Annotated in this window: 292 protein-coding genes, 3 tRNA genes, 1 rRNA gene, 1 other RNA gene, 12 pseudogenes and 2 other annotated features (1 of these 311 only partly in view); of the genes and pseudogenes, 169 read left to right on the top strand and 140 right to left on the bottom strand. The window is 37.3% G+C overall.

Features of this window, described 5'->3' with window-relative positions; genetic code table 11:
* The first annotated feature begins 586 nt into the window (after nt 1-586).
* The 5 genes from rpmH to mnmE all read left to right on the top strand — a co-directional run bounded on the left by rpmH (nt 587) and on the right by mnmE (nt 4,445).
* A complete protein-coding gene (gene rpmH, locus WH390_RS14395) occupies nt 587-730 on the top strand; it encodes a 50S ribosomal protein L34 (protein ID WP_004906236.1) in 144 nt (47 codons plus the stop codon).
* A gap of 13 nt (nt 731-743) precedes the next feature.
* Entirely contained in the window at nt 744-1,103 is a 360-nt protein-coding gene (gene rnpA / locus WH390_RS14390) for a ribonuclease P protein component (protein WP_032115587.1), read from the top strand.
* On the top strand, nt 1,067-1,327 hold the full coding sequence (yidD, locus tag WH390_RS14385; RefSeq protein ID WP_072012864.1) for a membrane protein insertion efficiency factor YidD: 261 nt from the start codon (nt 1,067-1,069) through the stop codon (nt 1,325-1,327). Before rnpA ends, yidD begins: the two co-directional genes overlap by 37 nt.
* Nucleotides 1,328-1,329: 2 nt before the next feature.
* Nucleotides 1,330-2,967 carry a membrane protein insertase YidC gene (gene yidC / locus WH390_RS14380; RefSeq protein ID WP_032115588.1) on the top strand — a complete coding sequence of 546 codons (1,638 nt, stop codon included), beginning with the start codon at nt 1,330-1,332 and terminating at the stop codon, nt 2,965-2,967.
* A gap of 113 nt (nt 2,968-3,080) precedes the next feature.
* Nucleotides 3,081-4,445, top strand: coding sequence for a tRNA uridine-5-carboxymethylaminomethyl(34) synthesis GTPase MnmE (gene mnmE, locus WH390_RS14375; protein ID WP_148305572.1), 1,365 nt, complete (start codon nt 3,081-3,083; stop codon nt 4,443-4,445).
* A gap of 339 nt (nt 4,446-4,784) precedes the next feature.
* Here mnmE and WH390_RS14370 read toward each other — a convergent pair whose 3' ends face one another.
* Nucleotides 4,785-5,282, bottom strand: a complete 498-nt coding sequence (locus WH390_RS14370; protein WP_032115590.1) for a TIGR00645 family protein — start codon at nt 5,280-5,282, stop codon at nt 4,785-4,787.
* A 1,183-nt stretch (nt 5,283-6,465) separates the two neighbouring features.
* Between WH390_RS14370 and WH390_RS14365 the strand changes: the two genes are divergently transcribed.
* On the top strand, nt 6,466-6,918 hold the full coding sequence (locus WH390_RS14365; RefSeq protein WP_032115591.1) for a hypothetical protein: 453 nt from the start codon (nt 6,466-6,468) through the stop codon (nt 6,916-6,918).
* A gap of 168 nt (nt 6,919-7,086) precedes the next feature.
* Here the strand turns inward: WH390_RS14365 and WH390_RS14360 are convergent, their stop codons facing one another.
* Nucleotides 7,087-8,499, bottom strand: a complete 1,413-nt coding sequence (locus WH390_RS14360) for a nucleobase:cation symporter-2 family protein (protein WP_032115592.1) — start codon at nt 8,497-8,499, stop codon at nt 7,087-7,089.
* Nucleotides 8,500-9,132: 633 nt separating this feature from the next.
* On the opposite strand from WH390_RS14360, the gene WH390_RS14355 reads away from it, so the two are divergent.
* The 4 genes from WH390_RS14355 to WH390_RS14340 all read left to right on the top strand — a co-directional run bounded on the left by WH390_RS14355 (nt 9,133) and on the right by WH390_RS14340 (nt 14,067).
* Complete coding sequence (locus WH390_RS14355) at nt 9,133-11,079, top strand: FAD-dependent oxidoreductase (protein ID WP_032115593.1); 1,947 nt, start codon at nt 9,133-9,135, stop codon at nt 11,077-11,079.
* Nucleotides 11,080-11,639: 560 nt separating this feature from the next.
* Nucleotides 11,640-11,894 (top strand): helix-turn-helix domain-containing protein, encoded by a 255-nt coding sequence (locus tag WH390_RS14350; RefSeq protein WP_032115594.1) that lies wholly within the window; start codon nt 11,640-11,642, stop codon nt 11,892-11,894.
* A 205-nt stretch (nt 11,895-12,099) separates the two neighbouring features.
* Entirely contained in the window at nt 12,100-12,786 is a 687-nt protein-coding gene (locus tag WH390_RS14345) for a helix-turn-helix transcriptional regulator (protein ID WP_032115702.1), read from the top strand.
* A 9-nt stretch (nt 12,787-12,795) separates the two neighbouring features.
* Nucleotides 12,796-14,067 carry a cytosine permease gene (locus WH390_RS14340; protein WP_032115595.1) on the top strand — a complete coding sequence of 424 codons (1,272 nt, stop codon included), beginning with the start codon at nt 12,796-12,798 and terminating at the stop codon, nt 14,065-14,067.
* 99 nt (nt 14,068-14,166) lie between these two features.
* Here the strand turns inward: WH390_RS14340 and WH390_RS14335 are convergent, their stop codons facing one another.
* From WH390_RS14335 to fdhD, 7 genes are all read right to left on the bottom strand, one after another.
* The gene (locus WH390_RS14335) at nt 14,167-14,592 is read right to left on the bottom strand and encodes a GNAT family N-acetyltransferase (protein WP_032115596.1); all 426 of its coding nucleotides are present in this window, start codon (nt 14,590-14,592) and stop codon (nt 14,167-14,169) included.
* 911 nt (nt 14,593-15,503) lie between these two features.
* Nucleotides 15,504-16,250: an energy transducer TonB gene (locus WH390_RS14330; RefSeq protein ID WP_052044894.1), complete on the bottom strand. Its 747-nt coding sequence runs from the start codon at nt 16,248-16,250 to the stop codon at nt 15,504-15,506.
* A gap of 57 nt (nt 16,251-16,307) precedes the next feature.
* Nucleotides 16,308-19,478, bottom strand: a complete 3,171-nt coding sequence (locus WH390_RS14325; protein ID WP_052044895.1) for a TonB-dependent receptor domain-containing protein — start codon at nt 19,476-19,478, stop codon at nt 16,308-16,310.
* Between the two features lie 59 nt (nt 19,479-19,537).
* Nucleotides 19,538-20,275 carry a surface lipoprotein assembly modifier gene (locus tag WH390_RS14320; protein WP_148305566.1) on the bottom strand — a complete coding sequence of 246 codons (738 nt, stop codon included), beginning with the start codon at nt 20,273-20,275 and terminating at the stop codon, nt 19,538-19,540.
* 8 nt (nt 20,276-20,283) lie between these two features.
* Nucleotides 20,284-20,871, bottom strand: coding sequence for a tetratricopeptide repeat protein (locus tag WH390_RS14315; protein WP_032115598.1), 588 nt, complete (start codon nt 20,869-20,871; stop codon nt 20,284-20,286).
* A gap of 61 nt (nt 20,872-20,932) precedes the next feature.
* Nucleotides 20,933-21,673 (bottom strand): Slam-dependent surface lipoprotein, encoded by a 741-nt coding sequence (locus WH390_RS14310; protein ID WP_032115599.1) that lies wholly within the window; start codon nt 21,671-21,673, stop codon nt 20,933-20,935.
* Nucleotides 21,674-22,024: 351 nt separating this feature from the next.
* Nucleotides 22,025-22,855 (bottom strand): formate dehydrogenase accessory sulfurtransferase FdhD, encoded by an 831-nt coding sequence (fdhD, locus tag WH390_RS14305; RefSeq protein WP_032115600.1) that lies wholly within the window; start codon nt 22,853-22,855, stop codon nt 22,025-22,027.
* A gap of 171 nt (nt 22,856-23,026) precedes the next feature.
* Here fdhD and fdnG point away from each other — a divergent pair, with 171 nt between their 5' ends.
* The 9 genes and pseudogenes from fdnG to WH390_RS14260 all read left to right on the top strand — a co-directional run bounded on the left by fdnG (nt 23,027) and on the right by WH390_RS14260 (nt 35,552).
* The gene (gene fdnG, locus WH390_RS14300) at nt 23,027-26,074 is read left to right on the top strand and encodes a formate dehydrogenase-N subunit alpha (protein WP_148305568.1); all 3,048 of its coding nucleotides are present in this window, start codon (nt 23,027-23,029) and stop codon (nt 26,072-26,074) included.
* A gap of 11 nt (nt 26,075-26,085) precedes the next feature.
* Nucleotides 26,086-27,048, top strand: a complete 963-nt coding sequence (gene fdxH, locus WH390_RS14295) for a formate dehydrogenase subunit beta (RefSeq protein WP_032115603.1) — start codon at nt 26,086-26,088, stop codon at nt 27,046-27,048.
* Complete coding sequence (fdoI, locus tag WH390_RS14290) at nt 27,029-27,679, top strand: formate dehydrogenase cytochrome b556 subunit (protein ID WP_032115604.1); 651 nt, start codon at nt 27,029-27,031, stop codon at nt 27,677-27,679. Before fdxH ends, fdoI begins: the two co-directional genes overlap by 20 nt.
* 155 nt (nt 27,680-27,834) lie before the next feature.
* Nucleotides 27,835-28,767: a formate dehydrogenase accessory protein FdhE gene (gene fdhE, locus WH390_RS14285; protein WP_032115605.1), complete on the top strand. Its 933-nt coding sequence runs from the start codon at nt 27,835-27,837 to the stop codon at nt 28,765-28,767.
* A 19-nt stretch (nt 28,768-28,786) separates the two neighbouring features.
* Nucleotides 28,787-30,181: an L-seryl-tRNA(Sec) selenium transferase gene (gene selA, locus WH390_RS14280; RefSeq protein WP_032115606.1), complete on the top strand. Its 1,395-nt coding sequence runs from the start codon at nt 28,787-28,789 to the stop codon at nt 30,179-30,181.
* Nucleotides 30,178-32,043 carry a selenocysteine-specific translation elongation factor gene (gene selB, locus WH390_RS14275; protein WP_406850605.1) on the top strand — a complete coding sequence of 622 codons (1,866 nt, stop codon included), beginning with the start codon at nt 30,178-30,180 and terminating at the stop codon, nt 32,041-32,043. Before selA ends, selB begins: the two co-directional genes overlap by 4 nt.
* Before the next feature lie 145 nt (nt 32,044-32,188).
* Nucleotides 32,189-33,196, top strand: a pseudogene (locus tag WH390_RS14270) (zinc-binding alcohol dehydrogenase family protein).
* Nucleotides 33,197-33,359: 163 nt separating this feature from the next.
* On the top strand, nt 33,360-34,355 hold the full coding sequence (locus WH390_RS14265; protein ID WP_032115608.1) for an NAD-dependent epimerase: 996 nt from the start codon (nt 33,360-33,362) through the stop codon (nt 34,353-34,355).
* Between the two features lie 30 nt (nt 34,356-34,385).
* Nucleotides 34,386-35,552 (top strand): nucleotide sugar dehydrogenase, encoded by a 1,167-nt coding sequence (locus WH390_RS14260; RefSeq protein ID WP_032115609.1) that lies wholly within the window; start codon nt 34,386-34,388, stop codon nt 35,550-35,552.
* Nucleotides 35,553-35,683: 131 nt separating this feature from the next.
* Here WH390_RS14260 and WH390_RS14255 read toward each other — a convergent pair whose 3' ends face one another.
* The 6 genes and pseudogenes from WH390_RS14255 to WH390_RS14230 all read right to left on the bottom strand — a co-directional run bounded on the left by WH390_RS14255 (nt 35,684) and on the right by WH390_RS14230 (nt 42,415).
* A complete protein-coding gene (locus WH390_RS14255) occupies nt 35,684-36,652 on the bottom strand; it encodes a spore coat U domain-containing protein (protein WP_032115610.1) in 969 nt (322 codons plus the stop codon).
* Nucleotides 36,645-39,068 carry a fimbria/pilus outer membrane usher protein gene (locus WH390_RS14250; RefSeq protein WP_238565689.1) on the bottom strand — a complete coding sequence of 808 codons (2,424 nt, stop codon included), beginning with the start codon at nt 39,066-39,068 and terminating at the stop codon, nt 36,645-36,647. Before WH390_RS14250 ends, WH390_RS14255 begins: the two co-directional genes overlap by 8 nt.
* Nucleotides 39,069-39,070: 2 nt before the next feature.
* A complete protein-coding gene (locus WH390_RS14245; protein WP_032115611.1) occupies nt 39,071-39,850 on the bottom strand; it encodes a molecular chaperone in 780 nt (259 codons plus the stop codon).
* Nucleotides 39,851-39,867: 17 nt separating this feature from the next.
* On the bottom strand, nt 39,868-40,401 hold the full coding sequence (locus WH390_RS14240; protein ID WP_052044896.1) for a spore coat U domain-containing protein: 534 nt from the start codon (nt 40,399-40,401) through the stop codon (nt 39,868-39,870).
* 25 nt (nt 40,402-40,426) lie between these two features.
* Nucleotides 40,427-40,996 (bottom strand): spore coat protein U domain-containing protein, encoded by a 570-nt coding sequence (locus tag WH390_RS14235; protein WP_032115612.1) that lies wholly within the window; start codon nt 40,994-40,996, stop codon nt 40,427-40,429.
* 382 nt (nt 40,997-41,378) lie between these two features.
* A pseudogene (locus WH390_RS14230) lies at nt 41,379-42,415 on the bottom strand (IS5 family transposase).
* Between the two features lie 147 nt (nt 42,416-42,562).
* Here WH390_RS14230 and WH390_RS14225 point away from each other — a divergent pair.
* The 7 genes from WH390_RS14225 (at nt 42,563) to WH390_RS14195 (ending at nt 51,511) form a co-directional block, all read left to right on the top strand.
* Complete coding sequence (locus WH390_RS14225) at nt 42,563-42,949, top strand: hypothetical protein (RefSeq protein ID WP_406850604.1); 387 nt, start codon at nt 42,563-42,565, stop codon at nt 42,947-42,949.
* A gap of 584 nt (nt 42,950-43,533) precedes the next feature.
* Nucleotides 43,534-44,217 carry a hypothetical protein gene (locus tag WH390_RS14220; protein ID WP_406850603.1) on the top strand — a complete coding sequence of 228 codons (684 nt, stop codon included), beginning with the start codon at nt 43,534-43,536 and terminating at the stop codon, nt 44,215-44,217.
* Nucleotides 44,218-45,357: 1,140 nt separating this feature from the next.
* On the top strand, nt 45,358-45,897 hold the full coding sequence (locus tag WH390_RS14215) for a fimbrial protein (RefSeq protein ID WP_032115615.1): 540 nt from the start codon (nt 45,358-45,360) through the stop codon (nt 45,895-45,897).
* 156 nt (nt 45,898-46,053) lie between these two features.
* Complete coding sequence (locus tag WH390_RS14210) at nt 46,054-46,785, top strand: molecular chaperone (protein WP_032115616.1); 732 nt, start codon at nt 46,054-46,056, stop codon at nt 46,783-46,785.
* A 141-nt stretch (nt 46,786-46,926) separates the two neighbouring features.
* Nucleotides 46,927-49,422 carry a fimbria/pilus outer membrane usher protein gene (locus tag WH390_RS14205; protein ID WP_052044897.1) on the top strand — a complete coding sequence of 832 codons (2,496 nt, stop codon included), beginning with the start codon at nt 46,927-46,929 and terminating at the stop codon, nt 49,420-49,422.
* Between the two features lie 17 nt (nt 49,423-49,439).
* Nucleotides 49,440-50,780, top strand: a complete 1,341-nt coding sequence (locus tag WH390_RS14200) for a fimbrial protein (protein WP_148305570.1) — start codon at nt 49,440-49,442, stop codon at nt 50,778-50,780.
* Nucleotides 50,777-51,511: a molecular chaperone gene (locus WH390_RS14195; RefSeq protein ID WP_032115618.1), complete on the top strand. Its 735-nt coding sequence runs from the start codon at nt 50,777-50,779 to the stop codon at nt 51,509-51,511. The genes WH390_RS14200 and WH390_RS14195 overlap by 4 nt, the downstream gene beginning before the upstream one ends.
* A gap of 61 nt (nt 51,512-51,572) precedes the next feature.
* On the opposite strand, the gene mqo is transcribed toward WH390_RS14195, so the two are convergent.
* Nucleotides 51,573-53,237, bottom strand: coding sequence for a malate dehydrogenase (quinone) (mqo, locus tag WH390_RS14190; protein ID WP_052044898.1), 1,665 nt, complete (start codon nt 53,235-53,237; stop codon nt 51,573-51,575).
* A 442-nt stretch (nt 53,238-53,679) separates the two neighbouring features.
* On the opposite strand from mqo, the gene dcuC reads away from it, so the two are divergent.
* Together dcuC and WH390_RS14180 are read left to right on the top strand one after the other, a co-directional pair.
* Nucleotides 53,680-55,041, top strand: a complete 1,362-nt coding sequence (dcuC, locus tag WH390_RS14185; RefSeq protein WP_032115619.1) for an anaerobic C4-dicarboxylate transporter DcuC — start codon at nt 53,680-53,682, stop codon at nt 55,039-55,041.
* A 177-nt stretch (nt 55,042-55,218) separates the two neighbouring features.
* Nucleotides 55,219-56,010 (top strand): sulfite exporter TauE/SafE family protein, encoded by a 792-nt coding sequence (locus WH390_RS14180; RefSeq protein ID WP_032115620.1) that lies wholly within the window; start codon nt 55,219-55,221, stop codon nt 56,008-56,010.
* Here WH390_RS14180 and WH390_RS14175 read toward each other — a convergent pair.
* The 7 genes and pseudogenes from WH390_RS14175 to frdA all read right to left on the bottom strand — a co-directional run bounded on the left by WH390_RS14175 (nt 56,007) and on the right by frdA (nt 62,446).
* Complete coding sequence (locus tag WH390_RS14175; protein ID WP_032115621.1) at nt 56,007-57,011, bottom strand: nickel/cobalt transporter; 1,005 nt, start codon at nt 57,009-57,011, stop codon at nt 56,007-56,009. The two genes, WH390_RS14180 and WH390_RS14175, sit on opposite strands and share 4 nt — an antisense overlap.
* Nucleotides 57,002-57,673: a DUF1007 family protein gene (locus WH390_RS14170; protein ID WP_032115622.1), complete on the bottom strand. Its 672-nt coding sequence runs from the start codon at nt 57,671-57,673 to the stop codon at nt 57,002-57,004. Before WH390_RS14170 ends, WH390_RS14175 begins: the two co-directional genes overlap by 10 nt.
* Before the next feature lie 508 nt (nt 57,674-58,181).
* A complete protein-coding gene (locus tag WH390_RS14165) occupies nt 58,182-58,640 on the bottom strand; it encodes a DUF4440 domain-containing protein (protein ID WP_032115623.1) in 459 nt (152 codons plus the stop codon).
* Nucleotides 58,641-59,149: 509 nt separating this feature from the next.
* Nucleotides 59,150-59,505 (bottom strand): annotated as a pseudogene (gene frdD, locus WH390_RS14160) (fumarate reductase subunit FrdD).
* Between the two features lie 13 nt (nt 59,506-59,518).
* Nucleotides 59,519-59,911: a fumarate reductase subunit FrdC gene (gene frdC, locus WH390_RS14155; RefSeq protein ID WP_032115624.1), complete on the bottom strand. Its 393-nt coding sequence runs from the start codon at nt 59,909-59,911 to the stop codon at nt 59,519-59,521.
* Nucleotides 59,912-59,922: 11 nt separating this feature from the next.
* Complete coding sequence (locus WH390_RS14150; RefSeq protein ID WP_032115625.1) at nt 59,923-60,657, bottom strand: succinate dehydrogenase/fumarate reductase iron-sulfur subunit; 735 nt, start codon at nt 60,655-60,657, stop codon at nt 59,923-59,925.
* Entirely contained in the window at nt 60,650-62,446 is a 1,797-nt protein-coding gene (frdA, locus tag WH390_RS14145) for a fumarate reductase (quinol) flavoprotein subunit (protein WP_032115626.1), read from the bottom strand. Before frdA ends, WH390_RS14150 begins: the two co-directional genes overlap by 8 nt.
* Nucleotides 62,447-63,382: 936 nt before the next feature.
* Here frdA and epmA point away from each other — a divergent pair.
* A complete protein-coding gene (epmA, locus tag WH390_RS14140; protein WP_032115627.1) occupies nt 63,383-64,363 on the top strand; it encodes an elongation factor P--(R)-beta-lysine ligase in 981 nt (326 codons plus the stop codon).
* A 60-nt stretch (nt 64,364-64,423) separates the two neighbouring features.
* Here the strand turns inward: epmA and glpQ are convergent, their stop codons facing one another.
* The 3 genes from glpQ to WH390_RS14125 form a co-directional block, all read right to left on the bottom strand.
* Nucleotides 64,424-65,500: a glycerophosphodiester phosphodiesterase gene (glpQ, locus tag WH390_RS14135; RefSeq protein WP_032115628.1), complete on the bottom strand. Its 1,077-nt coding sequence runs from the start codon at nt 65,498-65,500 to the stop codon at nt 64,424-64,426.
* A gap of 100 nt (nt 65,501-65,600) precedes the next feature.
* On the bottom strand, nt 65,601-66,953 hold the full coding sequence (glpT, locus tag WH390_RS14130; protein WP_032115629.1) for a glycerol-3-phosphate transporter: 1,353 nt from the start codon (nt 66,951-66,953) through the stop codon (nt 65,601-65,603).
* Between the two features lie 520 nt (nt 66,954-67,473).
* Entirely contained in the window at nt 67,474-68,151 is a 678-nt protein-coding gene (locus tag WH390_RS14125) for a 7-cyano-7-deazaguanine/7-aminomethyl-7-deazaguanine transporter (protein WP_032115630.1), read from the bottom strand.
* 199 nt (nt 68,152-68,350) lie between these two features.
* On the opposite strand from WH390_RS14125, the gene tusA reads away from it, so the two are divergent.
* Complete coding sequence (gene tusA, locus WH390_RS14120) at nt 68,351-68,599, top strand: sulfurtransferase TusA (protein ID WP_032115631.1); 249 nt, start codon at nt 68,351-68,353, stop codon at nt 68,597-68,599.
* A gap of 105 nt (nt 68,600-68,704) precedes the next feature.
* On the opposite strand, the gene WH390_RS14115 is transcribed toward tusA, so the two are convergent.
* Nucleotides 68,705-71,071, bottom strand: a complete 2,367-nt coding sequence (locus WH390_RS14115) for a zinc/cadmium/mercury/lead-transporting ATPase (protein ID WP_032115632.1) — start codon at nt 71,069-71,071, stop codon at nt 68,705-68,707.
* A gap of 144 nt (nt 71,072-71,215) precedes the next feature.
* Nucleotides 71,216-71,845, bottom strand: coding sequence for a lysoplasmalogenase (locus tag WH390_RS14110; protein WP_032115633.1), 630 nt, complete (start codon nt 71,843-71,845; stop codon nt 71,216-71,218).
* Between the two features lie 105 nt (nt 71,846-71,950).
* Here WH390_RS14110 and WH390_RS14105 point away from each other — a divergent pair, with 105 nt between their 5' ends.
* Nucleotides 71,951-72,316 carry a DUF2500 domain-containing protein gene (locus WH390_RS14105; RefSeq protein WP_032115634.1) on the top strand — a complete coding sequence of 122 codons (366 nt, stop codon included), beginning with the start codon at nt 71,951-71,953 and terminating at the stop codon, nt 72,314-72,316.
* 58 nt (nt 72,317-72,374) lie between these two features.
* Here the strand turns inward: WH390_RS14105 and WH390_RS14100 are convergent, their stop codons facing one another.
* Entirely contained in the window at nt 72,375-72,647 is a 273-nt protein-coding gene (locus WH390_RS14100) for a DUF1145 family protein (RefSeq protein WP_032115635.1), read from the bottom strand.
* 16 nt (nt 72,648-72,663) lie between these two features.
* Nucleotides 72,664-73,242: a 16S rRNA (guanine(966)-N(2))-methyltransferase gene (gene rsmD, locus WH390_RS14095; RefSeq protein ID WP_032115636.1), complete on the bottom strand. Its 579-nt coding sequence runs from the start codon at nt 73,240-73,242 to the stop codon at nt 72,664-72,666.
* Nucleotides 73,243-73,455: 213 nt separating this feature from the next.
* On the opposite strand from rsmD, the gene ftsY reads away from it, so the two are divergent.
* From ftsY to rpoH, 4 genes are all read left to right on the top strand, one after another.
* Entirely contained in the window at nt 73,456-74,700 is a 1,245-nt protein-coding gene (gene ftsY / locus WH390_RS14090; protein ID WP_032115637.1) for a signal recognition particle-docking protein FtsY, read from the top strand.
* A 5-nt stretch (nt 74,701-74,705) separates the two neighbouring features.
* Nucleotides 74,706-75,371: a cell division ATP-binding protein FtsE gene (ftsE, locus tag WH390_RS14085; RefSeq protein ID WP_032115638.1), complete on the top strand. Its 666-nt coding sequence runs from the start codon at nt 74,706-74,708 to the stop codon at nt 75,369-75,371.
* On the top strand, nt 75,364-76,323 hold the full coding sequence (gene ftsX, locus WH390_RS14080) for a permease-like cell division protein FtsX (protein WP_032115639.1): 960 nt from the start codon (nt 75,364-75,366) through the stop codon (nt 76,321-76,323). The genes ftsE and ftsX overlap by 8 nt, the downstream gene beginning before the upstream one ends.
* A 226-nt stretch (nt 76,324-76,549) precedes the next feature.
* Nucleotides 76,550-77,407 carry an RNA polymerase sigma factor RpoH gene (gene rpoH, locus WH390_RS14075; protein WP_032115640.1) on the top strand — a complete coding sequence of 286 codons (858 nt, stop codon included), beginning with the start codon at nt 76,550-76,552 and terminating at the stop codon, nt 77,405-77,407.
* A gap of 300 nt (nt 77,408-77,707) precedes the next feature.
* On the opposite strand, the pseudogene WH390_RS14070 reads toward rpoH, so the two are convergent.
* From WH390_RS14070 to WH390_RS14025, 10 genes and pseudogenes are all read right to left on the bottom strand, one after another.
* Nucleotides 77,708-78,320, bottom strand: a pseudogene (locus tag WH390_RS14070) (hypothetical protein).
* Between the two features lie 1,043 nt (nt 78,321-79,363).
* Entirely contained in the window at nt 79,364-79,660 is a 297-nt protein-coding gene (gene fis / locus WH390_RS14065) for a DNA-binding transcriptional regulator Fis (RefSeq protein ID WP_032115641.1), read from the bottom strand.
* Entirely contained in the window at nt 79,627-80,652 is a 1,026-nt protein-coding gene (dusB, locus tag WH390_RS14060; RefSeq protein WP_032115642.1) for a tRNA dihydrouridine synthase DusB, read from the bottom strand. The genes fis and dusB overlap by 34 nt, the downstream gene beginning before the upstream one ends.
* A 412-nt stretch (nt 80,653-81,064) precedes the next feature.
* Nucleotides 81,065-81,952 carry a 50S ribosomal protein L11 methyltransferase gene (gene prmA / locus WH390_RS14055; protein ID WP_032115643.1) on the bottom strand — a complete coding sequence of 296 codons (888 nt, stop codon included), beginning with the start codon at nt 81,950-81,952 and terminating at the stop codon, nt 81,065-81,067.
* A 26-nt stretch (nt 81,953-81,978) separates the two neighbouring features.
* Nucleotides 81,979-83,427 (bottom strand): sodium/pantothenate symporter, encoded by a 1,449-nt coding sequence (gene panF / locus WH390_RS14050; RefSeq protein WP_032115644.1) that lies wholly within the window; start codon nt 83,425-83,427, stop codon nt 81,979-81,981.
* The gene (locus tag WH390_RS14045) at nt 83,417-83,659 is read right to left on the bottom strand and encodes a YhdT family protein (RefSeq protein WP_032115645.1); all 243 of its coding nucleotides are present in this window, start codon (nt 83,657-83,659) and stop codon (nt 83,417-83,419) included. The genes panF and WH390_RS14045 overlap by 11 nt, the downstream gene beginning before the upstream one ends.
* A 126-nt stretch (nt 83,660-83,785) precedes the next feature.
* A complete protein-coding gene (gene accC, locus WH390_RS14040; protein WP_032115646.1) occupies nt 83,786-85,132 on the bottom strand; it encodes an acetyl-CoA carboxylase biotin carboxylase subunit in 1,347 nt (448 codons plus the stop codon).
* Between the two features lie 11 nt (nt 85,133-85,143).
* Entirely contained in the window at nt 85,144-85,614 is a 471-nt protein-coding gene (accB, locus tag WH390_RS14035; RefSeq protein ID WP_032115647.1) for an acetyl-CoA carboxylase biotin carboxyl carrier protein, read from the bottom strand.
* Nucleotides 85,615-85,631: 17 nt separating this feature from the next.
* Nucleotides 85,632-86,129: a type II 3-dehydroquinate dehydratase gene (gene aroQ, locus WH390_RS14030; protein ID WP_052044902.1), complete on the bottom strand. Its 498-nt coding sequence runs from the start codon at nt 86,127-86,129 to the stop codon at nt 85,632-85,634.
* 178 nt (nt 86,130-86,307) lie between these two features.
* Nucleotides 86,308-87,287: pseudogene (locus WH390_RS14025) on the bottom strand (MDR family oxidoreductase).
* A gap of 617 nt (nt 87,288-87,904) precedes the next feature.
* On the opposite strand from WH390_RS14025, the gene mreB reads away from it, so the two are divergent.
* From mreB to WH390_RS13975, 10 genes are all read left to right on the top strand, one after another.
* A complete protein-coding gene (gene mreB / locus WH390_RS14020) occupies nt 87,905-88,948 on the top strand; it encodes a rod shape-determining protein MreB (RefSeq protein WP_026821343.1) in 1,044 nt (347 codons plus the stop codon).
* Nucleotides 88,949-89,051: 103 nt separating this feature from the next.
* Complete coding sequence (mreC, locus tag WH390_RS14015) at nt 89,052-90,041, top strand: rod shape-determining protein MreC (protein ID WP_032115648.1); 990 nt, start codon at nt 89,052-89,054, stop codon at nt 90,039-90,041.
* Between the two features lie 42 nt (nt 90,042-90,083).
* Entirely contained in the window at nt 90,084-90,572 is a 489-nt protein-coding gene (gene mreD / locus WH390_RS14010) for a rod shape-determining protein MreD (RefSeq protein ID WP_032115649.1), read from the top strand.
* Nucleotides 90,573-90,614: 42 nt separating this feature from the next.
* The gene (locus tag WH390_RS14005; RefSeq protein ID WP_032115650.1) at nt 90,615-91,193 is read left to right on the top strand and encodes a nucleoside triphosphate pyrophosphatase; all 579 of its coding nucleotides are present in this window, start codon (nt 90,615-90,617) and stop codon (nt 91,191-91,193) included.
* Nucleotides 91,194-91,211: 18 nt separating this feature from the next.
* Nucleotides 91,212-92,681 carry a ribonuclease G gene (gene rng, locus WH390_RS14000; protein WP_032115651.1) on the top strand — a complete coding sequence of 490 codons (1,470 nt, stop codon included), beginning with the start codon at nt 91,212-91,214 and terminating at the stop codon, nt 92,679-92,681.
* A 54-nt stretch (nt 92,682-92,735) separates the two neighbouring features.
* Nucleotides 92,736-96,557, top strand: coding sequence for an AsmA2 domain-containing protein YhdP (gene yhdP, locus WH390_RS13995; protein WP_032115652.1), 3,822 nt, complete (start codon nt 92,736-92,738; stop codon nt 96,555-96,557).
* Nucleotides 96,547-97,404, top strand: coding sequence for a deaminated glutathione amidase (gene nit1, locus WH390_RS13990; protein WP_032115653.1), 858 nt, complete (start codon nt 96,547-96,549; stop codon nt 97,402-97,404). Before yhdP ends, nit1 begins: the two co-directional genes overlap by 11 nt.
* A gap of 15 nt (nt 97,405-97,419) precedes the next feature.
* Complete coding sequence (gene tldD, locus WH390_RS13985) at nt 97,420-98,865, top strand: metalloprotease TldD (protein ID WP_032115654.1); 1,446 nt, start codon at nt 97,420-97,422, stop codon at nt 98,863-98,865.
* Nucleotides 98,866-98,884: 19 nt separating this feature from the next.
* Nucleotides 98,885-99,346: a ribonuclease domain-containing protein gene (locus WH390_RS13980; protein WP_032115655.1), complete on the top strand. Its 462-nt coding sequence runs from the start codon at nt 98,885-98,887 to the stop codon at nt 99,344-99,346.
* Nucleotides 99,347-99,637 (top strand): barstar family protein, encoded by a 291-nt coding sequence (locus WH390_RS13975; RefSeq protein WP_238565690.1) that lies wholly within the window; start codon nt 99,347-99,349, stop codon nt 99,635-99,637. It abuts the gene before it with no gap.
* Here WH390_RS13975 and yjgA read toward each other — a convergent pair.
* On the bottom strand, nt 99,634-100,173 hold the full coding sequence (gene yjgA / locus WH390_RS13970) for a ribosome biogenesis factor YjgA (RefSeq protein WP_032115656.1): 540 nt from the start codon (nt 100,171-100,173) through the stop codon (nt 99,634-99,636). The genes WH390_RS13975 and yjgA overlap by 4 nt on opposite strands.
* Before the next feature lie 182 nt (nt 100,174-100,355).
* Here yjgA and pmbA point away from each other — a divergent pair, with 182 nt between their 5' ends.
* Nucleotides 100,356-101,696: a metalloprotease PmbA gene (gene pmbA / locus WH390_RS13965; protein ID WP_032115657.1), complete on the top strand. Its 1,341-nt coding sequence runs from the start codon at nt 100,356-100,358 to the stop codon at nt 101,694-101,696.
* 303 nt (nt 101,697-101,999) lie between these two features.
* Here the strand turns inward: pmbA and npr are convergent, their stop codons facing one another.
* The 10 genes from npr to kdsD all read right to left on the bottom strand — a co-directional run bounded on the left by npr (nt 102,000) and on the right by kdsD (nt 109,034).
* Nucleotides 102,000-102,272, bottom strand: coding sequence for a PTS phosphocarrier protein NPr (gene npr, locus WH390_RS13960; protein ID WP_032115658.1), 273 nt, complete (start codon nt 102,270-102,272; stop codon nt 102,000-102,002).
* On the bottom strand, nt 102,269-103,123 hold the full coding sequence (gene rapZ, locus WH390_RS13955; protein WP_032115659.1) for an RNase adapter RapZ: 855 nt from the start codon (nt 103,121-103,123) through the stop codon (nt 102,269-102,271). The genes npr and rapZ overlap by 4 nt, the downstream gene beginning before the upstream one ends.
* A gap of 65 nt (nt 103,124-103,188) precedes the next feature.
* The gene (ptsN, locus tag WH390_RS13950) at nt 103,189-103,656 is read right to left on the bottom strand and encodes a PTS IIA-like nitrogen regulatory protein PtsN (protein WP_032115660.1); all 468 of its coding nucleotides are present in this window, start codon (nt 103,654-103,656) and stop codon (nt 103,189-103,191) included.
* Between the two features lie 120 nt (nt 103,657-103,776).
* The gene (gene hpf, locus WH390_RS13945; RefSeq protein ID WP_032115661.1) at nt 103,777-104,064 is read right to left on the bottom strand and encodes a ribosome hibernation promoting factor; all 288 of its coding nucleotides are present in this window, start codon (nt 104,062-104,064) and stop codon (nt 103,777-103,779) included.
* A gap of 22 nt (nt 104,065-104,086) precedes the next feature.
* Nucleotides 104,087-105,526 carry an RNA polymerase factor sigma-54 gene (gene rpoN, locus WH390_RS13940; RefSeq protein WP_032115662.1) on the bottom strand — a complete coding sequence of 480 codons (1,440 nt, stop codon included), beginning with the start codon at nt 105,524-105,526 and terminating at the stop codon, nt 104,087-104,089.
* A 64-nt stretch (nt 105,527-105,590) separates the two neighbouring features.
* On the bottom strand, nt 105,591-106,316 hold the full coding sequence (lptB, locus tag WH390_RS13935) for an LPS export ABC transporter ATP-binding protein (protein WP_032115663.1): 726 nt from the start codon (nt 106,314-106,316) through the stop codon (nt 105,591-105,593).
* Between the two features lie 6 nt (nt 106,317-106,322).
* The gene (lptA, locus tag WH390_RS13930) at nt 106,323-106,877 is read right to left on the bottom strand and encodes a lipopolysaccharide ABC transporter substrate-binding protein LptA (protein WP_052044899.1); all 555 of its coding nucleotides are present in this window, start codon (nt 106,875-106,877) and stop codon (nt 106,323-106,325) included.
* Entirely contained in the window at nt 106,878-107,468 is a 591-nt protein-coding gene (gene lptC, locus WH390_RS13925; protein WP_032115664.1) for an LPS export ABC transporter periplasmic protein LptC, read from the bottom strand. It abuts the gene before it with no gap.
* Between the two features lie 17 nt (nt 107,469-107,485).
* Entirely contained in the window at nt 107,486-108,049 is a 564-nt protein-coding gene (gene kdsC / locus WH390_RS13920; protein ID WP_032115665.1) for a 3-deoxy-manno-octulosonate-8-phosphatase KdsC, read from the bottom strand.
* A 16-nt stretch (nt 108,050-108,065) separates the two neighbouring features.
* A complete protein-coding gene (gene kdsD / locus WH390_RS13915; RefSeq protein WP_032115666.1) occupies nt 108,066-109,034 on the bottom strand; it encodes an arabinose-5-phosphate isomerase KdsD in 969 nt (322 codons plus the stop codon).
* A gap of 308 nt (nt 109,035-109,342) precedes the next feature.
* Here kdsD and mlaF point away from each other — a divergent pair, with 308 nt between their 5' ends.
* The 7 genes from mlaF (at nt 109,343) to murA (ending at nt 114,143) form a co-directional block, all read left to right on the top strand.
* Nucleotides 109,343-110,146, top strand: a complete 804-nt coding sequence (mlaF, locus tag WH390_RS13910) for a phospholipid ABC transporter ATP-binding protein MlaF (protein WP_032115667.1) — start codon at nt 109,343-109,345, stop codon at nt 110,144-110,146.
* A 7-nt stretch (nt 110,147-110,153) separates the two neighbouring features.
* The gene (gene mlaE / locus WH390_RS13905) at nt 110,154-110,936 is read left to right on the top strand and encodes a lipid asymmetry maintenance ABC transporter permease subunit MlaE (RefSeq protein WP_032115712.1); all 783 of its coding nucleotides are present in this window, start codon (nt 110,154-110,156) and stop codon (nt 110,934-110,936) included.
* Between the two features lie 3 nt (nt 110,937-110,939).
* Nucleotides 110,940-111,443 carry an outer membrane lipid asymmetry maintenance protein MlaD gene (mlaD, locus tag WH390_RS13900; RefSeq protein ID WP_032115668.1) on the top strand — a complete coding sequence of 168 codons (504 nt, stop codon included), beginning with the start codon at nt 110,940-110,942 and terminating at the stop codon, nt 111,441-111,443.
* A 67-nt stretch (nt 111,444-111,510) separates the two neighbouring features.
* Nucleotides 111,511-112,143, top strand: coding sequence for a phospholipid-binding protein MlaC (gene mlaC, locus WH390_RS13895; protein WP_310511856.1), 633 nt, complete (start codon nt 111,511-111,513; stop codon nt 112,141-112,143).
* The gene (gene mlaB / locus WH390_RS13890) at nt 112,140-112,424 is read left to right on the top strand and encodes a lipid asymmetry maintenance protein MlaB (RefSeq protein WP_032115669.1); all 285 of its coding nucleotides are present in this window, start codon (nt 112,140-112,142) and stop codon (nt 112,422-112,424) included. The genes mlaC and mlaB overlap by 4 nt, the downstream gene beginning before the upstream one ends.
* Before the next feature lie 147 nt (nt 112,425-112,571).
* The gene (gene ibaG / locus WH390_RS13885; protein WP_032115713.1) at nt 112,572-112,826 is read left to right on the top strand and encodes a BolA family iron metabolism protein IbaG; all 255 of its coding nucleotides are present in this window, start codon (nt 112,572-112,574) and stop codon (nt 112,824-112,826) included.
* 51 nt (nt 112,827-112,877) lie between these two features.
* Nucleotides 112,878-114,143: a UDP-N-acetylglucosamine 1-carboxyvinyltransferase gene (murA, locus tag WH390_RS13880; protein ID WP_032115670.1), complete on the top strand. Its 1,266-nt coding sequence runs from the start codon at nt 112,878-112,880 to the stop codon at nt 114,141-114,143.
* Between the two features lie 55 nt (nt 114,144-114,198).
* Here the strand turns inward: murA and degS are convergent, their stop codons facing one another.
* From degS to zapG, 3 genes are all read right to left on the bottom strand, one after another.
* Nucleotides 114,199-115,272, bottom strand: coding sequence for an outer membrane-stress sensor serine endopeptidase DegS (gene degS / locus WH390_RS13875; protein WP_032115671.1), 1,074 nt, complete (start codon nt 115,270-115,272; stop codon nt 114,199-114,201).
* A gap of 100 nt (nt 115,273-115,372) precedes the next feature.
* On the bottom strand, nt 115,373-116,791 hold the full coding sequence (locus WH390_RS13870; RefSeq protein ID WP_032115714.1) for a Do family serine endopeptidase: 1,419 nt from the start codon (nt 116,789-116,791) through the stop codon (nt 115,373-115,375).
* Between the two features lie 244 nt (nt 116,792-117,035).
* The gene (gene zapG / locus WH390_RS13865) at nt 117,036-117,440 is read right to left on the bottom strand and encodes a Z-ring associated protein ZapG (protein ID WP_032115672.1); all 405 of its coding nucleotides are present in this window, start codon (nt 117,438-117,440) and stop codon (nt 117,036-117,038) included.
* A gap of 224 nt (nt 117,441-117,664) precedes the next feature.
* On the opposite strand from zapG, the gene zapE reads away from it, so the two are divergent.
* From zapE to mtgA, 8 genes are all read left to right on the top strand, one after another.
* A complete protein-coding gene (zapE, locus tag WH390_RS13860) occupies nt 117,665-118,777 on the top strand; it encodes a cell division protein ZapE (protein WP_032115673.1) in 1,113 nt (370 codons plus the stop codon).
* A 250-nt stretch (nt 118,778-119,027) separates the two neighbouring features.
* Entirely contained in the window at nt 119,028-119,456 is a 429-nt protein-coding gene (gene rplM / locus WH390_RS13855; RefSeq protein WP_032115674.1) for a 50S ribosomal protein L13, read from the top strand.
* A gap of 18 nt (nt 119,457-119,474) precedes the next feature.
* Nucleotides 119,475-119,867, top strand: a complete 393-nt coding sequence (rpsI, locus tag WH390_RS13850; protein WP_032115675.1) for a 30S ribosomal protein S9 — start codon at nt 119,475-119,477, stop codon at nt 119,865-119,867.
* 396 nt (nt 119,868-120,263) lie between these two features.
* Nucleotides 120,264-120,905 carry a stringent starvation protein SspA gene (gene sspA / locus WH390_RS13845; RefSeq protein WP_032115676.1) on the top strand — a complete coding sequence of 214 codons (642 nt, stop codon included), beginning with the start codon at nt 120,264-120,266 and terminating at the stop codon, nt 120,903-120,905.
* 6 nt (nt 120,906-120,911) lie between these two features.
* The gene (sspB, locus tag WH390_RS13840) at nt 120,912-121,403 is read left to right on the top strand and encodes a ClpXP protease specificity-enhancing factor (protein ID WP_032115677.1); all 492 of its coding nucleotides are present in this window, start codon (nt 120,912-120,914) and stop codon (nt 121,401-121,403) included.
* 233 nt (nt 121,404-121,636) lie between these two features.
* Nucleotides 121,637-123,970 (top strand): aerobic respiration two-component sensor histidine kinase ArcB, encoded by a 2,334-nt coding sequence (arcB, locus tag WH390_RS13835; protein ID WP_032115678.1) that lies wholly within the window; start codon nt 121,637-121,639, stop codon nt 123,968-123,970.
* A 239-nt stretch (nt 123,971-124,209) separates the two neighbouring features.
* On the top strand, nt 124,210-124,866 hold the full coding sequence (gene elbB / locus WH390_RS13830; protein WP_032115679.1) for an isoprenoid biosynthesis glyoxalase ElbB: 657 nt from the start codon (nt 124,210-124,212) through the stop codon (nt 124,864-124,866).
* Nucleotides 124,867-124,868: 2 nt separating this feature from the next.
* Entirely contained in the window at nt 124,869-125,591 is a 723-nt protein-coding gene (gene mtgA, locus WH390_RS13825; RefSeq protein WP_032115680.1) for a monofunctional biosynthetic peptidoglycan transglycosylase, read from the top strand.
* A gap of 291 nt (nt 125,592-125,882) precedes the next feature.
* On the opposite strand, the gene WH390_RS13820 is transcribed toward mtgA, so the two are convergent.
* The 5 genes from WH390_RS13820 to WH390_RS13800 form a co-directional block, all read right to left on the bottom strand.
* Nucleotides 125,883-128,990, bottom strand: a complete 3,108-nt coding sequence (locus tag WH390_RS13820; protein WP_052044900.1) for an RHS repeat domain-containing protein — start codon at nt 128,988-128,990, stop codon at nt 125,883-125,885.
* Between the two features lie 441 nt (nt 128,991-129,431).
* Complete coding sequence (gene dolP, locus WH390_RS13815; RefSeq protein WP_032115681.1) at nt 129,432-130,007, bottom strand: division/outer membrane stress-associated lipid-binding lipoprotein; 576 nt, start codon at nt 130,005-130,007, stop codon at nt 129,432-129,434.
* Between the two features lie 9 nt (nt 130,008-130,016).
* A complete protein-coding gene (gene diaA, locus WH390_RS13810; protein WP_026821383.1) occupies nt 130,017-130,607 on the bottom strand; it encodes a DnaA initiator-associating protein DiaA in 591 nt (196 codons plus the stop codon).
* A 22-nt stretch (nt 130,608-130,629) separates the two neighbouring features.
* Nucleotides 130,630-131,010: a YraN family protein gene (locus tag WH390_RS13805; RefSeq protein WP_032115682.1), complete on the bottom strand. Its 381-nt coding sequence runs from the start codon at nt 131,008-131,010 to the stop codon at nt 130,630-130,632.
* A gap of 112 nt (nt 131,011-131,122) precedes the next feature.
* Complete coding sequence (locus WH390_RS13800; protein ID WP_032115716.1) at nt 131,123-132,805, bottom strand: penicillin-binding protein activator; 1,683 nt, start codon at nt 132,803-132,805, stop codon at nt 131,123-131,125.
* 59 nt (nt 132,806-132,864) lie between these two features.
* Here WH390_RS13800 and rsmI point away from each other — a divergent pair, with 59 nt between their 5' ends.
* Both rsmI and rnpB read left to right on the top strand, forming a co-directional pair.
* Nucleotides 132,865-133,761, top strand: a complete 897-nt coding sequence (rsmI, locus tag WH390_RS13795) for a 16S rRNA (cytidine(1402)-2'-O)-methyltransferase (RefSeq protein ID WP_032115683.1) — start codon at nt 132,865-132,867, stop codon at nt 133,759-133,761.
* A gap of 67 nt (nt 133,762-133,828) precedes the next feature.
* Nucleotides 133,829-134,202, top strand: an RNA gene (gene rnpB, locus WH390_RS13790) — RNase P RNA component class A.
* Nucleotides 134,203-134,304: 102 nt separating this feature from the next.
* Here the strand turns inward: rnpB and dagF are convergent.
* From dagF to WH390_RS13740, 10 genes are all read right to left on the bottom strand, one after another.
* Nucleotides 134,305-135,048 carry a 2-dehydro-3-deoxy-phosphogluconate aldolase gene (dagF, locus tag WH390_RS13785; protein WP_032115684.1) on the bottom strand — a complete coding sequence of 248 codons (744 nt, stop codon included), beginning with the start codon at nt 135,046-135,048 and terminating at the stop codon, nt 134,305-134,307.
* The gene (locus tag WH390_RS13780; RefSeq protein ID WP_032115685.1) at nt 135,048-136,163 is read right to left on the bottom strand and encodes a DgaE family pyridoxal phosphate-dependent ammonia lyase; all 1,116 of its coding nucleotides are present in this window, start codon (nt 136,161-136,163) and stop codon (nt 135,048-135,050) included. Before WH390_RS13780 ends, dagF begins: the two co-directional genes overlap by 1 nt.
* Nucleotides 136,147-137,286: an amidohydrolase/deacetylase family metallohydrolase gene (locus WH390_RS13775; protein ID WP_032115686.1), complete on the bottom strand. Its 1,140-nt coding sequence runs from the start codon at nt 137,284-137,286 to the stop codon at nt 136,147-136,149. Before WH390_RS13775 ends, WH390_RS13780 begins: the two co-directional genes overlap by 17 nt.
* Before the next feature lie 27 nt (nt 137,287-137,313).
* Nucleotides 137,314-137,964 carry a DUF4310 family protein gene (locus WH390_RS13770; RefSeq protein WP_032115687.1) on the bottom strand — a complete coding sequence of 217 codons (651 nt, stop codon included), beginning with the start codon at nt 137,962-137,964 and terminating at the stop codon, nt 137,314-137,316.
* Between the two features lie 2 nt (nt 137,965-137,966).
* Complete coding sequence (locus WH390_RS13765) at nt 137,967-138,758, bottom strand: DUF4311 domain-containing protein (RefSeq protein ID WP_032115688.1); 792 nt, start codon at nt 138,756-138,758, stop codon at nt 137,967-137,969.
* Between the two features lie 27 nt (nt 138,759-138,785).
* Complete coding sequence (locus WH390_RS13760) at nt 138,786-139,082, bottom strand: DUF4312 family protein (protein ID WP_032115689.1); 297 nt, start codon at nt 139,080-139,082, stop codon at nt 138,786-138,788.
* Nucleotides 139,082-139,447 (bottom strand): SFCGS family glycine-rich protein, encoded by a 366-nt coding sequence (locus WH390_RS13755; RefSeq protein ID WP_032115690.1) that lies wholly within the window; start codon nt 139,445-139,447, stop codon nt 139,082-139,084. The genes WH390_RS13760 and WH390_RS13755 overlap by 1 nt, the downstream gene beginning before the upstream one ends.
* Nucleotides 139,448-139,467: 20 nt before the next feature.
* On the bottom strand, nt 139,468-139,806 hold the full coding sequence (locus tag WH390_RS13750; protein ID WP_032115691.1) for a transcriptional antiterminator: 339 nt from the start codon (nt 139,804-139,806) through the stop codon (nt 139,468-139,470).
* Nucleotides 139,807-140,293: 487 nt separating this feature from the next.
* On the bottom strand, nt 140,294-142,228 hold the full coding sequence (locus WH390_RS13745; protein WP_032115692.1) for a transcription antiterminator: 1,935 nt from the start codon (nt 142,226-142,228) through the stop codon (nt 140,294-140,296).
* Between the two features lie 197 nt (nt 142,229-142,425).
* Nucleotides 142,426-143,127 (bottom strand): pirin family protein, encoded by a 702-nt coding sequence (locus WH390_RS13740; protein WP_032115693.1) that lies wholly within the window; start codon nt 143,125-143,127, stop codon nt 142,426-142,428.
* A gap of 112 nt (nt 143,128-143,239) precedes the next feature.
* Here WH390_RS13740 and WH390_RS13735 point away from each other — a divergent pair, with 112 nt between their 5' ends.
* Nucleotides 143,240-144,157, top strand: coding sequence for a LysR family transcriptional regulator (locus WH390_RS13735; protein ID WP_032115694.1), 918 nt, complete (start codon nt 143,240-143,242; stop codon nt 144,155-144,157).
* Between the two features lie 60 nt (nt 144,158-144,217).
* Here WH390_RS13735 and WH390_RS13730 read toward each other — a convergent pair whose 3' ends face one another.
* The 5 genes from WH390_RS13730 to WH390_RS13710 form a co-directional block, all read right to left on the bottom strand.
* Nucleotides 144,218-144,613 carry a DoxX family protein gene (locus WH390_RS13730; RefSeq protein WP_032115695.1) on the bottom strand — a complete coding sequence of 132 codons (396 nt, stop codon included), beginning with the start codon at nt 144,611-144,613 and terminating at the stop codon, nt 144,218-144,220.
* Nucleotides 144,614-144,842: 229 nt separating this feature from the next.
* Complete coding sequence (locus WH390_RS13725) at nt 144,843-145,139, bottom strand: YqjK-like family protein (RefSeq protein ID WP_032115696.1); 297 nt, start codon at nt 145,137-145,139, stop codon at nt 144,843-144,845.
* Complete coding sequence (locus WH390_RS13720; RefSeq protein ID WP_032115697.1) at nt 145,126-145,533, bottom strand: phage holin family protein; 408 nt, start codon at nt 145,531-145,533, stop codon at nt 145,126-145,128. Before WH390_RS13720 ends, WH390_RS13725 begins: the two co-directional genes overlap by 14 nt.
* Before the next feature lies 1 nt (nt 145,534).
* Nucleotides 145,535-145,831, bottom strand: coding sequence for a YqjD family protein (locus WH390_RS13715; RefSeq protein ID WP_032115698.1), 297 nt, complete (start codon nt 145,829-145,831; stop codon nt 145,535-145,537).
* 221 nt (nt 145,832-146,052) lie between these two features.
* The gene (locus WH390_RS13710) at nt 146,053-146,718 is read right to left on the bottom strand and encodes a DedA family protein (protein ID WP_032115699.1); all 666 of its coding nucleotides are present in this window, start codon (nt 146,716-146,718) and stop codon (nt 146,053-146,055) included.
* A gap of 532 nt (nt 146,719-147,250) precedes the next feature.
* Between WH390_RS13710 and WH390_RS13705 the strand changes: the two genes are divergently transcribed.
* Complete coding sequence (locus tag WH390_RS13705) at nt 147,251-148,207, top strand: TerC family protein (protein WP_032115700.1); 957 nt, start codon at nt 147,251-147,253, stop codon at nt 148,205-148,207.
* A 520-nt stretch (nt 148,208-148,727) separates the two neighbouring features.
* Here WH390_RS13705 and WH390_RS13700 read toward each other — a convergent pair.
* Nucleotides 148,728-150,749, bottom strand: a pseudogene (locus WH390_RS13700) (FAD-dependent oxidoreductase).
* A gap of 1,613 nt (nt 150,750-152,362) precedes the next feature.
* On the opposite strand from WH390_RS13700, the gene WH390_RS13695 reads away from it, so the two are divergent.
* Entirely contained in the window at nt 152,363-153,244 is an 882-nt protein-coding gene (locus tag WH390_RS13695) for a LysR family transcriptional regulator (RefSeq protein WP_406850602.1), read from the top strand.
* 708 nt (nt 153,245-153,952) lie between these two features.
* Here WH390_RS13695 and WH390_RS13690 read toward each other — a convergent pair.
* The 6 genes and pseudogenes from WH390_RS13690 to WH390_RS13665 form a co-directional block, all read right to left on the bottom strand.
* On the bottom strand, nt 153,953-154,762 hold the full coding sequence (locus WH390_RS13690; RefSeq protein ID WP_032116004.1) for a hypothetical protein: 810 nt from the start codon (nt 154,760-154,762) through the stop codon (nt 153,953-153,955).
* 239 nt (nt 154,763-155,001) lie between these two features.
* A complete protein-coding gene (locus tag WH390_RS13685) occupies nt 155,002-156,426 on the bottom strand; it encodes a radical SAM protein (RefSeq protein ID WP_406850601.1) in 1,425 nt (474 codons plus the stop codon).
* Nucleotides 156,427-156,642: 216 nt separating this feature from the next.
* Nucleotides 156,643-157,679: pseudogene (locus tag WH390_RS13680) on the bottom strand (IS5 family transposase).
* 496 nt (nt 157,680-158,175) lie between these two features.
* The gene (locus tag WH390_RS13675; RefSeq protein WP_032116006.1) at nt 158,176-159,534 is read right to left on the bottom strand and encodes a hypothetical protein; all 1,359 of its coding nucleotides are present in this window, start codon (nt 159,532-159,534) and stop codon (nt 158,176-158,178) included.
* Nucleotides 159,535-159,831: 297 nt separating this feature from the next.
* Nucleotides 159,832-161,058 (bottom strand): hypothetical protein, encoded by a 1,227-nt coding sequence (locus WH390_RS13670; RefSeq protein WP_032116007.1) that lies wholly within the window; start codon nt 161,056-161,058, stop codon nt 159,832-159,834.
* Between the two features lie 199 nt (nt 161,059-161,257).
* Nucleotides 161,258-161,803, bottom strand: a complete 546-nt coding sequence (locus tag WH390_RS13665) for a TetR/AcrR family transcriptional regulator (protein ID WP_032116008.1) — start codon at nt 161,801-161,803, stop codon at nt 161,258-161,260.
* A gap of 110 nt (nt 161,804-161,913) precedes the next feature.
* Here WH390_RS13665 and WH390_RS13660 point away from each other — a divergent pair, with 110 nt between their 5' ends.
* Together WH390_RS13660 and WH390_RS13655 are read left to right on the top strand one after the other, a co-directional pair.
* Complete coding sequence (locus tag WH390_RS13660) at nt 161,914-163,410, top strand: MFS transporter (protein ID WP_032116009.1); 1,497 nt, start codon at nt 161,914-161,916, stop codon at nt 163,408-163,410.
* A 153-nt stretch (nt 163,411-163,563) separates the two neighbouring features.
* On the top strand, nt 163,564-163,914 hold the full coding sequence (locus tag WH390_RS13655; RefSeq protein WP_052044924.1) for a metalloregulator ArsR/SmtB family transcription factor: 351 nt from the start codon (nt 163,564-163,566) through the stop codon (nt 163,912-163,914).
* 90 nt (nt 163,915-164,004) lie between these two features.
* Here the strand turns inward: WH390_RS13655 and blaOXA are convergent, their stop codons facing one another.
* The gene (blaOXA, locus tag WH390_RS13650; protein ID WP_032116010.1) at nt 164,005-164,841 is read right to left on the bottom strand and encodes a class D beta-lactamase; all 837 of its coding nucleotides are present in this window, start codon (nt 164,839-164,841) and stop codon (nt 164,005-164,007) included.
* A gap of 511 nt (nt 164,842-165,352) precedes the next feature.
* Nucleotides 165,353-165,982, bottom strand: coding sequence for a bifunctional 4-hydroxy-2-oxoglutarate aldolase/2-dehydro-3-deoxy-phosphogluconate aldolase (locus tag WH390_RS13645; RefSeq protein WP_032116011.1), 630 nt, complete (start codon nt 165,980-165,982; stop codon nt 165,353-165,355).
* Between the two features lie 978 nt (nt 165,983-166,960).
* Between WH390_RS13645 and WH390_RS13640 the strand changes: the two genes are divergently transcribed.
* From WH390_RS13640 to WH390_RS13620, 5 genes are read left to right on the top strand one after another with little or no spacing between them, the layout of a single operon-like run.
* Nucleotides 166,961-167,548: a fimbrial protein gene (locus tag WH390_RS13640; RefSeq protein ID WP_032116012.1), complete on the top strand. Its 588-nt coding sequence runs from the start codon at nt 166,961-166,963 to the stop codon at nt 167,546-167,548.
* Between the two features lie 51 nt (nt 167,549-167,599).
* Nucleotides 167,600-168,295, top strand: a complete 696-nt coding sequence (locus tag WH390_RS13635) for a molecular chaperone (protein WP_032116013.1) — start codon at nt 167,600-167,602, stop codon at nt 168,293-168,295.
* 11 nt (nt 168,296-168,306) lie between these two features.
* Entirely contained in the window at nt 168,307-170,829 is a 2,523-nt protein-coding gene (locus tag WH390_RS13630) for a fimbria/pilus outer membrane usher protein (protein WP_032116014.1), read from the top strand.
* Between the two features lie 14 nt (nt 170,830-170,843).
* Nucleotides 170,844-171,923, top strand: coding sequence for a fimbrial protein (locus WH390_RS13625; RefSeq protein ID WP_032116015.1), 1,080 nt, complete (start codon nt 170,844-170,846; stop codon nt 171,921-171,923).
* 27 nt (nt 171,924-171,950) lie between these two features.
* A complete protein-coding gene (locus WH390_RS13620; RefSeq protein WP_032116016.1) occupies nt 171,951-172,652 on the top strand; it encodes a molecular chaperone in 702 nt (233 codons plus the stop codon).
* 105 nt (nt 172,653-172,757) lie between these two features.
* Here WH390_RS13620 and WH390_RS13615 read toward each other — a convergent pair whose 3' ends face one another.
* On the bottom strand, nt 172,758-173,657 hold the full coding sequence (locus WH390_RS13615; RefSeq protein WP_032116096.1) for a DNA-3-methyladenine glycosylase 2: 900 nt from the start codon (nt 173,655-173,657) through the stop codon (nt 172,758-172,760).
* Between the two features lie 1,073 nt (nt 173,658-174,730).
* Between WH390_RS13615 and WH390_RS13610 the strand changes: the two genes are divergently transcribed.
* Together WH390_RS13610 and WH390_RS13605 are read left to right on the top strand one after the other, a co-directional pair.
* A complete protein-coding gene (locus tag WH390_RS13610) occupies nt 174,731-179,197 on the top strand; it encodes an inverse autotransporter beta domain-containing protein (protein WP_032116017.1) in 4,467 nt (1,488 codons plus the stop codon).
* Nucleotides 179,198-179,462: 265 nt separating this feature from the next.
* Complete coding sequence (locus tag WH390_RS13605; protein ID WP_032116018.1) at nt 179,463-184,244, top strand: Ig-like domain-containing protein; 4,782 nt, start codon at nt 179,463-179,465, stop codon at nt 184,242-184,244.
* 253 nt (nt 184,245-184,497) lie between these two features.
* On the opposite strand, the gene tpiA is transcribed toward WH390_RS13605, so the two are convergent.
* Nucleotides 184,498-185,268, bottom strand: a complete 771-nt coding sequence (tpiA, locus tag WH390_RS13600; RefSeq protein ID WP_032116019.1) for a triose-phosphate isomerase — start codon at nt 185,266-185,268, stop codon at nt 184,498-184,500.
* 115 nt (nt 185,269-185,383) lie between these two features.
* Nucleotides 185,384-186,013 carry a DUF1454 family protein gene (locus tag WH390_RS13595; RefSeq protein WP_148305584.1) on the bottom strand — a complete coding sequence of 210 codons (630 nt, stop codon included), beginning with the start codon at nt 186,011-186,013 and terminating at the stop codon, nt 185,384-185,386.
* A 52-nt stretch (nt 186,014-186,065) separates the two neighbouring features.
* On the opposite strand from WH390_RS13595, the gene WH390_RS13590 reads away from it, so the two are divergent.
* A complete protein-coding gene (locus WH390_RS13590; protein WP_032116021.1) occupies nt 186,066-186,488 on the top strand; it encodes a DUF805 domain-containing protein in 423 nt (140 codons plus the stop codon).
* A 21-nt stretch (nt 186,489-186,509) separates the two neighbouring features.
* Here the strand turns inward: WH390_RS13590 and fpr are convergent, their stop codons facing one another.
* Entirely contained in the window at nt 186,510-187,256 is a 747-nt protein-coding gene (gene fpr, locus WH390_RS13585; protein ID WP_032116022.1) for a ferredoxin--NADP(+) reductase, read from the bottom strand.
* Between the two features lie 321 nt (nt 187,257-187,577).
* On the opposite strand from fpr, the gene emrD reads away from it, so the two are divergent.
* Entirely contained in the window at nt 187,578-188,750 is a 1,173-nt protein-coding gene (gene emrD / locus WH390_RS13580; protein ID WP_032116023.1) for a multidrug efflux MFS transporter EmrD, read from the top strand.
* A 33-nt stretch (nt 188,751-188,783) separates the two neighbouring features.
* Here emrD and WH390_RS13575 read toward each other — a convergent pair whose 3' ends face one another.
* The 4 genes from WH390_RS13575 to WH390_RS13560 form a co-directional block, all read right to left on the bottom strand.
* Nucleotides 188,784-191,282 (bottom strand): M66 family metalloprotease, encoded by a 2,499-nt coding sequence (locus tag WH390_RS13575; protein WP_032116024.1) that lies wholly within the window; start codon nt 191,280-191,282, stop codon nt 188,784-188,786.
* Entirely contained in the window at nt 191,242-193,335 is a 2,094-nt protein-coding gene (locus WH390_RS13570; protein WP_148305585.1) for a hypothetical protein, read from the bottom strand. Before WH390_RS13570 ends, WH390_RS13575 begins: the two co-directional genes overlap by 41 nt.
* 429 nt (nt 193,336-193,764) lie before the next feature.
* On the bottom strand, nt 193,765-195,291 hold the full coding sequence (gene glpK, locus WH390_RS13565; RefSeq protein ID WP_032116026.1) for a glycerol kinase GlpK: 1,527 nt from the start codon (nt 195,289-195,291) through the stop codon (nt 193,765-193,767).
* A 49-nt stretch (nt 195,292-195,340) separates the two neighbouring features.
* Nucleotides 195,341-196,153, bottom strand: a complete 813-nt coding sequence (locus WH390_RS13560) for an MIP/aquaporin family protein (RefSeq protein ID WP_032116027.1) — start codon at nt 196,151-196,153, stop codon at nt 195,341-195,343.
* Nucleotides 196,154-196,477: 324 nt separating this feature from the next.
* Between WH390_RS13560 and zapB the strand changes: the two genes are divergently transcribed.
* Nucleotides 196,478-196,720 (top strand): cell division protein ZapB, encoded by a 243-nt coding sequence (gene zapB, locus WH390_RS13555; protein ID WP_032116028.1) that lies wholly within the window; start codon nt 196,478-196,480, stop codon nt 196,718-196,720.
* Between the two features lie 122 nt (nt 196,721-196,842).
* Here the strand turns inward: zapB and rraA are convergent, their stop codons facing one another.
* From rraA to priA, 7 genes and pseudogenes are all read right to left on the bottom strand, one after another.
* The gene (gene rraA / locus WH390_RS13550) at nt 196,843-197,361 is read right to left on the bottom strand and encodes a ribonuclease E activity regulator RraA (RefSeq protein ID WP_032116029.1); all 519 of its coding nucleotides are present in this window, start codon (nt 197,359-197,361) and stop codon (nt 196,843-196,845) included.
* A 110-nt stretch (nt 197,362-197,471) separates the two neighbouring features.
* Nucleotides 197,472-198,395, bottom strand: a complete 924-nt coding sequence (locus tag WH390_RS13545; protein ID WP_032116030.1) for a 1,4-dihydroxy-2-naphthoate polyprenyltransferase — start codon at nt 198,393-198,395, stop codon at nt 197,472-197,474.
* Nucleotides 198,396-198,485: 90 nt separating this feature from the next.
* A complete protein-coding gene (gene hslU, locus WH390_RS13540) occupies nt 198,486-199,817 on the bottom strand; it encodes an HslU--HslV peptidase ATPase subunit (protein WP_032116031.1) in 1,332 nt (443 codons plus the stop codon).
* Nucleotides 199,818-199,827: 10 nt separating this feature from the next.
* On the bottom strand, nt 199,828-200,358 hold the full coding sequence (gene hslV / locus WH390_RS13535) for an ATP-dependent protease subunit HslV (RefSeq protein ID WP_032116032.1): 531 nt from the start codon (nt 200,356-200,358) through the stop codon (nt 199,828-199,830).
* A gap of 119 nt (nt 200,359-200,477) precedes the next feature.
* Nucleotides 200,478-201,224 (bottom strand): SPOR domain-containing protein, encoded by a 747-nt coding sequence (locus WH390_RS13530; protein WP_032116033.1) that lies wholly within the window; start codon nt 201,222-201,224, stop codon nt 200,478-200,480.
* 70 nt (nt 201,225-201,294) lie between these two features.
* Nucleotides 201,295-202,323, bottom strand: a pseudogene (gene cytR, locus WH390_RS13525) (DNA-binding transcriptional regulator CytR).
* Between the two features lie 194 nt (nt 202,324-202,517).
* Nucleotides 202,518-204,707: a primosomal protein N' gene (gene priA, locus WH390_RS13520; protein ID WP_032116034.1), complete on the bottom strand. Its 2,190-nt coding sequence runs from the start codon at nt 204,705-204,707 to the stop codon at nt 202,518-202,520.
* A gap of 221 nt (nt 204,708-204,928) precedes the next feature.
* Between priA and rpmE the strand changes: the two genes are divergently transcribed.
* Nucleotides 204,929-205,144, top strand: coding sequence for a 50S ribosomal protein L31 (gene rpmE, locus WH390_RS13515; protein WP_032116035.1), 216 nt, complete (start codon nt 204,929-204,931; stop codon nt 205,142-205,144).
* A 354-nt stretch (nt 205,145-205,498) separates the two neighbouring features.
* On the opposite strand, the pseudogene WH390_RS13510 reads toward rpmE, so the two are convergent.
* Nucleotides 205,499-206,715 (bottom strand): annotated as a pseudogene (locus WH390_RS13510) (IS91 family transposase).
* 317 nt (nt 206,716-207,032) lie between these two features.
* Nucleotides 207,033-207,350, bottom strand: a complete 318-nt coding sequence (gene metJ / locus WH390_RS13505; RefSeq protein WP_032116036.1) for a met regulon transcriptional regulator MetJ — start codon at nt 207,348-207,350, stop codon at nt 207,033-207,035.
* Nucleotides 207,351-207,766: 416 nt separating this feature from the next.
* Between metJ and WH390_RS13500 the strand changes: the two genes are divergently transcribed.
* From WH390_RS13500 to fabY, 7 genes are all read left to right on the top strand, one after another.
* Entirely contained in the window at nt 207,767-210,208 is a 2,442-nt protein-coding gene (locus tag WH390_RS13500; RefSeq protein ID WP_032116037.1) for a bifunctional aspartate kinase/homoserine dehydrogenase II, read from the top strand.
* Between the two features lie 406 nt (nt 210,209-210,614).
* Nucleotides 210,615-213,251, top strand: a complete 2,637-nt coding sequence (gene ppc, locus WH390_RS13495; RefSeq protein ID WP_032116038.1) for a phosphoenolpyruvate carboxylase — start codon at nt 210,615-210,617, stop codon at nt 213,249-213,251.
* 134 nt (nt 213,252-213,385) lie between these two features.
* Complete coding sequence (locus WH390_RS13490) at nt 213,386-214,423, top strand: hypothetical protein (RefSeq protein ID WP_032116039.1); 1,038 nt, start codon at nt 213,386-213,388, stop codon at nt 214,421-214,423.
* A gap of 211 nt (nt 214,424-214,634) precedes the next feature.
* Entirely contained in the window at nt 214,635-216,458 is a 1,824-nt protein-coding gene (gene typA / locus WH390_RS13485; RefSeq protein ID WP_032116040.1) for a ribosome-dependent GTPase TypA, read from the top strand.
* Nucleotides 216,459-217,153: 695 nt separating this feature from the next.
* Nucleotides 217,154-217,771: a glucose-1-phosphatase gene (gene yihX / locus WH390_RS13480; protein WP_032116041.1), complete on the top strand. Its 618-nt coding sequence runs from the start codon at nt 217,154-217,156 to the stop codon at nt 217,769-217,771.
* A gap of 62 nt (nt 217,772-217,833) precedes the next feature.
* Nucleotides 217,834-218,271 (top strand): D-aminoacyl-tRNA deacylase, encoded by a 438-nt coding sequence (dtd, locus tag WH390_RS13475; RefSeq protein ID WP_032116042.1) that lies wholly within the window; start codon nt 217,834-217,836, stop codon nt 218,269-218,271.
* Nucleotides 218,272-218,311: 40 nt separating this feature from the next.
* Entirely contained in the window at nt 218,312-219,229 is a 918-nt protein-coding gene (gene fabY / locus WH390_RS13470; RefSeq protein WP_032116043.1) for a fatty acid biosynthesis protein FabY, read from the top strand.
* Between the two features lie 47 nt (nt 219,230-219,276).
* On the opposite strand, the gene WH390_RS13465 is transcribed toward fabY, so the two are convergent.
* Nucleotides 219,277-220,989, bottom strand: a complete 1,713-nt coding sequence (locus WH390_RS13465) for a hypothetical protein (RefSeq protein WP_032116044.1) — start codon at nt 220,987-220,989, stop codon at nt 219,277-219,279.
* Nucleotides 220,990-221,562: 573 nt separating this feature from the next.
* Nucleotides 221,563-221,835, bottom strand: a complete 273-nt coding sequence (locus tag WH390_RS13460; protein WP_032116045.1) for a hypothetical protein — start codon at nt 221,833-221,835, stop codon at nt 221,563-221,565.
* Between the two features lie 303 nt (nt 221,836-222,138).
* Here WH390_RS13460 and gltS point away from each other — a divergent pair, with 303 nt between their 5' ends.
* Nucleotides 222,139-223,371 carry a sodium/glutamate symporter gene (gene gltS / locus WH390_RS13455; protein WP_032116046.1) on the top strand — a complete coding sequence of 411 codons (1,233 nt, stop codon included), beginning with the start codon at nt 222,139-222,141 and terminating at the stop codon, nt 223,369-223,371.
* A 73-nt stretch (nt 223,372-223,444) separates the two neighbouring features.
* Here gltS and recG read toward each other — a convergent pair whose 3' ends face one another.
* The 5 genes from recG to gmk are packed head-to-tail and all read right to left on the bottom strand — an operon-like array spanning nt 223,445 to nt 229,341.
* Entirely contained in the window at nt 223,445-225,526 is a 2,082-nt protein-coding gene (recG, locus tag WH390_RS13450) for an ATP-dependent DNA helicase RecG (protein ID WP_032116047.1), read from the bottom strand.
* Nucleotides 225,527-225,530: 4 nt separating this feature from the next.
* Nucleotides 225,531-226,250 (bottom strand): tRNA (guanosine(18)-2'-O)-methyltransferase TrmH, encoded by a 720-nt coding sequence (gene trmH, locus WH390_RS13445; RefSeq protein WP_032116048.1) that lies wholly within the window; start codon nt 226,248-226,250, stop codon nt 225,531-225,533.
* Between the two features lie 3 nt (nt 226,251-226,253).
* Nucleotides 226,254-228,371, bottom strand: coding sequence for a bifunctional GTP diphosphokinase/guanosine-3',5'-bis pyrophosphate 3'-pyrophosphohydrolase (gene spoT / locus WH390_RS13440; RefSeq protein WP_032116049.1), 2,118 nt, complete (start codon nt 228,369-228,371; stop codon nt 226,254-226,256).
* A 19-nt stretch (nt 228,372-228,390) separates the two neighbouring features.
* A complete protein-coding gene (rpoZ, locus tag WH390_RS13435; RefSeq protein ID WP_032116050.1) occupies nt 228,391-228,666 on the bottom strand; it encodes a DNA-directed RNA polymerase subunit omega in 276 nt (91 codons plus the stop codon).
* Between the two features lie 51 nt (nt 228,667-228,717).
* Nucleotides 228,718-229,341: a guanylate kinase gene (gene gmk, locus WH390_RS13430; RefSeq protein WP_032116051.1), complete on the bottom strand. Its 624-nt coding sequence runs from the start codon at nt 229,339-229,341 to the stop codon at nt 228,718-228,720.
* A 291-nt stretch (nt 229,342-229,632) separates the two neighbouring features.
* On the opposite strand from gmk, the gene ligB reads away from it, so the two are divergent.
* Nucleotides 229,633-231,363 carry an NAD-dependent DNA ligase LigB gene (ligB, locus tag WH390_RS13425; RefSeq protein ID WP_072012872.1) on the top strand — a complete coding sequence of 577 codons (1,731 nt, stop codon included), beginning with the start codon at nt 229,633-229,635 and terminating at the stop codon, nt 231,361-231,363.
* 33 nt (nt 231,364-231,396) lie between these two features.
* On the opposite strand, the gene WH390_RS13420 is transcribed toward ligB, so the two are convergent.
* On the bottom strand, nt 231,397-232,014 hold the full coding sequence (locus WH390_RS13420) for a trimeric intracellular cation channel family protein (protein ID WP_032116052.1): 618 nt from the start codon (nt 232,012-232,014) through the stop codon (nt 231,397-231,399).
* 134 nt (nt 232,015-232,148) lie between these two features.
* Here WH390_RS13420 and WH390_RS13415 point away from each other — a divergent pair, with 134 nt between their 5' ends.
* Entirely contained in the window at nt 232,149-233,450 is a 1,302-nt protein-coding gene (locus WH390_RS13415; protein ID WP_032116053.1) for a DUF3748 domain-containing protein, read from the top strand.
* Between the two features lie 242 nt (nt 233,451-233,692).
* On the opposite strand, the gene WH390_RS13410 is transcribed toward WH390_RS13415, so the two are convergent.
* From WH390_RS13410 to WH390_RS13385, 6 genes are all read right to left on the bottom strand, one after another.
* Nucleotides 233,693-234,037, bottom strand: a complete 345-nt coding sequence (locus WH390_RS13410; protein ID WP_052044926.1) for an outer membrane protein — start codon at nt 234,035-234,037, stop codon at nt 233,693-233,695.
* Nucleotides 234,038-234,099: 62 nt separating this feature from the next.
* A complete protein-coding gene (locus tag WH390_RS13405; protein WP_052044927.1) occupies nt 234,100-234,495 on the bottom strand; it encodes a hypothetical protein in 396 nt (131 codons plus the stop codon).
* A gap of 254 nt (nt 234,496-234,749) precedes the next feature.
* Complete coding sequence (locus WH390_RS13400) at nt 234,750-235,097, bottom strand: YceK/YidQ family lipoprotein (RefSeq protein ID WP_032116054.1); 348 nt, start codon at nt 235,095-235,097, stop codon at nt 234,750-234,752.
* A gap of 799 nt (nt 235,098-235,896) precedes the next feature.
* Nucleotides 235,897-237,141: a valine--pyruvate transaminase gene (locus WH390_RS13395; protein ID WP_032116055.1), complete on the bottom strand. Its 1,245-nt coding sequence runs from the start codon at nt 237,139-237,141 to the stop codon at nt 235,897-235,899.
* Between the two features lie 156 nt (nt 237,142-237,297).
* The gene (locus WH390_RS13390) at nt 237,298-237,867 is read right to left on the bottom strand and encodes a DNA-3-methyladenine glycosylase I (RefSeq protein ID WP_032116056.1); all 570 of its coding nucleotides are present in this window, start codon (nt 237,865-237,867) and stop codon (nt 237,298-237,300) included.
* A gap of 495 nt (nt 237,868-238,362) precedes the next feature.
* On the bottom strand, nt 238,363-238,758 hold the full coding sequence (locus WH390_RS13385) for a hypothetical protein (protein WP_032116057.1): 396 nt from the start codon (nt 238,756-238,758) through the stop codon (nt 238,363-238,365).
* Between the two features lie 747 nt (nt 238,759-239,505).
* Between WH390_RS13385 and WH390_RS13380 the strand changes: the two genes are divergently transcribed.
* From WH390_RS13380 to glyS, 3 genes are all read left to right on the top strand, one after another.
* Nucleotides 239,506-239,664, top strand: a complete 159-nt coding sequence (locus tag WH390_RS13380; protein ID WP_187290962.1) for a M10 family metallopeptidase C-terminal domain-containing protein — start codon at nt 239,506-239,508, stop codon at nt 239,662-239,664.
* A gap of 277 nt (nt 239,665-239,941) precedes the next feature.
* Nucleotides 239,942-240,853 carry a glycine--tRNA ligase subunit alpha gene (gene glyQ / locus WH390_RS13375; RefSeq protein WP_032116058.1) on the top strand — a complete coding sequence of 304 codons (912 nt, stop codon included), beginning with the start codon at nt 239,942-239,944 and terminating at the stop codon, nt 240,851-240,853.
* 9 nt (nt 240,854-240,862) lie between these two features.
* Nucleotides 240,863-242,932, top strand: coding sequence for a glycine--tRNA ligase subunit beta (glyS, locus tag WH390_RS13370; protein WP_032116059.1), 2,070 nt, complete (start codon nt 240,863-240,865; stop codon nt 242,930-242,932).
* Between the two features lie 151 nt (nt 242,933-243,083).
* On the opposite strand, the gene WH390_RS13365 is transcribed toward glyS, so the two are convergent.
* Nucleotides 243,084-244,520, bottom strand: coding sequence for a filamentous hemagglutinin N-terminal domain-containing protein (locus WH390_RS13365; RefSeq protein WP_032116060.1), 1,437 nt, complete (start codon nt 244,518-244,520; stop codon nt 243,084-243,086).
* Nucleotides 244,521-244,832: 312 nt separating this feature from the next.
* The gene (locus WH390_RS13360; protein ID WP_032116061.1) at nt 244,833-246,182 is read right to left on the bottom strand and encodes a filamentous hemagglutinin N-terminal domain-containing protein; all 1,350 of its coding nucleotides are present in this window, start codon (nt 246,180-246,182) and stop codon (nt 244,833-244,835) included.
* Between the two features lie 303 nt (nt 246,183-246,485).
* Here WH390_RS13360 and WH390_RS13355 point away from each other — a divergent pair.
* The 12 genes from WH390_RS13355 to WH390_RS13300 all read left to right on the top strand — a co-directional run bounded on the left by WH390_RS13355 (nt 246,486) and on the right by WH390_RS13300 (nt 262,350).
* Nucleotides 246,486-246,562: transfer RNA gene (locus tag WH390_RS13355), tRNA-Pro, on the top strand.
* Nucleotides 246,563-246,861: 299 nt separating this feature from the next.
* Nucleotides 246,862-248,493: a ShlB/FhaC/HecB family hemolysin secretion/activation protein gene (locus WH390_RS13350; RefSeq protein WP_032116062.1), complete on the top strand. Its 1,632-nt coding sequence runs from the start codon at nt 246,862-246,864 to the stop codon at nt 248,491-248,493.
* A gap of 443 nt (nt 248,494-248,936) precedes the next feature.
* Nucleotides 248,937-250,535 carry a dipeptide ABC transporter periplasmic-binding protein DppA gene (gene dppA / locus WH390_RS13345; protein WP_406850729.1) on the top strand — a complete coding sequence of 533 codons (1,599 nt, stop codon included), beginning with the start codon at nt 248,937-248,939 and terminating at the stop codon, nt 250,533-250,535.
* A 142-nt stretch (nt 250,536-250,677) separates the two neighbouring features.
* Nucleotides 250,678-251,697 carry a dipeptide ABC transporter permease DppB gene (gene dppB / locus WH390_RS13340; protein WP_032116064.1) on the top strand — a complete coding sequence of 340 codons (1,020 nt, stop codon included), beginning with the start codon at nt 250,678-250,680 and terminating at the stop codon, nt 251,695-251,697.
* 11 nt (nt 251,698-251,708) lie between these two features.
* Nucleotides 251,709-252,611 (top strand): dipeptide ABC transporter permease DppC, encoded by a 903-nt coding sequence (gene dppC, locus WH390_RS13335; RefSeq protein WP_032116065.1) that lies wholly within the window; start codon nt 251,709-251,711, stop codon nt 252,609-252,611.
* A gap of 12 nt (nt 252,612-252,623) precedes the next feature.
* Nucleotides 252,624-253,604 carry a dipeptide ABC transporter ATP-binding protein gene (gene dppD, locus WH390_RS13330; protein ID WP_406850600.1) on the top strand — a complete coding sequence of 327 codons (981 nt, stop codon included), beginning with the start codon at nt 252,624-252,626 and terminating at the stop codon, nt 253,602-253,604.
* Entirely contained in the window at nt 253,601-254,593 is a 993-nt protein-coding gene (locus WH390_RS13325) for a peptide ABC transporter ATP-binding protein (RefSeq protein WP_032116067.1), read from the top strand. Before dppD ends, WH390_RS13325 begins: the two co-directional genes overlap by 4 nt.
* Before the next feature lie 360 nt (nt 254,594-254,953).
* A complete protein-coding gene (locus WH390_RS13320; RefSeq protein ID WP_052044928.1) occupies nt 254,954-256,369 on the top strand; it encodes a filamentous hemagglutinin N-terminal domain-containing protein in 1,416 nt (471 codons plus the stop codon).
* Between the two features lie 436 nt (nt 256,370-256,805).
* On the top strand, nt 256,806-258,467 hold the full coding sequence (locus WH390_RS13315; protein ID WP_406850599.1) for a filamentous hemagglutinin N-terminal domain-containing protein: 1,662 nt from the start codon (nt 256,806-256,808) through the stop codon (nt 258,465-258,467).
* Between the two features lie 344 nt (nt 258,468-258,811).
* Nucleotides 258,812-259,621 carry a filamentous hemagglutinin N-terminal domain-containing protein gene (locus WH390_RS13310; RefSeq protein WP_032116069.1) on the top strand — a complete coding sequence of 270 codons (810 nt, stop codon included), beginning with the start codon at nt 258,812-258,814 and terminating at the stop codon, nt 259,619-259,621.
* A gap of 58 nt (nt 259,622-259,679) precedes the next feature.
* Nucleotides 259,680-259,937 carry a hypothetical protein gene (locus tag WH390_RS13305; RefSeq protein ID WP_032116070.1) on the top strand — a complete coding sequence of 86 codons (258 nt, stop codon included), beginning with the start codon at nt 259,680-259,682 and terminating at the stop codon, nt 259,935-259,937.
* 928 nt (nt 259,938-260,865) lie between these two features.
* Nucleotides 260,866-262,350 carry an insulinase family protein gene (locus WH390_RS13300; protein WP_032116071.1) on the top strand — a complete coding sequence of 495 codons (1,485 nt, stop codon included), beginning with the start codon at nt 260,866-260,868 and terminating at the stop codon, nt 262,348-262,350.
* Between the two features lie 199 nt (nt 262,351-262,549).
* Here WH390_RS13300 and yhjD read toward each other — a convergent pair whose 3' ends face one another.
* Both yhjD and WH390_RS13290 read right to left on the bottom strand, forming a co-directional pair.
* Complete coding sequence (gene yhjD / locus WH390_RS13295; RefSeq protein ID WP_238565701.1) at nt 262,550-263,497, bottom strand: inner membrane protein YhjD; 948 nt, start codon at nt 263,495-263,497, stop codon at nt 262,550-262,552.
* Between the two features lie 72 nt (nt 263,498-263,569).
* Nucleotides 263,570-263,962, bottom strand: coding sequence for a DUF1090 domain-containing protein (locus tag WH390_RS13290; protein ID WP_032116072.1), 393 nt, complete (start codon nt 263,960-263,962; stop codon nt 263,570-263,572).
* Between the two features lie 171 nt (nt 263,963-264,133).
* Between WH390_RS13290 and WH390_RS13285 the strand changes: the two genes are divergently transcribed.
* Nucleotides 264,134-264,976: a 23S rRNA (adenine(2030)-N(6))-methyltransferase RlmJ gene (locus WH390_RS13285; RefSeq protein WP_032116073.1), complete on the top strand. Its 843-nt coding sequence runs from the start codon at nt 264,134-264,136 to the stop codon at nt 264,974-264,976.
* Between the two features lie 111 nt (nt 264,977-265,087).
* On the top strand, nt 265,088-266,440 hold the full coding sequence (gorA, locus tag WH390_RS13280) for a glutathione-disulfide reductase (RefSeq protein WP_032116074.1): 1,353 nt from the start codon (nt 265,088-265,090) through the stop codon (nt 266,438-266,440).
* A 250-nt stretch (nt 266,441-266,690) separates the two neighbouring features.
* Here the strand turns inward: gorA and WH390_RS13275 are convergent.
* The 4 genes and pseudogenes from WH390_RS13275 to WH390_RS13260 form a co-directional block, all read right to left on the bottom strand.
* Nucleotides 266,691-267,522 (bottom strand): annotated as a pseudogene (locus WH390_RS13275) (alpha/beta fold hydrolase).
* A gap of 468 nt (nt 267,523-267,990) precedes the next feature.
* Complete coding sequence (mobB, locus tag WH390_RS13270; protein WP_032116075.1) at nt 267,991-268,512, bottom strand: molybdopterin-guanine dinucleotide biosynthesis protein MobB; 522 nt, start codon at nt 268,510-268,512, stop codon at nt 267,991-267,993.
* Nucleotides 268,502-269,095 carry a molybdenum cofactor guanylyltransferase MobA gene (mobA, locus tag WH390_RS13265; RefSeq protein ID WP_032116076.1) on the bottom strand — a complete coding sequence of 198 codons (594 nt, stop codon included), beginning with the start codon at nt 269,093-269,095 and terminating at the stop codon, nt 268,502-268,504. The genes mobB and mobA overlap by 11 nt, the downstream gene beginning before the upstream one ends.
* Nucleotides 269,096-269,462: 367 nt before the next feature.
* Entirely contained in the window at nt 269,463-269,672 is a 210-nt protein-coding gene (locus tag WH390_RS13260; RefSeq protein ID WP_032116077.1) for a hypothetical protein, read from the bottom strand.
* 414 nt (nt 269,673-270,086) lie between these two features.
* Here WH390_RS13260 and WH390_RS13255 point away from each other — a divergent pair, with 414 nt between their 5' ends.
* Nucleotides 270,087-270,905, top strand: a complete 819-nt coding sequence (locus tag WH390_RS13255; RefSeq protein WP_032116078.1) for a nitrilase-related carbon-nitrogen hydrolase — start codon at nt 270,087-270,089, stop codon at nt 270,903-270,905.
* Between the two features lie 4 nt (nt 270,906-270,909).
* Here WH390_RS13255 and WH390_RS13250 read toward each other — a convergent pair whose 3' ends face one another.
* From WH390_RS13250 to cutA, 3 genes are all read right to left on the bottom strand, one after another.
* Nucleotides 270,910-272,190 carry a cytosine permease gene (locus WH390_RS13250; RefSeq protein ID WP_032116079.1) on the bottom strand — a complete coding sequence of 427 codons (1,281 nt, stop codon included), beginning with the start codon at nt 272,188-272,190 and terminating at the stop codon, nt 270,910-270,912.
* A gap of 32 nt (nt 272,191-272,222) precedes the next feature.
* On the bottom strand, nt 272,223-272,891 hold the full coding sequence (locus WH390_RS13245) for a PAS and helix-turn-helix domain-containing protein (RefSeq protein ID WP_032116080.1): 669 nt from the start codon (nt 272,889-272,891) through the stop codon (nt 272,223-272,225).
* A gap of 694 nt (nt 272,892-273,585) precedes the next feature.
* The gene (gene cutA / locus WH390_RS13240; RefSeq protein ID WP_052044930.1) at nt 273,586-273,942 is read right to left on the bottom strand and encodes a divalent cation tolerance protein CutA; all 357 of its coding nucleotides are present in this window, start codon (nt 273,940-273,942) and stop codon (nt 273,586-273,588) included.
* Nucleotides 273,943-274,338: 396 nt separating this feature from the next.
* Here cutA and WH390_RS13235 point away from each other — a divergent pair, with 396 nt between their 5' ends.
* From WH390_RS13235 to polA, 4 genes are all read left to right on the top strand, one after another.
* Nucleotides 274,339-274,608, top strand: a complete 270-nt coding sequence (locus WH390_RS13235; RefSeq protein ID WP_032116082.1) for a DUF1040 family protein — start codon at nt 274,339-274,341, stop codon at nt 274,606-274,608.
* A gap of 13 nt (nt 274,609-274,621) precedes the next feature.
* Nucleotides 274,622-275,617: a serine/threonine protein kinase gene (locus WH390_RS13230; protein ID WP_032116101.1), complete on the top strand. Its 996-nt coding sequence runs from the start codon at nt 274,622-274,624 to the stop codon at nt 275,615-275,617.
* Between the two features lie 32 nt (nt 275,618-275,649).
* A complete protein-coding gene (dsbA, locus tag WH390_RS13225; RefSeq protein ID WP_032116083.1) occupies nt 275,650-276,270 on the top strand; it encodes a thiol:disulfide interchange protein DsbA in 621 nt (206 codons plus the stop codon).
* 383 nt (nt 276,271-276,653) lie between these two features.
* The gene (gene polA, locus WH390_RS13220) at nt 276,654-279,446 is read left to right on the top strand and encodes a DNA polymerase I (protein ID WP_032116084.1); all 2,793 of its coding nucleotides are present in this window, start codon (nt 276,654-276,656) and stop codon (nt 279,444-279,446) included.
* Nucleotides 279,447-279,916: 470 nt separating this feature from the next.
* On the opposite strand, the gene yihA is transcribed toward polA, so the two are convergent.
* The gene (gene yihA / locus WH390_RS13215; protein WP_032116102.1) at nt 279,917-280,540 is read right to left on the bottom strand and encodes a ribosome biogenesis GTP-binding protein YihA/YsxC; all 624 of its coding nucleotides are present in this window, start codon (nt 280,538-280,540) and stop codon (nt 279,917-279,919) included.
* Nucleotides 280,541-280,823: 283 nt separating this feature from the next.
* Between yihA and ppiA the strand changes: the two genes are divergently transcribed.
* The 4 genes from ppiA to WH390_RS13195 all read left to right on the top strand — a co-directional run bounded on the left by ppiA (nt 280,824) and on the right by WH390_RS13195 (nt 283,645).
* Nucleotides 280,824-281,390: a peptidylprolyl isomerase A gene (gene ppiA / locus WH390_RS13210; RefSeq protein WP_032116085.1), complete on the top strand. Its 567-nt coding sequence runs from the start codon at nt 280,824-280,826 to the stop codon at nt 281,388-281,390.
* A gap of 197 nt (nt 281,391-281,587) precedes the next feature.
* Nucleotides 281,588-282,277, top strand: a complete 690-nt coding sequence (locus WH390_RS13205) for a hypothetical protein (protein WP_032116086.1) — start codon at nt 281,588-281,590, stop codon at nt 282,275-282,277.
* A gap of 209 nt (nt 282,278-282,486) precedes the next feature.
* Nucleotides 282,487-283,062 (top strand): aminodeoxychorismate synthase component II, encoded by a 576-nt coding sequence (locus WH390_RS13200; RefSeq protein ID WP_032116087.1) that lies wholly within the window; start codon nt 282,487-282,489, stop codon nt 283,060-283,062.
* 226 nt (nt 283,063-283,288) lie between these two features.
* The gene (locus WH390_RS13195) at nt 283,289-283,645 is read left to right on the top strand and encodes a DUF488 domain-containing protein (protein WP_032116088.1); all 357 of its coding nucleotides are present in this window, start codon (nt 283,289-283,291) and stop codon (nt 283,643-283,645) included.
* A 212-nt stretch (nt 283,646-283,857) separates the two neighbouring features.
* Here WH390_RS13195 and crp read toward each other — a convergent pair whose 3' ends face one another.
* The 4 genes and pseudogenes from crp to WH390_RS13175 form a co-directional block, all read right to left on the bottom strand.
* Nucleotides 283,858-284,490 (bottom strand): cAMP-activated global transcriptional regulator CRP, encoded by a 633-nt coding sequence (gene crp / locus WH390_RS13190; RefSeq protein ID WP_032116089.1) that lies wholly within the window; start codon nt 284,488-284,490, stop codon nt 283,858-283,860.
* A 550-nt stretch (nt 284,491-285,040) separates the two neighbouring features.
* A pseudogene (locus tag WH390_RS13185) lies at nt 285,041-285,920 on the bottom strand (phosphoribulokinase).
* Nucleotides 285,921-286,019: 99 nt separating this feature from the next.
* Nucleotides 286,020-286,238 (bottom strand): YheU family protein, encoded by a 219-nt coding sequence (locus tag WH390_RS13180; protein WP_032116090.1) that lies wholly within the window; start codon nt 286,236-286,238, stop codon nt 286,020-286,022.
* Between the two features lie 3 nt (nt 286,239-286,241).
* Nucleotides 286,242-287,216 carry a hydrolase gene (locus WH390_RS13175; RefSeq protein ID WP_032116091.1) on the bottom strand — a complete coding sequence of 325 codons (975 nt, stop codon included), beginning with the start codon at nt 287,214-287,216 and terminating at the stop codon, nt 286,242-286,244.
* 100 nt (nt 287,217-287,316) lie between these two features.
* Here WH390_RS13175 and WH390_RS13170 point away from each other — a divergent pair, with 100 nt between their 5' ends.
* Nucleotides 287,317-287,919 carry a LysE family translocator gene (locus tag WH390_RS13170; protein ID WP_032116092.1) on the top strand — a complete coding sequence of 201 codons (603 nt, stop codon included), beginning with the start codon at nt 287,317-287,319 and terminating at the stop codon, nt 287,917-287,919.
* Here the strand turns inward: WH390_RS13170 and murP are convergent.
* Nucleotides 287,916-289,379, bottom strand: coding sequence for a PTS N-acetylmuramic acid transporter subunit IIBC (murP, locus tag WH390_RS13165; RefSeq protein ID WP_032116093.1), 1,464 nt, complete (start codon nt 289,377-289,379; stop codon nt 287,916-287,918). The two genes, WH390_RS13170 and murP, sit on opposite strands and share 4 nt — an antisense overlap.
* A 24-nt stretch (nt 289,380-289,403) precedes the next feature.
* Nucleotides 289,404-290,315: an N-acetylmuramic acid 6-phosphate etherase gene (gene murQ / locus WH390_RS13160; RefSeq protein ID WP_032116094.1), complete on the bottom strand. Its 912-nt coding sequence runs from the start codon at nt 290,313-290,315 to the stop codon at nt 289,404-289,406.
* A gap of 349 nt (nt 290,316-290,664) precedes the next feature.
* On the opposite strand from murQ, the gene WH390_RS13155 reads away from it, so the two are divergent.
* A complete protein-coding gene (locus WH390_RS13155; protein WP_032116432.1) occupies nt 290,665-291,528 on the top strand; it encodes an SIS domain-containing protein in 864 nt (287 codons plus the stop codon).
* A 98-nt stretch (nt 291,529-291,626) separates the two neighbouring features.
* Here the strand turns inward: WH390_RS13155 and WH390_RS13150 are convergent, their stop codons facing one another.
* On the bottom strand, nt 291,627-293,561 hold the full coding sequence (locus WH390_RS13150; protein ID WP_032116371.1) for an ABC transporter ATP-binding protein: 1,935 nt from the start codon (nt 293,559-293,561) through the stop codon (nt 291,627-291,629).
* A gap of 116 nt (nt 293,562-293,677) precedes the next feature.
* On the opposite strand from WH390_RS13150, the gene kefG reads away from it, so the two are divergent.
* From kefG to slyD, 4 genes are all read left to right on the top strand, one after another.
* Nucleotides 293,678-294,226 carry a glutathione-regulated potassium-efflux system ancillary protein KefG gene (gene kefG / locus WH390_RS13145; protein WP_032116372.1) on the top strand — a complete coding sequence of 183 codons (549 nt, stop codon included), beginning with the start codon at nt 293,678-293,680 and terminating at the stop codon, nt 294,224-294,226.
* 2 nt (nt 294,227-294,228) lie between these two features.
* Nucleotides 294,229-296,028 carry a glutathione-regulated potassium-efflux system protein KefB gene (gene kefB, locus WH390_RS13140; protein WP_032116373.1) on the top strand — a complete coding sequence of 600 codons (1,800 nt, stop codon included), beginning with the start codon at nt 294,229-294,231 and terminating at the stop codon, nt 296,026-296,028.
* Between the two features lie 26 nt (nt 296,029-296,054).
* Nucleotides 296,055-296,258, top strand: coding sequence for a YheV family putative zinc ribbon protein (locus WH390_RS13135; protein ID WP_032116374.1), 204 nt, complete (start codon nt 296,055-296,057; stop codon nt 296,256-296,258).
* Nucleotides 296,259-296,348: 90 nt separating this feature from the next.
* Nucleotides 296,349-296,903: a peptidylprolyl isomerase gene (gene slyD, locus WH390_RS13130; RefSeq protein ID WP_032116375.1), complete on the top strand. Its 555-nt coding sequence runs from the start codon at nt 296,349-296,351 to the stop codon at nt 296,901-296,903.
* A gap of 68 nt (nt 296,904-296,971) precedes the next feature.
* On the opposite strand, the gene WH390_RS13125 is transcribed toward slyD, so the two are convergent.
* Nucleotides 296,972-297,193 (bottom strand): SlyX family protein, encoded by a 222-nt coding sequence (locus tag WH390_RS13125; protein WP_032116376.1) that lies wholly within the window; start codon nt 297,191-297,193, stop codon nt 296,972-296,974.
* 226 nt (nt 297,194-297,419) lie between these two features.
* Between WH390_RS13125 and fkpA the strand changes: the two genes are divergently transcribed.
* The 41 genes from fkpA (at nt 297,420) to WH390_RS12920 (ending at nt 320,735) form a co-directional block, all read left to right on the top strand.
* Nucleotides 297,420-298,157, top strand: a complete 738-nt coding sequence (fkpA, locus tag WH390_RS13120) for an FKBP-type peptidyl-prolyl cis-trans isomerase (protein WP_032116433.1) — start codon at nt 297,420-297,422, stop codon at nt 298,155-298,157.
* A 459-nt stretch (nt 298,158-298,616) separates the two neighbouring features.
* Nucleotides 298,617-299,321: a transcriptional regulator gene (locus WH390_RS13115; RefSeq protein ID WP_032116377.1), complete on the top strand. Its 705-nt coding sequence runs from the start codon at nt 298,617-298,619 to the stop codon at nt 299,319-299,321.
* A gap of 4 nt (nt 299,322-299,325) precedes the next feature.
* Nucleotides 299,326-299,739, top strand: coding sequence for a sulfurtransferase complex subunit TusD (gene tusD, locus WH390_RS13110; RefSeq protein ID WP_032116378.1), 414 nt, complete (start codon nt 299,326-299,328; stop codon nt 299,737-299,739).
* A gap of 7 nt (nt 299,740-299,746) precedes the next feature.
* Nucleotides 299,747-300,106: a sulfurtransferase complex subunit TusC gene (gene tusC, locus WH390_RS13105; RefSeq protein WP_406850598.1), complete on the top strand. Its 360-nt coding sequence runs from the start codon at nt 299,747-299,749 to the stop codon at nt 300,104-300,106.
* A 17-nt stretch (nt 300,107-300,123) separates the two neighbouring features.
* Nucleotides 300,124-300,429, top strand: coding sequence for a sulfurtransferase complex subunit TusB (gene tusB / locus WH390_RS13100; RefSeq protein ID WP_032116379.1), 306 nt, complete (start codon nt 300,124-300,126; stop codon nt 300,427-300,429).
* 130 nt (nt 300,430-300,559) lie between these two features.
* A complete protein-coding gene (rpsL, locus tag WH390_RS13095) occupies nt 300,560-300,934 on the top strand; it encodes a 30S ribosomal protein S12 (protein ID WP_032116435.1) in 375 nt (124 codons plus the stop codon).
* 98 nt (nt 300,935-301,032) lie between these two features.
* Entirely contained in the window at nt 301,033-301,503 is a 471-nt protein-coding gene (gene rpsG / locus WH390_RS13090; RefSeq protein ID WP_026822991.1) for a 30S ribosomal protein S7, read from the top strand.
* Between the two features lie 76 nt (nt 301,504-301,579).
* Nucleotides 301,580-303,691 (top strand): elongation factor G, encoded by a 2,112-nt coding sequence (fusA, locus tag WH390_RS13085; protein ID WP_032116380.1) that lies wholly within the window; start codon nt 301,580-301,582, stop codon nt 303,689-303,691.
* A gap of 71 nt (nt 303,692-303,762) precedes the next feature.
* Entirely contained in the window at nt 303,763-304,947 is a 1,185-nt protein-coding gene (tuf, locus tag WH390_RS13080) for an elongation factor Tu (protein WP_032116381.1), read from the top strand.
* Nucleotides 304,948-305,112: 165 nt separating this feature from the next.
* Nucleotides 305,113-305,316: a (2Fe-2S)-binding protein gene (locus WH390_RS13075; protein WP_072012875.1), complete on the top strand. Its 204-nt coding sequence runs from the start codon at nt 305,113-305,115 to the stop codon at nt 305,314-305,316.
* A 148-nt stretch (nt 305,317-305,464) separates the two neighbouring features.
* Entirely contained in the window at nt 305,465-305,941 is a 477-nt protein-coding gene (bfr, locus tag WH390_RS13070) for a bacterioferritin (protein WP_032116382.1), read from the top strand.
* 294 nt (nt 305,942-306,235) lie between these two features.
* Nucleotides 306,236-306,547, top strand: a complete 312-nt coding sequence (gene rpsJ, locus WH390_RS13065; RefSeq protein WP_001181005.1) for a 30S ribosomal protein S10 — start codon at nt 306,236-306,238, stop codon at nt 306,545-306,547.
* 32 nt (nt 306,548-306,579) lie between these two features.
* Nucleotides 306,580-307,209, top strand: coding sequence for a 50S ribosomal protein L3 (gene rplC / locus WH390_RS13060; RefSeq protein ID WP_032116383.1), 630 nt, complete (start codon nt 306,580-306,582; stop codon nt 307,207-307,209).
* Nucleotides 307,210-307,225: 16 nt separating this feature from the next.
* Nucleotides 307,226-307,831 carry a 50S ribosomal protein L4 gene (gene rplD / locus WH390_RS13055; protein WP_026823179.1) on the top strand — a complete coding sequence of 202 codons (606 nt, stop codon included), beginning with the start codon at nt 307,226-307,228 and terminating at the stop codon, nt 307,829-307,831.
* Complete coding sequence (gene rplW / locus WH390_RS13050) at nt 307,828-308,130, top strand: 50S ribosomal protein L23 (protein WP_032116384.1); 303 nt, start codon at nt 307,828-307,830, stop codon at nt 308,128-308,130. The genes rplD and rplW overlap by 4 nt, the downstream gene beginning before the upstream one ends.
* Nucleotides 308,131-308,149: 19 nt before the next feature.
* A complete protein-coding gene (rplB, locus tag WH390_RS13045) occupies nt 308,150-308,974 on the top strand; it encodes a 50S ribosomal protein L2 (protein ID WP_032116385.1) in 825 nt (274 codons plus the stop codon).
* Between the two features lie 14 nt (nt 308,975-308,988).
* Nucleotides 308,989-309,267 (top strand): 30S ribosomal protein S19, encoded by a 279-nt coding sequence (rpsS, locus tag WH390_RS13040; RefSeq protein ID WP_032116386.1) that lies wholly within the window; start codon nt 308,989-308,991, stop codon nt 309,265-309,267.
* A 14-nt stretch (nt 309,268-309,281) separates the two neighbouring features.
* Complete coding sequence (gene rplV, locus WH390_RS13035; RefSeq protein ID WP_026823175.1) at nt 309,282-309,614, top strand: 50S ribosomal protein L22; 333 nt, start codon at nt 309,282-309,284, stop codon at nt 309,612-309,614.
* Between the two features lie 17 nt (nt 309,615-309,631).
* Nucleotides 309,632-310,342, top strand: coding sequence for a 30S ribosomal protein S3 (rpsC, locus tag WH390_RS13030; protein ID WP_032116387.1), 711 nt, complete (start codon nt 309,632-309,634; stop codon nt 310,340-310,342).
* Nucleotides 310,342-310,752, top strand: coding sequence for a 50S ribosomal protein L16 (rplP, locus tag WH390_RS13025; RefSeq protein WP_032116388.1), 411 nt, complete (start codon nt 310,342-310,344; stop codon nt 310,750-310,752). The genes rpsC and rplP overlap by 1 nt, the downstream gene beginning before the upstream one ends.
* On the top strand, nt 310,752-310,943 hold the full coding sequence (gene rpmC / locus WH390_RS13020; protein WP_026823172.1) for a 50S ribosomal protein L29: 192 nt from the start codon (nt 310,752-310,754) through the stop codon (nt 310,941-310,943). The genes rplP and rpmC overlap by 1 nt, the downstream gene beginning before the upstream one ends.
* A complete protein-coding gene (rpsQ, locus tag WH390_RS13015; protein ID WP_026823171.1) occupies nt 310,943-311,197 on the top strand; it encodes a 30S ribosomal protein S17 in 255 nt (84 codons plus the stop codon). The genes rpmC and rpsQ overlap by 1 nt, the downstream gene beginning before the upstream one ends.
* A 179-nt stretch (nt 311,198-311,376) precedes the next feature.
* Nucleotides 311,377-311,748: a 50S ribosomal protein L14 gene (gene rplN / locus WH390_RS13010; RefSeq protein ID WP_032116389.1), complete on the top strand. Its 372-nt coding sequence runs from the start codon at nt 311,377-311,379 to the stop codon at nt 311,746-311,748.
* 12 nt (nt 311,749-311,760) lie between these two features.
* Complete coding sequence (gene rplX, locus WH390_RS13005) at nt 311,761-312,075, top strand: 50S ribosomal protein L24 (RefSeq protein WP_032116390.1); 315 nt, start codon at nt 311,761-311,763, stop codon at nt 312,073-312,075.
* Between the two features lie 15 nt (nt 312,076-312,090).
* Nucleotides 312,091-312,630 carry a 50S ribosomal protein L5 gene (rplE, locus tag WH390_RS13000; RefSeq protein WP_032116391.1) on the top strand — a complete coding sequence of 180 codons (540 nt, stop codon included), beginning with the start codon at nt 312,091-312,093 and terminating at the stop codon, nt 312,628-312,630.
* 12 nt (nt 312,631-312,642) lie between these two features.
* On the top strand, nt 312,643-312,948 hold the full coding sequence (rpsN, locus tag WH390_RS12995) for a 30S ribosomal protein S14 (RefSeq protein ID WP_026823167.1): 306 nt from the start codon (nt 312,643-312,645) through the stop codon (nt 312,946-312,948).
* A 33-nt stretch (nt 312,949-312,981) separates the two neighbouring features.
* Complete coding sequence (rpsH, locus tag WH390_RS12990) at nt 312,982-313,374, top strand: 30S ribosomal protein S8 (RefSeq protein ID WP_026823166.1); 393 nt, start codon at nt 312,982-312,984, stop codon at nt 313,372-313,374.
* A 14-nt stretch (nt 313,375-313,388) separates the two neighbouring features.
* Nucleotides 313,389-313,922: a 50S ribosomal protein L6 gene (gene rplF / locus WH390_RS12985; RefSeq protein ID WP_032116392.1), complete on the top strand. Its 534-nt coding sequence runs from the start codon at nt 313,389-313,391 to the stop codon at nt 313,920-313,922.
* A gap of 9 nt (nt 313,923-313,931) precedes the next feature.
* Nucleotides 313,932-314,285: a 50S ribosomal protein L18 gene (gene rplR / locus WH390_RS12980; protein WP_032116393.1), complete on the top strand. Its 354-nt coding sequence runs from the start codon at nt 313,932-313,934 to the stop codon at nt 314,283-314,285.
* A gap of 14 nt (nt 314,286-314,299) precedes the next feature.
* The gene (gene rpsE / locus WH390_RS12975) at nt 314,300-314,800 is read left to right on the top strand and encodes a 30S ribosomal protein S5 (RefSeq protein ID WP_032116394.1); all 501 of its coding nucleotides are present in this window, start codon (nt 314,300-314,302) and stop codon (nt 314,798-314,800) included.
* Nucleotides 314,801-314,806: 6 nt separating this feature from the next.
* Complete coding sequence (gene rpmD, locus WH390_RS12970) at nt 314,807-314,986, top strand: 50S ribosomal protein L30 (protein WP_032116395.1); 180 nt, start codon at nt 314,807-314,809, stop codon at nt 314,984-314,986.
* 3 nt (nt 314,987-314,989) lie between these two features.
* Entirely contained in the window at nt 314,990-315,424 is a 435-nt protein-coding gene (gene rplO / locus WH390_RS12965; RefSeq protein WP_026823161.1) for a 50S ribosomal protein L15, read from the top strand.
* Between the two features lie 7 nt (nt 315,425-315,431).
* Nucleotides 315,432-316,757: a preprotein translocase subunit SecY gene (secY, locus tag WH390_RS12960; protein WP_032116396.1), complete on the top strand. Its 1,326-nt coding sequence runs from the start codon at nt 315,432-315,434 to the stop codon at nt 316,755-316,757.
* A gap of 43 nt (nt 316,758-316,800) precedes the next feature.
* Complete coding sequence (gene rpmJ, locus WH390_RS12955) at nt 316,801-316,917, top strand: 50S ribosomal protein L36 (protein WP_032116397.1); 117 nt, start codon at nt 316,801-316,803, stop codon at nt 316,915-316,917.
* 148 nt (nt 316,918-317,065) lie between these two features.
* On the top strand, nt 317,066-317,419 hold the full coding sequence (gene rpsM, locus WH390_RS12950) for a 30S ribosomal protein S13 (RefSeq protein WP_032116398.1): 354 nt from the start codon (nt 317,066-317,068) through the stop codon (nt 317,417-317,419).
* Nucleotides 317,420-317,434: 15 nt separating this feature from the next.
* On the top strand, nt 317,435-317,824 hold the full coding sequence (gene rpsK, locus WH390_RS12945; RefSeq protein WP_002919257.1) for a 30S ribosomal protein S11: 390 nt from the start codon (nt 317,435-317,437) through the stop codon (nt 317,822-317,824).
* Between the two features lie 35 nt (nt 317,825-317,859).
* Nucleotides 317,860-318,480, top strand: coding sequence for a 30S ribosomal protein S4 (gene rpsD, locus WH390_RS12940; protein ID WP_032116399.1), 621 nt, complete (start codon nt 317,860-317,862; stop codon nt 318,478-318,480).
* Between the two features lie 25 nt (nt 318,481-318,505).
* Nucleotides 318,506-319,495, top strand: coding sequence for a DNA-directed RNA polymerase subunit alpha (locus WH390_RS12935; protein WP_032116400.1), 990 nt, complete (start codon nt 318,506-318,508; stop codon nt 319,493-319,495).
* 37 nt (nt 319,496-319,532) lie between these two features.
* Complete coding sequence (rplQ, locus tag WH390_RS12930; RefSeq protein WP_032116401.1) at nt 319,533-319,922, top strand: 50S ribosomal protein L17; 390 nt, start codon at nt 319,533-319,535, stop codon at nt 319,920-319,922.
* Nucleotides 319,923-320,044: 122 nt separating this feature from the next.
* Entirely contained in the window at nt 320,045-320,458 is a 414-nt protein-coding gene (zntR, locus tag WH390_RS12925) for a Zn(2+)-responsive transcriptional regulator (protein ID WP_032116402.1), read from the top strand.
* A gap of 76 nt (nt 320,459-320,534) precedes the next feature.
* The gene (locus WH390_RS12920; protein ID WP_032116403.1) at nt 320,535-320,735 is read left to right on the top strand and encodes an alternative ribosome-rescue factor A; all 201 of its coding nucleotides are present in this window, start codon (nt 320,535-320,537) and stop codon (nt 320,733-320,735) included.
* Nucleotides 320,736-320,741: 6 nt separating this feature from the next.
* Here WH390_RS12920 and mscL read toward each other — a convergent pair.
* The 5 genes and pseudogenes from mscL to def all read right to left on the bottom strand — a co-directional run bounded on the left by mscL (nt 320,742) and on the right by def (nt 325,512).
* Nucleotides 320,742-321,142: pseudogene (gene mscL, locus WH390_RS12915) on the bottom strand (large-conductance mechanosensitive channel protein MscL).
* An 89-nt stretch (nt 321,143-321,231) separates the two neighbouring features.
* Entirely contained in the window at nt 321,232-322,608 is a 1,377-nt protein-coding gene (trkA, locus tag WH390_RS12910) for a Trk system potassium transporter TrkA (protein ID WP_032116404.1), read from the bottom strand.
* A 49-nt stretch (nt 322,609-322,657) separates the two neighbouring features.
* Nucleotides 322,658-323,938, bottom strand: coding sequence for a 16S rRNA (cytosine(967)-C(5))-methyltransferase RsmB (gene rsmB / locus WH390_RS12905; protein ID WP_032116405.1), 1,281 nt, complete (start codon nt 323,936-323,938; stop codon nt 322,658-322,660).
* A 49-nt stretch (nt 323,939-323,987) separates the two neighbouring features.
* Nucleotides 323,988-324,962, bottom strand: coding sequence for a methionyl-tRNA formyltransferase (gene fmt / locus WH390_RS12900; RefSeq protein WP_032116406.1), 975 nt, complete (start codon nt 324,960-324,962; stop codon nt 323,988-323,990).
* 34 nt (nt 324,963-324,996) lie between these two features.
* A complete protein-coding gene (gene def, locus WH390_RS12895) occupies nt 324,997-325,512 on the bottom strand; it encodes a peptide deformylase (protein ID WP_032116407.1) in 516 nt (171 codons plus the stop codon).
* A 125-nt stretch (nt 325,513-325,637) separates the two neighbouring features.
* Between def and dprA the strand changes: the two genes are divergently transcribed.
* The 4 genes from dprA to aroE are packed head-to-tail and all read left to right on the top strand — an operon-like array spanning nt 325,638 to nt 328,691.
* On the top strand, nt 325,638-326,711 hold the full coding sequence (dprA, locus tag WH390_RS12890) for a DNA-processing protein DprA (RefSeq protein WP_032116408.1): 1,074 nt from the start codon (nt 325,638-325,640) through the stop codon (nt 326,709-326,711).
* 16 nt (nt 326,712-326,727) lie between these two features.
* Nucleotides 326,728-327,270: a topoisomerase DNA-binding C4 zinc finger domain-containing protein gene (locus WH390_RS12885; RefSeq protein WP_148305601.1), complete on the top strand. Its 543-nt coding sequence runs from the start codon at nt 326,728-326,730 to the stop codon at nt 327,268-327,270.
* 24 nt (nt 327,271-327,294) lie between these two features.
* Nucleotides 327,295-327,864 carry a Sua5/YciO/YrdC/YwlC family protein gene (locus WH390_RS12880; protein WP_032116409.1) on the top strand — a complete coding sequence of 190 codons (570 nt, stop codon included), beginning with the start codon at nt 327,295-327,297 and terminating at the stop codon, nt 327,862-327,864.
* A 5-nt stretch (nt 327,865-327,869) separates the two neighbouring features.
* The gene (gene aroE, locus WH390_RS12875; protein ID WP_032116410.1) at nt 327,870-328,691 is read left to right on the top strand and encodes a shikimate dehydrogenase; all 822 of its coding nucleotides are present in this window, start codon (nt 327,870-327,872) and stop codon (nt 328,689-328,691) included.
* Between the two features lie 71 nt (nt 328,692-328,762).
* Here the strand turns inward: aroE and WH390_RS12870 are convergent, their stop codons facing one another.
* Nucleotides 328,763-329,293, bottom strand: a complete 531-nt coding sequence (locus tag WH390_RS12870; RefSeq protein WP_032116411.1) for a gamma carbonic anhydrase family protein — start codon at nt 329,291-329,293, stop codon at nt 328,763-328,765.
* 652 nt (nt 329,294-329,945) lie between these two features.
* Nucleotides 329,946-330,360 (top strand) — a sequence feature (16S ribosomal RNA rRNA prediction is too short).
* A gap of 18 nt (nt 330,361-330,378) precedes the next feature.
* Nucleotides 330,379-330,511, top strand: a sequence feature (16S ribosomal RNA rRNA prediction is too short).
* A gap of 79 nt (nt 330,512-330,590) precedes the next feature.
* On the opposite strand from WH390_RS12870, the gene WH390_RS12865 reads away from it, so the two are divergent.
* The 3 genes from WH390_RS12865 to WH390_RS12855 form a co-directional block, all read left to right on the top strand.
* Nucleotides 330,591-330,667: transfer RNA gene (locus tag WH390_RS12865), tRNA-Ile, on the top strand.
* Nucleotides 330,668-330,734: 67 nt separating this feature from the next.
* Nucleotides 330,735-330,810 (top strand) — tRNA-Ala (locus WH390_RS12860).
* A gap of 338 nt (nt 330,811-331,148) precedes the next feature.
* Nucleotides 331,149-333,501, top strand: a 23S ribosomal RNA gene (locus WH390_RS12855) (it continues 551 nt past the right edge of the window).

The following is a 333,501-nucleotide window of genomic DNA, read 5'->3' as shown; positions in this document are numbered from 1 at the left end:
TAAACTAAATCAGCTTGTACAAGCTATGATCTCAGTACACTATAATAGATCATAACGCAAAATTTGAATAAGATCCTCACTCTTTTACACAGTTTTAGCACTTTTTATCCACAGGATTAAATTTAGGATCAAGATGTATAAAATGAATAAGGAAGTAAAAAGAATACTAGCACATATATTAGATATACATAACACCTAGTAACAGATAACTTTAGATCAAACTAGACGATTAGTCTCTATTTTGAGCCAAATAATTTTTTGATCTTTTAATGATCCTTGAGATTTCCATGAGAATCCGTATAATTTTGCACCTTGTGGGTGATATCATCATTTTTCCAGTTTTCTGGCAGTGCTTGGTAAGAAAGGAAAGTAGGGTATTCGTTTAAGTTTTATCGTAGCTAATGGTGGAGAAAAGCGTTGAATTTTTCTCCCGCATTGCGTAATGCTAGATATTTTATTACAATCCTGCCTCTTTGCTATATTGGTGTTGTTACGATTGGATATATCAGTATTGTTTGTTCCACTGGTCACCCACGAATTTACTGAATCAATAATAACTATTTTGTTAAGTTAGGTAGAAACCGCTATGAAACGCACTTTTCAACCGTCCGTACTAAAACGTAACCGTTCTCACGGTTTCCGTGCTCGTATGGCCACTAAAAATGGTCGTCAGGTTTTGGCTCGTCGTCGTGCTAAAGGCCGCGCTCGTCTGACCGTTTCTTCAAAGTAATAACCCTATCGAAGTGGTTATGCTTGCTTTTCCTAGGGAGTTAAGATTATTAACTCCCAGGCATTTTGATTATGTCTTTCAGCAGCCACAACGGGCGAGTTCTCCAGAAATCACCATTCTTGGACGCCTCAATGAGCTGGGATACCGGCGCATCGGTCTTACTATCGCAAAAAAAAATGTTAAACGGGCACATGAACGCAATCGAATTAAGCGATTAATGAGAGAATATTTTCGTTTACATCAGCATGAGTTGCCTTCGATGGATTTTGTGATATTAGTAAGAAAGGGGGTTGCTGATTTGGATAATCAAGAAATCACCGAAACATTAGGCAAATTATGGCGTCGTCACTGTCGTTTGGCTCGCGGTTCTTAATCTCGATAATAAGAGGTTATCAATTGATAGTAAGTCCATTATTAGGGCCGCGCTGCCGTTTCAACCCTAGCTGTTCCCAATATGGGATCGAAGCACTATATCGATTTGGATTGATAAAAGGTGGTTGGTTAATGATGAAACGCGTATTAAAATGCCATCCTTTACATAGAGGTGGTGACGATCCTGTTCCACCTAGACAGAATGACCATAATAGAGAACATTAACGATGGATTCGCAACGCAATCTTTTATTCATCGCTTTGCTATTTGTTTCGTTTTTAATTTGGCAGACATGGGAAAGTGATAAAACACAACCTATAAAGACTGACCAAATTGTAAAACAAATGGATATGCCAAGTCATGATGACCAAGCTAATCTAGGTAATGAGCAAGCTAAATTTATCACAGTAAAAACTGATGTGCTTGAATTACGCATCAATACCCGTGGCGGCGATATTGATCAGGCTGAGCTGTTGCTTTACCCTAAGGAATTACATTCATCTGATCCGTTTCGTTTATTGGAAACCAGTAAAGATTTTATTTATCAAGCACAGAGCGGCTTGATCGGTCAGGATGGTCCCGATAACCCTGGCTACAATAATGGATTGCGTCCTTTATATCTCTCAAATGCAACTAGTTATGTGTTGCAAGATGGCCAAGATGAACTGCGTGTTCCTCTTACCTTTACTGGTAAAGATGGAGTAGTTTATCAGAAAGTCTATCTATTAAAACGTGGTAAATATAATATTTCTGTTGAGTATAATATTGACAATAATAGTGCCAAACCATTGACGCTAGCTTTTTTTGGTCAGTTAAAACAGACTGCAGAACTACCAAAAGAGCGTGATACAGGAAGTAATAATTTTGCCTTACATACTTATCGTGGCGCAGCATATTCTTCCGATGAAACAAATTATAAAAAATATAGTTTCAGTGATATTACTGATAATAGTTTAAACGTTAATACTAAAGGTGGTTGGGTCGCAATGTTGCAGCAATATTTTGCTACAGCATGGATCCCTGGCTATCAGAACCAAAACGCTTTTTATACAATCGATTTAGATAAATCCATTGCTATTATTGGCTATAAGAGTTCGCCAATAACAGTTGCAGCTAATAGTAAAGGTAATTACACCTCAACCTTGTGGGTAGGTCCTGAATTACAATCGGAAATGGCAGCAGTTGCACCACATTTAGATTTAACTGTGGACTATGGTTGGCTGTGGTTTATTTCTCAACCGTTATTTAAATTATTGAAATTTATTCATGGTTTTATAGGTAACTGGGGCTTTTCCATCATTGTTATTACTTTTATTGTGCGCGGGATTATGTATCCATTAACTAAAGCACAATATACTTCAATGGCAAAAATGCGTCTGTTGCAGCCTAAACTTGCGGCGATGAAAGAACGGATTGGTGATGATAAGCAACGTATGAGCCAAGAAATGATGGCTCTCTATAAAGCAGAAAAAGTCAATCCGTTAGGTGGTTGTCTGCCTTTATTGATTCAGATGCCTATTTTCCTAGCTTTATATTATATGTTGATGGGTTCTGTCGAGCTGCGCCATGCTCCCTTTATTGGTTGGATCCAAGATCTATCAGCTCAGGATCCATACTATATTCTACCGTTGTTAATGGGTTTGACGATGTATATTATTCAGAAAATGTCGCCAACGACAGTAACTGATCCTATGCAACAGAAGATTATGACCTATATGCCGGTTATTTTTACGGTATTTTTCTTGTGGTTTCCTTCTGGTTTGGTTTTATACTATATCGTTAGTAACCTGGTGACGATTATCCAGCAACAAATTATTTATCGTGGATTAGAAAAGCGTGGCCTACATAGTCGCGATAAAAAATAAGTTTTGGCATTTTGTTATTTGCAATTAAAGAAATAACAAAATAGAAAATGTATTAAGGCGGTCATTAGACCGCCTTAATCATATTTATGGTAAGAATTGAGAGTAAAATGAGTATATATACCAATGATACAATTATTGCGCAGGCAACCCCTCCTGGACGTGGTGGTGTTGGTATTTTGCGAATATCAGGGCCAAAAGTTGTTGAAGTTGCCCGCATTGTTTTAGGTAAAATACCTCGACCTCGCTATGCGGATTACCTGCCTTTCTATGATAACAATGGCAAAGTGTTAGATCAGGGAATTGCCCTCTATTTTCCTGCCCCCAACTCATTTACTGGTGAAGATGTTCTTGAATTGCAAGGGCATGGTGGGCCTATCATTATTGATTTATTACTTAAACGGATTTTAGCTATCAATGAGATCCGGATTGCTAATCCAGGTGAATTTTCTGAGCGCGCCTTTCTTAATGACAAAATGGATTTAGCTCAGGCGGAAGCTATTGCTGATCTAATCGATGCAAGCACTGAGCAGGCTGCTCGTTCAGCGGTAAATTCGTTACAGGGTGTTTTCTCACAGCAGATTTATGAAATGGTGGAAGCGCTTACTAACTTGCGTATTTACGTTGAAGCTGCAATTGATTTTCCAGATGAAGAAATTGATTTTTTATCTGATGGTAAGATAGAAACAAAATTGAATCAGGTAATAGCCCATTTGGATAGTGTGCGTTTACAAGCTTATCAAGGTAGCTTATTACGAGAAGGCATGAAGGTTGTGATTGCAGGACGACCGAATGCAGGTAAATCTAGCTTATTAAACGCGCTATCTGGCCGTGAAACGGCGATTGTAACGGATGTTGCTGGCACAACCAGAGATGTATTACGTGAACATATTCATATTGATGGTATGCCTCTGCATATTATTGACACGGCAGGCTTACGTGAAGCGACAGATGAAGTTGAGAGAATAGGTATTGAGCGAGCCTGGCAAGAAATAGAGCAAGCAGATCATATATTATTTATGGTGGATAGCACCACTACAGAAGCAACTGAACCTGAGCAGATTTGGCCGGAATTTATGGCGCGATTGCCGAAATCTTTGCCTATTACGGTGATTAGAAATAAAGTCGATATTACTAATGAACCAGTAACAATAACAAAAGTTAGTAATTACTCACTTATTCGCCTGTCAGCCTATCGCAAAGAAGGTATTGATTTATTACGTCAACATTTGAAAGAAAGCATTAGATTTAATCATCATATAGAAGGCGGATTCTTAGCCAGACGACGTCATATTCAAGCACTTAATATTGCCGCAGAGCATTTACAGCAAGGTTATCAACAGTTAGTAGTTGCTCACTCTGGTGAGTTATTAGCAGAAGAACTTCGTTTGGCTCAACAGGCATTAAGTGAAATTACAGGGGAATTTAGCTCCGATGACTTATTAGGTCGTATTTTTTCCAGCTTCTGTATTGGAAAATAGCATGTAAACAAAAACAATCACTCCACATCAGCAGGCAGATCTATTTCAGGCAATGACTTGTTAAATTTTAAGCTACATTGATATCCTCTCGGCCTAAAGGTCGAGAGTTGTTACTGTTTCTGGATCACAAATTGTTCTTTAGTTGGCTCTATTTTCGATTAAAATGTTTTGCTTTAAGTAGTTTAATATTTCAACGGTTTTAAATATTATTAAATAACGCAAATTAACTGACCATTTTTACTGTAATTTATCGGAATATGTTTATCTAACCCTGGCGAAAAGGAGATAATTTTTCCCTATTGTTATATAGCACAGGGGAGAATGATTTAACTCGATTCATTAGCTTTTGGTATTTTTACTCATTCTATCAATATAAGCCATGCCAAAGGCAGATAAAACAAAAGCCAAATGGATAATTACACTCCACATTATTTTATTATCGGCTACTTTTTCAGCTTCCATAAACAGTCGTAAAAGATGAACCGAAGAAATAGCAACAATTGATGAGGCAACTTTATTTTTAATGGAATTGACATCCATTTTGCCCATCCAGCTTAATTTTTGATGTTTATCATCAACGGTCATTTTTAAAATAAAGTTTTCGTAACCTGAAAACATCACCATAACTAAAAGCCCACCAACCAGTGCAATATCAACCAGCGATAAAACCGTTAATATTAATCCTGATTCAGTGATAGTAAAAAGTTCAGGAATGATATGAATTATCTGCTGAAAAAATTTTAAAGTGAGTAAAATAAATCCAAATGATAGTCCTATATAAACAGGAAAAAGTAGCCATCTTGATGCGTAAATGATTTTTTCTATCGACTTTTCCATGTTATTTATCCTTTTTTTAAGTGAATTTCTAAAATTTAATTGCCAAAAGTATTATTTTTGCTTAAAAAAGAAACAAAACTTAGATACTGTTTTATAATGTGATTTTGATAATTATCATTAGTACTAGATTGAGATATTTTCCAATATAAAAGTTTTTTGTTAAATACCATTCGTAATACGGATTTCGTGACTAAAGCTAGTTTATCATTAAGTGTAATTAGGGATCTTCATTTTCTTTCTTGGTTTTTATTTTTAATATTTTATTAACAATAAAAAAACATTCTAAGAAGACAATTGGCTTCATCACTAGCATATTGTTTTATCAATTCGTTATAATAAAAATAAATTGAATATAGCTAATGATAAATGGTATTTATTCTATTAAAATTTCAAAATATTTATATTAAATTAGTAATTGCTATATTATTTATTATATTAATCTATTAAATCTTATCTTGGTCATCATTAGAAATGATAGAATACATTAATTTATTTAATAATGAAATGATTCAATTGAAAATATAAGCAAATATTTAAAAAAAATTTTTAAATTTATATAAATATTAGAGCTCATTAGATTAAATATTTATTGGTTGTGTTAATATTATATAAAGCACTGTTTGAAATTAGAGCAATCATATTTATTTTTGACTAAATATGCTAAAAATTAATATTTAATAGTGGTTAAAAAAAAGACCATTAAGAGATGTTTTATCATAGACAATCAGCGCAAATAAAAACCATATTAATAAAGTTAAGTATGATTTAATTATCTATTTGAAAGATAAATTAATTGATTAATATAAAGCATGCAGATTAATATATTATAATAAATAAAAAACTCATCAATATTAAGAAATATAGTTTAGCATAATATATGAAATTTGATTTTCAGCTGGATCTTCTAATAATATGGTTAGGCGCTCTCGACTAAAATATTAACATATTATTTACATTATGTTTTTATCGTAATATCGAATTTAAAAGCAGAATTTGAGCTAGCAGATGAATTAATGTTTTTTTAGATGTCTATCAAATCTGACTATTATCAATCATCAATTTTCAATGAGACAGATCGCACAAATAAGCCAATCATAATAGCTATAAAAAATAATAAACATTAATATGTTTCTGTTTTGTTAAAATTGATAATTTTTATAGCTATCTGATTATAGGAGTGATTATGATTGTCGAATTTCTTGTTATTTGGCGCCGCTGGAACTTCCAACTATTAACGATTGCTTATTTACTGACAACTGGATTCTCCGCGAATGCAACAACCTGCAACTTAATGAATAAATTGACCAAACGACCGCTGTTAATGGAAGTCACACAACCCTATTCTGCTGATAATCCGATGGCCGGTGTACTTTATAAAATGGTTTTCTCTGCTGATGGTAAATACGATTACCATATTCTCAATAATGGCAAACAATACCACGGAAAATATCGTTATCGCCTGGTGGAGCCAAATATTGGTGTAATTGACGCCCAAGAAGAGTTTGAAGGTCAAACTACCCACTATACCATCACCTTACTATGTGAAAATGAACATAGCGGCGTCTATTTTTATCAACAAAGTAAAGGTATTGGAGGGCAGAGAGTTAATACTGGCCGCTATTATATTGATAAATAGTGTTATTGAGAGCACTTTTCGCTGAGCCTAAGTTAAAGTATGTTACTTATAACAAAGGCTAGTGAAAACTACAAACTCAACACTGGTTGAAGTTTGGGTTATTGTTTAAATGTTAACGATTAACTTGCTAATAAGTAAATGCAGCCGTTAATCGTTGATTTTATTTTACTAATTTTCCTGATTTTTCTCGGTTTTTCTCAATAATAACCATCGTTTTATTGCTCTTATAGGGGCATATGGTGACATATTGGCGGACGAAGGATCTGTTTCTTCCATCAGCGTGGACGATGCTTTATTAAGCGTTAAATTGGCCAGAATGGCGATCACTGTACCTATGGTGATGCCGCTATGGAGGAACATTTGCATCATGCTAGGAAAACCTTCAAATAATTGTGGTACCATGATAGGCATCAGGCCAAGAGCTAATGTTAGTGCTACTACCATTTCGTTATTATTATGTCGATAGGTAATACTGCTGAGCGTGCGAATTCCTGATACGGCGACCATACCAAACATTATGACGCCGGCTCCTCCTAATATCGGTTTAGGAATTGCTACCACCAATGCGGCCATTTTGGCAAACATCCCCATTAGAATGAGAAGCACTCCCGAAACAGAGACAACGAAGCGGCTACGCACACCGGTAAGACCAATCAGACCAACATTTTGAGCAAACGCAGCATAGGGAAAAAGATTAAACAGCCCTCCTACCATAGTTGCAATACCACAGGCGTTGAGACCGTTACGTAAAGTGGTAGCATCGGCCTTTTTGTCAACCATATCGCCAATAATCATCATTGATGACATAGTTTCTATCATCACGACTACCATAACCATAGATAGTAGTGCGACCGGGACAATGTGAAATTCGGGCTTAGCTAGCCACATAATTTGGGGAAAATTAACCCAGGGTGTTGAATTGACGAAATGAAAATCAAGCGGCAGAAAGCAACTCCAGATAACTGTACCACCTATTAAACCAAGAAGCACAGCAATATTTTTGATCATTCCTGTCATAAAGTGATAGATATGAAGAATAATAATAAGTGTCAGAGCTGCCATGACAAGCGGTAGAATGCTCCCGCTATTGCCACTAATAATCCAATTGCCTGCAACGGGCGTTAGCGAAAGCCCAATCAATGTCACAATCGAACCCATGACAACTTTAGGGAAAAAACGTACAAGATGGCATATCCAGGGTGCGCATATCAGCGTGAATAATCCGGCAATAATTACGGCGCCGGAAATGCCGCTAATACCATACTGTTTACCGATTAGCATCATTGGAACCAGTGCGGCAAATGTGCAGCCTTGCACTAATGGTAAGCGACAGCCAATCCATGCCCCAAAACCGAACGATTGGGCAATAGTTGCTATTCCGCAGATAAACAGATCAGTACTAATTAATAGAATAATTTGCTCTACGGGTAAGCCGACAGCATTACCGATAACTAATGGAACGGCGACTGCGCCAGCATACATCACTAAAACATGTTGCAGTCCGTAAAGTATCATTTGCCCAATGGGAAGTATTTCGTTAACTGGGGCTGATTGGTGCTTGGAGAGAACAGATCCTTTCATAAAGTTACATCACTCCTATTGGTGAGTACTTCGTTAACCGGGCTGATCGGTGTTTGGAAAGAACAGTTAATGTACGTGTTAGAACAGTATTTGGCATACAAACTGGTCTAAATTGCTCCAATCAGCATTTCAGCAAATATCAATATCCATGCGTAACCCATGCCAATATAAATAAAGAAGTAAAAATGTTGGTGCCATTCGTGAATCAAATCACGTTTTGTTGTTGGCCGGGCCGGTAAATAGGAAGGTATCATTAAAAACGGATCAAATATGCTTATTTTATACTTGGGGCTAATTCTCATCTTGAGAATAAAGGAAAAGCTGCTGATTACGGCTATTAGTTTTCAACTCTGCACTAAAATCACAATCGATATTACTTGCTATAGTGGCAAAGTTTACTTTTATCCGGCTTTTATTAGTCGAAAAGAGATATTTCCTGGTTTCACTGTGATACGTCATTCTCAAAGTGAGAATAATTTATGACAAGAAGATGGATAGTGCTAAACATGATAAAGGTAAATTTTTGAAGCGAATCACAAAATTTTATGTTAGGCCTAAATTATTAAAAATATTTGCCCAATTATTGCATCCTGATTGGGACAGTATACCTGAACTTACTAGCTAGGAGAGCGAATGAATAAATTAATTATTGCTGATCCAAGTGAATGCATCGGTTGTCATGTTTGTGAAATTGCCTGTGTAGTTGCTCATAATCATCAACGTTGGCCACAGAGCACTCGTGAGTTTGTTCCGCGTATAAGGGTATTGAATGACGCGAAAAACAGTATTGCAGTAACCTGCCGTCATTGCAATAACGCTCCTTGTATTACCAGTTGCCCGGTGGATGCATTGCGTTTTGTTAGCGCAACTGTTCAGCTTGATCAAACTCGCTGTATTGGTTGTAAAAGTTGTATTGTGGCCTGCCCGTTTGGCGCCATTGATATGGTGCCGGCAGTGGATTCAGATATCGCCCTGGCACAAAAATGTGATATGTGTCAGACAATTAATGCTGACCAACCAGCTTGTGTGACACATTGTCCCACGCAGGCGTTACGGATTGTTGATGAACAATCGTTGTTAACTTTGCGTCAAGAGAGACAACAAAGAACAGTAAATAGAAATTTTCGCCAGCTTGAAAAACAGCCACGACGTAAACAGATACTGAATAAGCCGCTGCGAAAAGGAGCGCAGAAAGTTTCTGCCCAGCAACGTATTCAACATTTTGCCGAAATTTATATTGCGCTTAATCAACAACAAGCTAGTTATGAAAGCAGTCGTTGCCTCTATTGCGCGCAAAAAGCATCCTGCAATTTAACATGCCCTTTACATAACCATATACCGGATTTCATTCAGTTAGCCAGTGAAGGAAACATTATTGCAGCTGCTGAATTATGTCATCAGTCCAGTTCTTTACCAGAAATATGTGGTCGCGTCTGTCCACAGGAGCGGTTATGTGAAGGTGCATGTACCATGAAACAACATGGGGGATCGGTCGCTATTGGAAATTTGGAGCGCTACATCACTGACACTGCACTGGCACAAGGCTGGCAACCAAATTTATCACAAGTAAGCCAGCGTTCAGAACGAGTGGCGATAATTGGTTCTGGACCAGCCGGGCTTGGTTGTGCTGATATCCTTGCAAGAGCGGGGGTTAAGGCTGATGTCTATGAGCGTCATCCCGAGATCGGTGGATTACTTACTTTTGGTATACCTCCTTTCAAACTTGATAAGCAGTTGTTAAGTTCTAGACGCGAGATTTTCAGTACGATGGGTATTCAGTTTCATCTCAATTGCGAAATTGGTCAGGATATTGCTTTCTCTACGTTGGCTAATAATTATGACGCTATTTTTCTCGGCATTGGAACCTATGGTTTGATGAATATTGGATTGGAAAATGAGCATGCATCAGGCGTAATTCAGGCGCTAGATTTTTTGACTGCCAGCACGAGACGGGTAATGGGATTAAAAGATGATCCTCGCTATCCTTGGTGTGACGTAACAGGCAAAAATATCGTGGTATTAGGCGGTGGTGACACTGCAATGGATTGTCTGCGTACAGCAGTGCGTCTCAGCGCAGCCAGTGTAACTTGTGCTTATCGACGCGACGAAGCTAGTATGCCAGGTTCGAAAAAAGAAGTGATTAATGCACGAGAAGAAGGCGTTGAGTTTTTATTTAACGTTTCACCTCAGCAGATTATATTAGATGATACTGGACAAGTATCAGCGGTGAGACTGACCCGGGTTCAGTTGGGGGAACCAGGTAACGATGGGCGGCGAAGGCCGCAACTTATTGCCGGTTCAGAATTTGAACTGGCGGTGGATGTATTAATCATTGCTTTTGGTTTTCAACCACATGACATGCCTTGGTTACGGGGACATAATATTAAACTTGATGATTGGGGGTTGCTCCAAACCGGAGGTCAAGGGCGTTTGTTAACACAAACTAGTAACGATAAAGTATTTGCTGGTGGTGATGCCGTGCATGGTGCAGATCTAGTTGTAACGGCAATGGCTGCGGGTCGACAAGCTGCGTGGGATATTCTTAACCTGTTTGATCGAAAAACGTCTAATGGTCAATGAGTTATAAAAATAACATTGATCAATCATAGTAGAGAATAATATAACAGATAAAAGTAGATAACTGTTTGAATGGTTGATTGGTTATAAACGGTTTAACGATATTAATATATTAAGCATTAAACCGTTTTTTACATTAATAAAAATGATAAATTTAATATTTTAAAAAATTAGTTTTCTATTATCAGGATAGCGGGAAAATCGAAAAATCAAACAAAAGACCAATATAATCTAACAGTAAAACTGTGATCTTAAATTAGCAGTAACCTCTTCAATAAAATGAGTAAATTAAGATAAATTTGCCAATATACGTAAAGATGTAAATTGTTTAATTAACTATTGAGTCAGAAAACGTAATCAGCTAAAGTAATATTGTTATTGGTAGACGCCAATAACCGAGGTTTTGCAGCCTTGTTCACTAACACACTGGTAAGAAGTTTTACCAGTGCTACTTGTAGCGCCCTCTATGGCGGTTCAGGTAGGGGAGCCGAAAGGCTCGCCGGAGTTAGTGCCGGTCTGCAAACCTTATCTGGATCGCCTCCAAAATAGAAGGGATAGTAAAGATGTTTGATTTTAGCTATAACTTGCTCTGCGCTAACATTGTTGCTGTATTACCAGAAAATATAACTCTATCATCAATTTCCCGTAAATTCGGATTAAACTCAAAAGTACTAAAAAATAGACTTTTTCGCCTTTTTTCAATTGGTGAAAAGAATATTATTGCTGGTATAGAGCACCATCCATCTGCAATCTTGCCAAGTTATTATTGCGATAGTCCAAAAAGCTTTCCAATAGAAGCATTCATATTGAATGTATAACTTAATAAAAAATTATTTTGCTGTGAACGACTATTTCGATTTAATAATCTTAATGTTATTTTTTTAATGTGACAAAGTTCAAATTTAGGATTAAAAAATTAAATATTTTTTGAGAAAAAATAATTTTCTAATTCATCTTATCACCTTATGAAATTACATATGATATTGTTTACTAAGTTATTAAGAGGTCTTGATGTGCAATAATATGAATGATATATCCATTAATATTATCGATTCAATTATTATGATGATAGAAAATCTTGATGAACCTTGGGGAATTAAAAGTATAAATTCAGAGCATATTTATATGAATAATTCTGCCCGCCTTTTCACAAATACACCAAAAAATTTTTCCATTGAAGGTAAAATGGATGAAGCTTTTCCTACTAGTTGGAGTAAATTATTTCACGAGCTTAAAGAACATGACGAATTAACGAAAATTGAATCCTCTACGACGAGAGTAATTGAAATAGATTATTGGAATGGAAGTTCTACCTTAATACCGTATATCAGTGAAAAAATCCCCCTTTTAAATAAAGATAAAGAGTGTATTGGAATTTTATGGAATGCAAAAAAAATACTTAATATAAACCCATTGATCTATCATGAAAAAAAAGCTGTCAATATATTAAAAACTTATCAAGAAAGTAGTTTTTTTTCCAAACGAGAACTTGAAATAATATTTTTACTGCAACAAAGATTCGGTAGTAAAGAAATAGCAAAATATTTAAATCTCTCACCTATAACAGTAAATCATAAATTACAGGTTATTTATCAAAAAATGGGTGTTAATTCGGCCAGACAACTTATTGAATACTGTAAAACATATTCCCTTGATAACTTTATACCTGAACGGTTTTTAACTCCAGGTGTTCTCTTTATAACAAAGTGAATTAATTATATGAATTTAATAGATAACTATCCAACAAATCGTGTCCCCACCAATATACGTTTATCCTTTTTGAGTGTTACATTAGTTCATGCTGGTATGTTAACCGCCTTAGATCAATTTATGCTAGGTGCAGTATTAGGTAATTCAATGACTTTAGCTAACGCTTTTTTAGCTATTTTTATTAGTAGTATTATTTTTGGCATTATTACTTTTGGTTTAGGTTTTGCGGGAATGAAAGAAGGGTTGTCCAGTAGCCTTTTAGCTAGATGGTGTGGCTTTGGGCGCATTGGATCAATTTTGGTCAGTCTTACAATAGCCATTAGCTTGATAGGTTGGTTTGGGGTACAAAATGCAGTTTTTGCTAAAGGGCTTAATTATGCATTAGGTCATAAATTGGGTTTTGAATGGTCAGCAACGTTATCCGGTTTATTTTTGACGATCCTAGTTGCTTTTGGTTTTAAAGCGCTACGATTTACGGCCTGGATTGCGGTCCCTTTTTTTGTCATCGTGATTTTATTTATTTCGGCAGGAATTCTTGAACATCATAATAGCATGGATTTGATTCAGTCAGTTCCTGGCGGTGAAACAATAACACTGTCTTCTGCAATCACATTAATCATGGGAGGATGTATCGTTGCCACGCTTATTACGCCAGATATGAGTCGATATTCAAAAAATAGCCGTCAGGTATTTTGGATGGTTATGGTATCAATTATTCTTGGCGAATTTGTCATTAATGGGCTGGCTATATTATTAGCCAGGGCATTAAATACGGCAGATGTCGTAACCATTATGACGCAAGCGGCTGGTGGTATTGGCTTGTTAGTGGTTATTTTCTCTACTTTACGTGTAAATGATATTAATCTTTATTCATCGTCATTAAGTATTGCCAATTCAATTTCAGTATTGACCGGCAAAAAAGTTAATTACACTATTATCACTTTAGCCATAGGTATCATTGGTACAACTCTTTCTGTTTTGGGTATTTTAGACAGGTTTGTTGGTTTTTTGACCATCCTTGGTGTCGTCTTTCCGCCGATAGTTGGTGTTATGTTAACGGATTATTTTATTATAAAGACCCATCGAAATATTCTTCAGGAAACGCAACAACTAGAAAAAATTCCAGCCAATAAAGACACACCTTTAATTGGTTGGAATGCTGTTTGCGCCTGTATAATAGCCAGTATTATTGGCATAACCGTAGAAGTAGGCATACCGACGATTAATTCTCTACTCGCTGCTTGTATTATTTATGGTTTATTAAGTAAAATTAAGAGATAACTAACGGTGTAACAACGAAAAAATTATATTAATGGCGACCACTCTTGATGAGCTGGTCGATCCAGAAAGTAGTTTAAGTTGTTACTACTGCTAACTAATTTAGCATTCATCGCTGCTTTTCAGCGACTTTGATAAATAATAGCGAGTATAGCAATGAGCAAATTTGTCTAAATGGCCATATTCCTTATAGCCTAATTTTTGATAAAAATTAACGGCTTGAAAGTCAAAAGTATCAACATAGGCCATATGACATTTTCTTTTTATGGCTTCATCTTCTGCTTTTTTCATTAAATCTTTTCCAAAACCTTTTTTTCGATAGTTTTCTGCTATCCATAGATATTGGATATCTAAACCACCCCACCATGTTCTGGCAATCAAACCCCCAACAATATTATTGTTATCCATTAAAGTCACTCTTAGCGGATGCATATCTACCTTGGTAAAATTGGAATTATGTTTCCACAAACTATCGATGATGGTATTTTCTTCTGCAATATTTTCTTTATCGTTAAGTATAAGTTTCATATTCATATCATCCTTGTTGTTTACTACCAAAAATGTATTTTTAATTTAATTTTTGTGTCTACCAATTATCTATTCATGTTATAAAGTTTTTTTGTCATATTTTTTGATTTTTAATAAAAAAATTTATAATTTTAAATTTTTTTATATTTTTAAAATTCATGTTCATTTTTATCTTTCTGCTATTGTGGTAATTTGCTGTCACTAAAATAACTGCTTCATCCTATTAACAGAAAATCATCTGATAATCAAGGTTAATTATTGACCTTTTTTATAACTTATAATTTGTTTACTGTAATTAACAAAAGAAGATATAACTAATTTGTTTTTACTAAAAGTTTAGCAATTTATTATCTGAAAAATTTTTAGTTAGTTTAAAGGCTTTTGCCAACACCAGGGTATATTTTTAATTAAATAAATAATGGAGGAAGTAGAAATATGGATATTAATTCTAATAATGTAAATTTAAGTTGCAAAAATTAAAACCAAGAATAATCGTTTTGACGATGAAAAAATATTAATAATAAAATCAAGGAATGTATAGATAACATAAAAGGGATTAATTTATCGATTTTATATCGATACAAGTAATGAAATGCGAATGGGCAAAAGTGGTAAGAATAATCATTGTTATATGATAGTTAAAAGTATGTGATATCTATAAAGTAAATAGTTAAAAACAATAAATTTAGTCTTAATTTCAGTAAGTTAATTGACATCAAAACGCACTTCTTTTCTTGTGGTGCGTTTTATTTTTTTATCTATTAATGATAGAGCATGCTCTATTTGCCCAGTTAACAACGGCACGGTCGGCCATGGTTAAAATAGATCTCACCTCAATACAATCAGCTACCTCCCTCTTGTTTAGTGCAAAAACAGATTAAAATATAGGTTACTTATTGATAGTATTATGTTTAATTTCTATCTAGTTTGAACTCTAACTCGGTACTCATGGTTGAACTAATATGAATGGGCTTAGGTCCAATAGAACGACTCTTTATAATGGCCGTTAGTGCAGCCTTATCAAGGGTATTGAAACCAGAGGAGCGAATGATTTTAGCGTCATATAAGCTACCGTCAGCATTGATATTAAATTGTAATAGTACTCGCCCTCGATGGCGCTGCTTTCTGGCTTGACGGGGATACATTTTATGACGCTCGATTTCTTGTTTGAGTAACGAATAATAGCGTTCACCTTCTTTGTGTTCTCCTACCTTTATTTGAGAAGTATCATTATTTAGTGCTCCTCCTTGCATAGTAGTATTATTGTCTCCGTCTAAATTGACTGCTGGATCAACAGATGGGTTATTGTTCTTATTCTTATTTATTTTCTTCTTGGTTTCTGAAAAGGTTTTGTTGTTGGTCTTTTTGACCTCTGTTACTTTTTTTTTGTTATTAATTTTTTCTTGTTTTGGGTTAACGGTTAGTACTGGATTTATTGCTGAATCAGGTAAAATAATCGGTAGCTCTTCACTAATAGATTTATTTATCTCTGATGTTGTTTCTATACCGGCGGATATCAATGTAATTGTTGTATTAGGGAAAATGTTATGGTGGCTTGATAATGTCTGAGTAGCATTAATCGAAGTAGAAAAGCACAGCCATATTAAAGCAGTATGTAAAATAATCGATAATAGAATATAAGCTAACAGTCTTATCATGGTTTTTTATCTCAATATTTTAGTAGGTTTAATATGGTTGTGTTGTTGTTTATTTAATTAAAATGTACTGTTAAAGCTAAGTTTAAATGTTCTTCCTGGAGCGGGCATCATCGAGCGAGTTAACGGATCGAGATAATATTCATCAGTTAAATTGGTCCCGGTTAATTCTATTGACATGTTGTCGTTAATTTTATAATCCACATAGGCATCAATTGTAAAAATTGGATCCCAACGCATTGGATTGTTATTAATGCCTAAATAAGAACTAGATTTAATTCTCATTAAATGTTTTTCATCACGATTTTCTGCTTTACTGTGATAGGTAAATCGACTGCCAATTTTGATTTTTTTATCCCACAAACGAGCACCTAAATTCATATTAAAGGAGTAATTAGGTTGAATTGCGGTACGTAAAAAACCACCTGGAAAACCGCCATCAATACATTCTGGAATGTTGTGTTGATTATAGGGATCTAAAAGATGAGTGGAGTTAAGATCACAAACTTTATTTTTTATATTATAAACATAACTGATATCACTAAAAATCAAACCATTATCATAACGTCCCTGTACTTCAATACCGGATAATAACTGTCTATCCATTTGGGTAAAATTATAGTGCGCATCTCGATCGAATACATTTTCTATGGTGGTATCAAAATAGGTTAATTTAATATCAGCGTGTTTTTCTGTTTTTAATAAATTTGCCAGATTATAGTGGATACCTAATTCTTGTGTTTTAGCACGTTCCGGGTTGATTTTTTCACCAAGAATAATCTTACGTATTCCAGAAAAACCGACACTATTTTCAAATAAGCTGGGCATTCTGACTGATTCGGCATAACGAAGATAAACACTTAAATCATCAGTGATGGATACGGCAGCTGAGAGGACCGGAGCAATTCCGTGATCTTTGCGTTTTTTCTCTTTTTGCCATAGCATGTCTGCTGGTGGCTGAATAAAAATTTGATCATCATGATAAACATTGAAAGGATAATGGCGTTTTACGGTTTTGCCGGTTTTAAAATCATTCACCTCTTCATCAAAATTGATTTTACCGTTAAAGAAAGGATTATCCCTTTTATGCAATTTTCCATCGTTAGGGTTATAAAGTAAGGGGGTCGATTTAAATCGATAATCGGTTCCGCTTGGATTATCAGGTCTTCGCATTCTTCTATCATTATTCATCTCAATACTGTATATTTGAGAGTATTGTTCATTTTGTTCTTTCTTTGCTATATCTAGCCAGCTACGTTGCTTTTTTAATCTATCAATATTGTTTGTTATCGCTATTTTTTGCTGCTCATTAAGTGGATTTTTATTATCGTTTAAAGAGTTATTTAATTGTATTATTTCCCTATAATAAACCTCCATTTCATCACTTTGTTTGTTTATTTGCTTCCTTAAGTTACTGCTATAAACTTGAATGTCATGATCATATTTACTATCTGAGTCATGATCTTGTTGACTATCCGACCGAAAATATTGGACTTGATAACCAGCATGGTGGCCGCTTTTTTTATAGCCTTTTGCTTTTTGATCCCTTTTTTTATTAACCAGATCATCAATTGACCAATAAGTAACATAATTGGCACCGGCTGAGAAAGTTAAGAATTCCACCGGTTGCCAGTCGAATTTAAAAGCCAGTTGATACTCTTGCCGGCGGCCTTCTCTACCAGGATATTGAAACAGCCAAATGTCTACCCCAGCGTAGTCAGTATGGTTAATTAATTTTTCATTTTGAAAGTGGCTGCTCAGAGTAAGATTTAAATTAGGTGTCAGGGTAAATATATTGCTAATATCCAAACCCCAGCGGTTATTCTCATTACTATTATTAGCGGTATTAATTAACCTGCCATCAATAGTGGGATCTTTAATCGCTTTTCGATACTTATATCTGGTGGCAGTATCCCAATTAACATCTCTGTTTATTGGCGCTCTTGGGTAGCCGCCGGCACTATTGGTATTTGCATCAGTATGGTTAAACCAGGCACTCATATAAAAATCGAACCATAGACTATCAAGCGGTTGGTATTTAAGGCTGGCGCTACCGGCTTTTTGGTGTACTTGGGCTAAAGGCCATTGCGGAACCATATTGCGATCGACATCAACAAAACCCAGTCGAGATGGCATAATATCACCGAACTCCAGTCGGGAATCGCGATAAGTAAAATTAACTGTTAAATCATCCGCCAGATGCCAATTGTTTTTTAGCAACAGCGATTCCATCATGTTGGAAGTGTTAGGCACTTCTTTGCCAGCATGATAAATGTTGGCGACAAAAGGCATATAAGGATCGATTCTGGTATTGAGTTTGGTAAATTCTGATTTAATCGTTTTAGTTACCGGATAACGGTAACGATTTGCTCCTCTGGTACCGGCAAAATAGTTGCCTTTATTGCGGTAACTCGAGGCGATCAACAAATCATATTTCTCTTGTCGCAAGCCAACGGCAATCCGATAAGCATAATCGTCCAAACCGCCTAACGGTTTATCATGGTAATGGTGGGGACGAATATTGATTAAAGGATCATTAAATAAATAGGAAAAACCACTTAGTCCTTCTGAAATATTACGATAGTCCTCGCCTAATGGTAACTTTTTAAGCTGCGGTTTGATTGCGTTATTGCTGCCTTCTAATTTAACCGCGAAACCAAAGTTTTCATTTGCTGGCAGAATGTCATTAATATTAATTGTTTTGATGGTAATGCCGCCGCCGACCGAACTTTTAGTATGACGTGATAGCGAAGCCCCTTTTTCAATTTCAATTGAACTAATTAAATTAGGATCAAGATAGTTACGGTTATTGGCACCATTGTAGCCGCGGGTTACGGTAATTGATTGCTCAGTGCCATCAACGGTTAAGGGGATCCGTCCTTGTCCTTGAATGCCTCGAATATTAGGATCGATAGACGCACCATTACGTGCTTCACCACTATATACACCCGGCGTAGATTGAAACAGATCAGCCGGTGAAGCTCCTTTGAAACGTTCTATCATCTCTTTGCCAAGATAAATATTAGAAATATTTTTATCATAGATATTGTCATAACCGTGTTCATCTTGTTGTGACATATCAGAAACCTCAATTTTACCTAAATGTTTTTTTTCCGCGTTTGTCTGTTTATCAGAAGATTGATGTTCAGCATAGCTAATAGCGGGGATAATCGAAGTAGAAAGTGAGATGGCAAATGCTATCGGTTTTTGGCGGCAGTTAAAAAAGTACATGATTTCCTTACCTAAAATAATTTTTAAATTAACAATCAAAAATAACGTTCAAAATTGAGTTACAGATCGTTTTTTTGATAGCGATAAAGCCAGCCGACATTGCTATTATTATTGCGATGAAAAAAGGTAACAGAGGGCGTGAAGCCAATAAGTTTTTTGGTTAGTTTTAATTTAATTGCGTAGATCCATTCTGTATCGTGCCGCTTGGCGCCGAGTCGTTGATCAAAATGTTTAAATTGATGTTGATTCCAAAGTAATGAAAGATTGGTTTCCAGATAAGGTAATGAGCTAAATTTAACGCCGCTACCAATATCATAGCGCTGGTAATCTTTTATTTTCCATTGATGTGAATGTTTAGAAAAACCAAAAGAGAGATACCAATCCATATTGTTAAAGGGATAATGAATAGAAAAAGAAGTTTCATGCTTCAGACCATTATTTTGTTGCCATTGGTAATAGTCTTTCCATTTAATTTGTTGATTAATCACTAAATCTAATTTAGTCACAACAGTTGGACGGTAACGCCATTCAATTTTTGCCCCTACTTCATAGGCATTCGGATCTTCTTCACCTTGTTCATAACCAAATAAGGGGCCGGCTAATAAGTAATGTTGCTGTGTTTGAAAATAGTAGCCAGTGTAGATATTGGCCTGATATTCATTATATGGGTTGTTTTGCCGATAGATTTGACCATTTGCCGTTAGGCGAATAAAAACCGAATGGGGCTCTTGCAGCATAAATGACTGTTGAGTCATACCGAATACAGAAAAGCCTGATGAGGTGATTTTTTTCGGCATTTTGCGAATCAATAGGCAATAGCCCTCAATATTTTTTTTAAGCACTCTGCTGGGCTACCAGGCGATCTATTAAGATTATCCGTTAGGTGGTAACCTAATGAAAATGTCGCAAAGAAAGAATTTTTATTATTAGCCACAATGAGAAGATATTTTATTTTTTTCTTAACCAGCTCAGGTAAATCTTGCTGTATTATTAATTCATTTAATAATGGTTTTGCTTTATGGTAAATCCGATTTTCAATATAAATATAACTTAAATCGAGCTTGGCGCGGGTAAAGTGAGGATTTATTGTTATTGCCTGTGATAAATAATGTATAGCAGATTGAAGTTCTCGATTTTTATATGACAACAAACCCTGCATAAAATAAATTAAACTCTTATCATGATAATTATTTTTTATTAATTTATTTAAATGATTTTCAACTTGTTGCCAATCTTTTTTATTAATAGCAATGAAAACATTAGTAATGTAATTCTTATTTTTTATTTTATTCACTTGTATATTATTTATTATTAATGAATTGGCGATAGTTAATTTTATATGAAAAAAATAATAAATAAATAGCGTTATGATTAATAGTTTCTTGTTAGTCATTTTTATTTCCATAATAAAAAAGAGCATAGAAATTCCATGCTCTTTTAAAATTTAAAATAAATTACTGTTTAGTGCCGCCAAAAGCAGTATCTAATTCATGATTACCATTAAATTGGGTAATACCGGCTATATGTTTGGCATCTGCACCAAAGAAGTGGCCTTTGGTTGTTCCTTCAATTGAATTGGCTGAAGCTTTTCCACTGAAAGAGCCATTACCATTAATATTTGCATCAATATTCATGGTTAATGCGCTATGACTTAATGATCCTTTTAGGCTGTTTTGCACAAAATCGGCGGTTAATTCACCAGTCATCAAGCCATAGTTAGAATAATCGTTAAACCCTTTAATAGTATAGGTGGCGGTACCTGCGGTTGGCATATTTGCCGTAATATCTTTACCTGCATAGTAAGTGGTGTGAGAGGATGAAGACATATCACTAGTTTGCGCCCATTCACCGAAGAAAACATCAATATCGTCGAGTTTAGCGAATGCAAATGATCCCATATTGGGGTGGTGGGAATCGCTTGTACCACCAAGCTGATAAACGTTATTATCATCTTTATCAGAGTACATTATCAAACCGGGAAAACCAATTTTATTACCGCCATGTAATTCAGATAAACCAATAGCCGGATCACCTATCTCGGCTTTATGAAAGCCATTAGAGGCTTGTTCCATTTTACCAACACTCAGAGAATTGCCATGAGCGGTATTTGATTGATTAAAACCAGTTGCTGCATGGCTAAAGCCAATATATCCAATTGATAATGTTAGCAAGGTAATAATATTTAATTTTTTCATTTTTAATTCCTTGTAAAAATATTAAATTTTTTATGATAAAAAATGGGATAGACGAATAATTCATTGTCTTAAATAAACAATAAAATAAAAAATAACCTAAGTAAATGATAGTTATTATCATTTGGTTATAAAATAAATAAATATATAACTAACTAATTTAATAGCAGTATGATTTAATTTTACTTTTTAAATTTAATGGTTATTAAATATCAGTAATCAAAATTTAAAAGTGTGATCTCAATTAAATAAATGAGGCGGTAAATAAAATAAAATTATTTTATAAAAGAATTTTATTTTATTAATTTAATTATATTTATTAAATAAAAAATAAATGATATTTATTGAATTTAATTATTCCGTTAAGCGTTCCGGATAACTAAAAATAGTGGCTTTACCCGATCGACAAAAACCAACTAACGTCAATTGACATTGTTGGGCAATTTCAACCGCAAGGGAAGTGACGGCTGAGATAGCAAAGAGGATTTCTACCCCGCAGGTTGCTGCTTTTTGTACCATTTCATAACTTGCTCTGCTTGAAATTAACACTGCGCCGTTTTGCCATTTTTCTCGACTTTTCATACCAAGCAATTTATCAAGTGCGACATGACGGCCAATGTCTTCACAGCCTCCCGCTAGCTCACCGGTGGGAGTTATCCAGGCTGCGGCATGAGTACAGCCGGTTAATTGGCCAATTTTTTGGATGGTATTTAATTGAGATAAGGCCTGATCCAGATAAGTTAGTGAAAATGATTGCGTGAAGGGAAGCGGATTGATTGGACGAAATAGTTGGCTAAGTTGTTCTGTGCCACAGATGCCACAGCCAGTACGGCCAGTTAGATTACGCCGTTGTGCTTTTAATGCCATAAACTGGCGGGGTGATAGTTCAATATTTAATTCTATGCCCTTTGAGTCATATTTACTGATGTTGATATCGCGAATTTCTTCAGCAGATTGGATAATGCCTTCGGACAGCGAAAAACCTACAGCGAATAGGGTTAAGTCTTTTGGGCTTGCCATCATGACGGCATGGGAAATGCCATTGTAGACTAAGGCAATAGGGACTTCTTGCGCAACATTGTCCAAATTAAAAATATTAAAATTTTCCTTTTGGAGAACTTTTATTTCGGATACTCCGATGTTTTTAACATTTTTCATCATTTCAGTTGCACAAAAATTACTCATTAGCCGAATTACTAATAATATAATACATTAAAAGAGATTATATTAATTATTATGGATAGAGAGTTTGATCCGACCAAAAAAGATCGTGATTTAATAAAAAATGATCACCTATTTTGCTGTTTTTTTATTTTATGGAAACCAATGTCAGTCATGTGAATGAGGAGATTTTTAATGCAAGTCAGCAGAAGACAGTTCTTTAAGATCTGTGCTGGCGGTATGGCAGGTACAACGATTGCTGCTTTGGGTTTTGCTCCGGCAACTTCATTAGCATCTGCGCGTCAATATAAACTATTACGTGCCAGAGAAACCCGAAATACCTGCACATACTGTTCAGTTGGTTGTGGATTATTAATGTATAGCCTTGGTGATGGGGCTAAAAATGCCAAAGAAAGCATATTCCACATAGAAGGAGATCCCGACCATCCGGTAAGTCGAGGCGCTTTGTGTCCAAAAGGTGCTGGACTAATTGATTTTATCCATAGTGAAAGTCGTCTGCAATTTCCCGAATATAGAGCCCCAGGCTCTGATAAGTGGCAGCGTATTAGCTGGCAAGAAGCATTTGATCGGATTGCTAAGTTAATGAAAGCCGATCGTGATGCTAACTTTATTAAAACCAATCCTGCCGGGACAACCGTTAATCGTTGGTTAACAACCGGTATGCTGTGTGCTTCAGCTAGCAGTAACGAAACCGGTTTTGTTACCCAGAAATTTTGTCGGGCTCTGGGAATGTTAGCGGTTGATAATCAAGCTCGTGTCTGACATGCGCCAACGGTAGCAAGTCTTGCTCCAACATTTGGTCGCGGTGCCATGACAAATCATTGGGTTGATATCAAAAATGCTGACCTGATCATTGTTATGGGGGGAAATGCGGCGGAAGCTCATCCGGTCGGATTCCGTTGGGCAATCGAAGCAAAAATCCACAATAAAGCTAATTTAATTGTCATTGATCCGCGTTTTACCCGTACTGCATCAGTGGCAGATTTTTATACTCCTATTCGTTCAGGTACTGATATTACTTTTTTATCGGGAGTGATTAACTATCTAATAAGTAATAATAAAATTAATAGCGAATATGTGAAATCTTATACCAACGCCAATTTAATTGTGCGCGATGATTATCATTTCGAGGATGGGCTATTTAGTGGCTATGACGCTAAAAATCGCCAATATGATAAAACTTCCTGGAACTATGAGTTAGATGGCAACGGTTTTGCTAAACGAGATGAAACTCTACAGCATCCACGTTGTGTTTGGCAGTTGCTTAAGTTACATGTCAGTCGATATACGGCGGAAGTGGTTGCCAATATTTGTGGAACGCCGCAAGAAGATTTTATTAAGGTTTGTGAATATATCGCTGAAACCAGCGAAAAAGATAAAACTGCTTCTTTTCTCTATGCATTAGGTTGGACACAACATTCTATCGGTGCACAGAATATTCGTACCATGGCAATCATTCAATTACTGTTAGGTAATATGGGAATGGCCGGTGGCGGAGTTAATGCTTTACGGGGACATTCAAATATACAAGGTTTGACTGATCTCGGGCTGTTATCTCAAAGTTTAACCGGTTATATGAACTTACCATCGGAAAAACAGAGCACGTTAGCCAGTTATTTGGCGGCCAATACCCCAAAACAAACACTTCCTGATCAAGTTAACTATTGGAATAATTACCCTAAATTTTTTGTTAGTTTAATGAAAACTTTTTATGGCGACAAGGCGCAAAAAGAGAATGATTGGGGTTTTGACTGGTTACCTAAATGGGATAAAAGTTACGATGTACTACAATATTTTGAGATGATGAATAAGGGGGAAGTTAATGGTTATATTTGTCAGGGATTCAATCCGCTGGCCTCTTTCCCCGATAAAAATAAAATCATTGGTTCATTGTCCAAATTAAAATTTTTAGTCACGATCGATCCATTGAATACTGAAACCGCTTGTTTTTGGCAAAATCATGGCGAATTTAATGATGTGCAGCCAGCAGAAATCATGACCGAGGTTTTCCGCTTACCCTGTTGCTGTTTTGCTGAGGAAAATGGCTCTATTGTTAATTCTGCCCGTTGGCTACAATGGCATTGGAAAGGCGCAGATGCACCCGCAGAAGCGCTCGGTGATGGAGAAATTTTAGCTGGTATTTTTCATCGTTTGCGTCAGCTTTATCAACAACAAGGTGGCGCTGTACCTGAGCAACTATTAAATATGCGCTGGGATTACTATGATCCTTATCGCCCAACAGCGGAAGAAATTGCACAAGAAAGTAATGGTTACGCGTTGGCAGATTTGACGGATGCTAATGGTAATCTACTGGTGAAAAAAGGCCAGTTACTGTCAGCTTTTGCCCAATTACGAGATGATGGAACTACCAGCAGTGGTTGTTGGATTTTTGCCGGTAGTTGGACGTCCGCGGGTAATCAAATGGCTCACCGAGATAATGCCGATCCTTCTGGTCTAGGTAATACATTAGGTTGGGCATGGGCTTGGCCGGCTAACCGCCGCATCCTTTATAATCGAGCATCCGCTGATCTGGCGGGAAAACCCTGGGATCCTAAGCGTCAATTAATTGAGTGGGATGGAGCCAAATGGACAGGCATTGATATTGCTGATTATAGCGGGGCACCGCCAGATTCCGGTGTTGGGCCATTTATTATGCAACCAGAAGGATTAGGCCGTTTATTTGCTTTAGATAAGATGGCCGAAGGCCCCTTCCCTGAACATTATGAACCTTTTGAAACCCCGTTAGGAACTAATCCGTTACATCCAAATGTTATCTCTAATCCTGCTGCCCGCCTATTCAATGACGATCTTAACGCATTAGGAAACGCTGAAAAATTTCCTTATGTCGGCACAACTTATCGTTTAACTGAGCATTTTCACTTTTGGACCAAACATGCGCATTTAAATGCGGTTATTCAACCTGAGCAATTTGTTGAAATTGGTGAACGATTGGCAGAGAAAAAAGGTATCAAAGCAGGCGATGTGGTTAAGGTTAGTTCTAACCGTGGTTATATCAAAGCGAAAGCGGTGGTGACTAAGCGTATCCGTACCTTAAAAGTTGATGGTCGGGAAATTGATACAATTGGGATCCCAATCCATTGGGCATTTCAGGGACTGACGCGAAAAGGCTTTATTGCCAATACGCTAACGCCATTTGTTGGTGATGCCAATACTCAGACGCCTGAGTTTAAAGCATTCTTGGTTAATGTGGAAAAGGTGTAAGGAGGTAGATGATGGCTTCACAAGATATTATTCGCCGCTCTGCGACCAACTCGTTAACACCGGCTCCTCAAGTGCGCAGTGATAAAGAGGCAGTCGCAAAATTAATTGATGTCACCACATGTATTGGTTGTAAGGCGTGTCAGGTTGCCTGTTCCGAATGGAATGATATTCGTGATGAAATTGGTCATAACGTTGGGGTTTATGATAACCCGTTAGATTTGACGGCGAAATCATGGACTGTGATGCGCTTTGCTGAAGTTGAAGAGCAAGGGAGATTAGAATGGCTGATCCGCAAAGATGGCTGCATGCATTGCGCTGATCCAGGCTGTTTGAAAGCTTGTCCTTCTGCGGGAGCGATTATTCAGTATGCCAATGGAATAGTCGATTTTGACTCAGAGCATTGTATTGGTTGTGGTTATTGCATTGCTGGTTGCCCTTTCAATATTCCCAGATTAAATAAAGAGGATAATCGGGTTTATAAATGCACCCTTTGTGTTGATCGGGTTGAAGTAGGTCAAGAGCCGGCTTGTGTAAAAACTTGCCCGACTGGTGCAATTCATTTTGGTAGTAAGAGCTCGATGAAACAACTTGCTGCTGAACGAGTTGAAGAGTTGAAAACCCGAGGTTATCAAAATGCCGCGCTTTATGATCCACAAGGTGTTGGTGGTACGCATGTTATGTATGTATTACACCACGGTGATAAGCCCGAGCTGTATCATGGCCTGCCAGATAATCCGACTATCAGCCCAACCGTCACCTTCTGGAAAGGTATTTGGAAACCGTTAGCTGCTGTAGGGTTTGCCGTTACCTTTGCTTCTGCATTTTTCCATTATCTGGCGGTGGGTCCAAATCGTGTTTCTGATGAAGATAATGCGGATAAATTGCCAAATAATGATGATCAAACATTAACAAAGAGCGATAAATTGGCGAGTAAAAAAAAGAGGAGGATAGCTGATGATAAAAAAACCGAATGAAAAAATTATCCGCCATTCTGCCAGTGAACGAATCAATCACTGGCTAGTGGTTATCTTTTTTTTATTTACGGCAATTAGTGGATTAGGTTTTTTCTTTCCATCGTTAAATTGGTTGATGAATATTTTAGGTACGCCACAACTATCAAGAGTGCTGCATCCATTTTTGGGTGCCATGATGTTTGTGCTGTTTGTTGGCATGTTTATTAGATATTTCAAACATAATTTTATTGATAAACAAGATATTATTTGGGCTAAAAATATTGATAAAATTTTAAAAAATCAAGAAGTCGGTGATGTTGGTCAATATAATTTAGGTCAAAAAGCGGTATTTTGGTTGGCAACAATTTGCCTGTTTTTACTTTTGATTAGCGGTATTATTATTTGGCGTCCTTATTTTGCTGACTATTTTCCCATCCCAATTATTCGTTTGGCATTGCTGCTTCATTCTGTTGCGGCGATTGGTTTAATAATGACGATTATTATTCATGTTTATGCCGCTATATGGGTAAAAGGCTCTATTCGAGCAATGGTTGAAGGGTGGGTAACGCGGGCTTGGGCGAAAAAACATCACCCTCGTTGGTATCGTGAGATTGTTGAAAAAGAGAAGCCACAGCAAGAAAAGAGCAGCTAACAGCGTTTTTTTCGAGTAGTAATAACAGAGGCAGAATAATTATATTCTGCTTTTTTTATGTTATTTATCCGTTTATAGATCCCTGTTAGCTTTTGGTCTATTCTGAGATTTATTGGGCAATAATGGTAAAATAAATCATCAAAGAGAGCATATCTATGAGCATTAGGATTTTACCTAAAGAAGAGATGGGTAAAAATGAACCAGCCAAAAAAGGCATCTGTCATATCCCGCCGGTTTTATTTCCAGATTTAAACAATCTATATCAATCCCGAGCTGAACGTTTCCAATCATTAGCGACGGCAGAAAATCCATTTAGTGAATATCTCATCTTTGCTTCCCATGTTACCCGCGCTCAGCAAAATGCGCTGTATGATAATCCTTTGATGATGGATATCACGGATATCCTGCAACAATCGATGATCGCCAATAAACCGCCATTAGATTGTAAAACTTTTATCCGCACTGACCATTGGCATAAATTATTTAATTCTTTAATTGCTGAACTGGCTCCTGTGGTACCCGAAGAAGTAAAGCCCGCATTAGAAAACTTAACCAAAGTTTCTATACATGAGTTGGAGTTGATGGCAACAGCGTTACTCAATGGTGAATTTAGCCAAGTACCACCAGAACAAGCATTGTTTATTTGGGCTGCCCTTTCCTTGTTTTGGGCACAAATGGCCAGTCAAATCCCGGGTAAAGCTACCGCCGAATATGGTGAGCATCGTCAATTTTGTCCGGTATGTGGCAGTATTCCAGTTTCTAGTGTGGTGCAAATAGGGATAAATCAAGGGCTGCGTTATTTACATTGTAATTTATGTGAAACTGAATGGCATATTGTGCGGGTAAAATGTAGTAATTGCGAACAAACAAAAGAATTAGATTATTGGTGTCTAGCTAGTGAATATGCGGCGGTTAAGGCTGAAAGTTGTGGTGATTGTGGCAGTTATTTAAAAATTCTCTATCAGGAGCGAGATGCCAAGGTTGACGAAGTTGCTGATGATCTGGCTTCCCTGATCCTGGATGCTAAATTGGAAGAAGAGGGATTTGCGCGTAGCAGTATTAATCCATTTTTATTTCCTTGCGAATAATTTAAGGTATCAATCGCTTATGTCCAAAGATGTTACTTCATTATATCGTCAGTTACCCGCCATCGATTATTTACTGAATGAAGCGCCGGTTTTATCGTTGATAGAAGGTTATGGTCGAACTCAAGTAACAAAGATATTACGCAATATGCAGCAGCATGCACGTGAACAAATAAAACAGCAGCAATGTTTACCTGTGTGGCAAAGTGACTGGATTGGTGCGCTTACTCATCAACTCCAACGGCAGGAGAATTGTGCCTTACGGCCAGTTTTTAATTTAACCGGCACGGTGTTACATACTAATTTGGGGCGTGCGTTAATGGCAGAAGAAGCGATTGAAGCGGTTGCTCAAGTGATGCGTTATCCAGTGACCTTAGAATATACGCTTAATGACGCAGCGCGTGGACATTGTGATCGAATATTAGCTGATTTACTCTGTGAACTAACGGGTGCTGAAGATGCTTGTATTGTCAATAATAATGCTGCTGCAGTGTTATTAATGTTAGCAACTATCGCGGCGGGACGGCAGGTTATTGTATCGCGAGGAGAATTGGTCGAAATTGGCGGCGCATTTCGCCTGCCAGAGGTAATGAAACAGGCTGGCTGTCAGCTGATAGAGGTAGGAACAACCAATCGAACTTATCTCCAAGATTATCAGCGTGCAATAAATGAAGAGACTGGTTTGTTAATGAAAGTCCATACCAGTAATTACCGTATCCTAGGTTTTACCGCCGAGGTTGAAGGCCATCAGTTAGCTCAGCTTGGTGCTAAATATAATATTGCTACTGCGATTGATTTAGGTAGTGGTGCGCTAATTGATATGAGCCAATATGGCTTACCGGCTGAGCCGATGCCACAACAATATCTGGCTCAAGGAATTGATCTGGTGTCAATTTCAGGCGATAAATTACTTGGTGGCCCGCAGGCGGGTATTATTCTAGGCAAAAAAAGTTGGATAGAGGCTATTCAACAACATCCGTTAAAACGCGCGTTACGAGCGGATAAAATGACGTTAGCCGCCCTGGAAGCTACATTAAGACTCTATCAGCATGGCGAAAAAGTGACAACTTCGTTACCCACCCTTAACTTTCTGGCACGACAGCAACAGGAAATTCGCCAGCTGGCGCAACGGCTTATTGAACCGATAAAGCGCCATTATAGTGGTCAATTCAGGGTTAAAGATGAAGCCTGTTTTTCGCAGATTGGTAGTGGTTCACTACCCAATGAACGATTGGCTAGTTGGGCAATACCATTTACGTCTAAAGATAATAAAAGTAATCAGTTGCTATCACTGGCTCGCCAATGGCGACAATTAGCTACTCCTGTTATTGGTAGGATTTCAGCTGGACGCTTATGGCTAGACTTACGCTGTCTAGATGATGAGGCTAAGTTATTACAGGTTTTATTAAAACAATGATTTTTGCCACCGCCGGTCATGTTGACCATGGAAAAACTGCCTTGATTCAGGCAGTGACAGGGATCAATACGCTGCATTTACCGGAAGAAAAAAAACGCGGCATGACAATTGATCTTGGCTTTGCCTATTGGCCACAAGCAGATGGTCGCTCGATTGGTTTTATTGATGTTCCAGGTCATGAAAAATTTCTCGCTAATATGTTAGCTGGTATTGGCGGCATATCCCATATATTGCTAATTGTTGCTTGTGATGATGGCATTATGACTCAAACCAAAGAGCACTTGGCTATTTTGCGTCTCATCGGCCGCCCGCAAATAACGACCATATTAACTAAAGCTGATCGCGTTTCAGTTGAGCGGATCCAAACGGTACAAACCGAAATCTCACAATTATTGACAGAGTATGGCTGGTCTCAGTCACTCTGTTTTGTCACTTCTACCTTAACTGGAGAAGGCATTCCTTTATTACGATCACATTTGCAAATGTTACATGGTCAAGCTGGCCAGCATGCCAAACTTGGTCATCGATTTCGTTTGGCGATCGATCGGGTGTTTAATGTTAAAGGCACAGGTTTAGTCGTCACTGGAACGGCTTTGTCCGGCCAAGTCTCTGTTGGTGATACCCTATGGTTAACTGGAATAAATAAGCAAGTCAAAATTCGGCGATTGCATGCGCAAAACCAGCTGGTTTCACAGGCACAAGCCGGTAATCGGATCGCTTTAAATCTGACGGGTGATATTAGCAAAAAACAGATTTCTCGTGGTGATTGGTTGTTAAGTGAACAACCGGCGTTTGCGGTTAATAAAGTTCTGGTTGAAGTTGAAACGAATGAATGTTTAAAAAATTGGCAGCCGTTACATCTCTATCATGCCGCTAGTCATGTGACCGGACGTATCGCTTTATTAAACCAACCACCCGATAAACCATTACTGGCTGAGTTGTCGTTGGATACTCCTTTATGGTTGGTAGATAACGATCGATTAATCTTGCGTGATATTAGTGCGCAGCGAACTTTGGCCGGTGCGCGAGTGGTTAAACTTCATTCGCCGCGCCGCGGTAAACGGCAAGCCGAATTCCTATCGTGGTTATCGCAGTTTGCTAATACCACTGGCGATAAGGAAAATTTGGCTTTTCAGTTGCCAACCGGCGAATTATCACTTAGGGATTATGGTTGGGCACGTCAACTTACTCATTCCTCATTACAAGCGTTAGTTTCGCAATTTGATGTGCTGATAGTTAACGATATTGCATTTTCTCAAATTAATGTTCAGCAGGCTAAACAGCATTTGATGCAAATATTGGCCGGTTATCATCAACATCATGCTGATCAGCTAGGAGTGGGCCGTGCCCGTTTAAAACGGATGGCATTACCTGGGTTGAATGATGAGCTGGTGTTTAGCCTACTGCGTCAACTGGTTGATGAAAAAAGGCTGATACAAACCAATGGTTGGCTCCATTTAGCTGAACATAGTTTGGTGTTTGACCAACAACAGGCGCAATTATGGCAAAAATTAGAACCCTATTTTGTGGCAAACCAGCCTTGGTGGGTACGAGAATTGGCAGTAAAAATTCAACAAGATGAAGCCATCATTCGCCATTTGTTGCGAAAAGCGGCAAAATTGGGTTTAATTACGGCGATTGTGCCGGACCGTTATTACCATAATCTACAAATTCAACAATTTGCTGCCATTATTCGACATTATAACCATCTAGAGGGAGCCATTACGGTGGCCAATTTTCGTGATGAGTTAGCAATAGGACGAAAATTAGCGGTTCAGATTTTGGAATTTTTTGATCGAAGCGGTTTTACCCGACGTAAATTTAACGCGCATATTTTAAGAGATCAGGGATTGTTTGAATAAATTATTTTTCGTTATTTTTAAGTTGATCGATTTGAGCAGCAGATAAAATTATTAAAATGTTAAGCATTTAGCATAATTTTTTATAGTCGCAATATATTCATTTTTCCTTTTATTGATTGAAATTTCTTGCTTTATGGAGTCAGCCATGAGAGCGATTGTTTTTACTGATCCTACCCTACCACTTAGCGATATACATTCACTTTATGAAATCGAGCTAGCAAAGCCCCAACCTCAGCCGCGTGATCTGTTGGTTAAAATTGCTGCTATTGCGGTCAATCCGGTGGATACAAAAATGCGCCAGCGTGAAACACCCAAAACACCAGGTATTTTAGGTTGGGATGCTTGTGGAGTGGTGGAGTCGGTTGGTAGTGAAGTTACGTTATTTAAACCAGGCGATTGGGTTTATTATGCCGGCTCTATCGATCGGCCAGGATGCTATGCCGAATATGGACTGGTGGATGAGCGGATTGCCGGGCATAAACCAACAGCGTTAACTGCCGTTTAGGCAGCAGCTTTGCCATTGACCTCAATTATTGCTTGGGAGCTGCTATTTGACCGACTAGCGGTTGCGGAGAATGGTGCTGCTGGTAAATCGATATTGATTATTGGTGCCGCCGGTGGTGTGGGTTCAATACTGATCCAATTAGCGCGTAAACTGACTAAGTTGCAAGTTTTCGCTACCGCTTCACGGCCGGAAACGCAGCAATGGGTCAGTGAGTTAGGGGCGCATGCGGTTATTGATCATAAAAAACCGTTAAGCCAGCAGCTTGCTGCATTAGGCATTCAGCATGTCGACTATGTGGCTTCATTAACCCACAGTGATGACTATTATCAGCAGGTATTAGATATTCTTATTCCACAAGGAAAACTGGCATTAATCGACGATCCTAAAACCTTTGATATTATGCCAATGAAACGTAAAGCCCTTTCATTGCATTGGGAGTTTATGTTTACGCGTCCTGTTTTTCAGACTGAAGATATGATCAAACAACATCAATTATTGCAACGGGTGGCAGGATTAATTGATCAGGGGATATTAAAAACCACCATCAGTGAAGAAGTTGGTAAAATAAGTGCTGAAAATTTGCGATTTGCCCATCAAATGATAGAAAGTGGCAAAGTAAAGGGCAAGCTAGTATTGGCTGGTTTTTAATTTAATGATTAGGGTTTTGATCTAATTTTCGAGGTGCTTAATTTGCACTTTTTTTAGTATTGACTAATTGTATATGTTGGCGAAGGAAATAAGTGCCGGATGCGCTTTTGTATTACACAAAAGATAAATATTTTTCATTTCTCTATAGAACCTAAAAATAGCTATGAAATATTTAATAACAGGATGTGCCGGTTTTATTGGATTTACGTTATGTCAGCGTTTATTACAACATGGTCATGATATTGTTGGGGTGGATAATCTTAATCATTACTATGATCCTGGTTTAAAAAAAGCCCGCCTTGAGCGCTTAACAATTTATTCGCAATTTCAGTTTTTGCGGCTGGATATTATTGAGCGGGAAAAGGTAATTGAAGTGATTACCTTAGGTAAATTTGATAGAGTGATCCATCTGGCAGCGCAAGCGGGTGTCCGCTACTCTTTAAAGGCTCCTTTCGCTTATGCAGATAGTAATTTAACCGGTTTTCTGTCGATATTGGAAGGTTGTTATTATGGTCAAATCCCTCATTTGATTTATGCTTCTTCCAGCTCGGTATATGGTACCAATAATCAATTTCCTTGTTCTACCACTATGTCCGTTGATCATCGCATCTCCCTCTATGCTGCCACCAAAAGAGCTAATGAGTTAATGGCGCATGCTTACTCTCATCTGTATAATTTGCCGACCACTGGGTTACGTTTTTTTACCGTTTATGGTCCTTGGGGTCGGCCAGATATGGCATTATTTAAATTTACTAAAGCTATTTTGGAGATGAAACCGATAGATGTATATAATAATGGCGATCTGAGCCGCGACTTTACTTTTGTTGAAGATATTGTTGAAGGAATATTATCGATTGCTGATATTATTCCGCCAAAAAAGAGCGATAAATCTTTAACGGCTAGCAGTGATGCGCCTTATCGTATTTATAATATTGGTAATGGTCAGCCAATAAAATTATTGGATTTTATTTCTGCTCTCGAGCAGGCATTAGGACAAAAAGCCATTAAAAATATGCTGCCGATGCAAGCCGGTGATGTCCATACCACCTGGGCTGATACCAAAGATTTGTTTTCGTTAACCGGTTATCGGCCACAGATTTCGATTAAAGAAGGGGTAAAAGCGTTTGTTGACTGGTATCGGACTTATTATCACGTATAGCCTGGATCCTAAATATTTGAGAGGTTAGTTTTGAAAATTGCTATTGCAGGAACAGGTTATGTTGGCCTGTCGAATGCGATGTTGTTAGCGCAACATCATGAGGTAGTTGCGTTAGATATTATTGCTGAAAAAGTAACGATGCTGAATAACCAGCGGTCACCCATAGTGGATAAAGAAATTGAAGCGTTCCTGACAGAAAAAAAATTGAACTTTAGGGCAACGACGGATAAACAACAGGCTTACCAGGGGGCAGATTATGTGATTGTTGCTACCCCGACTGATTATGATGCCAAAACTAATTATTTTAATACTTCTTCTGTAGAAGCAGTGATTGATGATGTAAACCACATTAATCCAGCTGCTACCATTGTTATTAAGTCAACCATCCCAGTGGGGTTTGTCGCCCGCTTACAACAAGAAAAAGGGTATAAAAATATCATTTTTTCACCGGAGTTTTTACGTGAAGGCAGAGCGCTATATGACAATCTTTATCCTTCTCGTATTGTGGTGGGTGAACGTTCCGAACGTGCCAAGATTTTTGCCGATTTATTATTAGAAGGCGCACTGAAAAAAGATGTCGCGGTGCTATTTACTGATGCCACCGAAGCGGAAGCGATAAAATTATTTGCCAATACTTATCTGGCGATGCGAGTGGCCTATTTTAATGAGTTAGATACTTACGCTCATAGCCGCGGATTGGATAGTCGTCAGATTATTGAGGGTGTTTCACTCGATCCGCGGATTGGCAGCCACTATAACAACCCCTCTTTTGGTTATGGTGGTTATTGCTTACCAAAAGATACCAAGCAGCTACTGGCTAATTATGATGATGTACCAAACAATTTGATTAATGCGATTGTAGAATCAAATCGGACGCGTAAAGATTACATTGCCGAAAGGATTATTAGCCAAAATCCGCAAAAAGTAGGCGTTTACCGGTTAGTGATGAAAGCTGGCTCGGATAATTTCCGCGCATCGGCAGTACAAGGTGTGATGAAACGGATCAAAGCAAAGGGAATCGAAGTCGTGGTTTATGAGCCGGTTTTACAACAAAGCGAGTTTTTTCACTCCAAAGTAATTACCGATTTGGCCGATTTCAAAGCCCAGTGCGATATTATTTTGGCCAATCGATTGGTGCCGGAACTGGAAGATGTAAAACAGAAAGTTTATACCCGCGATCTATTTGGTCACGATTGATAATTAGCCATATTCTGACGCCAATCGCAGCTTAAGATTGGCGCTTTGATTATTGCTGATTTGCCTATTTTTATCACTGGCGAGTTGCCATAGCTGCGAGTGGTGGCAGCTTTTTATAGTCTCCCTGATAATCAAAAAGTAACACTTACCGTTAGTTGATCGGTATAGTTGCCGCTAGTAGGTGTATTTTGACCAGTTAAAATTTGCGCCAAATAATTGTAGGTACGCGTTAGTTGATCTGCACTGATGGTGGTAGAGTTGGCACTAGACCATAGTTGGCTGCCACTTGATCCCCAGCGCGTAGTGGTGGTGTTGCCTTGATAAATATCATAGCTAATCAGATTACTGCCATTGGCCATATTGCGCACGCTATTAACTGCATGTTGCCCATTATCGATTCCTACATTATAGAGGCTACCTTTGGTGCAGGTGATGGAAATGGTTTGCGATACATTTGGAAAGCTGCTAATTAACGGTGCGCTGCCAAAATTAATGTTAGGCGCGGTGATGGTTGAGCAATCATTGGTTACGATCAGTGACACCACCGGCGAAAGGGTGGTACTGCCAACTTGTGGATTTAAACAGATCGAACCAATGCCGAGTAGACCACAAATATTCCAGTTAATGGTTAGATTTAACGTTACGTTATAGGTTCCGGCTGATAAATTTTGTCCAGTGACGGTTTTAAAATAGATTGGAATAGTAAATACGTTGCCGCCTAATAAGTTAAGCAATTCGGTTGATGAGTAATTGATAGTACTACCAATCGGCGTCGTAGTGGCGCAGTTGGAAGCTTTACACATATTAATGGGTTCAAGATCGGTATTGGCGGTGTTTTTCATCGCCGCTTGCGTCCCGCTTGAGCTTGATGCGCTATTGAATTTGGCTGAAATTGTATCAGTGGTTAATAATGAAGCGAGTACTGCTCCACAGGTGACGACTAGGTTAGCCGAGGTTGATTGAACAGTGCTATTGATGACAAAAGAAGTCTGAGTACCAAAAGAAGCATTTTGCATGGTTGCACTACAAGCAGCCCAAACAGGACTGTTAATCAGGCCAGTCAATAACAACGTAATGGCAGAAAATAGACGTTTATTCATGGTAACTCCTGGGGTTGCCATCTAAAGCGCATGTAAGCGGGCCGTAGGTTTTTAGTTGTTGGCTAGTGTTTGCCAGCAGTTGTAAACTAACCTGGCAGTGTTTACCTTCCGGCGTGCGGACAGTTAGTAAATTGTTTGGCTCTAATTCTTCCAGGTAAACCAGTCCCTCCCAACCAACATAAGTGTCTAGTTTGCCCGCCCGTGAAACCACGCTGGCTAATGGTAGTGCTTTGCCCCGTTGATCGGTCAGGATGACACTAGCAGCATGGCGTACTTTGATGGGGAAATGGAGCAGATAGCCCCTGCCGCGTTTGACAGAAATACGTTGTTTGGTGGTATCTGCATAGATATCGGGTGGTAAATTTAGGGTATTGATACGATAACTGGCTGGGTAGTAGGCTGGTACACTAGGGATCAACAAATAACCAGATTTTCCGGTGTTACCATAGGGTTGATGTTCATAATCAACGGTAATATTAGGGTATCCATCGGTACTCACTAATACAAAACCATCGTTGATTTTATTAGCCGCTTGAATGGTACCGTCCATGATAACTAGTGAGCCGGAAACATTCGCCCACTGGGTATAGTTGCCAGACGAACCATAAATTCCGCCCTGCATTTGGACATGGGCATTGCGCCAGCCTAGTGAGGCTTGTTGATAATCATCTTGCGAGTCTTGATGCGCGTAGGCCATGTTCCAGCTGAATCCGCCGTCGCTTGGCATGGCATGGCTATAAGTGACGCGCTGAGTATTTTGCCCGGCAGTATTGCGTTGCGCATCTATCGTCATCGAATCCAAGAAGTTAAATGGAATTTGTAGCACTAAGGCGAATGACCAGTTATTTTGTGAATAATCGCGGCTAGCAGAAGCATAAAAACTGCTATTGCCCCATAAACCCTTACTCCATGATAAGTTGAGCAAGCGATTTTTATCGCCGTTGAAGCTATAAATGTCCAGGTAAGCCAAACCAATACTGCCAAATTTATTTAATGATAATGAGGCAGAATATTGCGAACTCCGTCGACTTAAACTGTAGATAGGTTGGGTATCGTTAGGATTGTTGGGTTGATCATATAGTGCCAAATTACCAAACTTGCTGTTGCGGATGGTATGTTGGGTAGCCAAAGTAAAACGAGAGTGAGTATATTGGTAACCCCAATTAAACTGATTGCCGTGATTGCCTCGCATTTGACTGAGCGTATAAGCACCATTAAGCACACCAAAATTACCCAGTTTAATTAAGGAGCCAAAGCCACCTAGCGCCAATGAGGATGCTGCCTCCGCATGGGACTCTAATGTCAGCCAATCAGTAGCACCATAGCGGTAAGAACCACTGGCGGCTACCGGCCCGTAGGAAAAGTTTTTGATACCATAGTCACGACGTAGTGCGCCGGCTGAAAATGCACCATCAGAAAGACCCGGTTTCAGCAAGGTACTGGCAACATAAAACGGTAAGGTGGTGGAAACCTGTCGGCCAAGGGCATCAGTGGTGACCAATACCGCTTCACCAGAGCCATTAATATAGGGGATATCGGTGATAGTAAAAGGGCCAGGTTGTAGCTGGCTATTACTGGATCGATAACCATTGATAAATAGGTCAACTGCGGTAGGGACGGCAGTTTTACCAGCAAAGGTCGGTAATGGGTAGGTAATAATATCGGGTCGGATAGAGAAGTCACGGGACAGTGACAGCCCACCCATTCTGACACTACTATTCCAGCTTAATGCGTTGCTAATCAAGTCGCCGACCGTCCAGCTTATAGCATGGTTTTCGTTTTCATTGGTGTAAGTGGTGTCATAACGAGTAAATCCCTGATTATCGTTATGCTGATCACTACCACCAATTTGCTGTTTAAATACCCCGGTGCTGGATAGGCTGCCAGCCATACTAAACAAGCGTAGTTCATTCCAGACAGAAATTTGTGAATGATTATGCTGAGTCCGGTTGGCGTAGATATCATAATTAAATAGCGCTCCCTGGCTACTAAGTCCCTGATAGCGGTGAGGGTTATTGCCAATCGTTAGGTTTTGCTGTGGCAACCAGCTGTCGGGAACTTGTAATAGTAGCCGTTGTTGGCTGCTGTCATAGCTGACTTGCACAGCGGGCATGGTACTGACGTCAATTTGCGGTTGCGTTAGTTTCGCTGCGGGCAAACCGGCTTTTTGTAAATCAGCGGCAGATAACCAAAAATGGCCTTTACGTTCATTGACGATCGCGATAATCCCGGTGGCATACTGGTTAACCACTAACTCCAACCTATATTGCAAATTTTGTTGATTGATTTTGCCAGTTGGTGGTGGTGGCAGTTCAGACCAGCTGTTATCCGCCGCTGTCGATAATAGCGGTATGGGTAAGGTAATCAGTAAGGTAATTAAGTTGGCTAATTTACCTGTTAAATGGGCAGTCTTCATCTTTACTGGTATAGCCCAGTGCTAGATGCTTGCCATAGTTGTTTATCGGTATTAATTTGTGCTGTTAGCCGTTGTGGCTGTTTAATGGTGGCGGGTAATGGCCAGATATAACTCGAGCCAGCTAATACATAACCAAACAGGCTATTCGCCAGCACAATGCGTTTTTTGCCTTGTTGCACCACCACCTGGCTTAAACGGGCATGGATCGGGCCTCGATTGGTAATTTTGATGGCTGGCTTGCCATTTAATCGGGTTAATTGCCAACTGAGGTATTTTTGATCCAGTTGAATTGGGTCACCTGAACCACGCAGATAGTTAATACCTTCACCATAAACAAACAGCGGAATGGAATAGCGCATCTGCATATTAATGCCAATCTTCGGCGCTGCTAATTGTTCTGGTGTCAATATTTCATCGGCTAATAAGCGGTAGGCAATCTCTTTGCCAGCCGGGACGGTAGCTTGTTTTATTAAGCGGATCAGCTGCTTCTGACCCGCTTCAATCCGCATAAAAGGTGGACTGGCGACGACATTTTGTTGATTACTATAGCGATCTTGGCCATCAATTTGTTGCCAGCCTATTACTCTGATTTGCATGGTGGTGGGCTCAGTACCCTTATTTTCGATCCAGAATTCAGTGGCATTATCGTTAGCGGTTAATACCGGATCCATTGGCCAAATCATGACATGGTTAGCGGATTGGGCTGAGGAAGCGAAGAATAATAAGGTCAATAACCATAGTGTCGAAAAGCAACATAAAGGGGGTTGCGAAACATTGATCATATAGTATTCCTCCATGATCACCAGGATAATGTTACGGTTAATACGTCAGTATAGTTACCGGATGGATTATTGGCGCCGTTAAGTTGCAGCACGCCATAGATTGGTAAAATAATATTATTGCTATTGCTGTAACTAACAGAAACATTCTGATTGAGCGCAATCGGGATGGTGTGGGCACTATCAGCATAAAGTAGGTAAGGCAGTAGGGTAGCAAAACCGCTTTGTTTGACATTACGGCTGGTGGTGTAGTTGTTGCCACCATTAATACTCATGCTGAGTACAGTGCCGGGCGTACAGGCTAAAGTTAACGAGGTATTGGGCGTTAAGCTAGCATTAATATTGCCATTAGTATTACTGGGATGAGTGCCAAAATCGAGGGTGCCAAATAGTGTACCCCCGGATACTATACAGCCAGGCGTAATAGTGGCAGCAACTTGGAATGTTTGGCTGGTAATGGCATGACTAGGCAGAGCGCTAAAAATAACCAACAATACAATAAAACAGGCTAAATAATCATCAAATAATAGCCATAAATAGTTGTTGCCAGACATATTTCATCCTGAAAAATAATATAAATTAATAATTTATAGTAATATTAACAACGTCAGTATAGGTTCCAGCTATAATACCAGCATTTGTGCCATTGCCTTGGATTAAGCCGTATAAGGTATAGGTACTAACCCCATTTGTTGGTCCTGATACAGGGGTAATTGTGGCATTATTGGCAAGAGCAGTACCCGGAGTGGGTGAGGGATTAGTATCAAAAACACCATAGAAAACGCCATGTGAATTACCTGTTAAATTGACATAACGAGCTGTTGAACCAATCTGTGTACCATGTGGAGTTGTCGGTGCAGTGTTATTACTACTGGTTAATACAGCGGAAAAAGTATCATTAGGCGGACACTGTACCGTAAATGTTGTGCCACTATTAGAAAGTTGGGTTATTAGTTGACTAAAAGTGGTGGGTTGGGTACCAAAATCCAGCGTTCCCAAGGGAACACCCGAAGTTGCAGTTGAACCGTTAACAACACAGGAATTGGATAGGGTTAGGGTTACATTAACCGTTCCCGTTGTGGTTGCAGCCAGAGCAGAATGAGAGGCTAACAAACAGCCGATAACAGAGAATAAACGTATACCTTTCATTATGGCTCCTTACTATGATGGCTACATAGCTGTTCAATTGTTTGCTAACGGCAATCATTGCTATTCATGGCTGACAGTAAATAGCTTTGTTATGGCAATTAAGTGTTATAACAAAAAGGAATTATTTTATTACCATGATTTTTAATTTGAGTATTGAGTAGAAATGCAAAAAATGCCAATAAAATTATTGGTTTTTTTAGCGAATTAATTTTTTTGACGCAACAGATTATTTTTATCAGGTAAACTTAAGGGCACCTCGAAAAACTCGAAATCTTCAATGGCTCTCCGGCTTGTCTCTAAATAATTAGATGTTTTTTGATCCCCCCGCTACTAATCCTACCGTCCATTGCCATGGACAGTGTCATTTTGTCCATTCTGGGCGTTAAAAAGCTAAGATGCCGGTACGCTGGAAGTACGCCAACCGCTTTAGGTTGTAACATGCTGCCATCATCGTCATGGCAAAATTAGCGCGCACTTGCCCAATGGTACGGATCAGTTTTCTACCCATTTGTTCCATCGCCGCGAATGCATGTTCAACCCGTGCCCTAATCTTTGCAATCCGGTGGTTGCGCCCTTGCTGAGTCTTGGACAACGGTTTATTTCGATGGCCTTTACGCTGAATCTGGCTCCTATAGCCGTTTGCCTTGAGCCAAGCTTCCCGTTCCGCAGAGGGATAGCCTCGGTCGGCGTAGATATTACGGTTGGTGTTGGCCTTGTCGATGACCCTCTCGAAATGCTGACTGTCGTGAGTGCTGGCCGTATCGGTGACGATTTTTCTGATGAACTTGTACTTCTTGTCCATGTTCACAGAAAGCTTATAGCCATAATGGCTCTTACCGTGTTTTTAGTCCACGTGGCGTCTAAATCTTTTTGCCGCCGCTTGGTTGGTTTCCAATGAGCAGGTATCGCTTCCTGCTTGAGTTGCTCCTTTTCGTCCTTCGTGAACGACTGCTTCGGAGCAGGTACCAAGGTGGCATCGATGATTTGGCCTCCCCGAGCTATAAAGCCTTTCTTCAAAAGCTGTGAGGTTACACCATCGAAAATGGCTTTAGCACCAGCTTCACCGATCCTGTTCTCGAACGTCCACACAGTGGTACGGTCAGGTATATTGATGGCATGGAGCAACCCACAGAAACGCTTGAAGCTCATTCTGTCCAAAAGCTGGTACTCCATCTGCTCGTCAGACAGGTTGTAGATACGCTTTAGAACTAAAATGCGAACCATGGTCTCGGTTGGAAATGGTGGACGTCCTCCTTTTTTGCTGACAGGGCGTGGTACCACATGGTCGATTTCCGCTGCCAGATGCGCAAAGTCTATACAGGTTTCGATCTTGACCAGAGGGTCGACCAACTGGTCAATCGTCTGTAGGTGATACTGGTCTGCAAGGAGGTCATACTTAATGGCGTTTCTTTTCTGCATGGTGGTCAGGGCAATAGGTCAGTTTTCGATAATTTTATCTGCGAAATCAAACTCTGGTTAGGTTTTTCGAGGTGCCCATACATAGGCAACATAAGAGTATATAAAACAAATATTGCAGGAATTGGTTACACACTTGGTAGTTATTCAATGTGTGGCGATGTATATTTTCCGGCAAAGGGTAGGTCGTGGTCGGGTGATTTAGACGCTGTAACTAGTTGTGGGTATGTTGGGGCTTGGAATGCGATAACTCATAAATTTTATGTGAGAATTTACAAAATAGGCGCGACAGGTAATGGTTATGTTGCAGCCAGAAAAATTGGAGAAAGTGCTATTCAATACAGAAACCCTCCAGTAAGTTGGGCAAAAGGAAATCCTATTTTCTTAAATACTTTTAAAATTACGACGATAGGCAATAATAGCAGTGGACAGAATAACAACAATAATAATAACCATATATGGTCTAATAATGGTATGAATAGCAACAATAACAATAACAATAACAATAACAATAACAATAACAACAACAGCAATTAACCTAATTGTAAAGACAATAAAAATAAGTGTAATATCAATTGATAAATTATCTCTTTATAAATTTTTTATCTAATTTTTTGCTAGGTGTTTTTCTATTTTTGGTTATAAAATCATATAGTTGTTTAAATTATATAGTAAGCATTTTATTATTGATGTATAAAATAATGAAAATAAAATTTATGGTTGTTACTTTTATTTTATTAAATATTGAATTTTTGGTAGACAAGATTAAATTTAATTAGGTTAAGTTATTAATGAATAGTATTTTAATATGAGTGATAACTATTTCTAGATTATAACAAATCATATGATTTAATATTTTTAATTTAATGAAAAAATTAATAACTTAATTTCTTCAATGATGCTTTTTAGGGAAGATATATTTTATTTTAATAAAATAATTTACTAGGCATGAATAATGATTATGCAAAAATTATTTTAATAAGGAATACGTTTATGAAAAATTTATCTTTAATTGTGTTGCTTACTTATAGTTTTGGTTATACCCATCTGTTTTTGCTGAATGTATTTAGATAGGTGGACAAATAAAGGTGGATGGGAGAGATCTTCTGGTGACGGATTACATGCCGGTAGGTACATTATTAGATACTCTCACAACTGATTTAATTAAAACTTATCAGTGTTCTAATGTAAAGAATATGACCTCTGGTGGAAGAGTATATGGTGAATTCGTTGCCAATATTGATGACGTAAGAGTATATAAGACAAATATCGTGGGGATTGGTTATGCATTTGGTGTTCATTCAATGTGTGGAGATATGTATTTTCCGTCAGAGGGCTGGATTGATAATTTAGATGCTACGTCTACTTGTTGGAGTAGTGGAATTTGGGGTCCGATAACACACAAATTTAGTATAAGAATTTATAAAATAGGCCCGACAGGTAATGGTTATGTTTCAACGAGAAGAGTTGGAGCAAGCTGTCTTTTCTACGATGATACAAAAAGTTGGCCAAAAGAAAATTTGGTTTTTTTAAATTCTTTTAAAATTATGATGTTAGGCGATGACAGTAGTGGGCAGGGCAATAACAATAGTGGAGGTCAAGCTAGTAACAATAATGGTGGACAAGGCAATAACAATGGTGGTGAGCAGGGTAATCAGAACTGGAATAGACAGGATAATAGAGATAGAGGTGGGCAGGGTAACAACAGTGGAGGTGGCCAGGGAGGTAACCAGAATAATAACTCCATTTGGCCTAGCGGTAATCAAAATAGTAATGATAACATGAATAGAAATAATCGTTATTGAAAAGCTAGTGGTTGAAATTACTCGTTTATTTTTTTATGAAATTTTATTTATTGAGCGACAGTTTTTTCTTATAGGTAGAATTTATTATGGCAATTCTGCTTAGATTATACATTCTGTAAGCTAATAAATAGATTTAATAAACTTTAAAGTTAACGAATATTTTATTGTATTTACTATTTTAGCATTATGTTGATAAGCATGAATGTTAGTAATCTTGATTTGGTTAATATTTAAAAATATATAAAATAAGGTTACCTAGATAAACTATTGCTAATGGTGATAATGATAATTGAAGATTATAAGTAAGAATATATATTAATTATCATTTTTTTCGATTTTAAAAAGTAACGAAATGTATTTTTTTATTAGAATTTATTTTCTATTTTATATTGAATTAATTTAAAATAATGAATATTGGCCAATATAAGCAATTGCAGACTATTCTGATGGTTATCTTTTTTTTTATGTTTCCATTAATGATATCAAAAAGTTATATTGTTTTATAGTTATACTATTGAATATATTATCAATTTCTTTTAATTTAATAAATCATGGAAATTATATTTTTCTACTAATCAAAAGATATTATACTTTTTCATAAAAAATAGAAATTTATCTTATATATTAAATTGTTATGGTCAATTATTGTGTTATAAAAGAAAAATATTTTACTAATTCTAAGCAATATTTTGTTATTTATAAGTAAAAATTGGCTAAATGTAGGTATAAAAATCTAATTTGGTTGATTTTGTTGGGGTTATATTTTTGTTGTTAAATGGTTTTGTGGGATTTAATATTAATATTAATGAATAAAATAAACATTTATTTCTTTTTTATTCCTTATTATTGATATTAATGATTGGAAATTGCATAATCAAAAATACTTGCAGATAGTGATTTAAAATTCATTAACTGTAAGTATTTTTTTATCGATAAATTTATTTAAAACTTTATTTATCAAAATTCCTTTAAAAGCAAATAGAAAATAAGGTGTTTATTTATAGCTACTATGTTTTCGCATATTAATTTATTCTTATTTAACAAAATTAAATATTACCGTTAAGAAATTATTTCATAACGCTATATTTTTTTTTATAAATAATAATAGATTGATGTTGTATTAATAATATTGAGGTATTTATGAAATTCCCTTTAGTGCTGCTAGCTATTAGTGTTATCCCTGTTGCTGTTAATGCTGGTCCTACAATCACCTTTGAAGGTGAGGTAAGTGCACAAACATGTGAAACCGAGGTTAATAAAGAGACTAATTCGATAGTTCTTTTACCCAATGTTTCTGTTAGTGAGTTATCAACCTCAGGTAGCACAGCTGGCTTAACACCATTTGATGTCTCAATAAAAAATTGTACGGCACCAACTAGTGGTAATATTGATATTAAAACAAAATTTTTGGGCCACAATGTAACCACTGCAGGTAATTTAGCTAATCTTGTACTTCCTAAAGATAACGGCGCCGAGAATGTCGCAATTCAAATTACTGAGAATAAAGACGGGACTAAACCGGTGAAATTAAATGGTGTGACTGAAGTTTCGGGTTTAGTTCTTAAAAAAGATGAAGCGACAGCTTCTCATACATTTGGCGTGCAATATATTTCTGAAAAAGGTAGTGCAAAAGCGGGTAAAGTACAAGCAATCGTTGAATATACAATAGGTTACTTATAATTTCTGCTATTTATCTTATATTAAGCTGAAAATAGTAATATTTTCAGCAATTATTAAGTATTAAAGAAATTATTGATTGCTAATTATTTACCAAATATAAGTTTATTACTGATATCTATGTATTAATTATAAAGGTAATTTTATTCGGGTTATAAAATGAGTAATATATTAATTTCATTTATTGCTGTTATCACACTGTTTTTTGCTAATTTACTGTCTTATAGCCATGCCAGCGTGGTAATGACAGGGACTCGTGTGATTTATTATGAAGGGATGAAAGATAAAACTATACAATTAACAAATAATGATAATCATCCTAATGTTGTTCAAATTTGGTTAGATAATGGTAGTGAATCTTCTGCTAATGAAATAGCAGATATTCCATTTATTGTTAGTCCACAAATTTTTCGACTAGAAGCCAAATCAGGTCAAATAATTCGGTTAATGTTTATAGGTAATAAACTTCCTAAGGATAGAGAGTCTATTTTTTATTTTAACTTTAGCCAGGTTCCTGCTTTTAATGAACAACAGCATCAGGCTAATAAATTAGTATTATTATTTAATACACGAATAAAAATTTTTTATCGACCTAAAAATCTACCAGATGATATAAATCGGCTTGCGGAGCAATTGATATTTAGACAGAGTAATAATCAAATGATTGTTGAAAATCCTACCGGATATTATGCCGTTGTTCATTCTGCGATGTTAATTTCTAATGGTCAGTCATTTAAGTTAGCTGATTCTATTATGTTATCTCCAAAATCAAAGACGCAATGGAAATTACCGAGTTCAGTTAACCATAATGCAAAAAATATTATACGTCTCACGCTATTAAATGATTATGGTGTTGATATCGTTACCGAATTACCTTTATCAGCTCAATAATAATCAAAAATAAATATATTTTGTTATTTTTATTTGTTAGTAGGAAAATTAAGTATGAACCGCCCTGTTAGATTACTAATATTTTCTAAGTTCGTGTCAATAGGGAAAATAGTATTTTGTTATTTTAGGCTAGAAAAGTATGTGCTATTATTGACATTCATTCCTTATTTAGTCTACTGCTCAAATGATATATATACTTTTGATCCAACCTTATTTCGTGGTGGAGTAGTTAGCCAGGCAATGTTGGCTCAATTTAATCAGGCTAATTCAATTATTCCTGGTAAATATAAAGTTGATATTTATATTAATAATCGTTTCTTTCAATCTAAAGAAATAACTTTTGTTGAAAATAAAAATCACACAGTTGGTCCATGTTTTAATTTAGAGACGATCAAGCAAGCTGGGATAATAGTAAAATCAATCGATCAAATATCTGCTCAAAGGTGTATATTTTTGCCTGATTATATTGCTGGTAGTAGAGTCAAGTTAACTTTATCTGATTTACGACTTGATTTAATCATCCCTGATGATGGGTTACAAAATATTCCAAGGGGTTATGTTGATCCTAACTTATTGGATGCGGGTAGTTCTATTTTTTTTCTTAACTATATTGGAAATTATTATCATATTAATAATGATAATAATGTCAAAGATCAAGATATTGCTTATCTCTCTTTTAATGGTGGTATGAATTTGGGTGTATGGCAATATCGGCAAAAGTCGAATTACACTTATTCGCGACAAGCAGAGTCTCACTGGAGTAATATCCGTAGTTATTTGCAACGACCTCTTCCCACGATTACGGGGATGTTGTCATTAGGTCAATTGGTTACACAAGGAAAATTTTTTTCTGGGTTGAATTTTAATGGACTAGCTCTTGCTAGTGATGAGCGGACTTTACCTGATTCCTTGCGTGGTTATGCGCCGGTTGTACGGGGAGTCGCTAATACAACTGCAACTGTAACTATCAAGCAAAATGGTAATCAAATTTATCAAAAGACAGTATCACCGGGTGCTTTTTCGATTACTGACCTCTACCCTACCAGTTATAACGGTGATCTCGATGTTGAAATTACCGAGGCAGACGGCTCAGTGCGCCGTTTTAGCGTGCCATTTTCAGCGGTTCCGGAATCTCTTCGCCCCGGTAGCTATCGCTATAATTTTTATTTCGGGCGAACACGTAATATTGGTCAGGATTCGGTGTTTGCTGATGCTATTTATCAGTATGGTTTGAGTAATAGTCTCTCTGTCAGTTCAGGTTTGCGGCTTGCTGATAAATATCAGGCCATTATGTTAGGTGGTGTATATGGCAGTCGATTTGGCGCATTAGGGTTTAATACCACTTATTCTAATTCAGTTGTTGCTATCGATAATCAATCTGCTGATCGTTCTGAACGCCTTCAGGGCTGGATGGCTAATCTGTCTTATAGCCGCACTTTTAATATAACCAATACCACAATTTCATTGGCTGGTTATCGTTATTCGACAGAGGGTTATCGGGAGCTTGCAGATATTTTAGGCATTCGTGAAGCTGTTACTCGAGGCACTCAATGGAGCTCTTCAACTTATAGACAACTTAATCGGCTTGAACTGACCTTAAGTCAACAATTAGGTGAATTTGGTAATCTGTTTCTTTCAGGTTCAATGCAAAATTATCGTGATAACCGGCCGCGCGATAGCCAGTTGCAATTAGGTTACAATAAAGCGTTTGATAATGGCTTAACAATGAATGTTGTCGTTGCTAAGCAGCAGTTGGCTGAATCAAATGAACATTTAGGCAAAGAAGAAACCTCTACCTCCGTTTCCTTTTCTTTTCCATTGGGTAGTCAATATGCTAGTTATACGCCGACAGTAAGTAGCAGCTATACCCATGGTGGAAATATCGGTGATCAATACCAGGTAATGTTGTCAGGAACAGCAAATGATCAACAAAGCCTAAATTATAGTATTGGTTCTAGTTATGTTAGGCAGTATGACCAATCTACCGTTAATGGAAGCTTGCAAAAACGTTTTTCCAATATGAATTTGGGTGTTAATGCGTCTAAGGGCAAAAACTATTGGCAGGTTGGCGCTAATGCTCAGGGAGCTTTAGCACTTCATAGTGGCGGGATAACTTTTGGCCCCTATCTGGGCGATACTTTTGTTTTAGTTGAAGCTAAGGGGGCGTCTGGTGCCTCTGTCTTGAATGCTCAAGGAACAGTGATTGACGATAATGGTTACGCATTGGTCCCATCTATAACACCATATCGTTACAATAAAATTATTATTGATCCACAGGGAATGGCGGAAAATTTTGAATTAAACGAGAACGAAAAACAAGTTGCGCCGTACGCCGGTGCTGCGGTTAAAGTCATGTTTAAAACCCGTGCAGGTTATGCCTTATTGATTAAAGCACAGTTAGCTGGTCATGCTGCTCTCCCTATTGGTACTGAAGTTTTTGACCAAGAAAATAATGTGATTGGCATGGTTGGTCAAAATAATCAAATGTATGTCAGAACGGAACAAGATTCCGGTACCTTACTATTAAAATGGGGTGAGGCGGTTTCCGAACGCTGTTATCTAGATTACTCGCGTATGGGTCATGCATCAGATAAACAGCCTATTACAAAATTAACAGCTATGTGCGTTCAACGTTAACCAGCAGCTGGAGTAAGATGATGAAATATATTTCTTATTGGTTAAGAACAGGTTTATTAATCGCGACCCTTTTTACTATATCGTTATCAGCAAGCGCAAATTGTAAAATAACCGGTGTTTCTCAAACTGAGGATAATCGTTCCGCTCAGATGCTTTTTGGTCGGATCAATCTTACTGATACTTATTTTCAGCCGGTTGGTTCGTTACTCGCTTCTATTGTTGTTCCTCCAACCGCTTATACTTTTGGTGGAGCTAATGCTTCCTCGGTATTGTGGATCTGTGACGAGGCCGATCTGCCTCAGCTTTATTTTTTGGTGGCAACAAATGGTGATGATAGAGTCGGTGGATTTCATGAAACCGGTCTTATTGATGGATTGCCTGGTGTGTATGCATCCTGGCTTGCGTATGTTGGTATAAAACAAACCATGGCAGGTGTTGTTGTACAACGTAATTGGAAAAGGGTTCCACTTACTACTTATTTATTGGTTGAAGGAACGCAACCAGGGAAAGGTCAAATACATATTCGATTACAAGATATCCCGCCAATGCAAGTGGAACTTTATCGAGTCAGTACAATTCCACCCAGCAATGCGGTTTCGAATTATTGTAGTGGGTTAGGTACAAGAGGGTTAGGTTATGCGAGTGCAACAGGGACAAATTACCAATGTACCCAACCGAATGCTTATATTCAATTTGTTGGCCCGGGAATTGTACATGACAACGAAGGCGAAGATTCTGCCCATAATTTTCGCTTTTGGGGGGTAGATAATGGTTTTGGCTACGGTTTACGGCAGTCTGTTACGTTGAGTAATAATGCCACTTGTGTAGCAAAAAATGCGACACCATTAGTGCTTTTCCCTACTATTTCTAGCCAAGAATTATTGGCTGGTGGTACCAGAGAAGCTGATATTTCTGTCCAAATCGAATGTAGTGATAATGTGAACTCAGGTACGACAAGTGGGCAAACAGCAATTGGAATTCAAGTTTCGCCAGGTGCTTATCGCGCTGCGCAAGGGTTAAATTTGATTAATGCTCAAGGTGGTGTAATGGCACTCGTTTCAGATAATTATGGACTTGATGCTACATTAGCAACCGGGGTTGGTATTACTTTGCGTAATAGTGTTACTCAACAATCGATGGTATTTGTTGCTCAACCTGGTATTACTGGTATCGGGCCCAGTGGAGAAAATGTTGGCTGGTATCCTGTGCTTAGAGATGCTAAAAATCTGGGTCCTTCAGTTTCTGGTTATACACATTACTTACACTCATACACCGCGGTACTACAGCAATTACCAGGTCAAGTTATTAAACCAGGAAAAATACATGCTACCGCGTATGTATTGGTAAAAGTACAATGAAGCGACTAACAGCTGTTGTAGCATGCTTATCACTATTCTGGCTGATACCAGGTAAAGCAGGGATCATGGCCAATATGACCCGAATTATTTACCATCAGGGTGATAAAGAACGTTCTGTTTTGTTAGCCAATACTAATAAATACCCGGTTATTGTGCAGAGTTGGGTGGATCATGGTGAAGCAGATCCACAAGCAGAAACACCTTTTGTGGTGCTTGCTTCAATTTTTCATCTGCCAGCGCAAAAAATCCAGGCTATCAGAATTGTTTATAATGGTGATTATCTGCCGGATGATAGAGAGTCAGTTTTTTGGTTAAATTTGTATGAAATACCGCCTAATTTACATCATCAAGCGTTAAATCAGAATAATGCTAAAGTTAGCCTGGCAATGAATACACAATTAAAATTGTTTTATCGCCCGAAAAAATTGGCTGATTTTCCCGCCAAGCTGGCAGATAAAATAACTTTTACCCTGCAACAAAAAGATCAAGAATGGGTCTTGATCTGCAAAAATTCATCACCTTTTCATATTTCCTTTTCTCAAATCGTTTTTGACAGTCAGCATCAGCGTTATCCGATTAAACAACAGATGGATATGATGACGCCTCCATTTTCAGAGCATATATATCGATTTGAACAACCATTTTCTCAGCACAATGGACAGATAATCTTTTCATATCTGAATGATGCCGGGTTTTCTGTGCGAGAAGTAACCACTCTGCAAACACCTTAGTTTGCTCACCTAGATTAATAGTTAAAAACTATAAATCCGAATTTTTTTGGCCTATTAGCTTTTATTTAACAAAAGAGCATCTGCTGTTTGCCGGCTGTTGTTTGGGTTTTATCGGTTGATTAGTTTGCTCCTGTTGCGTAACAATATAATTAAGGCCCAATATTTCACTGGTGTATCGGCGGATCTGGTTAAGCAATGTTGGATTTTGTTCTAAATGCTGACCATAGGATGGAATGATTTCATGTAATTTGGCATTCCACTGATTTTTTACTTTATCAGGAAACGCCTTCTCTAATAAATTTAACATAATATAAGGTGAGGTTGATGCGCCAGGTGAAGCGCCAAGCAGACCAAAGACGGTTTTATCATCAGAGATAAAAGTTTCCGTGCCGAACTGTAGTGTGATGGGTTTATTTTTGGCATTTTTTATGATTTGTACGCGTTGCCCAGCGATTACTAATTGCCAATCTGCTTTTTTGGCGTTTGGGTAATATTCTAACAAAGATTGATAACGTTCTTCATCATTTAACATTAATTGACTGACTAAATATCTCACTAAATCTAAGTGTTTGATGCCAATGGCAATGATGGGAATTATATTACTGTCATTGGTAGCAGCAAAAAGATCTAGTTGACTACCATATTTGAGAAATTTATTAGAATAAGTCGCAAAAGGTCCGAATAGCACATATTTTTTACCGCCCAAATAGCGCGTATCGATATGGGGAACTGACATAGGGGGAGCACCAAGTGCTGGTTTTCCATAAACTTTTGCGGTATGTCTGTTGACTACCTCAGGGTTATCGGTAACAAGAAATTCACCACCAACAGGAAATCCGGCATACTGTTTTGCTTCTTCTAATCCTGTGTATTGTAGTAATTTAATCGTTGCACCACCTGCACCAATAAAGATTAAGCGAGTTTTTATATGACTCTCTTCGCCGGTTGTGAGGTTTTTAAAACCGACACTCCAAGTGCCATCATCATTACGACTAATTGCGTTCACTTCAGCTTTGGTCTGTAACTTAAAATTTGGATGTTTGAGCAGATTGGCAACTAACTGACGGGTTATTTCACCATAGTTTACATCAGCGCCAATATCCATTCGTGTTGCTGCAACGGGTTGTTTTGCATCTCGCCCTTCTATAATAAGTGGTGCCCACGATTTAATTTCCTCCGCAGAGGTAGAATATTTCATGCCATAAAACATAGGATTTTTGATCATAGCTGCATAGCGTTTTGCTAAGAAATTAATGTCATCTTTTCCCCAAACAAAGGCAATGTGTGGAACAGGATTTATAAAAGTTTGGGATTGGTGGAGAACCCGGTGTTTTAGTTGGTAAGCCCAGAATTGTTTGGAAATTTCAAATTGATTGGCAATTTCTATTGCTTGAGTGATATCAATTTGCCCATCTTTTTCAGGTGTATAGTTCATTTCCATGAAGCCTGAATGACCGGTACCTGCATTATTCCAGCCATCAGATGTGTCACCCGCGATCCTATCTAGTCGCTCATACAAGCGGATTTGCCAATCTGGTTGCAATTCTGCTAAATATGTAGCTAGTGTCGCACTCATAATACCAGCGCCGATAAGCACAATATTAACAGTAGGTTCATTGGTTGAAGTATTGATCGTGTTTGAAGCTGTTGGCCTAAATAAATAAATTAAAAAAATAATTACTAACAGACCAATAATCCCAGCTGTATATTTTAATGATCTCTTCATATGAAAATGCACCTTAATTATCGATGAATCACATCAAGCATAAGAATTAATTATGGTATTCTGTTGCTCACTCCGCAATAATTTGATAATTAATTACATAATATATTGTTTATTATGAAATATTATTGTTTTTTTAATTGTTAAATATTAGTAATGATTTAATTTTTTATAAAAAATACTTATAATTAGGTATAAAAAAAATACTTTTTGTGTTCTAAAAATAGGTAAAAAAAGATAAAAAGTGATAATACTGCTTAAAAGTTAGTATTTAATGGTGATAAAATAGGCAAAACAAGGGTTAATACTGTTATTAATCAAACTTTAATTGGTAAATTGTTTTTTCATAGTTACTTTATTATTAATATAAATAATATCCATGATAATTAAATAAATTTTTTATTATTATTTTTTGACGGCCTTGGTGTAGATGTAGAGGAGTAAAATGATGGAACTTTTGATTGGTGTATTGGTTACGATTGGAATAGGTCGTTATATTATTAAAGGCTATTCGGCCACTGGTGTTTTAATGATAGGCGGAATATTGCTGCTTATTATCAGCGCAATTATGGGGAAAAATATATTACCGAATGATGTGCCAGTGACGGGTTGGAAAACCACCGATATTTTAGAATATATCAAATATCTACTGATGAACCGTGGTGGTGATTTAGGGATGATGATTATGATCTTATGTGGTTTTGCTGCTTATATGACTCATATCGGGGCTAATGATGTTGTGGTCAAAATAGCATCTAAGCCATTACAAATGATTAATTCTCCCTATGCATTAATGGTTGCAGCCTATATTGTTGCTTGCTTAATGTCACTGGCTGTGTCTTCAGCAGCGGGACTAGGGGTCTTATTGATGGCGACCCTATTTCCGATTATGGTGAATGTCGGCATTAGTCGCGGCGCCGCTGCAGCAATCTGTGCCTCACCTGCGGCAATAATTTTGGCTCCTACATCAGGTGATGTTGTGTTAGCAGCGAAAGCATCAGGCATGCCACTAATTGATTTTGCTTTTAAAACTACCTTACCGATTTCGATTATTGCTATTATTGCTATGGCGATTAGCCACTTTTTTTGGCAGCGCTATCTCGACAGACGTGAGCAGGTAAAAACCGAAAAGCTTGATGTTAATGAAATTAAGACCAATGCGCCTGACTATTATGCTATTTTACCTTTTACACCGATTATTGGGGTTTTAATTTTTGATGGTAAATGGGCACCTCAATTACATATTATTACAATTATTGTTGGCTGTATTATTCTAACGAGTCTGATTGAATTTGTGCGCTGTTTTAAAGTAAAAACGGTGTTTGATGGGTTAGATGTTTGTTATCGTGGTATGGCTGATGCATTTGTCTCAGTTGTCGTACTGCTGGTGGCTGCCGGGGTATTTGCGCAAGGATTAAGTACTATTGGTTTTATTTCCTCGTTGATTAATTTGTCACAATCTTTTGGTTCTGGCGCTATAATGATGATGATTGTGCTGGTGGTGATTACTATGTTGGCGGCGATGACAACTGGTTCCGGTAATGCGCCATTTTACTCTTTTGTTGAACTGATCCCACGTTTAGCCAGCCAAATGGGAATTAATCCAACTTACTTGGTGATCCCTATGTTACAGGCCTCTAATCTTGGTCGAACAATGTCACCTGTATCCGGCGTGGTGGTTGCGGTGTCTGGGATGGCAAAAATTTCGCCTTTTGAGGTAGTTAAACGTACGTCTATTCCAGTTTTAGTTGGACTATTGGTTGTTATTATTGCGACTGAAATTTTAGTTCCAGTTTATCCTATATAAATTTTCCCTTTTACATCAAATCCGGAACGATGGCTGTAATCATGTTCTGGCTTTGATGAACAGGTATGTTGGCCATATTTTAACCTCATGTTTAGGGTTGATATTTATCATTAACTATCACTTTCCTAATGGCCCGTTTGATCACTAATGTAAATTCTCTCTGCAAGGTAATTAATCATGTTTTTGGTAGCAGAATTGATAGTTGGCGCAATTTTGGGGTTAATTATTAGCTTAACGGGCGTTGGTGGGGGAGTTGTTGTATTACCGGTTTTAACCTATTTTTTTGGTATGGATGCCTTGTCTGCTGTTGCAACCGCCAATTTTCTCTCTATGTTGATGAAAATCTCATCTTCTTATATACATTTTCGTTTAGGCAATGTTCCGATTAAAAGTGCCATGGTTGTGTTAGCTATTATGATACCGGCCACAGCATTGACAAGTTATCTGGTAAGTTATGTTAGCCAATTACAAAGTTATCAACAGCAAGTTGAGTTAGGCATTAATATACTTATTGTAGTCGCTATTATTTATTCCCTTTTTCTGTTGATTTATCGGATATTTTTTTCATTTTCAATCAACCAGTTTGAAAGAAATAATACTATTGATATCAAGTCATTATTATTGCCGGCTATCAGTGCTGGCGTAGTGCTTGGTGCTACCGGAGTAGGTGGTGGTGTTGTTGTATTACCACTATTGCTACGCTATCTAAAATTATCTATCAAACAAGCGATCGGCACCGCGATTTTTATAACAACTATTTTGTCAGGTTCATCAGCAATTGCTTATATGCGCAATGGACATACTCACATTATTCTTGCGCTTACCCTATGCATAGGATCATTAATGACTATTCCGTTAGCCAAATATTTAATGTTGCGTTTATCTGATCGTGTTTTGCAGTATCTAACCCTGTTATTTATTTTATCTAGTGCCATTATGATGAGTATAAAGTTATGGCATTATTTTTAGCGACCAAAAATATAAGAACCTATCGTTTGTGGAATTTCAACACTCTGAAACATAAGTAATCCGGCAATAACTAACACTATTCCACCGATTAACATTATTCCTAAACTCCAGTAAGGATTGACATTAAACCCTTGCCATTTCGAATACCGAATAGCTAAATGGCGAGCGCTATGGACTAGTAAAGCAATTCCGCTAATAGTTATTGCAGTTCCTAAGGCCATCATTAGCGCGGCGATAATCCCCCAAGAATAAACACCGACTACATAAGAAAAAAGTAGAACAATTAATGCGCCAGAGCAGGGACGTGCTCCCATCGCGGCTATAACTGCAAGTTGGGTTCGCCAATTGCCTTGTAATTCATCATCAGACAATACGTGTTTGTGGCCACAATTGCAGTCATGAGCATGTTGATGTTGGTTAGGCGAATGGATTTTAGTAAATTGAAAGGGGGCTTGACGAGATTGTTTAAATACTTTTCTTAGTCGGGAGATTGCTTTTAGACATAGTAACAGACCAAGAAAAAAGACTAAGCCATAGCTTATTTTCTCTAACCAGAAGCGGCTTAGATGTAAGTGTCGGCTAGATAGCTGGAACAAGCCAAGAACAATGGATGTTAAAACAATAGCAATAGAGCCCTGTAATAATGATGCTAATAGCGTTAGGGTAAGGCTTTTTTTTAGTCTTGAAGAGTGGGTGGCAATATAGGTGGTAATAATGATTTTGCCATGCCCTGGTCCCAAAGCATGTAATAAACCATAAAAAAAGCTAAAGCCAACGAGTAATAATCCTGCTTCAGTTGGTGAGCTCGCCACTCGCATTAGGAGAGAAGAAAGATGTTGATTAAGTTCTCGTTGCCAAGTTACCGCTAGTTGTAAACCAAAATGCCAATATTTGAATAAATAAAATGACAATATGCCAAAAAAAGAACTAAGTAATCCGATTACTAGATAGTACTTTTTATTAAGTAAATTGATTGCTGGCTTGCTGGGCATTATTGACATGTTATGTTTACCTTTTGCGCAAATTGTTGGCCGAGACTAAGGTCTTCTTGCGGTGTTTCTGCTTTATCAAGAGAGAGGGCATAATCGATTATCGATGCGTTGGGCTTAGGTGTTATAAGCTGAATTTGGCATTGGATTGAGGTATTAGTTGATGAAATTTTTGCTTTGTTGCTATAGGTCATATCAACATAATAACTTGGGTCATAAGTCATTATGGTTAATGTCTTACCAGTTAGAGTTTCTGGCTTAGCTAATTTTAGAGTAAAAGAGAGCACGGCTTGGTTCCCTTTGCGCGATAGGTGATAGTCTTTTGGGTAAAAGGAAAATTTTATTAATTTATTTTTATAATATAGGGAGGTAAAATAGTGTTGTTTAATAACATTAGCCATAACTTCAGCACTTAATTGTTTCCACACTTCATCACTTTCTTTTGCTTGTTGTGCATCATAGAGTAAATCTGCTGATGTCATGGCATCCATAACCCAAGTCATTTTCATGGCAATGAGATTACCATCTTTTATTTGTAATTCATTTTGCATATCAATAAAACTGTGGGGATGAGCAAAAACGGTTATTGAATAGCATAATGTTAACGCCATTAATAGATTTTGTAGCAAAATTTTCACTATAGCTATTGATTTGTAAGGGTGCATTTGAGTCATCAAATAGGATATTTTGATTAACCGAAAATAGCATATCTATGCTATCAATTTTCTTTGATAATTAAATGTTACTTTGCTATTTAATCGGTTAAAAGGTTTATTACTTATATTTACTCAGATTTTTTGCAATCTTGGTTCATATTTCATTGATAATAAATTTATTGTTATGTAAACCCTCCATTTTTGTTATAAATAGATCAATTAATCGCTTTATTCGATCAATTATTATCTATTAATAGCTTTTACAAATCAAAAATGTTTGTATCGATCGTTTTAAACGATTGGAAGTCATTTGAATTAATAGGTTAAAAATAAAAGAACAAGGAAGAAGCTTAACAATACATGGATGTATTTATAAAACTAAAATTAGTATCTACAAAGTAAAGTGATAGAGAAAAATTATATTTACCTGTTTAGGGCTATTTTTAATTCAAATTGGTGACTACCTAATTAGTCACCTTTGTATAGCTGAAGCTTATTTTGAACAGGTAGCTAATTTAAAAAATTTTTAGTTGTTTGCCGGTACTTCAGATGAATGATGAGTTGATATTTTCCATTCTTTTCCATCCCAGACGTAGGTAAATGTATAACGAGCTGAAACAGTGGATTTATCTTTAAAAGTAAAAGTATAAGTACCGATATCGATTGCCTTATTACAACCAATACGAATAGTTCGACCATCAATTTTTCCTACAGGCTTTTTGGCTAAAAAGTGTTTGAAATAGTCGGTACGCTCAGCATCCGTTAAACGAACTTGACTTGATATAGTTGGTAATAGTACTGCATCAGCGAGATAGTTTGCCGAAACCTTTTTCGCATCGCCACTTTTTAATGAATCATTCCAGCGCTCAAATAAACCAGCAATTTGTTGTTGATCTACCTTTACACATTTGGGAGCTGTCTCTAGAGCGAATGTATAACTAGAAAGTAAAGTTAGTGGAATGATTAAAAAACTCAGTTTTCTCATAAATGTCTCGCTATTAAGTATTATTTTTTTATGATGTTTTAGAATGATTATTATTTCATATGGAAATAATTTTTCCTATATTTAGTAACCTATTTCAGTAATAGCCAGAACCGGTAAAAAAATTAAAATTTCCCCTGAATTTTTTTTCATGCTGGTGTTTAAAAATTTCATTTTATAAATTAATTTCATATAGTTAACTGGAATTGTTTTTTGCTGATGTTGATTAAGGCACAATTAAAGATTAGGTTAATCAATATGATTAGTACAATGATTACTTTAACTAATAGCGGTTTTTATTGTTAGTTACCCAATGTTTGAGTTATCAATCTTTATTAGTTTAAACCGGTGGAATTCGTGGTTAGTAATCCGTATCTGACAGTTAATAATATAGATGAACTGGAACGAGCGTTTGCTACGCTGTCTATCAATTGACCTAGCCAATGCTTATCACAAACAATAAAGCCAGATGGTTTGAAACTATCTGGCTTTTTTATTAGATTAATTTTTGATTAGAGTTTGATGATAGCAATAATGGCAATCATACTAATAATGGCAGCCGCACCATAAAAAATCCATTTACCGGCTGGAATCGCTATTTTTAGATCATGCATGCCATGATGAAGTCGATGCAGTCCACACCAGATAGGTAAAATGATCATTAATAGCAAAAAATACGGCCAATAAAGCTTTGGCAAAATGTCAGAATGCGTTCATAACTTAACATTTCTGGTGCTAAACCTAGAGGAATAAAAATTGCTAGCAAAAGAATAATAACCGGAGAGATAATTGCACTCCACATACCACCAGCACCAAATAATCCCCAAAAAATAGGTTCATCAGAACGTTTAGGAGGTTGATTCATCATTGTTCTCCTTAAATTATATTAGCGCTATAGCTAAGATAATGGTTGTTGCTAGAAAAGTAATACCCCAAAGTAATTTTATAATGCTTTCTTGGGCTATTTTTTTATTTTTTATCACGATATTAACAGCTTTAGGCGCCAGTTCGAACCAGGTTTTTGTATGGAATAAAGTTGCTATTAAAGTGAAAATATTAATTAATAAAACGATTGGATTATGCAGAAAGGTAACATAATTAAACCAGCTTTCAGGCCCTGCTGTTAAAGAAAATAGGCCATAAAGCACGACTAAACTAAACCAAATTTGAGGGATGGCGGTTGCTTCCCGAATAACATAAAAACGATAAAATCCAATCTGTTGCCACCAATTTGATGACATTTCGCGTACATAAGGCTTACGTTTTGTCGTCATTTTTTTCTTCCTTATCTTGGTTTCAACATAGCAATAATAAAATCTTCTGCGCTTGCGGCTTTTCCTTGCTGAATAGCAGCGGCAGGATCGACATGTTTAGGACATACTTCAGAGCAGTAACCGACAAATGTACAGCTCCATACACCATTATCGCTATTTAATAATGGCATGCGCTCTTTTTTGCCTTTATCGCGGCTATCAAGGTTATAACGTTCTGCCAGTGTGATTGCAGCAGGGCCAATAAATTCTGGATTAAGGCCAAATTGAGGGCAAGCTGCATAACACAGGCCACAATTAATACAGCCAGAGAATTGATGATATTTAGCCATTTGACTAGGGGTTTGTTTATTGGGACCATCACTAACTTTACGATTATTACCAATAATATAGGGTTTAATAGCTTCAAGACTCTCAATAAAATGGGTCATATCTACCACTAAATCTCTTTCGATAGGAAAATTGCCCAATGCTTCTACTTTTAAGCCATCGGTATAGTCCCGTAAAAAAGTCTTGCAGGCTAATTTAGGCATCTGGTTAACCATCATACCGCAAGAGCCACATATTGCCATACGACAAGACCAACGGTATGAGAGCTCAGGTGCTAAGTGGTCCTTAACATAACCGAGAGCATCTAGTAAAGAAGTCTGTTCATCATAAGGTACTTCATAAGTAACAGAATAGGGGACATCGTCAGTTTCAGGATTATAGCGCATGATCTCCATTTTCAGTTTTTTCATCTTAGCCATTCACCTGCTCCTTCTTTGCTTGCTCTTGCGCTGTTGCTTCACCACCATAAACTCGCTTAGCTGGCGCTAATTTGGTAATTTTCACATCGCGATAAGCAATATTTGGGGCGCCTTGTGAGTTATAATAGGCAAGAGAATGTTTTAGAAAATTAACATCATCACGGACAGTACAACCTTCATCCAGACGCTGATGAGCACCACGCGATTCTTTGCGATAGAAAGCCGAATGAGCCATACATTCCGCTACATCTAGACTAAAGCCTAATTCGATAGTGTAGAGCAGTTGAGTATTAAAGACGCTGCTATGGTCTGTAATTTCAATATGTTTAAAGCGTTCTTTAAGTTCAGCTAGTTTATCCATGGTTTTTTGCATTAATTCAGGTGTACGATAGATGCCACAACCTTCCTCCATTGCTATCCCCATTTCATCACGGATGTTAGCCCAATTCTCTTTACCTTTTTGGTTGATCAGTTTGGTTAAATTGGTTTCAACTTCACGCGCTTTTAATTCAATGGCGTTATTATTGGCTGGAGAGACTTCAGTGGCATATTTAGCCGCTTCAATGCCAGCTAATCGCCCAAAAACGACTAATTCTGCTAAAGAGTTAGAACCCAGGCGGTTTGCACCATGTAAGCCAACTGACGAACATTCGCCCACAGCAAACAGACCTTTAATTGATGTTTCACATTTCTGATCCGTTTCAATTCCCCCCATTGTATAATGTGCAGTTGGGCGAACAGGGATAGGATCAGTAACGGGATCGACGCCGACATAAGCTTTGGCTAATTCACAAATAAAGGGTAGGCGTTCATGTAGTTTCTCTGCGCCCAAATGGCGTAAGTCAAGATGCACGACATCACCGCGTGATGATTTTATTGTGCGACCTGCACGCCACTCATGCCAAAAAGCTTGAGAAACCTTGTCTCGAGGGCCTAATTCCATATATTTATTTTCTGGTTTACCTAGAGGGGTTTCAGGCCCTAAACCATAATCTTGTAGATAACGATAGCCATCTTTGTTGATGAGGATCCCGCCTTCACCTCTACAACCTTCAGTCATAAGTATTCCAGAACCTGGCAAGCCAGTCGGATGGTATTGGACAAATTCCATATCACGTAATGGAATGCCATGCCGTAATGCAATACCCATACCGTCACCGGTAACAATTCCGCCGTTAGTATTATAACGGTAAACACGGCCGGCTCCACCGGTGGCCATAATAACGGCTTTTGCGTTAATTTGAATATGAGTGCCCTCCATCATATGGATAGCGACTAGGCCATGTACTCTTCCTTCATCAACCAGAATGTCTAACACAAAATGTTCATCAAATCGCTGGATTTGTGGGTATTTGAGAGAGGTTTGAAATAGAGTATGCAACATATGGAAGCCTGTTTTATCAGCAGCAAACCAAGTGCGCTCGATTTTCATTCCTCCAAAGCGACGGACATTCACTGTACCATCTTTTTTACGACTCCATGGGCATCCCCATAATTCCAGTTGTGTCATTTCGGTTGGACAATGTTTCACAAAATATTCAACCACATCTTGTTCACATAACCAATCTCCCCCTGAAACCGTATCATTAAAGTGATAATCATAGGAATCATGGGATTGAGCAATTGCAGCTGCGCCACCTTCTGCAGCGACAGTATGACTGCGCATGGGATAGACTTTTGAAACCAAAGCAATTTTTAGATTGGGATTAGCTTCAGTAGCAGCAATTGCTGCCCTCAAACCAGCTCCACCAGCGCCTATTATGACTAAATCAGCATTAAAGGTTTGCACACTATGCTTCTCCATTACTAATTGAAAATAAACTTCATGTTGTTATGGCATTGTTATTTAATTATGATTAATAATTAACAATAAATTATTATTTAGCAATTTATAACAAATTGTTACCGACAGAGATTTGATTCAGGTACAAGTTTTCTAGGATTTTGCTTATAAAAAGTGAGAGTTAATAGACTTGTTTAAAAATTAGCTATTTTTGGTCATAAAATGGGTATAATTAAGTTTATATGTTATCTTATTGACTTAGTGGATTTTAGGTTGGTTTTTATTTTTATTGTATTGATAATGATTTTTAAATAAATCTCAAACAATTACCAGCAGCAAATTTTTGTTGCCAATTTAATAAATAATATGATTTTTATTTAATAAAAATAGCGTAATTATATGCTTATTTATTGATATATAACATTATTCTATTTTGGTGTTTTTTTATATCAATAAAAATATATTCATTGATAATATTTTTATGAGCAATAAGGTAATTTTAGTCATATTTATAATAATTTTATAAAAATAAAAATAAAAATAAAAATATTATAAATAAATGCAATTTTAATAAATAAAAATTTACATTAATCCATTAAAATGATTATTTTTATTAATTTTATAGCTGAAAATAACTTCCAAATGTTTTTAACATATTGATATTATTTGAATTTATTTTTTATGGTTTGATGATTTTGAGTTGAAATATTTTCTTTATTCAGCTAAATTGGAGATCATATAGAAAGTAGTTATATCAACTTATAACTAACGTTAATTATTTATTTCAACTAATTAATATTTTCAAGTTCTCTTACTATTTAACTAAGGGTTAGTTTATTTTTGTTAAAAAACAGAGTGATGAGATTAACGATATGAAAAATTTGTTTATTTGTTTACAGGCGAGTAAACTAGCGCGCTTTATTCTTTTTTGGAGTTTTTACAATGAGTGAGATAGTGAATTGGCAACCGAGCGCGTCTATCAATAACTTACTGAAAAGAGCCAAAATTATTGCTGAAATCAGACGTTTTTTCATCGATCGAGGAGTAGTGGAAGTAGAGACGCCTATATTAAGCAAATTCACGGTAACAGATATTCATCTCTCACCGTTTGAAACCCAATTTGTTGCTCCGGTAATTGCTGACAGCACCAAATTGTATATGATAACCAGTCCTGAATATCATATGAAACGCTTGCTAGCGGCCGGCAGTGGGCCTATATATCAGATGATTAAAGCTTTTCGTAATGAAGAAGAGGGACGTTATCATAATCCAGAATTTACTATGCTTGAATGGTATCGGCCTCATTATGACATGTACCGACTTATTGATGAAGTAGATGATTTGTTGCAACAAATTTTGGACTGCCAACCCACTGAGCGGATATCATATCAACAGGCCTTTCAGCGTTATCTAAACATTGATCCATTAGCACTGGAGTCAGAAAAAAAACAATTACGTGATGCAGCAGTGAAGTTGGGTTTAAATAATGCCGAAACAGAAGAAGACAAAGATGTGTTATTACAATTTTTGTTTACTATGGGAGTTGAACCAAATTTAGGTAAAGATAAGCCTACCGTTATCTATCATTTTCCTGCTTCACAGGCAGCATTAGCTGAAATTAGTAAAGAAGACCACCGAGTTGCTGAGCGTTTTGAAGTTTATTTTAAGGGTATTGAGTTGGCCAATGGTTTTCGTGAGTTGACTGATGCACAAGAACAGCGAGAACGTTTTGAGCATGATAATCAGATGCGCGAAAAAATGGGTTTACCAGAACAGCCTATTGATGAATGTCTGCTTGCTGCGCTAGATAAAGTCATACCTGATTGTTCAGGTGTTGCTTTAGGTATTGATCGTTTAGTCATGTTGGCGCTGAATGCAGAAAAAATAAGTGATGTTATCTCTTTTTCTATAGAGCGAGCTTAATTATCAGTAAACTAATAGCAATCAGCGGTAAATTATTACCGCTGAATTTATTGCCGGCTATTATTGATGTTGATGCTGTTTTTGCAAGAATTTTACCCCTAGATCAGGGAAATCGGTAAAGGCACCATCGACGTTAGCTTTGTTATAGATAATATCAAACAGCTGTTGACCGTTTTTCACGTAATTTGGTAGCTTATCAATCCGAATGGTATAAGGATGAACGACTAACTTATTTTTGTGCGCATCTTTAACCATAGCAGTAAGTTTTATTTTACCAGGTTTGGAGCTTTCATTAATAAGCATGTGGTAATCTGGGCCAATGCCATCAGCATACTTAGCAACTTCTTTCATTGCTCCCGGCTTAAACATCCAATCATAGCTATAATTTGTCCATGTACCGTTAGGCTGCTCTTCATAAGTTTCATGCCAGTCCGTGTAAGCAATTAATTGAACCAGTTTTAAATCCATGCCTAATTTAGGTAAAAGTTCATTTTTAATGCGTTTTAATTCATTAGCATCAAAGCACTGAAGATAAACATTGTCGCTTTTCTTGCTGTAGCCATATTGCTTCAGAACTTCTAACACTCTGGTCGAAATATCCTTTCCTTCTTGTTTGTGAAACCAAGGTGCTTTAATTTCCGGGTAAATGCCGATATTTTTACCAGTAGATTTATTCAAACCTTGGACAAATTCAATTTCTTCTTGAAAAGTATGAATATGGAAGCTGGATTTTCCCATCGGGAAACGATTAGGATAGGTTTGAACTTTTTTACCATCTTTAATTTCAAAGGCTTCAGTAAATTTGAGTGATCGAATTTCGGGTAAGGTAAAATCAATGGCATAAAAGCGACCATCTTTGCGAGCACGGCCAGGGAAGCGATCCGCAACGTCTGTAACGCTATCTAGGTAATGATCATGTAATACAATCAGTTCATTATCTTTTGTCATTACCAGATCTTGTTCAAGGAAATCGGCACCTTGCGCATAAGCCATTGCTTTGGCGGGTAATGTATGTTCTGGTAGATAACCACTTGCACCGCGGTGAGCAATAACGACTTTTGCGTTAGATTGAGCCATTGCTGACATTGACATAACTAATAACATACTAGCAACCAAGCTATTTAATTTTATATTCATTAGTATAATTCTCTTTATTATGAGCGGGGAAATCAGTGATAAAATGAGTTCCCCTTTTTGCCAAGCTTATTAATTAAAGATAACTGATTTATGACATAAATTAGCTATGTTGTTCTGCCATTTCGCGTTTATGCTTGCTTTCACTCAGCATCACGATAAATAATAAAATAACAGAAAGTAAACTACCGCCAATCATTACCATAAAGCCGCCATTCCAGCCAAAATAGTCAACGGTATAACCCACAATAGCACTTGCTGCTACCGAGCCACCAAGGTAGCCAAATAAACCGGTAAAACCAGCAGCAGTACCTGCGGCTTTTTTGGGTGCTAATTCAAGCGCATGTAAACCGATCAACATAACAGGGCCATAAATTAAGAAGCCAATAATTAGCATGCAAGCCATATCAATATGAGGATTACCTGGCGGATTGAGCCAGAAGGCAACAGTTGCAATAGTGACTAATGCCATGAAAAATACGCCGGTGGCGCCACGGTTTCCTTTGAAAACTTTATCTGACATCCAACCGCAAAGTAGCGTGCCTGGAATACCTGCATATTCATATAAGAAATAAGCCCATGAGGATTTATCCATAGCAAAGTGTTTAACTTCACGTAAGTAAGTTGGTGACCAATCGAGTACACCATAACGTAATAAGTATACGAAAACGTTAGCAAAAGCGATCATCCAAAGTAGCTTATTAGGCAAAATATATTGCATAAAAATCTGCTTTGCAGTCAGCTCTTTTTCGTCTTTATCAGTATAATCAGGTGGGTAGTCATTTTTATATTCTTCAATCGGTGGTAAACCACAAGATTGTGGCGTATCACGCATTAAAGCAAAGGCAATCATAGCAACAAAAATGGCAGCAAAAGCAGGCATATATAGGGCTGCTTTCCAGTCGTGGAACCATGCCATGCCTAATATAAATAACAACGGCGGGATGCCACCACCAACATTATGCGCGCAGTTCCAAATTGAAACGATACCACCCCGTTCTTTTTGTGACCACCAGTGAACCATTGTTCGGCCACAAGGAGGCCATCCCATACCTTGAAACCAACCGCATAGGAAGAGCAGCACAAACATAATCATAATGCTTGAGGTAGCCCAAGGCACAAAGCCCATAATTAGCATTACTGAGGCGGATAAAATTAGCCCGGCAGGTAAAAATACTCTTGGATTTGAACGATCAGAGACTGAGCCCATGATAAATTTTGAGATACCATATGCAATTGAGATTCCTGATAAAGCAAAACCAAGTTCACCTTTAGAAAACCCCTGCTCAATTAAATAGGGCATCGCTAATGCAAAATTCTTTCTAACGAGATAGTAAGCGGCATAACCCAAAAAGATACCGAAGAAAATTTGCCAACGTAGGCGACGATAAAGCGGATCAATTTGATCTGCCGGAACTCTTTTATTATGTGGTGCTGGCTTAAAAATACTTAACATAATTCCCCTCCGATAGCATTTAAATTTTTGCTATCAAGTAATAAGCAATTGCTAAAACGAAAATGTGAGACGTTATTATTAGGTCTTCTTTCTTAATCGCGCGCTAAGATAACTCATGTTAATGCATATGTCTGCATACGAATGCGAAAATGTTATAAATTTGTGCGTAAACAGACAAAATATATATCGGCGATAGAAATAATTTTTTAATTATTCAAGTATAATTGTGAACTTTGTCATAAATTTGTTAGTTCTGGTACAAAAAATCACCATGAATGCTCGTTTTTGTTTCTTAATAAAGATTATTGATTAAGAGTGGCTTATATTGTGTTCGATGACTACTTATTAAGTCGCTATCAGACATTGGATTAAGGTCAACAATTCACCTATGACCGAATTATTACTGGGCATTCTGTTGGTTACAAGGTATTCCACTGAGTGGATATCGCCACTTTCCACTCAATAGATAGTTTTGTCGCTAAACAGATATTCAATTAGGCAAATTTTGTCTTGATTCAACTTAATTATTATCTGCAGCTAGATAACCATTCTTTTGGTGTTGGCCTTGGAAAAAGTAACTTAGCATGAAGTTCAACATCAATCCATAAGCAGGGAGGAAAAATAACATACAAATAAATAACTTAAAGCTATAATCGACTAAAGCAATTTCTACCCAATTGGCCGCCATAAAAGGATCAGTGCTGTGATAGAATGCAATGAAAAAGAAAGCAATCGTATCCAGTAGATTACCGAAAAACATTGCCGCAGTCGGCGCAATCCACCAACGACGATAATTACGTAATTTATTGAACACGAAAATATCCATAATCTGACCTAAAGCGTAAGCCATAAAGCTTGCTAGCGCAATACGGGCAACAAATAGATTAAATTCATTTAGTGTGATAAACCCTTGCCATTGTCCTTGGTAAAAAAGCGCCGAAAGAATGTAGGAGACAGAAAGAGCCGGCAGCATAGTTGCAGCAATAATCCGTCGAGCGAAAGGAGCACCATAAATACGTACAGTTAGATCCGTTGTCAAAAAAATAAAAGGGAAAGTGAATGCTCCCCATGTGGTATGGAAGCTAAAAATGGTAATTGGCAGTTGTACCAGATAATTACTGGAGGTAATAATCAATATATGAAAAAAGGAAAGCCAAATGAGTGCTTTGATACGCTGTTGTGGCGTCAATTCGAACATATTATACCTTTTTTGTTAAATGGGGTGAGGGAACCCATGATAATTTAATTTACGCGGTGCATCATACGCCTGAGATAAGATAAAAGCAAAATGAATAATAAAATTTTCTTATCTATTTTTATTTAATAAATGGCGGGAGAATTTATTTGATTTGTAATATAATTCCAACCTATTGAATAGGCTTTAAAACTAAATACCAATGCCAGATATTTTTACTAACCCTAACCGAACCCTTGATACACAAGGATTACGTTGTCCTGAGCCAATGATGATGATAAGAAAAATGGTTCGTCAGATGGTTGAAGGTGAAACGTTATTAATTATTGCGGATGATCCGGCTACAATCCGTGATATTCCTGCTTTTTGCCGTTTTATGGAACATCAATTGCTTGCTGAAGAGATTCAGCAACCTCCCTACCGTTATTTGATCCGCAAGAAAGTTAATTAATACTAAAAGCGAAACGGTGTTAAACAAAAAGTATATTGAAAAAAGAGAGATTATTGAATCATGTCTCTCTTTTTTCAAATATATAAATAATATTTAACAAAGTGTTTATTCTGGCTGGCGATCCTTCAATAAACGGAGCGCATTTGCGGTCACTAATGCAGTGGCACCGGAATCTGCTAAAATAGCCATCCATAAGCCGGTTATGCCTAATAAACTGGTCACCAGGAAGATAGCTTTTAGTCCTAAAGCGATAGTAATGTTTTGACGAATATTGGCTCTGGTTGCTCGTGATAACATAATGATCTCGGCTAATCCAGTTAGCCGGTTATGAGTCAATGCCGCATCAGCGGTTTCAAGAGCGACATCCGTTCCATTACCCATGGCGATGCCAACATTTGCGGCCTTCATTGCGGGAGCATCATTAATACCATCGCCAACCATCAGTGTATGGTTGGTTTTACTGAGTGCTATAATGGCATTGACTTTGTCTTCAGGTAACAGCCCTGCCCGATAATCTAAACCAACTTTTTGCGCAATTGATTCAGCTGCCAGTGGGTTATCACCCGTTAACATGACGGTTTTAATACCCAGTTTTTGCAGTTTATTAACCGCATCAATGGCATCTGAGCGTAATGTATCTTGCATAGCAATAATGCCAAGTAACTTGTTATCGACTAGTACCACAACAACAGTTTTACCTTGATTTTCAAGTGTTTTTACAGTTTGCTGCCATTGTATGGTTAATATATCGTCAGAGATTTTATTCGGTGCTGACACCAGAATATATTTATCTGCCAAATAACCTTCCACCCCAATACCAGCCAATGCTTTATGATTCTGGGCGGGTTCAACATTTATTTCTAGCGCTTGAGCCTTAGCCAAAATCGCTTTTGCTAAAGGATGGTGTGATCCGCTTTCGACTGAAGCGGTAAATTGCAATAGTTTTTCCTCGGTCACTGTTTCAGCGGTTATGATGTCAGTAACTTGTGGTTTCCCTTCGGTAAGTGTACCTGTTTTATCCAGGGCAACTTGGGTGACAGAACTTAATTGCTCTAAGACTGCGCCACCTTTAATCAAGGCTCCTCGACGGGTTGCTGCTGCCAGAGCAGAAGTAATTGCCGCTGGAGTAGAGATCACTAAAGCGCAAGGACAGCCTATTAACAGCAAGGTTAGACCACGATAGATCCATATGTCCCATGATTGAGCAAAAAATAGTGGTGGAATAATAATAACCAATGTTGCGACTAACATAATAAGGGGCGTGTAAATTTGGCTAAAACGATCAATAAATCGTTCAATTGGGGCGCGGCGCTCTTCAGCTTCTTCAATTAATATCATTATGCGATCGATCGCATTTTGCCCTTGTTCAGATATTACTTTCATTTGTATAGCGCGATCGATAGAAAGTGCGCCGGCTGATACTTTTTCCCCCGTTTTTCGTTCAACAGGCATTGATTCACCGGTTAATGCACTTTCATCAAAACTGGCAAATTCATTCACTAATTCAGCATCAGTGGGTAAACGGCCACCAGGAAGGATTTCAATGATGTCGCCTGGTTGCAGTGTCGAGACAGGGACAGTGGTTTTTACACCATTTTTAATGAGTACCGCTTGTTCAGGAATAAGGGCCATTAAACTACTGATGCCTCGGCGTGCGCGTCCAGCGGCATATGACTCTAATCTTTCTCCTATCATAAACAACAACAGTACCATCGCGGCTTCTTCGCTGGCATTAATGAATAATGCGCCTATTGCCGCAACACTCATCAATGTTTCTATTGCAAAAAAGGTACCTGAGCGTATTAGTTGTATTGCTCTAACTGTAATCGGGTAGAGTCCATATAATGTTGTTAAAATAAAAGCAATTTGTCCTACTTTTACATCAATGAGGGAAATTCCCCAACTGATTAACATAAAAAATATTAAAATAATGATAGGTTTAGATTCACTAAATGGATTATTTTGCTTCTTTTTTTTGGCTGATTCGGCGGCATTGAGGTTATATAATTTGAAGCCCGCTTGTTGCACAGCTTTGATTACATCATCACGAACATCATCATCAGCATCGACAATTAATTTTTCGGTTGTAAACAGTACCTTTACTTGTTTGACATGCTTGACCTTGCTAACGGCTATTTCAATTTTACGCGCGCAGCTTGCGCAGTCCATACCGCTTACAATCCAATGAAAGCGGTGCTTTCCTCTTGAAATGACGGCATTACTTTCCTCAGGCATAAGTGAATGTTCACTTACGCAATTATATTGATTGGTATCACTGCATGCCTGCTGATCAATAAGTTTAGTGTTACTCTTCGCAGGATGATGTTCATCATCAGCGCTATTTTTTGCTGATAGCGATACGGTTTTTTTGCTATGTTTGTGACCACTAACTTTCTTTTTATCGCTGCTGTGGCTATTGGTTGTGCAACATTTTGCAGTATGCTTATGTTGTTGATGGGTATGCGCACACATAGTATCCCCTTTTTAATTCACTCACTTAAAATTTCGTTTCTGTGATTTACTTTACACTTTAGAGTTAACTCTAAAGTCAAACATAGAAGAGGGGATTTTTTGACAAAAAATGCTATTTAGCTGAAAAATGGTTATCAATCCAACTTATAAGTAAAGCGAACGTACAATGAAAAATTGACCAATAAAATAGCAAGCGGTAATTGTTGCTTTAGAAGCTTTAAATGGGTAACGAAAGTTGGCGATAAGCCAAATACTGTTGGCAATAAAAAGTAAAAATGCACCTATCATAATGGAAAAATTATGTTCTCTTGCTAGACCGAAATATTGTTCACCCGCTACCCAAGCCATAATGAATGACATTGTTAGTAGAAAAATGGCCGGTGCGCGTAGTGAACCAAGAGGTGCCCAGATTATAATTAATACCATGACACTAAGGATTAGTAGGATAGTCAGTAATGGCAAGTAGAAAGTGAAATTCATCTGCATAGTAAAACTGATGGTATAAAGTAGGTAGCTTAGAGACAACAAGAAAATAGTCGGCAATAAACGTTCCTTGGACAGCATTTGCCAGCTGTCAGCAATTAGCATCACCAACAGACCCGCCATGATCAGATAGCCGGCAGCATCAGTAAAATCGGCACTCCAAGCCCAAAATACTAACAATAATAGCGTAACTGGGCGAAACAGCCAGCATTGCCATTGTGGACCGCGATAGGCAGCATCAATATAAAGCCAACCAGAAAATAACACAGCAAGAAATGGCCAACTGATCATGGTTTCCCCACTAACTAAAAAGGTTAATTAGAAATTATTGATCCTATTAGAGGATAGACAATAATAGTTACTAAATATATCAATAATGAAAGCTTGGAAAATATTGTGAATAAATCGGTTATATTCGTTATTACTATTATTATCATTATTATGTTAGCGACGAAACGTTTTTTTGATCAACGTCGACAAGATGTCATTAATGATAATTCTCCGATTATCAGTTATCAAGTTGAGGTCATTGATAAGATAGATTATCCCTATCCTAATATGCGTTCTCGTCAACGAGAGGTTGTTACTCCGGAAACTTTTCGTTATGAAATTTATTTTCAGCGGCTATCGGCTAGTGAGGTAATAAAGATTTTCCTAAAAAAGGAGAAGGAATATAATGCGATTAAAAAAGGGGATAGAGGTACGCTTTATATGCAGGGAACAAGGTTTGTTCGCTTTCAAAGCAAAGCCAATGCAAAATAGCTAAATTTATCAGTCAATAATGCATTGCCTTTGTAATTACTTGCGATTTTTTTTATAGTTAGTCAGTTTTTTGTCTTTTCTGCCAGGCTAAAAGTTCAAAAACGCCAAATAGAAAGATTTTTATTTGCAGCCAACGGGGATGCTTTTCTGTTTTTGCAAAAGCGGAGTGCAAAAAAATGGCTTGCATGGCATGCATGGCATGCATGAAAATCATAAATATCATTGCTACATCTATAAAATATTTTAATGGTTTTGGAAATGGATGGATTAAATTAAACATCATGAATCCCCAAACAAAAACCATTAATAATTTTCCAGCATTTATTAACATGATATTTTCCAACTAATTATTGATTACGAATATAAAGACAGTAAGCGACTTGCCCAGTAACTTTTTTACGATGAAGCTGCCAATTTTTAGGTAACAAGGCTAAATTAGCTTCTGCTTCTGCCTCAACATAGATCCAACAATTTTCGCTTAACCAACCATTTTGTTCTAGTAGCAAGGCTGTTTGTTGCAATAGATCTTTACGAAAAGGCGGATCAAGAAAAATGACATCATAGGCTGTGCCGTTCTGTGCCAGATAGTTCAATGTATCGCTATTAATCACTTGTACATTTTTTGCCTCTAATTTAGCTAGATTGGCCACAAGTTGTGTTGCGACGGAGCGCTCTAATTCAATTAGGGTAGCTGAAGCGGCATAGCGAGAAAGTGCTTCAATAGCTAAAGCGCCACTACCAGCAAAACAATCAAGGCAGCGAGCCTCCTGAATAACAGGCATTAACCAATTAAATAAAGTTTCTCTGATCCTATCTGTTGTGGGGCGTAAGCCCTCACTATCAAAGACGGGTAGTTTACGACCTCGCCATTTACCACCAATAATACGAATTTGGCCACGTGATGCAGATTGTATTTTTCTTGCCATAATTTACATAGTTTAGTCATTACAGTTTGTTAATATAGATGATAATAATACCAATGTTTATCGACAGCATGTACAACATGAAAATTATCGCTAATTTAACATGAAATGGGTGTCAGATATGTGTTGCAATCAAATCAAGTGATACACTGCCATCCTATTTTTATTATTTACATTGGTAACACCATATTTTTACCGCTAGGAGTGTAATAGCAGATGGCTAAAAAGAGAAAAAAAAGTTTTTTTTCCTGGCTAGGGTTAGGATCTGAAAATGAAGTGCAAAAAAGAGAGACAGAGCAACAATCCGAACCGAAAGTAGAAGACAGTTCTGAAGGGGTGATGGATGTAATAGCAACATCACAGCAGTCTGCAAAAGTAGAAAAGGTGCAACCTCAAGTAGCGGAAGAAAAAAACGATCAATGCCAAACAGCAGACATGAAAGCCGCAAAAATTGTTACACCTAGTCAGCAGATAACCACTTTGCAAGACATAGATGAACAGAAAAAAGTACCGCCGATACAACAGCCAAAAAAACCGGCAAAAGAGAATTTCTTTGCACGGTTAAGACAAGGTTTATTAAAAACTCGGCAGAATATGGGAGTCGGTTTTGTTAGTTTTTTTCGTGGTAAAAAAATTGATGATGAGCTATTTGATGAGTTAGAAGAACAACTTTTAGTTGCTGATGTGGGGCTAGAAACAACACGAAAGATTATAGATAGCCTAACTACCCATGCTAATCGTAAAGAGTTGAATGATGCTGCGATGCTTTATAGCAAATTACGCGAAGAGATGGCCAATATCTTATTTGATGTTGATAAGCCATTGGTTATAGAAAATAAGCTACCTTATGTAATATTGATGGTTGGGGTTAATGGGGTCGGTAAAACCACAACAATTGGTAAGTTAGCCCGCCAATATCAGACAGAAGGTAAATCAGTAATGCTAGCGGCTGGCGATACATTTAGGGCAGCAGCGGTTGAACAATTACAAGTTTGGGGAGAGCGTAACAATATCCCGGTTGTTGCTCAGCATACTGGCGCAGATCCTGCTTCAGTGATATTTGATGCCATTCAGTCGGCGAAAGCGAAGGGAGTCGACATATTGATTGCTGATACTGCCGGACGATTGCAAAACAAAGCGCATTTGATGGAAGAGTTGAAAAAAATTGTCCGAGTTATGCAAAAACTTGATCAACAAGCGCCTCATGAAGTGATGCTAACATTAGATGCAAGTACTGGTCAAAATGCAATTAATCAGGCTAAAATTTTTCATGAGGCAGTGGGGTTAACTGGCATTATTTTAACTAAACTTGATGGTACAGCTAAAGGTGGCGTGATTTTTGCTATTGCCGATCAGTTTAAGATCCCGATTCGCTATATAGGGATTGGTGAAGGCATTGATGATCTCCGGCCATTTGTAGCTAATGATTTCATCGAGGCGCTTTTTGTCCGAGAGGATTAATATCAATGATTCGCTTTGAACATGTTAGTAAAGCTTATCGTGGTGGCAAGCAAGCACTTCAGGGCGTTGATTTTCATCTTCATCCTGGAGAAATGGCATTTCTTACTGGCCATTCGGGGGCGGGGAAAAGTACCTTATTAAAGTTAATATGTGGTATTGAACGCCCTAGTACTGGCCATATTTGGTTTGGTGGTCATCACATTAGTCGCTTAAAAAAACGGGAAGTACCTTTTTTACGTCGGCAGATAGGTATGATCTTTCAAGATCATCATTTGTTGTTTGATAGAAACGTATATGACAATGTATCTATGCCGCTGATTATTGCCGGTGCCAGCTCTGAGGATATTCGTCGTCGGGTTTCTGCTGCTTTAGATAAGGTGGGTTTACTTAATAGAGCGAAAAGTTATCCAATTCAATTATCAGGTGGTGAACAGCAGCGAGTAGGTATAGCTCGCGCAATTGTTAATAAGCCTAGTGTATTGCTAGCAGATGAGCCAACGGGTAATTTGGATGATGAATTATCTGAAGGTATTATGCGATTGTTTGAAGAATTCAATCGAGTTGGGGTAACAGTTTTGGTAGCCACTCATGATCTTGAGCTTATTGAGCGTCGTCATTATTCTATTTTGACATTAAGCGAGGGAAGAATGGTAGGAGGTCAGAATGGCTAAAAAACCTATCCATAAAATAGCCAAAGCCAAGGCATTGAAAGGAGGATGGCGAGAGCAATGGCGCTATGCTTGGTTAAATACATTAGCTGATATGTTACGCCAGCCTTTAGCCACGCTTTTAACGGTGGCTGTTATTGCTATCTCGATAACGCTGCCCAGTCTTTGTTATATTGTTTGGAAAAATGTTTCACAAGCCGCGCAACAATGGTATCCCGCACCTCAATTAACCATTTATTTGGATAAATCATTAGATGAAAAAGGCGCTGAACAGACAGTCGCTGGACTTAAGCAATTAGATGGTGTTAAGAGTGTTAATTACCTGTCGCGCGAAGAAGCCATGATTGAGTTTCGCAATTGGTCAGGATTCGGCACAGCGTTAGATCTGTTGGAAGAAAACCCTTTACCAGCAGTAGCCATTATCACGCCTAAAATTGATTTTCAAAATTCACAATCATTGATAAACCTGCGTAATAAAGTAGGTCAATTAGCTGGAATTGAAGATGTTCGCATGGATGATAGTTGGTTTACCCGTTTAGCAGCATTAACTGGGCTGATTGGACAAATTGCCATGGTGATTGGTATTTTAATGGTTATGGCGGTATTTTTAGTGATAGGCAATAGTATAAGACTAAATATTTTTGCCCGTAGGGATACGATTAATGTCATGAAGTTGATTGGGGCGACAGATGGTTTTATTATGCGTCCTTTTTTAAATAGTGGTATTATACTGGGATTCTTTGGTGCTTTACTCTCATTAATACTTTCTGCATTATTGGTATGGCAACTGACCGGTATCGTTACACAGGTAGCGGGTGTATTTGGTACTACATTTCATATTCAAGGTTTTTTATGGGATGAGGTGCTATTAGTTATACTGATTGCTGCAATGATTGGCTGGTTAGCGGCTTGGCTGGCTACAGCTCAACACTTAAGACGTTTCACGCCAGAATGATCATTATCAGCAGGAAAAGTGACACGGGTGATCAATATTGAACTTTTATGCTGACATTTTGTCGAAGTTAAAAGTTCAATGTAATTAAATCAAGGCAATTTTCTTCGATACCAAGCAGTGGTAAACTACTCGATATCAGATTAATCGCTGAGCAATGGAATCTGCTCAAATATAAATTTTTTATTTAGAACTAACTCTTAGTTTGTTGAATTCAAAGAGGATATCAATGACCAAAGATATGCAATCATTAGCATTAATTCCACAAGGTAGCATTGAAGCTTATGTGCGATCAGCTAATGCTTATCCGATGCTAACCGCAGAGGAAGAACAAGAATATGCAAAACGGCTGCATTATCATGGTGATTTAAATGCGGCTAAACAGCTTATACTCTCTCATTTACGTTTTGTTATTCATATCGCGCGTAATTATTCAGGTTATGGATTGCCACAAGCGGATCTGATCCAAGAAGGTAATATCGGTCTAATGAAAGCTGTGCGTCGTTTTAATCCTGAAGTTGGCGTACGTTTAGTTTCATTTGCTGTTCATTGGATAAAAGCTGAAATTCATGAATATGTATTGCGTAATTGGCGGATAGTTAAAGTTGCTACCACTAAAGCTCAACGTAAGCTTTTTTTCAATTTGCGTAAGAATAAGAAACGTATCGGCTGGTTTAATCAAAATGAAGTAGATATGGTTGCCAAGGAGCTAGGTGTAACCAGCAAGGATGTTCGTGAGATGGAATCGCGAATGGCTGCACAAGACATGGCATTCGACATGAATGACGATGATGATAATGGTGAAAATACCACTATTGCCCCGGTTTTATATCTACAGGATAAATCTTCTGCTTTTGCCGATAGCATTGAGGAAGATAATTGGGAAAACCATGCTACTGATAAATTAACGCAGGCATTATCCACCTTAGATGAGCGCAGTCAGGATATTATTCGTGCGCGTTGGCTTGATGAAGAAAGCAAGACCACTTTACAGGATTTAGCCGATAAATATAGTGTATCGGCTGAACGTGTTCGTCAATTAGAAAAAAATGCCATGAAAAAACTTCGGTTAGTAATGGAAGCTTAAAATAAGCCACATCGCGTGATGTAAAAATCTAGCTGAAACTTTTGTTATGTAGCCAATTTAAAGTTTGGCAATTAACTATATGAAAAGTTGTTGAAAGATAGAAAGGTAATAGTAAATTTATTTTGATTGTTACCTGTTAAAATAAAAAGGCATTTACCTGTAAGGTAAGCGCCTTTTTACATGTATCTAGTAGCTTGTCTATTACTTCCCTACAATATTACCTAATATTTTATCTGTCAGTGACATTTTGCGTGTGTTTATATTTAATATACACCTATCCTATTCTGATAGACTCGATCGTTAATTTTTATTCTGCATCAATTGTAATATACGACCAAAGCTAACCGAACGGGTACCAATTTTTTGCATTCCATCTTCTGGAAGATAACTAAATTTTACGTAGAGTAAATCACCACTGGATTTTTCTTTACTTTTAAACGAATTGGTAACGCGATAAAGTTCTTTAAGATCCGCAGGAATACCAGCTGCGTCCGTAAACTGTTCCGGTAGGTACAAATTTAAGCACCTGCTCAAGTGTTTTAACTAAAAAATCCTGTATCGGAAAGAGTCCATTAAAACGTTTGTGTGGTACGTACTTTGTGATGCCCATATATATTTCAGGGGTTTCCTGTAGATGGTTTTCGATACCGCGGGTTTGATTTTTTTCCAAATATTCGAAAATCTCCACTGGTGATCCGATGAGTACTAGCGGCTTAACGCCTGCACCTTTTTCTGAAAAAAGAAACTCGTTATTGCTATTTTTAACTGCCTTTTGCAAGGTTCCTCGATCCTGAATAACGGAGAAAAATTTGCCTTCTTTAACAACCGGTGCTGGTTCACGCCACATATTTATATCATTGGCTTGTGCACCACCGGCAATCACTGTAGTAGCCAGCATCATTACAGCAGTCATTTTATCTTTCATAAAAAACGTCCTTATTGTTTACCGCAGCCTCTGTATAACAATACTATCACCAATACAAACAGAATATAAACAGCAATGTTGACTGTAAAATAATTAAATAGCAGGATAAAATTTTACACCAGAATGATGAATTCGTTACGGAGGCTGTGCTGTCATGATTTACTGACAAGTGGAAAAGAAATCATAAATTTTAAAAAACACCAAAAATTGCAATCATTTAGGATTTTTTTCATTATCATCGAGAATCAATAATTTTATTTTTGTTTAATTCAATTTGAGTTCTTGTTTGATTCAATATTAACCTGATAGCACGCTAGTTTCTTGAAAATGGTGTTGGTAAAATGTTATCAACATGTCAAGTGGTCTTACAGATGCAGAGATGGAACAGTTATTTAAAAATCGATGTTGACGAAAAACCACATTAATAGTCATGTAGTTGAAAATAGCTTTCGATAAATTTTTTGGCATAACGGAAACGATTATGGATCGTTGAATCAACATTACCCATTGCCGCATTATATATTTATGTAGTTAACCATTTACTCCCATATGAAACAAAATTACGCTTTAATATCATTGTACCTGGATGAATATTCAAGCTGGGATTATTTAATAAATTATTTTCAGTTAATGCTGGATATTCTCTTTGAATGGTTTTTAGGAGGTTGGTATTAATCTGGCTAATATCTAAATCAAAGAGGTTATCTGGGTAATGAATGGTTATAGTGAAGATGGAATGCACATGGCTTTGATATTAGCAAATTTATGCTAAATTCGGTAGAACTTCAAACTGAGCTGTTAGATTTGATTGCCTGTGTCAGTAGCAATCGATTCGGAGAGCTGATTTCAACGTTGAGTAATTGGATTTTGCCGGTTTTCATTTAGAGCTGCCATTAGCTACCGTCTCATCATGTTTTCGTCTTATCTTCTGTTTATATATTTGTTCAGCGAGTAGGGTATAAGTAATAACAAAAAAGCACTTATATAAAATATAAAAGTGCTTTTTTAATTAGTATGTTAACCACTTATGGCTAGTTCATACCATATTTTTTCAATTTCTTACGTAGAGTTCCACGGTTGATGCTTAACATTAACGCAGCACGGGTCTGATTTCCACGGGTATATTGCATTACCATATCTAATAATGGTTTTTCCACCTCAGCCAATACTAATTCATATAAGTCATTAACATCCTGGTTATTAAGTTGGGCAAAATAGTTTTTCAGTGCTTGTTTAACTGAATCACGTAGTGGCTTTTGAGTTATTTGATCTTGTGAATTTACAGTAGCAACGGTTAGTACGTCAGAATTTCCGCGTTGTTCGAACATAGTTCTGTCAGCTCTTTTCTTTGATTTACGCAAAATTTTTCGAAATATGCCTCCAACACTTCCAGCTGTTCGCTGGCATCCTCTATGGTGTTGAATGTGCGCCGAAACTGGTCATCAGGTGCATGTTCTCTTAAGTACCAAGAGACATGCTTGCGTGCGATGCGGATTCCTTTGCTTAGACCGTAAAAGTCATGCAGCTCCTTAACATGCGCTTGCATTAAGCACTGCACCTCAGCAATAGGCATAGGTGGCAGTAACTCACCTGTTTCCAGGTAATGCTGGATTTCCCGAAAGATCCAGGGTCTTCCCTGAGCAGCTCTACCAATCATTAAGGCATCAGCCCCAGTGTAGTCAAGCACTGCTCTGGCTTTAAGCGGGTCAGTAATATCGCCATTAGCGATAATAGGAATAGTAACATTTTGCTTAGCTGCTCGAATGCTGTCATATTCAGCTACACCATTAAATAAGCAAGAACGAGTTCTGCCATGAATAGTTACAGCTTGAATACCACAATTTTCGGCCAGTTGAGCTATTTTTATACAGTTCCGTTCTTCAGGTGACCAACCAGTGCGAACCTTTAATGTAACAGGAACATCAACCGCATTCACAACAGCTAATAGAATTTTCTCAATCAGCTCTGGATAGCGCAATAATGCTGAACCTGCTAACTTACGGTTCACTTTCTTGGCAGGGCAACCCATATTGATATCGATGATCTGAGCACCATTTGCAACATTAATTCGTGCAGCTGCTGCCATTTCATCGGGATCACTACCTGCAATTTGCACAGAACGAATGCCTAATTCATCACTATGGATCATTCTCAATCTGGATTTGTCTGTTTTCCAAACCTGAGGATTGGAAGAAAGCATTTCCGACACTGTCATATCAGCACCCATTGAGTAACACAGTGACCGAAAAGGCCTATCGGTGATACCCGCCATTGGTGCTGCAATGAGACAGTTTTTTATCTGATATTGACCAATATACATAGGCGATAAAAGAACACCATCCTGTGACTGCAAGGGCGCGTATATTACGCATTTTTTACGAGATATGAAAGGACAAACTTTGAGCAAATTGATATTTCTTTGAAAAATTTTATCTTGATTTTTTTTGATTACAAATAATATTCATAAAAATCAATATAATGAAAATTTCTGATTTGTTTTCAAATTTTGTTATTCTTTATCGTAAATTCCTTGTTAGGTTAGATTATCTCTGTTGATTGTATAAAAATCAAGCTTGATCACTATTTTTATGATGGTTATTGGAAAGATATTATTTTGTATAAACAATAAAAGTAATTAGTTTGATAATTTTGTGATTTTTTATAGCAGCAGATTTTTAGCAAAATTTTTATTGTCGGGTTAGCGCATTAGCATGCGCTAACCTCACTTATGGCTAATCCGCTTTTTTTATTCCGGTTATTCGGCACCATCCTTCTTTTTCTATTATCGGCTCAATATTAAATTGTTGTTGGTAAGCGGTTATAACTGCTTCCGCCTGACTGGCTAATATTCCAGACAGTCCAAGTAAGCCATTTGGATTAGTTAATCCACCGATTGCACCAGCTAATTCGCGTAAGGGGCCAGCTAAGATATTAGCAATAACAATATCCGCTTTTAGATCTTCAGGCTGATCTTTCGCCAAATATAGAACTAATTTATCGGCGACTCTATTTTGTTCGGCGTTGTTATGGCTAGCTTGGATGGCTTGAGGATCGATATCAATACCAATCGCTTTTTTGGCGCCTAGTTTAAGCGCGGCAATGGCCAATATGCCTGAGCCACAACCAAAATCGATAACTGTCTTATCTTTCAAATTTAAGCTATCTAACCACTCTAAACAGAGTGATGTAGTAGGATGGGTACCGGTACCAAACGCTAAACCAGGATCCAAAATGACATTAACCGCATTGGGATCAGGCGTATCACGCCAGCTAGGGCAAATCCATAGTTTATGTCCAAAACGCATAGGATGGAAATTATCCATCCATTCACGTTCCCAATCTTTGTCTTCTATTTGTTCAATTTTATGAACAAAATTTTTACCCAATAAGGAGTAATTTTCAAGTTGGCTAATAACCTGCTCCATATCGCTTTCAGCATCAAATAGACCAATAACATCCGTATCTCCCCAAAGGCGAGTTTCACCCGGTAAGGGTTCAAAAACAGGGTTGTCGTAGCTATCCTGAAAGGTGACAGAAACCGCTCCGGTTTCCGTTAATATATCACTTAAGGCTTCTGCTTGCTCGGCTGTCGAATTCAGACGTATTTGTATCCAAGGCATAAATATTCTCTTGAAATCGTAGGTTATTAGCTCGTTTTTATCGATGTAGATAATGATTTTTTCTCACCAACAACATTACCGATTAAAAAAGCAATCAAACTCAATAATAGAGCGGGTACGATGGGGTGAAAATTTAAAAATTTAACATCAAAGACGGTCAATAATGTGTAAGAAAGGGCTCCGAGGATCATTGAACTTAATGCACCAAAACGGTTTGCTCTTTGCCAATATAGTCCGAGTATTAATGGCCAAAGAAAAACCGCTTGTAATCCACCAAAAGCCAGTAAATTTAACCAAATAATCATTTGTGGTGGATGCCAGGCGGCTAATAGTAATAAAGCACCCAGAATGAGGGTAGAAGCACTTGAGATCCAGGTTAATTTTTTCTCTTTTTTTATCTCCTCTGGTGCAATATTTAAATATAGATCTTTTATAATAGTTGCTGAAGATTGGAGTAATTGTGAATTAATTGTTGACATAATGGCAGCCATTGGGGCGGCTAAGAAAATTCCTGCGGCGAATGGAGGTAAAACCGTGATCATTAATGTTGGGATGACCTGATCTGGGATCGTTAAATCCGGTAAAATAGCTCGACCTAATGCACCTGCTAAATGCATTCCCAACATTAAAATAGCCATCACAATGGTACCGATGATGATCCCTCGGTGCATCGCTTGGCTATTTTTATAAGAAATGCAGCGGACAGCAGTGTGTGGTAAGCCAATAACGCCAAAACAAACTAATATCCAGAAGGAAAACATAAATGGTATACTAAAGATGTTATCGGCACCTTGTGGTGTGATTAGTTTTGGATCAATCGTTTTTAGTGTCTCTGTTGCCGCCGCCAGACCACCTGCCTTGTGAATAGTCGCAACCAGCAGAATAATGGTTCCTACTAACATAACAAAGCCTTGTAAGGTGTCATTAAGGACACTAGCTCTAAAACCACCAAACGCAGTATAAAGCGCAATAGTGATGCCAAATATTAATAATCCTATTTCATAGGGGATATTTGCCGCAGTTTCAAGTAGACGAGCTCCGCCGATAAATTGAACTGTCATAGCACCAAAGAAAGCGATGAGTAAACTAATGCTAGCAATCCATACCAGTAAACGACTTTGAAAACGAGCATACAGCATGTCATTAAGTGTCACCGCATTATAGCGACGAGCCAAAATGGCAAACTTTTTACCTAGTACACCAAGCGACAACCAAATAGTCGGAACTTGAATTAAGGCAAGTAGCACCCAGCCAAGGCCATATTTATAGGCTGCTCCAGGACCACCTATGAAAGAGCTAGCACTGATGTAGGTAGCAGTGATGGTCATTGCTAAAACAACCCCACCCATAGAGCGATTACCTAGAAAATATTCATGCAAAAATTCGCCTTTTTGACGTCGATGATAAGCATAAATAGACAGTAAACAAACCAATAATAAATAACCAATAAGTGGTAATAGAATTTCAATTTGCATCTTTATCTTCCAATGACATTTGTTTAAAAATGAATTTAACCATTAAGACACAAAGTAAAATAAAAATCAGAGGTAAATATAAACATGAAAGTTCAAACCATAATGGCATCCCTGTTATTCCTATTTCCTCACCGGGGAGGTAGGCAGTCATAATCCAACTACATAAATAAGCAACAGTAAGAAAAACTGACCAACGAGCTTCTTTGTTGGATTGAAGAAAACGTTTGTCCATTGGTTCTCCTGGTAGTAAAAATTTAATCTGAGGGTTTGTATATTAGTTAAAGATTATCTTCAGAAAAAGTATCAAAAATTAGGGTACATTCCGTACCCTATTGTGATGAAAGGTGAATAGAAAAGTTTATTCCTGTGAAGCGAGTTTTTTTTCCAGGTAATGGATATTGGTACCACCTTTGAAAAAATTGCTGTCATCCATAATTTTTTGTTGTAATTCTATGTTAGTTTTAATGCCATCAATAATTAATTCAGATAAGGCATTTTTCATCCGAAGGATAGCAATTTCCCGGGTTTCACCATATGTGATCAGCTTACCAATCATAGAGTCATAGTAGGGTGGAACGGTGTAACCTGCATAAATGTGTGATTCCCAACGTATACCAAAACCACCAGGAATATGGAGGCGAGTAATTTTACCCGGACTTGGCAAGAAGGTATTTGCATCTTCTGCATTAATTCGGCACTCTATTGCATGCCCATGAATTTTAACATCTTTTTGTTTGATAGATAGGGGCAAGCCAGAAGCGATCCTTAACTGTTCTTTAATCAGATCAACCCCAGTGATCATTTCCGTCACAGGATGCTCAACTTGAATACGCGTATTCATTTCAATAAAGTAGAATTCGCTATTTTCATAAAGGAATTCAAAAGTACCGGCACCGCGATAATCGATATCAAGACAAGCTTTTGCACAGCGCTCGCCAATGCTTTTACGCATATCAACTTTTATACCTGGTGCAGGCGCTTCTTCAACCACTTTTTGATGGCGACGTTGCATTGAGCAATCACGTTCGGCTAAATAAATCGCATTGCCTTGACCGTCAGCAAGTACTTGAATCTCAATATGGCGTGGATTTTCTAGGAACTTCTCCATATAAACCATACTATTATTAAAGGCAGCTTTGGCTTCGGCGCGAGTTAGGGTAATGGCTTGTTCTAGCTCACTTTCGTTACGAACAACGCGCATACCGCGGCCACCACCGCCACCAGATGCTTTAATAATAACTGGGTAGCCAATTCGATTAGCAATTGTTTTATTGGTTTTTATCTCATTTCCTAAAGGCCCATCTGAGCCAGGAACACAAGGAACACCGGCTTTTTTCATCGCCTCAATGGCAGAAACTTTATCACCCATGAGTCGAATAGTTTCTGGTTTGGGACCAATGAATATAAAACCAGAACGTTCCACTTTTTCGGCAAAGTCGGCATTTTCAGATAGAAAACCATAACCAGGGTGAATGGCTTCTGCAGCAGTAATTTCTGCTGCCGAGATGATTGCTGGAATATTAAGATAACTTTCAGCTGAAGCGGCAGGCCCGATACAGACAGTTTCATCAGCAAGTAATACATGTTTTAAGTCACGATCGGCGGCAGAATGCACGGCGACGGTTTTTATTTTTAGTTCTTTACAGGCACGTAAAATGCGTAAAGCAATTTCGCCACGGTTGGCGATAACAATTTTTTTAAGCATAGGATGCCTCGTTATTCGATGATAACCAATGGCTCGTCAAATTCAACCGCTTCTCCATTTTCCAGCAGAATTGCTTTAACTACACCTGCTTTGTCTGCTTCGATCTGATTCATCATTTTCATCGCTTCGACAATACATAGAGGATCCCCTAGCTTAACCGTTTGGCCGACTTCAACAAATGGTTTTGCTTCTGGACTTGGCGCTCGGTAGAAGGTACCTACCATTGGCGAGCGAACAGTATAACCACTGATCTCTACTTTTTTCTCATTTGTTGTTTCAGGTAAAATTTGAGAAGGTGCAATGGCGTTTGCTAAAGCCGGTTGATGCGTGGTTGGTGCTGCCATATACTGTTGTAAATTCGGTAAATTCTGCACGATTGTACGGCTAATACGCACTGATTCTTCACCTTCCGAAATTTCTAGTTCAGAAATGCCAGATTCTTCAACAAGCTCAATCAATTTTTTAATTTTACGAATATCCATAAATTAATTCCGTATTTTTATTCTTTACATTTATTAGGTTGGGATTCATCAATGGTTGCTAATTCTTCAATATTTAATAAGAATTTAACCGCAGCTTCTAATGCAAAAATATAACCATCAGCACGGAAACCACAGATGACGCCGTTTGCAATATCGGAGAGATAGGAGTGATGCCTGAATGGCTCACGTGCATAAATATTAGTAAGGTGGATCTCATAAAAAGGAATAGCAACGCTTAATATTGCATCGCGTAAAGCCACACTAGTATGCGTTAATGCTGCCGGATTAATCAATATAAAGTCGATTTTTCCTTGAGCTTGATGGATTTCATTAATAAGCTCATGTTCCGCATTAGATTGAAAATGACTTAATTTAACTCCTAATTGTTTTGCTTTTTGGCTCGTTTGGTTAACAATATCCTGAAGTGTAAGAGCACCATAGAATAGTGGTTCTCTCGTCCCCAGCATATTTAAATTTGGGCCATTTAGCAGCAAAATGTGGAAATCTTTTGCCATTTTGCGGGTATCTCCGACTGATAATTGATAATTAGACAACATAACTTGATGCTAATAGTTTGTCATCTTTTTCTCATAATGAAAACGTTTATTTTGACGACAAAGAGCGATATTATAAACATTTCATAGCAATTAGCAGCAAAATTTTCGTCTAATCAGTAAGGTTGGCTCGAAAAATTTAACGTATTTTTACCAGTGTCCGGCCAGTGATTTGGTTATTGATTAATTTATCGGCATAATCAATCACTTTTTCTAACGGGATCTCTGTGGTTGTTAATTGATAAAAACTATCGGGTAATAAATTGGCTAACCGTTGCCATATCTGTGGGCGTTTGATCGTTGGAACCATCACCGAGTCTATCCCTTGTAGTCGTACATTACGCAGAATAAAAGGCATCACTGTTGTCGATAACATAATATCAGCGGCCAGACCACATGCTGCTATTGTACCTGAATAGCACATTTGTGAAATAACGGTTGCTAATATATTGCCGCCAACGGTATCAATAGCTCCTGCCCAACGTTGCTTTTCTAAAGGGTGAGGTATGGTAGTAAACTCTTTACGTAGCAGCACTTGTTTAGCGCCAAGTGCTTTTAAGTAATCGATATTACTCTCCCGACCAGTTACTGCTGTGACGGAATAACCAAGTTTATCCAGCAGTTGAATTGCGGTACTACCTACACCACCACTGGCTCCTGTCACAACAATGTTGCCTTTATCAATGGTTACGCCGTTTTCTTCCAACGCCATTATACAGAGCATAGCGGTAAAACCAGCGGTGCCGATTATCATCGCTTGTCGCATAGTCATTTTGTCAGGAATAGCTGTTAACCATTTGGCTGGTACTCGCGCTTGTTCTGCTAATCCCCCCCCCAATGGTTTTCACCAACACCCCAACCGGTCAGTAAAACTTGTTGGCCGACTTGAAATTTTGCATCTGTTGAAGACTTAATGATACCAGCAAAATCGATGCCTGGTACCATCGGGAATTGGCGGATAATTTTTCCTTTACCAGTAATAGCTAAAGCATCTTTGTAGTTTAGTGTAGACCAATAAATATCTACGGTAACGTCATCAGAGGGTAAAAGTGTGTCATCGATCGATTTTATACTGGCTTTTAATGCTTGATTTTCTTGTTCTAATAGCAAGGCTTTCATAATTTGTGGCCTTTAAATTTGTATAAGGATGCTGCAGTATAAAGTTATTTTCGTTATTTCGGCGGGCATAAAGTCTCAATAATAAATAAATTGTAAATATGTTTTTTTTACTAGCGTCAATAGGGCGTTATCAGGCAGAATACTAGTTTATTTTAGTAGTAAAAAAAATTTTTTCTTCTATAAATAATAACGTGCAGAATTAATACTTACATTTAAATTATTTTTTATTGCTACTTTAATAACGTATTAACATGGCAGGCTTTTATACTTTAATATAATATTAAAAAGCGAATTGACCTTGCTTTGAGGCATATGTCAACTAATAATTATGTAGCGTCATATAAACTTAATACAGCGGTATATTTTAATCTAAAATAGTTAATTTTCTTGTTAGAAAGTTTTATATTAAATGAATTAAGTGATTTTTATGAGGGTATTGTTTACTTTATACTGTAATTGATTATAGAGAATAAGCAGTAGTAGTGGTTTTTTGTATTGTAAAAAAATTAGCCACTTTTTATTGAAGCGATTTAATTAACTCCTTGTCGTCGCTTCATGTGGTTGGTAAAGTAGACGGATTTTCATTCGTTTCCAGCTTGCAGGATTATCCTTTCGTTATGTTTAAAAAAATTCGTGGCATGTTTTCCAACGACTTGTCTATTGATTTGGGTACCGCCAATACTCTCATCTATGTCAAAGGACAAGGTATTGTGTTAGACGAACCGTCAGTTGTCGCTATTCGTCAAGATCGCGCAGGCTCACCTAAGAGCGTTGCTGCTGTAGGTCATGAAGCAAAACAGATGCTAGGCCGGACGCCAGGTAATATCGCGGCTATTCGTCCAATGAAAGATGGCGTGATTGCTGATTTTTATGTTACTGAAAAAATGTTACAGTATTTTATCAAACAAGTTCATAGCAATAGCTTTATGCGTCCAAGTCCACGCGTCTTAGTTTGTGTACCTGTTGGTGCGACCCAGGTAGAACGTCGTGCAATCCGAGAGTCGGCGCTTAGTGCTGGCGCTCGTGAGGTTTTCTTAATTGAAGAACCCATGTCGGCTGCAATTGGTGCTGGTTTGCCTGTTTCCGAAGCAACGGGTTCAATGGTGGTTGATATTGGTGGTGGAACGACAGAAGTTGCTGTTATTTCATTAAATGGTGTTGTTTATTCGTCATCGGTACGTATCGGCGGTGACCGGTTTGATGAAGCGATCATTAATTATGTTCGTCGCAATTATGGTTCATTAATCGGTGAAGCTACTGCTGAGCGGATTAAACATGAAATCGGTTCGGCCTATCCTACAGATCAAGTTTACGAAATTGAAGTGCGCGGCCGTAATTTGGCTGAAGGCGTACCACGTGGTTTTACACTTAATTCTAATGAGATACTTGAGGCATTACAGGAGCCTTTAACCGGTATTGTTAGTGCCGTTATGTTGGCCTTGGAACAATGTCCACCAGAATTAGCTTCTGATATCTCTGAACGAGGTATGGTGTTAACTGGTGGTGGCGCGTTGTTGCGTAATTTGGATCGTCTATTAATGGAAGAAACAGGTATTCCCGTTATTGTTGCTGAAGATCCGCTAACTTGTGTTGCACGTGGTGGTGGTAAGGCATTGGAAATGATCGACATGCATGGTGGTGATCTGTTTAGTGATGACTAGACGTTAACCAATAGAAGGAGGAACTTAAGGATGGCGCTCCTCCTTACTTTATGTATAGCGATGTTAATGTTTAACGTTTATTTATTTTTTATCAAAATAACTCATGAAGCCGATCTTTAGTCGAGGGCCATCCCTACAATTACGTATTATTATTGCGATCGTTGTTGCAATCGCGTTGGTTGCTTTTGATCGTCAATTTGATACTTTTAATAAAATACGTAGTTATTTAGATACGGCTGTTAGTCCTTTTTATTTTTTGGCAAATGGTCCGCGAGAACTGCTTGATAATATTTCAGATGCATTGGCGAGAAGAGATCAACTTCTTTTTGAAAATAAAGCATTGAAGAAAGAGGTTTTATTAAAAAAAGCAGATAATTTATTACTTGGACAACTTAAACAGGAAAACGCTAGATTACGTGAGCTATTGGGTTCACCTCTACGTCAGGATGAACACATGATGGTTACTCAAGTGCTTTCAGGTGCGAATACACCTTATCGAGATCAAATTGTGATTGATAAAGGTTTACATGATGGTGTTTATGAAGGCCAGCCTGTTATTAGTGATAAAGGTGTTGTTGGACAGGTTATCGCAGTGAGCCAGTTTAATAGTCGTGTTTTACTGATTTGCGACACAACGCATGCATTACCTATACAAGTATTACGTAATGATATTCGAGTTATTGCAGTGGGTACAGGATGTAGTGATGATCTTCAACTTGAACCTTTACCAGATAATATTGATATACGTATTGGTGATGTAATAGTTACTTCTGGTTTAGGCGGGCGTTTTCCTGAAGGTTACCCAGTTGCGACTGTTTCTTCCGTACGACATGATACCCAGCGCGCTTATACGATTATCCATGCTCGGCCTACCGCAGATTTACAAAGACTACGCTATCTTTTATTGCTATGGGGAAACTCTAGCGATCCTTCTCATCCTTTACCTCCATCAGAAGTATATCGCGCAGCAAATGAACGTTTAATGAAGATTCTGCCCCAGGTGTTTCCTGGCCCAAACGAGCTTCAAGGGCCACAGCTACCGTCAACAGAAATGAAAAAAAATGTCGAGCAACCTCCTTTGGTCGCTCAGTAGGAATTGCTACCGTGAAATCAAGGCAACTAAAGGAAACATAAAATGGATCAATACCGTGGAAATGGGCGGTGGATCATTTGGCTGTCCTTTTTAATTGCAATAATCCTAGAGCAAGTGCCCTGGCCTGAACAGTTTATTTATTATCGCCCCACATGGTTAGCATTAATTTTAATTTATTGGGTTATGGCTTTGCCGCATCGAGTTAGTGTAGGCACAGGATTTTTTTTGGGGATCTTTATGGATCTAATCCAAGGTTCAGCTCTTGGTGTACATGCATTAGCTTATAGTATGATTTGTTATTTGGTATCGTATAAACATCAGCTTCTTCGTAATATGGCACTGTGGCAACAATCCCTTGTTATTGCTGGATTATCAGTGGTTATGAATTTTACGATCTTCTGGGCGGAGTTTCTTTCCTCTCTAGTATTATTTCATCCCGAAGTATTCTGGAATTGTTTGATTAATGCCATCTTGTGGCCTTGGATGTTTTTATTATTGCGCAAAGTTCGACGCCAGTTTTTAGTTCGTTAAAAATGGGCAGCCAAGTGTCTATTTTTTCTGAGAGTTTTTTCTATGGTAAATAGAATTTATTTAGCGTCAGCTTCGCCAAGAAGGCGTAAGTTAATTGAGCAGCTAGGATGGTTATTTGACATTATTCTCCCTGATATATCTGAATTATGTTACGAAGGAGAGACAGCCTGTGAGTATGTTATTCGCTTAGCATGTGAAAAATCTCAGGCGGGTGTTGATATGGCAGAAAAACCCTACCCAGTGTTAGGTGCGGATACTATTGTCGTAAGTGACGGAAATATTTTGGGTAAGCCTAAAGATGAAAACCATGCTGCGCATATATTAAGACAACTTTCAGGTAAAACACACCAGGTGATGACTGCAATCGCGTTCTCAGATAAGCGAAATACATTGTATGATTTAATTGTCACCAAAGTGACATTGCGGCAATTAACAAATAAAGAAATCGATCAATATATCTTGTCGGGTGAGCCGATGGACAAGGCAGGAGCTTATGCTATCCAGGGTAAAGGTGGCTGTTTTGTTAAGCGGATTGTCGGAAGTTATCACGCTGTAGTAGGGTTACCGTTAGTTGAAACAGATGAATTATTGACCAAGTTTCTGGCGTTAAATAAGCGTTAAATAATAGGAATGAGAGCTATGGTAGCTGAACTATTAGTCAATGTAACCCCCTCTGAAACACGGGTGGCTTATATTGATGGTGGCGTGTTACAAGAAATTCATATTGAGCGTGAAGCTAAAAGAGGCATTGTAGGTAATATTTACAAAGGTCGTGTGAGTCGAGTCTTGCCCGGTATGCAGGCGGCCTTTGTTGATATTGGCTTGGAAAAGTCCGCTTTTCTTCATGCCTCAGATATTATGCCTCATACCGAATGCATTGCCGGCGACGAACAAAAAAACTTTCATGTACGTGATATCGGCGAATTGGTTCGGCAAGGGCAAGATATTATGGTACAGGTGGTTAAAGATCCGCTAGGAACAAAAGGTGCTCGTTTAACAACGGATATCACATTACCATCCCGTTATCTGGTTTTTATGCCGGGCGCTTCTCATGTCGGCGTTTCCCAACGCATTGAAGGTGAAGAAGAACGAGAACGTTTGAAAAATATTGTTGAGCTATTTTGTGATGAGCATGGTGGCTTCATTATTCGTACTGCGGCAGAAGGGATCGGTGATGATGAATTGGCTCAAGATGCCTCTTTCTTGAAGCGTTTATGGGCTAAAATTGTTGAGCGTAAAAAACGTCATAAGTCCCGTATGCAGATTTATGGTGAACTGGCTTTAGCACATCGTATCATTCGTGATTTTGCCGGTGCTTCATTAGATCGGATCCGTGTTGATTCAAACCTGACTTTTATTTCATTAAAAGATTTTATTGATGAATATGTGCCTGAAATGACAGTAAAACTTGAACTGTATCAAGGACCATTACCAATATTAGATCTGTATGATGTTGAGAAAGAGATCCAACGTGCTTTAGAACGTAAAGTTGAATTAAAATCAGGTGGTTACCTCATTATTGATCAAACTGAAGCAATGACCACTATTGATATTAATACTGGTGCTTTTGTTGGTCACCGTAATCTGGAAGAGACCATTTTTAATACCAATATTGAAGCGTCACAAGCTATAGCGAGGCAGTTAAGGTTACGCAACCTAGGCGGCATTATTATTATCGATTTTATTGATATGCTTGATCCTGAGCATCGTCGTCGTGTTTTGGCATCGTTGGAACAATCATTATTAAAAGATCGGGTTAAAACCACCATTAATGGTTTTTCTCAACTAGGATTGGTCGAGATGACACGCAAAAGAACACGTGAGAGCCTTGAACATGTTCTATGTGATGAATGCCCGACTTGCCAGGGTAGAGGAACAGTAAAATCGGTAGAAACAGTCTGTTATGAAATTTTACGTGAAATTGTTCGTATAAATCGTACTATCGATGCCAATCGTTTCTTAGTCTATGCTTCAGCGGCAGTTGTTGAAGCATTAAATGGTGATGAATCTCATATATTGGCCGAAGTAGAAATTTTTGTTGGCAAATCTGTCAAAGTCCAAATTGAGTCACTGTATAGTCAGGAACAGTTTGATGTCGTTATGATGTAGTTATGATAGTGGTTAAATTGCCATTGTAGTAACTTCTTTTGGAAGGAGAGATGGGTGAAACGACTACCTAAGGTATTGGTAGCCATAAGCGCAATAATAGTACTTATTATGGCATTGGCCATTATTGGACTACGTCTTTTTCTTCCACAAATTAATGAATATCGCAATCAACTTGAAGGACAGCTGCAATCATTAACAGGAATACCGTTTAAAATTGGTCATATTGAAGGTGAATGGGTCTCTTTTGGACCAGTATTAACGTTTTCTGATGTTAGTGTCAGCACGAAAAAAGTGAATATTCAGGTAAAGAAAATAAAATTTTCACTGGATATATGGCGTTCACTCTTTTCTTTACATCTCCGTTTTCGGGATATTATTTTCTATCAATTAAATGCAGATTGTTATAAACCACTTGAATTTGTCAGTGAAGGCGATTTTAGTCATTTTGATTTAGATGCTTTAGATGAATTGTTTTTACAGCAATTTGATTATTTTACCTTAAAAGAAAGCCGTATCACTTTTCTGACGCCGTCGGCAGAAAAAAAGACCTTAAAGATCCCTGAACTGACCTGGTTAAATCAAAATGAATATCATCGAGCACAAGGATTTATCAGTCTTGATAATTTTGAACAGCAGCAAGATCAGGATGCCATTCAAATTAAACTCAATCTTCGTAATAAAAATGGTGTGATTAATAGCGGCACGGTTTACTTACAGGCAGATAATGTAAATTTGCGCCCTTGGTTAAGTCGTTGGTTACGTGATAGTACTGGATTACAGAATGCAGTATTTAGTCTTTCTAGCTGGATTACTATCAAAGATAGTCGTATCGAAGGTGGGCAATTACAGTTGCATCAAGGACAGGCAAATTGGCAGGTTGATGGACAAGAGCATCAGCTGGTTGTTGATGATTTATTGCTGACCCTACATCGTCAAGAGAATGGTTGGTTATTTAATATTCCACAGCTACAACATTTAAAAACTGATCAACAACAATGGCTTGAAGGTCAAATTTCTCTACTCTATTTACCACAATCAAAAGCAGATGAAAATCATTGGCGTATACGGATTAATAATATTCAATTAGAGCGATTAAGAACTATTATCCCTATTTTCTCTTTTTTCACGCCTGAATTTATTAGTGATTGGCAAAAACGTCAGCTAAAAGGTCAACTCGTCGCACTGGCATTGGATATTACGCCGGGCAAGCCAGAGAAGGCACTCATTGATGCCACCTGGCAAGATATTAGCTGGATACGCTGGAAAGATATACCTTCAGTTAGCCATTTTAGTGGTTCATTGCGAGGTAGTCAGCAAAGTGGAAGATTCTCATTTAACTTAAATAATAGTTTTATCGAATATGCGCCAATGTTTAAAGTGCCATTGGAAATTTCTGCCGGACAGGGAACCATTTTTTGGTCGGAAGAAGGCCAATCACGCCAGATTTGGAGTGAGGATCTGATGCTGCAAGCAAAATCGCTATCGACAACCGGCGATTTTCGTTATCAGACAGCAAAAGATCAGCCACCTATATTAAGTATTTTGGCTGGCGCAAAATTGACCGATGCGGGTGATGCATGGCGTTATTTTCCCACCACGTTAATGGGTAAAGATTTATCTGATTATCTGACGAAAGCAATTATTAGCGGTCATGTTGATGCCGCCACGATGGTTTTTCACGGTGATCCGGCTAATTTTCCTTTTAAAAAGAATAATGGACAATTTCAAGTTGTTGTACCGCTACGAGATGCGACTTTTAAGTATCAACCTGATTGGCCGACAATTTTTGATTTGGATATCGATCTTAATTTTGAACGTAATGGACTTTGGATGTCGGCGCCTAGTGTAAAATTAGGTGATGCTAAAGCAGTAGATCTTAGCGCAGATATTGCCGATTATAGTCAATCTAAATTATTAATAAAATCTCATATTACCGGTGATGGAAAAGCGATCCGTAATTATTTTATCCATAGCCCGATGGAAGGTTCGATTGGCAAGGCATTAGATGCAGTGAAAATAGGCGGTAACGTTAGTGGCAAATTGATGCTTGATATTCCGTTAGAGAGAAATAGTGGTAGTGTGATTGCTAGTGGTCAAGTTGATCTTAAGAATAATGATGTCGATATCACAGCTATTGATAGTCAGCTGGAACAGCTAACGGGGCGTTTTTATTTTCATAATGGTGATTTGAAAAGTGAAAAGTTGCAAGCTGAATGGTTTGGCCAACCGATAAATTTAACATTTAATACCATTAATGAACGACAGAATTACCAGATCAATGTAAATGTTGGCGGTAATTGGCAAGCTAAAAAAATCGCTATTTTGCCTAAATCGATTACGCGTCAATTGGCAGGTAGCACAGCCTGGCAAGGACAGGTTAATATTCAATTGCCCAATCAACTAAAGCAAAATCCAACCTTATCCATTGCTCTGAATAGCAAATTAGATAAGCTTATTAGCCAATTTCCTGCTTTGGATAGCGAGCAAGTAAGGCAATTAGGTGATATGCAAATTCGTGCTAGTGGTGATACCCGGCAATTACAAATTTATGGTGATGTTGGTAAGCAAGTTAGCTTTAATAGCCAATGGCAATTTACTGAAAAGCAAGTTCGTTTGCTAAAAGTAGCCATTCAGCCTTACACAGCTAAAGGTGTTGTTCTGCCCGACAGTCCATTAGTTATGATCAACTTACCTGAAATCAATGATCCGAAATGGCTTTCATTGTTGACTTCATTTTCTTCATTAAATTTAGCACCGCAAAATTATGGTAAATCATTTGTAATACCCGATACCGCTATTGTTAACTTGCCAAAGATCACTTTTGCTAAACAGCAATGGAATAATATGGCATTTACCATTAATAAAACCGCTGAATTAACGACAATTGTTGTAGATAGCGATAATTTGAAGGGTAGTTTAAGTATTCCGAAGCAGGGTGATTGGCAAGCTAAGATTAACTATCTTTATTTTAATCCAGAAACTTCATTCCAACAGCAGAATTATGTGGCAATAAATAACCTTGCGCAAAGATATGATATTTCAGCTTGGCCAAATATGAATATTTATTGCTCAGAATGTTGGCTTGCAGGCTATAAACTAGCTGAACTAAAAGCACAAGTCATACGCAATAGACAAACCCTCATTTTAAAAGAAGGATCGTTAATAAATAGCTCCACTGATCTGAAAATCTCTGGTATATGGCATGCAGATCAGCAAAACAGTACAACGATAAAAGGGATATTAAAAGGTAATCGATTTGATGATTTGGCTGCTTATTACGGCATACTAGTGCCGATTAAACAGGCACCTTTTAAAATTGATTTTGATTTAAATTGGGCCGCAGTACCATGGCAACCTGATGTTGCTAGTTTGAACGGTAATCTGAGTTTTAAATTAGCTAAGGGAGCAATTGCTCAGATGGGTGGTGGTGGAGCCGGTCAGTTGTTGCGTTTTATCAGTTTTGACGCACTTTTACGTAAATTGCAATTGGATTTTAGTGATACCTTTAGTGATGACTTTGCGTTTGATGCCATTCGGGGTAACGCTAATATAAAAAATGGCATCTTGAATACTGATAATTTTTATATTGATGGTTTAATGGCTGATATTACAATACATGGCAAAATTAATTTAGTTCGTCGTGATATGAATTTAGAAGCTATTATTACCCCTGAAATTTCAACCACGGTAAGTGTTGCAACGGCATTTGCCGTTAATCCACTTGCGGGTGCGGCAGTGTTTGCTGCAACTAGAGTATTGGGCCCATTATGGAGTAAAATATCGGTTATTCGTTATCGAATTACCGGTAGTCTGGAACAACCAAAAATTGATGAAACTTTACGTCAATTGAAGGAGAATCAACGGGATGACAAGTGACAATATTGCACTATTACAATTGTGTAGTGGTAAAAATACTAAACATAACCTTGCTCAGATAGAGCAGCAGATTAAACAATTACCAAATAGTGTGAAATTGGTTTTAACACCGGAAAATGCACTGTTGTTTAGTGATAATATCAGTTACCGTAATTTTGCTGAATCACAGGGAGAAGGTCCTTTACAAGGTGCAATTGCTGAAATGGCTCGTCATTATCAAGTATGGATATTGGTGGGCTCTATGCCATTAATCAGCCGCGAAGATCCTGAGCTTATCACGAGTAGTAGTCTGTTATTTGATGATAGCGGTGCAATTCGTGCTCGCTATGACAAAATTCACATGTTTGATGTGAATATAATTGATGATGAACAAGATATTTATAACGAATCGTCAATTTATCAACGTGGTGAACATATTACAGTAGTTGATACGCCAGTTGGCCGTTTAGGAATGACGATTTGTTATGATTTACGTTTTCCCTGCCTGTTTCAGGCATTAAGAAAGCAAGGGGCGGATCTCATTGCTGTGCCGGCTGCTTTTACACGTTTAACTGGTGAAGCTCACTGGGAACCACTGTTAAAAGCCCGCGCGATTGAAAATCAATGTATTATTTTGGCGCCGGCACAAATAGGCGTGCATGGTCAACGTCGTACTTGGGGTCACTCAATGGTGATTGATAGCTGGGGCAATATTTTGCAAGAAAATGCAGATGCAGTCAGTGCATTAACGCTTAATATTGATAAAGCTAAAGAAAGCCTGATTGGTGTCCGTGAACAGATGAAAGTCGTAAAGCATAATCGCTTCCGTACTAGTTTGATGCCATTAATTGAACACAAAACGAAATAGAAAGAGTAAATAAATATGAGTTTAACCTCTGTTAGTGAATATTTGCTGACATCAAACGATCTTAATCATCAACATCTGCAAGATGTTTTACAATCACTTGCCGAGCGACATTTAGATTATGCCGATCTCTATTTTCAATCGAGTTGTCATGAAGCATGGGGATTGGAAGACGGAATTATTAAAAGAGGATCCTACAATATTGATCAGGGTGTAGGTATTCGCGCTATTCGTGATGATAAAACCGGATTTGCTTATGCCGATCAGATAACTTTACAGGCACTACAGCAAAGTGCTAATGCGGCTCGAAGCATTGTAAATCAGACAGGGAAGGGCAAAGCATGTCTAATTAGTAAGGTTAATTTTAAACATTTATATTCTGCGATTGATCCTATACAAACAATGAGCCCGGAAGAGAAAATCGCATTGTTGCAGCGTGTTGATCAAGTTGCCCGAGCCGAAGATCCTCGTGTGCAAGAGGTCGATGTAACGCTATCTGGTGTTTATGAACATGTTCTGGTCGTAGCAACAGATGGCACGTTAGCGGCTGATATTCGTCCATTAGTACGCTTATCTGTCAGTGTGTTAGTGGAACATGACGGCAAGCGTGAGCGTGCTGGTAGTGGTGGCGGTGGGCGCTATGGTTACCAATATTTTCTTGAAACAGAGCAAAGTGAAGTTCGGGCGGAATATTATGCTCGAGAGGCTGTCCGCATAGCATTGGTTAATCTTACCGCAATTGCTGCACCGGCAGGCACAATGCCTGTGGTACTCGGTGCTGGTTGGCCAGGTGTTTTACTACACGAGGCAGTCGGCCACGGTCTTGAAGGTGATTTTAATCGGCGTGGCACATCTATTTTTAGTGGAAAAGTAGGTCAACAAGTTGCTTCACCACTTTGTACCGTGGTTGATGATGCCACTCTAGTCGGTCGTAGAGGATCTTTAGCCATCGATGATGAAGGTGTACCGGGACAATATAATGTCTTGATTGAAAATGGTATTTTAAAAGGTTATATGCAAGACAAAATGAACGCTCGTTTGATGGGGGTTGTGCCAACCGGTAATGGTCGGCGTGAATCTTATGCGCATTTGCCGATGCCTCGTATGACAAATACTTATATGTTAGCCGGACAATCAACCCCGGCAGAGATAATAGCCAGTGTTGATCGTGGTATTTATGCACCTAATTTTGCTGGTGGGCAAGTTGATATTACTTCGGGCAAATTTGTTTTTTCGACTGCGGAAGCCTATTTGATCGAAAAAGGGAAAATCACAAAGCCGATAAAAGGAGCAACATTAATTGGCTCCGGGCGAGAAGCAATGCAGCAGATTTCAATGGTTGGTAATGATCTCAAACTTGATAGCGGGATTGGTGTTTGCGGCAAAGAAGGGCAAAGCGTTCCTGTTGGTGTGGGCCAACCCACATTAAAGCTCGATAGTATGACGGTTGGTGGAACAGCATAATAAATTTTTGGATGATTGGATGAATAAAAAAATTGTTATCTTGCTAATATTAGCCATATTAATAGGGGCAGGAGTTTACTTTAAATGGCATAGTCGGCAGCAGGCAGACATAATAGGGCAAACAGTAGCGCCCACGGTTGTCCATAATATTGACAAGTTAACCGCACAGCAAAATGTGGTTAATTATCTAAGGCAATACCATCGATTACCAGACTTTTATATTACAAAAAGAAAAGCACGACAAAGTGGTTGGGATCCAAGGGCAGGTAATTTATGTCAAGTTGTGCCGGGTAAAGCGATTGGTGGCGATAGATACAACAACAGAGAAAAATTGCTACCTGCTGCTCCAGATCGCCAATGGTATGAAGCCGATATCAATTATCACTGTGGTCATCGAGCTAGTGATAGATTGCTTTATTCATCAGATGGATTGATTTATGTGACGTTAGATCATTATAAAACCTTTTCAAGAGTGAATTAAATGATGCATTGTGTTGAATTTGATTTTCGTGAAATAGACAATCTGAATGACTTTTATCAAAAAGCGATATTGGTTTTTGAATTACCAAAATGGTTTGGCCAAAATTTGGATGCACTTTGGGATATGTTGACTGGTGGAATTGCTTTACCGGTAGAGGTTATTTTTTCTCATATAAATGAATATCAGTTAACAGAATTTGCTGAGCTGATAACGGTTTTTAGAGAAGCTGAACAAACATTGGGAGGGCAATTCATATTTCATTGCCGAGCCTCCCAATCTAATCCAGCTTAGGCACTTTCAGATAGTGTCTTTAGGTATTGAAAGAGTTGGCGATAGGCTTTAGCCGGTTTATTTGCCTCTCTTTCTTTTTTACAGTTACGAATTAAGGTCCGTAGCTGTTGACGATCAGCTAAGGGAAATAAACGTATTACATCTTCAATTGCATTATCGCCATTCTCTAATAATTGATTACGTAAAGCTTCAAGTTTATGTAATATGGCGATTTGTTGATTGTGCCGATTTTTTAGCTTATCCAACGCGTCATAAATAGGTTGAGGATCTTGCGCTCTGAGTAATTTACCAATAAATTGTAGCTGGCGTCGTCGCCCTTCACGCTTAATTTTTTGCGCTAATTCAACAGCTGCTAGTAGTTCATCATTAAGGGGGATACGTTCTAGTTCATGTTTACTAAGTTCAACCAGTTCTGCTCCCAGCTTTTTTAGCGCTTCGGCATCACGCTTGATTTCGCTTTTACTGACCCAGATGATTTCATCCTTATCGATATTATCGGCGTTATCATCGAACCAGTTATCGGGCTGTTTTGCCATCGCGGTTTTCCTCTTAGCAAGACGTCGGATTATTTTATTTCAGAATAATCTGTCGTCTGGTATGTTAACATCTTATCTCTATTGTAACTGGGAAAATAGATTTAATGCTATAGAGGATTTATTTTCTGCTGAAGATAGGTATTGGTTGAGTTGATTTTATTTTCTATTTTTGGATGATATCAATGAGTTTGACGGAACAGGTTTTATTACAACGTAAACAATTAGAAGAAACAGTTGCCTATGCATTATCAATCGCCAAAAAGAGTTGTGATGCAGCTGAAGTGGCTATTAATAAATCAACAGGTATCAGTGTAAGTACACGTTTTGGTGAAACTGAAAATATTGAATTTAATAGTGATGGTGCTCTTGGCATTACGGTTTATCATAAACAACGTAAAGGTAGTGCATCGTCCACTAATTTACATCCAGCAGCGATTAAGCGTACTGTGCAAGCGGCTATTGATATTGCACAGTATACTTCGGAAGATCCTTTTGCTGGTTTAGCAGACGCTGACCTTTTGGCTTATCAATCACCTGATTTAAAACTCTTTTATCCCTTTGATATTGATGCTGAAAAAGCGATCCAATTGGCAGGTCAAGCGGAGATGTCGGCTTTAAATGCGGATAAAAGAATTAAAAATACTGAAGGTGGAAGTTTTAATAGTCATTATGGCATTAGAGTGTTTGGTAATACTCACGGAATGCTACAGAGCTATTGCTCCAGTCGGCACTCAATGTCAAGTTGTGTGATTGCTCAGGAAAATGATGGAATGGAGCGCGATTATGCTTATTCCATTGCCCGTCGATTAGAGGATTTGCAATCACCTCAATGGGTTGGACAGGAGGCTGCTCGCCGAACTGTCGCCAGGCTTTCACCGCGTAAATTATCAACTATGAAGACACCGGTCATTTTTGCTGCTGAGGTAGCAACCGGTTTATTTGGTCACCTGGTTGGTGCGATTAGTGGTACAAGTATTTATCGTAGATCCTCTTTTTTATTAGACAGCCTCGGTAAGCAAATTTTTCCTTCTTGGCTAACCATTCAGGAGAAGCCACATCTGATTAGCGGACTAGCGTCATCTCCCTTTGATAGTGAAGGTGTGAACACTAGTCAACGTAATATTATTGAGCAAGGGATATTACAAACTTGGTTATTGATCAGTTATTCAGCACGTAAGCTTGGCTTGCAGAGTACTGGTCATGCTGGTGGTATTCATAACTGGCATATTGCCGGCCAGGGGTTAGATTTTGCTGCTTTATTGCGAGAAATGGGGACGGGGTTAGTTGTTACTGAATTGATGGGGCAGGGAGTTAGCTCGGTAACGGGGGATTATTCTCGGGGAGCAGCCGGTTTTTGGGTTGAAAACGGCGTAATACAATATCCTGTCAGTGAAATTACTATTGCTGGCAATCTAAAACAGATGTGGGCTAATATTGTAACAATAGGCAACGATATTGAAACTCGCAGTAATATTCAATGTGGTTCGGTATTATTACCAGAAATGCATGTTGCTGGTCAGTAAATTTTGCTAATAATTGCTGTCGTTGAATGAGAAGATTTGGCCGGATTGAACGGTTAAAATGGTAGGCATTTACAGCAAGAGCAGAAATTACCTGATGACGGAGAAGTTATCGATGGGGTTGATGCCAACTCAGTAGCATTTTAGTGTGGCAGAATGACTTTTACTCAATTTGCCACAGTATATGAAATGACATTGAAAGAATAATAGTGTTAGCAGATATCGCGTAATTTTGAGGTAGTTGATAGCGGTGAAAAGTGGCTGTCTAATAACGTTGATTTAATTAAACTTTTTGAAAGAGACTGGTTAATCGTCTTCAAGTTTATGATGAAAAAGTTGAATAATTGCTGCTAGTGCCTGCTCTTCATCTGGACCGGTTACTTCAATATCGATATAACTACCTTGTTCTGAATCTAACATTAACATCGCTATAACACTATCTGCTTGAGCTTCTATATTATGGCAATTGCGCAATAGCACCGAAGATTCAAATTGTTGGATTAGTTCACAGAGCATCATTGCTGGCCTGGCATGCATACCCTGTTGATTTTTTATAATAATGCGGTGATAGACAGTCATGACTTTCTCTTTTCTAACGTCCGATGACGCGACTGAACATTTTTGCCTCTAGAACGAAAGTAATCAGCCAGTTGTTCGGCAACATATACTGAACGGTGTTTACCTCCGGTACAACCGATAGCAATCGTCAAATAGCTACGGTTATTAGATTCTAACATGGGTAACCATAATTCAAGATAACTACGTGTTTGATAGATAAAGTTATGCACTTCTGTGTGTCGGTCAAGAAAGGCAGCAACAGGACGATCGAGACCTGTCATAGGACGTAATTTAGGATCCCAATGTGGGTTAGGTAAAAAACGGACATCAAACACATAATCTGCATCGATCGGAATACCATGTTTAAAGCCAAAGGATTCGAAAACCATGGTCAATTCACGTTCCCGTTTACCTAATAAGCGTGCTCTAAGCATTTCAGCCAGTTCATGTACTGACATTTCAGAGGTGTCGATAACTAAATCTGCGCGTGAGCAGAGTGGCTCTAATAGATCATTTTCTTCATCAATAGCATTTTCTAATGATAAATTTTTATTGGAGAGTGGATGCAAACGGCGTGTATCACTATATCTTCTGATCAGCGTATTACGATCTGCATCAAGAAAAAGTAATTGTGGGGAAAAACTAGCCGGTAGATTTTTTAATGCATTCTCGAAAATTGTTGGGTTGTCTGGCATATTACGAACATCGATACTCACGGCCGCAGAAGTTTGTCGTTCAGCAAGTGAATTTGCTAATTCTGGCAGTAAAATAACGGGCAGATTGTCAACACAATAAAAACCCATATCCTCCAGTGCCCGTAGAGCAACTGATTTACCTGAACCAGAACGGCCACTGACTATCATCAGCACCATGAGTCATACCCCTTAAGTTTCTTCACAATGAAAATCATTATTTGGCTTAGATTTTTAGAAACCAGTTATTCAGTAATGATTTTATAGAGTTCATCATTACTTTGCGCAGCGCGTAAACGACGACATAGGTTCTTATCAGCTAACCGTTTGGCAATTAAAGAGAGAGTATGTAAATGTGTTTTACATTGCTCTGAAGGAACTAATAATGCAAACAGTAAATCGACTGACTGATTATCAATGGCATCAAAAGCAATAGGTTCATCTAAATGGAGAAAAACACCAACTGCGTCGGATGAATTGTTTTCATTTAATTTGCCATGTGGGATTGCAATACCTCCACCGATACCGGTTGTGCCGACTTTTTCACGGGTTAATAATGAGTCAAAAACGACACTTTCAGGTACATTCAGTGCAATTGCAGCAACTTCACTAATAATTTCTAGTGCTCGTTTTTTACTCGTACAATGTACATTATTTAGTGTACATGATGGTGTTAATACCGAGCTTAATGATAATTTTTTTTCACTGTTCATTGGATTTATTCACTTAGGGCAATTATACCAGATATCCATAATGAATATCTGGCATGAACGATACTAACATCGATAATCTACATTTAGTGTCATAGTGCCCTTATTGTTTAATAACACAGATTAATGTTGTTTCAATTTTTCTTTGTATTTAGTAAGCTGGCGCGCCATTTTTTCTACCATGGCATCAATTGCCGCATACATATCATCTTCTTGAGCAGAAGCATGTAGTTCTGCTCCATTTACTTTCGCCGTTGCCTCAGCAATTTGATTAAATTTCTGTACTTTTAAAATTATATGAATAGCATTGATATGGTCAAAATATTGTTCAAATTTTGAACACTTTTCTTCCACGGTTTGGCGTAATGCTTCGGTAATTTTAATATTTTGGCCAGTAATTTGAAATTCCATAGTATCTTCCTTCTCAGTTAATTCAAATCAGTTTTTTACGCTGATTCGAGGGTGGAATGGATAGAGACTCTCGATATTTAGCAACTGTACGACGAGCAATTTGAATACCCTGTTCTGCTAGTATGCTCGTTAATTTGTTATCACTCAAGGGTTTTGCAGGGTTCTCTGCCGCAATGAGTTTTTTTACTAGCGCGCGTATAGCGATAGAAGAGGCTTCTCCTCCGGTATCAGTGTTAACATGGCTAGAAAAAAAGTATTTCAGTTCAAAAATACCTCTTGGACTATGTAGATACTTTTGCGATGTGACACGGGAAATCGTCGATTCGTGCATATCAACCTGATAAGCAATATCCGCTAGTACCATAGGTTTCATATGCTCTTCACCATATTCAAAAAACTGTTGTTGATTTTCAACAATACATTGGGCAACTTTTAATAAAGTTTCATTACGACTTTCTAAACTTTTTATTAACCATTTTGCATCTTGTAAGTTATTACGGATGAATTGGTTATCTTCTTCATTATCAGAGTGTTTACCTAGAGAAGCATAATGTTGATTGATTTTTAAGCGTGGAATGTTTTCAGTATTTAGAGCTACTTGCCAGTCATTATCTATTTTGCGCACTAGAGCATCGGGGACAATATATTGTGGTTCATTAGTTTGAATGATTTGCCCAGGTTTAGGATCTAATCGTTGGATCATCGCGATAACTTCTTTCAAGGCCGTTTCTTTTAATTTGGTTTTTCGGCTAAGTTGCCGAAAATCACGATTGCCTAGTAATTCTAAATGGTCGTTAATTATCAGTTTAGCTTCTTTTAGAAAAGGAGTCTCGCGAGGTAACGCTGATAACTGAATTAGTAAGCAGTCTTTTAAATTTTTGGCTGCGACGCCAATCGGATCGAAGTGCTGGATCCGTTTTAATACAATTTCAACTTCTTCCTGGGTAATATCTGCTAGGGCTAAACCCGCGTAAATATCTTCAATAGTGGTGCTTAAATAGCCGGAATCGTCCACAGCATCAATAATGGCGGTAGCAATCGCGGCATCTATTTCAGTAAAAGGTGTTAATGATGCTTGCCAGGATAAATAATCTTGCAACGTTTGCAATGTTTCTCCTTGGTAGATAGGAAAATCATTGTCACTAAAATTATTGGTTAGAGTTGGATAGTTATCTGAGGGGTAAATTTCTTCCCAATTAGTATCTAAAGGTAATTCGCTTGGCACATCATTTTGTTCGATGGCGTCAAAACTATCTAGTGCCGTTGGCTCGTTATCATTAATATCTGATGTTTCAATTTCCTGGTAGAGGTCATCTTGTTCAAGTAAAGGATTGCTTTCAAGAGCTTGCTGAATTTCGTGTTGAAGTTCTAATGTTGAAAGTTGCAACAAACGAATAGCTTGTTGTAGCTGTGGTGTCATAGCCAACTGCTGACTGAGTCGGAGTTGCAAACTCTGTTTCATAAAATTGGCTTAGCCTCTTGGGAATAACATAATAAAAAAATTTACCAACTTTAATTAGTCACGGTTAGAGGCGGAAACCTTCTCCCAAATAGACACGTTTGACTTGTTCATTTTCTAAAATCGCTTTAGGAGTTCCATGAGCGATAAGATGACCTTGACTGACAATGTAAGCACGTTCACAGACATCTAATGTCTCTCTCACATTGTGATCGGTTATTAATACGCCTAAACCATAATCTCTCAAGTGTTGGATTATTTTTTTTATATCTAATACTGAAATCGGATCAACACCAGCAAAAGGTTCATCTAAAAGAATAAATTTAGGATCAGCCGCTAATGCCCGGGCTATTTCTACCCGGCGACGCTCCCCGCCAGAAAGTGATTGACCGAGGTTATTTCGCAAATGAGTAATACTAAACTCTTCCATCAATTCTTCGGCACGTTGCTGTTTTTCTTCGAATGTTAAATCTTTACGAATTTCTAATACAGCCATCAGATTATCGTAAACGTTTAGTCGGCGAAATATTGAGGCTTCTTGTGGTAAATAACCTATTCCCCTACGAGCCCGTTCGTGAAGCGGCAGCAAACTAATATCTTCATCGTCGATAGCAATTTTTCCAGTATCACGAGGAACGATACCAACTACCATATAAAAGGTTGTCGTTTTACCTGCACCGTTTGGCCCAAGTAAACCAACGATTTCACCTGAACTGACCTCCAGGCTAACGTCTTCAACAACCTTGCGGTTTTTGTATGTTTTTGCCAAATGTTTCGCAGTTAATTTCGCCATTTTTTATTATTTACTCTTACTATTATTTGTACTTTTTACCCCAGGGCCTTTTTCTTGTAATTGGGAAGGTAACAGTATGGTCGTTACTCGTTTCCCTTTATCACTAAATGCTTCCATTTGTTGGGTTGGGACTAAATAGGTAATTTTGTCACCTTTAATATTGCTATCTAGTTGTTCAAGGTAAGCATTACCCGTTAGGATGACCAGCTCTTTTTCCATTTCATAACGTATTTTGTCGCTGTGACCTTTGATCGGTTTACCATCATCTTGTAATTGATAGAAATTGGCTGGTGTACCATAGGCTTCGACAACCATCTTTTTGGCATCGCCGTTCGGACGGGTGACAACAACTTTATCAGCTCGAACATCTATAGAACCTTGTTTTATGACAACATTTTCTGTAAATGTGGTAATATTTTTTTCTAAATCAAGTGACTGTTTAACTGAATCAATCTGAATGGGTTGTTGAGAATCACTTTTCAGCGCTATTGCTGGCAAGCTTAATATGAATATTGAACTAGTCAATGCTACATTAATGAAGATTTTTTTTGCCAATATCATTTAGTTGTTTCCTTCGGGAGCTGTTTGCTTATTGGGGATTTCATAATAGGTTTTAACATCTTCAATTAATTCAGCGGTATGCGTTCTCATATTACCGCGCATTTTCATACCCACTGATCGTAAACCGATACCAATTACTGTGACTTTATCATCAGATGAAACATCCTGGGTAATTAGGTTAACGATGGCATTTTCCGTCAAAATTTTTTGTAAATCTGAAGTTGGATTTAAGCTATTTACTTGAACATTACCATATAAATAAAGCATGTTGTCGTTGGTTAATTTGGCTTTATTAGAGCGTACGGCCCAAGAGGGGATACTTTTTGGGTCATAAGTTGTTAATACTGGATTAATAAACCAGCTGGTTTTATTACTCGAAAAGTGGTGCGTCTCATCCGTTATCAGCTTATAGGCCAATTTACCCATTGGATCATAGACATGGGTAATGGCATTACCAGTTTGATAATTTGGTTGGCTGTTATCAACCATAGCGGGTGCTTTTGATTGATTAAAATCAGCTAAGTTCCAGCCAATAAGCGCTAAAACAATTAGTGTTAATATAATGTTAAGCCAAAACTTAAATTTGCTCATCGTTGTTTCATTTTTGCCTATATTGATAAACCGTGGGCATTTTCTATCTTATCTTGAGCAAGCAGGATCAGATCACAAATTTCACGTACCGCACCTTTGCCGCCTGCTTGATATGTAACATAATGCGCTTTACTTAACAACATTGGATGCGCGTCAGCTACAGCAACCGAAAGCCCTATCTGCGACATGACCGGCCAGTCAATTAAATCATCACCAATATAAGCAATCTGTTGAGGTTGGAGTTTTAATCGGGTTATCAGATCATTATAAGCTAATTTTTTTTCACTTTGCCCTTGGTAAAGATAATTAATACCGAGTGTTTTGGCACGATCTTCCAATAATTTAGCTTTACGACCAGTAATAATGGCAACTTCAATTGCAGAGGTCAGTAAACAACGGATACCATAACCATCTTTTACATTGAATGCTTTTAGTTCTTCTCCATTATTTCCCATATAAATTAAGCCATCTGTCATGACACCATCAACATCACAAATTAGTAATTTTATAAGACGTGCTTTTTCAACGATATGTTGGTCTATTGGGCCATAACAGGTTGTGATTTTATTATCATTATTCATGTATTATTTCCAATAATTATATGATGCCAGCTTGCAAAAGATCATGCAGATGAATAACACCAATAAGTGTATCTGCTTTTGCCACCAGTAAGGAAGTAATATGGTGGTGTTGCATCAAATTTAAGGCGTCAATCGCTAGCATATCGGGTTTTACCCTAATACCACCGGCTGTCATTACATCGGTAATTTTGGCATTATTTAAGTCAATATTCATTGCAAATACGCGTCGTAAGTCACCATCGGTAAAAATACCTTCAATTTGCATTTCTTCATTACAAATCACAACCATACCTAGTTTTTTGCGAGTAATTTCCACTAATGCTTGCTGTAATGTTGCCTGTTTCATGACATTTGGAATATTTTTCCCAGTATGCATTAGGTCACTCACTCTTAATAAAAGTTTGCGGCCCAATGTGCCACCTGGATGAGAAAGTGCAAAATCTTCAGCAGTAAAACCCCGCGCTTCAAGTAAAGCGACCGCAATAGCATCTCCCATAACTAACATCGCGGTTGTGCTTGTTGTTGGCGCTAGACCTAATGGACAAGCTTCCAGCGGTACTTTGATACAAAGGTGAAAATCTGCCGCTTTTCCCATGCTACTAGCAGGATTTTTTGTCATACAAATTAACGCAATGTGTTGGCGTTTTAACACTGGAATCAGTGCTAATATTTCATTTGACTCACCGGAATTAGAAATAGCCAGAACAATATCTTGACGACTAATCATGCCTAAATCACCATGACTAGCTTCTCCTGGATGGACAAAAAAAGCCGGTGTTCCTGTACTGGCTAATGTGGCTGCAATTTTACGGCCAATATGGCCTGATTTACCCATCCCCATAACAACGACTTTGCCAGTACATTTGAAAATCAGTTCACAAGCTTGGTTAAAATCATCATTGATATATTGCTCCAAATTGGCAAGCCCGCTACGTTCAATCTCCAATACCTTCTTCGCTGTTTTTTGAAAATCAATTTCAGACATTTTTATTCCCCAATTTGATATAACTAATTTAATTATATGGGTTAATAGATGTTTAGTAAGACTCGTTTTTTCATATCACTCGCTTTGTATTACTTGTCATCAATATATTATCCGTACGTTGTATTATTAGAAAAAATAGCATTTTTCACTATGATGACATTTGAAAATTTGTTTATTGTGACGATGAAATGAACAAAAGTAAAATTGGCAATAATATTGATAGCGAATATATGCTAGTTTTTAGGTAATATGTTCCATACTGAGTAAATATACTTAAATGATAATTAGACAGAAAGGCTATTATCGTCATGAAGAAGTCTGTAGATAATATCATAGAAATCAAAGATATGTCTTTTATTCGGGGTCAACGGCTGATTTTTACCGATATGAGCTTGACGATCCCCAGGGGAAAAATTACGGCAATCATGGGGCCATCAGGTATTGGAAAAACAACGTTGCTACGTTTGATTGGTGGACAATTACAGCCAGATAAGGGAGAAATTTGGTTTGATGGTGTTAATATTCCAACACTATCACGCGCGGAACTTTATGCTGCTCGCAAGAAAATGAGTATGTTGTTTCAGTCAGGTGCCTTGTTTACAGATATGAATGTTTTTGACAATGTTGCTTTCCCTTTACGTGAACATACTGTTTTAGCAGCAGAAATTATTCGAACAGTGGTCATGATGAAACTAGAAGCAGTCGGGTTGAGAGGTGCGGCTAATCTTATGCCAGCTGAACTATCAGGTGGTATGGCGCGACGAGCAGCATTGGCACGCGCTATTGCCCTTGATCCACAATTAATTCTATTTGATGAACCTTTTGTTGGGCAAGATCCGATAACCATGGGAGTTTTGGTTAAACTTATTGATGAACTTAATCATGCATTAGGTATTACTTGTGTTATTGTTTCTCACGATGTGCCAGAAGTGTTGAGCATAGCGGATAAAGCTTATATTGTTGCGGAGCAACATGTTATTGCTGAAGGTACAGCGAAAGAATTGCAACAAAATAAGGATGCGCGGGTTAGGCAGTTTCTTGATGGTATAGCAGATGGTCCGGTACCATTTAAGTTTCCGGCAGGAAATTATGCAGCAGATTTATTAGGGTGATGGGATGATACTAATTGATACATTAGCCGCATTAGGCCATCGTTCACTAGCTATGGTGGCGACATTTGGTCGTGCTGGCTATTTGTTATGTCGGGCCTTATTTGGCAAACCTGAATTTGCAAAACAATGGCCATTATTAATAAAACAGCTCTACAATGTAGGAGTCTTATCTTTATTAATTATTGCTGTATCGGGATTATTCATTGGCATGGTACTTGGTTTACAAGGATATTTAGTCTTGACCATGTTTAGTGCTGAATCCAGTCTTGGCATGATGGTCGCTCTTTCTCTATTAAGGGAACTAGGACCAGTGGTGACCGCACTTTTATTTGCTGGCAGAGCAGGTTCTGCATTAACGGCAGAAATAGGGTTGATGAAAGCAACAGAGCAGATCTCTAGTTTGGAAATGATGGCGGTTGATCCATTACGTCGAGTTATTGCGCCACGTTTTTGGGCCGGACTGATCAGTATGCCATTACTGGCACTAATTTTTGTCGCCGTAGGCATATTAGGTGGTGCGCTAGTCGGTGTTGATTGGAAAGGAATTGATGAAGGCTTTTTTTGGTCATCGATGCAATCTGCTATTGAGTGGAAAAAGGATATTCTCAACTGTTTTATTAAAAGTGTGGTATTCGCTTTTACAGTCAGCTGGATAGCTTTATTTAATGGTTATGATGCCATCCCAACATCGGAAGGGATAAGTCGTGCAACAACCAGAACCGTTGTTCATTCTTCATTAGCTGTGTTGGGTTTAGATTTTGTGCTTACTGCACTGATGTTTGGGAATTAATTCATGCAAAGTAAGAAAAGTGAAATTCTAGTTGGACTATTTGTTTTGATTGCATTAGCTGCAATTGTCTTTTTATGTTTAAAAGTTGCAGATATTAAATCATTTGGTAATCAACCAACTTATAAAGTTACTGCTTCTTTTACCAATGTAGGCGGATTGAAAGTAAACTCGCCGGTAAAAATAGGTGGTGTGGTGGTTGGCCGAATAGTCGATATTATGTTAGATAAGAAAACTTATACGCCACGTGTTACCTTAGCGATTTTTAGTCAATATGATAATATTCCTGATAACAGCTCATTGTCGATACTTACTGCGGGATTATTAGGTGAGCAGTTTTTAGCACTTAATGTGGGTTTTTATGATCCGGATATGGGAATTACCTTTCTTAAGGACGGTGGACGCATCGAAGATACTAAACCGGCCATAATATTGGAAGATTTAATTGGGCAATTCTTATATAGAAGTGGCGATCCTAATCGTTCGAATAGAGCAAGCTCAGTTTCCTGAAATAACGAAAAATCTTCCACGACACCATGATGAACAATCTAATATGATAAGAAAAGGAACCTATTTTATGTTTAAACGTTTCTTAATAGTGGCTTTGTTAGTGGTTGCTCCATTTGCGATGGCGATAGATCAAACCAATCCATATAAACTGATGCAAGAAGCCGCTGCTAAAACTTTTACTCGCTTAAAAAATGAGCAGCCTATGATCCGGCAAAATCCAGATTACTTACGCAGGGTTGTTCGTGAAGAACTTATGCCTTATGTACAAATTAAGTATGCAGGAGCATTAGTCTTAGGATCTTATTATAGTAGTGCAACTCCGTCACAACGGGATGCTTATTTTCAGGCGATTGAAGCCTATTTGGAACAAGCTTATGGGCAAGCTTTAGCAATGTATCATGGGCAACAATATCAAATTGCGCCTGAACAACCACTGGGTGATAGGAATGTGGTTGCTATTCGGGTAACAATTACCGATCCACAGGGCCGACCACCTGTACGTCTTGATTTTCAATGGCGTAAAAATAGCAAAACTGGCTATTGGCAGGCTTATGATATGATTACTGAAGGTGTTAGTTTAATTACAACTAAACAAAACGAATGGGCTAATATTTTACGTACTAAAGGTATTGACGGCTTGACACAAGTGTTGCTCAATAGTGCAAAAAATCCCATTACGCTGGAAAATAAAAAATCATGATACCCATGTTGACTTGGGAGCAGAAAGGTCAAATGTTGATTTTAACCGGTGAGCTTGATCGTGATACTCTACCCGCTTTTTGGCAACAGAGAAATCAGTTGCTAAAAGGTATTAATGCGATTAATGTTTCTCAGTTATCTCATATCGATTCTACCGGACTCGCTATGTTTATTAGGTTAAAATCAGAACAGCAGTCAGAGAATAAATGGGTATTTGAAGGTATTAGTGAGCGTTTTAAGACCCTTATTAGGCTTTATAAACTTGAGGATTTTATGAACTAATTGGGTCATAAATTTTAAAAATAGTTTATATATAAAGCAAACGCTCTTGTGCATTTTTATGCCAAGGGCGTTTTGTTTGATTTGCAGCAGATGATAGATCGATTAGGATAGATGGATTGTCTTTTAATGTTAGAATTGAGTTTAATTATGGATACAAATGAAATAAAGCAAGTATTAATAGAACAATTGAAACTTGATGAAGTGATTGTCAATGGCGAAGGTAGTCATTTTCAAATAATTGCTGTTGGTGAAATGTTTGACGGTATGAGTCGGGTTAAGCAGCAGCAAGTGATTTATGCACCACTAATGGAATATATTGCAGATAATCGGATCCATGCATTATCAATTAAAGCTTATACCCCCGCGGAATGGAAAAGAGATCGTAAGCTTAATGGTTTTTAAGACTATACTTTTGCATTAATAATATAAATATTACTCATAGAGAATTTCTAGATGGACAAGTTTCGATTGAAGGGGCCAACCCGTTTGATGGGAGAGGTCTCGATTTCTGGTGCAAAAAATGCGGCACTACCGATATTGTTTGCATCGCTTTTAGCAGAAGAACCCGTTGAATTACAAAATGTTCCAAAGCTAAAAGATATTGATACAACAATTGAATTACTTAATCAGTTAGGTACAAAAGTTGAGCGTAATGGCGCTATTTTTGTTGACGCACGTGGTATTAATAAATTTTGTGCTCCTTATGAATTAGTCAAGACGATGCGTGCATCTATTTGGGCTTTGGCGCCATTAGTGGCTCGTTTCGGTCAAGGCCAAGTATCTTTACCGGGAGGATGTGCGATTGGTGCGCGTCCAGTTGATTTACATATTGCCGGGCTTGAACAACTTGGTGCCAAAATTACCTTAGATGAAGGTTATGTTAAAGCATCGGTCGATGGTCGTTTGCAAGGCGCCAATATTGTTATGGATAAAGTTAGTGTCGGCGCCACCGTGTCTATTATGACGGCTGCAACTCTGGCAGAGGGAAAAACCGTTATTGAAAACGCAGCTCGTGAACCTGAAGTTGAAGACACAGCCAGCTTTTTAAATTCATTAGGGGCAAAGATCACGGGTGCAGGTACAGACAGCATTATTATTGAAGGAGTTGTGCGCTTAGGTGGTGGTATTTATCGAATTTTACCTGATCGGATTGAAACAGGTACATTTCTGGTTGCAGCTGCTATCTCTGGAGGTAAAGTAATCTGTCGCAATACTAAACCAGCTACATTGGATGCAGTATTAGCTAAATTACGTGAGGCGGGTGCAGAGATTGAAATTGGCGAGGATTGGATCCAGCTGGATATGCATGGTAAGCGGCCAAAAGCAGTGACTATCAGAACAGAACCGCATCCAGGCTTTCCAACCGATATGCAGGCACAATTTAGCTTACTTAATTTAGTGGCTGAAGGTGTTAGTACAATAACAGAAACTATTTTTGAAAATCGTTTTATGCATATCCCTGAGTTAATTCGTATGGGAGCCCATGCGGAAATAGAAGGAAATACCGTTGTTTGTCATGGTGTTGAACAACTTATGGGTGCCCAAGTCATGGCTACCGATTTACGGGCATCTGCTAGTTTAGTACTTGCTGGATGTATTGCGAAAGGAAAAACGACTGTTGATCGGATTTATCATATCGATAGGGGATATGAGAAAATAGAAGAGAAGCTACGTAGTTTAGGGGCCAATATAGAACGTATTACTGCAAAGAAAATATAACCTGCTATTTTACTAAGGTAAAAATCAGTAGCTTTGTTAGACTGCTGATTCTTACTTATTGTAGTAATGATTTACCTTCTTTGTACTCTTCAATTTTAACGTGGACAGTCATTGTTTTTTCGTTGCGCAGTAGTGTGACAGGGACGATACTGCCCGGACTAATTTCAGCAACTTGATCCATTGTTTCCGCAGCCGAGATAACCGGTTGATCATTAACAGAAATAATAATATCACCGACTTGAATACCAGCATTTTCTGCCGGGCCATTTGCCGCGACCTGAAAAATACGTAGCCCTTTAATTTGATTAATATCGTTATTGTTAGAGCGAATACGGGGTAAGTCCCGCGCAGTGATACCGATAAAACCACGGATCACTCTCCCATCACGAATAAGTTTTTCCATAATTTTAGTTGCTAATTCTGTTGGAATAGCAAAACCTAATCCCTCAGGCGTAAAACCATTTTCTGAATGATCAAATGAGAGTGTATTAATTCCCATCAATTTACCTTCAGTATTAATTAGCGCTCCGCCTGAATTTCCATGATTAATAGACGCATCGGTTTGTAGAAAATTCTGTCGGCGGGTAGGACTTAGCCCTACCCGTCCAGTGGCGCTAATAATTCCTTGTGTCACTGTTTGTCCTAAATTATAGGGGTTACCGATGGCTAACACGATATCGCCAACGCGCGCTTTACGTTGTGGGTTAATCGGAATCACAGGAAGATTTTCGGCGTCTATTTTTAAAACAGCCAAGTCTGTTAAGCTATCTGAGCCAACGATGAGTGCGTCAAAAATTAATCCATCAGGCAGTGCAATCTGAATTTGATCCGCGTTATTAACGACATGTCTGTTGGTAATAATATAACCGTTACTGCTCATAATGACACCAGAGCCTAATGCAGTTAATTCGCGCCCATTTTGGGAAAAACTACCGGTCCCGCTGCTATAAACATAGACAACTGCCGGTGCTGCTCTACGTACCGCTTTACTATAACTAATTGGTTGCTCATCTTTTTTACCGTCAAGGAGGTCAGTGAGTCCTTTTGGGCGTATAGATGGAATAGCCATTAGCAAAATAGTAGCGATAACAAGCCCTACAATGACAGCACGAAAAAGCTTGATGAACATAGTAAGTATTCTGTAATAAAAGATAAACGAGATAATAAAATAGCAGGATACCATAAATACAAACAGGTACGATAGTTAACAGTACCTGTTTGCTGGGTGATTAATTGAATATATTATTACCGCGAAGTAATAAATAGATATTTTGATCACCACGTAAAATATTTAATGCTAAAGCAGTAGGTTTAGTTTCAATAATTTTACGCAGTTGATTAATATTTTCTATCCGTTGTTCGTTGGCACTAATAATAAGATCACCTTTTGCCAGGCCAAGCATGGCTGCAGGTGAATTAGACGAAACGCTATCGACCTTAACACCTTTAGTGCCTTTGATTGTACTATTGCTTAAAGTGGCTCCCATTAGTGACGTGGTTAAAACTTCGGCTTTCGTACTGCTAGAATCACTATCTTCTAAGGTAACATTCACTTCCATTGGCTTGCCTTTACGTAGTAGACCGATGGTGATCTGCTTACCGATTTCACTAGTGCCAATTTTAGCTCTCAATTCAGCGAAGCTATTGATATATTTGTTATTAATCGAAACCAAAATATCACCAGATTGAATGCCTGCTTTAGCTGCTGCAGAATTTGGTATCACTTCACTGACAAATGCCCCTTTTTGCACATCAATCTTCAATGCTTTCGCTACATCAGAAGTCATTTCAGTGCCTTTGATCCCTAGCAATCCACGTTTTACTTCACCATGTTTGATAATTTGATCACTAAGAGATTTAGCCATATTGGATGGAATGGCAAAGCCAATACCAATATTACCCCCACCAGGCGCTAAAATAGCGGTATTAATACCAATTAGTTCACCATTGAGATTAACTAATGCGCCACCTGAGTTACCTCTATTAATAGAAGCGTCAGTTTGAATAAAATTTTCCAGACCTTCTACATTTAAACCACTACGACCCAATGCAGAAATAATGCCTGATGTTGCTGTTTGACCTAAACCGAAAGGGTTACCAACAGCAACAGCAAAATCACCAACTCGCAGTTTATCGGAGTCAGCTATTTTAATCGCCACTAAGTTCAATTTTTTCAGATTTACTGTACTTGAATCTTTGATTTGTAATAGGGCGATATCTGTTTGTGGATCACGGCCGATAAGCTTAACGTCAATTTCTCTGCCATCATTAAGCTGAATTTGGATGCTATTAGCATTATCGATGACATGGTTATTAGTTAGGATATAACCTTTTTCAGCATCAATAATAACCCCGGAGCCTAATCCTTCAAAAGGGCGAACACTTTGTTGTTGTGAGGGAAAATTGGGCCCAAAAAAGAATTTAAATTCTTCGGGTAGCTGTTGATTTTGAACACGTGTTCCAGATACGCGAATACTAACTACGGCAGGAAGTACTTTTTCTAGCATCGGTGCTAGGCTAGGTAATTCTTGACCAGATGATAAAGCAATTGGTGGCATTGATGCAGCATGACTTACTGCAGGTATACTTATGAGTGAAAGACTGATACTCATAGCTAATATAGTTAAAAAATGTTTCTCTTTTTTCATCATGAATTCAATTCTCATACATACCTAATTTATTTAAGGTAATTTGCTATCCTGGATAGAAAAGGCCTCAGCAGGTTTAAGACTTTAAATTATGCAAAAAAGTTCAGCCAACAGATAGTAGTAATCGTTTTTTTACATGTATTTACATGATATTAATTTTTTACAACAAAATAACTCTATCAGGTGGATACGCTATCATCAAAATTAGGTAAAGATGCAATTTTATTAATATATCAAACCTAATTTACTTTCTTTTTTCTTTTATTGTGCGAAATAAGCCAGAAGAACCTTCAGAGTAATCTTTAGGTGGTAAATTAACTGGAGCTTGATCATTGTCTGATTCTGATTCAGTCAAACGATAGTTAAAAGGGTTGTTTTGTATTGGCATATCAGGCATCAATTCATGAGAACTTTTTGCCATATGCTGGTAGAGTTGACGATAATCTTGCGCCATGTTATCGAGTAACTCTGCACTACGCGCAAAATGGCTGACCAATTCTTTACGATATTCTTCCAATTCATGGTTTTTCTTTTCAAGTTCAGCTTGTAAAGCTTGTTGGTTACGTAGCTTGGTATTGCCGAAGCGAACTACTAGTGCACCAATAATGAAACCTACAATTAGACCGATTAGTGCATATTCCCAAGTCATGTTGACTCCTTCATTAACAAAACAACATTTATTTTCATAGAAATAGATTCACAGTATAGCAGTCACTATACCTGTTAAAAGGCTATAAGTGAAAGTGGGAAAAGTTATTGCTAATGATTTCATAGTATTTTGCGGTATTAAAGTAGTAAAGATTATCGATATAATGTTTATGATTGGTTTCATTGGTCAATTAAATTATGACATTTTTAAGGAGTATCACGTTGATGGCATTGTTGACTCCCACTAAACTTTACCAACAGTTTTTGGCTACCGGTGATTATCAATTTGATGAGGTGCAAAGTAAGGCGATAGCACGTTTAGATATTATTCATCATCAGTTGCTTAATAAAACATCCCAGTTATCATTGAAAAATAAAATTGGCCAATTATTTGCTAAGAAACTTCATACAAATCGTGAGCCTGTGCAGGGATTATATATGTGGGGAGGTGTCGGCCGAGGTAAAACTTGGCTGATGGATCTCTTTTATCAGAGTTTACCGGATGGCAGAAAATTACGCTTACATTTTCATCGTTTCATGTGGCGAGTGCAGAATGAAATGATTGAGTTACAAGGTCAGCCAGATCCATTGGAAATTATTGCTGATAGATTTAAAAGACAGACCGATGTTTTATGCTTTGATGAGTTTTTTGTCTCTGATATCACTAATGCCATGATTTTGGCAACGTTATTGAAAGCTTTATTTGCCAGAGGCATTTGCTTAATAGCAACGTCTAATATTCATCCAGATGAACTCTATCGAAATGGATTGCAACGAACACGTTTTCTACCTGCGATCGAACAAATTAAAAAATATTGTGACATTATCAATGTTGATGCAGGTATTGATTATCGTTTACGTACCTTGAAGCAAGCTGGTCTTTATCTTACGCCAATTGATGAAGCGAACTGCAATCGTATGGATGAGATATTTATTAAATTAGCTGGCAAATCTGGAGTTAGGTTTCCTATTCTTGAAATTAATCATCGTACTATGCCGGCAATCTGTACCGCAGAAGGCATCTTATCGATTGAATTTAAGGTATTATGTGAAGATGCACGTAGTCAAAATGACTATATCGTCTTAGCAAAAGATTATCATATGGTACTACTGTATAATGTTTTGTTGATGTCAGAACTGCATGAAGATGTAGCCAGGCGTTTTCTCGCTCTGATTGATGAGTTTTATGAACGAAAAGTTAAGTTGATTATTAATGCTGAGGTAGCAATGGATAAACTTTACCAAGGGCATTTGTTACGTTTTGAATATCAACGCTGTTTATCAAGATTGCAAGAAATGCAGAGTGAGGAATACCTAAAATTACCTCATATAGCTTGATTAGTGGGTAATAATACAATAAATTGACGAGAAATTTATTTTTTGGGTCGATTTTTGGCAAAAATTTCTCTATAATCTTGCCACCCCACGTTACAGCAAGTTTTTTATTTCCCAAAAATCTTGCATTAATGTCAGTTTGACTACTCGAAGGGGTAGGATTTATTGGACAAAAATTAGCGTGAACATACTGAAGTATTTTTATAAAATATGAGTGTTTGCCAACATGTAACTTATATATGGGTAAGCTTTAATGAAAACTTTTACAGCTAAACCAGAAACCGTAAAACGCGACTGGTACGTTGTTGATGCAGATGGAAAAACTTTAGGCCGTCTTGCAACTGAAATTGCTCGTCGTTTGCGCGGCAAGCATAAAGCGGAATATACTCCGCATGTCGATACTGGTGATTACATCATTGTTGTTAATGCAAAAAAAGTTGCTGTTACTGGTAACAAGCGTGAAGACAAAATCTACTATCGCCATACTGGTTATATCGGTGGTATCAAACAAGCGACCTTCGAAGAAATGATTGCCCGTCACCCTGAGCGTGTAATTGAAATTGCGGTTAAAGGTATGCTACCCAAAGGACCTCTTGGTCGTGCGATGTACCGTAAAATGAAAGTTTATGCGGGTAGTGATCACAACCACGCGGCACAGCAGCCGCAAGTTCTTGACATTTAATCGGGATGGATATAGGCAATGGCTGAAAATCAATACTACGGCACTGGTCGCCGCAAAAGCTCTTCCGCACGTGTCTTCATTAAGTCAGGTAGCGGTAATATTACTATCAATCAACGCAGCTTAGAAGAATATTTTGGCCGCGAAACGGCGCGAATGGTTGTTCGCCAACCGTTAGAATTGGTTGATATGTTGCAGAAACTGGATCTATACATTACCGTTAAAGGTGGTGGGATTTCTGGTCAAGCAGGTGCAATCCGTCATGGTATTACACGTGCATTGATGGGATATGACGAGACACTACGTTCAGAATTACGTAAAGCTGGGTTTGTTACTCGTGATGCGCGTTCTGTTGAGCGTAAGAAAGTGGGACTGCGTAAAGCACGTCGTCGTCCACAATACTCTAAACGTTAATTTTTTGTTTTTACAACAAATTAGTAATAAAAAGCCCGCCTTTAGGCGGGTTTTTAGCATGTTATAAATTTATATTATCTTGCGATTATTAATTTAATTTTTTTTGTTATTAATTTTTTCAATAAAAAATTGCTTTAATTTTGTACATTTATCATAAAATCTTGTCAAACTTTCCCCCATATTGAACAAAATCTGATAGACTATAGGCCATTATTTTCTTATCTATTTCTCACCTGATTTGGTGGAAATAACATGTATTAATTGTAGTTTAATAAATAAAGGTCAAATGTCTGTTAACCGAGTAAATTGGTTCACTAGCATTTTAAACATGTAAGAATGGCCTGATTAATTATATTATGGCTGTTTATTCTTTTTTAATAAAACTTGGAGGTTTTCATGGCTGTCGCTGCCAACAAACGTTCGGTAATGACACTGTTTTCCGGCCCGACCGACATATTTAGCCATCAAGTGCGGATCGTATTGGCAGAAAAGGGCGTGAGCGTTGAGATTGAGAATGTTGAAGCGGGTAATTTGCCTCAAGATTTGATTGATCTAAATCCTTACCAAACAGTACCAACGCTGGTTGATAGAGAATTAACATTGTATGATTCCCGTGTTGTTATGGAATATCTTGATGAACGCTTTCCGCATCCACCATTGATGCCTGTTTATCCCGTTGCTCGTGGTAATAGTCGTTTGATGATACATCGGATAGACAAGGATTGGTATTCTTTGATGTATAAGATTGAAAATAAGGATCCTCAAGCTGATGCTGCCCGTAAGCAGTTAAGGGAGGAACTGATAGCAATCTCGCCAATTTTTAAAGAAAGACCGTTTTTTATGAGCGAAGAATTTAGTCTAGTTGATTGCTATTTAGCTCCCCTTTTATGGCGTTTACCTTACTGGAAGATCGACATCCCTAAAGGAAAAGAAACAGAGGGTATTCGTTCTTATATGGAACGTGTATTTGAGCGAGACTCTTTCCTTGCTTCATTAACTGAAGCTGAGCGTGAGATGCTTTTATCTACCACAGGTTAATTTATTATGGAATTGTTAGGAATGTCGCCACGTCGTCCTTACCTTCTTAGGGCTCATTATGAATGGCTTCTCGACAATAATATGACACCCCATTTAGTTGTGGATGTTAATATTTTTGGCGTAAATGTACCGATGGAATATGCGAATAAAGGACAGATTATTTTAAATATTACACCTTCTGCTGTCGGTAATTTAGAACTGACTAATGAAATTGTCAGCTTCAATGCCCGTTTTGGTGGCGTTCCTCGCCATGTTGAAGTACCTATGAGCGCTATTATTGCTATCTATGGGCGCGAAAATGGAGCAGGAATGATGTTTGAACCTGAGCCAGAATATGAGGATGGTGCAGGTAATTCTATTGCTCAAAGTGAAAATTTAGTACTGGTTAGTGATACTGAGTTGTCAAACGAAGCGCAAGAAATAACGTCGATTTCATCTTCTGATGATGAGCCGCCGATGCCACCGAAAGGACGCCCGACGCTACGTGTTATAAAATAAGGTATCTCATGATTGAGGGGGAGTATCAAATACTGCCCTTTTTTCTTTTTTAAATCTATATTTTTTGTTTATTAAATTTTTATTTATCTGATAATTATAAAATTTCGTTTATAAATTAATTCATTATTCATGAAAATCTAAATGTAAATTATCCCTCATAATGTATGTTAGATCCCTCTGTTTTTTGTCTATATAAGTTATGATTTAAGCTGATTTTTTGTATCGGAGTGTGTATGAAGCTGCTTAAAGGACTTGCTCAATATTATGTTGATTTAATGATGAAGCTTGGCTTAATTGGATTTTCCTTACTATTAGCCACAGCACTTGTCGTATTAGCTATGGTATTACAGATTGCGGTTGATATTTTATTATATGGCAATGTTCATAATATTGATTTAGTTCGCTCTATCTTTTTTGGATTGATTATTACGCCTTGGGCGGTCTATTTTCTTTCTGTTGTGGTCGAACAACTTGAAGAGTCTCGTCGTCGTTTATCAGGCATGGTTGATAAATTAGAAGTTATGCGTAAGCGTGATGCCGAGCTTACTGACAAACTTAAAGGAAATATTGCTCAGCTCAATTTGGAAATTGCAGAGCGTGAAAAAATACAAAAGGCGCATTTAGAATTATTAGAAAAATTGCAAAAAGAGATGAAGCGCCGAGAGCAGACACAACTTGAGTTTGAACAGCAGTCTATATTATTACAATCATTTTTAGATGCATCACCTGATCTTGTTTATTATCGTGATGAAAATAATGATTTTTCTTGTTGTAATCGAGCAATGGAATTATTGACAGGTCGCAGTGAAAAGCAACTTATTGGGCTAACTTATCGTGAAATTTATGGTGAGGAAGTTGCCGAAAAGGAGCTGGAAACTGATGAAAAAGTATTTCGTCATAATGTGTCATTGACCTATGAACAATGGTTGGTATATCCCGATGGGCGGAAAGCATGCTTTGAAATACGTAAAGTCCCGTTTTATGATCGGGTTGGAAAACGTCATGGGTTAGTAGGGTTTGGACGCGATATTACCGAGCGTAAGCATTATCAGGAAGCGTTAGAAAATGCCAGCAGGGATAAGACAACGTTTATTTCAACTATCAGCCATGAGCTTCGTACGCCGCTTAATGGGATTGTTGGACTGAGTCGTATATTACTCGATACAGAATTAACCGATGAACAAACAAATTATTTGAAAACTATTCATGTCAGCGCTATCACTTTAGGTAATATTTTCAATGATATTATTGAGATGGATAAGATTGAACGCCGCAAGGTTAGTTTAGATAGTCAACAAATTGATTTTAATGAATTTATTTCTGATCTTGAAAATTTATCGGGGCTTTTAGTACAACCTAAAGATTTAAAATTTATCTTAGAAGTAAAAGAAAATTTACCGAGCAAGATCATTACTGATGCAACACGGTTACGGCAAATACTATGGAATTTAATTGGTAATGCCGTCAGATTTACTCAACAGGGTGAGATCAAAGTTCGTATTTGGTATGAAGGACATGAGCAACTTTTTATTCAGGTTATTGATAGCGGTATTGGCATCCCAAAAGAGGAGCAAAAAAAAATTTTTGCCATGTACTATCAGGTAAAGGGTAGTGCTGGTGGCCGACCAGAAACGGGTACTGGAATTGGTCTTGCTGTTTCTAAACGGTTAGCGCAAAGCATGGGGGGAGATATACAGGTCGATAGTACATTAGGGGTAGGTTCTTGTTTCACTGTATCCGTTATAGCGCCCATTGTTGCAAAAACGGTTGAAACGCCAATACCAGAAGCTGTTTTACTACCCAAGTTGCATATTCTTTTGGTGGAAGATATTGAATTAAATATCATCGTCGCGCGATCTGTATTAGAAAAATTAGGCCATACCGTTGATGTTGCTATGAATGGAAAAGAAGCACTAAAAATGTTCAAAATTGGTAGCTACGATTTGGTTTTATTGGATATCCAACTACCTGATATGACCGGTCTCGATATTGCACGTCAGTTTCGTCAAATCTATGCTAATGATAAACTTCCACCTTTAATTGCATTAACAGCTAATGTATTGAAAGACAAAAAAGAGTATCTTGCTGCCGGTATGGATGATGTATTGAGTAAACCACTGTCGGTAAGTGCATTAATAAAGATTATTGAAAAATATTTGACTGATTGTAAAAATAAATCCATCAACATTCCGCTAAAACAACTTGCTAATCATGATGACGTATTAGATATCAATATGCTCAACCAATATTTCGAATTAGTTGGACCAAAACTGATTGAAGAGAGCATAAAGATCTTTGAAAATGTGATGCCAGGATACCTATCTTTATTGGATTCTAATATTGTGGCCAAAGATCGAAATGGGATTGTTGTAGAAGCCCACAAAATTAAAGGTGCAGCAGGTGCAGTTGGTTTGCGCCATCTTCAGCAGTTAGCTCAACAGCTCCAATCTCCTGATTTACCTGCCTGGTGGGATAATATTCAGGAATGGTTTGATGAATTAAAAGTAGATTGGCAAAAAGATGTTAAAGTTTTGAAACAATGGTTAGTCGGCGCTGAAAAAAAATAACCCCAACCGAAGTTGGGGTGCGCGAATATTGCGCCAACACCAGGGAAATCGTTTTTACTCACCAATTATGATATGAATAAATGTAGATGGTGAGTAAAATAGAAACCTTTATTTTTTGTCAGCCAATCAACATAACAAATATAATCGTTTTTGTTACAAGATTCATTAAAATTTGTGATCAAGTTCCATGTTATCACATTAAATGAATTAGTAACAATCTACTACAAATGGAGTCAAATATGAAACCTATTGCAGTAATTTTAAGCGGATGTGGTGTATTCGATGGCAGTGAAATTCATGAATCAGTACTTACTATGTTATCTTTGAGTAAAAATGATGTTGAAATATGTTTTTTTGCACCTAATAGAGAGCAACTAGATGTTATTAATCATATAAATGAAGAAACAAATCAAGAAAAAAGGAACATAATGGTAGAGTCTTCACGTATTTCATGTGGAAAAATAGCACCTTTATCATCTGCTGATGCAAAAAAATTTAGTGCAGTCATTATTCCTGGTGGTTTTGGGGTGGCAAAAAATTTATCTAATTTTGCTATTAAAGGAAGTGATTGTGAAATAGATAAAGATTTATTAACATTTTGTCGCGAAATTCACCAACAAGGTAAGCCCATGGGATTGATGTGTATTGCGCCTGTTATGTTACCTAAAATTTTAAATAAAGCGGTAAAGTTAACAATAGGCAATGATAAAAAAACTATTGCCCAAATAGAACAAATGGGAGGAACACATATTATTTGTTCCTTTGATGATATTGTGGTTGATGAAGATAATAAAGTAATAACAACACCCGCTTATATGTTGGCATCATCACCAAATGAAGCATGGCAAGGAATTAATAAATTAGTTAAAAAAGTAATTGAACTGGCAAGTCGTTAGTTATGTTAGTTTACTTACTATTATTATGGAATTGGTTAAAAAGGGCATTATTAATCTTATTTTCTTGTTGGTTAATAACGATTTTGATTTTCAAATTTTTGCCTGTTCCGTTTTCGATGGTCATGCTAGAAAGAGAAATTAACGCTTGGTTATCATTAAACTTTTCTTATACTTCTCGTTCCGCTTGGGTTGAGCTTAATGCCATCTCACCGAACATGTTAATTGCAGCGATTGCCGCGGAAGATCAAAATTTCCCAAATCATTGGGGATTTGATTTTCAGGCAATAGAAAGTGCTATCAACCAAAATTCGGCTAGTAAAAAACCTACTAGAGGAGCTTCAACTATAACTCAACAAGTCGTAAAAAATCTTTGGTTATGGGATGGAAGAAGCTGGCTTCGTAAAGGTGTTGAAGCTATTATGACGCCGGTAATTGAAGTTATGTGGTCTAAAAAGCGGATTTTGACGATCTATTTGAATATTGCTGAGTTCGGTGAGGGTATTTTTGGCGTAGAAGAAGCATCAAAATATTATTTTAAAAAGCAGGCAAATCAATTAAATGCAGTTGAAGCTGCACGATTAGCTGCGGTTTTACCAAATCCGTTAGCTTATCAAGTAAAAAAACCATCTAATGATTTATTAATTCGTCAAGCGTGGATACTTAAGCAAATGCAGCAATTAGGTGATAAGAATTTTCTGAAAAAACATGGCTTCATTGCTGACTGAATAGCTCATCAGAATATAGTAATGAGATTTTTATTTTTTCAGTATTTTATTCTGAAAATATCAGTCCTGTTAATGGCTTCATATTTGATTGCTAAATAATAACTTTAATCATCATTTGATTTTTAACTGAATAGAGTTCTGAATATACTAGTCGTTTGATTGAAAATGAAATCAGTCAGATAGAAGTTTGTTGATAAATCTATCTGCCGTGTATCAACCAGAAGTATAATCAATACACGGAAGAGGGAGGACATCAGTCTTTAGCAATTTTTTATTAGCTATAAAAAATAGTTAGAAAGATACACCGCCTCGAACCATTCTTCGAGCCGTGCTGCGAACAGCATCCATTGCTAAGGCTTTTGCCGCATTGGGTAGAATAAAGCGTTTCATTAAATTCATTGCATTGCCTCCTAACCAGTTTAAGAATTGAATGAATTCACCAGCAACATACTGAAAATAGGGGTTTGTGATGGTCAATTGTAACGCAGATCCAATCCCCATAGTGGCTGAACCAATTGCACTTCCCATCCATTCATTTGGACCGCCAACTGAAATTTTACGTGAGAAAAATGAAAATATCTTATCTCCTAAACTGTGGCCAACGAATCGACTAATGGAATTATTACCAACATAAGCAGCAAATAGTGCTTCTGATCCGTGTCTGACAATCGCTCCGCCAGCATAATTAAATGCATATGAGCTAATATTATCTGCGTGACGACCTATTATTCCTCCAGTATAGCTGCCGTATGCGGCATATTGCCCTACGCGTGCACTATGCTTAACGCCAGTTATAAATCCACTGGCGGCGCCAAATGTGGCAGCAGAAACTTCCATTGCCAGGCTGGTTCCTTTACCGCCAATGATATTGACAGTACCAATAGCAACGCCTGCTGCATGGGCACCACCCATGCCTCGATCAGAATTACCGATTAATCCTCCTGCAGCCCCAGAAAGACTTCCTACCGCACTAGCTATCCCGATACTGGTTAATCTGGCGCCATTAAGTCGAGCAGTTACGGCACTTAATGTTGCTCCTGCCGCCATATTCTCGGTCGTTGATCTTCCCTGAAAGCGTTTACTGAAAAAACTGGCTATGCCTCCGGAAAGTTGGTTCAAATTCCAGCCGGCAATCGCACCAATAATAAATGAGCCAATACCTACTGCAACTAGGATCCCGCCACTAGCGCTTACTGTTCCAGCTATCGTTAATCCAATCGCTATTATCGCTAATCCACCCATCACTGCGCGGGTGATTTTCATACCTCTAGCTAATGAACGTCTTATTGGTTCTCCCTCTCTTCGACTTAAATAGGTTGAGACGATAAATATGTTGCGAAAGCGATTGCGACTTGATTCACCTCGTTCATCGCTATACATAATAGGATTATTTTTTACCATTCGATATAGATTGAAGCCATCCACGGTACCGGCTGGATCAGCACTTAACCATCGTCCGATCCAGGGTTGATAGTAGCGATGACCATAATAGTAGAGGCCGGTTGCATCACGCTCTTTGCCGGAATAGCGAAAGATTTTATAATCTGCTTCTACTTCGCTTCTGGCTGTCCATATCGCAGTACCACCATAAGGATAATATTCTTCCAAACTAATCAATTGCCCTTGCCCATCAATTTCTATAGAGCTACTACCTATTAGATTATGGTAGCTATAGCGTAATTGATTATTATCGATACCGTTTGGTCTTCCCATTTGCCAATGTAAAACCTGCACTAGAGCTTGCTCCAAACCATCTATCGCTATGATATGTAAATCTTCGGTTAAGGTTTCATTTATCTGTTTGGTACGTAACTGTAAGCCTGTCAGATAAATAACCTGTTGTTGATTGATGCTATGCGCAGTTTGCGATATGGTCGTTTTAGTTACGCGTTGGCCACCGGCATCATAGCGATAGATTTCATTATCGGAAGTTAGTCGCTCACGTTTTACCGGCGTGACTTGTAATAATTCTCCATGAAAATTCCAGCTAACAGCCTGACCGGGCTGTAATTCTGTTTGGTGACCACCGGCATCAAACAGTTTGTCGACTTGTAATGGGTCGGTAGTTAGATCGCTGAGTACAGCTCGATTACTGCGGTTTGAGACGGTAATGTTGGTTGTATAACTGTTGTTACTGGCTGGGGCGCTATGGCGGATTTGGGTCAAATTACCCGTCACATCATAAACATAATGCCGAATGTAATTTGTATAGACACTATTATCAGCAGGCAGAGGAATGATTGGAGAGGCTAAAGTGAAGTTTTGTGGTTGAAGGTTAGCCATTTCACGGCCGGTAATGGATACCAGTTGATAAAGCGTATCATAGGTATAGGTATTTTCTGGAATGACTTTTTGATTATGCCAGAAGCGGGTTGCCTCAGCATCATTACGCACATTGATCATATTACCGACCTGATCATATTGATAACGTAAATCTTGTAATATTTTTGCCGCCATTTGATGTGCTGCTGGACGTTCGATTTTTGTGGCGATTAACCGTTGGGTTTGCGGTTCGTAAAGGTAGCTGGTTACGATACCATTGCCATGTTCTTCGCGTAATTTTTGTCCCGCGGCGGAGTAAGTTAACGATTTTATGATTATCTGTTCAGTAGTATTTTCTATGGTTAACCAGCTACTTTTTAGCATACCAGCAATATCATATTCTAACCGACGTCGGTTACCTTTAGCATCAATATTAAGTAATAATGCTCCGGTAGTATCAACAATATTTTGCATAGTATAGCTATCATTTGATAAGTAAATTTGCCAGATAGTCTCATCCTCTGCTTGCCAGTTAGCTTCCTTATTATTTATTAATAGCTGTTGAGTTAAAGATAATGGCACTCCTATTAAGGCGATACTATTGACTTGCTGTAAACCAGCAGTGTCATAATGGCGTAAACATTGTCCAAGCAGGTTCTTTTGCTTTTCGCTATCACTATTATCAGCCCAAATAAAACGTTCTGTAACATACTTTGTTTTTGATGGTAATTGTTCAGTAATACTAATAGGTCTTCCGAGTTGCTGGCTATCTTCATATTGCCAGCTACGAAAAACACCCGTTGCAGAGAAGGCAAATGTCGGCCGACCGGCAATATCATGCAGATCATAAGTCGTTCCGGCATCAACACTGTTAGTAGCTAAAACCATACTATTTAGTGATGTATGGTAGTAAAAATTGGCTTTTATCGTCGGGTCATTTTTTTGTTGTTCATATAACCGTGGATCAATACTTTTTATTAATAAACCATGCGCGTTATATTGATGACGGGTAATGCGTTCATTAGTGATATTGGTGCTATCGGGATGGCGATGATAATCGATTTCTCTTACGGTTAAACCTCGGTTATCAACTATTTTAATGGTCGGCGTTCCTTTAAATAATGACGATGATTGCATATTTTCTCCATGTTTATTCACTATTATTTAGTTGCAAAAGAGAAATAAAATTTTCAGATCCTTTTATTATTAATAATCGATTGTTGTATAACAGGTTATATTTATATTTTCAGCAAATAGCGATTTAATATTATTAAGTTAACGAATGTTATTTAATGGGGGTTATTATTTGGATGTAAAGTAATTGCTTTTGTCAATATATTAACTTCAAGTAATAACACAAGCGATTAAATCTCGAAGAAAGTTGCTTAATTGATTGATGTAGGTTTTTTAGGATTGGGCTATTTTAGAAAATAGTACTAAAAATATTTTATTTTCGTTAAAGATAGCAAAGGTTATTGAGCGTCGTGAAATATAGCAGCTAAAATTAGCTACCCGGCCTTGTGGCTGCCGGGTAACAAATTAGAAAGATAATCACTTTTTATATTGAATGAGAAAATATTAATTAAGGTAGGTAAATGCGGTAGTTACGCGTTTAACGCCATCTGTCTCACTGGCAATTTTCGCTGCAGCAGCTCCTTCCTGTTGAGTTAGAATACCAAGTAAAAATACCTCTCCACCTTCGGTAATAACTTTGACGGTTGATGATTTAACCGAATCACTGGTAAGAATTTGTGATTTTATTTTGGTGGTTATCCAGGTATCTTTAGAAGCCGTACCAAGATCAACCGGTGTTGCCTGACGGATCTCATTATAAACTGCTTCAACACCTTCTACTTTGGTTGCTATCTGTTTTGCTCTTTCAGCTAATGCAAGATCGGGCGCTTGGCCGGTAAGCAGTATCTTACCTTCATAAGCTGTAGTAATAACACGTGCATTGCGGGTAATTTCTTGATCTTTGTTAATAGCAGCACTAACGCGGGCTTCTAATGTTCCATCATCGACCTGGCGACCGACACTTCTTGGATCCGTCGCACTTTTTGTGGCGACCGCCGCTGAGCCTATTACAGCAGCCCCAATGCATCCTTGTAATAAAAGGGTACTGCATATTATGGTAATTAGAGGAAATAGTCTCATTATTACTCCTTAGTCATCTTGATGCGGAAAAAGTGTATTATCGATTAGATCACATAAACAGTTAACTGTTAATAGGTGAACTTCTTGAATTCTGATGCTTCTTTGCGAAGGTATTCGAATTTCTACATCCTGTGTGCCTAATAAACCGGCTAATTCTCCGCCATCATGACCGGTTAAGGCCACAATCGTCATATCACGAGCGAGTGAAGCTTCAACCGCTTTTATCACAACGCGACTATCGCCTTTGGTGGCAATTGCAAGAAGTACGTCACCAGATTGGCCTAATGCACGCACTTGTTTTGCATATACCTCTTCGGGTTTTTGGCCATTAGCGATCGAGGTTATAATCGCATTGTCTGTGTTAAGACATAAAGCGGGCAGACTCGGACGTTCAGCTTCAAATTGATTGATCATACTGGTCGCAAAGCGTTGTGCAATAACTGCTGATCCGCCACTGCCGCAACATAAGATTTTATTACCATTTAGCAAGGCGTGAACGATCATAATCGCTGCACGAGAAATAGCATCGGGTAATGCTTCAGCAGCGGCAATTTGTGTTTGAATACTTTCGGTAAAACAGGCTTTAATTTTCTCCAACACGTTAAGACCTACTTACATATAATTAGTGGATGGCATCATAGTCACTAAAGGCATTTGGTAACCATTCAAATTGATTGCCGGTAGTAGCACAAATATCAAAACGACATAAAGCAGTTTCTATGTTTTCATTTTGTTTAAGCAGCCATAATTTTGCGGCTGCAAGTAATTTTTTTCGTTTGTTTAAAGTTACTGACATCAATGCATTACCGAAGTTATCATGGCGGCGAAAGCGTACTTCAACAAACACCCAAGTGTTTTGATCTTTCATAACTAAATCAATTTCTCCAACCGGGAAACTCACATTGCGGCTAATAAATTGTAGTCCTTGTTGTTGTAAGAATTGTTTGGCTTTATATTCGAAGTGACGTCCTTGTATCCAAGATAAATTTGGCGATTTTAGCATAGCGGATATCCTTATCTATAAGCTGAGGGTGTCGTTAAAATGACACTTTAGTCACTATTTTACTCTATTTTTATCTATTGGCTGATAAATTTTACTTTTAACTTACAATTTATTAAATCAATTGAACTTTTCCTTGTTTAAATTTCAACCACGGTAGGGTACGAAAAATTACGCAATTGTTACTATTTACACTTAGTTTGCCTGTGGCTCCATTTAGTTCGATATCATGTTGTTGTAATTGATTGAAATGATTGGCTAATAACCAGGCATCAATTCCCATAGCGTAAAGACGAATTAGCGAGTAATCAGCAGAGAGTCGTTGATTAGCTTGAGTTAGTAAAGTGGAATTAGCGCCGGCAAGTAAAGGGATTTCACTAAATTGTAAGCCTTCCATTTCCAGATAATAATCGGTGCTTAAATCTGTTTGATGACTACGAGAACTGGCATAAAGCGTTGGACGTGTGCGACTGTCGGTTGCGATATCTATCATCGGTTTGATCAATGACAATTCATCACTTGTGGCGACAATATACACCGCATCAATCGCCTCTGCCGTATCGTTGGTATTTTGCTGTTCGGCAATTACTATTGGCGTGCCTATCATCTGTATTCCAGTACTTTGAGCAGTTCTAGCTTTTAGGCTATCAATATTACCAAAACTTTGTTTACGTACTGGGGTTTGTTTCAATTTTTGCCACTCTTGTGCAAATATATTTGCGATACGTTCCCCAAAAGGAGAAGAAGGGATCAGGATCAAGGGTACTTGTTTGCCCTCTTTTGCCATATGGCGAGCCGCATTAACCGCTTCATCTTCAGGCGACAGAGAAAAGTAACAAACATTATTTTTAAGCGGCATTTTATCATTATCTAATTCATTTAATGTCAAAAGATTTAATGGAGTATTTATTTGAATGGCTTTAAGGACATCCGGTTTTAAAAGTGGCCCGACAACTAAGGTAATGCCATCCTGTTCAGCTTGTTGCAAGAGTGACTCAATCGATTGAGTATTGGTATCGTATACTTTAACCTGTTGATTATTAATAGGTGCATTGTCAATAACAAGCGATGGGGTTTGTGGATTGTTTTCCTGCGTTACATTATTGCTACTGCTAGTAATTGAATCAATAATACTTTGAACGGGATCACTATTTGGGCTATTTTGCTCGGATGAGCTGGTTGCGGTTGTCGGATCGATGGGCAAACCTTTTTGGGCATCAAGGAAACCTTGTAAAATCGCTTCAGCAAATATTTTACCGTTATTACTTAAAGGCAAGAATAGACCAATTTTAGGGTTGTTACTGATTGAAGATTGATGAATGATTTGTATGAGTGCTGTTGGGGAAGTTTTAACACCCGGATTGGCTGGATAGCGTATTTTCCAGTCATTAAATGCATTTTGTAATGCCGCCGGATCTTGGTAGTTATTATGGTATAAATCAAGCAGATCAATCCAACCTTGTAAGACATTTTCATCTGCCCTAACAGCTAATTTTTGAACTTGTTCAGCAGGCAAACTGATTAACATTTGCCAAAAATCATCAATATTTTTCTGGTGATTAACCTTATCTTTTAATAGGGGTTCTTGCGCGATATAGGCGCGCAAAGCTTCAGCAGATGGTGTACCATTAGCGGCATCAATAATTGATTGATAATGGCTGATTTCAGAGCTTGCTTGTATGGTTGCATCGGCAGTCGGTTTACTTTGATCTAGTGAGGAATGACATCCTACTAACAAAAGAGAGGATAGTATCGCTATACATATCAAGCCTTTTTTAACAAAAATTGAAGAACGCATACTTTGTCCAGTGATGTAATTATTATTGCTCAATTTTAATTGGTTATTCGGAATAAACAATGAATGAACCTAATCAAGATATAGAGGTAGAGATGGTATCAACACTATATATTGTACCAACTCCTATTGGTAATTTGGATGATATCACTCTGCGTGCATTGCAGATCCTTAAGCAAGTAGATCTTATTGCAGCGGAAGATACCCGGCGTACGGGTTTATTATTGCAGCACTTTGCTATCAATACCCGCATGATTTCCTTACATGATCATAATGAACAACAGAAAACAGATCAATTAATTCCTCAATTAAAACAGGGACTAAGTATAGCGTTAGTTTCTGATGCAGGCACACCGCTAATTAATGATCCTGGTTATCATTTGGTAAAATCTTGTCGCCAAGCAGGTATTCTAGTAGTTCCTTTGCCAGGGCCATGCGCAGCAATTACGGCCCTTTCCGCTGCCGGTATCGCCTCAGATCGCTTTTGTTATGAGGGATTTTTGCCAGCAAAACGCAAGAGTCGACAAGAGGTATTGCAAGCGTTAACGGAGGAGTCGAGAACACTTATTTTTTATGAATCACCACATCGTTTGTTAGACACATTAGCAGATATGGTCGCTATTTGGGGCGCTGAGCGTTATGTTGTCTTAGCTCGCGAATTAACAAAAACCTGGGAATCTATTCATGGTTTGCCGGTTGGAGAACTACTTGATTGGGTAAAAATTGATGAAAATCGTTCTCGTGGCGAAATGGTATTGGTGGTTCAGGGATATAGAACACCACAGGAGGGTGAAGTAGTTATTTCCTCAGAGGTGAAAAAAACGTTAGCGTTACTACAGCAATCATTGCCGTTAAAGAAGGCGGCGGCTATTACGGCAGAAATTTATGGTTTAAAGAAGAATGCACTATATAAATATAGTCTTGAACAGCAAGTTAGTGCTGATAGTGTAATCAAGTAGATTAGCTGTTGGCCAGTTGTGATAAATAACTATACAAATTAATGTTAAATCCCTATAATTCGGCGTTGGAGTTAGCCAGACAACCGCTGCTTTATTGTTGATTACCCTAGGTAATTGTTAATAAAGGGGAGGAAAGTCCGGGCTCCATAGGGCAGGGTGCCAGATAACGTCTGGGAGGCGAAAGCCTACGACTAGTGCAACAGAGAGCAAACCGCCGATGGCTATTAAGCACAGGTAAGGGTGAAAGGGTGCGGTAAGAGCGCACCGCGCAACTGGCAACAGTTTGTGGCACGGTAAACTCCACCCGGAGCAAGGCCAAATAGGGGTTCACTAGATGCGGCCCGCATCGAACCCGGGTAGGCTGCTTGAGTCAGTGCGCAAGTGCTGGCCTAGATGAATGGTTGTCCACGACAGAACCCGGCTTATCGGCTGACTCTAAAACATTAAAAACCCCATTGTGAGTAAAATTACAATGGGGTTTTACTTTTAGACTATTTAGAGTGCAATAAAATTGATAAACCGATTATTTATTATCAATAGCGTCTATAAACATTGCTTAGTCATTTCAAGTAATTTTTTAACGTCCTCAGGACGGGTATTACCGGTTGCTTTATCGATGATAGAGCTATAAATATGAGGAATAATTTTCTTTACACCAGCATTTAATGCAATTTTGAGAATTTCGGTGTAATTGTTTAAGTCGATACCGCCAGTTGGCTCAAGATAAAAATCACAGCTAGCACAAGCTTCTGCAACAACTTGATATTCTTCGCGATATTTTAACCCTTCCATATTAAAAAATTTCACAGAACTTGCGCCCATATCTTTTAACATTGCAATTGCCGTTTCAACAGGAACAATGGCGTCTGGATAATTTGAACTTAGCGGCCCGGTAGAAATTTTTACTTTACCCACTTCACCAGTTGGCGAAATAAGCGCATTAACAATAGTCTGATCTTGACCTAATAATGCACGACTAGTTGCGGCACCAGTAAATACCTGGTTTACATGTTGCGGCTGAATGACTTTAGCAATCTGCGAAACCATATTAGATTGATTAGGATCGCCTGCACCTAAACCGACAGAAAGTGCATTATCAATTTCATCAGCATATTTAGCCATATCGTCAATAGCACTATTTAAGTCAGCATAGTTTTTTGACAGCACGCCAACCACGACATAAGTTTCAGCGGCTTGATAAATCTCTTTAGCATTTTGGTGAGAGCCTGCCAGAACATTCAGACAAACACGATCATGATAGAAATTAGGGGTTAATTGTTTTCCCATTATTTGACTCCAGTAACAACTTGGCGTATGCGTGAGACAATTGTTTTCAGTTGTTCGTTAGTAACACTGCGGATATCAGCTTCAACTTTTCCTTCGTTGGCTTTATATTCGCGAAAATAGATAGCGGTATCGCCCTGTTTCAATTCTGCCATCATGGCATAAGTAGTTTTACCAATGGCTTTTTGATCGAAGCTGATTTCTGCCCGAGCAATATCACGGCCAGCGGCATCCCAAACGATTTGGGCTTTGACGCCTTTGATTTTGTTAAGATCATCGATAAAATCAGACATCCTCTCAACCATTTGTTTACCGGTCTCTTTTTTGGCAGTTAGGTAGAGTTCAATCGCTAGTGCTAGACCTAAAATACCCTCTTTACCGACTTTCATCGCACGACCAATGCCGCTACTTTGTTGTTTAACCCATTCAACGTATTGATGTTTGCCAATAACTAGTCCGCTAGTTGGGCCTTCAATCGCTTTAGCGCCACTGTAGATCACTAGATCAGCGCCATCTTGATAATAAGTCACTAAATCTTCTTCTGCAGCTGCATCGACTATTAAAGGGATTTGATGTTTTTTAGCAACCTGTGCCGCTTCTTTTACCGTTAGCATACTTTTTTGTACGCAGTGATGCGATTTAACATAAAGAATAGCTGCGGTTTGGTCAGTAATTTTGGCTGCAATTTGGGCTGCACTACACTCATTAGCATAACCGGCTTCGACGATTTCACCGCCACCAAGTGCAACCATGGTGTCAACTGGTGCACCAAAATTAACGTTATGTCCTTTTGGCATGACAATTTCACGGGCTACAGGTTGAGGTGAAGTGTGAAGGTTATAAAGTAAATCAGCATTGTCTTTTACTATCACCGCAGCGACGGATTGCGCAATGCCGGCTGAGGCGCAAGAAACAACCACTGCATTTTCCACCTTCAGTAGCTTGGCAATATACTGGCCGGTTTTATTTACCAGATCTTTAATTTCAAAGTAATGATTAAGTCCATAGCCGACACGCTCTGTAACTTCAGCTTTAGGCGTTGAAACGCCCAGCATTGTCATGCGCCCGGAGGCATTAATTACATTTTTGAGTTGATATTTTTTATAAATCGATTGCATATTCAGACTCACTTTCTGTGGAAACAATTGCTTTGCCGCCAACAATGGCAACAACAGGTACAAACTTATGGCTACCAAAGCGTACTTCACCTTCTGCATCAGAGAGTTCAGTACGCTCTTCTTTGAGATCAAAGATAGTGAAGTCTGCGTCCATACCGACATCCAGATAGCCTTTACCTTTTAAATGCAGTAGATCGGCAGCTTTTTTAGTGACACAATCTATTATTTGTTGTATTGAGAATCCCATACAAAGAAATTTGGTCATCACGAAAGCCAGGCTATAAACTGGGCCATTGATACGGTTTTTATGGTAGATATCGGAACTGATGATATCGGGATAAGTACCAATACGCATAGCTTGTTCCGCGACTTTAAAGCTGAAACTTTCACCACCGTGCCCCACATCCAGGATCACCCCACGAGCAAGAGCTCGTTGAATCGATGGTTTTAAATTACCGTTATCGTCCAGAATGCGATTAGGCTTACCATTAAAACAGTGGGTAATGATGTCGCCCTTGGTTAACAAATCTGCAATATCATCAAGATTAGGGGGATTGTTACCAACATGAACCATTAAGGGTAGCCCACTTTTTTTCTGCATTTCTTTTGCTTTGACAAGTGGGGTTATACCATTTTCACCAACCACGCTTTTACTCATGCGTGCTTTTATTCCGACAACAAACTCTGGATGATCAGCGATAGCTTTTTGTAAACTAGCATCGTCAATTTGCTGCATGTCGGCTAATTCATTTTGGGCAATAATACCTGTTTTAGCGATATTAAGCAGTGAATAAACATTGGTTTTGACTTTACGTGTAATGGCAAAAAAGTGATCAATATCGTCAGCCCCAACACTGCCAGCATCTACTAGTGTGGTAACCCCGCAAGATGCGCCAGCTAAGTCAGGTTCATCGAAGTAAATAGGCGATTCTGGATAGCAATGGGTATGGGCATCGATCCAACCGGCACTAATGTAAAGTTGGCCTTTTAGGTCAATCGTTTTAGTTGCTTGTTGTTCTTTGGCCGCATCTGGGCCAATGGCAACAATTTTGCTATCACGTACTAAGATATCAACGATCTGGCCGTTGATAAGTTTCCCTTGCTTGATAATGAGATCGTTCATAATAGCCTTCTTTATTTTCTTGCTAATTTAAGCGGCGATAGGGAAGAAATAGCCCAGAACCATCGCGCCGAGTATTGCTCCACCGGCAATCGGTTTTTTCCAAATATAAAAAAGTAGTGAACCAATAAGTGAGCCAATACCAATTGGAATCGAGGCTGCCATGGCGGCTAAGATGATCAATGGGCCTAAAAACCGACCAGAGGTATTACCTGCACCCATCATGACATCAGCACCGAAGGTCGAATTAGTTTGTCCAACGGTAAATTTGCGGGCGAAGATAATGATACAACCAATAACGATACCTAATACTAAGCCGGTCATCAGTGATGCCCAGAAATTGGTGACTAAAAAGTCCATACCACTAGCAAGTAATAGTGCCGGTACGCCTAAACCCAGTCCAGTTTGCAACGCGCCACCAATATCCAGGATCCCTACCAGTGAGCCTTCAATGATACGAGCAAATAGAAAACTAGCACCAAATGCAGCTACTGCACCAAAAACACCGGTATCGAGACCAGAACGTAGCATCGCCACGAAGGCGACTTCATTGAAAGCACCGAAGCCATAAACGACATACATATGGGTTCCGGCAAAGATGCCGGCGGACAGTAGTCCAACAAACAGAGGAAATGACCACTCTGCATACCAAAAGTCTTTTTTATTGATTTCCGTTGTCATAATTATTCTCCACTCATGATTTGGTGGATATGTTGCAGCCAGTTTGGTGCACCAAGATGGAAAGATTCGAGTATTTTGACATCAAATCCGCGGAAGAAGGCGCTGAGTACGAACAATAAAATCACTGCCGCCATCATAGTGCGGGTAATTTTTGTCCAGCCACTATCGTCGACCCCTTTACCAATTAAGATCCCAAGTACCAGACCTGGAATGGCATTGCCCATAATAAGTTGTGCACAACCGCCAAACAGTGTTGCCCAGAAACCAGAACGGCGACCAGCATCCATGGCGGCTAGCCAGAAGATAACCGGCATGACGATTTCGACTAATAAATTTGCTGCTGGAACTAAGACATTAATTGCCGTAGTTTGTAGTGCAGATGGAACGGCAGAAGCGGTTGTGTTCAAAAAGGCAACGACCAAGGCACCGATAATGCCACAGGCAATGGCCATTTTCTTTGGGTTATGCATCGTTTCTGCGACATTGCGGTTTTTGATCATTAAAACGGCGGTACCCCAGTTGGGTATGATTCGGTGATCAACATCTTGGGTAAATGCACCAGCAGCAACGGATGATGCCCAAGCGTTGAAGAAAAAACCTAAGCCGAATGAAAAGTGAGAAGCAGGATCGCCTTCACAGGAATTTAATTCACCTAATGTACGGAAAGCCCCCATACCTTGGACAGTGGGTGCGTGAAACATACGCGCAGCACCTGCACCGAGGCCAAAACCACATAAGCCACCGATAATTAGGGACATGCCGAGTATTTCTAAAAAAGACGTTGTCTCGCCCATGACATTTTCTCCAAATCAAGATACCGATTATTCAGCGGTAAATGTGATTTCTTTAACATTTAGCAAGGTGATATCTAATGAGACATCTAACACAACAGAGAAATATTCACGCTTGCGGGGTAAGAATAAGAAAAGGAATTTTTCTGTTGTTGTTTTTACTTTAGCACTGATAACGGTGATGTCTTTGGGTTCGATACGTAACAGAATGTTATCAGTGTTTTTTAGTATGGTACGTTGAATTGAACTTAGTGCATCAGCAAGTGCTTTTTGGCGGGAATTCCCTTGACCATTAACACGTACAGATGTTTCCATTTTCTGTTTCATCATGCATTGCCATATTTCTTATTGAATGCTTTAACTAAACGTTCGCCCAACTCCTCTTTGTCCATAAAACCAAATCCGAGGACAATACAGCCATCTGCAATCGCTGTTTCGCCTTCTTCAATAGAACGCATCCCATAACGTGCTTTATAACCATACTTAGTCTGTGCAGTAATGGCACCGGCACCGCCACTACCACAAAATGAGATCCCTAAGTCTGCATTATGCTCTTTCATTACGTCGCCTAACTTCATATCAGCAGCAACGCCGGGAATGACGGTTGCTTTACCACCGGCAGTTTCAACACCGGCAGCTACTTTTTGTCCTTTGCCTAAACGGTCACCAATAACGACATGGATCTGTTTCATATTTAATTCTCCTATTATCTTTATGAGTTAGAACGTGCTACTTCAAAATGAACTGACAGCAGATAAGCCTCTTCGTAAGCTAAACCGGGCAAGGTATTAACAACTTTCTCGGCCAAGGCAATTGATTCAGGGGATATTTCCTCAAATAGTGAGACATCCACTTCAGGTAAAGACTCACCTGTTTTGGCTCTTTCTACCATTGCTTTAACGTGAGAACGTAGCATCTGTTGTTGAACATCAGTTGTATGGGCCCCTTCAGCTTTTAGCCAGCCATCAATAATAGAAATTAATTTATTGGTGACAGTCTCTACATCCAGGTTATCTTTTGCGACATTAAAAACAATTGAGGATTGACTCATAAACTTTCGCTATCCCATTTGGAAATTAATATAAAACTGGTTTTTTGCTATTGTTAATAACTTTAGTTCTTTCAAGTATGGTTTTGGAGAGGAAACATTTCCACTTTAAACTGGCAAATATCTGGAAAAATAAAGACAAAAATAGCGAATTAATTTTAATCAAACTGGAAGTTTAGCTAAATCAAAGGCTAATTTTTTTATTATTTATGTTGTTATTCAACGCGTTGGAATATTATTATTTTTGTTTTATATCAGTAGATTAGGTAATGTAAAGTTGATTAATTATTTGTTTATTTAGTGAGATCGTTAAGTGGAAATAGCCTACGGAATAATAATAGATTTCTGGAAATTTGGCTTGCCAGTTTAAAGTAAACTAAAAATAAGTGACTAGCAAAAAGATAAAAAAGTTACCTATCTTATGACAATGATCACTAAAAATCACACTTTTATTTATTATTTCCACTTTTCCACTATTAAGTGGAAATTATTAATTAATACGACTCAAACTATCTTTAGCAATAACCTGAAAATCATTGAAATTTCTACTATTAATTAATCTTTTAGTGGCTTTTTCTTTGACGAAAGTTACAAATAACTCATAAATAGCGATAGCTTCTTCATAGTCAGCTTTACTAATCGCCAACAAAAAAATGACATTAGCAACTTCCTTGGTTTCTGCATTCCATTCGATCCCTTGAGGTGAAATAATCGTAACCACCACTGTTTTATTCGCTAATAAACCTAATGAGTGAGGTAAGGCAATTCCTTCACCCAGTAGAGTAGAGACAATTGATTCTCGTTCGAGCAGTGATGGGTAAAAATCGCTAGTGACATAACCATCGGCTTGCAGTTTTTTACAGATTTTCTTAAAAAGTGCTTCTTGGCTAATTTTTTCATTAAGTATGATGAAATAACGTTCATCAAAGAATCGTTCAATAATATAAGGTTTGGTTTGGTTGATCATCGCTAAACGCCCGACTTGCTCCAGTTGATAGGGAGTAGGAAAGGGGGCGATTTTCACCACCGGTTTATTTTTTTCTGCTAATCGAATGGTGGTGATAACAAAATCTTCATCGATGTTTTCTAAGGTTTCATATTCTTGTAACGACAGCGCACGATTAAATTTTAGTTGCGGAAATTCACGCATAATTTTGGTTTCTATCACACGTACTGTTGAGTTGCCTGAATCAGTAACGATTAAAACCTGTGTTGGCCGATGATGGCTGGTACCATAATTACATTCCAAACTTACCCCAATATGAACTGCCAGATAACCAAGTTCGTCTTCACTAATTGGGTAAGGGAGCAGGGTACTGGCACTGCGTAGGGCATCGAGGGTGACATCATAAGCAAAAGGATAATATTGTTTGATATCGTCAAGTAAAGGATTTGGTGTATTAATATTAAATTGTAAACGAGTTAATAACGTGGCGAGATGGGTTGTCAAATCACGTTTTAGTTTTTCATCATTACGTAAATCGTAATTATATGAGTCGTTTATATATTGCAAAATATGAGCAAGTAGTTTGGTATGTAAGCCCGTTTTTTGATTGGGCTGTTCGTTACCAATAATACGTTGTGCTGCAAGTTGCGTACATAAGTAAGCTTGTTCTGCGTTTGATAGTTCACTACCAAGAAAGTAAATCAGCCCGTTTGAAATTTCTTTGACCGCATTTTGAATAACAGGATCCATTTCATTATTGATAAAAGTGGTTAATTCACGGCCACGAGTAATACGTAAGATAGTGGTAGCACAATTGAAAATGAGATATTGGTGGCCTTCGTTAGTCAGTCGAATATCAAAACGGCTAAGACTATTTTGCAATACTTTATCAATATAGGTTAAATCAATATTATCAAGATAAGTTAGGCTAAATTTAGCGATATCTTTATTTATTTCCTGTGAGAAACGGCGCCACAATATTTCGGTAATACAGGTACGAATCGCCCATTCATTGCCACTTAATTTTATTCCTTGATGGGGGATACCTTCGATCTGGATGTTATGTTTATGCAAATATTCTCTAACGATACTCATGTCCTGTTGTATGGTACCGCGACTAATAAACCATTTTTCAGCGATATCATCTAACTTAACGGGTAATGGTAGCATTAATAGCTTTAATAATAACGCATCAACCCGATCTCTGGCTGTTCGCGGAATATTTTCATCATCGGCTATTTTTTCCGTTTTGATGGTAGCAAAAAGCGCTTCGTTATTAATTTTTAAATGATAGCCATTACCGCGCTCATAAACGATACACGCATCATAGTCTTGCAAATATTCATTTAATTCGTTGATGTCTGAACGTATGGTGCGCGTTGAAACACCAAAACGTTTAGCAAGCTCACCTTGCGATACAATTTCGCTCTGAATATTAGTAAAAATCTGGTGGATACGTTGATTTGTAAAAACAGCCACGAGTAATACCTTTCAATTAATAAAATAGAAAAGTTGTCTGTGATTGAAGATGATATCCTAGTTATAAATTTGATAAAAAGGCTATCACTGACATCCAAATAAATTATATCTATTAAAACAACTGTATTTATTCTATCACTTTTATTGGTTGTCGATCTTTTTATTAAATATTTTATTGAAAGTTATCAATTTTATATTTAGTTTAAATAAATCAATATACCACGAAAATCTGTTTGGGCAGTTAATTTTACCTTTTGTTCCTGCATTAAAAATGCACCATCACTACAGTGAATATAAGCTATCTTGTGATTGTTGTTTGCTAATTTTACTATTCCTGTAATGGAATATAGATAACTATTTTTTCCTTTCAGACTAAGCGTCATACTTTGTTCTGTTTTTAAATAAATATGACTAATCCAAGTTTGTTGGCGGATTTTTAAGCTATTTTCCGAACCATTTGGTGAAGCAAGTAATGTCAACGCATCATTATTAGTGAGTTTACGTTTTTGTGGCGGGTGGCAGAAATATTCAACGCAGGCATTTATCCATAGTTGTAATTGTATTAACGGTTTTTCGTGACTAACATTGTGTTCGCTATAACTTATATGAGGTATCGGAGATAAAAGTAAACACTCATTTTCAGATTGATGAATGCGATTTCCTTCGCTATCGTGGAATTCAGCGTCGCCCTGTAAAACAAGATTAATGATATCGATATTGGGATAGGTTTTGGCCTGACAAGCGGCTTTTGGCGCAATAGTTTCTCGATTTAATACTCGCAAAGCGCCGTAATGGGTAAAATCAGGATCAAAATAGTGGCCAAAAGAGAAGGTATATTGTACTTGTAGCCAAGCAAAATCAGCATGACCACACTGTTTTTGTATTCTAGGAATTATCATAGTAATTTTACCGTTCAGATAATTTATGATTAAAAATAATAATTAACTAGGCGTAAAATTGTTAGCTAGTTAATCTGAGTTAAACATTCAAATTTCTTGATTGAGATCCTTTATGAGTAAAGAGCGGGCACTAACATTAGATGCATTACGCGTAATGAATGCCATTGATCGACGCGGAAGTTTTGCAGCCGCAGCTGATGAATTGGGTAAAGTTCCTTCTGCATTAAGTTATACGATGCAAAAATTAGAAGAAGAGCTTGATGTGGTGCTTTTTGATCGCTCTGGCCATCGAACACGTTTTACTGACGTTGGTCGGATGTTGTTGGAACGAGGGCGGCTATTGTTAGAAGCAGCAGATAAACTTGTTGTTGATGCTGAAGCATTGGCGCGCGGTTGGGAACCTTATCTTACCATCGTTTGTGAAGTATTGATCCCCGTCTCAACGCTTTTTCCTTTAGTTGATAAATTGGCACAAAAATCTGAAACTCAACTCTCTTTATTGACTGAAGTATTAGCGGGTGCATGGGAGTGTTTAGAAACGGGTAAGGCAGATATTGTTATTGCGCCTGATTTGCATTTTCGCTCTTCACCTGAAATTAATAGTCGTTTACTTGGTACGATTAATAATGTTTATGTTGCCAGTCCAGAGCATCCTATTCATCAAGAGCCAGAGCCACTTTCCGACATGACTCGGATCAAATATCGTGGGATTGCCATTGCAGATACCGCTAAACAACGACCTGTCTTAACGGTACAGTTGTTAGATAAACAGCAGAGATTAACAGTAAGTTCAATCGATGAAAAACGTCGTGCTTTATTAGCGGGCTTAGGTGTTGCAACCATGCCATATATGTTGGTTGAAAAAGATATTAAAGCAGGACGATTACGGGTCGTAGGATCAGAGTATAGTCAAGAGACTAATATTATTATGGCCTGGCATCGTGGCAAAATTGGTGAAGCTAAATTTTGGTGCTTACGCCAGATCCCCCAATTGTTTAATAGTGATCACTATTCTTTTCAGTTATCGTAAAAATATTCGGTTAAATTTTACTTATGGGCGATGGTAAAATGATCGCCCAAGCTTTAACTATTACCATTTTTTATTTAACCAGTGATCAATACTGAATTTGCCTGGTCCGAGAATGGCTAATAGCATATAGCCGCCAGCAATAGAAAGATCTTTTAAAAACATTAATTGGTTATCGCCTTCGGCAAAGTTGAAGTGAAAAATAAAAGCGGTTAATAGACTAAAAGCAACGGTAAAAATAGCTATGGTTCGGGTTAAAAAACCCAATAGTATGGCAATCCCACCGCCAAACTCTAATAAAATAGTCAATGGTAGTAAAAATGCAGGGACACCCATCGCATGCATATATTGCTGAGTTTCGATATAGCCGTTACCAAGCTTACCATATCCGGCAAAAATAAATAACAGTGGCATCAGAATACGCGCCACTAGGATAGTGATATTCTCTATGTTTTTCATATTAATCTCTCTTAAAGCATCATATTTAAAGTAATAGTTTTTAATCTGTAGTGGGCAGTTTGACTGCTAGGCAAGAGCAGTTAATTGCTGTTTTATTCATAGTAAAGCCTACATTATTAAAAATACTAGCTAAGAAAATTCAATCTATTATGCAAAAAAATTGAATGAATTAATCGAGAATAGTTTTTGTCTAAAAGGAGTGAATTGTTATTATCAATTCGTAAATGGATTACGCTTTTTTGGCTATAAATGTTTGTATGGTTTTTGCTATCCCCCAAACACCGATAGCTCGTCGACTTAGTCGATAAAGTTTTTTAGGATGACGGATATTATAGAGTGCAATTAATGAGAAACTAGCAATGAGCAGTGGTTTGAAAACTAACATTTTTTGCCAGGTACGATCATAAGATGCAGTAATTGTTAACCAATGTTCAGACGTAGCTGATAACGCATTACGCTGCTGCTGAATATTAGTCAACAATTGCTGCTTTTTTAATACCAGTTGTTTACGTTTACTCAGTTTCATCTTCATTCTGTTTTAACTGTTTGATATCCTGTTTTAATTGTTCACGGGTTGCGGCTAATAGAGTCTTGCTATGGGCTATTTTTAATGTCCAACAAGTACCTAATAACGCTAGGATAAGTAAAACAGCGGTTGTAATCGCAACGACTTGTATACGATAGGCTGGATCAACCATGAGAAAAATTAATACCAGCAAACTCATAAGGCCAAATGCGATCAATAGTAATGTGGTGCCGGCTAATAAAATCAGTTGGACAAAGGTCTGTTTTTCTTGTTCGAGTTCGACGGCAACAAGTTGCAGCCTTGTCTCAACCATATTAATAAGAATAGAACCTATCCGTTGTAAGGTGCTTAGCAAGCCTTTAGCCGGTCCATCTGGATGTTGATTTTCTCGCATATTAACGTTTAGCCAGTAAAATGCCTAATACCAGCCCGACAGCGGCACCAACACCAACACCTGTCCATGGATTTTCATGTACATAATCATCAGCACGGCCAGCAACTTCCTTAGTTTGATGAATAATTTTACCGCTTACATCACTCAGTTTTTGGCGAGAATCATCTAACGCTTTTTCTGCTTTACGGCGAATTTTGTCAATTTCTGCTTTGGATTTATTTTCTGTATTGTGCAAAACTTCTTCCAAAGAATCCGCTAATGATTTTAATTCTGTACGCAGGTTTTCGGTATTTTTCATAACGTTAACCTCTCTCAATAAATAATGTTAATTTTTATCACTTTTATTCTTTGAGAATAGTAAAAGAACCAATAAAATCAATCTATATCTCATTTAAGGTAATTTAAAATTTGTTATATTGAAATATAAAAATAATTATACTGGTATGAATTTGATAAACGGTTTGACCGAAAGCTATGCTGTTACCAGGAAAGTAGGCAACAGCATAAGTTAGCTTGGATTTAGGGATTACGGCGCTTAAATTTTTTCTTTAGTACTACGGCTATACTGCCTATTAGGCCAATAAAAAGCAAAACAAGCGGGATCAGCATCAAAATACTCATGATTTGGCGTTCGTAGTATTGAAAGAGTGGGCTTTTACCGAATACATAACCAATAGTAGTTAAAATTAATACCCAAAGTAATCCACTAAGCCAATTAAAAAACTGGAAGCGTTTATCAGGTAAACCGGATAGGCCAGCGATGGTAGGTAGGATGGTCCTGATAAAAGCAAGAAAGCGGCCAATAAGCAGCGCTGCCAAGCCATGGCGATGAAACAGGCCATAAGCACGTTGGTGATAATGTTCAGGTAGATGAGAAAGCCAGCTTTGCACAATTTTATTATTTCCTAGCCATTTACCCTGAAGATAGCCTACCCAGCAACCCAAACTGGCGCCTGCGGTTAAGATAATAACTGTCAATGGATAATTGATAGTGTCTTTAGCTATTAGGACGCCTACTAGAATGAGTAAACTGTCACCGGGTAAAAAAGCGGCAGGTAATATTCCATTTTCCAAAAATAATATTATAAATAATATAATGTAGATAGCCCATACTAATGAAGGATTCATTAGCATATTGTAATCTTGATGCCAGAGTGCAAAAAAAAGTTCTTTAACTAATTCCATCAAGTGTTTCCTAAATACCGTGATCTTTAAACCTAATTGGCAGTTATTACCTATTATCCCTTATTAGAGATAATGTGAACCTAGTTAAAAGGGTTGTAGCATGAACCTAAATATTAAATTCAGATATAAGCATAATATATTAGACTAGTGTAATACTCTAACAAAATCATAAATAACTAAATAGCAAATTTTTCGTTGAAATTGACTCTCTATTTAATATTTTATTTTTTTACAATTCATGAAGTACATTTACCTATATCTTGTGTTTCGCTAGCAGATCTTTTATTTTAATAGCTAGCAAAGGGGAGTAACTTCTTTAGCCGGTCTATCGTCATTACGGTGTTATGCACCCGGTAACCGGGCATCACAGGTGGATATCAAAGTAGCTTTTGTGTTGTAAGTGAGACCTTGCCAGCGGGCAAGGTTTACTTATAATTTAAATTAGTGGAATAGAAACCTATGAAGACTAAAATGGATTATAACGGCTGAGCCTTCTGTAGGAATTGGCCGTTTTTCGTTTCTAGGAGCTAAAATGCATTCTGTTGGTACTCCCGTATTATGGGCAATCTTTACTGTTGTTATTGCGATTATGTTACTTATTGATATTTCTTTACAGGGTAAGCATCCGGGAAGAGAAATAACAGTAAGACAGGCTGTTGTATGGAGTTTTATTTGGATTAGTTTGGCATTATTGTTTGCCTTAGGTTTATGGTTTTATTTTAAACAGACAACTAGCCTAGCGATTGCTAATCGCCAAACAATGGCTTTTTTGACTGGTTATTTACTGGAAAAAGCGTTAGCTGTTGATAATGTATTTGTTTGGTTAATGTTATTTAATTATTTTTCAATCCCAGTCAATTTACAGCGCCGAGTTCTTATCTATGGTGTCTTGGGTGCGATAGTATTGCGTACTATCATGATCTTTACAGGTAGTTGGCTAGTCTCTCAGTTTCACTGGGTTTTGTATCTCTTTGGCATTTTTCTATTATTTACCGGTATAAAAATGTTTTTTGTTAAAGAAAATGATCAATCGATTGATAAAAAACCACTAGTAAAATGGGTCGGTTCTCATTTACGCATGACAGATACTTTACATGGCGAGCGTTTTTTTATTCGTCAACAAGGTATTTTATTTGCTACTCCGTTGATTATGGTATTAATTTTAGTTGAGATTAGTGACATTATTTTCGCCGTGGATAGCATTCCTGCCATTTTTGCAGTAACCACGGATCCTTTTATTGTCTTGACCTCAAATCTATTTGCGATTTTAGGTTTGCGAGCGATGTATTTTGTTTTATCAGGTATTGCTGAAAAATTCTCTATGCTAAAGTACGGGCTATCTATTATCTTAATTTTCATTGGTATAAAAATGTTATTAATGGATATTTTTCATATTCCAACCGCTGTATCGCTAAGTGTTGTTGCGGGGATTTTAACATTAACGATGTTCATTAATCATATTGTTAATAAATGCAAAAAAATCATTTAATTACTAAATAAATATCTTTAAATATTATAATGTTGTATCCCTTTATATTGATTAGCAATGATAGAAAGGGATATTGCTACTTTCTCTATTAGTAAAATGAGTTCTGCTAGTTAATTTATTAATAAAAGAGTTAGTTAATTGTTTATCTAATAAATCTGTTTTTATCTATGATGGTATCTTTTTACCGTCATAAAAATACTTTGGAATAACAATGTAAAAAAACATATTAGCTTACTGTCTAATATCGTATATGCAAGTTTTGTAATGCAAATACTAATTGATTCACTTGCCGTATTCTTTTAGGTCAGACTTTAATTTTATGGCGTTTTGAATGATAATTTATTTGACGATTTATTTATTAGTTCTATGAAAGTTATTGCGCCTATTTTAGTATCAACATCGGTTATGTTTTCGACTGTTAACCACAAAAAGGTCAAAAAACCAATATTTGTTCTATCTTACTATTCTGTATTTTTGCTACTTTTTTGGCGGCTATATCCACGCTTATTGGTGTTTTTCTTTATATTGTATAAGCAAGACGCATTCCTTGATCAATAGCACGCCGAGCATCAAGTTCTGCAGCAATATCGGCACCACCGATAATATGGGGTGTCTTGCCTAATTTATATAATGCTTCGGCTAAAGTACGAAGTGATTGTTGGCCAGCACAGATGATGATGTTATCAACAGGCAAACACTTTTTTTGCTTGTTATGATAAATATGCAATCCCTGATCATCAATTTTCTGGTAGCTAACATCATTCATCATTGTAACGCCATGGCGTAGTAAGTTTAAGCGATGGATCCAGCCGGTTGTTTTTCCTAGCTGTTCACCAACACGGGTTGATTTTCGTTGCAGCAGATAAATTTTACGAGCAGAATCAATGTTCTGCTCACCCTTAGGATAAATACCACCTGGTTGAGATATGGTGGTATCAATGTTCCATTGGTGGGTAAAAGCATCAATGCTTTGGCTACTATTATCTGTTTCTTGACAAAGATATTGTGCTATATCAAAACCGATCCCTCCAGCCCCGATAATTGCAACCTGGGGACCTATGGTAATATGATGTTTTAATACATCATAATAATTCACGACACTGGCGTGATCGATACCTTCAATGTGAATTTTTTTTGGTAGTACGCCTGTAGCGATAATGATCTCGTCAAAGTTTACCAATTGTTCAGCAGCGGCTTTTTTAGTTAAATGAACAGTAACATTTTTTAGTGTCAGTTGACGTTGAAAGTAACGAATAGTTTCTTGGAACTCTATTTTTCCAGGTATTTGTTTAGCAAGATTCAGTTGGCCACCGATCTGGCATTCTTGTTCAAATAAAGTAATATGGTGCCCACGCTCCGCCGCTGTTATTGCAAATGATAATCCGGCAGGACCTGCGCCGATAACAGCAATATTTTTTGGTTTTAATATTGGTTGGAAAGGAAAGTCTAATTCATGGCAAGCTCGGGGGTTAACTAAACATGATGCTTGTTTGCCAACAAATATCTGATCTAAACAGGCTTGATTACAAGCAATACAGGTATTAATTTCATCCGCACGATTTTCGGCTGCTTTTGTCATAAACTCTGCATCAGCAAGAAATGGCCGAGCCATAGAAACTAAATCAGCACAGCCGTCAGATAAAATCTTTTCAGCTACCTCAGGTGAATTGATACGATTAGTGCAAATTAAGGGGATTGATATTTTTCCCATCAATTTTTTAGTGACCCAAGTAAAGCCTGCTCTTGGTACCATCATTGCAATCGTCGGGATCTTTGATTCATGCCAGCCAATACCTGTACTAATCATCGATGCGCCTGCATTTTCGATTGCTTTTGCTAAAAGCTCAATCTCACCCCAATTGGAGCCTTTTTCAATTAAATCAAGCATAGATAGTCGGTAGATAATAATGAAATTATTCCCTACCTGTTGCCGAACAGCTTTAATGACTTCAATTGGAAAGCGGATCCGATTTTGATAACTACCGCCCCATAAATCATCACGATGATTAGTATATCGGGTAATAAACTGGTTAATTAGATAACCCTCTGAACCCATAATTTCTATACCATCATAACCCGCTTGCAAAGCAAGTTCGGCGCAATTGGCATAGTCTTCAATTGTTTGCAAAATTGCAGTATCACTGAGTGATTTAGGCAAAAAGGGATTAATACTAGCTTGTAATGCACTAGGTGCAACTAGATCTGGATGGTAGCTATAGCGGCCAGCGTGCAGGATCTGTAAGGCAATTTTTCCTCCCGCTTGATGAACCGCATGAGTAATTTTTTTATGGTGAAAAATTTGTTTCTTACTAATTAGGGTTGCCCCATGTTTGGTCAGGCTGCCAGAGTGATTAGGGGCGATGCCGCCGGTAATAATTAATCCAATATTATTTTTTGCCCTGTCTGCATAGAACTTTGCTAACCTAACACTAGCTTGAGGATGCTCTTCTAGCCCAGTATGCATAGAGCCCATAATTACTCTGTTTTTTAATTGGGTTTAACCTAAGTCTAATGGCTTAAATAGATGAGGAAAGAGATGCATATCCATTTTCCTTATGATGGGTTCTTAGTATTGGATTATTGTTTTACTTAATAGCCAATTGCAACGCAAATTGTAGAAACATTATCTTAATTTAACCTATATTAATAGTTGAAAGACTATATTATTATTAATAAATTGTGATTTTTATCATATTTACCGATGTATTATTTTATAATTATTAAATTGCCGTAAAGTCCTACACTAAATAGTTAGGATATAAATAACGTTGTAAAAGTCTAAAAATGCAATTTTCATTCTTTTGGTAGTTAAATGTTATTAATTTTAGTGTAGGGTCACATTTGAATGATAGGAGATTTGATAGAATTGTGCTTGTTTATAGATCTATTTTCACATAATGATATCAATTGAATTTTTACAGGACAGTTATAAACCACATATTTAGTAAACATAGTTGTATAATTTTAACATATTGATTTAGAAGAGTTATTTATAGTAATCGACAATTTTTTGTATTCACTTTACTTACGGTCGTTGAGAGTAGACTATAAAATAGTTATATTATTGCGTTTATTTATATGTATAAGATTTTTGAGACTTAGCTAAAATTTAAGTAAACAAAAATTAGTATAGTGAAGAATTAACCAAAATAGTTTTAGAAGATATTTGGTAGTTCTTTCTTATTTTGTTTTAGTGATAATATTTTTAATGATTAAGTTTATCCTGATTATGTTGAGGTATTGTTGGGTTTTGGATGAGCAAGATAAAACTAAAAAGCCGTGGCAATTTATAAATATATAGGTGGTTATAAGAAGGGTAATGGCTCTAATCGAAAAATAAAGAACAAAAAAATTAATGTTAAAATATGATGAGCATCTGTAGAAATATAATCCGGATGAGTAATAGTTCATTTTTCATATAAAATTAATTATATTCTATATTAACAATAGAATTTTTATCTTTAATTAAATCTATAATATGAGGATGAATATGATACTTAGTATTTGGTGTTTAATCTATAAATCAAAGAAGGTAATGTTATAACAAGAAATTTATTTCACAACCTTTTGTTATAAACTTCATTAAATTTAAAATTCTTGTAATGTACAATAGTAAAATAAAATTTATATTATAATTTGCTAATTGTAATGTATATATTCTAGTTATTTATTTTTTTATTTAAATGCACTAAGAATTATTGATTTTACAATATCACAATTTCTATTTTTTAAAAATGTAAAATATATGTATTTTTATACAGTTTATTGTAAGTGGTTAAATATGATAAATTTTTAAATTTTTAAATTTTTAAATTTTAAAAATTTCATTATTATTCTTATAAATGATTGCAAATTGATGATAAGTAAACAATAAATGAAAAAAAGGTATGTGACATTTTATTATTTATAAGTTATAAGAAGTAATAACAATTGATAGGGAGAAGTTATATGTAGCTATATTAGGATAAAATAAAAGTTTACATTATATATTATTACATTGAGAATTCTAAAAATATAAAAATTATTGAGCTGATTATTTATATGTTTTGAGTTGTTTTTTTAATAAAATTTTGCTTCTATCTAATTTTTTATAGAGAAGATAATATGTTTTTCGTAAAAAATTTATTTTTATCAGATTTTCATATAGGAGATAATATGTTTTTCTCAAAAAGAGTTGAGCAATTTATAACTATTGCCCAAAAAGGAACATTTAAAGAAGCGGCAGATGAGTTATGTATATCTCCTTCTGCCCTTAGTAAGGGAATGAAGGAAATAGAGGGGCAGTTAGGTGTTCAACTTTTTCAACACTCAGGAAGAGGAGCAAAATTAACTTCTAATGGGGAAAAATTATATCAAGAATTATTCCCATATTATCAGGATGTAAGTGCTACAACAAAAAAATTAATGTTAGGTTTTTCTAGTAAAAAAAAGTCTGTTATTAATATAGCGACAGATGATGCTTATTTTCCTGATCTGGCCTCAATAATATCAAAAATAGATTCAATTGAATCGGGAATTCTTGTTGATATTAAGAAGTATTCTAATCATTTAATATCAGATATTATATGTCGTATTCAGGCAGATATTTTTATTGCTTCAAGAGAAGAGGAGAATTTACCTGCTAATATTGAAAGTCTATCACTATGTTCTAAGTTAGAATTAGGTGCAGCTGAAAATATTATAAATCACTACAAAGATAAAGATAAAATGGAATTACTACTTAATAATAATATTATACAAACAGAAAGTATGTTGTTATCGAAAGGTTTTGAGAGAATAAAAAATATATTAATGGATAAGCATAAGAAGAATATAATTTCAGTTCCAAGTATTGATGATGTTTTTCATATATTAGGTGATGGAAAAGGTATTTCGTTTATTCCTAAATCCAATAAAAATATATCATTAGGTAAGCAACATAAAGTTAATTTCGCTATCCCTGCTGCCCCTTTCAATATCGAAGTTCGAGGAAAATTATATTACAAGACTGAAAAAAAAGAATCTTTACAATGGCTTATAGATTTAATATGTGATTAATATGATGTAATAAACACCAGGGAATCTAATATTAAACCAAAAATATATAATATAGCAGTTTTTCTGTATCGAGTTTTATTTTAAAGTTATCTTCTGGTTTTATTTATTACATGATATTTATTGTTTCATTGAGCGATGCCTATTAGGTTTTTAATATTATCAATTTTAATTTAATTATCACTTTAATAAATAATTTAAATTGCTTTTGTTATTTTAATGATTTATAAAAGTATTATATTTAAATATAATAATAGATTAATTTTTTATTTTAATAGCTATTTGTTAGTGATGCTATTTCATGTAAATTTTAATATAATAATTTTAAAATGTTGTAAGGTGAATCTTATTAATAATGAAATGTGGAAGTTATTTTAAAATAATTTAGTGTTTATATGATTCTCACTAAGTATGGTAATTTAAATAATTATTATTTTTCTCCACGACTCATATTATTGGTATTTAAAAAAATAAAACTTTTGCTAGTAAAAATATATATTTTAAATTGCTTATGAAAATATAAATTTTTCATCCGATAAGTAAACCACTATTTAAATAATTTTTATACTTTAAAGGTGTTAATAAATTTTTTATTGAGTAATTTTAAAGCTACTATTCTTCATCAACTATAGCGATATCGCATAGCAGTGATAAGCAGAATGGCTTGATTATCGAGCTTGATCACTGCAGTCGAACTTCTGGTTTATTAATTTAACCTAAACTTTCCGCTACTGACAAATAATCAGTATAAATTTGAGGTGAGCCGGAGAAGGATGCAAATTGCTTCCACTCTTTATACATAAGTTTAGTATCCTGATGCGCGCGTGCAAAATGATCAGCTTCATCAGTGGCTATATCTGGTTTGGGATAAAATAGATTAAGTGCTGCAAGACTTTCAATCTCCATCATTACGATATATTGATCCAGACGATTTCCGCGTTCACCTTTTAACAGGCGAAATTTCCAGCTGGGATAATCCTCTATTCGATGATGGTTTTCAGCAATAAAAGTTTCAAATGTTTCTGCCTTAATCCCAGGCCGTAGTGCTAGGTTGTGGATCCCAATTATTCTGGCGATAGGCTCTTGGTTAGGTAGTTCCTGATAGCGTGGGCCATAACAGACGGTACTTTTTTTATTTTCAGCTAGTAGTTGATAATCAGTGTAAATAGTTGGAATTTCACTAAAAGTACCATAACGTTGCCATTCGGCAAGAATACCATGTATTTTTTGTGGTTGTTGCTGCCAGAATTGATTGGCTAATTCTGTTTTATTGCCGTTACTAGATTGATAGCGATTACGATGTTCTGTGCTTTCTATTTCAAACAGCATCAGGTATTGTCCAACCCGCTCGCCACGAAGACCACGCAATAGCGTCCAACGCCAGCCAGGATAGCATGGAATATAGACACCTTTTTGGCGAACGAAGGTTTCGAATTGCGCGGGTGTGATACCAGCCTCGGTATCGATTGCAATGTAATAAAGACTGAAAACGGGTAAGGGTGAGTTATATTTTCTTTCCATTAATGATTTCCTTACATTTGTGCTACAGATAGCCGGCTATGGCACTTGCCAGATATTATGTCATTGGCCATCTAGTGTGATGCTGATTGCAAATAATAGGATGGCCATCGCGGAGTATCGGTTGCTACTATTAATAACGGGTTTTATACATCTGTTGCGATAATGACGTTATCATGTCTGTAAGCCATGCCGAAAATGTGGCATCAAATAAATAGTGTTTATTTTTTTATTAAGCAATGTTAACAAAATTGGGTGTTAATAATGGATTCAACTAATATCGCCGCTTCTTTAGTTAAAAAAACCCTGTTATTATCAATAGAAATAAGTTTTCTATGCTGTAATGTTGTTAGTGCATTATTAATAGTTTTATTTGTAAAAAAACTTTCCCCATCAAATTTTGCTTTATAAACATTATCATCTACTGGGATCAAGCTAGATAATGCCATTTTAAAAGCATTTATTCTTTTTTGATTGTTTGAAAAACCTCTAATAGAGTGGCAAGGTAGTTGGCTTTCATTAATAGATTCTTTGTATTGTTTATAGTTTGTTATATTTATCATTTCAGAGGAGATAGATTTTGAGCTGCCACCTAAGCCAATCGCTATCTCTGGAAATTGTTTATTAAGATCTGTAATAAGGCTTTTCCATTTTTCAGGGTAAGTATTTTTTTTATAAAAATACATGGTCGGGTGTTCGTTATATTCCATGGCGAGATATCTATCTATTAGATCACGCATTTGATACTGTTTTCCTAAACTGGGTATCGATCTATCTGCGACAGTAATTATTTTTTTCTGCCACAAACTATCTCTCTCTCCCGATACGCCGGTTCTAGTTTCCATAAACTCTTTCATATGTAATTTAGTGCAAACAACATGCGAAATATTGAGTTTTTTTATTATTTCCATATCGTTTTTTACATCATCAACAGTTTGACCGAATAAACCATAAATGAGGTCAACGCTAATCAATTCAAAACCTAATGCATTAGCATCTGCAATAGTTTTAAAACATTCTTTTGCAGTATGTTTTCTGCCACATGCTTTAATTAAATGATCCTGAAATGATTGTGTACCAAAGGATAATTTAGAAAAACCTAGTTCTTTCAGTAACGATAAGTATTCTTTATTAAGACTACCAGGCTCTCCTTCAAATCGCATGGTAGTGGATGAAAAATTAAAATTATTTTTATAAAAACTTATTAATCTTTTTAATTCGCTATCGGGCAGAAGAGAGGGAGTACCGCCAAATATATTAAATTCACCGATGTTTACATTAGCAAGATTTGGTACTTGTTTTAGCCAAAGAGTGGCTTCTTTTATATTAAGGTCAACGATTTCTTTAAATAAACTGTCAGATTTTGCTGACTTAGGGTTCACTATAATGGTGGGAAATTGACAAAAATGGCATCTATAACAACAAGTTGGAATATAAACCCAGAGATGAATATTTCCTGCCTTTTTTATTTCCTTATTCATATCATCAAAAAATGAGGTTAAGGGATAATTGTCGATATCACCTGGGAAAATATGACAACCAAAAGGATCTTTAATCACATATTCAAGTAAATCTGTATTTTCTTTTTTACTTAAAATGTTGCATATATTTGGTCTAGGATATTTTTCATCAATATCATTAAGAGAAGCAATATAGGTATCTCGCATTAGAATACTCCACCATTAGCAAAATAATTGTGTGCTTCTCCTGATTCTCTATCCTCACAAAAATAATAAACAAATCTATTAAAGGGCACCTCGAAAAACTCGAAATCTTCAATGGCTCTCCGGCTTGTCTCTAAATAATTAGATGTTTTTTGATCCCCCCGCTACTAATCCTACCGTCCATTGCCATGGACAGTGTCATTTTGTCCATTCTGGGCGTTAAAAAGCTAAGATGCCGGTACGCTGGAAGTACGCCAACCGCTTTAGGTTGTAACATGCTGCCATCATCGTCATGGCAAAATTAGCGCGCACTTGCCCAATGGTACGGATCAGTTTTCTACCCATTTGTTCCATCGCCGCGAATGCATGTTCAACCCGTGCCCTAATCTTTGCAATCCGGTGGTTGCGCCCTTGCTGAGTCTTGGACAACGGTTTATTTCGATGGCCTTTACGCTGAATCTGGCTCCTATAGCCGTTTGCCTTGAGCCAAGCTTCCCGTTCCGCAGAGGGATAGCCTCGGTCGGCGTAGATATTACGGTTGGTGTTGGCCTTGTCGATGACCCTCTCGAAATGCTGACTGTCGTGAGTGCTGGCCGTATCGGTGACGATTTTTCTGATGAACTTGTACTTCTTGTCCATGTTCACAGAAAGCTTATAGCCATAATGGCTCTTACCGTGTTTTTAGTCCACGTGGCGTCTAAATCTTTTTGCCGCCGCTTGGTTGGTTTCCAATGAGCAGGTATCGCTTCCTGCTTGAGTTGCTCCTTTTCGTCCTTCGTGAACGACTGCTTCGGAGCAGGTACCAAGGTGGCATCGATGATTTGGCCTCCCCGAGCTATAAAGCCTTTCTTCAAAAGCTGTGAGGTTACACCATCGAAAATGGCTTTAGCACCAGCTTCACCGATCCTGTTCTCGAACGTCCACACAGTGGTACGGTCAGGTATATTGATGGCATGGAGCAACCCACAGAAACGCTTGAAGCTCATTCTGTCCAAAAGCTGGTACTCCATCTGCTCGTCAGACAGGTTGTAGATACGCTTTAGAACTAAAATGCGAACCATGGTCTCGGTTGGAAATGGTGGACGTCCTCCTTTTTTGCTGACAGGGCGTGGTACCACATGGTCGATTTCCGCTGCCAGATGCGCAAAGTCTATACAGGTTTCGATCTTGACCAGAGGGTCGACCAACTGGTCAATCGTCTGTAGGTGATACTGGTCTGCAAGGAGGTCATACTTAATGGCGTTTCTTTTCTGCATGGTGGTCAGGGCAATAGGTCAGTTTTCGATAATTTTATCTGCGAAATCAAACTCTGGTTAGGTTTTTCGAGGTGCCCTTAAGTTATTATTTCACTCTGCTAATAAATAGTTATTAATTAATATAATATGCATTTTTTCTTAAATTAAGATTGGTGCAAATAAGCCATATTTTGTTTCTAATTAATTGAAGAAAAAGTTATTTTTAAATACTTATCCTGTCATGTTAAATTAGTCAGTAGGAAATAAATAGCTCATTTTACGCGGTTAACCAGAGAGGTTTTATATTTTTGAACAGAGAATTAAATTAATAGGGGTAGTTGCAGAAGTGATAGTAAATTAAATTTATATTTTAATTTTGTTTTTTTATTTTCATAAGTCGTAGCATTTTATCTTATCGTAATTTAATCAGTAATAATAATTCTTATCCCCAGCTATTTTGATAGGCTGGGGCGGAAGTCATAATTAATAACTGTCAGAATGGGTTTGAATTGATATGTTATTTAACATCATCAATCTCGTTAATCTCGTTTATAAATGTTAAGTCATAGAGATTTTTGTCAGTTGAATAATCTTTAACTGACAAATCTTCTTCAGATTCATAGCCAGATTCATCGCTTGAATCTGGCTGGACAACAGTACTTTGGTCGATGGTGGATTCTTCAAACAACGGTTTATCAGACATTATTTCATCAAAATCTGATTCTAAACCATCAGATTGTAACCTTATATCAGCAAACTCTACTTCTGGTTTATCAAACTCAAATTCTGAATCATCAAACTGTAATGCTGGCTCATCAAATTCTGATCCTAAATTATAAAACTTTTCCCGTAAAGCTTTGTCATTTAAAAGAGAGCTAATTGGATTAGAAGTTAAACTATCATCAAAATATTCACCCGGTTGGTTTAGTGATAAGCCCCATAATCTATCAAGTGTTTTATCACCAATTTTAATTGCGCTAAGTTTTGCATTAACAATAGCGTGCTCTTGTTCGCTTAGGTAAGAAGCATCCTGGGTTATCGGATCATAAAAATCCATTTTCGCTTGTTGCAATATATTTATAAAGAAAGGCTCATTTTTGATTGTATATTGGCTGAAAAACAGCTCGCGCAAATTATTATAATTTTGGCCAGCGAAGGTATTTCTCAAGAAATTGTTGCCTAATTCACCCGTTTTGCTAGAAAATATCAGTTGTTTATCATTTTTAAATAATGCAATAAATTCATTAGGTTTGTTACTATCTTTAACGCCAAGAAAATTATCTTTACTATAGTCACTGTCGTCTAATTTTTTTAGCAAACTATGTTGATTTTTTTCACTACCGCCTGAATATCTTCTAATAGAGAAATCTAATAGTTGCTTGGTATCGGGATTTTCGACAGAAAGTGCTTCCTCTAATTTCATACAGATATTTTTTACATGAAAATCAGCTAATTGTTCTCTTTCATTAATATTTTTTGTTTTTTCATAAATTTTATCACATTGATATAAGGTAAAGTTGCCTACTTTTAATTTATATCCCCAGTCGTCATTGGCATCTTTTGGGGTAATTTCTAGTTTAAATTGATTGTAATGTTTGGGAAGTGCCAGTTTTCTAAGTTGGATAAATTTTTCCAACCGAGCTGATTCGGGGTTAGAAACATCAGTATTTTTTACATCTTGAATGGTTTCAAAAAGTTGTTCTATTTTTTGGCGTCTGACGCCACCTTTAAACCAATCCATTATGGAATCAATAAAATCGGATACGTTTTTTATTTTGGTTGCTTCATTTAAGCTATTAGCCGCCAAAATCTGATTAAACTTGCTATCACTAATTGTTAATGATGTTATTTTTGGTAGAGAAAAGCTTATATCCATAATATCCTCAAAAAATTAGTCAAACCTTAGTGTTGGTTTTGATTATTTAATATAATCAGCAAAAACTTAGAATAAAATTATTAACATCTTCTAAATTATATGAATTGTAAAATTGTTATGTATTATAAAAATTATTTAATTTTTTTATATCTATTTTCGTAAATGCAATCAAAAATATATTTATTAGTAAAATAAAAATTATTTAATAAAAGATAAGTTTTTAATTATTTTTTATTCAGTTAGATTATTGTCTTTGATACAGAATATTATCTACTATTTATTAAACTGTTATTTAAATTATTCATTAAATGGATTTAATGCCTCATTATAATTTTGTTTTTTTGTGACTAAAGACGTTAATGTATTTGTTATGCTGGAGACTTCTGGGTGACTTTTTTTAGTTGCAATTAATTTTTGCGGTAATTGTTTGCTATCATCAATAACATCAGTTTGCTCTAAAACGCCATGATTGATATTTTCTAAAAATGCCGCCTTTTCTTTTTTATTAAGGTTTTGCGTGATAGTACTAATTTTACATGTTGGGCAAAGGGATTTTATTATATTTTCAATACATACACTATTAGCTGGTACATTTTCTAATTTAGTTATTAGGCTTTCATAAAATTCTTTTATTAATTCATTTCTTTTTTCACGGCTATCAAGTTTGGTTTTAGAAGTTAAATTTAATTTAACATATCTTATATTGGTATCGTAATAAATATTTTTATCATCGCCGCTGGTTGGGCTTAATAAAAAAACTTGTTTAGAAGGGGAAACAATACCTAATATTAAATGTTTTTTATTAGTAAAATTATTTTTTTTCTCAATAAAAGATAAACTAGTATAGCCCTCTTGATAGGTTTCTCTCAGTTTAGCACCAATACTTTTTTGGTTATATATTATTGGTTCATTAGGGTTATTTATTTTTAATACAACGCCATTATGTTCTTTATTATTTATATTATCATCTAATTTTTGCTTTATATTTTTGGCTATAGTCAAAAGAGATTCATCTTTATAAGTATAATCATATTCATGTGCCAAAATATCACTCACTAAAAGTTTTTTTATTTCCTCAAAAGTCTTATTAACATAAGATTTACTTTCATTATATTGACCCAAGTGAAAAACACGAACTTTTTTATATTCGATAATAGTTTCGTATCTGTTTTCGTTATTAGAAAATCTTTGTGTTAATTTTAGTCTTTCACCTTTAGGTAAAGATATGAATATTACTTTTTCTTCAGATTGCTGATTTTCAATACTGTTGAGGGAAGATAATAGATTTTTAGTTATTGCAATACATTCAGCTCTTGATTTTTCTTTTCTGTGATCTTCAATTAAATGTATTACAACATGGCTTATCCCTAATGTTATTATTGATAATAATAATTTACCTTTGTCACTAAAACTAACATAATTTTCAGGGTCATTAATGATATTATTTATAATACTTGAATTGTTATTATTAATAAGTTTTAGTTCAGTATTTAGTTCGGTAGATAAAGCGCGATCTATAATCATAATTTTTCCCTAAATTTATATGACTATAGGATATTATCAATATTTATTATCAGAGATCAATTAAATATGTATAATGATTATATATATAGACAAATTAACTATATTTTTGGAATATTTAGAGATATGTTTGAATAAACATATGATCGTCAAAATATATCTTTAAATATTCTCTATCTTTATAGTATTTAATTTTTATTTTTCATATTTTAGCTGATAAAAACATTTCGATATCAGTGAAAATTTCATCCCACTCTTGCTGATCAATATTCATGAATCCGAAAGCACGTAAAATAAATGCCCCCTCTGTGGCAAAAAAGACAAGCCGAGCACGTCTCCCCACTTCGGTTGAAGTATCTAACTTAGCGATACGTTCACGATACCACTCACGAGTACTATTAAGATATTCTGGTGTTTGCAGTAATGCAGCCATTAAACCTGCACCTTTAGTGTTAGATGCTTGCTCAAAATGGTAGGTTGCTTTCATGTGCGCTATTACCCGATTTTCGGCTGAACTATCCTGCGTAAGTTGTTGAAAAAAGATTTCATTGTAGGCTTTTTCCCAGCGATCAAACATTGCATCAATCAGCGCTTCTTTATTACCGAAACAATACTGAACCCCTCCTTTGGAAATTCCCATTGCTTTTGCCACTGCATCGATAGTCAGTGCGCTGACACCCTGTTGGTGAACAATATTTTCGGCTACATCTAATACCTTATCTCTATCTATACTTCTTTTACGTCCCATTAAATAAAACCTCTTTTAAAATACATACGTATGGATTAATATCGTAAGCTTAACGTTAACATTATGGCAGATAAACATACTACATATTTTTTTCTAAATAGAGATATTTTATGGTTAATACTCATGATAATCGCAGATGGATTGCGCTCCTTTTAATTTCTAGTGCTCTTTTCTTAATTGTCATTGATATGACAGTGCTTTATACAGCATTGCCGACTTTAACCCATGAACTCCATGCCAACGCATCTGAGAAATTGTGGATTATCAATGCTTATCCATTGGTGGTTGCCGGATTATTGCCAGCCGCGGGTATGCTAAGTGATCGCATTGGTCATAAGAAAATGCTGATCAGTGGTTTACCACTTTTTGCATTAGCTTCACTTTGTGCTGCATTCTCGCCTAATGCAGAAAGTTTGATTGCTGCTAGAGTCTTTTTGGCGCTAGGTGCCGCGATGATGATGCCAGCAACTTTATCAATTGTTCGTCATATTTTTACTGAGCCTCAAGAACGATCACTAGCGATTGGTATCTGGTCAGCGGTTGCTGCTGGTGGCGCTGCGGTTGGACCTTTAGTAGGTGGTTTATTACTGGAATATTTTTGGTGGGGATCGGTATTTTTAATTAATGTGCCTGTTGTTATGTTGGTGCTACCTTTTTCAGTGAGTTTGATCCCAAGCTGTGGTGGAACAAACAAACGTGCTATTGATTTTTTAGGCTCATTATTAATTTTAGTCGGTTTAGTTGGGCTGATTTATGCATTAAAAGAGTTAAGCAAACCCAATTTTTCTTTACTTGAATTTTGTGCTGCTGCCTTGATTGGCGTTATCTTTATGCTGTTTTTTGTATTACGCCAGCGCAAACAATCGCAACCGATAATTGATTTTTCTTTATTCAGTAATCGACTGTTTTCAGCGGGAGTAATTATCGCCGTTATTACTATGAGTGTAATTGTTGGCATTGAATTAGTTTTAAGTCAACGCTTACAGTTAGTACTTGGTTTCACACCATTACAAGCTGCGCTTTGTATCCTTCCAATACCCATTGGTTCCGTGTTTGCATCGCCATTGACCGGTTTACTGTTACCTCGTTTTGGCGAGAGATTAACGACCGTGGTAGGTTTTATATTAACGCTGGTTGGGGTAATAGGGATGCTCCTGTTCTATCAGAGCGCTATTACTTTGTTGTTGATTAATTTATTCATGATTGGTATCGGTATGGGAATGGCATTTACCGCTGCATCTACCACGATTATGCTCAATGCGCCTGATGAAAAGTCCGGTATGGCAGCTTCTATTGAAGACGTTGCTTATGAGCTGGGTAGTGTATTAGGCGTTACCATATTGGGCGGCATGATGACGGCAATTTATAGTTATACTCTTTTTGTTCCCGAACAGCTAACAATTGATGCACGAGTTTATGACAGTATCGATGAAGCATTAAGCACGGCATCAACGATGGATAAAGATCAGGCTCAGATATTGATAATGGAAGCGAGTAAAGCCTTTGATACTTCTTTTGTTGTTGTTTTTATTACCATTGTTTGCATATTGTTAGTTAGCACTGTGATTTTACAACGTATGTTGCGCCCTTTAATCAAAAAATCATGATGATATGAATTTTTGTGCTGTTTTAGATCTTACAAGAAGTTTTAGTGATTGTTTTTTGTAAAGCTAGTTGTTGGCGTTGTTCTATCTCAGGGATAGTGAGCTGATCCTAACATTCTATTACTGAAAATATAACCTGTTAGAGGTAAATTAGAGATGGAGTTACAGTCATTGCAGTTTTTTAAAAATTTGTCTGATGAAACAAGATTTAGGATCGTAGTACTTTTGCGAGAAATGGGGGAGCTTTGTGTTTATCATCTTTGTATTGCACTTGAGCAACCCCAAACTAAAATATCTCGTCATTTAGCCATGTTAAAAAAGAGTGGGTTGCTACAAAATCGTAAGGAAGGGAAATGGGTTTTTTATCGACTTTCTTCACAGATTTCTCCATGGGTTATGCAAATTATTGAGTCTGTATGGTCAAATCAACACCAACTGATCGACTTAATGGCTAAAAAATTGATACCAGAAAATTTGCCTGCACGGAGTGTTAATTTCTCACTCTAGAATAAAACGCAATAGCGTGCAATGTGAGCAACCTTTTATTTATCTATTTGTTACTAATCAGAATAATTTAGTATTCCGATTAGTAATTTTTTAAATAATTTTTAATTTTGCTAAACACTGTAAAGTCAATGATTCGCGTTTTGACACTGCTTTATCATCTGAGATCGCGACATTAAGGGCAAAAGTTTTTATTTTACCGTCAGCGTTTTCCACCCATCCGACATACCAGCCGGTACGCTCACCATTAATATTGGCTAAGCCACTTTTAGCATAAATTTTAATATTGGCAGTCTGTTTGATAAGTAGCATATTAGCTACTTCACTTTGAATGGTTTTATCAATAGGTAGTTGTTTAGTGGCTAACTTATAGATAAATTGGGCTTGTTCTTGCGGGCTAATTTTTAATGGGCCGTCTAACCAAAATTTGGTAACATCATTGCCTATTTTTCTATTACCGTAGTGCAAACGATAAAGTTCTTTTTTCATTATTGCCAGACCCATACGTTTTGCAATCTCTTGATAGACAGGGACAGCGGATAATTTCATTGCTTCTTGCATATTCATATCTTTATTCCAACTACTAAGATATCTGGGCTGTCCATCCCATTTAAAAATTTCGTTAACAGTCACTTTTTGATTTTTTAAAGCAATTAAGGCATTAACAATTTTAAATGTTGATGCAGGAACATATTGGGTTGCTGCACGTTTTATCTGGTCGCCATAGTTGTTAATTGATTTGCCATCATAAATGGTTAATACACCACGTATATGCTGCTGCTGAAAGATTTTTTTTATTTCGCTAGAAACGTTACTTTCCGTTATCTTGTTTAGCGGCTTGGTGATGTTATTACTATCATTAGAAATGTTATTTGCCTGAGTAGTTAGTGGTAAAAATAGTAAAATAATAACAACTAATTTTTTATTCATCTTTGTATTCTTTAAATAATATGTGCAATAGACACTATCATATTTTTGTTAGGGTTAATACTAAACATAGGACCTGTTTTTATTTATTATTAGCAGTGTTTCTTTTTATTATTTGATCATTACCGCTCAAGTATTAAGTAAAAAATAGAGAGAAAATTAACAAGATCGCTATCAAATCTGTAACACTGAACACACAAAGAAAAGCTGGTGCTCACGATGAAAACAAGTCGTGGCTGACTATTTTTATTAATGCAGTTAATAGTTTATTTAATTTTTGGTTAACGAAAAACAGAACATGGTGATTGAATCAGCATTGATAAGTATTATGTCTGCGTTAATTATAGCTATCGCCGTTATCAAATATATCAACAATATCATTTTTATAATCTGGTCTGTTAACTGTAAAGCCATCTTTGTTATAATTGATCGTTTGCATATCGGCGCTGTTTAGAGGGTGAATAGATTGGAAAATAAGGTCAGCTGTTGACCTTATTACAGCTGAAATTAAATATCACTTAACTAACTTAACTGCCTGGCGGGTAAGTTGGCCAATAGTATCCCAATCTTTAGCTTGAATTAATTTATTATTAACCATCCAGGATCCTCCACAAGCAATAACTTGTGGAAAAGCAAGATAATGACCAATATTTTCTAGATTGATTCCACCGGTTGGCAAAATTTCTAATTTCGGATAGGGTGCAAGCAGTGCTTTGAGCATAGATAACCCGCCAGAAGGCTCTGCAGGGAAAAACTTGACACAATTAATACCCAATTGCATGGCCTGCTCGATTTGGGTTGGGTTATTTATACCGGGAATAATGGGTATGTCTAATTCATGACACGCTTTTACCGTATCGGGGTTTAAACCTGGTGAAACGATAAATTCAGCGCCAACCGCTTCGGCTTGTCTAATCTGTTCTCGATTGATAATGGTGCCTGCACCAATCAAAATTTTGTTCGGCATCGCTTCTTTAAGCAGTTTGATCGCATCTGCTGCTGCTGGCGTACGGAACGTTATTTCTGCTACTGGTAATCCGTTTTTAACTAATGCTTCGCCTAAGGGAACAATATCTTGTGCTCGTTCAATAGTAATAACCGGAATGATCTTAAATTTTCGTAATTTATCTATCAGTGTGAGCATAATCAATCTTCCTTTAGTGTTGAAATTGGCGAGTAATGCTTTTTGTTGCTGAATTGGAATGATAGCACTTTTATGTTAAATAACGATATTTACTAATTACAGAATCATTAGCTTACATCGTTTTTCACTATTTTCATCAGCTGGATAAGATGATTATTCAATAAGATTAATGGTTGCAAAAAATAATCGTGTTACTTAAATAACCGGTTAATTTATTTTTATCATTAAATACGCTGTTTGTATCTTTTATTTATAATTGATATTAAAAAATCACTTTACCACGTTATGTTTTATTAATACTTATTTTTTATAATATAAAATAAAAATGCGAGATATCTTTATAAAAATTCATCGGTAAAATATTATAACAATTTATTATTTCTTAATATTTTGCTATTAATGAGTCTTACTTTTTGAATAAATATTTTTATATTTTTATATTAAAGAAGAATATAAAATTATATCTATTTTTAGTTATTTTTTGTTGAAAAATAGAAATGCAACTATAAATGTTTATTTTTTTATTTTAATAAATAAATAAATTATTTTTTGTGTAAGATTCAGCATAAAATTTCAATTTTTTGGTAATTTTAATTTAGATAAGTGTAGATCTTGACTGGAATAAAAAATTCATTTTATTAATTAGATAAAATATCTGCTAATGTATACCAAAAGCAGTAATTAATTCGAGTAATATTTTTCTTTTTAATTATTTCATTATCATAAATCTAAGTTAATTTGTTAATAATTAACTTATTTATTAAGTATAAAAATGATTTTATTTATTGATTGTTAAATAAAATATTTACTTTGATATAAATCACAAAAAATAAAATATAACTTTAGCTTTCTTGTAAGTTAGATAGGGGCATCTAATATCAATTTAGGTTAATGTTATTTATTATTAACCTTTCATCATTATGCCAATAAAATAAATTTTATTTTATTGGCTTATTCATTTATTTTTTGGAGTTAATTATGTTTAAGAAAATACTCCCGTTATTACTATTATCTACGACTTTATTTTCGTCAAATATATTAGCGGCGACAAATTCAGCAGGTGGAATAATTTCAGTTGTTGGTGCTATAAGTGATACTACTTGTAAAATTAATGGAGGTGATAGTGCAAACTTTACTATATTATTAGATCCCATTTCTGTTGCTGATGCAGGAACAGCGGCATTTGCGGTTGTTCAAAAAAATCAGAAAGCATTTAAGTTAACTTTTTCTGATTGTGCACCTGCTGGAGGTTCAGGCAGTAATTTAAAATTCCATTTTTCATCACCAAGTACGATATCAACGGATGGTCAATATTTAGTGAATGATACGGTAGATGAAAATAATCCTAACGTAGCAAAAAATGTCGGTTTTAGTTTGTCTACCCCAAGTGCTACCACGACTGCTATTCCATTAAATACCCCTTTTGATACAGGAGTAAAAGGAGATAAAACAGCACCACAAGCTGACGAGTTAACATTTATCGTTAGTTATTATAAAACGCGAGCGGAACCTGCTAAAGCGGGTCCATTGCATTCAAACTTAATCTATACCATCTCTTATTTGTAAATAACATTAACCAGGCTCTTTTTGAGTCTGGTTTTTAACGGACTATTTATTATGAAAAAATTTTTGTTATTTATTATATTAATTATTTCTTCTAAAAATATATTAGCCAATATTGTACTGCAAGGGACTCGTATCATTTATTATGAAGCTAAAGGGAATGTTACGGTACAATTAACAAATAATGGAAAATTACCAGCATTAGTACAATCATGGGTTGATGATGGCAATATAAACTCTACCCCAGAAAAGAGTCATTCACCTTTTTATGTTTTTCCACCTATTGTAAAAATAGCGGGACTAAAAGGACAACAATTAAAAATAAAAATGATATCGCATAAATTACCTAAAAATAGAGAAAGCGTTTTTTATTTAAATATTCTTGATATTCCACCATACCCAGAAAATACCCAAGGTAAAAGCGTTTTGCAATTGGCAATTAAATCAAGAGTTAAATTATTTTATCGGCCAAAGGAATTAATTACTCCTCCGGCAGATGTATATAAAAAAATAAGTTATAAATTAGAGGATAATGATCTAATAGTAACAAATAATTCTAAATATTATTTCACGATTGCAAAAATTACTCATATTAATGAGGCAAAAAAAAGCCTGATAAAATCGAAGATGATCCCTCCATTATCAGACTTTAAATTACCGCTACAAAACAAGGTTAAGCATAATAAATTAACCGTAACTTATGTTGATGATTTTGGCGTCTATAAAACAAGAAATATTAACCTTAAATAAGAAGATAAATCGTGAAAAAAATATATTATCTTTATAATAGCTTAATTTTATTAGGTATATTGGATTGTATGCCGGAGTTATTTGCAGAGGAGTTTGATACTTCTTTGCTAGTAGGAAAATCAGCTCAAGGAGATATATCTCGTTTTTATCAGAATAGTGAAATTCCGCCAGGTAAACAATTGGTCGATATCTATGTTAATGATGATTGGAAAGGACAATTTGAAGTTAATATTGGCGAAAAAAATCAAAATATTAGTATTGATGCTAAGGATGCTAAAAAATTAGGTTTAAAATTTTCATCTTACACAAAACAGATGATTGAACAAAAAACGACTGTCTCGTTAGATAATTTAGTCAATGATATCAACTACTATTTAGATGTTAATCAGTTAACATTAAATATTTCAGTGCCGCAAATTTCTTTAGTTAAATCGGAAATAGGTTATGTTGATCCAGTGAATTGGGACCATGGTGTCCCAGCAATTATTCTCTCTTATAATACCAATTATTATAACTATCAAGAGAAAAAAAATCGTAAACAGAGTAATGAAGCTTTTTTTGCCAATTTAAATACCGGTATTAATTTAGGTGCCTGGCAATTTCGAGATGAATCAAGTTATTCTTACTATTCCAGTGGTGATCATAAATGGCAAAATAATACCCGCTACTTACGCCGTTCTTTCAGCGCTATATCTTCAAATTTGATGTTAGGTGATTTTTATTCCCCCTCTGCCTTGTTTAGTAGTATTCGTTTTAGAGGTGGTGCATTAACCACGGAAATGAATATGTTACCTAACTCCAGCCAAGAATTCACGCCGATTGTCAGAGGGGTTGCTCAAACCAATGCGTTAGTAAAAGTATATCAGAATGGAAATCTAATTTATCAAGAAACCGTTCCGCCTGGAGCGTTCGAGTTTAGTGATCTACGTGCAGCAGGAGGAGCGGGCGATCTTTCCGTTGTTGTGCAAGAAGCCGATGGCCGGCAAGAGTCTTTTACGGTGCCATTTTCAGCGGTACCTAATATGATGAAAGCGGGTGTTTATACTTACAGCATTTTGGCTGGGCAAGCAAAAATGACCAATACCCATTTCCAACCGAAATTTGCTCAAGCAGAAGCCTATTATGGTATCAATAATTTAGTCACCGTTTATACCGGCTTTATTGGTAGTCGTGATTATGCTGCTATTATACTTGGCAGTGGCTGGAATTTTCCGTTTGGTGCTGTTTCGGTTGATGCGACCCATGCTGCAGCTTATTTAGATACAGGAACCAAACGAGGACAAAGTTTTCGCTTGGCTTATAGTAAGTTTTTATCAACCACCGCTACCAATCTGACTATAGCGGCCTATCGTTATTCAACGGGAGATTATTATAGTTTTGTTGATTCCATTTATGCCCATGATAATTATCAAGCATGGCTTAAATATCAAACGACGATTAAAAATAATCCTAATGATCGAAATGAAAATAATCCATCAGATTTAGATTTGGCAACTTTTGATGCCTTACGGGGTGCCCGTGCCAGAAATACATTTAATTTAAATTTAAATCAGCATTTGGGGAAAGATAATGGTGTTATTTTTTTGGCTGGTACGCTGAGAAACTATTGGAATGTTGGCGGCAGCAGTCGAGAATATCAAATAGGTTACTCAAATAATTATAAAAATATTACCTATAACTTATCCGTTTCACGGGTAAGAAATACCGATCAAAAAGAAGAAACCCGTTATTACCTCAGCGCCAGTGTTCCAATTAATCTATTTGGTCGTAATGCTTATCTCAATTCGGGTGTCTACCTGACAAATTCCAACTATCAACAGGCCAATATTAGTGTCAGTGGGACAGCGGGTAAATATGATTTGATCGATTATACGTTAACCGCTTCAAATCAGACCGGTGGTAATAATTTAATTAGTGGTAGTGTAAATTACCGTAACCCTTATAGTACGATTGGTGCTTCATATAGTGAGGCTAATAATTATCGACAGTCAGGTTTGAATGCCAGAGGAACCATCGTAGCATTTCCCTACCATATTCTTGCTTCCGGTGAAACAGCGAATACATTAACGGTATTAGAAGCACCAATGGCTGAAAATTTAACCGTTAATAATAATCGAACGGTGCTTACCAATAAACAGGGGTTAGCATTAGTAACCAATGCCACTCCTTATCGTACAAATGTTTATACCCTTTCTCATACCAGTCAGACCTCAGGTGCAGAAATTACTGACAATATAGCGCGTGTGATCCCCTATGACGGGGCGGTTAGTCATATCAAATTAGAAACCGATCAGCGAAAAACTTATATGTTAAAAGCGACTTTTGCCGATGGTAGCAATTTACCTTTTGGTACCGAGGTTACTGATAGTCAGGGTGAATTTGTTGGTCATGTTGGGCAGTCAAGTGTGCTGTATATAAAAAGTGATCAGTTACCACAATCATTGAATGTCAAATTGAATATTGAAGGTAAAACAGAATGTACCATCCAGCAACCCATTCATACCTTGAACATCAATCGTAATATTTGCCAATAGCTGGGGAAAATAAGATGAATAAATTAGCAATAAATTTTTTATTATTATCAGCGTGTTCCTTCAGTCAATTGGTTTATGCCGATTGTAAACCCAACAGCACTATCACAGTGCCGAGTTTATATTATGATTTATCGGCTGATTTTAGTAGTGCATCAATGGTAGTAGTAAAAACGGATAAAACCACGTTCCCAGGAACATTTACCTGTAGCTCCCCAGGGCTATTTTTTCCTAATGCGATTGGTATTGCTTCGCCATTTAATGGTCGAACAGCAACAATAGGATTTCATGGTGGTAAGCAGTTTATCCAGGTTACAATGACTGCGTTAGGAAAAGATCGCGTAACCAACTTAGCTAGAGGTACCCATCCTGCATCGAATTTGAATACTAACTTCACCTTACAGTTTAGCTTATTGAAGAGTAAACCAAGCGGTAATTATACTGAAGTGGCTGGCGATACTGCGGTTATCTCACCCTTTATCTTGGTATCAGATGCTTCATCGTTGGGTATTTTAGTGTGGTTAGTTAGGATTGTACTAAAATTAGTTGAGTTTTTATTAACCTGGCAATGGCCGGTTGATGAAAATGATATTTTTCTTCAACCGATTACTATTAAATATAATCCTATTGCCACTACCTGTGATTTTTCAAATAAAGGATTAGTGGTTAATTTACCTATCGTTAGTATCAGTGATATTAAAAATATTGACCGGCCTGGTTATCAGCCTTTTACCCTCAATTTTAGCTGCAGCGATCTTTTAGCAGGCAATAAAACGACGCGAAATATTGCCATGTTTTTGGCCAGCAATAATTTACATAGTGCCGATAAAACAGTGTTAATAAATACCACTCAACAAGGTGCTAAAGGAGTCGGGTTTCGCCTTGTGCAAAGGAATAAAACATCATCACCCATTCTATTTTCCAGCAGTGAAAGTGTCCAAGGCAATGCGACATCTATTTTTAATATTGCGGCTGGCAGTGCATTAGCTCCCTCGTTTTCCATTGACATGGCGGCTTATTACTACGCTTATGATCTGAATAATATTTCAGCCGGAAAAATAACCTCAACGGCAACTTTAGTATTTTCTTATGACTAAATACGATTAATTATAAGGATCAAAAAAATGGCGAAAAAAAATTACTTAGCTTTCTTACTCTATTTTATGGCTTTCTCAAGTAGTAGTAGTGTCTTTCTTAAAGGCACGCGAGTTATTTTTTCTGCTGAAAGAAAAGAGGCTATTATTCAATTAGTTAATTCCAGCGATAACCCATCGCTGGTACAAAGTTGGGTTGATGAAGGTAATATTGATTCTACACCGGAGACAACCCAAGCACCTTTTGTTGTGACGCCCCCAGTTGTAAAAATAAATCCAAGAGGAGGCGCCCAGCTTCATATTCGGCAGTTAGCAAACCAGTTGCCAACTGATCGCGAATCTATTTTTTATCTTAATGTGCTGGATATTGCGCCAAAACCCGATAGTTTAAAAACGGATAATATTTTACAGTTAGCACTAAGAACACGAATTAAACTGTTTTATCGACCACAAAATATTAGCCAAACGTCTCAGAGTGTCATTGAGCATATAAAAATAAGTAAGGCTGGAGGATCAGTTGTTATTGATAACCCAACCGGCCATTTTTTTACTCTGGCTGCATTTTATAACCCAACAAATAAAAATAATATTTTATCTAAAACCGTTATGCTCTCACCTTTCTCACAACGAACGGTGGAAAATAAAAGTTATACTATTTTAGGTAATGAGATTTTGTTGGAATATATTAATGATGAGGGTAAATTTGTTAATCAAGTGAAAAAAATCAAATAATATTAAACGGCTGGTATTTCGTTATTTAAGCTAACTACTGCTAAATGCGATTATCAAATGTCAGCATATTTTCTATGTTGGTTTTGATTAATATAATTTGTCTGTTTAATAGCTAGCGTTAGATTGTTGTTGCCAGAGATGGGCAGCAACCAGCGCTTTCCAGGGAGAATATTGTGCTAACCATTTTTCTGTCTCTTTTGCACTTATTCTCTCACTGCAATTTAATAAATACTGAAGATTACGTTGGACGGCGACATCACCATGTAGAGAACCGTTCAAATAATTGAAGCCGCGCAGCAAGGAATAACTGATTGTCCATGGACCAATTCCTTTTATTTCACTCAATTTTTGCGTCCATGTTGCCAGATTATTTTCATCTACTGGAAGATTTAATAGGTGATGGTTATTTTTTAACATATTGCATAATACAATAAGGGTTTTTGCTTTACCGATAGAGAATCCACATATTCTTAGTTTCTGTTCATCATTAGCATGGATCGCATAAAAAGAAGGAAAACACCAAATTCCTGACGAGTGTTGTTTACCAAAAGCATGAATAAATCGACGGCGAATAGCAATTGCAGCAGCGACACTAATTTGTTGCCCTATAATTGCCCAAGTAATTGCTTCAAATGCTGTTGCTGCTTGATAAACCCTTAAACCTTGTTGACGAGAAATTAAATTACCAATAATTGGATGGTTATGGTATTTATCTTCAAAAAGCTCAACGGGTTGATATAAACCTAGCATATTTTTTGCTAGTTTTTCGAGCTGCTGCTCAGTGATAACGGCAGCTGGATTATCCGTTTGCAGAGAAACCAAAATGCTATTTTTATTTAATATAAACGTTAACTCAGTCGGCTGGCCACAGCATGTAATTCCTTTTCTTAATTGGTTATTGGTAATAATTTCTGCCACATTTTGCTTATCTCGTGAGTGATAGGCAAGAAAGTCTTGGTAATGATAATTGTTTGGTAAATGAATAATGGTTTTTTTGTCTAGCATTTTGTTATGGTTATTTAATTTTAAACTTAGTGAACAGTTGGCGTTTAATTTGATAAAAAATAGTAACATAAAAGCGAATAAATTAAAGGCAAGAATTTCCGCATCTAATTCTGTCATCAGCGAGCTGAAAACTAAAAAAATTGCTATTTTTTACTGTGGGGCTGGATGATATTACCAAATGTTATTGTGAGTTGCCTACGCGATGAAAATCTAAATTACATGATAGTGTATTGTTAACTCTTTTTATTCATTCATTCTTAATTTTTAATTTTCTCTGGTTATTTATTCTGTTATTTTCACTTAAGAAGGAAATGGTTAGCTTATTTTATGTTTTAAAATTTACCATTAAATATAATTGCTGTTTTTATCATTATTAAATATTAATCCTATTGAAATAGCGTTTATTTTTTATTAATAGATGGGCTGGTTAGCTAAATAAAATTATTTTTATTTGTAATATTGTTTAAATGAAAATAATAATTAATCGTTTTTTATTTAACATTATAGTAATAAAAATATTGTTTAAGCTAGAAAACTATTAAGCATTTTTTAAGTAAAGAAAGAAAATTACTATGGATTATTTTTTTATTAACATCAAATGTTAATGATGCATTGGTTTATTTTTATTAATTTGGTTTTAATTTTGAATTTATGTTAATTATTGGCATTGCTGTTGTGGAGTGACATTAATTCATAAATGGAAACAAATTTATACGTTTTTAAATAATACTTATCTATATCTTTGTAATCGATATAAGTAAGTAAAAGGAGTAATTGCAAATGGAATATTATCAAAAAAAACGTTTTTTTACCCTTCATTGTGCATTTTATCTCCTTCGTTAGCGTTAATTTAACGCGATCCAAAGTTTATTAATTGGTAATTATCCAGACAAAATAAGCAGGGATAAGAGTAATAAAAATTTATTGATTAAGGTAGTAAAAATAAGAATAGCTACATATCAATGTCTTTATTAATTTCAATAATAGATTGAAGTTATTATTTAGTATTTGTTTTTATTTTACACAAAAAATAGTAGCAATATTTTTATATTATTTAGATAGGGAAATTATTTATGCAATGCATTGCTAATCGTTACTATTCGAAAACAAAAAAGATAACTGCCTATATATTGTTATTTATACAATTGTTGTTACCTATTTTTGTTACTTTTTCATCTGTCGCTAAAGCGGCGCAGGATGATGATGTTGCTAGCAATCAGATGCTGGAAACAATCAACGGTATAGATGCGTTAATAAATAATAACTCTACTTCAAAAAACTCTGCTCCGCAGTCCCCATCATCGCTTCCATCAGCAGCAGCAACGGCATCAAGCTGGAATATTCAGACTTTGCCTGATAATCAATCATTGATATCGGCGTCAACTGCAAATAACAACAAACCGTCAGTCGCTCATCATCCGGTATTACCGACATTAGATATAAAAGAGACGTCGCAAGCTAAACAAATTGTCTCATCAGAAAAGCAATTTGCGCAAGGAGCAACCCAGGTAGCGCAAGTTTTTGCCAATAATAATGCCACAGAGGCGGCCATCGGTTATGCGCGTAATCGAGGTGAAGGCCTAATAAATCAGAAAATTAGTGATTGGTTGAATCAGTATGGCAAAGCACGCGTGCAAATTAGTTCAAATAAAACCGGTGATGCTGATTTACTTTTACCATTAATTGATAAACCAAACAGCTTATTGTTTAGCCAAATTGGCATTAGAGCTAATGAACAACGGAGTACTACCAACTTAGGATTAGGTTATCGTCAATATCAGCAAAATTGGATGTGGGGCCTTAACAGCTTCTATGATTATGATATTAGCGGCGGTAATGCCCGTTTTGGTGTTGGTGGTGAGTTGTGGGCCTATTATTTGAAATTAGCGGTAAATGGTTATTTCCGTTTAACTGACTGGCATCAGTCATTCCTGCATGAGATGCGCGATTATGATGAACGGCCGGCCAATGGATTTGATATCCGAGCTGAAGGTTATTTACCCAATTATCCTCATTTAGGGGCTTATGCTAAATATGAACAATACTTTGGTGAAGGGGTTAGCCTTAGTCATAATCCATCAGCTAAAGATTTGAAAAATAATCCTTCTGCCACAACTTTTGGCTTAAGTTATACCCCTTTTCCATTATTAACATTGAAAACTCAAGTCTCTCAGGGAGATTCCAACGATAGTCTGATTGGCGTGGAATTTGCCTATCGGTTTGGCATACCACTGGCTGCTCAGTTAAATCCAGATAATGTTGATTTAATGCGTAGTTTAGTGGGCAATCGTTATGATTTTGTTGATCGTAATTACAATATCGTTATGCAGTACCGAAAACAGGAGATATTAGCCATTTCTCTGCCAGACAGTGCGATGGCTGAAGCTGCTCAAACCATAGCCATAAAAGCGACGGTGCAAAAAGCTAAATATGGGCTCAATAAAATTTTATGGAGTGCCCCGGAGTTATTAGCTAAAGGTGGCAAGATCCACGAAACATCAACCAATACCATTGACTTAGTGTTACCTGCCTACGATGAAGATAACCAAGGTAGTAAAGCTTATACCTTATCCGCTGTTGGTGTTGATAATGAAGGTAATAAATCTAAAGCTGCCGTAATGATGATCAATGTTACTCAATCAAAGGATGGTTTTGCTTATTTTACGTTAGAAAATTCGGCGCCAATACCGGCAGATGGTAACCAAACGTATTTAGCTAAAGTGCAACTACAAAATGACAAAGGGGTACCACTAGCGGACAAACAAGTGACATTTTCCGTTACCGGTTTTAGCCAAAGTGCTAGCACCTTGGCAGCAAAAAATAATGGCGGCAATGCTGGGGTCGTCATGCTTAGTGAAGATGGTCAAAGAATGGGTAATCCTTTAACTGAGACTACGGATGCTGAAGGTAAGATCAATATAAAAGTTAGAAGTGACTTGGCCGGTCAGGGAGAATTGATTGCTACCATGGCAAATGGTAAGAAAAAAGCGGTTGCTATCCAATTTACCCCTGATGTCACTACCGCCAAAGTTAGAAATGTTAACCTGATTGATAAGAAAAATAGTAAGGTAGCTAATGGAGTCGATAGCTTTAGCTACGAAGCCTTTGTTGTCGATCAATTTAATAATCCATTACCAAATGTTGATGTTGCTTGGTCACATAATCAGCGAGATAAGGTCATTTTATCAGATAGTCATAGTAAAACGGATGCTAAGGGACGGGCGATTATTACCCTGCGTAGTACTCTTTTTGCTGTCGATAATGTGGAAGTCAGTGCCAAATATGACAATACGCTTGAAATGACTGCAGATAGAGTGGTCAGTTTTGTTGCTGATGAACGCACTGCCAAGGTTAGTGATGTTTCATTGAATGGCCGGGCAACAAATAAAGTTGCTGATGGAAAGAGTTATTTTAGTTTTAGTGCCCAACTGGTTGATGGCAATGGTAACCCGATTAAGAAAAGTGGATTAGTTGTTAATTGGACTCATAATAGAGACCCACAAAAGGTTCTATTGTCGGCTGCAACCACCCCAACAGACAGCAATGGCATTGCCTCCGTTGAATTAAGAAGTACCACTAACCCCATCAATCAGATACGAGTTAGTGCAAACTATGCAGCTACAGCAAGTGTAGAAGCGGATAAAGAGGTCAATTTTATCGCTGAAGAAGGGATAATTACCGTTGGGACTGTTGAGTTAAAGGATCCTAATATCGTTACTAAAGTAGCCGATGGTCAATCCAGCTTTACTTTTAGCGCACAGCTTGTTGATAACAAGGGGCAACCTGTTAACCAGGCCGGCATCGATGTTGATTGGTTCCGTGATAAGGATGACGTTAAGTTATCAGACAATACTAGCAAAACGAATGAACACGGAATTGCTACCATTACACTGCAAAGTACAATTAAGGCCGTCGATGAGGTACAGATCAGCGCCAGTTCGGGCAATTTAGATGAAATAAATGCCAATAAGAAAGTGAGTTTTATTGCTGATAAAAGTCAGGCTCATATCGGTAGTGTGCTGTTAGATGGTTCAGAAGTCGAGAAAATCGCGGATGGTATCACTTACTTTAGTTTTACTGCCCAACTGGTGGACAATAATAATAACCCGATCAGGGAAAAAGGATTACAAGTCGATTGGTCACAAAATAGCGGCGATAAAGTTAAATTAGCTAATAGTAGCCACACTGACGAAAACGGTATTACTGCAGTTAAGCTGTATAGCACAACAACAGCGGTCAATAATGTAGAAGTTAGTGCTAGTTACACTGGTACAGCAAGCAAATCGGCTGATAGAAAGGTTAGTTTTACAGCCAATAAAGGTACGGCTAAGTTAGGTGAAATTAGGTTATTAGATAAACCGACAACCCATAAAATTGCAGATGGCAAGCAAAAATTTACTTTTGATGTCCAGTTGTTTGATAAAAATAATAACCCAATTAAACAAGCGGGCATAATCGTCTATTGGGGACATGATGGAGTAGGGAAAGCCCAATTAAACCCAACCAGTGAAACGAATCAAGATGGTGTTGCTACCGCTGAATTGCAAAGTACAACCATGGCTGTTGATGATATTGAAGTTTTCGCCAAATTTGGCAACGACGATAAAAAGACGGCAAAAGAAAAAGTAAGTTTTATTGCTAATAAGGCCACAGCAGTGGTCAAAAATGTCAAGTTAGACGGTAAGATAGACCGTAAAGTTGCTCATAGTAGTAATAACTTTGTTTTTACCGCTCAATTGGTTGATGGCAATAACAACCCGATCAAGGAAGGAAATTTACCGATTAATTGGTCGGCGGATCCAGCTAGCAAAGTTCGCTTTAAGGGTGGCAACATCAGTCAAACTGATGCAAGCGGCCATACCTCTATCACTTTAGAAAGTACAGGCGCTGAAGCAAAGAATGTGCTCGTCAGTGCCCAGTACGAGAGTTCAGTTCTACAACCCGCTGATAAGCCAGTTAGTTTTATAACTGTCTCTTTTAGCCATTTAAGTGTTAATGGTCATGATTTCCCAACCGGGGATAAATTCCCAACTACTGGCTTTCAAAAAGCTAAATTTACCATCGTGACGCAAGGCGCGCCGGCGTCAGAATTTGCATGGAAAAGCAATCAAAGTTGGGTTTTGGTTGATGATGGCAAGGTAACGTTTAATGGTGATGCGAGCAGTGCAAGTAAAACTGTCACTATCACAGCAACACATGAAACCGGTGGTAACCCGATTGAGTATACCTTTACTCTAAATAACTGGTTTGCCTTCTCTGGTGAGAAAAACTGGAATGAAGCTAAAAACTGGTGTGTAAGTAATAACGGGACGATGCCAAAAGTGGAGCAACTTAGCCAAGGTAAAGGGAAACGTGCAGTCGGTTCATTATGGAGTGAATGGGGTAAATTCAGTCATTACGGTATAGAGGATGGCTATTATTGGACTTTAACTCAGGGAATAGGTGGTCGCTATATAGTCGTTAAATTAGACGATGGTTTTTCTGAGAAAGATAGTTATACCCATGACACAGAGGCAGTGGTTTGTTCTAAGACGCTGTAATTCATATTCCCGCCTCACATGATGAGGCGGGAATATAAAATGTAAAAATTTTATATTAATAAAAAAGTAATCAGGAAAATTTGCGTGATTAATGAAGGAAATACGTCAGTTATCAGCTTGGTGGCAACAAGTTTTACTTATATTACCCACAAAATTTCTTAGCAACCGATTATGAAGCAAAATATTTATAATAACTGACTGTTTTAGCGAAATAATTTTTTTGTTTATTAGTAATAGGATTTATATATTATTAGGGAAGAGATCCATGCAACGTAAAGCTGATTGTTATTTTACAAAAACGAAACGGATAATCGCCTATATTTTACTGTTTATACAATTGTTTTTGCCTGTTTTCGTTGCTTCTTCTTCAATTGCAAAAGCGGCGCAAACGAGTGAACAAAATAACCCGATGATGGACACCATCAACGGCTTAAATAATTTACTGCAAAGTCCTGCAGAGAAAGATATGCCCGTTCTCGATAAAGAGCCTGCAAAGTCGGATAAAAATAATGCGCCGGTAAAATCATCGACCTCGCTTTCGTCATCGGATTCAGCATTATCCATGTTAGAGGCACACTTCTCTTCCCAACAACCGGCAACTGCCATTCAACGACCTAAAAATGCCGAGCAGGATATTATTTTTAATAGCTTGCCAACCCTAGGCATCAAAGATAGTGAGCCTAATTCGCAAACGGCTGTTTCCAGCGAACAACAAATGGCGCAAAATATTTCTCAATTAGCACAGACATTGTCAACCGATGATGCCATCAAGGCTTATATGGGGTATGCCCGCAGTATAGGTGAAAATCTGGTAAATCAAAAAATCCATGATTGGTTGAGTCAATTTGGTAATGCCCGGGTGCAAATTAATTCCAATAAAACCGGTGATGTAGATTTATTGGTACCGGTATTTGATAAACCGAACAGTCTGTTGTTTAGCCAAATTGGTATTAGAGCGAATGAGCATCGCAACACCACTAACTTAGGTGTAGGTTATCGCCAATATCAGGATGCCTGGATGTGGGGCATTAATAGTTTTTATGATTATGATATTACTGGCAGTAACTCTCGTTTCGGTGTTGGTGGTGAATTATGGGCCGATTACCTTAAACTGGCGGTTAATGGTTATTTTCGTTTAACCGACTGGCATCAATCACGTCTGCATGAGATGCGAGATTATGATGAGCGTCCAGCCAATGGGTTCGACCTTCGTGCTGAAGGATTTTTACCCAGTTATCCACATTTAGGGGCTTATGCTAAATATGAAAAGTATTATGGTGATGGTATTAGCCTTAATAATGGTCTCTCAAGTAGTGATTTGATCGATAATCCTTCTGCTACCACTTTTGGCTTGAGTTATACCCCTTTCCCCTTATTGACCTTTAAAACCCAAATTTCGCGGGGCGATACTAAGGAAAGTAGCATTGGGATGGAATTGGCCTATCGGTTCGGTGTATTGCTGGCTGAACAGCTTGATCCCGATAATGTTGATTTAATGCGTAGTTTGGCGGGTAACCGTTACGATTTTGTCGATCGTAATTACAATATTGTCATGCAATATCGTAAGCAAGAACTGTTATCCATTTCTTTACCAGAAAGTACTGATGGCGAAGCAGCGCAGACCATGCCGGTCACGGTTACGGTTAATAAAGCCAAATATGGTTTAAAACAAGTTAGCTGGCAAGCGCCAGAATTAGTTGCTAAAGGAGGTAACATTCAAATTGTGTCACCGACTTCAATTAACTTAACCTTGCCAGCTTATATTTTCCAAAAACAGGCAGAAGTCGCTCAATCTTACCGCGTCTCAGCAGTGGCTGTTGATAATGAAGGTAATCAATCTAATACCGCAGTTATGATGATCAATGTCTCGCCATCACAAGATACCATTCGAGCAATGACATTAACGCCAAATAATACCCAGGTAGCCAATAATAGTGATACTTATGTTGCCACTGCATTAGTACAGAATAAAAAACATCAAGCACTCGCCGGTAGAGCCATTACTTTTACCATTGATGGATTCAAATCTAGTGGGGTAACACTGTTTGATATGGATGGCAATCAAGGTAATAGTTTGACGGTGATAACTGATAACAAAGGTAAGGCTAATGTTAATATTAAGAGTAAGGTGGTTGGCACCGGAATATTAACGGCGGCGATGAAAAATGGCAATAGAAATACTATTCCTGTTAGTTTTGCACCTGATATCGCCACCGCCAAAGTTGAAAGTGTTACATTAATTGGTAATGAAACGAATAAAGCGGCTGATGGTATAAGTCGGTTTACTTTCGAGGCATTAGTGACCGATCAATTCAATAATCCGGTACCCAATGTTAATGTTAATTGGTCACATGATAGAGGTAATACCGCTATCTTATCGGCAGATCAGAGCCAAACTAATGAGAATGGACGAGCGATGATTACTATGACCAGTAGGGTTGTGGTGGATAATGTTACGGTTAGTGCTCATTATAATAATCCCGCTAACAAAATAGCGGCGAATAAAGCGGTAAACTTTATTTACATTTTGGATACCGCTAAGGTCGGTAGCGTTACCTTAGAAGGTAGTGAAACACAAAAAATAGCTGATAATAATAGCTTCTTTACCTTTACCGCCCAATTGATTGATGGTAACGATAATCCGATTAAGCAAAAAGGTTTAGATGTTAATTGGTCACATAATAAAGATAATGAAGTTAAATTAGCGGCAAAAAGTCAAACCGATGAAAACGGGCGAGCTTCTGTTGTGTTGTATAGTACGACAGCAGCAATAAAAGGCGTAGTTGTTAGTGCAAGATTTGGTTCAACCAAAAGAGTCGATGCAGATCGGGAAGTGGCCTTTATTGCTGATGAAAATTCAATCAGAGTAAAGAGTGTGACACTCAATGATCAAAGCGATAGTAAATTAGCTAATGGTCATAACAAATTCACATTTACTGCTTTGGTATTAGACGGCAATGATAATCCAGCTAGACAACGGACGGTGAAATGGGCGCATAATAAGAATGACGAAGTAACACTGTCGGCAACAACCAGTGAAACCGATGAAAATGGTCGCACGACGATTATGTTACACAGCACCAACACTGCGGTGAATAATATTATTGTCAATGCAAGTTATGGCACTTCTGCACCAATAAATGCGCAACCAGTTGAATTTTATGCTGATACCAATACCGCTCAAGTGGGTAGTGTCACATTAGTCGATAGTGAAGTTAACAAAGTCGCTGATGGCAACAATTACTTTACCTTTGATGCTCAATTAGTCGACAAATATGGTCATCCGCTTAAAAAAGCGGGTCTGAATATCGAATGGTCACACAATAAAGAGCAACAAATCACTTTATCCGCTGCATCAACCACGACCAATGATAGTGGAATTGCCTCGGTTACTTTGAAAAGTAGTAAGGTTGCGGTAGATGATATCATAGTTTATGCCAAATATAGGGTACCTCCATTAAAACCAGCTGATAAGAAAGTGAATTTTGTTGGTGATATTAAAACCGCTAAAGTGGGCGAGATCATATTAAATGATGCTGACAATAATAAGATCGCTGATGGTAAGAATGGCTTTGAGTTTAGCACTCAACTAGTTGACCATAATGGTAACCCGGTTAAGCAAGCAGGATTAGTCATTAAATGGCGACAAGAAAAGGGTACTATCGTTAGCTTGCCTGCAAGCAGTGAAACAGATAGTGATGGGCGTGCGACTATTACGCTTAAAAGTAGCCAAAAAGCAGTGAATGATGTGGTGATCTATGCGCAATATGCAACAAGTGGTGAAGAAAAATCCGAAGCGGTGAATTTTATTGCTAATATTAACACCGCTAAAATAAAAGCAGTCATATTAGATGACAAGGTAATTGATAAAGTGGCAGATGGCCTCAATGATTTTACCTTTAAGGCCCAACTGGTTGATGAATTTGATAATCCTATTGAGGTGGCGGATCTGGATATCAGCTGGTTGCTGGATGATGATAAAGCTGAAGATGCTCATTTATCGGCAGCATCAAGTCAAACAGATAAAAACGGCTTTGCCAGTATAAAACTCAAAAGCACTACTAAAGCAGTGGATAATGTGGTCGTCAGCGCCCAATATGGTACTGCGGCTAAAATAAATGCAAACACACCCGTTAACTTTATAGCCAATCTTGCTACGGCTAGAGTTGGTAGTGTGACATTAGTCGATGATATCGTTCGTAAGGTTGCCGATGGTAAAAACCATTTTACCTTTAAGGCGCAGCTGGTTGATCAACATGAAAACCCGGTTAAAGTGCCAAATTTAGATGTTAACTGGCAGCAGGACATGAATGGTAATGATGTTATCTTACCGGCTAGCAGTAAAACTAATAGTGATGGGCAAGCAACGATAGAACTAAAAAGTACCAAGACGGCAGTAAATAATATTACAGTTAGTGCACGGTATGATTCCAGTGAGAAAAAAGATGCCGATAAGCTAGTTAATTTTATCCAGGTTTCTTTTAAACAGCTTAAAATTAATGGCACATATTTTGACCTGAATGCAGGAATTCCGACTATTGGCTTCCAGGGTGCGACATTTGACATCATTACTAATGGTGCACCTGTTAATGAATTCAATTGGCAGAGTAGTGAAAGTTGGGTTTCCGTTAAAAATGGAAAAATAACTTTTAGTGGCGATGCTAGCAATAATTCAAAAACAGTCATTATCACGGCAACCCATAGTTCTGGTGGTGAGCCAGTTGAATATGAATTTACACTTAAAAAATGGCATTTATATAGCCAACAAGAGATGAATTGGAATGATGCTAAAGACTGGTGTGCTAATAAGGGATTGACACTGCCAACTGTTGCACAACTCAGTGCTGGTCAGTTTGTACGAGGTATTGATTCACTTTGGAGTGAATGGGGTGACGTACGTTTATATAATTGGAATTATCATATGTACTGGACATCTGAAACATCAGGTAACAATGTTAAAGCTGCTGGTATGGTCAGTGGTTATATAAATAACAGTGGTGAAGGTAAGAACAATCGATTCTTTTTTACCTGTGTTCGCGATCTTTGATGAACGTTAATTAAACGCTTATCCCATTTAGCGAATATTAAGTTACTGCTAATAGAGGTTTATGTGCTGAGTGTATTGGTACATAAACCTCTTAATTATTAGAACCATCATGGTGTTGGCCAGACAAGATAAATTTAAGCGAGTGGGTTTTTGGTAAGTCGATTGAAGGGGACTTTAATTCGTCATCATCGATGACTGACCCGATCCTGCTGATGACTAGCTAGAACCGGGTTTGAATTACGGCAAGTAAAAATTAGCTGGCTTTTTTCGCTGCCGCAGCGGCGTTGACAATAGTAGCAAAAGCATCGGCTTTCAGCGATGCGCCGCCAACTAATGCGCCATCAATATCTGGTTGACTGAAAAGCTCGGCAGCATTGCTGGCATTCACTGAGCCACCATACTGAATAATCACTTGTTCGGCAATGGCCGGATCTTGTTTGGCAATATGGTCACGAATAAATTTATGTACCGCTTGCGCCTGGGCGGGAGTGGCTGATTTACCGGTGCCAATTGCCCAAATCGGTTCATAAGCGATAACACTATTTTCAAATGCGCTGGCACCTAAGCTATTTAATACTGCATCGATTTGACGGGCGCAGACTTGTTCAGTTTTGCCGGCGCTATTTTCTTCTTCAGATTCACCAATACAAAGTACCGGCGTTAATCCTTGCGATTTTAACACGGCAAATTTGCGGGCGATAAATTCATCGCTTTCTTGATGATAAGTTCTACGTTCAGAGTGACCGATAATAATATATTTTGCGCCAATATCTTTTAGCATTTCCGCTGAGGTATCACCGGTAAAAGCACCAGACAGATTGACATCAACATCTTGTGCGCCAAGTGCTATCTTGCTACCGGTTAAAGCTTGTTTTGCTTGCGCCAGGTAAAGCGCTGGTGGGGCAATTGCGACATCACAGCCTGTGACATTATTTAATTCGTTACGCAAATTTCCAATCAGTTCTTCAACCATTTTTGTACTGCCATTGAGTTTCCAGTTCCCCATGACTAATGGATGCCGCATGTTTTCCTCCAACTAAAAATATTTATTAATAAATGAGATAAAGACAATTGATCATTATTCAGTTTATGCAAAAGGATAGTATAAAGATGCTATGACTAAATCACTTTGTTTTTCGTCATTCATGTGTGATGTTATCATCATTTAGTGAAAGCTTAACCGGTTCAATAGCGAAAGTAATCATGTTATCTTTACTTTTTACTAAAATATAACGGAAAGCGCCTACTATCGTTTCATCACTCTGCACTTGGTTATGTTGTTCTAACATACGATCTAATACCGCGGTTAATTGATGTGTGTTATTAATTGAAGTGGTTTTTTCGAAGTGATTAATAATTGCCATAATATAACGTTCGAATAATTGTCGATTAATTTTATAGCTGTTTACCTCTTTTGGTGGCAGTAATGTTAGCTGTAAACTTTTAATTTTTTCACTTCCTCGTTCAAGTACAGCGGAGGAGTAAATTTTGCTGTTAATTCGACTGGCTGCACGAATATAAGGTAAGCTAATATCCTTGCTTTTGATCACTTTAAATTCATGTATTGGATAGCTGGGATTATCCTGATTATATTTTTGCCGAAATACGGGAATAGTTTCATTGAATAAGGCTGCATCGGGCGATAAATAAGCAACCGAAACCTCTGTTTCAGGCATAATTGGTAATTCTTTTGCCTGCACCGGCAACAGTGGCAATAATGCAATAAATAGTAATACTAACTCAAATTTGCGATTGTAAATTTTCATCATCGTTACTCGTCAGTATGAATTTTTTCATAAAGGATCCATTAGGATAAGATAAATGACATTACAACAATGGGCACTCTCATTTAAAGGACGAATTGGTCGAAAACCATTTTGGTTTGGTATGGTTATTTGGTTTTTATTAATGGTCATGATATTTAGTTTGCAAACTTTTTTGTTATTTTCTCCTTATATTTTACTGTTATTAGTCATTTTGTTGCTCTACCCATTGGCGACAATTTTTACTAAACGTCTACATGATCGTGGTAAATCTGGTGGCTGGTTGTTGTTATTATTGTTGGCTTTTGTGCTATTTTCTATTGACGTTAGTTTATTCACACCTTTTTGGCAGTGGGGGATTGGACGATTTCTACCTTTATTTATTGTTACCATATTATTTTTAGATTGTGGTAGTTTTAAAGGTCAGGATAAAGCAAATCGTTATGGTAAAAAAACTGAACAAGTTGACTATCTCAGCTGATTAATTTTTATTTACCTCGGCTTACCAATATTGTTCACTGGTAATGTGCCCCGCTTTACGGCGTAAGTGTTTATCCATCGCTCTTTGTATTTTTAGTAGTTGTTGGGTATCTTTAACCATTTGTGGATTACCGCAAAGCATAACATGGCTCGTTGTGGGATCAATTTCTGCCTTTACTGCTTGTTCTAGCTGTCCGCTTTCAATTAGCGCTGGAATACGGCCGGTGAGTGAGCCAGTTTTGTTTTCGCGACTGACAATAGTTTGGATCTTCAATTTTCCCTGATATTTTTTCTCAAGAGCTTTCATTAATGGTAAGTAACTCAGATCTTCCGCGTAACGTACCGCATGTACCAGGATAATTTGGTTAAATCGGGCTAAATTTTCGCCAAATTGCAAAATGGATAAAAAAGGCCCAATTGCGGTACCTGTCGATAGCATCCAAAGCGTTTCACAATCAGGTAGTTCTTCTAACACAAAAAAACCTGCTGCCTCTTCAGTGACATAGATAGGATCACCGGGTTTCAATGCTTCAAGGTGTGGGCTGAGTTTTCCTTCCGGTACGGTGACGAGATAGAATTCTAATTGATTATCATCGGGTGCGTTAACATAAGAATAGGCGCGTTGGATACGCTGGCCATTGATTTCTAGCGCAAGTTTAGCATATTGCCCCGCAATAAACGGTTTAATTGGCGCTTCGAGGATCAAACTAAATAAGGCATCTGTCCATTTATGGTTTTTAATAATTTTTCCTGTTACCCAATTCGCCATACTACTGGCCTCCCAATGTGTCAAATAAAGCGTTAATGTTTGGTCATATTATGTCAAATCTAGGCAAAACCATTATCGATAATGTGTTTTAACTATTCAGTTAAATTATGACTTTTTCATTATGATATAAAATTGTACAGTTATGTTTACAAAATAAGTCAATTAGATTCGGTTAGGTGGAAAAAATAATTTAATCGGTTAACTCGAATTTTTTTTATAATTTGTTAGATTAATTGATATTAACGTACAGATTTAATGGGGCTGTTTTTCTTTAAGCCTAAGATATTGTAACCTTTTTTAATACATTGATTATTAGATAAAATGAGAAAATTAGAACACTTCAATTTGCTATTAATGCTCATTGTTTTAATTGCTGTCGGGCAGATGACGCAGACAATTTATGTCCCCGTTATTGCAGAAATTGCTGCCTATTTCGCTGAACCTGATGGTGCGGTGCAAAGCGTAATGGGAGCGTATCTGCTATTTTATGGTTTTTCACAACTATTTTATGGACCTATATCCGATCACGTCGGTCGTCGCCCGGTTATTTTAGTCGGTTTAATTATTTATTTGATCGCAACCATAATCGCAATTTCCGCACCTTCATTAAAGATCTTGATTATTGCCAGTGCACTGCAAGGTTTAGGTGTCGGTGTTGCCGGCGTGATGGCAAGAACTATGCCGCGTGATCTCTATATCGGAATCGCATTGCGTTATGCCAATAGCATATTGAATATGGGAATATTAGTTAGTCCGTTACTGGCACCGATGATTGGCGGTGGTATTGCCTATTTTTTCGGCTGGCATGCAACTTATATTTTCCTGTTTTTATTGGGTAGTTTTGTCTTGATCAGTATGTGGAAATGGTTGCCTGAAACTTGCCCGCCCGCATCTGAAAAAAGAAATATGCTTTCTGCTTATTATTCGTTGCTATCAAATCCTACCTTTGATGCTTACCTGGTCATATTAATTGGTGGACTGGCGGGTGTTGTGGTATTTGAATCAAGTAGTGGTGTATTGTTGGGGGGAGTATTAGGTTTAAATAGTATTACCGTCAGTATTCTATTTATTTTGCCTATTCCTGCGGCATTTTTGGGTGCTTGGTATGCCGGGCGCGAAGGAAAAACTTTTTATCAGTTAATGTGGCATGCCGTTTTTTGTTGTGTTTCTGCGGCTATTATCATGTGGTTACCAGGTTGGTTTGGATTTATGAATGTGTGGTCACTGTTGATCCCTGCCGGACTTTTTTTCTTTGGGGCAGGTATGTTATTTCCATTAGCTACCACCGGAGCAATGGAGCCTTTCCCTTATTTAGCGGGTGCCGCCGGTGCACTGGTTGGCGGTTTGCAAAATGTAGGTTCAGGTGTGGCGGCTTGGTTGTCAGCCCATTTACCCCAAACTGGACAATTCAGTTTGGGGATGTTGATGTTTGCTATGTCTATCCTTATTTTATTATGCTGGTTACCTCTGGCATATAAAATGGATAAAAATTAACACCTATTTAATAAATATATTTAGATAATAAAATTAGCTGAATATGGGTTTTGTTACGCAATCGCTATATGATTTTTGTTGGTGAGACACGCGCTCTTCAAGCAATCTAGAGGTGATTATTCCTTCTATACTGTGAGAAAAACGCTGATCTGTCAGTAATTCAGCTAATATAAGGTTGCCCTTTTCTGCTATGTCGCATGATTTTGCTGCTTTGTTATTTCTGTTGTCAGCGACTTGTTCCCTAATTGATGGTGTGACCATTATAGGCTCTTGGTTATTGGTCATATTTGCCAGCTCTGTTTCACTATTTTCACCGTTATAAAGGATCTGTTCTTCGATATCTACAATCAAATGATTGGGATTGATTAATTGGATTGGCGTAAAACTGTCGGATGGTTTGGTTACAGTTGCTGCTGGATCCTTTGTTAACTGTAAGGGCTTAGGTAACCATGCGATGGGGTAGCTTTCTGACGAATTAATCGGCATGGCAATTAAATTTTCTTTTGCTATCGGCTGATAATTTTCTTGCCCTACTGGACGCCAGGTTAATTCTATAGTGTCCCAATATTGATCACCAACCGCGTGGCTATTGGTGCTCCAGAACAGCCAAATAGGATAATGTTTACCTGCTTCCAGATAGATTGTTTGATTATCACGGTAGTCAAGTGTGTAAAGGCGGTTTTTGTGTTGGATATAAACCTGTCCTATATCATCGGCTTTAAATTTTACCTGATAATGATTGGTTTCAGTCGGTGCTAGAAAGCCAGAAAAAATCCACAATGTGGGTTTCAATTTTTTGCCGTTTAACACGTTAGACTGAAAATCTGCATCAAAGTGGCCAAATTTTTCTTTTCCCATCCAATAATTAGGAGAATCTTCCTGCCAGCGTTTGGCATAAAGAGGAGCGTTATTTAACCACTGTTTTTTATTTAGTAGTGTATTAAATTGAGATTGCGTCAAACTTTTGCTGCCTAAATTTAGCTGACTGAGATCATAAATGCTTAAATTTAATCCACCATGTTGCGACCGATCAGGAACCTGATAATGGTGTTTAAAAGTTTGGCTTAATCCTGATGGGTAAGTTATGGTTGCGGAAATGGTTGTTGCACCATGGCCGATTAGTTGGCCGTGATGGTTAATAACTTTCGGATTAGATGAATACCAGTTAATCGTCCCTTGTTGAAAAGATTGAGGTAGTGCTAATGATTCTGTTGCAATGGTTTTTGTCTGTTGATAAGGGGTAGTAAATAGGTGTGAATAGGCAATATCTTCTTGGGGAAGAGACAGCGGAAAAATTTGCTTTTTGAGTACTCCTCCGTCTAACCATTCGGCTTTTAATGCACTGGCTGGGTGATATTTTGTCAGTGTGGCTGTGCCATTTGCATAAATTAATGAGTCCCCTTCTGTAATTGACCAGCGAATTGCTTTACCTTGCCAGTAGTTAACTAAACGTAGTGGGTGTGAAATGCTAAATTCGCTACGCTGATCAAATAGTGTGTTAGCAAGCGCATCAGGATTAGTATAACGATAAACAGAACGATTACTTAATTGACCTGAGGGGGCTTCAAGGATCTCGAAACGTACCAGTTCACCTTTGTTAGCAATATGCAAACTTAGCGATTGTACTGAGGTTGCCGGTATTTGCAGCAACTCGGTCAGTAATCCATGCTCTGTAGCGTAAGTTACTTTCAAGGCATAAGGGTAATGTTTCTGTAATGGGCGCCCTTTTGCAGTGAGAAAATTGTGGTAAGGCTGAGGGAGGTTACCCTGGGTTGTAAAAACCTTTAGCTGATTCTGTGGATGAGGTTCGGTATTCGGCTCCAGTGTTTGGCCGTTATGTTGAACCAAATGGCCGGTGATCCAGTAAACCGGTTTATTATGCTGGTAAGCGAGGCTTTCTTCTTCGATATTATACTGTTGATGATTATTCTTTGTCACTGTAACCCACTGCTGAAGAGTTTTATCCCATACTTGATAGAAACCTTCTCCGGCAAAGCCACCATCTTCGCTATCTACACCCGTTATCTGATTGGGATACCATTGATATTGCTGTTCGACAAATTGATAATTTTTCGCAGTATTATAATCAGAAAAAAATGAAAACACCTGTCCAGGTAATAGTGAACCGTTACCACCGTGCATCGGATCGGTATTAGGATAGTAATTATTGTTATTATCAATAGAAAAGTTTGGCAAATATTGTTGAGTAACTTGATCATAACCCCAACTTGCCTGATAGCCTGATTTATAAGGATAGTTGGGATCGTTTATGCTATGAGGGCGGCCTATAGCGTGGCCGATTTCATGAATAAAAATACCAGCGCTCGCGCTACCACCACCTTGCTGTCCGCCACCTAGACCACCATAGGGATTAGGAAAAAAGGCGACATAGCTTATTTCATTATCACCGATATTAGTTCGTCGTAAACGATTAGCCAAATTATAACTGGCGGCAATAGCGCCTTTAAATCCGCCATTACCGGCATGCGGATCACTGCCTGGTTCGTTTTTTGTTACCAGTATAAACAGCATTAAATCCGTCTTCAAAAGAAGAAAACTGTTCAAATGCGACACTAGGGTAAGAATAAAGAGTGAGTTTTTTAATGGGCAGTTTAGCTACTATTTTATCACCCCATTGATCTATGCTGTCGTTAATAACCTCATCGTTGCCGGTATGATGAGCGATTCGCATGATACGCAGAGTTAAATTTAGATCAGTACCCACTTTAGGTCGAAATGCAAATGTTTTTTCTTGATAATGAGGTAAAGCAAGCGGTTGATCATTGGCTGTCAGAGTAATCGAAATCCCCGGTTTTATCCATTCTTCTTTGAGTGGTGCAATATAACTATCTTGATCGTTATGACCTCTTTGACTAGCAAGATTATCCTGACTGGGTAAATCAAGCGATGTGGGTAGCTTTTTATCACCGCTTAATAGAACACGACCTAATTCATAACCATCAGCATCATGAACGATTGCGGTAAAATCTGGTGCCGGCGCGCCAGAGATGCTACTGGCATTAAGTTTAATTAATGCCCAGCGATTCTGGACAAGTTGTAAATAAGGATCTTGAGGACGAAACACATGGGTTTGAGCAATAAAAACATCATGTAACTTAAAATCAGCAGGGATAGGCTGGTGATTAGCAATAGGTTCCTGATAATCAGGTGTTTTGAGCGTGAAGGTTTTAACGGTTGGAAAAAAAGGAATGGGGGCCTGATCATGTTGCAAAATGACGGCAATAGGACGACTGATATTGCCAGCCCGATCGATTGCTTGAAGATGAAATTGATCATAACCTGGAAAACTATCATCGTAGGCTGGCTGATATTCCCATTGCCCTGTTGTGCTATCTATTTGTGCTGTGCCGAAATGCGGGGCTGCCAGTAACTGCCATGACCATCCTTGATGTGCTATTGACTGCGGCAATTGACCACGGATAACGCCAAGTTTGGCCTGGGTAACATAGTTATTAGGTGTGGCAATGTCCGACATTTTTATTAACTGATCATAACTGCGATGGGTTTGTAACACAAACTCAATTATCTGGCGACCTTGATGATCATTGATTACCAGCTGTTGATAGTCGCTATCCCATTTAATTTGGATATCATCATTACCCATTAATTTATTAAGTCTATTTTCTAATATTTTTGCTAACTGTTGATTATCAAATTCAGCAGGGAGTGTTAAGTTAATATCGGTATAAAAAAGAGGTGCATTTTTCATTGTTCCATTTAAGGCAAAAGAAAAATGGGTTATGCGATGGCGCTGTGAAGCATCGTAAGAAAGGCGATAATTAGCGTGGCCAAAGGGTGATAGCTTTTGTGATAAAATAATTGGTGTGATAGCGGCGGTTTTACCCACCACAAGTGTTTCAACTGTTCTTTTGTGTGGATCGGTAATGATCAACTGGCGATCATGGTAAGTCACTTGTACACCCTTATGCTCAGGTAAATGACGATTGATGTGCGCCTCCATTGCAGCAGCAAGTGTAGAACCTGAGGTGATATTTTCTAGTGGCATATAGGTAAGATCTAATACTAGATTACCGTTACTATCTCGCATACGGATAGAAAAAACCTTGGCTTGACTTGCTACTTGATCGGTAAAATTGAGCATTTGATAAGCAAAAATCATTTTTTGCTGGCCAAAATGCCATTTTTGGTTAGTAAGATTATTTGATGATATTGGTGGCTCTTCAGATGGAGTGGCAGAAGACGTTGTTTGATGTTTTTTAACCAGATTTTGCTTGTCAATGAGCTCAGCTACAGTGAGCTTCTGCTGCCATAGAGGATCATCTCCTTCACCATATATCGTTATTTCAATTGGATTATATGGATTAATTTCGTTTGTGATAGGCAGATTTAATTGCCAATTACCCTGCTCATCATATTTGGCGTGATAATATTGATTACCATATTTGATCTGAATAAAAACTAGATTAGTTTGTGTGTTTATAGGTAATGCTCGATCGGTGGATATTTCACTTTCTAATGTAGTGGAAGTTATATTTTTACATTGATTGTGATTGTTATTAAATTTTTCAAATGAAGTCTGGCAAACTAAAATATTACCCGACAAATTTATATATTGATTTTTTTTATACAATAATAAGTTTTTTATATTTACATGTAATTTATTATGGTTTTTTGAAGTAATAAAAGAATTGTTATTCATAATTTATTTTTTTGTATTATTTAATTAATAATCAATCTGACACATCGAAAATTGATATTCGATGAAATATTTGCAGACTAAATGATAATGAATGGCTAATCTATTTTCTTTTCATGACAAACACCTCATATAAATAACATAATGATTATTTGATGTTTTTTATATTATAGGCATAAAAATGACAATTAAAATAATTCGTTTTTGCTAACCTTAGTGAGGAGTTATATATTTTTATTTTTTATTAATTATTTTTATTGAATTAATTATACTTTTTATATAAAAATAGCAGTAATTATTTACTGCTATTTTATTATTTATCGATTTTAATTGAGATTAAGTGTGTTCTTCCCAATCTCTGGCGCGGGAAACGGCTTTTTTCCACCCGTTATATTTATAGTTACGTTCAGTGGTTTCAATTCCAGGAGTGAATTTTTTTTCAATACGCATTTTTTCTTTAATTTCATCCAAATCTTGCCAGAAACCAATAGCTAGCCCAGCAAGTAAAGCTGCGCCTAATGCGGTACTTTCACGAATAATAGGACGCTCTACGTAGGCTCCTAGGATGTCAGATTGGAATTGCATCAAGAAATTATTGGCGACAGCACCGCCATCAACACGCAATGAACTCAGGCGCATATCAGCATCTTTTTGCATCGCTTCCAGAACATCACGCGTTTGGTAGGCAATAGATTCTAATGTTGCACGAATAATATGGTTACGATTGGCGCCGCGTGTTAAGCCAAAAATCGCACCGCGGGCGTAAGGATCCCAATAAGGCGCGCCTAAACCTGTTAGAGCTGGAACGACATAAACACCGTTATTATTTTTGACTTTATTAGCGAAATATTCAGAATCGTTAGCATCATCAATTAATTTCAGTTCATCACGCAGCCATTGTATAGAAGCACCTGCCATGAAAACGGCACCTTCTAAGGCATAATTCACTTCACCTTGTGGGCCACAGGCAATAGTAGTTAGTAAGCCATGATCGGAAATTTTGGCTTTTTTGCCGGTATTCATTAATAGGAAACAGCCGGTTCCATAGGTGTTTTTAGCCATTCCGGGTTGGACACATAACTGACCAAAAAGGGCAGCTTGTTGATCGCCGGCCATTCCGGCTATTGGTATGCGTGTTCCACCTTTACCACCAATATTGGTTTTCCCATAAATTTCTGATGATGGACGTACTGTTGGTAATATGGCGCGTGGAATATTAAAGGCATCGAGGATTTTTTGATCCCACTCCAGCTCATGAATGTTAAACAGCATAGTACGAGATGCGTTAGTATAGTCAGTAACATGGATACGCCCTTGTGTCATTTTCCATACTAGCCAAGTATCAATAGTCCCAAAGAGTAACTCGCCATTTTTTGCTCGTTCATAGGCTCCGTCAACATTCTCCAGGATCCATTTAAGTTTGGTACCGGAGAAATAAGGGTCAACTACTAAACCGGTATTTTCACGGATATATTTCTCCAGTTCTGAGTTATTACGCTTTAGTTCGGTACAGAAATCAGCAGTACGACGACATTGCCAAACAATCGCATTATAAATGGGTTTACCGGTTTTCTTTTCCCAAACTATAGTAGTTTCGCGTTGATTGGTTATACCAATTCCGGCAATTTGATCACTGCGAATATCAGAAATGGCTAATGCTTCAGCTAAAGTAGCACTTTGGGTTGCCCAAATTTTTATTGGATCATGTTCTACCCAACCCGGCTTTGGGTAAATTTGAGGAAATTCACGTTGAGAAATATTAATAATATTAGCATCATGATCAAAAATAATGGTTCGTGAACTAGTGGTACCTTGATCAAGTGCGATAATATATTTTTTTGTTGTTGGTGTTTCAGTTGTCATAATAATTGTCCAATTTACTTCATATTATTTTTTTGAATTATTTTTGCGTTTATTTTTTGTTTTGATTTGCCATAGTAGGCAAATGGTAGCCAATCAGTTTGCGATAAGCAAAAGCACCGAGAATAGCACCAACAAAAGGTGCCGTTAGGGGAATTATGCAATAAGGAAAATCTCGTCCACCAGTTAAGGCAATATCACCCCAACCAGCCAGATCAGCTATTAGTTTGGGGCCGAAATCGCGAGCAGGATTTAATGCGAAACCGGTAAGTGGGCCAAATGAACCACCAATAACTGCAATCAGAATACCAATAAGTAGTGGTGCTAGTGGGCCTCGGGGTATGCCATTGTTATCATTTGTTAAACTTAATATCATACAAACCAAGATAATAGCAATAACAACTTCAACCAGAAATGCCTGTAGGACGCTAATTTGGCCTGCTGGATAAGTAGAAAAAACGCCGGCAGTAAATAAGCTTGCTGGTGAACCACGTACTATATGGTGTAATTTTTCATAATCTAGAAATAGTTCGAAGTACAACCCATAAACGAGAGCGGCAGCGACGAAGCCTCCCAGCATTTGTGCAATAATATAAGGCAGTACTTTTTTTCTATCAAAATGGGCAAATAACCAAAAAGTAACGGTAATCGCCGGATTTAAGTGCGCTCCTGAAATACCTGCCGTAAGGTAAACGGCTAGAGCCACGCCAAATCCCCAAATCATACTGATTTCCCATAAACCTAGTTGTGCGCCTGCAATACGCGTAGCAGCAACACAGCCCAGGCCAAAGAAGACCAGTAAGGCAGTACCTAAAAATTCAGAGATACATTGACCTGTCAGCGTTGGTGAAGTAATTTTACTCATATGTTTATCCTACAAAAGTATGCATACTAAGCAATAAAATTGGTTTTTTATTTGTTATTTCCTAGGGAAACTCTGAAGGAATTTATCGTTAAATGAACGTAAACGGAAATAATGGGATCAAATATGTTGGATCACTTCAAAAAAATGAGCGAAATCGCTCTGATAAAGTGATCGAACTGACATTCTAGTTGATGTATTTTTTTGCAATTAGTTGGATAAATAGAAATAATTAAGGTTAAATCGACATTTATCGAGAGCTTTCAACTAGACAGGCGTAAGAAGGCTACTTACAATCGTAGCATTGCTAAAAAAGGGGACGAAAGAATGTCATTTGAAGTTTTTGAAAAGTTAGAAACTAAAGTTCAACAAGCTATTGAAACAATTGAGCTTTTGCAGATGGAAGTTAATGAACTTAAAGAGAAAAATAATATTTTGTATCAAGAAGTAGCGAGTGCTAAAGAGAAACATGGAACGCTGGCTCATGAAAATGAGAATTTAAAACAAGAACAGCATGCTTGGCAAGAGCGTTTACGCGGTCTATTAGGTCGAATGGAAGATGTTCAGTAATCGTCCGATATTTCATTACATTAGAAAAAAATAGCAATAAGGGCAAAATTTGTTGCCCTTATTGCTACTTAATCGATAGATATTGAATAATACAACAATGTTTGTTTTTAGCTGAAAGAGTATTAGTCTTCAATATCTTGATCGTTGTTTGACTCATCATCTAAAAGTAATGGATGCTCGGAAAGGATAATACCGGTATTATCTGCGTACAAATAATCTTCTGTAAAGAATGTGACGCCACCAAAATTGACTCGCACATCACTTTCTCCGATACCCTCACTGGTACAACCTACCGGAATGGCAGCGATTGCTTGAATACCGATATCTAATTCTGCCAATTCATCAACCTGACGTACTGCACCGTAAATAACAATGCCTTCCCATTGGTTTTTCATGGCAAATTTTGCCAATTCAGCATCAATTAGCGCCTTACGTACAGAGCCGCCACCATCAACTAATAGGATCCGACCCTCCCCCTGTTCTTCCAGTAAATCGTAGATGATGCCGTTGTCTTCAAAACATTTCACTGTTACGATTTGACCACTAAATGAAGTACGCCCGCCAAAGTTAGAGAATAAAGGTTCTACCACATTCACCTCTTCTTGGTAGATATCACAAAGCTCGGAAGTATCATATTTCATAGGATTTCGGTCTATTTTAAGTACAAGGGAAGTTCAGTATATCCTTATCTGGTTATTTTTTGCAAAAACATAGCTGATAAAAATACTGAGAAAAATCAAAATTACAATAATTAATTTAAAATAAGTCCAACAGAAAATAGAATATTAGTCAGCAATGCCGCTTTTACCATATTTTCCAATAAAGGTTTCATACCCAGCGCGGTGGTATCATGGATAACTCTCTTTATGTGGTTTAGTAACATCGGTATAGCGAGCAAAAATAACCAACCCGTCCAGTGATGAAGATATAACAAGCTAAACAGAATTAAACAAAAAATGGCAATTAAGATGAGTGCCGCATGATACTTTCGAGCGCCTTTAGTGCCTAATCTAACAGCCAAGGTATTTTTACCGGCTTTAATATCATTTTCTATATCACGCATATTGTTAACGTTTAGTACTGCTACTGACAGCAATCCACAAGCGGTTGCTGGCAATAATATCATCAAATTAAAGTGGTTAGTATGCAGATAGTAAGTTCCGATCACACTTAACCAACCAAAAAAGATCAACACTGAGATGTCGCCAAGCCCCAGATATCCATAGGGTTTTTTCCCCACGGTGTAGGTGATGGCTGCTATTATAGCGATAACGCCGAGTATCAGAAAGCCAATAATATCCTTTGGCATTCGACAAGCGACTATGATCAGAGTTAAGCCACATAAACAACAAATAAAGATAGTGATTTTTAGGGCAACTTTCATTTCTGCCAGGCTAATAATTCCTTTTTGTATACCTCGTAATGGCCCCAATCGTTGCTCGGTATCACTGCCCTTAATCGCATCGCCATAATCATTCGCCAGATTGGATAGAATTTGTAGTGCAGCAGCAGTGAGTAAAGCTAATAATGCAATAGAGAGGGTAAAAGTGCCAGACCAATAAGCTAATGCAGAACCCGTTATAATTGGCGCAATACCCAACGGAAGTGTTTTGGGGCGTAAACTTTCTAGCCACGCCTGTATTTGTATAGGCTTTCTTGATGTGATTAAATTCATGTAATTAATCCACAAGTTTGTTGTTATAAAAATAATGGGAGGCTTAGCCCCCCATCCAAGATTATAATCAGCAAAGTTAACGACGCCAGATTATAAAATAAATCGACTCAGATCTTCATCAGCAACTAGTTCATCTAGATGCTTAGCTACGTAATCAGCGTCAATTATAATGTCTTGACCATTGCGTTCACTAGCATCGAAAGAGATGTCTTCCATCAATCGCTCAAGAACGGTATGTAATCGACGAGCACCAATATTTTCTGTTTTTTCATTTACTTGCGATGCTGCTTGAGCAATTTTATTAATACCTTCTGGCGTAAATTCAATGTTTAAACCTTCGGTTGCCATCAATGCTTTATATTGTATAGTTAAAGAGGCATTTGGTTCAGTTAAAATACGGTTAAAGTCTTCTGCCGTCAACGCTTGTAGTTCGACTCTGATGGGTAATCGGCCTTGTAGCTCCGGGATCAAATCCGATGGGCTGGCAACCTGGAATGCACCAGAAGCGATAAACAGAATATGATCAGTTTTTACCATCCCATGTTTAGTAGAAACGGTGCAGCCTTCAACTAAAGGTAGCAAATCACGTTGTACACCTTCTCGAGAGACATCAGGGCCAGACGTTTCACCACGTTTACAAATTTTGTCGATTTCATCGATAAAAACAATGCCGTGTTGTTCAACTGCATCAATGGCTTGCTGTTTTAGTTCTTCTGGATTGACCAGCTTTGCTGCTTCTTCTTCAATCAATATTTTGAAGGCTTCTTTGATCTTCATCTTACGGGGTTTATGTTTTTGCCCTGCCAGATTTTGAAACATAGATTGCAATTGACTGGTCATTTCTTCCATACCAGGAGGAGCCATAATTTCAACGCCTACCGGTGTAGTAGCAACCTCAATTTCAATTTCTTTATCGTCCAGCTTACCTTCTCTTAGTTTTTTACGGAAAGATTGACGTGCGGTAGAAGGTTCTACATTAGGATCAGGTTGTCCCCAATTATTTTTAGCCGGAGGTAATAAAACATCAAGAATACGTTCTTCTGCCAGTTCTTCTGCTCGGTAACGGTTTTTTTCTATAGATTGCAGGCGTACCATTTTTACAGCAGCGTCAGTCAAATCACGAATAATAGAATCGACCTCTTTACCCACATAACCGACTTCAGTAAACTTTGTTGCTTCTACCTTGATAAAGGGAGCATTAGCCAGTTTTGCCAAACGACGGGCAATTTCAGTTTTACCCACACCAGTTGGGCCAATCATCAAAATATTTTTCGGTGTTACTTCCTGACGTAGTGCTTCATCAAGTTGCATACGACGCCAACGATTACGTAGCGCAATAGCGACAGAACGTTTTGCTTTGTCTTGACCAATAATATGATTGTCCAATTCACTGACAATTTCACGAGGCGTCATTTCAGACATGTTTAAATCCTTAAGATTTTGAAGAGAGCTCTTCAAAGTTAAAATTATGGTTGGTATAAATACAGATATCACTCGCTATATTTAACGCTTTTTCTGTAATATCACGTGCGCTCATTGTTGTATTTTCTAACAATGCACGCGCAGCGGCTTGTGCATAGGCGCCACCAGAACCAATAGCGATCAAATCATTTTCTGGTTGAATAACATCGCCATTACCTGTAATGATCAATGAGCTGTTTTCATCTGCAACAGCTAAAAGCGCTTCGAGTTTTCTCAGCATACGATCAGTACGCCAATCTTTAGCCAATCCAACAGCGGCTTTCGTTAGGTGTCCTTGGTGAAGTTCTAGTTTTCGTTCAAAAAGGTCAAACAGGGTAAATGCATCAGCAGTACCGCCTGCGAAGCCCGCAATAACTTTATCATTATAAAGGCGGCGCACTTTACGGACGTTGCCTTTCATGACGGTATTACCCATCGTCGCCTGTCCATCACCACCAATTACAACTTGGCCATTACGGCGAACACTTACGATTGTAGTCATGAGTCAGCCCTTGGTTATTTTATTAGGGGAGTATGTAAACATACTTTTTAGGTTTTTTATGACGTAAAAAGTCAGTATTTACGCTATTAGGAATGTAAATGGGGGATAATAATTATTTTTCAACCCTTACTTGTACGAAGAATGCAGCCGGATACGCCGACAGATTTAGCTCGGTCACGTATTTTTTCTGCTGCTTCTTGATTGTAAGGCCCAAGAACTACGCGATGCCAACCTTCAGTCGAGCTAATCCTACTCTCTAAACCTGAAAAGGCCAGGTTAGCTTTAATTGATTCTGCTTGCTCCAGGTTCTTAAATGAGCCGCATTGTACCACTATTTTTTGTTGGTTATTTGTTGGTTGTTGGGGCTGTGGTGCGGGTTTTAATCGCAGAGGTGATTCTATTGGTGGGCCATTAATGATCACGTGTGAGCGGGGAACATTATCATTATTAGGCACCTCGGATAGATTTGTGGTGGGATTGCGTCTATCCGCATCAATCTGCTCAAGAAATTGACGCTGTTCATTGGTTAACTCGGTGGTGTTATTAATATTTGATTTGGTTGAGTGGTTAAAGTTTGGTAGATCAGAGCCCCGCTTTTCCAGCTCTTTTATGTAACGCCACCGTTCTTCTGGTTTAGGAGGTAGACTGTTGACTGGCTGATTGCTGTTAGGTGAGGTTGTTTTGTTAAGCACAGGAACGCGTTTATTTTGCGTAATGTAATATAAGCCACCAATAAAGACAATTACGATGGCAATAGCGACAGCAAGGGTTGTTTTCGGCAATCCTTGATTTGACTTTTTTTTGCCTGCATGCTTATTTTTACGGGGCGTTGTGCGCCCTCGTCTTACGTAATCTTTTTGTGCCACTTTTCAATTCGCTAATTAATAAAAAAGTTACATTAATTCGTTATATGTTACTTAACCTAATCACTTTTGACTAGTTTTTAGGTGGACAAACACTATCACGGATAATTAAATGGCAGTCTAGCAGTTTTGCATTTTTATCTATTCCGTGGCCTTCGATTTTCGCTAAAAGTAGTAACATTGCCTGGCGACCAATTTCAAAGCGAGGTTGCTCGATTGTGGTGAGAGCGGGTTCACTATATTGTGCAAAATTGAGATTGCCAAATCCAATAATAGATAAATCTCTTGGTAATGTTAGCCCCATACGTTTGGCCTGTCATATAGCACCAATAGCCATAATATCATTATGGCAAAAAATTGCGCTAGGTGGCTTAGTTAATGCAAAAAGTTTTTTTATGCCTTCAGCACCACCTTGGTAACTAAAATCACTATTAATAATATATTCCTGTTGCACCTTTTTACCTGCCCGCTGTATCGCTTGAGTGTAGCCTTGCAAACGATATTGGCAAGACAGAATGGTTTCTGGGCCTGTTATGCAAGCAATATATTTATGACCCAGTTTTTGTAAATAGTTAATTGCATTAAAAGAGTAGGTTAGATTATCAATATTTATAGTAGCAAAATTGAATTCAGGTACAAATTCATTTGCAACAACTATTGGTGGTAAATTTTTTAGTTTTCTATTGGCGAGTGAAAACGGAATATCAGAATTGAGTAACACAATGCCATCAATTTGTTGGCTAATAAATATATCAATAAGAGTGTGTTGTTGTTTTTTATAATGTTTACAATCACCAATCAGTACCATATATCCTTGTTCAGCAGCCACTTGTTCAATACCACTAATAATATCAGGACAAATAGGACTGGTAATATCGGGTATAGCAACAAAAATAGTTTTAGCTTTGCTTGATTTGGTATTTTTTGTCAGACAATAGGTATCATAACCCGTTTTCAACGCAGCTTGTTCAACCTTCTGGCGCGTCTTGACAGAAACTTGATCTGGCCTAGTGAGTGCTCGTGAAACGGTTGCAGTAGACACGCCTGCTGTGTTAGCAACATCCTTCATCGTTGCGTTGTGGTGATTTATCTTTTGTTGCATATCTCCACCTTGCATACTTCAATGACTAATTAAGTCTATTTAATCAATGCATTTACTTATCTTAATCACTTTGCCAGCAAAATTTGTAAATAAATTTGTCTGAATCGTTCAATTAGATTTATTTATAGAATAGCTTCGCACAAAACTAATTTTATTTGCTTCAATAGGTGTAAGTAGATGATTAATAGCAGCGACTAATTTTCAGTTGGATCAACATCGATATTCCATTTTACTTTTCGACTTTCAGGGTATGCCATAATTTCAGGTAAAATATGTGAAAGGAATTGTTGTAAATAGGAGCGCGAAGGATGCTGGAGTAGTAATTGCCAACGGAAACGGCCTGCCCGCTTAGCTTGGATCGCCGGTGTAGGACCCATTAACCAAAGTTGTGAGTCGCGCCTGGTATGTTGTTCTATATATTGGCGGAACTTGTTTAAAAAATCAGGTGCCGATTGGTTATGATGATCTTCTGAACGGATCATGATATGACTGCTATGTGGTGGCAAAAAAACATCACGTCGTTCCGCTAGTGTTTCTGTCGCGAACGCGTTATATCCTTTTTCTAATAATGTCGCTAATAATGGATGTTCAGGGTGGTAGGTTTGTAGGATCACTTCACCATGTTTACCGGCCCGCCCAGCCCGTCCAGATACTTGGATATAAAGCTGAGCAAATCTTTCGGTTGCCCGATAATCACTGGAAAAAAGTGCGCCATCTACATTCAGTAGGGCGACCAGAGTAACATCAGGAAAATGGTGTCCTTTCGCTAGCATTTGGGTGCCGATCAAAATTCGAGCACCACCTGTATAGACAGTTGCTAGCTGTTTTTCTAATGCGCCTTTCCGCCGAGTGGTATCTCTGTCAACGCGGGTAACCGGTATATTAGGAAAAAGCTGGTTAATAGCTTCTTCTAACTGTTCAGTTCCTAAACCGACAGGGAGCAGATGCGTTGAGCCGCAGTGTGAGCATTGTATTGGGATTGGCAGTTGACTATCACAGTGATGGCAACGTAGCTGACGTTGATGATGGTGTAGTGTGTAATAATGATCACAACGTGAACACTCGGCAATCCAACCACAATCATGGCAAATTAATGTTGGTGAGTAACCGCGGCGATTTAAAAATAGCATCACTTGATTATTTGCTGCCAGATGATCTTCAATACGCTGTATTAATGGTCTTGACATACCATATTTTAATGGCTGGCCTTTTAAATCAAGTAAATGTTGACTTGCCGGTTTGGCGTTTCCAGCTCGTTGGGTTAGATCTAGACGGTGATATTTTCCTTGTTCAATATTATAAAGACTTTCTAACGAAGGTGTTGCAGTACCCATAATAATTGGAATGTTCTCTTTTTTGGCACGAAAAACAGCCAGATCACGGGCATGATAACGCCATCCGTCTTGTTGTTTGTAAGAGTTGTCGTGTTCTTCATCAATAATGATCAAGCCAAGATTGGCAAAGGCAGTGAATAATGCGGAGCGCGTGCCAATTACAATAGCACTGTGTCCCTTTTGTGCCCGCAACCAGACCGTCAGTCGTTCACTATCATTTAATGCGGAATGCAGCACATCAACAGGCGCATTAAATCGCTCACTAAATCGTTGGATAGTTTGGGGAGTAAGACTAATTTCAGGTACCAGGACTAATGCTTGTTTACCTTGTGCTAAAACATTTTCAATCACACTGAGATAGACTTCTGTTTTACCAGAACCCGTGATCCCCACTAATAACCAAGGCATAAATGTTGACAGAGAACTTATTGCCCCTACTGCTGTTGACTGTTCTAGGTTAAGTTTTGGTTTTTCACCACAAAGATGAAAATCAGTATGCCAGTTTTCCATTTTTGGTTGGATGGGTAATAGTTGAATCAAGGCGCTCTTTTTTAATGCTTGTAGTGCACTTTCACTCAATTCGTATTCTGTTATTTGATGACGATAAAGGGGCTGTTGCTGTAGTAATGCGAGCGCCTGTTGTTGTTTTGGCGCTCTTTTAAGCTGGTTTGGGGCAAAAATTTTACCTTGCTGGCTGATTTGCCATTGCCATAGCGGAGAAAATGTTGCCGCTTTGCCTTGCCGCAGTAACACTGGTAGTGCATGAAATAGTACTTCACCAATCGGGTGATGGTAATACTGAGATGCCCAAAGTAGCAATGACCATAAACAGTCAGAAAATAACGATTCTTGATCTAACACTTGTTCAATGGTTTTTAATTGTTCACTACTGAGCTCACTATTTTGATTATGCGATAATACAATACCTAAGGTAGTACGCTTGCCAAATGGCACCAATACCCGGCAACCTTTAGCTGGTAAAGGAAGATTGGATTGGTAATCAAAAACGCGCATTAGCGGAACAGGGAGCGCCACTTGAACAATAGCCATTATTAAATGTTCCTAATCATTTTCATACAGCTTATTTATAAGACACATAAAGATAGAGTATCACATTATTTGAATAGATTTCATTGCGCTATAAACAGATTTTCTGTATGATCCGCCACCTTTGTTAGTAATTTTGATTACTAACACTATTCTTAATCGATTTGACGTATGGTGTCTAGCGTTAGGGTTAGATAGCGATGCGGCCTAAGTAGAGGTTTTCTATGAAAAAAGATATTCACCCTAAATATGAAGAAGTTACTGCGACTTGTTCTTGCGGTAATGTAATGAAAATTAAATCAACTGTTAATCATGATCTGAATTTGGATGTTTGTGGTAAATGTCATCCATTCTATACAGGTAAACAGCGTGATGTGGCTGCCGGCGGCCGTGTTGATCGCTTCAAGCAGCGATTCAATATTCCAGGCATGAAAAAATAATAATGGCTTAATGATACAAGCCAAAATCATGCTTATAATATAGGAGTAACACTTCGCTTAATATCGGGGTGTTACTGTTATATAAAACCAAATTTGTTGAATTAAAAACAATTAAACTAAGACTATTTTTACAAAAAACTTTAGTTATTTGATCTTTAAACACAAAATGTATAAGAATTTCAAAAATAATTTAACGAAAAATTAACATTAATTATTAAGCAGCATAACGGGTATCAAACGTGATTTTTTTCTTTTTGAGGCGAGAGAAAGATTTGTCAATAAGCGGTAATGATGTTTTTATGAACAATATGAGTTAACTTTGTACAATTGAGTGGATTTTAAGTAGATCTCCCCTTACCCCAAAAAGGGGACGTAACGCATTCGAGCAATCTCTAAAGCATGATCGACTAATTGAGCTATCCTCAATCCTTCGATAAAACGAGAAAATTTCATCCTGCCACCACAAAGAATGCAACTAAACGGATCGACTCCTAAAAACCGCTGGCTTAGCAGGGTAAAAGTCATCGAACGTTTTCTTTTGAATGCCGATTGTCCCACTGCTTTTCTAACAATATCGAGTAATTTTCCCACCACTCGATTTGCCAAAAAACCAAAATAACGGATCATCCGAAAATGTTTCTCGGGGATCTGTTTGATAAGCCGTAAAATTAATTCTTTCTGGGTTAAATCTAAATTTTTATAATGACCGGTATTATGGTCGAAAAACCGCAACGTAATGCGACTTCCTCCATCATAATGCGCTAGCCTTGCGCCAGAGACTGGCGGTTTCTTCAGGTAACGCCCAATATACTTTGCTGTTTTTTGGGCATTGGATGTCGGGTCGGCAAAATAAACATGCCAATAATCTTTACCTTCAGCATTTTTCCCTGCATTCAGAATAAACCGCTTCCACTCATCATAATCTCTTATGTGCTGTAAACTTTCAGGTAGGTAAATTTTCCCCAGACAGAAAGAAGATATTGTCGAATATTCCACATCCAACGTTTTCTGACTTTAGCGAGGTCAAATTGCATCGACTTCCATTTTTCATTTTGATTGATGCCGCCCATTGTCCATGAGAGATGAATATGCGTGTTCCAGTTTAGTTTTCTCCCATAGGTATGTAGCGCACCAAAAATACCCATTGTTAATCCCCGTTTTTTTGCTGCATAAAGTAAATTGTCCGCAGCAAACGGGAACAGTTTCCCTAGTAACCATCGATTCAATTCAAAGAGAAGCCAAAGACTATCCGGCATCGTAAACGTACCATGTTGCCATTCGACATCCGGTAAACGCATTATATTTGTGTCTATCCAAGTATCCGTGGCTTTTGTTCCACAGGATGGACAACCTCGTCCCTTGCAGGTAAAACAAACTAACTTCTGATGAGCACAATCTTCATTTTCACAACAGTATTGACGGAACCCCATCATCGTTGTGCCACAGGCTAACATTTTTGTTACCACCTCGATTTCAATATCTCTCAGTTGGGTAGTTTCCATGATCGCCGCCCATGCATTATTCCGCTCAAAAAGCAATTTTAACGGTTTGGGTTGAAAATCAGCTCTCATCGGGAAGTTAACTCACGGAAAAAAGAAACGAAATTAGCCATTTAACGATTAATAACTGTCATGTTTTAGGGTGAAAAAATAATCAATTTTAACGTTGCAAGATTATTTAACCAAATCTTATTTAACTAACCGACAAAACACGCTATAAAACGTCCTGTATCACTTTTTATGAAGAGATATACGATGGGTAATAGGGAATGATAGGTTTTTTTATTTGATAGCCTTAAAATCAATTACAGGCGGTTTTTTTTATGTCTGTACTTACTGGTTATCGATTTGCAGCCGTAGGCTGATTCGTTCAAGAATAAGACAAATAATTAATATTCCCATGTATCTGGATCAATACCTTTTTGGCGCATAACGATTTTTGCTGCTTCTGGAATCTCATCATCACGTTCTTTACGTAAATCATCGTCATTTGGCAACGGTTGCCCCGTGAAGGCGTGTAAAAACGCTTCACATAGCAATTCACTGTTTGTTGCATGGCGTAAATTATTAATTTGTCTACGAGTGCTCTCGTCTGTCAAAATTTTAAGTACTTTTAATGGGATAGATACTGTGATCTTTTTTACTTGCTCGCTTTTTTTACCATGTTCAGCATAAGGGCTAACATAATCACCATTCCACTCAGCCATGGGATACCTTAAGTTAAGTCAATCAATAGAAGAATTTAGTTGCTGTATAAATATAGCCTTAATTGGCAAAAATTTGTTTAATAAGTTTCTAATATTCTATCGTTTATTGTCGGGTTTAATATTGATAATTATCCCATTACTTGATTTAAACGTAAAGTATTTTGGATTTCCAGATGTATTAACATCTTCATGTCCATTTAGTTATATTTGATTATCTTTTTAATTTTTTTAGTGAATCGATATTATGTTAGTTGAACCAATAATGTTAACCATATGTCATTGGTTAAGTGCTATATTAGCAGCGTATTATTTGATGTAAGCTAGCAACTACCAATAAAAATTTATTAAGTTTTTCAGTAGCTATTGAAGATTTAGGTAATGCGTTTCAGCTAGTAGCGAAGAGGTAACTTTTTATCATGAATGCAGTGACAGCGGGAGCAGTAAAATATCACCATCGTCAATTACATAAATTTGGTGGTAGTAGTTTGGCTGATATGAAATGTTATCAGCGAGTCGCTAATATCATGGCAAATTATAGCCAGCCAGGTGATTTAATGGTGGTATCTGCGGCAGGAACAACAACCAATCAGTTAATTGATTGGCTGAAATTAAGTCAAACAGATAGTGTTTTAGCCAATCAGGTACAACAGGCAATTCGCCGTTATCAACAAGATCTTATAATTGGGCTATTACCTGACAAAAAAGCACAGATAGTAAAGTCGGCTTTTTTAGCTGAGCTTGATCGTTTAAGCACGTTAGTAGATAAATCAATTCATGCTGATATTTATGCAGAAATTGTTGGCCATGGAGAAATTTGGTCTGCGCGTTTGATGTCCGCGGTATTAGAAGAATTCGGTTTGGCTAGTCATTGGTTAGATGCACGGCTTTTCTTGCGTGCAGAGTTTGCAGCTCAACCTCAAGTAGATGAAACCCTATCACGCCCATTATTACAACAGCTTTTGCAACAACATGCTAATAAACGGTTGGTAGTAACGGGTTTTATTGCCCAAAGTAAACAAGGTAAAACGGTATTACTAGGGCGTAATGGTAGTGATTATTCAGCAACCCAAGTGGCGGCGTTAGCGGAGGTTAATAAAGTAACTATCTGGAGTGATGTTGCGGGTGTATACAGTGCTGATCCACGCAAAGTCAAAGATGCTTGTTTACTGCCACTATTACGCCTTGATGAAGCTAGTGAATTAGCGCGTTTAGCGGCACCAGTGCTTCATACTCGCACCTTACAGCCAATTTCAGTCACTAATATTGATTTACAACTTAGATGTAGTTATCAGCCTGAGCAGGGTTCGACAAAAATAGAGCGTGTTTTGGCATCAGGTACGGGTGTCAAAATTGTTACCAGCCATGATGATGTTTGTCTGGTCGAATTAATCGTGGCAACTCAGCAAAATTTTAGCCAAATCTATAAAGATATCGATTTATTACTAAAGCGAAATCAATTGCGGCCATTAGCGATTGGTTTACATCCAGATCGAAAATTGATCCAGTTATGTTATACCTCTGAAGTTGCTGCTAGTGCTCTAGCGCTATTAAAGGAGATGGTGGTAGTAGAAAAATTATCATTACGTGATCATTTTTCTTTAGTGGCAATTGTCGGGGCGGGCGTTGGTAAAAATCCCCTGCATAGTCATCGTTTCTATCAACAATTAAAAGATCAACCGGTTGAATTTATTTGGCATTCTGAAGAAGAAATAAGCCTGGTTGCTGTTTTGCGCGCGACTCAAACATCACATTTGGTTCAGGGATTACACCAGAGCTTATTTCGGGCAGAAAAACGTATTGGCTTGGTTCTGTTTGGTAAAGGTAATATTGGTTCTCGCTGGCTGGAATTATTTGCTACCGAGCAAAAAACGATTTCCGCTCGTAGTGATTTTGAATTTATTCTGGCAGGTGTAGTCGATAGTTGCCGTAGCTTGTTAAATTATGAGGGCATCGATCCAAGTAGAGTATTAGCTTTTTTTGATCATGAAGCCACAATCCATCAAGATGAAGCGCTTTTTCTTTGGATGCGAGATCATCCGTTTGATGATCTGGTTGTATTGGATATAACAGCCAGTGACTTATTAGCCAAAAGTTATCTTGATTTTGCGAGTTACGGTTTTCATCTAATCAGTGCTAATAAGATACCCGGCGCTCTAGCGAGCGATGACTACCGTCAGATCCGTGATGCTTTTGCAAAAACAGGTCGATACTGGCTGTATAACGCGACAGTCGGGGCGGGATTACCAATAAATTATACTGTCCGTGATTTAAAAGAAAGTGGTGATAATATCCTTTCTATTAGTGGTGTTTTTTCTGGTACCTTATCTTGGTTATTTTTACAATTCGATGGCACGGTACCGTTTAATCAATTGGTTGAGCAAGCTTGGCAGCAAGGCTTAACCGAGCCAGATCCACGAATTGATCTTTCTGGGCAAGATGTGATGCATAAATTGATCATTTTGGCACGTGAAGCGGGCTATGAAATTGAACCTGAACAGGTACGAGTTGAGTCATTAGTTCCCGCCGAAGCTGCAGCCGGTGATCTGGATGCGTTTTTTGAAAATAGTATGGTCATTAATGAACAAATGGCACAACGTTTCCAGGCTGCTCAGGAAATGGGCATGGTGTTGCGTTATGTTGTTCGCTTTGATGCCACTAAGAAACGCGCCAAAGTCGGTGTTGAAGCTGTTCTGCCTGATCATCCATTGGCCGCCTTATTACCCGGTGATAATGTTTTTGCCCTAAAAAGTCGTTGGTATCGTGATAATCCGTTAATAATTAGGGGGCCTGGTGCTGGACGTGATGTGACGGCGGGCGCAATTCAGTCTGATCTTAATCGCTTATCACAATTGCTTTGATCGCCATAATAACAGCATAATCTCTTTGCTTCTACATTCATTGATAGTCAACAAAAGCAGAGGAGTTATTCCTCTGTTTGCTGGTAAAGTCTTTTCGATGGTTAACAATATTGGCTAGCTAGTCCTTCATTCAACAATTTCCTGAAATTGCACCCTACCTTGTACTGAAATAATCTTTATAGTGGCAATAAGTCAATTATAAAATTTTATAAAGATGCCATACTTTTTGATCTAGATTTAGATTTGATGATAAAGCAGATATCCGTTATATGATCAGAGAGTGTTATTATTTGGCGATTCTATTTTTAGCGTGAGAACGAGAAAAGGTAATTATCGACTGATAAAACAGTCTCAACTTAAATAATGCATAAGTAAGCTTTTAGCCAGTGAAAGTTAGGGAGTCTTAATGGATCAACAATATTCCGCGATGCGCAGTAATGTCAGCATGTTAGGTAAATTATTAGGTGATACAATTAAAAATGCTTTGGGTGAGGATATTTTAAATAAAGTAGAATCTATCCGTAAATTATCAAAATCTTCTCGGGCAGGAAATAAAGCACAACGTCAAGCTTTATTGAAAACATTACAAAATCTCTCTAATGATGAACTTCTTCCTGTTGCCAGGGCATTTAATCAATTTCTTAATCTAGCTAATGTCGCAGAGCAATATTATAGCATTTCTCCTCATGGTGAGGCATCTAGTAATCCTGAGGTATTAGCCAAGCTTTTTACTCGCTTAAAGGAAAAAAAATTTACTAATAAGGTGATAACAAAAGCGATCGATGAATTATCAATTGAATTAGTATTAACTGCCCATCCAACAGAAATTGCGCGCCGCACTTTAATTCACAAATTGATTGAAGTGAATACCTGTCTGGCACAGTTAGATCATGATGATTTAGTGGATTATGAACGTAACAATATTATGCGACGTTTACGTCAATTAATTGCACAGTGCTGGCATACCGATGAAATCCGTAAAAATCGCCCTACGCCGATTGATGAAGCTAAGTGGGGATTTACGGTAGTTGAAAACTCATTATGGGAAGGGGTTCCTGCTTTTTTACGTGAACTGAATGAGCAGCTTGAAACCAGTTTGACGATTAATTTGCCTGTTGACACTAATTTGATCCGATTCACTTCCTGGATGGGAGGAGATCGTGACGGTAATCCCTTTGTTACTGCCGAAGTCACTCGAGAAGCGCTTTTACTAAGTCGCTGGAAAGCGGCTGAACTTTTTTTAGCTGATATTCAAATCTTGGTCTCTGAGTTATCGATGTCAGAAGCAACGGCTGAACTTCGACAATTAGCCGGTGGTGATGATATTGATGAGCCTTATCGCCAGATTGCTAAAGATTTACGTAGCCGTTTACGCAATACACTCGATTATCTGGATAGTTGTATTAAAGGTGAAAAGGTATTGCCACCTGAAGACTATCTTTATGATAATCAACAACTTTGGCAACCACTTTATACTTGTTATCAATCACTTATTGCTTGTGGTATGCCGATTATCGCCAATGGACAATTACTCGATACCTTACGCCGCATTCGTTGTTTTGGTTTGCAATTAGTACGCATTGACATCCGTCAGGAAAGTAGCCGCCATACTGATGCATTAGCAGAGCTACTTAATTACCTTGAGTTAGGTGATTATAAAAATTGGTCAGAGGAAGAAAAACAGACTTTTCTATTGGCTGAACTAAGTTCTAAACGGCCACTTTGGCCAAAAAATTGGCAACCTAGTGCAGAAACGCAAGAAGTATTGGCTACTTGCCAGGTTATTGCCGATTCACCGACGGACACCATTGCTGCTTATGTTATTTCCATGGCAAAAGTACCATCTGATGTATTAGCGGTAAAATTGCTGCTTAAAGAAAGTGGCTGTTCACTAAAATTACCGGTGGTGCCACTGTTTGAAACCTTAGATGATTTAAATAATGCTGAAATCGTGATGCAAAAATTGCTCACCATCCCCTGGTATCGTGAGATTATTGATAATAAACAGATGGTCATGATCGGTTACTCCGATTCAGCCAAAGACGCTGGAGTGATGGCGGCCTCGTGGGCTCAGTATTGCGCTCAGGAAGCGCTAATTAAACTTTGTGACAAAGAAAAAGTTAAGTTAACCCTATTTCATGGTCGTGGTGGTACCATCGGTCGCGGCGGAGCGCCAGCGCATTCGGCACTGCTTTCGCAACCGCCTGGTAGTTTAAAAGGCGGATTAAGAGCTACTGAACAAGGGGAAATGATCCGCTTTAAATATGGTTTACCGCAAGTGACGATGAGCAGTTTATTTATTTATACTAGCGCAATATTGGAAGCTAATTTATTGCCACCACCGGAACCAAAACCAGAATGGCGTGCGGTAATGGAAATATTATCTGATATCTCATGTAATATGTATCGTGATTATGTTTGCCAACAACCGGATTTTGTTCCCTATTTTCGCGCTGCCACCCCAGAGCTTGAGTTAGCTAAATTACCATTGGGTTCCAGGCCGACAAAACGTCGTCAGGATGGTGGTGTAGAAACTCTGCGAGCTATTCCCTGGATTTTTGCCTGGTCGCAAAATCGCTTAATGTTACCCGCCTGGTTAGGTGCAGGGGCGGCATTGCAGCATGTTATTGATAATGGCATGAAATCAGTTCTTGATGATATGTGGCATGACTGGCCTTTCTTTAAGACTCGTATTGCGATGTTAGAGATGGTATTTGCTAAAGCTGATTTGTGGTTAGCTGAATATTATGATCAGCGATTGGTTGAAAAACGGCTGTGGCCATTAGGCGAAGAACTACGCAAACAGCTGGCGCAAGATATTAACAGTGTACTTGCTATCTCGAAGGATAAAACATTAATGGCTGATTTACCGTGGATTGCTGAATCCATTGCCTTAAGAAATGTTTATACCGATCCTTTAAATGTCTTACAGGCGGAGTTATTGCATCGTTCTAGGCAACAGCAACAACCGGATCCCTATATTGAACAAGCGTTAATGGTGACCATTGCCGGCATTGCCGCTGGTATGCGTAATACCGGCTAAATTTTGTCAAAAACAGCCAAATTAGCTGCGATAGCAGCTATTTTTTGCGATAGGGAGTTTTTTAAGATTATTTAGCATACAAAAGTCATTATCATTATTGCAATAACTATACTTAGCAGCAAAAGGAATTTGCTATGCCAAATATTGGAGATTATCATCAAAGGCTTATTGGTAGTGATATTTTTATAGGAAAAACAGATAGTTTCAACGATAGATTTGCGGTAAGAAAAAGCTACGATATTATAAAGAAAATGAATGATATTCGTAATACCCTATTACTACCTTTTGCAACACTGACGAGATCTGAAATTTATAATAAAAATTTTGATCATCTTTGCCATTTTATTAAAGCCAGAATAGATGTTAAAAGTAAAATCTCTATCAATCTTGCTGAAATAGAAAAAAGTATTGATTTAAATAAACCGCGTGATTTTAAATTAGAGTCACCTGCGAGAATAATTGAAACTTTATTTTCTGAAATAGCAGGTAAGAGCAATCATTTGATTGAGTTAAAAAATAATGGTTTCCTGTTGCTTAACAATAATGAAATAAATTTTTCTAAAGCAATGTATACATTTTCCTATCTTTATCATCAGTTAGATGAAGATAAGCAAGTTATTTTGCAAAAAGAAATTGCTGCCAAAATTTTTTTAGGTAGGCATTTTAATGAAAGTCAATCTAATTTATTAGTTCAAGTGCTGAAAAATATGGTTACACCCGAATCGATATTATATTCAAATAGTTTATCTAAAGCGGCTGATGAATTTATTCAATTAAAAAAATATTCTTTTTATGATTCTCCTCTTGATTATTTTATTAAACAAGAAAGAGATGACATCATTGATAACTGTATAAAACCATTGGCTGAATTTTATTTTCAGGTTGATAATAAAAAGAAAATTATTGAAGATTTCATTGATATAGTAATAAATAGAAAAAATAAATCTTTAACCAGCCAACAACAGCAAGATATTTATCGTACAATAGAAAGTTATTTTAATATTTATCAAGCCAATTTTAGCAACTTAAATCTTAATGCTTCTATTGATATTTTTAAGAATGATTGGTGTCAAAAAGGTTACACTAAACATCTTCTCAGGCAGGAGAGTTTGTATCAATTAAACACGTTTAGAAGATTAATATGTAATGTAAGTAACGCATTTACAGACTAACAGAGGAATAATTTTTTTCAATCGTTTAAAATGTCTTTCAAACAATGATCTGCCTGGTTAGGTGGATTATTTAACTTGATATAGCTCACATTTATTTCACTCCGCCAATATAATGTGTAAAATAACAGCATATGTGTAGATGCCTACCGGCAAGCCACTGCTTGGCCAGAGTCATTTAATCCTTTCCAGTTAGATAATATGGTAACAATTTGTGTCTATTGAAAATTTAAGAAATATCGCCATCATCGCCCACGTCGATCATGGAAAAACGACACTGGTCGATAAATTATTACAACAATCTGGCACCTTTGGTGAACGTAATAATCTCGATGAACGTGTGATGGATTCCAATGACTTGGAAAAAGAACGTGGCATCACGATTTTGGCAAAAAATACCGCCATCCAATGGCATGATTATCGAATTAATATTGTTGATACACCAGGGCATGCTGATTTTGGTGGTGAAGTCGAACGGGTTATGTCAATGGTTGATAGTGTGCTGCTATTGGTTGATGCAATGGACGGTCCGATGCCGCAAACCCGCTTCGTTACCCAAAAAGCCTTTGCTCATGGTTTAAAGCCAATTGTGGTAGTCAATAAAATCGATCGCCCAGGCGCAAGACCTGATTGGGTTGTTGATCAGGTTTTTGATCTATTTGTCAATTTAGGGGCGACTGATGAGCAACTGGATTTTCCTATCATCTACGCCTCAGCCTTAAATGGTATTGCTGGAATCGATTACAATGATATGGCGGCAGACATGACGCCACTCTATGAAGCAATTGTAAAATATGTTGCTCCGCCGCAGGTTGATCTGGCGGGTGCTTTCCAAATGCAAATATCTCAGCTTGATTACAACAATTACTTGGGTGTTATTGGTATTGGTCGCATTAAGCGTGGCGCAATCAAACCAAATCAAACCATCACTATTATCGATAGTGATGGCAAAACACGTAGTGGTAAAGTGGGTAAGGTATTAACGCATTTAGGATTAGAGCGTATCGATTCTGAAATTGCTCAAGCCGGTGATATTATTGCCTTAACGGGTCTGGGAGAATTAAATATCTCAGATACCTTATGTGATCCAAATAATATTGAGGCATTGCCAGCACTGGCTGTTGATGAGCCAACGGTAAGTATGTATTTTTGTGTTAATACCTCACCATTTTGTGGTCGTGAAGGAAAATATGTTACTTCCCGTCAAATTTTAGATCGCCTGAAAAAAGAGTTAGTGCATAACGTTGCATTACGTGTGGAAGAGACTGAAGATCCTGACGCTTTCCGTGTTTCAGGTCGTGGTGAGCTGCACCTTTCGGTATTGATTGAAAACATGCGCCGTGAAGGTTTTGAATTAGCTGTTTCTCGACCAAAGGTTATTTTCCGTGAATTTGAAGGTCGTAAACAGGAACCTTTTGAACAGGTTACACTCGATATTGAAGAGCGGCACCAAGGCGATGTTATGATGGCATTAGGCGAACGCAAAGGTGAATTGCGCGATATGTTGCCTGATAGTAAAGGACGGGTACGGCTTGATTATATTATTCCAAGTCGTGGACTGATAGGTTTTCGAACTGAGTTTATGACCATGACATCAGGGACCGGTTTGCTGTATGCAACCTTTAGTCACTATGATGATGTTCGTCCTGGTGAAATTGGTCGCCGCCAAAATGGTGTCATGATCTCAAATGGTCAAGGTAAAGCGGTAGCTTATGCACTTTATAGTTTGCAAGATCGCGGTAAATTATTCCTTGGTCATGGTGCTGAAGTGTATGAAGGACAAATTATTGGCATTCATTCTCGTTCTAATGATCTAACTGTCAACTGTTTAACGGGTAAAAAATTGACCAACGTGCGTGCTTCAGGGACAAATGAAGCGACAACTTTATCGCCGCCGATTAAAAAAACATTAGAACAGGCGTTAGAATTTATCGATGATGATGAATTAGTGGAAGTTACGCCACAATCAATTCGTTTAAGAAAACGTTATTTGACCGAAAACGATCGCCGTCGTGCCTATCGAAATAAAGAAATTTAAATAACAAAAAATTGTTTGATTTAATATAAATAAAAGGCGTATTAAACGCCTTTATTTTTTTATCTATTGATTGCTCAAATCCAATTATTATTTAGCATAACGACAAAATTTACTGTCAGCGACCTGTTGAAAATACTTTAAATGTTCAATCAGTGCAGTGTGGCAGTATCATTTTAAAAACAATAACATTATTACTTTAATATCATAAGAGTTAATTAAAATTAATTAAAATTAATTAATTAATTTAGAATGATAATTTTAAATTAAGGTGGGTTGAATATTTGAGATGCTTTTTTTCTGTCACGAATAAAAAGCAGTGTAAGATTTAACCAAAAAACCAATTAAATACCTTTTATAATCAACTAAATAATAGACAATTTTATCTATAACAAATATTTTATTGATAAATGAGATTGGCCGATTGGATATAAATAATTCGATATAATCTGAAAATGTTATCCATTTTGTTCAATATATTATTCTTGTTTTGCTGATAATTATTTTAATTTATTCAAATTAAAAAAAGATTAAAATTGTAACACTTGTCACAGCTAGTCGTTAAATATGTTATTACCTATGGCATCAATTTTATTTATTATAAAAAAAATTCTATTTTGACAAATAATAATTTTCTTCTGTTTGATCCTTTTAATAATGATATAGTGAAGTTATATCAGTCACTATGGAGAGAATTTATGCTGTATATTTTCGATATGGGTAATGTAATTATTAATATCGACTTTAATCGAGCGCTACGGGTTTGGAGTGAATTAAGTAAAATTCCTATCGTCAGTTTGGCGCAAAATTTTGAACTAGATGAAACAGTGAAACTACATGAATGTGATAAAATTTCTGATTTTGAATTTGCTGAATTTACCAGTGAAAAATTAGGTTTATCATTAAGTTTTGAAGAGTTTGCACTGGGATGGAACGCTATTTTCGTTTCATTGCGTTATGATGTAATCGTAATTATGACCCGTTTACGTGAGCAAGGCCATCGTGTGGTTATTTTGTCCAATACAAATCGTTTACATCAAAATTATTGGCCTAGTCATTATCCTGAAATCGCGGCTTCTTCAGATTTTCTCTACTTATCCCAAGATCTTGGCATGCGTAAACCTGATCTGGCAATCTATAAATATGTTTTACAATCAGAGGGATTTACTGCAGAAAATGCTATTTTTTTTGATGATAGCGAGGAAAATGTTGCTGCCGCCGCACAGTTGGGTATTAAAAGCTGGCATGTTAGCGATAAAAATACTGTCGCAAAATATTTTGCTAACTATGATTTCAGCATCCCGGCCAAACAGTAGTTATCAATATGACTGAAATAATACTTAGTTTAATGTTATCTTTGTTTTAGTACAGGATTTGTATGATTGCCTTAATTCAACGTGTGACTCAGGCTAATGTAATAGTTGAACAAAAATGTGTTGGCCAAATTGCAGAAGGTTTATTAGTGTTTTTGGCTATTGAAAAAGAGGATAATGAGCAAAAAGCTCAACGGTTATGTGAAAAAATAATTGGTTATCGTATTTTTAACGATGAGCAGGATAAAATGAATTTGAGTATTCAGCAAGTAGGTGGCAGTTTGCTGGTTGTTTCGCAATTTACTTTAGCAGCTGATACAAAAAAAGGAATGAGGCCTAGCTTTTCAAATAGTGCAACTGCCGATAAAGCTAATGCACTATATCATTATTTTATTGAGCAGTGCCGATTGAGAGGAATAAAAGCAGAAACAGGACAGTTTGCTGCAGATATGCAAGTTAGTTTAACGAATAATGGTCCAGTAACATTTTACTTGCAGGTTTAGTTATAAACTCTGCCATTATTTATTAAAAGGAGAGAATTTTATGTACCATCTACGAGTACCAAAAACAGAAGCCGATTTTAAAAATTATTATCAGTTTCGTTGGGAGATGTTGCGTAAACCTTTCCATCAACCACCCGGCTCTGAAAAAGATGGTTATGATTCCACGGCGCATCATCAGATGATAGTGAATGAAGCCGGTCAGATACTTGCCATTGGTCGATTGTATATAAATGCAGATGATGAAGGTGCTATCCGTTTTTTATCTGTTCATCCGAGTATGCGAGGCAAAGGATTAGGAAAACTGATTGCCATGGCATTGGAATCAGTTGCACGGCAGGAAGGTGTAAAAAGAATTGTTTCTAGTGTCCGTGAGGAGGCTGTTCCTTTTTTTCGTTGTTTAGGATTTAAAAATCGTGGTCCTATTGCAAGCCAGCTTCTTACACCGGTGAAGCATTTTTTGATGATAAAAAAGGTGCAAACCCTGGATAAAATTTTACGTAGACCTGATTGGTGTAATCAATTACAAAAAATTTGGCACGAAAAAATTCCGTTAAGTGAAAAGATGGGAATAAAGATAGTGCAGTATACCGGCCAGAGTTTTATCACCAGTATGTCTGAAGGTAGAAATCAAAATCCTCACCATAGCATTTTTGCTGGTAGTCAGTTTTCACTAGCCACTTTAACCGGTTGGGGGTTAATATGGTTATTACTACAGGAAAGACATTTGGGTGGTGATATTATTTTGGTTGATGGTCATATTCGTTACCATAAACCGATTGTTGGCCGTCCAAATGCAGTCGCCGATCTTTGTAATATACGCGGTGCTTTAGATCGACTGGCTAGAGGATGTCAAGCTGTAATTGAGTTAGATGTCGATATTGGTAGTGATAAAAGCGCTCACGCCTCACTATTTACCGGTACTTACATGGTATTAGCTGATGGCAAAAAACAGAAATGATCTGACAGCCTGGCCATGATGCCAAAATTGGCAGCTAATCGATGCAACTAAGGTTTTTCGTCGTTGGCGGTAGTGAGTGGTATTTGACTATCATTTTGTGCTGTTATTTCGCCTTTGCTCATAGAGTAAGCCTTTTTTTCTCCGCTAAGTGTTTGATAGGATAGTTCTCCGGTCAATGTTTGCGCGATTGGATTGGCCAACAAGTTGCCTTTCAGAGTGAAATTGAAATCCGCTAATGTCTGTATGGGTAAATTTTTCCATCCCCATTGATTTAATATTGCTAAATCAACATTTATTCCATTGGCTGATAATGAAAAAGTATTATCATTGGCCTGCTGTTGAATATTAGTGGTGAATTTTACTAAGCCATTTTCGATATTGGTATTGAGCTCGACCGCAAAAGAGTGATCGCTATGGGGAGAAATTTGTATATAGGGTTGTCGTAACATAACTTTATTTAAGGTACCACTGCTCGCTGTAAAGGCGCCTTTTCCTTGCCATAATCCCCATTTTTTTTGTTTGATCAAATCCATATTGGTTAAGTAACCATTAACATTAGTCAATTCAAAGGGAAAATTGGCGTTGATATCCATCAGTAAGGAATTAGTTAATTTAAAATTAGTAATATGTAATGAATTCAGCCAATTGGCGACGGGTGTTTTAAAAAAACTAAACCAATCATCTGCTAATTGATAACGTATACCTGCTAATTGAGCATTAATAATATTGATAGATTGCTGTTTGGTATGCCAGTTTGCTTCAATGTTAAAAAGGCCTTTGTCATAATAACCAGCAAGACGGTTAAAATGCAAAATATCATTGGTAAATGTCATATCAGCCATTAATTGACTAATTTGTTGATTTTTATATACTAATTCATCAACATTTAGACTCAGTTGACTGCTAGGACTGTTCCAATTGCCAGCGGAAAGGACTATATCAGCCACTTTACCTGATAAACCGGCAATCGCCCAATCTTTTCCTTGGAAGTGGGTATTAGTCAAATTCAGCTCTTTTATGGACAGCTTTTTAATATCTTGTAGCTTATTGATCAATTGGGAGAGTGATGAAGAAAATTGCCACCCGGTATTGGTTAACATCAGTTTTGCTAAAGTAATTGCTTGATCGGTGTATTGAACAGCTTTGGCATTAATAACCCCGTTATTGAGGTAAGCGGTAAACTCATCGATAAAAAGAGAATTGATTTTATAGCTTCCCTTTGCTAGCAGGGTTGTTAAATGAATATTATTAATCTCAAACTGTTCGGTAGTGAATTGAAAATTTCCCTCCCCAAATGGGTTATCAGCAGTTGGTTGCCAGGGGGTTATTCCACCCGTTATATTGCTTGCCAGCAAGCCAATATTACCGATTCGATAGCTAACGTTCATGTTTTCAAGTTGCAATATTTTGCTGTTAAAAGGAAAAATCTGGCGGGAAGAAGGTAGCGTTAACTCACCTTCAGTAACAACCAACCGATGTAACCATGAGCCTGAAAATATTTTTTGCCACAGCAATTCAAAGGTAATTTGTTTGGTATTTAGCTTAAAGCTATTTTGTTTATTATGGATAGCAACATCTTGCAATACAATTTCGCCTGGCGTAGTGAGATGGTGACTGATCACACCTATTTTCACATCATATTGGGTATATTTACTGAGTAAGTCACTTAACTGTTTTGCTCCCCACTGTGTTTGTATGATCAGATAAATAAATATAATCAGTATAAGGAACGTAAGAATCAGGTTTTTTAGCCAGCGCACCCGGATGTCCTCTTTATCATAATTGTTTAGTAACAATCTTGCTTTATGCTGTAATGAATTATTTGGCTTAATATTAAAATAAAAATAAATTATTTGGCTAATGAAATTTTTGATATCGTCAACAAAAAAGGATTTTGTTGCATTAACACCAGACAGTAGATCAGCAAAGATAGAGTTGTTGGTGTTAATGCAACAGAACTCACAAGAGTGGTTACAGTACCATAATCTTTGTTATGATAATTAAGTAGAGTTGTTTATTTTTTAATACCAAAATGAAGCTACATTAGTTAAATTATTTTAAACCATAAAAGCTTTAATATCTGCCAATATTTTTTCTGTTTAGCAAAAATTAATTATATATTAATCTGTTTAATATATAAAAAATAATCTATTTTACTTATATGAAAGTTACTTAGTATTCATTAAAATTATTTTTATTATTCAATATGAAAAGTAATATTTTATCATCCGCTACTCTTACTTGGAGAAGATAGATTGTCTTTTTTAATTTTAAATACTCAGCGGTATTTTTTATGTCTGTTAAATTAATGGTATTATTTTTTAAACAGTTAATTAAAGCATCTTATTGAAAGCCTGGTTCGAGAAGAGAGCTATCTCTAATTTTTCTTTATAAACACTATTATTTGTTAAATAAGAAATTTTATCGATATTAATTATATTTTCATCTAAATCGATTTCTGTTAATTTTCTATTATTAATTATTTTTTTATAATGGTCGGTTTCTTCAAATAATCTGTTTTCATTATTTATCTTATTTTTTACTAAAATATAGTTTTCATTAAAATTATTTGATATTTTGATTAAGTGTTTTTCATTAAATTTCATAGAATAAATTTAATATAAAACACTTCGTCAATTTTCATCATAAGTATAACAATTTGTGGGCTTAATCTAGGGTTGATGTTTTCTTTCCACAAAAAACAGCATGTTATTTAACGACTTCATTGTGCGTTAGAAGCCAAAATACTCTTAAAAACTATCAGTCTTATCAAATTTTTCGGTTTTTTACTTGTGTTCAAATAAAAAATTAACTTTAATCAATGAGCCTGCTTTTTGTGTTGTTACAAAACATTCCACAACATCTTATTTGTTCTTTCATAAAAACTAACAATAAAATGAGGTACGTAAATGTATCATCTTGATGTCTATGGCACCTTTGTTGCTGCCACCTTAGTATTATTACTTGGACGTAAACTTGTACAATCGGTTGCTATTCTAAAAAGATATACTATTCCTGAGCCCGTTGCCGGTGGGTTACTTGTTGCACTAATTCTTCTGTTATTGAAAACAACTTTAGATTGGGGGGTAAGTTTTGACCTATCTTTGCAAGAGCCCATGATGTTAGCCTTTTTTGCCACAATTGGCCTCAATGCTAATTTGCTGAGTCTAAAAGCGGGTGGCAAAACGCTACTTATTTTTATTTTCGTGGTGGTTGGCTTACTGTTGGTGCAAAATACAGTTGGTATTGCTTTGTCAAAATTATTGGGTCTCGATCCATTGATGGGATTATTGGCCGGTTCCATTACGTTGTCTGGAGGCCATGGTACCGGTGGTGCTTGGGGTAAAATTTTTACCGAATATTATGGTTTTCAGAGTGCAACTGAAGTTGCGATGGCTTGTGCAACATTTGGTTTAGTATTTGGTGGATTGATTGGCGGCCCGATAGCGCGCTTCTTGGTTCGTAATATGAAAACACCAGCAGTGAGCCAAAATTCAGAGGATGATAAAGAAACCCCTATGGCATTTGAAAAGCCACAAACTGGACGAGTAATAAGTTCTTTAGTGTTAATAGAAACATTAGCCATGATTGCGATTTGTATGGTGGTGGGTAAATTGGTTTCGCAATGGCTATTGGACAGTTATCAGTTTACTTTACCTACTTTTGTTTGTGTTTTATTTACCGGAGTGATTTTAAGTAATAGCTTATCATGGGTTGGTTTCTACCGCGTATTTGATCGCGCGGTTTCAGTTTTAGGTAATGTTAGTTTGTCACTTTTTTTGGCGATGGCATTAATGAGTTTAAAACTGTGGGAACTTGCTTCGTTAGCCATACCAATGCTCATCATTTTGATAATACAAGCGATTGTGATGGGTTTTTATGCTATTTTGGTTACCTTTCCAGTTATGGGTAAAAATTATGATGCTGCAGTCCTCGCAGCCGGTCATTGTGGTTTTGGCTTAGGGGCAACGCCGACGGCAATTGCTAATATGCAAGCTGTAATAGAAAGGTTTGGTCCTTCTCATTTGGCTTTTCTTGTGGTACCAATGGTTGGTGCTTTCTTTATCGATATTATTAATGCATTAGTGATTAAATTTTATCTATGGCTACCTATTTTTTCAACGCCAATAATGAATGGATAGTAGAAATGTAATTAATATAACTGAGCCGCTGATATTTAGCGGTTTTTGCCCTAGCAAGTAATCGTTAATTAACTCAAGCGTTGCTATATTGTGAACGTTCAGGTAACCAACGTTCAATCAGCGCATTGGTATGATTGGGATAATGTTGTTGCAAATATTGGGCGATATTTCTGATTTCAGGCAATAGGTCTTGATCGCGCATTAAATCAGCCACTTTGAATTCTGCATTTCCTGTTTGACGAGTACCTAACAACTCTCCTGGACCACGAATTTCCAAGTCTTTTTGCGCAATGATAAAACCATCATTGCTATCTCTAAGTACCTGTAAACGTAATTTAGTCGCGTAAGTGAGTGGGGTTTTATATAGTAAAACACAATGTGAGGCAACGCTCCCCCGGCCAACCCGGCCTCTTAATTGATGTAACTGAGCAAGCCCTAAACGCTCTGGATTTTCAATAATCATCAAACTGGCGTTTGGCACATCGACACCCACTTCGATAACTGTCGTTGCGACTAATAGTTGTAGTTTATTGGCAGTAAAATCTGCCATCACGTTTTGTTTTTCTACCGATTTCATCCGTCCATGAACTAAACCAATATTTAATTCAGGCAATAGGCGCGTGAGTTCTTCTTGTGTTGCTTGAGCGGCTTGTGCTTCAAGCACTTCAGAGTCATCAATTAATGTACATACCCAATAAACTTGTCGTTTTTCTATCTGGCAGGCCTTTTTTACTCGTTGAATAACTTCATTGCGGCGGGTGTCAGGAATGGCAACTGTTGTGACAGGAGTTCTGCCTGGAGGTAGTTCATCAATGATTGAATTATCCAGATCCGCATAAGCTGTCATCGCGAGCGTACGTGGGATCGGCGTTGCTGTCATGATTAGCTGATGAGGATAAATGCCGTGTTGCTGACCTTTTTCCCATAGCGCCAGACGTTGATGTACACCAAAGCGATGTTGTTCATCAATGATCACTAATGCTAAGGCGTTGAATTCGACTTGTTGTTGAAAAATGGCATGAGTACCAATTATCATTGCGACTTCGCCCTGTGCAATCGCTTTTTGTTGACTCAGTCTGGATTTTCCTTTCTGTTTTCCTGATAACCAACCTACTTGGATACCAAATGGTTCTAGCCATTGGCGAAAAGTATTGGCATGCTGTTCTGCTAATAATTCGGTAGGTGCCATGAGTGCTGCTTGTTTACCATGTGCGATAGCACGAATTGCGGCAAAGAGCGCCACTAATGTTTTACCTGAACCAACATCGCCTTGCACTAAACGCATCATAGGGCTTGTTTTAGCCAGATCTGCTTCAATTTCACTGACAACTCGTTGTTGGGCTTTGGTTGGAGAATAAGGTAACCGTGCCAGTAATTGATGTTTTAATTTTTCTTCTGCTGGTAATGGCTGGGCGGAAAATTGTTGTGTTTCACTCCGAACCATTAGCATACTTAGTTGATGGGCTAATAACTCTTCAAATATTAATCTACGTTGCGCCGGATGCTTACCCTTTTCCAGTAGATCCAGAGGGATATCGGGTGGCGGGCGATGAAGTGTTTGAATAGCCTGTGGTAAACTTATCAATCCTCTATTAAATGGCGTCGGGATCAACTCATTGATCGCACAAGTATCAAGTAGCGTTAACGCTTGAGCAATAAGTTTGCGTAAAGTTATCTGACGTATCCCTTCAGTTGTTGGATAAATGGGTGTTAATGTATTTTGTAACTCAATATGTTCGGCATTAGGTTTTATTTTATATTCGGGATGAATAATTTCTGGTCCTAAATTACCTCGCCGGATTTCACCATAAGCGACGACGTATTTGCCGACTGCCAGACTATTCTTCATAGCGGTAGAAAAGTTAAAAAACCGCAGGGTTAATGTTCCTGAGCCATCACTAATTTGGCAGGTCATCATTCGCTTACGTCCAAATGCGATTTTAGTTTGTAATATTTCGCCGCTTACAGTCACAGAGTTACCCAGTTGAACTTCACTAATCGCATAAAGCTGAGTTTGATCTTCATAACGCAAAGGTAGGTGAAAAAGGAGATCTTGGATAGTACGAAGTCCCATTTTATTGAGCTTTTCTGCTTGCGTTTCACCAACACCGTTTAATGATGTTAATGGAATAGCATCAAGTAATTTCCCCCTCATGCGGTTAGTTCTCCAGAGTGCGTTTTTTACCTGGTACTTTAGACGATTGCATAGCTGCCCACCATGCATCACTGGCAACAATTTCGCCATGTTCGTTAATTAGTGGTCGGGGAAGTCCTTTATGTTTTGAAACGGCGGCTAATACCGGATAACCGCCCTCAAAAAGCCACGCCTGTTGCTCTTCTTCTGATAGCTGACTAAAAAGGCTGTCATACATATTGGCATTTTGTCTTTGCCGTTGCGCTTCATAAAGAATTAAAGCAGAAGCTACTGAGACATTTAATGACTGTACCATACCCATCATCGGAATATGAATATTGTGATCAGCCAGTGCGAGAGCTTGTTTGGAAATGCCCGCTCGCTCTTGTCCCAAGATGATACAGGTAGGTTGATTATAATCTATTTGACGAAAATCGATCGCTTGGTTGGTAAGATGAGCGGCTAAGATTTGCATGCCCGCAGCTTTGCAGGTAGAAATTGCATTTTCAATAGAGGCATGAGTCCTTACTTTTACCCAATGATTACTGCCGGCTGCTGCTGCGGATAAGCTTTTGCTGCTATTTTTACACCAGATTGCATGAATTTGTGGTATTCCAACCGCATCAGCGGTACGGATCACGGCAGAAATATTATGTGGTTTATGAACATTTTCAAGACAAACCGTCAGATCAGGTTGGCGCATGGCGATCACTTGACGAATGCAAGCATAACGTTTTGAATTCATAACTTAGTTCCGGTTACGGCTGATGCGTAAGACATCAGGCATGATACGGATTTTTTTCATAATATTAGCTAATTGAATACGATCCTTAGCGGTTAAGCGAATAAATGCGCAGTAGACACGCCCGTCTTTCTCTTCGATATTCATACTTTGAATACTAGAATTTGCACTATTAATTGCTGCTGTTAAATTAGCTAATGCCCCTTGGTGATTGATCATATCGACTTTAATTTCAGCAATGAAGTTGTTATTAACGCCCTCATCCCACTCTACTTGCATAAATTTCTCAGGCTCTTTTTGATAGCCTCGAATATTACGGCAAGACTCATGGTGTATGACTAAACCTTTACCAGGGCTAATATGAGCAACAATCGGATCACCGGGGATAGGGCGACAACATTTAGCAAAGGTAATTAATACCCCTTCTGCTCCTTTGATTGGTAGTTTACTACGGCTATCACTATTATCTGTGATAACGTTATTTATACTAGCATTACCTAACAAATTATGCGCAACAACGACACTCATGGTATTGCCAAGGCCAACTTCAGCGAGCAAATCATCAATTGAATGAAGTTTCATTCTTACTAATTCTTTATTGATATTCTCTTGCGGAATATCGCCCAATTTGTTGCCATTGCCTAAAGCGTGGTTTAGTAAACGGCGGCCTAAACTAATTGAATCTTCTCGTTTAAGGTTTTTAAGTAATTGGCGTATTTTTGCTCTGGCTTTGGAACTAACAACGAAATTTAACCAAGCTGCGTTTGGCCTTGCGCCAGGTGCGGTAATAATTTCTATGGTCTGCCCGGTATTTAACGATTGAGACAAAGGATAGGGTTGGCGATCTACGCGGGCTCCAACACAAGCATGACCTATATCGGTATGAACAGCATAGGCGAAATCAACCGGGGTTGCGCCAGTAGGCAATTCGACAATTCTACCTTCGGGGGTAAAAACATAGATTTCGTCAGGAAAAAGATCTGATTTTACACTTTCGATGAATTCAAAAGAATTACCTGCACTTTGTTGAAGTTCTAATAGGCTTTGCATCCAGCGTTGTGCTCTAATTTGAGCGGTTGTGCTAGATTCTCCTTGTTCTTTATATGCCCAGTGAGCAGCGACACCCATTTCTGCCATTTGATCCATATCTTCGGTACGAATTTGTACTTCAATAGGTACGCCATGTGGGCCAATCATTGATGTATGTAAAGATTGATAGCCATTTGCTTTTGGGATCGCAATATAATCTTTCACTCGCCCTGGCCGAGGATTATATAAACTATGTACCTGCCCAAGAACGCGATAACATGTATCAACGTCTTTAACAATAATCCGAAAGGCATAAATATCCATAATTGAGTGGAAGCGTTGCTCTTTCAGGTGCATTTTGCGATATATTGAATAGAGATGTTTTTCTCGACCACATACTCGGCAAGGGATCTTGGCTTCCAATAATCGACCTTCAATTTCTGCCAAGATTTTTTGTATCATCTCTTTTCGGTTACCACGAGCGGCTTTTACAACCTCTTTAATAACTCGATAGCGATTGGGATATAGAGCTTCAAAGCCTAGTTCTTCCAATTCAGTTTTGAGATGATGAATACCAAGACGATGTGCCAGCGGGCTATAAATTTCTAATGTTTCTCTCGCGATCCGGCGGCGCTTATCAGCACGAAGGGAACCTAAAGTACGCATATTGTGCGTTCGATCGGCGAGTTTGATTAAAATGACACGGATATCTTGCACCATGGCCATAATCATTTTGCGAAAATTTTCTGCTTGAGCTTCTTTTTTGTCACGAAAATTGAGTTTGTCGAGTTTTGATACCCCTTCAACCAGGCCAGCAACGGTTTTACCAAAAAGCTGTTTTATATCCTGAAAAGTTGTCGGGGTATCCTCGATAATGTCGTGTAATAATGCGGCCATTAATGTTTCATGATCTAAACGCATTTCCGCTAAAATGCATGCCACCGCGACTGGATGGGTAATATAAGGTTCACCACTTGAACGGGTTTGGCCTTCATGTGCATCCCGGGCGACAAGATAAGCTTGTTTCAGTAACGATATATGCTCTTTTGGCAGATAGTCCTGAACGATTTGATTGAGGCTTTCAAACAGGTACAAGGCAGGCCTACCTTTTCAGTTAACGACGACCTTCAGCAATAGCGGACACTGCTTGCATTTCTGCCGCCTCTTGCTCCTGCTGTTCTTGACGTTCGCGGACATCAAGAATTTGAGCATTAATCAACCCTGATTCTATTTCGCGCAGTGAAATAACAGTGACCTTATCGTTTTCTTCTTTAACTAAAGGATTTTTACCATTAATTTGTAATTGACGCGCACGCCGTGCCGCCACTAAAACCAAGTCGAAACGATTACCAATTTTTTCTACTGCATCTTGAACTGTTACACGTGCCATAATATGACTCCAAAGATAAAGAAATGACCGGATATAATACTGAACCTTTACTCAGTCTGCCAATAATTTATTAATTAAAGTATTATGTCGCTGAATCTGACGTTCTAAACGTAGACGCTCAGATCGAATAATAGATTGTAAATCTCCCAATGCAGTATTGAAATCATCATTAACAATAATGTAATCATATTCGTTATAATGTTTTATTTCAGCGACCGCTTGTGTCATCCGCTGGTTAATCGTTTCTTCGCTATCTTGCCCGCGACCACGTAACCGGCGTAGTAACTCATTTTTAGAAGGCGGTAAGATAAAAATAGTGCGAGTGGAAGGCATTTTTTGGCGAATTTGCTGTGCGCCTTGCCAATCAATATCTAAAAATACATCGACACCGCTATTAATAATTTCTTCAATAACTGCCCGGGAAGTTCCATAATAATTGCCGAAAACGCAGGCATATTCAAGAAAATCATTATGCTCAATCATTTGCTGAAATTTGCTTTCAGTAATGAAATAGTAATGTTCACCGTTTTTTTCACCAGGGCGTATCGCTCTAGTGGTATGCGAAATAGAAACTTGTGTGTCATATAAAGGCTGAGTTTTTAATAAAGCCTGAATAAGACTCGATTTACCTGCACCACTTGGGGCAGACACGATATATAACGTTCCTTGGATCATGATGATTTCTTGATTAATAGGCTAATTAATTAATAAAAATTTTTTAAAAAGTACAAAAGCTCTTTAATAGTATACACATGCAATCAGTAACATACAGCTTTAGTAACATTTTTAATGAAAGATCTGAATTATTTTTGAAAATAATTACCATTTTTGCGAAGTGCTTTGAGAAAAAATGATTAATAAATATCTTCATAATTATTTTCTATTTACGACTTCCCAATAATGGGAATTGTATATTGAAAGTATTTTTCGTGAATGAAATAAATAGATGATTAAAATTATGCATGGATGCTGTTTATTATGAGATCTTTTATTTTAATTTCAGTCTACTATCGTCAGAGCTTTTTTTTATTATTGATTTTGCTAAATATAAACTCATCAATAGCGGAAAGCATGCAATGCCCTGATTGGCCTGAATTAGTTTTGCATAGGGAAATTAAAGCAGTTAATTCAAAATTAAAAAGATGGAATAAAGCATATTATATTAATGGCCAAAGTTTGGTTAATGATGAAACTTACGATCAAATTTATGCGTTATGGAAACATTGGTCAAATTGCCTTCATCAGCCGATAGATAAAACTCATTCGCTTTCTTTACCCGTTAAAGGAAGAAAAGTTCATCCAGTTGCTCATACTGGCTTAAAAAAGATAACCGTTGATGAAGTCGCTAGATGGATAGCGGGTCGTCATGAAATTTGGTTACAACCTAAAGTCGATGGTGTGGCTGTTACATTGGTTTATCGAAAGGGTAAATTGGCTGCATTAATTAGTCGAGGTAATGGTGTAGAAGGGATTGATTGGTCTAAAAAAGCTGATTTTCTGCCAGCAATTCCCAAAAAGATCCCAAATCATGCCTCTCAATTAATATTACAAGGTGAACTGTTTTGGTATCAGTCTGGTCACCAACAAGCCATTATGGGTGGCGCTAATGCTCGTAATAAAGTTGCCGGCTGGTTAATGCGAAAGAATTTATTGGTTCAACAAGAGAAACAAATTGGAATATTTGTTTGGAGTTGGCCTAATGGGCCATCGAACATGCAAACACAATTTGAACAATTAGAAAGTTGGGGTTTTCCGTTAACGAAACGCTATTCTCATTTGGTCAGTAGTGTTGATCAAATTACACAATGGCAACGCTATTATTACAATCAACCAATGCCTTTTGCAACAGATGGTATTGTATTAAAACAACTCCCCTATACTTTAGGCCAATATTGGCAAGTGGGCATAAATAACTGGTCTGTTGCCTGGAAATATCCGACACCACATAAGGTTGCTCAAGTTAAAACCGTTAAATTTAATATAGGCAGAACCGGAAAAATCAATCCTGTCATTGTTGTTTTACCCGTGGAAATTGATGGAAAACAGATCCGGCATATTAGTATGGGATCATTAAACCGTTGGCAAGGGATGAAAATTTTGCCTGGAGACACGATACAAATATCATTATCTGGTCATGGGATCCCGAAATTTGACAAAATTGTTTGGCGAATTAAACAGCAGAAAATGCTGTCCGTACCAGAGCAAAAAAATTATCACCCATTAAGCTGCTTCTATTACTCAATGAGATGCGAAAGTCAATTTGTTGCTCGCTTAGTTTGGTTGGCAAAACAGCTTAAGATGCAAGGGATCAATGAAAAAGGCTGGTTAGCATTAATAAGAGCTGGAAAAATAACCAATTTAATAGATTGGGCTACTTTAACCCTGGAACAAATCAATGAAGTGGCAATGTTTAACGCCATTAAAGGAAAATCTATTTATCAACAATTTTTATCAGCTCAAAAACAGCCTTTTTCTAATTGGTTAAAAGGGCTTGGAGTTCCTTTACCAGAAAAGCTTTTTAGCAAAATAACCTGTTGGGATGATTTATCATCTAAAGAGATAAATAGTGATATTTTATCTCGTAAACAACAGAAAAAGTTAGCGCAGTTTATTGAGCATAAAGATGTTAAACAGCTGGTAAAAATTTTGCGCCAAATTAATATAAATGGATTTACCAATGATAATCAGTTTAAGTAAAAAGTTACTGATTTAATTAGATATATGGAGATCTTAATCATTATGTTCATAATTGAATACTGGTAATCCTAATCGATAACGAATGGCAAGTAGACGTGCGGTTAAACCAGCGATTAAGGTGATGATAATAACTATATCTTTAGGTAGTGGAGTATGTAGTATTAATCCGATATAAAGCCATGCCGCAGCAAAGGAGATGCCAGCGTATATCTCTTTTTGAAAAACCAGCGGAATTGTATTACATAACATATCGCGCAGTACGCCACCGAAAACACCCGTGACGACGGCTGCAATAGCGGCAATAATATAACTATAATTCATATCGAGCGCTATTTGAGCGCCAATAATGGAAAAGACAATAAGACCAATCGCATCCAAAATTAAAAATAAACGTCGTAAATGTTTCATCATTGGCGCCAGCCAGATAGTAATAACTGCCGCACAAGCAACAATGACAATATATTCAGGATGTTTAACCCAACCAAGAGGATAGTGTCCTAATAAAATATCGCGTACAGAACCGCCGCCAATTGCGGTTGCTGATGCAATAATAATAACACCGAAAACATCCATCTTACGACGGCCTGCGGCTAAAGCACCTGTCATAGCTTCAGCTGTAATACCAATGATATAAAGTATGCTAAGTAACATAATGATTTTTAGATACGATAACCCTTAAGGTTTAAAGTTGTATTATAAAAATAAAGTATTGACTAATATTTTTGTCATGCTCACAGAATTATATTATTTTTTATCGTTCACCATAAAAGAGTGCGGATAATAAAATGTTTTATCAAGAACAGCAGGTTACTTTGGATAAACGTAATCATCAATTGACTAATATAAACGTATGGACATCAGATAGCCAGTGGCTAGTTTTTGATGTACGGCCAAATAGTGCCTCTTTTACTGGGTTAACGATAGAAAAAGTTAATATTAAAACGCGACAACAAAAACAGATCTATGGCGCGAAAAATGGCGCGTATGTTGGTGTTGTTACGGTAAGTAGTGAAAATCCACCCAGATATGCTTTTATTCATGGCCCGGAAAATCCCGATAAAAATTGGCATTACGATTTTCATCATCGTCGAGGTGTAATTGTTAACGATATGGCCCCTAATATTGCAGAAAATATTGAGGCCATGTGTATTACGCCGCCTTTTTTAGCAGGTGCATTGAGAGGAGGCACGCATGTCCATGTCTTTAGTTCAGATAATAGCAGGCTGAGTTTTACCTATAATGATCACGTGATGCATGAGTGTGATCCGGCGCTTGATTTGCGCAATATTGCGATTGCCATCCCTTATCATGTTATTAATGTAGGCATTGAGGGTCATAAAAAACATCACCGTGAATATAATGGCCATTATTATTGTGTTGTGATCAGTGAAACAACGCCTGTACCAACACCAGGTAGTAATGAAATTAGCCGTGCTTATGAAGAGGGTTGGATCGGTCGAAATGGGTATGAGAGAGCGAATGGTGAAAAGCAACGTTGGGCGATTGCATTTATAGGTGATACCTGCTCTCTAGATGGCAAAATAGTGGCCGAAATTTTTATTGTCGATTTGCCCGAAGCTGCTGAAAAGTATGCCATTGCAGGAGTTAATCCAATACAGGGTACAGAAACCGCTATGCCTGCACCACCAAAAGGGATTAAACAACGCCGCTTAACCTATACCCATGAACACAATTACCCGGGGGTGGTTAATCAACCGCGCCATTGGCTGCGATCTTCGCCTGATGGCAGTAAAATTGGTTTTTTAATGAAAGATGATAAGGGGATTGTTCAGTTTTGGTTAGTTTCTCCGGTTAGTGGGGTAATGCAACAAATTAGCAAGTCTGCATGGCATATTCAGTCAGCGTTTAGCTGGGATAGCGAAGGTCGGTATGTGGCGTTTATTTGTGATAATAGCGTGATGTTATGTGAAATTCCTTGCGGCAAACTGATTCGTTTGACTGATCGCAGTGATTTGCCGCCATTAGGTGATGCAGTGGTTATTTCCCCGGATGACAGCTATGTTGCTTATCTGCGTAATATTGCTGGCTATCAGCAAATTTTTATTGTGGCTACTGGGATTGTTTGATTTATATAGATGCAATTTTAAGTTTCAATTGAATAATATTTTACTGCTGAATGACCGATTCGTTTTATAGCAAAATAGTGCATTGGATTGGGGGTATCCCGCTTTTAATTTTTAATCTGCTGGCTGATATACTGAGGTTTCTGCCAATAAACACAGATGCTGATCAAAGCAGGTAATTTTTTTATTTGTTATAAAGATTATAGTCTTATGCTATACCCCAATACCATCCAACGTTATTGATATCAGAAGTGATAAGTTGCGCTTAACATAATATCATGGGTTTTGACCTTGGTTTTTGAGTTATATTCTGTGTCAAGATAGTTGTTATATACTTCAGCTTGGCCGGCATCCAGATATTTGTAACTAAGATCAAATGAAAAATCTTTATTAACCATGTATTTGATCCCTGCTCCCACGCTCCAGGCAAAGTTGTTAGTGGCATGGGAGCGTGTCCATAAGGTAGTTGTTTGAGACCCTATACTTAAGAGTGGGGAGGTTTTTTGGCTTATATAAGCATAACCTAGTCCGGCAGAAATATAAGGTATGAAATCAGATGAATTTTTAAAATCATAATAAGCATTAAGCATTAAGCATTAAGCATTAAGCATTAAGCATTAAGCATTAAGCATTAAGCATTAAGCATTAAGCATTAAGCATTAAGCATTAATGTGTTTAATTTTATTTGGTTTTTAACTGTGCTTTTTAAAGAACCAATAGTAGGAACTTCATGAAATTTTGTATAGCTATAATCAGTATTTGCTCGACTAGTAAAGTCTAGTTCGGTTCTAATTGGAATATTGAAATTATCAAAAAAATCATATCCCAAAGAGAGACCAATTCCAAACACCGCAGTTCTGTGGTTATCCCCTTTTAGTTTTTCATTAAGATTGGTTGATGGGTTAGAAACTGGGAAAAATTGCCCAGACATTTGCATAATCGATGCGCCCATTTTACCAGTGATATACAAACCAGATTTGCTTTCATTTGCTAATAACGTTGAAGGGATTAAACAGGTGGTTAATAAAATTAATAGTGTTTTTTTCATATTTTATTTCTCTAAAATTAATAAAATTTTATTTATATAGTGGGTATGATTTATATATTAGATGAATCATTTGAAATAAGCAGAAAAATTGACAGTAAAATAATGATTTTTTTAATATAATTAATTTAATAAACTAAATTTGAGTTATGATTGTTAAATACAATAATCGATATCATGTATTTATAAATAATATCAAAGGATTACCATAATTAATTGAATAAAAAATAGACAGAAAATGATGTTATTCAGGTGATTTATTTGCTGGTGGTTTGATAAGTGATATCTGTAGCTTGATAGTTTTCCCAATCTTGAACGCGTTCTTTTGGCGACGGTTGCGGTGCAATATTATCTGCCTGGAAATAATCATAGGGTAGTAAAACCGTGTCAAGCAGCGCAGAAAAAGGTAAGTCAATCATGGCAAGGGGTTTTATCACCCAGCCGGTATCGCTATCTTTTAGTATTCGGGTATCAGCTTTGGTGCCTGAATAGTAACCTTGATGGGGGCCGACATGGGTCATAATACTTGAACAGCCACATAACAATATCAGGCAGCCAACCATATTCAAACTAATGCTACAAATAACGAGGATTAATCGTTTCATTAAAGGTATAAGCCTAGCTTCTCCAAGCGAGTATGAATTTTAATGATAAACATTAATGTTAAAAATACCAGTTTATTAATAGAAATAAAATTTTTTAACAATTATTTTCTGTCGTATGTCCTAAATATGGCACAATTAATGGAAAATTGGTCACATAAAATTCTTATTTACTGTTGGAATGGGCAATTTGTTTAAATAGAATTATTGATTAACGATTTCTTTATTTCTGCGGAGTTAGTTCAACCTCTTTTTAAATAGCATAAAATAGGCCAGCAAAGAATAATCATCGGTAGTTGTAATTTCATTAACGGGTAAACAAGTGGGTAATAATAAATGTTGAGCGCATTTTAATTTTTCTGCATAAATTATTCCGCAAATAGTCTTTTTATCTATTTTTTAAAGCATTTTTCCAGGTTTGAACATGAGATAGCACCCGTATTAAGTCAATAGTCAACTTTAATACCTTTTATTCTGTCAATTGTTATAGCTGGATTATTCGTAAAGTGATTAGGTTTTATAGTTTTCATTAAATTAACCAGCAATAGTTTGGTATATTGGTGAAAATATCGCTTTATTGCTTAATTAAAAGAATACTTAATATGTTGTAATAATTGCGGTGTTAAAGAGCTCGGGATGTAGATCATTTCATTAGCAATATGTTTGAATATGATCCCGTTAACTTTACAATTCAAAGTCCTCGTTATTATTTTATCACCTCTTATCTTGTATATGATAAGAGGTTTTTTTATGTATAGAATTTTATTGCTTAATATATTTAATAAAGTTTATTGAATTTATGCTATTGATAGGCAATTTCAATTTCATCAGCTAAAATCGCAATCCCTTGTTCAATTTTTTCTAGTGGTAGAATATAGTTCATTCGCATACATTGATGCGAATGATGCCAGTGTTCATTAAGCCCAGGGAAAAAATAATCGCCGGGCACCATTAATACACCGCGTTTTTTAAGACGTGTGTAAAGTGTTTGACTGTCAATTGGTAAATCTTTAAACCAAAGCCATAGAAATATCGCACCTTCTGGTTTATGGATCAGGCAGCGGCTTTCTGGTATATAACGGCGAATAATTTTTACCGTTTCAGTAACGCGTTGTTGATAAAAAGGTTTTATTACTGTTTGTGAAAGTTTCAATAGATCATTACGTTTAAGGATCGCTAACATTAATGCTGGGCCTATACTACCTGGGGATAAGCTAATGATGCCATTCATGTTACTGATCGCGTTGATAATCGATTCGTTGGCAATAATAATACCGCAGCGACAGCCAGGTAATCCTAATTTGGATAGGCTCATAGATAGAATAATATTTTCATTCCAGATAGGTGTGGCTTGATTAAAAATAATACCTGGAAAGGGAATACCATAAGCACTGTCAATCAAAAGCGGAATAGCATACTGTTTGGCTAAAGCATCTAATTGCATAATTTCTGCATCGGTAATGACATTTCCAGTCGGATTGGTGGGTCTGGAAACGCAAATTACACCGATATCATCGGTTATTTTTAACGATTCAAAATTAATCCGATATTTAAATTGACCATTAGGCAGGATGTCAATTAGCGGTTTATTAGCAACAAAAATATCATCATCAAGTCCAGTATCGGCATAACCAACATATTCTGGTGTTAAAGGGAAAAGAACTTTACGTTTTATTCCTTGTTCACAACAGCCGGCGAGGATATTAAATAGATAAAAAAAAGCGCTCTGACTGCCATTAGTCAATGCGATATTTTTAGCACTAATATTCCAGCCTACTTGCTCATTTAACGTATTTGCTAATGCTTCCAGTAAGGCATCTTTTCCTTGTGGGCCATCGTAGTTGCATAATGCTTCATTGAGCTGACCATTTTTAGCCATTTCTATCAATAATTGCTGAAAATATTGATCCATTTCAGGAATGTGTGCTGGATTACCGCCACCGAGCATAATAACGTCAGGTTTGCGTAAACCTTCATTTAGATCTTTCATTAACAGAGAGATACTGGATGAACTGGAAAATTTTTTACCAAATTGTGAATGTATCATATTTTTCTTTATCAGCTTTGCAGGTGACTATTAAATAAATAGCAACAATATTCTGCTATTATCGCTAGAATGATGGCTGGATTAGCAAATTAGTTAGACGATATTATAATTCTTTTATATTTTTGTGATTATAAATTTATCATAATGATATTTTTATTACTCGTTTTTTTTCTGTCGACAAATACAATCGCTCAAATGGTCATTTACCATACCGATTGCTTGCATAAAGGCGTAACAGATGGTGCTACCAACAAATTTAAAGCCACGTTTTTTTAAAGCAACCGAAAGATGATCAGAAATATTGGTATGAGTAGGTATTTCACTCTGATGTTGCCAATGGTTGATTTGTGTTTTTCCATCGACAAATTGCCAGACAAATTGGCTAAAATCTTCACCTGCTTGGATCATGGCTAAGTAAGCTTGAGCATTGGTAATGATAGCATTAATTTTCAGGCGATTACGCACAATACAGAGTTCTTGCATTAAACGATCAACATCTTGTTGCGTCATTTTGGCAATTTTAGTTGGATTAAAATGGTAGAAACAGTCACGATAGCCAACACGTTTTTTCAAAATAGTATACCAAGAGAGACCGGCTTGTTGACCTTCAAGGCAAAGCATTTCGAATAATTTCTGACTATTTTTTTCTGCTTTTCCCCACTCTTGATCATGATAGGTAATATATTCCTCATCGCTAGTGACCCAATGGCAACGTCGTGGCGTCATTTTTTCATTACTCCTATTGTGAGCTATCGGTCTATTATCGGATATTAATAAATTGATGATAGGGATTTTAATCAGTATTGCTATTACTTGCCAGGACAATAATATCGATAAATTTTCTTCAAAATAGGCGCTAATATTAAATAGGCAATGTATTTTGATTGCTAAAAAAAGATACTTTAATTAATTGAAAAAAGAGGGAAATTATAATTTATGCTAGGTTTTATAAATTTGGCAATAAATTATTCAAACGAGTCTATTAATGCCTTTTTATTATGATTATTTTTATTTTATTCGTTATTAAAAGAGAATTGGTTTTGTAACTTGAGTGTTAAAGTTAATCCTAAATTAGTTAGTTATCTTTTTCATAAAGACATATTTTAATATAAGAAATCAACAAATTTATTTTATTAACAAAAGGTTATAAAAAACATATTGCTTTAGAAATTATTAATCAATGATTTTTAATCAAGATTATTTAATTTATTTTTAGCTATTTTAGTTTCTAATAAATGTAATTTGAGCCTGTTTTGCTAAAAACATTTTTTTAAATTGCCATTCAATAACTGCCATTGCTCCTTGTGCTTGCAGTTTATTTTTAACTGTAAGCCAAAAATTGGCATTGTCGGTATAAATAATAATTTTATGGGCGTTAGCGAGTGCATAATAATAAACAGGAGATGCTTGTTCAGCGGTGGTAGGAAAAAATGTCGAATATTGCCATTTTTGGCTACTATTAGAAGACGCCTTGAGCTGCTGAATATGACTAATGTTTAACAGGGCTGAATGGTTAAACTCACGACTTTTTTTATCAAGCTCAATCAATGTTGATTGTGGCTGTGAAGTGCAGCTGGTTAGAGTTAATAATGTCAGCATTAAAAATAATATTTTCATGTTAATTACATCTGTTTTTGCAACTTTAATTTAACGGATTTTTTCATATCGAATCGTTTTACTGCAATATTTTATTCGACGCTGATGAGCAAAAATTTGTTATATCAAAAAGTTATGTTAATTATTTTAATAGAAAATAAGTGAGTAAATATCATATCTTATTATGATAGTATTTGAAAGTGAGTGTTTTTTGAAAAATGAGTTAGTTAAGCTGAACGAGCCATTATTGAGTATTAATAACAATAAGGCATAGTGTGAATTTATTAAGCAATAAAGCCAAATAAACATTAACCTTTTGACTCCTTTCAATGTCAGGAAATACTAAATAATTAACGACTGAGTCTGAGTATAATAATTGGCTATATTGGCGGTTTTTATTATTCCATGCAGTAAGTATTAAAAGTTGCAAAGCTTTGATTTGGATGTGATTTGCAAATTAACCAACTGATAAAATTAATTTTTTACTTAAAAACAGTGTTTCTTATATTAATATCAATCTTATTACATTATTTTGTTGATATATATTAGAGTTTTTCATGATTAAAAATTATCTAACTAAAAAAACTTCACAATATTATCAATAAGGAAATGGCTCTGCTTGATTCCAATAAAAGCGGGAATGAGGATATAAGAAATGCTAAACAATTTTATGATCCTATGAAGTAAGTCAACAGATATTATATTCTACAATAGCGAATAATAACCTTTGTTTACAGTTTAAAAATGGTGAAATAGTTTATCCATTTTGTGGTCGAGTTTAACGGTGTTCCTGGCGAAATCGTTATATCTTATAACAATAGAGACCATTTTCATTATATCAGTATCAATGCTGATGATGATTTAAAGCCAGATTTTGTCATTAAAGTTGCAGCTAACATTGTAACGGCCCATGATTTTATCTTATAAATAACCTTGCGCGGTCATATGAATATGGCAGAAAAAGCATTGCAGTAAGTCAAATTGAAAATATCTTTTTTGCTGATAACTGTTGAATTAATTTTCGATGTTAGTGATTAACTAGTGATGAGGCTAATCAATCAGCTAACTTAAAATTACTAAAGATTTATCAGGCTGTTTTCATGTAAAACAACATCAATGTGTAATCAGTGCTGCATATCTGTTCGCCAAAGGGTATACTGAATCACTTTTTTAAATCACAATCTATCTATCGCGCGAATCTAACATGCAAAAGTTTGATACCAAAACCTTTCAGGGATTGATCCTAACATTACAGGATTACTGGGCGCGTCAAGGCTGCACCATTGTTCAACCATTGGATATGGAAGTTGGTGCAGGGACGTCCCATCCGATGACTTGCTTGCGGGCACTAGGCCCGGAGCCAATCGCTGCTGCTTATGTGCAACCATCTCGTCGGCCAACTGATGGACGTTATGGTGAAAATCCTAATCGTCTTCAGCACTATTATCAATTTCAAGTCATTATTAAGCCTTCACCGGATAATATTCAAGAGTTATATCTTGGTTCATTAAAAGCATTAGGGGTAGATCCCTCTGTTCATGATATCCGTTTTGTTGAAGATAACTGGGAAAACCCAACTTTGGGAGCCTGGGGACTTGGTTGGGAGGTTTGGCTAAATGGGATGGAAGTCACCCAATTTACCTATTTTCAGCAAGTCGGAGGCTTGGAGTGTAAACCGGTTACCGGTGAGATCACCTACGGCCTTGAGCGCTTGGCTATGTATATTCAAGCGGTTGACAGTGTGTATGAGCTAGTCTGGTCTGATGGCCCGTTAGGCAAAACAACCTATGGTGATATTTATCATCAAAATGAAGTTGAGCAGTCGGCTTATAATTTTGAGTATGCTAATGTTGATTTTCTTTTCAAATGTTTTGAAGAATATGAAAAAGAAGCACAATATTTATTGTCACTAGAAACGCCACTGCCTTTACCCGCTTATGAACGAATTTTAAAAGCTGCCCATACGTTTAATTTATTGGATGCACGTAAAGCTATTTCAGTCACTGAGCGGCAACGTTATATTTTACGTATTCGTACCTTAACCAAAGGGGTTGCAGCAGCTTATTATGCTGCTCGTGAAGCATTAGGTTTTCCAATCTGTAAAAATAAGAATTAAGAGGCTGTCATTATGCAACAGACTTTCCTGGTGGAAATCGGCACAGAAGAGTTACCGCCGAAGGCTCTTCGTTCATTAGCTGGATCATTTGCGGCAAATTTTAAACATCAATTAGAACAGGCTGAACTGCAGTATGGTGAAGTGCTTTGGTATGCCTCTCCCCGTCGTTTAGCACTAAAAATCACCGATTTGGCCGCACATCAAGCTGATCGTGAAGTTGAGAAACGCGGCCCGGCAATTAGTCAGGCTTTTGATGCGACAGGTAAAGCGACGAAGGCCGCTGAAGGTTGGGCTCGTGGCTGTGGCATCACCGTTGAGCAGGCAGAACGTTTGGTCACCGATAAGGGGGAGTGGTTATTTTATCGTGCGACCAGTAAAGGCCGTGCCGCAAAAGAATTACTTGTTGATATGGTGGCGAATGCATTGAATCAGTTACCGATCCCAAAACTGATGCGCTGGGGAGACAAGGCAACACAATTTGTCCGGCCTGTTCATACCTTAATCATGTTATTGGGTGATCAGCTGCTCGAAGGTGAAGTATTGGGTATTCCGAGCGATCGCGTGATCCGTGGCCATCGATTTATGGGAGAAGCTGAACTGACTATTGATTCAGCGGAACAATACCCTGCGATCTTACGTGAACGTGGTAAAGTTATTGCTGATTATGAAGAGCGTAAGTCCTTAATCAAGCATGAGGCGAATAAGGTAGCACAGCAATTAGGCGGTACTGTTGAATTGTCCGATAGTTTACTCGAAGAAGTAACATCATTGGTTGAGTGGCCGGTGGTATTAACCGCAAAATTTGAGCAGAAATTTTTGTCTGTACCAACGGAAGCGTTAGTTCATACCATGAAAGGCGATCAAAAATACTTCCCAGTTTATGATCAGATTGGTAATTTGATGGCTAATTTTATTTTTGTTGCCAATATTGAATCTTCTGAGCCACAGCAAATCATTGCTGGTAATGAAAAGGTGATCCGTCCACGTTTGGCAGATGCTGAATTTTTCTTTAAAACCGATTGTAAAAAGCGTTTAGAAGAATATTTACCCCGACTGGAAACAGTTTTATTCCAAAAACAGCTTGGTACATTGCGTGATAAAACCGATCGTTTAGAAGTGTTAGCCGGTTGGATCGCAGCTAAAATTGGTGCCGATGTCAATCATGCTACTCGTGCCGGTCTGTTATCCAAATGTGATTTGATGACCAATATGGTGTTCGAATTTACCGACACACAAGGTGTTATGGGGATGTATTACGCCCGTCGGGATGGTGAAGCGGAAGATGTGGCGGTGGCAATCAAGGAGCAGTATCAACCCCGTTTTGCTGGTGATCAGTTACCTTCTAATCATATCGCGGTTGCGTTGGCGCTGGCCGATAAAATGGACACTCTGGTAGGTATTTTTGGTATTGGCCAACCGCCTAAGGGCGATAAAGATCCCTTTGCCTTACGTCGTGCGGCCCTTGGTGTGTTACGTATTATTGTTGAAAAGGGTTTCGATCTGGATTTATTAGCATTAACACAGCAGACGGCCCAGTTGTATGCTAATAAGCTAACCAATAAAAATGTTGTCGATGATGTTGTTGAGTTTATGCTGGGGCGTTTTCGTGCCTGGTATCAAGAGCAAGGTTACCGCATTGATACTATCCAGGCTGTTTTAGCTCGTCGGCCAACTAAACCGGCAGATTTTGATGCTCGTGTGAAAGCTGTTACCCATTTTCGGACTTTGCCAGCGGCAGAAGCACTGGCGGCGGCTAATAAACGGGTTGCCAATATTCTGAATAAGTCAGATGAAAAATTGAATGACAATGTTGCCGCCACAGTGTTAAAAGCACCCGAAGAGGTCACCTTAGCGGCTCATCTGGTTGTTTTACAAGATAAGCTGGCACCATTATTGGCTGACGGACAATATCAAAGCGCATTAACTGAATTGGCTTCACTGCGTGAGGTTATCGATGCTTTCTTTGATAATGTAATGGTGATGGATAGCGATCAAATGGTCAGGCTCAATCGTCTGACCTTGCTAAGTCAGTTGCGTGATTTATTTTTACAGGTAGCTGATATCTCTTTATTGCAATAATCTATTCAGCGATTAAAAATCCCTTGGATTAATCTTCAAGGGATTTTATTTATAATTAACATTTTTATTTCTGTTATTACCTATATTGGGACCTGTTATTGTAGGTAATCACCAATAACCATACTTGCTATGATTACTGATTTGGTACAATTTATTGTGCAGTGAAAACTTGTTCCCAAGCAGCAGGAAGTTGGTTTGTGTTGTCTTTAATGATATTTAAAGTACCATATTGATAGCGTGTTGCCTTACCAATTGGGAAAACTGTTGGCTTATCATTTTTTTGAGCGCCAATAGCGATTTGTCCCTCATCAACAAAGCTAGCTTTATTAATTAAAGTGATCTCTAATTTAACCGCAGCATCGTGATTTGCGTTATCAACATTGCTGATATCATATGCAGTTATCGTTCCCTCCTCATTATTTTTAAATTGGCTATTTACCAACTGATATTTTTGGTTTTTAGCGATCAATTGATCATTATTTTCAATAGCTGTATCTAGTGCGGTTATTTTAACAGAGTCATCACCTTGAATAGTTTTATTGTTTATGAGGTGTGAATATAATAAGTGGTAATCATGATGGTTAGCGATTATCTTGTCTTCATTGAAAATTACGAAATCTTGGCCATTGATGGCTAAAGACACTTTACTTTTAATTACGCCAAAATTTATAAAATCAGTGTTAATAAATGTGTAATTTTGATTATTTGCAATCAATTCCTTTTGGTTAAAAATATTGCCATTTACACTAGAAATATTCATAATTCCACTACTATTAATAACACCCTGATTATCTAATTTACCAGAACTAATATGAAGATAACTATCATTGGCATTAATTGTTGAATTAGCGTCAATAGTTAGCTTAATTTTTCTTGAATTATATTCTTGGTTATATTGAGTAATATTAATATATTTTGGATTATCGACATCTTCTAATCTATTTTTACCAGCAATCAACGAAATATCATTGACATTTAATTGACTGGATTGCAGGTTGATTGATCTGGCAAAAACACGGCTGATTGCAGCGTCAGTAAATTTCTCTGATATAACATTTTTGAAACGAATTTGCCCGCGTTTTGTATCATAGGTAAATTTATCCGTCATTTGGCCATTGTCAAGCATATTACTTATTTTCGCTGTGGTTAATGTAAGCCTACCCATGTTAGTAACGCTACAATCGTTACAATCGTTACAATCGATACTACAGGGATTGGCAATGATAAAATGCGGTTTACTGTCACCAAGTACATTGATATTACCACTGATGCGGGTTTTATCATTTGAAATGATTTCATTGAGAATGATTTTGGCTGGATTTTCCGTGGCATTATTAATATCAATCCCTGGTTTAGCAACATTAAATTTTTCATATTTATTATGAGATATTCCATTGCTATCCGTTGGCATAATCTCAATGACCGGACGCTTTTCAATCGTATTAATATTAATCTTTTTATCCAGGCTGACAATATTGGTCTGCTGCTGAACTGCTCCTGACGCGCCTAAAACATAATTAGAAATTCCCATTCCAATAAATAATGATAATAGGGATAGTTTATATTTAGAGCTTATTGATTGATTCATTTTATTTCCTTATAAAATATAATTATAAATTAAAATATGATGTTTTCTTTAATAGCAAAATTTGATATTTTTTCTATTTCATAATGAAAATTACAAATAGCATTAATTTTTTATTATCTCAATTAGAATATTTTTTATTCTTAGGTTATTGATATCAATAAACAGTAGATATTTTATTTTTTTGGCAAAATAAAACACTCATGTTATTAATAACATGAGTGTTTTTAAAAAAGTCATCATTAAAGTTTATAAATTATTTTTTTATCCTTACTAATAATAGTTTTATATTGATTAGCAAAACGAATATATTTATCACATAACATTTTCAGAGAAATCGAGTTCAACACTATTATTAGAGTTTCGTTTGTGAGGTAATACAAAGCTAAAATCAACAAATCGACTAGATTTTAGCTCGGTTAAATCATACTTTGCTGAAGTTAAAATAAACTGATTATTAATATAGGCGTTGTTTCCTTTTATGGTCATTTTTTCGCTATAATCGATTATGCCGCTATTATAAAATTGTCCATTCTTTATTTCATAAATACCATTTTTACTTTTTATTTCAGCTTGATTGTTAATGTTGCTGTTATCAGCAAATATTTCTATTAACTCGGTATTTTTTATCTTACCGCTATTATTAAATTTTCCATTTCTAATAAGAAAATGGCTATTTTTAGCTTTTATTTTAGATTGATTGTCAATATTTGCATTTATACCGGTAATAACTAACATTTCAATATTATTTATGGTGCCGTTATTATAAAATTTTCCATTGATTATTTCATAATGACTATTTTGGTTACTGGCAAGTGTGCCTGCATTATTAAAGATACCATTTTTTATTTTAAAATAACTATGTTTGCTATTTATTGCTGAATGACGATCGATAGTTAATCTTGCATTTCTGGATAGTCTGCTATTTTGCAAGTTATTATCAGTAATATGAACAGCTTTGGTCGCGCTAAGCTTGGTCATGGGGCTAACACTATTGTTGATAACATTATTATCATCAACTGCAATGGTAATATTATTGACATATAACTGGCTGGATTCTAGTTTAACCGATCTTGCCAATAATTGTATTTTATTAGCATCGGTAAAATTTTCTTGTTTGATATTTTTAAAATGAATATGTTTCTCTCTCATATTATCAATTAGTTGGTTAGAAGGCTTATTTTCCTCAAATGGGGAAGTGATTAAGCTGACCGTATTAGCATTGGTCATACTACAGCGATTACTACAATTAATCCCATTAGGATTAGCAATAATTAAATGAGGTTTATTATTACCTAAAATAGTAATATTACCATTGATATTGGATTTTTCTGCTGAAATCACTTCGCTAATAATAAGGTTAGCGGGGTTGTTAGTGGCATTATTAATTTTAATGCCATGTTCATTGACATTAAATTTTTCATATATATTGTGAGAAATTTTAAACTGTCCTTTAGAAACTGTTGGTAATATATTAATTGTTAATGATTTATTGGTGGATTTTAAATTAATTTCTTTATTATAACTGATAATCTCAGTGGGTTGTTTTAATGATACAGAATTATTATTTATCAAAGATAATTCAGACGCAAATATATTGCCAGAAAATGATATTGTCAGCGCTAATAAATTTAATTTATGATTATTGTTTTTTGATAAATACATATTATATCCTTATAAAATAAATGATTTTCTATCTATTAATTTTTTATTAATTTATTTTAACTTTTTTTAAAAAACAATTAATTTTTTTAAAACTTACTTATTTTTTGTAAAATTTATATTATATTTAATCTGTTATTAATGTTATTTAACCACATGCATTGATGTAAATTATAATCTACAGCTGTTTTCTATTTATTTTTTATTAAAAAATAAATTGTTACTGTTTTTATCATCGAGATAGTAAATATTAATTAAAAAATTATTGACGACTTTATCATGTCGCAGTAAGATGCACACCGTTTTCGGCGAGTAGCGCAGCCTGGTAGCGCAACTGGTTTGGGACCAGTGGGTCGGAGGTTCGAATCCTCTCTCGCCGACCAAGTTCCCTAATCCTGTTTTTAGCAAAGCTTTTCATCTCCACCTCATTAATCATACCTACTTATTCTATAATTTAATTTGTTATTAGCCTGAATACTTTAAAATAGAGTCTTAATGTATTTTTTCTGAATTTATTCAATAAGTGTGATAATTAATTTTGTGCTTCTGGTTTTTTATTTAATAAAGAATAAAATAGTTGCTAATTTTGATATATTTATTCTTATAAAAAATTTAATTTTATTTTTTTGTTATCTATCAGTGAAAGGAATTCACGCTCTTAATTCATAGCAAAGGAATGCTGATGAAAAAATATCTATTTTTCTTATTATTGGCTATTTATGGTCACGATTATGTGCAAGCTGGTGTTGTCGAAGACGCAAAGCAAGAGATAGCTCAGCAGCAACCGGTTTCTATTCCAATTAACTCTCAACAAATTAATAAAAATCAAACTTATCCCATTGAATCTCATTGCTTAAATATCAAATTTGTTTTTTTAAATGGTCAGGAATTATTTGCTAAATCATTACAGAAAAAATTATCTGTATTATCAGATAATATTATTGGTCAATGTTTAGGTGATAAAGGATTGAATATTTTTCTCGCCGGAGTAAATCAAATATTCATCGATGCCGGCTATTTGACGACCAAAGTTTTGCTGCCAGAACAAAGTTTCATGTATGGTATTTTACGTATTGAACTGATCCCAGGCCTTATTTCTGATATTCGTTACGAAGATACCGGTAAAAGTCACTACTCTCTGCGTACTGCTTTTCCACAATCAACCATTCTTAATGTTCGGGACATTGAGCAAGGATTAGAAAATCTACAGAATTCGCCTTCAACCCAACCAAAAATCACTGTTGATGATGATCCTAACTTAGCCAATAGTAGTATCATAACTATTAATCGACAAAAAAAGCGCGCTATTCGTGGCCGACTTTCTTTTGATAATAGTGGCCTGAAAGATCATGCCAATTTAATGATTGATAATGTGTTAATGCTTGATAATCCTACCTTATTAAATGATTTCTTCTATTTTTATATCAGTCGTGATTTAGATACCGACCATAGTCGTGGGATTAAAGTCGCGGCATTCTTTTACTCATTACCTTTTCGTAACTGGCGGTTTGATTTATCAGGTAATTATCAAGATTTCTATTCCTGGGATGGTATTAAAACACCAGCCGGTAATTTATATAAAAGCAGCCGTTCTAAATCATTATCTGCGCAAGGTCAATACCTGATTAAGCGACGTTATGATAGTAAAACTTACTTTAATTTTGGGACTAGCATTGTGACCAATAATGGCTACATTGGTGACCAAGAAATTGGTGTTTATAAGCGTAGGGCAACTTATTGGAATATTGGTTTGAAGCATCAACACTATTTACCGCGTGCTGAACTCAATCTGGCAATGGAGTATAAGCAAGGCACTAATTGGTTTGCCGCCATGCCTTCGCCGGCAAAGGAGTTAAAACGACCACAAATTTTTCAATTTTCGGCTGCTATTAATCGACCCTGGCAAATCAACCAGCAGTTTTTTCTTTATGAGGGAATGGCAGCGATTCAGTTAAGTCGTTCTCAACTGGATGGATTTTTAGACGTTGATAGCATTGGTGGCAAAAATAGCGTGCGTGGCGCAATGTTAACTAATTCTTTGTCCGGCTCCCATAGTTTACTTATCAAAAATGAACTTAGTTGGTATACACCATTGCCTGGCCATGTGCTCTATGCAACCTTAGATTACGGTTCAGTTTCGGGAGATCGAGCTCGTTTTTGGCGTGATGATTACTTAATTGGTACATCGATAGGCTTAAAAGGCGGTTATAAGCAATTAAGCTACAGTACTTATGTTGGTTTTCCGCTATTAAATTCGTCAGATCGTAAACACGATCATATGGTTTCTGGTTTTCGAGTTAGCCTCAGTTATTAATCATTTATCAGGTATCCAGTTTGAGGATACCTGCCTGATATCCATTTTTCTATTTTATTCTTTTTTGTTGCTGAATAATTTTGTCTTTTGCTAGCAGATATTTTAATAATTAGCCAATAATTGGTTAATTATTGATCAAGTAAGCGTTCAGATGAAAATAGTTGTTAATGTCTATTTAAGTTATTTTATTTGGAGTTTACCACTAATAAATTATAAATTTATTATTTTTTATCCTATTTTTATGAATTATAGGTTTTATATTCGTTTCTTTTTTGTCTAAAAAAACAGCAATAAAAGTATTGACGTGAGCGGTAACAATTGATTTATTGTTTAACGTCCGTGATAAAAATATAACTAAATTACAATATCAGTAGCACTATTTAGTAAATTGCTTAAAAAATATAATAAAGTGACAACAGGGGAAGCATAATATGAAGTTTTTTATGAAAAATGCAGGGGTTTTATCTATTAGTATCAGTTTGATTACTCTAGTTATTTCTACTGATTTGCAAGCAAAAACCTTGGTTTATTGTTCAGAAGGCTCACCAGAAGGATTTAATCCACAATTATTTGCGTCAGGAACAACTTATGATGCTAGTTCTATTCCACTTTATAATCGACTGGTGGAGTTTCAATTGGGTACCACAGAGATAAAACCGGCATTAGCTGAACGGTGGCAAGTTAGTGATGATGGAAAAGTTTATACTTTCTATTTGCGCAAAGGGGTTAAATGGCATACCAGCAAAAACTTCAAACCAAGCCGTGAATTCAATGCTGATGATGTCATTTATACTTTTATGCGGCAAAAAGATGCATCTCATCCCTATCACAAAGTTTCAGGCGGCAGCTATGAATATTTTATTGGTATGGATTTGGATAAAATCATCGATAAGATAGAAAAAATTGATGATCATACTGTACGTTTTGTTCTTACCCGCCCTGAAGCACCCTTTTTAGCCGATATGGCAATGGATTTTGCTTCTATTTTATCGGCAGAATATGCCGAACAGATGATGAAAAAAGGTAAGCCGGAGCAGGTTGATCTTGAGCCGATTGGTACCGGCCCATTTCAGTTAATTCAATATCAGAAAGATTCGCGCATTCTTTATAAGGCCAATCGTGATTATTGGGGAACTAAGCCTAAAATTGCTCGTTTAGTGTTCTCGATTACCCCAGATGCAGCAGTACGCTATGCTAAGTTACAGAAAAATGAATGCCAGGTTATGGCATTCCCAAATCCAGCTGATCTTGAACGCATGAGGCAAAATAAACAAATCGTATTGATGGAACAACCGGGTCTCAATGTTGGCTATCTGGCCTTTAATACTGAGAAAAAGCCATTAGATAATGTAAAGGTTCGTCAGGCACTGACCATGGCGGTTAATAAAGATGCCATTATTGCGGCGGTTTACCAAGGCGCAGGCCAGAAAGCGAAAACGCTTATCCCATCAACCATGTGGGGGTATAACCAGGCGATTAAAGATCACCCTTATGATCCACAGAAAGCAAAAGCACTATTGAAAGAGGCAGGTATTGCCGAAGGTTCTACTATCGATATTTGGGCAATGCCAGTACAGCGACCCTATAACCCTAATGCCCGGCGCATGGCGGAGATGATCCAAGCTGATTGGCAAAAAGTGGGTATTAAAGCCAACATTGTTAGCTATGAATGGGGCGAATACCTTAAACGTGCCAAGAATGGCGAGCCTCAAACAGTGATGATCGGTTGGACGGGAGATAATGGTGATCCCGATAACTTTTTCGCTACCTTATTTAGCTGTGCAGCTAAAGCACAAAGTATCAATTACTCCAAATGGTGTAATAAAGATTTTGAGGCTCTCATTCAGCCAGCACGTGTGACATTTGATCATAATAAACGTATTGAATTGTATCGGCAGGCTCAGGTTGTTATGCATGAGCAAGTGCCTGCTTTGATTATCGCTCACTCAACAGTATATAAGCCTATTCGTAAAGAAGTGACAGGTTTTGTGGTTGATCCACTAGGCAAACATCACTTTGAAGTTGTTGATATTAAAGAATAAATTCTATCTTACTAAGTTGATTGTTAATTAATTACTCTATCGGGTTTACTGATAGAGTAATCATTGGCTTTACTAACTTGCCGGTCGAATGAAATCAAACAACTTAAGTATATTCGTCAGCATTTAACAGAGAAATCATCGAATGTGGCAATTTATATTTCGGCGTTTGGGTATTGTCATCCCTACGTTTATCGGTATTACCATACTGACTTTTGCATTTATCCATATGATCCCAGGTGATCCAGTCACAATTATGGCAGGTGAACGCGGTTTAAGTCCCGAGCGTCATGCACAGATGATCGCACAATTAGGGCTGGATCAACCGTTGTGGCAACAATATTTAAATTATATTCATGATGTATTACGAGGCGATCTGGGCATCTCCTTAAAAAGTCGGTTGCCTGTATGGCAAGAATTTTGGCCACGTTTTATGGCAACTTTAGAGTTGGGTATTTGTGCCATGATATTTGCGATTACGATAGGGATACCTGTGGGCGTATTAGCGGCTGTCAAGCGTGGTTCTGTTTTTGATCATACCGCCATTGGGGTGTCATTAACCGGCTATTCGATGCCTATTTTTTGGTGGGGGATCATGCTCATTATGCTGGTTTCTGTACATTGGGATCTAACGCCTGTTTCAGGCCGCGTCAGTGACAGCGTTTTTCTGGATGATGGCTATCCACTAACCGGATTTATGTTAATTGATACTTTGCTATGGGGGGAAACTGGCGATTTTATTGATGCGGTTAAGCATTTAATTTTACCCGCTATTGTTTTAGGCACGATACCCTTAGCTGTGATCGTGCGGATGACACGCTCTTCAATGCTGGAAGTATTGGGTGAAGATTATATTCGAACCGCGCGGGCAAAGGGGTTAAGCCGAAGACGAGTAATTTTGATCCACGCGTTGCGTAATGCTTTACTGTCGGTTGTGACAGTGATTGGTTTGCAGGTTGGTACGTTATTAGCCGGGGCTATCTTGACGGAAACTATTTTTTCTTGGCCCGGTTTAGGGCGTTGGTTAATCGAAGGGTTGCAACGTCGTGATTATCCGGTGGTTCAAGGTGGGGTTTTGCTGATCGCAACTTTGATTATATTGGTTAATCTGCTAATTGATCTGTTATATGGCATCGTTGATCCACGAATTCGGCATAAAAAATAAGGAAGGCAAATATGTCTCAACTAATTGAACAACAAATAGACAAGATGCCGGCGCCATTAACACCGTTGCAAGAATTTTGGCATTACTTTAGTCGTAATAAAGGGGCGGTTATTGGCATGGGGTATATTATCCTCATGGTTGTTATTGCTTTATTAGCTGATCTACTTGCTCCTCATTCACCTAATGAGCAATTTCGTCAATTTCTATTGATGCCACCGGTTTGGCAAGAAGGCGGCAATTGGCAATTTATTTTAGGGACTGATGACGTAGGGCGAGATTTGTTATCAAGGCTAATGCATGGTGCACGCTTATCGCTACTTGTCGGTGGTTTAGTCGTCATCCTTTCCCTGATTATGGGTGTCTCGTTTGGCTTATTTGCCGGTTATATTGGTGGTTTGGTTGATATAGCTATCATGCGGGTTGTCGATATTATGTTGGCTTTACCCAGTTTATTACTGGCCTTAGTATTAGTGGCGGTTTTTGGCCCTTCAATTGTTAATGCTTCATTGGCACTGGCTTTTGTTGCTTTACCACACTATGTGCGATTGACACGTGCGGCAGTATTATTAGAAATCAATCGCGAATATGTAACGGCTTCACAAGTGGTTGGCGCCAGCGCATTACGTCAAATGTTTATTAATATTCTACCTAATTGTTTTGCACCTTTAATTGTGCAGGCTTCTTTGGGTTTTTCCAATGCTATTTTAGATATGGCCGCGCTAGGGTTTTTAGGTATGGGAGCTCAGCCTCCAACCCCGGAATGGGGCACTATGTTATCGGATGTTTTGCAGTTTACGCAAAGTGCGTGGTGGGTCGTAACATTTCCTGGTTTAGTCATTTTGTTAACAGTATTAGCATTTAATCTGATGGGCGACGGTTTGCGCGATGCCTTCGATCCTAAACTCAAGCAATAATGAGGTGATCTAATGGCATTATTAAAGATAAAAAATCTTTCTGTTCATTTTGGTGATCAAACAGCCCCTTTTCGTGCGGTTGATCAGATTAGTTATCAGGTAAAAGCTGGTGAAGTGGTTGGTATCGTCGGTGAATCAGGTTCAGGTAAGTCAGTCAGTTCATTGGCGATTATGGGGCTGGTTGATAAGCCAGGTCATGTGATCGCCGATAGATTAATTTTCAATGGACGCGATCTATTAAAAATGCCAGCAAAAGAGCGCTGTCAGTTAATTGGAGCTGAAGTAGCAATGATTTTCCAGGATCCGATGACCAGCCTTAACCCTTGCTTTACTGTTGGTTATCAAATTATGGAAACGTTAAAAATTCACCATGGCGGTAATCGTCGTAGTCGTTATCAACGCGCTATCGATTTGTTAACAATGGTCGGCATTCCTGAACCAAAATCACGCTTTGGTATCTACCCGCATCAGTTATCAGGAGGTATGAGCCAGCGTGTTATGATCGCGATGGCACTGGCTTGCCGCCCTAAATTATTGATTGCTGATGAGCCAACGACAGCACTCGACGTTACTATTCAGGCACAAATCATGGAGCTGCTCTTAAGCTTGCAGCAACAAGAAAATATGGCTTTAGTATTGATCAGCCATGATTTAGCGTTAGTAGCTGAAGCTGCTGATCATATTATTGTCATGTATGCCGGGCAGGTGGTGGAATCAGGTAAAGCCAATGATATTTTTAGTGCGCCACGTCACCCCTACACACAATCACTATTGAAGGCATTGCCCGAATTTGCGCTCAATAAACAGCGCTTAGCTTCGTTACCAGGTGTTGTTCCGGGAAAATATGATCGTCCAGTTGGTTGTTTACTTAATCCACGTTGCCCTTATGTCGGTGACAAATGCCGAACTGAGGAGCCGCGATTGCAGGTTATCGCTGATAGGCAAGTAAAATGTCATATTCCACTGGATGATAACGGGAGGCCAACAATATGAATAACCTCAACCAATTGGTAACACCCTTACTAAAGGTAGCGGAACTGAAAAAATATTATCCAGTAAAAGGTGGCTTGTTTTCAGCGGATAGAACAGTAAAAGCCTTGGATGGCGTTTCATTTGAGCTGCAAAAAGGTAAGACATTGGCGATAGTCGGCGAATCAGGTTGCGGAAAATCGACATTAGGGCGGCTATTAACCATGATTGAAACGCCGACTACTGGTGAGCTTTACTATCAAGGGCAGGATCTATTAGTTAAAGATAAAATGGCGCACAAATTGCGGCGGCAAAAGATCCAAATGGTATTTCAAAATCCTTATGCATCGCTGAATCCACGTAAAAAAATCGCTCAAATCCTCGAAGAGCCTTTATTAATTAATACCCCATTTTCTGCTATCGAGCGTAGAGAAAAGGTCTTGCATATGATGGCCAAAGTGGGGTTGAAGGCAGAACATTTACACCGTTATCCCCATATGTTTTCTGGCGGACAAAGGCAACGTATTGCTATTGCCCGTGGCTTAATGCTTGAACCGGATATTGTGATTGCCGATGAACCCGTATCGGCACTGGATGTCTCTGTTCGGGCACAGGTATTAAATTTAATGATGGATCTACAGCAGGATTTTGGTTTGTCGTATGTTTTTATTTCTCATGATCTATCGGTGGTTGAGCATATTGCTGATGAGGTGATGGTGATGTATTTAGGCCGGTGTGTTGAAAAAGGCACGAAAAAACAAATTTTTGGCTATCCACGCCATCCTTATACTCAAGCATTATTATCTGCTATACCTCGGCTCAATGCTGATTTACGTCGTGAACGGATCAAATTAACCGGTGAATTGCCAAGCCCAATCGATCCACCACCAGGTTGTGCTTTTACTGCCAGGTGCCAACATGCTTTTGCCCAATGTCGCCACTCACGACCAGAGTTAACTAGTTATCATGACCACCAGGTTGCTTGTTTTGCCACCGATTTAACGAATATTTAGTGATCACTCGTAACTAATCAATCTCTTTGTTAATTGAAGTGATAATAATATTTATTAGTATTATTATCACTTTTTTATTATTTAGCTGTTAGCTTGTATATCAATATCATCAGATCACAGGCAATATATAGCTTAAAATTAATTAAATAGACTGCTAAATATCTACAGTAAAAAATAAATAAGGAATATATTATTTTATAATGCCAGTTTAATAATAATATTTAATAAATATTTATTATGATAACTATCTTAATGATTATATGTGTGTTTTTTATTTTATTTGACAAATTACATAATATTTTTTTAAGCTGAAAAAGCTTTAGTTTAAGCGTTAATTTATTAATTACAGGGAACTATTTTATGACAAAAAATAAACTGAGCTTTATTGCTTTAAGTGTTACCAGCATCCTTTTTTCTTTTCATATTAATGCCAGTGAAAATATTATTGTTGATAGTAATAAGAGTAAAGATCTTACTATTAAAATTAAAGATGGAATTGAACATATTAATATTACAAAGACTAATAACCAAGGTATTTCACATAATTATTATCAAAAGTTTAATGTTAGTGAAAAAGGAGCTGTTCTTGATAATACCGCTGTAGCAGCAAATATAATTATTAATGAAGTGACTTCGGCGGAAAAAAGTTTTCTCAAAGGCAATTTAAGGATTAATGGTCAGGAAGCAAATGTGATGGTTATTAATCCATATGGTATTGAGTGTGATGGTTGTTCAACTTCTGGTGTATCAGAATTCACTCTGCGATCAAGAACTTTATCGGATAACTTAATGGATGTACAGGGGTATGGAGCAGCAAATGGTAATACTTTTATGATGAACGAATTACCTTCTTCTGCTAATCAGATTGTCTTTAAAAATATTTCTCAACCAATTAATGCTAATGGTTCACTAATGGTTGATGCCGATAGAGTAGCTATAATCGATGGTGATTTGCAACATGACCAACACTATAAATTGATTATGAATCATAATGAAGCGATTATAGCTAATAAGGTGACTATAAAGAGTAACGATTTATTTATTGATCACAGAGTCGCAATGAATTTTGATCAATTAAAGATGAATATTGCTGGTAAAGTTAATAACTACGGAGAATTAATTGCCAATAATGTGGATATAGAAGTGCAAGGAGATTTTATCAATCACCGAGACGCTGAACTGAATATTGGTGGCAATAATAATGATAAGTTAAACAATTCGAATTTCAAGGCAGCAAAATTAAAAGTTGATCACGCATATTTTGATATAGTTAACACTAAGATCAAATTTGACATTGATGAATTTAATAGCCTTAATGGTCAGCTAGGTTTGATAAATTCGATTGTTACTATCAATAGTAACAAGTTTTTCAATGAAAACGACTATAAGAAAAATGATCAACATCATATTGAAGAAAATCTTTCAGATGGTGCTATATTACTTGATAATACTAAGTTCATTATAAATAGTAAGGAGATTATCAATAAAGCTGTTATTAGAGGTAATGGTAGTTTGGAAATTAAAGCTAATTCTTTTATTGGTAGAAATAATATTAAAATAATGGGTAAAAAAACAACTAAAATAGGTCAATTTACTATTAATAAAAATGGAGAAGTAAAAATTACTGTTAATGGATTACTTGATACATATGGAAGTAAAATAGCGGCTAGTAATAGTTTGATAATTAATACACAGAAACTAAAAGCTAAAAAAGGTGATATTAAAATTATTAATAGAAATAAAAACATTAAACCTATTGTTCGTATAGCTGATTAATTAATATTAATCTTGATTAAAATTGAAAATTTTCTAATAGTAATAAAATTAAATTTAACAAAGCCAATAGAAAAATAAATTAGTTGTTTATCAATAGATAATTTATCAACTATAGCACCTATTAGAAAGCAGGTGCTATATTTATACAGCAATCAGCGAGAAGAATGATAAATTTCATTATTAAGCTAATTGAAATTTTGCTCAAAGTTTAAAGTAAACACATGCAGGAATTTTTATTGTTAAAATTTATATTTATAATAATATAATTAAAAATATTATTATAATAAATAATTATATTTTTTTATTTTATTTTATTTTATTTTATTTGACACATTACCTAATGTTTATTTAAGATGACAACGCTTTAGTTTAAGCATTAATTTATTAATTACAGGGAATTTATTTTATGACAAAACACAGACTGAGTTTTATCGCCTTGAGTATTGCTGGCATACTTTCATCTTTTCATATTAATGCCAGTGAAAATATTATTATTGATAATAATAAGAAAAAAGATATTACTCTAGAAATTAAAAATGGCATTGAACATATTAATATTGAAAAAGCGAATGAGAATGGTATTTCCCATAATTATTATCAAAAGTTTAATGTTAGTGAAAAAGGGGCTATTATTAATAACCCAACTTATCTAGCGAACTCAGCTGCAAAATTTATTATCAATGAAGTCACATCTAATGAAAAGAGTTCACTTAAAGGTGAATTGCGGGTTAAAGGCGATAATGCATATTTGATGATTGCCAATCCAAATGGTATTGAGTGTAATGGTTGTTCATTTTCCGGTACTAAGCAACAGTTATTAGTAACAGGTAAAGTTAAATTAATCAATAACGAGGAATCATCAACCTTCTCACAAGGCGGTAAGATCCACTATAAAGATGGCGATTTGAAAATTAATGTCTCAGCTGAAGGAAAGATTATATTTAAAAATAATATTAAGTCAGTTCATGATGAAGGGTTATTAACACTTATTTCTAATGAAATAGCGATGTCTGATGGTAATCTAAATGGTAAGTTTCTTAAAACCATTATTGGTAATAATGAAATTAAATTTTCCCGTAAGCATAAAGCCCCTGGTTTATCTTATGTAAGATATAATTTTCCTACTAATCAACAGCTTCCAGCCAATTATTCACTTATCCGTAAAGGAAAAGACGGTAAAGCGGATATATATCGAGTAGCCAATTATTCTGATTATTATCACTCGGCGACGGGCTACTTTGGCAAGCAGGAAAATAGTCCCGATGCAGGTTTGTTGATTAATCAACATGCAACTGTGAAATTTAGTGGTTTAAGCATTACACAAACGGGAGATAGTCGCGTTATTAATGAAGGGCAGTTGAGTGCTAAAAAGTTTTATGCAGATGTGGAAAACCAATTCATTAATAGGAAAGGCGCTGTATTGGATGTTGGTGATCAACAATATAATAAATCTGTAAATAAATCGCTTATTAAAGCAAAAATATTAAAATTTGATCATGCAACTTTTAAAATGAATAACACTAATACAAATATTAATGTTGATTCGTTTGAAGGTATGAATAGTTATATAAAAAGTGAAAATGCCATTGTTTATGTAAAAAGTAACCAATTTGATAATAAACAGGACTCTTATCAATATCGTCATTTTGATGGTAATAAACCATCAGATTCAAATTATGGCCAATTTTCACTCAACAATTCCAAGTTAGTATTCGATAGTAAAGAGATTACCAATAATGCTGACTGGATAGGGGATGGTCGCTTAGAAATTAACACTGATTCTTTAAAAAACCGTGGCACTATTAAGGTAGAGGGTACAAGAACAACCAACATAGGCCAACATACTATTAATAAAAATGGGGCAGTAAAGATAAAAGTTAATGGAATACTTGATACATATGGAAGTAACATCGTTGCCAGCAATGGTTTAATAATTGATGCTCAGCAACTAAAAGCTAAAGATGGCAATATTAAAATTATTAATAAAAATAAAAACATTAAGCCTGTTATTAGTACAGCAGAGTTAATTGATATTACTCCTGATGAGCAGTTGAAATTTGTTAATAGTAATAAAGTCGACTTTAATTGGAAGATGTAAGTAAAAAAATAAATTAGTTGTTTACCAATAAATGATTTATTATTAATAGCGCCGACTAAAGATAGGCGCTATTTTTTTATTCAGCAATTAACGGGATGAATAATAAACTTAACTGTTAAGTTAATTGAACTTTTCTTAATATCCAAAGTGAAAGTTTGATGGACAGCCTTTATTGTTAGAATTTATTTTTATAATATAATAAAATAATTAAAAACTTTATTATTATAAATAATTATGTTTTATTTTTTTTATTTAACTTGACGCATAATATAATTTTTATTTAAGATAAAAACGCTTTAATCAAAGCATTAATTTATAATTTATTAATTACATGGAGGTGCTTTATGAGAAAAAATAAATTGAGTTTTATCGCTTTAAGTATTGCTAGTATGTTTTACTCTTTCCATGTTACTGCCAATGAAAATATAATTGTTGATGATAAGCTAAAAACCGATTTAATGGTTGAAATGAAAGATGGTGTTGAACATATTCATATTGAGAAAGCAAATGAAAATGGTATTTCTCATAATTATTATCAAAAATTTAATGTCAGTAAAAAAGGTGCTGTTCTTGAAAATACAAACGATTTAGCGGCAAAAATTATTGTTAATGAAGTGACTTCGACAGAAAAAAGTTTACTCAGAGGCAAGTTAACCGTTAATGGTAAAGCAGCCGAGCTAATTATTGCTAATCCTAATGGTATTAAATGTAATGGTTGTTGGTTTGCTGGTTCACCAACCCAACGGTTAGTAATAGGAAAAGTTTTTTATATTGAAGAAAATTCTCTAACCGGCTTTCGAAATCGGGGTTTTAATGATGTACAGTTAGGAGAAATACTTTTAGCGATTGAAAATGGTGATATTGTATTTAAAGGTAATAGTCGTGTTCATCGTAGCGGAGAAGGTCGCTTAGATCTTATCTCGCGTAATGTTAAAATTTTGGATAATAGTTCTCTGTCTGCAAGCACAATTTATGGCACGATTGGTGATAATATTTTAAGAGTTTCTCATGATAATCAATTATCCATTATTGGAAAAAGTATGCCATCAACCGAGACTCCTGCTACCGGTTTATCTATTGGAGCAGATGCACGAATTCAAGCTAAATATATAAATATTAAGTTAACTAATGATAGTTCAATGAATAATAGATAATAAGTTGGGACGAATAATCTTGATGTGGATATAAAAAGTAATTTATTAAAGAAAAAATGTGCAATTAGCTATTGGTGATAATGGTAACGATAAACCAGAAGAATTATTGTATTTTGCAATAAAAGCTAAAAGTCTTAGGTTTGACAGCACATATTTTAATATTAATAAAGTAGATGTAATTTTGTTTTTGAGTCATTATTGGTTAATTATGATAATATTACAAATATTAGCGATTATATTATTAACTTTGATAATTAATATAGATTATACAACAGGTAATAATAAAATTAATGATAGTAAATTATATTTTACCTAAAAAATAATAAACATAGGAAATGAAGTTCTCGTTTTTGATAGAAGCTTAATTCTAGGTAATGGGCATCTGAAATTAAAATCATTTGGTAATGTAGAAAATAGTGGAACTATAGAAATTATTGATACCAGTCTAGTATCGACATTAGTTGAAGATACAATAAATATAGATGCTATTAGTGTTAATAATGATAACGGTAAGATAATTTCAGTAAGAGATTTAACGGTTGATATAGTTGTTTTTCTGCTAAAGATGAAGTTATTTCAACGACATATTGGCAGAATAAATCGCTAATATGATACCGTTTACCATTTGATGAAATGACATTTGCTAAAATAGCAATACTGAATTTGGTCAAAGTGATAGATTATCAGAGGATATATTTAAATAGTTAACCTCTCCAAGTCATAGCGGCTACGGCAAAGTAGGCGCTATTGTTTTTTCTGATCGACAAACAAATCATTTCTATGAGAATAATATTCCATAAAATTATTTGAATGAAAATTTTATCATAAAAATAGATAACAAAATTGTATTAATACATTGATTTAAATAGATCATCTGTGATGTATGTTGTTATTCGTTATATTTGAATAATTTTATTTATGAATTAACAACTTTATTGATTGTAATCGTAGTTAATTATTAATGTGTTTTATATTATTTAAAGTGATAATATCAGTAACCTGTATTAAACAACTGTTTTTGACCATAATGTAGTTAATAAAATCCGATAGATATCAAATAATCTGTCAAAAAACGTAGTGGTGAACTTTAAGCTTAACATGGTAATCTTAGAGATCTAAAAACATCCCAAATATTATGAGATTTAACCAGAGATCGGCTGTCTAAGCCCTGAGGTGGTACTTTCCGTTAAAAATAAATGTGGCATTTGACGGTTAAATCCAACAATTAACAACAAGAGGTTTGCATGCAGGGCATAAAAATTCGGTATTTTATTGGTGGCGCACTAATGGCTTTGTCCAGCCAACTGCCGGCAGAAACTTTGCAACCTGATCCTGCCTGGCAGCAGGGTAAATTAGATAATGGTTTTTCCTGGCAACTATTGCAAACTCCACAGCGGCCGAATGATAGGATCCAATTGCGGTTAGTTGTCAAAACGGGTTCAATGGTAGAAACAGCAAGTCAGAGAGGTTTTACCTATTTGATCCCCAAAATGGCACTGTTTCACAGCAAAACTTTAAGCAGTTCGCAATTACAACAGTTATGGCACAATGCGATTGATCCAGCAGCACCGATCCCTCCGGCGATTGTCTCTTATGACGTAACTCTTTATAACCTAAGCTTACCTAACAATCGACCTGAGTTACTGAAAGAGGCACTGCAATGGTTGGCAGGCTCGGCAGCGGGTAGCCAATTTGATAAAAAATCATTAATGATGGTAACGTCGTTACCAAAGCGTATGGTAGTAACACATCCAGCTAATGTAAAAGATCCTTTATGGCGAGCGAGAATAAAAGGATCAACCTTAATTGGTCATGAACCGGGAGTGATGCCAGTTACACCGGTTAAGTTAGAAGAAATTAACAAATTTGTTCAACAATGGTATACACCTGACATAATGACGCTTTATGTCGCTGGCCATGTTGATAACCGTTCATTGACCGAAAATATTAATCAGATTTTTTCAGCACTTAGTGGAAAACGTTCTATGCCGGTTACTGTGGCGGCGCTACCCGTTCTTCCACCACAAATAATTAATTTAACCAGCTCGGATCCAGCAAAAGATTCTTTATCGTTGACTTGGGATTTTGGTTGGCGAACGATTAACGATTCTGAAATGTTAAAGCGTTATTGGCTTGATGATTTAGCCAGAGAGGCTATTTTTCGTTCAATTAAACAATCTTTTGACAAAAAATATGGCAAACTTGTTGGATTGAATATGGATTGCCGTATTCAATATCAGCGAGCGAGCTGTGCATTATTAGTATCGGCTGCGCCTGAAAAAATGAAGAGTGTATCCGAAAGCTTGTTAGCAGAGTTATCTGCTATTAACAATAAAGGTATTTCTCAGGCCATATTTGAGCAAATAGTACAAGAAAAACAGCAGCAATTAGATCAGCTCTTTGCGGCTTATGCCAGAGTAAGTACTGACATATTAATTAATCAGCGGCTGATTTCACAACAAAATGGTGTCATAGATATTGCCCCGGAACAGTTTCAACGTTTAAGGCAAGCTTTCTTGGCAGAATTAACATTAGCTGTAATGACTGAAGATGCTAAACGGTTGGTTGCGCAAGAGCCTACCTTTATTTTATCTCAACCAGTGGATACAAGGCGATTAGATATTGAACAGCTTAGAAATAAGTTTAAACGGGCTCTTTGGCCGGCAGTGGCTGCATCCGCAACGGAACAGGAAGTAAATGACAGCTCACCTGTTACCAGCTTTAATTAATCATGATAAAAAAGCATAACTCAATGGTAATAAAGATATTTGGATATCATGAACAGGTAGCTATCATCTTAAATAAATAGGGTTATGCAGCAAATAGTTACTGATGATTATTTTTTTCAGCAATATTTATATAGCAGAATTGTTGGATTTCATTGCTAACTTTTTATTACTAATAAGTTAACAAGTAATCGTTTTATTATTACTCTGGTTTATCTGTGGCTATCCAGGCAGCACAGAAAAGTGTCAAACGGGCAAAAAAGTAGAAAAAAGCCATAAGACCAATAACTGAACCAAATGCTGCACCCGATGGTGAGCTCGCTAGGTTAGGCAATACCCAAGTCATAATAGATTTGAGTATTTCAAAGCCAATAGCGGCAATTAATGTTCCTTTCAGTAACGAAATACGGCGAAATTGTTGATGAGGTAAGATCCAAAAAATCCATAGGAACAATAGATAATTTGCCATAATTGAGATGGTTAAGCCGACTATTGTCCAAATTGGACGTAACCATTCAATAGCATCAAGATGCAATAGACTAACCAGTGTTGCTTGTGCCGAGCCGGCAATAGAAGTTAATGTAATGGTGATAACTAAGGCAATTAATAAGCCGATAAGAAAAAGAAAATCACGAAAATAGCGAAAAAAAATGGATTCTTTCTCATCTTCGTTTCTTTCCCAAATATCGCGAAATTGCGCCAAAATAGCTTGACGAAGGTTATTAACCCAATTAACACCAGAATAAAGTGCAATCGCTAAACCGGTCAAACCGACGGCTGTACGTTGGCGAATAGCAGTATCGATACTTCTTTCCAGCGTTTGGGCTAATGTTGGATCACTAATACTTTTTGATATACCACGGATCAATTTTTCCAGCAAATCGGGATTGGAGGCTAATATAAAGCCAGTTGCAGCAAAGGAAAACATAAGGACAGGGATCAAAGAGAGAAAAGAAAAATAGGTAATAGCGGCACCAAATTGGTTGCCCATACGGTCATTAAAACGTTCTGCCGCGCGGATTAAATGGGCAATAAATGGAATATTACAGATAACATCAACCCACTTCTTTGAATAGGTTAATGCTTTTTTACCACTAACAACACTTTTGCTCAATGTGTTTTTCACCTTTTTGCTCTCCTTAGGCTGCATGGCTATCATTTGCTCAAAATTATTTTTAAGCATGACCTATTTTTATTTAAATCCGTTTAATTTGCTGATGATTTATTTACTTGCTTTTAATATTTCCTCTGCTTTATGCAGTTCAATTTTGGCTTGTTGCAGTTTTTGTTGCTGCTTACTAATTTTATTCTTATCTCCTTTTGCTTGTGCCTCTTTCAAGTCAACTTCACGTTCTCTAACTTTTAAGCGTTTTTTCTCAACTTCATTTTTATTTTTTTGATATATAAACTCAGAGCTACAATTATTCTCTAAATTTTTTAAAGCCGTTTTTAACCCATCAATTTTATCTTGATTATTATCTTTTTTAGCATATTCGATTTGGGTCTGTATTGTTTGTTTTTTTATTTCACACAACTTTATTTGTTGGTTAGCAAATACCAGGTTACTACCAAGCATAAATGCAATACAATATATGGATAATGATATTTTTCTCATCGTCTATTCACCTTTTATTGTTAATAGTCTATTTAGCATAATGCTATAAATATGTTATGTCATTATCAGAGTTTAATATTACTGTGATAAAATGTGCGGTAATATAAGTATAATAGTGGTTATATTTAGCCCCCGCAAAAACAGTTTTTTACATTAAATGGTAATAAATTTATGTTAAGTTATCGTCACAGTTTCCATGCTGGTAATCACGCAGATGTATTAAAGCATATTGTACAAAGTTTGATTATTGAGTCTCTCAAGGAAAAAGAAACGCCTTTTCTGTATCTTGATACTCATGCTGGAGCTGGTCGCTATCAACTAACAGGTAGGCATGCTGGTAAGACGGAAGAATATCTTGAGGGAATTGCGCGTTTATGGCAACGAGATGATTTGCCGACAGAGTTAGCTGCTTACCTAACAGTAATGACTAAACTGAATGCCAAAGGTGATCTTCACTATTATCCAGGATCGCCATTATTGGCTAAGTTTTTATTACGCGAGCAGGATAAACTGCTATTGACGGAATTACACCCTAGTGATTATCCCATACTAAGATCAGAATTTGCCAAAGATAAACGAGCACAAGTTTTACGGCAAGATGGTTTTCAACAGTTAAAATCTAAGCTCCCGCCATCAAGCCGTCGAGGCATTATTTTGATTGATCCACCATACGAATTAAAATCAGATTATCAATCAGTGGTTAACGCTGTTTTAGAAGGTTATAAGCGGTTTGCTACTGGAATTTATGCTATTTGGTATCCAGTAGTTTTACGACAGCAAGTTAAGCGAATGATGCACGGACTGCAAAATAGTGGGATTCGTAAAATACTAAAGATTGAATTAGCAGTACGTCCAGATAGCGATCAGCGAGGAATGACGGCGTCGGGCATGATAATCATTAATCCGCCATGGAAATTGGAACAACAGATGCGTACGTTGTTACCATGGTTACATAAGGTTTTAGTGCCCGAAGGAATAGGTCATACCTGCGTAGAGTGGATTGTGCCGGAATAGATTTTTTATTCCTCATTGTAGTTTGGTGGTTTTTAACGGGTTATTAATAAATAGCCCTATAAGAATGTTAGTTAAACTGTAATTTAATTAATAAAATGGAATAAATTAACGATGAATGAGCATTATAATTATATTGCTATTGGTGGTGGTAGCGGTGGAATTGCTTCAATAAATCGTGCTGCTATTTATGGTCAGAAATGTGCGCTTATTGAAGCAAAAGCATTAGGTGGAACTTGTGTTAATGTTGGTTGTGTACCCAAAAAGATCATGTGGTATGCCGCACAAATTGCAGAAGCGATAAAAGCTTATGGGCCTGATTATGGTTTTAGTACGAGTATTAATCAATTTGATTGGCAGAAATTGATCACTAACCGACAAAGCTATATTAATCGTATCCATCAGTCTTATGAACTTGGTTTGAGCACTAACAAAGTTAAGGTAATTAATGGTGTTGCGCGTTTTATTGATGCTCATACCATTGAGGTTAATGGTAGCAGGCTAACCGCAGATCATATTCTAATTGCCACCGGTGGCAGACCTGCTTGGCCTAATATTCCCGGCGCGGAATATGGGATAGATTCAGATGGTTTTTTTCAATTAACATCTTTACCTAAACGAGTCGCAGTTGTTGGTGCTGGTTACATCGCTGTTGAATTGGCTGGCGTATTGAATGCTTTGGGTAGTGAGACCCATTTGTTTGTTCGCCAACATGCTCCTTTGCGTCATTTTGATCCTATGGTGGTTAAATCATTGCTAGTGATCATGGAAAATGAAGGTATAACATTGCATACTGAATCTATTCCTAAAGCTGTGATTAAAAACTCTGATGGTAGTTTAACTTTACAGTTAGAAAATGGCCAAGCTCAAACTGTTGATACATTAATATGGGCAATTGGTCGTGAGCCCATGACAGACAATTTAGGTCTTGATCTGGCTGGTATAGAACGGGATAGCAAAGGTTATATTAAAGTTGATAAATTCCAAAACACTAATATAGAAAGAGTGTATGCAGTCGGTGATAACACCGGAGCGGTCGAATTGACCCCAGTTGCTGTAGCGGCTGGCCGTCGATTATCAGAACGTCTGTTTAATAATAAACCTGATGAGCATCTGGATTACAGCAATATACCTACAGTAGTATTTAGTCATCCGCCAATAGGCACTGTTGGTTTGACTGAACCACAAGCAAAAGAAAAATTTGGTAGCGATAAGATTAAAGTATATCAATCGTCTTTTGTTTCAATGTACACAGCGGTAACCGCTCATCGTCAACCCTGCCGTATGAAGTTGGTTTGTGTTGGTGAAGAAGAGAAAATTGTCGGTATTCACGGTATCGGTTTTGGTATGGATGAAATCTTGCAAGGTTTTGCGGTTGCATTAAAAATGGGAGCTACTAAACAAGATTTTGATAATACCGTGGCTATTCATCCAACGGCGGCAGAAGAATTTGTTACTATGAAATAATCACCATCTTGTCAGTGGTTATTTTTATTGATGGATTTTAGCCGGCGAGTTAGATTATTGGTTAAGGATTATCGGCACAAAGCTGATGCTATTCGATGGTTGAGAAACTAGGAGAATATAGCTTAATTTATTAATGAAACTGTTACCTATTATATAATGTTGATTCTCGAAGATGGTAACCATTATTTGAATACCTGCGTGCTCGATGTTATTAAAGTTGGGAATTTTCCCAACTTCTGAAGGTTAATCATTAGCTCTTTATAAAGGCAAGTAAGTCAGCATTGATAGTATCTGCATTTGTAGTAGGCATTCCGTGTGGAAGCCCATTATAGGTTTTCAATGTGCCGTTTGGTAATAATTTTGCCGCCAATGGGCCTGAGGATTCATAAGGAACAATTTGGTCATCAACACTGTGCTATTACTAAAACAGGGATTGTGACACCTTTCAGATCTTCAGTGAAGTCTGTTTGTGAGAGGGCTACAATACAATCATATTGTGCTTTGGCACTACCCATCATACCCTGACGCCACCAATTGCGAATAATGCCCTCCGAAGGTTTTGCATTCGGTCGGTTATAACCATAAAATGGCCCTGCCGGAACGTCATAATAGAATTGTGCACGGTTGGCAGCTAACTTAGCCTGCATGTCATCAAAAACTGACTGAGGTAATCCTTTAGGATTATTTTCGCTCTTCACCATAATGGGTGTAACAGCGCTGATAAGCGCCGCTTTAGAAACACGATCTTTACCATGACGAGCTATGTAGTGGATGACTTCACCACCACCAGTAGAATGGCCTACATGGATGGCTTTCTGTATACCAAGATGATTAACCACAGCGGCGACATCATCAACGTAGTGATCCATATCATGGCCATCCCAGACTTGGCTAGAACGTCCGTGACCGCGACGATCATGTGCTACCACACGAAAACCCTTGGTTAAGAAAAATAACATTTGATTATCCCAATCATCAGAACTTAATGGCCAGCCATGATGGAAGAAGATCACTGGAGCATTTTGAGGTCCCCAGTCTTTATAGAAAATTTCAACTTCATCCTTCGTTGTTACGTATCCCATGCTTACTCCTTATAATCGTTTATGGTTTTAGTCTGGAATATCTTGATTATTTAGCTAACTTCATGTAATTCAAAGACTATTTAACTTAGTCACATTATGAAATTTAAAGCTTTAGAGAATATTAGTTAAGTATGTAATATTGGATTTCAGGGTAATTTAATCACGTTCTTATTTTGCTTAAACACTAATCAAGTAATTTTAATAATAGCTTACTAAGGTCAAGATCCTAGTAGGGAAATAGGCTTATTTTAGAGAGCAATTAATTATTATGTTGATTTGTCTTTTATTGAGGTTTGTACAGTTTTTATTAAAATAATATTGATATATAAGGATTATTAGATGTTGTGGTGAATATTGGTGGTTCAACTTGTGCCATTTTTCAATATATTCGCAATGTATTAAAATCATATCTAATTATTTTATAATTATCTTAATTGTTTATATATTAACGAATATATTATTAATTTTTTATAATTTGTTTGTTAACCAATTAGCGATATAATCGGCTATCTGTTCAGGAGAGTTAATATCCAATTGCAGAAGTTGGGTAGCTTGTTTATCATCACTTGCGACTGCTATAACGTGTTGATCCATGATATCCAAGAAAGGGCGATTGGAAGTCGCTCGATACAGCGCAATTTTAGGGATACTTTCTTCTTTAAATCCTTCAACTAAAATTAAATCGGTCTGTTGGGGATCAAATTGATTGGCTAAATAAGCTAAATCAAGAGCGGTATTATTTGATGTCTCTGTCATTAACGCCCAACGTTGTTGACAGGCAATTAATGTTTGCTTAGCGCCTGCTTGGCGTAATTGATAGCTATCTTTATTAGGCTTATCAATGTCCATGTCATGATGGGTATGTTTGATAATCCCGACTTGAATATTCTTTTTAGCTAGCAAAGGAATAACTTTCTTTAATAGCGTTGTCTTTCCCGTACCACTATAAGCTGTTATTCCAAGTAGTGGAATTACATTTTTATTTGTCATTTATTTGCTGTTGCTCCCATTGATAGCAATCTGCCAACGTATTCAGATTAACAAAATTTTTGTCATAACTGGCAAAATTTACTGCTGAAGCGTTAATTTTTTCCATAAAAGACATTACCTTGTGCTGATGCTTAATTAAATTTTCTTCTAGTGTTGGGATAACAGAACGATGAAGTAATGCAAAAGTTGGATGGTTAAAGCCAGCGCTCGCGACATAACTGCCGACATTTTCTTTGCGACCTTGCCAAAGTTTCATCACTAGGTCATCGGGAAAATCTGGCACATCACAAGGTACAAAGACAACCCAAGATGTTTGAGCGGCATAAAGACCTGCTAACATGCCGGCTAGGGGACCAGCAAAATCGACTATGGTATCAACAATAACAGGATATCCCGCTTGTTGATATTTTGTGATATTTCGATTGGCATTAATGAATAGATAATCAACTTGTGGCAACAGTTTTGCAATTGCATATTGGTAAAGTGATTTGCCTGCAATCTGGATCAGCCCTTTATCGCCCCCATTCATTCGACGAGCTTGCCCACCTGCTAATATTATGCCAGTGACTACAATTTTGGCCATACTCAATTTACCTATTATGTTGGAGCCTTTAATTATTTATTTAATCTTGTTATAAACAACATTTTATATTATGAGAGTAAAGAATTAAATATTCTAATATGTTAATCTATTTTTAGTGAAAAAATTGTGATTAATTAACAATATTTATAAGATTTGTTATCTAAATAGATTATATAGTGGCTGGCCATTGAAAAATTAGCGGTAAAATAAATGAGTGCTATTTTGGACGACAGAATTTTTTCGATTAGAATACTACTCATGGCAGTTTGATTGTTTTTGATAAGCGGTATCGATATATTAACAATTACGCTGAACGTAATAAAATTAAAAGGAAAGCTAACTAGATTGAGTTTTATATCTAATCCGATTATTCTTTAATGATACTTATTTTTGTACCACTTTCACCCATTAATACTCCATTACTGTCATCTACATCAAATTGGTAAATTAATCCCTTTTCTGTTAGTTTTATGTTGCGTAACTTTATTATTTTGAACACTTTTTCATTGTGAAATACAGCCATACCAGGCTTTAATCTTTGAAAAGTTGTTTTACGTTTTTGTTGTACATTAAACATAGTAACTTTCCTAAAATATTTTGTTAGAATATTAAATAAGCATTAAACCGATTAAGATTAATCATGCTATTAATTACCTACAATAATAGTAAAAATATCTTTATATTAATATATTTAAAAAATTCATCCTAAAAATATACTTTATAAACAAATTTATATAATATAGAATGAATTAACATAAATTTATCCCTTAATTATTTTAATGATAGACATTTAAATAAATTTCCCAAGTGTTGGCAAAAGCTTTTAACTAAATTTATAATATTTATGAAGCAACTATTTTAATATTTATTTTCAGATATTTTGTAATTATAAAACAGTGTATTATATTGGTAAATACCTAGGTTTTAGGTATTGCTGCAGATTAATATTATTAATATACTTAACGATTTAATTATTTTATGGAAATAAATTTTGCTACAGATTGCGCTTGCTCAGATTGATACAATTTTGGGCGATAAGAAAAGTAATTTATTAAAAATAGAAAAATTATGTAAAAAAGCGGCATCGAATAATACGGATATTATCTGTTTCCCTGAATTAGCAACAACTGGTTATTCGCCAGAATTATTACGTACTGAACTATGGTCGCTGAGTGAATCGAATGGAGGCGAAACTGACCAATTATTAAGTAAACTCTCAACACAACTAAATCTAACCATTGTATGTGGATTTATTGAACGTGGAGAGATTTTAGGTGAAATTTTTAATTCGGCAGCTGTTTGGACGCCAAATAATGAAAGTTGGATTGGAACATTTCAAAAAATTCATTTGGTTAACCATGAAAGAACTTGGTTTACTGCTGGGAAGAATATACCTATATTTGATACGCCAAAGTGCCGTATTGGTGTAATGATTTGTCACGATGCCGGTTTCCCTGAACTTGCTAGAATTTTAACCTTGAAAGGAGCAGATATGCTGTTTCTTCCCGCGGCCTGGCATAAAGAAAGTAAAGATATCTGGTCGATAAATTGTGCCAGTCGAGCGTTGGAAAATGGCATTCATTTAGCAGCTGTCAATCGGTGGGGTAAAGAACAAGATCTAAATTTCTTTGGTGGCAGTCAATTAATAGGAGCACGTGGGCAGTTGTTAAAAGTAGCATCTTATAATGATGAAGATCTTGCTTTTTGCGAGGTTGACTTTAACTTACAAGCAAAAAGCAGATTAGAGATACCTTATTTGCGGGATAGACGGACAGATATTTATTCTATTGAATATTTATCTGAAAAATAGCTACTTAGTCTTTTTGCTGAAAAAAAGTGCACAGTATCCAATATGCGATACTGGCGCTTAATAAAGAATTCAATGATGGTATGCCAAAGTCGATTGTAGCACCAACAAAGCTGCCTAATAAACAGGATATAATGGCATTCCATCCGATTAAAGGTATTGATGTTAAGCTTGGTAATTCGCCCGTTTGTCTAGAAGCATCGAGTAATTTACGATTAGTCTGAATGATATAATAATCAATCAACATTACGCCAATAATAGGAGGGAAAAGGATACCAAGGAAAGTGAGGAAATCGACAAATTTTTCTAGTATACCTAAAACAGATAAAATCGTTCCTATACATCCTAAAGTAATTGTTAGCCAAACGTAAGATAATTTTTTGCCAGTTAGTCCTTCAACCGCACTAGCAACACCTAACGATGAAGAATACAGGTTTAAGTCATTAATTTTTATAGCTGATAAAATAACCGTAAGAAGACCGATCCAGCCGGCTGTTTGTCCCATAATTGTCACTACGTCATGGGTGTCCAGTGCATGGGCAATTAATATTGCAATACCATTAACAATAAATTCACCAATAATAATTGATGTTAATGTCATCCAAAAGACATGCCTACTACTTTGACAATAACGGCTAATATCTGGTGTAGTGAAGGCGCCGGTCATACATCCACCAACAACTGCTGTAATCGCAGCGCTTAGAGTCATTGCGATACCGGTAGGTGTAGTCGTGATTAGATTGATAATATTATGATCTTTTACTAATAAAAAGAAAATCCAGCCTACTACCAGAGTAAAAAGTGGCACAGAAATTTTTGCTGTCCAATTTAACGCCTTAACACCAAAAGCAACTAATGTTGTTAGTGTTAAGCCTGAGATGATGGCCGCCCAACTAAAACCGAACCAATTATTAGTAGAATAATTTAGGCTGTTAGCTAAAATTGAATTTTGTATACCAAACCAACCTAGCAAACTAACAGCGATAATGATTCCGACCAACGCTGAACCTATACGTCCAAATCCGCACCAACGAGAAAGTAAACTAATTGATAATCCCTCTCTTGCACCGGCAATCCCCAAACCCAAACTTAATAATTCCAGTATTAAGGTACCGCATAATGTTGCTATCATTGCTTGCTCAAATGTCATGGCATGACCTAACATGGCGCCGAGCATAAATTGTGAAAGTGAGGTCATTTGTCCTATTCTGATTAATGTTACATTTAATAAACTCAATCTGGCACTAAGAGGCACCCTATAAAGTGAATATGAAGCATGATCAGACATATATTAATTCTCCTGTTGTTTTACTGTTTGATTTATTTAACAAATTTTATTTCATTTTTTAGAAATTTTTGTGGAACATATCTATCAAATCCCGTTGATTTACAGTATTCAATCAGCTGTCTTAAACAATGTACGTCCACTTTTTTATAAATATTCTTCAGATGGACTTCTACTGTTTGGATGGCAATATTTAAAAATTTCGCTATTTCTTTACTACTAAGTTTTTGATGAGCAAGAAAAACGATATCAAGTTCTCTATTGGAAAAAAGATTATTTGGAGGAGTGAATAAATATACTGAAGGATGGGATATGTTTATGCATAAGTTGGCTAATTCGCGTCCGTGATAAATTGTTCCTATAATTTCGCCAGATTCGCTATAGAACGGTCGTTTTTCAAAAAAGTAGGGTTTTAATTTTTTTTCTTTAAAATTAAATGAGGTCTGAATTACAGCCTCTTTTTTGTCATTAAAAATTACATTGTTATCATGTATTATCAAATCTGAGGATAATTCTGCAACAGGATGAGGTAATTCGCTATCAAGTATACCTTCTATGTTAAAATCGAGCTTTATCCCTAGATGACTAAAGTTATTAGCATAAACATATCTCGAGTTTAAATCTTTAATTCCCCAGGGATCTTTCTCATGTTTTAAAAATGAGTGCAAGCTACCTAACTCTTTGCTTGATATAGTTTTTCCCATTGAAGTAACCTTTTTATTTTTAAATGGCTAAACCTTTTTTATGAAAAAATGATATCTTTTGCTTTGATTTTTAAGTTTTTATTAAATTTAATGGCGCAGCGTTAATTTTTTTTACAATAAGATTACGGCAGGACATATTTAAATAGTAATTTGTCCACATTTCAAACGGATGAATGCTAAATTGTTCAGTAATAATTTGTTTATTTTTTGAATATGATTGAATAGAGGTATTTGCTAATGTTTGTGAATTTATTTTAAATTTTGAGGAAATATCTGATGGGCTCGCACTGTTCTTTTGTAACTTATTACTAACGTTGATAAAACACAAAATATGCATAAAACTAACAAACATTTTTGATCCCTCATTTTAAAGTGACAATTATCAGTTGGGTATAGATTTGCAGGAGGTAAAACCTCGTTTGTTAGAATTTCCTGACGTAAATATTACTTGAACCGAACCCAATTGTCTTACACGAAACAACAGTTAATTAAAGAATTTATATTTAATTCTCGTATGTAATATCGTTAATGATAGATTTATCATATTTGTTGCACTAAAGAAAAACGCTGATAATTATTATTAGCGTTTTTTGGTAACAAAAGGTTTATTTTCTCAAAATAGGTTATTTTTAACACAGTAGATAGTTAATGCGTTCTCATCAGTATATTGTGCTAAAAATTTAGTGATATTTATTTAATTTAAAGATTTTTTAAGCCATGACAAATAATTGTTATCGCCATCAGTTACTGTTATTGCTAATAACTCCGGAACTTGATAAGGATGATGGGTTTTAATGTGTGAAAAAACTTTTTCTTGTAAAGTGACATGTGTTTTGATGAGCATTTGTATTTCAGTTTGTTGTTCTAGCTCATCTTGCCAGTAATAAAACGAGATAGCTTTTGGTAATAGCGTAATGCAAGCAGCGAGTTTTTTAGCAAGTAATTGTTTAGTAATGTTTTTTGCGGTTTCTTCATCGGGCGCTGTACAGAGAATAATGCGAATACCTTCATTATTGAGATGTGAAGTTGCTTCATTTAAATGCTGTTGCATCATCAGTAACCACCTTTATAAAAATGTGATGAAAGGAATTAAAAACGGCTTCTTGAGCAAGTGTTAATTAGTAGAACAAATATGTGAATTTAAAAATTAGTTATATCTAAATTGTGTAGAAAACACATTACAATGTGTTAATTATTTTATATATAGATAATATATGTTAAAACCGTGATTTTTATTCATTATTGCTAATGCGATATGATCAAAATTAAATTTGTTAAGTTGATTTATTATAAATATGTTTATCTATTAGATAGTTGATATTTTAACTCAATACATAATAGTAACTAATAAAAAAATAATTTTTATGTTAACTGGCAAAGTAACGCTTTCTCTAGCAGATAATCCTTGGTAATTTGTATAAATAATTTGTTAGTAAGGTATTGAAAAATGAAATATCATCGGTTAAACGAAGTTATTGAACTGCTGCAACCCTTATGGCAGGAATATCCAGAATTAAATTTGGCGCAATTATTGCGAAAATTAGCTGATGAAGCTGGTTTTAAAGGGGATTTATGCGATTTGACTGACGATACTTTGATCTATCATTTAAAAATGCGTAACTCTCCAACGGAAGCCGCGATACCTGGTTTGCAAAAAGATCACGAAGACGATTTCAAAACAGCGCTTTTACGCGCTCGTGGCATCATTAAAGATTAACCTGATAGAGATAATCAAAGTGACACAGCAAAGTGCTTTTCATTTCAAAACGATTACCCCCGATTTAATTCATGATGCGTTAATAGAAGTTGGATTATACCCTGATTCAGGGATAATCGAGTTGAATAGTTATGAAAATCGAGTTTACCAGTTTCTAGATGAACAGCATAAACGTTACGTTGTGAAATTTTATCGACCAACGCGTTGGAATCGGACTCAGATCCAAGAAGAACACGATTTTATGTTGTCTTTGTATGAAGCTGGTTTATCGGTTATTGCTCCTCTATTTTTCGCCGGGCAAACTGTATTGGAGTATCGAGGTTTTTTATACGCAGTTTTTCCGAGTGTTGGGGGACAGCAATATGAGACTGATAACTTGTTACAGTTAGAAGAGGTAGGTCGATTAATTGGGCGCATTCATCAAATAGGATATCAGCACCATTTTTCTACCAGGCCAACTATTGGAATTGATGAATATTTAATTACTCCTCGTAACATTCTAGCGAATACTCCTTTACTACCCGGTAAATTAAAACAAAATTTTCTATTTGTCCTTGATGAGCTTATTGTTGAAGTAAAAAAGCGTTGGTCGCAATCGCATAGTTATCTTCGCTTACAGGGTGATTGTCATCCTGGTAATATTTTGTGGCGAGATGGCCCTTTTATTGTCGACTTTGATGATGCTCGTAATGGCCCAGCAGTACAAGATTTATGGATGCTTTTAAACGGCGAACGTCGGGAACAAAGAATTCAACTTGAAATATTATTAGAAGCTTATACTGAGTATACGAATTTTGATAATGAACAATTGGCACTGATTGAGCCTTTACGAGCAATGCGAATGATTCATTATTTATCATGGATTGTTCGGCGTTGGGAAGATCCGGCTTTTCCGCGAGCTTTTCCTTGGATGATTGAGTATGATTTTTGGCGTAAACAGCAGTTACTTTTTTCTGAACAGATCAATGCGCTAAATGAGCAGCCTTTGCAACCCGGTTTAATATATTAATAAATGGAAAATATTTTTGGAGAATGAGTAATATGAATAAATTTTGGTTAGCTTTAATAGGGTTAGTACTGTCTTATGGTGTTTCTGCCGCAAATTACGCGGAGGGTACTGAATTTATCAAAATAGAAAAAGCGGTACAAAATGCACCTCGCGTCGTAGAGTTTTTTTCTTTTTACTGTCCACACTGTTATCAATTTGAATCCATCTATCATGTATCCCAAACCGTAGCAAAAAATTTACCTAAAGACATTAAGATGGAACGCTACCATGTTGATTTTTTGGGGCCATTAGGCGCTGAATTAACAAAAGCTTGGACGGTAGCAATGGTGTTGAAGGTTGAAGATAAAGTGTCACCATTGTTGTTTGAAGGGATCCAAAAGACAGAATCGATAAATACCCCTGCTGATATTAAAGCCGTGTTCATTAAAGCTGGCGTCAAAAGTGAAGAATATGATGCAGCGCTAAATAGTTTTGTCGTTAAATCGTTGGTTGTAAAACAACAGCAAGCAGTGGAAGAGTTTCAATTACGTGGTGTGCCGGCTATTTTTGTTAATGGTAAATATATGATACGTAACAATGGCATCACGATTGAAGATGTCAATAATTATGCTAAAGCTTATTCTGATGTTGTTAACTTTTTAATTAGTAAATAAGTAAGCCTTTTTTCCACCTTTTTTAATAGCGCCATGTTGTACCAACGGTTTAACATATTGGTACAACAGCGGATTTTTCCTATTTTTTGGCATATTATTCTGTAATATCCACAAAAAAATGTTAACCGGCAAAAATAGCAGTGCGATATTATTTTTATCCGTAACGTCTTGATTATCATTTAATATTGTTTTCTAAGTTAAATCTGTTTAACTATTGAATATAGTGTAATAAGAAGATTTACACACAAGTTTATCCACAGGATGTTCTAGTGCTATAAGCGGTGGAAAAGTGACAAATTGAAAATAAATTCAGGCAAAATTCGTCTCTCTCGCATGAGTGTGGCATTCTATCACTATTAATTATTTTGATGATGAAAAAGACTATGGCTCAAATTGCAGAAAACCCATTTATCCTAGTTGATGGCTCCTCTTACCTTTACCGTGCATATCATGCTTTTCCCCCATTAACCAACAGTGCAGGGGAGCCAACCGGTGCTATGTATGGTGTTCTTAACATGTTGCGTAGTTTAATTATGCAATATCAGCCGAGTCATATTGCGGTAGTATTTGATGCTAAAGGAAAAACTTTTCGGGATGAATTATTTGAGCAATATAAATCTCAACGACCACCAATGCCCGATGATTTGCGTGAACAGATAGCGCCGCTACATGAAATGGTTGCTGCCATGGGGCTTCCTTTATTGGTTGTTGCTGGTGTTGAAGCTGATGATGTAATAGGGACATTAGCTTTACAGGCTAGTAAGAAAGGATTGCCTGTACTAATCAGTACAGGAGATAAAGACATGGCTCAATTAGTGACCTCTGATATAACACTCATTAATACCATGACAAACACTATCTTAGGGCCAACAGAGGTTGTTGATAAATATGGTGTGCCACCTGAGTTGATGATTGATTTTCTCGCGTTGATGGGAGATTCATCCGATAATATTCCTGGTGTACCAGGTGTAGGAGAAAAAACGGCATTAGCTTTATTGCAAGGAATTGGCGATTTGGCAACGATTTATAATGATTTGTCTGCAATTGCTCCGTTAGGGTTTCGTGGTTCGAAAACATTAGCAGAAAAAATGGCACAACATAAAGACATTGCTTTTTTATCTTATAAATTAGCCACAATTAAGACTAATGTTGATTTAACTACAGATTATGATGGACTGGTTATGCAGGCGCCTGATATTGAAAAATTACATGCGCTTTTTAGTCATTACGAATTTAAGCGTTGGTTAGCTGATTTACAAAATGGTAGTTGGCTAACGAAAAAAACAGCTAAATCTGCAACCACTCTTTCTGATAACAATAGCGATATTTCTTTAGCTAAAGAGCCTGCAGCCGTACTATCAACAGAGCATTATCAAACGATATTGACCAAAGATGATTTGATGCAATGGGTTGAAAAGTTGCAATCGGCAAAGCGTTTTGCCTTTGATACTGAAACTGACGGCCTTGATACACTATCGATAAATTTGGTTGGGCTCTGTTTTGCCATTGAAGAAGGTAAAGCTGCTTATCTTCCGCTGGGGCATGATTATCTTGATGCGCCACAACAATTACCTTTAGATGAGGTGTTAGCGGCGATAAAACCGGTATTAATTGACCAAAATATTCAAAAGATTGGTCAGAATTTAAAATTCGATTACAGCGTGATGGCCAATTATGATATTGAATTAAAGAATATGGCCTTTGATACAATGCTGGAATCTTATATATTAAATAGTGTTGCCGGACTTGGTCGTCATGATATGGATAGTTTGGCGCAACGGCATCTCAATCATAAAACTATAACTTTTGAAGAGATTGCCGGCAAAGGAAAAAATCAATTAACATTCAATCAAATCCCACTTGAGCAAGCGTCAACTTACGCAGCCGAAGATGCCGACGTCACATTATTATTACACCAAACGCTTTGGCCTCAACTTGAGGCAGAACCTAAATTAAAAGAAGTTTTTCAACAGATAGAAATGCCGTTAGTACCGGTATTAGCCCGTATGGAACGGGTTGGGGTGCTTATCGATGCAAATAAGCTGGCTAAGCAATCTCAGGAGATAGCAAGCCGATTAATGGAAATTGAAAAAGAAGCTTATGCTATCGCTGAACAAGAATTTAATTTGGCATCACCTAAACAATTACAAGCTATTTTGTTTGAAAAACTTCAACTGCCAGTGGTGAAGAAAACCCCTAGTGGGGCACCCTCCACTAATGAGGAAGTCCTAGAAGAGCTGGCCTTTAGTCATGAGCTGCCAAAAATTATTCTGCAACACCGTAGCTTATCAAAATTGAAATCGACTTATACCGATAAACTACCCATGATGATCCATCCAAAAACGAAACGGGTACATACTTCCTATCATCAGGCAGTAACAGCGACTGGTAGACTCTCTTCCCGTGATCCTAATTTACAAAATATTCCAGTTAGGACTGAGGAAGGGCGAAGGATCCGTCAAGCGTTTATCGCTCGCGAAGGTTATAAAATTGTAGCCGCAGATTATTCGCAAATTGAATTGCGTATTATGGCCCATCTTTCGCAGGATAAAGGATTGCTTGATGCTTTTGCCGAAGGACAAGATATTCATAGAGCAACAGCGGCAGAGGTTTTTGGGGTATTGTTGACCGATGTGACTAGTGAGCAGCGCCGTAGCGCAAAAGCAATTAATTTTGGTTTAATTTATGGTATGAGCGCTTTTGGACTGTCCCGTCAGTTAGGAATTACTCGTGGCCAGGCACAGCATTATATGGATCGTTATTTTGATCGCTATCCTGGTGTTTTAAGTTATATGGAACGTACCCGCAAGCAAGCTGCGGAGCAAGGTTATGTCGAAACGCTAGCAGGACGCCGACTCTATTTGCCCGATATTAATTCCCGCAATACAATGCGACGTAAAGCATCTGAACGTGAAGCCATTAATGCACCAATGCAAGGAACGGCAGCAGATATTATAAAAAAAGCGATGATCACATTAGATACATGGATTGAAACGGTAAAGCCTGATCTCTATATGTTGATGCAAGTACACGATGAATTAGTTTTTGAAGTAAAAGCGTCTGCTGTTGAGCGGTCACAACAAAAAATCCGTCAGTTAATGGAACACAGTATGCAATTAACTGTTCCACTAAAAGTTGATATTGGTATTGGTGATAATTGGGATGAAGCACATTAAAAAGAAAAAGCGGCATTTATGCTAATTGCCGATAAGAATTTTAAGTAAACTAACTTATTTTACTCGTGACAAAATAACGTAGTAGGTAATAACTTACTTTTGTTAGGATGATCGACCAAACTGTTTTAGTAAACTAGGCAGTTTTTATCACTAAAAATATATAGTTTTTGCTAATTATGCGCCAAAGTTATCAAGCAATTAGTTTTTATTACATAAAGTTATTTTATGACTTAAATTCAATCGAAAAAAATAACAAAAAACTTTTTTTTATTCGCGAAATAAAGTAAAGTAATTGACGTAGGGTACAGAGGTAAGATGTTCTATTTTTAAAATCTATTACTTTATGTAATAAGATAAGCTAATTATTAAGCTGCTCTAGTCAAATAATTGACTGGAGCATTTTTTTATTTGTTTTTAAGAAAATGTGACAGTAGTGATAGATAAAGCCCTCTAATTATCCATCATGTAGACTAATTATGCTTAGAATGGTGCTCATTGAACCATTCATCTAATTTAAGTTGTAATTTATCGATACCTATTTTTTTCAATGAAGAAAAGGTTTCAACTTGTATATTACCCGCCACTGTTTTTAATCTATTACGTACTGCTATGATTTGAGCTTTTTGTTTATTGGGTACTAGTTTGTCTGCTTTGGTTAGCAATACCAATATTGGGATATTCATTGCTACAGACCATTCAATCATTTGTATATCCATATCTTTTAATGGATGACGAATGTCCATTAATATTATCAATCCTTTTAAACATGTTCTTTTTTGTAAATATTCACTTAATGCTTGTTGCCATTGGCGTTTAATTGATTCAGGGACTTCCGCATAGCCGTAGCCAGGTAAATCAACCAGCCTAATACCCTCTGCAACTTCGAACAAATTGATTAGCTGTGTTCTGCCAGGTGTTTTACTGGTACGGGCTAGATTTTTTTGTTGGGTAAGTGCATTTAATGCACTGGATTTACCGGCGTTAGAACGTCCAGCGAAGGCAATTTCTATACCATGATCGTTTGGTAAATGGCGAATATCAGGTGCGCTTGTGACAAATTTTGTCTGGTGATAATTATAATTTTTGTTTGTCATCATTGTTTCTCGCTGATTTCGGCTTAAATTAGAGAAATTATACCTTTAAGAGGATAAATTAAGATAGTGATAGCTACATGAAAGATAGATTATTATGTGTTAATGAATTTTATTAAAAATAACATTTTTTACATAAGAAAAAAATATGGAATGTGACAGAATAGATCCTATTATTTAATTAGGTCAATTTATGCCAGTTATGTATTTTTACTTAGTATAATGACCTGACGGTACTAAATTTTAGCTTACATTTTCATCTAAAATATAATTAAAAGGAACTTGAATGTTAAAACGTTTTTTTGTGCCGCTACTGGTAGCGTATATGGTTAGTATCTCTTCATTTGCTGTTGCAGCAGGAGATACTATCGTTAAATTAGTGACTTCGGAAGGTGAGATCGAACTTGAGTTAAATAATAAAGCAGCGCCTATAACAACGGAGAATTTCATTCAGTATGTAAAAGCAGGTTACTATCAAAATACTATTTTCCATCGTGTGATCCCAGGTTTTATGATCCAAGGTGGTGGTTTTATTAGTGATTTGCAACCTCAATTAAATATTCGCTCGCCAATCAAAAATGAAGCTGATAATGGGTTACGTAATTTACGTGGAACCATTGCAATGGCGCGTACAACAGCTAAGGATAGTGCTACTAGCCAATTTTTTATCAACATAGCAGATAATGCATTCTTAGATCATGGCCAACGTGATTTTGGTTATGCTGTTTTTGGTAAAGTGATTAAAGGAATGGACGTTGTTGACAAAATTTCGAAAGTAAAAACAAAAGATATTGGTCCTTACCAAAATGTGCCAACTCAAGAAATAAAAATTATTTCTGCCAGTATTGAATAAGTTATCTAATAGCAGGAAATATTTTTCTGCTATTAAATTTAACATACCTACCGATATTTAATTACAATAAGAAAACTAAAATAATTTACCTGTCTTTATCTTGCTATCAATGGCAGGACTTTACTTTATAATAAAACAAAATTTCCATCAGTTTATTAAGTTATATCGTTATTTTGTTGTTAATGAGGAATTATTGTTTGAGTAAGCTATTACCTAGTTGCCAGAAATTAATAGAAAATATTGTTGAACCGAAAATAGAACATAAAAATAATCAATTTTCAGACTTACAGAATATGGCCCCTATGTCTACTTATTTTTTTGATGAGAAAATTGAATATATTCCGGGCAAAATGGTTCGATTTTCTGAAAAGACACAAGCGCTTATTACAAGTTCACCTACATTGAGTCGGGCATTGGAGACATTAGAAATTGATGGTTGGAAATTAGTTGTAGCGCAACGGGGGCAAGGAACCGCGACCGATTTACGACGGAAAACTGTATTTATTTCAAATCGAATATTGAATCATCCTAATTTAACTATCCAAGCGTTATCCCATGAAATTGGGCATATTTTTTATGCAGCAAAGCCAAATATAAAATCTAAATCAAATTTTGTTTCTCATTTTTTAGCCAGTGAAGGTGCTGCAACGATTAAAAATATTGAGATCCAACGAGAAATTATTAATCACATGGCAGTGGATATTGGAATTACGGCAAATCCAAGAAATATAGAATGTTATAATGAAGTCTATGATAATTATCTTATTGATAACAAATTTGATGAAGCAACTAAATATATTGGCGAAATTTATCGAAATAACGAAATAACATCAAATAATTTAAAACCTTATGGTCAATATTATAACGAAGTTTATAATAGTTTATAGTAATCCTTTATCATTATTCTCATTTATAATTATTGTGTTTATTTATTAAAATGAAACATTTTGATTGATTTTTGTAAGCCATTTTTTTCTACGGTTATGGTATGATAGCCCACGTTATTGTTATGGTATAATAATCAGTACAATCTGCCTTAATAATAAAGTTCATAATCAAGGAATTATTACTATAAAAATCATTTGGATAGCCAGTTATGCTTTTGATAATTGATAACTATGATTCGTTTACCTATAACCTTTATCAATATCTGTGTGAGTTAGGAGTTCATGTTGTAGTTAAACGTAATGATGCAATAACTATCTCGGAGATAGAAACATTAGCGCCGACACATTTAGTTATTTCACCGGGTCCATGTACACCTAATGAGGCGGGTGTTTCACTAAATACAATTTCATATTTTGCCGGTAAGATCCCAATTTTGGGGGTTTGCCTTGGTCACCAGGCGATTGGTCAGGCTTTTGGTGCTTCAATTGTCAAAGCGAGAGAAGTAATGCATGGCAAGGTATCTGCAATTCATCATAACCAGCAAGGTATTTTTAAAGGATTAAATCGTCCATTACAGGTTACTCGTTACCATTCTTTGGTGATTGATGCCGGAACTTTACCCGCTACCTTTGAGGTTACTGCCTGGACGCTACATGATGGAAATATTGATGAAATTATGGGTATTCGGCATAAAACACTACCTATTGAGGGCGTCCAATTTCATCCAGAAAGCATCTTGAGTGAGCAAGGACATGAGTTATTAAATAATTTTCTAAAGTATTAATTTATTACAAATTAGATCATGTCTGGTTATTTATTTCAATGATAAGTATAACTATCAACGTTGGAAAAATAGGTTTTATTTTGCTTGAAATGTAAATCTCAATAGGGGAAAAGCAGTATATAGAAAGTAAATATGTTTTTTGTATTTATCATCGATACAGGGCTACTATTAAACATAATAAAAGAAATTTTTGTTAAATTTTTTATTATCAAAAAATGGTACAAAGATGATAATTTGTAAACGTATTTATGCGGATAAAACCGGTAATAATGGCTATCGGGTATTGGTTGATAGGATATGGCCAAGGGGTATTAAAAAACAAGATCTTCGCTATGATGAATGGAATAAAAATGTTGCTCCATCAAATGATTTAAGAAAATGGTTTCATAAATATCCAGCAAATTTTACTCAATTTAAGCGACTTTATTTTGAAGAATTAGAAAATAATCCTGATAGTTGGCAACATTTATTGCTTAAAGTAAAATCGGACTGTTTGATACTTCTTTTTTCTAGCAAAGACGAACATTATAATAATGCGGTAGTATTAAAATCGTTTTTGGAAAATAAACTTAATAAGGTTTGATTATTATACTCTGACTATCTAGTAAATTTTATGATAGATAGTTCGGTTATTTTTAATTTCAAATATCATATTAAAGTTGTATCATAATTCAGCTATTCGATTTTTTATTACTATTGTAATTATATATTCATAATTTAATTGTATATTAATAACAATAAATAAGTTTATAAAACCAATACACTACATAAAAGTAGGTACTGGTTTATAAAATATTAACGTGTACCGTAAACGACAATGGTTTTACCGTGAGCAGAAATCAGATTTTGATCTTCTAGCATTTTTAGGATACGTCCCACTGTTTCACGTGAGCATCCTACTATTTGACCTATCTCTTGGCGAGTAATTTTAATTTGCATTCCATCTGGATGCGTCATCGCGTCAGGCTGTTTTGCTAAATTTAATAATGTTTGCGCAATACGGCCTGTAACATCCAAAAAAGCTAGATTACCGACTTTTTCAGAAGTTGTTTGTAAGCGTTTAGCCATTTGTGCTGATAATCGCATCAAAATATCTGGATTTACCTGTATTAATTGGCGAAATTTTTTATAAGAGATTTCAGCGACTTCACAGGCGCTTTTAGCTCTAACCCAAGCTGTTCGCTCTTGCCCTTCCTCAAATAATCCAAGCTCACCAATAAAGTCCCCCTGATTCAGATAGGAAAGGATCATCTCTTTTCCTTCTTCATCTTTAATCAAAACAGCAACAGAACCTTTTACAATATAATAAAGTGTTTCTGCTTTTTCGCCCTGATGAATAAGAGTGCTTTTGGATGGATATTTGTGAATATGGCAGTGTGACAAAAACCATTCAAGAGTCGGGTCTGTGTGTGGTTTGCCGAAAACCATTCGCTTAATCCTCTAATGTTATTGCAGCCTAAATATGAAAATACCAATCTTCATAAGGCTGGCTTATCTTATAAAATTCTAACATAGCATACTAACTTGTTTAGTTTGGAAAAGTTAATATTAACTATAGGGTATATTGATTCGGAATTTTTGGTATTGATCTTAACCATACTATAAATGTGCTTTTGCTTTGTAGCATAATAAAAGCATCCTGTCTCTACTGTCTCGATTCAGTCATGTTGTATAGACCAAATAATCGATATTTTAGCAATAAGTTGATTAGTTTTATTGTGTTTATTAATAAGTATGACAAAGTAAATATTACATTTCAAAATTAAACCGAAATAATAATATATTATTTCATAAGTTATCAAATTATAGCAAAAATAAATATTAACATTATAATATAATTACGTTATTAAATAATTAACCAGAAAATATTACCGCGATTATTATGATATACGGAAAAGATAATTTTATGCATAGTTTGAACTTTAAAATGGTTATAAGAATAAAAAATTGATATAAGTAAAAATATAATGCTGTATTGTTAGCTTATTTTATGGATAATTTTTTTATTAGTGACAAGCATTTTTACTAATGGGGTCATAATTAACTCCAATGCTAAACCTAGTTTTCCACCTGGAACAACCAATGTGTTCATTGAAGAAATAAATGAATTGTGTAGCATGGATAAAAGATAGGGAAAATCGATCTGGGTCAGACCATTAAATCGGATCACTATAAAACTTTCATCTGGTGAAGGAATCGCTTTAGCGGCAAAGGGGTTAGAGGTATCAACGGTTGGAACACGTTGAAAGTTGATATGGGTACGAGAAAATTGTGGGGTGATATATTTAATGTAATCTCCCATTGAGCGGATAACTGAATCCATCACAGCTTCTCTTGAATGACCCCGTTCTGATGTATCACGAATTAGTTTCTGGATCCATTCAAGATTAACAATAGGCACAACACCGACTAACAAATCTACATGTTTAGCGACATTATATTTTGATGTTACAACCCCACCATGTAACCCTTCATAAAATAGTATATTGGTATTTTTAGGTAATGCTTCCCATGGTGTAAAAGTCCCAGGTTGAAGATTGTAAGGGACGGCTTCATCGTAGGTGTGCAAATAGCGTCGGCGTTTTCCAGTCCCTTTTTCACCATACTCGATTAAACTTTGTTCAAGCAGACCAAAATCATTGGATTCAGGTCCAAAATAACTAATATGACGACTCTGTTCTTTAGCTTTACGTAGCAACATCCATTTCAGGGCGAGTATAACGATGAAAACTATCACCTTCAATGGTTGCTGCCGAAAGCTTTAACTGAGTAAAGATTTTTTGAAATGCAAGGCTGGTGGTGCTGGTGCCCGCACCACTGGAGCCTGTTACTGCAATGATCGGATGATTAGCTGACATTATAAGTGGCTTCCATTACGCATTCAGATAACACAATGTTTTAACACATTAATTACAATAACGTAAAATTTCTTTTTATATAGCGATGTATACAGTTATTTAAGAATGTAATTGCGTTTTTGGCAAAATATTTATCGTTTCATGTAATTCAGACCAGACAAGCACAACACTTCCTAATCGTAATTGTTGCTTAATATCCTCAACTTTTTCTTCCAGCGTTTTCTCATCTTTACCATAATCCGTTCCTTCTCGTAACACAAAGCTTTCAATCAAATTATTTAAAGTATCTGCTGCTAGCTGTTGCCATGGAATGATCATAAATTACGGCTCCAGATGTGGGGTTAACCAATCAGGTATGCGTTGCTCAAGCCACATTTTAGGCTGTTTTAATGTGCCACTAACAAACCCAACGTGACCACCATGTTCTGTCATTTGATACTCAATATTAGCGGGTAATTGGTTGATATCCGGTACAACTTCAGGCGCCATAAAAGGATCATCTTTTGCATGAATAATTAATGTTGGCACACGGATATTCGGTAACCGAGGCAGAGCACTACATTGATGATAATAATCCGCTGCATCTTTAAAACCGTGTATTTTCGCCGTGATGACATTATCAAAATCACGTAGCCGTTTTAGCTTTTTTAGTTGTAGCAAATTAAGCGGTAATGAACCTGGGTAGCGAATGAGTTTACGTGTTGCATTACGTTTAAGACCGTTTAGTAAATAACGCTCATAGAATTGTGAAATCCCTTTTTCTAAACGAATTGAACAAGGCTCTAACATTAAAGGGGCGGAAACAATGACTGCTGCATTAACATCAGCATATTGTCCGGTTTCTGCTAAATAGCAAGCTAACATATTACCACCAAGTGAGTAGCCAACCGCGGCAATTGGTACTTGACCGTAAATCGTTTTCTGCCATTTGAGGAAGTAGCGGGCATCGGTAATTTCACCGGAATGATAAATGCGTTTTTGTCGATTCGGTTCTCCACTACAGCCACGAAAATGCATAATTACACCAAGCCATCCTCGTCTTTTAGTCGCTTCTAACATGCCATGAGCATATGGGCTTCTAAAACTGCCTTCTAAGCCATGAAAAATGACCAATCGAGGTTTATGCTTCGCAGATTGAGGATCTTCACTCCAAGCGAGATCAATAAAATCGCCATCAGGTAATTCTAGGCGTTGCCATAACGGTTTGATTTGCGGCTTTTTCCTCACAATACGGGGTAGTAGTGTTTGTAAATGAGGATTTTTAGCCCAATTTATTGGTTGAAAATTTTTACTCATAATTGTAAATCTAAATAATTAATTCTACATATATTCTGATAATATATTGTTATTTTTAATATGAAAAAAAGATTAATAATAGTTAATCAAAGGATCTTAAATGAGTTATGGGCTGATTTTTGCGTTATTTACTTTTTTATTCATTGTGGCGATTACTCCTGGGCCAAATAATTTATTATTTACGTCATCAGGTGCTCAGTATGGTTTGCGGCGTTCAATACCTTTAATGTTCGGTGTAATATTAGGTATCCAGAGTATTTTATTTATTTCTGCTGCTGGCCTTGCTGTTCTTTTACTGCTTTCGCCGGTGCTACAAATTATAATGAAAATTGTTGGGAGTTTATATTTATTATGGCTTGCTTGGAAACTCGCTACATCCCACCATATGCAACTTAATACAGAGTCCAAAGTTGCTAAATCAATTAAATGGTATCAAGGGAGTTTATTACAATTCCTGAATCCCAAAGCATGGATGATGGGCTTAGGTGCGGTTAGTAGTTATAGTGTTGCTGATAACTATGCTAACTCGATTTTGATCATAAGTTTTGTTATGTTGATTGTCAATTTAATCGGTGGTTTTGTCTGGGTTGGTTTTGGTTCTTTAATCGGCATCCTGCTTCGTGGGCGTAATGCTTGGTTTATTTTTAATATTACAATGAGTATTTTTACACTCGCTTGTATCCCTTTTATTTGGTTGCATTAACTTAAATCGACATTTTTACTAGCGAACAAATAGGTAAAAATAAAACCGAATAAATAGGAAATCAGTAAGCCAGCAATATAGATAAGTATACCGCTAAAAATCCCGGTTGTAGATGTCATCAGTGGAATAGCAATTAATCCGGATGGGCCGAAAACCGAGTTGAGGCCAATTGGATGACCCAACCAGGCAACTAATCCGATAAAAAAACCACCAGCGGCTCCGCCAAGACAAGCGATTATAAAAGGTTTAATGCGCGGTAAAGTTACCCCATAGATTAAAGGTTCAGCAATACCTAATAAACCCGGGATAATTGCCCCCCGTATCTGATTACGTAAGCCAGAATTTTTGGCTGCTTTGATATAGAGCGCTAATGTTGCACCAATTTGACCACCACCTGCCATAGCCAGGATCGGGAAAAGAGGATTAAACCCTTGTGTTTCCATTAAAGCGAAATAAACTGGAATAAAACCTTGATGTACACCAAAAACAACAGCGATCAAAAATAGACCAGCTAATATAGCGGTACCAAATGGATTGCCATTTAAGTGAATAAATAGCCAAGACATACCAATAAATAAATAGCTACCTATTGGCATAATAATCGTGTAAGTAATGGCGCCAACAATCAGCAATGTGATTGCGGAAGTCAGTATCATATCTAAATTGGCGGGAATAATTTTTCTGATTTGTCGTTCAATCCAGGCACCACAAATACAAGCAAGTAGAATACCAATAATATTACCTTGAGGATCAATGGTGTAATTGAAAAAGGTACTCATATTGGAGAAGAAGCCTGTTGTGGCGTGTGGATCGTAGCCCAAAATAAAAAGTGACGCAATAATGGCACCATTAATCCCTGAACCACCAAAAACTTTTTGCGTATTGTAACCAATCAAGATCCCCAGAAAAGCATAAAGGCCTTTGCTAAAGACAGACATATAAAGTATTAAATGAACAAGAAAAGTCTGTTGAGTTGCCTCAGTTGGCAGACCGGCTGGATAGTATATTTGTTTGACCAATGTTGCAAAGCCAAGTAATAAACCAACGGCAATAAAACCCGGTATAAGTGGGGTAAAGATAGTGGCAAAAGTGGATAAAAATTTATGAACGCCACTGGTTTGTTTAGTTTTTAATTGTTTTTTGTTGTCGGCGGCAATTTCTTGCAAATCATTCTTAGTGGGTAATATTGTTTCTGTCTCAGAGCTGTCTGCTAATAATTGTTTCATCATGTCGCTAGCAGTTTGAGCATTACCTGGGCCTAATACAATTTGTAGTTGTTTATCACTGTCGATAATTCCTAACACACCGGGAATTTGTTTGAGGCGATTTTTGTCAACTAATTGTATGTCATGCAACGTTATGCGTAAGCGTGTCATACAGTTGCCGTGCTGAATAATATTTTTAGCGCCGCCAATAGCCACCAGTATCTGACTTAACATTTCATTAGTTATTTTTGCCATGGTACTTTTCCTGTAAAACGATTATTAATAGCCAGTTTGCTGTTTTAAGGCGGCTCGAATAAAACCATCATTGTCAGCTAGTGTTTGTTTAGCTTGTTGGGCATTTAAGCCGGTAAGGATCATAACGATAGCGGTTTTACAATGGTTATTACATGCAATAAGGGCTTGTTCTGCTGTTGTTCGATCACACTCTGTTGCAGCCATGACAATATGCTTTTGACGTTCAATAAGTTTAGCATTGGTTGCTTCTACATCTACCATCAGGTTACCGTATACTTTTCCAGTCCGTATCATAGCACCTGTAGTGATCATATTAAGGACTAATTTTTGTGCCGTGCCGGCTTTCATTCGTGAGGAGCCAGTAATTACTTCAGGGCCGACAATCGGTATTATTGCGATATCTGCTATGTTGACCATTTCACTGTTAGGATTACAACTAATGCAGGCAACAGTTGCGCCTGTCGTTTTAGCGTAGTTCATCGCGCCCACTACATAAGGTGTGCGGCCACTTGCGGCGATACCAACTAAAACATCTTTTTGATTGAAATTAAAAGCTTTAAGATCATCAGCCCCAAACTGCGGATTATCTTCAGCGTTTTCTACCGCTTGAAGAATTGCTTGGTGTCCACCAGCAATTAGGCCGATTACCATGTTACGAGGGCTGCCATATGTTGGTGGACACTCACTTGCATCTAAAATGCCTAAACGGCCTGAAGTGCCAGCACCGCTGTAAAACAATCTACCATTATGTTGAAAAGCATAGGCAACTTTGTCAATAACAAGCGCAATTTCAGTTAGTGTCTGCTCGACAGCAATCGGCACTTTTTTATCTTCCTGGTTAATGATTTTCAACATTTCTAAGGTTGATAATGTATCTATACTGTTACTAGCTGGATTGCGACTTTCTGTTACCATTTTATTAAGATCTAATGTCATCGAATGTTTCCTATATGTCATTTTGGGGAGATATTAAGGAATTATTTATTCTTTATATGTGTTATTGATCACAAAGCGATCTATTCTTATTTCATGGTGACAAAGGAATAAGAGAAAAATGAAAATAATATTATGTTAGCTAATTTATTGTTTAATCAGCCATTAATTTATTAGAATAATAAATAATAAATAATAAATAATAAATAATAAATAATAAATAATAAATAATAAATAATAAATAATAAATAATAAATAATAAATAATAAATAATAAATAATAAAATAGGAATAATTTATCATAATTATTTTAATCTGGTGATCCGAATATTATGAATAGTCTTCAGTATAGTATGGCCATATTGAGTAAAATTTCATGGTTGTTACCTCAGTTAGCGTTAAATCAGCAGAAAATCGCCACCTTTATTCTTGAACAACCACAAGCGGTATTACTGCTTTCATCACAACAAATAGCGGAACAAATAGGTGTCAGTCAATCAGCAATTGTTAAATTTAGCCAGAAAGTTGGTGTCAAGGGATTTCCGGCTTTAAAACTGGCTATTAGTGAAGAGTTAGGACGTAAGCAAGTACTTACTGAGCAATCACATAAAGTTATTCATAATCAGATTGCCAGTAACGATAGTTTGATGGTTATTGCACAGAAACTGGCGCAAGAAAAAATTGATTCGGTTACCGAAACAACTCGGCGAATTAATTATCAAATTTTTAACAAAGTTGCCACATTGGTCAATCATGCCCAAAGAGTACAAATTGTTGGCATTGGTGGGTCAGGATTAGTGGCAAAAGATCTCTATTATAAATTGCAAAAAATAGGTATTACTACTCTTGTTGATTTAGACCACCACGTTCAAATAACAACAGCGCTAACTCTTACTGCAAAAGATATTCAGATTGCTATTTCATTTAGTGGGAAGCGAAAAAATATTTGCGAAGCGGCAGCAATAGCTAAGCAGCAGGGAGCGAAAGTAATTGCCATTGTTGGTAATAAACAACAGACACCATTAGTGCAGTTAGCTGATTATGTATTGGAAAGTATCGCTGGTGAAAATGAATGGCGAAGTTCGTCAATTTCTTCTCGTGCCGCCCAAAATACGTTGACCGATTTGTTATTCCTGGCGCTATTACAAAAACGGGAGGTAAAAGCCCGTTCATTAATCATAAATGCCCGTTTAATGATCAACAAATTAGATGAATAGTGACTGACGGCACGATGAGGCTAAGCGTAGCCTCATTAATGCCAGCTGCGCTTAGTTAAGTTTTATTATATTGTTAAAAAAATCTGTCTTGAATCGAATTATGCCTGACATTCGAACTCTTTTATCATATTTTCCAGAGTTTCTTGCTGTGCTAGCCACTCGGTTTCGGTTTCCTCTAATGTCGATTTTGTTTCAGTTTGCTGTTTTAGGTAATTATTGAGTTCAGATTTACGATTGTGGTTATAAATATCACTATCAGCCAGTTTTTGTTCAATTTGAGCTAATTGATTAGATAGATTTGTGATCTTTTGTTCTAATATTGATAACTGTTTTCTGATTGGCTGCGTGCGTTGGCGGAATTCTGCCTCACGTCGTTTTTGTTCTTTACGATCTTGGGCAGTTAAGTTAGCTGATAGCATCTTATCTTGTAACTGTTCCTGACGAATTTGTTGGTGCTGTTGTTTATTCTGTTCGGTTAACCATTTTTGATAGTCGTCCAGATCACCAGCAAAAGGCTCAACCTGACCTTGATGAATGCGATAAAATTCATCTGTTGTTGAGCGCAGTAAATGGCGATCATGGGACACAACAATTAAGGCACCATCAAATACAATCAATGCTTCTGTTAATGCCTGTCGCATATCCAAATCTAGATGGTTAGTTGGCTCATCGAGCAGCAGAAGATTGGGCCGTTGCCAGACAATCAAGGCTAATACTAACCTCGCTTTTTCCCCGCCGGAAAAATGCATACATGGCTCATTTACTTTGTCGCCTTTAAAGCCAAAGCCACCAAGATAGTCGCGCAAATGTTGTTCAGTTTCTTGCGTAGCAAGGCGGTAAAGATGTTGTAATGGCGACTCATCCATGCGCAGATAATCTAATTGATGTTGTGCGAAATAACCGAGTTTAATGCCTTTCGCTAAGGAAATTTCCCCCTGTTGGGGTAATAGATCACCAGCCAGTAACTTGATTAAGGTTGATTTACCTGCCCCGTTACGGCCGAGTAAACCAATTCTTGAGCCGGGAACCAGATTGAGTTTAATTGATTTTAAGATTACTTTATCGCCGTAGCCAGCGCTAACTTTTTCCATTTTAAGCAGGGGATTAGGTAAACAATCTGGTGCTCGAAACGAAAAGTGAAATGGGTTATCAATGTGGGCGGGGGCAACTAGTTCCATACGCTCTAACATTTTGATCCGGCTCTGTGCCTGTTTAGCTTTTGTTGCTTTATAACGAAAACGATCAATATATTTTTTTAAATGGTTAACTTTTTCTTGTTGGTTTTCGTAAAGTGCTTGTTGTTGCGCCAGTTTAGTCGCTCTTTGTTGCTCAAAGGAAGTATAATTACCGGTATATTCGAATAAATTTTCTTGTTCGATATGCAGCACTTTGTCAATGATAGGATCGAGAAAATCTCTATCATGGGAAATCAGGATCAGAGTGCCGGTATAATTTTTAAGCCATTTTTCTAACCAAATAACCGCGTCTAAATCTAAATGGTTAGTTGGTTCATCAAGTAATAATAGATCAGAACGACAAATTAAAGCTTGTGCCAGATTTAGTCGCATCCGCCATCCGCCGGAAAAGGCGCTGACAGGTTCATCTATTTGTAATGGTGAAAAACCTAAACCATGTAATAAACTAGCAGCATGAGCGCGAATACTCCAAGCATTGATAGCATCCAGTTGACCATGTATTAATGCAATAGCATGGCCATCATTTTTGTCATTTGCTAGTTGTAGTTGTTTTTCTAATTTGCGGTATTCGTGATCGCCATCAATCACATATTCAATGGCGGATTTTTTTAGCGCGGGTGTTTCTTGATTGACCCAAGCGAGAGCCCAAGTTGTTGGAAAAGTAATGCTTCCTGCTTCAGGTTGCATGTCACCTTTGATTAACGAAAATAGAGTCGATTTTCCACAGCCATTTTTGCCAATTAAGCCCACTTTTTGGCCTGGTGTGATAGAAGCTGTTGCACTGTTTAGTAAAACCCGAATACCACAGCGCATTTGTAGCGAAGAAAATACAATCATATAAACCGTATCTTGATAATATATTAAATCATTTATAATTTTAAAGAATATAAATGGCCTTTGGTGTGTATGTTAACTAAAAATTGTGCTTCTGGCACGCTTTTGAGGAGCTAATTATGTCGCTACCACCCAAGATTCTCATTATCTATGTCCATCCTGAACCTACTGAATCTGTGGCGAATAAGATGCTCATTGAATATGTTCAGGATTTAGACAATGTTGTGATCCATGATTTATATGGCACTTATCCGGACTATTTTATTAATGCCAGTTATGAACGGAAGTTGCTTTGTCAGCATGAAATTATCATTTTTCAGCATCCGCTTTATACCTATAGTTGTCCATCTCTTTTGAAAGAGTGGTTTGATAGAGTATTAACGCGAAATTTTGTTTGTGAGCAAAGTAAACAACTTAAAGGCAAATATTGGCGTTCGGTTATTACTACCGGAGAGCCTCAGGAAGCTTATCAATATGGTGGTTATAACCGTTTTCCGTTAACTGAATTGTTACGTCCTTTTGAACTTATTGCTTTAATGTGTGAAATGCAATGGTTATCACCGGTGATTATCTATATGGCAAGAAGGCAGTCGCTTGAAGACATGCAGGAGTGTGCAAAAGCCTATCGTGATTGGCTAAAATCACCCTTAGAGCATGGAGGTTTATAATTATGGAAGAATTTAGTTCATTCCGTTCTATTATGATATTCCTATTGGCGGGTGTCATTATGGTACCTATTGCCCAAAAAATTCGGCTAGGGGCGGTATTAGGATATTTATTAACTGGTATTGTCATTGGGCCATTTGTGCTGGGGTTTATCCGAAATGTTGATGAAATTATGCATTTCGCTGAATTAGGCGTGGTTTTTTTGATGTTTTTAATTGGCTTGGGACTTAATCCAGTTAAATTATGGACATTAAGGCGTTCAATTTTTGTTGTTGGCACCGCTCAGGTGATCATAACAGCCGCACTATTTACCGGTTTACTGATTATTATTCATTTTTCTTGGCAAGCAGCACTAGTTGGTGGGCTAGGTTTAGCGATGTCATCAACGGCAATTGCCTTACAGATTATACATGAAAGGAACATGAGTAATGCAGAAAGTGGGCGATTGGGTTTTTCTGTCTTACTTTTTCAAGATATGGCAGTGATCCCGATATTGGCACTTATTCCATTTCTTGCCAGTGGAACGGCTGATAACGATTGGTATCGAATTGGACTAAAAGTGGTTGCCTTTGTTGGTTTATGGGTAGGAGGGCGCTATTTATTACGGCCATTATTTCATCTGGTTGCTAAGTCAGGTATTCATGAAATATTTACTGCCGCTTCGTTGCTTGTCGTATTAGGTGCGGCTTTTTTTATGGAAAAACTCGGCTTTTCTATGGCGTTGGGCACATTTATGGCGGGTGTACTACTGGCTGATACTGAATTTCGTCATGAGCTGGAGATCACGATAGAACCTTTTAAAGGTTTGCTACTCGGTTTATTTTTTATTTCTGTTGGCATGTCGCTTAATTTAGCCATCCTTTGGTCACATTTATTAGAAATAGTCTTCGGTGTTGTGATCCTGGTAATATTAAAATTTGCTATTCTCTATATTTTAGGTTGGCTAGCGCGGGTGCGTCGTTCTTCACGCCTACTGTTTGCTGGCGTATTGAGTCAGGCTGGTGAATTTGCATTTATTATCTTTTCGACCGCTATTAATGTGAAAGTAATGAGTAACGAGCAAATGTCGCTGTTATTAGTTATTGTTACTTTATCTATGATGACAACGCCACCGATGATGCAGCTAATCAGCAAATTACTGACTCACTGGTACAATGTGCGTAATGAGCCGATTGAAAAACCTTTTGTTGAGGATACTGATCCACAAGTTATTTTGGTAGGGTTTGGACGTGTTGGCCAAGTTGTAGGTCGTTTATTAATGGCCAATAAAATTCGTATTACGGTATTAGAGCAAAATGTCAGTGCAATTTATACGATGCGACGCTTTGGCTATAAAGTTTATTATGGCGATGCGCAAGATTTGCAATTACTGCGATCGGCCGGAGCGGCGAAAGCCAGCGTGATTGTTATTACCAGCGATAATCCGGAAGAAGTGATGGGGATAGTTCATTTATGTCAGGCTAATTTTCCCAATCTTCATATCATAGCAAGAGCACGAGGACGTTTTGAAGCGCATCAATTACGAGAAAATGGTGTGACCGATTTTTGTCGAGAGACATTTGTCAGTGCGCTTGAGATGGGCGAAAGGACATTGATAAATCTAGGTATACATCCCCATCAGGCTCACCGAGCAAAACAGCATTTTCGTCGACTAGATGTTAAAATATTTAAAGAAAATTCGCCTAAAGCCGGTGAGGGTGAGATTGGCCAAGCGACTCGAATCAAAGAAGCGCGTAGAGAGCTTGAAGAATTGTTTGAAATAGAAATAACGCAAGAGCGTGGACAACCAAAAAGTTGGGATTAACATAAGATTAATTAGCGAGAAAGTGAATGTCTGTAATACGTAAAAGATTCATTGCTGGCGCTGTTTGTCCTAAGTGCCAATCTCAAGATACGCTGATGCTTTGGCAAAAAAATGCATTTGATTACCTTGAATGTAAAAAGTGTCACTATAGGCAATCTCAGACAGTAGATGGATCTGATAGTCATATCAAAGATAAAAATTTGCAAATAGAAATTTTTACTTTGAAATAAAAATAATGTTTTTTATAAGTTTCAATACAGCTGTACTTTTTTTTTGTACAATCGGAAAAATTTTTTATCCACGACGTTGTAGGAGATGTAATGAAAAAAGTAGCGAAAGATTTAGTGGTGAGCCTGGCTTATAAAGTGAGAACAGAAGATGATGTATTAGTTGATGAGTCGTTGGACACTGCGCCACTTGATTATTTGCATGGTCGTGGTTCTTTGATTTCAGGTTTAGAAAAGGCACTCGAAGGACGCAGTGTCGGTGAACATTTCGATATTGAAATCCAAGCTGATGACGCTTATGGTCAATATGATGAGAATTTAGTTCAACGTGTACCAAAAGATGTTTTTGTTGGTGTTGATGAGTTACAAGTTGGTATGCGTTTCTTAGCTGATACCGATATGGGCTCAGTACCGGTAGAAATTACCGGTATTGAAGGTGATGAGGTTATCGTTGATGGTAATCACATGTTAGCTGGTCAGAATTTAAAATTTAATGTTAAAATTATCGCGATCCGGGAAGCTACTGAAGAAGAATTAGCGCACGGCCATGTTCATAGTGAGGATGGTCGTGAGGGTGGTTGCTGTAATGGTGAGCATCATGGTGATAAAGGGTGTTCTCATGGACATGGTGGTTGTGGTTGTCATTAAGTTGGCATAATAATCACCTAGACTGAAATAAATCAGCGAGAAAATAGGCTCGCTGATTTTTTGATTGCTTAATAGTGTGGTGGTGGAGTTTCTTCATTAATTGGCGCTAATGGTGATGATTGTGTGGCTTTTAATCGTTCAGTAACCAGTTGCATATGTTCTTTTAATTTAACCATTTCAAGTTGTTGTTCGACAACCACTTGATTAAGCGCTTCAATAGTGATCTCTTGAAAAGATAATTTACTTTCCAAATCTTCTAATCTTTCTTCATATTTTTTAAGTAAATCCACTTGAACCTCCTGTCGGGAGTGAAATACATAGATTGGATATTCGATATAATGCCTACTGATAAAGCCTTAGAGAAGTTTTTTCTATTATGATTTAGCTGGTAACTTCTTTTTATTGGCCTGGTTTAACTATATTTAATCCCTTAACTTATTGTATTATCTCGCAGTTGATTAGCTAATACACTTTACTATGACTGATTAGGAATAATAAACATAATTGGAGAATTGAATGAAATCATTATTTAAAACAACTCTTTTAGTGACGTCTTTGTCTATGTTGCTAAATACCTCGCAAGTATTCGCTGCTGATGCAAATAAGAAATTTGATAATGAAGATCAGCGTAGCGCTTATGCATTAGGGGCTTCGCTGGGTCGTTACATGGATAATTCTTTAATGCAGCAAAAATCTATCGGTATTAATCTTGATAGGCAACAGCTTTTAGCTGGCGTACAGGATGCGTTTATTAATAAAAGTAAACTTAATGATCAAGAAATAGAAACAACCTTAAAAGCACTTGAAAAAAGAATACAAACTGCAGCCCAGCTAAAAATGGAAGAAGAGAGTAAAAAGAATGATAAATTGGGTGATGATTATCGAGCTAAATATCTTAAAGAAGAGAAAAGTGCAGTAAAAACAAAAAGTGGATTAATTTATAAAATTGAAAAACCAGGCCAAGGAGCAAAACCAACAGATAAAGATACTGTCGTGGTAAATTACGAAGGTCGTTTAATTGATGGCTCAGTATTTGACAGTTCTTATAAGCGTAATGAACCGTTAACAATTGCGCTTGATTCAGTGATCCCTGGTTGGACCGAAGGTTTGCAACAATTGAAAAAAGGCGGCAAAATTCAACTTATTATTCCACCAGAATTAGGTTACGGAAAATCTGCAGCAGCGGCAATTCCAGCAAATTCAACTTTGATCTTTAATGTTGAGTTATTAGATATCAAACCGGCTAAGAAATAATTGAGAGACAAAAGAGGCAGAGTTAAACTCTGCCTTTGGCTTTCTTATATATCAAGGATAGTCGAGATTTATTTATATTAATTTATGATGAGTGGCAATATAAATGCGGTAATAGAAATTGCGCATTATCAATAAATACATCGAATATAATTTAAAGTATTTTTATAAATGTTAATATTATTCAATTTACTTAATGTATTATTAGCAGGTTTTTTTGTGATTTTTGTCTAAATTAAATGATTAAGTTACTTTTTTGTTTATGTCCTGTGAGGCAGGCCAAAGGTCTGACACGAGATCCCTTGACGATCGGTCTTTGTGGTTTTAACGTCTTAGATTCTTTTTACCGTAAGTTTAGCGTATTGATGATTGCTAAATAAATTGCACATTAATAATAAGATCGGTGTTTACTCACATAATCGTTTAATAAAGTTTCGTCAATATGTAGAGGATGGAGTCTGAATGTCTAACCTATTATATTCTAATGATAGCTGTGATAATGATTTACTGGATGATCAACCGTTTGATGGTGTTGATTACGCGATTTTGACATCTTATGAATCGATGGTTGACGGTTTGGCTATGTTAATTGGTGGGCATTGTGAAATTGTTCTTCATTCACTTGAAGATTTAAAATGTTCAGCGGTCAGAATAGCTAATGGTGAACATACAGGCCGTAAGATTGGTTCACCAATTACCGATTTAGCTTTACGTATGCTACATGATATGACCGATATTGATTCCAGTGTATCGAAAGCTTATTTTACGCGCGCAAAAAGTGGCGCCTTAATGAAATCAGTCACTATTGCTATCCGTAATCCCAAACGGCGAGTTATTGGTTTACTTTGTATTAATATGAATTTAGATATGCCATTTTCTGAGATAGTCAAAACATTTGTGCCGGAAAAAAACCATGAAGTTGCTTCCAACGTTAATTTTGCCTCTTGTGTTGATGATCTTGTTGCTCAGGCATTGGAATTTACCATAGAAGAAGTTAATGCTGATCGCAATGTGCCAAATAATATGAAAAACAGACAAGTCGTGCTCAATTTATATGAAAAAGGAATTTTTGATATTAAAGATGCGATTAATCAGGTTGCTGATCGTTTGAATATTTCTAAGCACACTGTTTATCTCTATATACGGCAGTTTAAAAGTGGTGAGTAAATAAATGGGGGCTTCTACTTTAAATAAGCCTTTGACTTATTGTCTATTAGTGACAGAGCCTGCTTATGGAACTCAGCAGGCCACTAATGCTTGGCAATTCGCGAATGCTTTGGTTATGGAAGGACATATACTAAAAACCGTTTTTTTCTATCAAGAAGGTGTTTATAACGGTAATCAATTAATTTCACCAGCTAGTGATGAATTTAATTTACTTATAGGATGGAAAACATTAGCACAGCAGACAGGATGTCAATTGAATGTCTGCGTTGCTGCTGCATTGCGACGGGGTATTATTGATGAAACTGAAGCCAAAAATAGTCACTTACCTGGTGCTAATCTGGATGAAGATTTTGTATTGAGCGGGTTAGGTAGTTTGGCTGAGGCCATGCTTGTCTGTGATCGCACAGTTCAATTTTGAGATAAATATGAAAAAAATAGCATTTGTATTTATGAAAATACCTCATGGAACTTCAAGTAGTCGTGAAGGATTAGATGCTTTGCTCGCCGCTTCTGCATTAACTGAAAAGATTGGTGTTTTCTTTATTTCTGATGGTGTTTGCCAATTACTGGTCAAACAAAATCCGAGTAAAATCCTGGCGCGTGATTACATTTCAACCTATAAATTACTGCCATTATATGATATTAATGCTTGCTATATTTGTCAGGAAGATCTTGAAGCAAGGGGATTCTCTGCTGACAGTAGCTTTATCCTACCGGCAACAGTTATTCCTGCTGACAGGCTTAGACGTAACTTAGCAGATTATGATGTAATTCTGACTTTCTAGTTAAACAGAAGACTAACATGCTATATACCATTTCTACTTCCCCTTATTATAGTGACTTTGATTCACTAATTAGCTTATTAACGGAACAGGATGAGGTATTATTATTACAGGATGGGGTTTTGCTGGGACATAAAGTCTCATCGGGTAATGAAGATAATAATTTTTTAATGCAATTAAAAGATAAAGGGATTCAAGTTTTTGCTTTACAAAATGATGTAGAAGCCAGGGGATTAATGCCATATATGTCATCTTATGTCCGTCAGATATCTTATGTTGATTTTGTGCAATTAACGGTAAAACATCCACAATATTTTGCTTGGTAATGGATGATCCTTTGTATATTTCTTGACACCTGCCTCTGTCAGCAATAAAATTTCGCGTCCTCGTGTTTTATCATGGCGATAAGCGAGGAGAATATCCGTGTTTACGAAGCAAAAACCAGGAGCTTTTTTAATGGCAACAATTAATCAGCTGGTTCGCAAACCACGTAGCTCGAAAGTTGTGAAAAGCAACGTTCCTGCACTGGAAGCTTGCCCGCAAAAACGTGGTGTATGTACTCGCGTATATACTACTACCCCTAAAAAACCTAACTCAGCATTGCGTAAAGTATGCCGTGTTCGTTTAACTAATGGTTATGAAGTGTCTTCTTACATTGGTGGTGAAGGCCATAACTTGCAGGAACACTCAGTAATCTTGATTCGTGGTGGTCGTGTTAAAGACTTACCCGGTGTGCGTTATCACACTGTCCGCGGTGCACTGGACTGTTCTGGTGTAAAAGATCGCAAACAAGGTCGTTCTAAATACGGCTCTAAGAGGCCGAAGGCTTAATGGTTCTCCGTTAAGTAAGGCCAAACATTTAATTTTTTAATGTCAAAACAAACTCATAGAGTTTTGGACAACCCTGAATTTAAAAACGGAGTATATCCATGCCACGTCGTCGTGTAATTGGTCAACGTAAAATTCTACCAGATCCAAAGTTTGGATCAGAATTATTGGCTAAATTTATTAATATTTTGATGGTAGATGGTAAAAAATCTACTGCAGAAGCAATTGTATATAGTGCGCTTGAGGCCCTGGCTCAACGTGCTGGAAAAGATCATTTAGAAGCCTTTGAAATAGCTCTGGACAATGTTCGTCCAACAGTGGAAGTTAAATCACGCCGTGTTGGTGGTTCAACTTACCAGGTTCCTGTTGAAGTTCGTCCTGTCCGTCGTAATGCATTAGCAATGCGTTGGATTGTTGAAGCTGCTCGTAAACGCGGTGATAAATCGATGGCTTTGCGCTTAGCAAACGAATTATCTGATGCGGCTGAAAATAAAGGCACTGCTGTTAAAAAACGTGAAGATGTTCATCGTATGGCAGAAGCTAACAAGGCGTTTGCACACTATCGTTGGTAGCATTCGCTAGTTATGTTTCGTAAGGGTAACATGGTGTTACCCTTGTACGAATTGAACGGTCACGAGAGAGGAAAAAATGGCTCGTAAAACTCCCATTACGCGTTATCGCAACATCGGTATTAGTGCCCATATTGATGCTGGTAAGACCACAACAACTGAACGTATCCTATTTTATACTGGCGTGAGCCATAAAATTGGTGAAGTTCATGATGGCGCAGCAACGATGGACTGGATGGAGCAGGAGCAAGAGCGTGGTATTACTATCACTTCAGCTGCAACTACTGCTTTCTGGTCTGGTATGGGTAAACAGTTTGACGAACACCGCATCAACATCATTGACACACCAGGACACGTTGACTTCACTATTGAAGTAGAACGTTCTATGCGTGTTCTTGATGGTGCGGTAATGGTTTATTGTGCAGTTGGTGGTGTTCAACCACAATCTGAAACAGTTTGGCGTCAGGCAAATAAGTATCAAGTACCCCGTATCGCATTTGTTAATAAAATGGATCGTATGGGTGCTAATTTCTTGCGTGTTGTTGAACAGATTGAGTCACGTCTGGCAGCAATACCAGTTCCACTTCAGTTACCTATTGGCGCTGAAGAATCATTCACTGGTGTTATCGATTTAGTTAAAATGAAAGCAATCCAGTGGAATGATAGTGATCAAGGCGTCACTTTCGGTTATGAAGATATTCCAGCAAACTTACAAGCTCAAGCTGAAGAGTGGCATGGTAAGCTGATTGAAGCTGCGGCTGAAGCATCAGATGAGTTGATGGAAAAATATTTTGGTGGCGAAGAGCTGTCTGAAGAAGAGATCAAACAAGCATTGCGTAAGCGCGTATTGAATAATGAAATTATTTTGGTTACGTGCGGTTCAGCCTTTAAAAATAAAGGCGTACAAGCAATGCTGGATGCGGTTATTGAATATTTACCCGCACCTACTGATATTCCGGCAATTAATGGTGTTTTAACCGATGGTAAAAATACACCAGCAGAACGCCATGCAAGTGATGATGAGCCTTTTTCAGCATTAGCATTCAAAATTGCAACTGACCCATTTGTTGGTAATTTGACTTTCTTCCGGGTTTACTCTGGTGTAGTTAATTCAGGTGATACCGTTCTTAACCCAGTTAAAGATAAAAAAGAGCGTTTTGGTCGTATCGTTCAGATGCATGCTAATAAACGTGAAGAAATTAAAGAAGTCCGAGCGGGTGACATTGCTGCCGCTATCGGCCTCAAAGATGTGACTACCGGTGATACGCTATGTGCTATGGATGCGCCAATTATTTTGGAGCGTATGGAATTTCCACAGCCTGTTATCTCGGTTGCTATTGAACCTAAAACTAAAGCTGACCAAGAAAAAATGGGTATTGCTTTAGGTCGTTTGGCTCAAGAAGATCCATCCTTCCGCGTGTCAACAGATGAAGAATCTGGTCAGACAATTATTGCTGGTATGGGTGAGTTGCATCTGGAAGTATTGGTTGACCGTATGCGTCGTGAATTTAAAGTTGAAGCGAACGTTGGTAAACCACAAGTAGCATACCGTGAGACTATTCGTAAGTCTGTTGAGCAGGAAGGTAAGTTTGTTCGTCAGTCTGGTGGTCGTGGTCAATTTGGTCATGTATGGATACGCGTTGAACCTTTGGAAGCAGGCCATGAAATTGGTTATGAATTCCACAACGAAATCGTTGGTGGCGTTGTACCTAAAGAGTACATACCTGCGGTGGATAAAGGCGTTCAAGAACAGATGAAAAATGGTGTTCTGGCGGGCTACCCCATTGTTGATGTCAAAGTGGCATTGTATGATGGTTCCTATCATGAGGTTGATTCCTCGGAAATGGCATTCAAAATTGCAGGTTCTATGGCTTTCAAAGAAGGTTTCATGAAAGCAGGTCCAGTTTTACTGGAGCCAATCATGAAAGTTGAAGTTGAAACGCCTGAAGACTATATGGGTGACGTAATTGGTGACCTGAACCGTCGTCGTGGTATGATTGAAGGTATGGAAGATACAGCAACTGGTAAGACAGTTCGTGCTCAAGTACCATTATCAGAAATGTTTGGTTATGCCACAGATCTGCGTTCACAAACTCAAGGTCGTGCTTCTTACTCAATGGAATTTTTGAAGTACAATGAAGCACCAACCAATGTTGCTCAAGCAATTATTGAAGCTCGTAAAGCTAAGTAATTGGCTTTCGGTTTAACTATTTAATCTGGTTCTCTCCTATTGTTTGAGAGAACTCTATAAGGAATAGAGTCGTGTCTAAAGAAAAATTTGAACGTAAAAAACCGCACGTTAACGTTGGTACAATCGGCCACGTTGACCATGGTAAAACAACTTTAACTGCAGCAATCACCACCGTATTAGCGAAAACTTATGGCGGTAGTGCACGTGCATTTGATCAAATTGATAATGCACCGGAAGAAAAAGCGCGCGGTATCACAATTTCTACCTCTCACGTAGAATATGATACGCCAACCCGCCATTATGCCCACGTTGATTGCCCAGGCCACGCAGATTATGTAAAAAACATGATCACCGGTGCGGCACAAATGGACGGCGCGATTTTAGTGGTTGCGGCAACAGATGGTCCAATGCCACAAACACGTGAGCATATCCTATTAGGTCGCCAGGTAGGAGTTCCTTACATCATCGTTTTCCTGAACAAATGTGATATGGTAGATGATGAAGAGCTGCTGGAATTGGTTGAAATGGAAGTGCGTGAGCTTCTTTCTCAGTATGATTTCCCAGGAGACGACACGCCGGTAATCAAAGGTTCAGCGTTGAAGGCGTTGGAAGGCGTTGCTGAGTGGGAAGAGAAAATTCTAGAGTTAGCGAAAGCATTAGATGACTACATCCCAGAGCCAGAGCGTGCGATAGATAAACCGTTCTTGTTGCCAATCGAAGACGTATTTTCAATCTCAGGCCGTGGAACCGTAGTAACAGGCCGTGTAGAGCGTGGTGTAGTTAAGGTTGGTGAAGAAGTTGAAATCGTCGGAATTAAAGAGACGACCAAAACGACGTGTACGGGCGTAGAAATGTTCCGCAAACTGCTGGACGAAGGTCGTGCAGGTGAGAACGTAGGTGTATTATTACGTGGTACCAAGCGTGAAGATGTAGAGCGTGGTCAAGTATTAGCAAAACCAGGTTCAATTAATCCGCATACTCAATTTGAATCAGAAGTATATATTTTGAGCAAAGATGAGGGCGGTCGCCACACGCCATTCTTTAAAGGTTACCGTCCACAGTTTTATTTTAGAACGACGGATGTAACGGGCACAATCGAGTTGCCAGAAGGCGTAGAGATGGTAATGCCAGGTGATAATATCAACATGAAAGTGACGTTGATAGCGCCAATCGCGATGGATGAAGGATTGCGTTTTGCGATCCGTGAAGGTGGCCGTACAGTCGGTGCCGGTGTCGTTGCTAAAATTATTGCTTGATTTGATATTGAATTTGAAAAAAGAGGCGAAAGCCTCTTTTTTTATGATTGCTGTAAAATTATTACCGATAATCTAATTTTTGAGTATATAATTCAAACTAATATTGAAATGAAAATCATTATCATTTAATATTGCTGGTGAGATTTTAACTGGTCGGTATTAAAAATGTACGTCTGTCTATGTAATCGAATTAGTGATAAAACAATAAAAACTTTAGTTCGCAATAATCACATAACATCTATTAGTGGATTAAAGAAGTGTGTATCTATTAGTAGCCATTGTGGAAAATGCTTGCCTCAAGCAACTCAGCTAATTCAAAATGAGCAAATAAATTTATCTGTTGTTACTGATATTGACGCAGTACAATGAATTAATAGAATAAATTTAAATGCTATCAAAGAACCTCTCTATTTTTAATTAATCAATTACTCTTCGCTTTTCAATAAAAATATTTTTCTATTCTGTTTGTCTAATAATTTCTATCTACACTTTAGATACTGGAAGTGGAGGATAAAAAATGAAAGGCGATAAAAGAATGATCACCCATTTAAATACATTATTGGGTAATGAGCTTGTTGCAATCAATCAATATTTTTTACATGCCCGTATGTTTAAAAATTGGGGTTTATTACGTCTTAATAATATTGAATATGAAGAATCTATTGATGAGATGAAACATGCTGATAAATATATAGAAAGGATCCTCTTTCTTGAAGGTATACCAAATTTGCAGGATTTAGGTAAATTAAATATTGGTGAGAATGTTGAAGAAATGCTTAAATCAGATTTATTGCTTGAATTGGAAGGGGCGAGAGATTTGCGTTCAGCAATTGCTTATGCGGATTCAGTTAGTGATTATGTTAGTCGCGATTTAATGATTGAAATACTAACGGATGAAGAAAAACATATTGATTGGATAGAAACGCAATTGGTTTTGATAGCAAACATAGGCCTAAAAAATTACCTACAATCTCAGCTGGGTGAAGAGGCATGATTTAATTGGTATTTATTGATTAAGATTTTAACAAATATTATTGCATAAGATTTTTATAAATAAATTTTATGCAATTTTTTTATCTACGGCTTGCTCTTATCCTGAAATTACGTATAATGCACGGGCTCTTTAATTCAAGAGCCTGGCCGTAAAGGCTAGTAAGCAGTAAAACTGCGTTAAAAAACAATACCTCCGATTTGGAGGTTATTATGAGAACGATTACACTCCCCTATCAATCGAAATGGGTGCGAGGAGTAATTTTTTACGTTTATAAATAGTTGGAGCTCTGGTCTCATGCAGAACCAAAGAATCCGTATCCGCCTGAAAGCCTTTGATCATCGTTTAATTGATCAATCAACTGCGGAAATCGTTGAAACTGCTAAGCGCACTGGCGCTCAAGTACGTGGTCCGATCCCGTTACCTACACGTAAAGAACGTTTTACCGTTCTGATTTCGCCGCATGTTAATAAAGATGCACGTGATCAGTACGAAATTCGTACTCATAAGCGTCTGGTTGACATCGTTGAGCCAACTGAGAAAACCGTTGATGCTCTGATGCGTCTGGATCTGGCTGCCGGTGTAGATGTGCAGATCAGCCTGGGTTAATCAGGTCGTTGCGCGATTGAGAGGTTGAAACAATGATTGGTTTAGTCGGGAAGAAAATAGGAATGACACGTATCTTCACTGAAGATGGTGTTTCTATTCCTGTAACTGTTATCGAAATTGAAAATAACCGAGTGACTCAGGTTAAGAGCCTGGAAACAGATGGTTATAATGCAATTCAGGTTACTACTGGTAGCAAAAAAGCAAACCGTGTAAAGAAACCTGAAGCTGGGCATTTTGCTAAAGCTGGTGTTGAAGCTGGCCGTATCCTACGTGAATTTCGTTTGAGTGAAAACGAAGAGTTTACTGTAGGTCAAAGCATTAGTGTTGAAATTTTTGCTGACGTCAAGAAAGTCGACGTTACTGGTACCTCCAAAGGTAAGGGTTTTGCTGGTACGGTTAAACGCTGGAATTTTCGCACTCAGGACGCTACTCATGGTAACTCCTTGTCACAACGTGTTCCGGGTTCTATTGGGCAAAACCAAACTCCGGGTAAGGTATTTAAAGGCAAGAAAATGGCAGGCCAATTGGGTAATGAACGTGTAACTGTTCAAAGTCTGGATGTAGTACGCGTTGACGCTGAACGTAATCTGCTGTTGGTCAAGGGTGCTGTTCCAGGTGCAACTGGTAGCAACCTGATTGTAAAACCAGCTGTTAAGGCGTAACGTCGAGGAGATAGGAATGGAATTGGTAATGAAAGACGCGCAAAGCGCGCTGACTGTTTCCGAAACTACCTTCGGGCGTGATTTCAATGAAGCGCTTGTGCATCAAGTAGTTGTTGCGTATGCAGCTGGTGCTCGTCAAGGTACTCGTGCTCAGAAAACTCGTGCTGAGGTTTCAGGTTCTGGTAAAAAGCCATGGCGTCAAAAAGGTACTGGTCGTGCACGTGCTGGTTCAGTTAAGAGCCCAATTTGGCGCTCTGGTGGTGTCACTTTCGCAGCGAGACCACAGGACCACAGTCAAAAAGTAAATAAAAAGATGTACCGCGGTGCTTTGAAAAGCATCTTGTCTGAATTGGTACGTCAGGATCGTCTAATTGTTGTCGAGAAATTTGCACTGGAAGCGCCGAAAACTAAGCTTCTGGTACAAAAATTAAAGGAAATGGCGCTGGATGACGTATTGATCGTCACGAATGAGGTTGATGAAAACTTGTTTTTAGCAGCCCGTAACTTATATAAAGTTGATGTTCGCGATGCAATCGGTATCGATCCTGTTAGCCTAATTGCCTTCGACAAAGTAGTTATGACTGCTGATGCTGTGAAGCAAATTGAGGAGATGCTAGCATGATCCGTGAAGAACGTCTGCTAAAAGTACTACGTGCGCCGCATGTCTCTGAAAAAGCTTCTACAGCGATGGAAAAAAGTAACACCATCGTGCTTAAAGTAGCGAAAGATGCGACCAAAGCAGAGATTAAGGCTGCCGTACAGAAACTGTTCGAAGTTGAAGTCAAAGGTGTAAATACTTTACTAGTTAAAGGCAAAACCAAACGCCACGGTCAGCGAATTGGTCGTCGTAGCGACTGGAAAAAAGCTTACGTCACTCTGAAAGAAGGCCAGAATCTGGACTTCATCGGTGGTGCAGAGTAAGTCGGAGGAGTAAAGAACAATGGCAGTTGTTAAATGTAAACCTACGTCCCCGGGCCGTCGCCACGTAGTTAAAGTGGTTAACCCTGAGCTGCATAAGGGTAAACCTTATGCTCCGTTGCTAGAAAAAAGCAACAAAACCGGTGGACGTAACAATAATGGCCGTATTACTACGCGTCATATTGGTGGTGGTCACAAACAGCATTATCGTCTAATTGACTTTAAACGCAATAAAGATGGTATTGCTGCTACTGTTGAGCGTCTGGAATATGATCCAAATCGTTCGGCGAATATTGCATTAGTTCTCTATAAAGATGGAGAACGTCGCTATATTCTGGCACCAAAAGGCTTAAAAGCCGGAGACCAAATTCAGTCTGGTGCAGATGCAGCAATTAAAGCAGGTAATGCTTTACCTATGCGTAATATTCCTGTCGGTTCAACGGTTCATAATGTTGAGCTTAAACCGGGTAAAGGTGGTCAGCTGGCGCGTTCAGCCGGTGCTTATGTGCAAATCGTTGCACGTGATGGTAGTTATGTAACTATCCGTTTACGTTCTGGCGAAATGCGTAAAGTACTTTCTGAGTGCCGTGCGACATTAGGTGAAGTTGGTAATGCGGAGCATATGCTGCGTGTTCTGGGTAAAGCTGGTGCTAGCCGCTGGCGTGGAATTCGCCCTACCGTTCGTGGTACAGCGATGAACCCAGTAGACCATCCACATGGTGGTGGTGAAGGTCGTAACTTTGGTAAACACCCAGTAACACCTTGGGGCGTTCAAACCAAAGGTAAAAAGACCCGTAGCAATAAGCGTACTGATAAATATATCGTACGTCACCGTTCTAAAAAATAATTAGAGGATAAACCATGCCACGTTCTCTCAAGAAAGGTCCTTTTATTGACCTGCACTTGCTGAAGAAGGTAGAGAAAGCGGTGGAAAGCGGAGACAAAAAGCCTCTCAAGACTTGGTCCCGTCGTTCAACGATCTTTCCTAACATGATCGGTTTGACCATCGCTATCCATAATGGTCGTCAGCATGTTCCAGTTTTTGTTACCGACGAAATGGTTGGTCATAAATTGGGTGAATTCGCGCCGACCCGTACTTATCGCGGCCATGCGGCCGATAAAAAGGCCAAGAAACGTTAAGGTAGGAGGAAGAGATGGAAACTATCGCTATGCATCGCCACGCTCGTTCTTCTGCTCAGAAGGTTCGTTTAGTGGCTGATCTGATTCGCGGTAAGAAAGTGTCGCAAGCTCTAGAAATTCTGAACTATACCAACAAGAAAGCTGCTGGTTTAGTGAAGAAAGTACTTGAGTCTGCTATCGCTAACGCCGAGCACAACGATGGTGCTGATATTGATGACTTGAAAGTAACGAAAATTTTCGTTAACGAAGGTCCAACTATGAAACGCATCATGCCTCGCGCGAAAGGCCGTGCAGATCGTATTTTGAAGCGCACCAGCCACATTACTGTGGTTGTGTCCGATCGCTGAGACTCTGGAGACTAGCAATGGGTCAGAAAGTACATCCTAATGGTATTCGCCTGGGTATTGTCAAACCTTGGAACTCTACTTGGTATGCGAATACAAAAGAATTCGCTGACAACCTAGACAGCGATTTTAAAGTACGCCAGTATCTGAATAAAGAACTGGCAAAGGCATCTATTTCACGTATCGTTATCGAACGTCCTGCGAAGAGCATCCGTGTAACTATTCACACTGCTCGTCCTGGTATCGTTATCGGTAAAAAAGGTGAAGATGTCGAGAAACTGCGTAAAACAGTAGCAGATATTGCTGGTGTCCCTGCGCAAATCAATATTGCTGAAGTACGTAAGCCTGAACTGGATGCTAAATTAGTTGCTGATAGTATCGCTTCACAGCTGGAACGTCGTGTTATGTTCCGTCGAGCTATGAAACGAGCGGTACAGAATGCTATGCGTCTAGGTGCAAAAGGCATAAAAGTGGAAGTCAGTGGTCGTTTAGGCGGAGCTGAAATTGCACGTACTGAGTGGTATCGTGAAGGCCGTGTGCCATTGCACACCTTGCGTGCTGATATCGATTATAACACTGCAGAAGCGCACACCACTTATGGGGTACTCGGCGTTAAAGTATGGATCTTCAAAGGTGAGATTCTGGGTGGTATGGCTGCTGTTGAACAGGTAGAGAAACCTACAGTTCAACCTAAAAAGCAGCAGCGTAAAGGCCGCAAGGAGAGTCGCTGATGTTACAACCAAAGCGTACGAAATTCCGTAAAATGCATAAAGGCCGCAATCGTGGTCTGGCTGCAGGTACGGATGTTAGCTTCGGCACTTTCGGTCTGAAGGCAGTGGGTCGTGGACGTCTGACTGCACGTCAGATTGAAGCGGCACGTCGTGCCATGACCCGTGCAGTTAAGCGTCAGGGTAAAATCTGGATTCGTGTGTTTCCAGATAAACCTATTACTGAAAAGCCACTTGAAGTGCGTATGGGTAAAGGTAAAGGTAACGTAGAGTATTGGGTTGCCTTGATCCAACCTGGTAAAGTTCTTTATGAAATGGACGGTGTTCCAGAAGAGCTAGCTCGTGAAGCATTCAAGTTGGCAGCAGCAAAACTGCCTATCAAAACCACCTTTGTAACTAAGACGGTGATGTAATGAAAGCAAAAGAGCTGCGCGAAAAAAGCGTTGAAGAGTTGAACACTGAACTGCTTAACCTGCTACGTGAGCAATTTAACTTGAGTATGCAGGCAGCAAGTGGACAGCTGCAACAGTCTCACCTGTTGAAACAAGTACGTCGTGATATTGCACGCGTTAAGACTTTATTGACTGAAAAGGCGGGTGCGTAATGAGCGATAAAATCCGTACTTTGCAAGGTCGTGTAACTAGCGATAAGATGGAGAAATCTATTGTCGTTGCTATTGAGCGTATGGTAAAACATCCTTTATATGGTAAGTTTATCCGTCGTACGACCAAATTGCATGTACATGACGAGAACAATGAATGTGGTATCGGTGATCTAGTGGAAATCCGTGAAACCCGCCCACTGTCCAAAACAAAGTCATGGACACTTGTTCGCGTTGTAGAAAAAGCTGTTCTGTAATAGGATAGCCATTTGATAATAGAATAAGCGGCTCTTAATAAAGCGGCCGTTTATTTTTTCTGTCCATATTGATGTTGTGGTGTTATAATGCTGCGCCCTCATGTATGGGTAATTGTACTGCCTCTTCAATTTATATAAGAAGCGGCTTAGTTGTAGTTGACATTTAGCGGAGCACTAAAATGATCCAAGAACAGACTATGCTGAACGTAGCCGACAACTCCGGCGCACGTCGCGTAATGTGTATCAAGGTTCTAGGTGGCTCGCACCGTCGCTACGCAGATGTAGGTGCTATCATCAAAATTACTGTTAAAGAAGCAATTCCACGCGGTAAAGTGAAAAAAGGTGATGTCCTGAAAGCGGTAGTGGTGCGCACCAAGAAGGGTGTTCGTCGCCCTGACGGTTCTGTCATTCGCTTCGATGGCAATGCTTGTGTGTTGTTAAACAATACAAGTGAGCAAGTTATCGGTACGCGTATTTTTGGGCCGGTAACTCGTGAACTTCGTACTGAGAAGTTTATGAAAATTATCTCTCTGGCACCAGAAGTACTCTAAGGAGCGTGCACAATGGCAGCGAAAATCCGTCATGATGACGAAGTTATCGTGTTAGCTGGTAAAGATAAAGGCAAACGCGGTAAAGTAAAACAGGTTCTTTCTTCTGGTAAAGTCATTGTTGAAGGGATTAATCTGGTTAAGAAACATCAGAAGCCTGTTCCGGCTCTGAGTCAACCAGGTGGCATCGTCGAAAAAGAAACAGCAATTGATGTTTCTAACGTTGCAATCTTTAATGTGACAACCGGCAAGGCTGACCGAGTAGGTTTTAGAATTGAAGATGGCAAAAAAGTGCGTTTCTTCAAATCTAACAGTGAAACTATTAAGTAATTTTTGGAGTATACGATGGCGAAACTGCATGATTACTACAAAGACGAGGTAGTCCAAAAGCTGATGACTCAGTTTGGCTACAATTCTGTCATGCAAGTCCCTCGGGTCGAGAAGATCACCCTGAACATGGGTGTTGGTGAAGCTGTTGCCGATAAAAAGCTGCTTGATAATGCAGCTGCTGATTTAGCGGCAATAACAGGGCAAAAACCATTTATCACCAAAGCGCGCAAATCTGTTGCAGGCTTCAAAATCCGTCAGGGCTATCCAATCGGCTGTAAAGTGACCTTGCGTGGCGAACGTATGTGGGAATTCTTTGAGCGTCTGATTTTTATTGCTGTACCACGTATCCGTGATTTCCGTGGTTTATCCACTAAATCATTTGATGGTCGCGGTAACTACAGCATGGGTGTACGTGAACAAATCATCTTTCCTGAAATCGATTATGATAAAGTGGATCGTGTACGTGGTTTAGATATTACTATCACCACTAGTGCGAAATTAGATGATGAAGGTCTTGCACTGTTGATGGCGTTTAACTTTCCGTTCCGTAAGTAAGGCAGGGTATTCATGGCTAAACAATCAATGAAAGCGCGTGATGTAAAACGTGCAAAATTAGCTGAAAAATTCTTTGCAAAGCGCACAGAATTGAAAGCTATTATTTCTGATGTGAATACATCTGATGAAGATCGTTGGAATGCTGTTCTTAAGCTGCAAACGCTACCACGTGATTCCAGCCCTTCTCGTCGGCGTAACCGCTGTCGTCAAACTGGGCGTCCGCATGGTTTTCTGCGGAAATTTGGTCTAAGCCGTATTAAAGTCCGTGAATCCGCTATGCGCGGTGAAATCCCGGGTCTTAAAAAGGCTAGCTGGTAATTATCACCAATTGAATCACGGGAGTAAAGACAGATGAGCATGCAAGATCCCATCGCGGATATGCTAACCCGTATCCGTAACGGTCAGGCCGCTAATAAAGCTGCGGTCAACATGCCTTCCGCTAAGCTAAAAGTAGCGATTGCTACAGTGCTTAAGGAAGAAGGTTATATCGAAGATTATAAAATTGAAGGCGACATCAAGCCAACATTGGAAATTACATTGAAATATTTCCAAGGTAAGGCTGTTGTAGAAAGCATTCAGCGTGTAAGCCGCCCAAGTTTGCGCATCTATAAGAAAAAAGATGAGCTACCACAGGTTATGGCTGGTTTAGGCATTGCGATTATTTCTACTTCTAAAGGTGTCATGACTGATCGTGCAGCTCGCCAAGCAGGTTTAGGTGGCGAAATTCTCTGCTACGTAGCTTAATTCGGGAGGAAAGAATGTCTCGTGTGGCAAAAGCACCTGTCGTCATTCCTGCCGGCGTAGAAGTCAAACTTGACGGTCAGGATATAGCGATTAAAGGTAAAAATGGCGAGCTTACTCGTACAATCCATAAAGCTGTTGAAGTCAAACATGCTGATAATCAATTAACGTTTGCAGCTCGTGAAGGTTTTGCTGATGCATGGGCACAAGCGGGTACGACGCGTTCTTTATTGAATGCAATGGTTATTGGTGTTACCGAAGGCTTCACTAAGAAACTTCAGCTGGTTGGTGTCGGTTATCGTGCAGCTATTAAAGGCAATACTGTAAGTTTGTCCTTAGGTTTCTCTCATCCGGTAGAGCATGAACTGCCAGCAGGTATTACTGCAAAATGTCCTTCACAGACTGAAATTGTGTTGGAAGGAGCAGATAAACAGGCAATTGGCCAAGTTGCAGCAGAATTGCGTGCTTACCGTCGTCCTGAACCTTATAAAGGTAAAGGTGTTCGTTACGCCGATGAAATCGTGCGTACTAAAGAGGCTAAGAAGAAGTAAGGTAACACTATGGATAAGAAAGTAGCTCGTATCCGTCGTGCGACCCGCGCACGCCGCAAACTACATGAACTGGGTGCAACGCGCTTGGTGGTACACCGTACCCCTCGACATATTTATGCGCAGGTTATTGCACCAAACGGTTCTGAAACTTTGGTGGTTGCTTCTACTACAGAAAAAACTATCAATGAGCAAGTAAAGTACACAGGAAACAAAGAAGCAGCAGCAGCAGTTGGTAAATTAATTGCTGAGCGCGCGTTGGAAAAAGGCATCAAAGAAGTTGCTTTTGACCGTTCTGGTTTCCAATATCATGGTCGAGTCCAGGCACTGGCAGATGCTGCCCGTGAAGCTGGCCTTCAGTTCTAAGGTAGAGGTGTAAGATGGCTCACATCGAGAAACAAGCTGGCGAACTGCAGGAAAAGCTGATCGCGGTAAATCGTGTAGCAAAAACCGTTAAAGGTGGCCGTATTTTTAGTTTTACAGCACTAACTGTCGTTGGTGATGGTAACGGTCGTGTTGGTTTTGGCTACGGTAAGGCACGCGAAGTTCCGGCAGCAATCCAGAAAGCGATGGAAAAAGCCCGTCGCAATATGAAAAACGTCGCTCTCAATAATGGTACTTTGTATCATCCTGTAAAAGGTGCTCACACAGGTTCTCGTGTGTTTATGCAACCTGCTTATGAAGGTACGGGTATCATCGCAGGCGGTGCAATGCGTGCTGTTTTGGAAGTCGCGGGTGTTCATAACGTACTGGCTAAAACCTATGGTTCCACGAACCCAATTAATGTTGTTCGTGCAACGCTGGATGCTTTAGACAGTATGAAGTCTCCAGAAATGGTCGCAGCTAAGCGTGGTAAATCCGTCGAAGAAATTCTGGGGTAATGGACCATGGCTAAGACTATTAAAATTACACAATTTCGCAGTACTATTGGTCGTTTGCCAAAACATAAGGCAACCATGATCGGTTTAGGTCTGCGTCGTATCGGTCATACTGTAGAACGTGAAGATACACCAGCGGTCCGCGGCATGATCAATTTGGTTTCCTACATGGTTAAAGTTGAGGAGTAACAGATGCGCTTAAATACTCTGTCTCCAGCTGAAGGTGCTAAACATGCACCTAAACGCGTAGGTCGCGGTATTGGTTCCGGTTTAGGTAAAACTGGCGGACGTGGTCATAAAGGTCAGAAGTCTCGTTCTGGCGGTGGCGTACGTCGTGGTTTTGAAGGCGGTCAGATGCCTCTATATCGTCGTTTACCAAAATTTGGTTTTACTTCACGTAAAGCAATGATTACTGCAGAAGTTCGTTTGTCAGACTTTGCTAAAGTTGAAGGCGATGTCATTGATCTGAATACGCTGAAAGCTGCTAATATAGTTGGCATTCAAATAGAATATGCGAAAGTTATTCTTTCTGGTGAAGTTAATCGTCCAGTAACTGTACGTGGTCTTCGTGTAACAAAAGGTGCACGGACTGCAATTGAAGCGGCTGGCGGTAAAATCGAGGAATAAGTTACAGATGGCGAAGCAACCAGGTTTAGATTTTCAAAGTGCTAAAGGTGGCATAGGCGAACTTAAACGCAGGCTTTTGTTTGTTATTGGGGCGCTGATTGTTTTCCGTATTGGTTCTTTTATTCCTATTCCTGGTATTGATGCCACTGTGCTTGCCAAATTGCTTGAACAGCAAAGAGGCACCATCATTGAAATGTTTAATATGTTCTCTGGTGGTGCACTTAGTCGTGCTTCTATCTTTGCATTGGGAATTATGCCGTATATTTCGGCATCGATTATTGTCCAATTACTGACTGTAGTTAATCCACGTCTAGCAGAGATTAAGAAGGAAGGGGAAGCCGGTCGCCGTAAGATTAGTCAATATACGCGTTATGGTACTTTGGTATTAGCGATATTCCAATCTATTGGTATTGCGACAGGTTTACCAAATATGGCTGGAATGCAAGGGTTGGTAATTAATCCTGGTTTTCCGTTTTATTTCACGGCCGTTGTTAGTTTAGTGACAGGAACAATGTTTCTGATGTGGCTAGGCGAACAAATTACTGAAAGAGGTATTGGAAACGGTATCTCTATCATTATCTTTGCAGGTATAGTTGCGGGGCTCCCGCCGGCCATCGGCCATACCATTGAGCAAGCTCGGCAAGGCGATTTGCACTTCCTCCTGTTGTTGTTGATTGCAGTTTTAGTATTTGCTGTGACTTATTTTGTTGTCTTTATGGAACGTGGTCAGCGCCGCATAGTGGTTAACTACGCAAAACGTCAACAAGGTCGTCGCATTTATGCTGCACAAAGCACACATTTACCATTAAAGGTAAATATGGCAGGTGTTATTCCTGCAATTTTTGCTTCCAGTATTATACTGTTCCCAGGTACAATAGCTTCCTGGTTTGGTGATGGAACAGGTTGGGGTTGGCTGACAGCTATTTCAATGTATTTGCAGCCAGGACAACCGCTTTATGTGTTACTTTATGCATCTGCAATCATCTTCTTCTGTTTCTTTTATACGGCATTAGTTTTTAATCCGCGAGAGACAGCAGATAACCTGAAGAAGTCCGGTGCATTTGTACCAGGAATTCGTCCGGGAGAGCAAACGGCCAAGTATATTGACAAAGTAATGACACGCCTAACATTAGTAGGTGCATTGTATATTACTTTTATTTGCTTAATCCCGGAGTTCATGCGTGACGCAATGAAAGTTCCATTCTATTTTGGTGGTACTTCACTTCTAATTGTCGTCGTCGTTATTATGGACTTTATGGCTCAAGTGCAAACTCTTATGATGTCCAGTCAATATGAGTCTGCATTGAAAAAGGCAAATCTTAAAGGCAAATAATTGTCTTTAAATTAATTTGCTTAGGAAGTTACGGAGAGTAAAAATGAAAGTTCGTGCTTCAGTCAAGAAATTATGCCGTAACTGTAAAATCATTAGACGTGAAGGTATTGTTCGTGTGATTTGCAGCGTTGAACCAAGACATAAACAACGTCAAGGTTAAGAAAAAGCATTTTTTTCTTGCAAAGTTGGGTTGAGCTGGCTAAATTAGCCAGCGAAACTTTTTATCTAAAAAAATGTATAGCTGTTTGAGTATCCTGAAAGCGGGCTTTTCAGCACAGTTATGCAGTATTTAACTTTAGGAGTGCATAGTGGCCCGTATAGCAGGCATTAACATTCCTGATCAACATACCGTAATCGCATTAACATCGATTTACGGCATCGGCAAAACTCGCTCACAGTCAATCTGTGCAGCAACTGGTATTGCTGAGCATGTTAAGATCAGTGAGCTGTCTGAAGAGCAAATCGACAAGTTACGTGACGAAGTTGCTAAATACATTGTTGAAGGTGATTTGCGTCGTGAAGTTACCCTAAGCATCAAGCGCTTAATGGATCTTGGTTGTTATCGTGGTTTACGTCACCGCCGTGGTCTTCCTGTGCGTGGTCAACGTACTAAGACTAATGCGCGTACCCGTAAGGGCCCGCGTAAGCCGATCAAGAAATAGTCGGGGTATTAAATAATGGCAAAAGCACCTATTCGTGCACGTAAGCGTGTAAGAAAACAAGTTTCAGACGGTGTGGCTCATATCCATGCTTCTTTTAACAACACAATTGTTACCATTACTGATCGTCAAGGTAATGCATTGGGTTGGGCAACCGCAGGTGGTTCTGGTTTTCGTGGTTCTCGTAAGTCTACTCCGTTTGCCGCTCAAGTTGCAGCAGAACGTTGTGCTGAGGCAGTGAAAGAGTACGGAATCAAAAACTTAGAAGTTATGGTTAAAGGACCTGGTCCTGGCCGTGAGTCAACTATCCGTGCGTTAAATGCGGCTGGTTTCCGCATTACTAACATTACTGATGTGACTCCGATCCCTCATAACGGTTGTCGTCCACCGAAGAAACGTCGTGTTTAATTACGTTGCGTTTTTAGGATTGTTGGAGAAAGAAAATGGCTAGATATTTGGGTCCTAAGCTCAAGCTGAGCCGTCGCGAGGGTACAGATCTTTTTCTTAAGTCTGGCGTTCGCGCGATTGACACCAAGTGTAAATTAGAACAGGCACCAGGACAGCATGGCGCACGTAAACCGCGTCTATCTGATTATGGTGTTCAGTTACGTGAGAAACAAAAAGTTCGTCGTATTTACGGTGTTCTAGAACGTCAATTCCGTAACTATTATAAAGAAGCAACACGGTTGAAAGGTAATACGGGTGAAAATTTGCTCAATTTGCTTGAAGGTCGTTTAGACAATACTGTTTATCGTATGGGCTTTGGCGCAACACGCGCGGAAGCACGTCAGATGGTTAGCCATAAAGCTATCATGGTAAATGGTCAAGTCGTTAATATTGCTTCTTATCAGGTTTCCCCGAATGACGTTATCAGCGTTCGTGAAAAAGCAAAAAAACAGTCTCGTATTAAGGCTGCTTTAGAACTTGCTGAACAGCGTGAGAAGCCAAATTGGCTGGAGGTTGATGCGGTTAAGATGGAAGGTGTGTTCAAACGTATTCCTGAACGTACTGATCTGTCTGCTGACATTAACGAACACCTGATCGTCGAGCTTTACTCTAAGTAAAGCTTAGTACCAAAGAGAGGACACAATGCAGGGTTCTGTGACAGAGTTTCTTAAACCGCGCCTGGTTGATATCGAGCAAATTAGTTCGACGCACGCTAAGGTAACCCTTGAACCGTTAGAACGTGGCTTTGGCCATACTCTTGGTAACGCACTACGCCGTATTTTGCTTTCGTCTATGCCGGGTTGTGCTGTGACCGAGGTTAAAATTGATGGTGTACTGCATGAGTACAGCACTAAAGAAGGTGTGCAGGAAGATATCCTGGAGATTCTCCTTAACCTGAAAGGGCTGGCGGTAAAAGTTCACGGTAAAGATGAAGTTATTCTGACCTTGAATAAATCTGGAATTGGCCCTGTGACTGCCGCCGATATCACCCCTAATGATGATATCGAAATCGTCAAGCCGCAACATGTTATCTGCCATCTAACTGATGAAAGCGCTGCTATTAATATGCGTATTAAAGTACAGCGTGGTCGTGGATATGTGCCGGCTTCTGCCCGTATTCATTCGGAAGAAGATGAGCGCCCAATCGGTCGTTTATTAGTTGATGCATGCTATAGCCCTGTAGAGCGTATTGCCTACAATGTTGAAGCGACGCGTGTAGAACAACGCACTGATTTGGATAAGCTGGTTATCGAGATGGAAACTAACGGCACAATCGATCCAGAAGAGGCGATTCGTCGAGCAGCAACTATCTTGGCTGAACAACTCGAAGCTTTCGTTGATTTACGCGATGTTGCTAAGGTTGAAGTTAAAGATGAGAAGCCAGAGTTTGATCCGATTCTGCTGCGCGCAGTTGACGATCTGGAATTGACTGTCCGCTCTGCTAACTGTTTAAAAGCAGAAGCTATCCACTACATCGGTGATTTGGTTCAGCGCACTGAAGTTGAGTTGCTTAAAACGCCTAATCTTGGTAAAAAATCACTTACTGAAATTAAGGATGTTTTGGCATCAAGAGGTTTATCGCTAGGCATGCGTCTAGAAAATTGGCCTCCAGCAAGTATTGCTGATGAATGAGATCACAGGTTAAGGTTTTACTGAGAAGGATAAGGTCATGCGCCATCGTAAGAGTGGTCGTCAATTGAACCGCAATAGTAGCCATCGCCAAGCTATGTTTCGTAACATGGCTGGCTCTTTAGTTCGTCATGAGATTATCAAGACAACTTTACCAAAGGCGAAAGAGTTGCGCCGTGTCGTTGAGCCACTGATTACTCTTGCCAAGACCGACAGCGTAGCTAATCGTCGTCTGGCATTTGCCCGTACTCGTGATAATGAGATCGTGGCAAAATTATTTAATGAACTTGGACCGCGTTTCGCGACCCGTGCAGGTGGTTATACTCGTATTATGAAGTGTGGCTTCCGTGCAGGTGACAATGCGCCGATGGCTTACATCGAGCTTGTTGATCGTACTGTTGAGTCTCAAGCAGAAGTAACTGCAGAATAAATTTGCAATTACATAAAAAACCGGGATTAATTCCGGTTTTTTATTATCTAAAAATTAACTTTTTGTCATTTCATAGTTTGCTATCATAGTGGATAATATTTATACATATATAAGAGGTGGTTATGTATCATATAGGTAAATTAGCTAAGTTAGCAGATGTTACAACCGATACAATTCGTTTCTATGAAAAACAAGGGCTAATGGAACGTCCTAATCGTACAGAAAGTGGTTATCGTCTTTATAGCAAAAAAGATTTACAACGTTTACGTTTTATTCGTTATGCTAAGCAGTTAGGCTTTACTTTGGAATCTATTTCAGAATTATTGTCTATTCGCATTGATCCTGCCCATCATACTTGCCAGGAGTCGAAAAATATTGTAGATGCTCGCTTGCAGGAGATTGAAATTAAAATTATAGAGATGGAGAGAATGAGAAATTCATTAAAAATGCTTAGTGCGGCTTGTTGTGGTAGTAAACATGTTAGTACTGGATGTTCAATTTTAGAGATCCTTGAACAAGGCGCCAGTAAACATTAAATGATATGTCCGTTTTGGATGAAATAAAATTTTATAGATGTTTATTTAAAAAGTCATTGATATTGGAGAATTTGGTATGGCAAATTATCAGCATAAACGAGGCCTTATAAAGAAGAGTGCAGTAGAGGCGATACTGTATGATCCTCTATTTAGGCAACGAATTGAAAAAAATAAAAAAGGAAAAGGGAGTTATCGAAGAAAAATGAAACATAGTAAAGAGCAAACGAGTGGGTTAGTAATGCTTAATTTTAAAAATTTATTATTACTAACCCACTAGTTTTGATTATTTTTGTTTTTTTAATAAATCACGAATTTCTGTTAATAATGTGACTTCTTTAGTTGGTGGTGCTGCTGGAGCTTCTTCTTTTTCGCGACGCAATTTATTTATAAGTTTTATCGCAATAAAAATTGCTATAGCGATGATTAGAAAATCAAAAATATTTTGAATAAATACACCATATAATTCATAGTAACAGCAGGTATATTATCGTGGGCTTCCTTTAAGACAAGATGAAATTGCTTAAAATCAATACCGCCGATAAGTAATCCAAGGGGAGGCATAATAATATCTGCAACAAGAGAAGAAACAATTTTGCCAAATGCTGCACCAATAATAACACCCACAGCTAGATCAATAACGTTGCCTTTCATTGCAAATTCACGGAATTCTTTTAAAAAGCTCATAGTCCCCTCACCGTTAATCAAAATAGAACGTAAAATTTTATAAGAATATTTAAATTATAATATCTATTAATATATTTCTATCAAAATTTTTACAAAAAGAATGGGCTAGGTTGGAAGATCTTTTCTACTTCAGGAACATGTTTTTTATCAGTAATGAACATAATGATGTGATCATCTTGTTCAATAATATGATAGCTATTTGCAATGATGACTTCATCATCACGAACAATAGCACCGATAATTGTGCCTGGAGGAAGCTTTATTTCTGAAATTTTTCTACCAACAACTTTGGATGTGTTTTCATCACCGTGAGCAATAGCTTCTATCGCTTCAGCAACGCCTTTACGTAAGGATGAAACATTAATTATATCTGCTTTACGAACATGTCCTAATAAAGCGGAAATTGTTGCTTGTTGAGGTGATATAGCGATATCAATGACTCCTCCTTGTACCAGATCAACATAAGCAGAACGTTGGATAAGAACCATCACTTTCTTTGCGCCCATTTTTTTGGCAAGCATAGCTGACATAATATTAGCTTCATCATCATTAGTCAGTGCTATAAAAACATCTGTTTGCTCAATATGTTCTTCCGCTAAAAGCTCTTGATCTGAAGCATCACCATAAAACACGATTGTATCATGTAATAGTTCTGCTAATTCGGTTGCTCTTTCTTGATCACGTTCTATTAATTTGACGCTGTAATCTTTTTCTAGCTGTTTTGCTAGCCCTGCACCAACATTGCCACCACCAACTATCATAATTCGCTTGTAGGGTTTTTCCAGTCGTTGCAGTTCGCTCATTACAGCACGAATATGCTCAGTGGCTACAACAAAGAAGATTTCATCTCCTGCCTCAATAATAGTGGATCCCTGTGGTCGAATGGGTCTATCTTGGCGAAATATAGCAGCAATTCGGGTATCAATATGGGGTAAATGTTCGCGTAAATTTAAGAGGGAATTTCCTACTAATGAACCTCCATAGTAGGCTTTTGCAGCAACAATACTTACTTTACCACTGGCGAAGTTAACAACCTGAAGTGCACCAGGATATTGGATTAATTTATAAATATAATCAATGACAAGCTGCTCTGGAGAAATAAGATAATCAATCGGTATGTGATCAGGGGTAAAAAGTTTTTCAGTTTCTTTGATATATTCAGATGCGCGTATTCTAGCAACTTTATTTGGCGTATTAAAAAGAGAATAAGCAATTTGGCATGCAATCATATTAGTTTCATCTGAATTTGTCACAGCGACTAACATATCAGCATCTTCAGCACCGGCTTCCCTTAGGATCCTAGGGTATGAGCCATGCCCACTGACAACTCTTAGGTCGAATTTATCTTGTAGCTGGCGCAAACGTTCAGTATTAGTATCAACGATAGTGATATCGTTGTTTTCATCAACTAAATTTTCTGCAAGTGTTCCACCAACTTGTCCTGCACCTAATATGATAATTTTCATTATATTTTTATCTTACTGCCAGATTGAGTATTTATTCAAAATAGTAGTGTTAATTTTTTATCAGAGAAGCATAAAAGAAACCGTCTCCTCCACGTTGAGTTGGTAATATTTGTTGGCCTAGTTCCATATTGTTATTTAAAGATGCTTCAGGATGATGAAAAAGAAATTTCTGTATTTGTTCTTTGTTTTCATCCGGTAAAATTGAGCAAGTTGCATAAACCAGGATGCCATTGGTTTTTAAATAAGGCCAGATAGCTTCTAGAATTTCATATTGTAATTTAACTAACTGCTGGATATCAGTCGGTTTTCTTAACCATTTTATATCCGGATGCCTACGAATTACACCTGTCGCAGAGCAAGGTGCATCTAGCAATATACGATCAAATTTCGCACCCGATGTCCATTCTAGTGGTCTACGTCCATCACCAACAATAACTCTTGCATGTAATTTTAGTCGATTAAGATTTTCTTGGATACGTTTTATTCGTAGTTCATCAATATCAACCGCTAAAACATCAGCTTTGGGAGCAAGTTCTAGTATATAAGTTGTTTTACCACCTGGAGCTGCGCAAAGGTCAAGGATATATTCACCATTTTTAGGTGCTAGTAATTCAACGCATTGTTGAGCAGATAAATCTTGAATTGTTACCCAACCTTGGTCAAAGCCTGGTAATTGGTTAACCGCACACGGTTTTTGTAATTTGATAGCGAATTTACTGTCTTTGCTTAAACTGGCCTCTATACCTGCTTGCTGTAATAGTATTAGATAATCGTGAGTAGAATGATACAATTGATTTACTCTTAGCCACATAGGTGGTTTTAGGTTATTGGCCTCAAGAATCTCTTCCCACTGAGCAGGATAAACTTGCTGAATTTTTTCTAATAGCCATTTAGGATGTAAATAATTGCTTTCATTATTATTGGCTTTTGCATTTAATGCTTGTTCTTGCCGTTGAAATTGTCTTAATACACCATTAATTAAGCCTTTTAGTTGAGGATGTTTCAGTGTGATAGCACCATCAACAGTTTCTGCTAGTGCGGCGTGTGGGGGAATACGAGTAAAATGAAGTTGGTAAATTCCTACCATAATAAGATAATGAATAATGCGTTTTTTTCCCTTTAATGGTTTAGTTATTAATTGTTGAATAAACCATTCCAATAAGGGTAACACTCTAAGTACACCAAAACTCAGTTCTTGTAAAAGAGCTTTATCTTTATCTGATATATTTTTTTGCCATTCGGGAAGTACAGTGCTTAATGATTGTTTTTGATCAATAACCTGGGCAATGACTTGGGCACAAATGCTTCTAAGGTTATATTTTTTATTCATGTTAAATATAATTACCCGCTAATCATAAATGCAAACAAGAAATTTATTACTAATTTGGTTGCAATGCTGAATTTATTATTCTGCCAGGAATAAACCATCCGTGACGAGAGTTTAGAAAATCACTAGCTAACATTATTTTTTTACCGGCCGGTTGTATTTTTAAGATATTTAAAATACCTTTCGCGGTTGCCACTTTAATCCCTGTTTTATCGGCACTTAAAATTGTTCCCGGTGGTGAAGCGTCAATTTCATGATCAATGACTTCGGCATACCAAACTTTAATAGGTTGATCTGCAACAATAAAATAACTTACTGGCCAAGGATTGAATGCACGAATACATCGCTCAATTTCTTCAGCCGAAAGTGTCCAATCAATTAATGCTTCATCTTTACTCAGTTTTTCAGCATAGTTAGCGAATGTATCATTTTGTTCTTCTGGTTTTGCTTGATCTGAAGTGAGTAAATCAAGAGTATGTAGGAGTGCAATAGGGCCTAGTTTTGCAAGTTTTTGATATAGGGTTGCGCTAGTATCTTTTAGTTCAATAGGGCAGCTAACTTTGTAAAGCATATCTCCGGTATCCAGACCAATATCCATTTGCATAATCGTAATACCGGTTTCTTTATCACCAGCCCAAATTGAGCGTTGAATTGGCGCTGCACCTCTCCAGCGGGGTAGCAGTGAGCCATGAACATTCAGGCAGCCCATTGGTAGCATATTTAATACAATTTCAGGTAAAATTAGGCCATATGCGACAACAACCATAACATCGGCATGCTGATTTTCAATCCAGCGCTGACTGTCTGCTGTTTTTAGAGTTGTTGGTTGAAAAATAGGAATATTATTTTCTTCGGCTAGCGTTTTTACTGGGCTTGATGCGAGTTTTCGCCCTCTTCCAGCTGGTTTATCAGGTTGTGTCAGAACGCCAACAATTTGATACTTATCCTTGATACCAAGTAATGCAGCTAAATGTTGTGCTGCAAAATCTGGGGTGCCGGCAAAAATGATTCGTAGACAGTCTGACACGTAAAGATCCCTATATTATAAAATATGATAAATATCATTTTGTTGTTTTAGCTTTTAGACGTTCAAGCTTTTCAATTTTCTGCCTAATGCGTTGGCGTTTTAATGCAGAAAGATAGTCAATAAATAATTTGCCATTTAGATGATCTATTTCATGTTGAATACAGATAGCAAGTAGATCATCAGTTTCTAATTCAAACTCTTTCCCATTGATATCTAAAGCTTTAATTTTGACCCATTTAGCACGAGATACAAATGCCCGTTGTTCCGGTACAGAAAGACAACCTTCTTCAATTCCAGTTTCACCAGCTGTTTCTAGGATAACAGGATTTATAAGTACCAATCTTTCATTACGAGATTCTGAAACGTCTATAACAATAATTCTTTGATGAATATTAACCTGTGTTGCGGCTAAACCAATACCTTCTTCTTCATACATCGTTTCAAACATATCATTCACGATACGTTGTATTTCGGCATCAACTTTTTTTACCGGTTCTGCAATTTTGCGAAGACGCTCATCTGGGTAATGTAATATATTTAATACTGACATAAATGTTTAAAGCTATATCCAAAAAGTGAAAGTTATTTAATACCTATTCTAGACATTTCTCATTATGATTGACAGTATTGGTTATAAATGGAACACACTTATTGCCAATTAAGTCTGGAAAGTATATGGATCCAATGGAAATATGGTTACGTATGAGAATGGTCTCTCATCTTTCAACTGTCAATGCTGCTGTTATTGTAGAGAAACTTATTGCATTAAATAATGTTAAAATTGCTTCTCTTCGGGCATGTGGGTTATCACCGAATCAATGTATACAATTTACTCATGCAAATTCAAAAGCTATTTATGCGGCAATGAAATGGCTTGATGTAAGCGAGCATAAACTCATTACGTTATCCGATCCAAATTATCCATATTTATTAAAACAGATATATTCGCCACCAATTATACTCTTCGTTGCTGGTAAAGAGAAAGCGCTTTCTTCTACTCAAATTGCTTTGGTAGGGAGTCGTTATAATGATTTTTATGGTGAGAAATGGGCTCAAATATTTAGTCAAGAACTGGTACATCACAAATTTACAATTACCAGTGGTTTAGCAATAGGTATTGATGGAATTAGCCATAAAACTGCATTAAAACATGATGGAATAACTGTTGCTGTATTAGGTAGTGGTTTAAATAAATTATATCCAACCCAACATATTAGTTTGGCGGATAAAATTAAGGAGCAAGGGGCGTTAGTATCAGAATATCTACCAGATACTCCTCCATTAGCCAAGAATTTTCCGCGTCGAAATCGTATAATTAGTGGCTTAAGTAAAGCAGTCGTTGTGATTGAGGCTGGATTAAAAAGTGGTTCATTAATTACAGCTAAATGTGCATTGGAGCAAGGTAAAGATATTTTTGCCTTACCAGGTGCGTTAGGAAATACCTTATATGAAGGTAATCACTGGTTAATTCAACAGGGGGCTTATTTAGCCTCGTCGCCTCAAGATGTTATTGAATATTTAAACAGTGGACTACAATGGTTACTAGAAAATAAAATCCTATCTGATAATCTATCGATCGATAATTCTATGAATAATATATTGCGTTATATTAATTATGAACCAACGCCTATAGATTTAATTGCTGAAAGAAGTGGCTTATCAATTACTGAGGTATCTGCTCAATTATTGGAATTTGAATTGATGAGTAAAATTATCTTTGTGTCTGGTGGATATATTAGAGTTGAGTAATTAAAGTGAGATGAGCATGCAAAAGCCAACCCTTTTTAGAAAAATGGCAGGTGAAGATAAGGAGCATTGCCCTAAATGTCAAAGTGAACTTATTATTCGAAATGGGGGCTATGGGCCTTTTGTAGCTTGCTCTAACTATCCTAAATGTGATTATGTTCGGCCATTAAAACAAGCAGCAGACAGCCAAATAATTAAAGAATTACCGGATTATTTTTGTCCCAAATGTGGGCATAATTTGGTGTTGAAGCAAGGACGCTTTGGTATGTTTATTGGTTGTAGTCATTATCCTAAATGTGAACATACAGAGTTAATTGATAAACCTGATGAAACATTAATTGAATGCCCACAGTGTCAAGGTGGTGAATTACTGCAAAGAACGTCACGTTTTGGCAAAGTATTTTATGGTTGTAATTGTTATCCTAAATGTCAATTTGTGCTGAATGCTAAACCAATTTCTGGTAAATGTTCTTTCTGTCAGTATCCATTATTAATAGAAAAAAAGGTTTCACAAAATATGAAAATATTTTGTGCAAATAAATTATGTAATAAACAGCAGTAATAAAAATAAATGGAATAAATTGGTATGGTTGATGAAATATCCCCTTCATTTCGGAATATTATTTTAGCGCTAAATGAAGGTAAAATTATAGCCTATCCGACAGAAGCTGTTTTTGGCCTCGGATGTGATCCTGATAACGATAAAGCAGTCCGTAAGTTATTATTATTAAAACAGCGTTCATTGAAAAAAGGACTAATTTTAATAGCTGGAGACTATAAACAATTAACACCTTATATTGATGATAATAAATTAACTAATTTACAAAAAGAAATGATGCTTTCAACAGGGTCTGAGGTTATAACTTGGGTAGTGCCTGCTAGAAAAGACATACCAAAATGGTTAACAGGAAAATTTGATTCACTTGCGGTTCGTATTACAAATTTTGAATTAATTAAAAAGCTTTGTTTTTTATATGGCAAACCATTGATTTCTACTAGTGCTAATTTAAATGGATTATCACCATGCAGAACAAAAGAAGAAGTTATTGCTCAGTTTAATGGCCAAGTATCCGTTTTAGAGGGTTCTGTTGGAGGACGTAAGAATCCATCTGAAATTCGAGATATAATGACAGGTCACTTGTATCGAAAAGGGTAATGCAAATGGAAGAATTTGCGGTATTTGGAAATCCAGTAGTACATAGTAAATCACCACTTATTCATAAATTATTTGCTGAGCAAACTGGTATTAAATATGAATATAGAAAAGTGCTAGTTCCTTTAAATAAATTTGAAGAAAAATTAGATGATTTTTTTTGCCGAGGAGGAAAGGGAGCAAATGTTACTTTACCCTTCAAGGAATTAGCCTACCATAAAGTTGATGAATTAACTGAACAAGCTCAAATATGTGGTTCAATTAATACTATCAAGAGGTTAGATAATCATAGACTACTTGGTGATAATACCGATGGAATAGGTTTAGTTTTAGATCTTGAGCGTTTGCGCTTTATTGAAAAGGGAATGCATATATTAGTAATTGGTGCTGGTGGTGCAGCACGTGGTGTTATAGCTCCTATTTTAAATTATGGCTGTCGAATAACGATTACGAATCGAACATTTAGCAAAGCAGATAAACTAGCAAAACAATTTTCTGCTATCGGGCATATTAATTCATTGATGTTGGAATCTATTCATTCCGCTGAGTATGATTTAGTGATTAATGCGACATCTTCTGGTGTTGCAGGGGAAGTTCCTGCTATTTCATCCAATATATTTAAGCAAAATGTTTTTTGTTATGACATGTTCTATCGATTAAATGAAACACCATTTTTAACATTAGCGAAAACCCACGGAGTATTAAAATATGCTGATGGTATTGGTATGTTAGTCGGTCAGGCGGCTTTTGCTTTTAAACTATGGCACGGTAAATTACCTGATATTTCATCTGTATTACAGCGATTAAAAGAAAATGCTGACATAAATTAGTTGGTATATTATACGGAAAAAATGATAACGATATCAGGTAATAATTAAGGATAGCATCTTTAATAATACACTTATAAGTAAGTATTTTTCCAATTGTCATAATTAGTTGCGGACTGAACTAAGCCTTCTAACTCTTCTGACGATAATTTTCTAATCTGTTTTACAGGACTACCAATATATAAATAACCACTTTCTAATTTTTTGCCTTGAGTGACTAAACTACCTGCACCGATAACGACATCAGCCTCAATCTTTGCGCCATCTAAAATAATTGAACCCATTCCAACCAAAGTTCGGTTACCAATAGTACATCCATGCAACATAACTTTGTGTCCAATGGTAACGTCTTCGCCAATAATAAGAGGATATCCTTGGGGATTAAGTTTATTCTTATGAGTAACATGAAGTACTGAACCATCTTGAATATTAGTTCTTGCTCCGATAGATATATAATTGACATCACCACGTATGACAGTTAGTGGCCAAATACTTACATTATCAGAGATACGTACATCGCCAATTATCACAGCAGTTGGATCGATAAACACACTATTTCCAATAACAGGTTTTGAATGCAAATAAGGTCTTATATTAGAAGTCATTGCTATTTTTATCCTAAGTAAACTATTTGAATTAGTTAACAAACAGTGAATAGATAAATTTGTATTTTATATTATTAAATATTCTTTTTAATCAAATGAAGTGAATTTATATCTAATAAAATACCATATAGTCTTATCTTTGAATTTTTTTAAATCATAAAGTTGAATGGATACTATAAGATCTAGCTAATTTCGTAGAATTTTAATTCATTATGACGAAAATATATTCATATAAATTAAAAACGCAAAAAAATAGTTGAGTAAATTTTTAGGCGCTCTATAATGCGCCCCCACTGAGTCAGTATAGAATGAATCAATTGAATTGAATTTTCTTGACGCAGGGTAAAGAAAAGTAGAAATAACTACTTGACTTTACAGGTGAAAAGCGTAATATACGCCACCTCGCGGCCTAGGTCGCACGCTCTTTAACAATTAATCAGACAATCTGTGTGGGCACTCGCAAGACATCATCAAAAAATATTTGATTTTAAAGTCTTGAAGAGTGACAAAACAGTTAATTCATATATGAACTAATATGCAGTAACGTTATTTTGGACGGCAGCGGCGAAGGTGGTCAAACATCGGCAAAGCGGGTTGAATAAAAGGGCGTTACGGTCAGTAAAACATTCTTTGAGCATCAAGCTTTTAATTGAAGAGTTTGATCATGGCTCAGATTGAACGCTGGCGGCAGGCCTAACACATGCAAGTCGAGCGGCAGCGGAAGGAAGCTTGCTTCCTTGCCGGCGAGCGGCGGACGGGTGATGTTGTGAAATGTTGGGTTAAGTCCCGCAACGAGCGCAACCCTTATCCTTTGTTGCCAGCGATTCGGTCGGGAACTCAAAGGAGACTGCCGGTGATAAACCGGAGGAAGGTGGGGATGACGTCAAGTCATCATGGCCCTTACGAGTAGGGCTACACACGTGCTACAATGGCGTATACAGAGAGAGGCGAGCCAGCGATGGGAAGCGGAACTCAGAAAGTACGTCGAAGTCCGGATTGAGTCTGCAACTCGACTCCATGAAGTCGGAATCGCTAGTAATCGCGGATCAGCATGTCGCGGTGAATACGTTCCCGGGCCTTGTACACACCGCCCGTCACACCATGGGAGTGGGTTGCAAAAGAAGTAGGTAGCTTAACCTTTTGGATGGCGCTTACCACTTTGTGATTCATGACTGGGGTGAAGTCGTAACAAGGTAACCGTAGGGGAACCTGCGGTTGGATCACCTCCTTACCTAGATAGATGGAATGTGAGTGTTCACACAGATTGTCTGATGAAGATTGAGCAGAAGGTATCATTAGGCTTGTAGCTCAGGTGGTTAGAGCGCACCCCTGATAAGGGTGAGGTCGGTGGTTCAAGTCCACTCAGGCCTACCAACATTGCTGACGGAAGTGGCTGAAAGGCAAGGTTAGCAGTAAGGTGTAATGATACGACAATCTTAATGGGGCTATAGCTCAGCTGGGAGAGCGCCTGCTTTGCACGCAGGAGGTCAGCGGTTCGATCCCGCTTAGCTCCACCATATTGCAAGATAAAAATAGAAAAAAAGTTATTCAGAGCAGGCTGGCAACAGTATGCTGCGAATAATAATGCTCTTTAACAATCTGGAACAAGCTGAAAATTGAAACACACATTATTGAAAAAATAGTGTGGAGAACTCTCAAAACTCCAATTTGAAGTGTTATTCAAATAGGCAGACGAGTAGCATGAGCGAGCAGGGTGAAATTTGCGGCGTAGGCGCGCAGTCAGCGCAGCGTACATAAGTACGTGAGCATGACGAGCACCGCACAACAAAAAATTTCGCACGGCGCAGCCATGACGCTTCTCTATTATTTGATAAGAGACACCTTCGGGTTGTGAGGTTAAGCGAATGAAGCGTACACGGTGGATGCCTAGGCAGTCAGAGGCGATGAAGGACGTGCTAATCTGCGAAAAGCGTCGGTAAGCTGATATGAAGCGTACTAGCCGGCGATGTCCGAATGGGGAAACCCAGTGCATTAATGCACTATCGTTTGATGAATTCATAGTCAAACGAGGCGAACCGGGGGAACTGAAACATCTCAGTACCCCGAGGAAAAGAAATCAACCGAGATTCCCCCAGTAGCGGCGAGCGAACGGGGAGCAGCCCAGAGTCAACATCAATATTTACCGCAGGAGAAGGGTCTGGAAAGGCCGGCAATAAAGGGTGATAGCCCCGTATCTGAAACGGTAAGTGTTGTGAACTCGAAGAGTAGGGCGGGACACGTGTTATCCTGTCTGAATATGGGGGGACCATCCTCCAAGGCTAAATACTCCTGACTGACCGATAGTGAACCAGTACCGTGAGGGAAAGGCGAAAAGAACCCCGGCGAGGGGAGTGAAATAGAACCTGAAACCGTGTACGTACAAGCAGTGGGAGCACCCGAAAGGGTGTGACTGCGTACCTTTTGTATAATGGGTCAGCGACTTATATTCTGTAGCAAGGTTAACCGCATAGGGGAGCCGTAGGGAAACCGAGTCTTAACTGGGCGTTAAGTTGCAGGGTATAGACCCGAAACCCGGTGATCTAGCCATGGGCAGGTTGAAGGTTGGGTAACACTAACTGAAGGACCGAACCGACTAATGTTGAAAAATTAGCGGATGACTTGTGGCTGGGGGTGAAAGGCCAATCAAACCGGGAGATAGCTGGTTCTCCCCGAAAGCTATTTAGGTAGCGCCTCGTGAATTCATCTTCGGGGGTAGAGCACTGTTTCGGCTAGGGGGTCATCCCGACTTACCAACCCGATGCAAACTACGAATACCGAAGAATGTTATCACGGGAGACACACGGCGGGTGCTAACGTCCGTCGTGAAGAGGGAAACAACCCAGACCGCCAGCTAAGGTCCCAAAGTCATGGTTAAGTGGGAAACGAAGTGGGAAGGCTTAGACAGCCAGGATGTTGGCTTAGAAGCAGCCATCATTTAAAGAAAGCGTAATAGCTCACTGGTCGAGTCGGCCTGCGCGGAAGATGTAACGGGGCTAAACCATGCACCGAAGCTGCGGCAGCGACATTTAGATGTTGTTGGGTAGGGGAGCGTTCTGTAAGCCGTAGAAGGTGGACTGAGAGGTCTGCTGGAGGTATCAGAAGTGCGAATGCTGACATAAGTAACGATAAAGCGGGTGAAAAACCCGCTCGCCGAAAGACCAAGGTTTCCTGTCCAACGTTAATCGGGGCAGGGTAAGTCGACCCCTAAGGCGAGGCTGAAAAGCGTAGTCGATGGGAAACGGGTTAATATTCCCGTACTAAGGGTTACTGCGAAGGGGGGACGGAGAAGGCTAGGCTATCCGGGCGACGGTTGTCCCGGTTTAAGCGAGTAGGTGGGTAGTGCAGGCAAATCCGCACTGCTACAACACTGAGACGTGATGACGAGCCACCAAGGTGGTGAAGTAGTTGATGCCCAGCTTCCAGGAAAAGCCTCTAAGCGATAGGTAATCATTAATCGTACCCCAAACCGACACAGGTGGTTAGGTAGAGAATACTCAGGCGCTTGAGAGAACTCGGGTGAAGGAACTAGGCAAAATGGTGCCGTAACTTCGGGAGAAGGCACGCTGGCATTAGGTGAAGGGTCTAGCATCCGGAGCTGAAGCCAGTCGAAGATACCAGCTGGCTGCAACTGTTTATTAAAAACACAGCACTGTGCAAACACGAAAGTGGACGTATACGGTGTGACGCCTGCCCGGTGCTGGAAGGTTAATTGATGGGGTAAGCCGTAAGGCGAAGCTCTTGATCGAAGCCCCAGTAAACGGCGGCCGTAACTATAACGGTCCTAAGGTAGCGAAATTCCTTGTCGGGTAAGTTCCGACCTGCACGAATGGCGTAATGATGGCCAGGCTGTCTCCACCCGAGACTCAGTGAAATTGAACTCGCTGTGAAGATGCAGTGTACCCGCGGCAAGACGGAAAGACCCCGTGAACCTTTACTATAGCTTGACACTGAACATTGAGCCTTGATGTGTAGGATAGGTGGGAGGCTTTGAAGTGTGGACGCCAGTCTGCATGGAGCCAACGTTGAAATACCACCCTTTAATGTTTGATGTTCTAACTTGGGCCCGTAATCCGGGCTGAGGACAGTGTCTGGTGGGTAGTTTGACTGGGGCGGTCTCCTCCCAAAGTGTAACGGAGGAGCACGAAGGTTGGCTAATCACGGTCGGACATCGTGAGGTTAGTGCAAAGGCATAAGCCAGCTTGACTGCG

The sequence above is a fragment of the Candidatus Arsenophonus nilaparvatae genome, from assembly GCF_045346035.1.
Taxonomy (GTDB): Bacteria; Pseudomonadota; Gammaproteobacteria; order Enterobacterales; family Enterobacteriaceae; genus Arsenophonus; species Arsenophonus nilaparvatae.
The sequence above is the reverse complement of the archived record's forward strand: the minus strand, read 5'-3'. Positions and strand labels throughout refer to the sequence as shown.

What these genes read in the sequence shown, in the direction of transcription:
- rplF (WP_032116392.1), top strand. Translation starts at nt 313,389, where the DNA reads ATGTCTCGTGTGGCAAAAGCACCTGTCGTCATTCCTGCCGGCGTAGAA.
- mreD (WP_032115649.1), top strand. Translation starts at nt 90,084, where the DNA reads ATGGATCAATACCGTGGAAATGGGCGGTGGATCATTTGGCTGTCCTTT.
- WH390_RS13195 (WP_032116088.1), top strand. Translation starts at nt 283,289, where the DNA reads ATGATAATTTGTAAACGTATTTATGCGGATAAAACCGGTAATAATGGC.
- rplO (WP_026823161.1), top strand. Translation starts at nt 314,990, where the DNA reads ATGCGCTTAAATACTCTGTCTCCAGCTGAAGGTGCTAAACATGCACCT.
- metJ (WP_032116036.1), bottom strand. Translation starts at nt 207,350, where the DNA reads ATGGCTGAGTGGAATGGTGATTATGTTAGCCCTTATGCTGAACATGGT.
- aroE (WP_032116410.1), top strand. Translation starts at nt 327,870, where the DNA reads ATGGAAGAATTTGCGGTATTTGGAAATCCAGTAGTACATAGTAAATCA.
- WH390_RS13870 (WP_032115714.1), bottom strand. Translation starts at nt 116,791, where the DNA reads ATGAAAAAAGAGAAACATTTTTTAACTATATTAGCTATGAGTATCAGT.
- selB (WP_406850605.1), top strand. Translation starts at nt 30,178, where the DNA reads ATGATTTTTGCCACCGCCGGTCATGTTGACCATGGAAAAACTGCCTTG.
- rsmI (WP_032115683.1), top strand. Translation starts at nt 132,865, where the DNA reads ATGAATGAACCTAATCAAGATATAGAGGTAGAGATGGTATCAACACTA.
- emrD (WP_032116023.1), top strand. Translation starts at nt 187,578, where the DNA reads ATGAGAAAATTAGAACACTTCAATTTGCTATTAATGCTCATTGTTTTA.
- WH390_RS13740 (WP_032115693.1), bottom strand. Translation starts at nt 143,127, where the DNA reads ATGATAATTCCTAGAATACAAAAACAGTGTGGTCATGCTGATTTTGCT.
- WH390_RS14200 (WP_148305570.1), top strand. Translation starts at nt 49,440, where the DNA reads ATGATGAAATATATTTCTTATTGGTTAAGAACAGGTTTATTAATCGCG.
- blaOXA (WP_032116010.1), bottom strand. Translation starts at nt 164,841, where the DNA reads ATGAATAAAAAATTAGTTGTTATTATTTTACTATTTTTACCACTAACT.
- murQ (WP_032116094.1), bottom strand. Translation starts at nt 290,315, where the DNA reads ATGACATTAGATCTTAATAAAATGGTAACAGAAAGTCGCAATCCAGCT.
- WH390_RS13980 (WP_032115655.1), top strand. Translation starts at nt 98,885, where the DNA reads ATGAATAAAAAAATTGTTATCTTGCTAATATTAGCCATATTAATAGGG.
- WH390_RS13625 (WP_032116015.1), top strand. Translation starts at nt 170,844, where the DNA reads ATGAATAAATTAGCAATAAATTTTTTATTATTATCAGCGTGTTCCTTC.
- WH390_RS13350 (WP_032116062.1), top strand. Translation starts at nt 246,862, where the DNA reads ATGAAAAAATATCTATTTTTCTTATTATTGGCTATTTATGGTCACGAT.
- WH390_RS13635 (WP_032116013.1), top strand. Translation starts at nt 167,600, where the DNA reads ATGAAAAAATTTTTGTTATTTATTATATTAATTATTTCTTCTAAAAAT.
- mlaF (WP_032115667.1), top strand. Translation starts at nt 109,343, where the DNA reads ATGAAGAAGTCTGTAGATAATATCATAGAAATCAAAGATATGTCTTTT.
- WH390_RS12885 (WP_148305601.1), top strand. Translation starts at nt 326,728, where the DNA reads ATGCAAAAGCCAACCCTTTTTAGAAAAATGGCAGGTGAAGATAAGGAG.
- WH390_RS14350 (WP_032115594.1), top strand. Translation starts at nt 11,640, where the DNA reads ATGTTTGATTTTAGCTATAACTTGCTCTGCGCTAACATTGTTGCTGTA.
- lptA (WP_052044899.1), bottom strand. Translation starts at nt 106,877, where the DNA reads ATGATATTGGCAAAAAAAATCTTCATTAATGTAGCATTGACTAGTTCA.
- mtgA (WP_032115680.1), top strand. Translation starts at nt 124,869, where the DNA reads ATGTTAGTTTACTTACTATTATTATGGAATTGGTTAAAAAGGGCATTA.
- zapG (WP_032115672.1), bottom strand. Translation starts at nt 117,440, where the DNA reads ATGACTTGGGAATATGCACTAATCGGTCTAATTGTAGGTTTCATTATT.
- yhjD (WP_238565701.1), bottom strand. Translation starts at nt 263,497, where the DNA reads ATGCAGCCTAAGGAGAGCAAAAAGGTGAAAAACACATTGAGCAAAAGT.
- lptB (WP_032115663.1), bottom strand. Translation starts at nt 106,316, where the DNA reads ATGGCGAAATTAACTGCGAAACATTTGGCAAAAACATACAAAAACCGC.
- dppA (WP_406850729.1), top strand. Translation starts at nt 248,937, where the DNA reads ATGAAAAATGCAGGGGTTTTATCTATTAGTATCAGTTTGATTACTCTA.
- WH390_RS13245 (WP_032116080.1), bottom strand. Translation starts at nt 272,891, where the DNA reads ATGGGAAAAACTATATCAAGCAAAGAGTTAGGTAGCTTGCACTCATTT.
- tusA (WP_032115631.1), top strand. Translation starts at nt 68,351, where the DNA reads ATGCCAGATATTTTTACTAACCCTAACCGAACCCTTGATACACAAGGA.
- WH390_RS13325 (WP_032116067.1), top strand. Translation starts at nt 253,601, where the DNA reads ATGAATAACCTCAACCAATTGGTAACACCCTTACTAAAGGTAGCGGAA.
- rsmB (WP_032116405.1), bottom strand. Translation starts at nt 323,938, where the DNA reads ATGAATAAAAAATATAACCTTAGAAGCATTTGTGCCCAAGTCATTGCC.
- WH390_RS13415 (WP_032116053.1), top strand. Translation starts at nt 232,149, where the DNA reads ATGTTTTATCAAGAACAGCAGGTTACTTTGGATAAACGTAATCATCAA.
- rplC (WP_032116383.1), top strand. Translation starts at nt 306,580, where the DNA reads ATGATTGGTTTAGTCGGGAAGAAAATAGGAATGACACGTATCTTCACT.
- gmk (WP_032116051.1), bottom strand. Translation starts at nt 229,341, where the DNA reads ATGATCCAAGGAACGTTATATATCGTGTCTGCCCCAAGTGGTGCAGGT.
- rraA (WP_032116029.1), bottom strand. Translation starts at nt 197,361, where the DNA reads ATGAAATATGATACTTCCGAGCTTTGTGATATCTACCAAGAAGAGGTG.
- WH390_RS13770 (WP_032115687.1), bottom strand. Translation starts at nt 137,964, where the DNA reads ATGACAACGGAAATCAATAAAAAAGACTTTTGGTATGCAGAGTGGTCA.
- rplM (WP_032115674.1), top strand. Translation starts at nt 119,028, where the DNA reads ATGAAAACTTTTACAGCTAAACCAGAAACCGTAAAACGCGACTGGTAC.
- WH390_RS13290 (WP_032116072.1), bottom strand. Translation starts at nt 263,962, where the DNA reads ATGAGAAAAATATCATTATCCATATATTGTATTGCATTTATGCTTGGT.
- WH390_RS14045 (WP_032115645.1), bottom strand. Translation starts at nt 83,659, where the DNA reads ATGGACAAACGTTTTCTTCAATCCAACAAAGAAGCTCGTTGGTCAGTT.
- hslU (WP_032116031.1), bottom strand. Translation starts at nt 199,817, where the DNA reads ATGTCTGAAATGACGCCTCGTGAAATTGTCAGTGAATTGGACAATCAT.
- WH390_RS13725 (WP_032115696.1), bottom strand. Translation starts at nt 145,139, where the DNA reads ATGAAACTGAGTAAACGTAAACAACTGGTATTAAAAAAGCAGCAATTG.
- fdhE (WP_032115605.1), top strand. Translation starts at nt 27,835, where the DNA reads ATGAGCATTAGGATTTTACCTAAAGAAGAGATGGGTAAAAATGAACCA.
- yihA (WP_032116102.1), bottom strand. Translation starts at nt 280,540, where the DNA reads ATGACAAACAAAAATTATAATTATCACCAGACAAAATTTGTCACAAGC.
- WH390_RS13685 (WP_406850601.1), bottom strand. Translation starts at nt 156,426, where the DNA reads ATGCGAGATACCTATATTGCTTCTCTTAATGATATTGATGAAAAATAT.
- ppc (WP_032116038.1), top strand. Translation starts at nt 210,615, where the DNA reads ATGGATCAACAATATTCCGCGATGCGCAGTAATGTCAGCATGTTAGGT.
- elbB (WP_032115679.1), top strand. Translation starts at nt 124,210, where the DNA reads ATGAAACCTATTGCAGTAATTTTAAGCGGATGTGGTGTATTCGATGGC.
- ftsY (WP_032115637.1), top strand. Translation starts at nt 73,456, where the DNA reads ATGGCTAAAAAGAGAAAAAAAAGTTTTTTTTCCTGGCTAGGGTTAGGA.
- WH390_RS14165 (WP_032115623.1), bottom strand. Translation starts at nt 58,640, where the DNA reads ATGAGAAAACTGAGTTTTTTAATCATTCCACTAACTTTACTTTCTAGT.
- WH390_RS13690 (WP_032116004.1), bottom strand. Translation starts at nt 154,762, where the DNA reads ATGGAAAGAAAATATAACTCACCCTTACCCGTTTTCAGTCTTTATTAC.
- WH390_RS13720 (WP_032115697.1), bottom strand. Translation starts at nt 145,533, where the DNA reads ATGCGAGAAAATCAACATCCAGATGGACCGGCTAAAGGCTTGCTAAGC.
- def (WP_032116407.1), bottom strand. Translation starts at nt 325,512, where the DNA reads ATGTCAGTATTAAATATATTACATTACCCAGATGAGCGTCTTCGCAAA.
- tusD (WP_032116378.1), top strand. Translation starts at nt 299,326, where the DNA reads ATGGGGGCTTCTACTTTAAATAAGCCTTTGACTTATTGTCTATTAGTG.
- rplP (WP_032116388.1), top strand. Translation starts at nt 310,342, where the DNA reads ATGTTACAACCAAAGCGTACGAAATTCCGTAAAATGCATAAAGGCCGC.
- panF (WP_032115644.1), bottom strand. Translation starts at nt 83,427, where the DNA reads ATGCAAATTGAAATTCTATTACCACTTATTGGTTATTTATTATTGGTT.
- WH390_RS13695 (WP_406850602.1), top strand. Translation starts at nt 152,363, where the DNA reads ATGTTTTTCTCAAAAAGAGTTGAGCAATTTATAACTATTGCCCAAAAA.
- WH390_RS13670 (WP_032116007.1), bottom strand. Translation starts at nt 161,058, where the DNA reads ATGATTATAGATCGCGCTTTATCTACCGAACTAAATACTGAACTAAAA.
- WH390_RS13410 (WP_052044926.1), bottom strand. Translation starts at nt 234,037, where the DNA reads ATGCTTAATGCTTATTATGATTTTAAAAATTCATCTGATTTCATACCT.
- ftsX (WP_032115639.1), top strand. Translation starts at nt 75,364, where the DNA reads ATGGCTAAAAAACCTATCCATAAAATAGCCAAAGCCAAGGCATTGAAA.
- ftsE (WP_032115638.1), top strand. Translation starts at nt 74,706, where the DNA reads ATGATTCGCTTTGAACATGTTAGTAAAGCTTATCGTGGTGGCAAGCAA.
- rpsI (WP_032115675.1), top strand. Translation starts at nt 119,475, where the DNA reads ATGGCTGAAAATCAATACTACGGCACTGGTCGCCGCAAAAGCTCTTCC.
- rpmH (WP_004906236.1), top strand. Translation starts at nt 587, where the DNA reads ATGAAACGCACTTTTCAACCGTCCGTACTAAAACGTAACCGTTCTCAC.
- dusB (WP_032115642.1), bottom strand. Translation starts at nt 80,652, where the DNA reads ATGTATATTGGTCAATATCAGATAAAAAACTGTCTCATTGCAGCACCA.
- rplR (WP_032116393.1), top strand. Translation starts at nt 313,932, where the DNA reads ATGGATAAGAAAGTAGCTCGTATCCGTCGTGCGACCCGCGCACGCCGC.
- WH390_RS13400 (WP_032116054.1), bottom strand. Translation starts at nt 235,097, where the DNA reads ATGAAACGATTAATCCTCGTTATTTGTAGCATTAGTTTGAATATGGTT.
- WH390_RS13620 (WP_032116016.1), top strand. Translation starts at nt 171,951, where the DNA reads ATGGCGAAAAAAAATTACTTAGCTTTCTTACTCTATTTTATGGCTTTC.
- WH390_RS14355 (WP_032115593.1), top strand. Translation starts at nt 9,133, where the DNA reads ATGAATAAATTAATTATTGCTGATCCAAGTGAATGCATCGGTTGTCAT.
- rpsS (WP_032116386.1), top strand. Translation starts at nt 308,989, where the DNA reads ATGCCACGTTCTCTCAAGAAAGGTCCTTTTATTGACCTGCACTTGCTG.
- WH390_RS13320 (WP_052044928.1), top strand. Translation starts at nt 254,954, where the DNA reads ATGACAAAAAATAAACTGAGCTTTATTGCTTTAAGTGTTACCAGCATC.
- WH390_RS14330 (WP_052044894.1), bottom strand. Translation starts at nt 16,250, where the DNA reads ATGATAAGACTGTTAGCTTATATTCTATTATCGATTATTTTACATACT.
- WH390_RS13115 (WP_032116377.1), top strand. Translation starts at nt 298,617, where the DNA reads ATGTCTAACCTATTATATTCTAATGATAGCTGTGATAATGATTTACTG.
- rpoN (WP_032115662.1), bottom strand. Translation starts at nt 105,526, where the DNA reads ATGAAACAGAGTTTGCAACTCCGACTCAGTCAGCAGTTGGCTATGACA.
- dprA (WP_032116408.1), top strand. Translation starts at nt 325,638, where the DNA reads ATGGATCCAATGGAAATATGGTTACGTATGAGAATGGTCTCTCATCTT.
- WH390_RS13780 (WP_032115685.1), bottom strand. Translation starts at nt 136,163, where the DNA reads ATGCAATCGATTTATAAAAAATATCAACTCAAAAATGTAATTAATGCC.
- rpmD (WP_032116395.1), top strand. Translation starts at nt 314,807, where the DNA reads ATGGCTAAGACTATTAAAATTACACAATTTCGCAGTACTATTGGTCGT.
- nit1 (WP_032115653.1), top strand. Translation starts at nt 96,547, where the DNA reads ATGACAAGTGACAATATTGCACTATTACAATTGTGTAGTGGTAAAAAT.
- rplN (WP_032116389.1), top strand. Translation starts at nt 311,377, where the DNA reads ATGATCCAAGAACAGACTATGCTGAACGTAGCCGACAACTCCGGCGCA.
- WH390_RS14240 (WP_052044896.1), bottom strand. Translation starts at nt 40,401, where the DNA reads ATGTCTGGCAACAACTATTTATGGCTATTATTTGATGATTATTTAGCC.
- mqo (WP_052044898.1), bottom strand. Translation starts at nt 53,237, where the DNA reads ATGAAGAGATCATTAAAATATACAGCTGGGATTATTGGTCTGTTAGTA.
- rplQ (WP_032116401.1), top strand. Translation starts at nt 319,533, where the DNA reads ATGCGCCATCGTAAGAGTGGTCGTCAATTGAACCGCAATAGTAGCCAT.
- rplV (WP_026823175.1), top strand. Translation starts at nt 309,282, where the DNA reads ATGGAAACTATCGCTATGCATCGCCACGCTCGTTCTTCTGCTCAGAAG.
- WH390_RS14340 (WP_032115595.1), top strand. Translation starts at nt 12,796, where the DNA reads ATGAATTTAATAGATAACTATCCAACAAATCGTGTCCCCACCAATATA.
- WH390_RS13705 (WP_032115700.1), top strand. Translation starts at nt 147,251, where the DNA reads ATGCATTCTGTTGGTACTCCCGTATTATGGGCAATCTTTACTGTTGTT.
- WH390_RS13760 (WP_032115689.1), bottom strand. Translation starts at nt 139,082, where the DNA reads ATGAAACAGAAAATGGAAACATCTGTACGTGTTAATGGTCAAGGGAAT.
- WH390_RS14325 (WP_052044895.1), bottom strand. Translation starts at nt 19,478, where the DNA reads ATGTACTTTTTTAACTGCCGCCAAAAACCGATAGCATTTGCCATCTCA.
- glpK (WP_032116026.1), bottom strand. Translation starts at nt 195,291, where the DNA reads ATGACAACTGAAACACCAACAACAAAAAAATATATTATCGCACTTGAT.
- WH390_RS14215 (WP_032115615.1), top strand. Translation starts at nt 45,358, where the DNA reads ATGAAATTCCCTTTAGTGCTGCTAGCTATTAGTGTTATCCCTGTTGCT.
- rpsD (WP_032116399.1), top strand. Translation starts at nt 317,860, where the DNA reads ATGGCTAGATATTTGGGTCCTAAGCTCAAGCTGAGCCGTCGCGAGGGT.
- WH390_RS13655 (WP_052044924.1), top strand. Translation starts at nt 163,564, where the DNA reads ATGGAGTTACAGTCATTGCAGTTTTTTAAAAATTTGTCTGATGAAACA.
- WH390_RS14115 (WP_032115632.1), bottom strand. Translation starts at nt 71,071, where the DNA reads ATGTGTGCGCATACCCATCAACAACATAAGCATACTGCAAAATGTTGC.
- fusA (WP_032116380.1), top strand. Translation starts at nt 301,580, where the DNA reads ATGGCTCGTAAAACTCCCATTACGCGTTATCGCAACATCGGTATTAGT.
- WH390_RS13075 (WP_072012875.1), top strand. Translation starts at nt 305,113, where the DNA reads ATGTACGTCTGTCTATGTAATCGAATTAGTGATAAAACAATAAAAACT.
- mobB (WP_032116075.1), bottom strand. Translation starts at nt 268,512, where the DNA reads ATGACAAATAAAAATGTAATTCCACTACTTGGAATAACAGCTTATAGT.
- WH390_RS13755 (WP_032115690.1), bottom strand. Translation starts at nt 139,447, where the DNA reads ATGAAACAGATCCATGTCGTTATTGGTGACCGTTTAGGCAAAGGACAA.
- WH390_RS13675 (WP_032116006.1), bottom strand. Translation starts at nt 159,534, where the DNA reads ATGGATATAAGCTTTTCTCTACCAAAAATAACATCATTAACAATTAGT.
- WH390_RS13800 (WP_032115716.1), bottom strand. Translation starts at nt 132,805, where the DNA reads ATGCGTTCTTCAATTTTTGTTAAAAAAGGCTTGATATGTATAGCGATA.
- WH390_RS13175 (WP_032116091.1), bottom strand. Translation starts at nt 287,216, where the DNA reads ATGAGTAAAAATTTTCAACCAATAAATTGGGCTAAAAATCCTCATTTA.
- yidC (WP_032115588.1), top strand. Translation starts at nt 1,330, where the DNA reads ATGGATTCGCAACGCAATCTTTTATTCATCGCTTTGCTATTTGTTTCG.
- sspB (WP_032115677.1), top strand. Translation starts at nt 120,912, where the DNA reads ATGGAATTGTTAGGAATGTCGCCACGTCGTCCTTACCTTCTTAGGGCT.
- WH390_RS14235 (WP_032115612.1), bottom strand. Translation starts at nt 40,996, where the DNA reads ATGAAAGGTATACGTTTATTCTCTGTTATCGGCTGTTTGTTAGCCTCT.
- gorA (WP_032116074.1), top strand. Translation starts at nt 265,088, where the DNA reads ATGAATGAGCATTATAATTATATTGCTATTGGTGGTGGTAGCGGTGGA.
- yihX (WP_032116041.1), top strand. Translation starts at nt 217,154, where the DNA reads ATGCTGTATATTTTCGATATGGGTAATGTAATTATTAATATCGACTTT.
- rapZ (WP_032115659.1), bottom strand. Translation starts at nt 103,123, where the DNA reads ATGGTGCTGATGATAGTCAGTGGCCGTTCTGGTTCAGGTAAATCAGTT.
- WH390_RS13390 (WP_032116056.1), bottom strand. Translation starts at nt 237,867, where the DNA reads ATGACGCCACGACGTTGCCATTGGGTCACTAGCGATGAGGAATATATT.
- WH390_RS13730 (WP_032115695.1), bottom strand. Translation starts at nt 144,613, where the DNA reads ATGAAAAACATAGAGAATATCACTATCCTAGTGGCGCGTATTCTGATG.
- WH390_RS14170 (WP_032115622.1), bottom strand. Translation starts at nt 57,673, where the DNA reads ATGACTCAAATGCACCCTTACAAATCAATAGCTATAGTGAAAATTTTG.
- ppiA (WP_032116085.1), top strand. Translation starts at nt 280,824, where the DNA reads ATGTTAAAACGTTTTTTTGTGCCGCTACTGGTAGCGTATATGGTTAGT.
- WH390_RS14310 (WP_032115599.1), bottom strand. Translation starts at nt 21,673, where the DNA reads ATGAAAAAATTAAATATTATTACCTTGCTAACATTATCAATTGGATAT.
- mreC (WP_032115648.1), top strand. Translation starts at nt 89,052, where the DNA reads ATGAAGCCGATCTTTAGTCGAGGGCCATCCCTACAATTACGTATTATT.
- degS (WP_032115671.1), bottom strand. Translation starts at nt 115,272, where the DNA reads ATGTTCATCAAGCTTTTTCGTGCTGTCATTGTAGGGCTTGTTATCGCT.
- WH390_RS13135 (WP_032116374.1), top strand. Translation starts at nt 296,055, where the DNA reads ATGTCTGTAATACGTAAAAGATTCATTGCTGGCGCTGTTTGTCCTAAG.
- rplE (WP_032116391.1), top strand. Translation starts at nt 312,091, where the DNA reads ATGGCGAAACTGCATGATTACTACAAAGACGAGGTAGTCCAAAAGCTG.
- WH390_RS14180 (WP_032115620.1), top strand. Translation starts at nt 55,219, where the DNA reads ATGTTTTTGGTAGCAGAATTGATAGTTGGCGCAATTTTGGGGTTAATT.
- rsmD (WP_032115636.1), bottom strand. Translation starts at nt 73,242, where the DNA reads ATGGCAAGAAAAATACAATCTGCATCACGTGGCCAAATTCGTATTATT.
- accC (WP_032115646.1), bottom strand. Translation starts at nt 85,132, where the DNA reads ATGCTTAAAAAAATTGTTATCGCCAACCGTGGCGAAATTGCTTTACGC.
- crp (WP_032116089.1), bottom strand. Translation starts at nt 284,490, where the DNA reads ATGGTTTTCGGCAAACCACACACAGACCCGACTCTTGAATGGTTTTTG.
- WH390_RS13300 (WP_032116071.1), top strand. Translation starts at nt 260,866, where the DNA reads ATGCAGGGCATAAAAATTCGGTATTTTATTGGTGGCGCACTAATGGCT.
- WH390_RS13665 (WP_032116008.1), bottom strand. Translation starts at nt 161,803, where the DNA reads ATGGGACGTAAAAGAAGTATAGATAGAGATAAGGTATTAGATGTAGCC.
- WH390_RS14195 (WP_032115618.1), top strand. Translation starts at nt 50,777, where the DNA reads ATGAAGCGACTAACAGCTGTTGTAGCATGCTTATCACTATTCTGGCTG.
- WH390_RS12880 (WP_032116409.1), top strand. Translation starts at nt 327,295, where the DNA reads ATGGTTGATGAAATATCCCCTTCATTTCGGAATATTATTTTAGCGCTA.
- tpiA (WP_032116019.1), bottom strand. Translation starts at nt 185,268, where the DNA reads ATGCGGCATCCATTAGTCATGGGGAACTGGAAACTCAATGGCAGTACA.
- slyD (WP_032116375.1), top strand. Translation starts at nt 296,349, where the DNA reads ATGAAAAAAGTAGCGAAAGATTTAGTGGTGAGCCTGGCTTATAAAGTG.
- rpsN (WP_026823167.1), top strand. Translation starts at nt 312,643, where the DNA reads ATGGCTAAACAATCAATGAAAGCGCGTGATGTAAAACGTGCAAAATTA.
- kdsD (WP_032115666.1), bottom strand. Translation starts at nt 109,034, where the DNA reads ATGTCTGAAATTGATTTTCAAAAAACAGCGAAGAAGGTATTGGAGATT.
- recG (WP_032116047.1), bottom strand. Translation starts at nt 225,526, where the DNA reads ATGAGGGGGAAATTACTTGATGCTATTCCATTAACATCATTAAACGGT.
- dppC (WP_032116065.1), top strand. Translation starts at nt 251,709, where the DNA reads ATGTCTCAACTAATTGAACAACAAATAGACAAGATGCCGGCGCCATTA.
- WH390_RS13385 (WP_032116057.1), bottom strand. Translation starts at nt 238,758, where the DNA reads ATGAAAATATTATTTTTAATGCTGACATTATTAACTCTAACCAGCTGC.
- WH390_RS14370 (WP_032115590.1), bottom strand. Translation starts at nt 5,282, where the DNA reads ATGGAAAAGTCGATAGAAAAAATCATTTACGCATCAAGATGGCTACTT.
- mlaB (WP_032115669.1), top strand. Translation starts at nt 112,140, where the DNA reads ATGATACCCATGTTGACTTGGGAGCAGAAAGGTCAAATGTTGATTTTA.
- WH390_RS13975 (WP_238565690.1), top strand. Translation starts at nt 99,347, where the DNA reads ATGATGCATTGTGTTGAATTTGATTTTCGTGAAATAGACAATCTGAAT.
- WH390_RS14220 (WP_406850603.1), top strand. Translation starts at nt 43,534, where the DNA reads ATGCCGGTAGGTACATTATTAGATACTCTCACAACTGATTTAATTAAA.
- rpsH (WP_026823166.1), top strand. Translation starts at nt 312,982, where the DNA reads ATGAGCATGCAAGATCCCATCGCGGATATGCTAACCCGTATCCGTAAC.
- tusC (WP_406850598.1), top strand. Translation starts at nt 299,747, where the DNA reads ATGAAAAAAATAGCATTTGTATTTATGAAAATACCTCATGGAACTTCA.
- sspA (WP_032115676.1), top strand. Translation starts at nt 120,264, where the DNA reads ATGGCTGTCGCTGCCAACAAACGTTCGGTAATGACACTGTTTTCCGGC.
- rpsK (WP_002919257.1), top strand. Translation starts at nt 317,435, where the DNA reads ATGGCAAAAGCACCTATTCGTGCACGTAAGCGTGTAAGAAAACAAGTT.
- tusB (WP_032116379.1), top strand. Translation starts at nt 300,124, where the DNA reads ATGCTATATACCATTTCTACTTCCCCTTATTATAGTGACTTTGATTCA.
- WH390_RS14255 (WP_032115610.1), bottom strand. Translation starts at nt 36,652, where the DNA reads ATGAATAAACGTCTATTTTCTGCCATTACGTTGTTATTGACTGGCCTG.
- npr (WP_032115658.1), bottom strand. Translation starts at nt 102,272, where the DNA reads ATGACTGTCTATCACCGCATTATTATAAAAAATCAACAGGGTATGCAT.
- yjgA (WP_032115656.1), bottom strand. Translation starts at nt 100,173, where the DNA reads ATGGCAAAACAGCCCGATAACTGGTTCGATGATAACGCCGATAATATC.
- accB (WP_032115647.1), bottom strand. Translation starts at nt 85,614, where the DNA reads ATGGATATTCGTAAAATTAAAAAATTGATTGAGCTTGTTGAAGAATCT.
- WH390_RS13595 (WP_148305584.1), bottom strand. Translation starts at nt 186,013, where the DNA reads ATGATGAAAATTTACAATCGCAAATTTGAGTTAGTATTACTATTTATT.
- fpr (WP_032116022.1), bottom strand. Translation starts at nt 187,256, where the DNA reads ATGGCGAATTGGGTAACAGGAAAAATTATTAAAAACCATAAATGGACA.
- WH390_RS14345 (WP_032115702.1), top strand. Translation starts at nt 12,100, where the DNA reads ATGAATGATATATCCATTAATATTATCGATTCAATTATTATGATGATA.
- WH390_RS13750 (WP_032115691.1), bottom strand. Translation starts at nt 139,806, where the DNA reads ATGAGTCAATCCTCAATTGTTTTTAATGTCGCAAAAGATAACCTGGAT.
- zntR (WP_032116402.1), top strand. Translation starts at nt 320,045, where the DNA reads ATGTATCATATAGGTAAATTAGCTAAGTTAGCAGATGTTACAACCGAT.
- selA (WP_032115606.1), top strand. Translation starts at nt 28,787, where the DNA reads ATGTCCAAAGATGTTACTTCATTATATCGTCAGTTACCCGCCATCGAT.
- WH390_RS13735 (WP_032115694.1), top strand. Translation starts at nt 143,240, where the DNA reads ATGAGTAAAGAGCGGGCACTAACATTAGATGCATTACGCGTAATGAAT.
- tldD (WP_032115654.1), top strand. Translation starts at nt 97,420, where the DNA reads ATGAGTTTAACCTCTGTTAGTGAATATTTGCTGACATCAAACGATCTT.
- WH390_RS13285 (WP_032116073.1), top strand. Translation starts at nt 264,134, where the DNA reads ATGTTAAGTTATCGTCACAGTTTCCATGCTGGTAATCACGCAGATGTA.
- WH390_RS14315 (WP_032115598.1), bottom strand. Translation starts at nt 20,871, where the DNA reads ATGACTAACAAGAAACTATTAATCATAACGCTATTTATTTATTATTTT.
- WH390_RS14250 (WP_238565689.1), bottom strand. Translation starts at nt 39,068, where the DNA reads ATGAAGACTGCCCATTTAACAGGTAAATTAGCCAACTTAATTACCTTA.
- rng (WP_032115651.1), top strand. Translation starts at nt 91,212, where the DNA reads ATGGTAGCTGAACTATTAGTCAATGTAACCCCCTCTGAAACACGGGTG.
- WH390_RS13500 (WP_032116037.1), top strand. Translation starts at nt 207,767, where the DNA reads ATGAATGCAGTGACAGCGGGAGCAGTAAAATATCACCATCGTCAATTA.
- rpsQ (WP_026823171.1), top strand. Translation starts at nt 310,943, where the DNA reads ATGAGCGATAAAATCCGTACTTTGCAAGGTCGTGTAACTAGCGATAAG.
- zapB (WP_032116028.1), top strand. Translation starts at nt 196,478, where the DNA reads ATGTCATTTGAAGTTTTTGAAAAGTTAGAAACTAAAGTTCAACAAGCT.
- aroQ (WP_052044902.1), bottom strand. Translation starts at nt 86,129, where the DNA reads ATGGCAAAAGATTTCCACATTTTGCTGCTAAATGGCCCAAATTTAAAT.
- fdhD (WP_032115600.1), bottom strand. Translation starts at nt 22,855, where the DNA reads ATGAGTAATTTTTGTGCAACTGAAATGATGAAAAATGTTAAAAACATC.
- WH390_RS13715 (WP_032115698.1), bottom strand. Translation starts at nt 145,831, where the DNA reads ATGAAAAATACCGAAAACCTGCGTACAGAATTAAAATCATTAGCGGAT.
- ibaG (WP_032115713.1), top strand. Translation starts at nt 112,572, where the DNA reads ATGGATACAAATGAAATAAAGCAAGTATTAATAGAACAATTGAAACTT.
- dppD (WP_406850600.1), top strand. Translation starts at nt 252,624, where the DNA reads ATGGCATTATTAAAGATAAAAAATCTTTCTGTTCATTTTGGTGATCAA.
- rpsJ (WP_001181005.1), top strand. Translation starts at nt 306,236, where the DNA reads ATGCAGAACCAAAGAATCCGTATCCGCCTGAAAGCCTTTGATCATCGT.
- WH390_RS13490 (WP_032116039.1), top strand. Translation starts at nt 213,386, where the DNA reads ATGCCAAATATTGGAGATTATCATCAAAGGCTTATTGGTAGTGATATT.
- WH390_RS13660 (WP_032116009.1), top strand. Translation starts at nt 161,914, where the DNA reads ATGGTTAATACTCATGATAATCGCAGATGGATTGCGCTCCTTTTAATT.
- WH390_RS13250 (WP_032116079.1), bottom strand. Translation starts at nt 272,190, where the DNA reads ATGTCTGATCATGCTTCATATTCACTTTATAGGGTGCCTCTTAGTGCC.
- yidD (WP_072012864.1), top strand. Translation starts at nt 1,067, where the DNA reads ATGGCGTCGTCACTGTCGTTTGGCTCGCGGTTCTTAATCTCGATAATA.
- WH390_RS13155 (WP_032116432.1), top strand. Translation starts at nt 290,665, where the DNA reads ATGGCCATATTGAGTAAAATTTCATGGTTGTTACCTCAGTTAGCGTTA.
- WH390_RS13645 (WP_032116011.1), bottom strand. Translation starts at nt 165,982, where the DNA reads ATGCTCACACTGATAGATAAATTACGAAAATTTAAGATCATTCCGGTT.
- fdxH (WP_032115603.1), top strand. Translation starts at nt 26,086, where the DNA reads ATGGCTTCACAAGATATTATTCGCCGCTCTGCGACCAACTCGTTAACA.
- WH390_RS13590 (WP_032116021.1), top strand. Translation starts at nt 186,066, where the DNA reads ATGACATTACAACAATGGGCACTCTCATTTAAAGGACGAATTGGTCGA.
- WH390_RS13820 (WP_052044900.1), bottom strand. Translation starts at nt 128,990, where the DNA reads ATGCAATCATCGTCATTATTTAAAGGAACGCCGACCATTAAAATAGTT.
- trkA (WP_032116404.1), bottom strand. Translation starts at nt 322,608, where the DNA reads ATGAAAATTATCATATTAGGTGCAGGACAAGTTGGTGGAACACTTGCA.
- dtd (WP_032116042.1), top strand. Translation starts at nt 217,834, where the DNA reads ATGATTGCCTTAATTCAACGTGTGACTCAGGCTAATGTAATAGTTGAA.
- glpQ (WP_032115628.1), bottom strand. Translation starts at nt 65,500, where the DNA reads ATGAATATAAAATTAAATAGCTTGGTTGCTAGTATGTTATTAGTTATG.
- hpf (WP_032115661.1), bottom strand. Translation starts at nt 104,064, where the DNA reads ATGGAATTTCAAATTACTGGCCAAAATATTAAAATTACCGAAGCATTA.
- WH390_RS14005 (WP_032115650.1), top strand. Translation starts at nt 90,615, where the DNA reads ATGGTAAATAGAATTTATTTAGCGTCAGCTTCGCCAAGAAGGCGTAAG.
- rpoH (WP_032115640.1), top strand. Translation starts at nt 76,550, where the DNA reads ATGACCAAAGATATGCAATCATTAGCATTAATTCCACAAGGTAGCATT.
- WH390_RS13605 (WP_032116018.1), top strand. Translation starts at nt 179,463, where the DNA reads ATGCAACGTAAAGCTGATTGTTATTTTACAAAAACGAAACGGATAATC.
- fkpA (WP_032116433.1), top strand. Translation starts at nt 297,420, where the DNA reads ATGAAATCATTATTTAAAACAACTCTTTTAGTGACGTCTTTGTCTATG.
- WH390_RS12935 (WP_032116400.1), top strand. Translation starts at nt 318,506, where the DNA reads ATGCAGGGTTCTGTGACAGAGTTTCTTAAACCGCGCCTGGTTGATATC.
- hslV (WP_032116032.1), bottom strand. Translation starts at nt 200,358, where the DNA reads ATGACTACAATCGTAAGTGTTCGCCGTAATGGCCAAGTTGTAATTGGT.
- trmH (WP_032116048.1), bottom strand. Translation starts at nt 226,250, where the DNA reads ATGAATTCAAAACGTTATGCTTGCATTCGTCAAGTGATCGCCATGCGC.
- WH390_RS13170 (WP_032116092.1), top strand. Translation starts at nt 287,317, where the DNA reads ATGAGTTATGGGCTGATTTTTGCGTTATTTACTTTTTTATTCATTGTG.
- bfr (WP_032116382.1), top strand. Translation starts at nt 305,465, where the DNA reads ATGAAAGGCGATAAAAGAATGATCACCCATTTAAATACATTATTGGGT.
- cutA (WP_052044930.1), bottom strand. Translation starts at nt 273,942, where the DNA reads ATGCAACAGCATTTAAATGAAGCAACTTCACATCTCAATAATGAAGGT.
- dagF (WP_032115684.1), bottom strand. Translation starts at nt 135,048, where the DNA reads ATGGGAAAACAATTAACCCCTAATTTCTATCATGATCGTGTTTGTCTG.
- WH390_RS12870 (WP_032116411.1), bottom strand. Translation starts at nt 329,293, where the DNA reads ATGACTTCTAATATAAGACCTTATTTGCATTCAAAACCTGTTATTGGA.
- WH390_RS13615 (WP_032116096.1), bottom strand. Translation starts at nt 173,657, where the DNA reads ATGCTAGACAAAAAAACCATTATTCATTTACCAAACAATTATCATTAC.
- WH390_RS14100 (WP_032115635.1), bottom strand. Translation starts at nt 72,647, where the DNA reads ATGTTAATAAATGCTGGAAAATTATTAATGGTTTTTGTTTGGGGATTC.
- WH390_RS13545 (WP_032116030.1), bottom strand. Translation starts at nt 198,395, where the DNA reads ATGAATTTAATCACATCAAGAAAGCCTATACAAATACAGGCGTGGCTA.
- WH390_RS13310 (WP_032116069.1), top strand. Translation starts at nt 258,812, where the DNA reads ATGAGAAAAAATAAATTGAGTTTTATCGCTTTAAGTATTGCTAGTATG.
- WH390_RS13640 (WP_032116012.1), top strand. Translation starts at nt 166,961, where the DNA reads ATGTTTAAGAAAATACTCCCGTTATTACTATTATCTACGACTTTATTT.
- murA (WP_032115670.1), top strand. Translation starts at nt 112,878, where the DNA reads ATGGACAAGTTTCGATTGAAGGGGCCAACCCGTTTGATGGGAGAGGTC.
- WH390_RS14150 (WP_032115625.1), bottom strand. Translation starts at nt 60,657, where the DNA reads ATGGCTAAGATGAAAAAACTGAAAATGGAGATCATGCGCTATAATCCT.
- fdoI (WP_032115604.1), top strand. Translation starts at nt 27,029, where the DNA reads ATGATAAAAAAACCGAATGAAAAAATTATCCGCCATTCTGCCAGTGAA.
- murP (WP_032116093.1), bottom strand. Translation starts at nt 289,379, where the DNA reads ATGGCAAAAATAACTAATGAAATGTTAAGTCAGATACTGGTGGCTATT.
- rplX (WP_032116390.1), top strand. Translation starts at nt 311,761, where the DNA reads ATGGCAGCGAAAATCCGTCATGATGACGAAGTTATCGTGTTAGCTGGT.
- fis (WP_032115641.1), bottom strand. Translation starts at nt 79,660, where the DNA reads ATGTTCGAACAACGCGGAAATTCTGACGTACTAACCGTTGCTACTGTA.
- WH390_RS13365 (WP_032116060.1), bottom strand. Translation starts at nt 244,520, where the DNA reads ATGAATCAATCAATAAGCTCTAAATATAAACTATCCCTATTATCATTA.
- WH390_RS14335 (WP_032115596.1), bottom strand. Translation starts at nt 14,592, where the DNA reads ATGAAACTTATACTTAACGATAAAGAAAATATTGCAGAAGAAAATACC.
- glpT (WP_032115629.1), bottom strand. Translation starts at nt 66,953, where the DNA reads ATGTTAAGTATTTTTAAGCCAGCACCACATAATAAAAGAGTTCCGGCA.
- WH390_RS13575 (WP_032116024.1), bottom strand. Translation starts at nt 191,282, where the DNA reads ATGCTGTTTATACTGGTAACAAAAAACGAACCAGGCAGTGATCCGCAT.
- rpsE (WP_032116394.1), top strand. Translation starts at nt 314,300, where the DNA reads ATGGCTCACATCGAGAAACAAGCTGGCGAACTGCAGGAAAAGCTGATC.
- WH390_RS13765 (WP_032115688.1), bottom strand. Translation starts at nt 138,758, where the DNA reads ATGGGCGAGACAACGTCTTTTTTAGAAATACTCGGCATGTCCCTAATT.
- secY (WP_032116396.1), top strand. Translation starts at nt 315,432, where the DNA reads ATGGCGAAGCAACCAGGTTTAGATTTTCAAAGTGCTAAAGGTGGCATA.
- WH390_RS13395 (WP_032116055.1), bottom strand. Translation starts at nt 237,141, where the DNA reads ATGATACATTCACAATTTGGTAAAAAATTTTCCAGTTCATCCAGTATC.
- WH390_RS14365 (WP_032115591.1), top strand. Translation starts at nt 6,466, where the DNA reads ATGATTGTCGAATTTCTTGTTATTTGGCGCCGCTGGAACTTCCAACTA.
- WH390_RS14125 (WP_032115630.1), bottom strand. Translation starts at nt 68,151, where the DNA reads ATGTTCGAATTGACGCCACAACAGCGTATCAAAGCACTCATTTGGCTT.
- WH390_RS13420 (WP_032116052.1), bottom strand. Translation starts at nt 232,014, where the DNA reads ATGTTACTTAGCATACTTTATATCATTGGTATTACAGCTGAAGCTATG.
- kdsC (WP_032115665.1), bottom strand. Translation starts at nt 108,049, where the DNA reads ATGAATAATGATAATAAAATCACAACCTGTTATGGCCCAATAGACCAA.
- WH390_RS12920 (WP_032116403.1), top strand. Translation starts at nt 320,535, where the DNA reads ATGGCAAATTATCAGCATAAACGAGGCCTTATAAAGAAGAGTGCAGTA.
- arcB (WP_032115678.1), top strand. Translation starts at nt 121,637, where the DNA reads ATGAAGCTGCTTAAAGGACTTGCTCAATATTATGTTGATTTAATGATG.
- ptsN (WP_032115660.1), bottom strand. Translation starts at nt 103,656, where the DNA reads ATGAACAGTGAAAAAAAATTATCATTAAGCTCGGTATTAACACCATCA.
- rpsG (WP_026822991.1), top strand. Translation starts at nt 301,033, where the DNA reads ATGCCACGTCGTCGTGTAATTGGTCAACGTAAAATTCTACCAGATCCA.
- WH390_RS13710 (WP_032115699.1), bottom strand. Translation starts at nt 146,718, where the DNA reads ATGGAATTAGTTAAAGAACTTTTTTTTGCACTCTGGCATCAAGATTAC.
- rplD (WP_026823179.1), top strand. Translation starts at nt 307,226, where the DNA reads ATGGAATTGGTAATGAAAGACGCGCAAAGCGCGCTGACTGTTTCCGAA.
- epmA (WP_032115627.1), top strand. Translation starts at nt 63,383, where the DNA reads ATGAGTGAGATAGTGAATTGGCAACCGAGCGCGTCTATCAATAACTTA.
- WH390_RS13460 (WP_032116045.1), bottom strand. Translation starts at nt 221,835, where the DNA reads ATGAAATTTAATGAAAAACACTTAATCAAAATATCAAATAATTTTAAT.
- rpsL (WP_032116435.1), top strand. Translation starts at nt 300,560, where the DNA reads ATGGCAACAATTAATCAGCTGGTTCGCAAACCACGTAGCTCGAAAGTT.
- WH390_RS13360 (WP_032116061.1), bottom strand. Translation starts at nt 246,182, where the DNA reads ATGTATTTATCAAAAAACAATAATCATAAATTAAATTTATTAGCGCTG.
- lptC (WP_032115664.1), bottom strand. Translation starts at nt 107,468, where the DNA reads ATGAGCAAATTTAAGTTTTGGCTTAACATTATATTAACACTAATTGTT.
- WH390_RS13610 (WP_032116017.1), top strand. Translation starts at nt 174,731, where the DNA reads ATGCAATGCATTGCTAATCGTTACTATTCGAAAACAAAAAAGATAACT.
- frdC (WP_032115624.1), bottom strand. Translation starts at nt 59,911, where the DNA reads ATGACGACAAAACGTAAGCCTTATGTACGCGAAATGTCATCAAATTGG.
- WH390_RS13805 (WP_032115682.1), bottom strand. Translation starts at nt 131,010, where the DNA reads ATGCTAAAATCGCCAAATTTATCTTGGATACAAGGACGTCACTTCGAA.
- WH390_RS13180 (WP_032116090.1), bottom strand. Translation starts at nt 286,238, where the DNA reads ATGATCATTCCATGGCAACAGCTAGCAGCAGATACTTTAAATAATTTG.
- mobA (WP_032116076.1), bottom strand. Translation starts at nt 269,095, where the DNA reads ATGGCCAAAATTGTAGTCACTGGCATAATATTAGCAGGTGGGCAAGCT.
- WH390_RS14265 (WP_032115608.1), top strand. Translation starts at nt 33,360, where the DNA reads ATGAAATATTTAATAACAGGATGTGCCGGTTTTATTGGATTTACGTTA.
- rpoZ (WP_032116050.1), bottom strand. Translation starts at nt 228,666, where the DNA reads ATGGCACGTGTAACAGTTCAAGATGCAGTAGAAAAAATTGGTAATCGT.
- fabY (WP_032116043.1), top strand. Translation starts at nt 218,312, where the DNA reads ATGTACCATCTACGAGTACCAAAAACAGAAGCCGATTTTAAAAATTAT.
- dppB (WP_032116064.1), top strand. Translation starts at nt 250,678, where the DNA reads ATGTGGCAATTTATATTTCGGCGTTTGGGTATTGTCATCCCTACGTTT.
- WH390_RS13235 (WP_032116082.1), top strand. Translation starts at nt 274,339, where the DNA reads ATGAAATATCATCGGTTAAACGAAGTTATTGAACTGCTGCAACCCTTA.
- dsbA (WP_032116083.1), top strand. Translation starts at nt 275,650, where the DNA reads ATGAATAAATTTTGGTTAGCTTTAATAGGGTTAGTACTGTCTTATGGT.
- mreB (WP_026821343.1), top strand. Translation starts at nt 87,905, where the DNA reads ATGTTTAAAAAAATTCGTGGCATGTTTTCCAACGACTTGTCTATTGAT.
- prmA (WP_032115643.1), bottom strand. Translation starts at nt 81,952, where the DNA reads ATGCCTTGGATACAAATACGTCTGAATTCGACAGCCGAGCAAGCAGAA.
- zapE (WP_032115673.1), top strand. Translation starts at nt 117,665, where the DNA reads ATGGCATTGTTGACTCCCACTAAACTTTACCAACAGTTTTTGGCTACC.
- rplW (WP_032116384.1), top strand. Translation starts at nt 307,828, where the DNA reads ATGATCCGTGAAGAACGTCTGCTAAAAGTACTACGTGCGCCGCATGTC.
- WH390_RS14225 (WP_406850604.1), top strand. Translation starts at nt 42,563, where the DNA reads ATGTGTGGCGATGTATATTTTCCGGCAAAGGGTAGGTCGTGGTCGGGT.
- WH390_RS14360 (WP_032115592.1), bottom strand. Translation starts at nt 8,499, where the DNA reads ATGAAAGGATCTGTTCTCTCCAAGCACCAATCAGCCCCAGTTAACGAA.
- rpmC (WP_026823172.1), top strand. Translation starts at nt 310,752, where the DNA reads ATGAAAGCAAAAGAGCTGCGCGAAAAAAGCGTTGAAGAGTTGAACACT.
- WH390_RS14245 (WP_032115611.1), bottom strand. Translation starts at nt 39,850, where the DNA reads ATGATCAATGTTTCGCAACCCCCTTTATGTTGCTTTTCGACACTATGG.
- kefG (WP_032116372.1), top strand. Translation starts at nt 293,678, where the DNA reads ATGTCGCTACCACCCAAGATTCTCATTATCTATGTCCATCCTGAACCT.
- kefB (WP_032116373.1), top strand. Translation starts at nt 294,229, where the DNA reads ATGGAAGAATTTAGTTCATTCCGTTCTATTATGATATTCCTATTGGCG.
- dolP (WP_032115681.1), bottom strand. Translation starts at nt 130,007, where the DNA reads ATGAGACTATTTCCTCTAATTACCATAATATGCAGTACCCTTTTATTA.
- WH390_RS14210 (WP_032115616.1), top strand. Translation starts at nt 46,054, where the DNA reads ATGAGTAATATATTAATTTCATTTATTGCTGTTATCACACTGTTTTTT.
- mlaC (WP_310511856.1), top strand. Translation starts at nt 111,511, where the DNA reads ATGTTTAAACGTTTCTTAATAGTGGCTTTGTTAGTGGTTGCTCCATTT.
- mlaD (WP_032115668.1), top strand. Translation starts at nt 110,940, where the DNA reads ATGCAAAGTAAGAAAAGTGAAATTCTAGTTGGACTATTTGTTTTGATT.
- rpmE (WP_032116035.1), top strand. Translation starts at nt 204,929, where the DNA reads ATGAAAAAAGATATTCACCCTAAATATGAAGAAGTTACTGCGACTTGT.
- rpmJ (WP_032116397.1), top strand. Translation starts at nt 316,801, where the DNA reads ATGAAAGTTCGTGCTTCAGTCAAGAAATTATGCCGTAACTGTAAAATC.
- WH390_RS13150 (WP_032116371.1), bottom strand. Translation starts at nt 293,561, where the DNA reads ATGATTGTATTTTCTTCGCTACAAATGCGCTGTGGTATTCGGGTTTTA.
- WH390_RS13260 (WP_032116077.1), bottom strand. Translation starts at nt 269,672, where the DNA reads ATGTTTAATGTACAACAAAAACGTAAAACAACTTTTCAAAGATTAAAG.
- pmbA (WP_032115657.1), top strand. Translation starts at nt 100,356, where the DNA reads ATGAGTTTGACGGAACAGGTTTTATTACAACGTAAACAATTAGAAGAA.
- WH390_RS13775 (WP_032115686.1), bottom strand. Translation starts at nt 137,286, where the DNA reads ATGAACGATCTCATTATCAAGCAAGGGAAACTTATCAACGGCCAGATC.
- WH390_RS13200 (WP_032116087.1), top strand. Translation starts at nt 282,487, where the DNA reads ATGCTTTTGATAATTGATAACTATGATTCGTTTACCTATAACCTTTAT.
- WH390_RS14175 (WP_032115621.1), bottom strand. Translation starts at nt 57,011, where the DNA reads ATGTCAATAATGCCCAGCAAGCCAGCAATCAATTTACTTAATAAAAAG.
- gltS (WP_032116046.1), top strand. Translation starts at nt 222,139, where the DNA reads ATGTATCATCTTGATGTCTATGGCACCTTTGTTGCTGCCACCTTAGTA.
- ligB (WP_072012872.1), top strand. Translation starts at nt 229,633, where the DNA reads ATGCTGTTTATTATGAGATCTTTTATTTTAATTTCAGTCTACTATCGT.
- WH390_RS13560 (WP_032116027.1), bottom strand. Translation starts at nt 196,153, where the DNA reads ATGAGTAAAATTACTTCACCAACGCTGACAGGTCAATGTATCTCTGAA.
- WH390_RS14110 (WP_032115633.1), bottom strand. Translation starts at nt 71,845, where the DNA reads ATGATCAGTTGGCCATTTCTTGCTGTGTTATTTTCTGGTTGGCTTTAT.
- WH390_RS13405 (WP_052044927.1), bottom strand. Translation starts at nt 234,495, where the DNA reads ATGAAAAAAACACTATTAATTTTATTAACCACCTGTTTAATCCCTTCA.
- WH390_RS14320 (WP_148305566.1), bottom strand. Translation starts at nt 20,275, where the DNA reads ATGCCGAAAAAAATCACCTCATCAGGCTTTTCTGTATTCGGTATGACT.
- polA (WP_032116084.1), top strand. Translation starts at nt 276,654, where the DNA reads ATGGCTCAAATTGCAGAAAACCCATTTATCCTAGTTGATGGCTCCTCT.
- rplB (WP_032116385.1), top strand. Translation starts at nt 308,150, where the DNA reads ATGGCAGTTGTTAAATGTAAACCTACGTCCCCGGGCCGTCGCCACGTA.
- glyQ (WP_032116058.1), top strand. Translation starts at nt 239,942, where the DNA reads ATGCAAAAGTTTGATACCAAAACCTTTCAGGGATTGATCCTAACATTA.
- dcuC (WP_032115619.1), top strand. Translation starts at nt 53,680, where the DNA reads ATGATGGAACTTTTGATTGGTGTATTGGTTACGATTGGAATAGGTCGT.
- rpsC (WP_032116387.1), top strand. Translation starts at nt 309,632, where the DNA reads ATGGGTCAGAAAGTACATCCTAATGGTATTCGCCTGGGTATTGTCAAA.
- priA (WP_032116034.1), bottom strand. Translation starts at nt 204,707, where the DNA reads ATGGCTATTGTTCAAGTGGCGCTCCCTGTTCCGCTAATGCGCGTTTTT.